Below are 380,207 nucleotides of genomic sequence, written 5' to 3' on the forward strand. Positions count from 1 at the left end.
CATCCAAATTCGCGGGGCGAGGGAGGCCAGAAGGAATGGTCGGCTCCCGGGAGATCACGGCATAAGCCGTCCAACCATCGCGCAGGGAAGGCCGAGTGATCGGCGACACCTGTATGCTGCTGTGCGGTTCTTTTTGCGCGTGCTTTTCGCGCAGCAGACCGCGGGTGCCAGCCGGCACCCGGCCTTCCCTGCGCCCTCTTGGCTTTATGAGGGTGAAGCGACGAAGCAAAGCTCGGGCGATTCAAGCCGCGAGGCTGCGAAGGCGTGTCCGTGAGCTGAGCTGCGTGCCACAAACTCGATCTCGTAGGGTGAGCAAAGCGCAGCGTACCCACGCCTTGTTGCTCATGGAGGGAGATCGTGGACACGGCGCTACGCGCCTTTGCCCACCCTACGGCACGGCCGTTGAGATGTGCACTGGAGCATCGCGATGTCGCCTCATCCGCAAGGGCTCCTCGCAATGACCGCGTTGAGAGAACATGCGCCCTCTCCGATCTCGTGCCCCGGACGCTGCGCAGCACGAAGTGATGCGCTGCAGAGCCGGGGCCCATCCCGGCTCTGCGCAGCAACGCTAAGAGGCGTTGCTGCGCGTCCGGGACACGAGAGCGAGGCCCCCTAATTCAACACCCGCTTGTTGTCAGGGCTGTCCAGCGAAAACGCCGGTACGTCGATCTCGAAGCGCTCGCCGCTTTCGGTGACCATCTGGTAGCGGCCGGTCATGAAGCCGGAGGCGGTCGAGAGCGGGACGCCGGAGGTGTATTCGAAGCGTTCGCCGGGGGCCAGGATCGGCTGCTCGCCGACCACGCCCTCGCCCTTCACCTCCTGCTGGCGCCCGGAGGCATCGGTGATGATCCAGTGCCGCGTCTTGAGCTGCACGGTCTCCTCGCCCGAATTGACGATGACGATGGTGTAGGACCAGAAGTAGCGCGAGCGGTCGGCCGACGACTGCTCCGGAACAAAGTTCGGCTCGACGGTCACTTCAATCTGACGGGTCACGGCGCGGTACATGGCTGCTATCATACCGACATCCGGCGCTGGAACCAAACGCCGGAGGCGGCTCTGGCGACATCGTCCCGCCAGAATTCGAGGGGAATGACACCCGGATGTGATCCGGCCGCTTTGCGAGACGACGACCGGACCGGTACACTCCTCAACGTCGCGATTTGCGGAAGGGTTTTTAGGCCCCGATGACCATTGCCGACCATGTAACGGGATCGACGATCGCGGGAACCGCCAAACCTGCAGACGCCAAGCCTGTAGACAGCACGCCTGTGGACAGCAAGCCCGCGGGGGCGAAGGCGCGCGCGACCGCGCCGACCATCACGCTGCCCGCCATCGGCGAGCGCGAGCTCCGGCTCGACCTGTTCCGTGGGCTGGCGCTGTGGCTGATCTTCATCGACCATCTGCCGCCGAGTCTGCTGACCTGGTTCACGATCCGCAATTACGGCTTCAGCGACGCCACCGAGATCTTCATCTTTATCTCCGGCTACACCGCCGCCTTCGTCTACGGAAGGGCGATGCTGGAGAGCGGCGTCGTCATCGCCACCGCGCGCATCCTGCGCCGGGTCTGGCAGATCTACGTCGCCCACGTCTTCCTGTTCACGATCTTCCTCGCCGAAATCTCCTACGTCGCGACCAGGTTCGAGAACCCGCTCTACACCGAAGAGATGGGTATCATGGATTTCCTCAAGCAGCCCGACGTCACCATCGTGCAGGCGCTGCTGCTGCGTTTCCGGCCCGTCAACATGGACGTGCTGCCGCTCTACATCGTGCTGATGCTGGCGCTGCCGCTGATCCTGTGGTCGATGAAATGGCGCCCCGACGTCACGCTCGGCCTCTCGGTCGTGCTCTACGCGGTCACCTGGGAGTACGATCTCTACTTCTCCGCCTATCCGAACGGCTTCTGGGCCTTCAATCCGCTGGCCTGGCAATTGCTGTTCGTCTTCGGGGCATGGTGCGCGCTCGGAGGTGCGCGACGGATGTCGCGTATCCTGGCTTCGCCGGTGACGATGTGGATCGCGATCGCCTACCTCGCCGCGGCGTTCTACGTGACGCTGACCTGGTACGTGCCGCAGCTCTCCCAATTCATGCCGAAGCGGGTCGAGCAGTGGATGTATCCGATCGACAAGACCGATCTCGACGTGCTGCGCTTCACGCATTTCCTGGCGCTGGCCGCGCTCACCGTCCGCTTCCTACCCCGGGATTGGCCGGGCTTGAAATCGCGCTGGTTGCGACCATTGATTCTATGTGGCCAGCATTCTCTCGAGATCTTCTGCCTCGGTGTCTTCCTGGCCTTCGCCGGGCATTTCATTCTCGCCGAAGTCTCCGGCGGCGCAGCCATGCATGCGCTGATTAGTCTCTCCGGGGTCCTGATCATGTGGGGCGTGGCCTGGGTGATTTCGTGGTACAAGCGCGTGGCTGACAAGAGCGGTGCGAAAACCAAAAACGCCGTCGGCAACGCCGATCTGGCGGGAGGGGGCTGATGAAGGCGAAGGTTCTCCTGAGCCTGGTCCTGCTATGCGGTAGCCTCGCCGCGCCTGTGGCGCGCGCGGGCGATGCTGCGTCTGGCGCTGCCACCGCGCCCGCGGCGTGCGAATTGCCGTCTTATCTGCTTACCAGCGAAAGCCAGCTTCCCAAGGTCGCCGAGGCCGTCAAGGCCGGCAAGCCGCTCGAAATCCTGGTCGTCGGCAGCCGCTCGACCACGATTCCGTCTTCGGAGGGCAGCTCCTATCCGGCGCGTATGGAAGCGATTCTGAAGGAAAAGCTGCCGCCGTCGGAAGCAGTGCACGTCTCCGTAGAAATACAGAGCAAGAGAACGGCGGAGGAGGCCGCCTCGACCTTCGTTAAGCTGATGGAAGCAAAAACCCCTACTTTGGTCGTCTGGCAGACCGGGACCGTGGATGCCATCCGATCCATCGATCCCGACGAATTTCGCAGCGCAGTCACCGAGGGGGTTATTGCGTTGCAAAAGGCAGGGGCCGACGTCGTCTTGATGAATTTGCAGTACAGCCCGCGTACCGAAACGATGATCTCGGCCCAACCATTTCTCGATAATATGCGCGTCGTGGCGCAGGAGCATGATATTCCGCTGTTCGATCGCTTCACGATCATGCGGCAGTGGAATGATCAGGGTCAGTTCGACCTGTTCAGCCCGTCCCGCGGGCCCGAACTGGCGAAGCAGGTTCATGATTGCCTTGGCCGGGCGTTGGCACAGTTCGTGATCGACGCAGCCCATCTGGAGCCGGCCCAGCAGCAAAATTGAGGTCTAGCGTTAATGAGTTCTCTCCGCCCTTTTTGCCTGACGGCATGGCTGACCGCGCCTGCAGCTGCAGTGCTGTTGTTGCTGGCGCCGGCCCCGCAGTCCCATGCGCAGACCCAAGCCGCGCAGGCGACACAAGCACCGGCGCGGTCGGCTGATCCCGCTCCCGCTTCGCCGTCCCAGACCACCGTTGCCGTGACCTCGCCCGAGCAGCGCGGCATCACCGCGCGCGCCATCGACAAGGTGAAGCAGGTCGCCAAATCCGCCGGCGACGTCTTCAACCGCGTGCCCTGCCTGCCGTCAAAGGGCGGCTCGAAGGCGATGGGTTCGCTGCCGCATGTTGCAAGCAAGCTCGTGGCCGGCCAGCCCGTTGTGATCGTCGCGTTCGGCTCGTCGTCGACCGCAGGATTCGGCGCGAGCTCGCCGGAGTTCAATTATCCGAACCGTCTTGCCGCCCAGCTGCGCCGCCACTATCCGACCGCCGACATCACCGTCGTCAATGCCGGCGTCGGCGGCGAGGATGCGCCGGAGATGATGAAGCGCCTCCAGACGCAAGTGATCGACGTGCATCCGGATCTCGTGATCTGGCAGGTCGGCACCAACGCGGTGCTGCGCAATCTCGATCCCGGCGACACCGCAAAACTGGTCGAGGACGGCATCAGCCGCATCCAGGCCGCCGGCGGTGCCGACATCGTGCTGGTCGATCCGCAATATTCGCCGGCCGTCAACCAGCGTGGCGAAAGCGCCGGCAAGATGGTGAAGCTGCTGGGCAAGGTCGCCGAGCTGCGTCACGTCGGCATCTTCCCGCGCTTCGAGGTGATGCGCGACTGGCACGAGAACCAGTCGATTCCGGTCGAGAGCTTCGTCATCGCCGACGGCCTGCACATGAACGATTGGGGCTATGCCTGCTTCGCCCAACTGCTCGGCGACGACATCATCCGTTCGGTGGGGCAGATCAAGCTGGGTGTGAACGTGCCCGCGGATGTGAGAACCTATCGGCCGATGTAAGCACGGTGCCGTAGGGTGGGTTAGGCGAAGCCGTAACCCACCATCCATCAGCGAATGCCGAACGAAGTTGGTGGATTACGCCTTCGGCTAATCCACCCTACAGCGCTTCCCCTCACGCCTTCTCCAGCGCCGCAGTCAGATCCTCGATCAGATCATCGGCATGCTCCAGCCCCGCGGAGAAGCGGATAAAACCTTCGCTGATGCCGAGCGCGGCGCGGTCCTCCGGCTTCAGGCGCTGATGCGTCGTGGTCGCCGGATGCGTGACGAGGCTCTTGGCGTCGCCGAGATTGTTGGAGATCTTCGCCAGCTTCAATTCGTTGAGCACGCGGAACGCCGCGGCCTTTCCGCCCTTGACCTCGAAGCCGACCAGCGTCGAGCCGCCGCGCATCTGCTTTTTCACCAGCGCTGCCTGCGGATGATCGACGCGGCCCGGGAAAACCAGCCGCGAGATCTTCGGATGGCTCGCCAGCACGTCGGCGATGCGCGCGGCCGTATCGGTCTGCGCGCGCACGCGCACGCCCAGCGTCTCCAGGCCCTTGAGCAGGACCCAGGCGTTGAACGGCGAGATCGAAGGGCCGGTCTGGCGCATGAAATTGTGGATGTGCTCGGCGATGAAGGCTTCCGACGACAGGATGATGCCGCCGAGGCAGCGACCCTGGCCGTCGATGTGCTTGGTCGCGGAATAGACCACGACGTCGGCCCCGAGCGCGAGCGGGCTTTGCCAGATCGGCGTTGCGAACACGTTGTCGACGACGAGCCACGCGCCGCCCTTGTGCGCGATCTCGGCAATCCCTGGGATGTCGAGCACATCCAGCGTCGGATTGGTCGGGCTCTCCAGGAAGAACGTCTTGGTGTTCGGCTTCACGGCGCGCTGCCATTGGTCGAGGTCGAGACCGTCGACCAGCGTGGTCTCGATGCCGTAGCGCGGCAAGAGGTCCTGGATGACGTAGAGACACGAGCCGAACAGGGCGCGGGAAGCCACCACGTGGTCGCCGGCCTTGAGTGGCGCCAGGATCGCCGTCGTCACCGCGGCCATGCCTGTTGCCGCCGAGCGGGCGGCTTCGGCGCCCTCGAGCTCGATCATGCGGCGCTCGAACATCGCGATGGTGGGATTAGAGTAGCGCGAATAGATGAAGCCCGGATCCTCGCCCTTGAACCGCGCCTCGCATTGCTCCGCGGTGTCGTAGACATAGCCCTGGGTCAGGAACAGCGCCTCCGACGTCTCGCCATATTGCGAGCGCAGGGTGCCGGAATGGACAAGGCGGGTTTCGGGACGGTAGTTGGTGGTCGACTTCGACATAGGTACCTCCGACGTGACCGTCGAGCGAAAACGGTCACAAAAAAACCGGCCTGGATATCTCCACGGGCCGGGATCACAGAGGTCCCCGGCCTGTTTAGCGACTTATTTAACGTGGCTGCAAGCCGGCCGGCTCAAATCACCACGGGATAAGTGATGCTCATATTCCGCAATGCCCTTTCCGTCAAGGCGTCCATCGGATAGCCGTAAAAGACTTGTATTTCCGGCATGTCCGGATGCATCTGATCCCTGACGAGGACCCCCGGTTGACGTTCACGGTTGCGCCCGACGCCAATGGTATCCTGCCCGACCGCATGATCGCGGCGATGGCGGCGGCCGGGCTCATCCTGCCCGCCTATGACTTCGTCGAGAGCCAGATCCAGCCGGCGAGCCTCGATCTGCGTCTCGGCGACATCGCTTATCGCGTCCGCGCCAGCTTCCTGCCCGGTCCCGGCGCCACCGTCGCCGAGCGCATCGACGAATTGAAGCTGCACGAGTTCAGCCTCGCCGACGGCGCGGTGCTGGAGACCAACTGCGTCTACATCGTGCCGCTGTTGGAGAGCCTCGCGCTGCCGCCGGAGATCGTCGCGGCCGCGAACCCGAAAAGCTCCACCGGCCGGCTCGACGTCTTCACCCGCGTCATCGCCGACGGCACCCGCCGCTTCGACATGATCGGCGCCGGCTATCACGGTCCGCTCTATGCCGAGATCAGCCCGAAGACGTTTCCGGTGCTGGTCAGCGAGGGCTCGCGTCTGTCGCAGGTGCGCTTTCGCACCGGTGACGCCATCCTCAATGCCGACGAGCTCGATGGCTTGCATGCCGCCGAGCGTCTCGTCGACATCGACGATGCCGACCTCTCGGGCGGCGTCGCCGTCTCCGTCGATCTCTCCGGCGAGAAGGCAAACGGCTTCGTCGGCTACCGCGCCAAGCGTCACACCGGCGTCGTCGACGTCGATCGTCGCTCCGGCTACGCGGTGGAAGATTTCTGGGAGCCGATCTCGGCCCGTCCCGACGGCAGCCTGATCCTCGATCCCGGCGAGTTCTACATCCTGGCGTCGAAGGAAGCGGTGCAGGTGCCGCCCGACTACGCCGCGGAGATGGTGCCGTTCGATCCGCTGGTCGGCGAATTCCGCGTGCATTATGCCGGATTCTTCGATCCCGGCTTCGGCTATGCTGGCGCGGGCGGAAAAGGCGCGCGCGCGGTGCTGGAAGTGCGTTCGCGCGAGGTGCCGTTCATCCTCGAGCACGGCCAGATCGTCGGCCGCCTCGTCTACGAGAAGATGCTGGCCCGTCCCGACGCGATGTACGGCCAGCGCATCGGCTCGAACTATCAGGCCCAGGGCCTCAAACTATCGAAGCATTTCCGGGTGTAGCTGCGCACCCTACTGTCATGCCCCGGCTTGACCGGGGCATCCAGTACGCCGCGGCCTGTCGATTTGATCACTGCCGTCTCGGAGTACTGGATCGCCCGATCAAGTCGGGCGATGACACCGAATGTGTGTCGGGATGTGCAATCATTCGGAGTGATACAAGGTGGTGACATGGCCAACGAATCCGAACTCGACGCAAAGATCGTCGAAGACGTCGCGGATGCGCTGATCTATTCGGACCGCTCCGGCACGATCATGCGGTGGAACCGTGCAGCGACGGCGCTGTTCGGCTTCTCCGCTGCGGAAGCGCTCGGACAGAATCTCGACCTGATCATTCCCGAACACCTGCGCGCCGCGCACTGGAAGGGCTTTGAAGCTGCGCTGGCCAGCGGCCGCATGAAGCTTGCGGGCAAGCCGACACTGACCCGCGCGCTGCACAAGAGCGGGCGCAAGCTCTACATCGAGATGACCTTCGCGCTGGTGTGGGATTCCGGCGGCAATGTTCTGGGATCGGTCGCGATGGCGCGCGATGTCACCGAACGGGTCGAGCGAGAGCGCGCGGCCAGGACGGCGCCGCCGCAAACTTCGTGATGCGGAATTGGCGGGCGGCCGCGCAGGGCGCTCTGCACGGGCGTCATGTTGCCTGCCGGAAGGTGCGGTGACACACTCGATCGCAACAACGATCGGGAGCGAAACGAATGACCGCCGCAGCTGACGCCGTGCAGGAAGCGCAATGGAAGCGCTGGCGTGCGGTCGCCGACCTCTACCACGCCTATTTCACCGGCCTCATCCTCACCGTCGTCACGCGGCGCGGCACTGCGGATGCCGCCGAGTTCGTCTTCCGCGTGTTCCGCCGTCAGCAGCAGGAGCGCTTCCTGCCCGGGCTTAGGAAGCTCGGGATCGATCATCTGCCGCCGGCGGTGGCGGCCGCGCAATATCACTATCTCTCCAACTGGATCGGCGGCGTGCATGTCGAATACATGTATGAGAGCGACGCCAAGGCCTGGATCCGCTATCCGCCGCCGCGCTGGATCTGGAAGGGCACCGCGATCTGCGGCGTACCGGGCGAGGTTTCCCGCGCGATGCTGCGGGGATGGCACGCCAACAACGGCGTCGCGCTCGGCGATCTCAGGCTCGGCTTCGTCTGCACCAAGCAGAGCGTCGACGGCCAGGACGGGCTCGAAGGCTATTATTGCCAATACGATCATCCGCTAGAACTCGATCAGCGCCTGGTGTTCGCGCGCCACCTCGAAGCGCCGCTGTTCGACGCGAAGACTGCGCCGGCTTTGCCGGTTGCGAGCTGGCCGAAACCACGACTGGAAAAAGCCTATCGTAACTATGCGATGGAGTATGTGCGCACGGCGGCGCCCGTGATGGTGCAGCTGTTCGGCCCGGAAGACGCCGGCTATCTGCTGCACCTCACCGGCAAGCTGATCGGGATGCAATATTTCGACGAAGTCGCCGCCGCGCTGGCGATGAGCCGCGGCGGCGCAAGCGAATTCGCGTCGTTCCTGAACGCGCTGTTCGCGGCGCAGGATGACACGGCCGAGACCTCGCGATCCGAAGGCACCTTCGAAATCCGCCAGCAGAGCTGGAAGCTGATGGACGACGTTGCCGATTATCACCCCGCCTGCGCCAAGGCGCTGGAGGGCTTGTTCGAGGGGCTGGCTGCGGGATGCGGGCGGCATATCGGCGTGCGTATGCGCGCTGCTGCTGGCGGCCGTCCGCCGCTGGTTTGGGCCGTGGAATAGGCGATGGCGCCGCCGCGCGCTTCGCCTCTCCCCGCAAGCGGGGAGAGGGAGAACAACAGCCGCAATTTCACGGGCTGAAATGCGCTGCCGCAGGGCACGCCTGCAGCTAGCGCAGTAGGAATCGCTGCGGGCCGTGCTAACAAGCCTCTCGCCGCGCCTTCTGCGCGAAGAAAATAATTGGCACACCTACGCATTGCCGCGCCGCAAATGGCGCCCCGTGCCCCGGAGAGGACATGTCCGACATCGCCGAAATCCCGGTCGATGAGCAAGAGCGTCCGCTGCCGCCGCCCACGCCGCCAGTGCGAAGCGCGCTTGTAGACGGGCCGATCCTGCGCACGCTGCTCTCTCTCGCCTGGCCCAACGTGATCGCGCTCTCGGCCGGTACCTGTACGGTGATCGCGGAGACCTCCTATATCGGCCGGCTCGGCGTCGAGGCGCTGGCGGCGATGGCGCTGGTGTTTCCGACAATCATTCTGACCATGACGATGTCGGGCGGCGCCATGGGTGGTGCGGTGGCTTCCGCCATTGCCCGCGCGCTCGGCGCCGGCGATCGCGAACGCGCCGCCACGCTCGCCGCGCATGCGATCCTGATCGGCATCAGCTTCGGCCTCGTCTTCATGCTGGGCATGCTGATCTTCGGGCCGCGGGTGCTGGAAATGCTCGGCGGCCGCGGCGACGTGCTGACCCACGCCGTCGCCTACACGCAGGTTTTTTTCGGCGGCGCCGTGCTGCCCTGGCTGCTCAACACCATGGCCGGCGTGCTGCGTGGCACCGGCAACATGAAGCTGCCGTCGTTCCTCATCCTCAACTCGGCGGCCTGGCAGATCGTGCTCGGCGGCACGCTCGGCCTCGGGCTCGGGCCGGTGCCGCAGTTCGGCATGCGCGGCGTCGCGGCCGGTGCGCTGATCGCCTATTCCATGAACATCTGCATCATGGGCTGGTACCTGTTCTCCGGCCGCGCCCGGGTTACACCGAAGCTGCGCGGCCTGCGCATCCAGTGGGCGATGTTTTTCGACATCCTGAAGGTCGGCGCGATCGCCTGCTTCTCGCCGCTGCAATCGGTGCTGACGATCTCGATCTTCACCCACATGCTGGCGAAGTTCGGCACCACGATCCTCGCCGGCTACGGTATCGGCGCGCGGCTGGAATTCTTGCTGACCTCGATCGCGTTCTCGTTCGGCATCGCCTGCGTGCCGATGGTGGGGATGGCGATCGGCGCAGGCAACATCGCGCGCGCCCGGCGCGTCGCCTGGATCGCCAGTGCTGCCGCCTTCATGGCCGTCGGTGCGCCGGCCTGCGTCGTTGCGATGTTTCCCGATCTCTGGATCAACATCTTCACCGACAGCGCGGCCGTGCGCGCGGCGAGCCATCAATATCTCTCGACGGTCGGACCGTTCTACGCCTTTTTCGGCATTGCCACGACGATGTATTTCTCATCGCAAGGCGCGGCCAAGGTGATCGGGCCGGTGCTGGCGCAGACGGCGCGGCTGATCTACATCTCGGCGGCGGGCTGGTGGCTGTCGACCCACGAGGCGACCGCGCAGAGCTTTTTCTGGCTGGCCGCAAGCTCGATGGTCGTGCTCGGCCTGCTCTCATTCTCCAGCGTGGTGCTGACGCGCTGGGGACCGCGCGCGAGCAAGGCTGCGATCAGGCCGGCTCTCTCGGGCGTCGCCGATTAGCGATGCCTGTGGCGGCGATGGCCACCGCCGCCGACATTGGCGAGCCGCATCAGTTGCGGGATCATCGCCATCATGTCGCCGCCTCCAGCGCCGCCGATCATGCCCATGATGTCGCCGCCACCAACGCCGCCATAACCGGCCGGCATGGTACCGCCACCCATCGGGGTGTAGCCGCCGTAATAGGGCGCGCCGAAGCCGCCGCCGAGATTGCCGCCGCCCATCATGCCACCAAGCCCTCCGCCGCCGTCCATCATGCGGCTCATCACCGGGCCCATGGTCTGCATCATCATGGCGAAGCGGCGCTTGCCCATCTTCGCCTTCATCATCTCCAGCATCGGGGCCATCTGGGTCATCATGTCCTCGCCGCCGGCACCTCCGCCGCCGAGGAACTGCGCCTTCGCCGGCGAGCTCGCGACTGAAAACAGCAGCAGCACGGCGGCCGCCTGGCAAATCACCTTGTCCGCACCTCGCATGGCATGCTCCTCGCGTCTCGTGGCGCCGCCGGGAGAGCGGAGCCAACCGGACGCACGCCGCGATGGTTACGGCTGGCGAGGACTGAGCTCTGTGAGAAAACTCACAGAGCCGCGTGGGCCGCCGCTAGGCTGCAGCGGGCGGAAACGCTTTATGTATCGCAACGACGGCGTCCCTGGTCTGGCCCTGGACGTAGGCTGCGAGCTCGTTCGGCAGCATGTCGATGATCCACAGCAGGCGGCTTCTCCGCTCGCCGTCGGCGATCACCTGCACCGAGGCGCTGTAATGCTTCAGCCGCTCGTTGTTGATGGCATAGACGAGGCGCCGCCGCGCGTCGTCGCAATCGACCAGCACTTCGCGCGCCACCGAGCCGTTGGCGAACGTGACGATACGCGCATCGCCGTCGAGCGTGCAGGCGGTGACGAAGCCGGGCGCCAGCCGCTCATGCAGTGCGCCGAAATCGCGCACCGCATCCCAGACGTCGCGCGCCGGGGCATTGATGGAGATGTCGTTGTGGATGGAGGCCATGGGATACCCATTGTTGGAGTCATTCCGGGGCGCGCGGAGCGCGAACTATGGTGCGCAATCGCGAACCCGGAATCTCGAGATTCCGGGTCTGGTGCTTCGCACCATCCCGGAATGACGGCGTATGTGGCACCTCAGGTCGCGCCTCACGCACAAACCGCCTCGACATTGTTGCCATCAGGGTCGATCAGGAACGCCGCGTAATAGGTCGGGCTGTAATCCTTGCGCGGCCCGGCGCCGCCGTTGTCGCGGCCGCCGCTCTTCAGGCCTTCGCTGTGGAACGCCTTGACCGCGTCATGATTTCCGGCGCGGAACGCGATGTGCGCGCCGTCGGCCTTGCGGCCCTTGTTCAGGTGCAGCCATAGGGCAGGCTCGCCCTTCGGCCCGAAACCCGCATAGCCGTCGCCGCTGGAGCACAGGACGTAACCGAGCGGCGCCAGCACCGCGGTGTAGAATCGCGTCGCGGCGTCGAGATCGGCAACGCGAAGTCCGATGTGGTCGTACATGGTCGTCTCCATCTGCAAAGCGCGCCGAAACTGGCGCGCGCCGGAGACGACCCTAGTCGGGGTGAGGCGGGCGGCTCTTGGAGAATCTTGCGCTTGGCAGCCGGCTAATTCGCCGGCACCTCCGACTGCCACCGAATCACCCGTTTCAGGTGATAGACGTGAACCCACATGTTCGTTCCGATCACGCTGACTGTTGCGACGATCAGGGCCGTGAGCTTCTGCGGGTCATGAAGGGCGAGGACGAGCAGGAACGCGGACAGGGCGGCCGTGACGCCGAAGCTGAACCAGAGCCCGATGAGGCGTGGTGCAAACCAGGCCGGTTCCCCGTCGGTGCCCCACTGCATCGGAATCCTGCGCGAGGTGATCTGGCGGCCATAATAGATGGCACAGCCGGCGATGAAGGCAAGACCAACGGCAAGCGCGATCAGTGTGGCCGCAATCACATCACTCGGGGCACTGTTCATCTGCCGGGTCGCCGCACTCAAAGAGCGTTGATTCGCTCTTTGGTTGTAATATCGCGCGGCGTGCCGCAAGCCCAGTACGACGCGCCCGTCTGGTCAACAGACTATTACCCCACCATGCGGCCGATCTGTCTCAGTTGAGGACGAGGCGTTCGGCGAAGACGCTGCGCTCCCCGCGCGAGGCCTGGCGGAACTTGGTCGGCGATACGCCGGCAGCGCGGTGGAAGGTGCGGACGAAGTTGGAGAGATCGCCGAAGCCGACGTCGTAGGCGACATCGGTGACCGCGATGTCGTCATCGGTGAGCAGCCGCGCTGCGTGCCGCAGCCGCGAGCGCACCAGATATTGATGCGGGGTGACGCCGAGCACGCTCGAGAACAGCCGCAGGAAATGGAACGGGCTGAGGCCCGCCTGCTTTGCGGCCTGTTCGAGATCGACCTCGGCATGCGAGTTGTCGTCGATCCAAAGTGCGGCCTCGACCGCGCGGCGGCGGTCGCGCGCGGTGGGGGTGGCCGGCTTGCGCGCCTTGCCGGAAACGACGTCGACAAAACGGCCGGCCAGGATCTGGCCGACCTCGTCCAGGCCGATATCGCTGTTGCCATCTGCCGCCGTCTGGGCGAGCTCGCCCAGCACCATCAATTCGGGCAGCGGCGGCGTGGCGCCGACCTGCCAGACCTCGCCCCGCCCGCCGAGGGCATCGACCATGTCCGCGCTGAGGAAGAACGACAGGCAGACATCGCCGCTGACATGTTCATGCGTGCAGGTGTATTCCTCGCCGGGCGCGCCGACCAGCATCGAGCCCGCCACCAGCTCGAAGAAGCCGGCGCGGCAATGACAGCCGAAGCTGCCCGAGCGGACATAGGCGATGGAATGCCCGGTGCGGCATTCGGCAAATGGCGTGTCGCCCGGTCCCGCGTCGCAGCGAAACTCGGAGACGGTCATCGATTGCGAGGTCAGCAGTGTGGTGGCGTCCATGCCGCCTTATCTAGGCATGATCCGGACAAGTGTTAGCGGTTTTCCGACGAGATCACGCCCGAAAAACAAAGCTGAGGTGCGATCAGGGTCGCACCTCAGGTGGGGGCGCGCGGCGGAGCAACGGGCAGCAGCACCTCGAACAGCGTCTTGCTGGCGACGGGATGCGCGCCCTCCAGCGCCAGCAGCCGTCGCTTGGAGATCACCCCGCCGTAAGGCGAGAGCCGATCGGTGTAATTGCCGGCCTCCAGCATGCGGTGGCAGGGCACGATCAGCATGTAGGGATTCTTGGCGATGGCCTGTGCCACCGAATGTGCCGCGCCTGAAGCGCCCAGCGCCTTGGCGACCTCGTGATAGGTGCGCGTCTCCCCGCGCGGAATGGAGCAGGCGAACTCATAGACGCGGCGGTTGAAGCCGGGCACGCCGCCGGCATCCAGGCTGACCTCGGAAAAATCGGGATCGTTGCCCTGCAGCAGGCTTACGATGCCGTCGATCGCAAGCTCGGCATTGTCGGAGGGGCGCTGCTCGCGCGCCTCGGGATGGACCGCAAAAATGCGGCGGCGGGTGTCGATCTCCCGTGCCTCCGGCAATTGCACGGCCATCACGCCGGTGTCGCTCCAGATGATGCCGCAGCGCCCAATCGCCGTGTCGAATATCGTATAGCCACGCCCCACCATGCACACGCCCCACTCAGTGCACGTCTCTCCCCAGACACGAGATCATAACACCGCCACAATCCGGCGCACCTGGAATCTTATCAGGACGTTAACAACTGTCGGGCCGGGCGCGCCAAACCGCTTGGCGACAGGCGCCGTCTCGGCTAATCAGGACGGGCGCGCAAGCCGTGCATAAGCGGGCGTAGTTCAATGGTAGAACGGCAGCTTCCCAAGCTGCATACGAGGGTTCGATTCCCTTCGCCCGCTCCAAGTTTTCGGCCCGGCCGGTCAGCAGAATGTGGTAGACTGAAGCCATGGTCAGGACGCTCGAACAAGCCATCGCGCAAATTTCCCAATTGCCTGCCGCCGATCAGGAAGAGATCGGCCGGAAATTGCTGTCGCATGTCGAAAAGCTTAACGCTCTCAGGTCTGAAATAGACCGCGGCATCCATTCGCTCGATGCCGGCAAGGGCGAGGCCCTGAATATGGAAGAGCTTCTGCGCGACAAGAATTCACGGCATCGTGGGGCATAAGCTCCCCATCATTTGGTCGCCGGAAGCGCTTGCTGACATTGATCAGCTTTGGGACTACTACGCCGAGGCTGCAGGAGGCCAGACGGCCGACAGGGTCTTGCGCCAGATCGGGAAAGCCGTTGCGCTCGTCGAGGATTTCCCCTTCGCGGGGCGGGCGCGCGACGAAATTCGCTCCGGCCTGCGTTCGCTGACGGTCGCTCCGCAAATTGTCTTCTATCGCCTGAAGGATGACCGGGCAGAGATCGTGCGAGTGCTCGACGGCAGGCGGGATATTGAGGCCATTTTTCCCAATGACGAGAATGAGTAGCTGAGCGATGGCGCTGTAGCGTCGCTCGTTCACGGCGCCCAAACGTTCCTTGCAGGCGTCCGCCGGCAAAGATTCTAATATGTTAGCCTCTCACTCCCGGCACGCGCGCCTCGCCCGCCCCAAGCTCCTCATGCCCAGTGGATGCGGTCCCTGCGCCGGGCGATGTCTGGATGAAACCCATGGACCAGCAGAAACTCGACCGTGCGATCGGTCGCCGCCTGAAGACGCTTCGGACGCAGGCAGGCATGACGTTGAACGAGCTCGCTGGCCGCTCGGGCGTCAGCCGGGCCATGATCGGACGGGTGGAGCGGGCGCAGAGCAGCGCGACGGCTGCGCTGCTGGGAAGACTCTGCGCGGCGCTCGACGTGTCGCTCAGCGATGTCGTCGCGCTCGCCGAGAAGCCGCCGGAGCGGTTGGTGCGGCTTGCCGACCAGCCGCACTGGCGCGATCCCGACAGCGGCTATCGAAGACGGCACGCCTCGCCAACGGATGCGGCGAGCGGCATCGAGATCATCGTCGTCGATCTGCCGGCCGGCGCGCGGGTGCCCTACAGCCCCTGGGGCCGCAACGCCTTTACCCAGCAACTGCTGATGCTGGAGGGCGCAATCGCCGTGCACATCGACGCCAAGGCGGTGCGCCTGCGCGAAGGCGACTGCCTGGATTTCGACGTGATGCGCGCGGTGATCTTCGAGAACGAAACCAAGCAGGACGCGCGCTACGTCATCATCACGCGGCGCGGCGCCTCCTATGGGAAGATGTGAGATCAGGGAAGGCCTGATATGGCCTGTCGACAAGTCCGGTCAATGCTCAGGCTAGGTTGCGAGGGCGGCTGGACCCGCTTGCCGGCCCGGGAGCTGACGGCCCTCAAAATGAGTTGCGTACCTCAAAACACCTCTGCTAACCTTCAGCGATGGCCGAGACCCTCGCCGCGACCGCGCTGACGCTGAAGGATATCGCCCGCGAGGCGGGCGTCAGCCTGGCGACGGTCGATCGCGTGCTGCACAACCGCCCGGGGGTGCGGCCGGACACGGTGCGGCGCGTCCAGGCGGCCATTGAGCGCAACGCGTTCCAGCCGCACGTCGCCGCCGCCGAGCTCGCCCGCGGCCGCGCCCGCCGCTTCGCCTTCGTGATGCCGTCGGGGCCGAACCCGTTCATGCAGCAGATCGAGGCCTATCTCGGCGAGATGTCGGCCTGGCTCTCGGTTCGCCGCCTCAATGTAGAGATGGTCGCGACCGACGTGTTCGATCCCTCGGTGCTCGCAGGCACGCTGGAGGCGCTGTCGGGCGATTACGACGGCGTCGCGGTGGTGGCGTTGGATCATCCGGGCGTCCGCGCCGCGATCAACGATCTCGTCGATGCCGGCACCAAGGTGGTGACACTGGTTTCGGACGTGCCGTCCTCGCGCCGCCACCATTATGTCGGCATTGACAACATTGCCGCGGGGCGCACCGCCGGCGCGCTGGTCGGGCGGCTGGCCGGTCAAAAGTCCGGCAAGGTCGCGATCGTCGCGGGCTCGCAGGGCCTGCGCGACCATGCCGAGCGCATCTTCGGCTTCAACCAGGTGATGGCGTCGGAATTCCCAGGGCTCAGCGTGCTGCCGGTGCTGGAAGGGCGCGACGAGGACGATCGTTCGGAACAGGTGCTGGCGCGGCTATTGGGCAAGCATGCCGACATCGTCGGCCTTTATAACGTCGGCGCGGGCACCCAAGGCGTCGCCAAAGCCTTGAATGACAAGGCCCTGAGTGACAAGGCGTTGAGCGATGCCGGCCGCGACAAGCAGGTCGTGTTCGTCGGTCATGACGTCACCGTGCTGACCCGCCGGCTGCTGCTGCAGGGCGTGATGGATGCCGCGATCTCGCAGAACCCCGGACACGAAGCGCGTGCCGCGGTGCGCGTGCTGCTCGCGCTCGCCCGCGGCGAGCCGATCCTGCGCGAGCAGGAGAAGATCAGGATCGACATCGTGATGCGGGACAATCTGCCTTAGCGGCAGTGGATATCGAACGGGCCGTGGCGGAGAGCGTGACGTCAAGATCGCGCCTCGCAAAAGGGCAAAGAGGAGGACGATTTGTATCTCGGACTGGACATCGGCACATCCGGTGTGAAAGCGGTGCTCGTGAGCGAAGCCGGCGCGATCCTCGCGACGGCGGCGCGCGAGCTTGCGCTGTCGCATCCGGCGCCGTTGTGGTCCGAGCAGGACCCCGATTCCTGGGTCGATGCTGCCATCGGTGCGGTCGACGATCTTGCCGCCCGCCATCCACGCGAGGTCACGCGGGTCCGCGGCATCGGCCTGTCGGGCCAGATGCATGGCGCGACGCTGCTCGACGAGGACGGCCGGCCGCTGCGTCCGGCGATCCTCTGGAACGACGGCCGCTCGCAGGTCGAATGTGCCGCGCTGGAGCAGCGTTGCCCGTCGCTGCACGCGATTGCCGGCAATCTGGCCATGCCGGGTTTCACCGCCCCGAAGCTGTTGTGGGTCGCGCGGCATGAGCCAAAAATCTTCGCGCGCGTCGCAAAGGTGCTGCTGCCGAAGGCTTATGTGCGCTATCGCCTGACCGGCGAGATGATCGAGGATATGTCGGATGCGGCCGGCGCGCTGTGGCTCGATGTCGGTCTGCGCCGCTGGTCGCCCCTGTTGCTGCATGCCACCGGGCTCGATCTTCACCACATGCCGCGCCTCGTCGAGGGCAGCGAGGCGAGTGCCATGCTCGCGCCGGAATTCACACAGCGCTGGGGTATGGCGAAAAATGTCGTTGTCGCCGGGGGCGCCGGCGATAACGCCGCGAGCGCGATCGGGCTCGGCGCGATCGCGCCGGGCGATGCGTTCCTGTCGCTGGGAACGTCCGGCGTGGTGTTCCGCGTCACCGATCGGTTCGCGCCGGCGCCTGAAACGGCGGTGCATGCGTTCTGTCACGCGCTGCCCGGCCTCTGGCACCAGATGGGCGTGATGCTCTCGGCGGCGGCTTCGCTGGCCTGGCTCGCCGGTGTGATGGAGACCCCGGCTGCAGCGCTGCTGGCGCCGCTCGGCGAGCGCGTCGATGCGCCGAGCCCGATCAAATTCCTGCCCTATCTCGACGGCGAGCGCACGCCGCACAACGATGCCGCCGCCAGCGGCGCCTTCGTCGGCCTGCGCGGTGCGACCGGGCGGACGCAGATCGTGCAGGCCGTGCTCGAAGGCGTCGCCTTTGCCGCGCGCGACAATCTGGCGGCGCTGAGCGCGGCGAGCGGGCCTGTTGCCGAACTCGATCTCGTCGGCGGCGGCTCGCGCTCGCCGCTGTGGGCGCAGATCTGCGCCGATGTGCTCGGCATTCCCGTCCACCGCATCGAGGAAGGCGAGGTGGGGGCGGCCCTCGGCGCCTCCAGGCTAGGCCGGCTCGCTGTGACCGGCGAGCGACCCGCAGCGGTCTGCACCCGCCCGCGGCGGCTCGCGAGCTTCACGCCCCGCGCATCCGTCACCGAGGCCTATGACGAGGCCTACCGGCGATGGCGCGAGCTTTATCCCGCATTGAAGGAGTGCTCTTAAGTGAACGCGTCAGCCAAATTCTTCGATGCGACTACACCTGTCGCCTTCGCCGGCAAGGATGCGGGACAGGCGCCTGCGTTCCGCTGGTACGACAAGGACCGCCTCGTGCACGGCCGTAGGCTGGAGGATCATCTGCGCTTTGCGGTCTGCTATTGGCATTCGTTCTGCTGGCCGGGCGGCGATCCCTTCGGCGGCGAGACGTTCCTGAGGCCGTGGCACCAGGGCGGTGACGCGATGGCGCAGGCCCGGGCCAAGGCCGACGTCGCCTTCGAGCTGTTCCGCCTGCTCGACGTGCCGTTCTTCACCTTCCACGACGTCGATGCCGCACCGGAAGGCGCTTCGCTGGCCGAATCCGTCGCCAATCTCAACGCGATTGCCGATCTGTTCGAAGCGAAGATGGCCGCGAGCAAGGTGCGCCTGCTCTGGGGCACCGCCAATCTGTTCACGCACCGCCGCTACATGGCGGGCGCGGCGACCAATCCGGACCCGGAGATCTTCACCTACGCGGCAGGCCAGGTCCGCGCCGCGCTGGAGGTGACGCACCGGCTCGGTGGCCAGAACTACGTGCTGTGGGGCGGACGCGAGGGCTACGAGACGCTGCTCAACACCGATCTCAAGCGCGAGCTCGACCAGCTCGGCCGCTTCATCTCGCTGGTCGTCGAGCACAAGCACAGAATAGGCTTCAAGGGACCGATCCTGATCGAGCCGAAGCCCAAGGAGCCGACCAAGCATCAATATGATTTCGACGTCGCCACCTGCTACGGCTTCCTTGCGCGCTATGACCTCTTGAAGGACGTCAAGCTCAACATCGAGCAGAACCACGCCATCCTCGCCGGTCACTCCTTCCACCATGAGGTGGCGCTGGCCGAGGCGCTCGGCGTGTTCGGCTCGCTCGACGTCAACCGCGGCGACGATCTGCTCGGCTGGGATACCGACCAGTTCGCGATGAACGTTCCGGAGCTGGCGCTGGTGTTTCACGAGATCCTGAACCGTGGCGGCTTCACCACCGGCGGGCTCAATTTCGATGCCAAGATCCGGCGGCAGTCGATCGATCCGGACGATCTGATCCACGCCCATGTCGGCTCGATGGATGCCTGCGCGCGCGCATTCCTCGCCGCCGCCGACATGGTCGATGCTGGCGCCCTCACGGCGCCGCTCACTGAGCGCTACGAGGGATGGGCCGGCACTGAGGGCCGCGCCATTCTCGGCGGTCAGCGTTCGCTCGCCGATCTTGCCGACCGCGCGCTTCGTCCCGGCTTCGACCCGCAGCCGCGCTCGGGCCGGCAGGAATATCTGGAATCCTTGGTCAACCGCTATGTCTGAGCGAGGCTGCTGATGGCAAACGCTGACGCGACCCCGGTCCTCGAGCTCTCCGGCATCGGCAAGGAGTTCGGCGCGATCCGCGCGCTGCACGGCGTCGACATGCAGGTCATGCCGGGCGAGGTGGTCGGCCTGATGGGCGACAATGGCGCGGGCAAGTCGACGCTGGTCAAGATCATCGCCGGCAATTTTCGCCCCAGCCACGGCGAGATCCGCTTTGCCGGCAACGCGGTCCATTTCAGCCGGCCGGTCGATGCCCGTGCCGTCGGCATCGAGGTTGTCTACCAGGACCTCGCGCTATCGGACAATCTCACGGCGGCGGCCAACGTGTTCCTCGGCCGCGAGCTGAAGCGCAGGTTCGGGCCCATCGCATTGCTCGACCACAAGGCGATGGCGGCGCGCGCGCTGGAGCTGTTCGGCGAGCTGCGCTCCGAGACGCGCCCCGACGACCTCGTCAAGCAGATGTCGGGCGGCCAGCGCCAGGCGGTCGCGATCGCGCGGACGCGACTCTCCAATGCGCGGCTGGTGATGATGGACGAGCCGACCGCCGCGATCTCGGTGCGCCAGGTCGAGCAGGTGCTCGGCCTGATCCACCGGCTCAAGGAGCAGGGCGTCGCTGTGATGCTGATCTCGCACCGCATGCCTGACGTGTTCGCCGTATGCGACCGCGTCATCGTCATGCGCCGCGGCGAAAAGCGGGCCGACAAGCCGATCCACCAGACCTCGCCAGAGGAAGTCACCGCGCTCATCACCGGCGCGAAGGAGGCGGCGTGATGGCCATGCCCATGGAATCTCCCGTCATGTTCTCGAACGTCGGCAAGACGAAATGGTGGCAGCGCGGCCTCTTCGCCTCCCAGACCGGCTACGTGCTGCTCGCGCTCGCGGTGCTGCTGGTGATCATGCATTTCGCCAGCCCGTATTTCTTCACTGAAGGCAACATGCAGAACGTCGCGAAGAACTTTTCGTTCATCGCCATTGCGACGCTCGGCGTCACCTTCGTCATCATCACCGGCGGCATCGATCTGTCGGTGGGATCGATGATGTGCTTCTCGGCCATGATCACCTCGATGGTGATGACCGAGCTGTCGGCGCCCGGCTCGCCGGCGGGCGCGCTGTTCGTGCATCTGGCGGCCGACGGCAAGACCGTAATTGCCAACGTGCCGGGCCTGATCCTGCTGGTCTCGATCCTCGCCGGGCTCGGCGTCGCGCTGATCGCCGGGCTCGTCAACGGCTTCTGCATCGCGGTGCTCGGCCTGTCGCCCTTCGTTACCACGCTCGGCATGCTCTCGATCGTGCGCGGGCTCGGCTATGTCGTCTCCAACGGCCGCGGCAGCTTTCCGGGCGGGCCCGACGCCGATCGCTTCTACGCACTCACGTCGGGCGACGTGCTCGGCGTGCCCGTGCCTTTCATTTATCTCGTGATCCTCGCACTGACGATGGCCGTGGTGCTGCATCACACCTCGTTCGGCCGTCACGTCTTCGCGCTCGGTGGCAACGAGAAGGCCGCTGAATTGACCGGCATTCCGGTCGTGCGGGTGAAGATCGAGGTTTATGTGATCTGCGCGCTCGCAGCCGGCCTCCAGGGCATCATCATCTCCGGCTGGCTCGGATCGGCGCCCGCCAACATGGCGACGTCCTACGAACTCAACGTGATCGCGGCGGCCGTGATCGGCGGCGCGAACCTCGCCGGCGGCATCGGCGGTCCGCTCGGGGCCATCGTCGGCTGCGTGCTGCTGGAGGTGATCCGCAATGGCCTCGTGCTGGCGCAGGTCTCCTCCTACTGGCAGCAGACGCTGGTAGGCGTGATCATCATCCTGGCCGTGCTGGTCGACCGCATCCGCTCGCGGATGAGCTGAAGGTGACGTCGTTCCGGGAATACAACGAAGATGCCGCCTGTCCGCTTCCCGGACGTTTCAAAGAGGACGGGCGCCAGAGAAGGGTGGAGGAGACAATGAGGAAACTTCTTCTTGCCGGCATCGCCGTCGCAATGATGGCAACGCCGGCGTTGGCGGCGAATTACCGCTTCGTCATCGTGCCCAAGGCGATGAACAATCCGTTCTTCGACTTCGCGCGCGACGGCTGCCTGAAGCGCGCCAAGGAGCTCGGCAATATCGAGTGCATCTACAAGGGACCGGTCGAGCATGAGCCAGCGACGCAGGCCCAGATCATCCAGGACTTCGTCACCCAGAAAGTCGACGGTCTCGCCATATCGGTGGCCGACGTCGCGGCCATGACCAAGTCGATCGAGGCGGCGACGGCCGCCGGCATCCCCGTCATCACCTTCGATGCCGACGCGCCGGGCTCCAAGCGCATCGCCTATATCGGCACCAACAACAAGGAGTTCGGCGTCGCGCTCGGCAAGCAGCTCGTGAAGATGCGGCCCGACGGCGGCAAATACGCCATGGTCTCGGGCGGCCCCGGCGCCAAGAACCTCGCCGAGCGCGTCGACGGCGTGCGCGAGGCGCTGAAGGGCTCGAAGTGGACGGAGGTCGCGGGCTCCCCGACCTTCTGCAACGACGATCCCGCACTCGCGGTCCAGCAGATGACGGATATGCGCACCGCAACGCCTGATCTCGCCGCCATCGTTCCCATCGGCGGCTGGCCGATGTTCGCTCCCGAAGGCTTCAAGGCCTTCGCGTCCAGGAACAAGAAGGACATCGATTCCGGCAAGTTCACGCTTGTCGTCGCCGATACGTTGAAGATGCAGCTCGAGCTGCTGCGTGACGGCTATGCCAATGCGCTGGTCGGCCAGCGTCCGTTCGAGATGGGCGAGAAGGCGATGGACACGCTGCTCGCCATCAAGAAGGGCGAGAAGGTGCCGGAGATCGTCTACACCGGCCTCGACCTCGTCACCAAGGACAACGTCGCGCAGATGTTGAAGTAGGAGCGTCCGCCAGCCCCGCGCTCCTGCGTGCCTCCCCCGCTTGCGATTTTTGCAAGCGGGGGAGATGATCTGGGCTGTTGGAATGAAGACAAGGCAATGGGAATGAAACGGTCGCGGCTCGGCTCGCTCGACGTCACCTCAATCGGTCTCGGTTCCGCCCCGCTCGGCGGATTGTTCAGCCCGGTCAGCGATGCCGATGCGGAAGCGACGATCGCGCGCGCCTGGTCGCTCGGGGTGCGCTTCTTCGATACCGCGCCGCTCTACGGCTTTGGCCTTGCCGAACGGCGATTGGGGGCCTTCCTGCGGCAGCAGAAGCGCGACTCCTACGCCATCTCCACCAAGGTCGGCCGCCTGCTGCGCACGTCCGATGGCGGCGCCACCGAGGACGAGCACTACAAGGGCACGCCGCGCGAGCGGCCGGTGTTCGATTTCAGTCATGACGGCGTGCTGCGCTCGGTCGAGGAGAGCCTGGTCCGCCTCGGGCTCGACCGCGTCGACGTGCTGCTGGTGCACGATCCCGACGATCATTATGACGACGCCGTCGCCGGCGCCTTCCGCGCGCTCCAGCGCCTGCGCAGCGAGGGCACGGTGAAGGCGATTGGTGCCGGCATGAACCAGTCGGAGATGCTGGTCCGCTTCGCCGAGGCCGCGCCGGTCGATTGCTTCCTGCTGGCCGGGCGCTACACGCTGCTCGACCAGGGCGCACTGGATGCGCTGTTTCCGCTCTGCACGACAAAGAGCATCGGCATCCTGCTCGGCGGCATCTACAACAGCGGCATCCTGGCCAATCCGCACACCAGCGCGAAGTTCAACTATCAGGACGCCGATGCTTCGCTGGTTGCGCGGGCGCTGGAGCTGCACGCGCTCTGCCGCAAGCATGACACCGAACTGAAGGCCGCCGCACTGCAGTTCTGCATGGCGCATCCGGCCGTCACGGTGGCCGTGATGGGTGCGCGCAACGCCGCGGAGGTTTCCGACAACATCGCGATGTCGGAGAGAGCGGTGCCGGCGGCCTTCTGGCAGGAACTGCGGGCACGAAACCTCGTCGATGCGCGCGCGCCGCTGCCGGGTGGGGCATAAGGCATGATCATCGACGCCCATCAGCACTTCTGGGATCCTGCGCGCGCCGACTATCCCTGGATGGCAGCGGACGAGCTGACGCCGATCCGCCGTGCCTTCGGTCCGGCCGATCTCGCGCCACTGTTGAAAGCGAACGGCATCGACGCCAGCATCTTGGTGCAATGCCGCTCCGCGCTGGAGGAGACCGAGGAGTTCTTGCGTATTGCGCACGAAAATCCCTTCGTCGTCGGCGTGGTCGGCTGGGCTGATCTGACGGATGGTGCGCTCGGCGAAACGCTCGATCGGCTTCGTGCTTCACCCGGCGGCGGCAAGCTGGTCGGAATCCGCCACCAGGTCCACGATGAAGCCGATCCCGATTGGCTGCTGCGCGAGGACGTCCAGCGCGGCCTCACCGCCGTGTTCGCGCACGATCTCGCCTATGATTTTCTCGTCCGCGCCCTAGAGCTGCCGTCGGCGATCGCCACCGCGCAGGCCTTTCCGCAGGCGCGCTTCGTGCTCGACCACGCCGCCAAGCCGCCGATTGCCGACGGCGGCAGCGACGAGTGGGCCGATCGCATCAAGGCGCTCGGGGCTTGCGACAATGTCTGGTGCAAGATCTCAGGGCTTGCGACCGAAGCGGTCTGGAATGATTGGGATGCGGAACGCCTGTTTCCGTTCGTCGCGCACGCCGCGAGGTGTTTCGGCGAAGACAGGCTGATCTTCGGCTCGGACTGGCCGGTGTGCCTGCTTGCGGGGAGCTATGGCGAGATCAAGAACGCGCTGGAGGGGTGTTTGGCGAAGCTTGGCCCGCAGCTGCGGGACAAGGCTTTTGGCGTGAATGCCGCGCGGGCGTATCGGCTGGCGATCGCGCCTTAGCGTCTGAGCGCGCTCTTGCTTCCTGCCTCTCCTGGCAAAGCAGGAGAGGGGAAGCAGCGGCGTGCGCCACCTGCCTACTCCGACATCGGCTTGTCGGAGATGTCCCAGTCCTTGCCGGTGAAGGTGGAGATGAAGAGCGTCTTCATCGGCGTGTAGTCTTCGGGCGTGTAGCTGTAGGTGACGCCGTCGAGGAAGTAGGGCGAGTGGAAGCCTTTGAGGTTCGAGGCCTGCTTCAGCACGTTGGCGCGGGTGAGGTCGTCGCCACAGCGGCGCAGGATCTCGCCCATGGTTACGGCCTGGCCGTAACCGGCGAAGGCGATGGTATTGTCGGGGTCGATGGCCGGCGTGTACTTCTTGCGCAATTCCTCGAACGCCATCACGTCGGGATCCTTCTCCCATTTCGGCAGGCCGACCTCCTTGTTATAGCGGATGGCAACGATGCCGGTGGCGTTCTCGAGGCCCGCGGCAGTGAGGATCGAGCGGCCGGTCGAGCCGGCGGAAAGAAGTTGCAGCGGCTTCCAGCCGAGCTCGGCGACCTTCCGGATCGACTGCGACGACGCCTTGCCGGTCGAGATGTTGTAGAAGACGTCGGCGCCCGACTTCGAGAGGTTGATGAGCTGGGAATCGACGGTCGGCTCGGTGAGATCGTAGGTCTGCTCCATGATCACCTTTGCGGTGCCGCCGGCGTCCTCCAAAACTTTCTTGAAGGGACCGAGGAAGTCGCGGCCGAAATCGTCATTCTGGTAGAGGATGCCGATCTTGGCGTTCGGCTTCACGCTGACGACATGCCGCGCCAGGATGCGCGCCTCGGTCGGATAGAGCGGCAGGCCCGCCATCGTCCATTTGAATTCTTTCGGATTGTTCCACTTCGACGCGCCGGTGTTGAGCAGCAGCTGCGGCACGCCCTTGGAGTTCAGGTATTTGTGCACGGCGGTCTGCGGCGCGGTGCCGAGCGAGCCGTACAGCGCGAGCACTTCCTCCTGCTCGACCAGGCGCCGCGTCGCCTCGACGCATTTCGGCGCGCTATAGGCATCGTCCATGGTGAGAAACTTGACCTTGCGTCCGTTGATGCCGCCCTTCTCGTTCAGCATCTGGAAATAGGCCTCGCCGATGCGCCCCAACACGCCGTAGAGCGAGCCGGGGCCGGAATGCGGCACGGTCTGTCCGATCTTGATCTCGGTGTCGCTGGCGCCGGCATCGTATTTCTTCTCCGCGGCCCAGACGTAAGGCGCGGGCAAGGTGGATGCGGCGATGGCGGCGAGCGCGGCGGCGCTGAAATCGCGCCGCGATGGATTCTTCGTCATTATTTGTTTCTCCCTGGCATGCGCATTGTGCTGGGAACGCAGCACGCCTCGCAAGTGGGAAGTCACGGCTTTGCGACGCAATGACGCTCAAATCGCCGGGCGCTAGCGCCTAGACTCAAGTTTTCTCAGCGATCACGACGAGGCCGCGCACGGGCTCGTTGTTCTCGATCCGTGGAGAGGCCGGCTCCAACGTCAGCAGCTTGAGCCCGGCCTTGGCGATGGCACCGCGCACATATTCCGCCGAATGGGCATAGCGCAGGCCTTCGCCAAGTACGACGCCATTGCCGTCATGCGTCTCCAGCGTGAAAGCGAGCACGCCGCCAGATACGAGCACGCGTCTGGCCTGGTTGAGGACCGGCGTGAGGTCGGGGAGATAGACGAACGCATCCGCGGCGACGACGAGGTTCGCGCATCCATCGCCTTTGCTGCGCAGCGCTTCGATCATGTCGGCGACTTCGAGCTCGGCGTAGAGGTTGGTGGCGCGCGCCTCCTTGATCATGCCGGGCGACAGATCAATGCCGATGAAATGGTCGACCTGCTTGGCGAAGGCCGCGGCCGCAAGCCCGGTGCCGCAGCCGAGATCGATGGTGCGTTTGAAGAAGGCCGGCTTCTTCGCGGCGACCCGCGCGGCCACCACCGCCTTGAAGATCAGCGCCGGGGCGCGATAGTCGAGATCGTTGACCAGTGTGTGCTCGAAGCGAGGCGCGTACTGATCGAACAGGGCCTGCACATAGGCCTTGGGCATTTCGGCCATCTGTGCGTCGCCGAGCCGCATCAGATGCAGGCCGGCCCCATGGTGGTCGTCGGGATCGGACCGCCGCGCTTCTCGAAACGCCGCGACGGCCTTGTCGCGCTCGCCGAGCCGCTGACGGATTTCGCCGAGCGTGAACCAGGCCGAGGTGAAGTCAGGCGCGAGCTCGATCGCCTGCTCTATGAGGTCAGCGGCGGCGGGCAGGTCGCCCTTGAGCTGGAGATCGCGCGCGAACTCGAAGCGGCGGTCGGCCATGAGATCGCCTGAGGACTGGAATAGGCGGAGGGGCATTGGAGGAACCGATTTTCATTGCCGGGCTTGACCCGCCTGCGGGGCCGAAGCCCCTCCGGCGCGGCGAAGGCCCGGCAATCCATCAAAAAAGGAACTCTTTAGGGGGATGGATGCGCGGGTCAAGCCCGCGCATGACCGGTGAATATCGGGGCCCCGTGACTATATGACCATCATGCGTCCGCAAGACATCCTGCTGCCAGTTGCTGCCGGCCTGTGCTGCAAGCCCGGCGGCTTTCATATCGACCCCGTCCGCCCGGTCGAGCGGGCCGTGATCACCCACGGCCATTCCGACCATGCCCGCGCCGGCCATGGTGCGGTGCTGGCGACGCAGGAAACGCTGGACATGATGCGGCTGCGTTACGGCGAGCATTTCGCCGGGTCGATGCAAGCCATCAACTATGGCGAGGAGATCCGGCTCGGCGACGTCAGCGTGAAATTTCACCCCGCCGGCCATGTGCTGGGATCGGCGCAGATTGCTGTGACCTGCAAGGACACCTGCATCGTCGCCTCCGGCGACTACAAGGACGCGCCCGATCCGACCTGCACACCGTTCGAGCTGGTGCCCTGCGACGTCTTCATCACCGAGGCGACGTTCGGGCTGCCGGTGTTCCGGCATGGAGATGCGAGCGACGAGGTGAAGAAGCTGCTGGCTTCCGTCGCGCTGTTTCCGGAGCGCGCGCATCTGGTCGGCGCCTATTCGCTCGGCAAGGCGCAGCGCGTGATCGCGCTGCTGCGGCAGGCCGGCTATGACGCTCCGATCTATCTGCATGGCGCGATGGAGAAGATCACCGAGTACTACCAAAGCCGCGGCATCGCGCTCGGCGAGCTCAGGCCGGTGAAGGGCGTGAAGAAGGCGGCGCTGGCCGGGACCATCACGCTGGCACCGCCGTCGGCCACTTCCGATCTCTGGACGCGGCGGTTTCCCGATCCCGTCACCGCGTTCGCATCGGGCTGGATGCGCGTGCGCGCCCGGGCGCGGCAGCGCGGCATTGAGCTGCCGCTGGTGATCTCCGACCACGCCGACTGGGACGGCCTCACCGCCACCATCGCCGCAACCGGTGCCGGCGAGATCTGGGTCACGCACGGCCAGGAAGATGCGCTGGTGCATTGGTGCCAGAGCAAAGGCCTCAAGGCGCAGCCGCTCGATCTCGTCGGCTATGGCGACGAGGAGGAGAGCGAGACGCCGATCACTGACGAGGCCGAAGCATGAACCGCTTCGCCGAACTCCTCGACCGTCTCGCCTACGAGCCCGGCCGCAACAACAAGCTGCGGCTGCTCACCGGCTATTTCCGCGAGGTCGCAGACCCCGACCGCGGCTACGCGCTGGCCGCGTTGACCGGCGCACTCAGCTTCAAGCACGCCAAGCCCGCCCTGATCCGCGATCTCATTGCGGCGCGCACCGATCCGGTGCTGTTCGGCTTGAGTTACGACTACGTCGGCGATCTCTCGGAGACGGTTGCGCTGATGTGGCCGAGGCGCGGCGCAAATAGCGACGAGTCTTTTCCGGGCTACCCCTCTCCCCAACCCTCCCCCACAAGGGGGGAGGGAGCGCAGTTGCGTGCGACGCGACAGACGGGCTCGACGATTGAGAGTGATTCAGCGCGTGATGGACGCACCACCCTCACCGTTCCCTCCCCCCTTGTGGGGGAGGGGCAGGGAGGGGGGTACTCCGGGCGAGATGCCAATGAGTCCTCTCACCCAAGCAACCACAACAACCCGCCACCGCCGACGCTGACCGAGGTCGTCACCACGCTGCGCACGCTCGGCAAGACCGAGCTGCCAAAACAGCTCGAGCGCTGGCTCGACGAGCTCGATGAGACCGGCCGCTGGGCGCTGCTGAAACTCGTCACCGGCGCGCTTCGCATCGGCATCTCGGCACGGCTGGCGAAGACCGCGGCGGCCGCGCTCGGCGACAAGGATCCGCACGAGGTCGAGTTGATCTGGCCTGGCCTTTCGCCGCCCTATCTCGACCTGTTCGCCTGGCTGGAAGGGCGCGGCGAAAAGCCGGTCAATCGCGATCCCGCGCCGTTCCGGCCCGTGATGCTCGCACATGCGATCGAGGACAGCGATTTCGCCCCGCTCGATCCCGCCGACTACATCGCCGAGTGGAAATGGGATGGCATTCGCGTGCAGGCAGTCGCCGGCCGCGACGAGCACGGCCACATCACGGCGCGGCTCTATTCGCGCACCGGCGAGGACATCACGGGGAGCTTTCCGGATCTCGTGCCGTCGCTGCGCCTGCCAGGCGCGATCGATGGCGAGCTGTTGATCCTGCGTGAGGGCCGTGTGCAGAGTTTCAACGTCCTGCAGCAGCGGCTCAACCGCAAGGTCGTCTCGCCCAAGCTGATCAAGGAGTTTCCGATCCACCTTCGCGCCTACGATCTGCTCGGCGACGACGAGAACGATCTGCGCGAGCTGCCATTCGCGGAGCGGCGCGAGCGGCTTGAGACCTTCATCGGGAAGCTTAGCGATCCCCACATCGATCTGTCGCCGACCGTTCCCTTCGCGAGCTGGGAGGTGCTGACCGCCGCGCGTGCCGATCCCGCGAGTGCAGGTGCCGGCGAAGATGCGGATGCCGTCGAGGGCGTGATGCTGAAGCGGCGAGATGCGCCTTATCTGCCCGGACGTCCCAAGGGCCAGTGGTGGAAGTGGAAACGCGATCCGCACATCATCGATGCCGTGCTGATGTATGCGCAGCGCGGTCACGGCAAGCGCTCGTCCTTTTATTCCGACTACACGTTCGGCGTCTGGACCGCGGGCGAGGGCGGCGACGAACTGGTGCCGGTCGGCAAGGCCTATTTCGGCTTCACCGACGAGGAGCTGCTGCAGATCGACCGCTTCGTCCGCCGCAACACCACGGAAAAGTTCGGCCCCGTCCGCCATGTCGTGCACGAGGGCGACAAGGGCTTGGTGCTGGAGGTGGCGTTCGAGGGCCTGCAGCGCTCGCCGCGACACAAATCCGGCGTCGCCATGCGCTTTCCCCGCATCAGCCGCCTGCGCTGGGACAAGCCGCCGCGCGAGGCCGATCGGCTGGAGACGCTGGAGAGGATGCTGAAGGCGGAGGCGGTGGAGGTGGAGGTGTGAGTGCGTTTTATGAGAGCGCTCGATTGTCGCCAAGGCGGAGATGCGCTCCCTCTCCCGCCTGCGGGAGAGGGTTGGGGAGAGGGCTGTCTCCGCAATGGGACAATCCCCTAGAGGAGAAAGCCCTCACCCGCGCCTTCGGCGCGACCTCTCCCGCAAGCGGGAGAGGTTGGCGCCCGCGGCCGGCAGCGCTCCCAAACCGAGGCTACCCGAATTAAACTCCCGTAACCCGATTGACGGTCCGTCACGGGTTCCCCATCTGCCTCGCCGTGCCCTATAATGGGTCGAATCCGCCTACAGGAGTTTGAGATGGTCCAAGACGTCAGAGATTTGCCGGCCGGCCGCAACGACGGGCTGAACCGCTTTCTCGGCGGCTCGCCGCTGGCGGTCGCGTTTCGCCTGGTCCTGCTGTCGATCCTGGTCGGCGTCGTGCTCGCCGCGATCGGCTTCGATCCCTGGAACATCCTCACCAGCATTCGCCTGTTGTTCCAGCGGCTGTGGGATCTCGGCTTCGACACCATCAACTGGCTGTGGCGCTACTTCCTGCTCGGCGCCGTCATCGTGATCCCGATCTGGCTGCTCTCGCGCGTGTTCGGCACGCCGCGCGGCCGGTGATATTTTGAAGGTCCGCAGCCGATGCAATTGCGTTTTGTCGGCTGCGGCGATGCTTTCGGCTCCGGCGGCAGGCTCAATACCTGCTTCCACGTCTCGGGGCGCGAGGCCAACTTCCTGATCGATTGCGGTGCGTCGGCTCTGCCGGCGCTGAAGCGGCTCGAGATCGCGTGCGAGGACATCGATCTCATCCTGATCACGCATTTCCACGGTGATCATTTTGCCGGGCTGCCGTTTGTCCTGCTCGACGCGCAATTCTCGCGGCGGACGCGGCCGCTGACGATTGCCGGCCCGCAAGGCATCGAGACGCGGCTACGCGAGGTGATGGAGGCGCTGTTCGAGCGCTCCTCGAAGACACAGCAGCGCTTCGAGCTAAATGTCATCGAGCTCTCGCCCGAGCAAAGCCGCGCTTTCGGTGCCGTGACGGTGACGCCCTATCCGGTCGTGCACGGCGAATCCGGTGGCCCCTTCCTCGCCTACCGCGTCGAGGCCGAGGGCCGCACGCTCGCCTACAGCGCCGACACCGCATGGACGGAGACGCTCATTCCGCTGGCGCATGGCGCGGATCTTTTCATTGCCGAGGCCTATATGTACGAGAAGGTGGTCAAGAACCATCTCAGCCTGAAGACCTTGGAACAGCATCTGCCCGCGATCGGCGCCAAGCGGCTCGTCCTCACCCATATGAGCGATGACATGCTGTCGCGCCTTGAAGCTCTGCCCCATATGGCGGCCGAGGACGGCATGGTCGTCGTGTTCTGACCATGCACGCGCCCGTCCATCCCAAAGTCGGCACGCGTGAAGTGTTCGCCATCGCCGGTCCGGCGATGGTCGCGAACCTGACCACGCCGCTGATCGGCATTGTCTCGACCACGGCGATCGGCCGTCTCGACGATGCCGCGCTGCTCGGCGGCGTGGCGATGGCCTCGGTGATCTTCGACTGCCTGTTCTGGCTGTTCGGCTTCCTGCGGATGAGCACGCTCGCCTTCACCGCGCAATCGCTCGGCGCGGGTGACACGCGCGAGCCGACCGCGATCCTGGCGCGCGGCTTCATCGTTGCCGGCCTGATCGGCGCCGCGCTGATCGTGCTGCAACTGCCGCTGGCCGCTGTGCTGTTCGACCTCATGGGCGGCAGCGAGGGTGTGACGGGGGCCGCGAAGACCTACTTCAAGATCCGGATCTGGTCGTCGCCGTTCGCGCTCGCCAATTACGTCATCCTCGGCTGGTTGATCGGACAGGCCCGCGCCAATTCGGCCTTGTTGCTTCAGGTCGTCATCAACCTCGTCAACATGGCGGCGACGATCCTGCTCGTGCTGATCTACGACACCGGCATCGCCGGTGCCGCGATCGCCGCGCTGTTGTCGGAAGCGGTCGGGTTCGCCCTCGGCGTGATCGTCTGCCGCCATTATGCCGATGGCGGCTTTGCCGTGCCGTATGCGACCCTGCTCGACCGCGACAAGCTGTTGCGGATGCTGGCGGTGAACACCGACATCCTGATCCGCACTGCGGCGCTGATCGCCGTATTCCTGTTCTTCACCGCCAAGGGCGCGCAGGCCGGCGACGTCACGCTGGCCGCAAACTCCGTGCTCAACAATTTCCTGCTGGTCAGCGCCTTCTTCCTCGACGGTCTCGCCAACGCAGCGCAGCAGCTCTGCGGCCGCGCCGTTGGCGCGCGCGATGCAAAGGGGTTCGCGGATTCGACCCGGCTGGTGCTGTTATGGGGGCTCGGCTTCGCGCTGGTGGTGTCGGGACTGTTCGCGCTGTTCGGGCCCGCCTTGATCGATTTCATGACGGCGAGTGACGACGTCCGCCATGCCGCGCGCGAATTCCTGCCGTTCGTCGTGCTCGTGCCCATCCCCGGCGTGTTCGCCTTCGGCTTCGACGGCATCTATATCGGCGCGACCTGGGCGCGCGAGATGCGCAATCTGATGCTGGCTTCGCTGCTGATCTTCCTCGCCGCCTGGTGGGCGCTGCAATCGCTCGGCAATGCCGGACTGTGGTGCGCGCTGATGGCCTCCTACCTCTCGCGCGGCGGCTTGCAGGCCGCACGCTATCCGGCGCAGTTCCGGGCGACGTTTTCGAAATCGTAGCTCTGGTGTCCCGGACGCGCTGCAGCGTGAAACGCTGCTGCGCAGAGCCGGGACCCATTTCTCATCGAGTTCGCTGTCACATGGGCCCCGGCTCGGCAGCGCACCACGCCGAAGTCGGCGCGCTGCGCTGCGTCCGGGCACGAGACCGTCTTACATTCCCGGCCAGTCTTCCGCTGTGAGCGTCGCCGCATCGGCGCCGACGATCTCGGACAGGGAATCCCGCCCGGTGCGGAGCAGCGTCGAGGTGAGGTCGCGCTTGATCTCGTCGACGAGGCCGAGGCCCTTGTAGATCAGCGACGAATAGAGCTGGATCAGGCTCGCGCCGGCGCGGATCTTCGTCAGCGCGGCACCGCCCGAATCCACGCCGCCGACCCCGATCAGCGGGAACGCGCCCTCGACGCGCACATAGGTCTCCGCGACCATGCGCGTCGACAGGCGGAACAGCGGCCGGCCGGACAGGCCGCCTTGCTCCTTGGCGCGCATTTCCTCCCGCAGCGTGCTCGGCCGCGCGATCGTCGTGTTCGACACGATCATGCCGTCGACCCGGCGCGAGCGCGCGACCTGCACGACGTCGTCGAGCTGGGCGAGACTCAGATCCGGCGCGATCTTGAGCAGCACCGGCGTGTCGCCGGCCTTCTGCCTGACGCGCTCGCGGGCGTCGATCACTCTGGCGAGGAGATCGTCGAGCAGGGCGCCTTCCTGCAAATTGCGCAGGCCCGGCGTGTTCGGCGAGGAGACGTTGACGGTGAAATAGCTCGCGACCGGCGCAAAGGTCTCGATCAGCTTGACGTAGTCGGCGACGCGGTCCGGCGAATCCTTGTTGGCGCCGACATTGACGCCGACGATGCCGCCGTGTTGCGCGCGCGCGGCGAGCCGGCGCAAGGCGACGTCGGCGCCGTCATTGTTGAACCCCATGCGGTTGATGACGGCCTCGTCGCGCTCCAGACGAAACAGCCGCGGCCGCGGATTGCCGCTTTGCGGCTTCGGCGTCACCGAGCCGATCTCGACGAAGCCGAAGCCGAGCCGCAGCAGCGCGTCCGGCACCTCGGCGCTCTTGTCGAAGCCCGCGGCCATGCCGATCGGATTGGGAAAGTTGAGCCCGAAGGCGCGCATCGCGAGCTTGGGATCGTCAGCGCGCGGCTTGACCGGCGGCAGGAAGCGCAGGCCCTGGATCGCGAGGCGGTGGGCGTCTTCCGGATCGAGCCAGCGCAGCACCGGCAGCGAAAAGGCGTCGAAAGCGCGGATCACGGCAGCAGCTCCGGAGTGTCGTGGCCGCCGTCCGAGCGGATGTTGAGGTTCATCACCGACAGCACCGCGCCGAGGTCGAGCTCGCCATAGAGATGTGGAAACAGCTCGTCATTGCGCGAGCGCTCCCAGCGCAGCTCGCTGCCGAGTGCGTCGCCGTCGACCTCGACCAGGAACAGCGCGCGCTGTCCGACATAGTGCTTGCGCAAGGTCTCGGGAACCTGGGCAGCGGTGGAGAAATGGATGAAGCCGTCGCGCGCATCGTCCGCGCTGCCCCGGTAGACACCCTGCCGTTCCGCCTCGCGCCAGGCCGAGGCCGGACAGATTTTGTAGATCTTGACCACCGCTTGCGCAGCCCTGTTTGCTCTTTGAGTCAGCTCTTTGAGTTTCTTGGGTTTTTTCGCCGCGTGCGGGTCCCCGAAACCCGGGCGCGACCGTAAAGGCCGCCCCTTCCGAACTCAAGGCTTAGAGCCTATTCCGTTCCGATGAAATCGGAACGGGGGTCTGGATTCCCGTTTTGGCGCGTTTTTCTAGTGGCGAACCGGTATCCACATCGCTTAAAGGCGCGCCTGCCCACCGCCTCTTGCGCGCAAAACGGAAAACCGGTTGATTTGAGGATAGTTTTCCTGAGTTGCGACGGGCTGGACCTTGCATGGTCAGACAGGCCAAAGCGCAGAGGATACTGACGCACGACCAGATCTGGGTCGCCCTGGATCGGTTGGCGGCGCGCGCCGGTCTGTCGCCATCCGGCCTCGCCAAGCGCGCCGGGCTCGATCCCACCACCTTCAACAGATCCAAGCGTGTCACCTCCGACGGCCGCGAGCGCTGGCCCTCGACCGAATCGATCGCAAAGGCGCTGGCCGCGGCCGACTCCTCGATCGAGAGCTTTGCGCGGCTGATCGACGATGAGGCCGGCGACGGTCGCTCGGTACCGCTGCTCGGCTTCGCGCTGGCCGGCGCGAGCGGCGCTTTCGATGAGGCCGGCCTTCCATCCGGCAAGGGCTGGACCGAAATCGCGCTTCCCACCGAGGACAGCCACACCTTTGCGCTGGAGATTTCCGGCGATGCGCTGCTACCTGCCTATCGCGACGGCGACCTCATCCTGGTCTCACCCGGCGCACCGATCCGCAAAGGCGACCGCGTGGTGGTGAAGACCAAAGGGGGCGAGGTGGTGGTCGCGACGCTGGGGCGCCGCACCGCGAAGGCCCTGGAGCTTCAGTCGTTCGATGCGTCGCAGGCCGGGCGCACGATGGCGGCGAGCGACGTGGCGTGGATCGCGCGCATCATGTGGGCGAGGCAGTAATGGTCACCTAAGCCGGTCATGACCCGCATTCCTGCGCGCCGCGTTTCATCCGATCGCCATTGCGACTCAGCGGCCCTCTCGCATAGGTTGCCGCCGATACTACGGCTACAGCTTTTATCTTGGGGAATACGATGAATCGCCGTCACGCATTGAAGGCTCTCGCGGGTCTTGCGCTTTGTCCGCTCTGCAAGCCGGCCTTCGCAGCCGAAGGCGCGCATTGGAGCTATGAGGGCGTCGGCGGTCCGGCCAAATGGGGCGATCTCGATGCGGCCAACAAGGCCTGCGCGGTCGGCCTGCAGCAATCGCCGATCGACATCGAGGGGACGATCAAGTCGCAATTGCCGGTTCTGAAACTGAACTGGGGCAAGAGCGCCGACACCATCGTCAACAACGGACACACGATCCAGCTCAACTTCGCCGAGGGCAGCACGTTGATGCTCGGCGACGTCAAGTACAAGCTGCTTCAGGTGCACTTCCACCGGCCGAGCGAGCACATGATCGGCGGCAAGAATTTCCCGATGGAGGCGCATTTCGTCCATCGCAACGAAGCCGGCGGCCTCGCCGTGGTCGGCGTGCTGATGGCCGAGGGCAAGCCGAACCCGGCCTTCGGCAAGATCGTCAAGACCATGCCGGCGGCGGAAGGCCCCGCGGTGAAGGCGGATGCGGGCATCGATCCGCACGCCATGCTGCCGCAAAAACTGAGCTACTTCCGCTATCCCGGCTCGCTGACGACTCCGCCCTGTTCGGAAGTGGTCGAATGGCTGCTGCTGACCACCCCGATCCAGGTGTCGGTCAGCGATGTCGCTGCGTTCGCAAAGCTCTATCCGATGAACGCGCGCCCGGTTCAGAAGGACAACCGGCGCTACGTGCTAAGGTCGATCTGAGCTGGCGCTCCACACACCACTGTCGTCCCGGCGAACGCCGGGACCCATACCGCGTGATCTATCGGACGGTGGCGGTCGTCGTACCGAAGTAAGCGCGACTAAGAGTCTTCGCCTAACTTCTCCCTGGGTTATGGGGCCCCGGCTTTCGCCGGGACGACGTCGGGAGAGAGCGGGTCTCACGCGCTCCGCGCCAGCGCGCCGTCGATCATGTTGACCGCGTTCTGCACGCCGTACACCGCGACGAAGGAGCCGAAGCGCGGGCCCTTCTCCTGGCCGAGCAGCACCTGATAGAGCATGTTGAACCAGTCCAGCGTGACGCCGGGACGGCCGTCCTTGCCCTTCTTGACCTGGTCGAGGAACGGCTCGCGGCGGCCGATCTCGTAGACGACGTTCTGGATGTCCTCGGCAGATGCGTCCTGCGCAAGCTGTGACAGCGCATCGCGCAGATCCTGCAGGGCGCTGCGCTCGTTGTCCGAGGGCACGCGGAACTGCTTCGTCGGCGCGACGAAATCGCGGTAGTAATTGATGGCGTAGCCGACCATCGCATCGAGCTTCGGATGCGTCTGCGGCGAGACGCCCGGACGATAGCGGCCAATGAAACCCCACAGCGTCTCGGCATTCTCCGCGTTCGACGACGACACCAGCGTCAGCAGCAGCTGGAAGGTGACGGGCATATCGCCCTGCGGCGGCTTGCCGTTGTGGATGTGCCAGACCGGATTGCCGAGCTGCTGCTTGTCATCCTGCCGGGCGAAGCCGTCGATGAACTGCTGGTAGTCGTCGACATTGCGCGGGATGACGTCGAAATACAGCCGCTTGGCCGCCTTCGGCTCGCGATACATGAACAGCGACAGCGATTCCGGCGAGGCGTAGCGCAGCCATTCGTCGATGGTGAGGCCGTTGCCCTTCGACTTAGAGATCTTCTGGCCCTGCTCGTCGAGGAAGAGCTCGTAATTGAAGCCTTCGGGCGGCGTGGCGCCGAGCGCCCTGGCGATCGCGCCGGAGAGCTTCACGGAGTCGATCAAATCCTTGCCGGCCATCTCGTAGTCGACGCCGAGCGCGACCCAGCGCATCGCCCAGTCGGCCTTCCACTGACACTTGACGTTGCCGCCGGTGACGGGCGTCTCCACTTCCTGGTTCGTATCGGGGTCGACATAGGTCACGGTGCCGGCCGCAACGTCGCGGCGGATCATCGGCACCTGCAGCACGACACCGGTGGTCTTGCTGATGGGCAGGAACGGCGAATAGGTCGCGCGGCGATCGGGCCCTAGCGTCGGCAGGATGATCGCCATCACCTTGTCGTAGGCAGCTAACATCTTGAGCAGCGTCGCGTCGAAGCGGCCGGACGTATAATAGTCCGTCGAGCTCGCGAACTCGTAGTCGAAGCCGAAATGATCCAGAAACGTGCGCAGGCGCGCGTTGTTGTGCGCACCGAACGAGGGGTACTCGTTGGAGAACGGATCCGGCACCCGCGTCAGCGGCTTGCCGAGATGCGCGGCCAGCATCTCCTTGTTGGGAACGTTGTCCGGCACTTTCCGAAACCCGTCCATGTCGTCGGAGAACGCGAGCAGGCGCGTCTTGACCTTGTCCTCGGTCAGCACGCGGAAGGCATGGCGCACCATCGACGTGCGCGCGACCTCGCCGAACGTGCCGATATGCGGCAGGCCGGATGGTCCGTAGCCGGTCTCGAACAGCACCTCGTCCTTCGGGCTCTTCTTCAGCCGCGCGACAATGGCCTTCGCCTGCTCGAACGGCCAAGCGTTGGATTGTTCGGCGAGCGCACGCAAATCGCTCGGGCTCATGTTGGGATCGACAACGGACATTCAGAAGGGCCTCCGGGCCGCGGAAAATAGCGATTTCCGGGCAGAATGCAAAAGTTGCGGAGCAACTATCGCGGGGATCGTAGGGTGGGCAAAGCGAAGCGTGCCCACCACCTCAAAGACGTGGGCACGGCGCTGACGCGCCTTTGCCCACCCAACGGCAGTTTGCTCGTCGCGAGCGCAGGGCTAAAACGGGCTCACCGAGAAATACCGCAGCCACAGATCGGTGTAGCGGCCCTTTTCCCAGACGCGGAACAGGGCCCAGTTCAGGGCCTGGCGCAGCACGTCGTTGCCCTTGCGCACGGCGATGCCGATGCCTTCGCCGAAGAAGCGGCTCTCGACGAAGGGACCGCCGGAGAAGGCGCAGCAATCGCCGGAATCGGTGCCGTTGATCCAGAACGCCAGCGAGATGGCGTCGCCGAAGATGAAATCGACCTCGCCCTTGCGCAAAGCGCTGCGGAGCGCGTCGTCATTGGGATAGCCGTGCAGCTCGGCGTCGGTGAACATCGCCTTGAGATAGGCCTCGTGCGCGGAGCCGGCGATGACACCGACCTTCTTGCCCTCGAGATATTCCGGGCGGATCTCCGGCATCACCGCGTCCTTGCGCGAGGCGAAGCGGGCCGGCACGCGGTAATAGGGATCGGTGAAGTCGACCCGGGCGCGCAGCTGCGGGCTGACCGCCATCGAGGCGATGATGGCATCGCCGCGGTTGGAGGAGAGCGCGTCGACCAGCGTCTCGAAGCGGCGCATCTGCACTGTGCAGGTGACCTTGATCTCCTCGCACAGCGCGCGGGCCAGATCGACGTTGAAGCCGGCCGGGTTGCCGTCGGCGCCGGTGAAATTGAATGGCGGATAGTCGGTCTCGGTCAGGAAGCGGATCACGGTCAAGCGCGACAGGTCCGGCCGCTCCGGTCGCCGCCGCGGGTCCCAGAAGCCGGGCACGGCCTGCGGGGCGGCTTGTGGAGCGACCTGCGGCGTGGCCTGAGGCGCCGCCGGGGGCCGCTTGGCGGGCGCCTGGGCCTGGGCGTCGGGCAAGCCCATGAGCAGGCAGACGCCAACGGCTAGCCCCGCCAGCAAGCTACGAGCAGATTTGGACGATTTCGCCTGTTGCGATGGAGCCATCGGCCGGAAATGAACGAATTTCATTGGGATCGGAGGGCGTTATAGACCATCCCGACGGGAACGCGAGCATGGAATGCAGCCAAGTCGAGGTGCGCTCCCTCTCCCGCTTGCGGGGGAGGGCCGGGGTGGGGGTATCTCCGCGGGCGAGAGCCCCAATGTGGAGAGAGCCCCACCCGGCGCGGTGTGCGCGCCGACCTCCCCCGCAAGCCGGGAGAGGTTGCGCCGAGAATGCCACTCGATCCTGCGCTCTTCTCAGAGATACTTCTTCAAATCCGTCGCCGCCTCGTCCGGCGTGCGCTTCAAATTGAACGGGGAGACGAACCGGCCGTCGCGGTCCATCAGATAGATCAGCGCGGTGTGGTCCATGGTGTAGTCGCCGTCCTTGGTCGGGACCTTCTTGGCGTAGACCCGGTAGGAGGTGATGACCTTGGCGGTCTCGGCGGGATCGCCGGACAGGCCCTCGAGGTGCGGATCGAAGCTCGACAGATATTCCTTCATGGTCGCTGGCGTATCGCGCTCGGGATCGACCGAGATGAAGACGGCATTGACCTTGTCGGCATCCTTGCCCATCGCGCGCAGCACTTCCGAGATCTCGAACAGCGAGGTCGGACAGACGTCGGGGCAATGGGTGTAGCCGAAGAAGATCAGGGTCGGCTTGCCCTTCAGGCTCTTGTCGGTGACGGCCTTGCCGTTCTGGTCGGTCAGCTGGAACGGGCCGCCGATCGCGGCCGGCTGCGCCACCTTGCTGACCCCGCCCATGGCCCAGAACATGATCAGGAGGCCGACAACGAGGCTTGCGGCAAAGGCGGTCGCAATCACCAGCGGACGGGCGGCGGAACTCATGAGCGGAAAACTTCCTGTGGCGGATCAGAAGCAGGCGGCGAAACCGGTCCTGATCATTTCGAAGAACATCTGCGTGCCGTAGTGGAACCACAGCGCCAGCGCGCCGAGCACCAGCAATCCGCCGATCCCCGCGCCCGCCAACAGCAGCACGAACGGCGTCCGGCCGGCAGTGGGCGAATTGTCCTGTATCGGATGGGCCGGGTGCACTGGTTGAGCCATGACAATCATCGGGGCGAAGGCCCCGGTTCCCTGGCTTCCAGATAAGCTTTGGCCCGCCTGCGGGCAAGGCGCCGCTGGCGGGCCAGAGCGATCCCGTCAGGCCTAGACGATCAGTGAACCAGCTGGCCACGGGCGGATTCGAGCTGGTCCGCCTGCGGGAGGGGCCGGCGCAACGGCTTGATCGTCGAGGCCTGCGCGTCCATGTAGCAGGGCTTGTACATGGCCTGGAGCTGCCTGCCCTTCAGGAAGAGCATGTGCGGGGTGAGGCCGCCGCGCTGGGTGATCCAGCGCTTCACCTGCGACGGATACATCGCGTAGAGCATCTGAGTCGCCTCGGTGTTGGTGACGGCCCGGCCGTTGGTGCCGAAATCCCAGGCGGCATGGAAGCCGAGCGTCGCGCTCGAGGTCACGCAGATGCGGTCATGCGGGATGGCGCCGAGGACGATGGTGCAGGCGGACGCGCAGAGGCCGTCGATGATGACGGTTTCGCCCGACTGCCGCAGGTCCTGGTATCTATCGACGTAAGTTCCAATCCGGCCACCGCGGTCATCCGCGATCCGAACCACCGCGTGAGAAGCCCCCATGCCCGCGATCAGGAGAACCGCCGCAAGCAACCCCGTCAGAAACTTCATTGTCCCCCGCCCCGGTCGAGTTCGAATCTGCGTGTCAGGTGGTGATGCACGGCTAGCGTCCGTCGTAACCGAGGTTTTGTCTAGGCAGGGCGGCTGACTCAAAACAAATTCAAATCCAGTGTTGCGTCCGCGCTGCACTCGGCCGGTCTCTATCCCAAAGTGGAACAAGTTAACGATGTCTTACGCGCCACGCCCTTGATCTCAGTTACGACCGCTGGCTTCAATCCGGGCGACTACAGGGAGGAACCTGTGGCGGGGGAATCATGGAGGGGGAAACACATGGCTGAAGAGACTGACGTCATCGTTGTCGGCGCGGGCCTATCGGGACTGGTTGCCGCAACCGAGATCGCGGATGCCGGCAAGCGCGTGATCGTGGTCGACCAGGAAGGCGAGCAGTCGCTTGGCGGCCAGGCGTTCTGGTCGTTCGGCGGATTGTTCCTGGTCGATTCGCCCGAGCAGCGCCGGCTCGGCATCAAGGATTCCTTCGACCTGGCCATGCAGGACTGGATCGGGGCCGCCGGCTTCGACCGCGACGAGGACTTCTGGCCGCGGCAATGGGCCGAGGCCTATGTGGCATTCGCGGCCGGCGAGAAGCGCGCCTGGCTGCGGGCGATGGGCCATCGCATCTTCCCGGTGATCGGCTGGGCCGAACGCGGCGGCTATGACGCGATGGGCCACGGCAATTCGGTGCCGCGCTTTCACGTCACCTGGGGCACCGGGCCCGGCATCGTCGAGCCGTTCGAGCGCCGTGCGCGCGAGGCGATGAAAAGCGGCCGGCTGAGCTTCAGGTTCCGCCACCGCGTCGATGCGCTCTCGATCACCAACGGCACGGTGGACGGCGTCAGCGGCGCCGTCCTCGCCCCCGATACGATCGAGCGCGGCAAGAGCTCCTCGCGCAACGTCGTCGGCGAGTTTGCGCTGAAGGCGCAGGCCGTGATCGTGGCGTCCGGCGGCATCGGCGGCAATCACGAGCTGGTGCGGCAGAACTGGCCGAAGCGGCTCGGCGATCCCCCGAAATTCATGATCTCCGGTGTGCCCGAACATGTCGACGGCCGCATGATCGGCATCACCGAGAAATCAGGCGCGCGGCTGATCAATCGCGACCGCATGTGGCATTATGTCGAGGGCATCCAGAACTGGAATCCCATCTGGCCGCGCCACGGCATCCGCATTCTGCCCGGCCCCTCCTCGATGTGGTTCGACGCAACAGGCACGCGGCTGCCGGCGCCGCTGTTCCCCGGCTCCGACACGCTTGGCCAGCTCAAATACATCATGTCGACCGGCTATGATTATTCCTGGTTCATCCTGACCCAGAGCATCATCAAGAAAGAGTTCGCGCTGTCGGGCTCGGAGCAGAATCCCGACCTCACCGGCAAGAGCTGGCGCATGACCTTGCGCCGCGCCACCAACAAGGGCGCGCCTGCGCCGGTCGAAGCATTCAAAAGCCATGGTGTCGACTTCATCGTACGCGACAAGATCGAGGACCTTGTTGCGGAGATGAACAAGCTTGCCGGCAGCGACCTCCTCAAGCTCGAGCACATCAGGATGCAGATAGAGGCGCGCGACCGCGAGATCGCCAACGCTTACGTCAAGGATGCGCAGGTGATGAACATCCACAATGCGCGCCGCTATATCGGCGATAAGCTCATCCGCACCGCTTCCCCGCACAGGATCCTGGATCCCGCGCAGGGGCCGCTGATCGCGGTCAAGCTCAACATCCTCACCCGCAAGACGCTGGGCGGCTTCGAGACCGATCTCGACTCGCGTGTGTTCGGCAGCGAGGGCAGCGTCATTCCCGGCCTCTATGCGGTCGGCGAAGCTGCCGGCTTCGGCGGCGGCGGCGTGCACGGCTATCGCTCGCTGGAAGGCACCTTCCTCGGCGGCTGCCTGTTCTCGGGCCGCAATGCGGGCCGGGCCGCGGCGAAAGCGGTAGGCTAGATCGTGCGGCGGTGGATGTGCATCGGGGCGGTGGTTGCTGCATTGGCCGCCGCATCAATCGCATCCGCCGAGACGATCGACGTCAACGGCGCAAAGCGCTCCTACAGTGCGCAATTGCCGGCCAGGAAGCCGGCACCGCTCGTCATCGTGCTGCACGGCAAGACCCAGCGCGGCGCCGACATGATCGCGCGGACGGCGTGGCCGCAGGTCGCCAAGCGCGAGGGCCTGGCTGTGGTCTTTCCTGATGGCCTCAACCATGCATGGGCGGATGCGCGAACCAAGGCAGGGCCGGCGCTGCGCGGCCCGCCGGTGGGCACCGACGACGTCACCTTCCTCGCAAAGCTCGTCGAGAAGCTGGTGGCCGACGGCACCGCCGATGCAAAGCGCGTCTTCATCGCGGGCGTCTCCAATGGCGGCGCCATGGCGATGACCATGGCCTGCGCCCGCGCCGATCTGTTTGCGGCCGGTGCGAGCGTGATCATGAATCTCACCGACGAGGCCGCCGTCACCTGCCATCCGTCACGGCCGCTGCCGATGCTGCTCATGAACGGCACGGCCGACCCGCTGGTCCCTTACGCGGGAGGACGCGGGTCGAGCTATTTTGCCGCAGACGGGTTCTGGTCGACCGAGGAGACGCTGGCGTTCTGGCGCAAGCTTAATGGCTGCGAGACCGACGATGCCAGCGTGACCGACTTGCCCGACAAGGCGCCTGCAGACCAATCGACAGTGACCCGGATCTCATCGCGCTGCCCGAGGGGACACGACGTCGTGCTCTATCGCATCAACCATGGCGGCCACCGCATGCCTGGATTTTCTCCGGATGCCCGCTTCCCGAGGGTCGCAGCCGGCCTGCTCGGGCCGCAGAACGGCGACATCGATGGCGCCGAGACGATCTGGGCTTTTTTCAGTCAGTTTCCGTGAGGCGCACATGCTGGGCGTTGACGGCATGCGTGCCCGGCAACGCATGCGCCGCAGGCAACGCATGCGTGCCCGGGGTGGCACGGCGCGAGGTGCTAGGCTAGACAGGGCCGCCATTCCAGTGAGGAGATCCGTAAATGAGCATTCAGCGTTTCGAAACCGGCCCGCGCATGAGTCAGGTCGTCGTGCATGGCAACACCGTCTATCTCGCCGGTGTCGTCGCCAACAAGGCCGCCGGCGAAAGCGTGACGAAGCAGACCCAGGACATCCTGGCGACCATCGACGGCCATCTCGCCAAGGCCGGCACCGACAAGTCGAAGCTGCTCTCGGCCACGATCTACATCACCGACATGAAGACGTTCGGCGAGATGAATGCGGTGTGGGACGCCTGGGTCTCGGCCGGCAATACCCCCGCCCGCGCCACCGTCGAAGCCAAGCTGGCGGCGCCGCAATACACCGTCGAGATCATGGTCACGGCCGCGAAGTAATCTTCACGACCAATTGGCATGCGAATGGAGCGCGATGACGACATCATCGCGCTCCATTTTTTTCGCGCAACGATGACCTGCGAGGTAATCGATAAGCGCGCGTGAACCTTCGATAGTCAGGGACAGCCGAATACGGCGTCATCGAAGGAGAGCACCATGACCGACCCCATCACCATTGCCGGCCGCTACATCGAGCTCTGGAACGAGCGCACGGCCGGCCGGCGCCGCGAGCTGCTCAGCGACAACTGGACGACGGATGCGAGCTATGTCGATCCCTTGATGAAGGGCCACGGCCGCGACGGCATCGAGGCGCTGATCGCAGGCGTGCAGCAGCGCTTTCCCGATTTCAAGTTCAAGCTGATCGGCGAGCCCAACGGCTACGGCGATCACATCCGCTTTTCATGGGGACTTGGTCCCGACGGCACTGACAGCCCTATCAAGGGCACCGATTTCGCCGTGCTGAAGGACGGCCGCATCAGAAGCGTGACCGGATTTCTGGATCAGGTGCCGGCCGGGGCGTGAGAGCGCTGGCCCTCCTCGCGCAGGCGGGGAGGGTCGCACCCCTCGACGAAGGCGTCCCTACGGCTTACCTGTCATGCTGTGCCGCGCCGCATCCTCAAAATTCAGGCCGAGACGCCTGCGCTGTTGCCCGACCGCTTCAACGCGTGGTTCGCAGCCCGTGGCTGGTCGCCGCGCGCGCATCAATTGGCGCTGCTGGAGAAGGCGCGCGAGGACGCTAGCGCGCTGCTGATCGCACCGACCGGCGCCGGCAAGACGCTGGCGGGATTTCTGCCGACGCTGGTGGAGCTTTCGACCGAGGCGGCCGAACGGAAGGCGGGTGAGAAACAGAGCCTCGTCTCCACCGGCCGCAGCGTGCAGCGGACCGGTGGCCTGCATACGCTCTATATCTCGCCGCTGAAGGCGCTCGCTGTCGATATCGCGCGCAATCTGGAGCGGCCGATTGCGGAGATGGCGCTGCCGATCAAGGTCGAGACCCGCACCGGCGACACGCCGGTGTCGCGGCGGCAGCGGCAACGGCGTTATCCGCCTGATGTGTTGCTGACGACGCCCGAGCAGCTCGTCTTGCTGCTGTCCTCGGATGACGCGCCGTTCCTGTTCTCCTCGCTGAAGCGCATCGTGCTCGACGAGCTGCATGCGTTGGTGACGTCCAAGCGCGGCGATTTGCTCTCGCTCGGGCTGGCGCGGCTGTGGCGGCTAGCGCCGCAGATGCGCGCAATCGGGCTGTCGGCAACGGTGGCCGAGCCGGATCAGCTCGCGCGCTTCCTGGTGCCGCAGCCCGACGGCAGGGAGCGAGCAGCCGACATCGTCATCGCCGGCGGCGCGGCGCCGCCGCTGGTCGAGATGCTGGATACGCGCGAGCGCCTGCCCTGGGCCGGCCACAGCGCGCGCCACGCACTCCCTGAGATCTACGAGCTGATCAAGGCGAACAAGACCACGCTGGTCTTCGTCAACACCCGCAGCCAGGCCGAGATGCTGTTCCAGAATCTCTGGAGCATGAATGACGACGGCCTCGCGATCGCGCTGCATCACGGCTCGCTCGACGTCGCGCAGCGCCGCAAGGTCGAGGACGCGATGTCGGCGGGGCGCCTGCGCGGGGTGGTCTGCACCTCCTCGCTCGACCTCGGCGTCGACTGGGGCGACGTCGATCTCGTCGTCAATATCGGCGCGCCCAAGGGCTCCTCGCGCCTGATGCAGCGGATCGGCCGCGCCAACCACCGCCTCGACGAAGCCTCGCGCGCGGTGCTGGTGCCGGCCAACCGTTTTGAAGTGCTGGAGTGCCGCGTGGCCATCGATGCCATTGCCGAGAACGCGCAGGATACGCCACCCTTGCGCACCGGCGCGCTCGACGTGCTGGCCCAGCACGTGCTCGGCTGTGCCTGCGGCGAGCCGTTCCTCAGCGATGATCTGTATGCCGAAGTGCGCACCGCCGCGCCTTACGCAGACTTGTCGCGGACGGATTTCGATGACGTCGTCGATTTCGTCGCCTCCGGCGGCTATGCGCTGAAGACCTATGAACGATTCGCCCGCATCAAGCAGGACAAGGAGGGGCGCTGGCGCGTCGCCAATCCCAAGGTGCGGCAGAGCTACCGGATGAATGTCGGCACCATCGTCGAGGACGACATGCTGAAGGTGCGCCTGGTGCGTTCGCGCGGCGGCGGAGCGGGGTCGACAGGTGTGATCGCGCGCGGCGGCCGGTTGCTCGGCGAGATCGAGGAAGCCTTCATCGAGGGCTTGAGCCCCGGTGACACCTTCGTGTTCTCAGGCGAAGTGGTGCGCTATGAAACCCTGGTCGAAGACCAAGTCTATGTCTCCCGCGCCAACGACAAGGACCCGAAAGTGCCGTCCTACATGGGCGGCAAGTTTCCGCTTTCGACCTATCTCGCCGAGCGCGTGCGCCGGTTGCTCGATGACGGCCGCGCCTGGGGCGGCTTACCGGAGCAGGTGCGCGACTGGCTGTCGCTGCAAAAGGACGTCTCGCGCGTGCCCGCGGTGCGCGAGCTCCTGGTCGAGAGTTTTCCGCGCGCCAACAAGCATTACATTGTTTGCTATCCCTTCGAGGGCCGTCTCGCGCATCAGACCCTCGGCATGCTGCTGACGCGCCGGCTGGAGCGCGCCCGCGCGCGGCCGCTCGGCTTCGTCGCCAACGAATATGCGGTGGCGATCTGGGCGCTCGGTGATCTCTCCTTCATGATCCGTGATGGCCGGATCGACCTCAACGCGCTGTTCGACCCTGATATGCTCGGCGACGATTTGGAGGCATGGCTCGCCGAGTCCGCCCTGATGAAGCGCACCTTCCGCAACTGCGCGATCATCTCCGGCCTGATCGCCCGCCGCCACACCGGCGAAGAGAAGAGCCGCCGTCAGGTGCTGTTCTCGACCGATCTCGTCTACGATGTCTTGCGAAAACACCAGGCCGATCACGTGCTGCTGCGCGCCGCGCGCGCCGATGCGGCCACCGGCCTGCTCGATCTGCGCCGCCTCGGCGACATGCTCGCCCGCATCCACGGCCGCATCACGCACCGGGAACTCGACCGCGTCTCCCCATTGGCCGTGCCCGTGATGCTGGAAATCGGCCGCGAGTCAGTCTATGGCGAAGCTGCAGACGAGCTTTTGGCCGAAGCCGCCGATGAGCTCGTCAAAGAGGCGATGGATAGAAGCGGGTAAGACGTGACGACAGGCGCGCAGGTTTCAGGAGATGTCGACATGCGCGTGTCCACAGTCACCATCAGCGATGTGACCTTCGCCGCCGATCTCTCCGGCGCGCTGTTCTGGGACGAGCAGCGCCTGCTCGTCGTCTCCGACCTGCATCTGGAAAAGGGGTCCAGCTTCGCCGCCCGCGGCGTGTTGCTGCCGCCTTACGATACGCTCGCCACCCTGAGCCGTCTCGCTGCTGTCATCTCCCGCCATGATCCGCGTACCGTGATCGCACTCGGCGATAGCTTTCACGACCGCACGGCGCATGAGCGGTTGTCGGCCGACGATCGCGATGCCGTCGCCGCGCTCCAGACCGGCCGCGACTGGATCTGGATTTCCGGCAATCACGATCCCATGCTGCCGCGCGATCTCGGCGGCACGGTCGCCGACGAGGTCGCGATCGGCCCGATCACCTTCCGCCACGAGCCGACCGGCGCGCGCGGCGAGATCGCCGGCCATCTCCATCCCAAGGCGCGCGTCTCCGCGCGCGGCCGCTCGATGGAGCGCCGCTGCTTCGCCTCCGACGGGATGCGTGCGGTGATGCCGGCGTTCGGCGCCTATGCCGGCGGCCTCAGCATCCGCGACGCCGCCTTCGCAAAGATCTTTCCGGCCAATGGTTTTGTCGCCCATCTGCTCGGCGACCGCCGCGTCCACGCCATTGCGGCTTCACGCTGCTCCTGAGGCCAAAAATTGGGACAGCACTACGTTCAGTAGTTTTCCGGAATCGCCCAAGCGCGTTGCCGGCTCTAACTTTGCGCTTGCCGGGGCTGGAATTTCTCATCCCGAACAAGAATTGTAACCGGCAAGGGGCCGCTGCGAGGCGGCCCCTTTCATTTCGGGCGATCAAAACTGGCGGGGACAGTCGCCGAGTTCGGAACAAATTAAGAACACTTTAGCAAGTCTTTGATATATCATTGTGATTCGGCGCGTTGCCGATACAATATCTAGCGTCTGTCAGACTTTGCGAGGACTACATGTCCACCATCGCCTTCGATCAATTTGCCCTCACCCGGATCGCCGATTTCGCGCGCTCGCTATCCCGGCTGCATCAGGCGGCGCGGCGCCAGAGGATCGATGACGACCAGTTCGACCGCGAGTTCAATGCGGTGTGCCAGTCGATCTGGGGCTACACCATCGACGATGTCAGCGACGACCTGTTCTCGACCGAGGATCATCTGTTCCTGGACACGCTGGACGAAGCGCATGCGCGCATCTTCGCGGCCGAGCAGGGCTACGACCTCGTCGGCGATCAGGGCATGCTGACGGACTGGTGGGGTTTTTGCTGGATGATCCTGGCCGAGAAGCGCGGCCTCTTGACGCCGGACAACCGCGCCGCCGCGCGCGCAGCGATCGAGGAGAAATATCTGGCGGCGCCGAACGTGATCGGGGTGATTATCGGACGATAGTGCCGCAACCTCCGTCATTGCGAGGAGCCCTTGCGACGAAGCTCGCAATGACGGCGTGGTGAGGGCTTGGACTTAATCCAACCCCGCCCGCTTCGCCGGCTTTGGCGTCTTCGGCACCGTCACGTCGGGCAGCGTTTCACGCACGATCTCAGCAGCGGGCGCATCTGCCGACACTGTCTCTGCCCGCACCGGGGCCACCTTCATCTCGCCGAGGCGGGCGCGGACTTGCGCGGTGAGGCCGGGATAGGAGGCAACCGGGGTGAAGTCCGCAGCCTGGTCGTTGCCGACGCGGATGCCGGTATAGGCGACGAGGCCGTCAGTGGTGGCGATCACGTCGCCGGCTTTCAGCGAGGAGTCCAGCGCGAGATCGACCGGGGCAAGGCCGACCGGCTCGCGGCCGTTGCATGTGCAGTCGGCGCGCAGCGCCTTGCGGTAGGCGAACGCGTTCTCGCTGTCGGCGTAGCGCTCGCCGGTCAGCAACGCGGCGCCGTCGATCGAGGAGCCGAAATAGACCTTGGTCGCGCTGGCAGGACAGAACGCCTGACACATCTGCGCCGGTGAGGCGAGGCCGCGCATCAGCGGAAAATATTTGCCGTCGCAGCTGCGCACGCAGAACGCAGGGCCCGAGCCGCCAGCCGCCGCCGAGCGGGTCGGCGGCACATATTGCGGGGTTGCGGCATTTTGCTGCCCGGTGAAGGGATCGGCGTAGGAGCTCGACTGTTGCGGCACCTCGCGCTGCGGCCGCTGCTGCTGCATGCCGCCGAAGAAGAAATCGAACAGGCCCTCGGCCGAAACCGGGGCCGGAGCCGCAAGTGCTCCAAGGGTGGCGGCCACAAGCATCGCGCGACGCCGCCGGCGCGCATGGGACAGGACTGTACGCAAACGCTTACTCCACCCGACGCTTCCGAACCGGCTGGGACCTCAAGGGGTCTCAGCACATGATTCACCATAAGGCGCGATGGTAAATGAGCAGTTGAGCGGAGGCGGTTTCAAGACGAGGCGGTGGCCTCTTTAGGGCCGGGCGCAGCTTTGGACGGATGGTTGCGTCCGGGGCACACTGACGCATGACGGCGAGGGATGTTTCGCCGCGTCAGGCTTTCAAGAATTCCGAGGCCTTGTACAGCGAACGGAACGGCAGGCCGGCCGCACCGAACGTGTCGGTGGCGCCTTCCTCGCGATCGACCATGGTCAGCACCAGCACCACCTCGGCGCCGGTCTCGCGCACCGATTCCACCGCCTTCATCGCCGAGCCGCCTGTCGTCGTGACGTCCTCGACGATCACGACGCGCTTGCCCTCGAGCGTCTCGCCCTTGGGCAGGCCCTCGATCGCGAGTTTCGCGCCGTGCTCCTTCGGCTTCTTGCGCACGAAGAACGCCGCGATCGGATGGCCCTTGATCCATGAGATCTGCGCCAGCGCGCCGGCGAGCGGCACCGCGCCCATCTCAAGCCCGCCGATGAAATCGAGATTGTCGTCCTTCAGCGCCTCATAGGTCAGCTCGGCGAGCAGGGTCGCCCCCTCAGGGTCGAGCATGGTCGGCTTGAGGTTGAAGTAGAAATCGCTCTTGCGGCCCGACGCGAGCGTCACCTCGCCGCGGCCGAATGAGCGCCGGCGGATGATTTCGAACAGGCGGGCGCGGGAGGCTGATTTCGACACGGCGGTCCCTCGGGAGCGTTTTTGGAGGAGGCGGAATTTATCCGCGACAGCCGCGACATTCCAGAGGGGGCGTCCCTCGTCAACAGGGATCGGCCATCCCGGACCGCCGGTTGTGGGGGCGCGACGTTCTGGAGTAGGTGGGATGCCAAACCTGTTGGGGAAGGAAGCAAGGCATGACCATCGAGCTGCACACTTGGAACACGCCGAACGGCCGCAAGATCTCGGTCGCGCTGGAGGAGATGGGGCTGCCCTACAAGGTGATCCCGGTGAACATCACCAAGGGGGAACAGATGGCGCCGGGGTTCCTCAAGCTCTCCCCGAACAACAAGATCCCTGCGATCGTCGACCCCGAAGGGCCGGACGGCAAGCCGGTCAGCATCTTCGAATCAGGCGCGATCCTGCTCTATCTCGGTGAAAAGACCGGCAAATTCCTGCCGAAATCGCTGGGCGCCCGCATCCCGGTCTATGAATGGCTGATGTGGCAGATGGGCGGCTTCGGCCCGATGCCGGGCCAGGTGCATCATTTCATCGCGCTCGAGAACGAGCAGGACCGTGCCTACGGCCTGAAGCGCTACATGGCTGAGACCCGCCGGCTCTACGGCGTGCTCGACCGCCAGCTGGACGGCCGCGACTTCGTCGCCGGCGACCTCTCGATTGCCGATTTTGCCATCCTGGGCTGGGCCTGGCGCCACCCTCGCCACAAGGTTGAGCTGGCCGACTTCCCCAACGTCAAGCGCTGGTACGAGGCCTTGATGGCGCGCCCGGCGGTGAAGCGGGGCATGGAGGCGAAGCTGGATTGAGGCTTCGCTCTTACCCTCCCCTGGAGGGGGAGGGTCGATCGCGCGAAGCGCGAGCGGGGTGGGGTGATCTCTCCACTCGGGCACTGTTGGACGGGGAGGGACCTTCACCCCACCCCGCTACGCATTCCGCTTCGCTACATGCGCAGCGACCCTCCCCCTCCAGGGGAGGGTGAAGAAAGAACCTCACACCTTCTTCGCTTCGACCGCCATCCGCACCGCGAGCCCGGCCAGCACCGTGCCCATCAGCCAGCGCTGCACCAGCATCCAGCTCGGCCGGTTCGCCAGGAACAGCGCGATCGATCCCGCCGCGAGCGCGATCATCGCGTTGACGCTGACGCTGATCGCGATCTGGATTGCCCCGAGCACGATCGACTGCGTCAGCACGCTGCCTGCGGTGGGATCGATGAACTGCGGCAGCAGCGCGAGATAAAGCATTGCGATCTTTGGGTTGAGCAGGTTGGTGACAAAACCCATCGCGAACAATTTGCGCGGGCTGTCGATGGCAAGCTGCTTCACCTGGAATGGCGAGCGCCCGCCCGGCTTCACCGCCTGCCAGGCGAGCCAGAGCAGATAGCCCGCGCCGGCGAAGCGCAGCGCGTCATAGGCGAAGGGAATGGCGAGCAGCAGCGCCGTGATGCCGAACGCCGCACACAGCATGTAGAACACGAAGCCGAGCGCGACGCCGCCGAGCGAGACGATGCCCGCCGCCGGTCCTTGCGTGATCGAGCGCGAGATCAGGTAGATCATGTTCGGCCCCGGCGTGAGCACGAGGCCAAGGCAGACGAGGGCGAAGCCGAGCAAAGCGGAGGTGGGGGGCATGGGTGAACCGGTGCGGGAGATGGCACGGTTCTAATATGCGAGGCGCGGTGGGGCCATCGCGCAATTGCTCGGAGGACAATTCAGGTTCTCGCATGTCACTCCAACGTCGTCCCCGCGAACGCGGGGACCCATACCCCCAGGGAGAAGTTTGACGCGCGATAGTCATGGGCAATCTTCGCCAAACCCGATCCAGTGGCTATGGGTCCCCGCTTTCGCGGGGACGACACCGGCTGTGTGGCGTCAGCGCGTGCAAGCGGGAGAGGTAAAGAGCCGCCTCAATGCGCCTCGTCCCAGTTGTTCGCCGCGCGCGCATCGACATGCAACGGCACCGACAGCAGCACGGCCGGGAACGGTGCGTCCTGCATCACGTGCTGCACGACGGGCAGCGTCGCCTCGACCTCGGCGTCGGGCACTTCGAAGATCAATTCGTCATGCACCTGCAGCAGCATTTGCGCCGACAGCTTCTTTGCGGCGAGGGCATCCTCCACCCGCGTCATGGCGCGGCGGATGATGTCGGCCGCGGTGCCCTGCAGCCGCGCGTTGATCGCGGCGCGCTCGTTGAAGGCACGCACCGAGGCGTTGGAGGCCTTGATGTCGGGATAGTGGCATTTGCGGCCGAACAGCGTGGTGACATAGCCGTTCTGCCGGCAGAAATCGCGCGTCTCGTCCATGTAGGCGCGGATGCCGGGGAAGCGCTCGAAATATTTCTTGATGTAGGCCGAGGCCTCCTCGCGGGCGATGCCGAGCTGGTTGGCGAGGCCGAACGCGGAGATGCCGTAGATGATGCCGAAATTGATCGCCTTTGCGCGGCGGCGGATCTCGCTCGGCATGCCCTTGATCGGCACGCCGAACATTTCCGATGCCGTCATGGCGTGAATGTCGAGACCGTCGCGGAAGGCCTGCTTCAGTACGGGAATGTCGGCGATCTCCGCCAGCAGCCGCAGCTCGATCTGCGAATAGTCCGCGGAGACCAGCTTGTGCCCGGGTGTTGCGATGAAGGCGCGTCGGATTTTGCGGCCGTCCTCGGTGCGCACCGGGATGTTTTGCAAATTCGGCTCGTTCGACGACAGCCGGCCCGTCGTGGTCGCGGCCAGCGCGTAGGTGGTGTGCACGCGATGGGTCTGCGGATTGACGTAAGTCGGCAGCGCGTCGGTGTAGGTCGATTTCAGTTTCGAGACCTGGCGCCACTCCAAAATCTTCTTCGGGAAGTCATGGCCCTGCTCGGCCAGCTCGTCCAGGACCTGCGCGGTGGTCGACCAGGCGCCGGTCTTGGTCTTGGTGCCGCCTGACAGTCCCATCTTGCCGAACAGGATGTCGCCGATCTGCTTGGGGCTGCCGACATTGACCGGCTCGCCCGCGATCTCCTGGATCTCGGCCTCGACGCGGGCCGCGGTCTGGGCGAAGTCGCCGGACAGCCGCGACAGCACCTGGCGGTCGATCGAGATGCCGCGCCGCTCCATGCGCGCAAGCACCGCGACCAGCGGACGCTCCAGCGTCTCGTAGACCGCGGTCATGTGCTCGGCGACGAGGCGCGGCTTCAGCACGCGCCAGACGCGCAAGGCGACGTCGGCGCCTTCGGCCGACAGTGCCGCGGCCTTGTCGATCGGCACCTGGTCGAAGGTGATCTTACCCTTGCCGCTGCCGAGCAGCTCGCTCTCCTTCAGCATGGCGTGTCCGAACCAGCGCTCGGACAGCGATTCGATCGCGTGCGAGCCGCGGCCGGCATCGAGCACATAGGAGATCAACTGCGCATCGTCGGTGTTGCGCAAGGTGATGCCGTGCTGCGCCAGCATGACGCCGGTGAATTTGAGATCGAAGCCGATCTTGAGAATGCCCGCCGATTCCAGCACCGGCCGCAGCGCCTCGATCGCATCGGCATGCTTGACCTGATCGGGTGCAAGGCCGGCGTCGAACAGGCCGGCCCCGCCGCCAGCTTGCTTGTGCGCCAGCGGCACATAGCAGGCCTCGTTCGGCGCCAGCGCCAGCGCGATGCCGCAGAAATCGGCCTGCATCGGATCGATCGAGTTTCCGCGGATCTCGACCGCGACATGACCGGTATCGTGGATGCGCGCGATGAAGGCGTCGAGCTCCTTGAGCGACTTGATCGTTTGATATTTGGCGCGATCGACCGGAAGCTTGCGCAGCGCCTCTTCGCGCGCGGCGGCCAGGGAGATCGGCGCGCCCTTCGGGCTCGCAGCCTTGTCCTCCTTACCCGCTGACTTGTTGGGCTCTTTCGCCCGGGCTTGCGCCGACGTATCGCCGCCCGGCGCAGGCACGACATCCGAGGGCGGCAGCGTCGTGAACACGCTGGCACCGCTGGCATAGCCAGGGTCGGCATCGACATTGGCGGGATCGATTTGCGAATAGTCGGCGACCCGCCGCGTCAGCGTGGTGAATTCCATCGCCTTCAGGAAGGCAATCAGCTTGCGCGCGTCGGGCTCGTGGACGGCGAGGTCGTCGAGCGGCACGTCGAGTGCGACCTTGTCGTCGAGTAGCACGAGCTGCCGCGAGATCCGCGCTTTCTCGGCGTTCTCGAGCAGCGCCTCGCGCCGCTTGGGCTGCTTGATCTCGCCGGCGCGGAACAGCAGTTGGTCGAGGTCGCCATATTCGGTGATCAGCTGCGCCGCGGTCTTGATGCCGATGCCGGGCACGCCGGGCACGTTGTCGGTGGAATCGCCGGCCAAAGCCTGTACCTCGACGACCTTGTTCGGCGGCACCCCGAATTTCTCGATCACCTCGGGGATGCCGATGCGGCGATCCTTCATGGTGTCGTACATGGTGACGCAATCGGTGACGAGCTGCATCAAATCCTTGTCGGAGGACACGATGGTCGCGCTGGCGCCGCGCTCGCAGGCCTGCCGCACATAGGTTGCGATCAGGTCGTCGGCCTCGAAGCCCACTTGTTCCAGGCAGGGCAGGTCGAAGGCGCGGACCGCCTCGCGGATCAGCGCAAATTGCGGGATGAGATCGTCAGGCGCCGGCGCCCGGTGGGCCTTGTACTCCGGGTAGATCTTGTTGCGGAACGTGACCTCCGACTTGTCGAAGATGATCGCGAGGTGCGTCGGCCGGTTGTCTTCCGGCATGTCGCGGAGCAGCTTCCACAGCATGTTGCAGAAACCGAGCACGGCGTTGACCTGCAGCCCGTCCGACTTGCGGTTCAGCGGCGGCAGCGCGTGATAGGCGCGGAAGATGTAGCCGGAACCGTCGACCAGGAAGATGTGGTCGCCCTTGCCGGCCGGCTTTGCTGCAACCGGTTTAGCCGCAACCGGTTTGGCAGCAGCTGGCGCGGCAGTGGGGGTATCGGCTTTGGCGGAGGTCTTCGGGGAGGTCTTTGGCATGGCCGCAATGTATGAATTTTTGCGGGCTTTGACAGCCTCGGAACGGGGATTTTTGGCGCAATTCACACACCTCTCGTCGTCCCCGCGAACGCGGGGACCCATAACCACAGGGAGTAGTTTGGCGAAGGCTGACTGTGCCTAAGCTCCGGTACGAAGACCGCGATCCATCGACAAATCACGCGGTATGGGTCCCTGCTTTCGCAGGGACGACCAATGACTACTCCGCCGCCTGCAACACCGGCCCCGCCTTCTTCGGCGCAATCCAGAAGGCCTCCGGCCGTTCGAACAGGAAGCGTGCATTGAACAGCAAGGCGCCCCGCCAGATCGCGAGCGCTCCGAGCACGCCGGCGACGGTGACGAACAGCGAAACCGTGCCGATGTCGGGAATGATGCCGGTGCGCAGCAGCAGCGTCCGCGTCGCCGCCATCGGCAGGAAGAAGGCGAGATAGATCACGATCGAATGCTCGCCGCAGAAGCGAAAAAAATTCAGCCACTGCGCGCGTGCGAGCAGCGTGCCCATCGTGATGATGGCGCAGGCACCGGCAAAGCCGAGCACGAGCGAGACGATCTTCCATTCGCTGGCCCCCGACGCGACGAGGCCGGCATTGACCAGCACCCAGGTCGCGAGCGCTACGAGCGCCAGGACGGGATGCTTCCGCGCGCGATCCGACAGCGCGAACACGTAAGGCGCGAACAGATAGCCCGAATAGAAATAGACGAAGCGTGAGCAGAACTCGTCGATGGCGGTCCAGCCGGTCGAGATCCGGGCTGTCTCCAGGGCGGCGGCGACCAGCCAGATCGCGAGCGGCGGGAATTTGCGTGTCAGTTTTGTGACGACGAAGAAGACCGGCAGCAGATAGATGAACCACAGCGTGCCGAACGGCTCGATGAAGGATTCGAGATACAGGAGGCCAACGTGGTGCCAGCTCGTCTCCGCCGCGAAAGCCGGCGCCTTGAAGCCGAACTGGATTGTCACCCAGACGACATAGAAATAGGCGAAATGCACCACCTTGCGGTCGAGATAGGTTCGCCAGTCCCGATCGATCACCAGCGGCAGGAACAGGCCCGAGATCAGGAAGAAATCCGGCATCCGGAACGGCTTTGCGAAGGCCACGGCGACATGCATGAAACCGGTCTGGCCGGCGGCGAGCTCGACCCCCAGCACCGAATGCATCATCACGACCATGATGATGCAAATGCCCTTGGCGTAGTCGATCCAGTCGACACGCGCGGCAGAAGGGAATTGGCTGCCTCCGCTCCCTGCAATTGTGCCAGATGGTGCCATGGTGTCTCTTTTCGAGGCGCGTTCCGCCCCGTCCTGTTCGGGTGCGGGGCAGTGTGGGGCCTGCACGGTTTCCGACTTCTTTACCGGTTCAACTCCCATGCCGCTTTTTTGCCTGCGGACTGTTCCCTCCCCTCGGGAAAATGCTAAACCGCCCCGTGTCGGGGTTTCGTTAACCAATCTAAAACAGGGATTTTCATGCGCATCGCGATGATCGGCACGGGTTACGTGGGACTGGTGTCCGGAGCCTGCTTTGCTGATTTCGGTCACGACGTCACCTGCGTCGACAAGGACGAGAAGAAGATCGCGGCGCTCCATCGCGGCGAGATCCCGATCTACGAGCCCGGGCTCGACGAGCTGGTCGCGACCAACGTCAAGGCCAAGCGGCTCGACTTCACCACCGATTTGTCCAAGCCGGTCGCCGATGCCGATGCCGTGTTCATTGCGGTCGGCACGCCGTCGCGCCGCGGCGACGGCCACGCCGACCTCTCCTATGTCTACGCCGCAGCGAAAGAGATCGCGCGGTCGCTCACCGGTTTCACCGTCGTCGTGACGAAGTCGACCGTGCCGGTCGGCACCGGCGACGAGGTCGAGCGCATCATCCGCGAGACCAATCCCAATGCCGACGTCGTGGTCGCCTCGAATCCCGAGTTTCTGCGCGAGGGCGCGGCGATCCGCGACTTCAAATTTCCCGATCGCGTCGTGGTCGGCACCTCCGACGAGCGCGGCCGCAAGGTGATGGGCGACATCTACCGTCCGCTGTCGTTGAACCAGGCGCCGATGATGTTCACGGAACGTCGCACCGCCGAGATGATCAAATACGCAGCGAACGCGTTTCTCGCGACCAAGATCACCTTCATCAACGAGATCGCCGACCTCTCCGAGAAGGCCGGCGCCAACGTCCAGGAGGTCGCGCGCGGCATTGGCCTGGATAACCGCATCGGCACCAAGTTCCTGCATGCCGGTCCCGGCTTCGGCGGCTCGTGCTTCCCGAAGGACACCAAGGCGCTGATCAAGATCGCGCAGGATTACGACGTCTCCTTGCGCATCGTCGAATCCGTGCTGGCCGTGAACGAAAATCGCAAGCGCGCGATGGCGCGCAAGGTCAGCCAGGCGCTCGGCGGCAATTTGCGCGGCAAGACTGTCGCCGTGCTCGGCCTCACCTTCAAGCCTGATACCGACGACATGCGCGATGCGCCGTCGATCCCGCTGGTGACGGGCCTGATCGACATGGGCGCGAAGGTCAAGGCGTTCGATCCCGTCGGCATGGAGCAGGCCAAGGGCGAGTTGCCCGATATCACCTATTGCGAGGACGCTTATTCCTGCGCGCAAGGTGCCGACGCGCTCGTCATCGTCACCGAATGGGTGCAGTTCCGTGCGCTCGATCTCGACCGGCTGAAGAGCGTCATGGCGCAGCCCGTGGTCGTCGACCTGCGCAACATCTACCGCCCCGAAGACATGGAAGCCGCCGGCTTCACCTATGACAGCATCGGCCGCCCGCCTGTGCAGGGCTGATCGCCACACACGATTGTCATACCCCGCGAAGGCGGGGTATCCAGTAATCCCGATCTTCGTGATGATCGGGATCTGAGTTGACTGGATCACCCGCCCGGCGCGCAAGGCGGGTGATGACGGATGCGAGATCTTGCCCCGCAGTTTCGACACACCCCTCCCGATCGATGCCGTGCTCGACGATTTGTCGCGCACGCTGGAGTCCAACAATGCCGCCGTGCTGGTGGCGCCGCCCGGGGCCGGCAAGACCACGCGGGTGCCGCTGGCCTTGCTCGATGCGCCCTGGGCGAAGGGCAAGAAGATCATCGTGCTGGAGCCGCGGCGCATCGCGGCGCGGGCCAGCGCCGACCGCATGGCCAAATCGCTGGGCGAACGCGCCGGCGAGACCGTCGGCTATCGCGTCCGGTTCGGCTCGAAGATCTCGCGCACCACGCGCATCGAGGTGGTGACCGAGGGCATCTTCACTCGCCAGATCCTCGACGATCCCGAGCTGTCAGGCGTTGCCGCCATCCTGTTCGACGAATTCCACGAGCGCTCGCTCGATGCCGACATGGGCCTGGCGCTGGCCCGTGACGCGCAAACCGGCCTGCGCGAGGACTTGCGCATCCTCGTGATGTCGGCAACGCTCGATGGCGCGCGCGTTGCAAAGCTGCTTGGCGATGCACCCGTCGTCGAGAGCGAGGGCCGCGCCTTTCCCGTCGATACGCGCTATCTCGGCCGCAAGGCGGATGCGCCCATCGAGCGGCAGATGGCGGATGCGATCGCATCGGCGCTGCGCGCCGACAGCGGCTCCGTGCTGGCATTCCTGCCGGGCGCCGCCGAAATCCGTCGCACCCAGAACTTTCTCAGCGAACGCGTGCAGGACGCCAGCATCGAGATCGTGCCGCTGTTCGGTGCGCTCGACGCCGCCGTGCAGGATCGCGCCATTTCGCCTGCTCCCAAAGGCATGCGCAAGGTGGTGCTGGCGACATCGATCGCGGAGACCTCGCTGACGATCGAAGGCGTACGCATCGTGGTCGATTCCGGTCTTGCTCGCGTGCCGCGCTACGAGCCGGACATCGGGCTGACCCGGCTCGAGACCGTGCGCGCCGCGCGCGCGGCAGTGGATCAGCGCCGCGGTCGCGCCGGCCGTACCGAGCCAGGTGTCTGTTACCGGCTCTGGGACGAGCCGCAGACGGCCTCGCTCGCGCCCTACACCCAGCCGGAAATCCTGAGTGCCGACCTGTCCTCCCTGGTGCTCGATCTCGCGCAATGGGGCGTCGCCGACCCCTCGGCGCTCTCATTCCTCGATCCGCCGCCGGCGCCGGCTTGGAAGGAGGCAAAAAGCCTCCTCTCCGAGCTCAACGCACTCGATGGCGATGGCCGCATCACCGCAGAGGGAAAAAGCCTGCGTGCACTGGCGCTGCCGCCGCGGCTGGCGCGCATGATCGTGGATTCGCATCGCGCAGGCGAGGGCGAGGCCGCCGCCGAGATCGCGGCCATCATCACCGAGCGGGGGCTTGGCGGCGACAGTGTCGATCTCGAGCATCGGCGCGACCAGTTTCGCCGCGACCGTTCGCCGCGCGCCGCCAGCGCGCGCGATCTGGCGCGGCGCTGGGCCTCGCAAGTGGCGGCTTCGGAGAAGGCGGGGCCACAGGATGATCTCTCGACCGGTTTGATGCTGGCCTATGCGTTCCCGGATCGTGTCGCGCGCAATCGCGGCAATGGCAGTTTCGTGCTTGCCAACGGCCGTGGCGCCGCGGTCGAGCAGACCTCCTCGCTCGCCCGGGCGCCCTATATCGCGATTGGCGAGATGACGGGAACGGCGGCGAGTGGGCGTATCCTGCTCGCTGCGCAGATCACTGAGAGCGAGATCGAGCGGAATTTCGCCGAGCATATCGAGAGCGCGGACGAGATCTCGTTCGATCGCGGGGCGATGGCATTGCGCGCGCGGCGCAAGCGCGTGCTGCACGCGATCACGCTGTCCGAGGCGACACTTGCTGTCTCGCCCTCCGAGGACACCGCGCGCATCTTCGCGGATGGATTGATCGCCGCCGGCCTTGATCGGCTGCCCTGGTCGAAGGCTGCAAAGCAATGGCGCGACCGGGTGATGTTCTTGCGCAGGGCCGAGGGCGACAGCTGGCCCGACCTGTCCGACGAGGGATTGATCGCGCGCCGCGACGACTGGCTGGTGCCGGCGCTCTACGACAAGATCGCGCTCAAGGACGTTTCGCCCGGCGATCTCTCCGACGCGTTGATGGCGCTGCTGCCGTGGGAGATGCGTGCGCGGCTCGATCGCGAGGCGCCGACGCATTTCGAGGCGCCGACCGGAAGCGTGCTCGCGATCGACTACGAGGCCGAGCAGGGGCCGACCATCGCGGTGCGGCTGCAGGAATTGTTCGGCCTCAACAGCCATCCCTCGATCGCGGCCGGCAAGGTGCCGCTGGTGCTGGAATTGCTCTCGCCGGCACAGCGCCCGGTGCAGGTGACGCGCGACCTTCCCGGTTTCTGGCGCGGCAGCTACGCCGCGGTCCGTTCCGACCTGCGCGGCCGCTATCCCCGTCATCCCTGGCCGGACGATCCGGCCAGCGCAGTGCCGACCCGACGCGCCAAGCCGCGCGGGACGTGAGATGTTTTCTTCCTCGCCTCGCTCTTGCGGGGAGAGGGGAGAGGGGAGAGGTTCAAGTCGCCCCCATTAACCGTTCGCTCATCCTTTTCGTCAAAATAGCATTGCTCTGGCCGCAGCAATGGTCGCGGCTTGGCGTGTCGCGTGGTGAAGTCGAGCTTTCCGGCTCGGAAGTGGTGTGATGCGTAACATTATGATCGTCGCAGCCGTCATGATCGGCCTTGGCACCTTCATGGCGCAGATGGCGGACAAGATGAGCTCCGCCTCCGCAACCTCGGTGCCGCGCACCACGGTCGCCGTCGCGGCAACCGCGCCTGCCGGGGGCCGCAGCCTCACCATTCCCCGCGATGGCCGCGGTCATTTCCAGACAGAAGGCCGGATCGACGGCCAGCGCATCGGCTTCATGCTCGACACCGGCGCCTCCGTGGTTGCGCTGAACGAGACCTCGGCCGCCCGCTTTGGCCTGCGTCCCTCGCGCAGCGATTACAACGCCACCGTCTCCACCGCCAACGGCACCATCAAGGCCGCGCGCACCCGCATCGCCATGCTCGAGGTCGGCGGTCTCGTCGTGCGCGACGTCGATGCCATGGTGCTGCCCGACGAGGCGCTGTCGGAGAACCTGCTCGGCCTCTCCTTCCTCTCCCGCCTGAAGCGCTTCGAATATTCCAACGGCCAGATGGTGTTGGAGCAATAAGCGGAGCCTTTCGCGATCAAGCGCCGTCCATTTCAAGATAGCTATTTGCCCCGACCGCCTCTGCGGTAACGTTTCTTCGTTACCAAACTGCCGCAATTATCGGCCATAAGCCTTCATTCCCGCCTTCCGCTGCGGCCTGGCATTCGCTAAGGCTGCATCAATTCCTGCCCTTTTTCACGAGACCGTCTCAATGTTCCCCAAGCCGAAATCCGTATTGCTGCCCAACACCTACGCCTTCGAATCCGAGCCGATGGTGAAGCCCACGGGCTTTCGCGAATACGACGCGCGCTGGTTGTTCCAGAAGGAAATCAACCTGATGGGTGTGCAGGCGCTCGGCATGGGGCTGGGCGCGCTGATCGCCGAGCTCGGCGTGAAGCAGGAGATCGTCACTGGCCACGACTTCCGCGGCTATTCGGCCTCGATCAAATACGCGCTGATCTCCGGCCTGATGGCGGCGGGCTGCAAGGTGCATGACATCGGTCTCGCGGTGACGCCGATGGCCTATTTCGCGCAGTTCGATCTCGACGTGCCCGCTGTTGCGATGGTGACCGCCTCGCACAACGACAATGGCTGGACCGGCGTGAAGATGGGCGCCAACCGTCCGCTGACGTTCGGTCCCGACGAGATGACGCGGCTGAAGGAGATCGTGCTGGGCGCCGATTTCAAGAACAAGGCCGGTGGCTCCTACCAGTTCCACGAGAACTACCCGGCGCGCTACATCGCCGACCTCACCTCTCGTCCGAAGCTGACGCGCAAGCTCAAGGTCGTCGCAGCCTGCGGCAACGGCACCGCCGGCGCGTTCGCGCCGCAGGTGCTGGAGGCGATCGGCTGCGAGGTGATCCCGCTCGATACCGAGCTCGACCACACCTTCCCGAAATACAATCCGAACCCCGAAGACATGGAGATGCTGCACGCGATCCGCGATGCGGTGCTGCATCACAAGGCCGATGTCGGCCTCGGCTTCGACGGTGACGGCGACCGCTGCGGCGTCGTCGACAATACCGGCGAGGAGATCTTTGCCGACAAGGTCGGCGTGATGCTGGCGCGCGACATGTCGGCGATCCACAAGGACGCGCAGTTCATCGTCGACGTGAAATCGACCGGCCTGTTCGTCACCGATCCGGTGCTGCAGAAGCAGGGCGCGAAGGTCGCCTATTGGAAGACCGGCCATTCCTACATGAAGCGCCGCACCAACGAGACCGGCGCGCTGGCGGGCTTCGAGAAGTCCGGCCACTTCTTCTTCAACAAGCCGTATGGACGCGGCTATGACGATGGCCTGGTGTCGGCGATCGCGATCTGCGACATGCTCGACCGCGCGCCGGGCAAGTCGATGGCGGACCTGAAGGACGCGTTGCCGAAGACATGGTCGTCGCCGACCATGTCGCCGCATTGCGCCGACGAGACCAAATACGGCGTCATCGACCAGGTGGTGAAGCATTTCGAGGGCTTGCAGGCCAAGGGCGCCAAGATCGGCGGCCAGGCGATCCGCGATCTCGTCACCGTCAATGGCGTGCGCGTCACGGTCGAGGACGGAAGCTGGGGCCTGGTGCGCGCCTCCTCGAACAAGCCCGAGCTCGTCGTCGTGGTCGAAAGCCCGGTCTCCGAGCAGCGCATGCACGACATGTTCGAGATGGTGAACAGCGTGCTGCGCACGCATCCCGAAGTCGGCGAGTACAATCAGAAGATTTGAGGTTGCTTGAGTGAGGCACGATCCATGCCTCTCTCTCCGCTGTCATTCCCCGCGAAAGCGGGGAATCCAGTACGCCGCAGCTTCTCCGTATCCAATCGCGGTCTCTGGAATACTGGATCGCCCGGTTAAACCGGGCGATGACAGTTTTCGTGTGGTAGTTGCTACGCCGCCACCACCGCCGGGATCGGCAGCGCCGTCACCGACTTGATCTTCTCCATCGCGAAGCGCGAGGTGACGTTCTTCAGCGGCACGGCGCTGATCAGCTTCTTGTAGAATACGTCATAGGCCTGCATGTCCGCGACCACGACGCGCAGCATGTAGTCGACGTCGCCGGCCATGCGATAGAACTCCATCACCTCGGGCATCGCGCTGACGGCTTCGGCGAATTTCTTGAGCCAGGCGTCGGAATGATCGGAGCTTTCCACCGAGACGAACACGGAGATGCCGAGCCCGATCTTGTTCTGGTCGACAAGGGCCACCCGCTTCAGGATCACGCCGTCGGCCTCCAGCCGCTGGATGCGCTTCCAGCAGGGGGTCGAGGACAGGCCGACGCGGTCGCCGATCTCGGCGACGGACAGGGAGGCATCCTCCTGCAGAACCATCAGGATCTTGCGGTCGATGGCATCGAGGCGGCGACTGGTCTCGGGGATCTGGACGGCAACGTCGGTCATTTGAAGAACTTTGTTCCATTTAAGGGGCTGATTTCCCTGATATAGAGAAAATCTTTCCCCAGCAAGCCCATAATCTCGGCTCATCCATGGAATTGCTCTAGGGCCTCCCTCGCAAAAACTCTTCAACTTCAATGCGTTGGGGTGCAGCCATGCCACCGCCGTGGCGAGTGCATTTCAGTGCTGCCGCGGCCGCGGCGAATCGCAGCGCCTGCCGCACGTCGCCGCCCTCAGCGAGGCTGAGCGCGAAGGCGCCATGATAGGCGTCGCCGGCGCCGAGCGTATCGACCGCCTGGACCGGGAAGGCCGCGGTCTCCTCCAGCTCGCCTGCCTCGTTCAGCCAGATGCTACCGAGCGGACCGCGGGTTGCGGCAAGGAAGGCGGGCGTCAGCCTGGCCAGGCGTCGCAACGCCTTGCCGTCGTCGGCGATACCGGCGGTCTCCTGCACCTGCTCGCTGGCGAACAGCAGATGCGAGGCGGCGGTCAGCAGCCCGTCCTGCAACGACATCGCGCGATCGACACCGACGATGACGGGAATGCCGCGTCGCCGGGCCTCGGCGCAGAGATCAACGCAGAATGAGGCACAACGGCTTTCGACGAGGACGGCGCGGCAATCGGCCAGCAATTCGTCGGCATCGGGCAGCTTCACGCTCCACAGGCCGGGATCGCGATAGATCGTGAGGGTCCGTTCGCCCGAGGGCTCGATCATGATCGCCGAAACCGGCGTGGTCACATCAGGCATGCGCACGATGCGCGTGGTGTCGATGCCCTCCTGCGCCATTTGGTCGAGGATGAAGCCGCTCGATGTCTCGCGCGCATCGCCCATGGGGCCTGCGAAAAAGACGCGGCCACCAAGTCGCGCAATCGCGATCGCGGCATTGAGCGCGTTGCCGCCGCAGATCTCGGCGAGGTGGCTGGCGTTGGCCTTGCTGCCGCGCGTCGGCACGGCCTCGACCCGAAAGGTGAGGTCGCGCACGGGAATGCCGATGCAGAGGATTCGCGGCGCGATCCCGGATGCAGTCATCGGCGGTCAGCTCTTGTCGTGCACCCAGCGGCCGAGCAAATGATGGGCGATGGCGAAGGGATGCGGGCCGGCGAGCCCGTCCGGATGCGTTCGCGCCAGCATCAGGGCTGCCTCCTCGCGCGTGAACCAGCGCGCATCCTCCAGCTCCGAGTGATCGACGACGATGTCCTCGCTCACAGCCCGCGCGCTGCATCCGATCATCAGCGACGACGGATAGGGCCAGGGCTGCGTCATGTAATATTGCACGTCGGTGCAGCGGATCCCGGATTCTTCCAGGATCTCGCGGCGCACCGCGTCCTCGATGGTCTCGGCGGCCTCGACGAAGCCGGCGAGGCAGGAATACATCCCTGCCGGAAACTGCTTCTGGCGGCCAAGCAGGCACTTGTCGCCGGAGGCGACGTGCATGATCACGACAGGGTCAGTCCGGGGAAAATGCTCGGCCTTGCAAGCCGGGCATTCGCGCTTCCAGCCGCCTTCCTTCATCGCGCTGCGAGAGCCGCAATTGGCGCAATAGCCGTGGCGCTGGTGCCAACCGACCATCGACTTCGCCATCGCGATCGCCGACAGCTCCTCGGGCGGAATCGCGCCCTGCATCGCCATGCCGCGCAGCTCGGTGACGGTGTAGTCCTCGCGCCCGACCAGCTTCTCGGCGGCGGCCTGCGACAGGCCCATGCCGAACATCGCGGCGCCGTCCCGCAGCCCCAGGAAGATCGTGCCGGGATTGGCGCCGCACTTCAGCGCCTCGTCGATCGAGAGCAGCGCGCGAATCTTGTCGCCCTCGCGCTTGATCAGGAGCGAGTCGCGGTAAACGACATAGGCGCGCGAGGAGGGCTTCTGCTCCATCGCGAACAGCTTTTGGTCGTCGCGGCGCAGATGCGCGGCGCGATCGAGGATGTTGGTGACGAAGGCCGGCTGTCCCAGCGGAAATGCGTTGAATGCTGACATTATCGTTCTTTCAACCCAACCAGATCTTGCGGCGAAGCGCGCTGATGAAATTCTGAACCTCTGCGGCGTCATGCGCCAATGGCGGCATCACGCCCCAGACCGGCCGCGGCCAGGCCGCGTCACTGGTGCGGCGCGCGATGATGTGAACGTGAAGCTGCGGCACGAGGTTGCCGAGCGCCGCGACATTGAGCTTGTCGCATCTGGTGATCTCCTTCAGGGCGCGCGAGACGCGGGAGATCTCCGTCATCAGCTGCGCCTGCTGCACCTCGTCGAGATCGATGATCTCGACCGCGTCAGCGCGCCGCGGCACCAGCAGCAGCCAGGGATAATGCGCGTCCTTGATGACCAGCACTTTCGACAGCGGCAGATCGCCGATGTCGATGGTGTCCTCTTTCAGGCGGGAGTGCAGCGACCAGGCGGGTTCGGGCATATGAGTTTCCGGATGGCCCGACGGGGACGGGCGTTTGGGCACGACCATACGATAGGGAGTTAGCGAGGGGAAGGATGCCAACTGCATACTCGATCGTCGTCCCGGACAAGCGCAGCGCAGATCCGGGACCCATCACCACAGGGAGTAGCTTGGCGCAGACACGGAGTTGCCAGCCCTCGCCAAACTCGATCCTGTGGTTATGGATTCCGGGCTCGCGCTACGCGCGCCCCCGGAATGTCGGAAACTACGCCTCCGCCAGCACCCGCGCATTGGCGCGGACCGAGGTTTCGCTGACGCGAATGCCAAGGCCGGGCCCGTCGGGCACCACGACATGGCCGCCGCGGTTGGCGACGCGCTCTTCCAGCACGTCCTCGGTCAGCACGTGGTGCGGCATGTAGAATTCGCAGCCGAGCGAGATGCCCGGCGTCGCCGCGATCAGCTGCGTGCCGGCGGCAAGGCCAATGCCGCCTTCCCACAGCGTGCCGCCGTAGCCGGGCAGGCCGGCGATGTCGGCGATGGCCATGATCGCCTGCGCCTCGAACAGGCCTCCGGCCTTCATCAGCTTGATCGAGACCGCATCGGCGGCCTCGCGGCGCACCACTTCCATCATGTCGCGGCGGTCGAAGCAGCTTTCGTCGGCCAGCACGGGCGTTTCCAGCGCGGCGGTGAGCTGCGCCATCACGTCGAGGTATTTGCGCGGCACGGGCTGCTCGATGAAGGTCGGCGCGAACTCTTCGACATCGCGCAAAATCTTGATGGCGCCGAATGGTGCGAGTGCCTGGTTGTAGTCGACGCGCAGATCGACCTTGTCGCCGAACTCCTTTCGGATCGCTTCGAGATGATCGAGATCCTCGCGATGCGGCTTCACGCCGGTCTTGACCTTGTAGATGACGTTGCCGTCCGGAACCATTTTTCGCATGCGCTCGAGATCGGCGGCGAAATCCGGATCGGCGATGGAGAAGGAGAGGGGAATCGTGTCGCGCACGCGGCCGCCGAGCAGGTCCGCGACCGACAGTCCCGATGATTTGCCGACGATGTCGAGCAGCGCCATCTCGATGGCGACTTTTGCTTCGGCGTGACCGACCAACGCGCGGTCGAGCTCGGCCATCAGCGCACGAATGCGGCGCACCGGCTTGCCGAGCACGATGGGCCTTAAGTAAATATCGAGCGCGGCGAACGCGGCTTCCGGTGTTCCCGTAAAGACCTCCCACGGCGCAGCCTCGCCCCAGCCGATCACGCCGTCGCTGGACGTGAGCTCGATCAGCACGCGCTTCACCGTGCCCTTGACGTTGCCGACGCCCTGCAGGCGCGCCATCTTGATCGGGCTCTCGATCAGGAACAGCCTGAGACGTTCGACGGTTGCTTCGGTCATGTCAGGCCTCCATTGACGTGCCAGACCTGGCCGGTGACGTAGGATGCTTTTGGGGATGCCAGGAAGGCGATGATCTCGGCGACCTCTTCCGGTCGCCCGCGGCGGCGCATCGGGATCAGCGCTTCGGTCGCGGCGATCTGCTCGGGCGACAGCCGGCTCTCGCTCGGCTTGTCCTTGACGATGAGGCCCGGCGAAACCGCGTTGACGGTGATGCCGTCGCTGGCGAGCTCGATCGCGGTCAGCCTCACCAAGGCTTCCAGCGCGGAACGGCTCGCCGCCGTTGCCGCGAACGGCGCGAATTCGGGCCGGATCGCATGCGCGACGAAGGAGGACACGGCGACGATCCGTGCATCTCGCCCAGCGCGCAGCAGTGGGAGCGCCCCATCAACCAGACGCGTGAAGGCCAGCGCAGACTCGTCCATCGCCTGCCGGAACTGATCCGCCGGCGTGCCGATCGCGCTGCCGCGGCGGGCATGGCCGCCGACCAGGATCAATCCGTCGAGCCGGCCGAAGGCGGCTTTCGCGGCGGCGATGGCGTCGGTGGCGGCAGTCTCCTCGGCGAGGTCGCCAAGGCACGTTGCAACGGCCGCACTGCAGGCTTCGGCCTCCGCCGCGGTCGCCTTAAGTCCGTCTTCGTTCGAGCGCGTGTGCAGAACGAGCCCGACGCCGGGCGCCGCGAGCAGTTTTGCGGTGGCACGGCCGATGCCGCTGGCGGCACCGGTGACGAGATAGATGCGGTTGATATCGGACATCACGATGCCGTTGTGGCCGGCGGCAGCGCGCCGGTGCGGTGGAAATGGCTGAGGAAGGCGCGCGTGGCGGCTTCCTTTGGATTGTCGATCACCTGCCGCGCCGGGCCTTCCTCGACCACGACACCGTCGCGCATGAAGATGAGGCGGTCGGCGACCTCGCGGGCAAAGGCGATCTCGTGGGTCACGATCACCATGGTCATGCCTTCGGAGGCCAGTTGCTGGATCACGTTCAGCACCTCGCCGACCAATTCGGGATCAAGCGCCGAGGTCGCCTCGTCGAACAGCATCACATCGGGCTCCATCGCGAGCGCCCGCGCAATCGCGACGCGTTGCTTCTGTCCGCCGGACAGCGTCGCCGGATATTGGTCGGCCTTCTCGGCAAGGCCGACCTTGGCAAGCTGGGCGCGCGCGAGCGTCTCGGCGTCCGCCTTGGCCATGCGCCGCACCGTAACCGGTCCCTCCATCACGTTCTCAAGCGTCGTCATGTGCGGGAACAGGTTGAAATGCTGGAACACCATGCCGGTGGTGGCGCGGAATTTTGCCAGCGTCTTCACATCAGGCAGCTTCGCGCCGTCACCGAACGCAAAGCGGGTGTCGCCGACGCGGACGCTGCCGCCATCGGGCACGACCAGCAGATTGATGCAGCGGAGCAGAGTCGACTTGCCGGAGCCCGACGGGCCAATCAGCGCCACGACGCCGCCCTTGGTGACGTCGAGATTGATGTTCTTCAGGACCTCATTGCTGCCGAAGCTCTTGCGCAGGCTGCGGATCTCTATTTTTGATGCCTCGCTCATTCGCTGACCGCCAATCGCTTCTCGCCGCGGCGGACGAGGATGGTGAGCGGGATCAGGATCGCCGCATAGGCGACCGCGACCGCGGTGTAGGTCTCCAGCGGCCGGTAGCTGTCATGGGCGGCGACCTGGCTCTGATAGACGAGGTCGGGCACCGCCAGAACCGAGACCAGCGAGGTGTTCTTGAACTGGATGATCGACTGGTTCATCAGCGCCGGGATCATGCGCTTGATCGCCTGCGGCAGCACGATGCGCCGCATGGTCTGGATTGGCGTCATGCCCAGCGCGGCACCGGCTTCGGACTGGCCGCGGTCGATCGAGATGATGCCGCCGCGGATGATCTCCGAATAGAACGAGCCGCCATAGAGCGAGAGCGCCAGCGCCGAGGCCGTGATCGGCGTCATCTCGACGCCGGCGAGGATCGGCAGCGCGTAATAGAACCAGATCAGCTGCACCAGGATCGGCGTGCAGCGAAACGCCTCGATGAAGGTGAGGGCGAGAAGACGCAACGCCCTAAAGCGCGACAGGGTGCCGAACGCCCCGAACAAGCCGAACAGCAGCCCGCATACGACGATGACCACGGTGAAGCCGACGGTGACGCCAAGCCCGTTGAGAAACAGCCAGCGATAGCTCCAGAGGATGCCGAAGTCCCACTGATACATGTGTGTTTTTACTCAGCCGGCGAAAAGCTTGGAACGGTGTCGCGTCGTTCTCGGTGCACCTCTCCCGCTTGCGGGGGAGGTCGACGCGCTCGGCAGCGCACTTGCGCGCCAGAGCGCGGCGGGTGGGGGGCTCTCTCCTCTGGGGGAGTCTCTTTGTGGAGAGACCCCCACCCCAACCCTCCCCCGCAAGCGGGAGAGGGGGCAGAGCGGGGTGCGCGGAGATAGCCAGCCTAACCTTACCGGTTGTTACAACGAAACGCCTGGCGGAATGTCCGCCTCGGTCACGCCCACCAGCTCCATGTTGGTGATGATCGCGTTGCGGATGAAGCCGAGGCCCTTGTTGAAGTCGATCCAGGTGTTGACGTAGTCGCGCCAGGTCTTGTCGGTCTCGCGGCGGAAGCCGGCATTCGAGGTGGTCGCGAAGATCGGCGTCGGCAGCACGAGCTGGCCGAGCGAGGGGTTCTTCTTCAGCACGGTCAGCGACAGCATGGTGATCAGGCACTGCGCGTCGACGCGGCCGGTCTGCAGCGCGGCGGTGGCGTCGTCCGCCGTCTTCAGCCGCGTGATCTGCGCCTTCGGTGTCAGGCGGCTGACGACCTGATCGTGCGAGGAGCCCTGGTCGACCGCGATCTTGATGTCGGGCGAGTTCAGCTCGGCCCAGCTCTTCGGCTTGAAGTCCTTCTTGCAGAGGATAGCGAAGGCGTTGTTGAACACCGGCACCGAGAAGTCGACCACCAGCGCGCGCTTCGGGGTCGGGTTGAGGCCGAAGAAGATGTCGATCTTGTTGGCCTGCAGGTCGAGCACCGAATTGCCCCACGTCGTCTCGGTGATCTCGAGCTCGGCCTCCATGTCGTCGGCGAGCCCCTTGGCGATGTCGATGTAGAAGCCCTTCCACTGACCGCTGGAGAGATCCTTCATGTAATAGGGCGCGCCGCCGCCGACCGCGCCGATCCGCATCTTCTTGGTGCGGCGGATGCGGGCGAAGGTCGATTCGTTCGGATCGGCGGTCTGGGCCACGGCCGGCGAAGCCAGCGCGGCCGCGGTCATCGCGCCAAGTCCGACAATCGATGCAACATCACGACGTGTAACCATTGGGATCAATCGCTTTTCTGGTTGGGACAGGTTCCGGCAGGTTCATACCAAGGCAGCACCACCAGTGAAAGCACAGCCTATCGGCTGGGCAGATCGGGAATTGCCCGGATGCTGGGCAGGCGCCGTCAATCAAGGGCGATAGCCGCTTGCTTTCCGCCCCTTTTGGCCCCAAATAGGGACCGGGAGATTGGCGGTGGACGAGCCACTCGCCAACCGGGTCAGGTCCGGAAGGAAGCAGCCCTAACGAGGTCCGGATCGGGTCGCTCGTCAGTCTCCTACCTGTTTTTCGAGCGAACCAGCGCCGGCGGCACCAGCCGCCAGCGCGCTCCTTTCCGCAAAAGCCGGCCAAGAGACATTTCATTGCGGATCGACCGATGACCGACGCTGGCGCCCCTCCCAATCCCGACAGCGCCGGCCAGGCCGGCAACGCGCCCTACCGGGTGCTGGCGCGCAAATACCGTCCTTCCAGCTTCGATGATCTGATCGGCCAGGAAGCGGTGGTCCGCACCGTCTCCAATGCGTTCGAAACCGGGCGGATTCCGCAGGCCTGGATCCTCACCGGCGTCCGCGGTGTCGGCAAGACCACCACCGCGCGCATCCTGGCCCGTGCACTCAACTACGAGATGCCTGATGGTTCGGTGAAGGGCCCGACCATCCACATGCCGACCCTGGGCGTGCATTGCCAGGCGATCATGGAGAGCCGGCACATGGACGTGCTGGAGATGGACGCGGCCTCGCACACTGGCGTTGACGACGTCCGCCAGATCAATGACAGCGTGCGCTACGCGCCGGCCAGTGCGCGCTACAAGGTCTACATCATCGACGAAGTCCACATGCTGTCGACGGCGGCATTCAACGCCTTCCTGAAGACGCTTGAGGAACCGCCGGAGCACGCCAAGTTCGTGTTCGCGACCACCGAGATCCGCAAGGTTCCCGTCACCGTGCTGTCGCGCTGCCAGCGTTTCGACCTGCGCCGGGTCGAGGCCGACGTGCTGATGAAGCATCTCGCCAACATCGCGGCGAAGGAAAGCGTCGAGATCGAGCCCGAGGCGCTCGGCATCATCGCGCGCGCCGCCGAAGGCTCGGTGCGTGATTCGCTGTCGCTGCTCGATCAAGCCATTGCCCATGCGGCTGGCACCGTGAAGGCCGATGCGGTCAGGCAGATGCTGGGGCTCGCCGATCGCACCCGCGTCATCGACCTCTTCGATTCGCTGGCGCGCGGCGACATCGCCGCCGCCTTCAAGGAGTTCCGCGACCAGTACGACGTCGGCGCCGATCCCATCGTCGTGCTCTCGGACCTCGCTGAATTCGTCAATTTTGTTACCCGCGTGAAGGTCATTCCGGCGATTGCCGACAACGTCGCCTATGGCGAGACCGAGCGGGTTCGCGCGCGGGAGTTCGCCTCGAAAATCTCGATGCGCGTGCTGTCGCGGATGTGGCAGATGCTGCTCAAGGGCATCGCCGAGGTGCAAGCCGCGACGCGCCCCGCGGCGGCCGCCGAGATGGTGCTGGTCCGCATCGCCTATGTCGCCGACCTGCCGACGCCGGACGAAGCGATCAGGATGCTGGAGCAGAATGGCGGCGGCGCGCCGGCCGCGAGCGGCGGCGGTGCTGCACGCAGCGTACCGGCCGCGCCGACGGCGTCCGCAGCGCCTGTTCGCATGCCGACCTCGTCGCCTTCGTTTGGCGGTGGTGGTGCGCGGCCGCAGATGGCGGCACCTGCGCCGGATCCGCAAGGTGCCGCGCCGGCGTTGCGCATCACGAGCTTCACCCAGCTCGTCGCGCTGGCCGGGCAGAAGCGCGACATCATGACCAAGAGCGCGCTCGAAGGCGACATGCGGCTCGTCCGTTTCGAGGAGGGCCGGCTGGAGGTCGCGCTCGAGCCGAACGCCTCCAAGACCATGATCTCGGAGCTCGCGAAGAAATTCGAGCTGTGGACCGGCCGGCGCTGGACGGTAATCGTCTCCAATGAGCAGGGCCAGCCGACGCTGCGCTCGGTGAACCAGGCGGCGAAGCAGGAGCATGCCCGTACCGCGGAGGCCGATCCGCGCGTGCGGGAGGTGCTATCGCGTTTCCCCGGCGCGAAGGTTGTCGAGGTCCGCAGGCTTGCCCCCGAGACGCCGGAAGCCAATATAAACGCTGACTATGGCAGTGACGATCCGCCCGACGGTTCCGACGGCGACGATCTCTGAGCCCATCTTTTCCAAGGACGAGCACCGATGGCTGATTTTCTCGGCATGATGAAGCAGGCGGCGCAGCTGCAATCCAAGATGCAGGAGATGCAGGAGCAGCTGGCCAACGTGGAAGTCGAAGGCATCTCGGGCGGCGGCCTCGTCGCCGTGCGCATGACCGCGAAGATGGACGTCAAGGGCATCAAGATCGATCCTTCGCTGATGAAGCCGGAAGAGCGCGAAGTGCTCGAAGACCTGCTTGTCACCGCGCTCGGTGATGCGCGCCGCAAGGCGGAGACCGCGATGCAGGAGAAGATGCAGTCGCTGACCGGCGGGCTCGGCCTGCCGCCGGGGTTGTTCGGCCAGTAAGATGGGCGCGGTTGCAGGTCCCGAAATCGAGCGGCTGGTGCAGCTTCTCGCGCGGCTGCCGGGCCTCGGTCCGCGCTCGGCGCGGCGCGCGGCGCTGCATCTGATCAAGAAGCGCGAAGCGCTGATGATGCCCCTGGCCTCGGCCATGCAGGTCGCGCTCGACAAGGTCCAGGTCTGCAAGACCTGCGGCAACATCGATACGCAAAATCCCTGCACCGTCTGCACCGATCCCAAGCGCGATGACGCCATCATCGTCGTCGTCGCCGACGTCGCCGATCTCTGGGCGCTGGAGCGCGCCAATGCGACCCAGGGTCGCTATCATGTGCTGGGCGCGACATTGTCGCCGCTCGACGGCGTCGGCCCGCAGGATCTGACCATCGACGCGCTGGTGGCGCGCGCGCATGATTCTCGGGTGCACGAAATCATCCTGGCGCTGAATGCGACGGTGGACGGCCAGACCACGGCGCACTACATCACCGACCTGCTCCAGGACGCCAACGTAAAAGTAACCCGGCTGGCCCATGGTGTGCCTGTCGGTGGCGAGCTTGATTATCTCGATGAAGGTACGCTATCGGCCGCGATGCGGCAGCGTACCCTGTTCTAGCCATCCAGACTTTACGGAACGGACGACATGACGAAACTTTTCGCCACACGCTTGGCTTTGGTCGCGACGATGATGCTGCTGGCGAGCCCGGCCATCTCCGCGCAGCAGGACGACGGGGCGCCGCCGCCGTCCAAGCCCGGCAAGCCGATCAACGCCGGCGAGGTGTTGTCCGGCGAGTTGAACGCCTTGAAAGTGCGCGACGTCAAGAATGCCGGCAAGCGGGTTGCGACCTACCAGATCACGTCCGAGCCGCGCCGCCTGCCGCCGCCGAACGGGCTGTGCAATCTCGAGACCGGGCCCGAGACGTTCCAACTCGTTCCGAGCGGCGATGCGCAAGCGGCGCAGCTGAAGACGTTCGTCGGCAAGGAAATCTCGGTCAAGGTCGACGAAGTCGCCTGCGCCAGCGATCCCGGCCAGATGAGCGAAGCCGTGATCACGAAGTGGAGCCTGATCAAGAAGCAGTAGGGGCGGCGAGGCGGGATGCCGTAGGGTGGGCAAAGCGAAGCGTGCCCACCACCTCTCTCGAATTCCTGGCGCGATGGTGGGCACGGCGCGTTGCGCCCTTTGCCCACCCTACGAGACCATCACACCCTGACCGGCCCCAGCGCCTCGAAGTGCCCGCGCTTCTGCAAGTACGCCAGCAGTACCAGGCTCGGGATTGCCACCAGCACGCAGATCACGAAGAACAGCGGCCAGCCGGTCGTGTCCGCGACATAGCCCGCACTCGACGACAGATAGGTCCGCCCCACCGCCGCGAGCGCGGTGAGCAGCGCATATTGCGTCGCCGTGTGCAGCGGGTTCTGGCAGAGCGCCGAGAGGTAGGCCACGAAGATCACGGTGCCGATGGCGCTGGTGAAGTTCTCGGCGCAGATCGCGAGCGCCAGCGCCCATTGATTGGTGCCGACCACTGCGAGCCAGGCAAAGGACAAATTGGCCAGCGCCTGCACCACGCCACCGATCCAGAGCGACATTGCCAGCGGATAGCGCCGCGCGACGAAACCACCGGCAAACCCGCCGATCAGGGTCGCGGCGAGGCCGACGCCCTTCACGATCGCCGCATAGTCGTTGCGGGTGAAGCCGAGGTCGATCACGAACGGCGCCGTCATCGTGCCCGAGAAGGCATCGGTGAACTTGAACAGAACGACGAAGGCGAGCGCGGCGAGTGCGTCCTTGCGCGACAGGAATTCGGAGAACGCGCCGATCGCCGCGCTCAACACACGCGCAAATGCGGTCTCGGTTTGTGTCGCAGCTTCCGCCTGTGCGGATTGCGGCGGCTCGGTCGCGGCCAGCGCGGTGATCGTGCCGATCAGCACCATCGCGGCCATCACCACATAGCCCCACATCCACGCCGAGGTGCGGGGTATGCCGGTGCCTTCGAAGCCCGAGACGATGAACAGCGCGCCCGCGGTCGAGACCAGCATTCCGATGCGATAGGCCGCAACGTAAGCCGCCATACCGGCAGCCTGCTCGCTCTCCGGCAGACTCTCGACGCGGAAGGCGTCGACCACGATGTCCTGCGTCGACGATGTCGTCGCCACCAGCAGTGCGCCGAGCGCGACGTAGAACGGCGAGCTGGCCGGGTCGGTCATCGCCAGCAGCAGGATCGCGACGATCAGGAGAAGCTGCGAGAACAAAAGCCAGCCGCGCCGCCGCCCGAACGCCCGGGTGAACAGCGGCACATGCAGCGCATCCACCAGCGGGGCCCACAAGAATTTCAGCGTGTAGGGCGTGCCGACCAGCGCAAACAGCCCGATGGTCTTCAGGTCAACCCCGGCCTCGCGCATCCACACCAGCAGCGTCGAGCCCGACAACGCCAACGGCAGGCCGGAGGAGAAGCCGAGAAACAGCACGATCAGCACCCGCGGCTGCAGGTAAACGGCAAGGCTGTCGCGCCAGGAGGCGGCGGGGGCGGAGGTCGCGGCGGGGGAGGTCGCGTCGGGAGCGGTCATGGGGCGGTGTTAGCAGATTCTGGCCGTGATGCCTCGTCTCCCTCTCCCCGTTCTTACGGGGAGAGGGCGGGGTGAGGGGCCTCTCTCCGCGGATGAAGTCGCGGAGGGACCCGTACCCCCTCACCAGGATCGCACCGGACGATGCTTTGCATCGCCGAGGCGATCCGACCTCTCCCCGCAAGCGGGGAGAGGTGAAGATGTCACTCCCCCGCCTGGAGCTTCCGCGGGAACAGCTCACCCGCGCCCGTCGCCACCAGCCGCGGCCCTTCCGCATCGCTCTTGCTGAAATCGAGCTCCTCGATGCGTCCTGCGCGCTTTTCGATCTTGTCGGCGGAGATCAGGATCTGGCGGACGTCCTCGTTCGCGTCGGAAAAGTGTTTCTGCAATTTGACCACGCGGTCGCGAAGGCGGCCGAGATCGTCGCCGAGCTTGATCACTTCGGTCTGAATCTGGTCGGCGGCATCGCGCATGCGCGCGTCCTTCATGATCTGCTGCATCACCTGGATCGCGAGCATCAGCAGCGAGGGCGACACCAGCACGACGCGGGCGCGATAGGCCTTCTGGATCACGTCGTCGAAGCCGTCATGGATCTCGGCGTAGACCGATTCCGACGGCACGAACATCAGCGCCATCTCCTGGGTCTCGCCGGTGACGAGGTATTTTTCCGCGATGTCGCTGACATGCTTCATCACGTCGCCGCGCAACCGCTGCGTGGCAACGCGCCGCTCCTCGTCGGTGCGGGCGTCGTGCAACGCCGTCATCGCCTCCAGCGGAAATTTCGCGTCGATGCAGAGCGGGCGCTGGTCGGGCAGGAACACGACGCAGTCCGGCCGCTTTCCCGTCGAGAGCGTGAACTGGAACTCGTAAGCGCCCTTCGGCAGACCGTCCTGGACGATCGCCTCCATCCGCGCCTGGCCGAAGGCGCCGCGCGACTGCTTGTTGGCGAGCACGTCGCGCAGGGTCGTCACCTGGGTGGTGAGATCGGTGAGGTTCTTGTGGGCGCTGTCGATGATGCCGAGCCGCTCGTGCAGCGCGCGCAGGCTTTCCATGGTGTTGCGGGTCGAGTGCTCCATCGATTGGCCGACGCGATGGGTTACCGAATCGAGCCGCTCGTTGACCGCGCGCGCCATCTCGGCCTGGCGTCCGGCCAGCGCCTGGGTCATGGCGTCGACCCTCCCAGAGGATTCGCTCTGGGCGCGCAGCACCTCGCTGAGGCGCTCCTCGAGCTCGTCGGCCCGGATCGCATGCGCCATCGCGAGTTCCGCGCCGCGCCGGCCCGAGCGGGCGATCACGACGGCAATTACCACCAGGAGGATGAGGACGAGGGCGCCGAAGCCGATCAGCGCATCGATCGTGCGCACCGGCCAGTCGCCCAACATGAAAATGATCTCGTTCATTCCGCCCTTCTAGCCGATTCGCTGGACTCCCGCGAACGAAGAGGGAACGGCGGCGGTTAACGACCCCCTAATTTTTATGGTTAACGAAAGCTGAAGTTTTATGGTTAGCGGGAGGTTGACGAGGTTCCTCTCCGCATTGACCGCATCCGGCATGGGGCTTAAATCGCGGCTATGGCCCTCAGAGAAATCATCATCCTGCCCGACAAGCAGCTGCGTCTGGTCTCCAAGCCGATCGAGAAGGTCACGCCGGAGATCCGCAAGCTTGCCGACGACATGTTCGAGACCATGTACGACGCGCCCGGCATTGGCCTCGCCGCGATCCAGATCGCGCAGCCGCTGCGGCTGATCACCATGGACCTCGCCAAGCGCGACGAGAACGGCGAGACCACGCCGCTGCCGCGCGTCTTCATCAATCCCGAGATCGTCGCCTCGTCCGAGGAACTGTCGGTCTACGAGGAAGGCTGCCTCTCGATCCCCGAATATTACGAGGAGGTCGAGCGCCCTGCGAAGGTGCGCGTGCGCTTTACCGATCTCGACGGCAAGGTGCACGAGGAGGACGCCGAAGGCCTCTATGCCACCTGCATCCAGCACGAGATCGACCACCTCAACGGCGTCCTGTTCGTCGACTATCTGTCGAAGCTCAAGCGCGACCGCGTGATGAAGAAGTTCGAGAAAGCCGCCAAGCGCGCGGAGTGAGTAGAGCTCGGCTCTCTCACGTCGTCATGGCCAGGCTTGACCCGGCCATCCACGCCTTGCTTGCTTTGTCGCCAAGACCGTGGATGCCCGGGACAAGCCCGGGCATGATGGGGAATCAGAACTCTCACCGAACGCAGCCACATGCCCCTCCGCCTGATCTTCATGGGCACGCCCGATTTCTCCGCGCCGACGCTGCTCGAACTCGTCGCGCATGGCCACGAGATCGTCGCCGTCTACACCCGCGCGCCGAAGCCCGGCGGGCGGCGCGGCCTGCAATTGCAGCCGACGCCGGTCGAGGAGGCTGCGCGAAAGCTCGGCATTCCCGTGCTGACGCCGAAGACGCTAAAGACCCAGGAAGCGCTCGACGAGTTCAGCGCGTTCGACGCCGATGCCGCCGTGGTCGTCGCCTATGGCATGATCCTGCCGCAGGCGGTCCTCGATGCGCCAAAACTCGGCTGCTACAATCTGCACGCCTCGCTGCTGCCGCGCTGGCGCGGCGCGGCGCCGATCAACCGCGCCATCATGGAGGGCGATGCCGAGAGCGGCGTGATGGTGATGAAGATGGATGTCGGTCTCGACACCGGCGATGTCGCCATGGCCGAGCGCCTCGCAATCACCGACAACATGACTGCACTCGATTTGCACGATCGTCTCTCCCGCCTCGGTGCCGATCTGATGGTGCGGGCGATGGCCGCGCTCGCCCGCGATGGGCTTCAGCTCAAGAAGCAGAGCGAGGACGGCGTTACCTATGCCGCCAAGATCGACAAGGCGGAGGCGCGGATCGACTGGAGCAAGCCGGCGCGTGCCGTGCTGCGCCACATCCACGGCCTGTCGCCGTTTCCCGGCGCCTGGGCCGAGCTTGCCGGCGTCAGCGAGAATGCGCGCGTCAAGATCCTGCGGTGTGAATTGGCGAAGGGGTCGGGCGCGCCGGGCGAGGTGCTCGATGACAAGCTCACCATCGCCTGCAGCGAGGGCGCCATCCGCATCATCGAGCTCCAGCGCGAAGGCAAGGGCCGGATGCAGGCCGCGGACTTCCTGCGCGGCGTGCCGTTGAAGGCGGGAGCGAGGTTCACCTAGTCAACTCGTCATACGCGGGCTTGACCCGCGTATCCATCTTCTAACAAAACTCTTTCCCAGGCGATGGATTGCCGGGTCAAGCCCGGCAATGACGTCGGATAGAGCTGGATTGAGATGCCCCGCTACAAGCTCACCATCGAATATGACGGCGCGCCGTTCTTCGGCTGGCAGGTGCAGGACACGCTGCCTTCGGTGCAGGGCGCGCTGGAGGCGGCCGTGAAGGCGATGACCGGCGCGGATTTGCGCGTGCATGGCGCCGGCCGCACCGATGCGGGAGTGCATGCGCGTGGCCAGGTCGCGCATGTCGATATCGACAAGCAGTTTCCGCCGGGCCGGTTTCGCGACGGGCTCAACGCGCATCTGCGCCCGCATCCGATCGCGGTGCTGGAAGCGGAGATCGTGCCTGACGCGTTCGAAGCGCGCTTCTCCGCGGTGAAGCGCCACTATCGCTACCGCGTCATCAACACCCGCGCCAACCTCGCGCTCGACATCGGCCACGCCTGGCGCGTGCCGCGCCGGCTCGATGCCGATGCGATGCGTGCGGCGGCACAGCGTCTGCTCGGCAAGCACGATTTCACCACGTTCCGCGACACCGAATGCCAGGCCAAATCGCCGGAGAAGACTCTCGATCAGCTCGACGTGCTCCGTGATGGCCGCGAGATCACCATTGTCACCTCGGCGCGCTCGTTCCTGCACAGCCAGGTGCGCTCGATGGTGGGCTCGCTGGTCTGGGTCGGCGAGGGCCGCTGGACCGCCGACGATCTCTCCGCAGCGTTAGAGGCGCGCAACCGCACCGCCTGCGGCATCGTCGCCCCGCCGGACGGGCTGTATCTGATGAAGGTGGATTATTAGAGCCTTATGCTGTCACATCGTCATGACCGGGCTTGTCCCGGACATCCACGATCTTTCTTGTTAGCGGCAGCAAAGAACGTGGATGGCCGGGACGAGCCCGGGCATGACGGTGGGCTTGGCGGAAAGCGCCCTACTCAAAATATCGCGTCAAAATCCCGCGGTAGACCTGCGTCAGCTTCTCCAGATCCTTAACCGGCACGCGCTCGTCGACCTGGTGCATGGTCTGGCCGACGAGACCGAATTCGATCACCGGGCAATAGCTGGAAATGAACCTTGCGTCCGAAGTGCCGCCTGACGTCGACAGCTCGGGCTTCCGCCCCGTCACCTCCTCGATCGCGGACACTGCGAGATCGGTGAACGGGCCGGGCTTGGTAACGAACACGTTGGAGTTCGAGGGCTCCCAGACGATGCGGGCCTTAATGCGGTTGCCGCAGGCTTTTGTCAGCCGCGTCTCGACCAGCTCGCGCAAGGAGGCCTGGGTGTGGTTGTCGTTGTAGCGGATGTTGAACTTGGCGCGGGCCTCGCCGGGGATGACGTTGTTGGCTTTATTCCCGACGTCGACCGAGGTGAACTCGAGATTGGAGGCCTGGAATTGCGCGCTGCCATGATCGAGCGGCTCGTCGGAGATCGCCACGATCAGCCTGGAGATGTCAGGCACCGGATTGGAAGCGCGATGCGGATAGGCGACGTGGCCCTGCACGCCGTCGACATAAAGCGTGCCGGATTGCGAGCCGCGACGGCCGACCTTGATGGTGTCTCCGAGCGTCTCGACATTGGAGGGCTCGCCCAGCACGCAATGGTCGAATTTTTCGCCGCGCTCGGCCGTCCATTTCAACAGCTTGATGGTGCCGTTGATGGAGACGTCTTCCTCGTCGCCCGTAATCAGGAACGAGATCGAGCCCTTTCCGTCGTTGCGCGGCTTGCCGTCATTGGCGGCGAGATGCTCCAGCACCGCCGCCACCGAGCAGGCGATGCCGCCCTTCATGTCGACCGCGCCGCGGCCGTGCAGGATGCCGTCCTTCACCTCTCCGGAGAACGCACCGACGCTCCAGGCGCTCTCGTCCCCGGGTGGCACCACGTCGGTATGGCCGGCAAAGGTGATGTGCGGGCCTTCGGTGCCGATCCGCGCATAGAGATTGTCGACGTCGGCGGTGCCTTCCTCGCTGAAGGTCACGCGGTGGCAAGTGAAGCCGGCGGCGTTGAGGGCTTTTTCGAGCACCCCGAGCGCACCGGCATCTTCCGGGGTTACCGAGGGGCAGCGGATCAGATCGCGGGCAATGGAGAGAGCATCGGTCATGCGCCCCGCTTAACATGCATGCCGCCGGGTGGGCTAGCACGGGGCGGGACAATTTCGATCTCGCGGCTCTGGTCCCAGCCTTTCGCAGGGGAGGCGGCGGATGCCGAACTGTCCTCGATATCGAGGAGCGGATCAGGGCCGAACCGGTTGTGGCCCGAGGTGCCGGACCGGCAGAACATTTCGACGAGGCCACACAGCCACAGCAGTGCGGCAGTCAGGTTGAGCGAAAATATCCAGCTTGATTTGGGCAGCAGGTCCGCGAACTGGCTGAACAGGCCGGGCAGGAAGAAGAACGGAACGATCCACCAGCCGCTCTTGTCGCGGTCATGGAGTCGCTTGATCGCCGTCGCGAGATAGATCCAGAAGAACAGCGCCATGCCGGACGCCTTGAGGATCGAGCCCGCGAGATCGGCTGATGCCAGCGCGTGGGAGACGCGGGGGTCGACCAGCTTGAAGAGGCCGTCGAGACCGAAGTCGAAATCGAACTCAATTCCGAGCTTCAGGGTGGACCTCGTCCCTCCGGCGATCCCGATGACTTGACCGGCAATCTCCAGCAAACCCGCCAGCAGCGCGACGATCAGCAGCGCCTGTCACAGCAACGCGCGGTTGATCCGACCGTCGAAGCGGAACAGATACCAGGTCCAGTCCATACGAACGGCTCCGGGCGGGAGGAGCCGCCCGAGGATTGGTCGCGATGGAGGGAGGGTGGGTTCGAACCCGTCATCCTGAGGTGCGAGTGGCGCGATGCAAAGCATCGCGCCGGGAGCCTCGAAGGATGCACGGCCCAGGTGTTGCGGCAGCCGGGCCATCGCCCTTCGAGGGCCGCCGAAGGGGCGGCCACCTCAGGGTGACGGTCAGAGAGCGGGGCTTGTGGCCTCAGCTCAATCCCGCAGCAGCTCGTTGATGCTGGTCTTGGAGCGCGTGCGCTCGTCGACGCGCTTGACGATGACGGCGCAAGCGGTGCTCGGGCCGATCTGGCCGTTCTTCATCGGCTTGCCGGGCAGCGCGCCGGGCACCACGACGGAATATTCGGGCACTTCGCCGATGAAGACCTCGCCGGTCTCGCGGTCGACGATCTTGGTCGAGGCGCCCAGGAACACGCCCATCGCCAGCACCGCGCCCTTGCGCACGATCACGCCCTCGGCGACTTCCGAGCGCGCGCCGATGAAGCAATCGTCCTCGACGATCACGGGCTCGGCCTGCAGCGGCTCGAGCACGCCGCCGATGCCGGCGCCGCCGGAGATGTGCACGCGCTTGCCGATCTGGGCGCAGGAGCCGACGGTGGCCCAGGTGTCGACCATGGTGCTCTCATCGACATAGGCGCCGAGATTGACGAAGGACGGCATCAGCACGACGTTCTTGGCGATGAAGGCCGAGCGGCGGACCACCGAACCGGGCACGGCGCGGAAACCGGCGTCGCGAAAACGGTTCTCGCCCCAGCCTTCGAACTTCGAGGGCACCTTGTCCCACCAGGTCGCCTTGCCGGATCCGCCGGGAATGACGCCCATGTCGTTGAGGCGGAACGACAGCAGCACGGCCTTCTTCAGCCACTGATTGACCTTCCACTTGCCGTCGCTGCCGCGCTCGGCAACGCGCGCCTCGCCCTTGTCGAGAATCTCCAGCGCCTGGTCCACGGCCTCGCGCACCTCGCCCTTGGTCGAGGTCGAGATGCCGTCGCGTGCGTCGAAGGCGCTGTTGATGGTGGATTCGAGGGCTTGGAGGGACATCGGGATTTCCTCTGGGGAAGGCGTGGTTTCGTGTGAATTGGAGCGCTTTTTCGGGATTTGGCGGGGCGGAGTCAAGGCATACTCCGCTGTCGTCCCGGACAAGCGTAGTGGCCCCCGTAGCCCGGATGGAGCGAAGCGCAATCCGGGAAAGCCTCTCCGCCGCGCGAATTATCCCGGATTTCGCTTGCGCTCCATCCGGGCTACGGGCTCACCGCGAGAGCCTTCCCAAAAACCCCGTCAGATCATCCGTGACGTGGTCGACATGGGCGGCATCCCGGCCTTCCAGTTCCCAGTCCTCCCGCATCACCTCCTTCGTTCCGTCAGGCACCACCAGCACGGTGGTCATGCCGAGCTGGTGCGGGACGGTGAGGTTACGGGCGAGGTCCTCGAACATGGCGGCTTTGGTCGGATCGACCGCGTGGTCGGCGAGGAATTTCTGATAGGTCTGCGCCGCCGGCTTCGGCTCGAACTGGGCGGCGATGATGTCGAACACGCCGTCGAAATGCGAGGCGAGGCCGAGACGCGCCAGCACCGCATCGACATGGTCGACCGAGCCATTGGTCAGGATCAGCTTGCGCCCCGGCAATTTTGCAATGGCTTCGCCGAGCGCAGGGTTCGGCTCCAGTGGCGAATGGTCGATCTTGTGGACGTAGGCGAGATAGTCGTCGGCGGAAACGCCATGCAGGGTCATCATGCCGCGCATCGTGGTGCCGAAGCGCAGGTAATAATCCTTCTGCAGTTTTCGCGCCTCCGCCGGCGTCACCTGCAGCCAGCTCGACACGAACTCGGTGATCCGCACATCGACCTGCTGCCACAGATTGACGTGATGCGGGTAGAGCGTGTTGTCGAGGTCGAACACCCAGGTGTCGACGTGGTTGAAGGTGCGGGGAGATTTCATTACAGCTCTCTCGATCACGGCACCGCAAAGCGCAGCGTCTTGCCACCGCTCGACATGTCCACCGCGCCAAAGCCGGTCGCCGCGAATCCGCGCGCGCCGCAATCGGTCTGCTCAACGGTCTCGAACTTGGTCTCGCGCGTGCAGAGCTGCCTGTCGCCGCCCCAGTTCAGCGGCCGGTCCTTCAGCTTGACGGCGCGGTTGTCGGCGTCGACGGCTTCCGCGAAGCTGAAGATCTGCTTCGGTTGACCGGTCACATCAGGGTGCAGGCACGTCTTGGGATCGATGCGATACCAGCCGCGGCTGGTCACGGACTTGCCGTCGTCGGTTGCGATCGCCGCCATCACCTTGTGCGGCGTGTCGTTGCACCAGGTGAGGCCGGTCGTGGACGGCGTCTGCACCGCATCGACCATGGTCTTGAAGAAGTTTTGCGAGCCCACGATGTCCGACGACAATCCGCGGCTCTTCAGGAACGCGGCCAGGGCTGCCTGCGTCTTCGGTCCGTCGACGCCGTCGATCGGCGCGGCGTCGTAGCCCGCGATCACCAACAGCCGCTGGATGCCGGCGAGGCGGGCCTGCTCGTCGTCGTACTCGGAATCCTCGGCGAGATACGCAATGAGGTTGCCGTCGGCTCCTTGCGCCGGCGTCACTTGCGTAAACGCAGCCTGGGTCTGGCCGCTGCGGCATTGCCGGGCCGCCGCGATGACGAAATTGTCCTGCGCCACGCACAGCATGTCGCTGCCGTTCTGCGGAATCGGGGAGGCGCCATAAACGCCGAGCGCGCGGGCGTTGAGCAGGATGCGATCGGCGGTCAGCGTGCCTTGCACCACCACGCGGCAGGTGGCGGGATCGACCCTGAACCAGCCGCGCGTCGCCGTCGCCGCCTTGTCGTCGATGCCGATCGCGGCCTCGACGACATAGGACATGCGGTTGCAGATCTTCAGATCGGCGAAGGCCGGCACCGACGAGAAGACGAACGAGACGGCCGCGGCCGGCAGCGCCATCAGGAAGCGGGTCAGGGGTGAACGGCGGGAGCGCTGAGCCCTCCGCCCGTCATGGCCGGGCTTGTCCCGGCCATCCACGTCATTGCCACGAGAAGAAAGATCGTGGATGCCCGGGACAAGCCCGGGCATGACGGCTTTCGTGCGTGGCGTCTCTCGCATCACTTGTGGATCAGCGTTCCCGTGCCCTGGTTGGTGAAGAGCTCGAGCAGCACCGCATGCTGCATCTTGCCGTCGATGATGACGACGCCCTCGACGCCCTGCTCGAGCGCATAGATGCAGGTCTCGACCTTCGGGATCATGCCGCCGGAAATGGTGCCGTCGGCGATCAGCTTGCGGGCATCCTTGACCGACAATTGCGGGATCAGCTTCTTCGACTTGTCGAGCACGCCGGGCACGTCGGTGAGCAGCAACAGGCGTTTGGCCTTCAGCGCGCCGGCAACCGCACCGGCAAAAGTGTCGGCGTTGACGTTCAGCGTCTGGCCGTCCTTCGAGGTTGCGAGCGGCGCCAGCACCGGGATCAGCTCGTAGCCGATCAGCTGGTTGAGCAGCGTGAGGTCCACCTTCTCGGGATCGCCGACGAAGCCGAGATCGATTGCCTTCTCGATGTTCGAGCCCGGATCGATGATGGTCCGCGTCGTCTTCGACGCCTTCACCATGTTGCCGTCCTTGCCGGACAGCCCCACGGCCTTGCCGCCGGCTTCGTTGATGTAGCCGACGATCTGCTTGTTGACGGAGCCGGCGAGCACCATCTCGACGATCTCGATGGTCGCCGCATCGGTGATGCGCAGGCCGGCGGCGAATTCCGAGACGATGCCGAGGCGCTTGAGCATGGTCGCGATCTGCGGCCCGCCGCCATGCACCACCACCGGATTGATCGCGGTCTGCTCCAGCAGCACGATGTCGCGGGCAAAATTCTTCGCGGTCTCCTCGTCGCCCATGGCATGGCCGCCATATTTGATGACGATGGTTTCCTCGTCATACTGCTGCATATGCGGCAGCGCTTCCGACAGGATGCGGGCCTGGTCGAGCGGGGAGATGTCGGTCATGTCACGGATCTCGCTGGCGGGACTGGAGCGGCCTGCGTTCTATCCGATTGGCGGGCGTGGCGCAAAGTGTGGTGTTCGCTCTTACCCTCCCCTGGAGGGGGAGGGTCGGTCGCGCGAGCGCGGTGGGGTGGCGGTCTCTCCGCGCTGGACAGTGTCCGAGTGGAGAGATCACCCCACCCCGGCTCATATTTCGCTACGCTCAACATGAGCCGACCCACGGGCGAGCTACCCGCGTCCCGGACCCCTCCAGGGGAGGGTAAGAAAGAGCGTCACTTCCTCGCCACCACCGCCGCCGCACTCACCGCCAGCCACCCCAAGATCATCACCGTCCCGCCCGTCGGCGCTGCATATGGAAACAGCGAGTGTCCGGCATATTGCCGCAAGGTGAGGTCGCCCGCGAACAGCACGGCGCCGATCACGAAGCCGAATGCGCCGATGAGGCCAATTCCGCCGTGCAGAAGGCCGCGCGCGAGCAGGGCGACAGCTGCAAGTATGGCAGTTGCATGAAACAGCAGCATCGCGCTGGCCGAGGCCAGCCGGCTCGCATCGCCGCCATGCGCCGAGGCGGCGGCCAGCGCGACGCCGGCGGCGCCCATCAAACCGGCAAGTCCGATCAGCAGGCGCTGCGCCACCATTACGAAGCCCGCTCTTCCAGGAGTTTCGCCATCGCGGCGCGCAAGCTCTCCATGCCGGTCGAGCTGCGTGACGAGGTCGCGAGCACATTCGGGAACGCGGCCGGATGCTTGGCCAGCGCCGCCTCTGTTTCGGCGATGCGCGATTGCAGCTCGGAGGCCTTCACCTGGTCGGCCTTGGTCAGCACGATCTGGTAGCTGACCGCGGAGCGGTCGAGCGTCTTGAGGACCTCGAGGTCGACCTCCTTGAGGCCATGCCGCGCGTCGATCAGCACGTAAACGCGCGCAAGCGAGGCGCGTCCCAGCAGGAATTTGTGGATCAGCTCGGTCCAGGACGCGACCTGGCTCTTGGGCGCCTTGGCATAGCCGTAGCCGGGCATGTCGACCAGGCGCAGGTCGGTCTTGCCGGGGACCTCGAAGAAGATCAGTTCCTGGGTGCGTCCCGGGGTATGCGAGGTGCGCGCCAGCGCGTTGCGCCCCGTGAGCGCGTTGATCAGGCTCGACTTGCCGACATTGGAGCGCCCGGCAAAGGCGACCTCCAGCCCCGCCATCGGCGGCAGCGTCTGGATCGAGGGCGAGGCCCAGATGAACTGCCAGTCACGCGCGAACAGCTTTCGCCCGGCCTCGATCAGCTTCGCATCTTTGTCGTCGGTCATGCCGTTCATCCGACCACTCTATCCTCTCGTCATGGCCGGGCTTGTCCCGGCCATCCACGCCTATCGGCGCGGCACCCTCCAAAACGTGGATGCCCGGGACGAGCCCGGGCATGACGATGTGGAGGCATTTGCCCGCGTGACCAGGCACTCGCGTGGAGCTACGTCGCCTTCTTCGCGAACGTCGCCTTGAGATTGTCGAATAGCTCCACCTTCACCCCGTTGCGGCGCATGATGTAGCTCTGCTGGATCACCGAGAGCAGGTTGTTCCAGGCCCAGTAGATCACGAGGCCCGCCGGGAAGCCCGCCAGCATGAAGGTGAAGATCAGCGGCATCCAGTTGAAGATGATCTGCTGCGTCGGGTCCGGCGGTGTCGGGTTCAGCTTCATCTGGAACCACATCGTGATGCCCATGATGATCGGCCAGATGCCGAGCGCGAGGTAATGGCCGAACACCGGAATCGTGGTCGGATCGAACGGGATCAGCCCGAACAGGTTGAACAGGTTGGTCGGATCCGGCGCCGAGAGGTCCTTGATCCAGCCGTAGAACGGCGCGTGCCGCATCTCGATGGTGACGAACAGCACCTTGTAGAGCGAGAAGAACACCGGGATCTGGATCAGCACGGGCAGACAGCCGGCGACCGGATTGATCTTCTCCTTGCGGTAGATCTCCATCATCTCCTGCTGCTGCTTCACCTTGTCGTCGGGGTAGCGCTCCTTGAGCGCCTGCAGCTGCGGCTGAACCGACTTCATCTTCGCCATCGAGGCGTAGGACTTGTTCGCCAGCGGGAAGAACAGCAGCTTCACGATCACGGTCACGAGCAGGATCGAGATGCCGAAATTGCCGAAGAAGCGGTAGAAGAAGTCGAGGCCGAGGAACATCGGCTTGGTGATGAAGTAGAACCAGCCCCAGTCGATCAAGAGATCGAAATGGTTCAGCCCCAGCTCCTTGTTGTAGCCGCCGAGGCCGGCGAACGGGAACACGCCGACCACGCCGGCTTCCTTGGCGCCGGCGAACAGCCGCGCGTTCGCGGTCGCAGTGCCGCCGATGGCGACGGTGACGGGGTCGAGCAGGTAGTCGGTCTGGTAGGTGTGGACGTTGCCGGATGGGTTCGACGAGAAGCGCGCCTGCAGCTGGGCATTGGTATCCGGCAGCAGCGCCGAGGCCCAGTACTTGTCGGTGATGCCGAGCCAGCCGTTGGTGACCTTGAAGTCCACCTTCTTGCTTTCGTCGATCTTCTTGTAGGCATATTCCTGCAGGCCCTGGTCGCCGAGATAGCCGATCAGGCCTTCATGCAGGATGTAGTAGCCGGAGACCTGCGGCGCACCGTGGCGCGAGATCAGCGCGAACGGATAGAGCGTAACCGGCGCATTGCCGACATTGCTCACCTCGTCCTTGATGGTGAAGAGATAATGGTCGTCGACCGCAATGGTGCGGCGGAAGGTGAGACCATCGCCATTCTCCCATTTCAGCACCACCGGCGTCGTCGGCGTCAGGCTGCCGCTGCCGTCCTGCTGCCAGACGGTCTGGGCATCAGGCATCTTCGCCGTCACGCCCGTCGCCGCCACCCAGCCGAATTCGGCGTAATAGGGCTCCGCGGTGCCCGAGGGCGAATAGAGGATGATCGGCGGCGACTTCGGATCGACCGTTTCGCGGAATTGCACCAGCGCGATGTCGTCGATGCGGCCGCCCTTCAGCGCGATGCTGCCGGCAATCCGCGGCGTGTCGATCTTCACGCGCGGGCTGGCCGCAATCGCGGCCTCGCGCGCCACCACGGGCTGGGCCTGCTGGTTCGCGCCCGGCGTTGCCGGCTGAGCGGCGTTGCCCGGCTGCTGCGGCGTCGCGCCCGGCGTTGCGGAGGCCGACGGCTGCGGCGTGGTCTTCTGGAGCTCGGACTGCGCCTGCTGCTGGGCGCGCTGCTTCTCCATCGCCGGCACATTGTAGAAATACTGCCAGGCGATCAGGACGAGGCCCGACAGAATGACGGCGAGGATGGTATTGCGATTGTCGGTCATCTCTGGGGTCTCGTCATCAATCCGGTTTGCGGCTGGCAGCAGGAGCGGGGCGGGGCCCGGTACGGTCAGTCCTCGGGCTGCGTCCCTTCGCAGGTCCCTTGGCCGTATGCCGCGCCGGCTTCGTGAACGCCATGCGCAGATCGTCGAGCATGGTGGCGAAGTCGCGCGAGAGCGCGCCGCTTCGTCCGACCAGGACATAATCATGATGGGGCTGCATCGACACCGGATCGAGCCGCTTCACCAGTTCGCGAAGCCGGCGCCGGATACGATTGCGCGCGGGGGCGTTGCCGTTCTTTTTGGTAACGGTGAAGCCAATCCGGATCGGGCCGCCGTCATCGCGGGGGCGGCTTTGCAGGACGAACGCGGGACTGTTCACCCGCGCGCCATTGGCAACGGCGAGGAAATCCGCCCGCTGCCTCAGCCGATCCATGATGAAATCCCGGAAAAGGGGGTCCGGCTCAGGCGCTCAGACGCTTGCGGCCGCGAGCGCGGCGGGCGGCGAGAACCTTGCGGCCGCCGGCAGTGGCGAGACGGGCACGGAAGCCGTGACGGCGCTTGCGCACCAGTTTGCTGGGTTGATAAGTCCGCTTCACGGGTTTTTCTCCGCTGACCGGGCAATTTGCCTGTAGAATTGATGGTAAAGTCCGGAAGATGCGGCCCAAAACGAGCCGTTTCCGGCCCCAAGAGAGCCGCTCCCGGTGTCGCACCGGGTCATCGCGGACAATTTGCGCGGCTTATAAGGGAGTGCCTTCTTTTCGTCAACGCCGCACAAGCGCACGATTCTGGTGAATATCGCTGTTTGTGCGGGGTTTTTAACCCTTGAGGTGGCGACTCGCGATATCAGCGCTTACATCCCACCTCGGCAGATTAGCGATCCGTAATTTGACCGGACCCGGGTCGGGCCGCATCTTCATACCAACAATCCTTCATCCGCCAAAGGCGAGGGCGACTTTCGTGGCAACGACAGACCTCCAGCCGGTCCAGGATCAGGATCAGCCGGACCCGCCGGCGATGCGCCCCCGTGGGACGCGCGGGCTCGGGCTGTCAGGCAAGCTGTTGCTGCTCACCGTCCCTCTGGTGATGATCGCGGCCGTGCTGCTCTATGTGCCCGCCATTGCCAACTTCTGGGTCAACCGGCTGAACGACCGCGTCGCCGCAGCCAATACGGCGGCGCTGGTGCTGGATGCGGCGCCGCTCGGCATGGTTCCCGATTCGCTGTCGCGCCAGATCCTGAAAAGCATCAATGCCCGCGCCGTCGCGATCAAGATGGGCCAGCAGCGCCGATTGCTCGCCAGCGACAATTTGCCGACCGCCATCGAGCATGACATCGACCTGCGCGACATGACGGCGTGGGAGGCGATCACCGGCTCGTTCCGGATGATGCTGGAGACCGGCAACCAGGCCATCCGCATCGTCGGGCCCGGCGTCGGCACGGCCCAGTTCATCGAGATCGTGACCGACGAATTGCCGTTGCGGCAGCAGATGTACCGGTTCTCCCGCAACGTCGTGGTGGTCGCGCTGATCATCGCGGCGCTGACCGCGGGCCTTGTCTACCTGGCGCTTCATTATCTCTTCGTCCGGCCGATGCGGCGGCTGACCGCGAGCCTGGTCGGCTTCCACGAGAACCCTGAAAGCTCGGCCGGGATCATCGTGCCGAGCCAGCGCAGCGACGAGATCGGTGTCGCCGAGCGCGAATTGTCGGACATGCAGCGCGATCTGATGTCGATGCTGCATCAGAAGAGCCGGCTCGCCGCGCTTGGCCTCGCCGTGTCCAAGATCAACCACGATCTGCGCAATCTGCTGGCCTCGGCCCAGCTGCTGTCGGATCAGCTCGCCAGCGTGCCGGATCCGCGGGTGCAGCGCTTTGCGCCAAAGCTGGTGCGCTCGCTCGAGCGCGCCATCGCCTTCTGCCAGTCGACGCTGTCCTACGGCCGCGCCCAGGAGGCCGCGCCCGACCGCCGCATGATCCTGATCGAGCCTGTGGTGCTGGAGGTGCGCGAGACCGCGGGCCTCGCCTCCGACGCCTCGATCGCCTGGGTCGCCGCGATCGATCGCGGGCTTGCGGTCGATGCCGATCCCGATCAGCTGTTCCGGGTGCTTCTCAACCTCGTCCGCAACGCCGCCCAGGCGCTGGAAAGTCACGCCTCCGGCGAGGGCGGGGTGCAGCAGATCCGGATCACGGGAAAGCGCGAGGGTGCTGTCGCAATTCTCGAGGTTTCCGACACCGGCCCCGGTGTCCCCCCGAAGACCCGGGAGCATCTATTCGAAGCGTTCCAGACCTCCGGCCGCCCCGGCGGCAGCGGCCTTGGCCTCGCCATCGCCGCTGAGCTGGTCCGCGCCCATGGCGGCGATATCCACCTGGTCGAGGGCACCATCGGCGCCACTTTCCGCATCGTCATCCCCGACCGCCCCGTCGAGCTCCTTTCCATCCGCAACGAGCGGCAGAGGGCGTGAGTCGGCCAAAGGCCTATAGTCTCCCGTCATTCCGGGGCTCGCGTAGCGAGAACCCGGAATCCCGAGCTTTGGCGCGAGATTCCGGGTTCGATGCTGCGCATCGCCCCGGAATGACATCCAAACCGTCATCTCCTTGCAAAATCTCCCCATCCCGGACCTTGCCAATCGGGACAAGAGCGGTTAGTCAGAGCGCTCTTTCGCACCCCCTCCGGTTTTGCCGGGGGCTGCCTGCGGGCCAAGCCCGCGCTGTTTGCGAAAAACGCGCCCGTAGCTCAGCTGGATAGAGCATCAGACTACGAATCTGAGGGTCGGACGTTCGAATCGTTCCGGGCGCGCCAGTCGCACAAGTTCTCATTGAGAATCAAGAAGTAACGCAGATACAAGCGCTTAGCTGCCGCGTGGTGGTCACAAGCGGTGGTGCTAATCGTGCGTGTTTTAATGGGTGTTATCAAGGATAGGCACGGGACGTATTGCGCCCGGAAGACGGTGCCGGAGAAACCCGAGGGATTGCAGGCTGCAGTCGCTCGCGAGTTGAATAACGGCAAGGCAGCGCAGAAACACCTGAAGCGGTCGCTGGGCACCAAGGACGTTCGCGAGGCCAACATACGTGCCAAGCCGGTCCTTGCTGAGTTCGACCGCATCATAGCCAAGGCCAAGGCGAGCCTTGCTGAAACCTCGGCACCCATAGCCTGCGACGGGCGAATGGAGCTGTTCCATGAAGGCAGAAAGGACTGGCAGGCTTGTCCGGTTTGTAGCAGCGAGAACAAGAACGTTTCGGATAACGGCGTTTGTCAGACGTGCAGGGGTATCGGCACCATAGACGATGCTGCGCCATTGCGCGGCGGGAACTCGTAGGCGCTGTTAGGCTGAAACAGAGGTGATCGCCGGAGCCCCCAGCAGTCCCGCCGGCATTGACACACAGGAGACACATAAGTGGAGATTGGGTCGAACTGGACTTGTTCGTACTGTCGCCATGCGCAGGTCATAGCTGCTGAACGCTTCCATGACCAAGAGCTGGAGTTGCACATTCAAGGCTCCAAGTTACTTATGCCCGGCATAAGATTTACTGCGGTCGTGTGCGCAAACGAACAATGCAAGGAACTCACTCTTTCCGCCGGGCTCTACTCGGCGACAGCCACGGCATCGGGGGGCTCACGCAGGCAGTACATCCGCTTGCCAGCCAAACGTTGGAGCTTGATGCCACAATCTGTCGCAAAGCCGCAGCCCCCTTGCGTGCCTGAACCGCTCCGGGCGGACTACGCCGAAGCCTGTGCAATTCGGGACCTCAGCCCAAAAGCGGCAGCCACCATAATCCGGCGATGTCTTCAAGGGATGATCCGCGATTTTTGCGGGATCAAGAAGGGTCGGTTGATTGATGAAATCAAGGAGCTTCGGAAGCGGGTTGACGAAGGAGATGCGCCACGAGGTGTCCACCACGATAGCGTTGATGCAATCGACCATGTGCGAGGGATCGGGAACATTGGTGCGCACATGGAGAAGGACATCAACACGATTATCGACGTTGACCCTGACGAGGCTCAGCGGCTTATCGAGTTGACGGAAATGCTCTTCGAAGAATGGTACGAAGCGCGCCATAGGCGAGAGCAGCGCCTACAGCAGATTGGAGCCATTGCTGCCGAGAAGGCTTCGGCCAAGACGTCTCGTGCTGACGGCGAACCTCAGACCGGATGATCACCCTTCGAGCTTGTCGGTGGTCACAGAAGGTGGTACGAGCCGCAAGGCAGCGAAGAAGAATTGTGCTTGTTTTTCAAGGCAGAAGCTGTGCATCGGTCGCCTCGTTCCGGGCGCGCCATTCTTCGCCGAAAGGTCAGGACCTAGCAGCATCTGGTCGCCAGACGGACCCGAGACCGGATGGCGACGCCGTGTGAGGAGCGGAATGAAGATATCGCAGGCGTTCAAGTTCGAGGCGGCGCATCGGCTGCCGAACGTGCCCGAGACCCATCGATGCCGCCGGCTGCACGGTCATTCCTACCGGGTCGAGGTCCGGCTGGACGGGCCGGTCGATCCTCACACTGGCTTCGTCGCGGATTTTTTCGACATCGAAAAATGCTTCGCCGACATCCTGGGCGCGCTGGATCACCACTGCCTGAACGAGGTCAAAGGCCTCGAGAACCCCACCGCCGAGAATATCGCGATCTGGATCTGGGACCGGTTGAAGCCGAGCCTTCGACAGTTGTCGGCGATCCGTGTCTATGAAACAGCGGACTGCTGGGCCGAATATAACGGGCAGTAGCGATGGCCCTGCGCTGATCCGGCGCGGGTTCGAATTGTTCCGGGTGCGCCAGTTCGGTAGTAAGTACGTCCCATGCGTACCATCGATCGTCTGTTCTCCTGCCTCGTCCTGTTCCTTGCAATCGCAGCCGTCCCGGTGCTTCCCGCGCGCGCGGCCGAGACCTGCCCGTTCATCAGCGCCAAGGAGCTCGCCGGCGCGATGCCGGCGCTCAAATGGTCGCTGATTTCAAATCAGGACGACCGCGGCTGCATCTACCAGGCCGGGCGCGGCGACACGATGATGCTCTCCGTGTTCCGCAATCCCGACAAGGACCGCGCCAGGGAATTGTACGCGACCTTCGTCAAGACGCTTGGCGAGCGCATGCCGCTCAACGCCGTGTCCGGGATCGGCGACGAAGGCCAGGGCGGAATGAGCGCGGCCGGCGCGGAGCGTCAGGAGGCCTCGGTCGTCGCCTTGTCCGGCGATTACATTCTGCAGATCACCGTCTATCCGATCGGCCGGCGCGCCGACGATACGCTGCTTGGGCCGGTCACCGAAGCCGCGCGCGTGGCCGTCGCCAATGTGAGCAGGAGCAGCGAACGGTTCGGCAATTGCGAGTGGCTCACGGCCGCGGATGGCGACGGCTTTCTCGACGCGAGCACGCTGACGGTCCAGCGCACCGGCGCGGGCAGCTGCATGATGTTCGATCGCGAGGCCAACACCATGACCGTCGCGGTGATCGCAACCTCGCGCGACACCGCCATCGGCATGATGAAACGCGCAGGTCCCTGCAAGCACGTGGCGATACAAGAGCTCGGCGGTGAAGCGTTCGGCGAGCATTCCTGCACCAAGGGCAACGGCAACGCCGTCACCATCTACGTGTGGAAGAACGGCAGGCAGGCTTCGATCGTGTTCGCCCCGGTCAAGCCGCATCCGGAATCCGGCTCGGTCGAGCGCCTGAAGATGGTCGCGGGGCGGGTTTATGGCAAACTGTAACGGCGCCGTTGCTGGCGCAAGCGGCCCGTAGCTCGGCTGGATCGAGCGTAGGAATCTGCGGGGTGGACGTTCGAAGCGTTCCGGACGCGCAGTTTGCGATTCCACGTCAGAGCACGCTGCCGTCTCCCGAGGCCCGCGAGCTCTCTCTGAAATGCCACGAGCCTACTCTTTGCCTTCGTCGCTGGCGGGTGGGACGTGGCGCCGAAAGTCCATTCTGTCGTGAAGGATGCGCACGATTTCGATCGTGCTGTCCGGCGCGGCCCGATACATCAGGAAATGGCTTCCGCGACGGCCATGCCGCGCCACGTGAAGCGTGCGAAGGTTTGCCATGATCTCGTCTCGGGGCCTGGAGCCCGCAACATTGGGACCGTCGGCAAGCTCGCCCATCGCCTGAACAAGGGTATCGCGATAGATTCGAGATTGTCGCGCGCCAAAATTCTCGGTGGTCCATCTGAGGATGTTGGCAAAGTCGACCTCTGCAGCTGCGCCGAGACGAACGCGCCATCTCCGCCTGGCCATGACGGCTATTCGGCGGTTCGGGAGATGATCTTCTCCGAGAGGTCGGTCAGATAAGTTTGCAGGTCCTCGACACTTTCAAATTCCTTGAAGTCTCCCTGGTCCAATGCCCCGACGCCGGCGCGCGCCGCGCCCCGCAGGGCTTTCAGCTTGCCTGCATCTTCCGCCTCGCGTTGCTCCACGAGCCGCAACCCGTCGCGCAGCACCTCGCTGGCATTCTGGTAGCGGCCAGACTTGACGAGGGTCTCAAGGAGCTCTTCCTGACGCTCTGTCAGCACGACGTTTCGGGTGGGCATCGGCATTTCCCTGTTGCTCAAAGCCAGGCTACCTATGGCATATTATGCCATGGGCGTGTGATCTCCTCAACCCAGCACCTCCTTGCACTTGGCCGCGAAGGCGTTGAGGTACGCGCCCATCTCGCCGGCCAGCGCCTCGGACCGATCGACATTCTGCAGGCTCATGTTGAGTGCGTAGACCGGAAGCCCGCCCAGCACGATGGGCGTGGCAACGGCGAGAACGCCGGGTTGCCACGACACCGCGCAATAGCCGTTGCGTTCGACCGAGCGAATCGATGTCCTGACGCCCGCAAGCAGCGCCTTGGTGGCAGCAGTGCTGCGCCTCTTGAACAGTTTCAGCAATCGCTCGCGCTCGGCCTCGGCAATGCCGGCGAGGTACGCACGCCCCAGCGACGTCAACTCCATCGGGACCTGCTGGCCGGCGACGACGTTGCGCAGCGCCGCTCGAGGGCTGTAGCGGATCGACTCCAGATAAACCATCATGGTGCGATCCGCGGTCGCGAGCCCGACATTGAGCCGGCGCTTGGCCGATTCGACCCGCATCATCGGTCCGATCGCGTTGAGCACCGGTGATCCCGTCCGCATCGCGTGACCTATGCTGATGACGGAGGCGGCAAGCCGGTAGGTCCGCTGGTTACGGACCTCGTCGAGCATCCCGGAATTGACCAGCGTTCGCGTCAGCCGGCTGACCGTCGATCGCGGCAATCCTGTTCGCTCCGAAATCTCGCCGTTGCCAAGCGTGTCGACGCCGGGCCGGAACGACCGGAGGATCTCGATGCCCCGTTCGAGCGAGCGGTTGCCGTCAACCCCGCCCGCATATCTGCGCGCCTGCGCCACATCAGCCTCCGCCCAGCGTTTCCACTAAGTGGAATTAGGGGGATGTTCAGGCGGACGCAAGCCGCTATCAGCACAGGGAAGAAGAACGCCCGGCCGCACCTGGGGCCCAACGAGGAAACGGCACGGCCGAAATCGGCATTCGACACCCGCAATGCGTCGCGGCGATCGATCCGACTCCAACCAAGGAGCTTGCCATGTCCTATCAGCTCATCGAATTTTCCGTCGAGGCCGGTGTCGCGACGATTGCATTCAACCGGCCGGACCGGCGCAACGCCATGAGCGACGACATGCGCGCCGAGTTCGTCGGTGCGCTCGAAACCGTGGCTCGCGACAAAGCGATCAAGGCTCTGGTGCTGACCGGGCGCGGCAGTGCGTTCTGCGCTGGCGGCGACATCAGCGGAATGAAGCGCCGGCTCGAGGCGCCGCAGGGCGAAGTTGCATTCAACGGATGGAGCCGTCAGCAGGGCGTGCATCACGTGCAATCGTTCTTGCTGGGCCTGCCGAAGCCGACGATCGCCGCTGTCAACGGCGCTGCGGCGGGCCTCGGTGCGGACACTGCGCTGGCCTGCGACTTCATCATGGCAACGGAGCGATCGAAATTCAGCTGGTCCTACATCAAGCGCGGTTTGATCCCCGACGGTGGCGGCCTGTATTTCCTGCCGCGCCGGGTCGGGCTTCCCAAGGCGAAAGAGCTGATCTTCACCGGGCGCGTCGTCGAGGCCGACGAAGCGCTCGCGCTCGGCATCGTCGATCGCAAGGTGGCCTCGAGCGAGCTCCTGTCGGCAGCGCAGGCCTGGGCGGGCGAACTGGCTCAGGGCTCTCTCACCGCGCTGGCGCTGGGCAAGAAGATCCTGAACGAGACGTTCGAGCATTCCGCCAATGACATCTTCAGTCTCGGCAGCCAGGCGCAGGCGATCTGCTACACCAGCGCGGAGCATCGCGACGCGGTGACCGCGTTCCTTGCGCAATCCGCGTCGAAGGATTGAGCCATGGATGCGATCGAACGCCTGATCCGGCCGCGTAGCGTTGCCGTCATCGGTGCATCGGCGGACCCGAGCAAGACGTCGGGGCGACCGGTGTCCTATCTCCAGAAGCATGGCTTTGCGGGTGAGATCTATCCCGTCAACCCGAAGGTCGAAAGCATCGGCGGTCTGACCTGCTACCCCGACATCGCCTCGCTGCCTGACGTGCCTGACGTCGGTGTAGTCCTGCTTGGCGCCGAGCGCGCGCACATCGCGGTGCGCGAATTGTCCGAGCGGGGGGCTGCCGCGGCGATCGTTCTTGCCAGCGGCTTCACTGAAACAGGGGCAGAAGGTGCCGAGCGTCAGAAGCAGCTCATGCAAGCCGCCGGCTCCATGCGGATACTCGGGCCGAACACGATCGGCCTCGTCAATCTCACCGACAATATCGTGCTGTCGGCGTCGGGCGCGCTGGCGATGGATGACTTCCCGGCGGGCGCCATCGGATTGGTCTCGCAAAGCGGGGGCATTCTCGGCGCCTTGCTGTCGCGCGCCGCGGCGCGTGGGGTCGGTCTGTCCAAGCTGGTGTCGACCAGCAACGAAGCCGATCTCGAACTGGCTGATTTCATCGATTTTCTCGCCGACGACAGCGCAACCGGCGTCATTGCGCTCTATGTCGAGGCGATCCGCAATCCGGCTCGCTTTCGTCAGGCGGTTCTGAAAGCGCGGCGCGCCGGCAAGCCAATTGTCGCCTTCAAGATCGGTCGATCGGAGGCAGGCGCACAGGCGGCGGTCTCGCACACCGGCGCGCTGGCCGGTTCGGACCGCATGTATGACGCCTTGTTCAGGCAACTCGGCGTGATCCGCGCCAGGACGTTCGAAGATCTGCTCGACATTCCGGCAGCCCTTGCCGCGGGACGGAAGCTCTCCGGCCGGCGTGTTGCGATCCTCACCTCGACCGGCGGCGCCGGCACGATCGTATCAGACAGTCTCGGCGTCGCCGGCTTTGCAACGCCCTCCCCCGACACTGAGACGGCCGCGCAATTGCGCAGCCTCCAGTCGGGACCGCAAGCCAATCTCGATCGCAACCCGATCGACGTGACCCTCGCCGGCCTGCAGCCGGATCTGCTTCGCGCCGCCATCCGCATCCTGCTCGGAAGTCCCTCCTACGATGCGCTGGTCGTCATTGCCGGCTCGTCAGCCGTGGGATCGCCGAGCCTGATGGCCGATGCCATCCACAACTGCCTGCAGCTCAGCGACAAACCCGTCATTGCCCATGTGAGTCCCTACGCGCCCGAGGTGGTTTCCGTCCTCACCCGGCGAGGCGTCCCGGCCTACACGTCCGCCGAGAGCTGCGCAGCTGCGCTCGACGGGCTCTTGCGGGCGGGAGCGCCGGAGCAGGTCCAGACACCCACCTCGCCCCTGACGGCAGCAGATGTCAGCGACTTCCCGGCGGGATCGCTGGATGAGGCTCAGGCCAAGGCGCTGTTCGCCCGCTTTGGTGTTCCTGTCGCTGCAGAGAAGGTGGTCGCAACGGCGAGCGAAGCGGAGCAGGCCGCACGAGACTTCGGCGGCCTGGTCGTGCTCAAGATCCTCTCCCGCGAGATCGCGCACAAGAGCGATGTCGGCGGCGTCGCAGTCAACCTGACCGCCGAGACGATCGGCGGCCGCCTGACGGAAATGACGGACGAGGTCGAGGCCAGGGTCGGGACACGACCGGACCGGTTCCTGGTTCAGGAGATGGTTTCAGGTGGCGTCGAGATCATTCTCGGAATGCATCGCGATCCCCTGGGAACGGCCATCCTCCTCGGCATGGGCGGAGTCACTGCCGAATTGTTCAAGGACACGACGATGCGCCTGCTGCCACCGGATGGCGGCCTCAGCGTGTCAGAGGCGAAAGCGATGGCGCGCGATCTCGTCACATGGCCATTGCTGGACGGTTTTCGGGGCCGGCCGAAATGCGATGTCGAAGCGCTCGCAGAAGCGATCGTCGCTTTCTCGCGCATGGTTGCGCAACTCGGCGATCACCTCGTCGAGGCCGAGATCAACCCGGTGTTCGTATTGCCGGCGGGCGGGGGCGTGAAGGCGGCAGACGGATTGGTTGTTCTCGATGCCTGAACAAAATCGGATGGAGCTCCAGATGGCCAGTGGCGGAAACATCAATCACGACGGCGCGTGCGGGAACGGCTTCGCCGTGCGGCGCTGGCTGAACCTCGCCGTCCTCGCTTGTGCCGTCGTGCCGGCGGTTGCCGGGCTCGGACTGGCGCCGGCGCGCGCCGAATATCCCGAAAAGATCATCAAGATCGTGGTGCCCTTCGCAGCCGGCGGCGGGACCGACATCATGGCGCGAACGACGGCGCAGGAAATCCAGACGGATCTCGGCAAGTCTGTCATCATCGAGAACAAGCCGGGCGCGGGGACCATCATCGGGACCCAGACGGTGGCGACCAGCGAGCCCGACGGCTATTCGCTGCTGATGGCGACCTTCGCGCACGCGGTCAATCCGAGCCTGTACAAAAAGCTGCCGTTTGATCCGCACAAGGATTTCGCCGCGGTCTCGCTGATCGCGCGGTCCTTCAATATCGTCGTCGTCAACCCCGCATCCAGGATCAACTCGATCTCGGATTTGATCGCAGAAGCCAAGGCCAATCCCGGCAAGCTCAATTTCGGCACGTTCGGCACCGGCACCTCGGCCCATCTCGCAGGCGAGCTGTTCAATGCGATGGCCAAGGTCAAGATGACGGCGGTGCCCTACAAGGGCGCGGCGCCCGCGATCAGCGATCTCTTGGGTGGACAGATCGACGTGATGTTCACCACCGTGGCAAGCGCGGCCTCGCTGGTGGCTGCAGGCCAGCTCCGGGCGCTGGCTGTCACGTCCGCCGAACGTTCGGCGGCATTTCCGCAATTACCTGCTGTCGCCGAGGCCGGAGTGCCCGGCTACGCCGCCGAATCCTGGTACGGATTGTACGCTCCGGCCAAGACGCCCGCTCCGGTGATTGCACGTCTCAATCAGGCAATCGCAAAGGCGGTTCAGTCCGGCGCTTTCAAGAAGCTGGAGGCCAACGAAGGCCTCATCATGGTCGGCGGCGCTCCGGAACAGCTCGATCGCTATGTCGGGCAGGAGGAGGAGCGCTGGCGCAAGCTGGTCAAGGACGCCAACATCGAGGTGCAATAGACACGGGCTGCGCTTGAACCACCTTTGAGTGTCGGCAGCCTCTCGCGGTGCGCGGAGGCTGCCGCATGCTCATGTGAGCGTCACGGACAGGAGTGACGCAGACCATCGCGGCCCAGATAGGTCCCTTGTTCGTAAGGATAGCCGGAGAGCAGAACGGGGCCAGCGCATTGCGAGATACCGCGCACGCCTCGCTCCTATCTGTCCTCGCCGTCACGCCGGCGGAAGGGATCGGCGACATCATCGTGACCGCTGCGGCTACTGAAGAACATCAGGGCCATCAGCCCGCAGCCGACGAGAAGGGAGAAGAAAGCTCCGAGGCCAAGCGCGATCCAGCCATGCTTGCCCATGTCGACCCCGCTGCTGGCTCCCCAGACTGAGAATCCCCAAACGCCCGTGAGGATCAACATGGCTCCGAGAGCGACCAACAGGGCGATCTGGCCGGCACTGATGTTTTTCATGGCGGTTTCCGTTGAGAACGAGGAGGTGTTTCCGTCACGATGTCGGCCTCTGCGGGGCTCTCCTGGGTCCGCACACGGAACGCGCCTGACGGGGCGCGTTCCTAGCGCAGGAGGCCTATCCTCAGTCGGATGACAGCCCTCATTCGGAGACGGCGAGAACGGTCAGCCCCCTGACACGCTTGTCGGGCGTCTCGAATTCGATCCGCTGCCCCTCCGAGAGGCCGATCAGGGCCGCTCCAACAGGCGTCAGGATCGAGACCCGGTTGAGTTCGATGTTCGCCTCGTGCGGATAGACCAGCACGATCTCCCGACTGGCACCTTTCTCGTCATCGCGATAGCTCACTTTGGAGCCCATCCTGACCACGCCGCGCAAATCGTTCTCTGCGGCGACCGACGCGCGCTCCAGTTCGCGCGCCAGAAACTGGGCGACACGGGGAAACAGATCCATGGTCGAATTCGCCAGCGAGCTGAGACGCCGCGATTCGTCTTCAGTGATCTTGATCGGCGGCAACGCCGGCTGATCTCGCCGAATCTCGGTTTCGAAGTTGTGCATTTGATGTCTCCTATGCTGCAGTTGGACCGGGATCGTCATCGAGCGGCTTGCTGCGCCGATGAGCCCGGAAGAGCGGGACGACGTTGGGGCTTGATTGGGTGACGTCCTGAACCCTGACGACGTTCAGGCAGCCGGCGAGGATGTATGGCATTTGGTCGCCGACCCGCAGGCCGATCAAGGCTGCCCCCAAAGGTGTCAGGACCGAAATGCGGGCGGGATCCGACCCACACTCCTCGGGCCAGACCAGTTGCACGATGCGGCGCGGAACGCCCCAGTTCGTGCAATAGGTGACCCATGATCCCACGGTCACCCGCGAACGGAGATCGTCCCAATCGTTCGGCACGATGTCGGCACGGTTGACCTCACTGATGAGGAATATCCCGTCCAAATCGCCTTTTTGGGCGGCAAGGCGGGCAAGTCGTTCGAGTCGCGGATAGTCCGATGCGGTGAGCGCGATTCTTGGAAGAGGCAGCACGGCACACTCCTTCTGCTTCAAGACGACCTCTCAGGGCGAGGTCACGAAAGCTGGAAAAGAGCCCGGACGGCGCAAGCACCGTCCGGCTAACCGCCTGCTTGAAGGCGGCCGGCGTGAAGACCAAAGCGCGCGGTGCGCGCATCTATGTCGACGACATATGCCATGACAGCCTGACTATAGTGATTCATTTCACGGCCACCATTGCGGCGAAACCGCACAGTCGCGAGCGGTTGAATCATTGCATCAGGCAGCGGTTGAGAGGCGATGTGAGCTTCGTTGTACAGCTTATGCTTTCACCGCAGACCTTGCTCGTCGATCAGGATGCGGTGGATCTCGATGCGCTCCGGCAGCTCGATCAGGAATTCCGCGTCGCGCGCGAGATGATGGACCTTGGTCGGCTCGCCCTTGGTGAAGGCCGTCATGGCCGCGATGTCCGTCCAATAGGAGATGGTCGTGAACCACGTCTCCTCGTCGCGGTCCTCGCGCAATTGCTGCACACCGAGCGCGGTCCCTCGCAGCGGCGGAATGCCCTCGGCCTGCAGATAGGCTTGGTAGGCGTCGGCGAGATCGCGGCGGGTGCGACCGCGCCAAATGCGAGCGATGGTCGGCTTGGTCGGCATGGTGGACTCCTTCCAGGCAAAACGCCGTGCTTCGCAGTCTCGTTCCATGCGCCTCCCTGTCGCTGCCGGCGGCGGAACCTGTGCCGGCTGCTGACGGTCCCGTCTTGGAATTCCCCATCATTGATCTGAAACAATGATGATCCCGACGACCAATGCTAGAACGACTCGCAAGTCGCGACTCAGGGCTCCCCAGCCGGTCGCGACAATCGCAGCGCGTGTTGGAATCTGAGGGCTCAATGGGACGACTACTGAATATCGTGACGCCGCTACATACGGCGACGAAGCGCGACTACATGGGCCGCATGAATGACGACAAGATCGGCTGCTCGCTGAAAGCGCGGGAATACGAGGTCGATTATTGGGACGGCGACCGCCGCTTCGGCTATGGCGGCTACCGCTTCATCGAGGGGCGCTGGGCGCCGGTCGCGAAGGCGCTGATCGAGACCTATGGCCTGAAGAACGGCTCCAGCGTGCTCGACGTCGGCTGCGGCAAGGGCTTTCTGCTGTACGAGATGCAAAAGATCCTGCCGGGTTTGAAGGTTGTCGGCTTCGATATCTCCAAGCACGGCCTCGAAAATGCGCACGAGCAGGTGAAGCCCTACCTCTTCAACTATCGCGCCCAGGACATCTATCCCTATGGCGATGACAGTTTCGATCTCGTCATCTCGCTCGGCACCCTGCACAATCTTCGGCTGTACGAGCTCGAGGCGGCGCTCAAGGAGGTCGAGCGGGTCGGCAAGAACAAATACATCATGGTCGAGGCCTACCGGAACGTCGCCGAATTGCACAACCTCGAATGCTGGGCGCTGACGGCGGAGTCCATCCTGCACACGTCCGAATGGATCTGGCTGTACGGCAAGCTCGGCTACACCGGGGATTACGAATTCATCTATTTCGAGTGATCGGGCGCTCCTCATGGACATCAAGACTGCCAAGGCGGCCATTCTCGTCGAAACGGGCAAGCCGCTGATCATCGACGAGTTCACTCTGCCGGATGCGCTGGAACACGGCCAGGTGCTCGCGCACGTGCACACGTCGAGCATCTGCGGCGCGCAGATCAACGAGATCGACGCCGTCAAAGGCGTCGACAAGTTCCTGCCGCATCTCTTGGGGCACGAAGCGCTCGCCACGATCGTCGAAACCGGACCCGGCGTCGTCTCCTGCAAGCGGGGCGACACCGTCGTCATGCATTGGCGGCCCGGCAAGGGCATCCAGTCCAATACGCCGGCCTATTCCTGGCGCGGCAAGCGCCTCAATGCGGGCTGGGTCACCACCTTCAATGAATATGCCGTGGTCTCGGAGAACCGTGTCACGCCCGTTCCCGCCTCGATCGACCGCACCAGCGCGCCGCTGCTCGGCTGCGCGGTGACGACCGCACTTGGCGTCGTCAACAACGATGCGCAAATCGCCATCGGCGAAGCTGTCGTCGTGTTCGGCGTCGGCGGCGTCGGGTTGAACATCGTGCAATTCGCCGCGATGGTCGGCGCCTATCCCGTCATTGCGATCGACCGCCTCGACAACAAGCTGGCGATGGCGAAGGATTTCGGCGCCACCCACACCATCAACTCCGACGCGGTGAAGGATGTCGCTGCCGAGGTTCGCTCCATCACCGGCACCGAGGGGCCCGACAAGGTCGTCGAGACCACCGGCGTCAAGAATCTGATCGAGCTCGCCTACGAGATCACGGCGAAGAAGGGCCGCTGCATCCTCGTCGGCGTTCCCCGCGAGAAGGCCGAGATCTACACGCTGCCGTTACATTTCGAGAAGGTGCTGAAGGGCTCCGAAGGCGGGCAGTGCCAGCCCGCGCGCGATATCCCGCGTCTCGTTCGCCTGAGCGATGCCGGCAAGGTGAGCTACCGCGGGATCGTGACCCACGAGTTCGCGCTCGACGACGTCAACGACGCGCTGGATTTGATGCGCAGCGGCACATCGGGGCGGATCCTGCTGAACATCAGCTGAGCGCGGCGGCGACGACGCCGACAACATGCCGACGCTGGCGCTGCAGCAGCCAGGCTGCGATCGCCATGTTCACGATGTTCCAGGCGATGCCATTGACCAGCGCCGAAGCATAGGAGCCGGTCCAGTCGTAGGTCGCGCCGGCCATCCAGGCTCCCAGCGCCATGCCGGCGAGGGTGACCGAGATGGCGAGGCTGACGCGGAAGCCGGCTTCCCGCGCCGGGAACAGCTCGCGGATGATCACCGCATAGCTCGGCACGATGCCGCCCTGCGCCAGGCCGAAAATGGCGGACACGACGTAGAGTGAGACCAGCCCGTTGAACGGCAGATAGAGCGCGAGTGCCATGGCCTGCATCGCCGAGCCCAGCAGCAAGGTCGGCAGGCCGCCGATGCGGTTCAACAGCCAGCCGAAAACAAAGCGGCTCGCCACGCTGAAGCCGAGCATGACTGCCAGCATTTCGGCGCCGCGCGCAGAGCCGTAGCCGAGGTCGCCGCAATAGGCGACCAGGTGGACCTGTGGCATCGCCATGGCGACGCAGCAGCAGATGCCGGCTAACGCCAGCAGGCCCTGGGTGACGGAAGGGGGCAGGCCGATGGTCTGCATCGTGCTGCCGCTGCCTGCCGCTTCGCGTGCGGCCATGCGGACGCCGGGCCGCCGCAGCAAAACCAGAGACAGCGGCAGCATCGTCGCCAGGCAGAACAGGCCGATGCCGATATGGGTCTGCCGCCAGCCATACGCGGCGATGGCGTGCTGGACGATCGGTGGCCAGACCACGCCGGCCAGAGAGCTGCCGGCCATCGCCAGGGAAATGGCAAGGCCGCGGTGCTTGTCGAACCACAGCGAGACGTCGGCGACCAAAGGCGCGAAGCTGGCCGCGCCGCCGAGGCCGATCGTGAGTCCTGAGATCAGCGCGAACACGAACAGGCTTGGTGCGAAGGCGGTGAGGACGTAGCCGAGACTCATCAGGACCGTGCCGCCGGCCAGCGGCGGCAGGATGCCGAAGCGATCTGTCAGGCGGCCGATCACGATGCCGCCGATCATGAAGCCGATGATGGCGAGCGTGTAGGGCAGCGTCGCCTCGGCGCGGGGCGCATTGAAATCGGCCTGCACCGCCGGCAATGCCACGACCAGCGACCACATGCCGACGCAGCCCAGTGTGCTGAGTGCCATGGAGACGGTGAGGCGAATCCAGGAATAGGAGTTTTCGATCGACGGCGTTTCGGGTGGCACTGCGACAGGTTTCCTCGGGCTGGGCTAGGATCGGCCCTGGGGTATCGCTCGCCTTCACCGGCGACAAAGCAGGATTTCTCTTTTGTCGAGCGAGCAAAACTCATGCATCCTCGCGGCCTTCCCGCATCGCCCGGAGCCGGCCATGACGTATCTGCTGCCGCCACTCAATGCCCTGCGCGCCTTCGAGGCCGCCGCCCGCCATCTCAGCTTCAAGCAAGCCGCTCATGAGCTGCACGTCACCGCCGGTGCCGTCAGCCAGCAAGTCCGTCTGCTGGAGGAGCGGCTGGGCGTGCAGCTGTTCGAGCGACGGACACGGCAGATCATTCTGACCTCTGCCGGCGAAACCTACCTGGCGCGGGTCCGTGACGCCTTTCGTTGCCTTGCCGAGGCCACCGCCGAGCTCAAGCCCGAGGGCGTCACAAGCCTGATGCATATCGGGCTCCACGCCAGTTTTGCGGTCGATGCGTTGCGGGCGCGCCTGGCGCAGTTCCGCCGGGCCGAGCCCCAGCTCGCCATTCGCATCAGCCAGCCGGCGGGGCTGCACGAGCTGCTCGAAGGCAAGGTCGACGTCGTGATTGCGGACAGGGTGCAACGCTGTCCCGGCTACAGGTGCGAGCCCCTGGAGAGCGGCTTCCTGATCGGGCCGCTCGGCACTGCCGATTGTCCGGAGATCGAAACCTTGCGGTCCTGTCTGCTTGGCGATGTCGAGCGCGCGCGGCCGGCCACGCCGAGGGCGCCGCTGGCTACCAGTGCGGCAGGCCCGGCACGCAGACCATCCAAGCCGTTCTTTTCCGCCTGAACGGGCCGGTTCTAAGGTTTTACCATGACGGCTTCGCGCGCCGGCCGTAACCGCCGGTTAACCATGGATATTTACGGTGTCGAAAGCCTCTGAACTGTGACTGTCAGTTGATTTCGAGTCGAGCCCATGGCGTTCGGTAGCCGCGCAACTCCGCGAAGCATCGCCCCGACGGAGCCTGCGGCTTCGTGGGAAGCGCCGCGGGCTGCGCGGGTGAAACCTGACGGCGCCGCGCCGGCGCTGATCAAGGGATCGCTGACCGTCACCGGTGTGCTCGCTTTCCTGCGCGAGAACGGCCGGCGCATTCTGACGCTGGCGGTGGCGCTGTTTGCCCTCGGCGCCGTCGTTCTGATGATTCTGCCGGTCCGGTACGCCGCGACCGCCCTGGTCGTGCTCGATCCCCGGGAGCTGCGCGTGACCTCGGACCAGGAGGTGCTGCCGGGCATCGGCCAGGACGCCGCGGCGCTTCAGAGCCAGATCGAGATCGCCAAATCGGACGGTTTTCTCCGCCCCCTGATCGAGCAGCTCAAGATCGCAGATGACGATGATATCGCGGGCGGCTATACCGACATGACGCGCCTGCTCGAGAAATTCCGCAACCGCCTCGAGATCACGCGGCGCGGGCTCACCTACGTCATTGCGATTTCCTTTACTTCGAACCGCCCCGAGCGGGCCGCTTACTACGCCAACGCCATCGCCGAGGCGTTCGTTGCCAGCCAGGGCCGCGTCCGCACCGAGGCCACGGACGAGGCGGCCGACTGGCTCAAGAACCGGCTGAACACGTTGAACGAGCGGCTGCGCGCATCGGAAGACGCCGTCGCCGCCTTCAGGCTCGAGCACAAGATCCTCAATGCCGGCAAGGATTCAACCACGCAGCAATTGCGGGTGACCGATCTCAATCAGCAGGTTTCCGCCGCCCGTCTTCGCACCGAGGAAGCCAAGGCGCGCTACGAGCAGGTGCAACGCGATCTCAAGGCCAATGTCGAAGGTCCCGTGAAGCAGGACCTGTTGAGCATGCTGCGCGCGCAGCGCTCGACGCTGAATGACCAGATCGCGCAGAAGAAGGCGGTGTACGGCGACCGCCATCCCGACCTCGCGATCTCCTACAGCCAGCTGGCCGATATCAACCGGCAGATCGAGGTCGAGCGGAAAAAGAACATCGACACGGCGAAGTCCGAATATGAGGCTCAGCTGGAGCAGCAGAACGCGCTGGAAAAGCAGCTCAAGGCGGTCGAGACGCAGATGCTGGTCGACGGCCAGGCGCTGGTGAAGCTGCAGGAGCTGCAGCGGGACGCCGATGCCAACAGGAACATTTACGAGCAGTTCCTGTCGCGGTTCAAGACGACCAACGAGCAGCGTCAGCTGCAAAACTCCCAGACCAAGATCGCTTCGCCCGCCATTCCGCCGCTGCGCTCGACCCGTCCGCCGCTCGCTCTGCTGCTGGCGGCGCTGGCGATCGGCTCGCTGCTGACATCGACCGCCGCCATCGCGGCGATGACGAGCATGTCCGGCGGGCCAGCGCCTGCCGAGGCCGCCGTGCACGCGGGGGCAGAGGACTCGCAAGCCCGGCAAGTCCAGCACCAAGCCCAAACTCAAGTCCAGCCTTCCGCCGCTGCCGCGCCCCGGCCCGAGGCGATGCCGCGCCTTCCTGTCTGGGCCCGCATCCCCGATCTTTCATCCGGAGCCGGGGCCCACACCAACACCGTCTGGCAACGACCGATCGCCGCCTCAGTCGAGCTCGATCTCGGCGCCTATCTGCGGCCGCTGCTCGAGCGGATAGATCGCGTGCCGGTGCGCGGTTGCAAGGTTGCGCTCGTGCTGTCGGTCGGCAAGAGCGCCGGCGGCAACACCGTTGCGCGCTCGCTCAATCGCGCCGCCGTGAACCGGGGCATGATGAGCGTCTTGATCCGGCTGCAGGGCGAATTCGCAGGTCACCAGCCGCCGGTGACCGAATGGAACGACGGCTCGACCACGGCGGGACTTCAGTCGATCGACGAGCTCCTGAGCGCCGGCCGAAAGGCAGATGCGAGGCCCGAGGACGATATTCGTTCGGAGTTCGATCTGATCATCGTCCATGCCGGCAATCTCGCCTTGCAGCCCGACGCAATCGCGCTGGCAGCGCATGCTGACCTGATCGTCATGGTGGCGCGCGCCGGCGAGCTCGGTTCGGCGGCGATGCGCCGGGTAACCGCCGCGCTGTCGAGGTATGAGACCGTGCCGACGGGTCTGGTCATCAATCACGCGCCTGCGGGCTCGACGGCGCCTCACCCCGAGGGCGGCGCGTTGGGTCTTGCGGTTTGACGATGACTGCGGCGCGCCGTCGTGTGCTGACTGCTGCGATGCTGCTGTCGATCTCATTCGGAGCGCCGGCCTTCGCCGACACTTGCGTGCCCGTGCCGCAGACGGTCGCGCCGGTGAGGCTCGCCGCATTGTCGCGCGGCTTCAATGCCGACGGCTGGATCAACGGCGAGGTGCCAAGCCGCGAACTGCTGCAGCAACTGCGCCGCGCTGGAATGAGCCATGTCCGGCTGCCGGTCCCGGCCGAACGCGTGATGCCGCGTTTCGCATCGAAGGCCGAACGCGACGAGACGCTGCGCGTGCTCGACACGGCGCTGAAGCAGCTCACCGCATTCGGCTATGCCACGTCCGTCGATCTTCATCCCGGCGAGCGTTTCAATCGCCTGCACAAGGAAGATACGGACGCGGCGCTGCGCGAGATGCAGGACGCCTGGAGCAGTCTTGCCCAGGTCATCCGCTCCTATCCGGCCGATCGCGTCTTCGCCGAGCTGCTCAACGAGCCCGATATCGACGCCGACACATGGCAAAGGCAGGTCGAGACGCTCGCCGGCTTCGTCCGCAAATTGCTTCCCACCACGACCCTCATCATCGGTCCGGTCAACTGGCAGCGCGCGGACTCGCTGCCGCGGTTTCGTCCGCTGGAGGATCCCGACATCGTCTATGCCATCCACTTCTATGATCCCATGGTGTTCACCCATCAGGCCCACTGGGATGCGCAGGATCCGCTGCACGACATCATGGATCTGCCTTATCCGATCAACGCCGGCGATCCCAAAGTGCAAGCGCTGCGCCAGGATCTGCAGGCGAGGGGCGCGACCAAGGCGCTCGGCATGCTCGACGTCGCAATCGCCGCCGCCAAGGACAAGCCGCAGGCCGATCGCTGGCTCGCACCTGCGCTCGCATGGCAGCAGCAGTTCAGGCGGCCGATCATCGTCAACGAGTTCGGCGTGCTGAAAGCCGGCGCGCCGAGACAAAGTCGGCTGCGCTGGCTGGCGGACGTTACCGCTTACGCCCGCGACCATTGCTGGGGCTGGACGCATTGGGAGCTGGCGCAAGGCTTTGGCCTCGTCGATCGCAGCACGGGCAAGCCAGATCCCGACGTGATGCGGGCGCTGCTCGGCGCGCCCCGGCCCGGCCGGCGCTGACATCGCACCGCTTCGCTATCGTTAAGGAATCCTTACACATCGCCCCGCTATCGTGCTCCCCGCGCGCTGCCAAAGGACGATCGATGGGTGCCGGGGACTTAACCCAGGTTCAGACCGTGCCGGCCGAGCCGTCGCCGCCGGCCTGGCGCGAGCTGGTTCCGACCCTCTGCATCGCCGTGGCAGCGATCGGTTTTGCTCCGGTCCTGCATTTGGCCTATCCGGCCCTGGCCATTGTGGTCGAGGTCCTCATCGGCATCGCCATCGTGCTGGCGGTCCCGACCTATGCGCCGGCCATCGCGATTTTCGTCCTGTTCTTCCAGAACCTGTTCGTCTCGATCCTGTCGCCGCTGGTTCCGCTGCCGTCCGATCTCGACTTCATCAAGGGCTACAATTTCCTCGTCTGCTCTGTGATGTGGCTGGCGACGTTCGGCCTTTACGTGCTGGGCCAGAGGAATCAATCGGCTGAGGTGAACCAGATCATGCGCTGGGGTGTCGTCACCCTGGCGGTGGTGTCGCTGTATTTCGCGATCGGCTTCATCCAGGACGGACAGCCGGCGGCGGTCTATCTGCGCAATATCGTGCTGCCGCTGTTCCTGTTCCAGCTCTCGCTTCTGACGGCCGCGACCTATGAGGTGCGCATCACGCCGTTCCTGGTGACGCTCGCGGTCATCCTTCTGCTGTGCGGGTATGTCGAACTCGTCTTCCGCGATCTCTGGCTGGCCATCACCAACAGCTATACGTTCTGGGGTTTCGACGAGCTCAAGGCGACCCATTCGGGTGTCTGGGAAGCCCAGATGCGGGCCACCGGCAACGTGCCCGTCGACCTCAAGGACCGCTTCAGCTTCGATTTTCTGAACACGCCCCTGCTCGAAGGGTTCGGCCTGTCGAAGATGCTGCGCATCAACGGTCCGAACATGCATCCGATCAGCTTCGCTTACGGCGTCGGGTTTCTCGCCCTGTTCCTGTTCTCGGTGGGACGGCCGCTGCTGGCCCTCGCAGCATTGCCGCTGCTGATCTTTTGCAGCGTGAAGGGCGCGCTCATCGTGGTGATCTTCGTGGTCGCGGCCTGGATCGCGACCCGTCTGATCGGCGCCGTGGTGACCTTGTTGCTCGGTTTCCTCGGCATGGCCGCCTTCGCGGTTCTGGCGATCCGCCTCGGGCTGCAGATCGGCGACTATCACGTCATTGGACTGATGGGTGGTTTGGACGGATTCGTGCAGAGACCTTTCGGCCGCGGCCTCGGCATTGGTGGTAATTTGTCGGAGAGCTATTTTTCCATCGACTGGAGTGCCGCACAGGCGGCCGGAACGATCGATGGCGCCGTCGAGAGCGCGATCGGCGTGCTCTTGTACCAGATGGGCGTTGGCGCCTTCGTGCTGCTGGCCTTCTATTTCGCGATGGCGCTTAGGGCATGGCGCCTCTACGCCTCATCGGGCTATCTGACGCAGGGTCTCGCCGGCTTCGGCGTCATGGTCGTGCTGCTCAACGGATTGTTCCAGGAAGAGGCCCTGTTCGCGCCACTCGCGCTCGGGCTCATGCTCTCGCTCACGGGCCTCGTCATCGGCAGTCATGTGAGAATGCAGAGTGCCGCCAGCGAGCAGGCGGAGTTGAGGCACCTCACGCGCTACCAGCCCGTGGCGTAGCTCAGCGCCAGGCGCCCACACCTGAACGCTCTGACGCAGGAACTTCCGATTTTTCCCGGCGTTGGTCCCGTGTGTCGCATGAGCGGCCGGTCCGCACGATGAAGAATTTCTCCAACGCTGAATTTTCACCCGAGGTGATCGCGATCATGACGAGCGCCCTGGAAGCCGCGGTTGCGAGCCTGCCGGAGCCGGTGCAAGCGTCGCACGTCAACATGCTCGCCGAATCCATCCTGCGCACGGCCGGCGCGGGCGAGCGCAACGTCGCCGACCTGCAAAGGATCGCCTTGATGGAGCTGCAACTGATGCCGCGCGAGTGATGAGGCGGACATGAGGACGACCTCTGTTGCGATTGTCGCGATGCTTGCCACTCTGTCTGCCGCCCAAGCAGACAGCTGGACGACTTACCGCATCGCCGAGACCGGGACCTCGGTGGACATTCCCGCTTCGCTCTTCAAGGAGATGGCCGGCAAGCCCGATGGCTACGGCCAGCAATTTCGCACCTCCGAAGGCAGGGCCGATCTCACCGTACAGGCCGTTTCCAACGGCCAAGGTCTTTCGCCGGCTGCATTCCTGGCCAGGAAGAGTCCGCCGTCCGGCATCATCTACAGGCGTGTTGCCGCGAAGTTCTTCGTGGTCTCCAGCATCAAGCGCGACAAGATTTGGTACGACCGCTGCAACTTTTCGCGCGGCTATGTGCACTGCGTGCTTATCAATTATCCCGCGGCCGAAAAACGGCAATGGGACCGCGTCGTCACACGGATCAGCCACAGCCTGAGCGCCGACTAGACGGGGCGCCATAAAGACCTGCCCGAACTCACTCAGGCACCAGATTGCGAGCCTGGTGCTAGATGGTTGACGTTTGTGCAGGCGACCATGGCCGGGCTTCGCGCCATGGGCTGTGCCGAACGTGCAGGTGAATCGGTCACGCCAGGAGCACGATTGCCTCGCCCGGCATCATCGAACTGTCATCGCCTTGTCATTCGCGCTCTATTGATCGCTGCTCCTTTCGCCGCGCATCGTGGAGACTGACATGCATCTGACCAAATCCATTTCGTCCGACCGCCGGTCGATCCTCAAGGGCCTCGCGGCCGCAGCCATGGCGCCGATTGCTGCGCCGGCGATGGCGGCCGAGGGCCTTCCGGCGCAGCCGGCTGGTTCGGCCGCCGCGATCGCCGCCGACAAGGCCTATTGGGCGGCAGTGAAGGGGCTCTACGCCGTGACGCCCGATGTCGTCAATTTCGAGAACGGCTATTGGGGCATCATGGCCGAGCCGGTGCGGCGCGAGTTCATCCGCCAGTCCGACATGATCAACTTTCAGAACACCTATTACGCGCGGCAGCGCGCGGGTGCGGATTTCGAGGCGGTGCGCGCCAAGGTGGCGGAGGCGGTCGGCGCGGCGACCGAGGAGATCGCGCTCACCCGCGGTGCGACCGAAGCGCTGCAGCTCCTGATCGGCGGCTACAACAGGCTGAAGCCAGGCGATGCCGTGCTCTATGCCGACCTCGATTATGATTCGATGCAGTATGCGATGAACGCGCTGAAGGGGCGCCGCGGCGTCGACGTGGTCAAGTTCGACGTGCCGGAGCCCGCCACCCGCCAGGCGGTGCTCGACGCCTATGCCCGCGCCATCGAGGCGAACCCGAAGACGCGACTTCTGCTCCTGACCCATGTCAGCCACCGCACCGGCTTCGTCATGCCGATCGCCGAGATCGCCCGTATGGCGAAGGCCAAGGGCATCGACACCATCGTCGACGCCGCGCATTCCTGGGGGCAGATCGACTTCCGGGTCGGTGAGCTCGAGGCTGATTTCGTCGGCTTCAATCTGCACAAATGGATCGGCGCGCCGCTCGGCGTGGGCTTCCTCTACATCAGGAAGGACCGCCTCGCCGCCATCGACCGCGACATGGGTGACGAGGATTTTGCGGAGGCCGATATCCGCTCGCGGGTTCACACCGGCACAGTCAATTTCGCCACGGTGCTGACGGTGCCGACGGCCGTGGCGTTGCATCAGCAGATCGGCGCCGCGGCAAAGCAGGCCCGCTTGCGCCATTTGCGCGACTATTGGGTGAGCCGCGCCCGCGGATTCAAGGACATCGAGATCCTGACGCCGGACGAAGTCGGCTCATACGGCGCGATCACGTCGTTCCGTCTCACCGGCAAGTCCAGCAAGGCCGACAACGAGGCCATCGTGGCGAAGCTGCGGGACAGCCACAAGGTCATGACGGTGCGCCGGGCCGGCGTCGCCAGGGGCCAATGCATCCGCGTGACGCCTGCGCTCTTTACCGATGAGGCCGATCTCGACCGCCTCGTCGAGGCGCTGGCGGTGATCACGGGGACGAAGACGGGGTGAGGTGGAGGCGGCTAGCAAACCAGATTCGAGAGCAGTCTCGTGCAGCCATCCTTCGAGACCCCCGCTTAGGCGGGCTCTCAGGAGAACGCGGAGCGCCTCAGATCACGCCTTGCCACATGAGCTGTTGCTCTGATGCAAGCTGGCGACGTCGGCACGGCCTTGGCTTTCCGCGACCTGGATCAACGTGATTGCACCGGGCGTGATGATTCCCATCTGTGGCTGGGCGGAGAGGTAGGTGGTGCTGCCGGCGCGCAGATCGAGGCTCACTTTCTCGCTTCCCTGTCCGAACAGATTGCTGCTCAGCGGAAGATTATTGACCGCAACCTCGTGGCGGCCCGGAGGCAGGTCGCAGGCCAAGAAACCTGCAGCCTGACTGCCTCCAACGGAGCGTCCATCGACCGAATAGCTTGGTTGGATCGCGAAACCCAGGGCGGATGAGCGATAGACCACCAGCCGCGCAGTATTTGCCTTGACGTTATCCGTCAGAGCCGTGCTGCCCATCGGCCCTGACGCACACCCCGCAAGCAGGAAAGCCGCAACGAAAATCCCCGGACGCAAGCCCATTCCAACCCCCTGATTCAGTCCAACAGTCCCCGGGGGATCATTGGCGGGGGTGGTGGACGAAGTCAATCGCGACTTCTGGTCGTGCCGCGCCAGCTCATGTCACCGCCACCCCAGCGCCGGTGCGACGTGCTTCAGGATCGCCTCGATCGCATGCGCACAGTAATCGACCCCTAACTGGTTCGGGATCGTCAACAGCAGCGTGTCTGCCTCCGCGATCGCCTCGTCCTGGCGTAGCTGCTCGATCAGCGCATCGGGCTCGGCGGCATAACTCCGGCCGAAGATCGCCCGGGTCTGCGGGTCGATGAAGCCGATCTGGTCCTCGCCTTCGCCGCCCCGGCCGAAATAGGCGCGATCGCGATCGTCGATCAGCGCAAAGATGCTGCGGCTGACGGAGACGCGGGGCTCGCGGGCGTGGCCGGCCTCTTTCCACGCCGCGCGATAGGCGCGGATCTGCGCGGCCTGCTGCACGTGGAAGGCTTCGCCGGTCTCGTCGTTCTTCAGCGTCGAGCTCTGCAAATTCATGCCGAGCTTAGCCGCCCACACCGCGGTGGCGTTCGAGCCGGCGCCCCACCAGATCCGCTCGCGCAGGCCTTGCGCATGCGGCTCCAGGCGCAGCAGCCCCGGCGGGTTGGGAAACATCGGCTGCGGATTGGGCTCGGCAAAGCCTTCACCGCGAAGCAGGTCGAGAAACACCTCGGCGTGGCGCCGGCCCATGTCCGCATCGCTCTGGCCGTCGGCCGGGCGATAACCAAAGTAGCGCCAGCCGTCGATCACCTGCTCGGGCGAGCCGCGGCTGATGCCGAGCTGGAGCCGTCCGCCGGCGATGAGATCGGCGCTTCCAGCGTCCTCCACCATGTAGAGCGGGTTCTCGTAGCGCATGTCGATCACGGCGGTGCCGATCTCGATCCTGCTGGTTTTGGCGCCGACCGCCGCGAGCAGCGGGAAGGGCGAGGCGAGCTGGCGCGCGAAATGGTGCACGCGGAAATAGGCGCCGTCCGCGCCCAGCTCCTCGGCCGCAACGGCTAGCTCGATCGATTGCAGCAGCGTGTCCGCCGCGGAGCGGGTCTGCGATTGTGGCGAGGGGGTCCAGTGCCCGAAGGACAGAAATCCGATCTTTTTCATGGGGGCAACGTAGGCATGATCGGAAGAATTTGCGAGACGCTGGCCGAGGGAAAAATGGCGGCAAGGCGTGTGCCCGTAAGTGCTTCCAGGAGGAAGCAGGCCCCGCTTCGCACCACGACGTCAGGTCGTTCGACTTTGATCTGCCATGCCCGGAAGCGGCCTCAGATTTCGCAACCGGTCAAATTCAATGCCTTGAGCAGGCCACCGAACGCCTTGAGTCGACAGGGCTCGGGCTCGCTGGCGGCCTTTGCACGCTGAACATTGGCAGTTCGCTTGGCAACAATTGCCTTTGGCTTCGGCTTGGGACGTTCGGCGGTCGCGATCGTCTTCGCATCGCGCCGATGACGGACGATCGGTTCCGGCGCGGTCGACCCGACTTGGATGGCTTGCGGAGCAACGGGGTTATCGACCGGAGCAACCTGTGTCGGCATCGCGCTGCTCACAGCGGCAACCTCGAGGCGATCGGCCTTCGGCAACGCGTCGTGTGACGCAGAGACGCTTGCGCTCTGCTCGGCAAGCGGCGGGGCGATCGCGACGGCGCGACGCGGTGGAGCGCTCAGCTCCATTGCCGACAGCACGCCTGCGCTCAACAGGATGAGGAGGCCCAACAACGCCATTTTCAGCATAAAGCGCCTCTAACCCGGGGTTAGTGCCGCTGAAAATTCTCCGCTGCAATAAGGCAACTTGTCGGCGGCAGCCGGCGTACGGCCAACCATTTGCCAACAGGGTTAACGTCGGTGATGCGTTGCAGCCGTTGAGAAGCCGCCGCCCACGTCGGTGGGCAGACCGTACTCCGGCGTCGGAACACGGTCTGGTAGCGGCTTCGAACTGAGCACCGAGAGGGCCATCGTCATGTCTGCTGTTTGAGGATAGCCGACACGGCCTGACCGATTGGGCGACCGCTGCTTTTGACCCAAAGCGGACCTGGACGGGCGCCACTGCGGTTCAACTACGGAAGTCCTTTTGTCGACGTAAAGGGATTGAATCCCCGTTCTGCAAGAGCAGCCCATGAAGCAGCGCCAAGATGTGGCAATCGGAAATAGAGTCGTGGCTTGGCCGGATCGGTATCCAGCATGAATCCGGTCGGTAGCGCTCGGACACTTGTGGCATAGAACCCGCCATCCGGCGACCTCTGGGATTCGATGACAGCGACCAACGATTTTGCCTCCGCAGTCCTGCCGAGCAATTTCAGCAAGAGAGCCATTTGGCTTGTCCCTTCGGTCCACACACCATCTCGGTCTTCACCGTAAGAAAAGCCCTCGTCGACTCTCATTCGCTGTTCGGCGGTCGTAACGGCCGATGCAAATCTCCTGGCCGCTCCGGGGAGCGCCGTCAACGGCCAGACTTGAGCATCAAGGGCCAAAATCGGATTGCGCGTGACACCATCTTCGGCGGTGCCTGCGGCGAAACAGCCGCATGCCGAATCCCACATCGTATTTACGAAGCGCTCAGCAGCTGTTGCCATGTCACGCCAGCGCGAATCGCCTGTACGGGTTGCAAGAAGGCCGAACGCGGCGGCGAGGTCAGTATTGTGTTCAGTCGATTTCCATGTCCGCAACTCGGGCGTCGGTTCGTGCCCAAACGTACCCCCCGTGAAACCGCCAGTCCCGCGCCTGTCAGCCCATTGCGCGACCCAGGTGCCAAGCCGTGCTGCACCATCGCGGAATCGAGAGCCAGTGTTCACATCATCAATCGACAGCAACGCCAACATGGCCCATGCGATGTTACCGTTATCGCTGCCCACCTGATAGCGATCCTCTAACCACTTGTTCTGCGTGTTGTCCCACCACCCCGGAAGTTTGACAGGGCCATTCGCCACCACACCCCCGGCGTAAGCGTTCCGGAGCCGTCCATCATGCCAGGTTCGGTCATTGTCGATGGCCCAGAGAATCGCCGCGCCGATGCGACGTGCTTTGTCTCGCTCACCGCAACCGACCAATGCGATGGCGGCCACCGCATTGTCGTAAAGGTATGCGGCGCCACGCAGAGGCCCCGAGTCCACGGTCGGATAGCTGGGCAAGAACAAGGGCCCAGGCGGTGCCTTATCGATTAGACCAGCGAGGTACCCGCATGCAGACGCTTCCGGTGTTGCCAGAGCCGGTCGTGGAGTGGCGACCACAATGATAATGATAGTCGTTAGAATCCATACGAAGGATGTTATTCGGGCCACTTGCCGTTCTCCGGGTGGACGCTGATCCTATACCCATCGGCGATGTCTGGATGGCCCATCGCAGCCACTCCGCCCGACGTCTCGATATCGGCCGTGAGGAGTAGACTGGACGCCACTTTGACTAACTGAACGACACGCTCGACCATTACGGACTGAGCGGGCCGATTGCTCCGCGTTTTCAACATGACAACGAACTCATCGGGCGGCGCCCTCAGTCGGCGGCCTCTTTGATCTTCCCCGATCCGCCACATTTCGTGCAGGGACGAAACTCATGCTTTTCGCCTAAGCGAACCGGATGCATGCCCCTGTCTTGGCCGGTCCCGTCACATTCAGGACAATTGCGTTCAACTTCCTGCTGGTCGGTCATATGCACCTCGCAGTTGAGATGCTTGCTTATCACACTAAGCAGGGAATGTCGCCTTCTGGCCCTTTGCCGACTCGCAGAGGCAAACCGGCCATGGCCGGTTTTGAAGGCAGAACGGACACCGCCTGATTTCGACTACACACCCTGGCGCATCCGGCTCTGGCATGAATGCCCGGCCGTGGTGGCACCTCACGCGTAAGCCACCCAGCCGCGGAAGGCGAAGCCGGTATAGAACAGCGTGGGATCGGTGAAGCCGGCCTCGCGCAAGATCACCTCATCCTGCGCGGGGGCGAGAATTTCCAGATGGTTGGTGACGGCGTTCCGCGCAGCCGCCGCCTGCTCGGGCTCGACGCCGGATGAGGCCAGGAACGCCGAGTACCGCGACAGCCACAGCGGGCGCTCCTGCTCGCCATCGGGCGCGCTCAGATGCGCGACCACGAACGGTGCGCGCGGCTTGAGGCGGCGGCGGACCTCCGAGGCGATGCGGCGCCGCTCGGCGACATCGACGAAGTGCAGGGTCAGCAGGCAGGTGGCACCGTCGAACGGTCCCTCCGGCGCATCATCGATATAGCCTTGATGAAGGCGCGCACGGGGTGCGAGCGATCCCAGGGTTTGCCCTGCCAGTGCCAACATCGCCGCGGACGGATCGACGCCGTCGAAGCGCCAGCCGGGATGCGCCTGCGCAAACGCCTTGAGCTCCAGTCCGCCACCGGCGCCGAGGACGAGCACCTGCCCATCGCTGGGGACGCTTTCGGCGAGCAGAATCGCCGTCATGGACTGCATGGCGTCATAGCCCGGCACGAAGCGCCGCGGCCCCTCGGTGTATCTCGCCACGAATTGCGGATCGGAGAATGCGGCTTGCATGTCGGTCATGATGTTGTCCCCGTGATTGGAGCCGTTCACGCGCGATGCGCGCTGATGTCGTGGATCTTTCGAGACCCGAGCCGCTTCCGAAGATCCTCGTCCAGCATCGCCAGCGTCACCTCGCCGAGCCGCGCCAGCAGCAGCGCCTCCGCATCGTCAAAGGCCTGATCGAGCGCGGCATTGACGGCCTGTTCGACGAGACAGCCGGGCGCCTCGGTCCGGTTGCCCATCGCCAGAAGCGGGGGATTGCCGAGCGCGGCATAGACGTCGCGTAGCGTCACCTTCGACAGGTCGCAGACGATCGTCCAGCCGCCGCCGTGCCCCTTCTCGGAGCGCACGTAACCGATCTCCCGCAGGCCCGCCATGATACGGCGGATCACCACCGGGTTGGTGTCCATGGCCTTGGCCAGCGTCTCGGACGTGAACGGCCCAGGCTGCTGCGCCATGTGCAGAAGGACGTGCAGCACGCCGGAGAGTCGGGAATCTCGTTTCATGTAACTTTATATGTTACATGATGGCGGTGAGGTCAAGCGGTCTCTGCGCAGGTCTTCCGAGCCCATGCTTCGACCGCGAGCGAAGGACCCGCCACCAGACCTGTGCACAATCGCGTCGCAGGGCGCAGGCTGTCGACAAAGATGCAAAACGGCACGTTTTATGGCTGGCGAGTCGTCGCGGCGAGCTTTGGTCTCGCCGTTCTCGGCCTTGGTTTCGGCTTCTATGGTCCGCCGATCTTCCTGAATGCAGTTCGCGAGGCCAGGGGTTGGCCGCTGGCGTTGGTCTCGACGGCCGTGACCTTGCATTTCCTGACGGGATCAATCGTGACCGCCAATCTGCCGGCGCTGTATCGGCGGTTCGGGATTGCGGCTGTGACGAAGGCCGGCGCTCTCTCGCTGGCCGTCGGCGTCTTGGGATGGGCGAGCGCGACAACGCCGTGGCAACTGTTCGGCGCGACGTTGCTGAGCGGCGCGGGCTGGGTGACGATGGGCGTCGCCGCCGTCAACGCTATCGTGTCACCCTGGTTCGTCCGCCACCGCCCTGCGGCGCTCGCCGTCGCGTATAACGGCGCGAATGTCGGCGGGATCATCTTTTCACCGCTCTGGGCCGTGGCCATTGCAATGTACGGCTTTGCCACCGCAGCAGCCGTCCTCGGCGTGATCACGGTCGTCCTGGTGTGGACGCTCGCAAGCACCATGCTGTCACGCACGCCTGCGCAGATCGGATCGCTGCCGGACGGAGCGCAGCCCGCGGCGGCGACCGGGCCCGCGGACGCCGCACGGCCGCTGCCGGGATCGCTGATCTGGCGAGAACGTAAATTCCTGACGCTTGCGACCGGCATGAGCCTTGGGCTGTTTGCGCAGATCGGCCTGACCGCGCACCTGTTCTCGTTGCTGCTGCCCGCGCTCGGCACGCAAGGGGCCGGGCCAGCGGTCGGATCGATCGGCGTCATGGCGATCATGGGTCGAACGCTGCTGGGTTGGCTCATGCCGGAGCGCATCGACCGGCGGCTGATCGCCTGCGCCAGCTACACCGTTCAAATCACGGGCTCGATCATCTTCATCGCCGCGGCTGGAACGAACGTTCCGCTGTTGATTCTTGGTGTTGTCCTGTTCGGTCTCGGGTTCGGCAACGGCACGTTCCTGCCGCCGCTGATCGCCCAAGCCGAATTTGCACCGGAGGATGTGCCACGTGTCGTCGCGCTGATCGTTGCGATGTCGCAGGGCGCCTATTCATTCGCGCCGGCGGTCTTTGGCTTGATCCGCGAGTGGTTTTCGGTCGGCGCCTCTGGCGCCGCGCCAGGCTTCTATGTTGCCGCGGCGTTGGTTCAGGGATTGGCGGTCTGCGCTTTCTGGGCGGGGCGCCGTGCGCCGCGCTGAAGCCGTCGGGGCCGACACGCAACAACGGACGCGCCGATGATGTCATCCTGCTCCTGTTTTGCCTGACGGATCAATGATCGTCTCGTAAAATCAGGAATTCTCGCCGCGAACTTCCGAAAAAGATCATGCTCGAACGACAAAGCCAGGGCGCGGTGACGGCTCATGCCGATCTTGCCGCGTCCTATGCCGTTGATTTTGCTGTCCCCGGCTACTGTGCATGGGGTTGTTTTCGCACATTTCTGTCCTGCGATCAGGAAGGCCGGGATAGACCATGCTGATTTGTCACGGTGACGCCGCCGAGCGCGGGGACAACAATCGGCCAGGGCGACCGTAACGACTTTTCGTCCTCACCTCGCGCGGCGTCCGTTTTCATCAGTCCATTTTTGGAGGCGCATCATGCAGGTTTATAATGTGGTCAGGTTCAAGGTGAAGCCGGGCGAGGAAGCCGCCTTCCTCGACGCGCACCGGAGCGGCAAGGCCAAATGGCCGGGGCTGGAGCACGGCGTCATCATCAAGACCGGCGAGCAGACCTTCTGCCTCATCGGCATATGGGCCAGTCAGGACGCGCTGGTTGCGGCGCGATCGGCGATGATCAAGACGCTCGACAGCTTCAGGTCCGTGCTCGAGGACCAGGGCAATGGACGCGGTGTGACGGACGCGGTGTCGGGGCCGGTGGTGCTCGGTCTCTAGCAGCGAGCGGTGCCCGCTACTTCATCACCCGCAGCCCCTTGGTCGTGAACCGCTGGGTCTTCTCGCCCGGCCGCACCGGTCGCCGCGTGCCGGCGGCCTTGCCGGTGCCGGGGGGCTGGTGCGCGGGGACGAGCTGGTGGGGCTGCGAGCCGATCAGATCGCGGCGGCCCATCTCGATCAAAGCCTCGCGCAGCACCGGCCAGTTGTCGGGATCGTGGTAGCGCAGGAACGCCTTGTGCAGGCGGCGTTGGCGCAGGCCCTTGATCGCCTCGACCTTGTCGCTGCCGCCGTGGCGCACGCCGCGCAGCGGGTTGACGCCGGTGTGGTACATCGCAGTCGCGGTCGCCATCGGCGAGGGCAGGAAGGTCTGCACCTGATCGGCGCGATAGCGGTTCTTCTTGAGCCACAGCGCGAGGTTCATCATGTCCTCGTCGGTCGTGCCCGGATGCGCCGCGATGAAATAGGGGATTAGGTAATATTTCTTGCCGGCCCGTTCGGCCGCTTCGTCGAACATCCGCTTGAACTTGTTGTAGGCGCCGATGCCCGGCTTCATCATCTTGTCGAGCGGCCCGCGCTCGGTATGCTCGGGGGCGATCTTCAAGTATCCGCCGACGTGATGGGTGACGAGCTCCTTGATGTATTCGGGGCTCTCGACCGCGAGGTCGTAGCGCACGCCGGAGGCGACCATCACCTTCTTGATGCCGCGGGTCTCGCGCACCTTGCGATAGAGCCGGATCAGGTCGTCATGCGAGGTGTTGAGGTTCGGGCAGATCTCGGGGAAGACGCAGGACGGCCTGCGGCACGCCGCCTCGACCTTCGGGTCCTTGCACGCCATCCGGTACATGTTGGCGGTGGGGCCGCCGATGTCGGAGATCACGCCGGTGAAGCCCGGCGTCTTGTCGCGGATCTTCTCGATCTCGCGCAGAATAGAACCCTCGGAGCGGTTCTGGATGATGCGGCCTTCATGCTCGGTGATCGAGCAGAAGGTGCAGCCGCCAAAGCAGCCGCGCATGATCGTCACCGAGAACTTGATCATGTCCCAGGCGGGGATTTTTGCTTCGCCGTAGGACGGATGCGGCGCGCGCGCGTAGGGGAGGTCGTAGACCGCGTCCATCTCTTCGCTGGTCAGCGGGATCGGCGGCGGGTTGAGCCAGAGATCGCGATCGCCGTGACGCTGCACCAGCGGCCGCGCGTTGCCGGGATTGCTCTCCCGGTGCAGCACGCGCGATGCGCGCGCATAAGCTTCCTTGTCCTGCTCGACCTGCTCCAGCGCCGGCAGGCGGATCACGGTCGCGCCCTTCTGGCGCGTTGCGCCCTCGTCGGCGGAATCGAGATCGTCGGCGTGCAGCTCGGTGTAGTCCTCGGGGACCTTGCGAAACAGCGCGACGCCCCTGATGTCGTCGAGCGCGCGCGGCGCTTCGCCGGCGGCGAGCCGCTGCGCCACCTCGACGACGGCGCGCTCGGCGTTACCGTAGAGCAGCAGGTCGGCCTTGGCGTCGGCCAGCACCGAGCGGCGCACCTTGTCCGACCAGTAATCGTAATGCGCGATCCGGCGCAGCGAGGCCTCGATGCCGCCGAGCACGATCGGCACATCCTTGAACGCCTCGCGGCAGCGTTGCGCATAGACGACCGTGCAGCGGTCCGGCCGCTTGCCGCCTTCGCCGCCGGCCGTATAGGCGTCGTCGCTGCGCAGGCGGCGGTCCGCGGTGTAGCGGTTCACCATGGAATCCATATTGCCGCCGGTGACGCCGAAGAACACGCGTGGCTTGCCTAATGCCCTAAACGGCTCGGCCGAGTGCCAGTCCGGCTGCGAGATGATGCCGACCCGGAAGCCCTGCGCCTCCAGCAGTCGCCCGATGATGGCCATGCCGAAACTCGGATGGTCGACATAGGCGTCCCCGGTCACCAGCACGATGTCGCAGGCGTCCCAGCCGAGCGCGTCCATCTCGGCGCGGCTCATCGGGAGGAACGGTGCCGGCTTGCGCGGCTGCGCCCGGGCCATCAGCGGCTTTGCGGCGGTGATCATCTGGGTGTCCATGGCGCCAAGGGATAAGACCCCACGCCTCCGAATTCAACCGACGGACGCGTGAAAGATTGAGGTTCCCGGGCCGCAGCCGGGTCGCGCCAGGGTTCTCACCGCGGCCGACATCGGATATCCGGTTGCTCCATGGGCAAGGAAACCTCTGACGGCGGTCATGACGCGGTGGCCGGCGTATCGCCGTCCACGAATGCCTGGCTCGGCGTGATTGCGCTGGTCGGCTTCATCCTGGTGGCGACCGCGCAGGCCTCCAATCAGATTTTGGCGCGCGGACTCGCAGGCTCCGTCCCGCCCTTCACGCTCGCGTTCTTCCGCTGGAGCATCGTCGCAATCGGGCTCGCGCCGATCGCGCTCAAGGAGATTCTCGATGGCCGCGTGCCGCTGGCCGGGAACATCTGGCTGATCCTCGCCGCCGGCTTCATGGGCATGTTCCTGTGCGGCGGTCCGGTCTACGCCGCGGGCGTCTCGACGACGGCGATCCACATCGCGCTGATCATGGCGCTGTCGCCGATCACGGTGCTGCTGATCTCGGCCCTGCGCGGCATGGAGCATGTCGGCTCGCTGCAATGGCTCGGCACGGCGCTGGCGCTCGCAGGCGCGCTGCTTGTCATCTCCGGCGGCCATCCGCAGACACTGATCGAACTTCAGACTGCAGCGGGTGACGGCCTCGTCGTGATCGCGATGCTCGGCTGGTCCGGCTACACGCTGCTGCAATCGCGCGCCGCGCCAAAGGCGACGCTGCTGGCACGCATCAGCCTGTTCTCGGGCGCCGGCGCCCTATTCTCGCTGCCGCTCGCGGCCATGGAGATATGTGGGCGACGCCGGGGCAGGTCTTCAGCACCAAGGCGCTGTCGGCCTATGTCTTCGCCGGGATCGTTCCCGGCCTGCTCGCCTATGCCGGCTTTGCCTGGCTCGGCGGCAAGTTCGGCTCGGTGCGGACCTCGCTCGTGCTCTATCTCGGGCCGATCGCCAGCGCGCTGCTGTCTTTCGCCATCCTCGGCGAACCGCCGCAGCTGATCCATCTTTTCGGCGGTTTGCTGATTTTGGGTGGCGTCTGGGCCAGTTTGCGCCGCTAGTTCCATCCGCATGCGTCCGGGTTCACCCGCAGGAACCATCGGCCTTCGCGGACATTCTGATGAGGGGTTGCCGCGAGCCCGGCTCGCGCGCACTCGCGATGTTCGCCTCTGGCGATGGGGGAGCTGTGAGTACAGTAATAGAGAACCTGCTGTTGCGAAAGCAGAAGCTCGTGGAGCAGCTCGAAAAGGCGCCATCAGTCGAGGACCGCGACAGGATCGAGCACCAGCTCGAGCAGATCAATACCGCGCTGGATTTTCTGGACAGGCCGGGACCGAGGGAAGGGCGCTAGAGGCGCTCATTCCACTTTCAGCGCGTCCACCTTCAAGGCCTTGGCATAGACCACTCCCGAATTGGTGATATGCGTGGTCATCAATTCTTCGAAGGCGGTGAACTCGCCGCGCGCGAACAAATCGAGCAGCCTGCGATGCTCGTCGAACGAGGTGCGGGTCCGCACGTCGATCGGCGAGGTCAGATTGGTGCGGAGCGCGGCGACGCGGCCGGAGACCAGCTGATAGGATTCGGCGAGATAGCGATTGCCGCAATGGGTGAACAGCGCCTCGTGAAACGCGGCATCGGCGCGGCCATAGGCGATGTTATCCTTTGCCGCGACCGCCGGCTCCATCGCCGCGATGGCCTCGCTCATTGTGGCGATTGCACCGTCACGATCGTGACCATAGGCGAGCTCGGCGGCCTTGGGTTCGAGCGCGATGCGGAAGGTGCAGAGCGCGTTGATGTCGTCCGCGCTCGGCGTGAACACAAAGCTGCCGACCTGCGGGCGGATCACCACGAGGCCTTGCGCCTGCAGCTGGCCCATCGCCTCGCGCACCGGCGTGCGGCTGACGCCGAAGGAATTGGCCACCATCTCCTCGGAGATGGCGGCGCCGAGCGCGAACTCGCCGTCGATGATAGCCTGCCGCAGCCGCTGCATCACCCGCTGCGACAGCGATTTCGGCGTATCGAGCTTGAGCGAGCGCATTTGCGTTTCTCAGACGACCTTGCCGGGATTGAGCAGATGATCGGGGTCGAGCGCTGCTTTCAGCGTCCGCATCAGCGCGATCTCGGCCTCGCTCCTGGCATGGCCCAGCCACTTCTTCTTCAACGTGCCGATGCCGTGCTCGGCCGAGATGCTGCCGCCGAGCTCGCGGACGAGACCATAGATGATCGTGTCCATCTCTTCCTTCGGCTGCTGCTCGACGGAACGGCCGGCGACCCAGGAGACCAGATGCAGATTGCCGTCGCCGATATGGCCGTAATAGACGCTCTCACAGCCCTTGATGCCGGAAGCCAGCGCCGCCTTGCAACGCGTGACGAATTCGTCCATCCGCGCAACCGCAAGGCCGATGTCGTAGGAGATGTGCGGGCCCAGCACCTGGCCGAATCCGGCGCAGATGTCGCGCACCCGCCAGAAGGCCTGCGTCTGCGCCAGCGATTGCGCCACGGCGGCATCGGCCAGCAGCCCGCGTTCCATCAGCTCTTCGAGCCAGGCCTGGAAGCGCGGCGCGTCCAGGCTCTCGTCGGTGCCTTGCGCCTCGACCAGCACGTAGAGGCCGTGACCTGCGGCGACCGGCGGCTTCACGCCGGCGCGGGTCGTGATCACGTCCCAATAGTCCGGCCACATCACCTCGAACGCCGACAGCAGCGGCCCGAGCCCGCTGCGCGCCGCATCGAGCAGCGCGATCACCGCGGCATAGTCCTTCAGTGCGCAGAGCGCCGCCATAGTCGAGCGCGGCTTCGGAAACAGTCTTAGCACCACGCGGGTGATGATGCCGAGCGTGCCTTCCGAGCCGATGAACAGATGCTTCAGATCATAGCCGGCATTGTTCTTCATCAGCTTGTTGAGGCTAGTGATGATGGTGCCGTCGGGCAGCACGACTTCGAGACCGAGCACCAGCTCGCGCGTCATGCCGTAGCGGATCACGCGGTTGCCGCCGGCATTGGTCGAGAGATTGCCGCCGATGGCGCAGGAGCCGCGCGAGCCGAGGTCGAGCGGAAAGAAGAAGCCGGCTTCGTCCGCCGCCTTCTGGATCGTCTCCAGCGGCGTGCCTGCCTTCATCGTCATCGTCATCGACGCGCGGTCGATCTCCTCGATGCCGCTCATGCGCTCGAGCGAGATCGCGACCCAGCCGGCTTCGGGCGATGCGCCGCGGCACAGCCCGGTCAGTCCGCCCTGCGGCACGAACGGCAGCTGCGCCTGCCGGCAGGTCGCAATCGCATCGGCCACGCCCTGCGCGTCGACGGGGCGGATCACCGCAAGCGGCGTTTGCGGCAGGCTCGCGCTCCAGTCGTTGCAGTTGCGCGCGGGCACGTCGGTGCCGATCAGGACGGCGGCTGCGCCGAGCTTGTCGCGCAGGGCGCCGAGCAATTGGTCGGGACGCTTCACCGGGGTCACCATGTTCATGCGAGACCTCCCTAAATCTGGCTGCGTCCATGCGCGCCGTGATGGTGGAAAGGATTTGCCTCTTTCTTGTATGTAAGGTACAAGATGGAAAGTAAAGCAAAAACAAGGCTCGGAAGCCCCTTGAAGACCAATGGGGGATCAGAGGCTTGGTCCGAGATCGCAGCTTAGAGGGTAGTGAGATGACGGAGGCAATTCGCGGGTTCTGGGTGGCATCGGCGACGCCGCTGGCGGCCGACGGCAGCGTGGAGTCCGCCAAGCTGGCGGCTCACGCCAAGCAGCTGTTCGGCAGGGGCGTCGACGGCGTCGTGCTGTTCGGCACCACTGGCGAGGGCACCTCGTTCAATGTCACCGAGCGAGTTGCGACCATCGAAGCCGTGCTCAAGGCCGGTGTCGCGCCGGAACGCATCGGCATCGGTGGTGGCTTCCCCGCCATCACCGACAGCATCGCACTCTCGCGCGCCGCGCTCGGTCTCGGCCTGCGCCACGTGCTGGTACTGCCGCCTTACTTCGATCGCAGCGTCGCGCCTGAAGGTATCGAGGATGCCTTTGCCGCGATCATCGACGGCGTCGCCGACGATCGGCTGCGAGCTTATCTCTATCACATCCCGCAGACGCCGGGCGTTGCGATCCCCACCGCCGTCGCCGCAAGCTTGCGCAAGCGTTACGGCAAGGTGATTGCCGGCCTGAAGGACTCCAGCGGCGACTTCAAGCAGTTCCAGGCATTCCGTGCCGCGGCTCCCGAGCTCGCCATCACCGTCGGCAATGAAGCCGATATCACCCGTGCGATCGCCGCCGGCGGCGCCGGCACCATCTGCGGCATGGCCAATGTCGTGCCTGAGCTGGTCAAGGGCATGGTCGAGGGCAAGGATGTCGAAGCGCGCATGCAGGCTGCGATCGACGTCGTGCTGAAGACGCCCTCGTTCACTGCGACGCTGAAAGCAATCCTGGCGGCACAGACCGGCGATGCAGCCTGGCAGCGCGTGCGCCCGCCGCTCCGCGCCTCGTCCGACGGCTCCGCGTTCAAGCGGAAGCTCGACGAGTTGACGGCTCCTGCCATCGCCTGAGACCGCACAAAAGCGTGATACGCCGCCACGAATTCGCGTGCTGCGTGTCGCGGCCAGCACGACGGCAATCGGAGATTGCCGTTCGACGCCGCTCCGTTCTTAGAACGGTTCAACACTAGAGCGATTCAACTCTGCCTGCGGTTCTCTTCGGGCACAGCGGCTGTTAGACGCGCCAGCTTCAATGCTGCGTCTGACCTGGAAGTGAATCGAACGTGCGTGCTTATCTGGATGGCCCGCGCATCTGCGGCCATCGAACTCATGCCGGCAAGAGCCGTGCGGGTCTTCTCATCGGAGCGGCCGTGCTGCTCGCCGAATGCCCCTCCAACATGACGACCGCGCAGGCGCAATCGGCCCTGCCGCCGGTGACGGTGGAGGCGCCGGCGCAGCGACCGAAGCCGGTGCGTGCATCGGATCAGGCGCCACGCCGCACGCAGGCCGCCGCGCGCCAGCGCAATCGTAACTCCGCGCCCGCCGCAGCGACACTCTCGGAGCGCGCGGCCGCGGAAGCCGCCGCGCAGCAGGCCGCAAAGCTCGGCTACCGCGCGATGCCGAGTGCGACGACGCTGCGCAGCGGCGCCTCGCCACTCGACACCTCGCAGTCCGTCAACGTCGTGCCCGAGCAGGTGCTCAAGGACCAGTTGCCGCGCAACATCGACGACGCGCTGATCAACGTCTCCGGCGTCACCCAGACCAACACGCTTGCCGGCAGCCAAGACGCGGTGATCCGGCGCGGCTTTGGCGACAATCGCGACGGCTCGATCATGCGCAACGGCATGCCGCTGGTTCAGGGCCGCAGCCTCAATGCCGCCGTCGAAAGCGTCGAGGTGCTGAAGGGGCCGGCCTCGCTGCTCTATGGCATCATGGACCCCGGCGGCATCGTCAACACCATCAGCAAGCGTCCGGAGCTCTATCAGCACGGTTCGATCACGCTGCTCGGCTCGGCCTTCAACGCCTCCAAGACCGGCGCCGACGGCCTGCTCGACGTCACCGGCCCGATCGGCGACCAGGGTCTCGCCTATCGATTTATCGGCTACGGTGTCAGCGAGGACTATTGGCGCAATTTCGGTCGCCACCGCGAGATGTTGATCGCGCCGTCACTGGCCTGGTACGGCCAGGACACCACGGTCCAGCTCAACTACGAGCATCGCGAGTTCATCTACCCGTTCGATCGCGGCACGGCGTTCAACCCGGTGACCAAGGCGCCGCTCGCAGTGCCCGCCACGCGACGGTTAGATGAGCCCTTCAACAACACGTGGGGTATGTCCGACCTGATGCAGGCCTCCGTCGAGCATCGCTTCAACCAGGACTGGAAGCTCTACGCCGGCTACAGCTACAACACCGAGACCTTCAGCGCCAACCAGCTCCGCATCACCGGTATTGACTTCACGACCGGCAGGGAGACGCGCAGCAACGATGGCACGGGAAGCTCGCTCAGCAACGTCAGCTACGGAACGTCGTATATTTCCGGTAGCTTCTGGCTCGGCGACATGCGCAATGACGTCGTGTTCGGCGGCGATGGTCAGTATCGCACCATCTACCGCGACACCTTGATCCGGCAGACGACGCCCGCCTTCAATGTCTACAATCCCGTCTATGGGCTGATCGGGCCCGGGACGACGGCGTCGAACAGCGATAGCGCCCAGACCGACAAGCTCGGCCAGTGGTCTCTGTTTGTCCAGGACACGCTGCATCTGACCGAGCGCTTCGCGCTGGTCGGCGGCGCGCGCTACATGGACTATGACCAGATCGCCGGCCGCGGGAAGCCGTTCAACACCAATACCAATGTGTCACAGGACAAGGTACTTCCGCTCGGCGGCGCCATCTTCAAGCTGACCGATCAGATCTCGCTCTATGCGAGCTACACCCAGTCCTTGAAGCCGAACTCGACCATTGCGCCGATCGGCGTGGTGATCGATTCCAACATCGCTCCGGAAGAGGGCGTGTCATACGAGGCCGGCGTCAAATTCGATCTGAACAAGCGCATCTCCGGCACGTTGGCCCTCTACGATCTCGACAAGAAGAACGTGCAGACGACGAAGACGAACAGTGCAGGAGTTGTAGAGCTCCATACCGTCGGCCGCGCACACTCGCGCGGCGTCGAACTGGACGTCACCGGCAGGCTCACCGATAGCTGGGCTCTGATCGGCAGCTATGGTTATACCGACGCGCGCGTGACGGCTTCCGAGGACGTGACGCTGCGCGGCAGGAAGCTGCAGAACGTCGCGCTGAACACCGCATCGCTCTATCTGGTGTATGACTTCGGCACCGCATTGCCCGGTCAGCTCCGCCTCGGCGGCGGTGCGCGCTATGTCGGCGACCGTCCCGGCGATTCCACCAATACCTTCTTCTTGCCGTCCTATGTGGTCGCCGATATTTTTGCGACCTACGAGACGAGATACCAGAACACGCCGGTGATCTATCAGTTCAACGTCAAGAATCTGTTCGACACCGTCTATCATCCCTCAGCCGTCAACAATCTCAACGTCGCGATCGGCGATGCGCGGCGCGTATCGCTGTCGGCCACGGTGAAGTTCTAGTCATGGCAGCGCGGCCCGGACACACCATCAAGGCGGTCCTGTTCCAGGTCCATTCCATCGCGGGCCTGGTCCTTGCTCTGCTGGTGTCCCTGATCGCGCTGACCGGCGCGATCATGAGTTTCGAGGACGAGATTGTCGATCATCTCAACGCCGGCATCATGCAGGTCGCGCCGCGTCAGGCGCCGGCGTTGATGCCTGATGCGCTGGTTGCGCAGCTGAAGGCTTCGCAGGACCTCGGCAAGGTCGCCGCCGTCACGCTGTCGAGCGATCCATCTGCGGCGATTCATGTCCGCTTTGCGCGTGACGACCGGGGCGACCGGCCGACTTCGTTCTATGTCGATCCCTATGACGCTAGCGTGCTCGGCTCGCCGCGCGGCGAAGCGTTTTTCGCGACCGTGCGCCGGCTGCATCGCTGGCTGCTCCTTCCCGGCGACGGCAAGGGCTGGGGACGTCCGATCACCGGCACGGTCGCGCTCGGCCTGATCGTCATGCTGGTGTCGGGCCTCGTGCTGCGCTGGCCGCGTCGTGCAGGCAGTCTGAAGATGTGGCTGAAGCCGAATCTTGGGCTTGGTGGCCGCGCTCTGCACCGGTCGTTGCACACCGTGATCGGCACCTGGGTCCTTCCGGTCTATCTGACGATGACCCTCACCGGCCTGTATTTCTCCTTCGAATGGTACAAGGACGGCGTGACCTGGCTGCTCGCGCGTCCGCACGTCACGGCAGCGAAAATGCCCGCAAAATTGCCGCGTGCGGCCAACTCCAAACCGGCGCCGCCAATCGGATTCGATCAGGCCTGGATGACGTTCCAGCGTGAGGAGGGCGATCGGTTCTCCAGGGCCTTGCTGACGCTGCCGGCGCAGGGTACGACGTTGCGCATCCGGTCGTGGGGGAAAGCCTCGTTGCTGGAGACCACGCGCGATGAATTCCGCCTCGACGCCGTCACCGGGCAGTTGGTCTCAGCGGAGCGCTTTGCTGACAAGACGTTCGGCGAAAAGATCATCGCGGCCATCTACGACATCCATCGCGGCGAGATCCTGGGCTGGCCGGGCAAGCTCGCGTTCATGATGGCGGCGCTCTTGATGCCGTTATTCGCGGTCACCGGCATTCTGCTCTATCTGTCGCGCCGCAAGCTGCGCCGTCCGGTACAGAAGCCGCTCGGGCGACTCGTTCCCGGCGAGTGATCGGGCGAGGCTAGCCAAGGCGCTTCTAATCGGTCAAAAGCTCATGGCCCTCTTCTCAAGGTCCGTGCCATGAAGCTTTCCACCGTCACCCCCGCCGATATCCGCCGCGCACTGCTGCTGCGCGAAGAAATCGCGCTGCTCGATCTCAGATACGAGGCAGGCTTTGCGACGGGGCATCCCCTGTTCGCCGCCAACATGGCCGTGGATCGAATCGAGGTCGAAGCCAAGGTGCGGCTGCCGCGCAAGGACGTGGCGATCGTGCTTTACGATGACGGCGAGGGGCTGGTCGCGGCCGGCGCCGAACGCCTGGCCGCGCTCGGCTATAGCAATATCAGCGCGCTCGACGGCGGGCTGAAGGCCTGGCGCGCGGCGGGCTATCAGATGTTCGAAGACGTCAATTCCTATTCGAAGGCGTTCGGCGAGCTGGTCGAAGCGCGCCGGCACACGCCGTCGTTCAGCGCCGACGAGGTGGCAAAACTCATCGCGGACAAGGCCAACATCGCCATCCTCGACGTCCGCCGTTTCGACGAATATGCGACCATGAACATTCCGGGCTCGGTCAGCGTGCCCGGCGCCGAGCTGGTGCTGCGGGCAGGGCAGGCCGCGCCTGACCCTGAAACCACCATCATCGTCAATTGCGCCGGCCGCACGCGCTCGATCATCGGCACCCAGTCGCTGATCAATGCCGGCGTGCCCAACAAGGTGCGGGCGCTGCGCAACGGCACCATCGGCTGGACGCTGGCGCGACACACGCTCGACCACGGCGCTGACAGGCGCGGCGCGATCGGGTCGTTCGAGAGCGGCCTGGCCAATGCGCGCGACGTCGCCTATCGCGCCGGTGTTCGCCATATCGGCGCAAGCGAGATGGCTGCGCTCGTCGCGCAAACGGACCGCACGCTCTATCGCTTCGACGTGCGCGATGCCGAGGAATATGCGGCGGGTCACCTCGCGGGCTTCCGCCATTATCCCGGCGGCCAGCTGGTCCAGGAGACCGACATGGCCGCGCCCGTGCGTGGCGCTCGCATCCTCCTGACCGACGACAGGGGTGTCCGTGCCGACATGACCGCATCTTGGCTCGCCCAGATGGGCTGGGAGGTCTATGTGCTGGAAGGGGGATATGACGCCGCGCTCGAAATCGGCCCGCCGCGCGTGCTGCCCAAGCCGGATCCGGCCCACCGTTACCGCCGGCCCTATGAAGGCACTGACGTCGCGCAGGCTGCTATGCAGGCCTATCTCGATTGGGAATATGGGCTGGCCGAGCAACTCCGCCGTGATGGCACGCACGGGTTTTATGTGATTTGATTCTGTTACCCGTCACCCTGAGGTGGCCGCTTCTTAGCGGCCCTCGAAGGGCGACGGCCCCGTTGTCCGCTTGGCCGTTCATCCTTCGAGGCTCGCCCCGCGGTGCATTCGCACCGCAGGCCTCGCACCTCAGGATGACGGGGCTAGTGGTGGGATGCCAAGTGCATGACCATCCGCCATTTTCTCCCCGTATCCGACCCCTATTGTGCCGCGCACCGTCCGCGGTCTATGAGCTGCGACAAACCTCATCATCTATGGAGACACCATGCCAGCCCCCGGCCAAAGCCCTGAGCGGAGTGCCAAGGCGCTGCTGCTCGAAGGCGTCAATGACAGCGCTGTCGACCTTTTCAAGGGCGCGGGCTTCACCAATGTCGAGCGGCTGACCAAAGCGCTGGACGGTGACGATCTGCGGGGTGCGCTCAAGGGCGTGTCGCTGCTCGGCATCCGCTCGCGCACCCAGATCACTGATGACGTGCTCGGGGCCGCCGACCAGCTTCTCGCGGTCGGCTGCTTCAGCGTCGGCACCAACCAGGTCGATCTCATGGCGGCGCGCAAGCGCGGCATTCCCGTCTTCAACGCGCCGTTCTCCAACACGCGCAGCGTCGCCGAGCTGGTGATCGGCGAGATCGTGATGCTGCTGCGGCGGATCTTCCCGCGCTCGGTGTCGGCGCATGACGGCGGCTGGGACAAATCGGCGACCGGCAGCCGCGAGGTGCGCGGCCGCACCCTCGGCATCGTCGGCTACGGCAATATCGGCTCGCAGCTCTCGACCCTGGCCGAAGCCATCGGCATGCGGGTGATCTATTTCGACCGCACCGACAAGCTCCGCCACGGCAACACCGAGCCGGTCGAGAGGCTGGAAGAGCTGCTGGCGCAGAGCGACGTCGTCAGCCTGCACGTGCCGGAGACGCCGGAGACCGCGGGCATGATCGGCGAGAAGGAGCTGCGGGCGATGAAGCCTGGCTCGTTCCTCATCAACAACAGCCGCGGCACCGTGGTCGATCTCGATGCGCTCGCGCGCTCTTTGCGCGACGGCCATCTTGCCGGCGCGGCCGTCGACGTGTTTCCGGTCGAGCCGTCGTCGAATTCCGATCGCTTCAAAAGCCCCATACAGGGCCTCGAGAACGTCATCCTCACCCCGCATATCGGCGGCTCGACCGAAGAGGCGCAGGAGCGCATCGGCGGCGAAGTCGCGCGCAAGCTGGTCGACTATTTCATCACGGGATCGACCATGGGTGCGGTGAACTTTCCGGAAGTGCAGCTGCATCTGCGACCCTCCGGCGCGCGCTTCAGCCATGTCCATCGCAACGTGCCCGGCATGCTGCGCCGTCTCAACGAGGTCTTCCTCCAGCGCGACATCAACATCGCCGCGCAATATCTGGAGACCGCCGGCGATCTTGGTTACGTCGTGCTCGATGCCGATCTCGGCGGGCAGGATTCCGCGGCGCTGCTCCAGCAGATCCGCGCCCTCGACGGCACGGTCGGTGCCCGGCTGGTGTTCGAGCACTAAAGCATGATCCGGAGAAGCGCGCAGCGGTTCTCCGAAAAGATCAAGCTTAAACAACAACCTAAAGCGCGATGACGATTCATCCTCATCGCATCGCGCTCTAGACGGCGGGGGGCCCACGTTCCGGTTGCATTCCTTCGCCAAGGCTCTCTACACTACGCCATCGACTTCGACGCGCACGTGACAAATCGCGTCGGATTTGAGCTTCAGTTGCGTGAGTGCCGCGATGGAACCGGACACCGTACTGATTGATCTCGCGCTTCAAGGCGGCGGTTCGCATGGCGCCTTCACCTGGGGCGTGCTCGATCGCCTGCTGGAAGAGAAGCGGCTTACGATCGCCGCGATCTCCGGGACGTCCGCGGGCGCGATGAACGCAGCGGTGCTGGCGGATGGGTGGACCGCCGGTGGCGCCGAGGGTGCGCGTGACGCGCTCGAACGATACTGGCGCCGCGTTTCGAAAGCGGCGGCCTTCAGTCCGCTCCAGCGCTCGCCGCTCGACCGGCTGATGGGGCGCTGGACGCTGGATACGTCGCCGGCCTACATCCTGACCGACCTGATGTCGCGGGTGCTCTCCCCCTACGACCTCAATCCGACCGGCTACAATCCGCTGCATGCGGTGCTGGCTGAGAGCATCGATTTCGAGCGCCTCGCGCGCTCGCCGATCAAGCTGTTCATCACTGCGACGCGGGTGCGCACCGGGCGAGGACGCATCTTCCGCAACGCGGAGATCACGGCTGACGTGTTGCTCGCGTCGGCCTGCCTGCCAACCATGTTCCGCGCGATCGAGATCGACGGCGAACCGTATTGGGATGGCGGCTATGCCGGCAACCCGACCATCACACCGCTCATTCGCGAAAGCGACGCGCACGACACCATCCTGGTGCAGATCAATCCGACTGAAAAGCCGGAAGAGCCGCGGACGGCGGCGGAGATACTCAATCGGCTGAACGAGATTTCGTTCAACTCGCCGCTGATGAAGGAGTTGCGTATGATCGCGTTGCTGCGTCAGGCGGCCGACCCGGGAAGCGGCGAGGGCGCGCGCTGGGCGAAGATGCGGACCCACCGCGTCAAGAGCGACATGCTGGCGAAGTTCGGCGCCTCGTCCAAGCTCAACGCCGAATGGGAGTTCGTCTCGATGCTGCACGGCGAAGGACGTCGGGCGGCCGAAACGTTCCTCGACGAGCACGGCCCGGATATCGGTCGGCGCTCGACCGCCGATCTCGACATCCTGCTGTCGGAGTGCTGAGAGGTGGGGCTTCTCGGCATTCTCGTCGGGCTCGGCCTTCTCGTCCTATTCGCCTTTCGCGGCTGGAGCGTTCTCCTGCTCGCGCCGTTCGCCGCGCTCGTCGCGGCGCTGTTCGGCGGCGAGCCGCTGCTTGCGAACCTGACGCAGATCTTCATGGTGAATGCTGCTGCATTCCTGGCGCAGTTCTTCCCGATCTTCCTGCTTGGCGCCGTATTCGGGAAACTGATGGACGACAGCGGGGCGGTCACCTCGGTTGCAACCTTCATGGCGAGACGTCTCGGCGAGCGCCGCGTGATCCTGGCGGTCGTGCTCGCCGGTGCGATGGTCACCTATGGCGGCGTCAGCCTGTTCGTCGCGTTCTTCGTGATCGTCCCCATGGCCCGCTCGCTGTTTCGTGCCGCCGCGATTCCGCGGCGATTGATTCCGGCCGCGATCGTGCTGGGCACGTCGACCTTCACGATGTCGGCCTTGCCGGGCACGCCATCGATTCAGAACGCGATCCCGATGCCGTTCTTCGGCACGACGCCGTTTGCCGCGCCCGGGCTCGGCATCATCGCCTCCCTGATCATGGTTGGCGCGGGATTGTGGTGGTTGCGCCGCGCCGAAGCCGCGGCTCGCCGTGCGGGGGAAGGCTATGGCGAGGACATGGAGGGTGCGGCCGAACGTGCCGTCGATGACGAACTGGTCCGCGAATACGCGACCACCGCACGAGAGTTCGATCCGGCCGAGATCCGGCATGGACGGCGCGGTGAAATGTCTGCTCCGGTGGTGAGTGCCATCCTCCCGCTGGCGGTCGTCGTGGCTGTCAATCTCGTGATGTCGCTGCTGGTGCTGCCGCGGCTCGATGTCTCGTATCTGAGCGAGCAGCGCTTCGGCGGTACATCGTTGGCGGCGGTCGCTGGTGTGTGGTCGGTCAGCACCGCGCTGGGTGCTGCCATCGTCACGACCATCCTTCTCAATTGGGCCCGGCTTCCCTCTCTGCGGCAGACCATGGACGCCGGTGCCAATGCATCGGTTCTGCCGGCGCTCAGCGTCGCCAGCCTCGTCGGATTCGGCGCGGTGATCGCGGCGCTACCGGCTTTCGAAACGGTGCGCGACTTTGTGCTTGCGATCGAAGGTGGCCCGTTGGTCTCGCTCGCGGTTGCGACCAATATTCTGGCCGCGCTGACGGGCTCGGCATCCGGCGGCTTGACGATCGCGCTCGACGCGCTCGGCCAGACCTATGTCGAGATCGCCGCGCGCAACGGCATCGACCCTGCGCTGATGCATCGCGTCGCGGTGATCGGTTCGGGGACGCTGGACATCCTGCCGCACAACGGTGCGGTGGTCAGCCTGCTCGCGATCTGCGGCCTGACCCATCGCGACAGCTATCTCGACATTGTGATGGTGGGCATCGTGACGTCGTTATTGGCGCTGGTGGCCGTGATCGCCTTGGGGAGCGCGCTCGGATCATTCTGATGGGCGGCTCGGCATGAGCGATTGACGGGGAGACGAAGGTTGCATTGAATGCGGCCAGGCGTCGACGCAACAAATCGAGAAAGCCGGGGGGAACGATGACGAGAAAGAAAGCGAAGCTGTGTGCGTTGCTTGTAAGCTCGATGGCGACCCTGGGGACGGGCACGGCGTCGGCGGCAACGCTGGCAGAAGACGCCGAGGCGGTCTGCAAGAGTCTCGTCGGCGGTGCCGATGCCATGAAGATCGACTCCGCAACGTTGCAGGCGCCCTCGCCGATCGCCGTCGCCGAACGCGGGCCGACGCCGTCAGGGCGCATCACGCCGGCCAATCCAGCGTACTGCAAGGTGCTCGGCCATATCGATCCTGTCGATCCCAAGGCGCCGCCGATCAAGTTTCAGGTCAACCTTCCCGTCGAATGGAACGGCCGCTCGCTGCAATATGGCGGCGGCGGTTTCAACGGTGTGCTGATCACCGGCCTTGCGCTGCCGCCGGCCTATCCGTTCGACAAGCCGTCGCCACTGGCGCGCGGCTTTGTTACCTACGGCACCGATTCCGGACATGAGACCAAGCAAGGCGAACCACCGCAGGTGTTTGCGCTGAACGATGAAGCCTTCGAGAATTTTGCTCACCGCGCCTACAAGAAGGTGCGCGATGCCGCCGTTGGGCTGATGGAGCGCGCCTACGGCAAGAAACCGGACAAGATGTATTTCATGGGTTCGTCCGAGGGCGGCCGTGAAGGCCTGACCATGGCGCAGCGCTACCCCGACGATTTCGACGGCATCTTCGCACGCGTGCCCGTGATCAACTGGGTCGGCCTGCAGCATGCCGGCACGCGTTCGGGTCTCGTCACCATGGGTGCGGGCTGGATCAATCCGGCGCAGGTCAAGCTCGTCGGCGATGCGGTGCGGGCGGCCTGTGACAAGGCCGACGGCTCCGACGATTCGCTGGTGCAGGACCCCGTCGCCTGCAAGGCGGCATTCAAGGTCGAGACGCTGCGCTGTGAGGCCGGAAAGAGCGGCGATCAGTGCCTGTCCGATGCGCAGATCAAGGCGATTGATACCTTGCACGGGACCTACAAATTCCCGTTCGCGCTTGCCAACGGTCTCGATGACTATCCCGGCTGGGGTGTGTCGGGTGAGGATACGCCGGCGATCGGCCCGACCGGCGGCTGGGTGGCGTGGTGGCTCGGCACCGCGCCGCCGGCGCAGCCGCCTGCGCCCAACAACGGCATCGCCTGGATCTACGGCGCCGGCGGCATTCAATATGTCTTCGCGCGCGATCCCAAGCTCGATGTCACCACCTACAAGGTGGAGGAGCACAAGGCGCGGTTGCTCGAGGTTTCGAAGCTGATGGATTCGACCGATCCCGATCTCAGCCGCTTCCGCGCCCGCGGCGGCCGTCTGATCATGCTCGAGCATATGGCCGACTTCGCGCAGAGCCCCTATGCCGGCATCCGCTATTTCGAGAGCGTCGAGCGCAAGCTCGGCAAGGCCGAGACCGCGGAGTTCGCGCGGCTCTACACCGCACCCGGCGTCGATCATGTCGGCTCCGGCGCACCGGCCAATGTCGATATGCTGAGCGTGCTGGTCGACTGGGTCGAGAAGGGCAAGGCGCCCGGCGACCTCGAAGTCAGCGAGCAGAAGGTCGAGGCGCCCTCATTCGCAACGCTGCGTGCTCAGCCGCTGTGCCGCTGGCCGGCCTGGCCGCACTACAAGACGGGTGCGGTGACGGAGGCGTCGAGCTTCACCTGCGCGCCGTAACGAGGTGGCCCGTTTGACAACAAGCCTGCGCCCGGTTATCTATTTCGCATGCGAAATAAATCGGCCGACGCGCGGCATCATCGGCTGATCTACCTGCTGAGCGTCGCGCAGCGCCGCTTGCAGCGCTGGATGGCGGCGCGGCCTTCGAGCGAGGTGACGCCGGCGCAGGCCGGGCTGTTGTTCATCCTCGGCAAGCAGGACGGCGTTCTGATGGGCGAGGCGGGCGCGGCGCTCGATCTGGGGCCGGCCGGCATTTCCGGCCTCGTCGATCGCACGGAGGCGGCGAAGTTGATCGAGCGGCGAGCCGATCGCGAGGACGGACGCGCCTGGCGCATCTGGCTGACGCCGAAGGGACAGACCGCGCTGGCGCAAGCAAAGGCAGGCGCGGCAGCGGTCAACGCCGCGCTGACGGACGGATTCACGGCAGCGGAGATCGACATCGTCGCGCGCTGGCTGACCAGCATTCAGGACAAGTTTCCAAGGCCTTCAGATACAAGATCTTCAGAAACAAGACATTCAGACGAATAAAAGGAGAGACCGATGACCGAGCACGTCCGGATCGAGAACAATGGCGGAATTCTCACCCTCACCCTGGCGCGTCCCGACAAGAAGAACGCGCTGACCGATGCGATGTACGGCAAGCTTGCGGACGCAATCGAATCCGCCGAGTTCGATCCGTCCGCCCGCGTGATCCTGATCCGCGGCGAGGGCGACATGTTCACCGCCGGCAACGACGTCGGCGAATTCGCCGCGGTCGCAGCCGGCAAGTCCGAAGGCAGCCGTAACGTCGTGCGCTTCATCCAGTCGCTGGCGCGCTGCACCCGGCCGCTGGTCGCCGCCGTGCAGGGCCGCGCCGTCGGCGTCGGCACCACGATGCTGCTGCATTGCGATCTCGTCGTGCTCGCCGACAACGCGCAATTGTCGACGCCCTTTGTCAGCCTCGCGCTGGTGCCGGAAGCCGCCTCCAGCCTGCTGATGCCGGCACGTATCGGCCATGCCCGCGCCTACGAGATGTTCGCGCTGGGCGAGACCGTGCCGGCGCAGGCCGCGCTGGAATGGGGGCTCGCCAACCGCGTGGTGCCGCTCGACAAGCTCGATGCCGAGGCGCTCGCGCTGGCGCAGCGTCTTGCCCGCCAGCCGGCCGGCGCGCTCACCGCCACCAAGAAGCTGATGCGCAACGGCGAGGCGCTGGTCGCGCAGATGCAGGCCGAGGGCGAGCAGTTCGCGCAGCGCCTGCGCACCGCCGAGGCGCGCGAAGCGTTTACGGCGTTTGCCGAGCGCCGCCCGCCGGATTTCACCAAGGTCGCGTGAGGGACGCAGCCGCCAGGAGGCGCGGGGCGCGCAACCGCAGGTATTCGAATTAAGTCTTAACCAAACCTTGGCATGTCGCGATGCAAGGTGGCCGCTCGTGAAGAGTAGGCCCCCGACCCATGGCAATGTTTAAGAAATCGGTAAGCTCGCTTCTCCTGACGCTGATGGCCCTGCTGGCCGTCGGCGCGCTGGCCTCGACAGCGTTCCAGATGGCCGGGGCCTTCGGCCGCTATAGCGAAAGTCTCGAGACGGAGCGTCTCGCGAATGCCGACAAGGCGATCTTCCACGGTGTGCTCGCGCTGCGTAACAATCGCGGCGATGCCCAGAGCGCGCTGCTCGGCGAGGACGATCCGCGCGCCAAGCTCGGTGCCGCCGAGAAGGCCGAGCAGGCCGGCTATGATTCCATCGTCGCGGCGCTCTCGACCGTCGACTTCGCCCGCCGCGACGAGCTCGCAAGCACGCTGAAGCAGCGCTGGAGCGAGGCCGCCCCGAAATTCCAGCTGTTCTACGACGAGGCGAAGCACCCGCGTGCCGAGCGCAAGATGGAGCGCACCGCACCGTGGTACGATGCCGTCACCAAGGTGATCGATACCGCCAATCTGGCGTCCACCGCGGTGTCGAACCGTGCCTGGATGAACGACCCCTTCATCGCACGCATGATCCAGGCCCGCCGGCTTGCCTGGCAGGTGCGCGACCGTTACGGCATCCAGTGCTCGACGCTGCGCCCGAACGTCAATGCCAGCAAGCCGCTCGACGAGACCCAGAAGCAGACCGTGGCGAGCTGGAACGGCATCGTTACCGCAGGCTGGACCGGGATGGAGGAGCTGCTGGCTGCGCCCGACGTGACGGCCGACCTCGTCAATGCGGCGAAGGAGGCGCGGGCCAAGACCGACGGCGTGCTCAAGCAGATCGGCGATCTCACCCGGAATTTCGACGGCAGCGGCAAGCCGGCGATGCCCCCCGCGGAATGGAACGCGCTGTGCCAGTCGCCCTTCGCGCCCATCGTCGCAGTCGCCAACAAGGCCCTCGACCAGTCGATCGCGCGTGCCGAGATGGTTCAGGCGAAAGCCCTTATCAACCTCATCGTACAGTCACTCGCCTTCCTGCTCGCGCTCGCGGTGACCCTGGCCGGCGTATACGTGGTGCGCAATCGCCTGGTGCGCCCGGTGCGCGCCATTCTCGACGCCATCGCCCGCATCAGCGCGCGCGACTACGCGACGCCGGTGCCGCAATCCCGGCATCCCGACGAATTCGGCACCATGGCTGCCGCACTCGAAAGCCTGCGTGAGAGCGCGGCGACCGCAGAGCGCCTGGGCATGGAGCGCGAGTCGCAGCAAGCCCTGCAGCTGGCTCGCTCCGGTACCGTCGACGAAGCCTGCCGCAGCTTTGATGACACCGTGCAGGCGGTGATCCACAGCGTCGTGGCCTCGACGCGGGAGCTCGATGACACCGCAACCGGCGTGCGCTCGCTGGTGTCGGAATCGAGCAGCCAGACCGCGGCGGTCTCCTCCGCCGCCGAGCAGGCCACCAACAATCTCGAGACCATCGCGGCGGCGACCGAGGAGCTCTCCGCATCGGTCGGCGAGATCTCCGCGCAGGTGCAGTCGAGCGCGCGGGAGGCCCGCGAAGCTGTGTCGCAGGCCGAGCAGACCAACGCGACGGTCGAGATCCTCGACCAAACCGCAAGCCGCATCGGCGAAGTCGTGAAGATGATCAACGCCATCGCCGGCCAGACCAACCTCCTGGCCTTGAACGCCACCATCGAAGCCGCGCGCGCCGGTGAAGCGGGCCGGGGCTTTGCCGTGGTCGCGGGCGAGGTCAAGAACCTCGCCGCACAGACGGCGACGGCGACGGAAGAGATCTCGCGTCAGGTCGAGGAGATCCAGGGCGCCACCGGCCAGGCCGTGACCGCCATCCGCGCCATCGGCGGCGCCATCAGCGGCATCGACGAGAAGATGACGGCGATTGCCGCCGCCGTCGAGCAGCAGCGCGCGGCCACCACCGAGATCTCGCGCAACTTCCAGCAGGCCGCGCAGGGTACGCGCGAAGTCACCGATACAATCGGCAGCGTCGCCAGGCTCAACCAGGAGACCGGCAACGCCGGCACGGTCTTGTCGGAATCCGTCAAGAAGATGTCGGCCGACGCTGACCGCCTCCGCGTCGCGGTCGAGGGCTTTTTGGGCGCGGTCAAGACCGCGTAGTTTCGCCTCATTCTTCCAACCTGACGTCGTGCGTTCGGCATTGCCGCCGGTCCGCGCGGCGGCTACATCTGTGCCGCCTCGCTCCGTGAGCGGGGCCAGACGTAAGACATATCAGGGATGGAGAGTTCGATGCCGGTCACCCCACACAAGGCCCAGCGCCCCTATCGCGGCGTGTTCCCGGTCGCGCCCACCATCTTCGACGAGCGCGGCGAGCTCGACCTCGAGGGACAGCGCCGCTGCATCGATTTCATGATCGATGCCGGCTCGAACGGCCTCTGCATCCTCGCCAATTTCTCCGAGCAGTTCGTGCTCACCGATGCCGAGCGCGAAACCGTGATGCATGCGGTGCTGGAGCATGTCGCGGGCCGGGTTCCCGTGATCGTCACCACCACGCATTTCAGCTCGGCCGTCTGCGCCGCGCGCAGCCAGCAGGCCGAAGCCGCGGGCGCCGCCATGGTGATGGTGATGCCGCCCTATCATGGCGCGACCTTCCGCGTCCCTGAGAAGGGCATCGTCGAATTCTTCAAGGTGCTCTCCGGCGCCATCACCATTCCGATCATGATCCAGGATGCGCCGGTCGCGGGCACGCCGCTGTCGGTCGAGCTGCTGGCGCGGCTGGCGCGCGACTTCGTCAACATCCGCTATTTCAAGATCGAGGTGCCGGGCGCGGCCTCAAAGCTCCGCAGCCTGATCGAGGCGGGCGGCAAGGACATCGAGGGTCCCTGGGACGGCGAGGAGGCGATCACGCTGCTCGCCGATCTCGACGCCGGCGCCACCGGCGCGATGACCGGCGGTGGCTATCCCGACGGCATCCGCCAGATCATCGATCCCTATTTCGCCGGCAAGCGCGAGGAAGCGAAGGCCGCCTACGAGCGCTGGCTGCCGCTGATCAATTACGAGAACCGCCAATGCGGCCTGATCGCCTGCAAGGCGATGATGCAGGCTGGCGGCGTGATCAAGTCGGACGCGGTGCGCCATCCGCTCCAGCCGCTGCATCCGGCAACGCGCGCGGGCCTGCTGGAACTCGCCAAGGAGCGCGACGCGCTGGCGCTGCGGTGGGGGAAGTAACGGTACCAAACACTCAGTGTCGTCCCGGACAAGCGCGCCTCAAGCGCGCGTAGATCCGGGACCCATAGCCACAGAGAGAAGTTTGGCGAAGACTCGGAGTTGGCAGCTCGCTTGATAACCACTCCCTGGGATTATGGGTCCCCGCGTTCGCGGGGACGACATCGAGTGTGAGGCCCGCCCTCCAACCTCACTCGCCAGCTTCCAAGTTGGCTGACGGCGTCGAATTAGCGCGATTCGAGCCGTTTCCGGCAGCCCGGCGATGAAGTAACATACGTTCGCCAACCAGACCCTGCGGAGCATCTCGAGACATCGCGTAACACCTCTTCATAATGCCGTTATCCCGAGCCAGGTTGGCGCGAACCGACAGAACAGGGAGGCAGTGCCATGACGATGAGGCCGGACCCCACCTTTCACGCATCGCCCAGGCTTGCGATGGAAGCACCTGCGGAGAACTTTGCCTACACGTTGCTGCTCAGTCCGGATTTCTCGAAGCCGGATGCTCTCGCGGTCATCGACGTCAAGCCGGGATCGCCGACCTACAGCCAGATCGTCCACACAGTGACGATGCCCAACAAGGGTGACGAATTTCATCACTTCGGCTGGAATGCCTGCTCCTCCGCTCTGTCGCCGCTCGCCGGACATGCCTTCATCGAGCGGCGCTATCTCATCATCCCCGGAATCCGTTCGTCGCGGATCTACATCATCGATACCAAGCCAGATCCGACCAAAGCCAAGATCCACAAGATCATCGAGCCCGAGGAAATCTTCAAGAAGACCGGCTACTCGCGGCCGCATACCATCCATTGCGGGCCGGACGGCATTTACGTGAGCACGCTCGGCGGCGGCGGCAAGGACGGCACCAACGGACCTCCAGGCGTCTTCATCATGGATTGCGAGACGTTCGAGGTCCTCGGACGATGGGAGATCGACCGTGGCCCGCAGACGCTGCATTATGACTTCTGGTGGAACCTGCCGCGCGATTACATGGTGACGAGCGAATGGGCGTTGCCGCCGCAGTTCGAGAACGGGATCGTCCCGGAGGATCTGCTGTCGAATAAATACGGCCATCGTCTTCACTTCTGGGATCTCCGCGCCCGGCGCAATGTGCAGACCATCGACCTTGGCGCCAATCATCAGATGGCGCTGGAGGTGCGGCCCGCGCACGATCCGGTTCGCGAATACGGTTTCGTGGGCGTTGTGGTCGACACCACCAATCTCGAAGCATCGATCTGGACCTGGTGGCGCGAAGGCGGGAAATTCCATGCCGAGAAGACGGCAACGATCCCGCCCGAGCCCGCGCCAAAGGAGAACCTCCCGCCGCTGCTGCAGGGATTTGGCGCCGTGCCGCCGCTGGTGACCGACATCGACCTGTCGATGGATGACCAGTTTCTCTACGTGTCGTGCTGGGGCACCGGTGAAATGCGCCAGTACGACGTCAGCGATCCCAGAAAGCCGAAGCTTGCGGGCTCCGTCCACATCGGCGGCATCGCACGCCGTACAGCGCATCCGAATGGCAAGGCCTTTGCGGCCGGCCCGCAAATGGTCGAGATCAGCCGCGACGGCAGGCGCGTGTACTGGACCAATTCGCTCTATTCCACCTGGGACGACCAGTTCTATCCCGATGGGGTTCCGGGTGCGGAAGTCATGGCCAATGTCGGTCGCAACGGCGGCCTCGAGCTCGACAAGGACTATTTCGTGAGCTTCCCGGACGGCTATCGTGCGCACCAGATCAGGCTGGAGGGCGGCGATTGTTCGACGGACTCCTTTTGCTACCCGTCGGTCTAGATTGGGGGCACGCGAGCCCGGCGCTTGGCTGGCTGTGGCTCGCTCTTGTCGCGAGCGGCCTCTATCACGGAGTCAATCCGGGGATGGGATGGCCGCTCGCCGTTTCCGCCGGGCTCATGGATAAGAGCCCATCCGCACTCTTCCGTGCGCTGTGGGCCCTGTCGGCCGGGCATCTCCTGGCAACATTTTTCGTGCTGCTGCCGTTCGCGTTCCTGCTCGTGCTGGTCGAGTGGCAGCGTTCGATCCAGATTGGCGCGAGCCTTCTCGTCATCGGCTTCGGCGTTTATCGCCTGATCGCGCAGCGTCATCCCCGTGGGCTGGCACGAATTCCGCCGACGCAATTGGCGCTCTGGTCGTTTGCCGTCGCCATTGCTCACGGCGCCGCCTTGATGCTCGTGCCGATCTATCTCGGGCTCTGCCAGGCCTTCGAATTCGATGCCGGCCATGAAGCGGCGGGCGCGTTGATGAAGACAAGTCTTTTTAAGACAAGTCTTGGGATGGCGGTGCTGGTGTCCCTGGTGCACGTCGCCGCCATGGTCGGCGCCGGCGGATGTCTGGCGTGGCTGGTCTACCGCCATCTGGGATTGAGGTTCGTCTCGCGAAGCTGGTTCAATCTGGATGCCGTCTGGGCGACCAGCCTCGTTCTGGTTGGGGCGGTGGCGCTCGCCTTGAATCTTGCGAGCTGGCGCTGAGGTCTATCGCGCCAGAGGCCACTCGTCGACGATGTGGAATCTTGCCGACGCATCATCCTGCCGAAATAGCGCGATGCGGTCGATCGCCAGCGTCTCGAGCTGCAACGTCGCAAACCGCGTCCGCAGCATCTCCAGGATCGGCCCGCGCCGCTCCGCATCCAGCCGCCCCGTCAGCGTCATGTGGAAGCGGAATTCTTCCATCACGTAAGGGTAGCCCCAGCGGTCGAGATAGTCGCGCTGCCGCTCGCTCAGCTTCTCGGGTTTGCGTCGCGCGCGATCGTCCGCCGACAGCGCGGCGCGGAAGGAATCGAAATCGCGGACGCAATCGGCGGCGAGCTGCTGGAGCGCCTCGACCGGCTCGGCCGGAATGACGGCGATGAAGCCGCTGATGGAATCGACCACCGGCAGGATCACAGGAAGTGGCCGCGGCCTGCCGGCGAATGCGGCGCAGGCGGCCATCAGTTCCGCTTCGGACCTGCCTGATACCAGCGCCATCGGCGCTTTCAGCGTGGCGTGAAAGCCGTACTTGCGGGGATCGGCGCTGACGTCGCGCCAGTCCGGCGCGACTTGCAGCGCATTGCGCGGGAACGGCAGCTCGTTGCCGGTATAGGCGTCGTAGCCGAGCAGCTCCGCGCCGAAACGGGAGAGGGGGCTGTCACTGCCTGCGGCAAAATAGATCGCGTAGCGGGGAAAACCTGTCATCGTCCGAACATAACCAATTTATGCCGCGACGACAGCCTCGCGCGGCGTCACCACAGCAGTGAGCAGCCGGGTCGCCTCGGTGAGGTGCACGAGCTTTCCGCCTGATATCACCGCGATCAGCCGCGGCCGCAGCTTCACGCTGTCGTCGACCAGCAGAATGTCGGCGCGGCGGCCTTCGGCGAGCACGCCGCGATCGGCAAGGCCGGTGGCGCGCGCCGGGCCGGCGGAGACCAGATTCCAGGCTTCCGTCAGCGGCAGCACGCCGTCGGCGGCGAGGCGGAACGCTGCGAGCAGCTGCGCGGGATAATAATAGTCGGACGCCAGCACCGAGCAGAGTCCCTTGGCGATCATGTCGGAGGCCCTGGTCCAGCCGGTGTGGCTGCCGCCGCGCACGACGTTCGGCGCGCCGTAGACGATGGCATCGCCGTTGCTTGCTGCCGCCCGTGCCGTCTCCTCGTTGATCGGAAACTCCGCGATGTCAGCGCCGAGCTCGCGAAACTCCTGGCGCATCGCCGGCGTCGCATCGTCATGCGAGAGCATCCGCACCTCGGCCGCGCGCGCCGCGGCGGCCAGCCGCGCAACTGAAGCCGGCACCTCGTCGGCGCGCGAGACCACGCGTTCGACCAGCCGATCGAATTCCTCAGCTGAAAGCCCCGTGCGCTCGACCATACGGTTGCGCTTGCGCGGCTTGGCCATGTCGGCGACGGTGCCGTCCATGTGGTCGTTGAAAGCGAACAGATCGACCCGGCCTTCGTTGAGCCACTCGCTGATCTCGGCCTCGGCGTCCAGATTGTAGGTCTCGTGCCGCAGGTGGAAGCGGGTGTCGGCGGCAAATTGCGGACGCTGCCGCTCGATGGCCTCCATCAGGCCGCGCGCATTGTCGGCACTGCGCAGGCCCGGCTCCCACGAGCAGGTCGTGGCGTGAAAGACGGTGGTGATGCCGTTGCTGATCGCCTGGCGATCGCTGTCGGCGAGCGCGACATCGATCGGGAAGTCGACGCCGGCGCGCGGCATCATCTGCCGCTCGAAGGCATCGCCGTGAAGATCGACGATGCCGGGCAGCACCAGCAGGTTGCGCGCATCGATCGCGAGCCGCGCCCGGCCCCGTGAGGCATCGACCTGCGCGATGTCCTGTCCCGACACCGCCAATGACGTTTCGACGAGTTCGGTGCCGATCAGGGCCCGGCCGCCTTCAAGGAAAATGTCTGTCACGCGACCGCGTTTCGTTTGCTGGTAAGGGATCTGGTCTGGGGAGTAGCCCGTGCTTCGTATGTCGCGAGAAAATCTTCAATCCCGAGCTTGCGGAAATCGGGCAGCGCTTCGCGCAACTTGTCGTGATCCCAGTCCCACCAGGCGAGCCGCGCGAGCCGTCCGGCGATCTCTTCCGAGAACCGCCGCCGCACGATGCGGGCCGGATTGCCGGCGACGATGGTGTAGGCCGGCACGTCCTTGGTGACGATGGCGCCGGCCGCGATCACCGCGCCGGTGCCGATGTTGCGACCCGGCAGCACGATCGCGCCCTCGCCTATCCAGACGTCATGGCCGATATGGACGTGATGCTGGCGCCGCCAGTCGAAAAAGTCGGCGTCGTCGCTCTCGCCCTCGAAGTAGGCGCTGGAGCGATAGGTGAAATGCGCCTGGGTCGCGCGGTGCATCGGATGATTGCCGGGATTGATGCGCGTCATCGCCGCAATCGAGCAGAATTTTCCGATGGTGGTGTAGGTGATCTGGGAATCGTTCACGACATAGGAGTAATCGCCCATCGCGACGTCGTGCAGGATCGTGCGCGCGCCGACCTCGGTATAGGCGCCGAGCCTGGTCTCGTGCAGCTTGGCCGAGGGGTCGATGGTCGGCTGGACCGAGAGAATCTTGGCGGCCATGTTGCATCCGAAGCGCGAGGGCGGGCGTCCCTCTTCGAGAGGCTTGATGACGATGTCATGACACGGCGATGACAGGGGATGAGCTGTGTAGGATCGCCGCACCACAACGGCTGTGTCACACAAGTGTCAAGCGCGGGCGTTAGCGGTTGGCTCCAGCTAATCTGGAGTCCTGCATGCTGGTGGTGGAAGGTCTGACGTGTCGCTTCGGCGCGAAAGCCGCAGTGGACGACGCTTCGTTTCAAGTCTCCCCCGGCGGCTTCGTCGGCGTGATCGGACGGTCCGGCGCCGGCAAGTCGACGCTGCTGCGAACCATCAATCGTCTCGCGACGCCGACGCAGGGCCGCATCCTGTTCGACGGCATCGACGTCACCGCGCTGCGCGGCAAGGAGCTGCGGCAGTGGCGGGCGCGCTCGGCCATGATCTTCCAGCAATTCAACCTGGTCGGCCGGCTCGATGTCCTCACCAACGTCCTGATGGGACGCCTTGCGACGATGCCGGCCTGGCGCTCGCTGTCGCAAGTGTGGCCCGAGCAGGACAAGGCGCTGGCGATGTCGGCGCTCGAACAGTTCGACATCGCATCGCTCGCCGCCCAGCGTGCCGACCAGCTCTCAGGCGGTCAGCAGCAGCGCGTCGCGATCGCGCGTGCGCTGGTGCAGCAGCCCGACATCATCCTCGCCGACGAGCCGATCGCATCGCTCGATCCGCGCAACACCAAGATCGTGATGGATGCGCTGCTGCGCATCAACAAGCATTTCGGCATCACCGTGCTCTGCAATCTGCATTCGCTCGATCTCGCCCGCAGCTATTGCGACCGCCTGATCGGCATGGCGGCGGGGCGCGTCGTGTTCGACGGCGCACCGGCCGCACTGACCGACCACGTCGCGCGCGAGCTCTACGATCTCGAAGCCGCCGACGTCATGGGCGTCATGCCTGTCCCGTCGCCCGAGGGCGTGCCGGCGCTCGGAACGGCCGCGGCGGCCTGAAGCGCCACCTGTTTTGTTGTCAGTTTTGCGTCAACCGACCCCAACCGATGAAGAGGGTATCATGATCACTCGCAGATTAATTCTCGCCGGCGCCGCCGCGCTCGCGTTCACGGCCTCCGCCTCCGCCGACGATTGGAAGGCGAAATATCCCGAGCTGACCTTTGCGGTCGTCCCGGCCGAGAACGCCTCCGGCGTCACCGAGCGCTGGGCGCCTTTCGTGAACTATCTCTCCAAGGAATTGGGCGTGAAGGTCACGCTGCGCATCGCCAACGACTACGCCGCCGTCATCGAGGGCCAGCGCGCCGGCAACATCCACATCGCCAGCTACGGCTCGGCCTCGTTCGCCCGCGCCCGCCTGACCGGCGTCAAGTCCGACGCCTTCGCCAACGACATCAACGCCGACGGCTCGACCGGCTATTACTCGGTGTTCTTCGTCAAGGCGAGTAGCGCCTACAAGAGCGTCGACCAGCTCAAGGGCAAGAACCTCGGCCTGGTCGATCCGAACTCGACCTCCGGCAACAATGTGCCGCGCTTCGAGCTGGACAAGATGGGCATCCCCGATGCCGACGGCTATTTCAGCAAGGTCGTCTTCACCGGCAGCCACGAGAACGCGATGCTGGCGCTGTCGCAAGGCACGGTCGACGTTGCCGCCAACCAGTGGACCAGCGACGACGATTCCACGCTGGCGCAGATGCTGACCAAGAGCATGCTGAAGAATGCCGACGGCTCGGCGATGAAGAAGGACGACTTCCGCATCATCCATAAGTCGGCGCCGATCATCAACGGCCCCTATGCCTACAATTCCGACCTGCCGGAAGACGCCAAGGCCGCTATCGCCAAGGCGTTCTTCGGCGCGCCGGCCAAGGACAAGGCCGCGTTCGACCGCCTCTCCGACGGTCAGAAGAAGGGCTTTCATCCCGCGACCACCAAGGACTGGGATGGCACGATCGAGCTGATCAAGTTCGTCGATGCGCTACGTAAAAAGAAGGCGTCCTGATCTCAGGGCGATGCAACTGGAGCCGGGTCCTTGGACCCGGCTCTTTCTTTGACGGAACTTAGCTCAGGCAGATGACAACAGCGGTTTCGATCCTCCCCGAGCAGCAGCTTGCCGTGCTCAACGCCGCTTATCGCCAGGCGGTCGGGCGCAGGCGGCTCCGCCTGCTGTTGGGGATCGCGGTCTTCGCCGCCGCGCTGGTTCTCGCGGGAATCGGCGCGGAAGTGAATCTGCGCACGCTATTCACTTATTTCGGCAATTTCGTCAGCTATTTCGACCGCATCCTCACGCTCGACAACGGCCAGCGCGTCTGGACCGATGTCGGCGAGTGGCTCTGGGGCTGGCGCAAATGGCTGAAGATGCTGGGCGAGACGCTGCTGATCTCCTATGTCGGCACGCTGATCGGCGCGACCTTGGCATTTTGCCTCAACTTCTTCGCCGCTGAAAACACCTCGCCCGCCCCCTGGCTGCGCTTCGTCGTCAGGCGCCTGCTCGAGTTCGCCCGCACCGTTCCGGGCATCGTCTTCGCGCTGATCTTCGTGATCGCCTTCGGGCTCGGACCGATGGCCGGTGTGCTCGCGATCGCGATCCACTCCACCGGCGCACTCGGAAAGCTGTTCTCGGAAATCGTCGAGAACGCCGACATGAAGCCGGTCGAGGGCATCCGCTCGACCGGCGCGAGCTGGCTCTCCTGCATGCGGTTCGCCGTCGTGCCGCAGGTGACCGCGGGCTATGCCAGCTATGCGCTGCTGCGCTTCGAGATCAATGTCCGCGAAGCCTCCGTGATGGGCTTCGTCGGCGCCGGCGGCATCGGCCAGGAGCTCGTCGTCGCGATCCGAAAATTTTATTACTCGGACGTCAGCGCGATCCTGCTCACCATCATCGTCACCGTGTTCATCATCGATATCAGCACCGGCTGGCTGCGCGGCCGCCTGTTCGGCAAGGAGGCGCGGACGTGACGAGGCGGCAAGCGGTCGACACGCGAGAGCTTCGCGCGCGTTACCCGGATGTGTTCGACCGTCCGGCCTCCGCGCGGCTTGCCACACCGGCGATGATCGTCGCGGCGTTCGCGATCCTCATTTACGGCCTGGTCGATCTCGACTTCTCGCCGTCGCGGTTCTTCGCAGGCCTCAGCCAGCTCGGCTGGATCACGCTGATGATGATCCCGCCTGACCCCGGATCGTCACTGCCGATCTATCTGAAGGCGCTCGGCGAGACGCTGTCGATCGCGCTGCTCGGCACGACGCTGGCCGCTGTGTTCGCGCTTCCGGTCAGTCTGCTCGCCGCGCGCAACGTGGTGCCGTCGAAGCTCCTGCGTTTTCCTGTCCGCCGCGTGCTGGATTCGATCCGCGGTGTCGACACGCTGATCTGGGCGCTGGTGTGGATCAACGTCGTCGGGCTCGGCCCGTTCGCCGGCGTGCTCGCCATTGCGGTGTCGGATTTCGGCGCCTTCGGAAAGCTGTTCTCGGAGGCGATCGAGGGCGCCGACCAGAAGCAGGTCGAGGGCATCCGCGCCTCCGGCGGCAGCGCGCTGCACGAGATCCGTTTCGGCCTGTTGCCGCAGGTGCTGCCCGTGATCGCCGGGCAGGTGCTCTATTTCATCGAATCCAACACACGCTCGGCCACCATCATCGGCATCGTCGGCGCCGGCGGCATCGGCCTCCAGCTCGCCGAGCAGATCCGCGTGCTGGAATGGCAGAAGGTGTCGTTCCTGATCCTGATGATCCTGGTCGCGGTCGCCGCGATCGATTTCATCTCGGGCAAGCTGCGATTTGCGATCATTGGGCGAAGGGCTGTCACCTGATCAATGGTGCCGTAGGGTGGGTTAGCCGAAGGCGTAACCCACCACTGTCTATCTCCGCGGAGAAGAGGTGGGTTACGCCTTCGGACTGCGCTTCGCGCAGCCCAAGGCTAACCCACCCTACGACTCCACCAGAAACTCCACGCGCTCCGCGGCAAATCGCGAATGCTTGGTCACCAGCGGCTTGCCCTGGAGATCGTGGTCGGTCGCATCGACCACGAGGATCGGCCGTCCCAGCGCCAGATCGAGCCGTGCCGCGTCGGTTGCGTCGACGATGCCGGCGGTGATCCGGGTCGCACCGCGGCGATAGTCGCGGACGCCGTAATGTTCCAGCAGCTTCGTCATCGAGCGCGTCACCGCGAACACGGCGCCGGCACCTGGAAACAATTCCGCAGACAGCCAGGTGGTGGAGACGCAGATCGGCGTGCGGTCGGCGAGGCGAATCGCCTCGATCCGCACCAGCGGCGCGCCGGCCTTCAAGCCGAGCTCGCGCGCCAGCTCACGGGTCGCGATATCGTCGGTCGCCTCGATCAACTGCCCGCGCGGCTCGCGGCCGCCGGCGCCCACGATCTCGGAGAAGCGGGTGCGCGAGCGCAGGGGATAGGCGAGCTTCTGTGCCTCGACATAGGTTCCGCTGCCGCGCTCGGCGCGCACGAGGCCGCGCTCGGCGAGCGCTGCCAGCGCGCGCCGCACGGTGTGGCGGTTCACCCGATAGGTTTCGGCGATCTCCATCTCGCCCGGCAATTTGTCGCCGGCCACGAAGCGGCCGTCGGCGATGCCGCGCTCGATGCCGTCGGCAACGAGGCGCCATAGCGCGACGCCGGACGACGCAGTGTCTTGCATGCTCATATCGCCGGCCAGCCTAGCCCAGAAATCACAGCTTTGTCACGAAACAGTCATGGCGCTCCCGTATTAAGTTGTCTATTATCATAGACAACTTCGATGCGGCAAGTTCTGTCAAAGGTTCGGTGGATCAGGTGACCCAGCACAACAACCAGCAAGCCCAGCGCCAGGCCGCCATGGCCGTGCTGGCGCACGCGGAGGCGGGCGAGATCGCCGCCCGCCTCCGCAACTTGGCTGTCCCGGCCCATCAGGATTTGCGCGCGCCCGAAAACGGTCTCGTCATGCTGCGCGGCCGGGTCGGCGGCGACGGCACGCCGTTCAATCTCGGTGAAGCCACGGTGTCGCGCGCCGCGGTGCGGCTTGCGAGCGGCGAGGTCGGATTCGGCTACACGCTTGGGCGCGACGGCGAGAAAGCGCGGCTGATCGCTTTGTGCGACGCGCTGGTGCAGTCGAGGGATTTTGGCGGAGCGGTGGAGCGGGACGTTATCGCCCCGTTGCGTGAGCAACTTATGACGGGCCGCGCGCAGGCGGCGGCCGAGACCGCTGCGACGAAGGTTGATTTCTACACCATGGTGCGCGGTGAGGGGTGAGATCATGACCACGATTGCGGAACTGCCGCCGGGTTTCGCCGACAAGGTGTTGTCGGCGCAATCGACCTTTCGCTCGGTCATGGACGCGATGGCGCGGCCCGGATCGGTCCAGCGCATCGTGCCGGGCGCGGGGACGCCCGACAGGATGATGCGCGGCACGGCCGCGATCGCGCTGACGCTGTTCGACCACGACACGCCGCTCTGGCTCGATGCGCGGATGGCGGAGAGCCCGGACGTGGTGAAATGGCTGAAGTTCCACACCGGCGCGCCGGTGGTGCAGGATTCCTCCATCGCGAGTTTTGCGCTGATCAGTGACGGCGGTGCGCTGCCGCCGCTCGAACGCTTCGCGCTCGGGACCAGCGAATATCCGGATCGGTCCACCACGGTGATGCTGCAGGTCGATAGCCTCGACTCCGGGCGCAGCTTCGAGCTGCGTGGCCCCGGCATCGACGGCGTCGCCATGCTCAATGCGGCGATCAGACCTTTCGATTTGTTCGAGCATCTGCGTGTCAACGAGGCGCTGTTTCCGCGCGGCATCGATGTGGTGCTGGTCGCCGATGACGCCGTGGTCGCGATCCCCCGCACTACGCGTATCGTGAGCAAGGGAAGCTAGAAGCATGTATGTCGCAGTCAAAGGCGGCGAACGCGCCATCGAGAACGCCCATCGCCTGCTCGCAGACAAGCGGCGCGGCGACCGAGACGTTCCGGAGGTTACGCTCGACCAGATCTCGGAACAGCTTGGGCTGGCCGTGGACCGCGTCATGAGCGAAGGCTCGCTCTACGATCGCGAGCTCGCGGCGCTCGCGATCAAGCAGGCACGCGGCGACCTGATCGAGGCGATCTTCCTGGTTCGCGCCTTCCGCGCCACGATGCCGCGTTTCGGCGCGAGCGAGCCGGTCGACACCGGCGCGATGCGCGTGCAGCGGCGGGTGTCATCGACCTTCAAGGACATTCCCGGCGGGCAGATCCTCGGGCCGACCTTCGACTACACCCATCGCCTGCTCGACCCTGCGCTCGCGCAAGGCTTTGTGCCGGAGGCGCCGGCAACGGCGGAAGCGTCCACGGCGCCGACGCCGCGCGTGACCGACATTCTCGGACGCGACGGGCTGATCGAATCCTCGCCGCAGGCCGAGGACGGCGCCAGCGTCGGCGATCTCACCCGCGAGCCGCTGAATTTTCCGGCGGACCGTGATTTGCGCCTGCAAAACCTTGCGCGCGGTGACGAAGGTTTCCTGCTGGCGATGGGCTATTCCACCCAGCGCGGCTATGGCCGCAACCATCCTTTCGCCGGCGAGATCCGCTTCGGCGAGGTCGAGGTGGAATTTTTGGCTGAAGACGTCGGCTTCGCCGTGCCGCTCGGCTCGATCGAGCTCACGGAGTGCCAGATGGTCAACCAGTTCAAGGGCTCCGCGACCGAAGCGCCATGCTTCACCCGCGGCTATGGCCTCGCCTTCGGCCAGAGCGAGCGCAAGACCATGTCGATGGCCCTGGTCGACCGCGCGCTGCGCGCCCGCGAGCTCGGCGAGGAGGCACTCGCCCCGGCGCAAGATGAAGAATTCGTGATGTCGCATTCGGACAACGTCCAGGCCACCGGCTTCGTCGAGCATCTGAAGCTGCCGCATTATGTCGACTTCCAGTCCGAGCTCGGCCTGCTCCGCAAGCTGCGCAAGGAATTTACTGACGCCCAGGCGCCTGACGCCATGAAGGAGGCCGCGGAATGAACGCGCCCGCCTACAACTTTGCCTATCTCGACGAGCAGACCAAGCGGATGATCCGCCGCGCGATCCTGAAGGCGATCGCGATTCCCGGTTATCAGGTGCCGTTCGCCAGCCGCGAGATGCCGATGCCCTATGGCTGGGGCACCGGCGGCGTGCAGGTCACCGCTGCGATCCTCGGTCCCGCCGACGTGCTGAAGGTGATCGATCAAGGCTCCGACGACACCACCAACGCGATCTCGATCCGGAAATTCTTCGCCAAGACCGCCGGCGTCGCCACGACCACGGCGACGGATGAGGCGACCGTGATCCAGACCCGTCACCGCATCCCGGAGGCGACGCTGCATGCAGACCAGGTGCTGGTCTATCAGGTGCCGATCCCGGAGCCTTTGCGTTTCCTCGAGCCGCGCGAGACCGAGACGCGGCGCATGCACGCGCTGGCCGAATACGGCCTGATGCATGTGAAGCTCTATGAGGACATCGCCCGCTTCGGCCACATCGCCACCGCCTACGCCTATCCGGTCAAGGTCAACGCGCGCTACGTGATGGATCCGTCGCCGACGCCGAAATTCGACAATCCCAAGATGGACAATTGCCCGGCACTGCAGCTATTCGGTGCCGGCCGCGAGAAGCGCATCTATGCGATTCCGCCTTACACGAAAGTGGTGTCGCTCGATTTCGAGGACCATCCGTTCGAGCCGTACCGCTTCAACGCACCCTGCGCGCTGTGCGGCGCGGAGAATTCCTATCTCGACGAGATCGTCACCGACGACAAGGGCGGACGGATGTTCGTGTGCTCGGACACCGATTATTGCGAGAGCCGCCAGGCCGCCGGCCATCACGGCAGCCTCAGCGCCGCGCCGTACAAGGAGAAGGCGCAAGGAGGCACCAATGGTTGATCAGGCCGCGCTCGAAAACGATCAGCCGCTGCTGGTCGCGACCTCCCTCAGCAAATCCTTCGGCCGCATCGCCGCGTGCCGCGATGTGTCCTTCGCGCTCTATCCCGGCGAGGTGCTGGCGATCGTCGGCGAATCAGGTTCGGGCAAGTCGACGCTGCTGCAATTGCTGTCGGGCCAGCTTGCTGTCAGCGGCGGCCATGTGTCCTATCGGATGCGCGACGGCGTCGCCCGCGATCTCGCCTCGCTCGGCGAAGCCGAGCGGCGCTTCCTGTACCGCACCGACTGGGGTTTTGTGCATCAGGACCCCGCCCAGGGCCTGCGCATGGCGGTCTCGGCCGGCGCCAATGTCGGCGAGCGGCTGATGGCGGTGGGCTGGAATCACTATGGCCGCATCCGTGAGACCGCGTCCGACTGGCTCACCCGCGTCGAGATCGACACCGCCCGCATCGACGACGCGCCGCGCACCTATTCCGGCGGCATGCGCCAGCGCCTGCAGATCGCGCGCAATCTCGTTACCGAGCCGCGGCTGGTGTTCATGGACGAGCCGACCGGTGGCCTCGACGTCTCCGTGCAGGCGCGCCTGCTCGACCTCCTGCGCAGCCTCGTCGCTGAGCTGCATCTCGCCGTCATCATCGTCACCCACGACCTCGCGGTCGCGCGGCTGTTGTCGCACCGCGTGATGGTGATGAAGGGCGGCCGGGTCATCGAGACCGGTCTCACCGATCAGGTTCTCGACGATCCGCGCGAGCCCTATACGCAACTCCTCGTCTCCTCGATCCTGCCGCCATGAACCTTTCAATATGAGTTCTCCAATGACCGCCATGATCGACATCACTGATGCCAACAAGACCTTCACCATGCACCTGCAGGGCGGCATCGAACTGCCTGTCGTCAGTGGCGTGACCTTCCGGGTCAACGCGAGCGAGTGCGTCGTGCTGTCGGGGCCGTCAGGCGCCGGCAAGTCGTCGATCCTGAAGATGATCTTCGGCAATTACCGCTGCGATAGCGGCCGCATCGGCATCCGCCACCGCGGTGCGCTGATCGATCTCGCCGCCGCCGAGCCGCGGCAGATCCTCAACGTCCGCCGCGTCACCATCGGCTATGTCAGCCAGTTCCTGCGAGCGGTGCCCCGCGTAGCCACCATCGACGTCGTCGCAGAGCCCCTGATCGTGAACGGCATGCCACGCGCCGACGCGCAGGCCCGCGCCGGTGAGCTGCTGCAGCGCCTCAACATCCCCGAGCGTCTCTGGCAGCTTCCGCCCGCGACCTTCTCCGGCGGCGAGCAGCAGCGCGTCAACGTCGCGCGCGGCTTCATCTCGGACCTGCCGATCCTGCTGCTGGACGAGCCGACCGCCTCGCTCGATGCCGCCAATCGCGCCGTGGTGGTCGAGCTGGTCGCCGAGAAAAAACGCCAGGGCGTCGCCATGGTCGCCATTGTCCATGACGACGAAATCCGTCATCTGATTGCCGACCGTATCGTCGACGTCACCAGCTTCGCCGCCGCGGCCTGAGGGAAATGGAAATGAACGTCAAGCCGAAGGACATTGTGATCGCCAACGCCAGAATCGTGCTGGCTGACCGGGTGATCGAGCAGGGCTGGCTCGCTCTTGCCGACGGGCGCATCGCTGAGGTCGGTGAGGGCAGGGCGCCTGCGGGTGCCGAGGATGCCGGCGGCGATTTGATCATGCCGGGCCTGATCGAGCTGCACACCGATCATCTCGAAGCCCATTACGTGCCGCGACCAAAGGTGTTCTGGAATCCGGTCGCCGCCGTGATCTCCTACGACGGCCAGCTCGCCACCTCGGGCATCACCACCGTGTTCGATTCGCTCCGGGTCTGGCGCGAGGACGGCGCCGAGGAGGTCGATGGCCGCGCCGGTGTGCTCGCCGCCGCGATCACGACTGCGCGCGACGCCAGCCTCCTGCGCGCCGATCACTTCCTGCATCTGCGCTGCGAGATCCCGATGCCGAGCGTCGTCGAGGAGGCCAAGGAGCTGATCGACCGTCCCGACGTCAAGCTGATGTCGCTGATGGACCACACGCCCGGCCAGCGCCAGTTCCGTGACGAGGTCAAGCTGCGCGACTATTACCGCGGCAAGGGCGGCGGCAAGACTGATGCCGAGCTCGACGAGCTGTTCGCAAAGCGCTTCGAATATCAGAAGCTCTATGCCGCGACCAACATGCGCGAGATCGTGGCGCTGGCGCATCAGTACAAGATCCCGCTCGCGAGCCACGACGACACCACCGAGGAGAACGTCGCGGATGCCGTGCGGGACCGCGTGTCGGTGGCGGAATTCCCGACCACTCTCGAAGCCGCGCGCAGCTTGCACGAGGCCGGCATCGACATCCTGATGGGTGCGCCGAATGTCGTGCGCGGCGGCTCGCATTCCGGCAACATCGCCGCGGTCGATCTCGCCCGCGAAGGCCTGCTCGACATTCTGTCGTCGGACTACATCCCGTCGAGCCTCCTGATGGGGGCGCTGCAATTGCCTGAGCATGTGCCCGCCATCGGCCTTGCCGCGGCGATCCGCACCGTGACCAAGGCCCCTGCGGAGGCGGTTGGCCTCACCGACCGCGGCGAGGTCGCGATCGGCAAGCGCGCCGACCTCATTCGCGTGCATGTCGCGGGCCACGTTCCCGTCGTCCGCAGCGTCTGGCGCGAAGGACACCGTGTCGCATGAGCGAGACCGTGACCACAACGCATCATGAGGCGGGCGCGATCGGCCCCGGCCGGCTCGTGCTGGTGGTCGGTCCCAGCGGCGCGGGCAAGGACACGCTGCTGCGGCTGGCGCAGGCGGCCTGCGCTGACGATCACGACATTGTCTTCCCGCGCCGAATCGTGACGCGCGAATCCTCCGCCGATGAAGACAATGTCGCGCTCGGTCCCGACGAATTCCGCCGCGCGTGCGAGCATGGCGATTTCGCCGTGCATTGGGACGCGCACGGGCATTCCTACGCGCTGCCGCTCGACGTCAACGACGATATCCGCGCCGGCCGCACGGTCGTCGCCAACGTCTCGCGCACGGTGATCGGCGCGCTGCGCCAGACCTACGCTGACATCGTGGTGGTCGCGATCACGGCGCCGCCGGATGTGCTGGCCGCGCGGCTGGCTGCGCGCGCGCGACAAAGCGACGGCAACATCGCCGAGCGCCTCACCCGCAGCGTCGACGACAGGTCGGCGCAGGCTGATGTCACCATCCTCAATGCCGGTAGCGCGGACTATCACGCCCGCCAGCTCGTGCGCGTGATCAGGAATGAAGGCTGGCACGATTAGCCAGTACAGCAAGGAGAACGGAATGTCGGTGATTGAAACGATCGAACAGCTGGAGGCCATCTACGGCGCCACCAACGACGCCTCGACCGTGAAAGTCGCCGACCACGTCACCCCGCTCTACCGCGTCTTCATCGAGAAGGCGCCGTTCGCCGCGCTTGCCACCATCGGCCCCGAGGGCATCGACTGCTCGCCGCGTGGTGATTTGCCCGGCTTCGTCCGCATCCACGATCCCAGGACGCTGATGCTACCGGATCGTCGCGGCAACAACCGTGTCGATTCCCTGCGCAACATCGTGCGCGACCCGCGCGTGTCGTTGATGTTCCTGATCCCCGGCTCCGGCAATGCGGTTCGCGCCAACGGCCGCGCCCATCTCTCGGTCGATCCCGAGCTGCTGGCCTCGTTCAAGGTCGAGGGCAAGGCGCCGCGCAGCGTGATGGTGATGAAGGTGGCCGAGATCTACTTCCAGTGCGCCCGCGCCATCGTCCGCTCCGACCTCTGGAATCCCGATAAGCGTATCGATCCCAAGACGCTGCCGACGCCCGGCCAGATCCTCGCCGAGATGAGCGACAACAAGGTCGGCGGCGCGGAGTACGATCGCATCTGGCCCGAGCGCGCCGCTGCGACGATGTGGTGAGACTTTCTTCCCCTCTCCCCTTGTGGGAGAGGGTGGCTCGCCGCATAGCGGCGAGACGGGTGAGGGGTTCTCTCCGCGCGCTAGTCTCTCTCATTTGAACCTGCGGAACGAACCCCTCATCCGGCGCTTCGCGCCACCTTCTCCCACAAGGGGAGAAGGAAGAGGAGCGAAGCCGCGCGAGGTAAATCCGGCTGCCACTGCTCACCGCGGGAGAAGCGCTTCAGCGCGCTCACGGCAAATATGGATAGCCATTTCATTGACCAATCGCGGCAATCGCTCGATATTCGCAACATCGAAACTGCTCCTCGGGTCCGAGCCGCACGATGAGAACCGATCGCCAGCGCAATTCTAATGACATGCATGCGTGCATGACGCGGCGCTGTGTCTCGGCCGCAACCGGCACCTGTTGTTGTTGCTGACGGCCTTCTAGCAACTCCCGCACGAAGAATCTCCAGACAGGAGCGCCGGAATTCCGGCGAACGAGCAGTCATGTCCCACACCCAGTCGAACGCCTACATCATCGAGATCCACGACCGCGCCGCCGGCATCGTCACGAGGGATGCCCGCGGCTTCCGCTTCTTCTCCTCCGAGCGCCTGTTCGATAGTCTCGAAGGGCGTCAGTTCCGCTCGGCGCGCGAGGCCGAGCGCGCGGCCCGCGCCGTGTTCTCGGAGCGTCGCAATCGCCTGAGCTGATCAGCTGCGGCGGCGCGCCCTGGTGCGTGCCGCTTTCTTCGCGGCAGCTGAGCGGACCTTGGCGCCCTTGGTCTGGCTCGCCTTTCGCGCGGCAGCTGAACGCGACGCCGCGGTTCGTCGCTTTGCGGCTTGCTTGGTCTGTTTCGACAGCGCGCTGCGCGATGCGGTCGAGCGCGGCTCTTTCTTCAGGACCTTCTCGACCGCGCGCGACACTTTCGGCCGGCGCTTCGGCGTGCGTTTGCCCTGGCCGACCTCGTAAGCATATTTGGCGCTGCGGCGTGTCGATGTCTTGGTTCGCCCCTTGCGCGGTGGCGGCAGATCGACGCCGGCTCGGCGTGCTTCGGACAAGCCGATCGCAATGGCCTGCTTGGTCGACCGTGCGCCGTGCTTGCCTTTCCGGATCCTGTCGATCTCGTCCTTGACGAATTCGCCGGCCTGCGTGCTTGCCGATTTGCCCGCACGCTTGTCCTGCTTCGCTTTGCGAATCACTTCTTGTCTTGGCATGGAGTGAGTTCCCTTTGGAAATGACAGGGATGTCTCACCGCAACGCGCAAGATGATCGAATGATCCTTCTCAGTTCCGCAAGGCTGCAAGCAATTCGTCCGGCCGCTCTGCCATGATCATATGCCCGGCGCCCGGCACCATGACCGTCTTCGCATGCGGGATCGCAGCGGCAAGAGCCTTGCCCGCCTTCGCCGGAGTCATCATGTCGCGTTCGCCGAGAATCAATGTCGTCGGCACCTTCACGTTCGCGGCAGCGGTAAGCGCGTTCGCGTAGGCATTGCAGGCCGACAGATCCCTGAACAGCACGCCCGGCTCGCAAGACTTCAGCACCGCCTGCGCGCCGCCATGCATCCACAGGCCGGGGGCGAGGCTGCCGCCGAGCTCGGCGTTGAAACCGAGGCCCCAGATCGAGATCATGTCGTTGGCATCCTGCGAATTGGCCTCGGCGGCCTTCAGCAGATCCGGGCCGACCGTCATGGTCGCGGCGGTGCCGATCAGGCTCAGCGCGGAAACCTTGTCGGGGTGACGGGCCGCTGTCTCCAGCGAGATCAGCGATCCCATGGAATGGCCGATCAGATGCGCCTTCGCAGCTCCCGCCGCATCGAGCAGCGCAGCGGTCCAGTCGGCCATCTCGGCGATGCTGCCGAGCGAAGGCCCGCTGGAGCGGCCGTGGCCGGGAAGATCCGGCGCCAGCACGGAAAAACCGTGATGGGCGAACCAGCGCGTGTGCAGCGCCCAGGTCGAATGGTCAAAGCCGGCACCGTGGAGGAAGACGACTGCGGGCAGGGACTTGTCGAAGTCGCGGCCGCCGGTCGCGACGAACACCTCGGTGCCGTTGACGGAGAGCTTCATGATGTCAGACCTTCTGCGAGATGCGCAGCGCCTGCGCGAGATCGTCGATGATGTCGCTTGCCGTCTCGATGCCGACCGACAGCCGCACCAGCTCCTCGCCGATGCCGGCCGCGCTGAGCTGCTCGGCATCCATCTGCTGATGGGTGGTCGAGGCCGGGTGGATCACCAGCGTCTTGGCATCGCCGACATTGGCGAGATGGCTGATCATGCGTAGCGACTCGATGAACTTGCGCCCTGCAGGCCGCCCGCCCTTGATGCCGAAGGAGATGATCGAGCCGGCACCGCGCGGCAGCAGCTGCTTTGCGAGCTGATAGTCCGTGTGCGTCTCCAGCGAGGGATGCAGCACCCAATCGACGGCCTTGTTGGACTTCAGGGCTTCCAGCACGAGGTGCGTGTTCTGCATGTGACGGTCCATGCGGACGCCCAGCGTCTCGACGCCCTGCAGAAGCTGGAACGCGTTGGTGGGCGACAGGCAGGCGCCGAAATCGCGCAGGCCCTCGGTCCGTGCGCGCATGATGAAGGCGGCAGTGCCGAACTGCTCGTCGAAGACGATGCCGTGATAGCCGCCATAGGGCTCGGTCAGCACGCCGAACTTGCCGGATGCGCGCCAGTCGAAGCGGCCGCCGTCGACGATCGCGCCGCCGATCGCGATGCCGTGGCCGCCGATCCATTTGGTCGCCGAATGCATGACGATGTCGGCCCCGAGCTCGATGGGCCGGCTGAGATAGGGCGTGGCAAAGGTGTTGTCGATCAGCAGCGGAATCTTTGCGTCATGGGCGATCTGAGCGACCTTGGGAAGGTCGAGCACTTCCAGCCCGGGATTGCCAATGGTTTCGCCGATCACGAGTTTCGTGTTGGGCCTGATCGCCGCGCGGAACGCATCGAGATCACGCGGTTTCACGAAAGTGGTGGTGATGCCGAAGCGCGGCAGCGTGTGCGCCAGCAGGTTGATGGTGCCGCCATAGAGCGAGCTCGACGCCACGATGTGGTCGCCGGCGCTCAGCAGCGTCGCGATCGCCAGATGCAGCGCGGCCATGCCGCTCGCGGTGCAGATCGCGCCGACGCCGCCCTCCAGCGCCGCGAGTCGTTCCTCCAGCACGCCGGTGGTCGGATTGGAGATGCGCGTATAGATGTGGCCGGCGCGCTCCAGATTGAACAGCGCAGCCGCGTGGTCGGAATCCTGGAACACGTAGGACGTGGTCTGGTAGATCGGCACCGCGCGGGCCCCGGTCACGGGATCCGGATGCTGGCCCGCATGCAGGCTCAGGGTCTCGAAGGCAGGCGGTTTTGGCGCGGGCATGCGGGGCCTCGTTGGTCGGTCGGCGGAGGGGGCTCTTGTGACACAAAACGGCGCGCCACGTCAGCCCATTGACATCGCGGCGGAGACGGTGCGCTCCCTCTCCCGCTTGCGGGGGAGGGTTGGGGTGGGGGTATCTCCGCGTCGGGATTGTCGAGGATTGAGGAGAATGTCCCTGCGTGGCGAGAGCCCTCACCCGCCGCGCTCTGCGAGCGCGTCGGCCTCTCCCGCAAGCGGGAGAGGCGGAGAAGCGCCGCCCGCGCCTAACCCCCGATCGCCTGCTCGATACTCCGCGCTTCCCGTAACAAAATCTCCGCGACCTCCTGCTCGCGGCGGGGGCCGAGCCTCGTTCGCACCGCGGAGACGGTGATGGCTGCAGCCGGTCGCCCATCCGGGGTCTTGATCCAGGTCGAGATCGATTTCGTGCCCTGCACGAGGCCGATCTCCCTCAGGCCGTATCCCAGCCGTCGCGCGGCGGTGACCTCGCCGAGGACCGTCGCCACATCGGTCTTGTAAGCCTCGAACCGCTTCTCGTTCGCTGCGACGATCTTTCGCGCCTCCGGCGCCGGCATCGCCGCGAGGATGGCGACGCCCGCACTGGAGACGCCGAGCGGCCGGCGCGCGCCGATCTCGATCGACAGCACCTGGATCGGATAGATTCCGATCCTGCGGTCGACGCACAGCGTGTCGTTGCCGGTCCGCACCGTCAGGAACATCGTGTCGCCGATCTCGGTGGAGGCACGTTGCAGCGATGGATTGGCGGCGATCAGCAGCCGTGACGGCCGCGGCCGTGCCAGCGCCAGTTCCGGCACCTGGTTGCCGATCGCGTAGCGGCCGGTCCGCTCGTGCCGCTCGACGATGCCTTCCTCGATCAGCACATGGATGATGCGATGCACGGTCGGACGGGTGAGGCCGGTCGCCTGGATCACTTCGGCCAATGGCACACCGTCCTCGCGGCCTGCGGCAAGAATGCGCAGCACGGCGAGCGCGCGCCGGATCGCCTGCGCGCCCTGTCGCGGTGATGTCGCGTTGCGGGCGATTCGCGTCTTGTCCATAATATGGACAAGAACGCCACAATTCACTCGACAGGACAAGCGCGCGTCTGGAGATTGCGCCCCGATCGGTTGCCGTGCGCATCGCCGCACGCGACATGGAATTGGAAGCGCTGCCGGGAGGTTAACATGAGATTAATCTGGATTGCCATAGCTGCCGCCACCGCGATGCTGGCAGGGCCCGCGTCGGGCCAGCAATGGCCGGCCCGCAGCGTCAAGCTGATCGTGCCTTATCCGGCCGGCGGCAATGTCGACAGCGCCGCGCGCATCGTCGCCGACAAGCTTCAGGAAAAGCTCGGCCAGCCCTTCATCATCGAGAACAAGGCCGGCGCCGGCGGCATGATCGCGGGCGAGGCTTTCGCGAAATCGGCGCCCGATGGCTACACGCTGTTCGTCGGCGCCAACGGTCCGGTGCTGTTTGCAACCGAAATCAACAAGCGTGAAGCCTATAACTGGAAAAAGGACTTCATGCCGATCTCGACCATCTCGATGACGCCGCTGGTGCTCGAGGTGCATCCGTCGGTGCAGGCGACGACGCTGAAGGAATTCCTCGATCTCGCCAAGCGCGGGCCCGGCAAGTTGACCATGGCCTCGCCCGGCCCCGGCACCACCAACCATCTGCTCAGCGAGCTGATGCAGTCGAACCTCGAGTTGCAATGGGTCACCGCGCATTACCGCGGCAATGCGCCGGCGATCAACGATCTGCTCGGCGGCCAGGTGCAGTTCGCGTTCGACCAGCTCACGGTCAGCCTTCAGCACCTCAAGGCCGGCCTGTTCCGCGCGCTCGCCGTCACCAGCCCGCACCGGCTGAAGTCGCTGCCTGACGTGCCGACTTTCGCCGAACTCGGCTACAAGGACTTTGACGGCCAGACCTTCACCGGCCTGTTCGCTCCATCAGGCACGCCGGCGCCCGTCATCGACAAGCTGCATGAGACGCTGGTCGCGATCCTGAAGGATCCTGCCGTAGTCGACAAATTCGACAAGCTCGGCGGCGAAGCCACGCCGATGACGCCGGACGAGTTCAAGGCCTACCTCGAGCGCGAAGACGCCAAGTGGATTCCCGTCGTGCGCAAGGCCAACATCAGGGCGGATTGATCGATGCGGATCGATCCCACCGAGCTCGGCGCCGAGCGAATCTACCGCCTGATGACCGGCATCGTGGTGCCGCGTCCGATCGCCTGGGTGACGAGCCTGTCGAGCAAGGGCGTGCTCAACCTCGCCCCGTTCAGCGCCTTCACCTTCGTCTCGCAGAAGCCGCCGATGCTCGCCATCAGCGTCGGCCGCAAGGGTGCCGACTACAAGGACACCGCGCACAACATCCTCGATACCGAAGAATATGTCATTCACATCGCCGATACGCCGCTGATGTCGGCGGTGCACGACTCATCGATCGAGCATCCGCCTGAATTCAGCGAGGTCGAGCATCTCGGCCTGGAGACGATTCCGAGCGAGCGCATCAAGGTGTCGCGGCTTGCCGCTGCGCCGGCGGCGATGGAATGCCGCTTCCGGCAGTGTCTCGAGTTCGGCGAGGCCAAGAGCCGGCTGATCGTCGGCGAGGTCGTGATGTTCCATTTGCGCGACGGCCTCGTGAACGACGGCAAGGTCGAGACCAAGGCGCTCGACCCGATCGCGCGCATCGGCGGTCCCCGTTACGCCCGCCTCGGCGAGATCGTGACACTGAACACCGTATTTCAGACGCCCAAATCGAAAGACTGAGCGCGCCGCTCGCCGCGCTGCCCGACACAAATTGGAGAACGACCATGCGACTCCTGAGCTATCTCGTGGACGGAGAACCGCGCTACGGCGCGGCCGTCGCTGACGGCGTGATCGATCTGACCAGGCGGATCGGCCGCGACTTCTCCGACGTCAAGGCGCTGATCGCGGCCAACGCGCTGTCCGACGCGCAGGAAGCAATCGCGGGCGCGACGCCGGACTATGCGCTCGACGATCTCGTCCTGCTGCCGCCGGTGCTGGCGCCGGAAAAGCTCTGGTGCATCGGCGTCAATTACGCCGAGCGCAATGCGGAATATAAGGACAATTCGGACCTGCCCAAATATCCCAGCCTGTTCGTGCGCAGCATGTCGTCGATGACAGGCTCCGGCCAGCTGCTCGAGAAGCCCAAGGTTTCGGATCAGCTCGACTATGAAGGCGAGCTCGTCATCGTGATCGGGCAGGGCGGTCGCCATATCCCGCGCGAGAAGGCATGGTCGCACATCTTCGGCATGACCTTGTGTAACGAGGGCACCATTCGCGACTGGCTGCGTCACGGCAAGTTCAACGTCACGCAAGGCAAGAATTTCGATCGCTCCGGCAGCATCGGTCCGTGGATCGTCACCTCGGACGAGCTCGATCCGCGCGGCCCGCATGACATCACCACGCGCGTCAACGGCGAGGTGCGGCAGCAGGACACGACCGAGCGGCTGATGTTCCCGTTCGATTATCTGATCTCCTATCTCTCGACCTTCGCGACGCTGAAGCCCGGCGACATGATCGTGACCGGCACGCCGACCGGGGCGGGCGTTCGCTTCGATCCGCCGCGCTGGCTGAAGGTTGGCGACGTCGTCGAGATCGAGTCCAGCCGCATCGGCGTACTGCGCAACACCGTCGCCGCGGAGCAGTAAACGATGCTGGATGCCGCCACGATCGAACGGCTTGCCGCGCGCCTGGATGAAGCCGAGCGTACCAAGACGCTGATTCCGATGTTCACGAAGGAATATCCCGACTTCAGCATCGAGGATGCCTACGCCGTTCAGCGCGCCTGGACCAAGCTGCAGCTCGGCCGCGGCCGTGTCATCAAGGGCCACAAGATCGGCCTGACCTCGAAGGCGATGCAGAATGCGGTCGGCATCAACGAGCCGGATTACGGCGTGCTGTTCGCCGACATGTTCTATGCCGACGCCACGCCTGTTCCGTTCGACCGTTTCCACGCGCCGCGCATCGAGGTCGAGCTCGCCTTCGTGCTGAAGGCGCCGCTGCGCGGGCCCGATTGCACCATCTTCGACGTACTCAACGCCACCGACTACGTCACGCCCGCGCTGGAGATTCTCGAGACCCGCATGCACCGCGTTGATCCCGAGACCGGTAAGACGCGCAAGGTCATGGACACGATCTCGGACAACGCGGCGAATGCGGCACTCGTGCTCGGCGGCCGGCCGTTCCGTCCGCTCGATGCGGATCTGCGCTGGATCGGCGCGCTCTTGTTCCGCAACGGCGAGGTCGAGGAAACCGGGCTCGCGGCCGGTGTGCTCAATCACCCCGCCAATGGCATCGCCTGGCTCGCCAACCGCCTCGCGCCGCATGACGAGCATCTCAAGGCCGGCGAAGTCGTGCTGGCGGGATCGTTCACGCGGCCCGTCGACATCCGCCGCGGCGACACGTTCCATGCCGACTATGGCTCCTTCGGCTCGGTGTCGTGCCAGTTCGTCTGAAGCAATAACAAAGAGGAAGTGCACCATGAGTGGTCACACGCGGCGCAAGAGCATCCACATCGGCGGCTTCAAGCACGCCAACCCGATTCCGAACGCCTGCCGCATCGGCAATCTCGTGATGTCTGGCGTCATCCTCGGCCGCGATCACGCCGGCGTCATGCCGGAGAGCCTCGACGCGCAATGCGCCAACATGTTCGCGCACATGAAAGCGACGGTGGAAGCCGCCGGCGGCACCACCGACGACATCATCAAGATGACGGTGTGGCTGAAGGACCGCACGCAGCGCGGCCCGGTCAATGTCGAGTGGCTCAAGATGTTTCCGGACGAGCATTCGCGCCCGGCGCGCCATGCGCTGCCGATGGACAATATGGACGGCGGCGCGCTGGTGCAGTGCGACTTCACCGCCGTGATCGACTGAGGGAGTTCTAGCGCATGCCGACCTATCTGCCATTCGATCCCAACCCGCGCCGCCCCATCAAGGCGCCGCCGCCGAAGACGGTCGACAGCCAGTTCCACGTGCTGGGTCCGATCGACAAATATCCGGAGCGCCCCGGCGCGGCCTACCGGATGCCGACCGCGACCTGGGAAGCCGCGCTGCGCGTGCACAAGACGCTCGGCATCGAGCGCGGCATCATCGTGCAGACCACGACCTACGGTGCCGACCATGCCGTCGTGCTCGACGGGCTCAAAGCGATGGGCCCGAACTATCGCGGCTGCGCCAACGCGCTGGTGTTCGCCGAGGCGAACGACGCATATCTCGCCAAGCTGCACGACGCCGGCGTCCGCGGCGCGCGCTTCAGCTTCCGCCAGGAGCTCGGCGCGGTGCTGTCGGACGCGGATTTCGCCCGCGCCATCGCCCGCATCCGCGAGCTCGGCTGGTACGTCAAGATCCAGCCCGAGAAGGATGGCATCATGTCGAGCGTCGCCAAATACGAGAATCTCGACGTCCCCGTGCTGATCGATCACATGGCGCGCCCTGATCCCGAGGCCGGCAAAAACGATCCGAACCTGCGCAAGATGCTCGAGCTGCTCAAGAAGGGCAATTTCTGGGTGATGCTGTCGCTCGGCGAGAAGACCTCGAAGGCTGGTGCTCCTTACGACGACGTGATCCCCATCGCGCGCGCCTATATCGAGGCCGCCGTCGACCGCTGCGTCTGGGCCAGCGACTGGCCGCATCCGGTCTCCGTCAAGCAGCCGCCCAACGATGCCGATCTGCTCGAGCTGATGTACCGCTACGCGCCCGACCAAGCGGAGCTGGAGAAGATTCTCGTCCACAATCCGGCCAAGCTGTTCGGCTTTCCGGACTAGTCGGAGCATTCACGGTCGGGGGGCCGCATGTTGATCGTCTCGGCACGAAGGCTGCCTCGTCCGGTCTGGCGGGCAGCGCTCGCTTGCATCGCAAGTGTTGCCTCCACCGCAATCGCAGCAGCCAGCGACACCATCCCGCCCGTGACCGCATGCGACAGGCTGCAATCGGAGTCCGGTCCGGCGATGCGCGTCAGCGAGGCGCAGTCACGTCCGGCGGCCGGCGGGCTTGCCACGCATTGCGAGGTGATCGCGCATCTGGACGAGCGAACCGGCGCCGACGGTCAGAAGTTTGCCATCGGCCTGCATCTCCGATTGCCGGAGGCCTGGAACGGCCGCTTCGTGTTCCAGGGGCAGGGCGGCACTGACGGCGTTCTCGGCAGCGGGGATGCGCAGCCCGGCGGCGGACGGCCGAGCGCGCTCAATCAAGGCTACGCGACTGTTACGACCGATGCCGGCCACAGCAACGCGCCGGGTCCGCTCGGCGGCGCCAGCTTCGGCCTCGACCCGCAGGCGCGGATCGATTTCGGCTATCGCGCCGACGACGTCGTGACGCGGCAGGCGAAGCACTTCATCCAGGCCTATTACGGCCGCTTGCCAGAATACTCCTATTTCCTTGGCTGCTCCAACGGCGGGCGGCACGGCATGGTGATCACGCAGCGCTTCCCCGAGCATTTCGACGGTGTGGCAGCCGGCGCGCCGGCATTTCGAATGCCCGAGAAGGGGCTTTCAGGCGCCGCCGTGACGCAAGGCTTTGCTGCGATCGCGCCGAAAGCGCCGGACGGCCGCCCCATCCTGGCGCAGGCCTTGTCCCAGGCCGATATGGATTTGCTCTCCAAGGCGATCGTTCAGTCCTGCGATGCGGCCGACGGCCTTGCCGACGGCATCATCGACAATGTGCCGGCCTGTCGTTTTTCGCCGCGCACGCTGCAATGTACCGCGGAGAAGACCGCGAGCTGTCTCTCCGCCGCGCAGGTCGGCGCGCTCGAAAGCTATTTCCAGGGACCGACCACGGCACAAGGCCGCCGGATCTATTCCTCCTATCCCTATGATTCCGGCGTTGCCACGGAGGGATGGCGGCGCTGGATTCTCGGCACCGCGCCCGACAGCCGCGTCAACGCGTTCAACGTGTCCTTTGGCGCGACGTTGGCCTATCTCTACATGACGCCGCCCCACGCGCCCTTGGCGAACGAAGCTGAGGCCGTCTACGACTTCTATCGCTCCGTCGATGTGACGGAAGCCCACGCGAAAATCTTCGGTACGAGCGCGGCGATGCCGGAAAGTTCCGTGCAGACGATCTCGGCGAACTCAGTCGAACCCTCCGGCTTCCGTGCGCGGCGCGGCAAGCTGCTGCTCTATCACGGCGTCAGCGACCCCACGTTCTCCGCGCTGGATACGCTCGATTGGTACAAGCGGCTCACGAATGCTGCGGGCGGAGAAAAAGAGACGGCCGACTTCGCCCGGCTCTTCCTCGTGCCCGGCATGAACCACTGCTCGGGAGGGCCCGCCACCGACAGCTTCGACGTGCTGACCCCGCTGGTGAACTGGGTCGAAGAGGGCCGCGCGCCTGAGCGCATCGAAGCTCGTGCGGGCGCGAAGACGCCCTGGCCGGACCGCAGCCGGCCGCTGTGCCCCTATCCGCGCCAGGCGCGCTATCTCGGCACTGGCAGCATCGAGCAGGCCGAGAACTTCACCTGCGCCGTCCCTTAAGCCGCCGCGACGCTCGCGCTGCGCATGGCTCACGCCGCCGGCTGCTTCGCCAGCCGATCCCGCACCTGCGCCGCGATCTCGAACGAGCGCAGCCGCGCGGTGTGGTCGTAGATCTGCCCCGTGGTGATCAGCTCGTCCGCGCCGGTATCAATGATCAGCGCCTTCAGCTTCCCTTCGACGACATCAGGGGACCCGACCGCGGAGCAGGACAGTGACTGGCCGACCATGGCCTTCTCCGCCGGCGACCACAGCGCGTCCATGTCGTCCACCGGCGGCGGCAGTGGCCCCGGCGTGCCGCGGCGTAAGTTGATGAATGCCTGCTGCAGCGAGGAGAACATCCGCTGCGCCTCGGCGTCGCTATCGGCGGCGAACACGTTCACGCCGACCATCGCATAGGGCTTGTCGAGCTGCGCTGACGGCTCGAAGCGCGCGCGATATTCGCGCAGCGCCGGCATCATCATCTGCGGCGCGAAATGCGAGGCGAAGGCGAACGGCAGCCCCAGCATCGCGGCGAGCTGCGCGCCAAAGGTGCTCGATCCCAAAATCCACAGCGGCACCTTCGTCCCCATGCCGGGCACGGCGCGGATCGCCTGGTTCGGTTGAATGTCGCCAAGCAGCGCCTGCAGCTCCAGCACGTCATGCGGAAAATTCTCGGACGTGGTGGCGAGGTCGCGCCGCAGCGCCCGTGCGGTGAACTGGTCGGTGCCCGGCGCCCGGCCGAGCCCGAGATCGATCCGCCCGGGATAGAGCGATTCCAGCGTGCCGAACTGCTCGGCAATGACCAGCGGCGAATGGTTCGGCAGCATGATCCCGCCAGAGCCGACGCGGATCGTTTTTGTTCCGCCCGCAATGTGGCCGATCACGACCGACGTCGCCGCGCTCGCGATGCCCGTCATGTTGTGATGCTCGGCGAGCCAGAACCGCTTGAAGCCCCAGCCTTCCGCATGCCGGGCGAGATCCAGCGAGTTGCGGAACGCCTGCGCGGCGTCGCCGCCTTGGCAAATCGGCGCGAGGTCGAGCACGGAGAAGGGGATCATGGGGAGGGTACCGGGTGGGAAGGAGTTGTGCCACCACATGTAGTGTCCGTGCGCAGGAAGGGTAGAGCACTTGCGAAACCCATCATGCCATCGAACAAGGCCTCGATGGTGTCCGCATCGCTCGCTTCTCCAAGACGCAGTTCGAGCGGCTCGCACCCCGTTCACAACACTGTTATTGCGACCTCGGGCGCCTGTCGCCTCAACTGGGCGTTTCACGCCTGTTGTTGTATCATCGGCGCTGCCATTGCATGGCGGACTCGTGTCCCGGACGCGGTGCAGCGTGAAACGCTGCGCCGCAGAGCCGGGACCCATCAGGCTAGGCCCCGGCTCTGCGGCGCATCACTGCGTGCGGCACCGCGTCCGGGGCACGAGAAATCATCGTACGGCGCGCGATCGCGCCGACCGCCCGGAGGAACTGACATGACCACGGTCGTATTCAACCGCCGCAATCTCCTCGTCGCCGGTGGCGCCGTTCTGGCGGCCGGCGCATCCGGCCTCCTGCTGCCGGCCCGTGCGGCAGGCCTCGCGCCGACCGAAACGATGTCGGGCGGCGCCAACAACTACCGCAAGGGTGCGGCGATCGTGGATCGGATCGGCAAGGGCGGCTTCTGGATGAGCGGCACCGTGCGCCGCGCCGGCGACGGGGCTCCGCTCTCCGGGCAGCGCATCCAGATCTGGGCCCACACGACCGAAGGACAGGAGCACGAGCCGCAGAGCCACGGCGCCACGCTCACCGACAAGGACGGCAAGTTCCGGCTCGAGATGCCGCAGATCATTCCGATCTTCGGCCAGCCGCATGGACACCTTGCCTATGACAGCGGCGAATTCAAAACCGTCTTTCTGCGGCCGGTGATGCGCAGCGCCAAGGAAACCAGCCTCGAGGCGCACTTCGTCCTGCAGCCGGCCTGATCGGGCCAGCGAATGACGGGGTGGAGATCGGCCCGGGCGATCCTGATCTGGGTTGCCCTCGCCCTGGCCATCGGCGTGCCGATCGCAGCTGCTGCGGGCAGCGAGCAACTCGCTTGGCGCGGTCCGGTCTACATCCTCGCCGGATTCGCCGGGATCATCGCGCTCGGTCTCGTGCTGGTTCAGCCGCTGCTGATCGGCGGATATCTGACGCCGCTGTCGGCCTATCGCGGACGGCGTGCCCATCACTGGATCGGCGGCGCGCTGGCCTTCGCGGTCGTGATCCACGTCGCCGGCCTCTGGATCACCAGCCCGCCTGATATGATCGACGCGCTGACCTACGCATCGCCGACGCCATTCTCGCCCTTCGGCGTGACCGCGATGTGGGCGATCTTCGCCGTTGCCCTTCTAGCTCTTATGCGCCGGCGGTTAGAGCTGCGGCCGCGAACCTGGCGCTTGATTCATATGCCGCTGGCGATCGTCATCGTCGTGGGCAGCGTGGTCCATTGCCTGCTGATCGAGGGAACGATGGAGACGATCTCGAAGGCGGTGCTGTGTGTGTTGGTCCTTGCGGCAACTGCAAAGGTCATGATTGACCTGCAGGTGTGGCGAAAGCGAAGGACGCTGCGCGGGGAAAGTGTCGCGCGGCAGTAGGCTGGATCGCGTCGGATGGGTGGCTCTGTCTGCGCGGAAGCATGATGGGTTTCGCAAGTGCTCTCCCCATCCTGCGAAACTGCGTCCGCGGCCGACAGCCCCGGATTACGCTAACGCTCCATCCAGGCTACGCCGCTCTGCTTGCCGCAGATAGCGGCGGGGCGTATCTTAGCGCAATGGTTGTCACGGCCCCCGATCTGGAAGCGTTCCTGCTCGCGACGCCGTTCTTCGGCGGTCTTCCGGAGCCAGGTCTCGACCTGCTGATGTCCATGCTGGTCGAGCGCCGCTTCGACGCGGGCGCAACCGTCGTGGCGGAGGGCGAGCCGGGCCGCTCGCTGTTCATCGTCAAATCCGGCCGGCTCGCCGTGAGCAAACGGACGAAGGCGGGGAGCGTCATCCCGATTTCCGTGCTGGAGCGCGGCGACTTCTTCGGCGAGATGACGCTGATCGAAATGCAAAACCGCTCAGCAACGGTTGTCGCGGAAAGTCCGACAGTGCTGTACGAGCTGACCGCCCAAAATCTCTACGCCTGCTACAAAGCCGACATCCACGCCTATGTGATCGTGCTGCAGAACATCAACCGCGAACTGTGTCGACGGCTGCGTCGGGCAGATGATCGGTTTGCGAGGCGTGCTGCGGGTAACGACAATTGATCCTGCGTAGGATGGGAACCCATCACGTTTGGTCACCACCCGAAAGGATTTGATGGGTTTCGCTTCCGTCTTCGCTCTTTAAGCTACGGCGGACAAGTCACTTGACGCAATCTACGAACTTAGGCCGGCTCGTTGTCCCGAGTCGTTGAGCCCAGCCCGTAGAAGCGGCTGTGGCGTGCCGTACATGAGCGTTCGCCATAACCATTCGACGGGACCATATCGGTACACACCTAACCACCACCCGCTGAAGATGACCTGAGCGACGTAGACAAGGAGCCCGATCGCGAGCGCTTCGGCGGCGCCGAGATGACCGAAGAGCCCAAGGCCGTAGCCATAGAAGATCCACCCGAAGATGACGGATTGGGCGAGATAGTTCGTGAACGCCATGCGGCCCAGCGGCGCGGCCCAGCCCAGCAACGCTTTCCCCCTGGCCCAGCTGGCGATAGCGATGATGATGGCACCGTAGCCGAGCGCAAGCAGGATCGTGCCTACGGGACTGGCCAGTACGCCGAAACTCGTGCCAGCCATCGCGTTGCCTGCTCTCAACAGGATCATGGCTGCACCGAGACCAATGCAGCCGGCCCCCGCAGTGAACAGGAGGACGCGATTCGGCCTTTGCAGGACGCCGCTGCGCCACACGAATGCACCCAATAGAAACAGGCCCAGGGTGCGAGGGAAGACATAGATGTGCAGCGGGACGATCAGAGCGATTTCGCGAAGCCGGAACGCCAGCACCTCACCGAAATTTCCGGTCGCATAGACGCGGTTCGCCTCTTCCACATTGCTTTGGATCGACGGGAGGCTGGGAAACAGCCCGGGTGGCGACCATAACTGCATCGCAAGATAGAGGCCAAGAAACGTGGCCGCCCCGGCGAGCAAGAGCCAGCGGGGGGCAAACAGGAATGGCAGAACGATGAGACCTGCAATCGCATATTCGGTGAGAATGTCGCCATTCCAGATCAGGCACAGGTGAATCAGTCCGAATATCAGCAATACGAGCAGGCGGCGAAGCAACAGAAGCGCGCGACGCGAGTTCGCCGCAAGATGCTCGAACTGGATTGCAAGCCCCATACCGAACAGGAGCGAGAACAGCGCAAACGCCTTCATGTCCACGGCCAGCATCAAGACCGTCTCGACAGCTCGATCCAGGGACGATGCAGGCTGTTCAACCGGCAGGAACTGCTGGAAGATCGAGACGCGGAATTCGGTGACCAGGTTGATCGCCAGAACGCCAAGCAGGGCCACACCACGAAGTGCATCGATGCTTTCGATGCGGTCGGAAGGGCTTATGGGGCCGGGGAGGCTTTCGTGGATCGGAGCGAAGACCATTGTGCCACGACTATAGATTGTGGCGCGGGTTTGGGCACCCTCATTTCGCCTATGGCCCCCTGCACCGGTGCTCAACGCTTCGCGCGTGGGATAGCGCACCTGCGAAACCCATCACGCTGCGTCACCACCCGTAAGGATTTGATGGCGTTTCGTTTCCGCCTTCGCTCCTTGAGCTACGGCGGACAAGTCGACACCCATCCTGCGAGCCGGCGCCCTGGCACGGCTACAGCAACGCCATCGCATGCAGCGAGTTTCTATGAAAGCCGAAGGCAACGATGCCGGAGAGCAGCAACGCAATCCCAGTCACGATCAGGCAACACGCAAACACTATCGGAGCCCCCGGTTCATCACCCACGGCAAAGACATAATAGATAAAATTTTACCGACAATCGAAAGGAAGGATTAACCTTACCAGCGCGGCCAAACCGGCCGGAGCTCGGTATCAGCGCGTAGGATGGGCGGGGCGCAGCGAAACCCATCGTGTCTTATCCCGAACAAACGGCTGCGCGGGCGGATGAGCGGTTCGCGGCACTGCAGATGAATGGCCGAAAATGGATGGTGCGCAGGGGACAGAGCCGTTGCGAAACCATCATGTTTCGCCACGGAGATCGGCCTCGACGGATCTTGGCAGTCACGACTTGTCGTGCGCGTACTTCTCCAAGACCAGCCGATTATACTCGTCCCTGACGGCTCTGCGGGAAATATGTCCCTTCCGGTCTTTGGCGATTTTCAGAAGATCAGGGTCGGTCGGTGCCTTCGATTTCCGCCGAAATCTCGCAAAGAGAGGGGTCGTCGGCTCCGACATCCTTACAAACAGGCGGTCGAACCATCCCATTGTGTCCTCCCGGACAGGCCGCGAGCTAAAAGACTATCACCATGAAACGAGGGGTCAACGTACAGTGCGACGGCATCTTTTCAAAAAAAAGCGCGCCAGCACACAGTTTGCAGCGGCCGTCCGCGAAAGCGTGACCTGCATCGGGTCAGAACCCGATATTGACCGCAACGCTTCTGACCCGTCGGGCAAAACACCCAGAATCCGTCAATCCCTCCCCGCAAAGATATTCCACTTTACCGAAATTCGGAATTGCGGCATATTCCCGCCATCCCGGCCCGAGGAGAGGGGCGATCGTACGTCGCAACGAACGTGGGCTGGGGTGCGGTGGACGCGGCTGCGTCGGGCACGGGAAGGCGGGACCAGGGCGGGTGAACCTCGTGAGGTCCTTCTCCGTGTGACGAACGGCGCTGGTGCGTACGGCTAAACCATGTGGTCCTGGCTGTCGTTGCTACAGCCAAGCTTTCGCGAAGATGCATCGGCCGACCGGCGTGGTGCATCGCCTTTCGCGAGGTGACGGAGGCCAGAAGGAACTCGGCTCCGGGGAGAGCAGGCATAAGCCGTCAACCCATCGCGCAGGGAAGGCCGGGTGTTTTCCGGCCCACCTGTTTTCCGTCTGCGCATTTGCGTGTGCAAATTTTTCGCGCAGCGGGTCATGGGTGCCAGCCGGCACCCGGTCTTCCCTGCGCCCTCTTCAAGGAAGAGGGTCAAGGAAAACAGCAAAACTCGGACGCTTCGCGCCGCGAGAACGTTGCTTGATGTGTGAACACAGGAATGACGCGCGTTCTCGCGCGAACACAAAAAGGACCGAGCGTTCTCGCCTCGCCCGTGTCGATTGAGTATCAGCGGCGGGCGGCGATCGCCGTCAGCTCCAGCTTGACGCCCGGGCCGAGATCCGCAACGCCAACGGCCGCTCGCGCAGGCAGATCGTCGGCGGTGAAATAGCGCTTCCACACCTGGTTGAACGCCGCCTTGTCGGCGAGATCAGCCATAAAGATCGTCACCTGCAGAACGCAGGAGAGATCGGAGCCGGCCCCATCGAGCAGGGTCTTCAACTGGCGCAGCACATCGTCGGCCTGGCCCGTCATATCGAGCCCGGCATCTTCAGGGACGATGCCGCCGAGATAAAGCACGCCATTATGCTCGACGATCTCGTGGAGCAGGCCTTCATAGGGCAGGGAACGTGTGATCACGATGGCATCCGTGGGTGTTGCAGGCTCGCTGCCAAATCGAGGGCTCGCTTCGATGGGAAAAATGGTGCTGCCAGACAGGATTGAACTGTCGACCTCTCCATTACCAATGGAGTGCTCTACCACTGAGCTACGGCAGCATGTGCTGGTGAAGAATCGGGCGCCCGAGGGGCGCTACCAAGCGGGCCGATATCTGCCACAAGCCCCCCTCCTGTGCAAGCTTGCTAGGCCCGTCAAACCGAGAAAATCGGGCCGATATCGAGGGCAAAATGCCCATTTTGGCGTGAAACCGCCGACTTTCCGCCGATTCGGGCGCCAATATCCCCGCCAACTGGCCAGTTGCCCCAGGCCTCGGATTCGATCCATTTCGCGTTTCGCACGAATGGATCGCGCAGGCCTCTTGAGCTGTCGCCATTCGGTGGCATCCTGCCGCCGATCGCTGATATGGACCCGTGATGGCCAACGAGACCGACAAGAGCACGAACCAGGCGAAGACGTCCCGGGACGACCGCTTGAAATCGGCGCTGCGCGAAAACCTGAAGCGGCGGAAGCTGCAGGCGCGCGAACGCGCCGCAAGCACCGACCCCTCGCAGAACGACGATGGTTCCCTAAATGAGGGAGCCGCCGGCAAAGCCGGCACATAAGAAATTGGAATGAGTGAGCATGACGATGGGGCAGAACGGACAGCAACCAACCGGTGACGAGGTGCTGATGTCGCGCTTCACCCGCCCCGAGCAGACTTTTCCGGCGCTGACGCCGGCCGAGATCGAGCGTATCAGGCATTTCGGCGAGGTCCGCAGCTACGCGGACGGTGAGTTCCTGTTCGAGACCGGCAAGCCCGGGCCCGGCATGTTCGTGGTGCTGAAGGGCCATGTCGCCATCACCCAGCGCGATGGCCTCGGCCATGTCACCCCTGTCATCGACCAGGGGCCGGGGCAGTTTCTGGCCGAGCTCAGCCAGCTCTCCGGACAGCCGGCGCTGGTCGACGGCCGCGCCGAGGGCGATGTCGAGACGCTGCTGTTGCCGCCGGACCGACTGCGCGCGCTGCTGGTCGCCGAGGCCGATCTCGGCGAGCGCATCATGCGCGCGCTGATCCTGCGCCGGGTCAATCTGATTCAGGGCGGCATCGGCGGCCCGGTGCTGATCGGGCCATCGAACTCCGCCGGCGTGGTGCGGTTGCAGGGGTTTCTCACCCGCAACGGGCAACCGCATCATCTGCTCGATCCCGATCGTGATCCCGACGCGGGCGAATTGATCGCGCGTTATTCGCCCAAGCCCGAAGACTGGCCGCTGGTCGTCGCCGCAAGCGGCGCGGTGCTGCGCAACCCCAGCGAGACCGAGCTTGCCCGCGCCATCGGCATGATCGGCGGTGCCAAGGACGGCCGCATCTACGACGTTGCGGTCGTCGGCTGCGGACCGGCGGGGCTCGCCACCGCCGTGTATGCGGCGTCCGAAGGGTTGTCCGTCGCGGTGCTCGACATCCGCGCCTTCGGCGGCCAGGCCGGCGCCAGCGCGCGCATCGAAAATTATCTGGGCTTTCCGACCGGCATCTCGGGCCAGGCGCTGACTGCGCGCGCCTTCACCCAGGCGCAGAAGTTCGGCGCCGACATCATGATTCCGGTGACGGTGAAGTCGCTCGACTGCACGCGCAAGGACGGCGCATTCGCGGTGGCGCTCGACGGCTGCGATCCCCTGCGCTCGCGCGCGGTGGTGGTTGCGAGCGGCGCGCGCTATCGCCGGCCGGAGATCGACAATCTCGACAAGTTCGAGGGACGCGGCGTCTGGTACTGGGCCTCGCCGGTCGAGGCGAAGCTGTGCGCCGGTGAGGAGGTGGCGCTGGTCGGTGCCGGCAATTCGGCAGGCCAGGCCGCCGTGTTCCTGTCGGGTCACGCCAAGCGCGTCCTGATGATCATCCGCGGCGGCGGCCTAGGGGCCAGCATGTCGCGCTATCTCATCGAGCGCATCGAAGCGACCCCGAACATCGAATTGATGTTCAACACCGAGATCACCGCGCTCGAAGGCGACGAGGCCGCGCTGCTGCGGCGTATCCGCTGGAAGAGCCGGCTGTCCGATGACGAGGATTCTGCCGACATCCGCAATCTCTTTCTGTTCGTCGGCGCCGATCCCGCCACCGCCTGGCTCGACGGCTGCGGCGTGACGCTCGATCGCGGCGGCTTCGTCGTGACAGGCGCGCAGTCCGAGCAGAATCAGGGCAGGCTGGTGGCACCGCTGGAGACCTCCGTGCCCGGCGTCTATGCCGTCGGCGACGTCCGTTCCGGCTCGGTCAAGCGCGTCGGCGGCGCCATCGGCGAGGGCGCGCAGGTCGTGGCCTCCCTGCACGGCTATCTCGGCGACGCCGCAAAACCGGCGCTTTAGTCAAGGAGAAGGCAAGGGAATGGCAAGCCGAATCCGGCTTGCCATCTTGCCGCGTCCTGCGGACTATCGCGGCACCCGCGAGGCGTATCGCCCGCGGAACGAACAAGAGATCAATCGGGAGGACTAAATGGCTGAAGTCGTCGTGCTCTACAAGACACCCAAGGATGCTGCCGCCTTCGACAAGTACTACGCCGAGACGCACATTCCGCTCGCCAAGAAACTTCCCGGCCTGAAGAAATACGCCGTCAGCAAGGGCCCGGTCGCATCTCCCGCAGGTCCCTCCGGAATCCATCTCGTCGCCATTCTCACCTTCGACAGCGTGGGCGACATCCAGGCGGCCTTCGGCAGTCCGGAAGGCAAGGCCACCGGCGCCGACGTGCCGAAATTCGCCAGCGGCGGCGCCGACCTCTTGATCTTCGACACCAAGGAAGTGTGAGAGTTCGATTCAACTTTCGTCGAAAACTGCCGTCGTTTGTGACAGCGGTGCAAAAAAATCAGCCATGCGTTTGTCGATTCGCACGATGACGCATGGCTTCGCACATGCATGTGACGACAACGCACGTGGCAATTCCATGAGGGTCGTAATACTACTCTCCTGAATCTTGACGCCAGACGAGTAGGAGAGATGTCATGGTCCTCGGCTTGAGCTTGCCCGCCCTCACGTTGGTCCATGTCGTCATCAGCCTGATCGCCATCGTCGCCGGCCTCGTCGTGATGTTCGGCCTGCTCGGGTCGAAGTCGATGCCGGGCCTCACCGCGATCTTCCTGTTGTTCACGATCCTGACCAGCGCCACCGGCTTCCTGTTTCCGTTCGAGAAGCTGCTGCCCTCGCACATCATCGGCATCATCTCGCTGGTGCTGCTCGTCATCGCCTGCATTGCGCTGTACGGCATGAAGCTCACCGGGGTCTGGCGTCCGGTCTACGTCGTGACCGCGATGATCTCGCTGTATTTCAACGTCTTCGTGCTGGTGATCCAGTCGTTCCTCAAGGTGCCGGCGCTCGCCGCGCTCGCGCCGGCCGTGGCGCCGGCGCCGCCGTCGGGACCCGTGTTCGCGGCGGTGCAGGGCATCGTGCTGGTGTTCTTCGTCGTGCTCACCATCGGCGCCTGGCGCCGCTTCAAGCCGATGGCGTTTGCCTGAGCACACGATTCTCAACATTCCCTGTTGATGCCCGGCATCGCATTCGCGGTCTCGCGCAACTATCTGCGCATCACCGGCGCGTGCTTGCGCACGTGCAGGGTCACTAATCCTCACCGAAAGAGAGCAATCCATGCCCACCATCACCACCAAAGACGGCGTCGAGATCTTCTACAAGGATTGGGGAAGTGGCCAGCCGATCGTGTTCAGCCACGGCTGGCCGTTGTCGGCCGACGACTGGGACGCGCAGATGATTTTCTTCGCCAACAACGGCTATCGCGTCATCGCCCATGACCGCCGCGGCCATGGCCGCTCGTCGCAGGTTTCCGACGGCCACGACATGGACCATTATGCCGACGACCTCGCGGCCGTGACCGCGCATCTCGACCTCAAGAACGCCATCCATGTCGGCCATTCCACCGGCGGCGGCGAAGTCGTGCACTACATCGCTCGCCACGGTGAGAGCCGGGTGGCGAAGGCGGCGATCCTGTCCGCCGTGCCGCCGCTGATGGTGCAGACCGCAGCCAATCCCGGCGGCCTGCCCAAGAGCGTGTTCGACGATCTGCAGAAGCAGCTCACCGCCAGCCGCACGCAATTCTATCGCGACCTCCCCGCCGGCCCGTTCTACGGTTACAACCGTCCCGGCGCAAAAGCGTCGGAAGCGGTGATCCAGAACTGGTGGCGCCAGGGCATGATGGGCGGCGCGAAAGCGCATTACGACGGCATCGTCGCGTTCTCGCAGACCGACTTCACCGAGGATCTGAAGAAGATCAACGTGCCGGTGCTGGTGATGCACGGCGACGACGACCAGATCGTGCCCTACGCCGATTCCGCGCCGCTGTCGGCCAAGCTGCTGAAGAAGGGCACGCTGAAAACCTACAAGGGTTTCCCGCACGGCATGCCGACCACGCACGCCGAAACCATCAACGCCGACCTGCTGGCATTCTTCAGGGAGTGAGGCGTCGGTCTCACCCTCTCCCACAAGGGAGAAGGAAAAACGATCTCACTTCAAGATCGCCCTGATCGCATCGAAGGTGCGCTTGACGAAAGCTTCCGGCTTCTCCCGCGCGCCTTCGCCGATCCAGCTCTCGCCGCCGACGCGCATGGCGCCGGTGGCGATCATGGCGACGAGCCGGGCCTGCAGCCGGTCGGATTTGGTTCGCCCGCGCTGGGCAAGGCCCTCGGCGAGCGCGCGCTCGAGCTTCTCGTATTTGAGCTGGTCGCGCGCCTGCAGCGCGGGATTGTCGCGCTTGAGCCGCGACATCGCCGCGGCTTCCGCCGGATCGAGCCGCTTGACCGCCGCCGCGATCGCATTCTCCGCCGCCGTCAGCATGGATTCGTCCGCGGGCCGCGCGACGACCTCGGCGACCAGAGCGCTGGCGGCATTCTCCTGCCAGGCCGCCACCACGTCCTCTTTCGACGCGAAATAATGGAAGAAGCTCCGGCGCGACACGTCCGCCGCTGCCGCGATATCGTCGATGGTCGTGGCCTCGAAGCCGCGCTCCAGGAACAGCGTCATCGCCGCCCGGGTCAGCCGCTCGCGGGTCTGTTGCCGCTTGCGCTGGCGCAGGCCGGGCGCGGCCGGGGATTTTCCGCCCCCGGTCAATGACTTGACGCGTTTCCGGACCACCTTCGAAGCCTTCAAATTGGTTCACCTCTTGCAAAATTGCACTAAGTGCACATTTAGACCGGTCGCGGGCCTCGTTCCAGCCCCGAACGGAGACATGGCATGATCGACTGGACCACGGCAGACATCCCCTCTCTCGCCGGCAAGTCGGCCGTCGTGACAGGGGCGACGGGTGGCCTCGGTTACGAGACGGCGATGGCGCTGGCAGGCGCCGGTGCCATTGTCATACTCACCGGACGCAACGACGCAAAGGGCCTGCGGGCGATCGAAGGCATCTGCGAGCGGTTTCCCAATGCGCTGATCGCCTACGAGCCTCTCGATCTCGCAAGCCTCGCCTCCGTCGCCGATTTCGCCAGGCGCTTTGCCGCTGGCAACGAGCAGCTCGACCTCCTCGTCAACAATGCCGGCGTGATGGCGCTGCCGAAGCGGCAGCAGACCGAGGAAGGTTTCCAGATGCAGCTCGGCACCAATTATTTCGGCCATTACGCACTGACGGCCCATCTGTTGCCGCAGCTTCGCCGCGCGAAGGCGCCTCGTGTCGTCAATCTCTCGAGCCTTGCGCACCGCTCCGGCACGATCAATTTCGACGATCTGCAAAGCAAGCATTCCTATCGTCCGTGGCGCGCCTATTGCCAGTCGAAATTGGCGATGCTGATGTTTTCGCTCGAATTGCAGCGCCGTAGCGACGCTGCCGGCTGGGGTGTGAGCAGCATTGCCGCGCATCCCGGCTTTGCGCGCACCGACCTCGTTGCGAACGGGCCGGGCGCCAACACGTTCCGGTGGCGGATCGGCCGGCTGCTACAGCCGCTGTTCAGCCAGTCCGCTGCCGAGGGCGCACTGCCAACGCTGCTCGCCGCGACGTCGCCCACGGCAGAGCCTGGCGGCTATTACGGCCCGAACGGATTCTACGAAATGAAGGGGGCGCCCGCGGCGGCGAAGATCATGCCACACGCGAAGGATTTCGCCACCGCTGCCATGCTGTGGGATGTCTCGGCGACGCTGACCGGTGTATCCTTCGACGAGATCGCGGCCGCGGCATGAGCCGCGAGCCCGCCAGGAACATCCCGATGCGAGTGATCATCTTCGGCGCGACCGGCATGGTCGGGCAGGGCGTTTTGCGCGAATGCCTGATCGACACCGGCATCGCCCGTGTGCTCGTGGTCGGCCGCAGCCCGACCGGGGTGCGCAGCGCCAAGCTCACCGAGATCATCCACGACGATTTTCTGGACTATTCGGCGATCGAGGCCCAGCTCACCGGCTTCGATGCCTGCTTCTTCTGCCTCGGCGTCTCCTCGATCGGCATGAGCGAAGATCGCTACCGCCATCTCACCCATGACCTCACGCTTGCGGCTGCGACGACGCTGGCGCGCCTCAATCCGCAGATGGTCTTCACCTACGTCACCGGCGCCGGTACCGATTCCACCGAGCAGGGTTCGCGGATGTGGGCGCGGATCAAGGGCAAGACCGAGAACGATCTCCTGAAGCTGCCGTTCCGGGCCGCCTACATGTTCCGGCCCGGCGCGATCCAGCCGCTGCACGGCGCCCGTTCCAAGACCGCCTGGGTGCAGGCAGTCTATGCCGCAACCGGGCCGCTCTGGTCGGTGCTGCGCCGGCTCTCGCCGCGGCTCGTTACCTCGACCGAGCAGATCGGCCGCGCCATGATCCGCGTCGCCCGGGAGGGGTATCCGCGGAACGTGCTGGAGATGGAGGATATCAATAGCCTCTAGCCTGCCGGCCCGTTAGTTTGAGCGGAAATTTCGGGGCCTGTGCGCGTTGAGTCCTGTCCATTTCGAAGGAGAAGCGTCGGCGATGTCGCCCCAGCTCAAACTGATCGCACTCGACGCCGACGATCTCGCCGTGATCTCGACCCATGTCCAGGATGCCCGTGTCCAGGCTTCCGACATCATCTGGCGACAAAGCGAGAAGCGGCTTGTGGTCGGGATGAGCCGGCTGGACTGGGAGCAGACGCTGGAGGGCGAGGCCGAGCCGCGCCGGCTGGTCGCCGCGCTTCGCTTCGACCGCGTGCTCGCCTGCAAGTCGCGCAACATCGAGCTCGCAGCTCCCGACAAGGTCCTGGACCTCGTCGGCATCGAATTCCATCCCCGGGACGGGCGCGCCGACGAGCCCGGCGGCAGTGCCCTGCTCTTGTTCGCCGAGGGCGGCGCCATCCGGCTCGACGTCGAATGCCTGGAATGTGAGCTGACCGACCTCGGCGCCGACGCATTGGGAACGGGGTTGGAGATCGAAGGGGAGGGATGAGGTGACCTGTATACCAGCCGCACCGGCTCAGGCCTGCGCCAGAACGGCGGCTTGCGAGGGTTGACGCCGCTTCCCCGCCGCGCCATTGAGCAGGGGAGGTGCGCCAATCCGCCCCAAAGACCAGCCAGAAGCCAAGCCAGACATGCCCGTTCGCCTCGACCGCAGCAGCGCCGATTTTGACCAGCGATTCGCGGCCTTCCTCGCCGCCAAACGCGAGGTCTCGGCCGACGTCGAAGCCTCCGCGCGCGCCATCGTCGACGACGTGGCCAAGCGGGGCGATGCCGCGCTGCTCGAGGCCACCGCAAAGTTCGACCGCTTGACGCTGGATGCATCCGGCCTTCGCGTCACCGCGGCCGAAATCGAGGCCGCGAACAAGGCGTGCGAAGCCGCGACACTGGATGCGCTCAAGCTCGCGCGGGACCGCATCGAGATCTATCACCGCCGGCAGCTGCCGCAGGACGAGCGCTTCACCGACCCGCTCGGCGTCGAGCTCGGCTGGCGCTATACCGCGATCGAATCCGCCGGCCTCTACGTGCCCGGCGGCACCGCGGCCTATCCGTCGTCAGTGCTGATGAACGCGGTGCCTGCGAAGGTCGCCGGCGTCTCGCGCCTGGTGATGGTGGTGCCGTCGCCCGACGGCAAGCTCAATCCGCTGGTGCTGGCGGCGGCCTCGCTCGGCGGCGTCACCGAAATCTACCGCGTCGGTGGCGCACAGGCCGTGGCGGCGCTGGCGCACGGCACTGCGACGATCGCGCCGGTCGCCAAGATCGTCGGCCCCGGCAATGCCTATGTCGCCGCCGCCAAGCGGCTGGTGTTCGGCAAGGTCGGCATCGACATGATCGCCGGCCCGTCCGAGGTGCTGGTGATCGCCGACGACACCGGCAATGCCGACTGGATCGCCGCGGATCTCCTGGCGCAGGCCGAGCATGATGCCAGCGCGCAGTCGATCCTGATCACCGACTCGGCCCGCCTTGCCGCCGACGTCGAAAAGGCGGTCGAGGCGCAGTTGAACACGCTGCCGCGTGCCGCGATTGCCAGCGCGTCCTGGGCCGATTTCGGCGCCATCATCATGGTGAAGAACTTAGGCGATAGCATTCCGCTCGCGGACGCGATCGCCGCGGAGCATCTCGAGATCATGACGGCTGATCCCGATGCGCTCGCTGCGAAGATCCGCAATGCCGGCGCGGTGTTCCTCGGGCCCCATACGCCGGAGGCGATCGGCGACTATGTCGGCGGCTCCAATCATGTGCTGCCGACGGCGCGCTCGGCGCGATTCTCCTCAGGGCTGTCGGTGCACGACTTCATGAAGCGCACCTCGATCCTGAAATGCGGCCCGGATCAGTTGCGCGCGCTCGGTCCTGCCGCGATGACGCTCGGACAAGCGGAGGGGCTGGAGGCCCATTCGCGTTCGATTGGATTGCGCCTCAATCTGTCATGACAGTGCTGCCCGAACAGGACGACTCGACCAATCGCATCGTCGGCGTCACGCTCGACGAAGAATCGATCGGCCGTTCCGGGCCTGATATCGAGCATGAGCGCGCGATCGCGATCTACGATCTGATCGAGCAGAACCTGTTCGCGCCCGATGGCGCCGACGGGAAGGGCCCGTTCACGCTGCATATCGGCATCACCGGCAATCGCCTGATGTTCGACATCCGCCGTGAGGACGGCGCGCCGGTCGTCGCGCATCTGCTGTCGCTGACGCCGTTCCGTCGGATCGTGAAGGACTATTTCATGATCTGCGACAGCTACTACCAGGCGATCCGCACCGCGACCCCCGACAAGATCGAGGCCATCGACATGGGCCGGCGCGGCATCCATGACGAGGGATCGCGCACGCTGCAGGAGCGGCTGAAAGGCAAGGTGCGGGTCGACTTCGAGACCTCGCGCCGGCTGTTCACGCTCATTACTGTCCTGCATTGGAAGGGGTAAGCGCGATGGCGGGTCCGCCACGCGCACGCGATCCGCAATCTGTGCTGTTCGCCTGCGCGATGAACAGCGTGCGCTCGCCGATGGCCGAGAGCCTGTTGCAGCACATGTTTCCGCAGGGCCTCTACGTGAAATCGGCCGGCGCGAGGCGCGGCGAGCTCGATCCGTTCGCGGTGTCCGTGATGGCCGAGCTCGGCCAGGACATCTCCGCCCACAAGCCGCAGACCTTCGAGGAGCTGGAGGATTGGGAGGGGCTGAATTTCGACCTCATCATCACGCTCTCGCCCGAGGCGCACCACAAGGCACTGGAGCTGACGCGGACGCTGGCGGCCGACGTCGAATATTGGCCGACGCAGGATCCGACCACCATCGAGGGCAGCCGCGACCAGAAGCTCGCAGCCTATCGCGACGTCTGCGACCAGCTGCTGATGCGCATCCGCCGGCGGTTTGCCAAGGTCGGCGCGGCGAGCGGGTAGCATTCGGCACCCGTAACACCGGCGTCACAGACTGAGGGCACACGCATCTCGGCATCCCCTCGAATCACCAAAGCTCGGGTTCCCGGGTTGTGAAATCAGCCCCCTTCCGATAGGTTCCGCGCGCAATTCACCCCCTGCTCATCCCCCAAATCACCTGATGCTTGGCCGCCCCAAATTCGTACTTGCCTCCGGTTCGCCGCGGCGCCTGTCGCTGCTCAACCAGGCCGGCATCGAGCCGGACGCGCTCCGGCCGGCCGACGTCGACGAGACGCCGAAGCGGGGCGAGCTGCCGCGCGCCTGTGCCAATCGGCTCGCAAGGGCCAAGGCGGACGCGGCGCTCAAATCGGTGCAGCTGGATGACGAGCTGCGCGGCGCCTTCATCCTCTCCGCCGATACGGTGGTGGCGGTCGGCCGCCGCATCCTGCCCAAGGCCAATCTGGTGGACGAGGCGGCGCAGTGCCTGCGCCTGCTGTCGGGTCGCAATCACCGCGTCTACACCGCGATCACCCTGGTGACGCCACGCGAGGCCTTCCGCCAGCGGCTGGTCGAGACCCGCGTCCGCTTCAAGCGCCTCTCGGAAGACGACATCCAGGCCTATATCGGCTCCGGCGAATGGCGCGGCAAGGCCGGCGGCTACGCCGTGCAGGGCATCGCCGGCTCCTTCGTGGTGAAGATGGTGGGGTCCTACACCAACGTCGTCGGCCTGCCGCTCTATGAGACGACCACGCTGCTCGGCGGCGAGGGCTTTCCGATCCGCTTCGGCTGGCTCAACGCCACCGCGGTGTGAGCCGACCAGCCCCCGCCCAACAAAATCGCGAAAACAACCCCATGCACAGTAGAATGGCCTGAGGGGGCGCACGCGCCGCCGGTACGAGGAACCTGTTTGCCGACAGGCTCTTGAACCCCTTCACCCCGTGCAAACCGCCGACATCATGGACGACCACGTCAAAAAGCCCGCCAGCCCGCTCAAAACCTGCCCGATCTGCGGCAAGCCGCAGTCCGAGGCCACCCGTCCGTTCTGCTCCTCGCGCTGTCGCGACGTCGACCTGAACCGCTGGCTGAAAGGCTCCTACGTCATCCCCGGCCGGGACGATGACGTAGACGACGTCGAATAAGTAGTAATATCAATCATTTGGTGGATCGTGCGAGTCGCCGCGCCCCAGCCGCGGCCAGCCCGGCGCAGCTTGTGCACAGCCGGGCCGCGCCCGGCGAAGCCTCTTGGCGAAGCCGGGTGGACAGGCCGCTTCCGGCCCACTATAAACCGCCCGCTCGATGGGCTTTGGCCCCTCTCTTGGAGCACGCCCAGGTAGCTCAGTTGGTAGAGCATGCGACTGAAAATCGCAGTGTCGGTGGTTCGATTCCGCCCCTGGGCACCAAATCTACGCTTTTCCACGCTGGAGCACGATCTTGTGCGATTGCGCCTCGCCAAATGATCGGCGCGAAGCGCGCTCGCGTATTTCTCTTCCTAGGGATCGCTAAGTCTACGTACGTCAAATCCAGCGTTCACGACCACGCTTCCGCACGCCTTTCCACGCCGGCCTCCGCGATCGACACTATCTCCGCCGACCAGCTCGAAACGGCATCGTACAGGCGCCTTCAAAGCAGCGACGCGTGGAAGAGGCATTTGGAAAACCCGGCTCGCGGCGGTGTCTGGAATCAAGGCATCTAAGTCGTTCGGCAGGCTTGGCCGACCGCCTAGGCTCCCGCCACAAAGGCCGCGCGATCCCGCGCGGCTTCCGCAGGAGCCCAACAATGAAGCAACTCAAGGATATTGCCATCGAAGCTCATGGGGGCCTCGATCGGTGGCGGCAGTTCGAGCAGGTGTCGGCGGATCTCGTGCAGGGCGGCGTCCTGTGGTCCTTGAAGGGACAGGCTGTCACCCTCGAGCGGACCAACGTCACCGTGGGTCTGAAGAGGGAGTGGGCGTCGCACGTCCGTTCGGCGCTGACAATCGGCGCTTGCGCTTTGAGCCGAGCCGGGTGGCTCTGGAAGCTGACAACGGAACGGTGCTCGAGGAGCTGCTTGAACCGCGGGCGAGCTTTGCTGGCCACGAGTTGCAAACCCCGTGGACTGAACTGCAACTCGCCTACTTCGCCGGCTGCGCGATGTGGACCTATCTGAACATGCCGTTCCTGCTTGCCTGGCCGAGAGTTGAAACCGAGGAACTGGAGCCCTGGCCGACCGACAGCGGAGACTGGCGCCGCCTTGCGGTGCGATTTCCGGCAGAGATTGCGACCCTGGACGAGTGAGGGAGGGGACAGACGCGTGATCTTCAGCAGCAGGCAATCGAGGCCCATGGCGGCCTCGTTGGCGTCGACATCACAGACTATCGCTTCGAGTGAGGTCGGCCGTCGGGACTCAGGCCTGGACGAGGTCTCCCAGCAAATTGGCTGCCACCGTCAGCTTGGCGAGCGTCAAGCCGCTGGCCGCGATCTCCTCGACCAAGCGGCGAACGCGCATCGCCTCAGGATGAGCCGCAAGCCAGTCGCCGGTGGCCTGCTGGCCGGATTCGCCGTTTGCCAGCATGTTGGCGACCAGTGCTCTTTCCGCGGCCGCGATCTGGCCAACGGCACGATCGATGGCGAGACGTTCGTAATTATCGTTGGCCGGCACGCTGCGCGCGGCGGCGATGATCCGATCGAGTCTGAATTCGGCCTCGGCGGCGAAGAAGGTCGTGGCGGCGTCACCGATGGCCCGGTTGGTGCGCTCCGCGACGGTGACGATATCCGGTGCGGAGAGGAGCGCATCGAGATCGGCGAGTTCTGCGGCAAGGCCCGCCGGGACACCGGCATCGATCAGATCCTGCCGCCGCCTGGTGCGCCCAGCCTGCGAATCCTGCGGCAGGGTCTTGTCGAGCCCGGCGGCGATCTCTTGGATTCCGGGGCCGAAGCGTGCGATCACGGCGTCCAGACCGGCCTTGAAATCAGCATTGCGCACATACCAGACCATGCGTGAGAGCAGGAGATCCTGGATCGCCGCGTAGAGGCCGAGTTGCAATTGCCCGTCGATGCGGGTGTCGAGTGCATCGATCCCGGCATTGAGCCGCTTGAGGCCGTAGGATTCGTCTACTGCCACGAAGGCCATGACGATGGTGGCGATATCGGCGTCGGTCTCGTCGGTCAGGCGCACGACACAGGCCGGGCCGCCCCGGTTGATCACGGCATTGGCGAGACTGGTGGCGATGATCTCCCGCCGGAGCCGATGCAATTGTACCGCTGTCGGGAATTGCTCCTGCACCTGGCGCGGAAAATATTGGGATAGTTCGCGGGCGAGATAGGGATCGTCAGGTACGCCAGTTGCAAGCAGGTCGTCGTACAGCGTCAGCTTGGCGTAAGCGAGCAACACGGCAAGCTCGGGCCGCGTCAGGAGCTGGCTGCGTCTCGTACGCTCAGTGATCGCCGCATCGTCGGGCAAGAACTCCACGGCGCGGCTGAGCAGGCCGCGCTGCTCTAGCGACTGCATCAGTCGGGTAAGGAAGCCGATCTCGGCCACCCCTTTCCGTTCGGCCAGCGAAAGCGCCAGCGTCTGAAGATAATTGTTGCGCAGCACCAGCGCGCCGACCTCCTCGGTCATCGCGGCGAGCAGGCTGTTGCGGTCGCCTGGACTGAGGCGCCCCTCGCGCTCGGGGCGCGCCAGCGCGATCTTGATATTGACCTCGACGTCGGACGTGTTCACGCCGGCCGAATTGTCGATGGCGTCGGTGTTGAGCTTCACGCCCTTCTGTGCCGCCTCGATACGGCCGCGCTGGGTGACGCCGAGATTGGCGCCTTCGCCGATCACCCGGGCGCGGACATCGGCGCCTGTGATGCGGATCGGATCGTTGGCGCGATCGCCGGCCTGATCATCGCTTTCCGAGGACGAGCGGATATACGTGCCGATGCCGCCAAACCACAGGAGGTCCACGCGGGCCTTGAGGATCGCTGTCATCACCTCGAAAGGCGTGGCCTGCGGCTTGTCGAGATCAAGCAGTGTGCGCACTTCCGGCGCAAGCGGGATCGCCTTGAGCGAGCGCGAGAACACGCCGCCGCCTTGCGAGATCAGGGACTTGTCGTAGTCCTGCCAGCTCGATCGCGACAGGCTGAACAGGCGCTTGCGTTCGGCGAGGCTGACCACCGGATCAGGCGAGGGATCGATGAAGATGTCGCGGTGATCGAACGCCGCGACGAGCTTCGTCGCCGGCGAGAGCAGCATGCCGTTGCCGAAGACATCGCCCGACATATCGCCTACGCCGGCAACCGTGAACGGCTTGGTCTGGATGTCGGTGCCAAGCTCGCGGAAGTGACGCTTGACCGCCTCCCAGGCGCCTCGCGCCGTGATCCCCATCTTCTTGTGGTCATAGCCCTGACTGCCGCCGGAGGCGAAGGCATCGGCGAGCCAATGGTGCTTCTCGGCCGAGATCGCATTAGCGATATCGGAGAAGGTGGCGGTGCCCTTGTCGGCGGCGACGACCAGGTAGGGGTCGTCGCCGTCATGCCGCACAGTCGAGTCGGGCGGCACGATGGTGTCGCCGTCGAGATTGTCGGTGAGTTCGAGCAGCGTGCGAACGAAGATACGATAGGCTTCGGTGCCTTCCGCCATGAAGTGGTCGCGACTCGAGGGTGACGGCAGGCGCTTGGGCACGAAGCCGCCCTTCGCGCCGACCGGCACGATCACGGCATTCTTCACCTGTTGTGCCTTCACGAGGCCCAGGATCTCGGTACGGAAATCCTGCGGCCGGTCGGACCAGCGCAGACCGCCGCGCGCGACCTTGCCAAAGCGCAGATGAATGCCCTCGACGCGGGGCGAGTAGACGAAAATCTCGTACAGTGGTCGCGGTGCCGGCAGGGCCTCGATCTTGCGGGCGTCGAACTTGAAGGAGATCACCGGATGCGGATGTCCATCCTGACCGACCTGCCACAAATTGGTGCGGATGGTTGCCTGCACGAGATTGGTGAAGCGGCGTAGGATGCGATCTTCATCGAGCGAGGCGACGGATTTGAGCTGCTCCTCGATCTCGGCGACGAGAGCCACCTCGCGCGCCGAGCGCTCCGCAATCGTGAGTCCAAGGCGCGGATCGAGGCGGCCCTGGAACAGGGCGACGACGTTGGCGGTAATCGCGGCGTTCCTGCGCAGGGTCTCCCACATATAGTCCTGGGTGAACGGAGCGCGGATCTGATGGAGGTAGCGCGACAGCGCGCGGATCGTCGATACTTCCCGCCAACTCAGGGCTGTGCGCAGGATCAGTGCGTTGAACCCGTCGGATTCGGCGCGATCGTGGACCACCGCCATGATCGAGGCTTCCAGACGGTGGTTGAATTCACGGCTGATTGCGATCGGCTTGCCGTCGCTGGTCTCGATTGTCATATCGTGCAGCCATACCGGCGCCTGCCTGGTGCGCGGCACGATCTGATAGGTGCGTTCGTTGACCACGTTCAAGCCGTGATTTTCAATCACCGGCACGCGATAGGATAGCGACAGCGGTGCGGCATCCGAGAAGACCTTCAGGCCGAATCGTCTGGGATCGTCGTCCCCCGCGAGGCGGTAAACCGAAATCGTCACCGGTCGGGCTGAGGTGAGCTTTTCGATGGTGGTGATGTCGGCGATCGCCTGTTCGGCGCTGAATATCTCGGTGTAGCCGCCGGAAAAGGCCTGGGCATAGCGGCTTGCGAGCATGCGCGCCCGCATGCCGTCGGCAGACGCTGCGAGCGCGACCTTCAACTTGTCGGCCCAGGTCTCGGCAATGGCGCTGATCCCGGCTTCGAGTGTCTCGCGCTCGACGACCGGGGTCTTACCTTCATATCGCCCGATGATGTAGTGGACGCGCGCCAGTGATCCTTCGGGGAAGGACACGTAGGAGGCCGACAGGGTCCCCTTGTAGACCTGCGAGAGGAAGGCGCCGACGCGCGTGCGCACGTCGGTATCGTATTTGTCGCGCGGAATGAAGCAGAGGATGGAGACGAAGCGATCGAACTTGTCCACGCGTGCCAGCGCCCGGACCCGCGGGCGCTCATAGAGGATCAGGATCTCCATGACGAAATTGTAGAGCGTGTCGACGTCGATCTGGAACAGATCGTCGCGCGGATAATCTTCGAGAATATGCGTCAGCGCCTTGCCCGAATGGCTGTTCGGGTCGAAGCCGGCGCGCTGTAGCACCTGCGCCACCTTGTGGCGGGCGTAAGGGATTTGCTTGACCGATCGGGTATAGGCGCCGGACGTGAACAGACCGACGAGGCGCAATTCTCCTTCGAGCCGGCCGTCGGGGCTATAGAGCTTGATGCCCACATAATCCATCCGGATGCGGCGATGAACGCGGCTGGACACGTTGGCCTTGATCACGATGAGAAGGCTCGGCTCCCGCATGAACTCGCGAATTTCCGACGTCATCACCACCATTTCGCGACCGCGGCGCAGGACCTTCACCTCGGGATCGCGCAGGATGCCGAGGCCCTCGCCGGTCGTGATGTCATCCGACGCATCGCCGTCGGGGGAGAAGCGATATTCGCGCACGCCCAGGAAGGTGAAATTGTCCAGGCATAGCCAATGCAGGAACTGGCTGGCTTCGGCGATCTCGTCGATCGGCAGCGGCGGCGGATTGGTGGAGAAGATCTTGATCGCCTCCTCGATGCGGGCGCGCATGGGCTTCCAGTCGGTGACGCAGGCACGCGCGTCGTTCAACGTCATGGTCAACCCATCGACCAGCTTTTGGCGGTCGGCGTCGACGTCCATGCGGGCGATGTGGAGATGGATGAGGCTTTCGCGCGTGCCCCTTGCTCCCGCCGGCAGGGTTTCGCCATGGAAGCGCATCAGCTTGCCTTGCTCGTCGCGCTCCACGGCGATGATCGGATGGGCGACCAGGGCGACCTCGATGCCCTGCTCGGCTAGCTCGGCCAAAGTGGAGTCGAACAGGAAGGGCATGTTGTCGTTGAGAATTTCGAGCACGGAGATCTCGCGGCCATCCGGCATCGTCGGATTGACGATGCGGATATCGGCGTGCCCCGCCGTGCGCCGCTGTACATGTTCCCAGGCCTGCTCGGCCAGGAAGGCCAGCGAAGCGGCGTCGTGGTTGGCGAGATCCTCGCTATTGGTGTGGCCGAACAGGAGTTCGGCAAAAGTCCGAGGCGCGTTGCCTAGCTGCACGTTGGCCGCAGCATTGCGAATCAGGGTCGACCGGGCCTTGTCGTCACGCCACGCTTCCATAACGTCCTCCATCTCTCGCATCGTCCGATCGCAACCGCGATCATCAGTTTGCTTCTGGAGTTCATCGCTTCGAGCGCCGTTATCTTGACCGAGATCGGCGCCGCGAATTCTGCCCTCGGCACCTGATCTTACCACTCCGGCGGCCAAGGCGCGCGGAACCGCGGCAAAAAGGCCTACGACACCGGCCGGGTCGCAGATGTCACGAGAAATCATAAGTGTATTCAATGACATACGAGTTCTCAGTTTTGTTCGGAGTGGCGCGCCATCCCTCTCAGTTTCGGACGCCCCCTAGCTTCGCCGCATGCGTTCGCTGTACGCGTAGGGCCACAGCTGATATGCTTTTCGCCATTGGGTGAACGGCAGCTCGCCAGCCGACTTTTTTGCGAGGCCGGCCTTCTGATCGGATTTCGATCCCGCTCGCGGCTCTACGTTTCGCTTCGACATAACGCTGAACAAATTCGTCTCCGGCTGCCGCGTCCCCGCTCACATTGGGAGATATGCCATGGCTGCATCGGACTGGCGTCTCGAAGGCGAATGGATGAAGAACTGCAGCTGCGCGTTTGGCTGCCCGTGCGATTTCAACGCACGGCCGACCCAAGGCTATTGCAAGGGATTGGTCGCCATGCGGGTCACCAAGGGACATTTCGAAGGGACCAGGCTCGATGGTCTCTGCTTTGCGATCACGGTCGATTTCCCTGGGCCGCTTCATGAGGGCAACGGGACGATCCAGCCCATCATCGACGAACGCGCCACGGCGGAGCAGCGTCAGGCGTTGTTCGATATCTTTTCCGGCAAGCATTCGGCCGAAGGCACACTTTTCCAGATCGTCAGCATGATCGTGACCAAGATCCACGATCCGGTGTTTGCCCCGTTCGAGTTCTCCTTCGACAAAGAAGGACGCGTCGCAAAACTCGTCGCCAGGGGCGTGCTCGAGACCGATGTCGAGCCGATCAAGAATCCGGTGACCGGTGATCCGCACCGCATCCAGGTGGTCATGCCCGAGGGGTTCGAACATCGGGCGGCAGAGGTCGCATCCGCCAACATCCGCTCGACCGGCGCGATCCCGTTCGAGACCCAGGGTACGCATAGTTCGCTCGCCAATGTCGTACAGACGCCCGAGGGCGTAGCGGCATGATGCGGCGCTGACACCGAGACAAAACCTCGGTGTCAGCTCCTCATCGCTATGGACAGGTCGATGCAGGGGCGCTCGATACTGGAACACCTGCTCCACCGCGACCGGCTGATCGTCGCGATCGGGACCGCCGCAGTGGTGGCGCTCGCCTGGGCCTATCTCGCCGCGGGCGCCGGCATGGACACCGAGATGATGGCCGACATGCCGGACATGGCGCCGATGCCGTGGACGCCGTTCTATGGCGTGCTGCTGTTCGTGATGTGGTGGGTGATGATGGTCGCGATGATGGCGCCGAGCGCGGTGCCCACCGTTCTCTTGTATGCGACCGTCAAGCGCAAGCAGGAGACTGCTTCCCGCGCCGCAATCGATACCTGGATCTTTCTCGCCGGCTATCTCGTGACGTGGGCGGGGTTCAGTCTCGCCGCGGTCCTGGTGCAAGGAGCGTTCGAACGCTTCGGATTGCTGTCGATGGCGATGGCAAGCACCAGCGCGATTCTGGGCGGCGGCGTTCTGATTGCAGCAGGGGTTTATCAGTTCACGCCCCTCAAACAGGCGTGCCTACGCTACTGCGAGAGCCCGCTGTTGTTTCTCAGCCGGCATTGGCGGCCCGGCACGCGCGGCGCATTGCGAATGGGACTTCGCCACGGCAGCTACTGCGTCGGCTGCTGCTGGTTTCTGATGGTATTGCTGTTCGTCGGCGGCGTGATGAACCTGGCCTGGATCATCGGCATCGCGCTCTATGTCGCCGGCGAGAAGCTGCTGTCGTTCGGCCGAAGATTGAGCTATGCGGCAGGCGGGGTCCTCATCCTGTCCGGCGCGATTGTTCTTGCGCGCGCAATCTGAAAAGCCGGCCCAAAGGCGGCTGAAAATGTGCGGCTTTCGACATGGCCGTGTATCTGATTGCTCAAGGCCAGCCGACCTCCGTGATGATACGGATGTTTTAAGCTGAAGAATTGAGCTTTACCCAAATACAAACTTAAGGCTGTTTCAGCTACCTTTGCGCTATGAACAGCACCCGCGCGCCGCTTTCGGCCGCGGGTGTCCCTGTGCAGTCGAGGCGGAGACAAGGCGATGCCAATACTGCGGGCGAGCGCAGTTCTGCCCTGGCGGCCGAAGCGGGGGTGCGCGTCGTGATTCCCGCTGGTGCAGTCCGCAAAGCCGGAAGAACGATCCTGCGGAATGGTCCGCTGCAGATCGCATTGTTCTTTCTGCCCCTGGTCTGGATCGGCTATTTCGCAATCACCGCGTCGGAGCGGATGGATGCGGTCGAGCAGGCGCGGTCGCACGGCGACAGCGTCGCCGAACTGTTCGAGGAAAACACCGAACGCATCTTCGAGCGCGTCGATCAGTCATTGCTGGTGGTACGAGCGCTCTACGCCCAGGATCCGCTCGCCTTCAGCTTGAAGTCATGGTCGGACAAGGCCCGCATTGCGACCGGCGACGTGGTTCAGCTCGCATTGATCGGATCGAACGGATACATGATCGAGACGACCGCGGGCTATTCCGGCCCGCCGCTTTATCTTGGCGATCGCGAGCACTTCATCAATGCCATGGCGCAAGCCGACGATCGCCTCTACGTCGCCAAGCCGGTGCTGGGAAGGGCCTCGAACAAATGGACGATCCAGCTCGCAAGAAAGTTGTTCGACCTCGCAGGGAATTCGGCCGGGGTGGTCGTCGGCTCGATCAGCGTCGACGTGGTCGGCAGGTTCTACGACACGGCAAAGCTCGGCGTCGGAGGAACGCTGGTGCTCAGAAATGCCAATTACATCGTGCTCGCCGCCCGGGGGGTGGACCAGGGCTCCGTGCTGGGACAACGCACACCCAGCCGCGTCGAGGGCGAGCTCGGTGACGGCTTCTATGTGCAATATTGGAACGAGAACCGACCGAACCGCAGCGACCGGCTGATCACGGCACGCAGGTCGCGCGCGTTTCCGCTCATCTTCACCGTCGGCATTTCGGAGCAGGAGATTTATTCGCGCTCCGCCGTCCGGCAGAAGGTCTATCTCGGCGGCGCGCTGCTGCTTACGTTCATTATCCTAGCCGCGACGACATTCCATTGGCGACGGCAGCAGGCGCTGGATCGCGCCCACCGCGAGCGGCGCGATTTTGCCAGCAAGTTCGAGGATGCGCTCCGGAACCTTCCCCAGGGCTTGAGCATGTTCGATGGCCGTGACCGCCTGATCGCATTCAACCCGCAATGGCTCGAACTCTATGGCCTCCTGCCGGAAGACATTCGGATCGGCATGCATTTCCGGGATATATTCGCAAAACAGACCGCCGTGCTCGACGTCGAGACCTATCTCGTCGATTTGAAGAACCGGCTCGCCCGGTCGGAGCAGATCTCGAACACCGTGCAGTTTCCCGATGGACGGGTCGTCTACATCTCCTACGGCCGGCGCGAGGGTGGCGGCTGGGTCGCTACTCATGAGGACATCACCGAGCGCAAGGCGTCGGCGGACCGCATCGAGCGGCTGGCGCATTACGACAGCCTGACCGGCCTTGCCAACCGCAACCTGTTCAAGGAGCGCATCGACGAGGCGCTGGCCAGCTCGCGCCGGCTGGAGCCTGGGTTCGCCGTACTCCTGCTCGATCTCGACAAGTTCAAGTCCGTCAATGATGCGCTCGGCCATCAATGCGGCGACGCGCTGCTGAAGCAGGTTGCCGACCGGATCAAGGCGCAGATTCGTGATGCCGATACGGCGGCGCGAATTGGCGGCGACGAGTTTGCCGTGATCGTGGCCGCGATGCGCGACGGCGCTGCAAGCCTGGCCGAGCGGCTGGTCCAGGCCATTGCCGAGCCCTATCACATCGATGGCCATCCCGTCGTGATCGGCTGTAGCATTGGCCTTGCGCTCGTGCCCGAGCACGGCACGCGGGTCGATGAGATCCTTCGCAACGCCGATCTTGCGCTCTACAGGTCGAAGAATGCCGGCCGAAGCTGCTTCCACCTCTATTCAGCGGAGCTCAAAGCGGAAGCGGATCAGCGCAACGTGCTCGAGATCGAGCTGCGCGAAGCGATCTGGCGCGAGGAGCTGGAGGTGTTTTATCAGCCCGTGATCGAGCTCGGCACCGGCCGGGTAAAATCGGTCGAAGCCCTGGCGCGCTGGCATCACGGCACCAGGGGCTACATTCCTCCGGCTGAGTTCATTGCGGTTGCAGAGGCGGGGGGCTTGATCGTCGAGCTCGGCAATCAGGTGCTTGCCCGGGCCTGTCGCGATGCGATGAGCATGCCGGCCGACGTCAAGGTCGCTGTCAATCTCTCTGCCCTGCAATTTGCCGGCACCAATCTCGTCGACACCGTGACGTTTGCGTTGGCGCAGAGCGGCCTTCCGCAAACCCGGCTCGAGCTCGAGATCACCGAGAGCGTATTTCTCGCCGACACCGAGGAGAACCTCAAGACGCTCCAGCGCCTCAAGGCGCTCGGCGTCTCCATTGCCCTCGACGATTTCGGTGTCGGATATTCGTCTTTGTCCTATTTGACGGCCTTTCCTTTCGACAAGGTCAAGATCGACAAATCGTTCATCGACAGGATCGATCGCTGCGAGACCGTCGCCGTGCTGAAGTCCATCGTGCAGCTCGCGAAGACGTTGAAGCTCTCGATCGTCGCCGAGGGGGTCGAGTCCTTCGAGCAGGTCAAACGGCTCCAGTCACTCGGCATCCCGCTCGGCCAGGGATTTCACTTCAGCAAGCCCGTGCCGCTCGCCGGCCTCTCGTGGCAAGCCCCCCCGGCGCGACGGAAACGGCGGGCGGCGTGAGCTGAATGCCTCCGGCGTTTGTCATCATCGCCCGCCGCCCAAGAGCAGGAAAGCTGAGCAGGTGAAGCCTCCCTATCAATAGCTTGGAAGGAGGCAAGATCTGGTGGTCCTTTGGCACGTTCAGCTTCCGCTGAGAGCCGAAGGAGCGCACCGCGCGGAGCCAATTCCCGAGCCTAATCGCACCCGCCGATCCTGGCACTCCACTTGCTCAGTCTTGACCAAAGCCGGGCCCGGCAGGGAGGCCCGTTTCAGGTTGAGGCATGCGATGCAAGAAATGTCCCGTTCTGGTACTGCCGGCGAACTCCGGCTCGATGCGTTGATCGCCGATTTGTGGTGGCGCGTTCGGCTGTTGAATACCGACATTCTCGAAGAGGAAGCCAAAGCCGGCGTGTTCGACGTGCTTCAGCCGACATATCCGCTGCTAGCCCTCAACCTTCGAGCGCGGCGCGACAATCTGGTCTCGACGATCGGCGTGCTCGAGGAGCGTGCGAAATCGGTGTCTGAGGCGGCTTGAGGGCGATCTCCGGTGACACCGGAAACGTCAGCGAGCGTCGCGAAGATCGCGTCGCGCGTCTGTCCTTCGCAGAGGAGCTCGACGGAAAAGCCGCCATGCGCTTCGTGCTGCGGATGACGCGTGATCGCCAGCATCCCGATCGTCGCCGCGTGATCGCCGACACATATCATTCCAGCAGGTCGATCTAGCTTGGCGTCAGGTGGCTCGCAGTGATCCACCGGGAAGAGGACAAGACTTATGCGCAATACCATCCTTGTGGCTTTCGCAGCGATCACCTTGGCAAGCGCGGTGACGCCCGCGAGCGCGCGGACGATCGTCCGCGATCATCGCGACCCGCCGATCGTACGCGACCATCGCAATCAGACCATCGTCAGGGACCACCGCACGCAGCCCGAGGTCCGCGATCATCGCCACTAAACGTCCCGGCGGCGGAGCCGAACCGAACGGGTTCGGCTTCGTCGTCTTGTCGAAAAGCCCGACAATCGTCCCGCGCACAACGCCGGTGTCCATTCGCGATTGTGAGGCCTGAGCACGCGCCAGGTTCCCGCCGCCGTGCTATGGCTGTCCCCGCAACTTGCCGCGAGGACACCATGCTTCCGATTCCCGCCGACATCTTCACCGAGCCCGAGGACGTCTCGCCCGACGGCCTTGCCAATCTCGGCCCGCTTCGCCGTCTCGCAGGGCATTGGCAGGCGGACAAGGGCATCGACATCAATCCGAAGACGGAGGGGCCGGAGCGGCGGACCTTCATCGAGCGCATCCGCATGGACCCGATCGATCCGCAGGCCAACGGGCCGCAGTTGCTATACGGGCTGCGCTATCACATCCACATCAACACGCCCGAAGAAGACATCACCTTCCACGACCAGGTCGGCTATTGGCTGTGGGAGCCCGCGACCGGGCTGATCATGCAGACGCTGGCGATTCCGCGCGGCCAGGTGCTGCTGGCCTCGGGCAAGGCCGGACCGGACGACAAGACGATCTCGGTCACCGCAAAGCGCGGCGACACCGCCTACGGGATCTGCTCGACCGACTTCCTGGAACAGGCTTTCCGCACCGACTCCTACCGCTGCGACATCACCTTCAACGACGACGGCAGCTGGACTTATCTGATTCAGACCGAGTTGTTCGTGCGCGGCGCACCGTTCGACCATCGCGACACCAACACGCTGCAGCTCGTCGCGCCGCCGAAGCTCAATCCACTCGCGGTGATCGTGAACGATCGCGCCAAGAGCGATGAGAATCGCGATGAGAAGAGCGATGGGCCGGCGGCCTCGGCCTGAGCGATACTCGGAGACTTTGCATGAAGCCCTACGTCATCTGTCTGATGCACTCCAGCCTCGACGGCCGCACGCATCCCAGCCGCTGGCGCCCGAAAGGGGCGGGCACGGACTGGTTCGAGAAGATCCATGACGAGCTCGGCGGCGATGCCTGGGTGATCGGCCGCGTTACCGGGTCGGAGTTCGCCAAGGGCCAGCCCTATCCCGCGACGATGAATGCGAAGCTGCCGCGCGAAAACTGGTTCGCGCGGCGGGACGCCAAGACCTATGGAATCGTGCTCGATGCGCAGGGCAAGATCGGCTGGGGGCGCTCGGACATCGGCGGCGATCCGATCGTCGTCGTGCTGACCGAGAGCGTGCCGGATTCGCATCTCGCGGGCCTGCGCGGCGAGGGCGTATCCTACATCTTCGCCGGCAAGTCCGAGCTCGATCTGGCGCTGGCGCTAGACATTCTCAGCCGCGAGTTAGGGGTGAAGCGGCTGCTGGTGGAAGGCGGCGGCGTCGCCAATGGCGCGTTCCTGCGTGCCGGTCTGATCGACGAGTTCAACCTGATTCTCAGCCCCGCGATCGATGGCGCAGAGGGCGCGCCCTTCGTGTTCTCTTCGACCGAGGCAGACAGCGACAAGCGCGCGCCGATCACCGCGATGACGCTGGAGAGTACGCGCCAGCTCGGCGGCGGCGTCCTGTTGCTGCGCTATCTGATCAAGAACGATCCGCAAGCCGCGAGCCGGTAGCGCGCGGCCATGCCGGAGACAACAGAACATATCGTCATCGTCGGCGCCGGCGCGGCCGGCCTGATGGCGGCGCGCGAGCTGGCGCGGACCGGCCGCAAGGTGACGGTGCTGGAGGCGCGCGAGCGCTGCGGCGGCCGTATCCTTCCGCTGCCGGTCTCCGAGTTCGGATACCCCGCCGCGGGCGGTGCCGAATTCGTCCATGGCGAGGCGCCGGTCACGCGCGGGCTGCTGCGCGAGGCCGGGCTGTCCCTTCACGAGATCGCAGGCGAGCAGTGGAGCTTTGACGGAATGACGCTCACGCGCGAGGAGCGCGACGATCCGCATGAGACGGAGCTTCAGGCCGTGCTGAGGGACTTGGAAGACGATCTCTCCGTCGCCGAATTCCTGCGCCGGCATTTCGCCGGGGATGACTATGCGCCGATGCGCCAATCGATCGAGCGGATGGTGGAGGGCTATGACGCGGCCGACCCCGAGCGCGCCTCGACGCTGGCGCTGCGTGAGGAATGGATGGATGGCGGGCACGCTGCGCAGGCGCGCATCGATGGCGGCTATGGCGCGCTGATCGACTATCTGGCGGCCGACTGCCGCCAGTGCGGCGTGACCATCCATCTCGGCTGCGTGGTGTCGGCGATCGAGGAGGGCGGCGACACGGCGGCCGTTCGCTGCGCCGGCGGCGATGTCCACGCCTGCGATCGCGTGATCCTCACCGTGCCGCTGCCGCTGCTGCGCGAGATGGCTCTGCCGGCGAGCGCGCGCGGGAGGCTTGCTGCGGCGGGCGCCATCGGCTTCGGCAACGTCATCAAGATCCTGCTACGCTTCGCGCGGCCGTGGTGGCGCGAGCGGCACCAGGATCTCGCAGCCATGACCTTCCTGTTGTCCGACCGGACCATCCCGGTGTGGTGGACGCAATATCCGAGCGGGCAGGCCGTGCTCACCGGCTGGTTCGGCGGCCCGCGCACGGCGGAGCTGGACAACCTCAATCCGCAAGGACTGATCGATGCCGGGCTCGATTCGCTCGCTGCCATCTTCAAGCTGTCGCGCGAGGACATCGCGCGCGAGCTCGTGGCGGCGGCGGCGACCAATTGGGCGCATGATCCCTTCGCCCGCGGTGCCTATTCCTGGGCGACGCCGCGGACGCGCGCGGCACAAGCGATCCTCGCGCGTGCCGATGGCTTGGTGCTGTTCTCCGGCGAAGCGCTTTATCGCGGTCGTGACATGGGCACGGTGGAAGCAGCGCTGGCGAGCGGCCTGGAGACGGCAGAGATGATTTTGCGGGGGTAAGAAAAAGGCCCGCATCGCGGGCCTTTCCTTTTACCAGCGGCTGCCGCCGAAGCCGAACGTCACGGAGGGACCGCCGCCGCCGTAATACCCGTACGGCCCGCCGCCGTAATAGCCGTGATGCCGCGGGTAGTAGCCGTAGTTCCTGTGGTGCGGACGATAGTAGCCGTGATGGTGGTGATGATGACGCCAGTGATGATGGTGGCGATGGCCGTGGTGCCGGTGCTGCGCGCTGATGTCGGTCGATTGGGCTGCCGGCGCGTTCTGCTTCGCGCCTGAATTATTGGCCGCGTTCGCCGCCGATCCGCCGGCGAGCGCCGCAGCACCGACCGCCATCGCGACAATGAGATACTTCATGGTGTCATCACTCCAGTTGAATGTCGTGTGACAACAGATGGGCGCTCGCCGCGTTCCGGCCAGTGCGGGCGTCGAAACGACGCAGTATCGCGACGTCCGATTCGCGTGCGTGACTGCGTCTCGTGAGATTTATTGTCGCATCATCGGCATTGATCGCATTGCTGCCATCACTTGGCCGCGAACGCGGCGATCACGTCGTCGCTGGTGACGATGCGCGCGAACTCGCCGTTGAGGTTCGACAGCGTCATCGCATGGATTTCTTCGGCGGAATGCCTGTCGCCGTCGGGCCCGACGCGGTCGAAAGTCCATGTCGCATCGCGCACGAGGTGCGCGTCGAAACCGAGATTGCCGGCCATCCGCGTCGTCGTCTCCACGCAATGATTGGTGGTGGCGCCGCAGATCACGAGCGTACCGATGCCGGCCGCGCGCAGGCGCTGTTCCAGGTTGGTGCCGATGAAGGCGCTGTTGACGCGCTTGAGGATGACCGTCTCGCCCGGCTGCTCGCGCGCCTCGTCCTTGACGGCGTAGCCGGAACGCGATGGCAGAAACGATGAATTCGGCTTCGTGCCTTCATGGCGGATATGAAAGATCGGCGCGCCGCGTGCTCTGAAAGCCCGCAAGAGATCGGCAATGCGCGCCACCGCATCCGGATTGTTGCGCCGCTGTCCCGCCGCCTCCCATTCGTCGAACGCGCGCTGGACGTCGACGACGATGAGAGCGGGGAGGGGGTGAGGCATGATCGGACCTTTCGGGCGGGTGTGGTGGCGAATATGCGAGGCGTCAGGGACGGGGCGCAATGCCGATCTTCCCTCGTTTCGGGCTACGGGCCCCCCTTCTACGGATGCGGAACGGGAAAGCCGTGGCGTTCGGAGAGCGCGGCGAGGATCGCGTCCTTGTCGGCGATGAAGGCGCGGCCGTGATGACTGCCGGTCTGATGCGGCGAGGTCACTCCGTCAGTCAGAACGAGCAGCGGCAGCGACTGGTTCTCTTCGCCGAGAAGTGCGATCACCGGCTGCCGCGGGCGTGGCCACGCGATGCGCTCGACATCCAGCTTTTCGGCCAGCTGCGGAAATGAAGCCAACACGCCCTCGATCAGCGCGCAATGCCAGCAATAGAACAGGCGCCCCGGAAAGGCCGGATCCTCGAAACCGGGGCGCAGCAGAAACAGGCGGTCGCGCGTCATGGTCGCTCCTTGCATGGCCGCCTTGCTGAGGATCAAAGCGGCAAGGGCTGGCCGGCCTAGTGTCGAGGCACCAAATGGTTGGGAATCGATGAGATGCGAGAGGACGCCATGTCGGGGCCAACGAGTCAACCGGACGGACTTGCCGGGATCGGGACGCTGCCGCAACTGCTGCGCTGGCGCGTCGAGGCGACGCCGGCGGCGGAGGCCTATCGTCATTTCGATGCGACCGCGCAGCGCTGGGTCAGCCGGTCCTGGCACGAGATCGATGCGGGATTCGAGCTGTGGCGGCGCGCGCTCGCCGCGGAGGAGTTCGCGCCGGGCGAACGCGTCGCCATCCTGATGCCGAACGGCATTGCGCATATCGCCATGGACCAGGCGGCGCTGTCGCGCGGCCTCGTGCCGGTGCCGATGCATGCCGTCGACAACCCCGACAGCATCGCCTATGTCCTCGTCGATTCCGGCGCGCTGCTCTTGTTCGTCGATACGCTGGAGCGCTGGCAGGCGATCGTGGCGACCGGCCAGCCGCTCGACCATCTCAAGCGCGTCGTCTGCGCGGATGCAGGCGGGCTCATCACGCCGGACGCGCGCATCGTCGGGCTCGACCACTGGCTCGCACAAGCACCCGGCGCGACCGCGCCGCTGCCCGATGTCGCGATCCAGCCGGACGATCTCGCCGCCATCGTCTACACCTCGGGCACGACCGGGCGGCCAAAGGGCGTGATGCTGTCGCATGGCAACATCGTCGCCAATGTGAAGGCGATCGCGCATCGCATCCCCGCCGAACCGCACGACGTCTTCCTGTCCTTCCTGCCGCTTTCGCACACCTTCGAGCGCACCGGCGGCTATTACTATCCGATCGCGGCCGGCGCCTGCGTCGCCTATGCCCGCTCGGTGCCGCAACTCTCGGAGGACCTGAAGCGTGTGCGGCCGACGGTGCTGGTCTCGGTGCCGCGGATCTACGAGCGCATTTACGCGCTGATCATGCAGCATCGCGCATCAGCAAGTTACATCGAGCGCTTGCTGCTCGACCTCACCATCGCCGTCGGCGGGCGGCGTTTCGAAGCACGGCAGCGGCATGGCATGCCGTCGCTGCTGGACCGGCTGGCCTGGCCGCTGCTCAAACGGCTCGTCGCTGACAAGGTGCTGGCGCGGCTCGGCGGCCGCCTGCGCGTCGCGATCTCCGGCGGCGCGCCGATCGCAGAGCCCGTCATTCGCCTGTTTCTTGCGCTCGGGCTGGACGTCCTCCAGGGCTACGGCATGACGGAGACCTCGCCGGTGGTCTCCGTCAACACCATCAAGGACAATGATCCGCACACGGTCGGCCACGTCCTCGACGGCGTCGAGGTGAGGTTAGGCGAGAACGACGAATTGCTGGTGCGCGGCCCCAGCGTGATGCTCGGCTATTGGCACAAGCCGGAGGAGACACGCCGCGTCAAGGACGCTGACGGCTGGCTGCACACCGGCGACCAGGCCCGCATCGAGGACGGGCGCATCACCATCACCGGCCGCATCAAGGACATTCTGGTCACGTCCACCGGCGAGAAGATCGCGCCGGTCGATCTGGAGACCGCAATCCTCGCCGATCCCTTGTTCGAGCAGGCGCTGGTGGTCGGCGAGCAGCGGCCGTTCCTCACCGCGCTGGTCGTGCTGAATGCAAAAACCTGGGTGCAGGAGAAAGAAAGACTGGCGGCGAGCGGCAAGCAAGGCGGCGCGGTGGAACGGGCCGCTCTGCTGGCCAGGATCGCGGCGGCCGTGAAGGCCTATCCGTCCTACGCGACGCCGCGCGCGGTGTGGTGGACGCTGGATCCCTGGACCATCGCGAGCGGCCTGCTCACGCCGACGCTGAAGAACAAGCGGCCCGCGCTCGAACGCCGCTTCGCGGAGGAGATCGAGCACGTCTATGCGAAGAAGCCCGCGGCGATAACGCCGACGTGATTTCGCCGCTCCCCGCGCTTGATCCAGCGCAACTTCGGCCGCTGCCTCGGATGCAATGTCGCCCGCGAATTCGAACGGCAATCGAGGCAAGTCATGAAGGCGTATTTCATCGGCGGTGGCATTGGATCGCTCGCGGGCGCGACGTTCCTGATCCGCGACGCGCAGCAGGCCGGGCGTGACATCGTGATCTACGAGGCGCAGCCGCTGGTCGGCGGCAGCCTCGACGGCACGCTGCTCGCGAACGGCGCCTATTCGCTGCGCGGCGGGCGAATGCTGACCACCGATCACTACGAATGCACCTGGGATCTGCTCTCCAGCATCCCTTCGCTCGAGCATCCCGGCCGCAGCGTGCGCGACGAGACCATCGCGTTCAACCTGGAGAACCCGGCGCACTCGCAGGCGCGGCTGGTGGACCGCAATCGCTTCAAGGTCGACGTCTCGCATATGGGTTTCTCCGCGCGCGATCGGCTCGAGCTGCTGCGGCTCACCGAGGCCTCGGAGGAGACGCTCGGCAATAGCCGCATCACCGACTGGCTCTCGCCGAGATTCTTCGAGTCCAATTTCTGGTACATGTGGCAGACCACCTTCGCGTTCCAACCCTGGCACAGCGCGGTCGAGCTGAAGCGCTATCTGCACCGCTTCATGAACGAGTTTCCGCGCATCGAGACGCTCGCCGGCGTCAAGCGCACCGTCTACAATCAGTATGACGCGATCGTGCGGCCACTCGCAGACTGGCTGAAGCGGCAGGGCGTGCAATTCGTGCGTGGCACGCGCGTCAAGGACATGGCGATCGAGAGCGAGGACGGACGCTTGCGGGTGCGCCAGCTTATGCTCGACCGCGACGGCCGCACTGCCAACGTCCGGCTCGAGGACGGCGATCTCGTATTCTTCCAGAACGGCTCGATGACGGACGCCTCGAGCCTCGGCACGATGACAGAGCCGCCGCCGCATCTGACCAAGAAAGACAGCCAGGGCTGGGCGCTGTGGGAGACGATCGCGAAGGAGCGTCCCGAATTCGGCAATCCCGCCGCGTTCAACAGCTCGATCCCCGAATCCTATTGGCTGTCCTTTACCGTCACCTGCCGCGATCCGCTCTTCTTCGACCGGATGGAGGCGTTCTCCGGCAACCGTGCGGGCACCGGCGGCCTCGTCACGTTCAAGGATTCCAACTGGCTGATGTCGGTCGTGCTCTATCACCAGCCGCATTTCGCCGGACAGCCGAAGAATGTGCAGGTGTTCTGGGGCTATGCGCTGCATCCCGACCGCGTCGGCAATTTCGTCGCGAAGCCGATGTCCGATTGCGGCGGCGCGGAGATACTGCAAGAGCTGTGTGGCCATTTGAATTTCGATGTGGGCGTGTTCGAGGACGCGATCTGCGTGCCCTGCCGCATGCCCTACATCACCAGCATGTTCATGCCGCGCAATCTTACCGACCGACCGCTGCCGGTGCCGAAGAACTCGGTCAACCTCGCTTTCGTCAGCCAGTTCGTCGAAATCCCCGACGACGTCGTGTTCACCGTCGAATATTCGGTGCGCGCGGCGCAGATGGCGGTTTATCAGCTGATGCAGATCGATCGCCCGGTGCCGCCGGTGACGCGGCACGACAAGTCGCTCGCGGTCATCTTCGCAACGCTGGAAAAGGCGTTCGCGTGACGGCTGGCCAGCGTCGCTGGTGCCTGCGATAGGACCTATCGCGGCGCTGCCAGCGGCAGGCTGACGTGAAAGACGGCGCCCCCTGACGGCGCGTTCTCTGCCCAGATGCGCCCGCCATGCGTCTCGACGATGGTATGGGCGATCGAGAGGCCGATGCCCATGCCTTGCGTCTTGGTCGTGAAGAACGGCTCGAAGATCTCCGTCATCTTCTCCGCCAGGATCCCGTCGCCGGCATCGGCGACCGAGACGAGGGCAACATTACCGTCGGCAAGACTGGTTCGGCCGATGACGCGGCGCCGCTTGTCCGGGAGATGCGCCACGGCATCGATGCCGTTCACGACGAGATTCAGGATGGCCTGCTGGAGCTGAACCTTGTCGCCCTTAACGCGGATATCTGCGGGCGAGCGTTCGGTCACGAGTTCGACGTCGTGCGTCAAGGCCTGCACGGAGAGAAATCGAAACACCTCGCCAACCATCGCATTGAGATCGAGCTCGCGCCGTTCGGTCGGGTCTCGCTTCAGAAACGAGCGCAGCCGGCTGATGACGTCGGCTGCCCGCTGATCGTCCCGGCGAATGTGGTCCAATAAGTCCCCGATCTCGCCGAGGTCGGGCGCCGGGTTCCGCAAGATCTGCTGGGCCGTCTCGGCATTGATCAGGATGGCGGCGAGCGGCTGGTTCAGCTCGTGGGCGAGCGAGGCGGACATCTCACCCGCGGTGGCGCGGCGATTCATGTGGGCGAGCTCCGACATGCGTTGCCGCGCCTCGACCTCGGCTACGAAGCGCAAGCGGCGCTCGCGCAGCAGAATGGCGATCATCAGCGCCTGCACCAGAACGACGCTGGCGACGATGGTGACGTGCCAGTGATACTTCTCCCAGAAGGTCGGTTCGCGGAAACGCACCTCGCTACCGGGAGGCAGATGGGCCTCGTCCACGTTCCAGCGTTTGAGCTCCCGCCAGTCGAAGATCGGCTTCACGTTATTCCCGCCGAAGGGGACGATGCTCGACGGGGCCTCGCCGCCGAGAATCCGCATGGCAACCTCGCCGGCTTCCCGTCCGATCATTTCGGGCAGCAGCAGGAAGCCGCCCACGCCCGAGCGCCCGAGGAACGTATCGGACGTGATGATGATCGGTCGGTTGGCGCTCTCGGCGATGCGTGCGAGCGCGGCGGCCGGGGCATAATAGGTGCCTTCGCCGTCGGAATACATCGCCGAGGTCAAGATCGCGGAGCGGGTGGGCAGGGAGGCGACGTGAGCGCGGACCTCGCGCAGAACCGCGCCCGACAGATCGGTGACTTCGAGGTCGGGCATTGCGGCCGCGAAATCCTGCTTCCACTGTCCGTAGGTCAGCGGATTCTTCCAGGCCTCGCCGACCAGAACGACACGGTTGAGGTCGGGAACGACAGCGCGGGCTGCGGTCAGCAGCTGCGCCGGTCTCACCCGTGCGAAGACGGTCGTCGTGTTGGGCAGGAACAGCGCGCGCGTCTCGGGCAGATCGGGCACGAAGCCGTAGACGACCGGCGCATCTGGCCAGATCTCCTGCTTGCGCTTCCGAAGGAATTTCGCCGATGAAACTCCGATCGAAACGATGACGTCGATCGGCTGCTTCGCATATTTGGTCTTGAAGTGACCGACCAGGCTCTCTTCGTAGTCCGGTCCCGGGAAGCGGGCGAGATCGAGGCTCTCGCCGTAGGTCACCGTGTGGCTCGTCCCGTTCGGCTTCGCGACGGCGCGGATGCCGGCAAATATCTCGGAATAGAAGGGCGAGCGAAAATCAGCCTCTTCCAGAACCAGGATCGAACGCTGCCGCTTGCCGTCGGCCGCGATGCATTCACGCGACAGGCTTGCGAGTAGGCAGATGATCAGGATGCGCATGAGCCCGGTGATCATACGCATTGCCGGGCTCTCGGCCCCGCCTCCAGTTGCAATCGGGCTTCCTCGGTGAGGACGCGCGCGAGAGCATACAAGCCGGACCTGGAGTTTCAAACGGAAGGATGCGCTTTCACTTCGCTGACACAGCAAGCGAGACGAAGTGCCGCTACTTGAACGGGTCCTGGATCGAGGGCAGCGATTGCCGGATGCGGCGCACGCTCACCGGCGTACCGTCGGAGACGAACAGCAGTTCATATCGCCGGCCCTCACTGTCGGTGGCGGAGCAAGTGACGTCGGTCACCTTCCTGGCGGCGAAATTGCCGGTCTGGCGGCAGAGGCCGGTGGAGGTCTGCTCGGCCGGCACCGGCAGGCCGTCGACCCTGGGCCGGTCCTTGGAGTTGAGCAGCATGCGGTCGATCGGCAACTCGTAGGAATTGTCGTCGGCGCGCTTGCCGTTCTCGCCGGAGAACGACACGACGTGGCTGTCGTCGGAGGGATCGTCGACCGCGACCGCGAAATTGACCCGGCCCTTGTCGCCATGGGCGTAGGCCACCGTCTTGCAGGCGAAGGTGCGCCCGGCGACCTTGAAGGTCTTACAGTGGCCGGACATCAGCGCCAGCAGGTCGATGAAGGCATTCTGCGGCGCCGGCGGATTATTGACCGGGATCGGCCTGGAAGTCTCGGCAAAACAAGGACTTGCCAACGCGGAAAGGGTCGCGGCGAAGACTAGCGTGGCGGCCAGAAGCGGTCGGCAGAGGCGCATCGGAAGGCTCACATGCCAGGGAACCATGGGTAGGTTCCGCACCATAACCACCGAACCGCAAATTGGTTGCGATCCCGTTTGTCCTGCAAGTCCCGTCTGGAATACCACCGTGCCACCCCGACGGCGATTCATCCACATCGCCCAAACCGTCACGCTGGCACTTGCCGTCAGGCCGATGTTTTTTTCGTGGCGGAACTCAGGCCGTCGCCGCCTGCCAGCGCGTATCGCGAAGCGAGGGCCGGCGGTGCAGGCGGGCGTCCAGCACGGCGCGGGCGCGGGCGAGCTCGCCGCCGCGCATGAGTGCGACGATGTAGGTGTCCTCGACCAGTTCGCGCTGAGCGTGGCTGCCGCCGATCCGCACGACCTCGCCGAGAACCGGCGCCAGCGTTTGCGCGCATGACGCGTAATCCTCATCGGCAAAGGCCGCCAGTGCGCGGAAGATCGCCGGCACCACGGGGCCGGCCGGCAGCTTGCCCTCGGCGAGGCGCTGCTCGATGGTCATAAGGCGCGTGGTGAGCGCCGCTTGGTTTTGCGTCGCCGCCGCGAACAGCGCCATGTGGATGTCGGCGAAGGAGAGGCTCGACTTCGGAAACAGTTTTTGCGCGCTGGCGTCGGCTTCCAGCCACAGCGTCCTCGGCACGGAATGGCCGTAAGCCGACACGCGCCACAGCAGCGAGGCGGCGTCGGTGATGACGTTGAGCGGCGGCGCTTGCGTGACTGACGGCTGGAGCACGTCGGCATAGATCGACAGTGCGCGTGCCGCATCGCCATGCTCGAGCGCGCCGAGCGCCTGGTGCCAGCTTATATGGCCGTGCAGGATTCCGGCGCGGTCGTAAGTCGGAATCCAGTCGTCGACGAGGCGGTCGGCCGCCTCGATCGAGCCGTCCTCGAACATCGCATGCAGCACCGCGTGTGCGGCGTGGGCATTCTCACGGCGCAAATTGAAGCCGCGCTCGGTCATGGCGCGGCCGCGCGCGACGTCGCCATTCTCGGTCATCGCCCAGCCGGCCATGGTGAGGAACCACCAGTCCTCGCCATAATACTGCGCGAGCCGCTCGCACAGCTCATGCCGCGCGCGGTCGTGGTCGGCCATGCCGGAGAAGGCGAACAGGCCGAACGCACCGAGCGGCAGCGACAGCACCAATGCATCGCGCGGCCAGCTCTCGATATGCCTCAGTGTCGACGCGATGGCCTCGGCCAGCCGGCCCTCGATCGCAAGCGCCAGCGTCTCGACATGCGAGCGCTCGCGCTCGGTGCCGCGCTTGGCGACCAGCTCGCGCGCGAGCGCCGCCTTGCTTCGGGCGAGATCGCCCTGCTGGTAGAAGGCGTGCACGCGCGCGCGGGCGATATGGGGAAGCGCGAAGTCCGGATCAGTCGCGATCGCGCGCTCCAGCATCTCCGCCATGCCGGTCCAGCCCGCAAGCATGAGGTCGACGCCCTCGCGATAAGCGCCAGCGGCCGCATCGGATGTGGTGGAGAGCGGCAGGCCGTAGCGGTCTTGATGCGCCATCGTCGTCTCCGAGGTTCAAGCCGTCCGCGCGCGGCGCCCTTCGATTGGGTAGGCGGGATCGTTGTAGCCCGGCGTCGAGGGATGGCCCGGCACGACCAGCCGGTCGATCAATGCCTCATCATCCCCAGTGAAGCGATAGTCGAGCGCGCTGATGTAGCCGTCCCATTGCTCCTCGGTGCGGGGCCCCGCGACGATCGAGGAGACGAAGGCGGAGTTGAGCACCCAGGCGACCGCGAACTGGCCGGCGGTGATGCCCTTTTTCTCGGCGTGAGTCTTGATCTCCTGCGCGAGCTGAAGCGATTCCGGCCGCCATTCGGTCTGCATCATGCGGGTGTCGTTGCGGCCGGCGCGCGTCTCCTTGTCGGGGGCTGCATCGGGCTTGTACTTGCCGGTGAGCACGCCGCGCGCCAGCGGGCTGTAGGGCACGATGCCGAGGCCGTAATAGGAGCAGGCCGGAAAATGCTCGACCTCGGGCATGCGGTTCATGGCGTTGTAATAGGGCTGGCTCACCGCGGGCCGGTCGATGCCCAGGCGGTCGCAGATGTTGCAGATCTCGGCGACGCGCCAGGCGCGATAGTTCGAGACGCCGAAATATCGCACCTTGCCCGCGCGGATCAAATCGCCCATCGCGCGCACCGTCTCCTCCAGCGGCGTCGAATGGTCTTCCTTGTGCAGATAGTAGATGTCGATGTGGTCGGTGCCGAGCCGCGTCAGGCTTTCGTCGGCGGCCTGCAGCACCCAGCGCCGTGACAGCCCGCCGCGATTGGGATCGTCGCCCATGGGATTGGCGAGTTTCGTGGCGAGCACCCAGGCGTTACGGTTGTTGGCAATCGCGCGGCCGACCACCTCTTCCGAGGCGCCCTTCGAATAGGCGTCCGCAGTGTCGATGAAGTTGATGCCGGCATCACGCGCCTTGTCGATGATCCGCTTTGACGTGGCTTCATCGGTCGGCCCGCCGAACATCATGGTGCCCAGACAGATCGGCGACACTTTCAGGCCGCTGCGGCCGAGCTGACGGTATTGCATGGGCGGGTCCTCGATATCTTTATGGAGCGCAGCATAGCCAGCTCCCGCCGTCATTGCGAGCGCAGCGAAGCAATCCAGAACTGCATCCGCGGAAGGATTCTGGATTGCTTCGTCGCAAGAGCTCCTCGCAATGACGTGTGGCGGAAACTGCCCGCCATACTCACAACCGTCACCGCCCGACTTGATCGGGCGATCCAGTATTCCAGAGACGGCTATGGTTGAGCCGGGAGCTGCGGCGTACTGGGTCGCCCGGTCAAGCCGGGCGACGACAGCGGAGCGTGTGGTTGCGGCAGTGGCAACCTGACCGAACAGCTACCCCGTCCCCTTCAGAATCTTGAACACGCCGTTGGCCATCACGATGCAGCGGCCATCCACGGTCACCTCCGTGCTCATGAAGATCAGGCTGCGGGTCGAGCGCACCACGCGCGGACGGGAGATCAGGATGTCGCCGATCTGGCCGGCCTCGACGAAATGGGTGTCGAGCTGCACCGTCGCCATGAACTCCTTGCCGGAGACGTAGCGGGCGGTCATGCCGCAGGTGCGGTCGGCAAAGGTCATCATCACGCCGCCCTGGACCATGCCGCGACGATTATGGTGCTTGTCCTCGGTCGCGAGCGCGAATTCGTAATGACCGTCGACCTTGCGCTCCCACAGGGGACCGATCAGGTGCATGAAGCCCGTGGTCTCCAGGATGGTCCAGCCGTCTGATTTGAGCCTTGCGGCGGCCTTGCTCGTCATCGCTCCGTTCATCCCTGCAACGCGTCTCTCTCCTCGTTTCATCAGATGCGGTCCTGGTGTAGTCAAGCATCATGAGACCTTTCGGCGATGCCACCAGACGGAATATCGCGGAAGCGTGCGCGTCCTTCGCGCGGCTGCCTGACGAGGCCGCGCCGTCGGCGCTGAAGCGTGCCGCGGTGGTGCTGGCGCTGACCGAATCCAGTGACGGCGACGACACGGCCTTCCTGCTCACCAAGCGTGCATCGAGCTTGCGATCGCATCGCGGCCAATGGGCGCTGCCGGGCGGACGCTGCGATGCCGGCGAGACGCCGGTCGAAGCGGCGCTGCGAGAGCTCGACGAGGAGCTCGCGCTAAAACTTTCGGCCGACGCGGTGCTCGGTCTGCTCGACGATTATCCGACCCGTTCCGGGTATCTGATCACGCCGGTGGTGGTGTGGGCGGCCGATAGTGCCGCGATCAAGCCGAATCCGGACGAGGTCGCCTCCGTCCATCGCATCGCGCTCGACACGATCGAGCGCGACGAAGCCTTCGATTTCACCGCGATTCGCGAAAGCACCCGCCGCGTCATCCGCTTCCATCACGCGATGAGCCTGATCCACGCGCCGACAGCGGCGCTGATCTACCAGTTCCGCGAGGTGCTGGCGGGGCGGCACACCCGCGTCACTGACCTGGAACAGCCGGTGTTCGCCTGGAAGTGATGGTAAACGGCGCGTTAACGTGACGGTTACCGGATGCCTGCTAAGAGGGCAGCATGCATCATTCGATTCGAAACAGTCTCTCTCGAAAAAGCCTCGCGCTGGTTCCACTTGCGCTCGTCCTGCTCGCGCCCGCCGCGCGTGGTAGCGATGCCGACGCGCTGCCGCTCGCCGTTCGCGATGCCAACGCCCAGCTGCTGTCGCAGTTTTTTGCGCAAGGCGGGGGAGCCTCGCCGGCCGTGCTCGAATATCGCCGCAAGCTTGCGGAATATCAGGCGGCGCGCGCGGCCTTCGACGCCGAGGCCGGCGCCTATTGGAGCCAGATCTCGGAGAAGCGGAAAGGCCGCAACGCCAAGCGGCGCAGCGGGCAGCAGGTGACGCTGGATGACTACGTGCTGGAGCATCCACCGCTCTATAACGGGCCGAAGAAGCCGGTGAATCCCGACCCGGAGGAAACGCCGGACCGTCCTCCCAAGAAGCCGATCCCGGTGGTCGCCGATTTCCTGCGCGCGGCGCAGGAGCTCTATCAATTCACGCCGCAGCGCCCGGCGAGCGAGATCGAGTTCAAGCGCGCCTATGCGCGCTATGCGCTCGCCTCCGGGCTGACGCGCGAGCAGGCCGTGCGGGTCTATTCATTCGAGACCGGCGGCACCGGCAGCCACGACGTGCAGGCGGGAATCGAGCACGGCGGCAAGCGCGCGATCTCGACCGCGATGGGCTACAACCAGCTGCTGACCACCAACAGCGTCGAGCTGCTGGCCGAGCAGGGGCATGAACTCATTCGCGCGCTCTCCGAGAAGGTGGCGCGGACATCAGGACCGGCGCGCCAGTCGCTCGAGCACAAGCTCGTCGTGCTGAAGAAAATGGTGGCGCATGCGAAGTCGGTGCCCGACACCTGGTCGGAGCACGAGAAGATCGGCAACACCGCGCAGGGATGGGCCATGCATGCGATGGTGCTCGACATCGATGTCGGTCCGATGCTGCAGACCCACAAGCTCCTGACCTCGGTGCTGTTCGCCCGCGCCAAGGGCTACAGCCGTCCGCTGACCGCAGCCGAGCTCGAGATGATGAACCTCACCGGCGACGGCACCGGGCTCGACATGGTGACGATGCCGCAGGCGATGCGCGAGCAGGTGCCGACCTCGAACTTCTTCCAGCGCGGCGGCTACGAGCGCAACCCGGTCGCGATTCGCCATAACACGGTGGCCAAGCTGCTGGCGGTGACGGACGATCGGATGGATTCGAACAGCAGCAAACCCGGCGCGCGGGAATTGGCGGGGGCGTTTTAGCTCTTAGCCCTGCTACATCCTCCGCTGTCAATGCCCCGGCTTGACCGGGGCATCCAGTACACTGCGGCCTCTCGATTCAATCATAACGGCCTCTGGAATACTGGATCACCCGCTTTCGCGGGTGATGACACCGAGTGTGTGGCGGCTCTGTCGCCCGTCGCCGCTTCTACTGATCCGGGCCGAACTTGAACTTGCCGTCGCCTTCCAGGTAGGGGCCGCTGCGCATGTAGAGCTGGCCGTTGTGGCCGATGAAGAACAGCGTGCCCTTCGGCACCTTCTTGGCGCCTTTCAGGAGCTCGCCGGCGTTGCTGGTGCCCATCTTGTAGGAAAAGGTCTTGCCCTCCCTGTCATAGGCGTAGCCGGTGTCGGGCTTGAGCTCCCACGGCGTTGCCGGGGCTTGCGCGAAAGCGGGCGCGGCGAACGCGCCGAGCACCGTTACGAGTGCAGCCGATACAAGTGCAAATGTCTTGGTTGAAAATGCCATCATCCATCCTCCCCCGTCGCTGGGGTACCCGGCTTGAACAAATCACGAACGGCATATCAGGGTCAATTTGCGAAAGCGCCGCAGCGCATCACGTCTTGCCCAGCAGTTTGTGATTTTCCCTTCGTCCCCTCGCGACTATGTTCCGCTTTCCGTCTAGAACGCAACTCGACAAAATTATGGGTGGGGATGATTCGGATGCGCCATGTGATTAAACTTTGCTGGGCTGCTGCATTGTCGTTGACGGTGCTGGCGCCGGCCGCTCGGGCCGATGATTACCAGCTCAGCCACAACCAGCGGATTTCGTGCAGCCGCGGCCTTGCCCCGGGCAAGCTGAACACGGCGACCTGCAAGTCCTACACCTATCTGTTCAACACCAAGACCTCGGAATATTTCCGCTGCCAGGTCTCGCTGGCGCTGACCCGCGACAACAAGGAAGTCATCAACGTCCAGACCGATGGCGGCTGCACCAAGAAGCCGCGCATCTTCGAGACCGACGGCAAGTATGATTTCGACGCGACCGAGACCGAGCCGCCGAACACCAATTCGTTCTTCGGCCCCGGCGGCTATTCGGTGTGGGCCGCCGATGTCGGCGCGCAGAAGGTGCGCGGCTGCATCATCATCTCCTCCGGCCTCGGTTCCGACATCTCCAAGTGCCTGGACATGACGTTCCAGTGAAACGTCGATGGCGATGGCGCCGCTCCGGACTACGGCTGCGCCACCTCGCCGCACCCCACAGGTTCCCAAAAATCCAGCCGGATCGGCCGTTTACCGCAGTCCTGTTTTGTCTTTTGGATGGGTTGACCCGCATCCCTCATCCGGCCAATTTCGCCGCCGGTTTGGGGAGAACAACAACCATGAAACGGACCATTTTCGGCGCGGCCGCGGCTCTTGCTCTGGCGGCGTCGGCACCTTGCGCGCAGGCGCAATCCTTCATCAACGTGCTGACCGGCGGCACCTCCGGCGTCTATTATCCACTCGGGGTCGCGATCGGGAAGATCTATGGCGACAAGATTCCGAACGTGAAGACGCAGGTGCAGGCCACCAAGGCGTCGGTCGAGAATTTGATCCTGCTGCAGCAGGGCCGCGGCGAGCTGGCGTTCACGCTGGGCGATTCGCTCAAAGCCGCCTGGGACGGCGAGGAGGAGGCGGGCTTCAAGACCAAGCTCGACAAGCTCAGGACCATCGGCGCGATCTATCCGAACTACATCCAGATCGTCGCGACCACTGAATCCGGCATCAAGACGCTGGCCGACCTCAAGGGCAAGAGCCTCTCTGTCGGTGCGCCGAAGTCCGGCACCGAGCTGAATTCGCGTGCGATCCTGGCCGCCGCCGGCATGAGCTACAAGGATCTCGGCAAGGTCGAATATCTGCCGTTCGCCGAATCCGTCGACCTCATGAAGAACCGCCAGCTTGCAGCGACGCTGCAATCGGCTGGCCTCGGCGTCGCCTCGCTGAAGGACCTTTCGACCTCGAGCCCGATCACGGTGGTGTCGGTGCCGAAGGAGACCGTCGACAAGATCGGCCCGCCCTTCGTCTCCGCGATCATTCCGGCCAACACCTATACCGGCCAGGACAAGGACGTGCCGACGGCGGCCGTGATCAACTATCTCGTCACGAGCTCCGCGGTGTCGGACGATCTCGCTTATCAGATGACCAAGCTGATCTACGAATCGCTGCCGGAATTGCAGAACGCGCACGCGGCCGGCAAGGAGATCAAGCTCGAGACCGCCGCCACGGGCAGCCCGGTTCCGCTGCACCCCGGCGCGATCCGCTATTACAAGGAAAAAGGGCTGATCAAGTAATACAGGTGTCATGGCCGGGCTTGACCCGGCCATCCATCCTCCGAGAGTCATCTTTTGATGGATGCCCGGGTCAAGCCCGGGCATGACGATTTTAGGGCGCGGGGACTTATCGATGTTGCAGGCAGAGGGCGCGCAAGAGCCCATCAAGGTCGAGTTCGACAATTTCGAGCACGGTTTCCCGGAAGGTTTCGGCCCTCGCGGGTGGGGACAGCTCGCCTACTGGATCGGCATCGCCTTCGCCACCTTCCAGCTCTATGTCGCCGCCTTCAACTATCTGCCGAGCCAGGTGGTGCGCGGCGTCCATGTCGGCTTCCTCGTCCTGCTCACCTTCGGTCTGATCGCCAACTTCACCGCGAAGAGCAATGCCGGCCGCGCGCTCGGCTGGGTGATCGGCGGCGCCGGCTTCCTGTGCGGGCTCTACCAGTGGATCTTCTATGCCGATTTGATCGCGCGCGACGGCGACCCGACTCGGCTTGATCTCGTGGTCGGCACGGTGCTGGCGGTGCTGATCTTCGAGGGCACGCGGCGCCTGATGGGCGCGGCGCTGCCGCTGATGTGCGGCGCGTGCCTCGTCTACTGGTTCTTCGGCCAGTACCTGCCGTCGCCGCTCAATCATCGCGGCTACGATTTCGACCAGATCATCACGCATCTGTCGTTCGGCACCGAGGGCTTCTACGGGGTGCCGATCTACGTGTCGGCGACCTACATCTTCCTGTTCATCCTGTTCGGCTCGTTCCTGGAGCGCGCCGGCATGATCCAGCTGTTCACCGACGTTTCGCTCGGCCTGTTCGGCCGCACCCGCGGGGGACCTGCGAAAGTCGCGGTGTTCGCCTCGGGCATGATGGGCACGATCTCCGGCTCGGGCGTCGCCAATGTCGTGACCGTCGGCCAGTTCACGATTCCCTTGATGATCCGGTTCGGCTATCGCCGCGCGTTCGCCGCCGGCGTCGAGGCCACGGCCTCGATGGGCGGGCAGATCATGCCGCCGGTGATGGGCGCGGTCGCCTTCATCATGGCCGAGACGCTCGGCGTGCAATATTCGGAGATCGTCAAGGCGGCGGCCATTCCCGCCATCCTCTATTTCGCGTCCGCGTTCTGGATGGTGCATCTGGAAGCCGGCAAGCACGGCCTCGTCGGCATGAAGCGCTCGGAAATCCCGAGCGCCTGGAGGGCGCTGGTGACGCGCTGGTACCTCGTGCTGCCGCTCGCGGCCCTCGTCTACATGCTGTTCGAGGGCTTTACGCCGCTCTATGCCGGCAGCATGGGCCTCGCGCTGACGGTGGCGCTGATCCTCGGCACCGCCATCACCACGGGCGCCTCCTCGAATGTGATCCGCACCATCTTCTGGATCGGCCTTGCGCTCGTCGTCGCCGCGCTCTCGCGTGACGGCCTCAAGATCGTACCGGTCGCCTGCGTTGTCGTGGGGTTGATCGTGATCACCGCCTTCGTGCGCGGCGGCTTTGCGGCGCTGCGTGCCTGCCGCGACGCGCTGGCCGAGAGCGCCAAATCCGCCATCACCGTCGGCATGGCCTGCGCCATCGTCGGCGTCATCATCGGCATGATGTCGCAGACCGGCGTCGGCACCATCTTCGGCGGCTGGGTGATCGGGCTCGGCGAGAAGAGCCTGTTCCTGGCGCTGATCATGACTATGCTGCTGTCGATCCTGCTCGGCACCGGCATCCCGACCATCCCGACCTACATCATCACCGCCGCGCTCGCCGCGCCGGCGCTGGCCAAATTAGGGGTGCCCTTGATCGCGAGCCACATGTTCGCGTTCTACTACGGCATCATGGCCGACCTCTCGCCACCGGTGGCGCTCGCCGCGCTCGCGGCGGCGCCGATCGCCAAGGAGAACCCGGACAAGATCGGCTGGGAGGCGATGCGCATCGCGCTCGCCGGCTATGTCATTCCCTTCATCTTCGTCTATTCGCCGGCATTGATGCTGCAAGCCGGCGACCCCATGGCGGCCAAGCTCGGCTTCTACGGCGCGGTGGCGCTGGCGACCGTCAAGGCATTGGCAGCGATCGGCCTGTTCGGCATTGTGGCGATCGGTTTCCTGTTCACCCGGCTGACGCTGATCGAGCGCCTCGTCGCGCTCGGCGCCGCGTTCTGCCTGCTCGGCGATTTCCCGTTCAGCGACACCGCGGGCTTTCTGCTGACGGCGGCGATCGTGCTGTGGCAATGGCGGCAGCGCCCACCCGCGCCGGTCGAGGCGGTGTGAGCCTCTGCTTCGCAACGGCCTTCGGCGTGAAGACGCTGGCGCTGTCCGCGTTCACGCTGGTCTGGACGCATTCGATCGCGAAAGTCGACTGGCAGGAGGATTGGCGCGTCACCCCCGCCGGTCTCGAACTGGTGCAGGCCCGCGTCAAGGGCACCGGCCCCGGCATGGAGCCCCCGCCCGAGGCGCGGCTGGTCGACGGCTGGTTTCAGTGGCAGCCCAAGCGGGCGCCGATGCAGGAGGTCGTGCTCGGCAATTCGGGCGCGGCCGGCGAGTGGCGGCTGTGCCATGATGGCAAGTGCCGGACGCTGTCGGAGATTGTCGGGCATCCCATTGGTGCTAACGTGACCAAGATGAAGATTTGCGAGAGTCCGCTACAAGAAGAACAACAATAAAGGAGACACACGATGGATCGGCTCAAGGGCAAGGTTGCGATGGTGGTGGGGGCCGGCTCGATCGGTCCGGGCTGGGGCAACGGCAAGGCCACCGCGGTGACCTTCGCGCGCGAGGGCGCGCAGGTGTTCTGCGTCGACCGCAACGGTGCTGCCGCGGAGGAGACCGCGAAGATCATCGCAGGTGAAGGCGGCAAGGCGATCGCGTTCACGGCCGACGTGTCCCGGTCTGCCGAGATCGAGGCGATGGTGGCGGCGTGCCTGAAGGCTTATGGCCGCATCGACGTGCTCGACAACAATGTCGGCATCGCCGAGATGGGCAGCGTGGTCGAGGTCACCGAGGAGAGCTGGGACCGTGTCTTCAGCGTCAATCTCAAAAGCGCCTATTTCGCCATGAAGCACGTCATTCCAGTGATGGTGAAGCAGGGCGGCGGCTCGATCATCAACATCTCCTCGATCGCCTCGATCCGCCACATGGGCATCTCCTACGTCACCTATGGCACCTCGAAGGCGGCGATGAACCAGATGACGCGCACCACCGCGATCGAGTTCGCGCGCCACCATGTCCGCGTCAACGCGATCCTGCCCGGCCTGATGAAGACGCCGATGGTCGAACACTCTGCCGGCCTTGCCGCCAGCTACGCCAAGGGCGATGTCGAAGCGATGTGGCGCGCGCGCGATGCGCAGGTGCCGATGGGCCACATGGGCGATGCCTTCGATGTTGCGAATGCCGCGTTGTTTCTGGCGTCGGACGAGTCGAAATATGTAACGGGGATCGAGCTCGTGGTCGACGGCGGCATCACGTGCAAGGCGGGGGCGTGATTTTATTCCGGCTAGCCCCGTCATCCTGAGGTGCGAGTGGCGCGATGCAAAAGCATCGCGCCGGGAGCCTCGAAGGATGAGCGGCCCCGCTGCAGCCGGGCCGTCGCCCTTCGAGGGCCGCTGAAGAAGCGGCCACCTCAGGGTGACAGGGTTACATGGATGTTGCGGCTAAAGAGCCTACTGCGCCAGCGCCAGAATTCCGCCGGCGAACGAATGCCACGCCGCGGTCTCGCTGATCGGCCAGTTCAGGACCTTCACCGCCAGCAGCGCGAGCGTGCCATAGATGTAGACCGGATGCACGCGGCCTTCGGTGCGCCAGTCGCGCACCATGGCGACGACGAGCAGGAGCGATGCGACGACGGCCGGCGCGATCGTCACCGGCACCGGCGGCGGGCCGGGCGGTCCCGGAGGCGCCAGGAAGGTCAGGAACCAGCGCGCGATCGCGGCATCGAGGATCGAGACCGCGGCGAGCAGCATCAGGCGCTTGTGAATCTCGGGTCTGCGCGTGTTCATGATTGCGAGCACGAACACGATTGCGAAGAACGCAATTCCGCTCATCGGCACGATCGAGAAGCCGATGCCGGCCTCTTTCTGTCCGAGCGCGGCGAAATGCTGCATCACATGCACGGAGGCGAGGAAGCCGAAGATCGTCATCGCGGTGGCGAGCGACACGCCGGCGATGCCGAGCGAACGGTGATTGACCACGCGCCCGGAGGCCGCGAGCCAGGTCTGAAGCACGAAATAGACAGACCAGGTGAAGAACAGCAGTCCGTGAAAGTGAATCACTGGGCTCGCGGACAGCGTCCGGTTGGCGAGCGGAACCCAATAGGTCGGTGCGAAGCCGAGAAATGCAGTGGCCGCGCAGGCCAGGGCCATATGCAGATAAAAATATCGCGCAGGCGACGCATCTCGCGCGCGCACACGACGGTCGTCGGTCAGGGTCGTCATCAGGAATGAGTCTGGGGAGGTGAGGTTTGGTTCAAACCCCGCTGTCGTCCCGGATCTGCGCTTCGCTTGTCCGGGACGACCGCGGAGTTTGTAGCTGCGGCGAGCCTCATCCCCCCGCGCTCAATTCTGCGCGATCGAGCTCCTCTTCGAGCCGGTGGAAGGCATCGTCGCCGATCACCTCGGTGGCGCGGAGCTCGAAGATCGATTTGCGCGCGGCCGCGATGGCGCGGCGGCGCAGGGGATCGGCGGGCAGTTCGCCACTGGTGATGCCACCATGGGGATCGCTCCCGGCCTGCATCAGGATGGCGCGATATTCGAGCCGCAGGATCTCCGCCTCCTCCGACGGATCGCTCTCGATCGCATCGAGCGCGGCGCGATAGGCGACGGCGCGCGCGCGCGCGACCTCGGTGCCGACGGGATCGTCGTCCCTAAGGCCGAACGCCAGGATCAGCGGCCGCAGCGTCAGGCCCTGGATCACCAGCGATCCCAGCACCACTGCAAAGGCGATGAAGACGATGAAGTCGCGATAGGGAAAGGTTTCCGGCAGCGCAAAAGCTGTGGCGAGCGTGACGAGGCCGCGCATGCCGCACCAGGAGATGATGAGGCCGCCCTTGGTCGAGGCGACGGCCCTGGGATCATTCGGATGATAGATCCCCTGCGCGACCAGCACCCGCAAGGTCGTGCGATAGAACGTCACCCAGGCGAGGCGCACCAGGATCACCGTCAGCAGGATCCAGCCAGCGGCCACGCAATATTCCCAGCGCACGTCCGCATCCAGCCGCGTCCAGATCGGCCGCATCTGCATGCCGATCAGCATGAAGGCGAGCACGTTGAGCACGAACACCATCGTTTCCCACACCGCATAAGACGGCACCCGCAGCCGTGCCGGCATGCGCGCCCCCGCCGTGCGCGCCATGGTGATGGCGTAGACGACGATGGTGAGGATGCCGGAGAGGCCGAGATGCTCCGCGGCGATCCAGACCATGAAGGTGGTGGCGAACTGCACGATGATCGCGCTGGGTGCTTCCTTGACCCGTTCCAGGAGCAGCGGAATGATGTAGCCCGCGAGCAGGCCGGCGACGACGCTGCCGACCAGGGCCAGCGCCATGGTCGGCGCGACCTGGCTCCATGTCAGATGCTCGGTGGCGACGGCACCGACCGCGATGCGATAGATCAGAAGCGCGCTCGCGTCGTTGAGCAGGCTTTCGCCCTCCAGGACTTTCACCATGCGGTGGGGCAGCTTGACCTGGCTCAGGATCGCGACCGCAGCGGCCGCGTCGGGCGGGGCTACGATGGCACCGAGCGCGACCGCGGCGGCCCACGGCATATCGGGCATCAGCCGGTGCGCGACGAAGGCGACGCCGGCCGTGGTCAGGCCGACCGCGGCGACGACCAGGGTCGAGACCGGAACCCAATTGTTGCGCAGATCGCGCAGCGAGGTGTCGAAGGCGGCATCGAGCAGCACCGGTGCGACAAAAAGCGCCAATGCCAGGTCCGGCTCCAGCGCCCAGGACGGACTGGACGGCACGAAGGCGATCAGCGCGCCGCCGATGGCCAGAAAGGTCGGGTAGGGGACCTTGATCCGCCGCGCCAGCGCCGATAAGGCAACGGCGCCGAGCAGAAGCGCGATGATCCATTCGAATGTCGACACGATGATCCCCGAAGCCGGTTTGAGCGGCGCCACAAGCTAGCACCAATCCGGCCGTATGATGGATAGTACGGCCCCGAGGCAAGACGTAAGGCAAGGCTCGAGGCAAGACCGAAAGCAGACGTCCGACAGCAACGAGCATGCGTTTTCGAAAACTCACTCAATCGTCAGGTGCCGTATTGTTTTGCGCGCTGTCGCTGAATGCCGCCCGGGCTGCGACCGGCGGCGAGCCGGCTGCGGTGATACAGGTCGATGTCGCCGAATGCCTCGCGGCGACCGCGGCGGACGATGTAGACATGGCTGCCACGGCCTGTGCCGCCGTGATCGACAACGAGAAGACGGCGAAGGGGGATCTGATCAAGGCGCTGATCGCGCGCGCGGCGCTCTATGCGCGGCACGACCAGGTCGACCGCGCCATCGCCGACGACAGCCGCGCCCTTTTGCTCGACCCAGGGCTCGCCGACATCTGGAATGCGCGCGGCGAGCTCTGGCTGAAGAAGGGCGACAAGCCCAAGGCGGTGCAGGATTTCGGCGCGGCGCTCAAGATCGACCCGAACCACGAGAAGGCCAAGGCCAATCACAAAGCAATGGCGCGCGAGCTCGAGCGGATCGGCGCGCAGATGGCGGTCGCCGGCAAGCCCAGCTTCAATTGCAGGCGTGCGGCCCGGGCGGTGGAGAAGGCGATCTGCGGCAACCGCGAGCTCGCCGATCTCGACCGCGAGATCTTTGCCTCCAATGCCCGGGTGATCCGGGAGGCGCGCAATGCAGGCGAGGCCAAGGCGTTCCAGCGCGAGCAGGAGGAGTTTATCGCCCGCAGGAATGCCGGGTACGGCCGGGTGGGGTATGATCTGAAGAAGGCGATGCAGGAGCGGCTGCAGCGCCTGAATGGCGTGGACGGGTATTGACGATTCTTCGCCTCTCCCCGCGTGCGGGGCGAGTGAGTGATGCGCCTGCACGCCCCTAACTGTTCCCAAATTGAACCCATGTCTTCCCTGCCGCGACAATGGTGAGAACCCGACGTCACGGAGCACTCTGCCATGTGCGGCACACATCCTTCCGCGCAAGCGCTTTCGCTTGCCAAAATCTCGCTTCGCGCATTTCTTCTCGGAGCGGCGATGAGCCTCGTCCTTGCAGCCCCCGCCTCGGCGGGCACCGATTGCGTGATGGGCAGCAAGGCTGCTCCCGCGGAGCTGATCCCCGCTTGCACCGTTATCATCGACCAGAGCGCAAGCCCTGCGTCCGACCGCGCCGCGGCGCTGCTGGTTCGTGCCGACGCCAATGCGCGGACTTCGGGCGGCCTCACGCAAGCCCTGCGAGACATCGACCGCGCCATCGCAATCGACGGCAAGAATGCAAAGGCCTGGCGCCTGCGCGGCGATCTCTTGCGCGAAGCCGGCGGCGATCTCAACCGCGCGGCGGCGGATCTGAGCAAGGCGATCGAGCTCGATCCGCGGGATGCGGAGGCTTACGAGCTGCGCGGTGTCGTGTACACCACCCAGCGCAGGCTTGACCGTGCGCTTGCCGATTACGACCAGGCGATCAAGCTGAAGCCGGATGATGCACAGGCATGGTCCGACCGCGGCGTGAACTACTATCTCGGCGGCGACAACGAGAAGGCGATCAAGGATCTCAGTGAGGCGCTGCGGCTCGATCCCAACCGTCCGCGCACCTACACCAACCGCGGCGCGGCATACAAGAAGCTCGGCCAGCTCGACAAGGCGGTGGCCGACGACGGCGAGGCGATCAGGCTCGATCCGAAGGTGCCCGAATATTTTGACAATCGCGGGCTCACCTATGCCGCCATGAAAGAGTACGACAAGGCGATCGCCGATTACGATCAGGCGCTGCGCCTGGCGCCCCGGCCGAACTTCTTCACCAACCGCGGCGATTCCTACCAGTTCAAGGGTGAGTTCGGAGCGGCGCTCAGCGACTACGACGCTGCGCTGAAGCTCGATCCGAATTTCGCGCAGACCTACAACAACCGCGCCGTGCTCTACAAGAAGATGGGCGAGCGCAAGAGGGCGCTGGCCGATTACGAGACGGCGCTCAAGCTCGATCCCGGTAACGAGAATGCTGCCAACGGCCGCCGCAGCACGATCGCGGAGATCGCGAAATTCGGCGCTGAGCCGCCGCGGGCGCTGAATGCGGCGTCGGGGAATGGTCCGTCCTTCGAATGCGCGACGGCCAGGCGTGAGGTCGAGAAGGTGATCTGCGCCGATCCGCAGCTGGGCGTGCTCGACCGCCAGATCGCCGAGACCTACGAGCGCGTGCTGAAATCGGCGGGCAAGCGCTCGGCTGGCGAGCTGCGCAAGACCCAGCGCGATTTCCTCAGCCTCCGTAATGCCAGCTTCGGCCGGCCGGGCTATGATCTGAGGAAGGTCATGCAGGAGCGATTACAGAAGCTGAATGCGACGGAGAGCTGAAGGGGTGTTGAAGAAACCGAAGTAGAGCGGCTGGCTCGGTTACCTCTCCCCCTTGCGGGGGAGGTCGACGTGCTCGAAGAGCGCGGCGGGTGGGGGCTCTCTCTTCTCGGGGACTTCATCTGTGAGTCTTGGACAACCCCGACGCGGTGATACCCCCACCCCAGCCCTCCCCCGCAAGCGGGAGAGGGAGCTAACTGCCGATGCCGCGCAAGCCTTCTCCAAAAGACCCATCCTTTTCAGCTTGAACCGCGGCCCGTTCCCGGGAAAATACTTCTCAAACAAAGTCCGACACTTGATCCGGGTCATGGCGGGACAACCGTCCTGCCGCAAGGTTCGAGGTCAGGCTGATAAAGGTAACGGGAGCGCGGGATTGACCATCCAGGGCAAGAGCAGTTATCATGAGGTTCACGCGCGCTCGCTGGCCGACCCCGAAGGCTTTTGGGCCGAGGCGGCGAAAGAGATCGACTGGATCGAGCGGCCCAAATCGATCTTCGACCCCTCGCAGGGAACCTATGGCCGCTGGTTCGCCGGCGGTGTCGTCAATACCTGCTACAACGCGCTCGACCGCCATGTCGAAGGCGGCCGCGCCGACCAGGTCGCGCTGATCCATGATTCGCCGCTCACCGGCAGCGTCACCAAATTCACCTATGCCGAACTGCTGAACGAGGTGCAGGCGCTCGCCGCTATCATGCAGGATTTCGGCGTCGCCAAGGGCGATCGCGTCATCCTTTATATGCCGATGGTGCCGGAGGCCGTGGTCGCGATGCTCGCCTGCGCGCGGATCGGGGCGGTGCACTCGGTGGTGTTCGGCGGCTTTGCAGCGAAGGAGCTTGCCACCCGCATCGACGACGCGCAGCCAAAACTCATCCTCTCCGCAAGCTGCGGCATCGAGCCCGGCCGCATCGTGCAGTACAAGCCGCTGCTCGACGAGGCGATCAGGCTCGCCGGCAGCAAGCCGAAGGCGTGCATCGTGCTGCAACGTCCGCAGCTCACTTGCGACCTGACCCCGGGGCGGGACTACGATTGGGCGAGCCTGCGCCGCAAGGCGATGAACGACGGCAAGAAGGCCGCATGCGCGCCTGTCGCCGCGACCGATCCGCTCTACATCCTCTACACCTCGGGAACGACTGGCATCCCGAAGGGCGTCGTGCGCGACAATGGCGGCCATCTCGTCGCGGTGAAATGGTCGATGTTCAACCTCTATGGCGTCAAGCCGGGCGAGGTGTGGTGGTGCGGCTCCGACATCGGCTGGGTGGTCGGGCACAGTTACATCGTCTACGGGCCGCTGCTGCACGGTGCGACGACGATCATGTATGAGGGTAAGCCGGTCGGCACGCCCGACGCCGGCGCATTCTGGCGCGTGATCGCCGAGCACAAGGCGGTCGCGTTCTTCACCGCGCCGACCGCGTTCCGCGCGATCCGGAAAGACGATCCGGAAGGAAAGTTCATCCGGCAATACGACCTGTCGAAATTCCGCACCCTGTTCCTCGCCGGCGAGCGTGCCGATCCGCCGACGGTGGCATGGGCGGAGCAGCAGCTGAAGGTGCCGGTGATCGATCATTGGTGGCAGACCGAGACCGGCTGGTGCATCGCCGGCAATCCGGTCGGGCTTGGCATGCTGCCGGTGAAGCACGGCTCGCCGACGGTGCCGATGCCGGGCTACCAGGTCGACGTGGTCGACGAGGCGGCAAAGTCGGTCGGGCCCAACACCATGGGCTCGATCGTCATCAAGCTGCCGATGCCGCCGGGCTGCCTGCCGACCCTGTGGAATCAGGATGCGCGCTTCAGGGAGGCTTATCTCAGCGAATTCCCCGGCTATTACAAAACCTCCGACGCCGGCTACAAGGACGAGGACGGCTATGTCTTCGTCATGGGCCGCACCGACGACATCATCAACGTCGCCGGCCATCGGCTCTCCACCGGCGGCATGGAGGAGATCCTGGCCTCGCATCCCGATGTTGCCGAATGTGCCGTGCTCGGCGTCAAGGACGCGATCAAGGGCGAGGTGCCGTGTGGCTTCCTGGTGCTCAAGGCCGGCGTGAAGCGTGCGCCCGCCGAGATCGAGAAGGAGATCGTCGCGCTGGTGCGCGACAAGCTCGGACCGGTCGCCGCCTTCAAGCTCGCCATCACCGTCGGCCGCCTGCCCAAGACGCGCTCCGGAAAGATTCTGCGCGGCACCATCAAGAAGATCGCCGACGGCGAGTCCTGGACCATGCCGGCGACGATCGAGGATCCCAAGACGCTCGACGAGATCGGGGAGGCGCTGAAGGGGCGGGTGTGACGCGAAGCGTCATCCCGGGGCGGTGTTGCCGACTTACAATCTCCTCATTCCGCGCTAAACAGGGCCGGCCAACAGGGGACCTCGTATGCCACTCGCCGCCGCGCCGCGCCTGCTTGCAGCCTTAGCTCTCGCCATCGCTCTCTCCGCCTGCTCCGCGCGCTACCAGACGCCGGTGGCGGTGGGCGGCGACGATGACGATGCGGTCTGCCTGAGCCGGGGCAATGCGCAGGGCTCGCCGGAATACGTGGCCTGCCGCAAGGATCGCGACGTCCAGCGCAACGCCGCCACCGCCCGTGCCGATCGCCGCCAGCGCGACCTCGGCGAATACATGTTGAACCATCCCGAGCGGCCGTAAGTCGCCCGGTTAACGGAGGGATTCATGAACGAGGACCAGTTCAACACGTCTTTGCGCAAATTCCTCAAGCAGGTCGGGGTCACCTCTCAGCGCGAGATCGAGAAGGCCGTGCGCGATGCGATCGCCGCCGGCCGGATCAAGGGACACGAGAAGCTCAAGACGAAGATGGTGCTGACCATCGATGGCGTCGGACTCGTCCACGAAGTCGACGACGTGATCGAGCTCGGCTGAGCTCCTGCGTGCCATCCGCTCCACGTCCCTTCTGATTTTCGTCCTGGGGCTCGACTGTCCGGGCCGGGTCGTCCCGCCATCAAGCAAAAACGCGGCGGATGGCTCCGCCGCGTTCGAATCGATTTGGACGTTCGGCGCGAGGCGCGGAGCCTTACTCCTCCTCGTCTTCCTGCTTCTTGCCGCCGAGCGTCTTCAGCTTGGCGAACACGGCGTCGAGATTGAGGTCGTCGCTCGATCGCTCGGCCGGCTCGAACTCGTCCTTCTTGGTGGTCTCGGACGCCGGCAGCAGGGTTGCGCCGCCATAGGCTGCGTCGATCGGCTTCTCCTTGGCGGCGCGAGCCACCTCGAAATCAAGCTCGATCTGCGAGCAGAGACCGAGGGTGACGGGGTCGATCGGGGTCAGCTGGGAGGTGTTCCAGTGGGTTCGGTCCCGCACGCTCGCGATGGTGCTCTTGGTGGTGCCGACCAGGCGCATGATCTGGGCGTCCTTGAGCTCGGCATGGTTGCGCAGCAGCCAGAGGATGGCGCTCGGACGCTCGTGGCGGCGCGAGACCGGGGTGTAGCGCGGGCCCTTGCGCTTGGGCTGGGGCGGCAGCACCACCTTGCTCTCCTGGAGGCGGAGCCGATAATCCGGATTCCTCTCGCCCTTCTCGATCTCCTCGCGGGTCAGCTGGCCGTTGGAGAGGGGATCCATGCCCTTGATGCCCTGGGCAGCATCGCCGTCGGCGATCGCGCGCACCTCGAGGGGGTGCATCTTGGTGAAATCGGCGACCTGGTCGAAGGTCAGCGCGGTGTTGTCGAGCAGCCAGACGGCGGTCGCCTTGGGCATCAGCGGTGCGTTGCTCATGGCAAATCTCCTTTGTGCTTCGCCCACCCCTCTGGAGGCGAAACCGGTGGTCATCAGCGATGACTGGGAATTCGCGCTATATAAGCCCGGAGGGGGTAGCCACGCAATGGTTCTGCTATAGATAGTGCCTTGACAGCGCCCGAAAGGGGGCCCAATTCCCTGTAAGCCCGTACCCAAGCCCTATTCCATCCATCGACCGCTTCCCGCCCATTTGGCGAGGTGATTCGGTCCCGAGATCGCTCAATGTCAGCCAAACCAGACCTCAAGATCGTGCTTTGTTCTCCCCGTGGCTTCTGCGCCGGGGTGGTCCGGGCGATCGACACCGTGGAACGGGCGCTCGATAAGTACGGCGCCCCCGTCTATGTTCGCCATGAGATTGTGCACAACAAGTATGTCGTCGACGGGTTGAAGAAGAAGGGCGCCATCTTCGTCGAGGAGCTGGCCGAAATCCCGGAAAACACCACCGCGCCGGTGGTGTTCTCGGCCCACGGCGTGCCGAAATCGGTTCCGGCCGATGCCCAATCCCGCAATCTGTTCTCGCTGGATGCGACCTGCCCGCTGGTGACCAAGGTGCACCGCGAGGCCGCGATCCACTTCAAGCGCGGCCGCGAGATCTTCCTGATCGGCCACTCCCATCACCCCGAGGTGGTCGGTACGCTCGGCCAGCTTCCGACCGGCGCCGTGACCCTGATCGAGACCGCCGAGGACGCCAAGACGATCTCGCCGAAGGACCCCAACAACCTCGCCTTCGTGACCCAGACCACGCTGTCGATCGACGACACCGCGGAGATCGTGGCGCTGCTGAAGGAGCGCTTCCCGAACATCAACGGGCCGCACAAGGAAGACATCTGCTACGCCACCACCAACCGCCAGCTCGCGGTGAAGAAGGTGGCGCCGGTGGTCGACGCGCTCATCGTGGTCGGTGCTCCCAATTCGTCGAACTCGCAGCGCCTGCGCGAGGTCGCCGAGCGCGAGGGCTGCGGGATTGCGGTGCTGGCGCAGCGTGCCACCGACATCGACTGGGACAAGTTCGGCAACATCAAGAGCCTCGGCATCACCGCGGGCGCCTCCGCGCCGGAAGTGATCGTCGAGGAGATCATGGACGCCTTCGCCGAGCGCTACACGCTGCATGTGGAGACGGTCTCGGCCGCGGAGGAGAACGAGTTCTTCCCGCTGCCGCGTCAGGTGCGCCCCGAAGCCGCCGCCGAGTAGACCTTTATGGCGGTTTACACCGACGTTGCCGCCGAAGAGCTTGCGGATTTCCTGAAGCAATACGAGCTCGGCGAATTGCTCTCCTACAAGGGCATCGCCGAGGGCGTCGAGAACACCAACTTCCTGCTGCATACGACCGAGGGGTCCTTCATCCTCACGCTCTACGAGAAGCGCGTGGCGAAGAACGATTTGCCGTTCTTCCTCGCCCTGATGACGCATCTGGCCGAGCACGGCATCAACTGTCCGCTGCCGGTGAAGGGAAGAGACGGCGAGGCGTTGCGCGAGCTGTCGGGGCGTCCCGCGGCGATCATCACCTTTCTCGAAGGCATGTGGCCGCGCAAGCCGAACGTGGCCCATTGCGCCGGCGTCGGTGCCGCGCTGGCGAAGATGCATCTGGCCGGTGCGAACTTTGCGGTTCGGCGCGCCAATGCGCTGTCGGTCGCGGGCTGGCGGCCGCTGTTCGATGCGGCATCGAACCGTGCCGACGAGGTGCAGCCGGGCCTGCGCGCCTTTCTCGCGACCGAGCTCGACCATCTCTCGAGCGGGATCTGGCCGGACGATCTGCCGGAGGGCGTGATCCACGCCGACCTCTTCAACGACAACGTCTTCTTCCTCGGCGACCAGCTCTCCGGGATCATCGACTTCACCTTCGCCTGCAACGACATGCTGGCCTATGACGTCGCGATCTGCCTCAACGCCTGGTGCTTCGAGCCGGATCATTCCTTCAACGTCACCAAGGCGCGCGCCTTCCTCAACGCTTATGGCCGGGTGCGAAAGCTCTCGGAGGCGGAAGAGGCGGCACTGCCGCTGCTGGCCCGTGGTGCTGCGATCCGCTTCCTGCTGACGCGGCTGGTGGACTGGCTCAACGTGCCCGAGGGCGCGCTGGTCAAGCCGAAGGACCCGCTGGAATATTTTCGCAAGCTGCGCTTCCACCAGAGCGTGACGAGCGTACGCGATTACGGGCTGATGCCATCAGGATTGGTCGCGTGAGCGAGCGTCCCAATGTCACGATCTATACCGATGGCGCTTGCTCGGGAAATCCCGGGCCGGGCGGCTGGGGCGCGATCCTGAAGTTCGGCGACAAGGAAAAAGAGCTGAACGGCGGCGAGCGCCACACCACCAACAACCAGATGGAGCTGATGGCGGCGATCTCCGCGCTCGAAGCGCTGAAGAAGCCGTGCACGGTCGATCTCTACACCGACAGCCAGTATGTCCGGCAGGGCATCACCGGCTGGATCTTCGGCTGGAAGCGCAACGGCTGGCGCACCGCCGACAAGAAGCCGGTGAAGAATGTCGAGCTATGGCAGCGCCTGGATGCCGCGCTGAAGCAGCACGAGGTCCGCTGGCACTGGGTCAAGGGCCATGCCGGCCACCCCGAGAACGAACGCGCGGATCAGCTGGCGCGGGATGGGATCGTGAAGGCGCGGTTGCAGCAGAGGCTGGCGGAGTAGGAGTTTGCCTCGTCATTCCGGGGCGGTGCAAAGCACCGAACCCGGAATCTCGAGATACCGGGTTCGCCTCTGCGAGGCGCCCCGGAATGACATCAATCTCAGAGCTGCCCGAGCAGCGTATCGCCGCCGGAGACCTCGACCTTGCCGGGCATCGCCTCGAGGTTCAGCTTCTTCACCACGCCGTCCTCGACCAGCATCGAATAGCGCTTGGAGCGGATGCCGAGGCCGTTGGCGGAGGCGTCCAGCTCCATGCCGATCGCCTTGGCGAATTCGGCATTGCCGTCGGCGAGGAAGATCGCCTCGTCGCGCTGGTCGGTGTCGCGCTTCCAGGCGTTCATGACGAAGGCGTCGTTGACGGACACGATGGCGATGCTGTCGACGCCCTTGTCCTTCATTGCATAGGCGTTGAGGAAGATGCTCGGCAGATGCATCTTGTGGCAGGTGCCGGTATAGGCGCCGGGCACCGCGAACAGCGCCACCTTCTTGCCCTTGAAGATATCGTCGGTGGTCTTCACCTGCGGACCTTCCGCCGTCATCACGCGGAATTTCGCCTCGGGCAGCTTGTCGCCAGTCTGGATCGCCATTGTCGGTCTCCCTGAATATCGATCCCGCTTATTAGACCGTGCGGCGGGCCTGCACAATATTGCCGGCGGGCGAAGCGGTGAGGGTGGGGCCCCTTCACCGTGATGTCATCAACCGGCGAAGCCGCCCTGGTCGAGGAAGGCCTGCTCTTCCTCGGTGCTGTCGCGGCCGAGCAGGCGGTTGCGGTGGGGAAACCGGCCGAACCGCTGGATGATGTCGGCGTGCTCCCGGGCGTATTTCAGGTTTTCGGCATTCTCGGTGCTTTGAAACAGCGCGACGCAATGCAGCTGGTCGGGCAGGTGCTCGGAATGCATGAAGGGCAAATACAGGAATTCGAGCAGGACCGGATCGATCCTGGCATCGACACCGCGATCGATCGCCCGGCGGGCGACGTCGCGCGCCTGGGCATCGCTGGCAAAGGCCTGGGACGTGCCGCGGAACATGTTGCGGGGGAATTGGTCGAGCACGATGACCAGCGCGAGTGCGCCGTCATCGCTTGCCTCCCATGACGCGAGCTCGCCGGCGACCGCCTTCTGCCACAAAGCAAGGAAGCGGCGCCTGACCTCGGCATCGAAGGCGTCGTCGCGCTTGTACCAGCGCTCGCGGCCGGCCTCGCGCCAGAAGGCGAGAATGCCTGATGGCTGGATATCGTCGACGACGGTCATGAACCGCAGACGCGCTTACGCCGCCTGAGCCTTTTTCTCGTCGCGCAGTTCGCGTCGCAGGATCTTGCCGACATTGGTCTTGGGCAGGTCGCTGCGGAATTCGATGTGCTTGGGCACCTTGTAGCCGGTGAGCTGCTCGTGACAGAATTTGATCACGGCCTCGGCGGTGAGGTTCTGGTCCTTCTTCACCACGAAAGCCTTCACCGCTTCGCCCGACTTGGAATCGGGGATGCCGATCACGGCGCATTCGAGCACGCCCGGATGGCTCGCGATCACTTCCTCGATCTCGTTGGGATAGACGTTGAAGCCCGAGACCAGGATCATGTCCTTCTTGCGGTCGACGATCTTGGTGTAGCCCTTCTCGTCCATGATGCCGATGTCGCCGGTGCGGAAATAGCCGTCCGTGGTCATCACCTTGGCGGTCTCCTCGGGCCTGTTCCAGTAGCCCGACATCACTTGCGGACCCTTGGCGCAGATCTCGCCCGCCTGGCCGAGCGGCACTTCGTTGCCGTCGTCGTCGCGGATCGAGATGTAGGTCGACGGCACGGGAATGCCGATCGTCCCCGTGAACTCGGTGGCCGTTGCCGGATTGCAGGTCAGCGTCGGCGAAGTCTCCGACAGGCCGTAACCCTCGGCGATGAAGCAGCCGGTGATCGCCTTCCATTGATCGGCCACGGGGCGCTGCACCGCCATGCCGCCGCCGTTGGAGATCTTCAGCTTGGAGAAGTCGAGCTTCTTGAAATCAGGGTGGTGCATCAGGCCGTTGTAGAGCGTGTTCACGGCCGGGAAGCTGTTGACCTGGTATTTCGCCAGCTCCTTGACGAAGCCGGCGATGTCGCGCGGGTTGGGGATCAGGAGATTGCAGCCGCCGGCGCGCACCGCGAGCAGGTAGCAGGCCGTTAGCGCGAAGATGTGATAGAGCGGCAGCGCGCAGACGATCATGAGCTGGTCGACATGCGGCGGCGCGGCGAGCGCCGGCTGGAGCCAGGCGTCGTTCTGCAGCACGTTGGCCACGATGTTGCGGTGGAGCAGGGTGGCGCCCTTGGAGACGCCGGTGGTGCCGCCGGTATATTGCAGGAAGGCGACGTCGCCCGGCGAGAGCTTTGGCTTGTTGAAGGTCATGCCGCGGCCGGCCGACACCGCATCGTTGAAAGAGACCGAGCCCGGCAGCGACCATGCCGGTACCATCTTCTTGACGCGGCGGACGACGAGATTGACGATCACGCCCTTGAAGCCGAGCAGATCGCCCATGCTGCCGACGATCACGTGCTTGACCTGCGTCTTGGCGATCACCTGCTCGACGGTGTGGGCGAAATTCTCCAGCACGATGATGGCTTCGGCGCCGGAATCCTTGAGCTGGTGCTCGAGCTCACGCGGCGTGTAGAGCGGATTGACGTTGACCACCGCGAAGCCGGCGCGCAGCACCGCGGCGGTCGCGATCGGATATTGCAGCACGTTCGGCATCATGATGGCGACGCGGGCCCCGCGCTGCAATCCGCGGCCCTGCAAATAGGCGCCGAGCGCGACCGACATCTGGTCGAGGTCGCGGTAGCTGATGGACTTGTCCATGCAGATGAACGCCTTGCGGTCGGCGAACTTGGTGAAGCTCTCCTCCAGCAGATCGACCAGCGATGCGTATTGGGTCGGCTCGATATCGGCGGGCACGCCGGGCGGATATTGCTTGAGCCAGATGCGCTCCATGGAAAACTCCCCTCATCTACCAGAGCCCGCTGTGTCTCGGGCTTGCCTCATTGCTGCCAGTATCGAGCTTGCCGGAACGGGTGGCAAGTCGCTGAGGCTTAATAGGTCGGGAAGTGGCTATTGGAATCGTCGAAACCGCGCTGCCGCAGGTGCGAAGCGCGGAGGTCTCGGGGTAGGTGCGCCGTTAACTGTTGTTGGCCGGCTTGCCGGCGGGCTTGGTCGCGGCCTTGGGCTTGGCGGGCTTCGGATCGCTGCTAGCCGCGGGCTTCTCGGCGGGTTTTGCCGCCACGTCGTGCTTGGCGGCCGCATGCTTGGGCGCCGCCGGCTTCGCCGCAGTCTTCGCGTCGCTCTTGTCGTTACTCTTATCGTTTTTCTTGGCCTCAGCCGGCTTGGCGACAGGCTTCACGGCCGCCGTCTTGGTGTCCTTCGCGGCGTCCTTGCCCGCGTCTTTCGGCTTGTCGGCCGCGTCAGGCTTCTTGGCCACGCGCGACTTCTTGCCACGCGGCTTAGACGCCGTCTGCTGGTCGGCATCGGCCGCGACCGCCGCGATCAGGGCGGTGCCGGTGCGGGTCGGGCCGGTATAGACCAGCACGGGCTCGGTCGCCGCCGGAGCCGAGGCCATCAGCTCGGAGGCCTTCATCAGGGGCGGCTGGAGGCCGGCGGTGAAGAAGGTCACCTGGGCTTCGCCGCCGGTGGCCGAGGCCGATCCGCTAGTGCCGCCGTTGGCCGCAATCAGCGCATCGTCGTCGTCGCTGGCCGGCCGCTTGCGATGGCCGCCGCACATCTCGTCGCGCAGGTTCGGCGGCGAGGCGTCGACCGGCACGAGGTTATCGACCGTGCCGAGCGAGGGGCGCAGCCACGTCAGATTGTCCTGGCCGAAGCCGCGCTCCAGCAATTGCGCCGCCTTCACCGCGCGCGCGGTGCCGGAATTGGCGCCGAGCACCACCGCGATCAGCCGGCGGCCGTTGCGCGTGGCCGAGGCGACGAGGTTGTAGCCGGAGGCACAGATGAAGCCGGTCTTGAAACCGTCGGCGCCAGGATAGCGGCCGATCAGCTTGTTGAAATTGCCGGTGGTGCGCTTGCCGAAGCGGATCGCCGGGATGTGCACGAAATATTCGTATTCCGGCAGGTCGCGCAGGAACGAGCGGGCGAGGATGCCGAGGTCGCGCGCCGACGTGATCTGGCCGTCGGCGGGCAGGCCGTTCGGATTGACGTAGCTGGTCTGCGTCATGCCGAGTCTCTTCGCGGTGTCGTTCATCATCGCGGAAAAACCGTCGATCGAACCGCCGACGCCTTCGGCGAGCACCACGGCCATGTCGTTCGCCGACTTGACCATCATCATCTTCAACGCGTTATCGACGGTGAGCTGCGTTCCCGGACGGAACCCCATCTTCGAGGGCGATTGCGAGGCCGCCGTCGGCGATACCGTGAGCAGCGTGTCGAGCGTCAGCCTGCCGTCCTTGACTGCCCTCAACGTCACATAGGCTGTCATGATCTTGGTGACGGAGGCCGGATACCAGGGAATGGTCGCGTTTTCGGCCTGCAACACCTTACCGGTGTCGGCCTCGATCAGCAGCAGCGCTTCGGCGCTCGCCGCGCGCGGCGCAAGCAGCGCGGCACATGCGAGCGTCGCAGCGAACAGGTTGAACAGGGATTTGCGAAGCAGCGGGCGTAGGGCGTGCACTATCCGATTCCGGTCCTTGGAGACCCGCCAGTTCCGGGCGGTGCTCGTGATCTGAGTGTCGGTTCTGAAATCCAGCGCCGCCGCTTGCGGCGCCGCAAACCTATACCGGCTGGTGCGTCGAGAACAGGGGCATGAGCGGGGTATTCCGCAATGAAATAGGCCGAATTTCGACGATCCTGTGGGGACTTGCTACGGGGATTTGGCAGCAGTCGCAGCAGCCTCAGCGGCCGTCACACTGGCCCGTGTGGTCTCGTGAACCATGAACTGGGCCCTGGCGAGCTCGGCGAAATGGCCGCTCTTGGCCACGAGTTCATCGAAAGTTCCACTTTCGATCACCCGTCCGTTCTCGAACACCAGGATCCGCGTGGCGTTGCGGATGGTGGAGAGCCGGTGGGCGATCACGAAGGTGGTGCGGCCCTTCATCACTTCGTCGAGAGCGGCATTCACCTTGGCTTCGGTGACGGCATCGAGCGCGCTGGTGGCCTCGTCCAGGATCAGGATCGGCGGATCCTTCAGCAGCGCGCGGGCGATCGACAGCCGCTGCCGCTCGCCGCCGGAGAGCATGCGGCCGCGCTCGCCGGCATTGGTCTCGAAGCCGCCGCTGCGCTCGATGAAATCGAGCGCCTGCGCACGTTCGGCCGCCTTGCGCATCTCGGCCTCGGTCGCGTCCGGCTTGCCGACGCGCAGATTCTCCTCGATCGAGCGGTTGAACAGCAGCGCCTCCTGGAACACGACGCCGATATTCCGGCGCAGCGAGGTCAGCGTGACGCCGCGCACGTCCATGCCGTCGATCTTGATGAAACCCGACTGCGGGTCGAAGGCGCGATGCAACAGCGCGATCGCGGTGGATTTGCCGGCGCCGGTCGGGCCGACCAGCGCGATGGTCTGGCCGGGCAGCGCGGTGAAGGTGAGGTCCTCGATCGCCGGCCGCTTGCCGTCATAGGAAAAGGTGACGTCGTTGAACTCGACGAGGCCGGACAGCCTGCCGGCGTCGATCGCGTCGGGCCGGTCGTGCACCGCGGGCACGGCGTCGAGCACATTGAAGAACTCGCGCAGGCGGGGCGCTTCCATGAACACGTTGTTGATGAAGCTCACCACCTGCTCGAGCTTCTGGATCAGCAGCGTCGCAAAGCTCACGAACATCACGATCTCGCCGACCGAGGTCAGCCCCTGGTCGTGCAGCGCGATGCCGAGCGTGAAGATCGCGAGCACGGTGATGGTGGTGGAGGCGCGCGTGATGACGGTGACGAGCGCCCACCACGACAGCACCGGCATCTGCGCGGCCAGCAACTCGTCGGCGACGGAGCGCAGCCCCTTCACCTCGGATTCGACGCGGACGAAGCTCTGCACCAGCGCGACATTGCCGAGCGCGTCGGAGGCGCGCGCGGACAGCTCGCTATATTGCTCCTCGACCGCCATCTGCATGCCGAAGGTCTTGCGCACCACGAAGGTCGTCAGTGCGGTGAAGACGATGCAGAGCACGAACAGCAGGATCGCCAATCGCCAGTTCAGGTAGAGCGACAGCGGCAGCAGCACCACCACCGAGAGGATCGCGGCAAAGTGCTCGCGGAAGAAGCCGAGCCACAGCCGCCACAAGGCGTCGGTGCCGTTGAGCATCACCTTCATCAGCCGGCCCGAATGGGTGCCGGAATGGAAGGTCAGCGGCAATTGCAGGATGTGCTCGAAATAATCGGTCAGCACCGCCTGGCGCTGGCGGTGCGAGAGCCGGTCGGCCTGCAAGGCCACGAGCGCGCTGCAGAGAATGGTGAACAGCCCGAAGGCGACCCAGGCTACCAGGAACGGCCAGGCCGAGCTCGACCCGGCCACCGTCTTGCCCGACAGCACGTCGACGATCCGCCCGAACAGCACGGGTTCGGCGAATTGCGAGCCCGCGAGCAGGAGATTGGCGACCGCGAGCAGCCAGCCCAGCCGCGCCTCCTTGCCGAGCAGTTCGAGAACACGTGTGTAGAGACGGAGGATGGGCATGCGGGCGACGAACTCGAGCGGGTAACGGAGCCCGTATTTTAAGCAGGGATCGCGCGGGGAATATAGCGGAAGCTGTCAGTTTTGCTCAGTTGATCAGCCGCCCCGCGACCGGCGGCAGGAACCGGTCGTCGAAGATGTCGCCCGCCGTGGGCCGCTTGCGGAATTTGAAATCCTGCGCGATCTGGTCGATCGAGCGCTCCAGGCGCGCCGGCTCGACGCCGCCGAGGCCGTTGCGCTTGACCTCGTCGGTCAGGATGTTGTCGACGAGGACGGTGCGCAGGCGCTCCAGCTCCAGGCCGCGGTCGCCGTCGTCGATGCGGCCAGCGGCCTCGTCCGCCGCACGCACCGGCTCCTTGATGGTCGCATTGATGCCGGCGATCAAGGCGCGGACGAAGCCCTTCACGGCGTCCGGCTTTGCTGCAGCGAAGGCGGGATTGACCACCACGGCGAAGCCATAGGCCTCGCAGCCATAGTCGGCATAACGCAGCACGACGAGATCGGCTCCGGGCACGCCGCGGTCGCGCAGGTTCACCGCAGAGAGATAGTTGAAGCCTGCGACCGCATCGACCTGCCCTGCGGACAGGATCGGCTCGCGGACCGCGGCGCCAATCTTGTGGAATCTGACGCGCGATGCCTTGATGCCGTTCTGCTGCGCCAGCGCCGGCCACAGCCGCATCGACAGATCGCCGTCGGCAACGCCGACGGTCTTGCCGTCGAGATCGGGCAAGAGATGGATGCCGCGGCTCCTGCGCGCGACGATCGCGTAGGGTGCGCGGTTGAACAGCACGAACACCGCCTTGACCGGCGCCGAGTCCTCCTTGTCGCGAAGGCGGATCAGCTCGTTGATGTCGACCAGCGCAAGCTCGCTGTCGCCCTTGGCGACGCGTGCGAGCGCCTCCGGCGATCCGGCTGCGCTGTTGAAGGACACGTTGAGACGTTCGGCGCTGAACCTGCCGTCCTTCGCCGCAAGGAAGAACGGCGCCATGCTCGCGTCCAACGGGCGGTCGAAGGTGAAATGGATCGCAACGGACGGCGCAGCGGTCTCGGCCGCACCGACATCGCCTGCAACGAGCGTTGCAAGCGAGATCGAGAGAGCCAGCAGCCAACGGAGGGCGGTCGTCTTGAATTTTGACATCGATTGCGCCGGTTCCGCATTGTTATGGTTTCGTGACGCTTTGCGGCGCCGGCTGCGGCCAGTCTCTCCGCGCCAACATGAACGGCAGATGAGCGGCGGTTGCGGCACGATTACGCAACCCCGTTCAGCTTGTGTTGGGGTTGGGGAACCCAACTTAGGCTGTGCGGGTTTGAAAGGCATGAGCCTGTCCGCAGGCGTCCATTCCAGGTCCCAAGGAGGGCCCAAGACATGTTCGAGCGATTCTCCAAGTTTGCGGGCCGAAAGGCCGTTCTTGCCACCGCCGCGGTGCTGGCGCTGACCGCGCTTGCCCCGACCGCGTCCTATGCAGGTGGCCGTCATTGGCATGGTGGTGGAGGCGGCGCGGCCGCAGCTGCGGCTTTCGCGGCCATCGGCACCGGTCTTGCCATCGCCGCGACCCGTGACTCCTATGCCTATGACTACGGTCCGGGCTATGGCTATTACGGCGGTCCCGCCTATTACAGCGGCCCTGCCTACGGGCCCTATTATGGTCCAGGCCCGAACTTCCAATATCAGCGCTACGGCGGCACCGCTCCGTCCGAGTTCTGCGGCCAAGGTTACTACCAGAACTGCTACTAGTTCTGGCAGCTGGAGTTGACCATGACAGGCCGTCGCGCTTGCCGCGCCGGCCTGTTTTCTGCTTTTATTGCCGCGCGTTAACACGCTCGCCATTTGTTTAGAGTAGTTTTGAGTACCATGAGTGATTCGCTTGAGCGGCTATATCTGGCTGTGCTCGCGGCCAGGGATCTTGATCCGGCAACATCGCGTACGGCCCGGCTGTTTCAGCGCGGGCCCTCGAAAATGGCAAAGAAGCTCGCCGAAGAGGCCATCGAGGTCGTGATCGATGCCGTCAATGGCGATACCGACGCCGTGATCCGGGAAAGCGCCGATCTCTTGTACAATCTCACCGTGCTCTGGGCCTCTGCCGGCGTGCGCCCCGAGGACGTCTGGCGCGAGATGACGCGGCGGGAAGACATGCTCGGCATTGCCGAGAAGCTGCCGAAATCACCGATGAAGCTGCCCAAGGTCGCGTCACCGCGCGTGGCTGCCAGGCGGCCAATTGTCGCGCTCGAGGGGCGTGCCGCGCGCAAGCGCCACTAAAGCGCGATAAGATCAGGGTGAATGGTTCATCGCGCTTTAGCTTCTTGTTTGAGCATGATCTTTCCGGAAAACCGCCGCACACTTTTCCGGATCATGCTCGAAACGTCATAATTCGCCTCAATCTCGGCATGGACAAATCCGTCCCATGGTGCTTCATCGCGGCGCCATGCTGAAACGTATCTACGACTGGTGCATCGACGCCGCTCACAAGCCCTACGCGCTCTGGATCATGGGAGCGGTGTCTTTCGCCGAAAGCTCCTTCTTTCCGGTGCCGCCGGATGTGATGCTGATTCCGATGTCGCTGGCGCGCCCGCAGCGCGCCTGGCTCTACGCGACCGTCTGCACCATCACCTCTGTACTCGGCGGCATCCTGGGCTACGCCATCGGCGCGCTGCTGTTCGACTCGGTCGGTCATTGGCTGATCCAGGTCTACGGCCTCGGCGACAAGGTCGACGCCTTCCGTGCCTCCTATGCGGAGTGGGGCGCGGTGATCATCCTGCTCAAGGGTTTGACGCCGATCCCCTACAAGCTCGTCACCATCACCTCGGGCTTTGCCGGCTACAACATCTTGTTGTTCACCATCTGCTCGATCGTCGCGCGCGGCGGACGCTTCTTCATCGTCGCCATCCTGCTCAACCGCTATGGCGACTGGATCCGGGTCCAGATCGAGAAGCATCTCGGTCTCGTGGTGGCGGTCGGTGCCGCCGTGCTGGTGCTCGGCTTCGTGGTGGCGATCAAGTTGATCTAGATCCACAGCGCTTTGCCGCCGGGCCGGCTTCGGCTACGGTTGCCGTCATGATGGTTCGATCCGGCAATCCGGCCTTGCGGCTCGGGACGCTGATATCAGCAGTGCTGCTGGTCCTGCTCGGTGCCGCCGGGACCGGATGGCCGCAATCCGCTCCGTCGGCGCGCGGCTTGCAGGAGCAGGGGCCGCAGGCCGCGCCTCAGCCCTCGACGCCCGCTCCATCGGCGGCAGCGGAAAATCCCGGGCTGATCAATGAAATGGGCAAGCTGTTCGACAAGCTGCCCTCGATCCTGCCGCCGATCAAAAGCCCCAGCGAGACCATGAACGATCTGTCGCGGCTGGCGAAGCCCTCGACCATGGTGTCGGGCCGGGTGGCCTGTCCGGCCTCGTCCAACGGCGCGCCCGATTGCAAGCAGGCCGCCGACCAGCTCTGCCAGAGCAAGGGTTACAGGGACGGCAAGAGCCTGAATGCCGACTCCGCGGAAAAATGCTCAGCCAAGGTCCTGATTCCCGGCAGGGCTCGCAAGCCGGACGACTGCCGCACCGATACTTTCGTGACCAGCGCGCTGTGCCAGAACTAAAGGACGTCGCGCGAGCAACAAGGAGCGCCCATGAGCCGTACGGAGCAGGACTTCCTCGGACAGCGTGAGATCGCCGACGACATCTATTACGGCGTCCAGACCATCCGGGGTAAGGAGAACTTCCACATCACCGGCATTCCGATGAACCAGGAGCCTTACTTCGTGAAGGCGCTCGGTTACGTCAAGAAGGCAGCCGCCATGGCCAATCGCGATCTCGGCGCGATCGAGGCCAAGGTCGCGGACGCGATCATCCTCGGCTGCGACCGCGTCATCGCCGGCGACATGATGGACCAGTTCGTCACCGACTTCATCCAGGGCGGCGCCGGCACCTCCACCAACATGAATGCCAACGAGGTGATCGCGAACCTCGCGCTGGAATCACTCGGCTTCGGCAAGGGCGACTATCAGCACGTCAGCCCGAACGATCACGTCAATTACGGCCAGTCGACCAACGACACCTATCCGACCGCCTTTCGCCTCGCGCTGATCCTGCGGCTCGAGAGCTACATGACCGCGCTGCGCCAGCTCCAGGAAGCGTTCTTCGCCAAGGGGCGCGAGTTCGACCGTGTGCTGAAGATGGGCCGCACGCATCTGCAGGATGCCGTGCCGATGTCGCTCGGGGCCGAATTCCGGGGCTGGGGCACCACGATCGGTGAGGAGGTCGACCGCATCTCGGAAGCGCGTGCGCTGCTGCGCGAGATCAATCTCGGCGCCACCGCGATCGGCACCTCCGTCACGGCTGCGGTCGGCTATCCCAAGCTCGCGGTCCGGCACCTCAGCGCGCTGACCGGCGTCGACTTCATCCTCGCCGGCGATCTCGTCGAGGCGACCTCCGACACCGGCGCCTATGTGCAGCTCTCGGGCGTGTTGAAGCGCACCGCGAGCAAGCTGACCAAGATCTGCAACGACATCCGCCTGCTCGCCTCCGGACCGCGTGCCGGCTTCAACGAGATCAACCTGCCGCAGCTGCAGCCGGGCTCCTCGATCATGCCCGGCAAGGTCAATCCTGTCATCCCCGAGGTCGTCAACCAGACCAGCTTCCTCGTCATCGGGCTCGACACCACGGTGACGCTGGCCGCGTCAGCGGGCCAGCTCCAGCTCAACGTGATGGAGCCGGTGATCTCGTTCGCGCTGTTCTTCTCGATCCGCACCATGGAGCGCGCGGTCAACAGCCTGCGCGAGAATTGCGTGGTCGGCATCACCGCCAACGAGGAGCACACCCGCAACATGGTGCTGAACTCGCTCGGCATCGTCACGGTGCTGAAGCCGCTGCTCGGCTACAAGCAATGCGCCGAGATCGCGCGCGAGGGCTACAAGAGCGGCAAGTCGCTCCACCAGATCGTGGTGACCGAACGCAAGCTGCTGACGCAGGAGAAGTGGGACGAGATGTTCTCGTTCGAGCGGCTGATCAATCCGGATATGATCGGGTAGGAGCAGCTCTCGCCTCTCGTCATTCCGGGGCGCGCGGAAGCGCGAACCCCGGAATCCATTCTACCATTCGCGCTGACGCCCGATGGATTCCGGGTTCGCGCCACGAGACGCGCCCCGGAATGAGGAGAGGCGAATTCCGCTGCTTGGAAATTGCTGCCCAGGCATCCGCTCCGGCGACAAAACGCAATACTTGACAGTGGAAAGATTGCCTTGTTGGTATGGCGGTCAACCTTCCATTGACTTGCCAACAGAGGATCGTTCCGCAATGTCCATGCCTGCCTTGTTCAAAGGACGCCTGTCGATCCCCGTGATCGGCTCGCCGCTCTTCATCATCTCGGTGCCAGATCTCGTGATCGCGCAGTGCAAGGCGGGTGTGGTCGGCTCGTTTCCGTCGCTGAACGCGCGGCCGCCGGAGCTGCTCGACGAATGGCTGGCGCGGATCACCGAGGAGCTCGCGGCCTATGACCGCGCGCATCCCGACAAGCCGTCGGCGCCGTTCGCGGTCAACCAGATCGTGCACAAGTCGAACAACCGGCTCGACCACGACATGCAGCTCTGCGCCAAGTACAAGGTGCCGATGATCATCTCCTCGCTCGGCGCACGCGAGGAGCTGAACCGGGCCGTGCATGGCTGGGGCGGCATCGTCTTCCACGACGTGATCAACCAGAAATTCGCGCACAAGGCGATCGAGAAGGGCGCCGACGGCCTGATCCTGGTCGCGGCCGGCGCCGGCGGTCACGCCGGCACCATTTCGCCGCTGGCTTTCGTCGCCGAGACACGAAAGTGGTTCGACGGCCCGATCGCGCTGTCAGGTGCGATCGGCAACGGCAAGGCAATCCGCGCCGCGCGCATCTTAGGGGCCGACTTCGCCTATATCGGCTCGGCCTTCATCGCGACCAAGGAAGCCAATGCGGTGGAGAAGTACAAGGAGATGATCGCCGGATCGACCGCCGACGACATCGTCTATTCCAACCTCTTCACCGGCGTGCACGGCAATTATCTGAAACCCTCGATCCTCGCCGCCGGCATGGATCCGGAAAATCTGCCGACCTCCGATCCCTCCAAGATGAATTTCGGCACCGACGCTTCCGGCGAGCGCGCCAAGCCGAAGGCCTGGAAGGAAATCTGGGGCTCGGGCCAGGGCATCGGCAGCGTCGAGGGCATCCTGCCCGCCGCCGAATTGATCGCGCGCTTCAAGAAGGAATACGACGAGGCGATCGATCCGCCGTTGTAGTTCTCGTGTCCCGGACGCGCCGCAGCGTGCAACGCTGCTGCGCAGAGCCGGGACCCATTGCAACGCATGGACCCCGGCTCTGCAGCGCACCGCTACGCGCTGCGCTGCGTCCGGGGAACGCCAGCCGAGAGACCGAGCCAATATGCCCCCCATCTACCGCGTCGATGGCAACAGCGTCGTCACCAGTCCGGATGCCGCGGGTCCCTGGGATCGGCGCATGCAGCACGGCTCGGCGCCGGCGTCGCTGGTGACCTGGGCGGCCGAACGCATTCCGACGCCTGCTCCGATGGACATCGCGCGCGTCACCATCGATTTGATGCGGCCCGTTCCGGTCGCCCCGCTGACGATCGTGACTGACGTTTTGCGCGAGGGCCGCAAGATTCAGCTCTGCGAAATCAAGCTGCTCGCCGACGGTGTGCAGGTCGTCGGCGCCACCGTGCTCAAGATCAGGCGCCAGGCGCTGTCGTTGCCCGACGACGTCAAGGCGCTGCCGGTGACGCTGCCCATGCCGGAGGACTCGCTGGTCGAGGACGGTCACGCCGCCACCAGCCCGTTCGTGCGTTCGGTCTCGATGCGCGCCGCGCGCGGCCGCTTCGGCCAGGCCGGCGCCGGCGCGATCTGGTTTCGCGTCGACCATCCGCTGATTGCCGGCGAAGCAATCTCGCAGGCCATGCGCGCCGTGGTCGCCGCCGATTTCTCCAACGGCACCGCCTCGACCCTCGACTTCCGTGCCTGGACCTACATCAACGCCGACCTGACCGTGAATTTTTCGCGCCAGCCCGTCGGCGATTGGATTCTGCTCGACGGCGATTCCTGGATCGGCCCCGACGGCGCGGGGCTCGCAATGTCGCGGCTGGCGGATAGGCAAGGCTATTTCGGCCGCGCGGTGCAGAGCCTGGTGATCGAGAAGCGGTGAGCGTGACGGCCTTTGCAGCGGTTGCTCTGTGAGCCGATTGAACGGGCAGGCTTCCGCCGCCGCGGAAGGGATGCTTGGTCGTGTGCGACGAGGCATCCTGCCAGTTCACATTCCGTAGAAGATCTTGATCTCCCACAGCACCACGACGATAGCCGTGATCAACGTGACCGCGGCGACTGCACTTTCCAGGGAAGCGACTCTCATCTCTTACTCCGCTTCCCAGCCCCGTCAGCGGTCTAGTTGATTCCCTGATTCGCCTGCAATCGGGCGGCCATCGCCCGCGCATACTCCGTTGCTTGTTGTGGTGCCGGGGCCACAATCACACCGTAAAATCCCGGGGGTTTACCCCACCATCCGGTCCCGCCCGCTCCAGAACCCCGCACGCAATACCTTCTTGTCGACCTTGCCGACGCCGGTCATCGGCAATTGCTTGACGAACTGGATCTGCTTCGGGGCATGCGCCGAGCCTTTTCGCGTCTTCACGAGGTTGATCAACTCGACCGGATCGGGCCTTGCGCCCTCGCGCGGCACGACGATGGCGGTGACGGCCTCGCCCCATTTCTCGTCGGGAATGCCGACGACCGCGACCATGGCGACGTCGGCGTGCTGCGACAGCACGTCCTCGACCTCGCGCGGGAAGATGTTGAAGCCGCCGGACACGATCATGTCCTTCTTGCGGTCGAGGATGAACATGTAGCCGCGCTCGTCCTTGCGCGCGATGTCGCCGGTGTGGACCCAGCCGTTCTTCAGCGTCTCGGCGGTGATGTCGGGCCGCTTCCAGTATTCCGCCATCACGTGCGGGGCCCGCACGCAGATTTCGCCGGCCTCGCCCGTCTTCACCTCCTGGTCGTTGTCGTCGAGGATTTTGACCTCGCAGGCCGCGATTGGGAAGCCGCAGGACAGGAACAGCTCGGGCGCCTTGAGATCGTGATCGGCTTTGCGCAGCACCGAGACCGGATAGCATTCGGTCTGCCCGTAAAGTTGCGAGAACACCGGTCCGATGCGCTCGATGCCCTCGACCAGCCGGCTCGGCGACATCGCCGACGCCCCGTAGAGCACGAGCTCGAGCGAGGACAGGTCGGTCTTCCCGAGCGAGGGATGGTCGAGCAGGACGTAGATCATGGTCGGCACGAACAGCGTGAAGTTGATGCGCTCGCGCGCGATCGTGGTCAGCACGGCCTCGGGATCGAATCCCTTCAGCATGTGCACGGTGCCGCCGCGCATCAAGGTCGGCAGCACTTTCGTGCCCGCGACATGGCTGATCGGGGCGACCGTGAGGTAGCGTGCGGCGTCGGGGATCTCGAAATCGGCGAGGATCGCGGCCGCCGCTCCGGCGTTCTCGCGGTGATAGCGCAGCGCGCCCTTGGATTTTCCGGTGGTGCCGCCGGTGTAGTTCAGCGTGGAGAGATCGTCGAGGCCGGCGAGACACAGCGCGCTGGCGTGTCCCGCGCTCTCGATCGCTGCCAGCAGATCAACACCGTAACCGGCCGGCCCCATGGTGAAGATCGCCTTCAGCCGGCTCGCCCTCGCGGAAAGCTCGCCGCCGCGATCGCGGAAGGCGGCCGCATCCACCACCAGCATCTCGGCCTCGGAATCCTCGAGCTGGAACAGCTGGTCCTCCAGCGATCCCAGCGGATGCAGCCAGGTGATGCAGAGCCGCGACAATTGCGCGGCGACGCCGGCGCACCAGCTGTCGGCGCGGTTCGCGGTGAGGAAGGCGACGCGCGCGCCCGCCTGCAGTCCAAGCCGCATGAACACGCCCTGGATGCGTCCGATCAAGTCGATCGTTCCTTGATAGCTCAGCGATCCCTCGGGCCACGCGAAAGCAGTGCGACCGGGATAGCGCGACAACGCCCGTAGCGTCTGCGCGCAAGTCGGGGACGATGCGTGGAGCGGATCGGACATATGTTTCCTCGTTGCTTTGTCACCGGCTTCTGGCGTGCCAATGTTGCCGGCGACGCTAGCACAGGGACTGCGGGAGGAAACGACAAAGCCCGCACCGGGAGGCAAGCGTGACGAGGAGATTTGCGTGCCATCAGATCGACTGCAACGCTTCGGCGATCGTCTCGCTCTGCCGCTGATCGCAGCGCCGATGTTCCTGGTGTCGGGCGTCGAGCTCGTGGTCGCGGCCTGCCGCAACGGCGTGATCGGCAGCTTCCCCACCGCGAATTGCCGCAGCGCGGAGCAGCTCGATGAATGGCTCACCGAGATCGAAACGCGGCTGCGGCAGCATCAGGATCAAACCGGCTGCAAGCCAGCACCACTCTGCCCGAACCTGATCGTGCACCGCTCCAACGCGCGGCTCGCGCAGGATCTCGCCGTGCTGCTGCGGCACAGGCCGGAGATCGTCATCACCTCGGTCGGCTCGCCCGCGCCCGTGGTGGAGCCGCTGCATGACGCAGGCGCGCTGGTGCTGGCGGACGTCGCCTCGATCCGCCATGCAGAGCGCGCGGCGGAAGCAGGTGTCGATGGGCTCGTGCTGCTCACGGCGGGCGCGGGCGGGCAGACCGGCTGGCTCAATCCGTTCGCCTTCGTCCGCGCGGTGCGCGCATTCTACGACGGCGTCATCGTGCTCGCCGGCGGCATCAGCGACGGCCAAGCGCTGCATGCGGCCGAAGTGCTCGGCTGCGATCTCGCCTATATGGGCACGAAATTCATCGCGACGCGCGAGAGCATGGCGGACGAACGCTACAAGCGCATGCTGGTCGAGAGCTGCGCCGACGACATCTTGCTCACCACTGCGTTCACGGGGTTGCAGACCAGCATGCTGAGGCCGTCGATCGTGGCCGCCGGCCTCGATCCCGACGATCTCCCGGCACGCGGCGCGATCGACATCGCTGAGGACATCGACGTTGCCGCGCGCGAGAGCCGGCCAAAACGCTGGCGCGACATCTGGAGCGGCGGCCACTCGACCTCGGGGGTGACGGACGTGCCGGCGGTTGACGAACTGGTTGCGCGGACGCTCGCCGAATATCGTGCGGCGGGCGGGCCGTAGGCGCAGCCCGTCGAGCCCGGCCACGACGGTGTGGATCACGGTTAATCCCGGGCTCCTCCGCTCCCCTTATTTAACGGCAGATTAACCAACGCCGGCCAAGAATCCCCTTACGGCCACCAACCAGGGCCGAGAGGGACAGGCGATGGACTTCGATTTTCTCAACAGCAAGACAGCGGCTTCGCTGGACGAAATCCGCGTCCGCGTTGCTCATGCGCTGGCGCGCCACCCGCTGTGCCGCAACGTCCGGTTCGACATCGTCAGCGTCCCCCGCACCCGCCGGGGCGGCAACTGGACGGTGACGCTGCAATCGGTCGAGCCGCGCGCGGTGTGGGAGGCCTCGGAGATCGTCGCCGACATCCAGGACGCCTACGACCTTTCGGCAGCTGCCTGATTTCCTTGAATTTTCCGGGCGATGTCGCCGCAGTCCGCGCGATTGCCGCCGCGATGGCACGGTTAAGCCTTAATTATCGCCCAGTTGTCGGGCAGTGATCACGTGGACTTGAAGTTGGGCGCGGAGAGACGTTTGTCCAAAGCCATCACCATCGTTGTGCTGACCTGTTTCCTCGTCCTGGGTGCCGCCACCACCGCCATTCTTGGCCGGGACAGCGTGCCCAGCGTCAGCGAAGAGATGATCGCGCAGACGCCTCCGGCCAAGCCGCTCGCCACCAACCGCGCCGCCAAGGCCGACCGTCTGGTTCCGACCCTGGCCCTGGCTTCGGCCGCGATCGAGCCGGTCCAGGTGCCGGCCGACAGGCTTTCGCGCGCGCCCGTACTGGCCGAGCCGCTGCGTCAGGCCTTTGCCGCCGCCACGCCATCCGATTTCCCGATGCCAAAGGCGTCGTTGAGCGCGTCCGAAGCGCCCGCCGCGGCTGAAGTTCCCGCCGTCGAAGTTCCGGCCAAGCCGAAGGTTGTCGCCAAGCCGCAGCCGCAGAAACACTATACCCTGCTGTCCGACGCACAGATCTCCGGCATCAGGGATCGCCTGAAGCTGTCCTCGTCGCAGGAATATTACTGGCCTTCGGTCGAGACCGCGCTGCGCAACGTTGTCCGCAAGATCTCGGCGAACAAGCTCTCCAATCCGAACGCGCCACCGAGCGCGCAGATTGATCCGAATTGCGACGAGGTCCAGCAGTTGAAGTCGGCCGCCATGCCGCTGCTGTTCCAACTGCGTGACGATCAGAAAGAAGAAGTGCGCAAGCTCGCCCGCCTCATCGGGCTTGAAAAAGTCGCGCAGCAGATCTGACACGCGGGTTTCCTCCGGGAACCGCTCCTGCATCCGGAACATCTGGCAATCAACGTGCGTTGCTCGCCCCAAAGAGGGAGTGGATCAATGCGCGCCTCGACAGCCTATTTCGTCGGTGCCGGAACCATTATCGCGGCCATTGCCATAGGTCTTGGCGGGGGCATCGTCGCCGGCAACATCATGAACCCGGTCGCGTCCAAACAGGGCCCGGACACCAGCAAGATGGCGCAGCGCGCGGAGTCCGCGGGCGCGCCGGCACAGGCGAGCGCGCCGTCGGAACGCGTCAATTATCTCACCGGCTCGCAAGCCTTCGGTGCAATGATTGCCGCGCCGGCGCAAGCCGAAGCGAAGCCGGAGGCTGTCAAGCCCGACACGCAGACCACTCAGGCGAATGCCGGACTGCCGGCGCCGCCGCCTTCGCAAGCGGCCGCGGTCGAGCCGCCCAAGGAACAGTCCAAGGAACAGTCGAAGTCAGCAATCGCATCGCCTCCGCAAGCCGCAAAGCCGGCTGAGCAGCAGGCATCGGCCGACCCGGCCTCTTCACCCGAGAACGCCTATGCCAAGGCGAGGGAGTCCGACGTGAAGCGCGCGGCGTCCGAGCGGCGCAGGATGGAGCGCCGCGAGCGTTGGGCCGAGCGCCGCCACTACTATGAGGGTCGCGAGCAACGGAGCCTGCGCGACCGCACCGATTGGGACGACGTCGCGCGCAACATCCGCGAGGATTCCGATGCGCACGATTACGCCAGCCGGCCGCGCGGTGGCTTCCCGCAGATCAGGCTGTTTGGGTCCGACGACGATTAGCGCCTAAATTAGCTTGCGATCGCGGCTGCGATGGGAGAAGGCGCGCCGCCGTCACGTCATTCCGGCGCGCCGCAATCCTTCGAGATAATGCGCACGATCCTCGTCCCGCAGCATCGGCAGCTCGCGCGTGATCCAGGCGAGCGAGACCTCGGGCTGGGCGCGGCGCAGGCCTTCCAGGGCGGACGCTGCGAGCGCCGGATCTCCTGACATCCCGGCGGCGGCCGTCAGCACGCGGTGCGCGCCGACGAAATCGCCGCGCTGCCGCATCGACTCCCGCGCCATCTGCACAGCTCCGTCATAGTCACGGCCGACGAACCGGGCATAGGCCGCAACCCCGCAATAGACCGCCGCGAGCGGATCGCGCGGGCTCAGCCGCAGCGCGCGACGTGCGGCGGCGTCGCCCTCCTGCCATCGTCCGGCGTAGCACAGCGTCACGCCGTAAAAGGCGTGCGCCATCGCGAAGTTCGGGTTGAGCGTCAGCGCCAGCTCGAACTCCGCCAGCGCGTCGTCGAAGCGGCGGCGGAACAGATAGGTGTAGGCGAGGCCGTGATGGGCCCAGGCGTCCTCGCGATCGGCCTCCACCGCCGCGAGCGCCGCGCGTTCGGCGATCGGCACTGTCGCGGCCATGTCGGCCCAACCCATATGCGCGCCGAAGATATGGCTGGTCGCGAGCAGGCCCAGCGCCTTGCCATAGGCGGGATCGATCGCGACAGCCTTTTCGAGCAGCTCTTGCGCGGCGGCATTGTCCTCGCGCGTGCTACGCCAGTGATGCGACAAGGCCCGCATCACGAGGTCCCAAGCATCCAGGCTCCCGGGCGGCTTCTGCTGGGCGCGAAAACTTTCGGCGGCATAGAGCTGCGGCTCGATCGCGGCGACGATCGCCTCGGTGATCTCGTCCTGCACGGCGAAGATGTCGGCGAGCTCGCGGTCGTAGCGCTCGGCCCAGAGATGGCTCCCGGTGGAGACGTCGTTGAGCTGGGCCGAGATGCGCAGGCGCTCGCCGCTCCGCCGCACGCTGCCTTCGACCACGTAGCGCACTCCGAGCTCCTGCGCGACCTCGCGGATGTGCACGGCGCGGCCCTTGTAGACGAAGGAGGAGTTGCGCGCGATGACGAAAAACCAGCGCAGCTTCGACAGCGCGGTGATGATGTCCTCGCTGATGCCGTCGGAGAAATAATCCTGCTCGGCCGTGCCGCTCATATTGGTGAAGGGCAGCACGGCGATCGCCGGCCGCTCGGGAAGCGCGAGTGCGGCGCGCTGCACCCGTGCGACGTAGCCGGGCTCCGGCGCGATCGCGCCACCCATCGTGCTACCTTTGGCCTCGACATCTCCGACGAAGCGAAAGCCCTTGCGGGCGATGGTGCGGATCAACGCCTGGCTTGCGCCACTGTCGCCGACGGCCTTGCGCGCCGCGTTGATCCGGCTGGTCAAGGTGGATTCGGAGACGCTGCGCCCGTGCCAGATCTTGTCGATCAACTCGCCCTTGCTGACCACCCGGTCGCGGTTCTGCATGAGGTGGACGACGAGATCGAAAACCTGCGGCTCCACGGCAACGGGAACCTGCTCGCGGCTCAGCTCGCGCCGGTCGGTATCGAGAAGGTGGTCCCGGAACAGAAACTGCACGTCGAAACTCAGGCCTCATTACGAATTGGGGCTAGCAAACGACAAAATGAAAATTGGGGTCGAAAGCTGTAAGTCTGCCGAAGGGGCCGCCTGGTTCATCGCGATCGCGTGATGGCAGCCATGCCGTGCGATTGTGGCAGACGCAGTGGGCGACGTATTGACCGGATATTCCGTCCGAAATCGACCCGTCATCCTGAGGCGCGAGACGCGCGACGCAAGGCGCCGCGCGGGGAGCCTCGAAGGATGAACGGCCACGATGCAGCCGGGCCGTCCCTCCTTCGAGGCCTCCGCTTCGCTCCGGCACCTCAGCCGCGAATGTCCTTTGCCGAACTGCGTGCCCTGCGTAAGCTGTCGCCCACACAAACACCAACCACGAAGAAACGCCGATGCCCGCCTTTCCTGCCTCCACCACCGTGCTCGATTCCATGCTGTTCCGCGACGCCTTCGGTACGCCCGAGATGCGGGAGGTGTTCTCCGACGTCGCGCTGGTGGCTCGCTACGCCGAGGTCGAGGTGGCGCTGGCGAAGGCTGAGGCGAAGTGTGGCGTGATCCCGCAGGAGGCCGCCGATCAGATCGCGGCGCGGACCGACGTCGCCGCGCTCGACTTCGATCTGCTCAGGCAGGAGACCGACATCGTCGGCTATCCCATCCTCCCTCTGGTGCATCAGTTGGTGAAGCAGTGCGGCGAGGCCGGCCGCTACGTGCATTGGGGCGCGACCACGCAGGACATCATGGACACCGCCGTGGTGTTGCAACTGCGCGCCGCGTTCGAGATCGTCGAGCACGACATCGCCGAACTTCGCCGTATCCTCGCCGACCTCTCGAAGCGTTACCGGGACACGCCGATGGCGGGCCGTACCCATCTCCAGCAGGCGCTGCCGGTGACCTTCGGCTACAAGACCGCGATCTGGCTCGCTATGTTCGACCGCCACGCCGAGCGGCTGACGCAATTGAAGCCGCGCGTCCTGGTCGGCCAGTTCGCCGGCGCCGCCGGCACGCTGGCCTCGCTCGGCGACAAGGGTTTTGCGGTGCAGGAGGCGCTCTGCGCGGAGCTGAAGCTCGGCATTCCCGCCTCGACCTGGCACGTCGCGCGCGACGGCTTTGCAGAAGCCGTGAACTTTCTCGCGCTCGTCACCGGCTCGCTCGGCAAGATCGCACTCGACATCATGATCATGGCCTCGACCGAGTTCGCCGAAGTCTACGAGCCCTTCGTCAAGGGACGCGGCGCCTCCTCGACCATGCCGCAGAAGCGCAACCCGATCTCGTCGGAGCTGATGCTGGCGGCGTCCAAGGCGGTGCGCCAGCACGCCGGCCTGATGCTCGACGCCATGGTGCAGGATTTCGAACGCGCCACGGGCCCCTGGCACGCCGAATGGATGGCGATTCCGGAGAGCTTCGTGCTGACCGCCGGCGCGCTGCACCAGGCGAAGTTCGCACTCGCAGGCCTCATCGTGGATGAGGCGAAGATGAACGACAATCTTGCGGTCAGCCGCGGCCTGATCGTGGCCGAGGCGGTCATGATGGGGCTCGCGCCACAGCTCGGCCGGCAGGAGGCCCATGACGTGGTCTATGACGCCTGCCGTCAGGCCAACGAGAAGGGCATGAGCCTGGCCGACGCGCTGTCCGTGGACTCCCGGATATCGAGCCGCATCGATCGCGCCACAATCGAGGCGCTCACCTCACCGAAAAATTACCTCGGCCTTGCGCCGGCCATGGTCGACCGGGTGCTGAAATCCTCAACGCGTTGAAAACCAAGATGCGTGAAACTGCGTATCTTTCATGTGTCGCAAGGTGCTCGCATACTTGTGTCTCGCGATGCTAGACTTAGATTGAACGAGAGACTTTCGGCAGAGGACCCGGCATGACCGATCAACGCATCACCGCCACGCCCATCGATCCCGTGAAACTCGACCGGCTGGCCGAGGTGGCGGTGAAGGTGGGCTTGGGCTTGCGGCCGGGACAGGATCTGCTTCTGACGGCGCCCGCGATCGCGCTGCCGCTGGTGCGGCGGATCGCCGTGCATGCTTACAAGGCCGGCGCCGGCATCGTGACGCCGATCCTGTCGGACGAGGAGATGACGCTGGCGCGTTACCGCCACGGTCACGACAACAGCTTCGATCGCGCCGCCAACTGGCTCTACGAGGGCATGGCCAAGGCGTTCTCCGACAACACCGCGCGGCTCGCCATCGTCGGCGACAATCCGATGCTGTTGTCGGGCGAGGATCCGTCCAAGGTGGCGCGCGCCAGCAAGGCCAACTCGATGGCCTATCAGCCGGCGCTGGAAAAGATCGTCAATTTCGACACCAACTGGAATATCATTGCCTATCCGAGCCCGTCCTGGGCGAAGCAGGTATTCCCCAACGATCCCGAAGACGTTGCGATCGGCAAGCTGGCGGATGCGATCTTCGCGGCGTCCCGTGTCGACCGCGAGGACGCCATCGGCAATTGGGCGAGCCACAATGCGGTGCTGCGCGAGCGCACCAACTGGCTCAACGGCCAGCGTTTCCGCGCGCTGCAGTACGACGGACCGGGTGTCGACCTTACCATCGGGCTTGCCGATGGTCATGAATGGGAAGGCGGTGCCTCGTCCGCCAAGAACGGCATCAGCTGCAACGCCAACATCCCGACCGAAGAGGTCTTCACCACGCCGCATTGCCGCCGGGTCTACGGCCATGTCGTGAGCTCGAAGCCGCTGTCCTATCAGGGCACGCTGATCGACAACATCGCGGTGCGCTTCGAGGACGGCAAGATCGTCGATGCAAAGGCTTCGCGCGGCGCGGAGGTGCTGAACAAGGTGCTCGACACCGACGAGGGCGCCCGGCGTCTCGGCGAAGTGGCGCTGGTGCCGCATTCCTCGCCGATCTCGCAGAGCGGGCTGTTGTTCTACAACACGCTGTTCGACGAGAACGCAGCGTCCCACATCGCGCTCGGCCAGTGCTATTCGAAGTGCTTCATCAACGGGGCGCAGCTCACCCCGCAGCAGATCGCCGCGCAAGGCGGCAACCAGAGCCTGATCCACATCGACTGGATGATCGGCTCGGCCGAGACCGACATCGACGGCATCTTGGCCGATGGCAGTAAGGTACCGGTATTCCGCAAGGGCGAGTGGGCGAAGTAGCGCGTCTTGCGGCCATCCTTCGAGACGCTCGCCGCTGGCGGGCTCCTCACGCCGCCGCGTTGCGCAGCATCGGATTGTTGTCGATGCTGAAGCGGTTGAACAGTGTCGTGAACGGGCTGCCGTCGGTGGCCCGCACGATGGCGTCGGAAGCAGCGATCGCCTCGTAGAGCGCGCCGACGGGATCGTCCGCCTCGTCCATGTCGAGGCTCTTGAGGATCTCCTCGCGAGCCTCGTTGATCTCGTCCTCGTCGTCGAGCGTCGCCTCCAGCGCCTCCGCCGCACGCCGCATCTCCGCGAGGTCGCCGCCGGAAAACTTGAGGATGTCGAGCCAATAGGGACGGGCGACGACGAGCTGGACGAACGCCTCGAACGTATCGGCGATAATTCCGGCGCGGCCCTCCGATGAGACGTAGAGCACATTCTGCGGCGGCAGCAGCACGAACGCGCCCCCCGAGCCGTCACTGCCGATCTGCCGGGGTGTCTCGATGCCGTCGATAGTGAACCAGGGCTGCTCGTCCGGCGCGAAGGAGATATCGAGGCTGACCAGCCAGGCGACGGCCTCACGATTGGCTGTCAAAACCTCGGGCGTGAGGGGCATCGGCGTGGCTCCGTTTTATGCTTCCGCGCACTTTGTCGCACCCCAAAAAGGATCGGTTCATGTGCGCGAATTTGCAGGGAAATCGCGACGTTAACCGTCTCGCGCCTGCAACTTGCGGCTGATTTTCGAGGCCTGCGTAAGAAAGAATTAAAAACGGATGACTAGCGTTCCCGACATCTTTCGAAACAATCCGGGCCGAGACCCGGCCATACTTATTATATCCCCTGGGGAAGAAGATGTCGCGCTCATTGATTGAAATCGGTAGTTGTAACGTGGATCTCGAGCTCCGGCCGATCGAGCCATCCTGGATCATCGAGGGCAATCCCGTGTCGCGCTCGCATATCCTGTCCACCAGCGCCGACGGCACCGCCTCGACCATCATCTGGCAGTGCACCGAAGGCCGCTTCAACTGGTACTACGATATCGACGAGACGATCATGATCATGGAAGGATCGATCGTGCTCGAAAGCGACGGCATGCCGCCCAAGCGCTACGGCCCCGGCGACGTGATCTTCTTCCGCGACGGTGCGCATGCCAAATGGCATGTCGAAGGCCACGTCAAGAAGATCGCCTTCTGCCGCAAGACCAATCCCGTGATGATCGGCTTCCTGATCCGCGTCGTCAACAAGCTGAAGAAGATCTTCGCCTCCACCGGAGAGCGCCGTCCGGCCTCCCTGATGGGTGCCGGCTAGAGCATGATCCGGAAAAGTGTGCAGCGGTTTTCCGAAAAGATCATGCTCAAACAATAATCTCAATTCAAGAACGCTTCCCAGCGGCCACGACGGAAGAGGGGTCGGGATCAACATCCCGGCCCCTCTTCTCGTCATGACGGCAGCTTGAGCCGATAGACGTCGATGGCGGTCTGCGAGAACAGCGCGGTCTTCTCGGCCTCGCTCATGGGTGCGGCGATGCGCTTGAAGGCGTTGAAGATCACCTGGTAGCTGCACTGGCCCTTGTCCGGCGGGAAGTTGCTCTCGAACATCGCGCGCTTGGGTCCGAACGCCTCGATGCAGGTCTCGACGTAAGGGCGCCAGGCCGCGGCGAGCTCCTCGGATGACGGCGGCCTCTCGCGCAAATGGAAGTCGTAGCCGAGCAGGCACATGGCTAGGCCGCCGAGCTTGACCACCACGTTCTCGCATGTCGCGATCTCGCGGATCGAGGCGCGCCATTGCGCAAGCACCTCTTCGCGCCGCCCTGCAAAGCGGCCGACGCCGGCCGGGCCGCCGCAATGGTCGAGCACGATCCTGGTGTCGGGGAAGGCGCGCGCCAATTCGGTCAGCTCGTCGATCTGCGGATGGAACAGCCACGCATCGAAGCTGAGGTTCAGTGGTGCCAGGCAGGCAAAGCCTTTGCGGAAAGCTGGATCCTGCAAAAGGCCCTTCGGCCGGTTCGCATACATGCCGGCGACGACGGGGTCCTCGTCCCAGGCCGAGGAATGCCGGATGCCGCGAAAGCGGCCATTGCCGGCGGCGATCTCTGCTTCCAGCACCGGCTTGGCGGCCTCGCCCAGCAGCAGATTGGCGTGGCTGACGATGCCGGCGCAGATCGCCGCCTTGCCGTAAGCGCCGCTCGCGCTCATCGCGGCGACGCCGTTGGCGAACTCGACTTCGCCGACGGGCCGGAACGCTTCCGGCCCATGCGCGCGATACATCGAGCGGCAATCGACATAGACGGTCGCGATGACGTTGTGGCCGGAGGCGATGTCGGCCGCCATTTCCTCGATCAGATAGCGGTGGCCGCGATTCCAGAGATGGTGATGGGGATCGACGATCGGCCGCAAGGGATCAATGGTCTCCTCCTGATGCAGCGCGAGCCAGTCCTCGCGCGGCTCGACGAACAGCCCGCTCGTATTGGCGGGCACGCTGCTTGCAGCCATCGGTGTTCGCTCCCTGTTGTCTTTTGAGGGCGGAGCCTAACATCTCACACGCACGCACAGCAGCGCGGATTGCTCAGAGCACCACAGCAGCGGCGGAGCAGGTGCGCTCCCTCTCCCGCTTGTTGGGAGGGCCGGGGTGGGGGTGTCTCCGCACTGGGACATTCCCAATGCGGAGAAAGCCCCCACCCGGCGCTGCGCGCCGACCTCCCCCGCAAGCAACCATCAGATCTTTAGCCCTTCCGCCGTTTCGCCTTCACATCGACCATCAGCCGCCAATCGCTTGCATCGGCCGGCTTGACCTCGCCGAGCCAGTGGAAGGAATCGCCGGTGATTTCCGTAAAGCTCCAGCGCGTCAGTTCGCCGGCCTCCGTCGTGCCTTCCTGCACGATGTCGGCGCCGCGCGGCCGGCCGATCTGCTGGCGGAAGACGCTGCGTCCGGGATCGAACCAGGAAATCCGCCACGCATCGATGGTCGGATCGTAGACGCGCAGGGTTGTGCCGTACCAATTGCCCGCAATCGGAAAGGCCTGAGAGCCTGCGGGGCGCGGGATGATCCAGACGTCCTGGACCGCGCGGCCCTCGAGCACCCAGCCAAAATGGATCTCGCCGGGCGCGGCATGTTTGGTCCCATCGAGGCCATGGGCGGTGATTTCGGCGTCCCAATCGCCGACAAAGCGGCCGTAAAGCTGCAGCGCCGCGGCGTGCTCGGAATTCGGTCCATCGGCGTGCAATAGTCGCGCAAAGTCGTTCATGTCGATCTCCTGTTGCGAGGAGATCAGCACCGAAAGACGGCAGAAGGCTTGGAGAAAATTGCGCCTCAGACACCGTCGAGGATGATCACCGTCGGCTTCGACGGCAGCGCATCCCGCGACATCCGGAACGACCGCTCGGAGCGCCGGTCGATCTCGAACTGCTGGCCGATCCGGCGCATGAAATCGTCGAGCGGGGTGGCGAAGCGATGCATCGGCAGCACGACGGAGGCGCGCAGCCGCCTGGTGATCTCGGAGACGCCGTCGAGCGACATGGTGTAGGTGCCGTCGATCGGCACCATCACGATATCGAGCCGTCCGATCTGGGCGAAATGGCTGTCGTCGAGCTTGTGATGGAGGTGGCCGAGATGGCCGATGCAGAGGCCGGCGACCTCGAAGATGAAGATCGAATTGCCGTCGCGGATCATGTCGGCGCCGGCATCATCGCCGAAATAGCGGCGGATGTCGGTCGTGACATTGCGGATGAAGGCGTCACTGATGCGCTCCGACACGATCGCCGGCTTGCCGTTCTCGCCCCAACCATGCAGCACGTGAGGAATGCGCTTATCGGGAAACAGAGAGTAGTGCGTGCTGTGGGCCCGGTTCATGGTCACGACGTCGGGCAGCCGCCCGACCTGGTAGGCGCCGCTATAATCGGTCGCGATGCGCAAGCCGCCGGGCGTGTCGATGAAATAGGTGGAATGGCCGGCATAGGTAATCTCGACCTCGCCTGTGTCGGCCGCCGGCCGGAATGCGACCGGCAGAGCGCGCGGGGCCGCGTTGGCCATCGCCAGGCATTCGCTGCGCTGTGGCTGCTGGGCGAGGGCAGGTGAGAGGACCGCGCCGAACAGCGCCAGAGCCGCCGAAACCAGTCGCCGCATAAGTCCGTCCCCGATGATGTCAGGGAAAGTCTAGCGTGCATTGCGGCGCGGGGCCAATGGGCTGCAATCAACAGCGCGTCAGTGTCGCACCTCTCACTCCGGCTATCAGTCCTGCCTTCAGTCCCGCCTTGGGCTGAACTTCCAGGTGAGCGCAACGAGGCTCGCGGTGATCAGGCCGCTGATGAGGCCGGCGATGGGGAGTGCAAGCAGCAATGCCGCGGTTGCGGCCCAGCCGATCGAGGAAAACGCTTCGGCGAAGGTCGCAAGCCGCGACGAGGTCTGGCGGCGCCGGAATTGGCTACGCCGGGCCTGCACCCGAAACCAGAGCTGGATCGCAGTCGCCGAGGCCGCGCTGAGGATGATCGCGCCGGCACTCACGGCAGCCTGGATCGGTGCGGCGAAGGCCAGTGCGGCGATCAGCGGGCAGAAGATGACGGCGATTGCGATCAGCACCACCTCGATCTTGGCGCGGATGACGGCGGATGGCGTCAGCGGCGCAGTCGCGACCAGGTCGGGGGCGTCCTCGCCGGAGATCGTCAGCCAGGCCAGCCCGCCGGCAAGCTGTCCGGCCGCCATCACGACGACTGGCGTGATCAGCGTCAGCGCTGCGGAGCTGTCGGCAAAATTGCGCCAGAGCAGCAGCGCCGGCGGCACCAGATAGAGCAGCTGCATCAGGGTCTGCGAGATCAGCCAGGGATCGCGCCAGAGCAGCGAGAATTCCTTGCGCCGCAGCGCCTGTTGCCGCGACCCGGCGCGGAACGGGCGCTCCTTCGCGCGCCTGCCGCCGGAGGTGCCGTAAGCGGCGGCATCGATCGCCGTGTCGGCAAAGCGGTGCGAGAAGATCGCCATGACGCTTCCGAGCAGCACCAAAGCGAGCGCCAGGAGCGGCAGCAGCGCTTCGCTGTCCCCCATCGCCGCCCGCGCCGGCCACCACCAGATGCTCTCGACATCGGGGGCATGGGCGGCCACGCTGCCTGAGGTCAGGATGGTGAAGCGCGACAGCGTGCCGTAGGACATGATCGCGGCGATCTGGAGCGCGATCACGAAGCCGGCGCCGATGATCGCGGCGAGGATCTGGGCGATCAGGCGCGTGCGCGCCGGGCCGATCAGGCGAAACAACAGGATGGTGACGGCGATGGCGACCGCCGCGGCCGAGATGCCCATGACGACGACCACCCCGAATGCGCTGAGCCAGCGCGCCCCGCCGCCGATCACGAGCACGTCGATGAAGGGCGTCGAGAACAGCAGCGCGATCGCGGTGACGGTCAGCGCGATCGCGGCGATGCGGACCGAGAACAGATTGGCGAGCGTCGCCGGCGAGGACATGATCAGGTCGAGATCGGCGCGGGCGTAGAACACCCGCGTCACCGATTCGATCGCCTGCGACAGCATCAAGGTCCAGGCGAGAAAGATCGTCGCCGAGATCACGATCAGCGAGGGTTTGTCGAGCGGCAGCTGCAGATCGGCGAAACGACCGATCACCGCCCAGGCCGGCAGATGCAGCAGTGCGGCGAAGCAGACGAGGCCGATGACGGCGGCGCGCGCCCGCTTGCGTCGTCCGCCGGTCATCATGGCGAACCATTCGCGCCAGGCGAGCCGGAGCTCGTGGCGTGCGAACCAGGAGAGCGCGGTTGCCGAGCTCATGCGGCTTCCGGAAGCGTCACCAGCGCGATGAAGAGATCCTCCAGGCTGGTATCGGCATGGCCGTTCTGCTGGCGCAGCTCGGTCAGCGTGCCTTCGGCCACCAGGCGGCCCGAGGCGATCACGCCGATGCGGTCGGCCATGCGCTCGGCGACTTCGAGAATATGCGTGGTCATGATGACGGTGCAGCCGGCGCGGACACGCTCGCTGAGCAGGCCCTTCACGTGGCGGGCGGAGACGGCATCGAGCCCCGTCAGCGGCTCGTCGAGGATGATGAGGCGGGGGTCGTGCACCAGCGCGCCGGCGAGAGCGACCTTCTGGCGCATGCCCTTGGAAAAGCCCTCGCAGCGCTCGTGCCGATGCGGCTCCAGGCCGAGCGAGCCGAGCAGGTCTTGCGCCACCGGCTTCGAGACCGACGGCGCGATGCCCCAGAGGCCGGCGACGAATTCGAGATATTCGAGCGGGGTCAGCTTGTCGTAGATCATCGGCTCGTCGGAGACCCACGCCATCACCTGCTTGGCGGCGACGGGATTTTCGAGCGCATCGATGCCGAAGATCGAGACCGCGCCGGAATCGGGCCGCAACAGGCCCGCAACCATGCGCAAAGTGGTGGTCTTGCCGGCGCCGTTGGGGCCGACCAGCGCATAGAATTCGCCGGCGTGAATGGTGAGATCGAGGCTGTCGACCGCCAGACGGTCAAAACGCTTCGTTAACCCCAGGACTTCCAGTGCCGACTTGTCCCGCTTCATGACGGCCACACTATCCGGTTTTGCATCGCTCGTGACCATGATCCCAAGATGTTTCGGCACCGTGAATCTACGGCCCACAAATTCCGCCATCCGGTTTCGACCAATGGCAAGTCACCGTTTGTTGACAGCGCTGAACGGTTCAGGCTGAATTGGTTCCGGACAAATGGCGCTAACGCAGCGAAACGACTGCGCAGCGACTGGACACAAGATGCGGCAAGGCGGTCAGGAAGAACCGGCGGTTGCATCGGGAGGACGCGCGTCAATGCTGGATTTCGTTCAGCAGCTGGTCAGCGGTGTTGCGCTCGGCTGCGTCTACGGCCTGATCGCGCTCGGCTTCGTGCTCGTCTACAAGGCCACCGAGGTCGTCAATTTCGCCCAGGGCGATCTGATGATGCTCGGCGGCTTCTTCGCCTTCACCTTCATCGGCATGATGGGCCTGAACTACTGGATCGGCTTTGCCGGTGCGGTGGCCGCGATGGCCCTGTTCGGCATGCTGGCAGAGCGCGTGGTGGTGCGGCCGATCCTCGGCTATCCGCAATTCTCCATCATCATGGCCACCATCGGCCTTGGCTATTTCCTGCGCTCGGTCGCCGGCATGATCTGGGGCACCGATGATCTGAAGATCGAGACCCCGTTCAGCCAGGGCGTGCTCCGCATCGGCTCGCTGGTGCTCGCCTACGACAAGCTCTCGGTGATCGCGGCGACGATGATCCTGTGCACGCTGCTCTATCTCTTCTTCAACAAGACCACGCTCGGCACCGCGATGCGCGCCAGTTCCGAGAACATGCTCGCGGCGTACTACATGGGCATCCCGGTCAAGCGCGTGGTGTCGGTCGTCTGGGCAATCAGCGCGGCGGTCGCGACCTGCGCCGGCGTGCTGCTGGCGCCGATCACCTTCATCCATTCCAATGTCGGCCTCGTGCTCGGCCTGAAGGCGTTTCCCGCTGCGGTCCTTGGCGGCTTCGGCTCGATCCCGGGCGCCGTGGTCGGCGGCGTCCTGATCGGCGTGATCGAAAGCATGGCCGGCTTCTACCTGCCCGAAGGCTGGAAGGATGTGGCGCCCTACCTCGTGCTGCTCGCGGTGCTGCTCTTGAAGCCCGAAGGCCTGTTCGGCCACCACGTCCGCAAGAAGGTCTGAACGCAATGCGTTTCCTGTTCAAGACCGACTACGAGGACGACATCAAGCTGTTCCCGCATTCGGGCTATCTGGTCTCGTACGGCATCCTGCTCGCGCTGCTGCTGATCGCGCCCTATGTGCTCTCCAGCTATCTGATGAGCCAGCTCGTCTTCGTCTGCATCTACGCGATCGTCGGCGTCGCGCTGCTGATCCTGACCGGCTTTACCGGCCAGGCCTCGCTCGGCCACGCCGCGTTCCTCGCCATCGGGGCCTACACGGCGGCTTACTTGCAGAAGTACAACGTGCCGTTCCCAATCTACTTCCTCGCCGCCGGAGGTTTGACCGGCATCATCGGCGCGATGGTCGGCTTTCCCGCCCTGCGCTTGACCGGCATCTACCTCGTCATCGCCACCATCTCCTTTGCCTTGATCGTCGAGGAGATCCTGGCGCGCTGGGAAAGCGTCACCCACGGCAACGAGGGCATGCGGGTGAAGACGCTGTCGCTTCTCGGCGTCACCGTCCCGCGCGACAGCCCCACCTTCTATTTCCTCTGCCTCTCAGTGCTGGTGCTGGCCATCGTCGGCACGCTCAATCTGCTGCGCTCGCCGACGGGACGTGCCTTCGTCGCGATCCGCGACAGCGAGACGGCGGCGCGCAGCATGGGCGTCAATGTCGCGCTCTACAAGGTGAAGTCGTTTGCGATCTCGGCGGCGATCACCGGCTTTGCCGGCGTGCTGTTCGCCCACAAGCTCTCCTTCATCTCGCCGGAGATGTTCACGCTGCAGCTCTCGATCGAGTTCATCATCGTGATCCTGATCGGCGGCACCTTCAGCCTGCACGGCGCGGTGTTGGGCGCGATCTTCATCGTGATGATCGATCCGTTCCTGACCTATCTGAAGGACGACATGCCCGGCATGATCGCCGGGATCGCGGCGACGTTCGGCGCCGGCCCGGCCACCGCCGGCAACATCCAGTCGAAGGTCGCGGCCTTCGCCTCGCTCAACGGCCTCAAAGGCGCGATCTACGGCGTCATCATCGTGCTGTTCGTGCTGTTCGAGCCGCTGGGTCTCTATGGCCGCTGGCTGAAGATAAAACTCTTCTTCCAGCTGTTCCCGCTCTACAAGCGCGCCACCTTCAAGCGGCAGAAGATCTACGTGAAGTCGGAGCGGAACCGATGAGCTATTTCCGCGCCGAGAATCTGTCGCTGCATTTCGGGGGCCTCAAGGCCGTCGATGCGGTCTCGTTCGCGGTGGAGAAGGGCGAGATCCTGTCGATCATCGGTCCCAACGGTGCCGGCAAGAGCTCGATCTTCAACCTGATCTCGCGGATCTACCGGCCGACCTCGGGCCGCATCTTCTTCGAGGACCAGGACATTACGGAAGAGCCGCCCTACGACATCGCCAGGCTCGGCATCGCCCGCACCTTCCAGAACATCGAGCTGTTCGAGAATGCGACCGTGCTCTCCAACCTCCTGGTCGGCCGTCACCGGCACTCGACCACGCAGCTCTGGCAGGAGCTCTTGTTCCTGCCGAGCGTGCGGGCCAACGAGAAGGTGCATCGCGGCAGGGTCGAGCAGGTCATCGAGTTCCTCGATCTCGAACCCTATCGCGACAAGCTGATCTCCGGCCTGCCTTACGGCGTGCGCAAGGTGATCGAGCTGGCGCGCGCACTGTGCTCGGAGCCGAAGCTGATCCTGCTCGACGAGCCGTCGTCCGGCCTCAATGTCGAGGAGACCGACGACATGTCGTTCTGGATCCGCGACATGAAGAGCGAGCTCGGCATCACCGTGCTGATGGTCGAGCACGACATGTCGCTGGTCAACCGCGTCTCCGATCGCGTCATCGCGCTCAACTACGGCCGCGTGCTGGCAATGGGCTCGCCCGCCGAGGTGCAGCAGCATCCTGACGTCGTCGCCGCGTATCTGGGAGCTTGACGCATGGACGCCGCCGTCACGCCCGAGATCATCCTGAAACTCTCCAACATCGAGAGCTATTACGGGCCGATCATGGCGATCCGCGGCATCTCGCTGGAAGTGCCGCGCGGCCGCATCGTCACCCTGCTGGGGGCGAACGGCGCCGGCAAGACCACGGTGCTGAAGACCATCTCGGGCATTCTCGACCCGCAAAAGGGCTCGATCGAATTCCTGGGCAAGCCGATCCAGCGCATGGAGGCCGACCGCATCGTGCGGCTCGGCCTCAGCCATGTGCCGGAGGGACGCGAAGTGTTTCCGTTCCTGTCGGTGCGCGAGAACCTGATGATGGGGGCCTATCCGCGCAAGGACCGCGACGGCGTCGCGGAGGACCTCGAGCGCGTCTATGGTTACTTTCCGCGGCTGAAGGAGCGCATCAACCAGCCGGCCGGCCAGCTCTCCGGCGGCGAGCAGCAGATGCTGGCGATCGGCCGCGCCCTGATGAACCGGCCGACGCTGCTGCTGCTCGACGAGCCGTCGCTCGGCCTGTCGCCGCTGCTGGTGAAGGAGATCTTCACCATCATCCGCCGCGTCAACGAGGAGCAGGGCATGTCGATCCTGCTGGTCGAGCAGAACGCCAAGGTGGCGCTGGAGACGGCGCATTACGGCTACGTGCTGGAGATCGGCCGTATCGTGATGAACGACACCTGCGACCGCTTGATGCATTCCCAGGACATCCAGGAGTTCTACCTTGGCGCCAAGGAAGCGGGCGCGCGGGGCGAGCGGCGCTGGAAAAAGAAGAAGACGTGGCGGTGAGGAAGAGCTGGCAGTAAGATGAGCTTGCCATCCGCAATCAAGACCGCCGGCAAGGCAGGCAGCGGAGGCAGGCGACAAGGAGGAGAGGCGCATGGCCCGACCGGCGGTGCTGACGGTCGCTGATACGATCGCGAAGAGCTTCTTGCGCGCTGCGGAGACGCGGGGCGATCGGCCGGCCATCCGCGAGAAGAAATTCGGCATCTGGCAGCCGACCAGCTGGCGCGAGTGGCTGGAGATCTCCAAGGAAATCGCCTACGCGCTTCACGCTTCCGGCTTCATGCCCGGCGATGTCGCCTCCATCATCGCCAACGCCGTGCCGGAATGGGTCCATGCCGACATGGGCATCCTGTGCGCCGGCGGCGTCGCTTCGGGCATCTACCCGACCGACGCGTCGTCCCAGGTCGAATACCTCGTCAACGATTCCCGGACCAAAGTGATCTTCGCCGAGGACGAGGAGCAGCTCGACAAGATCCTCGCCTGCCGCGCGCGCTGCGCGAGCCTGCAGAAGATCATCGTGTTCGACATGGAGGGCCTCAGCGGCTTCTCCGACGACATGGTGATGTCGCTCGACGAGTTTCGCGCGCTCGGCCGCAATCACATGGTCGGCCGCGAGGCGCTGTGGCAGGAGATGATCGACAGCCGCGGCGCCGGCGATCTCGCGATCCTGGTCTATACCTCAGGCACCACCGGTCCCCCTAAGGGCGCGATGCACGCCAACCGAAGCGTCACGCACCAGATGCGCCACGCCAACGACTTCATCCCGGCGCAGGAGGACGAGGACAGGCTGATCTTCCTGCCGCTGTGCCACGTCGCCGAACGCATCGGCGGATACTACATCTCGGTCGCACTCGGCTCGGTGATGAATTTCGCCGAGAGCCCGGAAACCGTGCCGGACAATTTGCGCGAGGTGCAGCCGACCGTCTTCCTCGCGGTCCCCCGCATCTGGGAAAAATTCTATTCCGCCATCACCATCGCGCTGAAGGATGCGACACCGCTCCAGCAATGGGTCTATCGCCGCGCCATCGGCATCGGCTATCGCATGGTCGATTACCGGATCGAGGGCAAGGCGCCGCCGCTGTCGTTGCGCCTCGCAAACCGGATCGCCTACCGGGTCGCATTCCGCAACATCCGCCGCATGATCGGGCTCGATCGCTGCCGCGTCGCCTTCACCGGCGCAGCGCCGATCGCGCCGGAGCTGATCCGTTGGTATCTCGCGCTCGGCATCGACATGCACGAGCTCTACGGCCAGACCGAGAATTGCGGCGTCGCCACCATGATGCCGGCGGAGCGGATCAAGCTCGGCTCGGTCGGCACCGCCGTGCCCTGGGGCGAAGTCACGCTGTCGCCCGACGGCGAGATCCTGATCAAGGGCGACTTCCTGTTCATGGGTTACCTGAACCAGCCGGAGAAGACCGCCGAGACCATCGATCAGCGCGGCTGGCTGCACACCGGCGACGTCGGCACCATCGACAATGAAGGCTTTGTCCGCATCACCGACCGCATGAAGGACATCATCATCACCTCCGGCGGCAAGAACGTCACGCCGTCCGAGATCGAGAACCAACTCAAATTCTCGCCCTACATCTCCGATGCCGTCGTGATCGGCGACAAGCGGCCGTACCTCACCTGCCTCGTGATGATCGACCAGGAGAATGTCGAGAAGTTCGCCCAGGACCACGACATTCCCTTCACCAACTACGCGAGCCTGTGCCGGGCGACGGAGATTCAAGACCTGATCGGGCGCGAGATCGAGCAGGTCAACGGCAATTTTGCCCGCGTCGAAACCATCAAGAAGTTCTACCTGATCGAACGTCAGCTCACGCCGGAGGACGAGGAGCTGACGCCGACCATGAAGCTGAAGCGCGGCTTCGTGAACAAGCGCTACGCCGCCGAGATCGAGGCGATGTATCGCGAGCGCGCGGTTGCTTGAGCATGATCCGGAGGATCATGCTCAAGAGAGATGGATTTGAGAAAACGGCGAAGGCTTGAGAGGCCCGATCCTTCGCTCAACACGGGCCACTGAAGGAGGAGACTGCAATGTCGAAATCGCTGAAGGCGCTGGGCCTGGCGGTGAGCGCCCTTGCGCTGACCTGTCTGCCGGCCGCCGCCCAAACCAAGGTCACCAATGAGGGCATCTCGGCATCCGAGATCGTCATCGGCACGCATCAGGACCTGTCGGGCCCGATCAAGGGCTGGGGCGTGCCGGTCTCCAACGGCATGAAGATGGCGGTCGAGGAGATCAACGCGGCGGGCGGTGTCCAGGGTCGCAAGATCAAGCTTGTCGTCGAGGATAGCGGCTACGATCCGAAGAAAGCCGTGCTGGCTTCGCAAAAGCTGATCGAGCGCGACAAGATTTTCGCGATGGTGGGACCAATGGGATCGCCGACCGTGCTCGCTGCGCAGGATATCCTGCTCGACGCCGGCGTGCTTCAGCTCTTCCCGCTGACGGCGGCCGAGTTCACCTTCAAGTTCGATGCGGCCAAGCCGCAGGAGCGGCTGAAGTTCAACAACCTCCTGCCCTATGTCGAGAGCACGCGCGCAGCGCTCAAATACATGATTGAGGCAAAGAATTTCAAGAAGCCGTGCATCATGCATCAGGACGACGAGTACGGAAAAAACGTGCTCGATGGTTTTAACCAGCAGCTCGCCGCCATGAAGGTGCAGCCGGCCTCGATCACGAGCTACAAGCGCGGCGCCTCCGACTTCTCGGCGCAGGTCGCCAAGATGAAGTCCGACGGCTGCGACCTCGTCGTGCTCGGCGCGGTCCTCCGTGAGCCTATCGGCACCATGACCGAGGCCAGGAAACTCGGCTGGGAGGTTACCTTCCTCGGTGCCACGCCCGTCAACGTGCTCGAAGTGCCGGCGCTCGGCAAGGAAGTGGTGGAAGGCTTGTATGCCGCTTCGAACTTCGAAATTCCCTACGAAGACACCGCGAAGGGAAAGGTGAAGGACTGGCTCGTCAATTACAAGAAGATGTTCAACGCCGACGCCAACACTCAGGCGATCATCGGCTACAATGCGGTGATGACGTTCGCGCATTATGCCAACAAGGCTGGCAAGGATCTCACTGGCCAGAAGATGCTCGACGCGCTGGAGTCCGGCGACAAGTTCCAGGATATCTTCAATTCGCCGCCGACCGTGTTCTCGAAGACCAACCATCTCGCCACCACCGTCACCCAGGTGCAGCAGGTGAAGAACGGCCGTTGGGTGCTGGTGAAGGACAATCTGATGTTTTGATCTTCGCCTCTCCCCGCGTGCGGGGAGAGGCCGGAATTTGCGAAGCAAATTCCGGGTGAGGGGGAGCCTCCGCGAGCTTCGCTCGTACTGAATTTGCGGACGCAGCCCCTCACCCCAACCTTCTCCCCGTAAGAACGGGGGAGAAGGAAGAAGCACCTACGATCCGCCACTCGCCGTCCCGGAATTCACCGGGGCCAGTTCGTCCTCGCGGCAGCGCCAACCGTCGGCGGCTTTGACGAACGCAAAAGTGCGCTGGATCCTCAGGCGGCGCGTCACGTTGAAGGCTTCTGCCGAGCGCTCCTTGTTGGCGGCGCTCGGCTGCGGAAGGCCTGTCCTGGCGTCCCAGCAGGTGCCGGTGCAGCTGGAGGCGACCTTGCTGCACATGGTGAAGGGCGCCAGCACCGCCATCTCGATTTCGCCGGTGACCTGCGCCTCCTGCTCGGTCACCTGGCTGTCGAGTGCGTAGACGCGGTTGATGCGGAGGAAGCTGCCGCACGAATTGGCCGCGTGGATCCGTGCCGCGCAGAAGTCGACCGCGTCGGTGTCGGGGATGCGGGCCGCGACCTGCCGGCCGAACACCTTCTTGGGATCGCCCTTCGCCGCGTGGATGTCGTCGGCTTTGTGCTTCAAATGATCGGCGAGGCAATCCTCTGCGGATTCGAGCTCCTGGAGCGGCACGTTCTCCTTGCCGACCAGATTGCATTTGCGATCGCGCTCTCGTGTCCACCTGCCATATTCGGCGAAGGCAAAGCGCGCTGCGGTCGGGTCCAGCTTGCCGATCAGGCCGAGCACCTGGCCATTGAGCTCGGTTTCGGCGAGCGCCAGCGACGGGTCCGCACAGATCACCGCGCCCGCCGCGGTGTTGGCTGCGAGGCAGTCGAAATCCGGATCGCGCAGGATCGCGGCGCGCTCCTCGGTTACCTTGAACAGGCACGCCTTCACCCGCTCGAAATCGTCGGGGCGGATCGCGGTCTGGCCGACGATGCCGCAGCCGAGATTGCGCTGGCGGATCCAGATCGCGTTCTCCTCGATCGCGGGTAGGCGATCGGGCAGGCGGGCGAGCCGCGCCTCGATCGCGGTGTTCAGCTTCTCGGCGGCGGCGGCAAGCGTGGCATCACCGCAGAACAATTGATTGCCGGGGTCGCGAATCTGCTGGCAGTTGTTCTTGGCGAACAGCGGCAGCCGATCGGCGATGGAGCGTTCGGACTGCGCTGACGCGGGTGAGACGAGCGCCAGCAACGCAATCACAGTCAGCACGATGAACCGCATTCCCGTCGCCCCCGCAAAGCCGTGGCCATGCTAGCCGCCCGGATCGCGTGGTGGAATGAGTTTTTGGTGAACGGAGGTTCGTAGCCCGGATGGAGAGAAGCGTAATCCGGGATTCGTACGACAAGCGACAGCGGCCCCGGATTGCGCTGCGCTCCATCCGGGCTGCAGGATGGATCAACGTGCCTCGGCGGCGACCATCGAGACCTGCATCGGTTCGTCGACATATTTCATCACGGCTGACTGATGGAGCGCGAACAGCGGCTGGTAGCTCCGCGCAGCGTCGTCCTCGACCATCGCCATGCGGCGGTTGTCGAGCATCAGCCAGCGGCCGTCGAGACGCGCGGCGACAACCGCGTGCTCCTCGCCGGCCCTGACGTCGCGCACCACGAGGATGCGGAGATCCTCGGCGGCCACGCCCGCCAGCCGCAGCGCGGCCAGCTTGGCGATGGCATAGTCCTCGCAGTCGCCGGCGCCGCGCGAGAAGGTCGCAAGCGGCGAGCTCCAGACGTCGTCGATGCCGTCATTGGCGGCCCGGATGGCAAGGTTGATGGCGCGGTTGGTCTCGCCGAGCCGGGCGCGGCCGTCGCGGGCGCGGGCCTGGTCGACGATGGCGAGCAGCTTCAGGGCCGCGGGCGAAGCGCAATTGTCGCGGTCACCGTCGCATAGCGCGAGCTGCACCATGTCCCCGTCGAGCTTGTCCTTCAGCGCGAGCCACTTCTGTTGCAGGCTGCTGGCGGAGATGGCGAAGGCGAACACGCCGAACGGCTCGGCGGATTTGCGCACGAGTAGGCCTGCGCCCGGCGACAGCAGCGTGCCGGCGCGAAGCTCGGCGGTCGATCCACACAGGACCAATCCGCACAGGACAAGGATTGCGCGCCAGGCGCGCGAACGAGCTGCGGTCTCCATCTGACATCCCCTTCCAGCTTCGCCAGATCCCCCTCGACCTGAACGTGCTGGGCTTTGTTGCTTTCGCGGAGATAGTGCGAGACGGGCCGTTTTGTTCTGCTTAACGCGCCCGGCTGGGGTTCCAAAACCGGGGAACAGGCTGAAACGGGCCCCTCCAAATTGCGTAAAATTTTACGATTCGCCGGCTAGAGGTGTCCGGCCGCCGCGAAATCGAGCCAATTGCAGACACAAGTTGTGGCAGTGCCGAATCTGGGCCCTATGGCTTTACCGACCCCTATTTCATGGGGTTCTGTTAGTTAGGTCACAGATTTAACTCCGTATTTGCCGCAGGATGCAGCGGGACCTCGCGAAGGAAAGATAGCGCAAGTATCTGTTCCGTCACTATACGGCAGATTACTTTGGATGACTGGAAATGCGTGGAAACAGGCCAGATTCGACTTCCGAGTATTTCAACGATTACTTTCGCTTCTCTGCAGCGGCGCCAGGCGGTGGGGCCTCCTGGGGCCAAGTGATGCGAAATCACACAAGCAATAGATGGTATCGCTAAGGACTGGCTAATGCTATGCAAGCTTAGGCAGTTGATACTTACCTAAATTTTAACCCTTTATACGGTGACCGGTTGAATTACGCTGGCCAATTTGACGCCGCGATTCCTTTGGACGGCCAGGGTTCCCGTTCGCCCGGCGGCGCTCATGTCGATTCCTTTACGGCGAAAGCGCATGGCTACGTGCCCGAGGGCGCGTTCGTTGTTCCCGACCCCAACCTGATCTTCAACGGCGAGTTCAAGCGCGCGGGTCTTGATCTCGTGCTGTCCCACGAGGGTCACGAATTCGTCGTTCACGATTATTTCAGGGGCGACAAGCGCGCCGCGCTCGCCTCCCCCGACGGCGCCCATCTCACCGGCGAAATCGTCAACGCGCTTACGGGCCATGTCCAGGTCGCTCAAGCCGCCCCCGGCGGCGCTGCCGCGGCCCAGGTCATCGGCCACGTCACAAAACTGTCCGGCAGCGCGACCGCAATCCGCAACGGCGTCTCGGTCATCCTGAACAACGGCGACAACGTCGAGAAGGGTGACGTGGTCTCGACCGGCGCGGATTCCACGCTCGGCATCACCTTCATCGACGGCACCGTGTTCGGCCTGTCCTCGAATGCGCGGATGGTGCTGAACGAGATGGTCTACGACCCCAACGGGTCGAGCAATTCCTCGCTGCTGAGCCTGGTCGCCGGCACCATCACCTTCGTCGCCGGTGAGACCGCCAAGCACGGCGACATGAAGATCGACACGCCGGTCGCCACCATGGGCATCCGCGGCACTGCCGTGCTGACCCAGATCAACTTCGTCGTTCCCGCCGGTGGCGGCGATCCGCAGCCGCAGGCGAGCTTCCAGGTGCTGGTCGAGCCGAACGGCACCACGGGCTCCTACATCCTGTTCGACAAGGTCACGCTGCTGCCGATCGCGACGGTCAACCAGGCCGGCCAGATGATCCAGATCAGCGGCGGCAACGTCTCGATCTCCAATGCACTGATGTCGCCGGACGTTCAGAAGCTGATCACGGACGTGTTCACGCTGAAGTTCACCGACAACAACACCAACACCAAGCTGACCACGAACTTCACCGACACGCTCACGCCGATGAGCCTGGACGTGGTGTTCAAGTCGGGGGGCGGCGCCGTCGCGACCGCGACATTCGTCAATCTCAATCCGCAGGGATCGGAGGCGCCCAGCACGTCCACGCCGCCCATCGTGCGGATCCCCGGCCAGCCGATTGTGCAAAGCTTCGACGCCGGCGGCAATGTGAAGACGGCGTTCGCGCTGACCGAGCGTGCTGACGTGACCGGCGACACGCATTCCGATACGATTTCCGGCCTGATCAGATTCGTCGATCAAAACCTCGGCGACCGGCCGACGGTGAGCGTCAGCCTCGCCGAAGCGCCGAACTACGTCTACAAGGACGCCGGCCAGCACGACGTCACCGGCTCGCTCTCCGCGCTCCAGAAGCAGGACATTGCGGCGACCCAGATCCAGATCAACGTCGCCCCCGACGCCGGCAACAACAACAACGGCTCGGCGGTCTGGACGTACACGATCCCGGACAAAGTCTTCGACTTCCTCGCGGCCGGCGAAACGCTGACGCTGACCTATATGGTCCGCGTCGACACCAATTTCGCAGTCAATCCCGAGTCCAGATTCATCCCGATCACCATCACGGTCACGGGAACGAACGACAAGCCCACCGTCACGACGTTGGGCGGAACCGTCATCGAGAAGGTCGGGACCGGCAACGAGACTCTGGATACCATCACGGGCACCGTCACCTTTACCGACGTCGATCTGACGGATCGCCCGATCGTGAGCGCGGCGCTCTCGTCGACCCAGCCGTTCAAATATCTCGACGCGCAAGGCCACGATATCACCGCGACGCTGACGCCGCAGCAGCTCGCGGCGATCGCCGCCGTCGAGGTGCCGCTGACCGTGGTACAAGGAGCGGGAAACGGCAACAACGGTTCGGCCACCTGGACCTACAGCGTTCCCGACCATCTGTTCGATTTCCTCGCCAAAGGCGAGAAACTGACCCTCAACTACGTGGTGCAGGTCGATGACGGGCACGGCGGTGTCGTCAGCACGCCGGTTACCGTGTCCATCGACGGTGCAGACGTCAATGTCGAGGGCACCAACGACGTGCCGACGATCGTCGAAGATCTGACCACGCCGACCGGTGCAGTGACCGAGGATACGGCGGCCACGCTCGCCGCCAGCGGCACCATCACATTCAACGATCCTGATCTCACGGATACGCACACCGCGAGTTTTTCGCTGAAGTCGACGATTTCGAGCGCGCATCTGCCGGGCTTCAGCGACGGCACCTCGCATATCGGCACGTTCGCGCTTGCCCCCGTGGTTGAAAGCCCGGGCACCAGCTCCCGCGGGGCAGTGGGCTGGACCTTCACGCTCGACGACAACGACCCGGTGCTCCAGTCGCTGGCCGAAGGGCAGACCATCACGCAGGTCTACACCGTCAGGATCGACGACCATCACGGTGGAACGGTCACCCGGGACGTCACGGTCGTCATCACCGGCAAGAACGACGCGCCGACCGTGACTAGCAGTGCCGCGGCGGCGACGGGCAAAGTGATCGAGGATACCGGCCTGACGCTGTCGATCGACGGCACGCTGGCGATTCAAGATCTCGATCTGATCGACACCCATACCGCAAGCGCGGTGTTCAAATCGTCGTCCTCGAGCGCGCATCTTCCGGGCTTTGTCGAGGGCGCCACGAACATCGGCACCTTCACGATCGATCCGTCGGTGTTCGAATCCAGTACGGACACCAACAACGGCGCGACGCTGGGCTGGCACTTCACGCTCGACAACAGCAACGCGATGCTGCAGTCGCTGGCTGAAGGGCAGACCATCACCCAGGTCTACACCGTTACCTTCACCGACAATCACAATGCGACGGTCACGCAGGACGTCACCGTCACGATCACCGGTGTCAATGACGCGCCGACCGTCACCAGCAATGCCGCGGCGGCGACAGGTCATGTCATCGAGGATGCGGGCCCGACGCTGTCGATCGACGGTACGCTGGCGATCGAGGACGTCGACCTGATCGATACCCATGCGGCGACGTGGTCGCTCAAATCATCGTCCGTTAGCTCAGACCTGCCGGGGTTCGATGCCGACAGCACGAACATCGGTACGTTCACGATCGATCAGTCGGTGCTCGAGTACAATACCGACACGAGCAATGGCGCGACGCTGGGTTGGCATTTCAGCCTCGACAACAGCAATGCAATGCTGCAGTCGCTGGCGCAGGGCCAGACCATCACGCAGGTCTATACCGTTACGTTCGACGATCATCATGGCGGTACCGTCAGCCAGGACGTTACCGTCACGATCACGGGCGTCAATGATGCACCGACGATCACAAGCGATGCCGCCGCAGCGACGGGCGCGGTGACCGAGGATGAGAGCGCCTCGCTCACGGCCGACGGCACGCTGGCGATTCAGGATCTGGACCTGACCGACACCCACACGGCGGCATGGTCGTTCAAATCTTCGTCCGTCAGCTCGGACCTGCCGGGCTTCGGAGCCAGCTCGCATATCGGCACCTTCTCAATCGATTCGTCGGTGTCCGAATCCAGCACTGACGGTAACAATGGTGCGACGTTGGGCTGGCACTTCACGCTCGACAACAACGATCCCGTGCTGCAGTCGCTCGCGGAAGGGCAGACCATCACCCAGGTCTACACCGTCACACTCGACGACCAGCATGGCGGCAAGATCAGCCAGGACGTCACCGTCACGATCACCGGCACCAACGACGCGCCGACGCTTGCAGATCTCCACATCGGTCCGCTCGCGGACACGGCTGCTGCCGACACCTTCTGCGATCTGACCGGGACGTTGGCGGGCAACGATGTCGATACCGGCGAGACGGCGACGCTGACCTATGCCGTCATCAATGCGGATCACCATGCGGCAACGACGGTCGGAGGATTGTACGGGACGCTGACGGTCAATTCCGAGGGTACCTACAGCTACGTTCCGAATGCCGAGGCCATCAATGCGCTGGCTGCAGGATCCTACACCGATACGTTTACGGTCCAGACCACGGATGTGCACGGTGCGACCGGCACGGCCACGCTCACGGTCGACGTGACCGGGGCGAATGACGCCAGCGGCCCCGTCATCGACACCGAGAGCTTCCAGGTCGAGCACATCATCGAGAACAGCAACGACATCGTCACCGAACTTGCCGTCATCGACACCGATGCAGGCGCAGCGGCCGATACGTTCACCGTCACGCTGTCGACCGCACATCCGGACGTCAGCAGCGTCTATTTCGCCCCGATGACGGGCTCGCTGGACGCAATCAACGCGGGCCTCGCGAGCGGCGGCACTGGCATCGTCTACGCCCCGACAGGCGCCAGCACCGATGATTACCCGCAGCCGCCCGCGACCGACCAGATTACGCTGACCGTCGCCGACTCGGCCGGCCATTCCGACACGGTCAACTTTATCTTCGTCGAGGGAGCGAGCGGCCAAGGTATCACCCTGGCAGGCGGCGACGGCAAGGACGTCATCTTCGCGACGGAGTCGAGCGACACGCTGATTGGAGGCGGCGCCAAGGACCAATTCGTGTTCGCGCCGACGTCGTCGCAGACCGCGGTTCAGCACACCGTGGACGACTTCCAGCTCGGCCTCGACAAGATCGATTTGCGGCAGTTCACCAGCATCACGTCGTGGACACAGGTCTCCCAGCTTGCGGAGCAGCAGGGTACCGATACCTTGCTGACGCTCGATAGCAGCGACAAGATCCTCCTGAAGAATACGGTCGCCGGCAATCTCCACGCCAGTGACTTCATTCTTCATGTGAGCTAAAGGCGTCCGATCAGGCGCGCGACATTTCATTCCACTTTGATCGCGGCAAAAAACCCTTATCCTGTGAGACCGAGCCATGGCCATCTGTGCCATTGCGATCCGAGATCGAACCCGAGGCGGTTGCAGGAAGTCCGATCGACATGAAACGTCTCAAGATCCTGCGGCGGTGGTTTGCGCGCAAGTTCGGCTTCGCCCGGCTGATGTGCCTTGCGCTGCTGGTCGTGTTCGCCGGCGCGCGCCTGTGGGACCCGCCGCCGATCCAGGAATTGCGGCTGCGCACCTTCGACATGTTCCAGCTGATCGATCCCAGGCACAAGACATCACGGCCGGTCGTCATCGTCGACATCGACGACAAGAGCCTCGCCAAGCTCGGACAATGGCCGTGGCCGCGCACGCGCATCGCCGACCTGATCCAGAACCTCACCAACAATGGCGCGGTGGCGATCGGCTTCGACGTCGTGTTCTCGGAACCCGACCGGCTCAACCCGGATCTGGTCGCGAGCCACATGCGCTATCTGGACGATGCCACCCGCGCCAAGCTGCGCGAGCTGCCGAGCAACGACCAGATTCTCTCCGATGCGATCAAGCGCTCGCGCGTGGTGCTGGGCGAGACCGGGCTTCCCGAGGTTTTGACCGAGCTTGATAAATCACTTCCGCTGACGGGGGTGGCGACCGTCGGCGAGGAGGGCGCCGAACGCTTCCTGTTCGAATTTCCAGGCCTGCTGCGCAACGTGCCGATCATCGAGAGGGTTGCAGCCGGCCGCGGCCTGTTTTCGATCAGGAAAGAGCGGGACGGGTTCATCCGCCGCGTGCCGATGATCATGCGCGCCCAGGGCAACATCATGCCCTCGCTCAGCCTCGAGATCCTGCGGGTCGTCACGGGCACGCCGACGCTGCTGGTCAGGACCGACAAGACCGGCGTGCGGGCCGTGCGCCTCAAGGGCGTCGAGATCCCCACTGACAAGAACGGCCAGTTCTGGGTGCACTACGCCCGCCGGGATCCCTCAATCTACGTCTCCGCGGCCGACGTGCTCGACAACAGCGTGTCGCCGAGCAAAGTCGCCGGCAAGCTGGTACTAGTCGGGACCTCCGCGGCCGGGCTCAACGACATCAAGACCACGCCGGTATCCTCGACCATGCCGGGCGTGGAGATCCACGCCCAGGTGCTGGAGAGCGTGCTGAGCGGCGCGGCGATCTCGCAGCCAAATTACGCACTCGGCGTCGAGCTGCTCGCCGCGCTCATCATCGGCCTGCTGGTGATCATATTCACGCCGAATCTCGGACCGGTACGCCTGGTGCTTGCGGGTGGGGCCTTCGCCGCGATCCTGGTCGGCGTATCCTGGTTCTTCTACGCACAGTACCGCTATCTCATCGACTTCACCTACCCGTTGCTGTCGACCACCGCGGTCTACCTGACGCTGATCTTTGCGAGCTTCGTGCGCGAACAGCGGCAGCGCGTGCAGATTCGCGGGCAATTTGCGCAATACATGTCGCCGGTGCTGGTCGAGCAACTCGTGCAATCGCCGGAGAAGCTCGTGCTCGGCGGCGAGGAGCGCGAGATGACGATCATGTTCTCCGATGTGCGCGGCTTCACGACGATCTCGGAGAGCTACAAGCACGATCCACAAGGGCTCATCGAGCTGATGAACCGCTTCCTGACGCCGCTGACCGACGTCATCATCGAGCGGAAGGGCTACATCGACAAATATATGGGCGACGCCATCATGGCGTTCTGGAATGCGCCACTCGACGATGCCGAGCACCAGATCAACGCCTGCGAGGCCGCGATCCAGATGCTGGAGCAGATCGACACGGTCAACAAGGAGCGCGAGCAGGAAGCCGCCGAGGGCGGCCGCGTCTACATCCCGCTCAATGTCGGTATCGGCCTCAACACCGGCATCGGCGTGGTCGGCAACATGGGCTCCGACCTGAAGAAGAATTACTCGGTGCTCGGCGACAGCGTGAACCTGGCATCGCGCCTCGAAGGGCAAACCAAGGAATACGGCTTTCCCATCATCGTCGGCTCTCGCACCGCGCTTGCCGCCAAGGACAAGTTCGCGATCCTCGAGCTCGACTTCATCATGGTCAAGGGCAAGACCGAGCCGGAGGTGATCTACGCCATCGCCGGGCGCGAGGACGTGATGCACTCAGGCGCCTTCCAGCGCCTGCGCAACATCACCATCGAGATGCTCGGCTGCTACCGCGGCCGCGACTGGCAGGGCGCACTCGATGCGATCGAACGCGGCCGTCACAGCGAAGATGCCGACACGCTGGAGAAGCTGTTCAGGCTCTACGAGGCGAGGATCAAGGATTTCCAGCTCAACCCGCCGCCGGAAGGCTGGACCGGGGCATATGCGCTGCTGACGAAATAGTGGGTGCGCGAAAGGTTCTCGCCGTTGCCACAATAGAGGTGTCGTCCCCGCGAACGCGGGGACCCATAACCACAGGGAGTGGTTATTGGAGCGAGCTGGTAACTCCGAGTCTTCGCCAAACCACTCCCTGTGGTTATGGGTCCCGGGTCTGCGCTGCGCTTGCCCGGGACGACGGCCGCGTTTGACGCGGAGGTGTGCCCGAAGCAAAAACTCTCGTAGGATGGGCAAAGGCGCGGTAGCGCCGTGCCCACGATCTTGCTCGGCAATCTAGAAATGGTGGGCACGCTTGCGCTTTGCCCACCCTACGACACCTGTGTTTGCCTCTCACTCCATCCCGATGGTCGTCAGATCCTGAAACCAGTGCTGCGCCTGCACGAACTGCTTGATCTTCGGCGACAGCGCGTGCGGGTTGGTATCGTGCACGACCCAGACCAGCGTGGCGTCGTCCACGATCAGCGCGTGCGCCTGGGCCAGCAACTCGTCCTGTTTGGCGCTATCGAACGTCTGTTTGGCCTCGTCGATCAGAGCATCCGCCTTCGGGTTCTTGTAGCCGCCCCAGTTGACGCCCACAGGCGCGATCTGGCCCGAATGGAAGAAGCGGACGATCGCGTAAAGCGGGTCTGATGTGACGTAGGCGATGTTGTTGGCGGTGATGCCGGCGTTGATCTCGTCGGCCGCGCCCTTGCGCCAATGCGTATAGAGCGTCTCGAGCTCGACCACCCTGAAGTCGATGTCGATGCCGATCTCCTTGAAGCTCTGCTGCAGGAATTCGTTCATCGGCAGCGACAGCATCTGGCCGGTGCCGCCTTGCGAGATGATGAAGGTGGCCTTCAGCGGCTTGGCCTTGGAGTAGCCGGCCTCCTCGACTAGTTTCTTGGCTGCGGCCAGATCATATTTCAGCTCGAAGCCCGGCTTGCCGAACCACGGGCTCGACGGGTCGACCTGGCCCTTGGCAGGCTTGGCAAGGCCATTCATCAGCCCGACCACGGCGTCGCGGTCGATCGCGAGGTTCAGGGCCTTGCGCAGGCGGATGTCGGTCCAGGGCGAGCCCGGCAGCACGCTGAGATGATAATTCCAGACATGCGGTGTGACGTTGTCGACGAGCTTCATGCCGGCGGCTTTCAGCTGCGGCACGGCATCCGGCGCCGGCGTCTCGATCAGATCGACTTGCCCCGCGAGCAGCGCATTGGTGCGGGTCAGCGCTTCCGGCATCGGCACCAGCACGATCTTGTCGGCCTTGGGAATGCGCTTCTTGTTCCAGTAGTCCGCATTTCTGCTGAGTTCTGCGAGCTCGCGCGGCACCAGCTTGGTCAGCTTGAACGGGCCGGTGCCGGAGGGCTGGCTGGCGAACTTGTCCCAATCCTTGAGCTTGTCGTACTGCGCGGGGCTCGACACCAGAAACCACAGCATCTGATAGGGGAAGAAGGAATCGACCGTCTTCGTGGTAATCTCCACGGTGAAATCGTCGACCTTGGCGTAGCTTGCAACGGAGGGAAGGCGGGTCTTCACCTGCGCGCTCTGCCGCTTGTCGAATTGCGGCGCCTTGTCGTTGAGCACCTTGTCCAGATTCCAGATCACGGCGTCGGCGTTGAACTCGCTGCCGTCGTGAAACTTGACGCCCTTGCGAAGCGTGAAGCGCCATTTGGTCCTGTCGGCATCATCGACCTTCCACTCAGTCGCAAGCCCCGGCACCAGCTTGCCGGGCCGGTCCGCGACGTCCATCTCCCAAGCCACCAAGGGATCGTAGATCGTGTAGGCCGTGAACTGATAGGCGCCGGCGCCGCGATCGGGCTGACCCGTGGTGAGCGGAATGTCGGCCATCGAGATGCCGTAGCGCACCACCGTTTCGGCGCGCGCCGAGATTGCGGATGCCACCAGTGCAAGCACGGCGAGACAAATCGATAGACGAACACGCATGGCCTAGAGCTCCCAGGGATTTCGGGACCGAACTTGCAATCTTGATGCCAGAATAGGCAGCGCGGCGCGTGCACCCGCCTGCGACCTACAAGGACTTGTCGTCGCAGGGCCAAATTGCAGAATAAGTTTCTCTTTGGCATAGCCATTGCATACGATTGCATCAAAAATAGTCATCGAAGCCGGAAAAGGATTGAGGCGATGCTTACTAAGAAGAAGAACACGCGCGCGGCATGGATCGCGGTGCTCGCTCTAACGACGGTGGCTGCATGGCCGCGTGAGGCCAGTGCCGACACCGTGCTGCGCATCGGCATGACCGCTGCCGATATTCCGCGCACGCTGGGCCAGCCCGATCAGGGTTTTGAAGGCAACCGCTTCACCGGCCTCACCATGTACGACGCGCTGACCGGCTGGGACCTGTCCTCCGCCGAGAAGGCGAGCGTGGTAATTCCCGGCCTTGCCACCGAGTGGAAGGTCGACGATGCCGACAAGACCAAGTGGGTTTTCAAGCTGCGCCCCGGCGTGACCTTCCATGATGGCTCCCCGTTCAACGCGGATGCGGTGGTGTGGAACGTCGAGAAGGTGTTGAAGCAGGACGCGCCGCAGTTCGACGCCAGCCAGGTCGGCGTCACGGCCTCGCGCATGCCGACGCTGGCCTCGGCGAAGAAGATGGACGACATGACGGTCGAGCTCACCACCAAGGAGCCCGACAGCTTCCTGCCGATCAACCTCACCAATTTGTTCATGGCGAGCCCGGCGAAGTGGCAGCATTTCTATGACAAGGCCGAAGGCGCCGACGCCAAGGCCAAGTCGCAGGCGGCGTGGACGGCGTTTGCCAAGGACGCCGCAGGCACCGGCCCGTGGAAAATGGCGAGCTTCACGCCGCGCGAGCGGCTAGAGCTCGTCAAGAACGCGAGCTATTGGGACAAGGCGCGCGTGCCCAAGGTCGACAAGATGGTGCTGTTGCCGATGCCGGAAGCCAACGCCCGCACCGCGGCGCTGCTCTCCGGTCAGGTCGACTGGGTCGAGGCGCCGGCGCCGGACGCGCTGCCCGAGCTGAAGCAGCGCGGCTTCAAGCTCTACGCCAACGAGCAGCCGCATGTCTGGCCGTGGCAGTTCTCGCGCGTCGAGGGTTCGCCCTGGAACGACATCCGCGTGCGCAAGGCCGCCAACCTCTGCGTCGATCGCGAAGGTCTCAAGGACGGCCTGCTCGCCGGCCTGATGGTGCCGGCGACCGGCACCTTCGAACCCGGCCATCCCTGGCGCGGTAAGCCGAGCTTCGAGATCAAGTATGACAAGGCGGCTGCGCAGAAGCTGATGCAGGAGGCCGGGTTCGGCCCCAACAAGAAGCTGACGGTCAAGACCCAGACCTCCGCCTCGGGTTCGGGCCAGATGCAGCCCTTGCCGATGAATGAGTATCTCCAGCAGGCCCTTGCCGAATGCTACTTCGATGTGCAGCTCGACGTCATCGAATGGAATACGCTGTTCACAAATTGGCGCCGCGGCGCCAAGGATCCGTCGGCGAACGGTTCGCACGCGACCAACGTGACCTACGCGGCGATGGATCCGTTCTTCGCCCTGGTGCGCTTCCTGCAATCGGGCATGGCGCCGCCGGTCTCGAACAATTGGGGTTTCATCAACAATCCCAAGTTCGACGAGCTGGTGAAGAAGGCGCGCCAGACCTTCGATCCCGCCGCACGTGACGCTGCGCTCGCCGAGCTGCACGCGGCCTCGGTCGACGATGCCGCCTTCCTCTACGTCGCCCACGACGTCGGCCCTCGCGCCATCAGCCCGAAGGTGACCGGTGTCGTGCAGCCGAAGAGCTGGTTCATCGACTTCTCGCTGGTGTCGATGAAGTAGTGAGGCGGCCATCGCTCTATCGAGGCGTCATGCCCGGGCTTGACCCGGGCATCCACGTCTTTCTTCCGTCATTCCGGGGCGCCCGCAGGGCGAACCCGGAATCTCGAGATTCCGGGTTCGATGCTTCGCATCGCCCCGGAATGACGGAGCAATAAGAACGTAGATCGCCGGGACAAGCCCGGCCATGATGGCCTCTACGCATTAACCTGAGTAATCAAACGTGCTCGCCTATATCGCCAGACGCATCGTCTATGTCGTTCCGATCGTCATCAGCGTCGCGCTGGTGTGTTTTCTGCTCGTGCACATCACGCCGGGTGATCCGCTGGTCGCGGTGCTGCCGGCCGATGCCTCGCAGGAGCTCGCCGCGCAGCTCCGTTCCGCCTATGGCTTTGACCGCCCGCTGCCGGTGCAGTTCGGCTTGTGGCTGATGCGCGCGCTGCACGGCGATCTCGGCAATTCCATTGCGACGGGGCGCCCCGTGCTCGCCGAAGTCATGCGCGCCGTCAGCAATACCGTCACGCTGGCGATTGCCGCCGCGATCATCGGCTTCACCATGGGCATCCTGCTCGGCCTGATCGCCGGCTATTTCCGCGAGACCTGGATCGACAAGCTCGCGACGTCCTTTGCCATCGCGGGCGTCTCCGTGCCGCATTACTGGCTCGGCATGGTGATGGTCATCATCTTCTCGGTGCAGCTGAACTGGCTGCCCGCGGTCGGCGCCGGGCCGGGCGGCTCCGCCACCTGGGCCTGGGACTGGGCACACCTGCAATACCTCGTGCTGCCCGCGATCACGACATCGGTGATTCCCATGGGTATCGTCACCCGCACCGTGCGCGCGCTGACCGGCGACATCCTGAGCCAGGATTTCGTCGAGGCCTTGCGCGCCAAAGGTCTGCACGAGCGCGGCGTGTTCCGCCACGTCATCAAGAACGCCGCGCCCACCGCGCTCGCGGTGATGGGGCTTCAGCTCGGTTATATGCTCGGCGGCTCGATCCTGATCGAGACCGTGTTCTCCTGGCCGGGCTCGGGCTTCCTGCTCAACTCGGCGATCTTCCAGCGCGACTTGCCGCTGCTGCAGGGCACGATCCTGATCCTGGCGCTGTTCTTCGTCTTCCTCAATCTCATGGTCGACATCGCGCAAGCCGCGATCGATCCGCGCATCAAGCGGGGCTAGCCAATGAGCGAGCTTCCGTTGTCCGCCACCGCCGATGCCGCGCTGCAGGCCGCGCCGGCAACCAAGGCGCGCGGTTATTGGGCGACCGTCGGCCGCCGCATCCGGCGTGACAAGGTCAGCATGGCCTGCGCGCTGGTGCTGCTGCTGATCTTCCTGTCGGCGATCCTCGCGCCGTGGCTGGGTCTGGAAGATCCCTACAAGGGTTCCATGATCCGCCGCCTGCGCCACATCGGCACCGTTGGTTATCCGCTCGGCACCGATGAGCTCGGCCGCGACATGCTGGCGCGGCTGATCTATGGCGGGCGGCTGTCGCTGGTCATCGGCATTCTGCCCGTGATCCTCGCCTTCTGCATCGGCACCTCGCTGGGTCTCGTCGCCGGCTATGTCGGCGGCAAGCTCAACACCGCGATCATGCGCACGATCGACGTGTTCTACGCCTTTCCCTCGGTGCTGCTGGCGATCGCGATCTCCGGCGCGCTGGGCGCCGGCATCCTCAATTCCATCGTTTCGTTGACCGTCGTGTTTGTGCCACAGATCACCCGCGTCGCCGAAAGCGTCACTACGGGCGTGCGCAACATGGACTTCGTCGAGGCCGCGCGCGCCTCTGGCGCCGGGCCCTTCACCATCATGCGCGTTCACATCCTCGGCAACGTGCTCGGCGCGATCTTCGTCTATGCCACCAGTCTCATTTCAGTCTCGATGATCCTGGCCGCCGGTCTTTCCTTCCTCGGCCTCGGCACCAAGCCGCCGGAGCCGGAATGGGGGCTGATGCTGAACACCTTGCGCACCGCGATCTACGTCAATCCCTGGGTTGCCGCGCTGCCGGGCGCGATGATCTTCGCGGTCTCGATCTGCTTCAACCTGCTCTCGGACGGCCTGCGCAGCGCCATGGACATCAGGAACTAGGCCATGAGCGAGAGCAACACATCCGTTGAAATGCTCGAGCCGGTCGAGGACCGCGGCGGCGTCGCGCAGCCTCTGCTTCAGGTCAGCGGCCTCACCAAACACTTCCCTGTACGCGGCGGTCTGTTCGCGGCAAAGCGCACCGTGCGCGCCGTCGATAACGTCTCCTTCGCCGTTGCCAAGGGCGAGACCGTCGGCATCGTCGGTGAATCCGGCTGCGGCAAGTCCACCACCGCGCGCCTCTTGATGCATCTGATGCCGCGCGATACCGGCGACATCATCTATGACGGCATGACCGTGGGACAGTCGCTGAGCCTGCGCGAGCTGCGCCGCGGCATGCAGATGGTGTTCCAGGACTCCTATGCTTCCCTCAACCCGCGCCTGACGATCGAGGAATCGATCGCTTTTGGCCCCAAGGTGCACGGCATGGGCGATGGCGCGGCACGCGCATTGGCGCGCGAGTTGCTCGGCAAGGTCGGCTTGCGCCCGGAGAACTTCGCCAACCGCTATCCGCACGAGATCTCCGGCGGCCAGCGCCAGCGCGTGAATATCGCGCGCGCGCTGGCCCTGTCGCCGCGGTTGGTGATTTTGGATGAAGCCGTCTCCGCGCTCGACAAATCCGTCGAGGCGCAGGTGCTCAACCTGCTCGCCGATCTCAAGCGCGAGTTCGGACTGACCTATCTCTTCATCAGCCACGACCTCAACGTCGTCCGCTACATCAGCGATCGCGTGCTGGTGATGTATCTCGGCGAAGTCGTCGAGCTCGGCCCGGTCGACCAGGTCTGGGATAGTCCTGCGCATCCCTACACGCGCGCGCTCCTTGCGGCGATGCCGTCGTCCGACCCCGACAAGCGCACCGAGCAACCGCCGATCACCGGCGATCCGCCCAATCCGATCGACCCGCCTCCGGGCTGCCGCTTCCACACCCGTTGCCCGTTTGCGGAGCCGGTCTGCGCAAATGCGACACCAAAGCTCACCGCGCTGGATAATATGGGCCACGAGGCCGCGTGCTACATGGCGATACCGGGTTCAGGCCACAGCCGCGCGCCCAGGGAGAAGACCGCATGACGAGACCGACACCGAAAGAGATCAAGCCGATTGCGCTAGTTGCCGGCGTCCCCGTGGATGACGAGATCGCGACGCGCATCTCCAATTCCATCGGGCCTGCCTTCGAAGGCTTCGCAGCCATTGCCGGCACACTGCCGTTCGACCTCGAGCCCGCGCTCTATCCGATCGCGCAGACGCAGAAGGTGTCGAAATGAGCACCGAGCCTGCATTGATGACGCTCACCGAGGTCGCGCGCGCGATCGCGATGAAGCAGGTGTCCTCGCATGAGGTGACGCGCGCGCTGCTGCACCGCATCGGGCAATGGCAACCGCATCTCAACGCCTTCATGTCGATCGAGGCCGAGGCTGCATTGAAAGCGGCCGAAGCCGCCGATGCCGAGCTCGCCAAGGGCAATGTCCGTGGTCCCCTGCATGGCGTGCCGCTCGCGCACAAGGACATGTATTACGATTCCGGCCACGTCGCGACCTGCGGCTCGCTGATCCGCCGCGACTTCGTGCCGACCGTGACCTCCACGGCGTTGCAGCGGTTGAAGGACGCCGGCCAGGTCCGACTCGGCACGTTGCACCTCGCTGAGTTCGCCTACGGTCCGACCGGGCACAACGCCCATTACGGTCCGGTGCGTAATCCCTGGAACGTCGCGCACATCACCGGCGGCTCGTCGTCGGGCTCCGGCTCGGCGGTCGCGGCGCGGCTGACCTATGCGGCGCTCGGTTCCGACACCGGCGGCTCGATCCGGATGCCCGCGCATTTCTGCGGCGTCACGGGGTTGAAGACCACGGTCGGCCGCGTCAGCCGGGCCGGCGCGATGCCGCTGTCGCAATCGCTCGACACCGTCGGCCCGCTTGCCCGCACCGCCGAGGATTGCGCGCTGCTGCTGGCGCTGATGGCTGGCGCCGACCCCTTGGATTCGACCTGCAGCCATGAGCCGCTCTCGGACTATGTCGGCGCGACCAAGGGCTCGCTGAAAGGCCTCAAGATCGGCGTGCCTGCGTCGTTCTATGTCGACGATCTCGACAGCGAGGTCGCGCGGGTGCTGGAAGAGACCGTCGCCGTGCTCAAGCGCGAGGGCGCCGACATCGTCACGGTCGAGCTGCCGGACCAGCGGCAATTATCCTCGGCGAGCCAGCTCGTGCTTGCCGCCGAAGCTGCCGCCTTCCACAAGCGCTGGATGATCGAGCGTCCGCAGGACTATGGCCCGCAGGTCTTGATGCGGCTTCAGAACGGTCTCGCCGTTCCCGCCATCACTTATCTCGAGGCAATGCGCTGGCGCGGCCCCGCGCTCGCTGCGCACAACGCGGCCACTGCCGGCGTCGATGCGGTGATCGCGCCGGCCTCGCCGGTGCCGGCGCCGACGATCGAGGAGAGCGATGTCGGCGGCGGACCGAACGCACCGGCCATGGTGCAGCGGCTGACGCTGTTCACCCGCCCGGTGAACTTTTTGGGCCTGCCGTCGCTCACCGTGCCCTCCGGCTTCACCAAAAGCGGCCTGCCGGTCGGCATGCAGCTGATCGGCCGTTCCTTCGACGAAGCGACCCTGCTCACCATCGGCGCCGCCTTCCAGCGCGTCACCGACTATCACGATCGATTGCCGAAACTGCCGTCATGACAAAGCTCGTCGAGATTTCAGGCCTCAACATCCGCTTCACCGGGGAGCGCACGGTCTACGCCGTGAACGATCTCAGTCTCTCGCTGGGTAACAGTGAGGTGTTGGGCCTGCTCGGCGAGTCCGGTTCGGGCAAGAGCGTGACGCTGCGTGCGCTGATGCGGCTGTTGCCGAAGAAGCGCACGCAGATTTCGGGTACCGTCAACGTCATGGGCCGCGACGTGCTCGCCATGAACGACGAGGAGCTGTCGTCGTTCCGCGGCCAGACCGTGTCGATGATCTTCCAGGAGCCGGCATTGGCACTGGATCCGGTCTACACCATCGGGGCGCAGATCGCCGAAAGCGTCGTGCGCCACGAGGGCAAAAGCTACGCTGAGGGCAGGGCACGCGCGCTCGAAATGCTCGAGGTCGTGCGCATTCCCTCCGCAAAACGCCGGCTCGATGCCTATCCGCACGAGATGTCCGGCGGCATGCGCCAGCGCGCGATGATCGCGCTGGCGCTGGCCTGCCGGCCAAAAATCCTGCTCGCGGACGAGCCGACCACCGCGCTCGATGCCACCGTGCAGATCCAGATCCTGCTCTTGCTGCGCGAGCTGCAGCGCGAGTTCGGTATGTCCGTCATCTTCGTCACCCACGACATCGGCGTCGCCATCGAGATCTGCGACCGTGTCGCGGTGATGTATGCCGGCCAGATCGTGGAGCAGGGCACGCTTCGCGACATCGTCCGCAGCCCGGTGCATCCCTATGCCAAGGGCCTGCTCGCCTCGACTATTCACGGCGCCAAGCGTGGCGCCCGCCTCGAAACCATCCCCGGCACGCCGCCCTCACTGGCCGAGAAACCCCACAACTGCTCCTTCGCCCCGCGCTGCGCCGTGGCGCAGCCCCGTTGCCTGGAGCAATTGCCTGCCAATGTGGCGGTCGGGCCGGGCCGGGCGGCGCGATGTGTGCTGGCGGAGCAGGCGGCGGCGCTGTCATAATATTTGAACGGCGCTGCTGCAGCGCTCCTCCCTTTGAAATTCCTCTACGGCAACACCGAGTTGTCACAGTTCACCGGCGACTGCAGGCAGAAGCCATTCTACTTTGCATGGGGTTGTTTTCGACTTTTTGTCGAAGCCGGCTGAAGCGACCAGCATTCAGACGCCATTCATCCCGGTTCCCGTTCCATGCGGCCGTTCATGGAGAGGGACCAGACTTATGTACATTTCAAACGAAGGCCTGCTCGTCATCCTGTTCGTCGGCCTCGTCGCCGGCTGGCTCGCCGGCAAGGTGGTGCGCGGAACGGGGTTCGGGATCATCGGCGACATCGTGGTTGGCATCGCCGGTGCGCTGGTGGCTAGCTTCCTGTTTCCAAAGCTCGGCATTCGCCTCGGCACGGGCCTGGTATCCGAGATCGTCTATTCCGCCATCGGCGCGGTCATCCTGCTGCTGGTGGTGCGGCTGGTGCGGGGCGGCGGTCGGTTCTAGCAGCCGCCCGGTTCGATCGATCGGAACTAGCCGCCTCTCCAGAACTGGGGAGGGGCGGCGGCCCCGCACCAAAAAGCCGCAAAGACTGTGAAATACCGGACTTGCGTGCGGGGCCATCAGGGGTAGATGTGGGCCATCAGGGTTTTGGATGAACCCGGCTGCGTTGGACGCAGGGCGAACATGATGTTAATCCGGGGCGAGTACCCTGAATTGCCCGTGAAATCGGGGGCCTTGGCCCCCACCTGAAAGAGATCAGACTGATGGCAGCCGGTCCTGGCGTCCGCCGTTCAGAGCTCGGTGACGCCTTGCGCGCTTGTCGCACGGCGTTCATCGGCGTCGGCTTGATGAGCTGCATGATCAACCTGCTCTATCTGACCGGGTCGATCTTCATGCTGGAGGTCTACGACCGGGTGCTGCCGAGCCGCAGCGTCCCCACCCTGGTCGGCCTGATCATCCTCGCCAGCTTCCTCTACATGGCGCAGGGCGTGCTGGACATGATCCGCAACCGGATCCTGGGGCGGATCGGCACCGCGCTCGATGAAGCCCTCAACAAGCGCGTGTTCGACACCATCGTGCGCCTGCCGCTGCTGGTCGGCAGCCGCAACGAAGGCCTCCAGCCGCTGCGTGATCTCGACAACGTCCGCTCCTTCCTCGGCGGCATGGGCCCGAGCGCGTTCTTCGACCTGCCCTGGCTGCCGCTCTATCTCGCCATCTGCTTCGCCTTCCACGTCATGATCGGCGTCACCGCCCTGGCCGGCGCCATCGTTCTGGTCGGGCTGACACTGGTCACCGAGTTCATGTCCCGCCAGCCGGCGCGCGAGGCGATGGGGCTTGCCGCCCAGCGCAACGATCTCGCCCAGGCCAGCCGCCGCAACGCCGAAGTCATGGTGGCGATGGGCATGGCCGGCCGGATGAACCAGCGCTGGAGCGAGGCCAACGAAAAATATCTCGCCGGCAATCAGCGCGCGAGCGACGTTGCCGGTGGTCTCGGCGCAGTCGCAAAGGTGCTGCGCATGATGCTGCAATCGGCCGTGCTGGCGGTCGGCGCCTATCTCGTCATCCACCAGGAGGCGACCGCCGGCATCATCATCGCCGGCTCGATCCTGTCCGCCCGCGCGCTTGCGCCGGTCGATCTCGCCATTGCGCACTGGAAATCCTTCGTCGCGGCGCGCCAGAGCTGGCACCGCCTCACGCGCCTGCTGGAGCAGATGCCGGCGCAGACGATGCCGACCCAGCTGCAGGCGCCCACCAGCCGGCTCTCGGTCGAAGGCGTCGCCATGGTGCCGCCCGGCGACCAGCGCCTCATCGTGCAGGACATCACCTTCGCGCTCGCCGCGGGCAACGGCCTCGGCGTGATCGGCCCGAGCGGCTCCGGCAAATCGTCGCTGATCCGCGCGCTGGTCGGGGTCTGGCAGCCGGTGCGCGGCAAGGTGCGGCTCGACGGCGCGGCGCTCGACCAATGGTCGTCCGACATGCTTGGCCGGCACATCGGCTATCTGCCGCAGGACGTCGAATTGTTCGGCGGCACCATCGCCCAGAACATCAGCCGGTTCGATCCCGAGGCGACGTCCGAGGGCATCATCGCGGCTGCGAAAGAAGCCGGCGTGCACGAGATGATCATCAAGATGCGCGAGGGCTACAACACGCAAGTCGGGGAGCAGGGCACGGCGCTTTCCGCCGGCCAGGCGCAGCGCGTGGCGCTGGCGCGCGCACTCTATGGCAACCCCTTCCTGATCGTGCTCGACGAGCCCAACTCCAATCTCGACACCGAAGGCGATGAGGCGCTGACCCGCGCCGTCCGCGCCGCCCGCGAGCGCGGCGCGATTGTCGTCGTGGTGGCGCACCGCCCGATCGGCGTCGAGGCGGTCGACCAGGTCCTGGTGCTGCGCGACGGCCGCATGCAGGCGTTCGGCCCCAAGGAGCAGGTGCTCGCCCAGGTTCTGCAGCCGCGCGTGGCGCCGCCGGCCCCGATCAAGATCGTCAGCGAAGGCGGAGTGGCCAAACCATGAGCACAAAGCCATGAGCACGATGGCCATCGGCGGCCCGAAGCCGGCCGCGAACAAGACCGTACGCGAATCCATCAAGTTTCACCTGATCCTCGGCTTCGTGATCGTGCTGGTGCTTGTCGTCGGTCTCGGCGGCTGGGCCTCGACCGTGCTGATCTCGGGCGCGCTGATCGCGCCGGGGCAGATCGTGGTCGAATCCAACGTCAAGAAGGTGCAGCATCCGACCGGCGGCGTGGTCGGCGAGGTGCGCGCCCGCGACGGCGACCTGGTCAAGGCCGGCGACATCGTGGTGCGGCTCGACGACACCGTCACCAAGGCCAACCTTGCCATCGTCACCAAGAATCTCGACGCCGCGCAGGCGCGTGCGGCGCGCTTGCAGGCCGAGCAGCGCGGGGTCGACAGGATCGAATTTCCGCAAGCCCTGATCGAGCGCGCCAGCGATCCCGACGTCAAGCTGCTGCTCTCCGCCGAAACCAAGCTGTTCGACGTCCGCGTCAACGGCCGCACCGGACAGAAGGCGCAGCTGCGCGAGCGCATCACGCAGCTCAACGAGGAGATCGCGGGTCTCAGCGCCCAGGAGAAGGCCAAGGATCAGGAGATCGCGCTGGTGCAGAACGAGCTCACCGGCGTGCGCGAGCTCTACGACAAGCGTCTGGTGCAGATCTCGCGCCTGACCCAGCTCGAACGCGACTCGGCCCGTCTCAACGGCGAACGCGCGCAATACATCGCCTCGCGCGCCCAGGCCAAGGGCAAGATCACCGAGACCGAGCTCCAGATCATCCAGGTCGACAAGGACGTCGTGAGCGAGGTCTCCAAGGATCTGCGCGAGACCAACGACAAGATCGGCGAGCTAATCGAGCGCAAGGTCGCCGCCGAAGACCAGCTTCGCCGTATCGACATCCGCGCGCCGCAGGACGGCATGGTGCTGCAATCCACGGTGCACACGGTCGGCGGCGTCATCACCGCCGGCGACGCTCTCATGCTGATCGTGCCGCAGGCCGATGATCTCCAGGTCGAGGCCAAGGTCAACCCCGTCGACATCGACAAGCTCCAGATCGGCCAGAAGACGTTGCTGCGCCTCTCCGCCTTCAATCAGCGCACCACGCCGGAGCTCAACGGCCTCGTCAGCCGTGTGTCGCCCGACGTCACCACCGACCAGCGCACCGGCCAGAGCTACTACACCATCCGCGTCTCGATGCCGGCCGAGGAGATCGCCCGTCTCGGCGACGTCAAGATGATTCCGGGTATGCCGGTGGAAGCCTTCGTCCAGACCGGTGATCGCACCATGCTGTCCTATCTGATGAAGCCGCTGCACGACCAGCTGATGCGAGCGTTCCGGGAGAAGTGACGCGCGAAAGCGCGTCATCCCGGAGCGCGCTTAGCGCGCATCCGGGATCTCGTGCGGCACATCCGGTCTCGTAGGGTGGGCAAAGGCGCGACGCGCCGTGTCCACTGCTCTTCATACGACGAGTACGATGGTGGGCATGCTTCGCTTTGCCCACCCTACGGCACCACCTTCTTTGCTATAGTTCGACTCAAGCCCATCAACCCGGCGGTCGACCATGCAATCCCCATCCTCCATCGCCACCGAATCCTTCTCCGACGCCTCCCTCGCGGTCACCCGCCTCGAAGAAATCTACGAGCGCAACACAAAATTCCTGCGCGACCGGTTCGAGGCCTATGTCGGCGGCGAAGCGATCACGACGCGGGTGCGCGCCTATTATCCCTTCGTCCGCCTCACCACCGCGACGCATGCGCGGCTGGATTCGCGTCTCGCCTACGGCTTCGTCGCCGGGCCCGGCGTCCATGAAACCAGCGTGACGCGTCCGGATTTGTTCCGGAGCTACCTTGTCGAGCAGATCGGACTCCTGATCCAGAATCACGGCGTGCCCGTCGAGATCGGCGAGTCCGCCGAGCCGATCCCGATCCACTTCGCCTATCGCCGCGACATCAACATCGAAGCTGCGATCACGACGAGCGAGAACTCCCCTGTCGCGCGATCGCTGCGCGACGCGTTCGACGTGCCGGATCTTGCCACCATGGACGATTCGATTGCCGACGGCACCTTCGAGCTTCAGCCTGGCGCGCCCGAACCGCTGTCGCTGTTCCGCGCCGCCCGTGTCGATTACTCGCTGCGCCGGCTCTATCACTACACCGGCACCGACCCCGAGCATTTCCAGAATTTTGTCATTTTCACCAACTACCAGTTCTATGTCGACGCCTTCGCGCAGCTCTGTCAGCAGCGGCTCCAATCGAGTGAGGCTGGCCTTGAAGCCTTCGTCGCGCCGGGCAACGTCATCACGCGCAGCGGCGGCGCAACCAGCGGCGTTGCGCCCGCGCGCATGCCGCAGATGCCGGCCTTCCACCTGGTCACACCGGACTATCGCGGCATCACGCTGATCAACATCGGCACCGGACCGTCCAACGCGCGCAACGTCACCGACCATGTCGCCGTGCTGCGCCCGCATGCCTGGCTGATGCTCGGCCACTGCGCGGGCCTGCGCAACACGCAGCGCCTCGGCGATTACGTACTCGCGCACGGCTATGTGCGCGAAGACCACGTGCTCGATCGCGAGCTGCCGTTGTGGGTGCCGATCCCCGCGCTGGCCGAGATGCAGGTCGCGCTCGAAGAGGCGGTTGAGGACGTTACCGGCCTCGAAGGTTTCGAGCTCAAGCGGCTGATGCGCACGGGGACGGTGGCGAGCGTCGACAACCGCAATTGGGAGATCTCCGGGCCTGAGGTGATCCGACGCATGTCGCAGTCGCGCGCGGTCGCGCTCGACATGGAATCGGCCGCGATTGCCGCCAATGGCTACCGCTTCCGCGTTCCCTACGGCACGCTGCTCTGCGTCTCCGACAAGCCGCTGCACGGCGAGATCAAGCTCGCGGGCATGGCCAGCGAATTCTACCGCCGCCGTGTCGGCCAGCATCTCGAGATCGGCCTGAAGGCGCTGGAACGGCTCAAGCAGCAGGAATCGGAGCGGTTGCATTCGCGAAAGCTGCGCAGCTTTGCCGAGGTCGCCTTCCAGTAAAGGACACAGGAACTGTCGTACGCATGCTGACGCCTCCGTGAGCGCAGCGTCCCGGAATATTGCCGCCGAGGCAGGGTTATCAATTGGTCCGGGGCCGCTTGAAACACAGGAGGCAGACATTATCGCAGCGATGATCAGGCGCGTCGTGTTGAGTACGTTCGCGGCAGCCCTATTGTGCTCGCCGGCATTTGCCGCGGGCGGAGGCGGCGGTGGTGGAGGCGGGGGCGGCGCCAGTTCCACGGATCCGTACGCCGGCGCCTATTCGGATCAGAAACTGCAGCCGACCTATCCGAAGCGCCCGGGCGCCAAGGCAACCCAGAAGGGCAAGAAACCGAACAATCAGTCCAGCATCGGCGATCCCGCATTCGCGGCCGGCTACCGCGTGGCTTATGACACCATCTACGAGCGCAACGACTATGCGGCAGCGATCGCGCAATTGAAGTCGCTCGGCCATGATGACCATCCGAACGTCGCCAACCTCATCGGCTACTCCTATCGCAAGCTCGGCGACTACGAGCAGTCGCAGGTTTGGTATGAGCGCGCATTGAAGGCCGATCCGAACCACGTGCTGACGTGGCAATATTACGGGCAGTGGCAGCTCGAGCGGGGCAATCGCGAGCAGGCGCTCTATCATTTGAGCCGGATTGCCTCCATCTGCGGGACCGGTTGCGAGGAGTATCGGTCGCTGGCCGCCGCGCTCGACAGGCCGACCGGCACGGCGCTCGTCTACTGAAGCAAGAGAGCAGCCGGTTCGTCGAGCCGCTGCTGATGGGCGTCGGATGACCGCCACGTCCTTCGGCGCGGATAGTGACAAGGCGTCAGATTTTCAGCATTGTCCCGTTCGGGGGCGCGAACGGAACAATTGGATGCCGCTGACGCGCGACAAGATCATCGGCCATGACCTCGAACGGCTGGCCTTTCGCTTCACCATGCTGAGCGGCGACGAGGTCGTGCAGTGCCAGATCAGCGACGCCGCCATGGACGAGCTCGCGGGCATGCAGGGCACCGAAAGCAGCGCACGGCAGGCGCAGTTCTTGTCGTTGCGTGAGACCATCGAGCGGATTGCGTCAGATCTCTACGACGAAGCACCGCGATTCCAGGGATATGTGGTGCGGATCTTCATGCGGCATTTGGGGCGGTGAGCTCTCGCCTCACTCTCCGCTGTCATGCCCCGCGAAGGCGGGGCATCCAGTACGTCGCGGCCCGTCGATTCAATCATAACCGTCTCGGAGTACTGGATCGCCCGGTCGAGCCGGGCGATGACAGCAATGTGGTGGTGAGGCTGCCCCGACTCACTCGCGCAGCTCACCCCTCCAGCTTCCTCAACAACAGCCTCAGCGCCGTCGCAGCAAACATTTGCATGTTGCCGAACCGGTCATTGTTGCCGGTCTCCAGCGTCATCACCTCCGTCACAGGCCCGCTCACCGCCATGCAGCTATGGCCGGCGGCGTCGCCGTAGCGGTTGCCGGTGGGGCCGGCTGCGCCGGTCTCGGACAGGCCCCAGTCGCTGCCAAAGCGCGTTCGCATCTGCTCCGCCAGCAGTTGCGCGTAGGGCTCCGACGAGGAGCGAAAGCCCTTCATTCCTTCGTCCGAAATATCCATCAGCACGCGCCTGGCATCGCGGGTGTACACCACCGCGCCGCCGAGGAAGTAGGCGGACGCGCCGGGCACCGCGAGCAGGCTGGCCGCGATCAGGCCGCCGGTTGAGGATTCTGCCACGGCGATAGTCTGTTTGCGTGCGATCAGCTTCGCTGCGACCTGTTCCGCAATGCCGACGAGCTCTTTCATCCCTAACCCCTTATTCCTTCGCAACCGAGCTCAGCCTTCCTAGCATATGACAGGACGCTTGGCCGAGTTGCGGGCGACGGGCAGGCCTGCTTGAATGGCGGTATAAGAAGAGACATGCGAGGAAACGTGAGAAGGGAGACGTCATGGCGTCCCTGATCGCCGGCGGGGTGGATTGCGACGTGCATCCGGCCGTGCCGCATCTGACCAGCCTGCTGCCCTACCTGAATGACTATTGGCGCGATCAGGTGACGACGCGCGGCATGGTCGATCTCGTCTCGCAATCCTACCCGCAGAACTCGCCGATCGTGGCGCGCCCTGATTGGCGCCCCGAGAGCGGCAAGCCGGGCGAGAGCCTCGACGACATGCAGCGCCATGTGCTCGATCCGTTTCAGCTCAGCTACGCCATCTGCAATCCGCTCTACGGCGTGCAGATGGTGTTTTCGGAAGATTTGCAGGCCGCCTTCTGCCGCGCGCTGAACGACTGGCTGCTGAAGGAGTGGCTCGACCGCGACAAGAGGCTGCGCGGCTCGATCGTGATCCCGACGCAAAGCGTCGAGAAGGCCGTGGCAGAAATCGAGCGCTGCGCGCAAGACAAGCGCTTCGTCCAGGTGCTGATGCTTGTGATGGGCGACACGCCGCTCGGCAAGCGCGCGCTGTGGCCGATCTATGAAGCCGCTGAACGGCTGGAACTACCCGTCGGCATTCACGCGGGTTCCGCTTATCACAATCCGCCGACCGCCGTGGGATGGGGTTCCTACCACATCGAGGACTATGTCGGGCAGGCCCAGGCGTTCCAGGCCCAGCTCACCAGCCTGATCGTCGAGGGCGTGTTCGCCAAATATCCGCGGCTGAAAATGGTGATGCTGGAATCCGGCGTCTCCTGGATCTCTCCCTATCTCTGGCGCCTGCACAAGTTCTGGCGCGGGGTGCGGATGGAGACGCCCTGGGTTGATCGCGCGCCGCTGGATATTGTGCGCAGCAACATCCGCTTCTCCTTACAGCCATTTGATGCGCCGCCAGACGAGGCGACATTAATTCGCCTGTTTGATCATATGCAGTCCGACGAATTGGTCCTATTCTCCACGGACTATCCGCACTGGCAGTTCGAGGGCCAGGACGCGCTGCCCGAAGGTCTTACCCCCGATCTCGTGCGCAAGATCATGATCGAAAATCCACATGCGACCTATCCCCGCCTGAAATGAGCCCGCTGCCAAAGGAGGCAAGGCGATGAATATCCAATTCCGCGAGAGCCAAGAAGCCGCTTCCCCACTGACCGTCAAAACCGCGATCGCGGACTGCGACATCCATCCGGCACGCGCCACCCGCACCGAGCTTTATCCCTATCTCGCCAAACGCTGGCAGCATCATCTCGAGATCTACGGCGTCCATGCCTATCAGGGCATGATGGAAGGCCCGCCCTATCCGAAGGCCCAGCCCAATGCCTCGCGCCGCGATGCCTATCCGCCCGAAGGCGGGCCACAGGGCTCCTCGCTGTCGTTCATGCAGAAGCAGCTGCTCGATCCCAACAACGTGCAGCTAGGCGTGCTCAATCCACTCAACACCGGGCAGGGCATCCGCAATCACGAGCTCTCGGCCGCTTTGTGTTCGGCGATCAACGACTGGCAGATCGACAAATGGACCAGCAAGGACAAGCGGCTCAAAGCCTCGATCGTCGTCGGCAATGAGGACGGGCTGTCGGCCGCCGCCGAAATCCGCGAGCGCGCCGGCGACAAGAACTTCGTGCAGGTGCTGCTGCTCAGCCGCAATGTCGAGCCGCTCGGCCAGCGCCGCTACTGGCCGATCTACCAGGCCGCGGAAGAAGCCGGCCTTCCCGTCGGCGTCCACGCCTTCGGTTTCGGCGGCAATCCGATCACGCCGTCGGGCTGGCCGTCCTATTACATCGAGGAGATGGTGGGTCACTCGCAATGCCAGCAATCGGCGCTGGCGAGTCTTGTTTTGGAGGGCGTGTTCGAGCGCTTCCCGAAACTGAAGATGGTGATGATCGAGGCCGGCTTCGGCTGGGCGCCGTCGCTGGCGTGGCGGCTCGACAAGACCTGGCAGCGTCTGCGCAGTGAGGTGCCGCATGTGAAGCGGCCGCCGTCGGAATATATTCGCGAGCAGGTGTGGTGGACCACGCAGCCGATGGAGGACCCGGAGCGGCGCGAGGATCTGTTCGACGTCATCAACTGGATCGGCTGGGACCGCCTGTTGTTCGCCACCGATTATCCGCATTGGGACTATGACGAGCCCTCCCGCGTCTTGCCGGCGGGCGTCAGCGAAGTCAATCGCGAGGCGTTCTATCTCGGCAATGCGCGCGCGCTGTACGGGATTGGTTGATGGCGCGGCATGTGATCGCGCCGGTCGATGAACTGCCGCCGGGGACGCGAAAATTTCTGGAGATCGACGGGCGGCCGATTGCGGTCTTCAACATCAAGGGCGAATATTTCGGCCTGATGAACCGTTGCCCGCATCAGGGCGCGGCGCTGTGCGAGGGCCCGCTGATCGGTCTCGCGCAGTCGAAGGAGCCCGGCGAAATCGAATACACCAGGCTCGGCGAGATCATCCGCTGCCCCTGGCACGGCTGGGAGTTCGACATCCGCACCGGCCAATCCTATTGCGACCCCCGCCGCTTCCGCGTGAAGGCCTATCCGGCCCATGTCGAGCCGGGCGCGAGCGTGGTGAAGGGGCCGTATGTGGCCGAGACGATTCCCGTGAAGGTCGAGAGCGATTACGTGGTGGTGGAGCTGTAAGTCTCCGCCGGTAGTGCGCTCCCTCGCCCCCTTCTTACGGGGAGAGGGTTGGGGTGAGGGGCTCTCTCCACGCATGAGATCGCTGTGAGATCTGTACCCCCTCACCCGGATCGCAAGAGCGATCCGACCTCTCCCCGCAAGCGGGGAGAGGTGAAGACGGAGCCGCGCGCGTCTTATCAACGCCCCGCTACAGGCTCGGCCACCGCATCATATGTCGGCACCGCCTTGCCGCCGCCACGGTACACCGTCGAGGCCGCGATGATGCCGAGCAGTGCAGCGAGCATCAGCCAGAAGCCGGGCGAGGCCTTGTCGCCGGTATGCTCGATCAGCAAGGTCGAGGCGAACGGCGTGAAGGTGCCGAACAGGGCGGCGGCGAGCGCGAAGGCGAGCGAGAAGCAGGTGGTACGCACATGCGCCGGCACGATCTCGACCAGCGCGCCGAGCATGGTGCCGCTGTAGACGCCGAAATAGAACGAGAACATCATCTCGACCGCGAGCAGCTTGCCGAAACTCGGCGCCGCCACCAGCCAGTGCAGTGCCGGGTAGGCGGTGACGAGCGACAGGCCGGCGATGGTGAGCAGCACCGGCTTGCGGCCGATGCGGTCGGACAATGCGCCGCCGATCGGGTTCCAGAAGAAGTTGGTGACAGCGACGAGCAGCGTCACCAGCAGCGCGTCCTGCGTCGACAGCTTCAGCACGGTCTTGCCGAAGGTCGGCGTGTACACGGTGACGAAGTAGAATGTGGTCGTGGTCAGGATCGCGATCATCATGCCGAGGATGACGATGCGCCAGTTGGCGAGCGCGGAGGCGAACACCTCGCTGGCCGTCGGATGCTTCTTCATGGCGAGGAAGGCCGGCGTCTCCTCCAGCGTCCGCCGCAGGACAAAGATCAGGGGAATGATCAGGCAGCCGACGAAGAAGGGAATGCGCCAGCCCCAGGCGGCGACAGTGTCCGCGGGCATCACCTCCGAGAGGATGTAACCGAGGATCGAGGCGACGAAGATCGCGACCTGCTGGCTCGACGACTGGAACGAGGTGTAGAAGCCGCGATTGCCCGGGGTGGAGATCTCCGAGAGATAGACCGACACGCCGCCGAGCTCGACGCCGGCGGAGAAGCCCTGCAGCAAACGTCCGATCAGCACGATGATGGGCGCGGCGATGCCGATGGTCGCATAGCTCGGGCAGAACGCGATGACGACGGTGCCGAAGGCCATGATGGCGAGGGTGACGATCAGGCCCTGGCGACGGCCGATGCGGTCGATGTAAGCGCCGAGCACGATCGCGCCGACCGGTCGCATCAACGCGCCGAGCCAGAACACGCCGAAGGTGTTGAGCAGCGATGCGGTTTCATCAGAGGAGGGGAAGAACGCCTTGCCGATCGCGGCCGCATAGAAGCCGAACAGGAAGAAGTCGAACTGTTCGAGAAAATTGCCTGACGTGGCGCGCAGGATGGCGCCGATGCGTGATTTGATCGCGGGTGGATTGGTCGATGCGGCTGGTCCAGCCATGGCGTTGCTCCCCTTGGAAAGGTCTGGCCGGACCGGGAAATCATCCCACGGCAAGGCGACAGAGACTGCGACAATCTGCCACGCCTCTTCCCGCGCGAGGCGGGCCGAGTCAATCCGTTTTGCGGAGGAAGCTGATGATTTTTCAGGCTTTATTTTGCGTCGCAGCGAGTATCCATTGGCGGAATGCGGTCAGCTTCGGCGCTTCGCGGCGTCCCTCGGGCGCGACCAGGTAGAAGCCTGCGTCGGCCGGCAGCGCGATCTTGAACGGCACCACGAGGCGGCCCTTGGCGATGTCGTCCTGGACGTAGGAGGTCCGTCCCATCGCGACGCCAATGCCGTCGATCGCGGCCTGGATGGTCATGAAGATCATGTCGAAGGTGATGCCGGGGTGCCTCGCGATGTCGGCCGGCAGGCCCGCCGCGGTAAGCCATAGCCGCCAATCGTCGCTGTTGGCGCTTGAGGTGTGCAGCAGCGGATGGTTTCCCAGGTCTTCGGGCCGGCGCAGTGGCTTGTCGCCACGCAATAGCGACGGACTGCACACCGGAAACAGCTCATCCGCCATCAGCCAGTCGGCGCGCAGGCCCGTCCACTGGCCGCGGCCGTAGCGGATCGCGGCATCGACATTGTCGCGCTGGAAGTCGACGAAGCTGGTCGAGGTGGTGATCCGAACGTCAATGCCGGGATGCTGCTCCTGGAAATCCGTCAGCCGCGGCAACAGCCATTTTGCGGCGAGCGAGGCCAGCGTCGAGACCGTCAGCACCTTGTCGTCGTCCTTGCGCAGCAGCCGGTCGGTCGCAAGCCGGAGGTCGTTGAAGGCGGCGCGGACGCCGGGGAGGTAGTCGCGCGCCTCCGGGGTCAGGGCCAGCGCACGGTTCTGCCGGATGAACAGGCGGATGCCGAGCTCCTCCTCGAGCCTTCGGATCTGATGGCTGATCGCGGTCTGCGTCACGTTCAGTTCGGCCGCCGCCAGCGTGAAGCTGAGATGGCGCGCGGCGGCCTCAAACGCCCGCAATCCGTTCAGGGACGGCAATCTGGCAGTCATTTGGCAGCAGGATACATGACGTTATTTCATGCGAAAAGGTACAAATTGTCGTTTGTCGCAGTGCACCAGGAAGCGGATATTAGCGGTCAACTTAGCTCCAGGAGCTGAAAATGTCTACTTTGACCGACAATTCGATGACAAATCATCATGCGCCGGGCTTGATCGAGCAGATCGGCGAGACGCTTCACGTCTGGCACGAGCGCTACCGGACCAGGCGCGAACTCACGCACTGGACCGCGCGTGATCTCCACGATGTCGGGCTGTCCTGGTCCGACATCGCCTACGAGGCCGACAAACCCTTCTGGCGGGCCTGATTGGCCGCCAGGCCGGCGCCGCCTCATCAGAGGGGCGCCGGCGGTCCTTTTTGTCCCGAGCATGTGCCATGACCGCTCTTCGCCTGGAAGATCTGAAGCAATATTCGGACACGCTGCGCACCCGGCAGGGTGAGGCGCTCAATGTCCGCTTCGTTGAGCCGCGCGATACCGACGAGCTTCAGCACTATTTCCGCTCGCTCTCGACCCGCTCCCGCTACAACCGCTTCTTCGGCGCGATCAGCGAGCTGCCGAACGGACTGCTGCACGACTTCCTTCAGGTCGGCGAGCGCGAACGTTTCACCGTGGTCGCGACCATGATGGTCGACGGCTTCGAGACCATCGTCGCCGAGGCGCGCTATGCGCTGCACGCCGAAACCGCCACGCTCGAATTCGGCTTGTCGGTGCAAGATCGCTGGCAGGGCCACGGCATCGCCACCGCGCTGATGAAGAATCTCGAATGCCGCGCGGCCGCGCTTGGCGCCGACCATATCTTTGGCGAGACGCTCCGCTCCAACGAGACCATGATCTCGCTTGCGCGCAAATCCGGTTTCGCCTTCGTCAATCACCCTGATGACTGGAAGCTGGTGCGCTTCGACAAGGAGATCAGCGTCGCAGCAAAGGATATTCCCTGCGCGAGCTGGCGTCTCGCCGCCCTTTCCCGTCAGGCCGCAAGCCCCTCAGCCTCGGCCTGACACCACTGCAAGCCCGGCCTGGCATAGCCAGAGCCGGGCGTTTTTTTGCTTGCAGATCCGTCATCCTGAGGTGCGAGACGCGCGGCGCGACGCGACGCGCGGGGAGCCTCGAAGGATGAGCGGCCCCTCTGCATCCCCGGTGTCGGACTTCGCGCAGCAACAGTCGGGCCGTCGCCCTTCGAGGGCCGCTGAAGAAGCGGCCACCTCAGGGTGACGGTCATAGATCTTCGAACGCTGTTACTTCCCCGTGAACACCGCCTTGCGCTTCTCGATGAAGGCCTGCACCGCCTCCTTGTGATCGGCGGTCGTGGTGAGACGGATCAGCCGTTCGGCCTCGTGGTCGCGCGCGGTTTCGAAATCGAACAGCACGGCCTCGTCGAGATTGTCCTTCATGTAGCGTAGCGCCAGGCGCGGGCCCTCGGCGAGCGACTTCGCCAATGCAAAGGCCTCGGTCTGCAATTTGTCATCGGGCACGACGCGGTTGACGAGGCCGATCGCTTCGGCCCGCACCGCATCGACGCGGTCGCCCGTGAACATCAGCTCACGCGCCCGCGCGGTGCCAACGAGACGGGTGAGCAGCCAGGCGATGCCGTAATCGCCGCTGAGCGCGATGCGGGCATAGCCGGTGGCGACGAAAGCCGATTGCGCGGCGATGCGGATATCGCAGGCCATGGCGATGGCGAGCCCGGCGCCGACGGCGGGGCCGGGCAGGGCGGCGATGGTCGGCTTGCGTACCGACACCAGCGCGCCGGTGAGCAGCCGTTGCCGCTCCTGCAGATCGGCGATGCGATCTTCCAGCGGCATTTCGAGCTTTGATTTGTCGCGATGCGCGCCCATGCCCTTGACGTTGCCGCCGGCGCAGAACGCTTCGCCCGCGCCGGTGATCAGCAGCGCGCCGACGCCGGGGTTCTCGCCGCAGCTGCGGATCATCGTGCGCAGCGCCGGTGTCAGCGTATCCGACAGCGAATTGCGCGCCTCCGGCCGATTCAACGTGATGACAGCGACGCGGTCGCGGATGACGCAGAGGAGCTCATTGGTGCCGGTGTCGATGGTGGTTTCCGTGGTCATTGATCCTCCCTGCTCTTGTTGGACTAGTAGGGTGGATTAGCGAAGCGCAATCCACCTCTTCTCTAATGCGCGGTGATAAAAGAGGTGGGTTACGCCTTCGGTCAACCCACCCTTGCGGCATCTCGCCTCAGAACTTCTCCACCCAGGGCCGCAGCTCGAGCTCCCAGCTCCAGGCGCTGCGTGGCTGCTGCAACACGTTCCAATAGCTCTGTGCAATTGCGTCGGGATCGAGCATCGAATCCGGCTTGTCTTCGGCTTCCGTCCGCGCCGCGCTGCGGATGCCGCCGTCGATCACGAAATGCGCGACATGGATGCCTTGCGGCGACAATTCGCGCGCCAGGCTCTGCGCGAGGCCGCGCAGCGCGAACTTGCCCATCGCGAACGAGGCCGACTGCGCGTAGCCCTTGACGCTGGCGGAGGCGCCGGTGAATAGGATCGCGCCATGCTTGTTCGGCAGCATGCGCTTGGCCGCCTGCTGCGCCACCAGAAAACCGCCATAGGCGCTGACCGCGATGGCGTTGGCGACGTCGGCCGGAACGAGGTCGACGAACGGCCCGCGGGTACGGCCGCTGGCGTTGTAGACGACGAGGTCGGGCGTGCCGATCTCGCGCTCGACCAGGCCAAACAACCGCTCGACCTCATCGGGCTCGGTCGCGTTGCAGGCATAGGCCTTGGCGTCGGTCTCGCTACAGAGCGCGCCCAGCTTCTCGATCTTACGCGCGGCGAGCGCGACGCGAATGCCTTGCGCAGCGAGCAAGCGCGCGAGCGAAGCGCTCAGGCCTTCGCCGGCACCGACGATGAGGGCGATCTTGTATTTTGGATGTTCCATGTGTGGTCTCTCGGAAGCGGGGAGCACCTGATCTATGCATGGCTTTCGCGAACAACCAGCCGGCGCGATCACAATTCCGCAGAGCGAATTGCTCCTTCACGGTGATCATGCCTCCCTGACGATTTGCGGCTTTATCGCTACCCGCGACTGGAGCATGATCGACATCATCCCGAGCGGCAAGCGCTAAAGTGGCGCAGAATGTCCGCAGCTCGCGGAACGAAGAGGACGATCATGCATAAGCCGGCCCCAGCGCAGCCAAAGAATGTCGCGGCCGCACCATCCGGCCTGCTGGCGCCCGACACCACGGGCATGAATTTCTACCGCGCCGATCCTGCGCTGACCGACCTGCTCCGCATCCATCTGCCGGAAAATCTGTTCCGTCATATCGAGCCGCATCTCGATCGTCTCGGCGAACTCGCCGGCGGCCGGCTCGACGACTGCGCGCGGCTTGCCGACCGTCATACGCCGGTGTTGCACCAGCGCGACAAGTTCGGCCGCGACGTGCAGTGGATTGAATACCATCCGGCCTATCGCGAATTGGAGAACGCAGCGTTCGGCGAGTTCGGCATCCATGCGCTCTCGATCCGCAAGGGCATCATGGGCTGGCCGGACAAATATCCCGTGGTGGCCAAGCACGCCTTCACCTTCCTGTTCAATCAGACCGAATTCGGCATGGGCTGCCCCATCAACGTCACCGACGGCTGCGCCAAGCTGCTGGCGAATTTCGGCAGCGAGGCGCTGAAAGCGAAATATCTGGACGGTCTGACCCAGACTGACATGAGCAAGCTGACGCAAGGCGGCCAGTTCATGACCGAGAAGGAGGGCGGCTCGGACGTCGGGACGCTGACCACGCGCGCCGTGCAGGAGGGCGACCATTGGCGCCTCACCGGCGAAAAATGGTTCTGCTCGAATGCGGATGCGAAAGTGGTGATGCTGCTGGCGCGCCCCGAAGGCGCCGGCCCCGGCACGCGCGGCGTCGGCCTGTTCCTGATGCCGCGCCTCCTCGACGACGGCTCGCAGAACCACTACCGGATCGTGCGTCTCAAGGACAAGCTCGGCACCCGCTCGATGGCCTCGGGGGAGATCAAGCTCGAAGGCGCGATCGCCTATGCGGTCGGCAAGCTCGACCGCGGCTTCGTGCAGATGGCCGAGATGGTGAATTCGTCGCGGCTCTCCAACGGCGTCAAATCCGCCGCGCTGATGCGACGCGCCTATCACGACGCGATGACGGTTGCGACCAATCGCGTCGTGTTCGGCAACCGCATCATCGACCTGCCGCTCGGCCGGCGGCAGATGCTGAAGATCATGCTGCCGGTCGAGCAGGCGCTGTCGATGAGCTTCCTCACTGCGGACGCGCTCGACCGCGCCGAGGCCGGCAGCCAGGATGCGGCAGCATTGTTGCGGATCCTGACGCCGACCCTGAAATTCCGCGCCACCCGCGATGCGCGAAAGGTCTGCGGCGATGCGCTCGAGATGCGCGGCGGCATCGGCTATATCGAGGAATTCGCGACGCCGCGGCTGCTGCGCGACGCGCATCTCGGTTCGGTCTGGGAAGGCACCGGCAACATCGTCGCGATCGATGCGCTCCGGCGCGCGGTCGGCCGACACGGCGCGGAATCCGCGCTGGCGGCCGATCTGCATGCGCGGCTCGACGACAGTGCATCCGTGCCGCAGGCCTGGCGCGACTGTTTGCGGGCTCTTGTCGATCGCGCTGTCGGCTTCGCGCGCGAGGTTGCAGGGACATCCGAGAACGAGGCCGATGCGCGTCGTGCGACGAGCCTGCTCTATCATGTCGCCAGCGCCGTCGCGCTCGCCTGGGAGGCGCATCGCATCCACGAGATGCGCGGCGATGCGCGCCGACTGCTGCTGTCGCGGCTGGTGATCGACCATCGGGTGTCACCGAGCGATCCGTTCCGGCTGACGGAAAATGCGACGCAAGCCAGGATCACCGCGCTACTGCTCGGCGACAGTTCAGCCGGCATGAGCGAGGTTGGCGAACTGGTTCTGGCAGCGTAGGCTGCACTCCACGGTCAAACCAAGAAACGCGACAGGGAGAGCTCGATGAAGGCCGCCGTCCTCTATGAAGTCAACCAGCCGCTCGTCATCGAGGATGTCAGCCTGCCGAAGCCGGGGCCGCGCGAAGTCTTGATCCGCACCACGGTCGCCGGGCTCTGCCACTCCGATCTGCATTTCATGGAAGGGCTCTATCCGCATCCGCTGCCCGCGGTGCTCGGCCACGAGTCTGCCGGAGTGGTCGAGCAGGTCGGCTCCGATGTCACTTACGTCAAGCCGGGTGACCACGTCGTCACTTGCCTGTCGGTGTTCTGCGGCACCTGCGACAACTGCACCACGGGCCGCACGGTGCTCTGCACCGACACCACGGTGAAGTTGCTGCCGGGCGCCTCAAACCGGATGCAGTGGTCCAAGCCTGAGAAGCTGCACCAGTTCCTCAATCTCTCGTCCTTTGCCGAACAGATGCTGGTGCACGAGAACGCGATCGTCAAAATCCGCAAGGAGATGCCGCTCGATCTCGCCGCGCTGATCGGCTGTGGCGTCATCACCGGCTATGGCGCGGTGGTGAATACCGCGAAGGTGACGGCCGGCGAGACCGTGGCGGTGATCGGCTGCGGCGGCGTCGGCATGGCCGCGATCAACGGCGCGCAGATCGCAGGCGCCGGCCGCATCATCGCCATCGACACCAATCCGGCCAAGCTCCAGCTCGCGACCAAGCTGGGTGCGACCGACATCATCAACCCCGCTGACGGCGACGTCGTGAAGCAGGTGCGCGATCTCACCAATGGCGGCGTGCACCATTCCTTCGAAGTTCTCGGCCGCAAGGAAACTGCCGAGCAGGCGTTCGGCATGCTCGCCTCCGGCGGCACCGCCACCATCGTCGGCATGATTCCGTTCGGCCAGAAGATCGAGCTGCACGGTTTTGATTTCCTGCGCGAGCGCCGGATCCAGGGCTCCTCGATGGGCTCGAACCATTTTCGCGTCGACATGCCGCGCCTGGTCGACTTCTACCTGCGGGGCCGGCTGCACTTGGAGGACTGGATCTCGGCGAAATTGAAGCTGTCCGAGATCAACGAGGGCTTTGCCAACATGAAAGCCGGCAAGACGCTGCGCAGCGTGATCGTGTTCGACAGCTAGCACAACCGACGCCGTCGTCGCCCGAAAACTGAAGTCAACGTGACGCGCCCGGAGCGTCGGCCGAGGCGCAGCGCGTCTCCTTGACGAGCAGCAGCGTCATGGCCGTGGCAAGTCCCGCGACGAGCATATACGCGACAGATACGTTCAGGCCGGCACCCGCGAACAGCAAATAGGAGAACAATCCCGCAGTCGACGCGGTGAAGCCAAGCCACGCAAATCTCGGAAAGCGAAATCCACGTTCGCCATGGCGAAGATCGAACACAAGGTAGAACACCAGAAAGGTGTTGCAGAGCGCGGCCGGCAACAGACCCATGACGATCTCGCTCTCGAATGCGAGGTAGGATAACACGCCATCGACCTGGGCAATCACCGCGAACGGCAGATAGCGCAGATTGAGGCAGGCCAGGGCGATCGCCGCAAGCTCGAAGCCGTAGAAATAGCGCTCGTGCATCTTCGGAAGCAAATACGGCATGAGGATCAGCGATACGCACGCGACCAGCAGAATGAACTCCGGCCCCGTCCGCCTGGACTGTGCGATGAAGATCGATAGGGCGAGCCCGCTCGCCGCCGCGAGCACGAGGCCGGCGGCGACCCCGACCGCGTACGGCGTTCCACCGGCGAACACCCAGACATTCGCTGCATTCATGGTCAGGTGATGAAATGTGTTGGCCTGGCCGAGATAGATTCCGAGTACGGAGACCAGGGGTCTGCCGGCGACGAGAACCGGAATGGCGAGGATCGCATAGGCTGCGGGAATAGCGGCAAGCCATGCCAGGTGGATCTTGCGGCGCAGGATCATGCCTAGCACGAACGGCCCCAGGAAGACGCCCTGGGCCTTCACCGAGCAGGCCACTGCGAATGGCAGAACGCCGTTTCGATCCCGCATGAACATCGTCACGGAGATCAGCGCGAAGAAGGTCCAGATCGAATCGGCCTGTCCCCACATTGCGCCGTTGAAGAGCACCGTCGGCGCAAGCCACACCGCGCAGAAGGCCAGGGACGCGCGCAACGGCACGCTTGTAACGCGCCAGACCATCCGGGCCACCACGATCGCGCAGCCGAACTCGAATATGGCCGAGATCATCTTCACGAGGGAAAGCGGCTGGCCTAGCCAATCGAACTGCGTGGCGATCAGCAGCAGGTAGCTGTAAAACGGCGTGTAGTTGGTGAAAGCCTCAGCCAGCCCGCCAATGCCGTGATCTCGAGCAAAAGTATACCAGGTGATGTACTCGGCGGCGTCGGCGGTTGCGTGTTCCCGCGCGAGGTAACGGAGCACAAGACCCATGATCGCGCACCCGATCGCTACCGCAATCGGAATGCGCCATCTCTGGGGCAGCGTCTCCTCTTGATTGACGCGACGATAGGGGTCGCGGAGCGCGCCTATCTCAATTGTATCGTTTGTCACGCAATCACTCTCGCCGGATTTGAGCGGTACCCTCGCCGAGGCTCAGAAGCACTCCGAGCTTCGCAGCGTGTCCTCGTGACATGCTCGAGATCGATGCCCTGAGGGACCTCTCGCCACTTGCAATTTTGACGGACGAACGATTGCCAGCTGGATAAATGTCAGATCAGCGGTTTGCCCATTGCTCGGGAAAAGATTGTTTGGTTAGCGATTTCTTTATGGCAGTCGTCGAATGCCCCGCGGCCCGAGGGTGCACGGCAGCGTGCTCGCCTCACCGCGACACGTGTGCCGACACCGCGAGCCACTTGCCATTTTGCTTCGCCCAGCAATCGGTGTAGCGCCCCGTCGCCTGCTGGCCATCCGCCATGGTGTAGCTCGTCGCGGCGTGGATGACGGCGAAGTCGCCCATGATGCGGATGATGACGTCGCGCTCTTTCAAGTTCCGGATCGCGATCGGCCGCGCCGTCTGCTCCAGGAAGGCGGCGCGGTCGACCAACGTCTTGTCGGGATTGGAGCAATAAAACTCCGTCGCCAGGATTTCGTCGAAGCGCTTGACGTCGCAGTTCTGCACGGAGGCAACGTAGTCACGGTTGAGGGCGGTGAGTTGGTCGAGGTCCTGGCTCATGGTGCTTCCTTTCCGTCATTCCGGCGCGCGACGCGCGAGCCCAGAATCGCGACGTTGTCTCCTCCGTCATTGCGAGGAGCCCGCGACAAAATTGCGAAGCAATTTTGCACTGGCGACGAAGCAATCCAGACTGTCGCCTCGAAAAACTCTGAATCGCTTCGCTTGCAATGACGGACGAACTAATCATTGAATAATGGCGGCGGCTGGAACCCGCCGAACTCACGCTCGATCAGTTCAGCGAGCTTGAGCGGCGTACGGTCTTCGAGGAAAGGGCCGATGATCTGGACGCCGACCGGCAGGCCATCCTTCGACAGGCCGAGCGGAACGGCCGTGGCCGGCAAGCCCGTCAGCGTGGCGATGCCGGGCCAGGCAAGCTGGTCCGGATAAACATGGTCCTTGCCGTCGATATTGATCCGGCGCTTCTCCTGCTCCGGCGAATGATCATGCGGATAGGCGGGGGTCGGCATGATCGGACAGATCACCGCATCGAATGTCCGGAACAATTGCCGCCACAGCGCGCGTAGCCCGGCGCGCGCGCCCTCGTCGAACACCCAGGCCTGATGGCTCGAGGTCATGCCGCGCAGGCGCTCGGCCGCAAGGCTCTTGTCGTCGGGCGAGAGTTGCGCCGCGCCGGCATGTGCGCCGGCGAGAATGTCGGGAGGGAAGAACGCGCCGAGGAAGCTCATCAGCATGCGCATGTAGAGACGTGAGGCCTCGCGGAAGTCCGGAAACAACGGGCTTTCGCGCGCGACGCTCGCGCCGGCGCCCGTCAATCGCCCGGCCAGCGTCTCGATCGCGCCGCGAATGTCGGCATTCGCAGGCAGCAACGGATGGCTGTCGATCACAAGCAGGCGGAAATCCTTCAGCTTGTCGTGGCGTGCGTCCGGGAGCGCCAGCTTGTATCCGATGCCGAGGTCGACCGGATCGGGACCGGCCATCACGTCGAGCAGCAGCGTCAGATCGGCTGCACTGCGGGCCATCGGGCCGATCACCGCCATATCGCGTTCCATCGGGACCGCCGGAAATGGCGGCGGCGTATGGCCGCGCGTGGGACAGAGATTGTACGTCGGCTTGTGCGCATAGACGCCGCAATGGAATGCCGGCACGCGCAGCGAGCCGCCGATGTCGGATCCGAGCGAGAGCGGTCCGTAGCCGGCCGCAAGCGCTGCCGACGAGCCGCCCGATGAGCCGCCGGGCGTGCGGCCGAGATCGTATGGATTGTTCGTCGTGCCGTAGATGTCGTTGTAGCTCTGCCAGTCTCCCAGGCCCACGGGAACGTTGGTCTTGCCGAGAATGACACCGCCGGCGTTCTTCACCCGGGAGATCGACAGCGCGTCCTCGGTCGGCTTGAAATCCTTTTGCGGCGTCCAGCCCCAGGTTGTGGGCAGGCCCGCGATGTTGAAGGATTCTTTCACCGTCACCGGAATTCCGAGCAGCGGTTTTCTTTCGCCGCGCGCCAGCGCCACATCGGCCTCGCGTGCCGCACTGCGGGCGCGATCAAAATCCCGCACGCAGATCGCGTTGACCTTGCCGTCGTGACGCTCGATGCGGTCGATGGCATCCTGTGTAAGCTCGACCGCGGAGACCTTCTTTGCGGTCAATGCGGCCGACAGCTCGACCGCGCTCTTGAAACTCCATTCCGATCTGGCCACGGCGCTTCTCCTGCTCTTGTTGTCGGAGGATCATGCGCAGTTTGCCCCAATGCTGCAACCGCGGTTTGATCGCGATTGATGTGCCGGTCGAGCCGGGGCATGACAGCGAGGGTGGGGCCTACGCCGCCCCAATCAATACGCCCACCGCCAGCACGATCGCGCCGCCGAGCACGATCTGGAACACGGCCTGGAGGAACGGCGTGTCCATATAGCGGGAGCGAATGAAGGCGATCGCCCACAATTCGAAGAACACGACGACGCAGGCGATCGCGGTCGCGATCCAGAACGCATTGGCCCAATGATCCGGCACCAGATAGGGCGCGGTGTGGCCGAGCCCGCCGAGCGTCGTCATCGCGCCGCAGGTGACGCCGCGCAGCCAGGGCGAGCCGCGGCCCGTAAGCGATCCGTCGTCGGACAGCGCCTCGGCAAAGCCCATGCTGATGCCGGCGCCGATTGATGCGGCGAGGCCCACCAGGAACGTCTGCCAGTTCTGGTGGGTGGCGAAGGCCGCCGCAAACAGCGGCGCCAGCGTCGAGACCGAGCCGTCCATCAATCCGGCGAGGCCCGGCTGCACATATTGCAGCACGAACATGCGGCGGTTGGTGCGATCCTCCTCGGCGCGGACGTCGGAATTCAGGATCTCGCCCGTCAGCTTTGCGGCGGTCTCCTCGTGACCTTTCTCGGCTTCGGCGAGATCGCCGAGCAGGCGGCGCACGCCGACGTCCTGGGCCTGTTCGGCGGCCTTCACGTAGAAGCGCTCCGCCTGCATCTCCATGGTCTCGACTTCCCTGCGGATGGCGTCGAGCGACAGGTTCTTGGTCAGCCAGACCGGGCGGCGGCGCAGGAATCCCTTGACGTCCTCGCGCCGGATCGGCGGCAGATGCTTGCCGAAGCGCTGCTCGTACAATTCCAGCAACATGTGCCGGTGACCGCGCTCCTCCTCGGCCATCTCCTCGAAGATCTTTGCCGTGTCCGGGTAACGCTCGCGGAGGTCCTCGGCGAAGGTCATATAGATGCGGCTGTCCTCCTCCTCGGAGGAGATCGCGACCGCAAGCACCTCGCGCTCGGTCAGATCGGCAAAATTCTTCACGGCGGCCCTGTATCGATAGTTTAGAATTATTCTAAACTATATAATGGGCCGGGGTTCCCGGTCAAATCAGGCCTTGCCGGCCTTGGCCAGGAAGTCGAGCAGCAGCCGGCTCACCTCGGCGGGTTGCTCCTGCTGCACCCAATGGCCGGCGCCGTCGACGAGATGGCAGCCCAGCATGCTTGTGCAGCCGCGCCCCTGCATCGCCTCGAACACGCCCGGACGCTGATAAGTGCCCCAATCCTGCTTGCCCGAGATGAAGCATGAGGGCACGTCGATGCTGCGTCCTGCAAACAGCTGCATCTCGCTATTGAGCATGCCCGACGTGCCGTAGCGATACCATTGCAGCCCGCCCTGGAATCCGGTGCGGCCATAGTCGGCGCTGTAATACGCGAGGTCGCTGTCCGGCAGCCATTGGTTGGCGGCGATCGCGGCGGGCGAGGGCATTTCCTTTGCCACGGTCTCGGCCATGGTCTGGTTCAGGTCCATCACGTAGTAGGTCGGCAGTTTCGCCAGTTCGTTCGCTGACCACGATGATAGCGGATAGGGCTTGTTGTCGGTCCAGTCCGCGCTCTTGTGATGATAATAGGCGCGCAGGAAATCATGCACGCCCTGCGGCGCGTGCTGCATGTCGGCGTTCGCCTCGCGTGTCGAATAGTACCATTGATAGTGCTTGCGCGGCCGCGGCAGCGCGGCGAGTTCGCGATGCACGGGGACTTCGGCGGGCGGCGTTGCCGGTGTGTCGACCGTATTGAAGGGCAGGGGCGGCGGCCCGCCGAACGGCGCGCTCATCATCGTCACAGAACGAAACACGTCGGGCCTTATCAGCGCGCACCAGGATGCGACCGGGCTGCCGAAATCATGCCCGGCCAGATCGACCTGCCTGTAGCCGAACGCCGACACCAGAGCGAGCGCGTCACGCACCAGGTTGAGCAGAGAGAACGGCGCGAGATCGCCGTCGTATTCCGCGCGCCATCCCGTGGTGCGGCCATAGCCGCGCTGGTCCGGCGCAATCACGTGATAGCCGGCCGCAGCCAGCGTCGGCATCACCTTGCGCCAGGAGAAGGCGAGCTCGGGAAAACCGTGCAGCAAGAGGAGGCATGGCCGCCCCTTGGTCTCGAACCCGGCCTCCAGCACATGCACGCGCAAGCCGTTGATACCGTCGACATAGCGCGAGCGGATTCCGGCGGGCAGGGGGATGTCGGGGAGTGCAGTCATCGTGTCTCTCCACTCGGGCAGAATCGTAGGGTGGGTTAGCCGCGCGGATTGCGCGAAGCGCAAACCGCTCGGCGTAACCCACCATTTCTGCTTCTGCAGCAACTAAAGAGGTGGGTTACGCTCAGCGTTTACGCTTCGTGCAGCCGCAGAGCTAACCCACCCTACGGCATCTCGCTAGACCGACTCACACAGAAACGCATTGCCCTTGCGCCGGATCTTACCGACCGAGGGCGAGGGGAAATGCGCGGTGCAGCACAGCGTGTCGGTGTCGCAATAGCGTTCAAGGAAGCTGCGGCGCGTTTTCGCCGCCGCGGCCGGATCGACGTCGAACTTGATCGACAGCTCCGGATAGAGCGTCTGCAGCGGCGAGTGCATGAGATCGCCGGAGAACACGGCATCGTCCTTGCCGCGGCCCATCGTGATGGCGATATGACCCGGCGTGTGGCCGGGCGTCGGCAGGATGCGGACGTGATCGCCGATCTCATGATCATTGCCGACGAGCTCGTGGCGTCCGGCCTCAACCACTGGCAGCACGCTGTCGGCGAAGGGGGCGACCTCGGCCTTCGCGTTCTGTTCGGTCCAGTGGTCGAATTCCTGCCTGGCGAAGACGTAGCGTGCCTTGGGGAAGGTCGGCACCCAGCGGCCGTTCTCCAGCCGCGTGTTCCAGCCAACGTGATCGACATGCAGATGCGTGCACATCACGAAGTCGATGTCCTCGACCGCAAATCCGGCGGCGCCCAGCCCGCGCAGATAGGTGTCGTCGGTCTTCATGTTCCATTTCGGCCGAGGTCGCGGCTTGTCGTTGCCGATGCAGCTGTCGACCAGGATGGTGTGATGCGGCGTCTTCACCACATAGGACTGAAAGCACAGGAGCAACACATCCTGGTCATCCAGCGCCTTGCTCTCGCGCATCCATGCCCGGTTCTCGGCCAGTACCTCGGCCGTCAATCCCGGCAGCATCTCCAGCGCCGGGACGAACGAGGTTTCCTGCTCGATGACGCGATGGATGGTGAGATCGCCGACCGAGAACTTCAGGCTCATGAGAACTCCGGTTGTACAGCATGATCCGGAAAGGTGTTCAGCGGTTTTCCGACAAGATCATGCTCAAGCAACATCCTAAAGCCCGATGATCTTCATCGCGCTTTAGGCAGCCGGTGGCACCGAGATCTTCACGGAGGGCCGCTCCAGCATCTTCTGGTGAAAGGCGTCGAGCTTCGGATAGGCCTTGCGCCAGCCGCAATCGGCGAAGCGGAAGTCGGCATAGCCGAGCACGCAAACGAGGCCGATCTGCGAGATGTCGAACGGGCCGTTCAGGACCTCGGGCATGTTCTCGAACCGCGCCATGCCGGTCCACGCCCTATTCCAATGGTCGTCCGACCACGCCTGCCATTGCAGGCCCTGCGGCCGCACCATCTTCTCGTAGCGGCACAGCAGCATGGAATCGAGCATGCCGTTGATCAGGGAATGATTGGTCTTGGCCTTCCAGCGCCGGGTACCGTAATCCGGGATCAGGCTGCCGCCGGCGATCTCGTTGAGATATTCGACGATGACGTAGGAATCCAGAATGACGTCGCCGTCATTGGTGATCAGCACCGGCAGCTTCTTCAGCGGCGTGATCTTCGAATAATCCTCATTGGCCGTGCCCGGCGCGACGCTTGCGGGCACGAGTTCGATCTTGTCGATCAACCCGAGCTCGATCGCGGCGATGCGCACCTTGCGGGCGAAGGGCGAGGGGGGGGAGAAGGTGAGTTTCATTGGAAATAACCTCTATCCAGGCACACAGTCCTCATCCTGAGGAACGCGCCTCTGGGCGCGCGTCTCGAAGGATGGACAACGAGGGACGCTCTCTCGTCGCCCGGCGCGAACGCCGGGCAACCGTGCTTGTGGCGCATCCTTCGAGACGCGCGCGTTGCGCGCTCCTCAGGATGAGGGCGGCGCCCTACGCCGCGATAATCTCCTGCCTCTGCTCGCCGAGACCCTCGATGCCGAGGCTGACGACGTCGCCGACATTGAGGAAGGTCGGCGGCTTCATGCCGAGGCCGACGCCGGGCGGGGTGCCTGTCGTGATGACGTCGCCGGGCAGCAGCGTCATGAACTGCGAGACATAGGAGATGCACTTGGCCATGGAGAAGATCATGGTCTTGGTCGAACCGGTCTGGCGGCGCTGGCCGTTGACGTCCAGCCACATCGACAGGTTCTGCACGTCCTTGATCTCGTCCTTGGTAGCGAGCCACGGACCGAGCGGGCCGAAGGTGTCGTGCGACTTGCCCTTGGTCCACTGTCCCAGGCGCTCGATCTGGAAGGCGCGCTCGGAGACGTCGTTGCAGACGCAGTAGCCGGCGACGTGATTCAGCGCGTCGGCTTCCGAGACATATTTCGCACGGGTGCCGATGATCGCGGCGATCTCGACCTCCCAGTCGAGCTTGGTCGAGCCGCGCGGCTTTTCGACCGCATCGTTCGGCCCGGACAGCGACGTGTTGGCCTTCATGAAGATGATCGGCTCGCTAGGGATATCGGCGCCGGTCTCCTTGGCATGGTCGGAGTAGTTGAGGCCGATCGCGACGAATTTCGAGATGCCGGTGACGGGGGCGCCGAACCGCGGCTTGCCGGAGACCGCGGGCAGCGAGGCGGGGTCGAGCGCCGCCAGCTTCTTCAGGCTCTCGGGCGAATAGGCCTCGCCGGTGAGGTCCTTCAGATGCGCCGACAGGTCGCGCAACTGGCCGGATTTGTCGATCAGGCCGGGCTTTTCCGCACCCTTCTCGCCATAACGAACAAGCTTCATTCTCGTTTCTCCCTAGGAATGGACCGATCGGTTAAACAGCTTCATGGAACAGGGCGACGGGAAATTCAACCGCCCAGAGCGGGGCGCATTGCAGCCCTTCCCTCGTGGCGTAGGCGGAGGATCGTAGGGTGGGTTAGCCGAAGGCGTAACCCACCACATCTGCCTCCGCGGGGACAGAAGAGGTGGATTACGCCGAGCAGATGCGCTTCGCGCATCTGCAGGGCTAATCCACCCTACGAAGCCTACGATTGCAGCGCCACAAACCTGAATGCCTCTCCATCCCGCCTGATATGCCCGGCCGAGAAATGGCCGCCGATCACCAAGGTCGGCGTGTCGGCAAAGCGGCCGAACAATTCGCGCCGTGTCCTTGCAGATTGGCTCTGGTCGGAATCCGCGGTCGAGGACCAGTCGAGATGCGCCATCTGGCAGGGGTGATGGGCGACGTCACCCGTGAGCAGGCCCTGTTCGCCGTCCGATCGGATGAGAATGCTCATATGGCCGGGACTGTGGCCGGGGGTCGGGATCATGCTGATCTCCTCGCAGAGCCGGTGATCGCTCGGGATCAGATCGGCCCGGCCGGCATCGACGATCGGCTTCACGGAATCCTCGAACACGGCTCGCTTGTCCGGCTCGGTCGAATGCTCCAGCCAGTGCTCGTATTCGGTCTTGCCGAAGACGTAGCGCGCCTTGGCAAATGTCGGCACCCATCGGCCGTCGACCAGCCGCGTATTCCAGCCGACATGATCGACATGAAGATGCGTGCACAGCACCGTGTCGATGCTGTCGGGCGCAAAGCCTGCTGCCATCATCGTCGCCAGGAACGGCGTGGTGCGGTTGTTCCAGGTCGGAACATTGCGGCCCTGCTTGTCGTTGCCGAGGCCGGTGTCGACCACGATGCGGCGCGAAGGCGTCTCCACCACCAGCGAATGGATCGACATTTTCAGCCGGCCCTCTTCGGTGGCGAAATGCGGGATCAGCCAGGGAAGCTTCTGGATCTCTGCGTTGCTCGCGAGCGGCAGGATGAAGCGGGTCGAGCCGACCGTCTCCAGCTCCACAACCTTGGTGATTTTGACCTGGCCGACCTTCCACTGCATCCGCCGCTTTCCCATGTTTTTGCCTTGATGCCGAAAGATGCGCCGTTTCCGTCATCGAGCGCAATGGATCATCTGACGCGGTGCGGCGTTATCGCGGGAACCCCAGGAAAAAGCCGAAGAGGAAGCCATGCCAGAGCTTGCGATTTCCGCGGAGAAAGTCGCCTTCATCATCGAGAAGGCGCGTGAATTCGACGTCAAGGAGGGGGATTCCGATCCGGATTCCGGCTCGAACCCGACCGATGACGACGCGGTCGACGTCCTCGAGGATGACGGCTCCGATCCTGTTGTCCAAGAGCTCGGCAGCTTCATGATCGCCTTGAACGAGGACGAGCAGCTTGATCTCGTCACGCTGACATGGCTCGGTCGCGGCGACGGCACCATCGATGACTGGGACGATTTGCGCGCCCGTGCGGTGGAGGCGCGCACCGAATATCGCAGCCCGCGCCGCGAAACGGTGCACTATCTGCTCGGCGAGCCGATGCTGGGCGATCTGCTCGCAGGCGGGCTCGACGAATTCGGCATCGACTGGACCGACGAGCGCACGACGGCCGACTCGTCCGACCCGAGCGAACGGGACGAAGACGAACCGACGAAACGGCGGTGATGATCGGGCTCTGACGTGTCCACATCGTCATGGCCGGGCTTGACCTGGCCATCCACGTCTTACTTTGCTTACTTTGCTGAACAAAGAATGTGGATGCCCGGGACAAGCCCGGGCATGACGATCTTTCGTGGAATGCGCCGTTGCGGATGCGATTTACAACGTCCCCGGGAACGCGCCGCCATCCAGCAGAATGTTCTGCCCGGTGATGAAGCCGGCCTGGGCGCCGCACAGGAAGGCGCAGGCATATCCGAACTCGTCGGGCTGGCCGAAGCGCCCGGCGGGGTTGAGCTTGGCGCGCTCGGTCAGGATCTGCTCGGCCGAGACGCCGCGCTTGTCGGCCTCGGCCTTTGCGGTGCCGGTCAGGCGATCCGTCTCGAACGGGCCGGGCAGCAGGCCGTTGATGGTGACGTTGTTGATCACGGTCTTGCGCGACAGGCCGGCGATGAAGCCGGTGAGGCCGGCGCGCGCGCCGTTGGAGAGGCCGAGGATATCGATCGGCGCCTTCACCGCGGCCGAGGTGATGTTGACGATGCGGCCGAACTTGCGCGCCATCATGCCGTCCACGGTCGCCTTGATCAGCTCGATCGGCGTCAGCATGTTGGCGTCGATCGCCTTGATCCAGTCGTCGCGGGTCCAGTTGCGGAAATCGCCGGGCGGTGGGCCGCCGGCGTTGTTGATCAGGATGTCGGGCTCGGGGCAGGCCTTCAGCACGGCTTCGCGGCCGGCCGGCGTCGTGATGTCGCCGACGATCTCGGTGACCTTCACATCAGGATAGGCTTTCCGGATCTCGTCCGCCGTCTTCTTCAAGGCTTCCGCGCCGCGCGCGGTCAGCGTGACATCAACGCCGGCCTCCGCCAGCGAGATGGCGCAGGCACGACCGAGGCCCTTGCTGGATGCGCAGACGATGGCGCGGCGACCTTTGATCCCAAGATCCACTGTTTCACTCCCGTAAATGTCAGGCAGGTTTTGGATGCCGCTATTCTAGCCAATATCGGTGCCGCTGATAAGGCATGGGGCTCGCATCAAAATGCATGCGCCTTGCCGCTAGCGATGCAAATGCGCAGGCATGATCCGGAAAAGTGCGTAGCGGTTTTCCGAAAAGATCATGCCCAAACAACAAAGGCGCGATCTTCTCGCGCTTCAGATCCGCCGCTCCTGCTTGAGGCGGTCGATCGCGGAGCCCGCTTCAGGGGGCAGCGACTTGAAGCCCATCTGACCCGCCGTCGAGAACAGCGGCCGCAGATGCGAGCCGTCGAGAAACGGCGGCTGTTTGTTGGCCGGCACGATCTGATCGAACACCAGCACCAGCGTGGTGGCGACGAGACCGACCCTGACGGCACCGAGCGCAGCGCCGCCGAGCCGGTCGCCGATGCCGGCGTTGCGGATCGTGTCGTTCAGCGCCAGGCGGCCGATATAGCCTAACAGCATGCCGACCACCACGAAGATGCCGAACAGCCAGATCCAGTTCTGCAGCAATGGCCCATTCGGGTTGCCGGCGATCTGCGGCACGATCAGCGGCATCAGCGCGACTGCGATCGGCGCGGCGAGCAGATAGGCGAGGATGGTCATGGCGCTGCGGAGCAGGCCGGTCCTGAAGCCGAAGCCGACCGCGATAGCGAGCGCGGCGTAGACGGCGAGATCGAAATTGTTCATCAGCAAAACCCGGCCTCGATGGAACGAATGAACGCCGGATCGATCATTCCGGTTTCAGATCGCTAAAATCGTCTGTATTGATGGCTCCAAGAGCGTAAGGGTTATCGCCAATGTCAGACCTATTTGACGTCAGTAAAGAAACCATCCTCGTCACGGGCGCGAGCCAGGGGCTGGGGCGGCAATTTGCGCGGGTGCTCGCCGCCCACGGGGCAGCCGTCGCGCTCGCGGCGCGTCAGGCCGACAAGCTGAAGAGCCTGGAGGAGGAGATCCGCGGCAAGGGCGGCCGCGCCGCTGCGGTCGCGCTCGACGTCACCGACACGGCCTCGATCGCGCGGGCCGTCGACGCGGCAGAGGCCGCGCTCGGTCCCGTCACGGTGCTGATCAACAATGCCGGCATCGCCATCGAGAAACTCGCCACCGAGCAGACCGAAGCGGATTGGGACGCGGTGATCGGCGCGAATCTGAAGGGCGCCTATTTCCTCGCGACGGAACTCGCGCGGCGCATGATCGCGCGCAAGCAGCAAGGCAACATCGTCAACATCGCCTCCGTGCTCGGCACCGGCGTCCTGAAGGCGGTGTCGCCCTACGCGATCTCCAAGGCCGGCATCATCCAGGCGACGAAGGCGATGGCGCTGGAGCTCGCCGGCCAGAACATCCGCATCAACGCGCTCGCGCCCGGCTATATCGACACCGAGATGAACCACGCCTTCTGGTCGACGCCGGCCGGCGAGCGCCTGGCCAAACGCATCCCGCAGCGCCGTGTCGGCGCCGAGTCCGATCTCGACGGCGCGATTCTGCTGCTGGCGTCACAGGCGTCGCGGTACATGACGGGGAGTGTGGTGACGGTGGATGGCGGGTTCCTGCTCAATTGAGCCCGGCTGTCGTCCCGGACAAGCGCGCCTCAAGCGCGCGCAGATCCGGGACCCATAGCCACAGGGAGAAATTTGGCGAAGACTCGGAGTTTTCATCTCGCGCCACAACTACTCCCTGTGGTTATGGGTCCCCGCGTTCGCGGGGACGACACCGAGAATGACGCGGCAGCGTCGCCTAACTCGCCCGCATCTCCGCCCTGATCATATCCGCCGCCTTCTCCCCGATCATGATGGTCGGCGCGTTGGTGTTGCCGCCGATCAGCGTCGGCATGATCGAGGCGTCGACGACGCGCAAGGCCTCGACGCCGTGCACCTTCAGTGCCGGATCGACCACGGCCATCGCATCTGTCCCCATCTTGCAGGTGCCAACGGGGTGATAGACGGTGTCCACGCGATTACGCAAAATATTGCGGATGTCGTCGTCGGTTCGCACGTCGGACGTGAACATGTCCTTCTTCTGCAGCGCGCGCAGCGCCGGCGTCTCCATCAGCCGCCGCGTGGTCTTGAAGCCCGCGACCATCCTCTCGAGATCCTCCGCTTCGCCCAGAAAGTTCGGATCGATCAAGGGCGCTGCGAGCGGATCGGCGCTCTTCAGGGACACGCTGCCGCGGCTCTTCGGCCGTAGCAGGCAGACGTGACATGAGAAGCCCGCCTCCTTGTGCTTCTTGCGGCCGTGGTCGTCGAGCATCGCGATGACGAAGTGCAGCTGGATGTCAGGTACGTCGAGATCGGGCCGGGTTTTCAAAAAGCCGCCGCACTCGGCGAAATTGGTGGTCATCAGGCCGCGCCGTTCGCGGCGATAGCGCTGGATGGCGCGGATAAGGGACGGCAACCGCCCGAGCGAGGCATGAACCAGGTGCGGATAGTCGGAGGCGTAGACGAACACGAAATCCGGGTGGTCCTGCAGATTGCGCCCGACGCCGGGCAGATGGTGCACGACGCCAATGCCGTGCTTGCCAAGCGCATCTCCATCGCCGATGCCCGACAACATCAGCATCTGCGGTGACTGGAAGGCGCCGCCAGCAAGGATCACCTCGCGGCGCGCACGCAGCTGCTTCGTCTGCTTGCCCTGCACATATTCGATGCCGACGGCGCGCCCGCCCTCGAATAGGATTTTCGTGGCGTGTGCGCCCGTCTCGACGCGCAGATTGGCTCGCTTGCCGATGTGGGGATGCACATAGGCGCGTGCCGCGCTCCAGCGTTCGCCATTGTGCTGCGTCACCTGATAGCTGCCGAGCCCTTCGTGATCCTCACCATTGAAGTCCTCGCGAATGCGGAACTGCGCCTCGCGTGCGGCCTGATGGAAGACATCATGGATCGGATTGTCCGCGCACAGCCGGTTGACATGCAGCGGGCCGCCCTTGCCGTGATACTCGCCGTCGAAATCGGAGTTGTCCTCCGAGCGCTTGAAATAGGGCAGCACGTCCGCATACGACCAGCCGGCATTGCCGAGCGAAGCCCAGTGGTCGTAGTCCCATTTGTGGCCGCGGATGTAGACCATGGCGTTGATCGCCGAGGAGCCGCCAAGACCCTTGCCGCGCGGTTGATAGCCGATGCGGCCGTTCAATCCCATTTGCGGTACGGTATCGAAAGCCCAGTTGGCCGTTTTGTAAGGCAGAGCAAGCCCAAACGGTGTGGTGATGCGCCAATTGTCGTTCGTCCCGCCCGCATCGAGCAACGCCACGGATGTCGCCGCATCCTCCGACAGCCGCCCCGCAACCGTGCAGCCGCCGGAGCCCGCGCCCGCGACGACGAAATCGAATGTGTCAGTCAATGTTGTTTCCCCCCTTATCGTCATTCCGGGGCGCGCGAAGCGCGAACTATGGTGCGCAATTGCGCACCATAGTTCGTTTCGCGCCCCGGAACGACGGCCCCCTACGACATGAACCGCATCAACTTCTCCAGCCGCGCGATCTTGCCGCCATAGGGCGGATAGAGATCGGCGAGGCGGTTGAACTTGGAGCGATAGAACACCGGCTTCAGCTTGCTGAACGTGCGAAAGCCCCATTCGCCGTGGTAGGCGCCGGTGCCGGATGCCCCGACGCCGCCCATCGGCTGGTTGATTTGCGTGAAGTGAAACAGGCAGTCGTTGATTGTGACGCCGCCGGAGATGGTGCGCATCAGCACCTCGTCGCGCGCGGTGCCGTCCTTGCCGAACCAGTACAGCGCCAGCGGCCGGTCGCGATGGTTGATGAAGGCGATGGCATCAGTGGGATCGCGATAGCCGAGAACGGGGAGCACCGGCCCAAAAATCTCCTCCTGCATCGCCGCCATCGCTTCGGTCGCCCCGACGATCAGCGTCGGCGGGAATTTGCGATGCGCCTTCCAGTTTGGATCGTCCGCCTTTGCCGGCTGCAGGATTTTGGCGCCGCGCTGCGCCGCGTCCGCGACGAGGCCTTCGAGCCGGGCATAATGCCGGTCGGAGATGATCGAGGTGTAGTCCTTGTTCGAGGGATCGGTGCCGAACATCCGCCGCATCTGGGCGCGCACCTTCTCGGCGAAGGCCTGCAACGAGCGCTCCGGCACCAGCACATAGTCCGGCGCGATGCAGGTCTGCCCGGCATTGAGCAGCTTGCCGTAGGCGATGCGCTCGGCCGCTTCATCGAGGTCGGCCGAGGCGTCGATGATCGCAGGCGACTTGCCGCCGAGCTCGAGGGTAACAGGCGTCAGGTTACGCCCGGCGGCCTCCGCGACCAGCCGCCCGACCCGGGTCGAGCCGGTGAACACGAGGTGATCGAACGGCAGGCGCGCAAACGCCTCTGCGATCTCGCCTTCGATGCCGGTGACGAGCAGCTCGGTCGCATCGAATCGCGCGGCGACCGTCTCCTTCAGCAGGCCCGCGAAGTGCGGCGTGAGCTCGCTCGGCTTGATCAGCACGCGGTTGCCGGCGGCGAGCGCGCCGATCGCGGGCGCGAGCGTGAGCTGGAGCGGATAATTCCAGGGCGCGATGATGCCGACGACGCCGAGCGGCTGCGGCATCAGCCGGTTGCGCGCGGGTAGAAATTGCAGCGCGGTCGCGACCCGCTGCGGCGCCAACCAGCTCTTGAGGTGTTTTGTGGCGTGCCGGATCTCGGAGAACAGCAGCATCGTCTCGGCGATGGTGGTCTCGACCGCCGAGCGGTGGCCGAAATCGGCCGAGATCGCCTGCCGGAAACGCTCCTCGCTGTCGGCGACCACGGCACGCAGCCGCGCCAGCCGGTCGAGCCGCTCGGCAAGGCCGGCCGGCGGCTCGTCCCGCGACCGCGCGACCACGGCGTGGAAGGCCTCCTCCAGCGCTCCGACCGGGGCGCTCGTCAGGGATTTGTCCACGGGCGTTCCTCCCTCAAGCGCGCGTTTCAGCCTTAATCTTGTTGCCGCAAGCTGGCCCTTTGTGGAACTTCTGGCAAGAGCACAGGGAACGCAGCCGAAATCGGTCGCTTCCCCTGTCATAAAGTCGAAAAAAACGTTCCCGCGGCCCTTTCCAAAGGCAGCTCGGGTTGGTACATACCCCCCGCACCCGACGGGCTTTGCCCGGGGTTGCCTTCCAAGGAAGCCTTTGGGACGGACGAGAAAAGCCACGCGAACAGCGCCGGCCTCAACCGACCGTCCCCGGGATCCAACTGAAGGCAAAGCAAGTGTTTAACGCGGGGTGGAGCAGCCCGGTAGCTCGTCAGGCTCATAACCTGAAGGTCATAGGTTCAAATCCTATCCCCGCAACCAAATTCGGATTTCACCGGATCCGATACGAAAATGGCCCGCTTGATGCGGGCCATTTTTTTGGGGGAAGAGCCTCAATGCCGATTCTCTCGAGCCGCGCCGTGCCCCTCTGTCAGAGCGTGCGAGCCGCGCGACTTGGCGACAAGCGCGCCAATATAATCTTCGAGAGTGGTCCTCCCGCGTTCGAAGGGCGCCGACATCGCAAAGCCGCTATCGACGCTGACGGCGGTCATTCGCGCATAAGAGTCGGCCGCTGCGGCAGAGAAGCCCAGCTTTCGATAAGCCGCAATCCATTGATCGCGCGGTAGGACCTCGACCTTCACCGGATTGCCGAGCGCCGCGGCGAAGACATCCGCTACGTCCTGCGGCGAATAGCGCTCGGGTCCTTCGACATAATGTACATCATGGTCGCAGGGCCGCTCCAGTAGATGGCGCGCGGCCGCTTTGCCGAGATCGGCAGGCGCGACCATCGGGATCTTCATGTCCCCCGGAATCATTGTCGGCAACACGCCTCGCTTCGCGGCACCGAGCATTTCGTCCCAGTTGCTCATGTAGTAGGCGCCTCGCTGCATGGTCGCCGGTGTCGATCGCGCGGCAAGCGCCTGCTCGAAATCGTAGAGGATATTGAGATCCCCGCAGCGCTCGCCCGGCTGGGCTCCATAAGTAGACGCCGCGACGACTTTCTCGAGACCAGATCCGTCGACTGCCGCGACGATGCTCCGAACAGTAGCATGTTCCTCACGATCGGTGTCGGTCGAGACATCGGCGTTCGGGTTTAGCAGGAAAGCGCGAGTGCCCGTCCTGAACACCGCACGCAGGGCTTCGGTGTTGCGCACATCGACGACCGCGGTCTGTGCGCCGCGTTTGCACCAATCGGCATCGTTGTCGCTGCTGTGAAGCACGGCCGTGACTGGCCGACCTGCACTCAGCAACGTCGACGCCACCGCTGAGCCGACACGGCCGTTTGCTCCGATCACGATGAACATTTCTGCTCTCCATAAGGCTGAATCGGATAAATGTTACGAGTCGCCCATGGTTCCGTAATCGACCCAGTAGGATAGGAAGGGCGCAAATCACAGTTGCCGGCGGCGCCTCGTTCCGACACCTCCTCTCAATTATTCGGAGAGCGTTCGCGAAAGTCGTGCGGCCGCCTCGGTATCGGTGGGTGCGCATCCCCGCAACCAAGTTCGGATTTTACTGGATCCGAGACCAAAATGGCCCGCATGGCGCGGGCCATCTTTGTTTTGGGTTTTGTGACCTTATAGGGGGCATCGTCTGCCACGCGACCTTTGCAGATCGGATTGCGCGGCACGCGCGGTCAATGACAGCAGAAAGCGCTCAGTAAGCGAGCTTTGGATACCAGTCGGTGCCGCGTCCGTCCGGCGTGGTGTCGAGGATGGTCCAGAGCGGATCGATGTCGGGCGCGCCACGTGGGTCCTGTTGGGGATCGGCCATCCCGGCACCCATCTCGCCGGACCAGAAATGCCGGATCGTGCCGTCGCGCTGCGTGAACACGCTGTAGCCGGGCACGTCGGCGTCCTCGGCGCTGACGTAGTCGCGCGTGTAGTCGCCGGAGATGTCAGAGAAGATCTTGTGTCGTGTCCAGCCACGCGCTTTCTTTGCCTCGATCAATCGCGCGATCGGCGATCGCGCGATGAAGACGAATGCAATACGCTGCTCGATGTCAGGCAATTTGTGCTCCCACGTGCTCATGAATGAGGTGCACATCGGGCACGGCGTCTGCCGCTGCGGGCCGAACATGTAGCTGTAGATCGCGAGCGTCTGCTTGCCGCCGAACAAATCGACGAAATTCACTTTGCCATTCTCGCCTTCGAACGCGTAGTTCTTCTTCACCTCGCCGCCGGGCGGCAGGGCCCGGCGCAGTTCAGCGACACGCTCGATATGACGACGCAGCTCGATCTCCTCGGCCAGGAGGCTTTGCCGAGCGCGGCGGTAGTCGGCGCTTTCGTTGGGAAAATGAGCTTTGTTCGTGCGAGCGAGCTCGGAAGCAGGCTTCAGAATGGAACTATCCATGGCGTGACCTCTGGTTGGGGCCGATATCTCTGAAGACGTCCGGTGGCGCCTCGTTCCGACACTTCCGCTCACTTATTCGGAAAGCCTTCGCGTAAGTGAGTGCGCCGCAAATCCATCGCAACGTAGCTCGAACGACACGATATCGCGGCGGAACCCAACCTGCATCCGGGCGTCATATGAGATTGCGGGATAGAACTTGCTTCTTGATTCGCCGTCGTTCGGAAGGGACTGGTCCCATGAAGTTCGAGGATTTCGAGGCCGCCGATGTTCAGGCGGAGGAAGCACGGATTTTCATCCGTCGGGCCGGTTCGGGACCGGCGATTCTCCTGCTGCACGGGTTTCCCCAGACGCATCTGATGTGGCGAGACGTTGCGCCATTGCTCGCGCAAGACTTCACCGTCGTCTGCGCCGATCTTCGCGGATATGGTCGCAGCGGTTGTCCGCCCTCCAGCCCGGACCACGCGCCATATTCGAAACGGGCGATGGCAAAGGACATGGTGTCCGTCATGACGGAGCTTGGCTTCGACCGTTTCTCGGTTGCGGGCCATGATCGTGGCGGCCGCGTCGCTTATCGGATGGCGCTCGACCACGGCGAACGAGTGGAGCGGCTCGCCGTCCTCGACGTCGTTCCGATCGCCGATGCCTGGGAGCGCGCCGACAAGAAACTGGCGGTCGGCTATTGGCCCTGGTCGTTGCTCGCGCAGCCTGAACCTCTCCCTGAGCGGCTAGTGTCCGCAGCTCCCGATGCCGTCATCGACAATGCGCTCCATGGCTGGGGGTCGCGAGCAGACAGTTTCAGTCAGGCCGTCCGGACATCCTATGTCGAGGCGTTGCGCGACGAGGCGCATGTTCACGCGATCTGCGAGGAATATCGCGCGGCGGCGACGATCGATCATGAGCACGATCTGGCGGATCGCAATTCCGGCCGTCGGATTGATTGCCCTGTCCTGATCCTCTGGAGCGGCCGCGGCCCGTTGAATTCCTGGTATGCGAGCGAGGGCGGCCCCTTGGGGCTATGGCGGACCTGGGCCGATGACGTGCAAGGAAAGCCGCTCGATGGTGGGCACTTCTTTCCGGAGGATATTCCGCAGCAGACGGCCCGTGAGCTGAATCGGTTCTTCGGGAGCGATAGCTAGTTGCGCGTCCGCAACCTGCGAAGATGGCTCGCTCGCGTCCGGCGCGATGCTCAACACGACCTTGGTGGTGTCGGCGCGGCCCTGGCAAACAAAACGCCCGCGCACCTCAAGTGCGCGGGCGACGATCGAAGTCGGGTGCGTCTGCAGATCAGGATCGATACGGACAGACCATCGTCAGATTCAGCAACGTCGGCTTGTCCGAGCCCTTCTTGTATTCCCACTCCAGCCGGATCTCGTGTCGGTGGGCATAGGCATCGCTTGCCGCGTGGGTGATGATCTTCGTCTTCATCGGGATCGGCGGCTCGGAGTTGAAGCATTTCCGCACGCAGGCATCGAGCAGGTCACATCGTGTCAGCGGGATGACGCCGGGCTCGTCCTTGGAGAGCGGGACCGTGTTTGGCTGGGTGCTGAGGTCGACGCGGGCGCGGCCTTTCTCCTTGTGCCAGTACTTGGCGCTGCCCTGCGGCCACCTCGACGGCGGGTTCAAGATCAAATGGTACTGGCCGTATTCCAGGGTCGGCAGGTCGATGTCGTCGGATGCCTTGAGCTTGGCGACGCTCTTTTTCATGTTCGCCAGCGGATAGTAATTGGCGTTCATCAAGTCTCGAAATGCCTTGCCGCTATATACCAGTCCGGCCATCGCCTCTTTCCTCGATATGTCTGTTTGTCAAAAACCGTAGCGTCTGGCCGCAAATACGCGCGATGCGGCGGCCGATCACACAATTTGTTGTGTGCAGGCACGCTACCACCCACGACTGTACTTCGTCCAGCGAGCTACCATCCGGTAAGGTCGCGTATCCCGCAAGCCTAATTGCCATGCAGTCCCCTATTGGTAATGTAAGCCGAACGTCTCGCGGGCGCGGGTAGCGAAGACTGCTGAGGCAGTCGTTTGAAGGCGCTGGAATGCATTGCTTCGCGTGTCAGTCGGCAATCGGTCCGGGCGACAGCTGGTGCTCCAAATGCGGAGCGGCGGTCCGCGAGCGCGTAGAGCCCGACAGCGAACGGCGGTTCGTGACCATTTTGCGCGCCGACGTCGTCGATTCCACAGGACTTATCGCCGAGCTGGAGCCGGAGGCCGCGGTGTCGCGCCTTGAGCCGGCTCTCGCGGCGATGAGAGGCGCGGTGCGCCAGTTCGGTGGCATCGTCAGCAAGGAGCTCGGAGACGGGTTGGCCGCGGTGTTCGGTGCCCCGATCGCCGACGACAACCACGCGCCGCTCGCCTGCCACGCGGCCATCGAGCTCGTCCGGCGTGTTGGCAGCCTGGGCGATCCCGGTCTTCAGGTCCGGGTCGGGCTCCACTCGGGCCATGTGGTCGCCTACATGGTCGCCAGCGAATTTTCAAAGGTCTATGAGATCGGCGGGGCCGCCCAGCATCTGGCCGCGCGGCTGGAAGCGGCGGCCGAGGCGAACCAGGTCTACGTCTCCGAGGCCTGTCAGAAGCTCGCGGATGGACACGTCCGATTCGAATTCCTGGGCCGCAAGACGCTCCGCGGCTTCGGCGAGCCGATGCCTGTGTACCGGGTCATGGGCGCGAGCGATCTTTCGAGCTGGCGGGTCCGGCGTGCGCGCAGTGTTTCCCGATTTGTCGACCGCACGACCGAGCGGGCCTTGCTGTGGCGTGCGGCCGAAAGGGTCAGCGCCAGCCGCCAGACCGTTCTGCTCATGGGTGACGCCGGCATCGGAAAGTCGCGGCTTGCGCACGAGTTCGCGCAGGACCTTCGCGCCAGCGGCTGGCGACTGATCGATGCCGAGTGCAGCCCGAATCTCCAGGGCGCGCCGTACAGCGCCCTCAAGCGATTGTTGCTGTCGATCTTCGAGTTGGCCGCAAGGGATCAGGCCAGGGCGGATGATCCCAGAGGGACGTTGCCGGCCGTGCAGCAGCGAGCCATCGACGCGGTCCTGGACCTGCCGATCTCCGATCCGCAATGGGACGAACTGGAGCCGCACGCGCGCGGGCGCGCGATTTCAGATGCTAGCTGCGCGATCGTCGAGAGCATCGCCCGTCGTCAGCGCACGATCCTTCTGATCGAGGACCTGCACTGGATCGATCGGGCCAGCGATACGGTCATGGCCACTCTCTCCGCGCTGCAATGTCCCGATTTGCTCGTGCTGCTGACCACGCGGCCCAACGGGATGCCGGTGTGGATTGCGCGCTGTCACGCAGAGATCGTGGCCATGCGACCCCTCGACGACGATTCGGGCTTGGCCATGCTCGCCGAAATGCTCGGCCCCGCCACCACCAACGAGGATCTGAAAAACCGGATCATCTCCCATACCGCCAACGTTCCGCTGTTCATCGAGGAAGTCTGCCGCAGTCTGAAGGATAGCGGCATGCTCCTCGGTCAATGGGGCGACCTGTCTCTTGCGCGTCCCGTGGAAGAGCTAGGCATTCCCACCAGCATTCAAGGTGTGATCGCGGCGCGGCTGGATCGCGTGTCACGACAGGAACGATCGCTTCTGCAGATCGCCGCGGCGTTTGGTCCCCGGACAAACCAGGCCCTGCTTCGGAAGATCGCGGCCTTGCCGGAAGGCGTGCTGCAGGATTGCCTCACTGCGCTCGACCGGGCCGAACTGCTCGTCAGGATCGATAGCGAGTTGGAGGACTCGCTCGAATTTCGGCACGAGATGGTCCGGCAAGTGACCTACGATTCCATGGTCGAAAAGGTGCGCGAAAGCATCCATGCCAGCATCCTCGCAGCGCTCGAGGACGACGAGGCATCGAACGACGGGCCGGACGCGCTCTGCTATCACGCGACGAGGGCGAAGGATTGGCAGAAGGCGTTTCACCATGGCAGAAGCGCCGCTCGAAAATGTCTGGTGCGCTCAGCCTACGCCGACGCGGTCGACTATTTCGAGATCGCAATGGGGTCTCTCGACAAGACCCCGGTGACGCAAGCGCGAGAAGCGGACGCCATCGATCTCCGGATGGAGGCGCGCTTGGCCTTTGCCGGATCGGGGCGCGTCGCCGAAGCCCTGGATCTGGGACGCGAAGCCGAACGGCGCGCCGATGCAATCGACGACATCGGGCGCAAGATCGCGGCCATGACCGTGAGGGCGGGCGCGCAGAACTTCTACGGAACGCCGGTCGAAGCTGTCGCGATCGGGGAAGAGGTCGTGCGCCTGGCGGAAAGCTCAGGCAATCCCGGCTGGCGTAATCTCGCGCAATATGGTCTTGGGCAGGCCTATTTCCTCTGCGGTCGCTATCATAGCGCCGAGAAGATGCTGGCCGCGGCACGTGCCGGTCTCGTGGGCTCGGCATCGAGTGCCCCGATCGGCACGACTCCGCGATCCTTGCTCCTCCTCTGCTGCATGATGAACGGCATCACCCACACCGTCATGGGTGAGCTCGACACCGCCGAGCAGCTCCAGCAACAGGCCGCCGCGATCGCGGAGGAGACCGGCCGTCCCTACGATCGCGTCGCCGCCGCCTATAGCGGCGGCTGGCTGATGCTCGGTCGGGGCGACCCTGAGGCGGCCGCCGCCATTCTCGAAGACGGGTTTGTGCTGGCGCAGAAGCACGGCATCCGCCTGTTCGTGCCGGTGCTCGCCTGCCACCTCGGCATGGCCTATCTGGAGCAGGGGCTGTTCGATCGGGCGCGCGGCATGCTGACCGAGGCGCGCGAGGAGGCCAAGGCGGTCGGCTATACCTCGGCGGTGCTGCGCAGCTCGATCTACCTTGCGCTCGCGACCTGTCGCCTCGGCGATGTCAGGGCGGCGCAGAACATGCTGCGCGAGGCGCGCAACACCGCCCGCCAGCAGGGATTTTCGGGCCTCGAGGCCGAGGCCCTGTTCGGCGAAGCCGTTGTGACGCCCGCCGCCAGTACGGAGAGCAGGGCGACCATCCTTACCGCGCTGCGCGCGGCCATCGCGATCGCCTCCGAAAGCGGCGCGCGGCCGCTCCAGCGCAAGGCCGAGGCGATGCTGACCGAGGTGCTCGCCCAGGGCAGCGAGCTCATCTGACGTCGCGTCCCGCCGGGTCTGCACCTTGTCGCCGCGGACCGCACCGTCGGCCCAAAATGTCGAATGAATCTTGTAGGTAGCACAATGGGTTAGCTACTGTGCATGGGGTTGTTTTCGACATAATTGGTCGGGCGCCGCCTCCGGACGGCTGCGAGAGGCAGCCCCGCTCACCGCAGTGACAAGCCCCTTGCACCGACGCCAAGGTGGGCTACCGTCGGTGACTAGCCGCAGGGCCAGGTGACTTTTGATCTCGATTTTTTAGCATCGCATTTTGCCGGCGCCGCGATGGCGCGACGCCTACCGGATGAGGCGGGGCCATGATCACACGAGACCAGTCAGCTTTGTTGGCACCGGTCGAGCGCGACCTCAGGCTCGATCTCTTCCGCGGCATCGGACTGTGGATGATCTTCCTCGACCACATCCCGCACGACGTCGTGGCCTGGCTGACGCTGCGCAATTACGGCTTCAGCGACGCCGCCGAATTCTTCGTCTTCATCTCCGGCTATCTGGTCGGCTGGATCTACGGGCCGATCGTCGCCGGCGGCTGGTTTCTCGCCGCGGCGAAGCGGTTGTGGCGGCGTGCGGCCGAGTTGTATGTCGCGCACATCATGCTGTTCCTGCTGTTCACGGCGCAGATCGCCCGCACCGCGCGTCGCTTCGACAATCCGATGTACCAGCACGAGTTCAACGTGTTCAACTTCCTGGCGCATCCGGACGAGCTGATCGGGCAGGCGATCGTGCTGAAATACAAGCCGGTCAATCTCGACGTGCTGCCGCTCTACATCGCGCTGGTGGTGGCTTCGCCCTTCATCGTCTGGTGCCTGGTGCGCCGGCCGAACCTGACGCTCGCCGCCTCGGTCGTGCTCTACGTGCTGGCGCGCTGGTTCAACTGGAACGTCGCTTCCTACCCGCCCGGCACGACCTGGTACTTCAATCCGTTCTGCTGGCAGTTGATGTTCGTGTTCGCGGCCTGGTGCGGCGTCGGCCAGATCGACAAGGTCGCCAGATGGGTGTGGTCGAGGGCGGCGATGGGTCTGGCCGCGGCCTGGCTGGTGTTCGCGCTGCTGATCGTGATGACCTGGCACGTCCCCGCGCTCGAGGCGCTGATCCCGAAATGGATGATCAAGGCGATCTACCCGATCGACAAGACCGACCTCGACATGCTGCGCTTCACGCATTTCCTGGCATTGGCAATCTGGGTCACCCACTTCCTCTCGCGCAAATGGCGGGCGCTGCATGGGGTCTGGCTGCGCCCCGTGATCCTCTGCGGCCAGCATTCGCTGCCGATCTTCTGTCTCGGTGTGTTCCTGTCGTTCTCGGCGCACTGGATCCTGACGCAATACACCAAGGGCGTCTGGGAGCAGTTCGCCGTCTCCATCGTCGGCATCGTCATCATGGTCGGCGCGGCCTGGCTGCTCAACCGCGCCGAGCGCGTGCCGAACCTGTTCGTGAAGGTGACGGAGGTCGAGGAGCCGGAGATGGTCGAGAGCGCGCAGGCCGCGACCGCCGGCGCGGCTCCCGCGAGCCGCTGAAGCATCGTCCGCATGTCCTGGAGAGCCCAATGTCCAAACGTTTGTTGACGATCGCCGGCGCTCTCCTGTTTCTCGTTTGCGGTGCATCGGCGCAGGCGCCGTCGCCGGAGGCGATGAGCGCGGCACGCAAGCTCGTCGTCACCTTGAAGATCGCCGATCAGTACCGCGCATTGCTGCCGCAGCTCCTGCTCAAGCTTCGGCCCGTGGTTGCGCAGGACAGGCCGGAGATCGAGCGCGACTACGATGCGGTGACGGCACCCGGCTCCGAGATCTATGCTCCGTTCGTTGCGTCCATGGTCGAGCAGATCGCGGCGTTCTATGCCCAAAGCTTCACGGTGGACGAGCTGCGCCAGATCGAGGCGTTCTATGCCCAGCCGGCCGGCAAGAAGTTTTTGGAGAAGTCGGACGCGCTGGCGCAGGCGAGTGCGCAGATCGGCCAGGACGTCAGCCAGAAGGCCGCCGACGAACTGAAGCAACGCCTGATCGAGGCGCTGCGCAAGAAGGGGCACAAGCTGTAGGCTGTGCGTTGTCTGGCGCGCGCGCGGCGAGCCTCACTTCACCAGCGGGCAGCCGCCATCCTTCAGGGGCCGAAACGCCTGATCGGCGGGCACCTCGGCGAGCAGCTTGTAGTAATCCCACGGCCCCTTGGATTCCTCCGGCTTCTTCACCTGGAACAGGTACATGCTGTGCACCATGCGGCCGTCCTCGCGCAGCACGCCGTTGTCGGTGAAGGCGTCCTTTACCGGCAGCTCGCGCATCTTGGCCATCACCGTCTTGGTGTCCCTGGTGCCGGCCGCCTGCACGGCCTTGAGGTAATGCAGCGTCGCGCTGTAGGTCGCGGCCTGGTTCATGGTCGGCATGCGCTTGACGCGCTCGAGGAAGCGCTTGCCGAAGGCGCGGGTCTTGTCGTTGAGATCCCAGTAATAGGCCTCGGTGATGATCAGGCCTTGCGCGAGCTTCAAGCCGAGGCTGTGCACGTCGGAGATGAACATCACGATCGCCGCCAGGTTCTGTCCGCCGGCGACGATGCCGAACTCACCGGCCTGCTTGATCGCGTTGATGGTGTCGCCGCCGCCGTTGGCGAGGCCGATGATCTTGGCCTTGGAAGCCTGGGCCTGGAGCAGGAACGAGGAGAAATCGGCGGTGTTGAGCGGATGCTTGACGCTGCCCAGCACCTTGCCGCCCGCAGCCTTCACGACGTCGCCGGTATCGCGCTCGACCGAGTGGCCGAACACGTAGTCGGCGGTGAGGAAGAACCAGGTGTCGCCGCCGTTCTTGACGATGGCGCTGCCGACGGTGTGCGCGTTGGCATAGGTGTCGTAGGTCCAGTGCGCGGTGTAGGGCGAGCAGGATTTTCCGGTGATGTCGGAGCTGGCCGCATCCGTCACGATCATGATCTTCTCGTACTGCTTCGACAGCTCCATCACCGCGAGCGCGGTCGCCGAGGTCGGCAGGTCGATGATCATGTCGACGCCTTCGGTCTCCCACCATTTGCGCGCGATGGTGGAGGCGACGTCGGGCTTGTTGAGCACGTCGGCACTGACCATGTCGATCGGCTTGCCGAACATCTGGCCGCCGAAATCCTCGATTGCCATTTTGGTCGCCTCGACATTCCCCATGCCGCCGATGTCGGAATAGACGGAGGAGAAGTCGGAGAGCACGCCGATCTTAAGCGGCGCCTGCTGGGCCGAGGCAGGGGTGATCAGGGCAGCCGACAGCAAGCCGGCCGCAGACACGAGTGCTGCGATGGGTCTCATGGATACGTTTCCTCTTGAGCGGGACTATTCTGTCCCTTTGTCCGACAAAGCTAGAGCGGGGTTCCGGCGGAGTCAATTTCCTCCGCAGATGTTATGAATGATGTAGTTTGACGCACCCGTCGTCGGCGCCTATACTTTGTCCGACAATCGCCATTGGAGGCCGGTTTGCCCATCGCGCCGCTGTTCCGACCGATCGATGTCGCGCCGGCCTATCAGAAGGTCGCCGACGCCATCGAACGCGAGATCGTCAATGGCCGCATCAAGCCCGGCGATCCCATCGGCACCGAGCATGACCTGGTCCGCCAGTTCGGCGTCAATCGCTCGACCATTCGCGAGGGCATCCGTGTGCTGGAGGAGGGCGGGCTGATCCGGCGCGATTCCTCGCGCCGCTTGCACGCCTGCCTGCCGCGCTACAGCAAGCTCGCAAGCCGTCTCAGCCGCGCGCTGGTGCTGCATGAGGTGACCTTCCGCGAGCTCTATGAGGCCTCGATGACGCTGGAGGTAGCCAGCATCGAGGGCGCCGTGGAACGGGCGAGCGAGGAGAACCTCGCCGAGCTCGCCGGCAATCTCGCCCGCAGCGAAGCCGCCGTTGGCAGTCCCGCGATGCTGGCCGAATGTGACGCCGAATTCCACGTGCTGGTCGCAAAAGCTTCGCAGAACCGCGTGCTCCAGCTCGCGCGCGAGCCCGCGGCGCAGCTGTTCTATCCGACCACCGAGATGATCGTGACGGGTGTCGCCGAGGGCGGCCCGCGTCTCGTCGCGGCGCACCGCCATCTCATCGACGCGATCCGCCGCCGCGATCGCGAGGCCGGCGTGCTCTGGACGCGCCGGCATTTACAGGACTGGCGCCGCGGCTTCGAGAAGATCGCCTCGCTCGATCGCTCGGTCGAGCACATGTACATGGAGCACGCGCAGGCGGCCCGGCGAAGATAGCGCCGCATGATCCGGAAAAGTGTGAAGCGGTTTTCCGGCAAGATCATGCGCAAAAGAGAAGACGCAAGATTTCAAGCAAGAAATCCAACAAACAAAGACATCACCCGGAGGGACACATGAGCGAGACCGCAGCCATCATCGCGAAGGCACGCGAACATTCCATCGGCGATCTCCTGCGCCGCTCGGCAGGGCGCGAACCGAACAAGCTCGCGGTGAGTTGCGGCAATGTGAGCTGGACCTTTGCCGAGATGGACGCGATCTGCAACCGGCTCGGCCGGGGTCTGCTCGGGCTCGGCGTGAAGAAGGGCGACCGCCTCGCGGTGCTGTCGCGCAATTCGCACGCGTTCGCCGCGCTGCGCTTCGCGGTGGCGCGGATTGGCGCGGTTCTGGTGCCGATCAACTTCATGCTCAATCCGGACGAGATCAATTTCATCCTGAAGAGCTCCGGGGCCAAATTGCTCGCGACCGGTCCCGATTTCGTCGAGCCGGCGAAGGCCGCCAGCGCGAAAGACTGTGCGGTCGAAAAAATGATCTGGCTGCCGGGCGAGGATCCCGCGTCGGCGCCGGCGGGCCTCACCACCTTCGACGACCTGCTTCATTCCGACGGCTCGTTCCTGGAAGCCTCGGTCGATAGCCGCGATCTCGCGCAGATCGTCTACACCTCAGGCACCGAATCCCTGCCCAAGGGCGCGATGCTGACCCATGAAGCCGTGATGTGGCAGTATGTCAGCTGCATCATCGATGGCGGCATGAGCGTGGACGACAAGTTCCTGCACGCGCTGCCGCTCTATCACTGCGCTCAGCTCGACGTCTTCCTGGGGCCGCAAGTCTATCTCGGTGCCCCCGGGGTGATCACGGGCAAGCCGACCGCCGACAACATCCTGGCGCTGATCCAGGCGCACAAGATCACCTCCTTCTTCGCGCCGCCAACGATCTGGATCGCGATGCTGCGCTCGCCGAATTTTGACAAGTCCGACCTGTCGTCCCTGCAAAAAGGCTATTACGGCGCCTCGATCATGCCTGTGGAAGTTTTGCTCGAGCTTCAGCGCCGCCTGCCCGCCGTAAAATTCTGGAATTTCTACGGCCAGACCGAGATCGCGCCGCTGGCGACCGTGCTGCGGCCGGAGGACCAGCTGCGCAAGGCAGGCTCGGCAGGCAAGCCGGTGCTCAATGTCGAGACGCGCGTCGTCAACACGTCAATGGAAGACGTTGAGGTCGGCGAGGTCGGCGAGATCGTGCACCGTTCGCCGCATCTATTGTCCGGCTATTACAACGATCCCGTGAAGACTGCGGCAGCATTCACCGGCGGCTGGTTTCACTCCGGCGATCTCGCCACCGTCGACGAAGAGGGCCACATCACCGTGGTCGACCGCGTCAAGGACATGATCAAGACCGGCGGCGAGAATGTCGCCAGCCGCGAGGTCGAGGAGATGGTGTATCGTATCCCGGCGGTTTCCGAGGTTGCCGTCGTCGGCCTGCCCGATCCGCGCTGGATCGAGGCGGTCACCGCCATCGTCGTGGTCAAGAGCGGTGAAAAGCTGGACGAGGACGCCGTCATCAAGCACTGCGCCGGTCAGATGGCGCATTTCAAGGTGCCCAAGCGCGTCATCTTCGTGGATGCCTTGCCGAAGAATCCGAGCGGCAAGCTGCTCAAGCGCGAGCTGCGCCAGCGCTTCGTCGGCGGCGAGACGCTCGACAAGGCGATCCAGAAGAATTTTGGCGCGTAAGGCCGGGCGGCTTTTGGCTGCGTCGTGATCAAGTTCGCTAGCCGGCGTCGCCGGCCAGCTTCCTGACGTCGTCCGGCGTCTGCCCGAACCGGCGGCGAAACGCGCGATGGAAGTAGGAGACGTCGTGGAAACCGGCGAGATGCGCGATCTCGATGATCTTGCGTGTGCGCAGGCTCGGATTTCGAAGGAGACGTTCGGCACGCAGCAGGCGCTGCTCCAGCACGAAGCCGCTATAGGTGATGCCGGCCTGCTCGAACAGCAGCTGGATCGTGCGCGGGCTGACCCGGTGCGCGGCTGAAAGGACGGTGAGCGACAGCGCGGGGCTGTCAAGCTGCGCCAGGATGTCGGACTTGAGGGTTTCGAGACGCGCTGCCGCCAGGCCGCGCATTCGAGCCTGCTCGGCGACATCGCCGCGCGCTCCGATCATCAGCACCGAGAGGTCGAACAAGTGCTGCGAGACCGCGTCGAGTTCCGCGGGGGCGAGTTTGTCGGCATAAGCATGCGCGAGATCGTAATATCGCAGGTACATCGACGTGATCGGATTGGCGCCGGGGATCGACCGCGCAATCAGGTCCTCGGCATTCGGGCAAACGCGTAGCAGCGCCTTGCGCGGCAGCAGCGCGGTCCGAAAATTGCCGTTCCCGGTCTGAGTGATGTAGGCGCCTTTGATCGAGGGATCGCCAATTGTGACGTCCCCCGCCGCGATCTCCAGCGGGCGTTTTCCCATGGTCCCGCTCAATGCCGAATTGGGCGACGTGGTAATCACCAATTCGTCGTTCGTCCCCAACGACACGAAAGATATCGGCGAGCCGAACGAGGCCGAGAGCCTGATGCGGGGAAGAATGGCCGGCGCAATGGTCCGGTGGACTCGCCCTTCCCCGACCGGCACGAAATCGACGTTCGCCACCTGACGGCAAAACTGCTCGCGCCATCTTTCATAGGCCGGGCCATTCGGGTCGCCATCAAAGGAGAGTTGAGGCTGGATCATCGATCGGGAAGGGCAGGTCTGTTGGCGATTACGGCAGGTTGTATCGTCACGCTGCTGCTCCGCAACGGCAAAAGCGGGAAATTGCGTGATAAGCCACTTGCGATGACGCGCTGCGACCGCGACCAGGTGCCGCAGTCCGGTGTGCCCGGATCGCAACAGGCGCAGCCGCTGTCGCTGCGTTTCAGCTCAGTCCATTCGGCGGTTCGCGCCCTGCCACGAACGCGGATCGCTTCCCGCCTATCGTGGCCAGCGAGTGATCGACCGATTGGAAGGGGATGACCGGATGACACCTCGTGTGCGCGATCTGCTGCCGGCTCTGCTGGCGCTTGGCCTTGGCGCGGCTTGTGCCATTGATGCAACGGCTGCCGACATCGCGCTCAAGGCTCCGCCTGCGCCGCTGCCGGTCGGCTTCAGCTGGACGGGCTTCTATGCGGGTGTTCACGCCGGCTACGGCACCGGCGATGGCAACGCCGCGAGGGTCGATCCCGGTGCGCTGCCGGCGCTGTTTCCCGGCGTGAACAATCTCACGTCGACGGCATCGGCGCCGTTCACGCTGGGGGTCGATCAGTCCGGCTGGCTGGGCGGATTGCAGGCAGGCTACAACTGGCAGAGCGGGCATCTGGTCGCCGGCGTCGAAGCCGATGTGAGCGCTGCCGGGATCGGCGGGCGGGCATCGGGCTCATATGCGTTTCGTCCCGTTTTCCTGGTCGGCGATTTCGACAATTACACCGGCACCGTGAGGGTGACCCAGGACATTGATTATCTCGGTACGCTGCGCGGGCGTATCGGCTATGCCAGCAACAACTGGCTGCTCTATGCCACGGGCGGTCTCGCCTGGGCCCACGTCAAGGCAAGCCTCGACAGTTCTCATGTCAGATTGACCAATAATTTCCCGATTCCCGGTTTTCCCGGCGCACTGGACGGTCATGCCTCCGCAAGCGGCTACAATATCGGCTATGCGGTCGGCGGCGGCGGCGAATGGGCGTTCGCGCCGCACTGGTCGTTCAAGGCGGAGTATCTGTATCTCAACCTTGGCCGCCAGCTCTCCTTGTCTATCCCTGCGAGCAGCATGCCCGCCGGCGACATCGAGCTTCACACCTTCAGGGTCGGCCTGAACCGGCAATTTACGCCGTGAGGTCGGCCACGGCGATGAAGCTCAATACTTCTTCACCGTCGACCCGAACGCGAACCACAGCACCATCGATGCGAGCCCGAAGCCGCCGAGCAGCAGGAAGGTCGGCCCATAGCCGATCCATTGCGCGATCCAGCCGCCGAGCGCGGGACTGAGGCTGGCGCCGATGCCCTGCACCGTAATCACGGCGCCCTGGCCGAGATTGATGCGGCCGCTGCCGTTCAGCGCTCGCGCGACCATGCCGGGAACGGCGACCGTCTGCAGGCCGGTGCCGATACCGTCGAGCACCTGCATCGGTATGACGCCCCACCATCCCGTCACGAAGAAGGCCAGCACGCCGCGGATCGGCAGGAACATGAAGGACACCAGGATCACCGGCCAATAGTTGCGCTTGCTCGCGGCCTTCATCGCGATCAGCGAGGTCACGATCATGACGCCTTGTGCGATCACGACGGTGGTTGCGACGAAGCTCGGGCCGTTGGCCTGCCCCTCGGCCACGGCCGCAAGCCCGTAGAGCGGTACAATGGCGGCATTGCCGAGGTGGAAGACCGCGAGCGCGAGTGCCAGCACGAGCAGCGCCTTGTGCTTGAGCAGCATCGTCATCGCATCCGGCGGAGCCTTGGAGTCGTCCTCCTTGCTGCCACGTGCGGCACGGTCGTCGATCGCTTTGGCAGAGATCATCATCACGCAGGCGATCGCGATGGCGCCGAACACGGCCGCCAGCACGAACACGGCGACATAGCCGAACCTGTAGCCGAGATAGCCGGACAATGCCGCGCCGACCATGTTGCCGGCGTGGTTGAAGGCCTGATTGCGGCCGTTAAGCGCGTTGAACCCCTTCTGCTTGGCGATGCCGAGCGTGATGCCTGTTACCGCCGGCACGATGGCGGCACTCGCCAGCGATTGCGCCACTTGCGAGAACGTCACCGCCCAGAAGTTTTGCGAGATCAGGATGATGGCGGAGGCGAGAACGACGCAGATGCCGGGAATGACGACCCATAGCCGTTTATTGCGGCTGGAATCGATGAAGCCGCCGATCGGCGTCGTGACCAGCATGCCCGCGACATTGCCGATCGTCATCGCGGTGCCGATCAACCCGGTCGCCCAGCCGCGCTCCTGGAGGAAGACCCCGACGAACGGCCCAATGCCCGACTGCATGTCGGCCATGAAGAAGTTGAGCGCAAACAGAGGCCAGATACGGGGCGAGGAGGGAGGCCGCGATGTCATCGATACCTAAACATGCTCTTCGTGTGTCGCGATCCTCTTGACCATCCTTCCGGCGTGGACCTGAACGTAACGGGCGCTCGCCGCGTTGGTTCCAGTCCTCTCCTTGCGCTCATCGATCTTGCCGAAAGCGCGGTCGCAATGTCATCCTGCGATCTTCCCACGGAGCTCTGGTCATGCCTCTCTGGACCTGCGAAACCTGCGGCGCGCAATTCCCGAACGGCGGAAATCCGCCGACCTCCTGCGTGATCTGCGAGGACGAGCGGCAGTTCGTGAACTGGAAAGGGCAGACCTTTCTCACGCGCGAGGAACTCGCGCGGGGGCACCGACTGGTGGGACGCGACGATCTTGGTCTCACCGGGATCGGCCTGGAGCCGAGCTTCGCGATCGGACAGCGCGCGCTGCTGGTGCCTCAGAGCGACGGCTGCGTGATGTGGGATTGCATTCCGCTCGCGACCGATGAAGCCATCCAGTACGTCGCCGCACTCGGCGGGCTGAAGGCGATCGCGATCTCGCATCCGCATTACTACGGCGCGGTCGCAGACTGGAGCGATACCTTTGGCGGCGTGCCGGTCTATCTGCATGCCGACGATCGCGCTTTCGTCACGCGGCCGCATCCCTCGATCGTGCACTGGACCGGCGAAAGCCACCGCATCTCAGACGATGTGCTGCTGCTGCGCACCGGCGGTCATTTCGCCGGCGCCACCATGCTGCACTCGGCGCGCGGTGCGGACGGCAGGGGCGCGCTGCTCACCGGCGATATCGCCCAGGTGACGATGGACCGCCGCTTCGTCAGCTTCATGTATTCCTACCCCAACTACATGCCGCTCAATGCCACCGGGGTGCGGCGGATCGCGGCTGCCGTCGAGCCGCTCGCCTTCGATCGCATCTATGGCGCCTGGTGGGGCCGCAACATCGCTAGCGGCGCCAAGGCGGCCTTCGCGGCGTCGGTGGAGCGCTACATCGCGGCCATCGGCTGAGCCGGCGAGCGGATCTGATTTATCTTGCCGGTCTCGAATAACTGTACTATACGTACAGTTATAAATCTGCTGCAATGACGCAGCTGCAGGCCGGGCATGATCGATGCATCGAGGAAGCCGCGGCGCTCTGCAGCCGCGTAAGCGGAGTTCGGCTCATGACGGCGCACTACGAGATCTTCGAGGCTGGCGACGTTGTCCTCCAGTCCGGGACCGTTTTCCCTTCGCTGAAGCTCGCCTACAAGACCTACGGCACGCTGAGCGCTGCAAAGGACAACGTCATCCTCTATCCGACCTCGTTCAGCGCGCAGCATTTCGACACCGAGTGGCTGATCGGCCCGGACGGCGTGCTCGACCCCACGCACTACTTCATCGTCATCCCGAACCTGTTCGGCAACGGCCTGTCGTCCTCGCCGTCGAATACCGCAGCGCCGTTTCCCGAGGTGACCTATCACGATGCGATTGCGGTCCAGCATCGGCTCCTCACCGAGCGTTTCCGCATTTCAAAGCTGGCCCTCGTCTATGGCTGGTCGATGGGTGGCATGCAGGCCTATCACTGGGCGGCGCTGCACCCTGATATGGTCGAGCGTGCAGCCGTAGTCTGCGGCAGTGCCCGCTGCGCGCCCTATAACCATGTCTTCCTGGAGAGCGTGAAGGCCGCGTTGACCGCCGATCCCGCCTTCCGCGACGGCCGCTTCGCAGACAAGCCCGTTGCCGGCTATCGCGCCATGGGGCGCGTCTATGCCGGCTGGGCGATGTCGCACGGCTTCTATCGCGACGAGCTCTGGCGCGAGGCCGGCTTCACCTCGCTGGAGGATTATCTCGTCCGCGTCTGGGACGCGACGTTTGCCCGGCGCGACGCCAATGATCTCTTGGCGCAGATCGGCATCTGGCAGCGGGGTGACATCAGCCGCTGCGAGGCGTTCGGTGGCGATCTCAATCGCGCGCTGGCGGCGATCAAGGCGCACATGCTGCTGATGCCGGGCGCGACCGACCGTTATTTCGACGTCCGCGACAACGAGGACGAGCTCGGCCGGCTGGTCAACGCGAAATCCGCGGTGCTGCATCCGATCCCGTCGCTACATGGCCATCGCGCCGGCAACCCCGTCGGCAATCCGCGCGACCAGGCTTTCATCAAGGCCGAAATCGCGGACCTACTCGGCAAGCAGGCAGGCAACCGATCATGACCGACACAGCCGTTTCCGAGTCCGGCCATCGCTTGAAGCCGTTGACGCCGGCCCTGCTGCGCGAATTGTCGGCCCGCTCCGATCTCAGAGGCGCGGCGCAGAGCCTTGGCCACTATGGCGTGATCGTGCTGGTGGGCGCGCTGATCTGGAAGGTCTCTTCGACGTGGGGCGTGCTCTGGGCGCTGCCGCTGATGGCGGTGCAGGGCTATGTCGTCGCCTTCCTGTTCATGGCGGTGCACGAGACCGCGCACAAGACGGCGTTCAGGAGCCGCAGCCTCAACCTCGTCGTCGGTTATCTCTCGGCCTTCCTCATCGGGTTGCCTTACGAATATTACTGCCTGTTTCACTGGGACCATCACCGCTACACCCAGGATCCGGACAAGGATCCCGAGCTGATCGTCGGCGTGAAGCCGGCCTCCGACACGCAGCTCGCGATCGCCTATAGCGGCCTGCTCCAGGTCGCGGGGCGTCTTCGGCTGATGCTCGGCCATGCGGTCACCGGAAAGGTCACCGTGCCCTGGATCCCCGAAAACAAGCGCGCCGTCATCGTGAGAGAGGCGCGTGCCTATGTCGCGGTCTATGTCCTGCTGCTCGCGCTCTCGCTGTGGTTCTCGTCAGCGCTGTTGCTCTGGGTCTGGCTCGTCCCGCTCGTCATCGGACAGTTGTTCCTGCGGCCCTATCTCTATGCCGAGCATACCGGCTGCGAGCGCACTCGCAGCGCTTTTCAGAACACCCGCACCACCTATACCGCTGCGGTGGTCAAATGGTTTGCGTGGAACATGCCCTACCATGTCGAGCACCACGCCTATCCCTCGATCCCGTTTCACGCGCTGCCGAAGCTGAACGAGATCGTCGACGGCGAGATCGTTTATCGCGGCCGCGGCTACATCCAGACGACGCGCGAAACCTGGGCCTGGTTTCGCCGGAATCTGAGGAGCCGTTAACCAAACGCAAAACTCCGGCCGCAGCGCGACCGGAGCTTTGTTTGGAAGGCGAGATATCAGTAGATCCCGTACGCGCAGACATTCACGACGCGGACGCGCATGCCATGGCGGGTCTGAACGAGGCGCTCCTGGTAGCAGTTGCTGACGCCGGTGTTGACGTAGACGCCGCCGAAGCCCCAGCCCGGACCCCAGTGATGATGACCGTGATGGTAATGGAAACCGCCGGCCGAGGCGGCGGTGGGCGCGAGAGCGGCAACGCCGAGCGAACCGGCGGCGATCAGACCGAGAGCAAGCTTACGAAACATCTTCATTCTCCAGTGTGGCGCTAAGGCCGTTGTTGTGTCCCTGCATCTCGGTCGGGCCGAGACGCGAATGCGTTCACCCGGGAGGAGGAGAATCGTGTTTCAGGAATGTTTCGTGGGCTGCGGCGAAATATGCCGGCCTCATGTTTTCCGCGCCGCGCGATAGCGCGCGGCCATCGCCTGCGTCAGCTCCGCCATCTTGTCGCGGAGGTCGGCGGGCTCCAGCACCTCGGCCTCGGGACCGAGCCGCAACAATTCGGCCGCGGCGTGCCAGGACGTCTTGCCAACAGGCACGCGCGCAATGCGCCAGCCGTCCGCATCAACGGTCTCCTCGAGCTGCGTGCGCGCCTTGATGTACGGCTGGCTCAGCGCATCGAGCAGCTTGACGCCGAACGGCGACAACCGGACGATCGCGACATTGGGATGCATCTCGGCCTCGAGACGCAGCGTCGCGGCCTGCCAATAGGCGGCGAGATCGAAATCGGCGGGACGATCGAAGCCGTCGTCGAGCGCCGTGCAGTCAAGCACGCGCGCGACGCGATAGGTGCGCACGCTGGCGTCGACCTGGCCGGCGAAATACCAGCTCCCGCCCTTCAGCACGAGGCCGAGCGGCGCGAGCCGACGCTGCTTCTCCGCGCGCCAGCTCTGGTAGCGGATCTTGATCAGTGTCCCGCGCAGCACCGCGCCGGCAATCGCGCGCAGATGCTTCGGCTCTTCGGCCTCGCCGAACCAGCCCGGCGCGTCCATATGAAAGCGTTCCTGCATCCGGTTGGCATCCTGGCGCAGATGGACTGGCAGCGCCGCCATCAGCTTGTTCTGGGCGGCGATCATTGCCGCATCCAGCCCGAGCGCCGCCGCCGGGCCCGGCAAGCCTGCCAGAAACAGCGTCTCGGCCTCGCTCTGCGACAGGCCGTTCAGCCGCACGCGATAGCCGTCAAGCAGCCGATAGCCGCCCTCCGCGCCACGGTCGGCGTAAACGGGAACGCCTGATGCCGCGAGCGCGTCAATGTCGCGATAGATCGTGCGGACCGAGACCTCGCAGGCCTCCGCGAGTTCGGGCGCGGTGACTTGCCCCCTGGCCTGAAGGGTGGTGAGGATCGACAACATTCGGCTCGCGCGCATGATTGCTTAAACCATACCTGACACAGGATGTCAGGTATGGCCCGCTACAAGCTGCGCCACCGCCCGCTGGCCCGATGGAGACCTGCCATGACCGATCCGAACCGCATCACGCTGTATTACTCGCCGCAAAGCCGCGCCACCGGCACGCGGGTGCTGCTGGAGGAGCTAGGTGCGCCCTACGATCTGCATGTCCTCAACATGAAGGCCGGCGAGCAGCGCCAGCCCGCCTATCTCGCCATCAATCCGCTCGGCAAGGTCCCGGCGATCCGCCATGGCGATGCCCTGGTGACCGAGCAGGTCGCGATCACCATCCATCTCGCCGATCTCTTCCCGCAGGCAGGTCTGACGCCCGCGCTGAACGATCCGCTGCGCGGTCCTTATCTGCGCTGGATCGCCTATTACGGCTCATCCTTCGAGCCGGCGCTGATCGACAAGTTCATGCAGCGCGAGCCGGCGCCGATCACGCAGTCGCCCTATGCCGACTACGACACCATGCTCGGCGCGCTCGAAGCGCAGCTGTCGAAGGGACCGTATCTGCTCGGCGAGCGGATGACGGCTGCCGACGTGTTGTGGGGCGTGGCGTTCAGCTGGACCATGATGTTCGGCATCGTACCGAAGAAGGACGTTTTCGTCCGCTATGCCGAACGCATGAGGACGCGGCCGGCGTTCCAGCGCATCAATGCGGCGGACGATGAGATGGCGGCGCTGCATGCCGCCGCTGCCGGTGGTTGAATGATACAGGGGTGCAGATGACAAAGCCGATGCACACGACCAACTGCTTCAACACCTTCATCCGGGTTGCTGAAGATTGTCCCGCGCGGACTGGCGAGGAGCCGCCGCTGCGCGCGGGAAAGCCGACGGTGGCGTGCCTGCAATACGGGATGATCGCCAAGACACCCTACAAGCACACCTCCGACGACGTTATCTTCGCGACGTCTGCGCCGGGGCGCGAGCTCGATGCGAAGGCGACGAAAGCGGAGAAACAAGCGGCCCGTGAAGCATTCTTCTCCCGGGGGCAGGCGTGCATGAGGGCATCGAGCCTGGGCAAGCGCTTCGGCTGGGGCGTTCATGCTGACAATGAGGGCCGGATCGCGATCTATGCCATCGACAGCAAACGCTACCAGGCGCTCGTCCGCGATCCCAAGCTCACGCAGGTGCGCGCGATGCGGTCGAAGCGGGCGTGATCAGAATTTCGGCGGCCGCTTCTCCGCGAACGCCTTGATGCCTTCCTTGATCTCGTCGCCGCGCATGCTGTCGCGGTGGCGCTGGTCGGCGGCGCGGTCATCGAGCTCGCCGCGGGCGAATTCGTTGATCGCGCGCTTCATGCCGCGCATCGCCTGCGGGGCATTGCCGGCGAGGATGTTGGCGAGCTTGTCGACCTCCTCGTCGAGGAATTCCACCGGTACCATCGCGGTGAGATAGCCGATGCGCAGCATCTCGGGCGCGCTGATCTTCTGTGCCGTCAGGAACAGTTTCTTCGCATTGTCGACGCCGAGCCGGGTGACGTAGCGTTTGATGCCGTTCCTGTAATAATGCAGCCCGAGGCGCGCCGCCGGCATGAACATCTCGGCGGTGTCGACACCGATCCGGAAATCGCAGGCGAGCGCAAGGTCGGTCGAGCCGCCATAAACGCCGCCGTTGAGCCGGCAGATCGTCGGCACGCCCAAATCCTCCAGCCGGTTGACGACTACCTCGAACGCAGAGCCCGCGCTCTGCTGCTCGTTGGCGCTGACGGCGCGCTCGGCGACCGAATTGAGATCATACCCGGCCGAGAAGGCGCGTCCGGTGCCGGTCAGCACCAGCACGCGGATGGCTGGGTCGGCCTCGATCAGATCGAACAGTCTGACGAGCTCGTCGAGGTCTTCCGCTTGGAGCCGGTTGAGATGCTTGGGCCGGTTGAGGCGGATGGTGGCGCGTGCGCCGTCGCGGTCGAGCACGGGGCCGGTGGCTGCGTCGGTGATGTCCGACATTCTTGTCTCCTTTATCTGTTTTCGAGCGCGCGCCGTTTCGCCTCGGCGTCGATGGTCTCGGCGAGATCGGGATGCCGTGCCATCAGCACGCGGAAGTCGACGAGGTCGAGCACCAGAAGCCGCGACACTTTCGTGGTCGAGACATTGGCCCCGCGCATGTTGTTGCCGAGCAGCGCCATCTCGCCGAAGAAGGCGCCTTCGCCGAGCTGCACCTTCTTGCCGGGCAGCTCGACCTCGACCTCGCCCGCGGCGATGAAATACATGCAATCGCCCTGCGCGCCCTTGCGAATGATCATGGTGCGCGCCGGCAGCTCCATGGTCCGCAGCATGTGGGTGACGTCGGCAATCGCAGCGGGGCCGAGCGCCGCGAAGAATGGCACCTTGCTGACGGATTCCCAGGTCTTGAGGAAATTGTCGCGCCGCGTCTCGGCGGCAAATCCGGTCGCCAAAATACCGGTCCAGAGGCCGAACACGCCGAGGCCGGAGATCATCACCGCGGCCGCCACGATGCGGCCGAGCGGCGTGACCGGGACGACGTCGCCATAGCCGGTGGTCGTGAGTGTGACGACGGCCCACCACAGCGCGGCGGGGACGCTGCCAAAAGTCTGCGGCTGCACGTCCCGCTCCAGGAAATATTCGGCGACGGAGGCGAGGAAGACCACCATCAGGAAGATCACGAGCACGCTGAGCAGCGGGCCCGATTCCAGCACCAGCACGCGGCGAAGCTGCCGCAGGCCGGGGATGCCCGGCACCACCTTCAGCACCCAGAGCACGCTGAGCAGCCAGGCCGTCTTCGGCTCGGCGCCGAGGAGAAGCGCGACCGGCACCGCCAGCGCCCCGATCGCATCGACCAGTCCGGCGGAGGAGGACATGTACAGCGAGAGCCGCCCCTGCTGCGTCATGTGGCGCAGCCGCACCAGCCATTCGAACACGAAATAGGCGAGGCAGGTCCAGAGCAGGGCGTTGATCCAGCCGTGCGCCTCCTGGGCGCCCTTGTCCGACAGCAACACCATGCTGAGCACGCCGACGGTCACAGCCACATAGGCCGCCTTGGTCATGTTGCGGCCGGCCGTGGCGGCCGCGAACTGGGCCAGAGCGGAAATCAGCGGCTTGGACATGCGGAAAGGCGGCTCGATCTTGAGACAAGTCTTCGGGTCCCGGCGGGGACGCCGGTGTCAAAGTGCCCGCCCGGGCGGGGGTCGTCAACGACGGGCAGGCTGCGTGAACGGCGCTGCTGCGCCTGCCGGTCCGTGCCGCCGTCGCTGGCGTGGTACCTTACCTGAAATGGGGTGGCTCGTCGTAACCGCGGCGGCTGCTGAAGAACAGCAGCACCATCAGCCCGACGCCGACAATGACGGAAAACCCCGCGCCCAGTGCCAGCGCCACATAGCCTTCCGTCGGGATCGGCTCACCTTCGACCGCCATTGCGGAATAGGCGAAGTAGCCGGCCCCCGCCAGCATTCCCAGAAGGAGGATGATGAGGAGTGCACGCATGCTGCGGTCTCCGGTTGTAGTCGCGAACCAACGGTTGCAGATGGGCTGGGTTCCAGGCGGCGGTCGTCTCGATCTCCCTCTTGTGCCCCGGACGCAGCGCAGCACGGAGTGATGCGCTGCAGGGCCGGAGCCCATCCCGCAGCGCAAGCTGCGGTTCCTGGGTCCCGGCCCGGCGCCGCAACGCCTTCGGCATTGCGGCCTGTGCGGGACAAGAGAATGGTGGCAGCGCCAACCGGCGCGGCCGTCAGGCGCTCTGAGCGGTCTTCACCACCACGACATTGCTGTCGTCGTGCTGGGCAGGGCCGCCGCCCTGCACCGTCTTCTCGGTCTCGCCGGCATGGCGTTTCAGATAGTCGCGGCGCATGCCGATCTCGTCGCGGACGAATTCGTAGCCGAGCTTGAAGGTGTCGAGCCCGTCGGTGCTGATCGTGCCGTCTCTGAGCCCGATGACTGCCCCGCGTAAAATGCCCTCCAGCTCGTCCTGGAGACATTCGAGCTGATCCAGAGAGTGGGCGTGCTCGATCCGCTCACCGATGTCGAGGATGGCGGTGGAGAGCTCGCTGGCCTTCTCCGGCGCGATGCGGGTGATCTTGGCGTAAATCGCCGCGAAGATCGAGCCGATGACGCTGAGCGCGGCGGCGCCCAGATACATCAAGTCGCTGTACTTATCCATGAACGACTTGGTGTCGTCGTTGATGTAGTCGGCCGCCCCCTGGTGCGCCATCACGAAGGCGTCCTTCTCGGTCGAGGCCGGCTCAATTCTGCTGGCAAAGCCGTTGTCGAGCCCGAGCACGGATTTGTTCTCGTAGATGGTGCGCGCCAGCTCGCCCGCCGTGGATGGCGACATCCTGGATTGCGTGACCAGCAGCCATTCGAGCCCGACCGTGTCGAGATCGTCGTCGGGAATTTGCGGCGAGGTCGACAGCGTGCCCGCCGTCAGCGTCTCGCTGGAAATGCCCGGGAGCTTGCGCGCCAGCGCCTTGGCCTCGTCGATCGCGTTGAGCGTGAAGCCGCCGCGCTTGGCGACCTGCTCATAGGCCTTGTCGCGCACCGCCCTGGAGGCATGAACGATGGCGATCACCGCGCCAAAACCGTTTGATGGCGCAAATAGCTTGTCGAGCGTCGTGCCCTGCGGCGCCATCTGGATCTTCGCGGCGTCCGGACCGTCGGGGATGTCGAGGATGCCGCGGACGAAGGCAAGGGAGGATTCGTTCTCGGCGAGAACGGCGACCTTCTTTTTCTTCAGCTCGGCGATCGACTTGATCTTCTTGGTGCCGGGGCCGAGCAGAAGCACGAGATCGTGCTCGAGGATCGCGAGCGTGCGCGCCCGTAGCGGCACTTTGGCGTCGGTGCGCAGCACGGCGAGATCGGCCTGCTTGCGGTCGAACTGCGCGAGCGCCTTGGCGCTGTCGGCATTGTTGACGATCTTGATCCGGAAGCGCGAGGCGTTGGTCTTCAGCAGGGTGGCGAGCTTTGCCGCGAACAGCGCCTCGTCGCTGTTGGGAGCGCCGACGGCAAAGATCAGCGTCTCCGAATTGTGCAGCATGGCGCGGCCGCCCCAGACGGTGGCGAGCGACAGCAGCAGGGTCAGCACGACGTAGAGGAAGACCTGTTGCTGATTGGTCTTGATCACCTTCGGGCGCCGCGGCGGCGGCTCGATCGGGGATGTGGTGGGGCCTTCAGTACTCATGGCAGCCCTCTGGCCTTATTCTCCGGTGACGGACGGCTCGCGGACGTGATCGCGGCGGGCGCCCTGCAATTCCTAAACGTCTGAAAAAAGAACGATATTCTGTGCCGGCAATGATAGCGCGCCGGGACCGGAAAGCAAATTTCGAGCCGAGGGTAACCCTACTCGACGCGGCCGCGGCGAAAGGTCATCCTATCACCAGTTAGCCACACTTGGCGATTTTCCGGTTCCCCCCGGCTGCATTCCGCCGCGGGAGATGTCATAAATCGGACGTCCCGGCGATTTGACCGGTCCAAGAAGAAGTTGCGCTGAACGCTCCAATTTTTCTTGTCACCTCAATGAGGGCGTCGGCTTTGTCGTTTCCACCCATGTCATCGGCGGTTCCGGTCGAAGCGCTCATTGGCTGGATGCTGCTGCTCACCTTCAAGCACATCATCGCCGATTTCGTTCTACAGACCGCCTGGATGGCGCACGGCAAGGACCAGAAGCACGGCTGGGCCCTGCCGCTTCTGGTGCATTGCCTGATTCACCTTGCGGTTGCGCTGCCGTTGATCCTGATCGTCGCGCCGAAATTCTGGTTCGTGGCCTTTATCGACTTCGTGATCCACATCACGATCGACCGCGCCAAGGGACTGGTCTCGGCGAATTTCGGCGTCGACCTCGCGCATCCCTGGTTCTGGACCCTGATCGGCGTCGACCAGGCGCTGCATCATCTCACCGGCTTCGGCCTCTCCATCTTCATGGCGGCGAACTGACTGCGGCCCAGCCCGTCATTCCGGGGCGGTCCGCAGGACCGAACTGCGGAGCGCAATTGCGCTCCTGAGAATCTCGAGATTCCGGGTTCTCGCTTCGCGAGCCCCGGAATGACGGCAATGAGCAAAGCTCGCCTCCGATTCGCGGCCCACGCGCAAGCACCCCGGGTGACTACCGGGCAGCGTGGTTAACCTTTCATTAGAGAATTGCGCTGCATCTTCCGCACACGAGGGAGAACTGCAATGTTTTCAAGCCGCGACACTTTTGAAAGCGATTTCTGCCCGGTTCGCGACGAGCTCCTTGGCGAGATGTATCGCGCCAGCGAGAGTGGCCTGCCGAGGCTGGTTGAGAGTGTTTCCCCTGACGCGCGCGCCAGGCTGGCGCTGTTCTGCTATCGCCGCAGCCATCTGCATTCGCTGGCGGTCGCGATCGCCGGGAGCTGCAACGAGCGCGACCTGATCGAGAACGGCGGCCGCGTCGGCTCGACGCTCTACGCGCTGTCGCGCGAAGGCACGGCGAAATCCTCGCCGTCGCTGTCGGGTGGGCGCAAGCCGATCACACTGTCGACCAAGCCGCTCTCGGTGCTCGCACCACCGGATGACGAGATCGACGACGAAATCGGTGAAGCCGTTCCGGCCTAACTTGCTTCGATAGCCGGAAGCCCGAACTTCCGCCGCGCCATCGCGCATTCGGCATCGCCCGGCATGCAGGTGCGGCACACCTCCGGCCGCACCGCATAGATGCCGCATGCGGTCGCTTTTCCAATATCCCCCTGCAGGGCCGAACAGCGGTCGCCCTCGCAACGCATGCCGGATTGGCGGTCGTTGACCAGCGCCTCCGGAATCGCGGCAAGCTCTTCGTCGCTCTCGACCGAGAAGCGCGGCCAGTTGGCCGAATAGCCGCAGCAGGCGCCGCAACTCTGGCAAAAGCTCGACAGATCGACGGGGGAGTTCTCTTCCATCGTCCTCACATGTCCTTGTCAGGTGTCTTTGGGCGGGCCCCAGACCAGGCTCTGCCGCCATCTCGCGCGCAGCACGTCGCGCCGCTCCGGATATCTCTCGTCGAGATAGTTGGCGTCGACCACGCGGTCGGTGCGGAAGCTGCGGAAGTCGCCGCGTAGCTCGCACCAGGCTGCCAGCAGGCGCACGGCTTCGAGATAGCCGACCGAGATCGGCCAGATCATGCGCTCGCTGGCGCGGCCCTGCTCGTCGCGATAGCGCAGCATGATTTTCTTGCCTTCGTGGATCTGGGTGCGCGTGCGTACCATGTCCAGGCGGTCCGGCTCCCTGTTCCAGCTCGGCCGTGCCCGGCTCGCCGGCTCCAGCACGAAGGGACGCAGGCGCTCAGGCACGGTGTCGGCGATCTTGGCCATCAGATCTTCGGCCGCGCGCGCCAGTGCCGAATCGGCATGGCCGGCGACCCATTGTGCGCCCAGCACAGCCGCCTCGATCTCGTCGGGTGTCAGCATCAAGGGCGGAAGGTCAAAACCCTTTTCCAGGATGTAGCCCATACCGGCTTCACCGCGGATCGGCACGCGCTGGCCGATCAGCGTCGCGATGTCGCGATAGATCGTGCGCTTCGAGGTCTCGAGCTCGGCCGCGATGGCGTCCGCCGTCAGCGGCTTACGCGTGCGCCTCAGCACCTGGATGATTTGAAACAGCCGGTCGGCGCGTCTCATGCGGGTCCCTTGTCGGTGATCTTTTCAGAAGGCGGCGCGCGGCTGCTGACAGGATGTTGGCAGCAGGGGGGTTCTATACCGGGACAACACATCGACTGAAGAGGATTTGTCCATGATCATTCCGACCCATTTCGGCCCGGCTATTCCGATGTTGCGGGCACAGGCGTGGTCCGCATCGGCGTTCGGCCGCCTCGTTTCGCTCGATCTCATGGCCGTCGACCTCCGGTTTGCCCTCGCAAGCGTGGTGGCACGCCCGCTGATCCAGGCCGCGGACGCGCTGGTCCGCCACGTGATGGGCCGTGCCTGGCGGGGGGCCCGTTTCGCAGAAGATATCACGGCTGCTGCCACCATGGTGGCAGCAGCCCGGCACTAGGTTCCGTCAACTTTTTCGGTGGTTCAGGAGAAGCTTTCATGATCACGCTCTACGGATTTGGCACCGGCTTCGGCCTGCCGGAAATCAGCCCCTTCGTCACCAAGACGGAAGTGCAGCTCAAGATGGCGGGACTGCCCTACCGGAAGGAGCGGGCGATGCCGCCGGCCTCGCCGAAGGGGCAGCTGCCCTTCATCGACGACGGCGGCGAGGCGGTGGCCGATTCCACCTTTATCCGCGCCCATATCGAGCGTCGATACGGCTTCGATTTCGATGCCGGGCTGTCGCTGACCGACCGCGCGCAGGCCTGGGCGTTCGAACGGATGATCGAGCACCACATCTACTGGGGGCTGGTCGGCGCGCGCTGGGTCGATCCGGTCAATTTCGCCAAGGGGCCTGCGCATTTCTTCGACGGCGCGCCGGAGCACAACCGCGAGAAGCTGCGCGAGGACGCGCAATTCCGCGTCGCCGAGAACTATCTGCTCTCAGGCCTCGGCCGCCATGGGCCCGATGACGATGTCGAGCTCGCCGTGCGCTCGCTGTTCGCGCTCTCGGTGCAGCTCGGCGACAAATCCTATCTGATGGGCAACAAGCCCTGCGGCGTCGATGCCACCGCCTTCGGTATGCTCGCCGGCATTCTCTCGCCGTTCTTCGAATCGGCCCTGCGCGAGCGCGCCGAGGGCTTTCCGAACCTTACCGCCTATGTCGATCGCATGATGGACAATTACTATCCGGAGTTCGCCTGGACCCCGCTGCGGCAAGCGGCGTGAGGCACGCACTGTCGGCGCACTCGCTGTAACCTCTCCCGCTTGCGGGGGAGGTCGGCGCGAAGCGCCGGGTGGGGGCTCTCTCCGCTGGGGGATTGCTCCGTAAGCCACAATCCCTATGCGGCGGCACCCTCTCCCCAACCCTCTCCCGCAAGCGGGAGAGGGGGCGTAGCAACATCGGGGACGCAGTTCGCGACCAATCTCGCAAAAACAAAAGAGCCGGCCCATCGGGCCGGCTCTCGTCGTCTCTCAGCTCTCGCTGCGTCTATTTCACCAGCGAGTACTTGCCGTTCTTCACCGTCAGCAGGATGCGCGAGCGCTCGTCGAGGCCGTAGCGGTCCTTTTCGGTGAAGTTGTAGACGCCCTGGCTTGCCGCCAGTTCCTTCTCCGTCAGCAAGGCCTGGCGGATCGCTTCGCGGAATTCCGGCGTACCGGGTTTTGCGGTCTTCAGCGCGGTCGGGATGATGCGCTTGAGGATCTCAAAGGCGTCGTAGGAATGGCCAGCGAACTGGCTGCGGCTGTTCGGGCCGTACTTTGCCTCATACGCGGCGTTGAGCGCGAGACCCGGCTTCTTGGTGGCGGCTTCGTCCGGCTGGTCCTCGGGGTCCATCACCGGACCCGACGCCATCAGCACGCCTTCGGCCGCTTTGCCGGCGATGCGGATGAAGTCCATGCTGGCTGCGCCATGGGTCTGGTAGATCAGGCCCTGATAGCCGCGCTCGCGCAGCTCGGTCTGCGGCAGCGCGGCTGCGGTGCCGGACGCGCCGACCAGGATCGCGTCGGGATTGGCGGCAACCAGCTTCAGCACCTGTCCGGTCACCGAGGTATCGGGACGGGCGAAGCGCTCCTCGTCGACGATGGTCATGCCCATCGGCACGGCCTGGGCTTTAAGGTCGTTGAACCAGAGGTCGCCATAGGAGTCGGAATAGCCGATATAGCCGAGCGTCTTCACGCCCTTGCTCTTCATGTGCTCGTACAGCACCTTGCCCACGATCGGGATCGGCTGCGGCATCGCCACCGACCACTTCATGCGCTCGGGCGTGATCGGGAAGGGCGCCAGGCCGAAATGCGGAATGCCGGCTTCGTTGGCGACGTTGGAGACCGCGATCGTCGGCGGCGTCAGCGCCGAGCCCATGATGATGTCGGCCTTGGATTCGGTCACGAAGCGGCGGGCGTTGGTGGTTGCGGTGGTGGGATCGCCGCCGTCGTCGAGCACGATCACTTTCAGCGGCACGCCGCCGATTTCCTTCGGCACGAATTCCAGCGCGTTGCGCTCGGGAATGCCGAGCGCGGCGCCGGGGCCGGTCGTGGTGGTGGTGATGCCGATGGTGATTTCGCTGGTCTGGGCCAGCGCGGGCAGCGCCGGCAGGGCAAGCGTCGCCGCCGCGATGGCGGCGGTCAGGTAAAAGCGTTTCATCTATTCCTCCCTTTACGTGTTTCTTTGAAAGCAGAAATCGGGGGGTAATTCAGCCCCCTCTTTTGGTGATGCGGCGATTTAGCTCCGGACTTAACTCCCCGTGAATTTGGCTAGCATTTCCGCCGGGAACGGTGCCGATTTCAGCTTGTCGGGGTTAACGGGATCGCGACCGACGAGGACGCGGGTCTCGAAACCCTCGATGGCCAGCGCGTCACCCTTGTAGACGTTGTGCTTCACCTCGAAGCTCGAGCGCCTGATGCTCTCGATCTTCGTTTCGATGGTGATCCAGTCGCCATAGGTCGAGGGGATGTAGAACTTGGACCGCGTGTCGACCATGGGGATGCCCACCAGGCCGTATTTGCGGACCAGATCCTGCTTGGAGAAGCCGGCGACCTCGAACAGGGTCGAGGTCGAATCGTCGAACATCGCGAAATAGCGCGGGTAGTAGACGATGTTGGCGGGGTCGCAATCACCCCACTGGATCTGTACGTCGCGCCGGTTCACGAACATGTGTCGCGCGCCTTATTTCGGTGCCATGCGCAGCGAGCCGTCGAGGCGCACCACTTCGCCGTTCAGGTAGGAGTTCTCGACCATGTGCAGGGCGAGCGCGGCGAACTCGTCGGCATGGCCGAGCCGGCGCGGGAAGGGGATCGCGGCGGCGAGCGAGTCCTGGGCTTCCTGCGGCAGGTTGGCGAGCAGAGGCGTCAGGAACAGGCCGGGCGCGATGGTCAGCACGCGGACGCCGAACTGCGCCAGTTCGCGCGCGATCGGCAGCGTCATGCCGACGATGCCGCCCTTGGAAGCCGAATAGGCCGATTGTCCGATCTGACCGTCATAAGCGGCAACGGAGGCCGTGTTGATGATGACGCCGCGCTCGCCGGTCGCCTGCGGCTCCAGCTTGGACATCTCGGTCGCGGCCAGGCGCAGCATGTTGAAGGTGCCGATCAGATTGACCTTGATCACCTTGTCGAAATCGGCGAGCGCCATCGGGCCGTCGCGGCCGACGACGCGCTTGGCAACGCCGATGCCGGCGCAATTGACCAGCACGCGCGGCGCGCCAAGAGCCTTGGTCGCCTGCGCGATCGCAGCTTCAGCGGAAGCGGCATCGGAGACGTCGCAGGTGATGGCCACACCCTTGATCTCGGCGGCGACGGTTTCCGCGAGCTTGGCATTGAGATCGCACACCGCGACCTTGGCGCCCTGCGCCGCGAGTTTTCGCGCGGTTGCAGCGCCCAGTCCCGATGCGCCGCCGGTGACGATGGCTGCCTGATCTTTCAACAACATGGCGTTCTCCTGTAGCTTAGGTCCGGGTTAGCCGACCGATATCACACGGTCCGACGGATTGGCAGCATAGAGCTCCTCGATCAATTCGGCGCGATGCTCGAGCACGGCGCGCTGGTTGATCGAGCCCTTGTCGGTGACCTCGCCCTTGTCGATCGAGAGCGGCGCGTCCATCAGGATCGCGCGCGTGATCCGGGTCGAGGAACCCGTGGCCTGGCTGAGGAAATGGGTCAGGCGCTCGCGAAACGCCTCGCGCACCAGCCGGTCGCGTGTCGCGACGACGAGATCGTCGGTCGGCAGCGTCGGGTTGATCAGCCGGCAGCCGTCGAGGTCGAGCACGACCAGCGCCGAGACCTCGTCGCGGTTGATGCCGGCAATGACAACGTCGCGCACCAGCGGGGCGCAGGCCGCCGTGAGGCGCGCGCGCAGCGGGCCGACGCTGACCCAGGTGCCGCTGGCGAGCTTGAAGTCTTCGCCGACGCGGCCGTCGAAATCGAAGCCTGCGTTGAGATCGTCGGGATCGGCGGGCTTGAGCGCATCACCCAACTTGTAAAATCCTTCCTCGTCGAAGGATTTCGCGCTGATGTCGGGCTGGCGCCAGTAGCCGGGCATGACGTTCGGCCCCTTGGCGCGCACTTCCAGCTTGCCGTTGTTCGGCACCAGTTTTGCGTCGTTGCCCGAAACAGGCAGACCGACATGGCCGGAGCGGCTGGTGCGCGGATTGACCGACATGAAGAACGGCGCGGTCTCGGTCGCACCGAGCCCGGTCAGCATCGGAACCCGATAACCTTTTTCCTTCACCGCGAGCTCGTCGAGGCTGTCCCAGATGAAGGGCGACAGCGCCGCGCCCGAGAAGAACATCGCGTGCAGCCGGTCGAAGAACTTTGCGCGCAGGCCCTGGTCGTCGCGCAAATAGGGCAGCAGCGATTCATAGCCCTTGGGCACGTTGAAATAGACCGTCGGCGAGATCTCCTGGAGATTGCGCACGGTCTCCTCGATGCCGCCGGGCATCGGCTTGCCGGCGTCCAGATACATCGAGCCGCCATTGTAGAGCGTCAGCCCGATATTGTGGTTGCCGCCAAAGGTGTGATTCCAGGGCAGCCAGTCGATGATGACGGGCGGCTCGTCTTTCAGGAAGGCGAGCGTCTCGCGCAGCATGACCTGGTTGGCGCAGATCATGCGCTGGGTGTTGATGACGGCCTTGGGGTTGCCGGTCGAGCCCGAGGTCAGCAGGAATTTCGCGATCGTGTCGGGACCGATCTTGCCGTGGACCTCGTCGAGATCGCTGCGGATCGGCGTTGCCATGAGGTCGGCGAGCGTGGTGACGTCGCGGCCCGGCACCTGTCCGTAGGACGCGGCGATCTCGGTGCCAAGCGAGACGTTGGCGACGAGCGCATCGGCGAACTTGTCGGCATCCTCGGCGAAGACGAGGCCGGGCGTCAGCAGCTTCATCAGGTAAGAAAGCTTGCCGTAGTCCTTCGACACCAGCGAATAGGCCGGCGACACCGGGCAGAACGGAATGCCGGCATAGAACGCGCCGAACGCCAGCAATGCGTGATCGATCGAATTGCCGGAGAGGATGACGACCGGCCGCTCTGCCGACAGGCCGCGCGCAATCAGGCCGGACGCAATGTGACGGCTCGCGACGAGCAGCTCGGCGTAAGTGATCTTGCGCCAGCCGCGGCCGCCTTCGCGCTCGGCCATGAAGACACGGTCCGGCGTGGTGCTGGCCCAGTGATGCAGGCGGTCGGTGAGGCGAACCGGATAATCGCCGAGCGGCTGCTTCGGCCTGAGGTAGATCGTGCCGTCGTCGCGGCGTTCGATGTCGACCACGGGGTCGCCGAATGAAATGGGCCGCAGCGGGAAAGTGCTCGCGCCGCGCTCCATGCTGGAAGAGGACGGCTGCGCGCTCATGACTTGGGCTTTACCTTTGCGGTCTTGTGTTCGAGGAATTCGCGGATCCTGCGCTTTGCCTCTTTGTCGCTCTGCGCGACGGTCGCCATCAGCGATTCCATCAGCAGGCCGGTCTGCGGATTGGCCTCCGCGATCATCGGCAGCGCCTGGAGCACTGCGAAGTTCGTCAGCGGCGCGTTGGAGGCCACCTTGGTCGCAAGCTCCATCGCCTTCCCGAGCCCGTTGCCGGCCTCCGTGACATATTGCGCGAAGCCGTAGGAGGCGCCTTCGGTGGCGCTGTAGACGCGACCCGTCAGCATCATGTCCATCATCCGGGCGACGCCGATCAATCGCGGCAGCCGCACCGAGCCGCCGCCGCCGACGAAGATGCCGCGCTGTCCTTCCGGCAGTGCGAAATAGGTCGAGGGCTCGGCGACGCGGATATGCGCCGAGCAGGCAAGCTCCAGCCCGCCGCCGATCACGGCGCCCTTCAGGGCTGCGATCACGGGGACGCGGCTGTACTGGATGCGGTCGAACACCCGGTGCCACATCTGGGAATGGAGCAGGCCGCCGGTCGCGTCATGCTCGGTCAACTCTGAGAGATCGAGACCGCTGGAGAAATGATCGCCGATGCCGTGGATGACGACCGCGCCGATATCCTCAGGCAGGGAGGCAAAACACTCGCCGATTTCCAGGATGATGCCGTCGTTGAGCGCATTGCGCTTGGCCGGCCGGTTCAGACCCACGGTCAGAACCCGGTCCGCCCGCTCGATCCTCAATAGCCCGGAGGCACCCGCGTCAGCGGTCTCGGCGTTTCCCTGTGTCATTTGCGTCCTTGTCAGAATAGTTATGTTGTATAACGAATTTCGGGGGAGTCAAGGTGGGGCTGAGTTCTGGAGTTCCGGAACGCCGGTCAGGGGGTAAAATCCTTCCCCAAATTCGATGTCGTCCCTGCGAAGGGACCCATAACCCCGGGGAGGAGCTTGGCGAAGACCGTCGTTCCGTACTTCGACCGCCCGCAACCGATAGATCGCGCGGTATGGGTCCCTGCGCCACGTGCTCAATTGCGCACTAGGCAGGGACGACGGCGCTACATCACCTGATGCACGTCGATCACGACGCGATCGGCGTGGCGTGCGGCTGAGCCCACGAAGATGTGCTCCATCAGCCAGCGATACTTTTCGTGCCCGGTCTCGAATTTCGGCACGGTGCGGAAATAGATCAGCTTGGGATCGACCGGCTCGCCGCGCTTGAGCTTCTGCAGCAGCTCGACCGGTCCGAAACGCATGCCCTTGTTCTCGACATAGACAATGGCGCCATCGTCGGTCTCGAAGGCGTATTTCGCCTCCAGGTCGATCAGCTCGTTGGGTCGGATGGTCTGGAAGTCGGCGCCGAACGGCAGCACCTTGCCTGATATCGCGCCCGTGACCTCACCGCCGATGATCGGGATGATGCGGCGGACACCGATGCCGGTCTGGCCTGCGGTGACGACGTCGCCGATGCGCGCGGTGATGGTGAAGACGTACTTCGTCTCGAGCGTCGGTGTGGTCATGCTTCACCCTGTCAATGCGCCATCATCCGCGTCGGCAGCCAGGTCGCCAGCAGCGGGAAGGCGATCAGGATCACGAGGCGGATCAGGTCCGTGACCACGAACGGAATCACGCCCTTGAAGATCGTGGAGAAGGAGACGTCCTTCACCACGCTCTTGATGACGAAGACGTTCATCCCGACCGGCGGGTGGATCAGGCCGAGCTCGACGGTCATGACGATGATGACGCCGAACCAGATCGGGTCGAAGCCGAGATGCGTGATGACGGGGAAGATGATCGGCACCGTGAGGATGATCATCGCCATGGCATCCATCAGGCAGCCGAGCACGAGATACATCACCATGATCAGCGCCAGCACGCCGTAGCTGCCGAGACCGAGGCCGGTGAGGAATTCGGTCACTTTCTGCGGCGTCTGCGTCACCGTGAGGAAGTAGCCGAAGATCAGCGCGCCGATCAGCACGGTGAACACCGCCGCGGCGGTGCGCGTGGCCTGGAGCAGCGAGGCCAAAATCTTCTCGCGGTCAAGCCGACCCGTGACGACGCCGATGATGAACGCGCCAGCCGCCCCCACGCCGCCGGCTTCCGTCGGGGTGAAGCGCGGCAGATAGGGCAGGCCGTAGAGGCCGCCGATTACGAACACGAACAGCAGCACCGGCGCCCAGATCTCCTTCAGGCCGGCAAAGCGCTCGCGCCACGGCGTTACCTTGCCCTTGGGCAGGAAGTCGGGGCGGAAATAACCGATCAGGAAGATCGTGATCATGTACATGCTCATCGCCAGCAGGCCCGGGATGATGCCGGCGATGAAGAGCTTTCCGATGTCCTGCTCGGTGATGATGCCGTAGACCGCGAGCACGGTGGAGGGCGGCAGCATCGCGCCGAGCGTGCCGCCGGCCGCGATCACGCCGGTGGCAAACGATTGCGGATAGCCGAAGCGGCGCATCTCCGGGTAAGCGACGGCGGAGAAGGTCGCGGCGGTCGCAACCGAAGAGCCGCAGATCGCGGCAAAGCCGCCGCAGGCGCCGACGGTGGCGATGCCGAGACCGCCGCGCAAATGTCCGACGAACCCGTTGGCGGCGCGGAAAAGCTCGCGGCTCATGCCGGAGTTGCTGACGAACGAGCCCATCAGCAGGAACATCGGGATGACGCCGAAGGTGTAGTCGGTCACCGTACGCATCGAGGTCTGACCGACCAGCTTCAGGGCCGCCGTCCCGTTGACGAGATAGGCGAAGCCGGAGACGCCGACGAGGCCCATCGCCATGCCGACGGGCACGCGCAGCAGCATCAGGACAAACAGGGAGACGAAGCCGATTACGGCGACGGCATCGGTGCTCATGATTACTCCGTCGCCTTCAATTTGGGATCGTGCATGTCTTCGGGGTGGAAGATCAGGCGGTAGGTGCGGATCGCGATCAGCAGCACGGCGCAGACGTCACCGACCCAGGCGATCGCGAAGAACGGCCATGTCGGCATGTGCATGTCGAAGGTCAGGACATTGTCGTTGTAGGTGCCGCGCACCTTGTCGAACAGCGTCCAGGTCTGCACCGTCACGACGAACAGCAGCACCAGGGTTGCGAACACGTCGATCCAGCGTTGATGGCGCGGTCCGACATTGCCCCAGACGAGGTCGACCGTGATGTGGGTGCCGCGATAGGAGGTCGCGGCGATGCCCCAGAAGATGAGGATGCCGAGCAGCATGCGGCCGATGTCGAAGGAATCGGGGATCGAATAATTCAGTGTGTTGCGCAGCAGCACCGACAGGAAGATGTCGAGCGCGACGATGCCGACGAAGCCGGCCGCGATCCATTCGATCGTGTCGATGATGCGGTCCATCCAGGAGCGCTTCATGGGGTGGTCCTGTTCAAGATGAGTGCGTTGCATCCACGACGTGCGGGGGACGGGGGTGTCTCCACAGAGAGACTCCCCAAGGAGAGAGAGCCCTCACCCGGCGCGCGGGACGATGCTTCGCATCGCCCGGACGCGCCGACCTCTCCCGCAAGCGGGAGAGGTCGAGCGAGTGTGGGCCTCACTCCGCCAGCGCGTTGTATTTCTTTAGCGAGGCCTTGAGGTCCGCGAGCGCGGCGTCCGGATCGGCTCCGGCCTTCTTGGCGCCCTCGGACCAGGTCTTCACCAGCGGCTCGGCGGCCTTCTTCCAGGCGGCGGTCTGCTCGGGCGTCAGCTTGTAGACCTCGTGGCCGGATTCCGCCTTCACCTTGTCGATGCCCGCATCCTCGAACTTGCCCCAGTGCTCGCCGACCACGCCCGCCATTTCGACCGAGCAGTTCTTGTCGATCGCGGCCTTCTGCTTGTCGGACATCGCGTTGTACTTGTCCTTGTTGATCACGAACACGAAGGTGGTGGTGTAGAGCGGCGCCTCCATGTCGTATTTGGTCACCTTGTCGATGCCGAACAGCACCAGCGACCCCCAGGGGAAGGTGACGCCGTCGGCGACGCCGCGCTCGATGATGTCGCGGACCTCAGGCGCCGAGGACTGCACATTGGTGCCGCCGAGCGACGTCACGAAGTTCGCCATGGTGGCGTGCGCCGGGCGGATTTTCATGCCCTTCACGTCTTCGGGCAGCACGATCTTCTTGGTCTTGGAATGGAAGGAGGAGGGTGAGTGGACGAAGGCGAGGCAGTATTTGACGTCCTTCATCTCCTTCTCGGCATATTTGCGATACCAGGCGTCCAGCCCCATCGAGCCGCCCTTGGCGTCCGAGATCAGGAACGGCAGTTCGCCGGCGCCGACGATCGGGAAGCGGCCGGGCTGGTAGCCGGGATTGACGTAGGTGACGTCGGCGATGCCGTCGCGCGCCATGTCGTAATGGTCGAACGCCTTGCCGAGCTGCTGGGCGGGAAACACCTTGCCCTTGATGGTGCCGCCGGAATCCTTCTCGACCGCGGCAGCCCAGTCTTCCAGCGACTTCTGCAGCGGATGCGAAGCCGGCACCCAGTGCGAGATCTTCAAATCGAAGGTCTTGTCCTGCGCGAAGGCAGGCGTCACGCTTGCGGCCAGCAGCAACGCCAGACAGGCTTTCCTCATCACACGTCTCTCCCTGTTTTCGACGGCGGGCTTCGATGGCCCGGTCTCGTTAATTAACATGTTATCTAATCGGCCGGCGCGTTCAAGCCGGAACTGGCGCGCACTTCGCCGCGCCGTCTGCGTCAGCCATGCTGCATGGATTTGTCGCTGCCCGGCGACGGCCCTCCCCTTTTGCCCAACCGTTATATGATATAATTATCGTGCGCGGAGCAACGCGACAAGCGAGCCGCGCGCAAAGCCTACAGGATCGTAAGGAGCAAGTATTGCGGACAAAAGTCGCAATCATCGGGGCCGGGCCGGCCGGATTGTTGCTTGGGCAACTGCTGCACGCATACGGCATCGACAATGTCATTCTGGAGCGGCAGAGCCCGGATTACGTGCTCGGTCGCATCCGCGCCGGTTTGCTGGAGGAGGGAACCGTCGCGCTGCTCGACCAGATCGGCGCCGGCGCGCGGGCGCATGCCGAAGGCCTGGTGCATGAAGGCATCGAGCTCGCCTTTTCCGGCCGCCGTCACCGCATTGACATGAAGGCGGCGACCGGCAAGACGGTCATGATCTACGGCCAGACCGAGGTCACGCTCGACCTCATGAACGCGCGGAAGGCCGCCGGTCTCATCTCGGTCTACGAGGCCAGGGACGTGCAGCCGCATGATTTCGACGGCAGTCACCCGCGCGTAACCTGGGTCAAGGACGGCGTCACCCACGAGATCGATTGCGATTTCATCGCCGGCTGCGATGGTTTTCACGGCGTCAGCCGCGCCAGCGTCCCGGCCGGGGCGATCGAGGAGTTCGAACGGGTCTATCCATTCGGCTGGCTTGGCATCCTCTCGGAGACGCCGCCGGTCAGCCACGAGCTGATCTACTCCAACCACGCCCGCGGCTTTGCGCTTTGCACCATGCGCTCGACCAGACGCAGCCGCTACTATGTGCAGTGTTCGCTCGACGACCATGTCGACCAATGGCCGGACGAACGCTTCTGGGACGAATTGAAGCGCCGGCTCGACCAGGAGGCGGCCGACAGCCTCGTCACGGGCCCCTCGATCGAGAAGAGCATTGCGCCCCTGCGCAGCTTCGTCGCCGAGCCGATGCGCTTCGGCAAGCTGTTCCTGTGCGGCGATGCCGCCCACATCGTGCCGCCGACCGGCGCCAAGGGACTGAACCTCGCTGCCAGCGACGCGCACTACCTGTCGAGCGCGCTGCGCGAATTCTACCACGAGAAATCCAGCGCCGGCATCGACGCCTATTCCACGACGGCGCTGGCGCGGGTCTGGAAGGCGGTGCGCTTCTCCTGGTGGATGACCTCGATGCTGCACAAATTCCCCGACACCGGCACCATCGGCGCGCGCATTCAGCTCGCCGAACTCGACTACGTCACGCAGTCGCAGGCCGCGATGACGTCGCTGTCGGAGAATTATGTCGGACTGCCGTTTTAGGACGGGGCCGACGGTGCCGTAGGGTGGGCAAAGGCGCCCTTGCGCCGTGCCCACCACCTTCCCATAATTGCGAAAGCGCGTGGGCACGCTTCGCTTTGCCCACCCTACGGCTCGGTCATTGTGGGCCACCCGCGTTTCAAACACGCGAGCAAATCCCGTTTAAAACTTTGTAATTGATGCAACCGTCATCGCCATCGCGTTCAATACTATGACTCAGCAACGCGAGACAACCATGACCGCCACCGACATTCCCGCCGGCTTCGAGCCGCTCTTTCGCAAGAGCCCTCTCACCGAACCCTGGGAGCCGCTTTACTCCAAGAACACCGACAAGGCCGTCATCATCGGCCTCCGGCTGGCCAGACCCCACACCAACGGCCGCGGGCTGATCCATGGCGGCCTCATCGCGGCGCTCGCCGACAATGCCATGGGCTATAGTTGTGCGCTGGCGACCAACTGGACCACGTCGTTCGTGACGGTCTCGCTTTCGGTCGATTTTGCCGGCTCCGCCGAGATCGGCCAGTGGTGTTCGATCGAGAGCGACGTGATCAAGACCGGCAAGACGATCTGCTTTGCGCAGTGCCTTGTGAAGGCCGACGATGCCGTGATCGCGCGGGCGAGCGGCACGTTTCGGGTGGTGCCGAAGAAGGGGTGATCTCTCCGTGTCCCGGACGCGCTGCAGCGTGCAACGCTGCTGCGCAGAGCCGGGACCCATGTCTCGACATGGCACCCTGCCGCGTCCCGGCTCTGCGCCGCTCCGCGGCGCGTCCGGGACACGTATCTACCCAAACCTCCACTCCGCCGTCTCCACCACGAGATCGACGAATGCGCGCACCTTGGCCGAGAGCAGGCGCGAGGTCGGGTAGATGATGTGGATCGGCAGCGCCGGCTGCTCGTACTTCGCCAGCACGATTTTCAGCCGTCCGCGCTTCAGCCCCTCGGCGGCCTGATAGGCCAGCACGCGCGTCACCCCGCCGCCGGCCTCGGCGTATTGCAGGGCGGCGTCGGCGCTGTTGCTGATGAAGCGGGGCGACGGCGTGACCTCGATGTCGCGGCCGTCGTGCACGAAGTGCCAGCTGGCGGACGGGCCGAACTGAATGGTCTGGTGTTCGAGCAACGCGTCTGGCGTCTTCGGCTCGCCGTGGCGCTTCAGATAGCCCGGCGTCGCCACCACGATCCGCCGCATCTCGCCGACTTGCCGCGCCACCAGCGAGGAATCGGCGAGATGACCGATCCGCACCGCGACATCGACGGCGTCCTCCACGAGATTGACGAGATGGTCGGACAAGCGCAATTCTCCGCCGACCCCGGGATAGCGCTTGAGATAGTCGGTCATGACCGGCCCGACATGCAGCCGGCCGAAGCCGACCGGCGCCGAGACCACCAACCGTCCGCTCGGCCGGTTGCGCTCCTCCCGCGCGGAGCCGTCGGCCTCCTCGACATCGGCGAGGATGCGCCGCGCGCGCTCCAGATAGCGCGTACCGACGTCGGTCAATCTCACCTGCCGGGTGGTCCGCTGCAACAGTCGGGCGCCGAGATGCTCCTCCAGCGCCGCGATCAGCCGCGTTACCGCCGAGGGCGACAGGTGCAGCTTGCGCGCCGCCGGCGCGAAGCCGCTGAGATCGGCGACGGTGACGAAGGCGTGCATGGCTTCGAGGCGATCCATCTCATTATTGCATATCTCGCAATGATGAAGTGTCAAGCGGGTAGATTGTTTTAGTCGGTGAAAGGTCCATTTTGGCGGATGAAGACGCAGCGATGCGCCGGACTTAGGAGATGTTCCGATGACGACAGCAGCCCACACCTATGCCAGCGACGTGGCCTTCACCCCCGCGGTGAAGGCGATCCAGGCGCGCAAGGGGTCGCGCGAGGCTTATGGCCGCGTCGAGCAGCGCGGCTGGCGCACCGAGGTCGATGAAAACCTCGAGGCCTTCCTCACGGACGCCAACAGCTTCTACTTCGCCACCGCTTCGGCGGACGGCCAGCCCTATATCCAGCACCGCGGCGGCCCGAAGGGCTTCCTCAAGGTCCTGGACAAGCAGACACTGGCCTTCACCGACTATGCCGGCAACCAGCAATATCTGACGCAGGGCAACCTGTCGGAGAATCCAAAGGCCTACATCTTCGTGATGGACTACGCCCATCGCCGCCGCGTGAAGATCTGGGGCGAGGCGCGCGTGGTCGAGGACGACGAGGCGCTGACGACGTCGCTGATGCCGAAGGGTTACCGCGCCCGGCCGGAGCAGGTGATTATGTTCAAGATCGCGGCCTGGGACACCAACTGCCCGCAGCACATTCCGCAGAAGTTCGATGCAGGCGATGTGGCGGCCGCGCTGGCGGCGAGGGATGCGAGGATTGCGGAGCTGGAGGCGGAGGTCGCGACGCTGAAGGAGAAGGCGGGGTAGCTTCGTAACGCGCCGCTTGCTTACCCTCCCCTGGAGGGGGAGGGTCGATCGCGCGGAGCGCGAGCGGGGTGGGGTGATCTCTCAACACGGGCAATCTTCTACGCGGAGGGACCGTCACCCCACCCCGCTTCGCGCATCAGATCGCGCTCTCGCCTTCGTGCTGGAAGCCGAGATAGCTCGCCGCGACACGCTCGTTCGCCGCGATGTCGCTGGCCTTGCCCGAGAGCACGAACTCGCCGAGCTCCATCACATAGGCCTGGTCCGCGATCTTCAGCGCGGCCTGGGCATTCTGCTCGACCAGCAGCACCGAGACGCCGCTGGCGCGGAGCTCAGTGACGATGCGGAAGATGTCGGCGACGATGATCGGCGCGAGGCCGAGGCTCGGCTCGTCCAGCATCAGCAGTTTAGGCTCGCCCATGAGCGCGCGGCCCATCGCGAGCATCTGCTGCTCGCCGCCGGAGAGCGTGCCGGCGAACTGCTTGCGCCGCTCCTTCAGCCGGGGAAACAGCGTGTAGACGCGTTCCATCGAGGCTTTTGCCTTGCTGCGCTCGATGCGGAAGGCGCCCAATTCGAGATTGTCCTCGACATTCATGGTCACGAACAATTCACGGTGCTCCGGGACGAGGCCAAGCCCCATCGCGACGCGGTCCTCGATATCGAGCCGGGCGAGATCCTGGCCGGCAAAGGTGACGCGGCCCTTCAGCGGCAGGATGCCCATGATGGCGGAGAGCAGCGTGGTCTTGCCGGCGCCGTTGGCGCCGACGATGGTGACGATCTGGTTCGCGCCGACCTCGAGCGAGACCGAGCGTACCGCCTCGACCTTGCCATAGGCGACATGGGCGTCAGTGACGGACAACAGCGCGCTCATGCCGCCACTCCGAGATAGGCCTTGATCACTTCGGGATTGGTCTTGATCGTGGCGGGGGTGCCCTCGGCGATCTTGGTGCCGAAATCGAGCACCACGATGCGGTCGGCGAGGTTCATCACGAAGCCCATGTCGTGCTCGACCAGGAGGACGCTCATGCCGCCGTCGCGCAAGTCCCGCAGCAGCTTGGCGAGCTGCTGCTTCTCCATGTGGCGCAGGCCGGCGGCCGGTTCGTCGAGCAGCAGCAGCATCGGATCGACGCAGAGCGCGCGGGCGATCTCGACGATGCGCTGCTGGCCAAGCGAGAGGCTGCCTGCGAGCTGGTGCATCTGGTCGGCAAGGCCGACACGCTCGATCTGGCGGGCGGCCTCCGCCAGCAGTCTGGCTTCGTCGGCGCGGTCGAGCCGCAGCATCGAGGAGATCGGGCCGGAATGGCCGCGCAGATGCGCGCCGATCGCGACGTTCTCCAGCACGGTCATGTCAGGGACCAGCTTCACATGCTGGAAGGTCCTGCTGATGCCGAGCTTGACGATCTCCTGCGGCGGCGCCTTGTCGACCTTCTTGCCGAGCACCGAGACCGAGCCTGACGTGGCCGACAGCACGCCGGTGATCAGGTTGAAGGTCGTGCTCTTGCCGGCGCCGTTCGGGCCGATCAGCGCGACGATCTCGCGGGCCTGGACGTCGAAGGAGACGTTGTTGACCGCGACCACGCCGCCGAACTGTTTTCGCGCCTTGTCGACCTGGAGCAGGATGCTGCCCTCGCCGGGCGCGCGGGGACGCTGTTCCAGCTTGAGTGAGGTGTCCGGCTTCTTGCCACTGGTCCGCTCCGGCAGGAACGACATCAACCACGGCCAGAGGCCGCCGGGCGCGAGCTGCAACAGCGCCACCAGCATGATGCCGAACACGATGGTTTCGACCTGTCCGGAGCCGGGCAGGATCAGCGGCAGATAGCTCTGCAGCACCTCTTTCAGCACTACGACGATCGCCGCGCCCAAAACGCCGCCCCAGACATAGCCGGCGCCGCCGACCACCGCGATGAAGAGATATTCGATGCCGGCTTGTGCGCCGAACGGCGTCGGGTTCACCGCGCGCTGGAGATGCGCGTAGAGCCAGCCTGACAGGCCGGCGAGCACCGCGGCATGGATGAACACCAGCAATTTGGCGCGCGGGGTGTGCACGCCGAACGCCTCGGCGGCAACATGGCCGCGGCGGAGCGCGCGGATGGCGCGGCCGGTGCGGGAATCCAAGAGGTTCATCGTCAGCAGCGCCGAGAGGATCACGGCGACCCAGATCGCGTAATAGATCGAGCCGGGCGAGAGCATCTTGAACGTGCCGATCGACAGCGGCGGGATCGCCGAGATGCCGTCGTTACGGCCGAGAAACTCCAGCTTGCTGAAGAGATAGAACAGCCCGAGTCCCCAGGCGAGCGTGCCGAGCGGCAGATAATGGCCGGAGAGGCGGACGGTGATCAGCCCGAGCAGCACCGCCAGTGATCCGCTGACCAATAGCGACAGCGGCAGCGTCAGCCAGGGCGACAGGCCGTAGGCCGTCGACAGCACCGCGGTGGTGTAGGCGCCGAAGCCGACGAAGGCTGCCTGTCCGAACGAGGTCAGGCCGCCGACGCCGGTCAGCAGCACGAGGCCCATCGCGACGAGGGCCGCGAGGCCGATATTGTCGAGCAGCACGATCCAGAACGGAGGCATGCCGGGGACGAACGGGATCACGGCCATGACGGCTGCGAAGACGATGATGGGAAGGCGGCTCTGCATTTCAGCCTCAGTCCTTCTCTTCTTCGACGGCGGGCGCGGCGAGCGAGCGCAGCAGCAACACGGGGATCAGCAGCATGAAAACGATCACCTCCTTGTAGTTGGAGGCATAGAAGGACGAGAACGCCTCGACGAGGCCGACGACCAGCGCCGCGGCGGCGGTGAGGGGGTAGCTGACGAGGCCGCCGATGATCGCGGCGACGAAGCCCTTCAGCCCGATCAGGAAGCCGCTGTCATAGTAGAGCGTCGTGATCGGCACGATCATGATGCCCGACAGCGCGCCGATGACGGATGCCAGCAGAAAGGCGATCTGCCCCGACAGCGTGGTGCGGATGCCGACGAGCCGCGCCCCTAGCCGGTTCACGGCGGTCGCGCGCAGCGCCTTGCCGTAGAGGGTCAGGCCGAAGAACAGCCAGAGGGCGACGATGAAGGCGATGGTGATGCCGTAGACGGTAAGGCTCTGGCCGGTGAAGCGCAGCGAGCCCGCGGTGAACGCGCCGGACAGCACGGCAGGTCCACGCTGGCCTTCGGCGCCGAAAAACAGCAGGCCGAGGCCCTGCAGTGCCAGATGGACGCCCACGGATGCGATCAGCAGCACCAGCACGGAGGTGTGTGCCAGCGGCTGGAATGCCACGCGGTAGAGATACAGGCCGATCATCGCCACGATCACCAGCGACAGTGCGATCGAGACCGCGACCGGCGGCTTCTGCGCGGCGAAGTAAACCGTCAGCGCCAGCACGATGGCCGGCAGCACGATATTGGTGAGGAGGCTACGCACGATCAGGCGGCCGTGCAGCGCCTTGCGCGCGACGAACAGGTCGAAGGCGAAGGCGCCGATGCCGAGCGCCAGCGCGAGCTTGGCCGTGCCCGGCATCTGGCCTGCGGCCAGCGATGCGTAGGTCAGCGCGCCGTAGGTGACGAATTCGCCCTGGGGAATGAGGATGACGCGGGTGACGGCGAACACCAGCACCAGCGCCAGGCCGAGCAGCGCATAGATCGCGCCATTGGTGATGCCGTCCTGCACCAGGAACAGCATGATGGTGGTATTCAAGACCGGACGCTCCCCCTTAAGATTACGGACCGGTCCCCTCGATCGCGGTGGACGGTCCGCTCACAGCCATTGAAAAACGCATGCGATATTTGATATGGTCCATAACAATTATCAAATATAACATCAAGGGCGGGAACGATCCCTCCCGAATTTAGCGGGATTACGAGCACGAGGCGATGACCGTTTCCAAAGCCGCTGAAAAGTCCTCCGAAAAGCCTGCCGACACGGCCAAGGGCCGCAAGGACGCGGCCGAGGTGCAAGGCCAGGGGGCTGCTGGCGAAGCGCTCCAGCTCGGCGAACTCTCGGAACAGCTCGGCTATGTGCTGAAGCGGGCGCAGCTCAAGGTGTTCGAGAACTTCCTGCGCTGCATGGCCTCGCTCCAGCTCACGCCGGCGCAGTTCTCCGTGCTGCTGCTGGTCGAGAAGAATCCCGGCCGTAACCAGACCGAGATCGCCTCCACCCTCGGCATCCTCAGGCCGAACTTCGTGGCCATGCTCGACAATCTCGAGAGCCGCGACCTTTGCGCGCGGATCCGCTCCACCAACGACCGCCGCTCGCACATCCTGGTGCTGACCGACAAGGGCAAGGCGGTGCTGGCCCGCGCCAAGAAGCTGGTCGCCACCAAGCATGAAGCCCGGCTCAACGAGCTGCTCGGGCAGGCCAACCGCGAAGCCCTGATCGCGATGCTCGCGAAGGTCGCGAGCGAGTTCTGAGGCGGCGCTCCACGTCCGCGTCATGCCCAGGCTTGGCCCGGGTGTCCACGTTTTTGGGCAGCGGGGGAAGGCGTGGATGGCCGGGTCAAGCCCGGCCATGACGGGGGAGAAATCTCAGCCTCAATCCACCAAAATCACCCTGATGTCGTTCACGTTGGTCAGCGTCGGGCCCGGCAGCAGCAGGTCGCCGGTCGCCTCGAAGAACGTCGTGGCGTCGTTGTTGTCCAGGTACGCTTGCGGCTGAAGCCCCTCTGCCTTCATCTTTGCGAACGTCGTCGCGTCGATCAGGGCGCCGGCGGGGTCGGTGGGGTTGCCGGCGCCGCCGTCGGCGCCGTCGGTGTCGCCGGCCAGCGCCGAGATGTCAGGCGTGTCCTTGAGCAGAGCGGCGAGCGCCAACGCGTATTCCTGGTTCGGCCCGCCACGTCCATTGCCGCGCACCGTGACGGTGAGCTCGCCGCCGGAGAGGATCGCGAGGCGCTTGCCTTGCGCGCGCGCTTGCAGCGCCAGCCCGGCGTGAGCGGCGGCGACCTCGCGCGCCTCGCCTTCGAGATCGGCGCCGAGGTCGATGGTCTCGTAACCGGATTCGCGCGCGAGCTTCACCGCGGCGTCGAGCGACTGCTTGGGCCGCGCGATCAATTCGAAATGCGCGCGCGCGAAGGCGGCATCGCCAGGCTTGCAGCTTTCGTTGGCGGGATCGTCGAGCGCGCGGCGGACGGCATCGTCGATGTCGAGCTTGTATTTCGCGACGATGGCGCGCGCATCGGCCAGCGTGGTCGGATCAGGCACGGTCGGGCCGGAGGCGATCGCGGAAGGATCGTCATGCGGCACGTCGGAGATCGCGAGCGTCACGATCTCGGCGGCATTCTTGCCGGCGCGTGCGAGACGGCCGCCCTTGATCCGCGACAGGTGTTTGCGCACGACGTTCATCTCGCCGATCGGCGCGCCCGAGCGCAGCAGCGCCTTGTTGACCGCCTGCTTCTGCGCGAAGCTGATACCGTCGCTGGGCGCGATCCAGTTCGCCGAGCCGCCGCCGGTGAGCAGCACGAGGAGCAGATCGTCCGGCCCGGCCTCGCCTGCGAGCGCGAGCGTGTCGGCCGCGCCCTTGAGGCCAGCCTCATCCGGCACGGGGTGCCCGGCCTCGACCACGCTGATGCGGCGCGTCGGCACGCCGTAGCCGTGACGCGTGGTGGCGATGCCGACGAGCCGTTCCGGCGCCAGCTTGAGCGTGTCGAGGTAATGCCGTTCGGTTGCCGCGGCCATGGCGCCCGCGCCCTTGCCGGCGGCGAGGCAGATCACGCGTCCTTTCGGCGCGGGCCCCAAATGTGGCGCCAGCACCACATTGGGATGGGCGGCGGCAACGGCGGCGTCGTAGAGCGCGCGGAGCAGGGGACGGCGGTCGGTCATGACGATGGCCTTCGGCAGACGGAAGAGACTGGCGGCATACGCCGCCGTTCCTCCTGCCTACCGCATCGGACGCCAAAGCGTAAGCACGCTTTACCATCATTCGATTGTGCAATCGCGTGATCAGAATCGGCGGGCAAGCAAAAGCCCCCTGCGATGGTCTCGCAGGGGGCTTTCATCGTCGTGTCCTTCGGCTAGCCGCCGACGTCGGCGCTGATCACGTCGCCGAACAGCTCCCACTTCTCGCCCTTGAACTTCTCGAGCCGGAGCTGGCTGATGGGTGCAAAGTCGGTCGGCGAGGTGTTGATCTGGATGCCCGGCAGCAGCACTTCGGTGCGGTAGTTCTTGAGGCTGGCGGCCTGCTTCATGACGTTCGCGCGGGTGAGATCGTCGCCGCACTGCTTCAGCACCTGGACGAGGGTCTGCGCCACGCCGTAGCCGACGATCGTGCCATGGTCGAGCTTGTCGCCCTCCGGGAAGTACTTGGTCATGAAGGCCAGGAAGTCCTTCATGCCGGGGTCGTTGTTCCACTCGGGATCGGAGACGTCCTTGAGATAGTCGGCGGAAATGATGTCCTGCGAATTCTCGAAGCCGGCGGGCTTGAGCACGCTGCCGACCGAGGCCGAGACGTTGTTGAGGAAGTGCAGCGGCTTCCAGCCGATCTCGGCGTTCTTCTTGATCGCCTGCGCCGCGAATTTCGGCGTCGTGATGTTCATGAAGACGTCGGCGCCGGTCGACTTCAGCTTGACGATGTGATTGTCGATGGTCGGCTCGGAGGTCTCGTAGCTCTCCTCCATGACGATCATCGAAGCGGCCTTGGCCCCGAGGCCGTCCTTCAGGCCTTTCAGGTAATCCTTGCCGTAATCGTCGTTCTGGAAGAGCACGGCGATCTTGGCGTCCGGCTTGTTCTTCAAGAGCCACTTCGCGTAGATCTGCGTTTCGCTCTGGTAGTTGGGTTGCCAGCCCATAGTCCAAGGGAAGTCCTTCGGATCGTTCCACTTGGTGGCGCCGGTGGCGACGAACAGCTGCGGCACCTTTTTGGAGTTCATGTATTTGTGAATCGCCGAGTTCGGCGGCGTGCCGAGCGAGTTGAAGATGAACAGCACCTCGTCGCTCTCGACCAGCTTACGCGCCTGCTCGACGGTCTTCGGCGGCGAATAGCCATCGTCGTAGGAGATGAAGTTGATCTTGCGGCCGTTGATGCCGCCCTCGTCGTTGATCTTCTTGAAATAGGCGGCTTCGGTCCGCCCGATGATGCCGTAGGCGGAGGCCGGTCCGCTGTAGGGCATGATGTTGCCGATCTTGATCTCGGTATCGGTCGCGCCGGTATCGTATTTCTTCTGGGCCGACGCAGTGGAGGCCGAGGCCGCAATGAGCGCAAGCGCCAGTGATGCGGCTGCAAGTTTGCCGGTGACAGCGGGCATTCCTATCTCCCTATTTTCTTGGTGTGTGTGCGCCCCTTTTCTTGTCTCGATTTTCTTGGCGACGCTGCCGCAATTCAATACGATTTGGCTGATGCCTTCAACAGAAAGCCCCCGGACGGCGTCGCGGGGGCTGCGTCTTTAGTAGTCAGGGACGGCCGGCTCTCGTGTGCGACTGCGAGAAGGTCCGGCTGTCTTGAGTTGTTTAACCAACCCGGGAGCGATTTTGGGTTGCGACGCTTCAGTGGCCCATCTCGCTGGAGATGATCTCGCCGAACAGCTCCCATTTCCGGCCCTTGAAACGCATCATCTGCAACTGCTCGATCGGGGCGAAATTGTCCGGCGCGGTGTTGATCCTGATGCCGGGCAGCAGCGTGTCGGGCTCGAAATCCTTCAAGGAGGCGGCCTGCCTCATGACGTTCTCGCGGGTGAGGTCGTCGCCGCACATCTGCAGCACTTTGACCATGGTCTGCGCGGCGGCATAGCCGAACACGACGCCGGCATCGAGCTTGTTGGCCTTGGGATCATATTGCGCGAGGAAGTTATAGAATTTCTTCATGCCGTCGTCGGCATTCCACTGCGGATCGGAGCCGTCCTTGGTGTAGCTCGCCGACAGCAGGCCTTGCGAGACCTCCAGTCCCGCCGGCTCGATCACACCGCCGACGGAGGCCGAGACGTTGGAGACGATGTGGACCGGATGCCAGTTGATCTCCGCCGCCTTCTTGATCGCCTGCGCGGCGAATTTCGGCGTGGTGATGCTGATGAACACGTCGGCGCCCGAGGCCTTCAGCTTCACGACGTGCTCGTCGATGGCGGGCTCCGACGTGTCGTAGGCCTCTTCCAGCACGATCATCGACGCCTTGGGCCCGAGGCCATCCTTTAGCCCCTTCAGATAGTCCTTGCCGAAATCGTCGTTCTGGTAGAGCACGCCGATCTTTCCGTCCGGCTTCTCCTTCATGATGTACTTGGCGTAGATCCGCGCCTCGCTCGCGTAGCTCGGCTGCCAGCCCATGGTCCAGGGGTACTGCTTGGGATCGTTCCACTTCGAGGCGCCGCTCGCCACGAACAGTTGCGGCACCTTCTTCTCGTTCATGTATTTGCGGATGGCGCCGTTGGTGGAGGTGCCGAGCGAGCCGAAGATCAGCAGCACTCCGTCGCTCTCGACCAGCTTGCGCGCCTGCTCCACCGTCTTCGGCGGCGAATAGGCGTCGTCATAGGAGATGAACTTAATCTTGCGCCCGTTGATACCGCCCTCGGCGTTGACCTTGCGGAAATAAGCTTCCTCGGCCTTGCCGATCGCGGCGTAGGCCGAGGCCGGGCCGCTGTAGGGCATGATGTTGCCTATTCTGATCTCGGTATCGGATGCGCCGCTGTCGTACTTCTTCTGCGCCAGTGCCGGGCTGCTCATCGCAGTGCACAAAGCGAGCGCGGTCCAGAGGGCCGCAACCTGAAAACGAACGGCGGACATTGTTCTCCTGCCCCGAGTTGGATCGGCGCCGCATTGAACAAGATTGGCGCCTGCCGTCAACAAAAAGCCCCCGCGATCGCTCGCGGGGGCTTCTCGAGGGTCGGACTATTGCGTCAGCGTGTCACTCGGAAGCGACGTCGCCGCTAATGATCTCGCCGAACAGTTCCCACTTTTCACCCTTGAAGCGCTGCATCTGCAGCTGCGCAATCGGGGCGAAGTCGGTAGCGCTGGTGTTGATCTTGACGCCGGGCAGGAGCGTATCCGGCGCAAAATCCTTCAGCGAAGCCGCCTGCTTCATGAGATTGGCGCGGGTGAGATCGTCACCGCACATCTCCAGGACCTTGGCCAGGGTCGAGGCCGCGCCGTAGCCATAGACCATGCTGGTGTCGGACTTGTCGGCACCCGGCATGTACTTGTCGACGAACTCGTTCCACTTCTTCATGCCGGGGTCGTTGGCCCACTGCGGATCAGTGGAGTCCTTGGCATAGGCCGCCGACAGCACGCCTTGTGCATTCTCGAAGCCGGCGGGCTTCATCACGCTGCCGACCGAGATCGAGACGTTGGTGAGGATCTGGAGCGGCTTCCAGCTGAGCTCGGCCGTCTTCTTGATGGTCTGCGCCGCGAATTTGGGCGTCGCATAGATCAGCAGCACGTCGGGATTGGCGGCCTTGATCTTGACGATATGGCCGTCGATCGACGGCTCGGACACCTCATAGCTCTCTTCCATGATGATCATGGACGCGCCCTTGGCGCCGAGACCGTCCTTGGTGCCTTTGAGGTAGTCTTTGCCGAAATCGTCGTTCTGATAGAGGATCGCGACCTTGGCGTCGGGCTTCTCCTTCATCAGCCATTTCGCGTAGATCTGGGCTTCGCTCTGGTAGGAGGGCTGCCAGCCGATGGTCCAGGGGAAGTTCTTCGGATCGTTCCACTTGGTGGCGCCGGTGGCGACGAACAGCTGCGGGATCTTCTTGGCGTTGAGGTATTTCTGGATCGCGCTGTTCGAGGGCGTGCCGAGCGGATTGAACACGGCCAGCACCTCGTCGCTCTCGACCAGCTTGCGGACCTGCTCGACTGCCTTCGGCGGCGAATAGCCGTCGTCATAGGTGACGAAGTTGATCTTGCGGCCGTTGATGCCGCCCTTGTCGTTGATCATCTTGAAATAGGCTTCTTCGGTCTTGCCGATGATGCCATAGGCCGACGCCGGACCGCTGTACGGCATGATGTTGCCGATCTTGATCTCGGTATCGGACGCGCCGGTGTCGTATTTCTTTTGGGCCAGTGCAGCGCCGGAGGTGAGGGCAATGGCCGCCGTTGCCGTGACCAGCGCGGCGGCTCGCAGTGTTCTTCCAAAATACAATTCGATCTCCTTCTTTTAGTCCAACGGTATTCAGTTCTTCTTGAGTTTGCCGGCGAACTGCTGGCCCAGGATCGCGATCTGCCTGGCGCCGTGCGGCACGAGGTAGATGACGAGGAACAGCAGCACACCGAACACCGCGCCGGAGAGGCCCTTGGAGATGCTCTCCGCCATGTTCGGCACGAAGATGATGAAGGCCGCACCGACGAACGAGCCGGGCAGCCAGCCGACGCCGCCGACCACCATGCCCAGGAACAGCGAGATCGCGAGCGTGATGGTGTAGCTGTCGGGAGCCACGAACTGCACCGCGATGGCGCCGAGCGAGCCGGCAATGCCGGTGACGGCGGCGGAGACGCCGAACGCCAAGGTCTTGTAGAGTGCGACGTTGACACCCATCGAGGACGCCGCGATCTCGTTGTCGCGGATCGCCATGAAGGCGCGGCCTGACCTCGAGCGCAACAGGTTCACCGAGAGCATGTAGATCGCGATCGTGACGATGAGCGTGAAGTAGTACAGCCACATGTCCTGCGACATCGGCAGGCCGAACGGCGCATCCGGCTTGGTGACGACGAGGCCCTGCACACCGCCGGTCCAGTGTTCGAGGAAGTTCAGCTTCAGCAGTTGTGGCATCGCGGTCGCGAGTGCGAAGGTCGCGAGCGCGAGATAGACGCCCGACAGTCGCAGCGCCGGTTTGCCGAACAGGTACCCGAAGCCGAAGCAGACCACGGCGGAGATCGGAATGGTCAGCGCGTAGTTGATGTTGGCGTGCTCCATCAGCACCGCCGACGTATAGGCGCCGACGGCGTAGAACGCGCTCTGGCCGAGCGAGAACTGGCCGGAACCGCCGGTCAGGATGTTCAGCGCCAGCACGGCGAGCCCGTAGATCAGGAGCATCGTCATCTGGAAGATGACGAAGTTCTTGACGAACATCGGCACGATCAAGAGCGCCGCGAGCACCACCAGCGAGGTGCCGGTGCCCAGCGTCATGGCTCGCTTGGGAACGGCCTCGACCGCCTGGTGGCCTTCTGCAACGACTTCTTCTGCAGCGCTCATGATCAAACTCGCTTGACGATGTGCCGACCGAACAGGCCGGCGGGTTTGACGACCAGGACGGAGATGATCAGCGCGAGCGCGATCGGGAGTTTCAGCTCGTTACCGACGCCGGGGATGTAGGTGCCGGCGAGGTTCTCGAAGACACCGACCAGGAAGCCGCCGACCACGGCGCCGAACGGGCTGGTCAGTCCGCCGAGCACGGCCGCGGCAAATCCGTAGATCAGCACGCCGCCCATCATGTTGGGCTCGAGGAACACGACCGGTGCGATCAGCATGCCGGCGATCGAGCCGATCGCGGTCGCCATGCCCCAGCCGAGCGCGATCATCCAGGAGGTGTTGATGCCGACGAGGCGCGCTGATTCAGGCACCGAGGCGGCCGCGCGCATGGCAAGACCGATCCGCGTGTATTGGAAGAAGAAATAGAGGCCGAGCAGCAGTAGTATGGTGACGCCGATCATGCCGGCCTGGTGGGTCGAGATCAGCTGGCTGCCCAGGAACGGCGCGGAGCCGAACGGGGTCGGATATTGCTTGATGGTGAAGTCCCAGATCAGGCCCGCCGAGGAGTTGAT

Annotated in this window: 362 protein-coding genes, 5 tRNA genes, 1 other RNA gene, 3 pseudogenes and 1 riboswitch; of the genes and pseudogenes, 216 read left to right on the plus strand and 155 right to left on the minus strand. The window is 64.7% G+C overall.

Annotated features, from left to right (window positions below; all coding sequences use genetic code 11):
* Positions 1-612: 612 nt before the first annotated feature.
* Positions 613-1,005 carry a Co2+/Mg2+ efflux protein ApaG gene (gene apaG, locus RAD04_RS19385; RefSeq protein ID WP_026202434.1) on the minus strand — a complete coding sequence of 131 codons (393 nt, stop codon included), beginning with the start codon at positions 1,003-1,005 and terminating at the stop codon, positions 613-615.
* 179 nt (positions 1,006-1,184) lie between these two features.
* Between apaG and RAD04_RS19390 the strand changes: the two genes are divergently transcribed.
* From RAD04_RS19390 to RAD04_RS19400, 3 genes are read left to right on the plus strand one after another with little or no spacing between them, the layout of a single operon-like run.
* A complete protein-coding gene (locus RAD04_RS19390) occupies positions 1,185-2,480 on the plus strand; it encodes an OpgC domain-containing protein (RefSeq protein ID WP_461625032.1) in 1,296 nt (431 codons plus the stop codon).
* Positions 2,480-3,259, plus strand: a complete 780-nt coding sequence (locus RAD04_RS19395) for an SGNH/GDSL hydrolase family protein (RefSeq protein WP_183235661.1) — start codon at positions 2,480-2,482, stop codon at positions 3,257-3,259. The genes RAD04_RS19390 and RAD04_RS19395 overlap by 1 nt, the downstream gene beginning before the upstream one ends.
* A gap of 12 nt (positions 3,260-3,271) precedes the next feature.
* Positions 3,272-4,264, plus strand: coding sequence for an SGNH/GDSL hydrolase family protein (locus tag RAD04_RS19400; RefSeq protein WP_461625033.1), 993 nt, complete (start codon positions 3,272-3,274; stop codon positions 4,262-4,264).
* A 112-nt stretch (positions 4,265-4,376) separates the two neighbouring features.
* Here RAD04_RS19400 and RAD04_RS19405 read toward each other — a convergent pair whose 3' ends face one another.
* The gene (locus RAD04_RS19405; RefSeq protein WP_461625034.1) at positions 4,377-5,564 is read right to left on the minus strand and encodes an O-succinylhomoserine sulfhydrylase; all 1,188 of its coding nucleotides are present in this window, start codon (positions 5,562-5,564) and stop codon (positions 4,377-4,379) included.
* A gap of 73 nt (positions 5,565-5,637) precedes the next feature.
* A riboswitch (SAM riboswitch) is annotated at positions 5,638-5,717 on the minus strand.
* A gap of 80 nt (positions 5,718-5,797) precedes the next feature.
* On the opposite strand from RAD04_RS19405, the gene RAD04_RS19410 reads away from it, so the two are divergent.
* From RAD04_RS19410 to RAD04_RS19425, 4 genes are all read left to right on the plus strand, one after another.
* Complete coding sequence (locus RAD04_RS19410) at positions 5,798-6,934, plus strand: 2'-deoxycytidine 5'-triphosphate deaminase (RefSeq protein WP_461625035.1); 1,137 nt, start codon at positions 5,798-5,800, stop codon at positions 6,932-6,934.
* Between the two features lie 168 nt (positions 6,935-7,102).
* Entirely contained in the window at positions 7,103-7,522 is a 420-nt protein-coding gene (locus RAD04_RS19415; protein ID WP_461625036.1) for a PAS domain S-box protein, read from the plus strand.
* 107 nt (positions 7,523-7,629) lie between these two features.
* Positions 7,630-8,682 (plus strand): hypothetical protein, encoded by a 1,053-nt coding sequence (locus RAD04_RS19420; RefSeq protein ID WP_461625037.1) that lies wholly within the window; start codon positions 7,630-7,632, stop codon positions 8,680-8,682.
* A 233-nt stretch (positions 8,683-8,915) separates the two neighbouring features.
* Positions 8,916-10,361, plus strand: a complete 1,446-nt coding sequence (locus tag RAD04_RS19425) for an MATE family efflux transporter (RefSeq protein ID WP_461625038.1) — start codon at positions 8,916-8,918, stop codon at positions 10,359-10,361.
* Here RAD04_RS19425 and RAD04_RS19430 read toward each other — a convergent pair.
* From RAD04_RS19430 to RAD04_RS19455, 6 genes are all read right to left on the minus strand, one after another.
* Positions 10,358-10,834, minus strand: a complete 477-nt coding sequence (locus RAD04_RS19430) for a hypothetical protein (RefSeq protein WP_461625039.1) — start codon at positions 10,832-10,834, stop codon at positions 10,358-10,360. The two genes, RAD04_RS19425 and RAD04_RS19430, sit on opposite strands and share 4 nt — an antisense overlap.
* A gap of 124 nt (positions 10,835-10,958) precedes the next feature.
* Complete coding sequence (locus RAD04_RS19435) at positions 10,959-11,360, minus strand: SRPBCC family protein (RefSeq protein ID WP_461625040.1); 402 nt, start codon at positions 11,358-11,360, stop codon at positions 10,959-10,961.
* Between the two features lie 143 nt (positions 11,361-11,503).
* Positions 11,504-11,863: a VOC family protein gene (locus RAD04_RS19440; RefSeq protein ID WP_461616091.1), complete on the minus strand. Its 360-nt coding sequence runs from the start codon at positions 11,861-11,863 to the stop codon at positions 11,504-11,506.
* A gap of 104 nt (positions 11,864-11,967) precedes the next feature.
* Positions 11,968-12,327 (minus strand): SdpI family protein, encoded by a 360-nt coding sequence (locus RAD04_RS19445; RefSeq protein WP_461625041.1) that lies wholly within the window; start codon positions 12,325-12,327, stop codon positions 11,968-11,970.
* Positions 12,328-12,457: 130 nt separating this feature from the next.
* Positions 12,458-13,297, minus strand: a complete 840-nt coding sequence (locus tag RAD04_RS19450; protein WP_461625042.1) for a helix-turn-helix transcriptional regulator — start codon at positions 13,295-13,297, stop codon at positions 12,458-12,460.
* A gap of 95 nt (positions 13,298-13,392) precedes the next feature.
* Complete coding sequence (locus RAD04_RS19455; protein WP_461625043.1) at positions 13,393-13,971, minus strand: methylated-DNA--[protein]-cysteine S-methyltransferase; 579 nt, start codon at positions 13,969-13,971, stop codon at positions 13,393-13,395.
* Between the two features lie 175 nt (positions 13,972-14,146).
* Between RAD04_RS19455 and RAD04_RS19460 the strand changes: the two genes are divergently transcribed.
* From RAD04_RS19460 to RAD04_RS19515, 12 genes are all read left to right on the plus strand, one after another.
* Positions 14,147-14,220: transfer RNA gene (locus RAD04_RS19460), tRNA-Gly, on the plus strand.
* A 44-nt stretch (positions 14,221-14,264) separates the two neighbouring features.
* Positions 14,265-14,483, plus strand: coding sequence for a hypothetical protein (locus tag RAD04_RS19465; protein ID WP_461625044.1), 219 nt, complete (start codon positions 14,265-14,267; stop codon positions 14,481-14,483).
* Positions 14,473-14,790 (plus strand): type II toxin-antitoxin system RelE/ParE family toxin, encoded by a 318-nt coding sequence (locus RAD04_RS19470; RefSeq protein ID WP_461625045.1) that lies wholly within the window; start codon positions 14,473-14,475, stop codon positions 14,788-14,790. Before RAD04_RS19465 ends, RAD04_RS19470 begins: the two co-directional genes overlap by 11 nt.
* A 179-nt stretch (positions 14,791-14,969) precedes the next feature.
* Positions 14,970-15,551, plus strand: a complete 582-nt coding sequence (locus RAD04_RS19475) for a helix-turn-helix domain-containing protein (protein ID WP_461625046.1) — start codon at positions 14,970-14,972, stop codon at positions 15,549-15,551.
* A gap of 149 nt (positions 15,552-15,700) precedes the next feature.
* Complete coding sequence (locus tag RAD04_RS19480; RefSeq protein WP_461625047.1) at positions 15,701-16,774, plus strand: LacI family DNA-binding transcriptional regulator; 1,074 nt, start codon at positions 15,701-15,703, stop codon at positions 16,772-16,774.
* An 81-nt stretch (positions 16,775-16,855) separates the two neighbouring features.
* On the plus strand, positions 16,856-18,310 hold the full coding sequence (gene xylB, locus RAD04_RS19485; RefSeq protein ID WP_461625048.1) for a xylulokinase: 1,455 nt from the start codon (positions 16,856-16,858) through the stop codon (positions 18,308-18,310).
* Positions 18,311-19,633: a xylose isomerase gene (gene xylA / locus RAD04_RS19490; RefSeq protein ID WP_461625049.1), complete on the plus strand. Its 1,323-nt coding sequence runs from the start codon at positions 18,311-18,313 to the stop codon at positions 19,631-19,633. It begins immediately after the preceding gene.
* Between the two features lie 12 nt (positions 19,634-19,645).
* Positions 19,646-20,404, plus strand: coding sequence for an ATP-binding cassette domain-containing protein (locus tag RAD04_RS19495; RefSeq protein ID WP_461625050.1), 759 nt, complete (start codon positions 19,646-19,648; stop codon positions 20,402-20,404).
* Positions 20,404-21,486, plus strand: a complete 1,083-nt coding sequence (locus RAD04_RS19500) for an ABC transporter permease (protein WP_461625051.1) — start codon at positions 20,404-20,406, stop codon at positions 21,484-21,486. The genes RAD04_RS19495 and RAD04_RS19500 overlap by 1 nt, the downstream gene beginning before the upstream one ends.
* A gap of 95 nt (positions 21,487-21,581) precedes the next feature.
* Positions 21,582-22,514: a sugar-binding protein gene (locus RAD04_RS19505; protein WP_038973213.1), complete on the plus strand. Its 933-nt coding sequence runs from the start codon at positions 21,582-21,584 to the stop codon at positions 22,512-22,514.
* Between the two features lie 102 nt (positions 22,515-22,616).
* Positions 22,617-23,594, plus strand: a complete 978-nt coding sequence (locus tag RAD04_RS19510; protein WP_461625301.1) for an aldo/keto reductase — start codon at positions 22,617-22,619, stop codon at positions 23,592-23,594.
* 3 nt (positions 23,595-23,597) lie between these two features.
* Positions 23,598-24,449 carry an amidohydrolase family protein gene (locus RAD04_RS19515; RefSeq protein ID WP_461625052.1) on the plus strand — a complete coding sequence of 284 codons (852 nt, stop codon included), beginning with the start codon at positions 23,598-23,600 and terminating at the stop codon, positions 24,447-24,449.
* A gap of 74 nt (positions 24,450-24,523) precedes the next feature.
* Here RAD04_RS19515 and RAD04_RS19520 read toward each other — a convergent pair whose 3' ends face one another.
* Positions 24,524-25,753, minus strand: a complete 1,230-nt coding sequence (locus RAD04_RS19520) for an ABC transporter substrate-binding protein (RefSeq protein ID WP_461625053.1) — start codon at positions 25,751-25,753, stop codon at positions 24,524-24,526.
* 115 nt (positions 25,754-25,868) lie between these two features.
* A complete protein-coding gene (locus RAD04_RS19525) occupies positions 25,869-26,795 on the minus strand; it encodes a class I SAM-dependent DNA methyltransferase (protein WP_461625054.1) in 927 nt (308 codons plus the stop codon).
* 172 nt (positions 26,796-26,967) lie between these two features.
* Here RAD04_RS19525 and RAD04_RS19530 point away from each other — a divergent pair, with 172 nt between their 5' ends.
* The 5 genes from RAD04_RS19530 (at position 26,968) to RAD04_RS19550 (ending at position 32,575) form a co-directional block, all read left to right on the plus strand.
* On the plus strand, positions 26,968-28,005 hold the full coding sequence (locus tag RAD04_RS19530) for a ligase-associated DNA damage response exonuclease (RefSeq protein ID WP_461625302.1): 1,038 nt from the start codon (positions 26,968-26,970) through the stop codon (positions 28,003-28,005).
* Entirely contained in the window at positions 28,002-29,879 is a 1,878-nt protein-coding gene (locus RAD04_RS19535) for an ATP-dependent DNA ligase (protein ID WP_461625055.1), read from the plus strand. The genes RAD04_RS19530 and RAD04_RS19535 overlap by 4 nt, the downstream gene beginning before the upstream one ends.
* Positions 29,880-30,185: 306 nt before the next feature.
* The gene (locus RAD04_RS19540; protein ID WP_018320831.1) at positions 30,186-30,491 is read left to right on the plus strand and encodes a DUF6460 domain-containing protein; all 306 of its coding nucleotides are present in this window, start codon (positions 30,186-30,188) and stop codon (positions 30,489-30,491) included.
* Between the two features lie 21 nt (positions 30,492-30,512).
* Positions 30,513-31,247 carry an MBL fold metallo-hydrolase gene (locus RAD04_RS19545; RefSeq protein ID WP_461625056.1) on the plus strand — a complete coding sequence of 245 codons (735 nt, stop codon included), beginning with the start codon at positions 30,513-30,515 and terminating at the stop codon, positions 31,245-31,247.
* A gap of 2 nt (positions 31,248-31,249) precedes the next feature.
* Positions 31,250-32,575: an MATE family efflux transporter gene (locus tag RAD04_RS19550; protein ID WP_461625057.1), complete on the plus strand. Its 1,326-nt coding sequence runs from the start codon at positions 31,250-31,252 to the stop codon at positions 32,573-32,575.
* A 150-nt stretch (positions 32,576-32,725) separates the two neighbouring features.
* On the opposite strand, the gene RAD04_RS19555 is transcribed toward RAD04_RS19550, so the two are convergent.
* Positions 32,726-33,823, minus strand: a complete 1,098-nt coding sequence (locus RAD04_RS19555) for a quinone-dependent dihydroorotate dehydrogenase (protein WP_028140878.1) — start codon at positions 33,821-33,823, stop codon at positions 32,726-32,728.
* Positions 33,820-34,164, minus strand: coding sequence for a DUF952 domain-containing protein (locus RAD04_RS19560; protein ID WP_018320827.1), 345 nt, complete (start codon positions 34,162-34,164; stop codon positions 33,820-33,822). The genes RAD04_RS19555 and RAD04_RS19560 overlap by 4 nt, the downstream gene beginning before the upstream one ends.
* 308 nt (positions 34,165-34,472) lie before the next feature.
* On the opposite strand from RAD04_RS19560, the gene RAD04_RS19565 reads away from it, so the two are divergent.
* Together RAD04_RS19565 and RAD04_RS19570 are read left to right on the plus strand one after the other, a co-directional pair.
* Positions 34,473-35,123, plus strand: coding sequence for a S24 family peptidase (locus RAD04_RS19565; protein WP_461625058.1), 651 nt, complete (start codon positions 34,473-34,475; stop codon positions 35,121-35,123).
* 131 nt (positions 35,124-35,254) lie between these two features.
* Positions 35,255-36,007: a carbonic anhydrase gene (locus RAD04_RS19570; RefSeq protein ID WP_461625059.1), complete on the plus strand. Its 753-nt coding sequence runs from the start codon at positions 35,255-35,257 to the stop codon at positions 36,005-36,007.
* Positions 36,008-36,183: 176 nt separating this feature from the next.
* Here the strand turns inward: RAD04_RS19570 and RAD04_RS19575 are convergent, their stop codons facing one another.
* From RAD04_RS19575 to RAD04_RS19595, 5 genes are all read right to left on the minus strand, one after another.
* On the minus strand, positions 36,184-37,827 hold the full coding sequence (locus RAD04_RS19575) for a lysine--tRNA ligase (RefSeq protein WP_461625060.1): 1,644 nt from the start codon (positions 37,825-37,827) through the stop codon (positions 36,184-36,186).
* A 183-nt stretch (positions 37,828-38,010) separates the two neighbouring features.
* Positions 38,011-38,946 (minus strand): transporter substrate-binding domain-containing protein, encoded by a 936-nt coding sequence (locus RAD04_RS19580; protein WP_461625303.1) that lies wholly within the window; start codon positions 38,944-38,946, stop codon positions 38,011-38,013.
* A gap of 252 nt (positions 38,947-39,198) precedes the next feature.
* Positions 39,199-39,789 carry an SCO family protein gene (locus tag RAD04_RS19585; RefSeq protein WP_183710606.1) on the minus strand — a complete coding sequence of 197 codons (591 nt, stop codon included), beginning with the start codon at positions 39,787-39,789 and terminating at the stop codon, positions 39,199-39,201.
* Between the two features lie 24 nt (positions 39,790-39,813).
* The gene (locus RAD04_RS19590; RefSeq protein ID WP_461625061.1) at positions 39,814-40,008 is read right to left on the minus strand and encodes a hypothetical protein; all 195 of its coding nucleotides are present in this window, start codon (positions 40,006-40,008) and stop codon (positions 39,814-39,816) included.
* Positions 40,009-40,118: 110 nt separating this feature from the next.
* Complete coding sequence (locus RAD04_RS19595; RefSeq protein ID WP_461625062.1) at positions 40,119-40,640, minus strand: hypothetical protein; 522 nt, start codon at positions 40,638-40,640, stop codon at positions 40,119-40,121.
* Between the two features lie 279 nt (positions 40,641-40,919).
* Here RAD04_RS19595 and RAD04_RS19600 point away from each other — a divergent pair, with 279 nt between their 5' ends.
* From RAD04_RS19600 to RAD04_RS19630, 7 genes are all read left to right on the plus strand, one after another.
* A complete protein-coding gene (locus RAD04_RS19600; RefSeq protein WP_461625063.1) occupies positions 40,920-42,578 on the plus strand; it encodes an FAD-binding dehydrogenase in 1,659 nt (552 codons plus the stop codon).
* 15 nt (positions 42,579-42,593) lie between these two features.
* Positions 42,594-43,499 carry a CE1 family esterase gene (locus RAD04_RS19605; protein ID WP_461625304.1) on the plus strand — a complete coding sequence of 302 codons (906 nt, stop codon included), beginning with the start codon at positions 42,594-42,596 and terminating at the stop codon, positions 43,497-43,499.
* A 134-nt stretch (positions 43,500-43,633) separates the two neighbouring features.
* On the plus strand, positions 43,634-43,984 hold the full coding sequence (locus RAD04_RS19610) for a RidA family protein (protein ID WP_018320814.1): 351 nt from the start codon (positions 43,634-43,636) through the stop codon (positions 43,982-43,984).
* A gap of 156 nt (positions 43,985-44,140) precedes the next feature.
* Positions 44,141-44,506 (plus strand): nuclear transport factor 2 family protein, encoded by a 366-nt coding sequence (locus tag RAD04_RS19615; RefSeq protein ID WP_461625064.1) that lies wholly within the window; start codon positions 44,141-44,143, stop codon positions 44,504-44,506.
* A gap of 78 nt (positions 44,507-44,584) precedes the next feature.
* Positions 44,585-47,170: a ligase-associated DNA damage response DEXH box helicase gene (locus tag RAD04_RS19620; RefSeq protein ID WP_461625065.1), complete on the plus strand. Its 2,586-nt coding sequence runs from the start codon at positions 44,585-44,587 to the stop codon at positions 47,168-47,170.
* Between the two features lie 39 nt (positions 47,171-47,209).
* Positions 47,210-47,881: a ligase-associated DNA damage response endonuclease PdeM gene (gene pdeM, locus RAD04_RS19625; protein WP_461625066.1), complete on the plus strand. Its 672-nt coding sequence runs from the start codon at positions 47,210-47,212 to the stop codon at positions 47,879-47,881.
* Between the two features lie 293 nt (positions 47,882-48,174).
* Complete coding sequence (locus tag RAD04_RS19630; protein ID WP_038973194.1) at positions 48,175-48,606, plus strand: hypothetical protein; 432 nt, start codon at positions 48,175-48,177, stop codon at positions 48,604-48,606.
* 72 nt (positions 48,607-48,678) lie between these two features.
* On the opposite strand, the gene RAD04_RS19635 is transcribed toward RAD04_RS19630, so the two are convergent.
* Both RAD04_RS19635 and pyrE read right to left on the minus strand, forming a co-directional pair.
* Positions 48,679-49,446, minus strand: a complete 768-nt coding sequence (locus RAD04_RS19635; protein ID WP_461625067.1) for a DUF2865 domain-containing protein — start codon at positions 49,444-49,446, stop codon at positions 48,679-48,681.
* Positions 49,447-49,696: 250 nt separating this feature from the next.
* A complete protein-coding gene (gene pyrE, locus RAD04_RS19640) occupies positions 49,697-50,260 on the minus strand; it encodes an orotate phosphoribosyltransferase (protein WP_212277777.1) in 564 nt (187 codons plus the stop codon).
* 173 nt (positions 50,261-50,433) lie between these two features.
* Here pyrE and RAD04_RS19645 point away from each other — a divergent pair, with 173 nt between their 5' ends.
* Positions 50,434-51,060, plus strand: a complete 627-nt coding sequence (locus RAD04_RS19645) for a glutathione S-transferase family protein (protein ID WP_461625068.1) — start codon at positions 50,434-50,436, stop codon at positions 51,058-51,060.
* 183 nt (positions 51,061-51,243) lie between these two features.
* Here the strand turns inward: RAD04_RS19645 and RAD04_RS19650 are convergent, their stop codons facing one another.
* The 3 genes from RAD04_RS19650 to RAD04_RS19660 all read right to left on the minus strand — a co-directional run bounded on the left by RAD04_RS19650 (position 51,244) and on the right by RAD04_RS19660 (position 56,502).
* Positions 51,244-51,879, minus strand: a complete 636-nt coding sequence (locus tag RAD04_RS19650; protein WP_461625069.1) for a LysE family translocator — start codon at positions 51,877-51,879, stop codon at positions 51,244-51,246.
* Between the two features lie 275 nt (positions 51,880-52,154).
* Positions 52,155-55,217: a DNA polymerase I gene (gene polA / locus RAD04_RS19655; protein WP_461625070.1), complete on the minus strand. Its 3,063-nt coding sequence runs from the start codon at positions 55,215-55,217 to the stop codon at positions 52,155-52,157.
* A 217-nt stretch (positions 55,218-55,434) separates the two neighbouring features.
* Complete coding sequence (locus tag RAD04_RS19660) at positions 55,435-56,502, minus strand: acyltransferase family protein (protein ID WP_461625071.1); 1,068 nt, start codon at positions 56,500-56,502, stop codon at positions 55,435-55,437.
* 195 nt (positions 56,503-56,697) lie between these two features.
* On the opposite strand from RAD04_RS19660, the gene RAD04_RS19665 reads away from it, so the two are divergent.
* The 4 genes from RAD04_RS19665 (at position 56,698) to RAD04_RS19680 (ending at position 63,000) form a co-directional block, all read left to right on the plus strand.
* Positions 56,698-58,014 carry a UDP-glucose dehydrogenase family protein gene (locus tag RAD04_RS19665; protein WP_461625072.1) on the plus strand — a complete coding sequence of 439 codons (1,317 nt, stop codon included), beginning with the start codon at positions 56,698-56,700 and terminating at the stop codon, positions 58,012-58,014.
* Between the two features lie 130 nt (positions 58,015-58,144).
* Positions 58,145-60,619 carry an ATP-dependent helicase HrpB gene (hrpB, locus tag RAD04_RS19670; protein ID WP_461625073.1) on the plus strand — a complete coding sequence of 825 codons (2,475 nt, stop codon included), beginning with the start codon at positions 58,145-58,147 and terminating at the stop codon, positions 60,617-60,619.
* Between the two features lie 178 nt (positions 60,620-60,797).
* Positions 60,798-61,310: a TIGR02281 family clan AA aspartic protease gene (locus tag RAD04_RS19675; protein ID WP_461625074.1), complete on the plus strand. Its 513-nt coding sequence runs from the start codon at positions 60,798-60,800 to the stop codon at positions 61,308-61,310.
* A 190-nt stretch (positions 61,311-61,500) separates the two neighbouring features.
* Positions 61,501-63,000, plus strand: a complete 1,500-nt coding sequence (locus RAD04_RS19680; RefSeq protein ID WP_461625075.1) for a phosphomannomutase/phosphoglucomutase — start codon at positions 61,501-61,503, stop codon at positions 62,998-63,000.
* Positions 63,001-63,161: 161 nt separating this feature from the next.
* On the opposite strand, the gene RAD04_RS19685 is transcribed toward RAD04_RS19680, so the two are convergent.
* From RAD04_RS19685 to RAD04_RS19725, 9 genes are all read right to left on the minus strand, one after another.
* Positions 63,162-63,671, minus strand: coding sequence for an Lrp/AsnC family transcriptional regulator (locus RAD04_RS19685; protein ID WP_018320799.1), 510 nt, complete (start codon positions 63,669-63,671; stop codon positions 63,162-63,164).
* Positions 63,672-63,768: 97 nt separating this feature from the next.
* Complete coding sequence (locus RAD04_RS19690) at positions 63,769-64,692, minus strand: sugar kinase (protein WP_461625076.1); 924 nt, start codon at positions 64,690-64,692, stop codon at positions 63,769-63,771.
* A 6-nt stretch (positions 64,693-64,698) separates the two neighbouring features.
* Positions 64,699-65,637, minus strand: a complete 939-nt coding sequence (gene nudC, locus RAD04_RS19695; RefSeq protein ID WP_461625077.1) for an NAD(+) diphosphatase — start codon at positions 65,635-65,637, stop codon at positions 64,699-64,701.
* A gap of 10 nt (positions 65,638-65,647) precedes the next feature.
* Entirely contained in the window at positions 65,648-66,067 is a 420-nt protein-coding gene (locus tag RAD04_RS19700) for an HIT domain-containing protein (RefSeq protein WP_028140850.1), read from the minus strand.
* 244 nt (positions 66,068-66,311) lie between these two features.
* The gene (locus RAD04_RS19705) at positions 66,312-67,439 is read right to left on the minus strand and encodes a muconate cycloisomerase family protein (protein WP_461625078.1); all 1,128 of its coding nucleotides are present in this window, start codon (positions 67,437-67,439) and stop codon (positions 66,312-66,314) included.
* A complete protein-coding gene (locus RAD04_RS19710) occupies positions 67,436-68,191 on the minus strand; it encodes an SDR family NAD(P)-dependent oxidoreductase (RefSeq protein WP_461625079.1) in 756 nt (251 codons plus the stop codon). Before RAD04_RS19710 ends, RAD04_RS19705 begins: the two co-directional genes overlap by 4 nt.
* Complete coding sequence (locus tag RAD04_RS19715) at positions 68,191-68,985, minus strand: amino acid ABC transporter ATP-binding protein (protein ID WP_461625080.1); 795 nt, start codon at positions 68,983-68,985, stop codon at positions 68,191-68,193. Before RAD04_RS19715 ends, RAD04_RS19710 begins: the two co-directional genes overlap by 1 nt.
* Positions 68,982-69,644, minus strand: a complete 663-nt coding sequence (locus RAD04_RS19720; protein ID WP_183259364.1) for an amino acid ABC transporter permease — start codon at positions 69,642-69,644, stop codon at positions 68,982-68,984. The genes RAD04_RS19715 and RAD04_RS19720 overlap by 4 nt, the downstream gene beginning before the upstream one ends.
* 246 nt (positions 69,645-69,890) lie before the next feature.
* The gene (locus RAD04_RS19725; protein WP_028140845.1) at positions 69,891-70,736 is read right to left on the minus strand and encodes a transporter substrate-binding domain-containing protein; all 846 of its coding nucleotides are present in this window, start codon (positions 70,734-70,736) and stop codon (positions 69,891-69,893) included.
* A 182-nt stretch (positions 70,737-70,918) separates the two neighbouring features.
* Here RAD04_RS19725 and ffs point away from each other — a divergent pair.
* The 5 genes from ffs (at position 70,919) to RAD04_RS19750 (ending at position 74,345) form a co-directional block, all read left to right on the plus strand.
* An RNA gene (gene ffs / locus RAD04_RS19730) (signal recognition particle sRNA small type) lies at positions 70,919-71,015 on the plus strand.
* Between the two features lie 95 nt (positions 71,016-71,110).
* A complete protein-coding gene (locus RAD04_RS19735; RefSeq protein ID WP_461625081.1) occupies positions 71,111-72,928 on the plus strand; it encodes a DNA polymerase III subunit gamma/tau in 1,818 nt (605 codons plus the stop codon).
* A 27-nt stretch (positions 72,929-72,955) separates the two neighbouring features.
* On the plus strand, positions 72,956-73,276 hold the full coding sequence (locus RAD04_RS19740; RefSeq protein WP_028140843.1) for a YbaB/EbfC family nucleoid-associated protein: 321 nt from the start codon (positions 72,956-72,958) through the stop codon (positions 73,274-73,276).
* Between the two features lies 1 nt (position 73,277).
* Positions 73,278-73,880, plus strand: a complete 603-nt coding sequence (gene recR, locus RAD04_RS19745; protein ID WP_018320788.1) for a recombination mediator RecR — start codon at positions 73,278-73,280, stop codon at positions 73,878-73,880.
* Positions 73,881-73,907: 27 nt separating this feature from the next.
* Positions 73,908-74,345, plus strand: coding sequence for a hypothetical protein (locus RAD04_RS19750; RefSeq protein ID WP_018320787.1), 438 nt, complete (start codon positions 73,908-73,910; stop codon positions 74,343-74,345).
* Between the two features lie 119 nt (positions 74,346-74,464).
* Here the strand turns inward: RAD04_RS19750 and RAD04_RS19755 are convergent, their stop codons facing one another.
* A complete protein-coding gene (locus RAD04_RS19755; RefSeq protein ID WP_461625082.1) occupies positions 74,465-75,829 on the minus strand; it encodes an AmpG family muropeptide MFS transporter in 1,365 nt (454 codons plus the stop codon).
* Positions 75,830-76,029: 200 nt separating this feature from the next.
* Entirely contained in the window at positions 76,030-77,226 is a 1,197-nt protein-coding gene (locus RAD04_RS19760; protein WP_461625083.1) for a DNA recombination protein RmuC, read from the minus strand.
* 171 nt (positions 77,227-77,397) lie between these two features.
* Here RAD04_RS19760 and def point away from each other — a divergent pair, with 171 nt between their 5' ends.
* The 3 genes from def (at position 77,398) to truA (ending at position 79,851) form a co-directional block, all read left to right on the plus strand.
* Positions 77,398-77,922 (plus strand): peptide deformylase, encoded by a 525-nt coding sequence (gene def, locus RAD04_RS19765; RefSeq protein ID WP_063693218.1) that lies wholly within the window; start codon positions 77,398-77,400, stop codon positions 77,920-77,922.
* Positions 77,923-78,063: 141 nt separating this feature from the next.
* Positions 78,064-78,999 (plus strand): methionyl-tRNA formyltransferase, encoded by a 936-nt coding sequence (fmt, locus tag RAD04_RS19770; protein ID WP_461625084.1) that lies wholly within the window; start codon positions 78,064-78,066, stop codon positions 78,997-78,999.
* 114 nt (positions 79,000-79,113) lie between these two features.
* The gene (truA, locus tag RAD04_RS19775; protein WP_461625085.1) at positions 79,114-79,851 is read left to right on the plus strand and encodes a tRNA pseudouridine(38-40) synthase TruA; all 738 of its coding nucleotides are present in this window, start codon (positions 79,114-79,116) and stop codon (positions 79,849-79,851) included.
* A gap of 130 nt (positions 79,852-79,981) precedes the next feature.
* Here the strand turns inward: truA and dapE are convergent, their stop codons facing one another.
* The 11 genes from dapE to rpmH all read right to left on the minus strand — a co-directional run bounded on the left by dapE (position 79,982) and on the right by rpmH (position 89,713).
* The gene (gene dapE / locus RAD04_RS19780; RefSeq protein WP_461625086.1) at positions 79,982-81,148 is read right to left on the minus strand and encodes a succinyl-diaminopimelate desuccinylase; all 1,167 of its coding nucleotides are present in this window, start codon (positions 81,146-81,148) and stop codon (positions 79,982-79,984) included.
* A complete protein-coding gene (locus tag RAD04_RS19785) occupies positions 81,145-81,705 on the minus strand; it encodes a DUF805 domain-containing protein (protein WP_461625087.1) in 561 nt (186 codons plus the stop codon). Before RAD04_RS19785 ends, dapE begins: the two co-directional genes overlap by 4 nt.
* A 324-nt stretch (positions 81,706-82,029) precedes the next feature.
* Positions 82,030-82,875 carry a 2,3,4,5-tetrahydropyridine-2,6-dicarboxylate N-succinyltransferase gene (gene dapD / locus RAD04_RS19790; protein WP_028140835.1) on the minus strand — a complete coding sequence of 282 codons (846 nt, stop codon included), beginning with the start codon at positions 82,873-82,875 and terminating at the stop codon, positions 82,030-82,032.
* A gap of 208 nt (positions 82,876-83,083) precedes the next feature.
* Positions 83,084-83,773 carry a pyrimidine 5'-nucleotidase gene (locus RAD04_RS19795; protein WP_461625088.1) on the minus strand — a complete coding sequence of 230 codons (690 nt, stop codon included), beginning with the start codon at positions 83,771-83,773 and terminating at the stop codon, positions 83,084-83,086.
* Positions 83,774-83,787: 14 nt separating this feature from the next.
* Positions 83,788-84,774, minus strand: a complete 987-nt coding sequence (locus RAD04_RS19800; RefSeq protein ID WP_461625305.1) for a DUF1036 domain-containing protein — start codon at positions 84,772-84,774, stop codon at positions 83,788-83,790.
* A gap of 158 nt (positions 84,775-84,932) precedes the next feature.
* Entirely contained in the window at positions 84,933-85,820 is an 888-nt protein-coding gene (argB, locus tag RAD04_RS19805; RefSeq protein ID WP_091955477.1) for an acetylglutamate kinase, read from the minus strand.
* 269 nt (positions 85,821-86,089) lie between these two features.
* Positions 86,090-86,455, minus strand: a complete 366-nt coding sequence (locus RAD04_RS19810) for a DUF423 domain-containing protein (protein WP_461625089.1) — start codon at positions 86,453-86,455, stop codon at positions 86,090-86,092.
* Positions 86,455-87,108 (minus strand): ribosome biogenesis GTP-binding protein YihA/YsxC, encoded by a 654-nt coding sequence (gene yihA, locus RAD04_RS19815; protein ID WP_018321163.1) that lies wholly within the window; start codon positions 87,106-87,108, stop codon positions 86,455-86,457. The genes RAD04_RS19810 and yihA overlap by 1 nt, the downstream gene beginning before the upstream one ends.
* Positions 87,109-87,266: 158 nt before the next feature.
* Entirely contained in the window at positions 87,267-89,120 is a 1,854-nt protein-coding gene (gene yidC / locus RAD04_RS19820; protein WP_091955486.1) for a membrane protein insertase YidC, read from the minus strand.
* A 16-nt stretch (positions 89,121-89,136) separates the two neighbouring features.
* Positions 89,137-89,550, minus strand: coding sequence for a ribonuclease P protein component (rnpA, locus tag RAD04_RS19825; protein ID WP_018321165.1), 414 nt, complete (start codon positions 89,548-89,550; stop codon positions 89,137-89,139).
* 28 nt (positions 89,551-89,578) lie between these two features.
* Positions 89,579-89,713 (minus strand): 50S ribosomal protein L34, encoded by a 135-nt coding sequence (gene rpmH, locus RAD04_RS19830; RefSeq protein WP_008542748.1) that lies wholly within the window; start codon positions 89,711-89,713, stop codon positions 89,579-89,581.
* A gap of 361 nt (positions 89,714-90,074) precedes the next feature.
* Here rpmH and RAD04_RS19835 point away from each other — a divergent pair, with 361 nt between their 5' ends.
* The 6 genes from RAD04_RS19835 to RAD04_RS19860 all read left to right on the plus strand — a co-directional run bounded on the left by RAD04_RS19835 (position 90,075) and on the right by RAD04_RS19860 (position 94,803).
* Positions 90,075-91,574 carry an ATP-binding protein gene (locus RAD04_RS19835; protein ID WP_461625090.1) on the plus strand — a complete coding sequence of 500 codons (1,500 nt, stop codon included), beginning with the start codon at positions 90,075-90,077 and terminating at the stop codon, positions 91,572-91,574.
* Positions 91,575-91,835: 261 nt separating this feature from the next.
* Positions 91,836-91,912: transfer RNA gene (locus tag RAD04_RS19840), tRNA-Arg, on the plus strand.
* A 100-nt stretch (positions 91,913-92,012) separates the two neighbouring features.
* The gene (locus RAD04_RS19845) at positions 92,013-92,429 is read left to right on the plus strand and encodes a DUF6538 domain-containing protein (protein ID WP_461625091.1); all 417 of its coding nucleotides are present in this window, start codon (positions 92,013-92,015) and stop codon (positions 92,427-92,429) included.
* Between the two features lie 342 nt (positions 92,430-92,771).
* Positions 92,772-93,266: a DUF4145 domain-containing protein gene (locus RAD04_RS19850; protein WP_461625306.1), complete on the plus strand. Its 495-nt coding sequence runs from the start codon at positions 92,772-92,774 to the stop codon at positions 93,264-93,266.
* 205 nt (positions 93,267-93,471) lie between these two features.
* Positions 93,472-93,828, plus strand: coding sequence for a 6-carboxytetrahydropterin synthase QueD (gene queD / locus RAD04_RS19855; RefSeq protein WP_461625092.1), 357 nt, complete (start codon positions 93,472-93,474; stop codon positions 93,826-93,828).
* Positions 93,829-93,900: 72 nt separating this feature from the next.
* Complete coding sequence (locus tag RAD04_RS19860) at positions 93,901-94,803, plus strand: hypothetical protein (RefSeq protein WP_461625093.1); 903 nt, start codon at positions 93,901-93,903, stop codon at positions 94,801-94,803.
* A 162-nt stretch (positions 94,804-94,965) separates the two neighbouring features.
* Here the strand turns inward: RAD04_RS19860 and RAD04_RS19865 are convergent, their stop codons facing one another.
* From RAD04_RS19865 to RAD04_RS19875, 3 genes are all read right to left on the minus strand, one after another.
* Positions 94,966-95,322: a type II toxin-antitoxin system RelE/ParE family toxin gene (locus RAD04_RS19865; protein WP_461625094.1), complete on the minus strand. Its 357-nt coding sequence runs from the start codon at positions 95,320-95,322 to the stop codon at positions 94,966-94,968.
* Between the two features lie 5 nt (positions 95,323-95,327).
* On the minus strand, positions 95,328-95,615 hold the full coding sequence (locus tag RAD04_RS19870) for a type II toxin-antitoxin system ParD family antitoxin (RefSeq protein ID WP_461625095.1): 288 nt from the start codon (positions 95,613-95,615) through the stop codon (positions 95,328-95,330).
* A 66-nt stretch (positions 95,616-95,681) separates the two neighbouring features.
* Complete coding sequence (locus RAD04_RS19875; protein ID WP_461625096.1) at positions 95,682-96,452, minus strand: IclR family transcriptional regulator; 771 nt, start codon at positions 96,450-96,452, stop codon at positions 95,682-95,684.
* 194 nt (positions 96,453-96,646) lie between these two features.
* Here RAD04_RS19875 and RAD04_RS19880 point away from each other — a divergent pair, with 194 nt between their 5' ends.
* From RAD04_RS19880 to RAD04_RS19890, 3 genes are read left to right on the plus strand one after another with little or no spacing between them, the layout of a single operon-like run.
* Complete coding sequence (locus RAD04_RS19880; RefSeq protein WP_461625097.1) at positions 96,647-97,438, plus strand: enoyl-CoA hydratase/isomerase family protein; 792 nt, start codon at positions 96,647-96,649, stop codon at positions 97,436-97,438.
* Positions 97,439-97,441: 3 nt separating this feature from the next.
* Positions 97,442-99,529, plus strand: coding sequence for an acetate--CoA ligase family protein (locus tag RAD04_RS19885; RefSeq protein ID WP_461625098.1), 2,088 nt, complete (start codon positions 97,442-97,444; stop codon positions 99,527-99,529).
* A 22-nt stretch (positions 99,530-99,551) separates the two neighbouring features.
* The gene (locus tag RAD04_RS19890; protein WP_461625099.1) at positions 99,552-100,586 is read left to right on the plus strand and encodes a tripartite tricarboxylate transporter substrate binding protein; all 1,035 of its coding nucleotides are present in this window, start codon (positions 99,552-99,554) and stop codon (positions 100,584-100,586) included.
* A gap of 194 nt (positions 100,587-100,780) precedes the next feature.
* Here the strand turns inward: RAD04_RS19890 and RAD04_RS19895 are convergent, their stop codons facing one another.
* The 4 genes from RAD04_RS19895 to RAD04_RS19910 form a co-directional block, all read right to left on the minus strand.
* On the minus strand, positions 100,781-101,044 hold the full coding sequence (locus RAD04_RS19895) for a hypothetical protein (protein WP_461625100.1): 264 nt from the start codon (positions 101,042-101,044) through the stop codon (positions 100,781-100,783).
* Positions 101,045-101,183: 139 nt separating this feature from the next.
* The gene (gene rnk, locus RAD04_RS19900) at positions 101,184-101,597 is read right to left on the minus strand and encodes a nucleoside diphosphate kinase regulator (RefSeq protein WP_461625101.1); all 414 of its coding nucleotides are present in this window, start codon (positions 101,595-101,597) and stop codon (positions 101,184-101,186) included.
* 10 nt (positions 101,598-101,607) lie between these two features.
* On the minus strand, positions 101,608-102,093 hold the full coding sequence (locus RAD04_RS19905; RefSeq protein ID WP_461625102.1) for a GreA/GreB family elongation factor: 486 nt from the start codon (positions 102,091-102,093) through the stop codon (positions 101,608-101,610).
* Positions 102,094-102,365: 272 nt separating this feature from the next.
* A complete protein-coding gene (locus tag RAD04_RS19910; protein WP_461625103.1) occupies positions 102,366-102,692 on the minus strand; it encodes a hypothetical protein in 327 nt (108 codons plus the stop codon).
* A 236-nt stretch (positions 102,693-102,928) separates the two neighbouring features.
* Here RAD04_RS19910 and RAD04_RS19915 point away from each other — a divergent pair, with 236 nt between their 5' ends.
* The gene (locus RAD04_RS19915) at positions 102,929-103,594 is read left to right on the plus strand and encodes a class I SAM-dependent methyltransferase (RefSeq protein ID WP_461625104.1); all 666 of its coding nucleotides are present in this window, start codon (positions 102,929-102,931) and stop codon (positions 103,592-103,594) included.
* Positions 103,595-103,607: 13 nt separating this feature from the next.
* Positions 103,608-104,651 carry a zinc-binding dehydrogenase gene (locus RAD04_RS19920; RefSeq protein ID WP_461625105.1) on the plus strand — a complete coding sequence of 348 codons (1,044 nt, stop codon included), beginning with the start codon at positions 103,608-103,610 and terminating at the stop codon, positions 104,649-104,651.
* Here the strand turns inward: RAD04_RS19920 and RAD04_RS19925 are convergent.
* Entirely contained in the window at positions 104,644-105,819 is a 1,176-nt protein-coding gene (locus tag RAD04_RS19925; RefSeq protein WP_461625307.1) for an MFS transporter, read from the minus strand. The two genes, RAD04_RS19920 and RAD04_RS19925, sit on opposite strands and share 8 nt — an antisense overlap.
* Positions 105,820-106,021: 202 nt before the next feature.
* On the opposite strand from RAD04_RS19925, the gene RAD04_RS19930 reads away from it, so the two are divergent.
* From RAD04_RS19930 to RAD04_RS19960, 7 genes are all read left to right on the plus strand, one after another.
* Positions 106,022-106,678: a LysR family transcriptional regulator gene (locus RAD04_RS19930; RefSeq protein ID WP_461625106.1), complete on the plus strand. Its 657-nt coding sequence runs from the start codon at positions 106,022-106,024 to the stop codon at positions 106,676-106,678.
* Between the two features lie 126 nt (positions 106,679-106,804).
* Complete coding sequence (locus RAD04_RS19935; protein ID WP_461625107.1) at positions 106,805-108,976, plus strand: GumC family protein; 2,172 nt, start codon at positions 106,805-106,807, stop codon at positions 108,974-108,976.
* Positions 108,977-108,978: 2 nt separating this feature from the next.
* Entirely contained in the window at positions 108,979-110,118 is a 1,140-nt protein-coding gene (locus RAD04_RS19940) for a glycoside hydrolase family 5 protein (RefSeq protein WP_461625108.1), read from the plus strand.
* Positions 110,119-110,201: 83 nt separating this feature from the next.
* Positions 110,202-111,761 carry a hypothetical protein gene (locus RAD04_RS19945; protein WP_461625109.1) on the plus strand — a complete coding sequence of 520 codons (1,560 nt, stop codon included), beginning with the start codon at positions 110,202-110,204 and terminating at the stop codon, positions 111,759-111,761.
* Between the two features lie 134 nt (positions 111,762-111,895).
* Entirely contained in the window at positions 111,896-112,078 is a 183-nt protein-coding gene (locus RAD04_RS19950; RefSeq protein WP_461625110.1) for a hypothetical protein, read from the plus strand.
* Between the two features lie 10 nt (positions 112,079-112,088).
* Positions 112,089-112,547, plus strand: a complete 459-nt coding sequence (locus tag RAD04_RS19955) for a hypothetical protein (RefSeq protein WP_461625111.1) — start codon at positions 112,089-112,091, stop codon at positions 112,545-112,547.
* A 244-nt stretch (positions 112,548-112,791) separates the two neighbouring features.
* Complete coding sequence (locus RAD04_RS19960) at positions 112,792-114,111, plus strand: aminotransferase class V-fold PLP-dependent enzyme (protein WP_461625112.1); 1,320 nt, start codon at positions 112,792-112,794, stop codon at positions 114,109-114,111.
* Positions 114,112-114,213: 102 nt separating this feature from the next.
* Here RAD04_RS19960 and RAD04_RS19965 read toward each other — a convergent pair whose 3' ends face one another.
* The 6 genes from RAD04_RS19965 to RAD04_RS19990 form a co-directional block, all read right to left on the minus strand.
* On the minus strand, positions 114,214-114,675 hold the full coding sequence (locus RAD04_RS19965; protein WP_104465015.1) for a DUF2846 domain-containing protein: 462 nt from the start codon (positions 114,673-114,675) through the stop codon (positions 114,214-114,216).
* A 99-nt stretch (positions 114,676-114,774) separates the two neighbouring features.
* Entirely contained in the window at positions 114,775-115,797 is a 1,023-nt protein-coding gene (locus RAD04_RS19970; RefSeq protein WP_461625113.1) for an LLM class flavin-dependent oxidoreductase, read from the minus strand.
* 161 nt (positions 115,798-115,958) lie between these two features.
* The gene (locus tag RAD04_RS19975) at positions 115,959-116,423 is read right to left on the minus strand and encodes a hypothetical protein (RefSeq protein ID WP_461625114.1); all 465 of its coding nucleotides are present in this window, start codon (positions 116,421-116,423) and stop codon (positions 115,959-115,961) included.
* Between the two features lie 323 nt (positions 116,424-116,746).
* Positions 116,747-117,751 carry a hypothetical protein gene (locus RAD04_RS19980; RefSeq protein WP_461625115.1) on the minus strand — a complete coding sequence of 335 codons (1,005 nt, stop codon included), beginning with the start codon at positions 117,749-117,751 and terminating at the stop codon, positions 116,747-116,749.
* 769 nt (positions 117,752-118,520) lie between these two features.
* A complete protein-coding gene (locus tag RAD04_RS19985) occupies positions 118,521-119,204 on the minus strand; it encodes a class I SAM-dependent methyltransferase (protein ID WP_461625116.1) in 684 nt (227 codons plus the stop codon).
* Positions 119,205-119,230: 26 nt separating this feature from the next.
* On the minus strand, positions 119,231-119,689 hold the full coding sequence (locus tag RAD04_RS19990; RefSeq protein WP_461625117.1) for an Rrf2 family transcriptional regulator: 459 nt from the start codon (positions 119,687-119,689) through the stop codon (positions 119,231-119,233).
* Positions 119,690-119,830: 141 nt separating this feature from the next.
* Here RAD04_RS19990 and RAD04_RS19995 point away from each other — a divergent pair, with 141 nt between their 5' ends.
* Complete coding sequence (locus RAD04_RS19995) at positions 119,831-121,069, plus strand: MFS transporter (protein WP_461625118.1); 1,239 nt, start codon at positions 119,831-119,833, stop codon at positions 121,067-121,069.
* Positions 121,070-121,465: 396 nt separating this feature from the next.
* Entirely contained in the window at positions 121,466-121,759 is a 294-nt protein-coding gene (locus RAD04_RS20000) for an antibiotic biosynthesis monooxygenase family protein (protein ID WP_461625119.1), read from the plus strand.
* A gap of 16 nt (positions 121,760-121,775) precedes the next feature.
* Here RAD04_RS20000 and RAD04_RS20005 read toward each other — a convergent pair whose 3' ends face one another.
* Positions 121,776-123,797, minus strand: a complete 2,022-nt coding sequence (locus tag RAD04_RS20005; protein ID WP_461625120.1) for a YgiQ family radical SAM protein — start codon at positions 123,795-123,797, stop codon at positions 121,776-121,778.
* Between the two features lie 129 nt (positions 123,798-123,926).
* Here RAD04_RS20005 and RAD04_RS20010 point away from each other — a divergent pair.
* The 3 genes and pseudogenes from RAD04_RS20010 to RAD04_RS20020 all read left to right on the plus strand — a co-directional run.
* Positions 123,927-124,097 (plus strand): annotated as a pseudogene (locus RAD04_RS20010) (DMT family transporter); the annotation flags it as partial.
* Positions 124,098-124,606: 509 nt separating this feature from the next.
* Positions 124,607-124,873, plus strand: coding sequence for an EamA family transporter (locus tag RAD04_RS20015; protein WP_461625121.1), 267 nt, complete (start codon positions 124,607-124,609; stop codon positions 124,871-124,873).
* Positions 124,874-124,998: 125 nt separating this feature from the next.
* Positions 124,999-125,163, plus strand: a complete 165-nt coding sequence (locus RAD04_RS20020; RefSeq protein ID WP_167443383.1) for a hypothetical protein — start codon at positions 124,999-125,001, stop codon at positions 125,161-125,163.
* 6 nt (positions 125,164-125,169) lie between these two features.
* On the opposite strand, the gene RAD04_RS20025 is transcribed toward RAD04_RS20020, so the two are convergent.
* Both RAD04_RS20025 and RAD04_RS20030 read right to left on the minus strand, forming a co-directional pair.
* A complete protein-coding gene (locus RAD04_RS20025; RefSeq protein WP_461625122.1) occupies positions 125,170-125,850 on the minus strand; it encodes a GntR family transcriptional regulator in 681 nt (226 codons plus the stop codon).
* Positions 125,851-125,859: 9 nt separating this feature from the next.
* Positions 125,860-127,272 carry an FAD-binding oxidoreductase gene (locus tag RAD04_RS20030; protein ID WP_461625123.1) on the minus strand — a complete coding sequence of 471 codons (1,413 nt, stop codon included), beginning with the start codon at positions 127,270-127,272 and terminating at the stop codon, positions 125,860-125,862.
* A 179-nt stretch (positions 127,273-127,451) separates the two neighbouring features.
* Between RAD04_RS20030 and RAD04_RS20035 the strand changes: the two genes are divergently transcribed.
* The 14 genes from RAD04_RS20035 to RAD04_RS20100 all read left to right on the plus strand — a co-directional run bounded on the left by RAD04_RS20035 (position 127,452) and on the right by RAD04_RS20100 (position 146,381).
* Positions 127,452-128,336: a dihydrodipicolinate synthase family protein gene (locus RAD04_RS20035; RefSeq protein WP_461625124.1), complete on the plus strand. Its 885-nt coding sequence runs from the start codon at positions 127,452-127,454 to the stop codon at positions 128,334-128,336.
* 212 nt (positions 128,337-128,548) lie between these two features.
* A complete protein-coding gene (locus RAD04_RS20040; RefSeq protein WP_461625125.1) occupies positions 128,549-130,873 on the plus strand; it encodes a TonB-dependent siderophore receptor in 2,325 nt (774 codons plus the stop codon).
* A 2-nt stretch (positions 130,874-130,875) separates the two neighbouring features.
* Complete coding sequence (locus RAD04_RS20045; RefSeq protein WP_461625126.1) at positions 130,876-132,054, plus strand: PepSY-associated TM helix domain-containing protein; 1,179 nt, start codon at positions 130,876-130,878, stop codon at positions 132,052-132,054.
* A gap of 69 nt (positions 132,055-132,123) precedes the next feature.
* A complete protein-coding gene (locus tag RAD04_RS20050; protein ID WP_461625127.1) occupies positions 132,124-133,356 on the plus strand; it encodes a rhodanese-like domain-containing protein in 1,233 nt (410 codons plus the stop codon).
* Between the two features lie 265 nt (positions 133,357-133,621).
* Positions 133,622-134,866, plus strand: a complete 1,245-nt coding sequence (gene serA / locus RAD04_RS20055; RefSeq protein ID WP_461625128.1) for a phosphoglycerate dehydrogenase — start codon at positions 133,622-133,624, stop codon at positions 134,864-134,866.
* Between the two features lie 223 nt (positions 134,867-135,089).
* Positions 135,090-136,109, plus strand: coding sequence for a patatin-like phospholipase family protein (locus tag RAD04_RS20060; RefSeq protein ID WP_026202509.1), 1,020 nt, complete (start codon positions 135,090-135,092; stop codon positions 136,107-136,109).
* 3 nt (positions 136,110-136,112) lie between these two features.
* On the plus strand, positions 136,113-137,567 hold the full coding sequence (locus RAD04_RS20065; RefSeq protein ID WP_461625129.1) for a GntP family permease: 1,455 nt from the start codon (positions 136,113-136,115) through the stop codon (positions 137,565-137,567).
* A gap of 95 nt (positions 137,568-137,662) precedes the next feature.
* Positions 137,663-139,324 carry a tannase/feruloyl esterase family alpha/beta hydrolase gene (locus tag RAD04_RS20070; RefSeq protein WP_461625130.1) on the plus strand — a complete coding sequence of 554 codons (1,662 nt, stop codon included), beginning with the start codon at positions 137,663-137,665 and terminating at the stop codon, positions 139,322-139,324.
* 48 nt (positions 139,325-139,372) lie between these two features.
* On the plus strand, positions 139,373-139,852 hold the full coding sequence (locus RAD04_RS20075; RefSeq protein ID WP_461625131.1) for a MarR family winged helix-turn-helix transcriptional regulator: 480 nt from the start codon (positions 139,373-139,375) through the stop codon (positions 139,850-139,852).
* 12 nt (positions 139,853-139,864) lie between these two features.
* Positions 139,865-140,635 (plus strand): enoyl-CoA hydratase, encoded by a 771-nt coding sequence (locus RAD04_RS20080; RefSeq protein WP_461625132.1) that lies wholly within the window; start codon positions 139,865-139,867, stop codon positions 140,633-140,635.
* 119 nt (positions 140,636-140,754) lie between these two features.
* Positions 140,755-142,836, plus strand: coding sequence for a methyl-accepting chemotaxis protein (locus tag RAD04_RS20085; protein ID WP_461625133.1), 2,082 nt, complete (start codon positions 140,755-140,757; stop codon positions 142,834-142,836).
* Between the two features lie 129 nt (positions 142,837-142,965).
* Positions 142,966-143,904 carry a dihydrodipicolinate synthase family protein gene (locus tag RAD04_RS20090; RefSeq protein WP_461625134.1) on the plus strand — a complete coding sequence of 313 codons (939 nt, stop codon included), beginning with the start codon at positions 142,966-142,968 and terminating at the stop codon, positions 143,902-143,904.
* Between the two features lie 384 nt (positions 143,905-144,288).
* Entirely contained in the window at positions 144,289-145,689 is a 1,401-nt protein-coding gene (locus RAD04_RS20095; RefSeq protein ID WP_461625135.1) for a selenium-binding protein SBP56-related protein, read from the plus strand.
* Positions 145,690-145,772: 83 nt separating this feature from the next.
* The gene (locus tag RAD04_RS20100) at positions 145,773-146,381 is read left to right on the plus strand and encodes a hypothetical protein (protein ID WP_461625136.1); all 609 of its coding nucleotides are present in this window, start codon (positions 145,773-145,775) and stop codon (positions 146,379-146,381) included.
* Positions 146,382-146,384: 3 nt separating this feature from the next.
* Here the strand turns inward: RAD04_RS20100 and RAD04_RS20105 are convergent, their stop codons facing one another.
* Genes RAD04_RS20105 through RAD04_RS20115 form a run of 3 tightly spaced genes read right to left on the minus strand, consistent with a single transcriptional unit; the run spans position 146,385 to position 148,963 of the window.
* On the minus strand, positions 146,385-147,083 hold the full coding sequence (locus tag RAD04_RS20105; protein ID WP_461625137.1) for a DUF1045 domain-containing protein: 699 nt from the start codon (positions 147,081-147,083) through the stop codon (positions 146,385-146,387).
* A gap of 18 nt (positions 147,084-147,101) precedes the next feature.
* A complete protein-coding gene (locus tag RAD04_RS20110; RefSeq protein WP_461625138.1) occupies positions 147,102-148,295 on the minus strand; it encodes an alpha-D-ribose 1-methylphosphonate 5-triphosphate diphosphatase in 1,194 nt (397 codons plus the stop codon).
* On the minus strand, positions 148,292-148,963 hold the full coding sequence (locus RAD04_RS20115) for a transferase hexapeptide repeat family protein (protein WP_461625139.1): 672 nt from the start codon (positions 148,961-148,963) through the stop codon (positions 148,292-148,294). Before RAD04_RS20115 ends, RAD04_RS20110 begins: the two co-directional genes overlap by 4 nt.
* A gap of 173 nt (positions 148,964-149,136) precedes the next feature.
* Between RAD04_RS20115 and phnC the strand changes: the two genes are divergently transcribed.
* From phnC to phnE (RAD04_RS20135), 4 genes are all read left to right on the plus strand, one after another.
* A complete protein-coding gene (gene phnC, locus RAD04_RS20120) occupies positions 149,137-149,946 on the plus strand; it encodes a phosphonate ABC transporter ATP-binding protein (protein WP_461625140.1) in 810 nt (269 codons plus the stop codon).
* 61 nt (positions 149,947-150,007) lie between these two features.
* The gene (gene phnD, locus RAD04_RS20125) at positions 150,008-150,943 is read left to right on the plus strand and encodes a phosphonate ABC transporter substrate-binding protein (protein WP_461625141.1); all 936 of its coding nucleotides are present in this window, start codon (positions 150,008-150,010) and stop codon (positions 150,941-150,943) included.
* Between the two features lie 71 nt (positions 150,944-151,014).
* On the plus strand, positions 151,015-151,899 hold the full coding sequence (gene phnE / locus RAD04_RS20130) for a phosphonate ABC transporter, permease protein PhnE (protein WP_091955628.1): 885 nt from the start codon (positions 151,015-151,017) through the stop codon (positions 151,897-151,899).
* Complete coding sequence (gene phnE, locus RAD04_RS20135) at positions 151,896-152,744, plus strand: phosphonate ABC transporter, permease protein PhnE (RefSeq protein ID WP_461625142.1); 849 nt, start codon at positions 151,896-151,898, stop codon at positions 152,742-152,744. Before phnE (RAD04_RS20130) ends, phnE (RAD04_RS20135) begins: the two co-directional genes overlap by 4 nt.
* Before the next feature lie 117 nt (positions 152,745-152,861).
* Here phnE (RAD04_RS20135) and phnF read toward each other — a convergent pair whose 3' ends face one another.
* Complete coding sequence (gene phnF / locus RAD04_RS20140) at positions 152,862-153,590, minus strand: phosphonate metabolism transcriptional regulator PhnF (protein ID WP_461625143.1); 729 nt, start codon at positions 153,588-153,590, stop codon at positions 152,862-152,864.
* Between the two features lie 119 nt (positions 153,591-153,709).
* Between phnF and phnG the strand changes: the two genes are divergently transcribed.
* From phnG to RAD04_RS20190, 10 genes are all read left to right on the plus strand, one after another.
* Positions 153,710-154,174 carry a phosphonate C-P lyase system protein PhnG gene (phnG, locus tag RAD04_RS20145; protein WP_461625144.1) on the plus strand — a complete coding sequence of 155 codons (465 nt, stop codon included), beginning with the start codon at positions 153,710-153,712 and terminating at the stop codon, positions 154,172-154,174.
* A gap of 4 nt (positions 154,175-154,178) precedes the next feature.
* Complete coding sequence (gene phnH / locus RAD04_RS20150; protein WP_461625145.1) at positions 154,179-154,787, plus strand: phosphonate C-P lyase system protein PhnH; 609 nt, start codon at positions 154,179-154,181, stop codon at positions 154,785-154,787.
* Positions 154,788-154,791: 4 nt separating this feature from the next.
* Positions 154,792-155,895 carry a carbon-phosphorus lyase complex subunit gene (locus tag RAD04_RS20155; RefSeq protein ID WP_461625146.1) on the plus strand — a complete coding sequence of 368 codons (1,104 nt, stop codon included), beginning with the start codon at positions 154,792-154,794 and terminating at the stop codon, positions 155,893-155,895.
* Positions 155,892-156,788: an alpha-D-ribose 1-methylphosphonate 5-phosphate C-P-lyase PhnJ gene (locus RAD04_RS20160; RefSeq protein WP_461625147.1), complete on the plus strand. Its 897-nt coding sequence runs from the start codon at positions 155,892-155,894 to the stop codon at positions 156,786-156,788. The genes RAD04_RS20155 and RAD04_RS20160 overlap by 4 nt, the downstream gene beginning before the upstream one ends.
* Complete coding sequence (phnK, locus tag RAD04_RS20165) at positions 156,781-157,578, plus strand: phosphonate C-P lyase system protein PhnK (RefSeq protein WP_461625148.1); 798 nt, start codon at positions 156,781-156,783, stop codon at positions 157,576-157,578. The genes RAD04_RS20160 and phnK overlap by 8 nt, the downstream gene beginning before the upstream one ends.
* Positions 157,579-157,600: 22 nt before the next feature.
* A complete protein-coding gene (gene phnL / locus RAD04_RS20170) occupies positions 157,601-158,299 on the plus strand; it encodes a phosphonate C-P lyase system protein PhnL (protein WP_461625149.1) in 699 nt (232 codons plus the stop codon).
* Positions 158,300-158,310: 11 nt separating this feature from the next.
* Positions 158,311-159,468, plus strand: a complete 1,158-nt coding sequence (locus tag RAD04_RS20175; RefSeq protein WP_461625150.1) for an alpha-D-ribose 1-methylphosphonate 5-triphosphate diphosphatase — start codon at positions 158,311-158,313, stop codon at positions 159,466-159,468.
* Positions 159,465-160,061 (plus strand): phosphonate metabolism protein/1,5-bisphosphokinase (PRPP-forming) PhnN, encoded by a 597-nt coding sequence (gene phnN / locus RAD04_RS20180; RefSeq protein ID WP_461625151.1) that lies wholly within the window; start codon positions 159,465-159,467, stop codon positions 160,059-160,061. The genes RAD04_RS20175 and phnN overlap by 4 nt, the downstream gene beginning before the upstream one ends.
* Positions 160,062-160,083: 22 nt before the next feature.
* Positions 160,084-160,695, plus strand: a complete 612-nt coding sequence (locus RAD04_RS20185; protein ID WP_461625152.1) for a pyridoxamine 5'-phosphate oxidase family protein — start codon at positions 160,084-160,086, stop codon at positions 160,693-160,695.
* A 489-nt stretch (positions 160,696-161,184) separates the two neighbouring features.
* Complete coding sequence (locus RAD04_RS20190) at positions 161,185-161,388, plus strand: hypothetical protein (protein ID WP_091955664.1); 204 nt, start codon at positions 161,185-161,187, stop codon at positions 161,386-161,388.
* On the opposite strand, the gene RAD04_RS20195 is transcribed toward RAD04_RS20190, so the two are convergent.
* The 4 genes from RAD04_RS20195 to RAD04_RS20210 form a co-directional block, all read right to left on the minus strand.
* Positions 161,389-161,892 (minus strand): DUF6496 domain-containing protein, encoded by a 504-nt coding sequence (locus tag RAD04_RS20195; RefSeq protein ID WP_461625153.1) that lies wholly within the window; start codon positions 161,890-161,892, stop codon positions 161,389-161,391.
* 69 nt (positions 161,893-161,961) lie between these two features.
* On the minus strand, positions 161,962-162,744 hold the full coding sequence (locus tag RAD04_RS20200; protein ID WP_461625154.1) for an alpha/beta fold hydrolase: 783 nt from the start codon (positions 162,742-162,744) through the stop codon (positions 161,962-161,964).
* Positions 162,745-162,748: 4 nt separating this feature from the next.
* The gene (locus tag RAD04_RS20205) at positions 162,749-164,044 is read right to left on the minus strand and encodes an O-acetylhomoserine aminocarboxypropyltransferase (RefSeq protein ID WP_461625155.1); all 1,296 of its coding nucleotides are present in this window, start codon (positions 164,042-164,044) and stop codon (positions 162,749-162,751) included.
* Between the two features lie 260 nt (positions 164,045-164,304).
* Positions 164,305-165,096, minus strand: coding sequence for an IclR family transcriptional regulator (locus tag RAD04_RS20210; RefSeq protein WP_461625156.1), 792 nt, complete (start codon positions 165,094-165,096; stop codon positions 164,305-164,307).
* A 126-nt stretch (positions 165,097-165,222) separates the two neighbouring features.
* On the opposite strand from RAD04_RS20210, the gene RAD04_RS20215 reads away from it, so the two are divergent.
* The 7 genes from RAD04_RS20215 to RAD04_RS20245 are packed head-to-tail and all read left to right on the plus strand — an operon-like array spanning position 165,223 to position 171,536.
* Positions 165,223-166,188 carry a Bug family tripartite tricarboxylate transporter substrate binding protein gene (locus RAD04_RS20215; protein WP_461625157.1) on the plus strand — a complete coding sequence of 322 codons (966 nt, stop codon included), beginning with the start codon at positions 165,223-165,225 and terminating at the stop codon, positions 166,186-166,188.
* Positions 166,189-166,191: 3 nt separating this feature from the next.
* The gene (locus tag RAD04_RS20220) at positions 166,192-166,809 is read left to right on the plus strand and encodes a flavin reductase family protein (protein ID WP_461625158.1); all 618 of its coding nucleotides are present in this window, start codon (positions 166,192-166,194) and stop codon (positions 166,807-166,809) included.
* A gap of 44 nt (positions 166,810-166,853) precedes the next feature.
* Complete coding sequence (locus RAD04_RS20225) at positions 166,854-167,714, plus strand: fumarylacetoacetate hydrolase family protein (protein WP_461625159.1); 861 nt, start codon at positions 166,854-166,856, stop codon at positions 167,712-167,714.
* A gap of 3 nt (positions 167,715-167,717) precedes the next feature.
* On the plus strand, positions 167,718-168,521 hold the full coding sequence (hpaH, locus tag RAD04_RS20230) for a 2-oxo-hept-4-ene-1,7-dioate hydratase (protein WP_461625160.1): 804 nt from the start codon (positions 167,718-167,720) through the stop codon (positions 168,519-168,521).
* 25 nt (positions 168,522-168,546) lie between these two features.
* The gene (locus RAD04_RS20235) at positions 168,547-168,939 is read left to right on the plus strand and encodes a RidA family protein (RefSeq protein WP_461625161.1); all 393 of its coding nucleotides are present in this window, start codon (positions 168,547-168,549) and stop codon (positions 168,937-168,939) included.
* Positions 168,940-168,953: 14 nt separating this feature from the next.
* Positions 168,954-169,829, plus strand: coding sequence for an amidohydrolase family protein (locus RAD04_RS20240; RefSeq protein ID WP_461625162.1), 876 nt, complete (start codon positions 168,954-168,956; stop codon positions 169,827-169,829).
* 27 nt (positions 169,830-169,856) lie between these two features.
* A complete protein-coding gene (locus RAD04_RS20245; RefSeq protein ID WP_461625163.1) occupies positions 169,857-171,536 on the plus strand; it encodes a tannase/feruloyl esterase family alpha/beta hydrolase in 1,680 nt (559 codons plus the stop codon).
* 29 nt (positions 171,537-171,565) lie between these two features.
* Here the strand turns inward: RAD04_RS20245 and RAD04_RS20250 are convergent, their stop codons facing one another.
* Positions 171,566-172,573: an LLM class flavin-dependent oxidoreductase gene (locus tag RAD04_RS20250; RefSeq protein ID WP_461625164.1), complete on the minus strand. Its 1,008-nt coding sequence runs from the start codon at positions 172,571-172,573 to the stop codon at positions 171,566-171,568.
* Positions 172,574-172,993: 420 nt separating this feature from the next.
* On the opposite strand from RAD04_RS20250, the gene RAD04_RS20255 reads away from it, so the two are divergent.
* The 3 genes from RAD04_RS20255 (at position 172,994) to RAD04_RS20265 (ending at position 174,786) form a co-directional block, all read left to right on the plus strand.
* Positions 172,994-173,482, plus strand: coding sequence for a Twin-arginine translocation pathway signal (locus RAD04_RS20255; RefSeq protein ID WP_461625165.1), 489 nt, complete (start codon positions 172,994-172,996; stop codon positions 173,480-173,482).
* A gap of 12 nt (positions 173,483-173,494) precedes the next feature.
* A complete protein-coding gene (locus RAD04_RS20260; protein WP_461625166.1) occupies positions 173,495-174,133 on the plus strand; it encodes a ferric reductase-like transmembrane domain-containing protein in 639 nt (212 codons plus the stop codon).
* 176 nt (positions 174,134-174,309) lie between these two features.
* A complete protein-coding gene (locus RAD04_RS20265) occupies positions 174,310-174,786 on the plus strand; it encodes a cyclic nucleotide-binding domain-containing protein (protein ID WP_461625308.1) in 477 nt (158 codons plus the stop codon).
* A gap of 111 nt (positions 174,787-174,897) precedes the next feature.
* Here RAD04_RS20265 and RAD04_RS20270 read toward each other — a convergent pair whose 3' ends face one another.
* The 3 genes from RAD04_RS20270 to RAD04_RS20280 all read right to left on the minus strand — a co-directional run bounded on the left by RAD04_RS20270 (position 174,898) and on the right by RAD04_RS20280 (position 178,277).
* Positions 174,898-176,115, minus strand: coding sequence for a DUF418 domain-containing protein (locus RAD04_RS20270; protein ID WP_461625167.1), 1,218 nt, complete (start codon positions 176,113-176,115; stop codon positions 174,898-174,900).
* Between the two features lie 1,674 nt (positions 176,116-177,789).
* A complete protein-coding gene (locus RAD04_RS20275) occupies positions 177,790-178,140 on the minus strand; it encodes a RidA family protein (RefSeq protein ID WP_461625168.1) in 351 nt (116 codons plus the stop codon).
* A gap of 62 nt (positions 178,141-178,202) precedes the next feature.
* A tRNA-Thr gene (locus tag RAD04_RS20280) sits at positions 178,203-178,277 on the minus strand.
* Positions 178,278-178,592: 315 nt separating this feature from the next.
* On the opposite strand from RAD04_RS20280, the gene RAD04_RS20285 reads away from it, so the two are divergent.
* The 5 genes from RAD04_RS20285 to RAD04_RS20305 all read left to right on the plus strand — a co-directional run bounded on the left by RAD04_RS20285 (position 178,593) and on the right by RAD04_RS20305 (position 182,608).
* On the plus strand, positions 178,593-178,781 hold the full coding sequence (locus RAD04_RS20285) for a hypothetical protein (RefSeq protein WP_461625169.1): 189 nt from the start codon (positions 178,593-178,595) through the stop codon (positions 178,779-178,781).
* 25 nt (positions 178,782-178,806) lie between these two features.
* Complete coding sequence (locus RAD04_RS20290) at positions 178,807-180,513, plus strand: FAD-dependent oxidoreductase (RefSeq protein WP_461625309.1); 1,707 nt, start codon at positions 178,807-178,809, stop codon at positions 180,511-180,513.
* Positions 180,514-180,640: 127 nt separating this feature from the next.
* Positions 180,641-180,949: an EthD family reductase gene (locus RAD04_RS20295; protein WP_026202518.1), complete on the plus strand. Its 309-nt coding sequence runs from the start codon at positions 180,641-180,643 to the stop codon at positions 180,947-180,949.
* Positions 180,950-181,143: 194 nt separating this feature from the next.
* Complete coding sequence (locus RAD04_RS20300) at positions 181,144-181,653, plus strand: hypothetical protein (protein ID WP_461625170.1); 510 nt, start codon at positions 181,144-181,146, stop codon at positions 181,651-181,653.
* A 130-nt stretch (positions 181,654-181,783) separates the two neighbouring features.
* Complete coding sequence (locus tag RAD04_RS20305; protein WP_461625171.1) at positions 181,784-182,608, plus strand: alpha/beta fold hydrolase; 825 nt, start codon at positions 181,784-181,786, stop codon at positions 182,606-182,608.
* 45 nt (positions 182,609-182,653) lie between these two features.
* Here RAD04_RS20305 and RAD04_RS20310 read toward each other — a convergent pair whose 3' ends face one another.
* Positions 182,654-183,295 (minus strand): TetR/AcrR family transcriptional regulator, encoded by a 642-nt coding sequence (locus RAD04_RS20310; RefSeq protein WP_461625172.1) that lies wholly within the window; start codon positions 183,293-183,295, stop codon positions 182,654-182,656.
* An 84-nt stretch (positions 183,296-183,379) separates the two neighbouring features.
* On the opposite strand from RAD04_RS20310, the gene RAD04_RS20315 reads away from it, so the two are divergent.
* The 10 genes from RAD04_RS20315 (at position 183,380) to RAD04_RS20360 (ending at position 190,190) form a co-directional block, all read left to right on the plus strand.
* Positions 183,380-184,318 (plus strand): SDR family oxidoreductase, encoded by a 939-nt coding sequence (locus RAD04_RS20315; protein ID WP_461625173.1) that lies wholly within the window; start codon positions 183,380-183,382, stop codon positions 184,316-184,318.
* A gap of 26 nt (positions 184,319-184,344) precedes the next feature.
* Positions 184,345-185,004, plus strand: a complete 660-nt coding sequence (locus tag RAD04_RS20320) for an NAD-dependent epimerase/dehydratase family protein (RefSeq protein ID WP_461625174.1) — start codon at positions 184,345-184,347, stop codon at positions 185,002-185,004.
* A gap of 82 nt (positions 185,005-185,086) precedes the next feature.
* Positions 185,087-185,536 (plus strand): DUF2948 family protein, encoded by a 450-nt coding sequence (locus RAD04_RS20325; protein ID WP_461625175.1) that lies wholly within the window; start codon positions 185,087-185,089, stop codon positions 185,534-185,536.
* Positions 185,537-185,678: 142 nt separating this feature from the next.
* Positions 185,679-186,974, plus strand: a complete 1,296-nt coding sequence (gene hisD, locus RAD04_RS20330) for a histidinol dehydrogenase (RefSeq protein WP_461625176.1) — start codon at positions 185,679-185,681, stop codon at positions 186,972-186,974.
* Complete coding sequence (locus RAD04_RS20335; RefSeq protein WP_461625177.1) at positions 186,971-187,468, plus strand: UPF0262 family protein; 498 nt, start codon at positions 186,971-186,973, stop codon at positions 187,466-187,468. Before hisD ends, RAD04_RS20335 begins: the two co-directional genes overlap by 4 nt.
* Positions 187,469-187,473: 5 nt before the next feature.
* Positions 187,474-187,941, plus strand: coding sequence for an arsenate-mycothiol transferase ArsC (locus RAD04_RS20340; protein ID WP_018321267.1), 468 nt, complete (start codon positions 187,474-187,476; stop codon positions 187,939-187,941).
* Between the two features lie 157 nt (positions 187,942-188,098).
* Positions 188,099-188,728 carry a Maf-like protein gene (locus RAD04_RS20345; RefSeq protein WP_007597557.1) on the plus strand — a complete coding sequence of 210 codons (630 nt, stop codon included), beginning with the start codon at positions 188,099-188,101 and terminating at the stop codon, positions 188,726-188,728.
* 145 nt (positions 188,729-188,873) lie between these two features.
* The gene (gene yacG / locus RAD04_RS20350) at positions 188,874-189,056 is read left to right on the plus strand and encodes a DNA gyrase inhibitor YacG (protein ID WP_026202520.1); all 183 of its coding nucleotides are present in this window, start codon (positions 188,874-188,876) and stop codon (positions 189,054-189,056) included.
* 185 nt (positions 189,057-189,241) lie between these two features.
* Positions 189,242-189,317 (plus strand) — tRNA-Phe (locus tag RAD04_RS20355).
* A gap of 543 nt (positions 189,318-189,860) precedes the next feature.
* The gene (locus tag RAD04_RS20360) at positions 189,861-190,190 is read left to right on the plus strand and encodes a hypothetical protein (RefSeq protein ID WP_461625178.1); all 330 of its coding nucleotides are present in this window, start codon (positions 189,861-189,863) and stop codon (positions 190,188-190,190) included.
* Positions 190,191-190,299: 109 nt separating this feature from the next.
* Here the strand turns inward: RAD04_RS20360 and RAD04_RS20365 are convergent, their stop codons facing one another.
* A complete protein-coding gene (locus RAD04_RS20365; RefSeq protein ID WP_461625179.1) occupies positions 190,300-195,129 on the minus strand; it encodes an NAD-glutamate dehydrogenase in 4,830 nt (1,609 codons plus the stop codon).
* 490 nt (positions 195,130-195,619) lie between these two features.
* On the opposite strand from RAD04_RS20365, the gene RAD04_RS20370 reads away from it, so the two are divergent.
* From RAD04_RS20370 to RAD04_RS20410, 9 genes are all read left to right on the plus strand, one after another.
* Positions 195,620-196,252, plus strand: a complete 633-nt coding sequence (locus RAD04_RS20370) for a DUF1326 domain-containing protein (protein ID WP_461625180.1) — start codon at positions 195,620-195,622, stop codon at positions 196,250-196,252.
* Between the two features lie 60 nt (positions 196,253-196,312).
* Positions 196,313-197,092: a DUF2182 domain-containing protein gene (locus RAD04_RS20375; protein ID WP_461625181.1), complete on the plus strand. Its 780-nt coding sequence runs from the start codon at positions 196,313-196,315 to the stop codon at positions 197,090-197,092.
* A 356-nt stretch (positions 197,093-197,448) separates the two neighbouring features.
* Positions 197,449-200,004 (plus strand): bifunctional diguanylate cyclase/phosphodiesterase, encoded by a 2,556-nt coding sequence (locus tag RAD04_RS20380; protein WP_461625182.1) that lies wholly within the window; start codon positions 197,449-197,451, stop codon positions 200,002-200,004.
* Positions 200,005-200,269: 265 nt separating this feature from the next.
* Entirely contained in the window at positions 200,270-200,518 is a 249-nt protein-coding gene (locus RAD04_RS20385) for a hypothetical protein (RefSeq protein ID WP_028140731.1), read from the plus strand.
* Positions 200,515-200,706, plus strand: coding sequence for a hypothetical protein (locus RAD04_RS20390; RefSeq protein ID WP_461625183.1), 192 nt, complete (start codon positions 200,515-200,517; stop codon positions 200,704-200,706). The genes RAD04_RS20385 and RAD04_RS20390 overlap by 4 nt, the downstream gene beginning before the upstream one ends.
* Before the next feature lie 49 nt (positions 200,707-200,755).
* Entirely contained in the window at positions 200,756-200,935 is a 180-nt protein-coding gene (locus tag RAD04_RS20395) for a hypothetical protein (protein ID WP_461615949.1), read from the plus strand.
* Between the two features lie 173 nt (positions 200,936-201,108).
* Positions 201,109-201,801, plus strand: coding sequence for an FABP family protein (locus RAD04_RS20400; RefSeq protein WP_461625184.1), 693 nt, complete (start codon positions 201,109-201,111; stop codon positions 201,799-201,801).
* A 20-nt stretch (positions 201,802-201,821) separates the two neighbouring features.
* Positions 201,822-202,532 (plus strand): dihydrofolate reductase family protein, encoded by a 711-nt coding sequence (locus RAD04_RS20405; RefSeq protein ID WP_461625185.1) that lies wholly within the window; start codon positions 201,822-201,824, stop codon positions 202,530-202,532.
* 9 nt (positions 202,533-202,541) lie between these two features.
* On the plus strand, positions 202,542-203,813 hold the full coding sequence (locus RAD04_RS20410; RefSeq protein WP_461625186.1) for a flavin monoamine oxidase family protein: 1,272 nt from the start codon (positions 202,542-202,544) through the stop codon (positions 203,811-203,813).
* 30 nt (positions 203,814-203,843) lie between these two features.
* Here the strand turns inward: RAD04_RS20410 and RAD04_RS20415 are convergent, their stop codons facing one another.
* From RAD04_RS20415 to RAD04_RS20425, 3 genes are all read right to left on the minus strand, one after another.
* Positions 203,844-204,167, minus strand: a complete 324-nt coding sequence (locus tag RAD04_RS20415) for a hypothetical protein (RefSeq protein ID WP_461625187.1) — start codon at positions 204,165-204,167, stop codon at positions 203,844-203,846.
* Between the two features lie 167 nt (positions 204,168-204,334).
* Positions 204,335-204,904 carry a cysteine hydrolase family protein gene (locus tag RAD04_RS20420; protein WP_461625188.1) on the minus strand — a complete coding sequence of 190 codons (570 nt, stop codon included), beginning with the start codon at positions 204,902-204,904 and terminating at the stop codon, positions 204,335-204,337.
* A 98-nt stretch (positions 204,905-205,002) separates the two neighbouring features.
* Positions 205,003-205,350, minus strand: coding sequence for a DUF3088 domain-containing protein (locus RAD04_RS20425; protein ID WP_461625189.1), 348 nt, complete (start codon positions 205,348-205,350; stop codon positions 205,003-205,005).
* 108 nt (positions 205,351-205,458) lie between these two features.
* Between RAD04_RS20425 and RAD04_RS20430 the strand changes: the two genes are divergently transcribed.
* Entirely contained in the window at positions 205,459-207,285 is a 1,827-nt protein-coding gene (locus tag RAD04_RS20430) for an AMP-dependent synthetase/ligase (protein ID WP_461625190.1), read from the plus strand.
* An 18-nt stretch (positions 207,286-207,303) separates the two neighbouring features.
* Positions 207,304-208,938 (plus strand): oleate hydratase, encoded by a 1,635-nt coding sequence (locus RAD04_RS20435; protein ID WP_461625191.1) that lies wholly within the window; start codon positions 207,304-207,306, stop codon positions 208,936-208,938.
* 35 nt (positions 208,939-208,973) lie between these two features.
* On the opposite strand, the gene RAD04_RS20440 is transcribed toward RAD04_RS20435, so the two are convergent.
* The 5 genes from RAD04_RS20440 to RAD04_RS20460 form a co-directional block, all read right to left on the minus strand.
* Positions 208,974-210,830 carry a sensor histidine kinase gene (locus RAD04_RS20440; protein WP_461625192.1) on the minus strand — a complete coding sequence of 619 codons (1,857 nt, stop codon included), beginning with the start codon at positions 210,828-210,830 and terminating at the stop codon, positions 208,974-208,976.
* A 142-nt stretch (positions 210,831-210,972) separates the two neighbouring features.
* Positions 210,973-211,569 (minus strand): hypothetical protein, encoded by a 597-nt coding sequence (locus tag RAD04_RS20445; protein ID WP_461625193.1) that lies wholly within the window; start codon positions 211,567-211,569, stop codon positions 210,973-210,975.
* Positions 211,570-211,765: 196 nt separating this feature from the next.
* Complete coding sequence (locus RAD04_RS20450; protein ID WP_461625194.1) at positions 211,766-213,079, minus strand: tetratricopeptide repeat protein; 1,314 nt, start codon at positions 213,077-213,079, stop codon at positions 211,766-211,768.
* Between the two features lie 15 nt (positions 213,080-213,094).
* Positions 213,095-214,105 carry an aldo/keto reductase gene (locus RAD04_RS20455; RefSeq protein ID WP_461625195.1) on the minus strand — a complete coding sequence of 337 codons (1,011 nt, stop codon included), beginning with the start codon at positions 214,103-214,105 and terminating at the stop codon, positions 213,095-213,097.
* A gap of 312 nt (positions 214,106-214,417) precedes the next feature.
* A complete protein-coding gene (locus tag RAD04_RS20460; RefSeq protein ID WP_461625196.1) occupies positions 214,418-214,843 on the minus strand; it encodes a PaaI family thioesterase in 426 nt (141 codons plus the stop codon).
* Positions 214,844-214,914: 71 nt separating this feature from the next.
* On the opposite strand from RAD04_RS20460, the gene RAD04_RS20465 reads away from it, so the two are divergent.
* Positions 214,915-215,541 (plus strand): NUDIX hydrolase, encoded by a 627-nt coding sequence (locus RAD04_RS20465; RefSeq protein ID WP_461625197.1) that lies wholly within the window; start codon positions 214,915-214,917, stop codon positions 215,539-215,541.
* 53 nt (positions 215,542-215,594) lie between these two features.
* Positions 215,595-216,827: a hypothetical protein gene (locus RAD04_RS20470; RefSeq protein WP_461625198.1), complete on the plus strand. Its 1,233-nt coding sequence runs from the start codon at positions 215,595-215,597 to the stop codon at positions 216,825-216,827.
* Between the two features lie 166 nt (positions 216,828-216,993).
* Here the strand turns inward: RAD04_RS20470 and RAD04_RS20475 are convergent, their stop codons facing one another.
* Positions 216,994-217,311, minus strand: coding sequence for a hypothetical protein (locus RAD04_RS20475; protein WP_091956024.1), 318 nt, complete (start codon positions 217,309-217,311; stop codon positions 216,994-216,996).
* A gap of 195 nt (positions 217,312-217,506) precedes the next feature.
* Here RAD04_RS20475 and RAD04_RS20480 point away from each other — a divergent pair, with 195 nt between their 5' ends.
* The 5 genes from RAD04_RS20480 (at position 217,507) to RAD04_RS20500 (ending at position 222,545) form a co-directional block, all read left to right on the plus strand.
* A complete protein-coding gene (locus tag RAD04_RS20480) occupies positions 217,507-217,986 on the plus strand; it encodes a hypothetical protein (RefSeq protein WP_461625199.1) in 480 nt (159 codons plus the stop codon).
* A gap of 179 nt (positions 217,987-218,165) precedes the next feature.
* Complete coding sequence (locus tag RAD04_RS20485) at positions 218,166-219,113, plus strand: TAXI family TRAP transporter solute-binding subunit (protein ID WP_104466073.1); 948 nt, start codon at positions 218,166-218,168, stop codon at positions 219,111-219,113.
* Positions 219,114-219,225: 112 nt separating this feature from the next.
* Entirely contained in the window at positions 219,226-221,334 is a 2,109-nt protein-coding gene (locus tag RAD04_RS20490; protein ID WP_461625200.1) for a TRAP transporter permease, read from the plus strand.
* On the plus strand, positions 221,295-221,726 hold the full coding sequence (locus RAD04_RS20495; protein ID WP_461625201.1) for a DUF1850 domain-containing protein: 432 nt from the start codon (positions 221,295-221,297) through the stop codon (positions 221,724-221,726). The genes RAD04_RS20490 and RAD04_RS20495 overlap by 40 nt, the downstream gene beginning before the upstream one ends.
* 12 nt (positions 221,727-221,738) lie before the next feature.
* Positions 221,739-222,545, plus strand: coding sequence for an SDR family NAD(P)-dependent oxidoreductase (locus RAD04_RS20500; RefSeq protein WP_461625202.1), 807 nt, complete (start codon positions 221,739-221,741; stop codon positions 222,543-222,545).
* Positions 222,546-222,722: 177 nt separating this feature from the next.
* On the opposite strand, the gene RAD04_RS20505 is transcribed toward RAD04_RS20500, so the two are convergent.
* On the minus strand, positions 222,723-223,493 hold the full coding sequence (locus RAD04_RS20505; protein WP_461625203.1) for a hypothetical protein: 771 nt from the start codon (positions 223,491-223,493) through the stop codon (positions 222,723-222,725).
* A 106-nt stretch (positions 223,494-223,599) separates the two neighbouring features.
* The gene (locus RAD04_RS20510) at positions 223,600-225,177 is read right to left on the minus strand and encodes a cation:proton antiporter (protein WP_461625204.1); all 1,578 of its coding nucleotides are present in this window, start codon (positions 225,175-225,177) and stop codon (positions 223,600-223,602) included.
* 104 nt (positions 225,178-225,281) lie between these two features.
* Between RAD04_RS20510 and RAD04_RS20515 the strand changes: the two genes are divergently transcribed.
* From RAD04_RS20515 to RAD04_RS20535, 5 genes are all read left to right on the plus strand, one after another.
* Positions 225,282-226,046: a tetratricopeptide repeat protein gene (locus RAD04_RS20515; protein WP_461625205.1), complete on the plus strand. Its 765-nt coding sequence runs from the start codon at positions 225,282-225,284 to the stop codon at positions 226,044-226,046.
* Positions 226,047-226,178: 132 nt separating this feature from the next.
* On the plus strand, positions 226,179-227,564 hold the full coding sequence (locus tag RAD04_RS20520; protein ID WP_461625206.1) for a tetratricopeptide repeat protein: 1,386 nt from the start codon (positions 226,179-226,181) through the stop codon (positions 227,562-227,564).
* A 370-nt stretch (positions 227,565-227,934) separates the two neighbouring features.
* On the plus strand, positions 227,935-229,845 hold the full coding sequence (locus RAD04_RS20525) for a propionyl-CoA synthetase (RefSeq protein ID WP_461625207.1): 1,911 nt from the start codon (positions 227,935-227,937) through the stop codon (positions 229,843-229,845).
* Positions 229,846-229,930: 85 nt separating this feature from the next.
* Positions 229,931-230,200, plus strand: coding sequence for a hypothetical protein (locus RAD04_RS20530; protein ID WP_092254141.1), 270 nt, complete (start codon positions 229,931-229,933; stop codon positions 230,198-230,200).
* Positions 230,201-230,224: 24 nt separating this feature from the next.
* The gene (locus RAD04_RS20535; protein ID WP_091955782.1) at positions 230,225-230,431 is read left to right on the plus strand and encodes a DUF6494 family protein; all 207 of its coding nucleotides are present in this window, start codon (positions 230,225-230,227) and stop codon (positions 230,429-230,431) included.
* Positions 230,432-230,582: 151 nt separating this feature from the next.
* Here the strand turns inward: RAD04_RS20535 and RAD04_RS20540 are convergent, their stop codons facing one another.
* Entirely contained in the window at positions 230,583-231,278 is a 696-nt protein-coding gene (locus RAD04_RS20540; RefSeq protein WP_026202531.1) for a DUF1013 domain-containing protein, read from the minus strand.
* 243 nt (positions 231,279-231,521) lie between these two features.
* On the opposite strand from RAD04_RS20540, the gene ispH reads away from it, so the two are divergent.
* Genes ispH through rnhA form a run of 3 tightly spaced genes read left to right on the plus strand, consistent with a single transcriptional unit; the run spans position 231,522 to position 233,941 of the window.
* On the plus strand, positions 231,522-232,490 hold the full coding sequence (gene ispH / locus RAD04_RS20545) for a 4-hydroxy-3-methylbut-2-enyl diphosphate reductase (RefSeq protein WP_461625208.1): 969 nt from the start codon (positions 231,522-231,524) through the stop codon (positions 232,488-232,490).
* Positions 232,491-232,496: 6 nt separating this feature from the next.
* Complete coding sequence (locus tag RAD04_RS20550) at positions 232,497-233,480, plus strand: homoserine kinase (protein ID WP_461625209.1); 984 nt, start codon at positions 232,497-232,499, stop codon at positions 233,478-233,480.
* Positions 233,477-233,941: a ribonuclease HI gene (gene rnhA, locus RAD04_RS20555; RefSeq protein ID WP_104464944.1), complete on the plus strand. Its 465-nt coding sequence runs from the start codon at positions 233,477-233,479 to the stop codon at positions 233,939-233,941. The genes RAD04_RS20550 and rnhA overlap by 4 nt, the downstream gene beginning before the upstream one ends.
* Before the next feature lie 98 nt (positions 233,942-234,039).
* Here rnhA and RAD04_RS20560 read toward each other — a convergent pair whose 3' ends face one another.
* The 6 genes from RAD04_RS20560 to RAD04_RS20585 all read right to left on the minus strand — a co-directional run bounded on the left by RAD04_RS20560 (position 234,040) and on the right by RAD04_RS20585 (position 241,694).
* Positions 234,040-234,525, minus strand: a complete 486-nt coding sequence (locus tag RAD04_RS20560) for a peroxiredoxin (RefSeq protein WP_091955791.1) — start codon at positions 234,523-234,525, stop codon at positions 234,040-234,042.
* A gap of 108 nt (positions 234,526-234,633) precedes the next feature.
* A complete protein-coding gene (locus tag RAD04_RS20565; RefSeq protein WP_461625210.1) occupies positions 234,634-235,188 on the minus strand; it encodes a DUF924 family protein in 555 nt (184 codons plus the stop codon).
* Positions 235,189-235,203: 15 nt separating this feature from the next.
* Positions 235,204-236,889, minus strand: coding sequence for a long-chain-fatty-acid--CoA ligase (locus RAD04_RS20570; RefSeq protein ID WP_461625211.1), 1,686 nt, complete (start codon positions 236,887-236,889; stop codon positions 235,204-235,206).
* A 184-nt stretch (positions 236,890-237,073) separates the two neighbouring features.
* Complete coding sequence (locus RAD04_RS20575) at positions 237,074-238,573, minus strand: D-alanyl-D-alanine carboxypeptidase family protein (RefSeq protein WP_461625212.1); 1,500 nt, start codon at positions 238,571-238,573, stop codon at positions 237,074-237,076.
* A 189-nt stretch (positions 238,574-238,762) separates the two neighbouring features.
* The gene (locus RAD04_RS20580; RefSeq protein ID WP_018321318.1) at positions 238,763-240,559 is read right to left on the minus strand and encodes a glucan ABC transporter ATP-binding protein/ permease; all 1,797 of its coding nucleotides are present in this window, start codon (positions 240,557-240,559) and stop codon (positions 238,763-238,765) included.
* A gap of 85 nt (positions 240,560-240,644) precedes the next feature.
* Positions 240,645-241,694, minus strand: a complete 1,050-nt coding sequence (locus RAD04_RS20585) for an ABC transporter substrate-binding protein (protein WP_461625213.1) — start codon at positions 241,692-241,694, stop codon at positions 240,645-240,647.
* 228 nt (positions 241,695-241,922) lie between these two features.
* Between RAD04_RS20585 and RAD04_RS20590 the strand changes: the two genes are divergently transcribed.
* The 7 genes from RAD04_RS20590 to RAD04_RS20620 all read left to right on the plus strand — a co-directional run bounded on the left by RAD04_RS20590 (position 241,923) and on the right by RAD04_RS20620 (position 247,720).
* Positions 241,923-242,291, plus strand: coding sequence for a hypothetical protein (locus RAD04_RS20590; RefSeq protein ID WP_018321320.1), 369 nt, complete (start codon positions 241,923-241,925; stop codon positions 242,289-242,291).
* A gap of 117 nt (positions 242,292-242,408) precedes the next feature.
* Entirely contained in the window at positions 242,409-242,813 is a 405-nt protein-coding gene (hisE, locus tag RAD04_RS20595; protein WP_091955803.1) for a phosphoribosyl-ATP diphosphatase, read from the plus strand.
* A gap of 145 nt (positions 242,814-242,958) precedes the next feature.
* On the plus strand, positions 242,959-243,561 hold the full coding sequence (locus RAD04_RS20600) for a YqaA family protein (protein ID WP_201760106.1): 603 nt from the start codon (positions 242,959-242,961) through the stop codon (positions 243,559-243,561).
* A gap of 47 nt (positions 243,562-243,608) precedes the next feature.
* Positions 243,609-244,139 (plus strand): hypothetical protein, encoded by a 531-nt coding sequence (locus tag RAD04_RS20605; protein ID WP_461625214.1) that lies wholly within the window; start codon positions 243,609-243,611, stop codon positions 244,137-244,139.
* Positions 244,140-244,169: 30 nt separating this feature from the next.
* The gene (locus RAD04_RS20610) at positions 244,170-245,570 is read left to right on the plus strand and encodes an aspartate ammonia-lyase (RefSeq protein WP_461625215.1); all 1,401 of its coding nucleotides are present in this window, start codon (positions 244,170-244,172) and stop codon (positions 245,568-245,570) included.
* A 265-nt stretch (positions 245,571-245,835) separates the two neighbouring features.
* Positions 245,836-246,804, plus strand: coding sequence for an NAD(P)H-dependent flavin oxidoreductase (locus tag RAD04_RS20615; protein ID WP_461625216.1), 969 nt, complete (start codon positions 245,836-245,838; stop codon positions 246,802-246,804).
* Between the two features lie 142 nt (positions 246,805-246,946).
* Positions 246,947-247,720: a thioesterase family protein gene (locus RAD04_RS20620; protein ID WP_461625217.1), complete on the plus strand. Its 774-nt coding sequence runs from the start codon at positions 246,947-246,949 to the stop codon at positions 247,718-247,720.
* A gap of 342 nt (positions 247,721-248,062) precedes the next feature.
* Here the strand turns inward: RAD04_RS20620 and RAD04_RS20625 are convergent, their stop codons facing one another.
* On the minus strand, positions 248,063-249,625 hold the full coding sequence (locus RAD04_RS20625) for an AMP-binding protein (RefSeq protein WP_461625218.1): 1,563 nt from the start codon (positions 249,623-249,625) through the stop codon (positions 248,063-248,065).
* A gap of 124 nt (positions 249,626-249,749) precedes the next feature.
* On the opposite strand from RAD04_RS20625, the gene RAD04_RS20630 reads away from it, so the two are divergent.
* From RAD04_RS20630 to RAD04_RS20645, 4 genes are all read left to right on the plus strand, one after another.
* The gene (locus RAD04_RS20630) at positions 249,750-250,715 is read left to right on the plus strand and encodes an NAD(P)H-dependent flavin oxidoreductase (protein ID WP_461625219.1); all 966 of its coding nucleotides are present in this window, start codon (positions 249,750-249,752) and stop codon (positions 250,713-250,715) included.
* A 142-nt stretch (positions 250,716-250,857) separates the two neighbouring features.
* A complete protein-coding gene (locus tag RAD04_RS20635) occupies positions 250,858-251,106 on the plus strand; it encodes a hypothetical protein (RefSeq protein ID WP_028140683.1) in 249 nt (82 codons plus the stop codon).
* 132 nt (positions 251,107-251,238) lie between these two features.
* Positions 251,239-251,958 (plus strand): hypothetical protein, encoded by a 720-nt coding sequence (locus RAD04_RS20640; RefSeq protein ID WP_038973137.1) that lies wholly within the window; start codon positions 251,239-251,241, stop codon positions 251,956-251,958.
* Between the two features lie 87 nt (positions 251,959-252,045).
* Positions 252,046-252,759 (plus strand): hypothetical protein, encoded by a 714-nt coding sequence (locus RAD04_RS20645; RefSeq protein WP_461625220.1) that lies wholly within the window; start codon positions 252,046-252,048, stop codon positions 252,757-252,759.
* A 51-nt stretch (positions 252,760-252,810) separates the two neighbouring features.
* On the opposite strand, the gene RAD04_RS20650 is transcribed toward RAD04_RS20645, so the two are convergent.
* Positions 252,811-254,382 (minus strand): winged helix-turn-helix domain-containing tetratricopeptide repeat protein, encoded by a 1,572-nt coding sequence (locus RAD04_RS20650; RefSeq protein ID WP_461625221.1) that lies wholly within the window; start codon positions 254,380-254,382, stop codon positions 252,811-252,813.
* Between the two features lie 386 nt (positions 254,383-254,768).
* On the opposite strand from RAD04_RS20650, the gene pcaB reads away from it, so the two are divergent.
* Together pcaB and RAD04_RS20660 are read left to right on the plus strand one after the other, a co-directional pair.
* Positions 254,769-256,130, plus strand: coding sequence for a 3-carboxy-cis,cis-muconate cycloisomerase (gene pcaB, locus RAD04_RS20655; protein WP_461625222.1), 1,362 nt, complete (start codon positions 254,769-254,771; stop codon positions 256,128-256,130).
* A gap of 113 nt (positions 256,131-256,243) precedes the next feature.
* On the plus strand, positions 256,244-257,500 hold the full coding sequence (locus tag RAD04_RS20660) for an aminopeptidase (protein ID WP_461625223.1): 1,257 nt from the start codon (positions 256,244-256,246) through the stop codon (positions 257,498-257,500).
* A gap of 46 nt (positions 257,501-257,546) precedes the next feature.
* Here RAD04_RS20660 and RAD04_RS20665 read toward each other — a convergent pair whose 3' ends face one another.
* The gene (locus RAD04_RS20665) at positions 257,547-258,098 is read right to left on the minus strand and encodes a hypothetical protein (RefSeq protein WP_461625224.1); all 552 of its coding nucleotides are present in this window, start codon (positions 258,096-258,098) and stop codon (positions 257,547-257,549) included.
* A gap of 236 nt (positions 258,099-258,334) precedes the next feature.
* Here RAD04_RS20665 and RAD04_RS20670 point away from each other — a divergent pair, with 236 nt between their 5' ends.
* Positions 258,335-258,790, plus strand: coding sequence for a cupin domain-containing protein (locus RAD04_RS20670; protein WP_461625225.1), 456 nt, complete (start codon positions 258,335-258,337; stop codon positions 258,788-258,790).
* Between the two features lie 131 nt (positions 258,791-258,921).
* On the opposite strand, the gene RAD04_RS20675 is transcribed toward RAD04_RS20670, so the two are convergent.
* From RAD04_RS20675 to RAD04_RS20695, 5 genes are all read right to left on the minus strand, one after another.
* Entirely contained in the window at positions 258,922-259,974 is a 1,053-nt protein-coding gene (locus tag RAD04_RS20675) for an amidohydrolase family protein (protein ID WP_461625226.1), read from the minus strand.
* 230 nt (positions 259,975-260,204) lie between these two features.
* Entirely contained in the window at positions 260,205-260,726 is a 522-nt protein-coding gene (locus RAD04_RS20680) for a hypothetical protein (RefSeq protein WP_461625227.1), read from the minus strand.
* A 65-nt stretch (positions 260,727-260,791) separates the two neighbouring features.
* Positions 260,792-261,604, minus strand: coding sequence for an MBL fold metallo-hydrolase (locus RAD04_RS20685; protein ID WP_461625228.1), 813 nt, complete (start codon positions 261,602-261,604; stop codon positions 260,792-260,794).
* Positions 261,605-261,721: 117 nt separating this feature from the next.
* On the minus strand, positions 261,722-263,248 hold the full coding sequence (locus tag RAD04_RS20690; protein ID WP_461625229.1) for a permease: 1,527 nt from the start codon (positions 263,246-263,248) through the stop codon (positions 261,722-261,724).
* A complete protein-coding gene (locus tag RAD04_RS20695; RefSeq protein WP_165637232.1) occupies positions 263,245-263,994 on the minus strand; it encodes an ABC transporter ATP-binding protein in 750 nt (249 codons plus the stop codon). Before RAD04_RS20695 ends, RAD04_RS20690 begins: the two co-directional genes overlap by 4 nt.
* Positions 263,995-264,256: 262 nt before the next feature.
* Between RAD04_RS20695 and RAD04_RS20700 the strand changes: the two genes are divergently transcribed.
* The 6 genes from RAD04_RS20700 to RAD04_RS20725 all read left to right on the plus strand — a co-directional run bounded on the left by RAD04_RS20700 (position 264,257) and on the right by RAD04_RS20725 (position 271,073).
* Positions 264,257-265,132, plus strand: coding sequence for a branched-chain amino acid ABC transporter permease (locus tag RAD04_RS20700; protein ID WP_091955829.1), 876 nt, complete (start codon positions 264,257-264,259; stop codon positions 265,130-265,132).
* A 5-nt stretch (positions 265,133-265,137) separates the two neighbouring features.
* Positions 265,138-266,289, plus strand: coding sequence for a branched-chain amino acid ABC transporter permease (locus tag RAD04_RS20705; RefSeq protein ID WP_461625230.1), 1,152 nt, complete (start codon positions 265,138-265,140; stop codon positions 266,287-266,289).
* Entirely contained in the window at positions 266,286-267,044 is a 759-nt protein-coding gene (locus RAD04_RS20710; protein WP_461625231.1) for an ABC transporter ATP-binding protein, read from the plus strand. The genes RAD04_RS20705 and RAD04_RS20710 overlap by 4 nt, the downstream gene beginning before the upstream one ends.
* A gap of 3 nt (positions 267,045-267,047) precedes the next feature.
* A complete protein-coding gene (locus tag RAD04_RS20715) occupies positions 267,048-267,836 on the plus strand; it encodes an ABC transporter ATP-binding protein (RefSeq protein WP_091955832.1) in 789 nt (262 codons plus the stop codon).
* Positions 267,837-267,927: 91 nt separating this feature from the next.
* Positions 267,928-269,766 (plus strand): AMP-dependent synthetase/ligase, encoded by a 1,839-nt coding sequence (locus RAD04_RS20720; protein WP_461625232.1) that lies wholly within the window; start codon positions 267,928-267,930, stop codon positions 269,764-269,766.
* Positions 269,767-269,873: 107 nt separating this feature from the next.
* The gene (locus tag RAD04_RS20725; RefSeq protein ID WP_018321349.1) at positions 269,874-271,073 is read left to right on the plus strand and encodes an ABC transporter substrate-binding protein; all 1,200 of its coding nucleotides are present in this window, start codon (positions 269,874-269,876) and stop codon (positions 271,071-271,073) included.
* Positions 271,074-271,229: 156 nt separating this feature from the next.
* On the opposite strand, the gene RAD04_RS20730 is transcribed toward RAD04_RS20725, so the two are convergent.
* A complete protein-coding gene (locus RAD04_RS20730; RefSeq protein WP_461625233.1) occupies positions 271,230-272,342 on the minus strand; it encodes a lysozyme inhibitor LprI family protein in 1,113 nt (370 codons plus the stop codon).
* A gap of 174 nt (positions 272,343-272,516) precedes the next feature.
* Positions 272,517-273,248: a transglutaminase-like cysteine peptidase gene (locus RAD04_RS20735; protein ID WP_461625234.1), complete on the minus strand. Its 732-nt coding sequence runs from the start codon at positions 273,246-273,248 to the stop codon at positions 272,517-272,519.
* A 619-nt stretch (positions 273,249-273,867) separates the two neighbouring features.
* Here RAD04_RS20735 and RAD04_RS20740 point away from each other — a divergent pair.
* The 3 genes and pseudogenes from RAD04_RS20740 to RAD04_RS20750 all read left to right on the plus strand — a co-directional run.
* Positions 273,868-275,988 (plus strand): annotated as a pseudogene (locus RAD04_RS20740) (FecR domain-containing protein); the annotation flags it as partial.
* 210 nt (positions 275,989-276,198) lie between these two features.
* Positions 276,199-278,634: pseudogene (locus RAD04_RS20745) on the plus strand (VCBS domain-containing protein); the annotation flags it as partial.
* A gap of 140 nt (positions 278,635-278,774) precedes the next feature.
* Positions 278,775-281,006 (plus strand): CHASE2 domain-containing protein, encoded by a 2,232-nt coding sequence (locus RAD04_RS20750; RefSeq protein ID WP_461625235.1) that lies wholly within the window; start codon positions 278,775-278,777, stop codon positions 281,004-281,006.
* A 324-nt stretch (positions 281,007-281,330) separates the two neighbouring features.
* Here the strand turns inward: RAD04_RS20750 and RAD04_RS20755 are convergent, their stop codons facing one another.
* Positions 281,331-282,923: an ABC transporter substrate-binding protein gene (locus RAD04_RS20755; protein ID WP_461625236.1), complete on the minus strand. Its 1,593-nt coding sequence runs from the start codon at positions 282,921-282,923 to the stop codon at positions 281,331-281,333.
* 198 nt (positions 282,924-283,121) lie between these two features.
* On the opposite strand from RAD04_RS20755, the gene RAD04_RS20760 reads away from it, so the two are divergent.
* From RAD04_RS20760 to RAD04_RS20820, 13 genes are all read left to right on the plus strand, one after another.
* A complete protein-coding gene (locus RAD04_RS20760; RefSeq protein WP_461625237.1) occupies positions 283,122-284,780 on the plus strand; it encodes an ABC transporter substrate-binding protein in 1,659 nt (552 codons plus the stop codon).
* A gap of 220 nt (positions 284,781-285,000) precedes the next feature.
* Positions 285,001-285,954 carry an ABC transporter permease gene (locus tag RAD04_RS20765; protein WP_461615893.1) on the plus strand — a complete coding sequence of 318 codons (954 nt, stop codon included), beginning with the start codon at positions 285,001-285,003 and terminating at the stop codon, positions 285,952-285,954.
* Between the two features lie 3 nt (positions 285,955-285,957).
* Positions 285,958-286,860 carry an ABC transporter permease gene (locus RAD04_RS20770; RefSeq protein ID WP_008131747.1) on the plus strand — a complete coding sequence of 301 codons (903 nt, stop codon included), beginning with the start codon at positions 285,958-285,960 and terminating at the stop codon, positions 286,858-286,860.
* A gap of 3 nt (positions 286,861-286,863) precedes the next feature.
* Positions 286,864-287,925, plus strand: coding sequence for an ABC transporter ATP-binding protein (locus RAD04_RS20775; protein ID WP_461625238.1), 1,062 nt, complete (start codon positions 286,864-286,866; stop codon positions 287,923-287,925).
* Positions 287,922-288,119, plus strand: a complete 198-nt coding sequence (locus tag RAD04_RS20780; protein WP_028140661.1) for a hypothetical protein — start codon at positions 287,922-287,924, stop codon at positions 288,117-288,119. Before RAD04_RS20775 ends, RAD04_RS20780 begins: the two co-directional genes overlap by 4 nt.
* Positions 288,116-289,531: an amidase gene (locus RAD04_RS20785; protein ID WP_461625239.1), complete on the plus strand. Its 1,416-nt coding sequence runs from the start codon at positions 288,116-288,118 to the stop codon at positions 289,529-289,531. The genes RAD04_RS20780 and RAD04_RS20785 overlap by 4 nt, the downstream gene beginning before the upstream one ends.
* The gene (locus tag RAD04_RS20790) at positions 289,528-290,505 is read left to right on the plus strand and encodes an ABC transporter ATP-binding protein (protein ID WP_104465047.1); all 978 of its coding nucleotides are present in this window, start codon (positions 289,528-289,530) and stop codon (positions 290,503-290,505) included. The genes RAD04_RS20785 and RAD04_RS20790 overlap by 4 nt, the downstream gene beginning before the upstream one ends.
* Before the next feature lie 217 nt (positions 290,506-290,722).
* Positions 290,723-290,992, plus strand: a complete 270-nt coding sequence (locus RAD04_RS20795; RefSeq protein ID WP_018321362.1) for a GlsB/YeaQ/YmgE family stress response membrane protein — start codon at positions 290,723-290,725, stop codon at positions 290,990-290,992.
* Between the two features lie 260 nt (positions 290,993-291,252).
* Positions 291,253-293,001: a type I secretion system permease/ATPase gene (locus RAD04_RS20800; protein WP_461625240.1), complete on the plus strand. Its 1,749-nt coding sequence runs from the start codon at positions 291,253-291,255 to the stop codon at positions 292,999-293,001.
* Positions 293,002-293,011: 10 nt separating this feature from the next.
* Positions 293,012-294,346: an HlyD family type I secretion periplasmic adaptor subunit gene (locus tag RAD04_RS20805; RefSeq protein ID WP_104465049.1), complete on the plus strand. Its 1,335-nt coding sequence runs from the start codon at positions 293,012-293,014 to the stop codon at positions 294,344-294,346.
* A 214-nt stretch (positions 294,347-294,560) separates the two neighbouring features.
* Positions 294,561-296,030, plus strand: a complete 1,470-nt coding sequence (locus tag RAD04_RS20810) for an AMP nucleosidase (RefSeq protein ID WP_461625241.1) — start codon at positions 294,561-294,563, stop codon at positions 296,028-296,030.
* Positions 296,031-296,148: 118 nt separating this feature from the next.
* The gene (locus RAD04_RS20815) at positions 296,149-296,763 is read left to right on the plus strand and encodes a tetratricopeptide repeat protein (RefSeq protein ID WP_461625310.1); all 615 of its coding nucleotides are present in this window, start codon (positions 296,149-296,151) and stop codon (positions 296,761-296,763) included.
* Between the two features lie 133 nt (positions 296,764-296,896).
* Complete coding sequence (locus RAD04_RS20820; protein WP_020508771.1) at positions 296,897-297,172, plus strand: DUF1488 family protein; 276 nt, start codon at positions 296,897-296,899, stop codon at positions 297,170-297,172.
* 163 nt (positions 297,173-297,335) lie between these two features.
* Here RAD04_RS20820 and RAD04_RS20825 read toward each other — a convergent pair whose 3' ends face one another.
* Positions 297,336-297,818 carry a CinA family protein gene (locus RAD04_RS20825; protein ID WP_461625242.1) on the minus strand — a complete coding sequence of 161 codons (483 nt, stop codon included), beginning with the start codon at positions 297,816-297,818 and terminating at the stop codon, positions 297,336-297,338.
* Between the two features lie 143 nt (positions 297,819-297,961).
* On the opposite strand from RAD04_RS20825, the gene RAD04_RS20830 reads away from it, so the two are divergent.
* Genes RAD04_RS20830 through RAD04_RS20840 form a run of 3 tightly spaced genes read left to right on the plus strand, consistent with a single transcriptional unit; the run spans position 297,962 to position 300,568 of the window.
* Positions 297,962-299,020, plus strand: coding sequence for an amidohydrolase family protein (locus RAD04_RS20830; RefSeq protein ID WP_461625243.1), 1,059 nt, complete (start codon positions 297,962-297,964; stop codon positions 299,018-299,020).
* Positions 299,021-299,045: 25 nt separating this feature from the next.
* Complete coding sequence (locus RAD04_RS20835; RefSeq protein WP_461625244.1) at positions 299,046-300,155, plus strand: amidohydrolase family protein; 1,110 nt, start codon at positions 299,046-299,048, stop codon at positions 300,153-300,155.
* Positions 300,155-300,568, plus strand: coding sequence for a Rieske (2Fe-2S) protein (locus tag RAD04_RS20840; protein ID WP_018321371.1), 414 nt, complete (start codon positions 300,155-300,157; stop codon positions 300,566-300,568). Before RAD04_RS20835 ends, RAD04_RS20840 begins: the two co-directional genes overlap by 1 nt.
* Positions 300,569-300,744: 176 nt before the next feature.
* On the opposite strand, the gene tcuC is transcribed toward RAD04_RS20840, so the two are convergent.
* On the minus strand, positions 300,745-302,076 hold the full coding sequence (gene tcuC, locus RAD04_RS20845; protein WP_461625245.1) for a tricarballylate/proton symporter TcuC: 1,332 nt from the start codon (positions 302,074-302,076) through the stop codon (positions 300,745-300,747).
* 142 nt (positions 302,077-302,218) lie between these two features.
* The gene (locus tag RAD04_RS20850; RefSeq protein ID WP_461625246.1) at positions 302,219-303,118 is read right to left on the minus strand and encodes a transcriptional regulator GcvA; all 900 of its coding nucleotides are present in this window, start codon (positions 303,116-303,118) and stop codon (positions 302,219-302,221) included.
* A gap of 110 nt (positions 303,119-303,228) precedes the next feature.
* Here RAD04_RS20850 and RAD04_RS20855 point away from each other — a divergent pair, with 110 nt between their 5' ends.
* Together RAD04_RS20855 and RAD04_RS20860 are read left to right on the plus strand one after the other, a co-directional pair.
* Complete coding sequence (locus tag RAD04_RS20855; RefSeq protein ID WP_461625247.1) at positions 303,229-303,432, plus strand: DUF1127 domain-containing protein; 204 nt, start codon at positions 303,229-303,231, stop codon at positions 303,430-303,432.
* A 68-nt stretch (positions 303,433-303,500) separates the two neighbouring features.
* Complete coding sequence (locus RAD04_RS20860) at positions 303,501-304,124, plus strand: GNAT family N-acetyltransferase (RefSeq protein ID WP_461625248.1); 624 nt, start codon at positions 303,501-303,503, stop codon at positions 304,122-304,124.
* A 237-nt stretch (positions 304,125-304,361) separates the two neighbouring features.
* On the opposite strand, the gene RAD04_RS20865 is transcribed toward RAD04_RS20860, so the two are convergent.
* Positions 304,362-305,192 carry an enoyl-CoA hydratase gene (locus RAD04_RS20865; protein ID WP_461625249.1) on the minus strand — a complete coding sequence of 277 codons (831 nt, stop codon included), beginning with the start codon at positions 305,190-305,192 and terminating at the stop codon, positions 304,362-304,364.
* 127 nt (positions 305,193-305,319) lie between these two features.
* Positions 305,320-306,021, minus strand: coding sequence for an SDR family oxidoreductase (locus tag RAD04_RS20870; protein WP_461625250.1), 702 nt, complete (start codon positions 306,019-306,021; stop codon positions 305,320-305,322).
* A gap of 34 nt (positions 306,022-306,055) precedes the next feature.
* On the opposite strand from RAD04_RS20870, the gene RAD04_RS20875 reads away from it, so the two are divergent.
* Genes RAD04_RS20875 through RAD04_RS20885 form a run of 3 tightly spaced genes read left to right on the plus strand, consistent with a single transcriptional unit; the run spans position 306,056 to position 309,171 of the window.
* On the plus strand, positions 306,056-306,208 hold the full coding sequence (locus RAD04_RS20875) for a hypothetical protein (protein WP_461625251.1): 153 nt from the start codon (positions 306,056-306,058) through the stop codon (positions 306,206-306,208).
* Between the two features lie 44 nt (positions 306,209-306,252).
* Positions 306,253-308,037: an acyl-CoA dehydrogenase family protein gene (locus RAD04_RS20880; RefSeq protein ID WP_461625252.1), complete on the plus strand. Its 1,785-nt coding sequence runs from the start codon at positions 306,253-306,255 to the stop codon at positions 308,035-308,037.
* A gap of 45 nt (positions 308,038-308,082) precedes the next feature.
* A complete protein-coding gene (locus RAD04_RS20885) occupies positions 308,083-309,171 on the plus strand; it encodes a Zn-dependent alcohol dehydrogenase (protein ID WP_028140641.1) in 1,089 nt (362 codons plus the stop codon).
* Between the two features lie 34 nt (positions 309,172-309,205).
* Here RAD04_RS20885 and RAD04_RS20890 read toward each other — a convergent pair whose 3' ends face one another.
* From RAD04_RS20890 to RAD04_RS20930, 9 genes are all read right to left on the minus strand, one after another.
* Positions 309,206-310,456, minus strand: coding sequence for a hypothetical protein (locus RAD04_RS20890; RefSeq protein ID WP_461625253.1), 1,251 nt, complete (start codon positions 310,454-310,456; stop codon positions 309,206-309,208).
* 388 nt (positions 310,457-310,844) lie between these two features.
* The gene (locus RAD04_RS20895) at positions 310,845-311,198 is read right to left on the minus strand and encodes a nuclear transport factor 2 family protein (RefSeq protein ID WP_461625254.1); all 354 of its coding nucleotides are present in this window, start codon (positions 311,196-311,198) and stop codon (positions 310,845-310,847) included.
* A gap of 179 nt (positions 311,199-311,377) precedes the next feature.
* Positions 311,378-312,850: an amidase gene (locus RAD04_RS20900; protein WP_461625255.1), complete on the minus strand. Its 1,473-nt coding sequence runs from the start codon at positions 312,848-312,850 to the stop codon at positions 311,378-311,380.
* A 118-nt stretch (positions 312,851-312,968) separates the two neighbouring features.
* On the minus strand, positions 312,969-313,940 hold the full coding sequence (mbfA, locus tag RAD04_RS20905; RefSeq protein ID WP_028140637.1) for an iron exporter MbfA: 972 nt from the start codon (positions 313,938-313,940) through the stop codon (positions 312,969-312,971).
* Positions 313,941-314,006: 66 nt separating this feature from the next.
* Entirely contained in the window at positions 314,007-315,155 is a 1,149-nt protein-coding gene (locus tag RAD04_RS20910) for an alpha/beta fold hydrolase (protein WP_461625256.1), read from the minus strand.
* A gap of 174 nt (positions 315,156-315,329) precedes the next feature.
* Positions 315,330-316,196 (minus strand): MBL fold metallo-hydrolase, encoded by an 867-nt coding sequence (locus RAD04_RS20915; RefSeq protein ID WP_461625257.1) that lies wholly within the window; start codon positions 316,194-316,196, stop codon positions 315,330-315,332.
* A 102-nt stretch (positions 316,197-316,298) separates the two neighbouring features.
* The gene (locus tag RAD04_RS20920) at positions 316,299-316,910 is read right to left on the minus strand and encodes a glutathione S-transferase family protein (RefSeq protein WP_461625258.1); all 612 of its coding nucleotides are present in this window, start codon (positions 316,908-316,910) and stop codon (positions 316,299-316,301) included.
* Positions 316,911-317,094: 184 nt separating this feature from the next.
* Positions 317,095-317,937 carry a fumarylacetoacetate hydrolase family protein gene (locus RAD04_RS20925; RefSeq protein WP_183712963.1) on the minus strand — a complete coding sequence of 281 codons (843 nt, stop codon included), beginning with the start codon at positions 317,935-317,937 and terminating at the stop codon, positions 317,095-317,097.
* Between the two features lie 242 nt (positions 317,938-318,179).
* A complete protein-coding gene (locus tag RAD04_RS20930; RefSeq protein ID WP_461625259.1) occupies positions 318,180-319,031 on the minus strand; it encodes an MBL fold metallo-hydrolase in 852 nt (283 codons plus the stop codon).
* A 127-nt stretch (positions 319,032-319,158) separates the two neighbouring features.
* Between RAD04_RS20930 and RAD04_RS20935 the strand changes: the two genes are divergently transcribed.
* Positions 319,159-319,635, plus strand: a complete 477-nt coding sequence (locus tag RAD04_RS20935) for a DUF3775 domain-containing protein (protein ID WP_461615872.1) — start codon at positions 319,159-319,161, stop codon at positions 319,633-319,635.
* A gap of 153 nt (positions 319,636-319,788) precedes the next feature.
* Here RAD04_RS20935 and RAD04_RS20940 read toward each other — a convergent pair whose 3' ends face one another.
* Both RAD04_RS20940 and RAD04_RS20945 read right to left on the minus strand, forming a co-directional pair.
* Entirely contained in the window at positions 319,789-320,571 is a 783-nt protein-coding gene (locus RAD04_RS20940; protein ID WP_461625260.1) for an SDR family oxidoreductase, read from the minus strand.
* A gap of 204 nt (positions 320,572-320,775) precedes the next feature.
* Positions 320,776-321,288 carry a CvpA family protein gene (locus RAD04_RS20945; RefSeq protein ID WP_461625261.1) on the minus strand — a complete coding sequence of 171 codons (513 nt, stop codon included), beginning with the start codon at positions 321,286-321,288 and terminating at the stop codon, positions 320,776-320,778.
* A gap of 110 nt (positions 321,289-321,398) precedes the next feature.
* Here RAD04_RS20945 and RAD04_RS20950 point away from each other — a divergent pair, with 110 nt between their 5' ends.
* Positions 321,399-322,160 carry an SDR family oxidoreductase gene (locus RAD04_RS20950; RefSeq protein ID WP_461625262.1) on the plus strand — a complete coding sequence of 254 codons (762 nt, stop codon included), beginning with the start codon at positions 321,399-321,401 and terminating at the stop codon, positions 322,158-322,160.
* A gap of 175 nt (positions 322,161-322,335) precedes the next feature.
* On the opposite strand, the gene RAD04_RS20955 is transcribed toward RAD04_RS20950, so the two are convergent.
* Positions 322,336-323,934, minus strand: coding sequence for a GMC family oxidoreductase (locus RAD04_RS20955; RefSeq protein ID WP_461625263.1), 1,599 nt, complete (start codon positions 323,932-323,934; stop codon positions 322,336-322,338).
* Positions 323,935-324,035: 101 nt separating this feature from the next.
* Complete coding sequence (locus tag RAD04_RS20960; RefSeq protein WP_461625264.1) at positions 324,036-325,469, minus strand: coniferyl aldehyde dehydrogenase; 1,434 nt, start codon at positions 325,467-325,469, stop codon at positions 324,036-324,038.
* Between the two features lie 313 nt (positions 325,470-325,782).
* Between RAD04_RS20960 and RAD04_RS20965 the strand changes: the two genes are divergently transcribed.
* A tRNA-Met gene (locus RAD04_RS20965) sits at positions 325,783-325,859 on the plus strand.
* A gap of 71 nt (positions 325,860-325,930) precedes the next feature.
* Here the strand turns inward: RAD04_RS20965 and RAD04_RS20970 are convergent.
* Together RAD04_RS20970 and RAD04_RS20975 are read right to left on the minus strand one after the other, a co-directional pair.
* Positions 325,931-326,842 (minus strand): NmrA family NAD(P)-binding protein, encoded by a 912-nt coding sequence (locus RAD04_RS20970; protein ID WP_461625265.1) that lies wholly within the window; start codon positions 326,840-326,842, stop codon positions 325,931-325,933.
* Between the two features lie 352 nt (positions 326,843-327,194).
* Positions 327,195-327,890 (minus strand): DUF899 family protein, encoded by a 696-nt coding sequence (locus RAD04_RS20975; RefSeq protein ID WP_461625266.1) that lies wholly within the window; start codon positions 327,888-327,890, stop codon positions 327,195-327,197.
* A gap of 236 nt (positions 327,891-328,126) precedes the next feature.
* Here RAD04_RS20975 and RAD04_RS20980 point away from each other — a divergent pair, with 236 nt between their 5' ends.
* Complete coding sequence (locus tag RAD04_RS20980) at positions 328,127-329,026, plus strand: alpha/beta fold hydrolase (RefSeq protein WP_461625267.1); 900 nt, start codon at positions 328,127-328,129, stop codon at positions 329,024-329,026.
* Between the two features lie 148 nt (positions 329,027-329,174).
* On the opposite strand, the gene RAD04_RS20985 is transcribed toward RAD04_RS20980, so the two are convergent.
* The gene (locus RAD04_RS20985) at positions 329,175-329,666 is read right to left on the minus strand and encodes a hypothetical protein (protein ID WP_152102338.1); all 492 of its coding nucleotides are present in this window, start codon (positions 329,664-329,666) and stop codon (positions 329,175-329,177) included.
* Between the two features lie 263 nt (positions 329,667-329,929).
* Between RAD04_RS20985 and RAD04_RS20990 the strand changes: the two genes are divergently transcribed.
* The 3 genes from RAD04_RS20990 to RAD04_RS21000 all read left to right on the plus strand — a co-directional run bounded on the left by RAD04_RS20990 (position 329,930) and on the right by RAD04_RS21000 (position 335,036).
* Positions 329,930-332,986: an ATP-binding protein gene (locus RAD04_RS20990; protein ID WP_461625268.1), complete on the plus strand. Its 3,057-nt coding sequence runs from the start codon at positions 329,930-329,932 to the stop codon at positions 332,984-332,986.
* Positions 332,987-333,303: 317 nt separating this feature from the next.
* Positions 333,304-334,518, plus strand: a complete 1,215-nt coding sequence (locus tag RAD04_RS20995; protein WP_461625269.1) for an OpgC domain-containing protein — start codon at positions 333,304-333,306, stop codon at positions 334,516-334,518.
* A 29-nt stretch (positions 334,519-334,547) separates the two neighbouring features.
* Positions 334,548-335,036: a DUF2059 domain-containing protein gene (locus RAD04_RS21000; protein WP_461625270.1), complete on the plus strand. Its 489-nt coding sequence runs from the start codon at positions 334,548-334,550 to the stop codon at positions 335,034-335,036.
* Positions 335,037-335,069: 33 nt separating this feature from the next.
* Here the strand turns inward: RAD04_RS21000 and RAD04_RS21005 are convergent, their stop codons facing one another.
* The gene (locus RAD04_RS21005) at positions 335,070-336,275 is read right to left on the minus strand and encodes an ABC transporter substrate-binding protein (RefSeq protein ID WP_091955879.1); all 1,206 of its coding nucleotides are present in this window, start codon (positions 336,273-336,275) and stop codon (positions 335,070-335,072) included.
* A 165-nt stretch (positions 336,276-336,440) separates the two neighbouring features.
* Between RAD04_RS21005 and RAD04_RS21010 the strand changes: the two genes are divergently transcribed.
* Together RAD04_RS21010 and RAD04_RS21015 are read left to right on the plus strand one after the other, a co-directional pair.
* Complete coding sequence (locus RAD04_RS21010; protein WP_461615859.1) at positions 336,441-337,208, plus strand: FadR/GntR family transcriptional regulator; 768 nt, start codon at positions 336,441-336,443, stop codon at positions 337,206-337,208.
* A 116-nt stretch (positions 337,209-337,324) separates the two neighbouring features.
* Complete coding sequence (locus RAD04_RS21015) at positions 337,325-338,935, plus strand: acyl-CoA synthetase (RefSeq protein WP_461625271.1); 1,611 nt, start codon at positions 337,325-337,327, stop codon at positions 338,933-338,935.
* A 37-nt stretch (positions 338,936-338,972) separates the two neighbouring features.
* Here the strand turns inward: RAD04_RS21015 and RAD04_RS21020 are convergent, their stop codons facing one another.
* Complete coding sequence (locus RAD04_RS21020; protein ID WP_461615857.1) at positions 338,973-339,662, minus strand: AraC family transcriptional regulator; 690 nt, start codon at positions 339,660-339,662, stop codon at positions 338,973-338,975.
* Here RAD04_RS21020 and RAD04_RS21025 point away from each other — a divergent pair.
* Both RAD04_RS21025 and RAD04_RS21030 read left to right on the plus strand, forming a co-directional pair.
* The gene (locus RAD04_RS21025; protein WP_245324723.1) at positions 339,661-339,846 is read left to right on the plus strand and encodes a hypothetical protein; all 186 of its coding nucleotides are present in this window, start codon (positions 339,661-339,663) and stop codon (positions 339,844-339,846) included. The genes RAD04_RS21020 and RAD04_RS21025 overlap by 2 nt on opposite strands.
* Positions 339,847-340,206: 360 nt before the next feature.
* Positions 340,207-341,058: an outer membrane protein gene (locus RAD04_RS21030; RefSeq protein WP_461625272.1), complete on the plus strand. Its 852-nt coding sequence runs from the start codon at positions 340,207-340,209 to the stop codon at positions 341,056-341,058.
* 21 nt (positions 341,059-341,079) lie between these two features.
* Here the strand turns inward: RAD04_RS21030 and RAD04_RS21035 are convergent, their stop codons facing one another.
* The gene (locus RAD04_RS21035) at positions 341,080-342,282 is read right to left on the minus strand and encodes an MFS transporter (RefSeq protein WP_461625273.1); all 1,203 of its coding nucleotides are present in this window, start codon (positions 342,280-342,282) and stop codon (positions 341,080-341,082) included.
* A 173-nt stretch (positions 342,283-342,455) separates the two neighbouring features.
* On the opposite strand from RAD04_RS21035, the gene RAD04_RS21040 reads away from it, so the two are divergent.
* From RAD04_RS21040 to RAD04_RS21050, 3 genes are all read left to right on the plus strand, one after another.
* Positions 342,456-343,259: an MBL fold metallo-hydrolase gene (locus RAD04_RS21040; RefSeq protein WP_461625274.1), complete on the plus strand. Its 804-nt coding sequence runs from the start codon at positions 342,456-342,458 to the stop codon at positions 343,257-343,259.
* A 155-nt stretch (positions 343,260-343,414) separates the two neighbouring features.
* Positions 343,415-344,443, plus strand: coding sequence for an alpha/beta fold hydrolase (locus RAD04_RS21045; RefSeq protein WP_461625275.1), 1,029 nt, complete (start codon positions 343,415-343,417; stop codon positions 344,441-344,443).
* Positions 344,440-345,387: a fatty acid desaturase gene (locus tag RAD04_RS21050; RefSeq protein WP_461625276.1), complete on the plus strand. Its 948-nt coding sequence runs from the start codon at positions 344,440-344,442 to the stop codon at positions 345,385-345,387. The genes RAD04_RS21045 and RAD04_RS21050 overlap by 4 nt, the downstream gene beginning before the upstream one ends.
* A 56-nt stretch (positions 345,388-345,443) precedes the next feature.
* Here the strand turns inward: RAD04_RS21050 and RAD04_RS21055 are convergent, their stop codons facing one another.
* Positions 345,444-345,692, minus strand: coding sequence for a hypothetical protein (locus RAD04_RS21055; protein ID WP_461625277.1), 249 nt, complete (start codon positions 345,690-345,692; stop codon positions 345,444-345,446).
* Between the two features lie 138 nt (positions 345,693-345,830).
* Positions 345,831-346,811, minus strand: a complete 981-nt coding sequence (locus RAD04_RS21060) for a helix-turn-helix transcriptional regulator (RefSeq protein WP_461625278.1) — start codon at positions 346,809-346,811, stop codon at positions 345,831-345,833.
* An 87-nt stretch (positions 346,812-346,898) separates the two neighbouring features.
* On the opposite strand from RAD04_RS21060, the gene RAD04_RS21065 reads away from it, so the two are divergent.
* Together RAD04_RS21065 and RAD04_RS21070 are read left to right on the plus strand one after the other, a co-directional pair.
* Positions 346,899-347,543 carry a glutathione S-transferase family protein gene (locus RAD04_RS21065; RefSeq protein ID WP_461625279.1) on the plus strand — a complete coding sequence of 215 codons (645 nt, stop codon included), beginning with the start codon at positions 346,899-346,901 and terminating at the stop codon, positions 347,541-347,543.
* Between the two features lie 17 nt (positions 347,544-347,560).
* On the plus strand, positions 347,561-347,995 hold the full coding sequence (locus RAD04_RS21070) for a DUF6157 family protein (RefSeq protein WP_461625280.1): 435 nt from the start codon (positions 347,561-347,563) through the stop codon (positions 347,993-347,995).
* Here RAD04_RS21070 and RAD04_RS21075 read toward each other — a convergent pair whose 3' ends face one another.
* From RAD04_RS21075 to RAD04_RS21090, 4 genes are all read right to left on the minus strand, one after another.
* Positions 347,996-348,781 carry an enoyl-CoA hydratase/isomerase family protein gene (locus RAD04_RS21075; RefSeq protein WP_461625281.1) on the minus strand — a complete coding sequence of 262 codons (786 nt, stop codon included), beginning with the start codon at positions 348,779-348,781 and terminating at the stop codon, positions 347,996-347,998.
* Between the two features lie 11 nt (positions 348,782-348,792).
* Positions 348,793-349,899, minus strand: coding sequence for a cyclic nucleotide-gated ion channel (locus tag RAD04_RS21080; RefSeq protein WP_461615847.1), 1,107 nt, complete (start codon positions 349,897-349,899; stop codon positions 348,793-348,795).
* Between the two features lie 157 nt (positions 349,900-350,056).
* Positions 350,057-350,275 carry a hypothetical protein gene (locus RAD04_RS21085; RefSeq protein WP_461615846.1) on the minus strand — a complete coding sequence of 73 codons (219 nt, stop codon included), beginning with the start codon at positions 350,273-350,275 and terminating at the stop codon, positions 350,057-350,059.
* 244 nt (positions 350,276-350,519) lie between these two features.
* Positions 350,520-351,965, minus strand: coding sequence for a TAXI family TRAP transporter solute-binding subunit (locus RAD04_RS21090; RefSeq protein WP_461625282.1), 1,446 nt, complete (start codon positions 351,963-351,965; stop codon positions 350,520-350,522).
* A 404-nt stretch (positions 351,966-352,369) separates the two neighbouring features.
* Between RAD04_RS21090 and RAD04_RS21095 the strand changes: the two genes are divergently transcribed.
* On the plus strand, positions 352,370-352,717 hold the full coding sequence (locus RAD04_RS21095) for a DUF3307 domain-containing protein (RefSeq protein ID WP_049801962.1): 348 nt from the start codon (positions 352,370-352,372) through the stop codon (positions 352,715-352,717).
* A gap of 240 nt (positions 352,718-352,957) precedes the next feature.
* Entirely contained in the window at positions 352,958-353,356 is a 399-nt protein-coding gene (locus RAD04_RS21100; RefSeq protein WP_461625283.1) for a hypothetical protein, read from the plus strand.
* On the opposite strand, the gene RAD04_RS21105 is transcribed toward RAD04_RS21100, so the two are convergent.
* Positions 353,353-353,676 carry a YkgJ family cysteine cluster protein gene (locus RAD04_RS21105; protein WP_461625284.1) on the minus strand — a complete coding sequence of 108 codons (324 nt, stop codon included), beginning with the start codon at positions 353,674-353,676 and terminating at the stop codon, positions 353,353-353,355. The genes RAD04_RS21100 and RAD04_RS21105 overlap by 4 nt on opposite strands.
* 18 nt (positions 353,677-353,694) lie before the next feature.
* Positions 353,695-354,393, minus strand: a complete 699-nt coding sequence (locus tag RAD04_RS21110; RefSeq protein ID WP_026202551.1) for a helix-turn-helix transcriptional regulator — start codon at positions 354,391-354,393, stop codon at positions 353,695-353,697.
* Positions 354,394-354,505: 112 nt separating this feature from the next.
* Here RAD04_RS21110 and RAD04_RS21115 point away from each other — a divergent pair, with 112 nt between their 5' ends.
* On the plus strand, positions 354,506-354,766 hold the full coding sequence (locus RAD04_RS21115; RefSeq protein WP_018321420.1) for a hypothetical protein: 261 nt from the start codon (positions 354,506-354,508) through the stop codon (positions 354,764-354,766).
* A gap of 38 nt (positions 354,767-354,804) precedes the next feature.
* Entirely contained in the window at positions 354,805-355,533 is a 729-nt protein-coding gene (locus RAD04_RS21120) for a glutathione S-transferase family protein (RefSeq protein ID WP_028142153.1), read from the plus strand.
* Between the two features lie 262 nt (positions 355,534-355,795).
* Here RAD04_RS21120 and RAD04_RS21125 read toward each other — a convergent pair whose 3' ends face one another.
* The 9 genes from RAD04_RS21125 to RAD04_RS21165 form a co-directional block, all read right to left on the minus strand.
* Positions 355,796-356,947, minus strand: a complete 1,152-nt coding sequence (locus RAD04_RS21125) for an ABC transporter substrate-binding protein (RefSeq protein WP_461625285.1) — start codon at positions 356,945-356,947, stop codon at positions 355,796-355,798.
* A 90-nt stretch (positions 356,948-357,037) separates the two neighbouring features.
* Positions 357,038-357,457 carry an acyl-CoA thioesterase gene (locus RAD04_RS21130; RefSeq protein WP_461625286.1) on the minus strand — a complete coding sequence of 140 codons (420 nt, stop codon included), beginning with the start codon at positions 357,455-357,457 and terminating at the stop codon, positions 357,038-357,040.
* A gap of 12 nt (positions 357,458-357,469) precedes the next feature.
* Positions 357,470-358,231 (minus strand): SDR family NAD(P)-dependent oxidoreductase, encoded by a 762-nt coding sequence (locus RAD04_RS21135; RefSeq protein WP_028142150.1) that lies wholly within the window; start codon positions 358,229-358,231, stop codon positions 357,470-357,472.
* Between the two features lie 27 nt (positions 358,232-358,258).
* A complete protein-coding gene (locus tag RAD04_RS21140) occupies positions 358,259-360,142 on the minus strand; it encodes a feruloyl-CoA synthase (RefSeq protein ID WP_461625287.1) in 1,884 nt (627 codons plus the stop codon).
* Positions 360,139-360,948, minus strand: coding sequence for a crotonase/enoyl-CoA hydratase family protein (locus RAD04_RS21145; RefSeq protein WP_028142148.1), 810 nt, complete (start codon positions 360,946-360,948; stop codon positions 360,139-360,141). The genes RAD04_RS21140 and RAD04_RS21145 overlap by 4 nt, the downstream gene beginning before the upstream one ends.
* A 263-nt stretch (positions 360,949-361,211) precedes the next feature.
* Entirely contained in the window at positions 361,212-361,673 is a 462-nt protein-coding gene (locus RAD04_RS21150; RefSeq protein WP_461625288.1) for a DUF3237 domain-containing protein, read from the minus strand.
* An 11-nt stretch (positions 361,674-361,684) separates the two neighbouring features.
* Entirely contained in the window at positions 361,685-363,004 is a 1,320-nt protein-coding gene (locus tag RAD04_RS21155; protein WP_461625289.1) for a TRAP transporter large permease, read from the minus strand.
* 2 nt (positions 363,005-363,006) lie between these two features.
* A complete protein-coding gene (locus tag RAD04_RS21160) occupies positions 363,007-363,516 on the minus strand; it encodes a TRAP transporter small permease (protein WP_018321429.1) in 510 nt (169 codons plus the stop codon).
* A gap of 178 nt (positions 363,517-363,694) precedes the next feature.
* The gene (locus RAD04_RS21165) at positions 363,695-364,711 is read right to left on the minus strand and encodes a TRAP transporter substrate-binding protein (protein WP_461615838.1); all 1,017 of its coding nucleotides are present in this window, start codon (positions 364,709-364,711) and stop codon (positions 363,695-363,697) included.
* Positions 364,712-364,974: 263 nt separating this feature from the next.
* On the opposite strand from RAD04_RS21165, the gene pobA reads away from it, so the two are divergent.
* Both pobA and RAD04_RS21175 read left to right on the plus strand, forming a co-directional pair.
* A complete protein-coding gene (pobA, locus tag RAD04_RS21170; RefSeq protein ID WP_461625290.1) occupies positions 364,975-366,144 on the plus strand; it encodes a 4-hydroxybenzoate 3-monooxygenase in 1,170 nt (389 codons plus the stop codon).
* A gap of 232 nt (positions 366,145-366,376) precedes the next feature.
* A complete protein-coding gene (locus tag RAD04_RS21175) occupies positions 366,377-366,796 on the plus strand; it encodes a PaaI family thioesterase (RefSeq protein ID WP_461625291.1) in 420 nt (139 codons plus the stop codon).
* Positions 366,797-366,922: 126 nt separating this feature from the next.
* Here RAD04_RS21175 and RAD04_RS21180 read toward each other — a convergent pair whose 3' ends face one another.
* Positions 366,923-367,807, minus strand: coding sequence for a LysR family transcriptional regulator (locus tag RAD04_RS21180; protein ID WP_461625292.1), 885 nt, complete (start codon positions 367,805-367,807; stop codon positions 366,923-366,925).
* Positions 367,808-367,925: 118 nt separating this feature from the next.
* Here RAD04_RS21180 and RAD04_RS21185 point away from each other — a divergent pair, with 118 nt between their 5' ends.
* Complete coding sequence (locus RAD04_RS21185; RefSeq protein WP_461625293.1) at positions 367,926-368,546, plus strand: pyridoxamine 5'-phosphate oxidase family protein; 621 nt, start codon at positions 367,926-367,928, stop codon at positions 368,544-368,546.
* 136 nt (positions 368,547-368,682) lie between these two features.
* On the opposite strand, the gene RAD04_RS21190 is transcribed toward RAD04_RS21185, so the two are convergent.
* The 3 genes from RAD04_RS21190 to RAD04_RS21200 are packed head-to-tail and all read right to left on the minus strand — an operon-like array spanning position 368,683 to position 372,228.
* Positions 368,683-369,414 carry an ABC transporter ATP-binding protein gene (locus RAD04_RS21190; RefSeq protein WP_461625294.1) on the minus strand — a complete coding sequence of 244 codons (732 nt, stop codon included), beginning with the start codon at positions 369,412-369,414 and terminating at the stop codon, positions 368,683-368,685.
* On the minus strand, positions 369,411-371,180 hold the full coding sequence (locus RAD04_RS21195; RefSeq protein ID WP_461625295.1) for a branched-chain amino acid ABC transporter ATP-binding protein/permease: 1,770 nt from the start codon (positions 371,178-371,180) through the stop codon (positions 369,411-369,413). The genes RAD04_RS21190 and RAD04_RS21195 overlap by 4 nt, the downstream gene beginning before the upstream one ends.
* A gap of 7 nt (positions 371,181-371,187) precedes the next feature.
* Positions 371,188-372,228: a branched-chain amino acid ABC transporter permease gene (locus RAD04_RS21200; RefSeq protein ID WP_461615829.1), complete on the minus strand. Its 1,041-nt coding sequence runs from the start codon at positions 372,226-372,228 to the stop codon at positions 371,188-371,190.
* A gap of 176 nt (positions 372,229-372,404) precedes the next feature.
* On the opposite strand from RAD04_RS21200, the gene RAD04_RS21205 reads away from it, so the two are divergent.
* Positions 372,405-372,941 carry a MarR family winged helix-turn-helix transcriptional regulator gene (locus RAD04_RS21205; protein ID WP_104465638.1) on the plus strand — a complete coding sequence of 179 codons (537 nt, stop codon included), beginning with the start codon at positions 372,405-372,407 and terminating at the stop codon, positions 372,939-372,941.
* A 120-nt stretch (positions 372,942-373,061) separates the two neighbouring features.
* Here RAD04_RS21205 and RAD04_RS21210 read toward each other — a convergent pair whose 3' ends face one another.
* From RAD04_RS21210 to RAD04_RS21235, 6 genes are all read right to left on the minus strand, one after another.
* The gene (locus RAD04_RS21210; protein WP_461625296.1) at positions 373,062-374,345 is read right to left on the minus strand and encodes a glycerate kinase type-2 family protein; all 1,284 of its coding nucleotides are present in this window, start codon (positions 374,343-374,345) and stop codon (positions 373,062-373,064) included.
* Positions 374,346-374,536: 191 nt separating this feature from the next.
* Positions 374,537-375,766, minus strand: coding sequence for an ABC transporter substrate-binding protein (locus RAD04_RS21215; RefSeq protein WP_461625297.1), 1,230 nt, complete (start codon positions 375,764-375,766; stop codon positions 374,537-374,539).
* A gap of 238 nt (positions 375,767-376,004) precedes the next feature.
* Complete coding sequence (locus tag RAD04_RS21220) at positions 376,005-377,231, minus strand: ABC transporter substrate-binding protein (protein WP_461625298.1); 1,227 nt, start codon at positions 377,229-377,231, stop codon at positions 376,005-376,007.
* Positions 377,232-377,352: 121 nt separating this feature from the next.
* Complete coding sequence (locus tag RAD04_RS21225) at positions 377,353-378,588, minus strand: ABC transporter substrate-binding protein (protein WP_092254323.1); 1,236 nt, start codon at positions 378,586-378,588, stop codon at positions 377,353-377,355.
* A gap of 30 nt (positions 378,589-378,618) precedes the next feature.
* On the minus strand, positions 378,619-379,638 hold the full coding sequence (locus RAD04_RS21230; RefSeq protein ID WP_461625299.1) for a branched-chain amino acid ABC transporter permease: 1,020 nt from the start codon (positions 379,636-379,638) through the stop codon (positions 378,619-378,621).
* 2 nt (positions 379,639-379,640) lie between these two features.
* The coding region (locus tag RAD04_RS21235) for a branched-chain amino acid ABC transporter permease (RefSeq protein WP_461625300.1) at positions 379,641-380,207 on the minus strand (567 nt) is incomplete at its 5' end.

The sequence above is a fragment of the Bradyrhizobium sp. 25ACV genome (genome assembly GCF_054863005.1).

What these genes read in the sequence shown, in the direction of transcription:
- RAD04_RS21115 (WP_018321420.1), top strand. Translation starts at nt 354,506, where the DNA reads ATGATCATTCCGACCCATTTCGGCCCGGCTATTCCGATGTTGCGGGCA.
- RAD04_RS20935 (WP_461615872.1), top strand. Translation starts at nt 319,159, where the DNA reads ATGCCAGAGCTTGCGATTTCCGCGGAGAAAGTCGCCTTCATCATCGAG.
- RAD04_RS20305 (WP_461625171.1), top strand. Translation starts at nt 181,784, where the DNA reads ATGCCCACCATCACCACCAAAGACGGCGTCGAGATCTTCTACAAGGAT.
- RAD04_RS20115 (WP_461625139.1), bottom strand. Translation starts at nt 148,963, where the DNA reads ATGGCCGCCAAGATTCTCTCGGTCCAGCCGACCATCGACCCCTCGGCC.
- RAD04_RS19680 (WP_461625075.1), top strand. Translation starts at nt 61,501, where the DNA reads ATGTTCCCCAAGCCGAAATCCGTATTGCTGCCCAACACCTACGCCTTC.
- RAD04_RS20410 (WP_461625186.1), top strand. Translation starts at nt 202,542, where the DNA reads ATGCCGGAGACAACAGAACATATCGTCATCGTCGGCGCCGGCGCGGCC.
- pdeM (WP_461625066.1), top strand. Translation starts at nt 47,210, where the DNA reads ATGCGCGTGTCCACAGTCACCATCAGCGATGTGACCTTCGCCGCCGAT.
- RAD04_RS20095 (WP_461625135.1), top strand. Translation starts at nt 144,289, where the DNA reads ATGACGATGAGGCCGGACCCCACCTTTCACGCATCGCCCAGGCTTGCG.
- RAD04_RS20570 (WP_461625211.1), bottom strand. Translation starts at nt 236,889, where the DNA reads ATGGAGCGCATCTGGCTCAAGCAATATCCGCCCGGCGTGCCCGCCGAT.
- RAD04_RS19810 (WP_461625089.1), bottom strand. Translation starts at nt 86,455, where the DNA reads ATGGTGGCGCAGCGCCTGCTGATCGGACTTGCCGGTTTGATGGGCGCC.
- RAD04_RS20770 (WP_008131747.1), top strand. Translation starts at nt 285,958, where the DNA reads ATGAGCGAGCTTCCGTTGTCCGCCACCGCCGATGCCGCGCTGCAGGCC.
- truA (WP_461625085.1), top strand. Translation starts at nt 79,114, where the DNA reads ATGCCCCGCTACAAGCTCACCATCGAATATGACGGCGCGCCGTTCTTC.
- RAD04_RS21105 (WP_461625284.1), bottom strand. Translation starts at nt 353,676, where the DNA reads ATGGAAGAGAACTCCCCCGTCGATCTGTCGAGCTTTTGCCAGAGTTGC.
- RAD04_RS20445 (WP_461625193.1), bottom strand. Translation starts at nt 211,569, where the DNA reads ATGCGCCTCTGCCGACCGCTTCTGGCCGCCACGCTAGTCTTCGCCGCG.
- RAD04_RS19945 (WP_461625109.1), top strand. Translation starts at nt 110,202, where the DNA reads ATGGGTGCCGGGGACTTAACCCAGGTTCAGACCGTGCCGGCCGAGCCG.
- RAD04_RS21185 (WP_461625293.1), top strand. Translation starts at nt 367,926, where the DNA reads ATGACGACAGCAGCCCACACCTATGCCAGCGACGTGGCCTTCACCCCC.
- RAD04_RS20500 (WP_461625202.1), top strand. Translation starts at nt 221,739, where the DNA reads ATGGATCGGCTCAAGGGCAAGGTTGCGATGGTGGTGGGGGCCGGCTCG.
- RAD04_RS21150 (WP_461625288.1), bottom strand. Translation starts at nt 361,673, where the DNA reads ATGACCACACCGACGCTCGAGACGAAGTACGTCTTCACCATCACCGCG.
- RAD04_RS19890 (WP_461625099.1), top strand. Translation starts at nt 99,552, where the DNA reads ATGGCCAGTGGCGGAAACATCAATCACGACGGCGCGTGCGGGAACGGC.
- RAD04_RS20645 (WP_461625220.1), top strand. Translation starts at nt 252,046, where the DNA reads ATGCGCGCCTCGACAGCCTATTTCGTCGGTGCCGGAACCATTATCGCG.
- RAD04_RS19615 (WP_461625064.1), top strand. Translation starts at nt 44,141, where the DNA reads ATGACCGACCCCATCACCATTGCCGGCCGCTACATCGAGCTCTGGAAC.
- RAD04_RS20795 (WP_018321362.1), top strand. Translation starts at nt 290,723, where the DNA reads ATGTACATTTCAAACGAAGGCCTGCTCGTCATCCTGTTCGTCGGCCTC.
- RAD04_RS20430 (WP_461625190.1), top strand. Translation starts at nt 205,459, where the DNA reads ATGTCGGGGCCAACGAGTCAACCGGACGGACTTGCCGGGATCGGGACG.
- RAD04_RS20850 (WP_461625246.1), bottom strand. Translation starts at nt 303,118, where the DNA reads ATGACTGCCAGATTGCCGTCCCTGAACGGATTGCGGGCGTTTGAGGCC.
- RAD04_RS19860 (WP_461625093.1), top strand. Translation starts at nt 93,901, where the DNA reads ATGCGTACCATCGATCGTCTGTTCTCCTGCCTCGTCCTGTTCCTTGCA.
- argB (WP_091955477.1), bottom strand. Translation starts at nt 85,820, where the DNA reads ATGACCGACATCTCCCCGCTCGACCAGGCCCGCATCCTGTCGGAAGCG.
- RAD04_RS21020 (WP_461615857.1), bottom strand. Translation starts at nt 339,662, where the DNA reads ATGGGAAAACGCCCGCTGGAGATCGCGGCGGGGGACGTCACAATTGGC.
- dapD (WP_028140835.1), bottom strand. Translation starts at nt 82,875, where the DNA reads ATGTCCCTCCAAGCCCTCGAATCCACCATCAACAGCGCCTTCGACGCA.
- RAD04_RS20375 (WP_461625181.1), top strand. Translation starts at nt 196,313, where the DNA reads ATGCAGGGGCGCTCGATACTGGAACACCTGCTCCACCGCGACCGGCTG.
- RAD04_RS20950 (WP_461625262.1), top strand. Translation starts at nt 321,399, where the DNA reads ATGTCAGACCTATTTGACGTCAGTAAAGAAACCATCCTCGTCACGGGC.
- RAD04_RS19530 (WP_461625302.1), top strand. Translation starts at nt 26,968, where the DNA reads ATGCGTCCGCAAGACATCCTGCTGCCAGTTGCTGCCGGCCTGTGCTGC.
- hpaH (WP_461625160.1), top strand. Translation starts at nt 167,718, where the DNA reads ATGCTGGATGCCGCCACGATCGAACGGCTTGCCGCGCGCCTGGATGAA.
- RAD04_RS20370 (WP_461625180.1), top strand. Translation starts at nt 195,620, where the DNA reads ATGGCTGCATCGGACTGGCGTCTCGAAGGCGAATGGATGAAGAACTGC.
- RAD04_RS20690 (WP_461625229.1), bottom strand. Translation starts at nt 263,248, where the DNA reads ATGAGCTCGGCAACCGCGCTCTCCTGGTTCGCACGCCACGAGCTCCGG.
- phnL (WP_461625149.1), top strand. Translation starts at nt 157,601, where the DNA reads ATGACCGCCATGATCGACATCACTGATGCCAACAAGACCTTCACCATG.
- RAD04_RS19690 (WP_461625076.1), bottom strand. Translation starts at nt 64,692, where the DNA reads ATGACTGCATCCGGGATCGCGCCGCGAATCCTCTGCATCGGCATTCCC.
- RAD04_RS21140 (WP_461625287.1), bottom strand. Translation starts at nt 360,142, where the DNA reads ATGAGCGCGCAGCCGTCCTCTTCCAGCATGGAGCGCGGCGCGAGCACT.
- RAD04_RS20245 (WP_461625163.1), top strand. Translation starts at nt 169,857, where the DNA reads ATGTTGATCGTCTCGGCACGAAGGCTGCCTCGTCCGGTCTGGCGGGCA.
- RAD04_RS21160 (WP_018321429.1), bottom strand. Translation starts at nt 363,516, where the DNA reads ATGAAGCGCTCCTGGATGGACCGCATCATCGACACGATCGAATGGATC.
- RAD04_RS20250 (WP_461625164.1), bottom strand. Translation starts at nt 172,573, where the DNA reads ATGATCCCCTTCTCCGTGCTCGACCTCGCGCCGATTTGCCAAGGCGGC.
- RAD04_RS19995 (WP_461625118.1), top strand. Translation starts at nt 119,831, where the DNA reads ATGCAAAACGGCACGTTTTATGGCTGGCGAGTCGTCGCGGCGAGCTTT.
- RAD04_RS20490 (WP_461625200.1), top strand. Translation starts at nt 219,226, where the DNA reads ATGTTGCAGGCAGAGGGCGCGCAAGAGCCCATCAAGGTCGAGTTCGAC.
- RAD04_RS20710 (WP_461625231.1), top strand. Translation starts at nt 266,286, where the DNA reads ATGAGCTATTTCCGCGCCGAGAATCTGTCGCTGCATTTCGGGGGCCTC.
- RAD04_RS19440 (WP_461616091.1), bottom strand. Translation starts at nt 11,863, where the DNA reads ATGTACGACCACATCGGACTTCGCGTTGCCGATCTCGACGCCGCGACG.
- RAD04_RS20605 (WP_461625214.1), top strand. Translation starts at nt 243,609, where the DNA reads ATGATGGTTCGATCCGGCAATCCGGCCTTGCGGCTCGGGACGCTGATA.
- RAD04_RS20035 (WP_461625124.1), top strand. Translation starts at nt 127,452, where the DNA reads ATGACGGAGGCAATTCGCGGGTTCTGGGTGGCATCGGCGACGCCGCTG.
- apaG (WP_026202434.1), bottom strand. Translation starts at nt 1,005, where the DNA reads ATGTACCGCGCCGTGACCCGTCAGATTGAAGTGACCGTCGAGCCGAAC.
- RAD04_RS20995 (WP_461625269.1), top strand. Translation starts at nt 333,304, where the DNA reads ATGATCACACGAGACCAGTCAGCTTTGTTGGCACCGGTCGAGCGCGAC.
- RAD04_RS20285 (WP_461625169.1), top strand. Translation starts at nt 178,593, where the DNA reads ATGGCCAACGAGACCGACAAGAGCACGAACCAGGCGAAGACGTCCCGG.
- tcuC (WP_461625245.1), bottom strand. Translation starts at nt 302,076, where the DNA reads ATGGCTGGACCAGCCGCATCGACCAATCCACCCGCGATCAAATCACGC.
- RAD04_RS21025 (WP_245324723.1), top strand. Translation starts at nt 339,661, where the DNA reads ATGGTCCCGCTCAATGCCGAATTGGGCGACGTGGTAATCACCAATTCG.
- RAD04_RS19975 (WP_461625114.1), bottom strand. Translation starts at nt 116,423, where the DNA reads ATGCTGAAAATGGCGTTGTTGGGCCTCCTCATCCTGTTGAGCGCAGGC.
- RAD04_RS21095 (WP_049801962.1), top strand. Translation starts at nt 352,370, where the DNA reads ATGCTGCTGCTCACCTTCAAGCACATCATCGCCGATTTCGTTCTACAG.
- RAD04_RS19575 (WP_461625060.1), bottom strand. Translation starts at nt 37,827, where the DNA reads ATGTCCGTTGTCGATCCCAACATGAGCCCGAGCGATTTGCGTGCGCTC.
- RAD04_RS19610 (WP_018320814.1), top strand. Translation starts at nt 43,634, where the DNA reads ATGAGCATTCAGCGTTTCGAAACCGGCCCGCGCATGAGTCAGGTCGTC.
- RAD04_RS19600 (WP_461625063.1), top strand. Translation starts at nt 40,920, where the DNA reads ATGGCTGAAGAGACTGACGTCATCGTTGTCGGCGCGGGCCTATCGGGA.
- RAD04_RS20030 (WP_461625123.1), bottom strand. Translation starts at nt 127,272, where the DNA reads ATGAACATGGTGACCCCGGTGAAGCGTCCCGACCAATTGCTCGGCGCC.
- RAD04_RS20760 (WP_461625237.1), top strand. Translation starts at nt 283,122, where the DNA reads ATGCTTACTAAGAAGAAGAACACGCGCGCGGCATGGATCGCGGTGCTC.
- phnE (WP_091955628.1), top strand. Translation starts at nt 151,015, where the DNA reads ATGACAACAGCGGTTTCGATCCTCCCCGAGCAGCAGCTTGCCGTGCTC.
- RAD04_RS20980 (WP_461625267.1), top strand. Translation starts at nt 328,127, where the DNA reads ATGAAGTTCGAGGATTTCGAGGCCGCCGATGTTCAGGCGGAGGAAGCA.
- RAD04_RS21155 (WP_461625289.1), bottom strand. Translation starts at nt 363,004, where the DNA reads ATGAGCACCGATGCCGTCGCCGTAATCGGCTTCGTCTCCCTGTTTGTC.
- RAD04_RS20635 (WP_028140683.1), top strand. Translation starts at nt 250,858, where the DNA reads ATGGACTTCGATTTTCTCAACAGCAAGACAGCGGCTTCGCTGGACGAA.
- RAD04_RS19915 (WP_461625104.1), top strand. Translation starts at nt 102,929, where the DNA reads ATGGGACGACTACTGAATATCGTGACGCCGCTACATACGGCGACGAAG.
- RAD04_RS20080 (WP_461625132.1), top strand. Translation starts at nt 139,865, where the DNA reads ATGACCGAGCACGTCCGGATCGAGAACAATGGCGGAATTCTCACCCTC.
- RAD04_RS19850 (WP_461625306.1), top strand. Translation starts at nt 92,772, where the DNA reads ATGCCACAATCTGTCGCAAAGCCGCAGCCCCCTTGCGTGCCTGAACCG.
- RAD04_RS19880 (WP_461625097.1), top strand. Translation starts at nt 96,647, where the DNA reads ATGTCCTATCAGCTCATCGAATTTTCCGTCGAGGCCGGTGTCGCGACG.
- RAD04_RS20990 (WP_461625268.1), top strand. Translation starts at nt 329,930, where the DNA reads ATGCATTGCTTCGCGTGTCAGTCGGCAATCGGTCCGGGCGACAGCTGG.
- RAD04_RS20860 (WP_461625248.1), top strand. Translation starts at nt 303,501, where the DNA reads ATGACCGCTCTTCGCCTGGAAGATCTGAAGCAATATTCGGACACGCTG.
- RAD04_RS20790 (WP_104465047.1), top strand. Translation starts at nt 289,528, where the DNA reads ATGACAAAGCTCGTCGAGATTTCAGGCCTCAACATCCGCTTCACCGGG.
- RAD04_RS19645 (WP_461625068.1), top strand. Translation starts at nt 50,434, where the DNA reads ATGACCATCGAGCTGCACACTTGGAACACGCCGAACGGCCGCAAGATC.
- queD (WP_461625092.1), top strand. Translation starts at nt 93,472, where the DNA reads ATGAAGATATCGCAGGCGTTCAAGTTCGAGGCGGCGCATCGGCTGCCG.
- RAD04_RS19630 (WP_038973194.1), top strand. Translation starts at nt 48,175, where the DNA reads ATGTCCACCATCGCCTTCGATCAATTTGCCCTCACCCGGATCGCCGAT.
- hisE (WP_091955803.1), top strand. Translation starts at nt 242,409, where the DNA reads ATGAGTGATTCGCTTGAGCGGCTATATCTGGCTGTGCTCGCGGCCAGG.
- RAD04_RS20365 (WP_461625179.1), bottom strand. Translation starts at nt 195,129, where the DNA reads ATGGAGGACGTTATGGAAGCGTGGCGTGACGACAAGGCCCGGTCGACC.
- RAD04_RS20515 (WP_461625205.1), top strand. Translation starts at nt 225,282, where the DNA reads ATGCGTTTTCGAAAACTCACTCAATCGTCAGGTGCCGTATTGTTTTGC.
- RAD04_RS20335 (WP_461625177.1), top strand. Translation starts at nt 186,971, where the DNA reads ATGACAGTGCTGCCCGAACAGGACGACTCGACCAATCGCATCGTCGGC.
- RAD04_RS19400 (WP_461625033.1), top strand. Translation starts at nt 3,272, where the DNA reads ATGAGTTCTCTCCGCCCTTTTTGCCTGACGGCATGGCTGACCGCGCCT.
- RAD04_RS19545 (WP_461625056.1), top strand. Translation starts at nt 30,513, where the DNA reads ATGCAATTGCGTTTTGTCGGCTGCGGCGATGCTTTCGGCTCCGGCGGC.
- phnC (WP_461625140.1), top strand. Translation starts at nt 149,137, where the DNA reads ATGCTGGTGGTGGAAGGTCTGACGTGTCGCTTCGGCGCGAAAGCCGCA.
- RAD04_RS19720 (WP_183259364.1), bottom strand. Translation starts at nt 69,644, where the DNA reads ATGTATCAGTGGGACTTCGGCATCCTCTGGAGCTATCGCTGGCTGTTT.
- RAD04_RS20050 (WP_461625127.1), top strand. Translation starts at nt 132,124, where the DNA reads ATGAAGCTTTCCACCGTCACCCCCGCCGATATCCGCCGCGCACTGCTG.
- RAD04_RS20800 (WP_461625240.1), top strand. Translation starts at nt 291,253, where the DNA reads ATGGCAGCCGGTCCTGGCGTCCGCCGTTCAGAGCTCGGTGACGCCTTG.
- RAD04_RS20615 (WP_461625216.1), top strand. Translation starts at nt 245,836, where the DNA reads ATGTCCATGCCTGCCTTGTTCAAAGGACGCCTGTCGATCCCCGTGATC.
- RAD04_RS19795 (WP_461625088.1), bottom strand. Translation starts at nt 83,773, where the DNA reads ATGAAATCTCCCCGCACCTTCAACCACGTCGACACCTGGGTGTTCGAC.
- RAD04_RS20240 (WP_461625162.1), top strand. Translation starts at nt 168,954, where the DNA reads ATGCCGACCTATCTGCCATTCGATCCCAACCCGCGCCGCCCCATCAAG.
- RAD04_RS21220 (WP_461625298.1), bottom strand. Translation starts at nt 377,231, where the DNA reads ATGTCCGCCGTTCGTTTTCAGGTTGCGGCCCTCTGGACCGCGCTCGCT.
- RAD04_RS19985 (WP_461625116.1), bottom strand. Translation starts at nt 119,204, where the DNA reads ATGACCGACATGCAAGCCGCATTCTCCGATCCGCAATTCGTGGCGAGA.
- dapE (WP_461625086.1), bottom strand. Translation starts at nt 81,148, where the DNA reads ATGACCGATGCTCTCTCCATTGCCCGCGATCTGATCCGCTGCCCCTCG.
- RAD04_RS20185 (WP_461625152.1), top strand. Translation starts at nt 160,084, where the DNA reads ATGTCGGTGATTGAAACGATCGAACAGCTGGAGGCCATCTACGGCGCC.
- RAD04_RS20670 (WP_461625225.1), top strand. Translation starts at nt 258,335, where the DNA reads ATGTCGCGCTCATTGATTGAAATCGGTAGTTGTAACGTGGATCTCGAG.
- RAD04_RS20785 (WP_461625239.1), top strand. Translation starts at nt 288,116, where the DNA reads ATGAGCACCGAGCCTGCATTGATGACGCTCACCGAGGTCGCGCGCGCG.
- RAD04_RS19970 (WP_461625113.1), bottom strand. Translation starts at nt 115,797, where the DNA reads ATGAAAAAGATCGGATTTCTGTCCTTCGGGCACTGGACCCCCTCGCCA.
- RAD04_RS19435 (WP_461625040.1), bottom strand. Translation starts at nt 11,360, where the DNA reads ATGGCCTCCATCCACAACGACATCTCCATCAATGCCCCGGCGCGCGAC.
- RAD04_RS20100 (WP_461625136.1), top strand. Translation starts at nt 145,773, where the DNA reads ATGGGATGGCCGCTCGCCGTTTCCGCCGGGCTCATGGATAAGAGCCCA.
- RAD04_RS19755 (WP_461625082.1), bottom strand. Translation starts at nt 75,829, where the DNA reads ATGACCGCTCCCGACGCGACCTCCCCCGCCGCGACCTCCGCCCCCGCC.
- RAD04_RS20205 (WP_461625155.1), bottom strand. Translation starts at nt 164,044, where the DNA reads ATGCCCGCGCCAAAACCGCCTGCCTTCGAGACCCTGAGCCTGCATGCG.
- RAD04_RS19430 (WP_461625039.1), bottom strand. Translation starts at nt 10,834, where the DNA reads ATGCGAGGTGCGGACAAGGTGATTTGCCAGGCGGCCGCCGTGCTGCTG.
- RAD04_RS20195 (WP_461625153.1), bottom strand. Translation starts at nt 161,892, where the DNA reads ATGCCAAGACAAGAAGTGATTCGCAAAGCGAAGCAGGACAAGCGTGCG.
- RAD04_RS21130 (WP_461625286.1), bottom strand. Translation starts at nt 357,457, where the DNA reads ATGTTCGTGAACCGGCGCGACGTACAGATCCAGTGGGGTGATTGCGAC.
- phnH (WP_461625145.1), top strand. Translation starts at nt 154,179, where the DNA reads ATGACCACGATTGCGGAACTGCCGCCGGGTTTCGCCGACAAGGTGTTG.
- RAD04_RS20495 (WP_461625201.1), top strand. Translation starts at nt 221,295, where the DNA reads ATGGCGGCAGCGCCCACCCGCGCCGGTCGAGGCGGTGTGAGCCTCTGC.
- RAD04_RS21075 (WP_461625281.1), bottom strand. Translation starts at nt 348,781, where the DNA reads ATGTCGGACATCACCGACGCAGCCACCGGCCCCGTGCTCGACCGCGAC.
- RAD04_RS20060 (WP_026202509.1), top strand. Translation starts at nt 135,090, where the DNA reads ATGGAACCGGACACCGTACTGATTGATCTCGCGCTTCAAGGCGGCGGT.
- RAD04_RS20880 (WP_461625252.1), top strand. Translation starts at nt 306,253, where the DNA reads ATGCATAAGCCGGCCCCAGCGCAGCCAAAGAATGTCGCGGCCGCACCA.
- RAD04_RS20930 (WP_461625259.1), bottom strand. Translation starts at nt 319,031, where the DNA reads ATGCAGTGGAAGGTCGGCCAGGTCAAAATCACCAAGGTTGTGGAGCTG.
- RAD04_RS19420 (WP_461625037.1), top strand. Translation starts at nt 7,630, where the DNA reads ATGACCGCCGCAGCTGACGCCGTGCAGGAAGCGCAATGGAAGCGCTGG.
- RAD04_RS21000 (WP_461625270.1), top strand. Translation starts at nt 334,548, where the DNA reads ATGTCCAAACGTTTGTTGACGATCGCCGGCGCTCTCCTGTTTCTCGTT.
- RAD04_RS21060 (WP_461625278.1), bottom strand. Translation starts at nt 346,811, where the DNA reads ATGCGCGCGAGCCGAATGTTGTCGATCCTCACCACCCTTCAGGCCAGG.
- RAD04_RS20870 (WP_461625250.1), bottom strand. Translation starts at nt 306,021, where the DNA reads ATGGAACATCCAAAATACAAGATCGCCCTCATCGTCGGTGCCGGCGAA.
- RAD04_RS20295 (WP_026202518.1), top strand. Translation starts at nt 180,641, where the DNA reads ATGGCTGAAGTCGTCGTGCTCTACAAGACACCCAAGGATGCTGCCGCC.
- RAD04_RS19990 (WP_461625117.1), bottom strand. Translation starts at nt 119,689, where the DNA reads ATGAAACGAGATTCCCGACTCTCCGGCGTGCTGCACGTCCTTCTGCAC.
- RAD04_RS19845 (WP_461625091.1), top strand. Translation starts at nt 92,013, where the DNA reads ATGGGTGTTATCAAGGATAGGCACGGGACGTATTGCGCCCGGAAGACG.
- RAD04_RS21035 (WP_461625273.1), bottom strand. Translation starts at nt 342,282, where the DNA reads ATGACATCGCGGCCTCCCTCCTCGCCCCGTATCTGGCCTCTGTTTGCG.
- RAD04_RS20025 (WP_461625122.1), bottom strand. Translation starts at nt 125,850, where the DNA reads ATGCGCTCGCTCAAGCTCGATACGCCGAAATCGCTGTCGCAGCGGGTG.
- RAD04_RS20000 (WP_461625119.1), top strand. Translation starts at nt 121,466, where the DNA reads ATGCAGGTTTATAATGTGGTCAGGTTCAAGGTGAAGCCGGGCGAGGAA.
- RAD04_RS21100 (WP_461625283.1), top strand. Translation starts at nt 352,958, where the DNA reads ATGTTTTCAAGCCGCGACACTTTTGAAAGCGATTTCTGCCCGGTTCGC.
- RAD04_RS19510 (WP_461625301.1), top strand. Translation starts at nt 22,617, where the DNA reads ATGAAACGGTCGCGGCTCGGCTCGCTCGACGTCACCTCAATCGGTCTC.
- RAD04_RS19660 (WP_461625071.1), bottom strand. Translation starts at nt 56,502, where the DNA reads ATGGCACCATCTGGCACAATTGCAGGGAGCGGAGGCAGCCAATTCCCT.
- RAD04_RS19865 (WP_461625094.1), bottom strand. Translation starts at nt 95,322, where the DNA reads ATGGCCAGGCGGAGATGGCGCGTTCGTCTCGGCGCAGCTGCAGAGGTC.
- RAD04_RS20300 (WP_461625170.1), top strand. Translation starts at nt 181,144, where the DNA reads ATGGTCCTCGGCTTGAGCTTGCCCGCCCTCACGTTGGTCCATGTCGTC.
- phnD (WP_461625141.1), top strand. Translation starts at nt 150,008, where the DNA reads ATGATCACTCGCAGATTAATTCTCGCCGGCGCCGCCGCGCTCGCGTTC.
- RAD04_RS20550 (WP_461625209.1), top strand. Translation starts at nt 232,497, where the DNA reads ATGGCGGTTTACACCGACGTTGCCGCCGAAGAGCTTGCGGATTTCCTG.
- hisD (WP_461625176.1), top strand. Translation starts at nt 185,679, where the DNA reads ATGCCCGTTCGCCTCGACCGCAGCAGCGCCGATTTTGACCAGCGATTC.
- RAD04_RS20420 (WP_461625188.1), bottom strand. Translation starts at nt 204,904, where the DNA reads ATGCCTCACCCCCTCCCCGCTCTCATCGTCGTCGACGTCCAGCGCGCG.
- serA (WP_461625128.1), top strand. Translation starts at nt 133,622, where the DNA reads ATGCCAGCCCCCGGCCAAAGCCCTGAGCGGAGTGCCAAGGCGCTGCTG.
- RAD04_RS19960 (WP_461625112.1), top strand. Translation starts at nt 112,792, where the DNA reads ATGCATCTGACCAAATCCATTTCGTCCGACCGCCGGTCGATCCTCAAG.
- RAD04_RS19760 (WP_461625083.1), bottom strand. Translation starts at nt 77,226, where the DNA reads ATGAACGAGATCATTTTCATGTTGGGCGACTGGCCGGTGCGCACGATC.
- RAD04_RS20320 (WP_461625174.1), top strand. Translation starts at nt 184,345, where the DNA reads ATGCGAGTGATCATCTTCGGCGCGACCGGCATGGTCGGGCAGGGCGTT.
- RAD04_RS19580 (WP_461625303.1), bottom strand. Translation starts at nt 38,946, where the DNA reads ATGGCTCCATCGCAACAGGCGAAATCGTCCAAATCTGCTCGTAGCTTG.
- recR (WP_018320788.1), top strand. Translation starts at nt 73,278, where the DNA reads ATGGGCGCGGTTGCAGGTCCCGAAATCGAGCGGCTGGTGCAGCTTCTC.
- RAD04_RS20875 (WP_461625251.1), top strand. Translation starts at nt 306,056, where the DNA reads ATGCATGGCTTTCGCGAACAACCAGCCGGCGCGATCACAATTCCGCAG.
- RAD04_RS20590 (WP_018321320.1), top strand. Translation starts at nt 241,923, where the DNA reads ATGTTCGAGCGATTCTCCAAGTTTGCGGGCCGAAAGGCCGTTCTTGCC.
- RAD04_RS20840 (WP_018321371.1), top strand. Translation starts at nt 300,155, where the DNA reads ATGGCGCGGCATGTGATCGCGCCGGTCGATGAACTGCCGCCGGGGACG.
- RAD04_RS20395 (WP_461615949.1), top strand. Translation starts at nt 200,756, where the DNA reads ATGCGCAATACCATCCTTGTGGCTTTCGCAGCGATCACCTTGGCAAGC.
- RAD04_RS19955 (WP_461625111.1), top strand. Translation starts at nt 112,089, where the DNA reads ATGAGGACGACCTCTGTTGCGATTGTCGCGATGCTTGCCACTCTGTCT.
- RAD04_RS20385 (WP_028140731.1), top strand. Translation starts at nt 200,270, where the DNA reads ATGCAAGAAATGTCCCGTTCTGGTACTGCCGGCGAACTCCGGCTCGAT.
- RAD04_RS20775 (WP_461625238.1), top strand. Translation starts at nt 286,864, where the DNA reads ATGAGCGAGAGCAACACATCCGTTGAAATGCTCGAGCCGGTCGAGGAC.
- RAD04_RS21120 (WP_028142153.1), top strand. Translation starts at nt 354,805, where the DNA reads ATGATCACGCTCTACGGATTTGGCACCGGCTTCGGCCTGCCGGAAATC.
- RAD04_RS19935 (WP_461625107.1), top strand. Translation starts at nt 106,805, where the DNA reads ATGGCGTTCGGTAGCCGCGCAACTCCGCGAAGCATCGCCCCGACGGAG.
- RAD04_RS20910 (WP_461625256.1), bottom strand. Translation starts at nt 315,155, where the DNA reads ATGACTGCACTCCCCGACATCCCCCTGCCCGCCGGAATCCGCTCGCGC.
- RAD04_RS21175 (WP_461625291.1), top strand. Translation starts at nt 366,377, where the DNA reads ATGACCGCCACCGACATTCCCGCCGGCTTCGAGCCGCTCTTTCGCAAG.
- RAD04_RS19415 (WP_461625036.1), top strand. Translation starts at nt 7,103, where the DNA reads ATGGCCAACGAATCCGAACTCGACGCAAAGATCGTCGAAGACGTCGCG.
- RAD04_RS19920 (WP_461625105.1), top strand. Translation starts at nt 103,608, where the DNA reads ATGGACATCAAGACTGCCAAGGCGGCCATTCTCGTCGAAACGGGCAAG.
- RAD04_RS20585 (WP_461625213.1), bottom strand. Translation starts at nt 241,694, where the DNA reads ATGTCAAAATTCAAGACGACCGCCCTCCGTTGGCTGCTGGCTCTCTCG.
- RAD04_RS19925 (WP_461625307.1), bottom strand. Translation starts at nt 105,819, where the DNA reads ATGGCACTCAGCACACTGGGCTGCGTCGGCATGTGGTCGCTGGTCGTG.
- RAD04_RS20780 (WP_028140661.1), top strand. Translation starts at nt 287,922, where the DNA reads ATGACGAGACCGACACCGAAAGAGATCAAGCCGATTGCGCTAGTTGCC.
- RAD04_RS21180 (WP_461625292.1), bottom strand. Translation starts at nt 367,807, where the DNA reads ATGGATCGCCTCGAAGCCATGCACGCCTTCGTCACCGTCGCCGATCTC.
- RAD04_RS21230 (WP_461625299.1), bottom strand. Translation starts at nt 379,638, where the DNA reads ATGAGCGCTGCAGAAGAAGTCGTTGCAGAAGGCCACCAGGCGGTCGAG.
- RAD04_RS20720 (WP_461625232.1), top strand. Translation starts at nt 267,928, where the DNA reads ATGGCCCGACCGGCGGTGCTGACGGTCGCTGATACGATCGCGAAGAGC.
- RAD04_RS20975 (WP_461625266.1), bottom strand. Translation starts at nt 327,890, where the DNA reads ATGGATAGTTCCATTCTGAAGCCTGCTTCCGAGCTCGCTCGCACGAAC.
- RAD04_RS20885 (WP_028140641.1), top strand. Translation starts at nt 308,083, where the DNA reads ATGAAGGCCGCCGTCCTCTATGAAGTCAACCAGCCGCTCGTCATCGAG.
- RAD04_RS19455 (WP_461625043.1), bottom strand. Translation starts at nt 13,971, where the DNA reads ATGGTGGGGCGTGGCTATACGATATTCGACACGGCGATTGGGCGCTGC.
- RAD04_RS21005 (WP_091955879.1), bottom strand. Translation starts at nt 336,275, where the DNA reads ATGAGACCCATCGCAGCACTCGTGTCTGCGGCCGGCTTGCTGTCGGCT.
- RAD04_RS20290 (WP_461625309.1), top strand. Translation starts at nt 178,807, where the DNA reads ATGGGGCAGAACGGACAGCAACCAACCGGTGACGAGGTGCTGATGTCG.
- ispH (WP_461625208.1), top strand. Translation starts at nt 231,522, where the DNA reads ATGTCAGCCAAACCAGACCTCAAGATCGTGCTTTGTTCTCCCCGTGGC.
- RAD04_RS19870 (WP_461625095.1), bottom strand. Translation starts at nt 95,615, where the DNA reads ATGCCCACCCGAAACGTCGTGCTGACAGAGCGTCAGGAAGAGCTCCTT.
- RAD04_RS19475 (WP_461625046.1), top strand. Translation starts at nt 14,970, where the DNA reads ATGGACCAGCAGAAACTCGACCGTGCGATCGGTCGCCGCCTGAAGACG.
- RAD04_RS20915 (WP_461625257.1), bottom strand. Translation starts at nt 316,196, where the DNA reads ATGAGCCTGAAGTTCTCGGTCGGCGATCTCACCATCCATCGCGTCATC.
- RAD04_RS19750 (WP_018320787.1), top strand. Translation starts at nt 73,908, where the DNA reads ATGACGAAACTTTTCGCCACACGCTTGGCTTTGGTCGCGACGATGATG.
- RAD04_RS20540 (WP_026202531.1), bottom strand. Translation starts at nt 231,278, where the DNA reads ATGAGCAACGCACCGCTGATGCCCAAGGCGACCGCCGTCTGGCTGCTC.
- RAD04_RS20925 (WP_183712963.1), bottom strand. Translation starts at nt 317,937, where the DNA reads ATGAAGCTTGTTCGTTATGGCGAGAAGGGTGCGGAAAAGCCCGGCCTG.
- RAD04_RS20560 (WP_091955791.1), bottom strand. Translation starts at nt 234,525, where the DNA reads ATGGCGATCCAGACTGGCGACAAGCTGCCCGAGGCGAAATTCCGCGTG.
- RAD04_RS20705 (WP_461625230.1), top strand. Translation starts at nt 265,138, where the DNA reads ATGCGTTTCCTGTTCAAGACCGACTACGAGGACGACATCAAGCTGTTC.
- RAD04_RS21145 (WP_028142148.1), bottom strand. Translation starts at nt 360,948, where the DNA reads ATGACACAGGGAAACGCCGAGACCGCTGACGCGGGTGCCTCCGGGCTA.
- RAD04_RS20425 (WP_461625189.1), bottom strand. Translation starts at nt 205,350, where the DNA reads ATGACGCGCGACCGCCTGTTTCTGCTGCGCCCCGGTTTCGAGGATCCG.
- RAD04_RS19715 (WP_461625080.1), bottom strand. Translation starts at nt 68,985, where the DNA reads ATGAGCGAGGCATCAAAAATAGAGATCCGCAGCCTGCGCAAGAGCTTC.
- RAD04_RS20535 (WP_091955782.1), top strand. Translation starts at nt 230,225, where the DNA reads ATGAACGAGGACCAGTTCAACACGTCTTTGCGCAAATTCCTCAAGCAG.
- RAD04_RS20105 (WP_461625137.1), bottom strand. Translation starts at nt 147,083, where the DNA reads ATGACAGGTTTTCCCCGCTACGCGATCTATTTTGCCGCAGGCAGTGAC.
- RAD04_RS20465 (WP_461625197.1), top strand. Translation starts at nt 214,915, where the DNA reads ATGAGACCTTTCGGCGATGCCACCAGACGGAATATCGCGGAAGCGTGC.
- RAD04_RS20315 (WP_461625173.1), top strand. Translation starts at nt 183,380, where the DNA reads ATGATCGACTGGACCACGGCAGACATCCCCTCTCTCGCCGGCAAGTCG.
- rnk (WP_461625101.1), bottom strand. Translation starts at nt 101,597, where the DNA reads ATGCACAACTTCGAAACCGAGATTCGGCGAGATCAGCCGGCGTTGCCG.
- RAD04_RS19895 (WP_461625100.1), bottom strand. Translation starts at nt 101,044, where the DNA reads ATGAAAAACATCAGTGCCGGCCAGATCGCCCTGTTGGTCGCTCTCGGA.
- RAD04_RS20625 (WP_461625218.1), bottom strand. Translation starts at nt 249,625, where the DNA reads ATGTCCGATCCGCTCCACGCATCGTCCCCGACTTGCGCGCAGACGCTA.
- RAD04_RS20085 (WP_461625133.1), top strand. Translation starts at nt 140,755, where the DNA reads ATGGCAATGTTTAAGAAATCGGTAAGCTCGCTTCTCCTGACGCTGATG.
- RAD04_RS20260 (WP_461625166.1), top strand. Translation starts at nt 173,495, where the DNA reads ATGACGGGGTGGAGATCGGCCCGGGCGATCCTGATCTGGGTTGCCCTC.
- phnN (WP_461625151.1), top strand. Translation starts at nt 159,465, where the DNA reads ATGAGCGAGACCGTGACCACAACGCATCATGAGGCGGGCGCGATCGGC.
- RAD04_RS19965 (WP_104465015.1), bottom strand. Translation starts at nt 114,675, where the DNA reads ATGGGCTTGCGTCCGGGGATTTTCGTTGCGGCTTTCCTGCTTGCGGGG.
- RAD04_RS19570 (WP_461625059.1), top strand. Translation starts at nt 35,255, where the DNA reads ATGAATCGCCGTCACGCATTGAAGGCTCTCGCGGGTCTTGCGCTTTGT.
- RAD04_RS20755 (WP_461625236.1), bottom strand. Translation starts at nt 282,923, where the DNA reads ATGCGTGTTCGTCTATCGATTTGTCTCGCCGTGCTTGCACTGGTGGCA.
- RAD04_RS21065 (WP_461625279.1), top strand. Translation starts at nt 346,899, where the DNA reads ATGACCGATCCGAACCGCATCACGCTGTATTACTCGCCGCAAAGCCGC.
- RAD04_RS19940 (WP_461625108.1), top strand. Translation starts at nt 108,979, where the DNA reads ATGACTGCGGCGCGCCGTCGTGTGCTGACTGCTGCGATGCTGCTGTCG.
- RAD04_RS19705 (WP_461625078.1), bottom strand. Translation starts at nt 67,439, where the DNA reads ATGACCGAAGCAACCGTCGAACGTCTCAGGCTGTTCCTGATCGAGAGC.
- RAD04_RS20345 (WP_007597557.1), top strand. Translation starts at nt 188,099, where the DNA reads ATGCTTGGCCGCCCCAAATTCGTACTTGCCTCCGGTTCGCCGCGGCGC.
- RAD04_RS20470 (WP_461625198.1), top strand. Translation starts at nt 215,595, where the DNA reads ATGCATCATTCGATTCGAAACAGTCTCTCTCGAAAAAGCCTCGCGCTG.
- RAD04_RS20890 (WP_461625253.1), bottom strand. Translation starts at nt 310,456, where the DNA reads ATGGGTCTTGTGCTCCGTTACCTCGCGCGGGAACACGCAACCGCCGAC.
- RAD04_RS20485 (WP_104466073.1), top strand. Translation starts at nt 218,166, where the DNA reads ATGAAACGGACCATTTTCGGCGCGGCCGCGGCTCTTGCTCTGGCGGCG.
- RAD04_RS21045 (WP_461625275.1), top strand. Translation starts at nt 343,415, where the DNA reads ATGACGGCGCACTACGAGATCTTCGAGGCTGGCGACGTTGTCCTCCAG.
- RAD04_RS20530 (WP_092254141.1), top strand. Translation starts at nt 229,931, where the DNA reads ATGCCACTCGCCGCCGCGCCGCGCCTGCTTGCAGCCTTAGCTCTCGCC.
- RAD04_RS20480 (WP_461625199.1), top strand. Translation starts at nt 217,507, where the DNA reads ATGCGCCATGTGATTAAACTTTGCTGGGCTGCTGCATTGTCGTTGACG.
- RAD04_RS20215 (WP_461625157.1), top strand. Translation starts at nt 165,223, where the DNA reads ATGAGATTAATCTGGATTGCCATAGCTGCCGCCACCGCGATGCTGGCA.
- RAD04_RS20175 (WP_461625150.1), top strand. Translation starts at nt 158,311, where the DNA reads ATGAACGTCAAGCCGAAGGACATTGTGATCGCCAACGCCAGAATCGTG.
- RAD04_RS21030 (WP_461625272.1), top strand. Translation starts at nt 340,207, where the DNA reads ATGACACCTCGTGTGCGCGATCTGCTGCCGGCTCTGCTGGCGCTTGGC.
- RAD04_RS20805 (WP_104465049.1), top strand. Translation starts at nt 293,012, where the DNA reads ATGAGCACGATGGCCATCGGCGGCCCGAAGCCGGCCGCGAACAAGACC.
- RAD04_RS20970 (WP_461625265.1), bottom strand. Translation starts at nt 326,842, where the DNA reads ATGTTCATCGTGATCGGAGCAAACGGCCGTGTCGGCTCAGCGGTGGCG.
- RAD04_RS19635 (WP_461625067.1), bottom strand. Translation starts at nt 49,446, where the DNA reads ATGCTTGTGGCCGCCACCCTTGGAGCACTTGCGGCTCCGGCCCCGGTT.
- RAD04_RS20620 (WP_461625217.1), top strand. Translation starts at nt 246,947, where the DNA reads ATGCCCCCCATCTACCGCGTCGATGGCAACAGCGTCGTCACCAGTCCG.
- RAD04_RS20460 (WP_461625196.1), bottom strand. Translation starts at nt 214,843, where the DNA reads ATGACGAGCAAGGCCGCCGCAAGGCTCAAATCAGACGGCTGGACCATC.
- RAD04_RS19930 (WP_461625106.1), top strand. Translation starts at nt 106,022, where the DNA reads ATGACGTATCTGCTGCCGCCACTCAATGCCCTGCGCGCCTTCGAGGCC.
- RAD04_RS21070 (WP_461625280.1), top strand. Translation starts at nt 347,561, where the DNA reads ATGACAAAGCCGATGCACACGACCAACTGCTTCAACACCTTCATCCGG.
- RAD04_RS19650 (WP_461625069.1), bottom strand. Translation starts at nt 51,879, where the DNA reads ATGCCCCCCACCTCCGCTTTGCTCGGCTTCGCCCTCGTCTGCCTTGGC.
- RAD04_RS20220 (WP_461625158.1), top strand. Translation starts at nt 166,192, where the DNA reads ATGCGGATCGATCCCACCGAGCTCGGCGCCGAGCGAATCTACCGCCTG.
- RAD04_RS21110 (WP_026202551.1), bottom strand. Translation starts at nt 354,393, where the DNA reads ATGAGACGCGCCGACCGGCTGTTTCAAATCATCCAGGTGCTGAGGCGC.
- RAD04_RS20400 (WP_461625184.1), top strand. Translation starts at nt 201,109, where the DNA reads ATGCTTCCGATTCCCGCCGACATCTTCACCGAGCCCGAGGACGTCTCG.
- RAD04_RS20830 (WP_461625243.1), top strand. Translation starts at nt 297,962, where the DNA reads ATGGCGTCCCTGATCGCCGGCGGGGTGGATTGCGACGTGCATCCGGCC.
- RAD04_RS20600 (WP_201760106.1), top strand. Translation starts at nt 242,959, where the DNA reads ATGGTGCTTCATCGCGGCGCCATGCTGAAACGTATCTACGACTGGTGC.
- RAD04_RS20505 (WP_461625203.1), bottom strand. Translation starts at nt 223,493, where the DNA reads ATGACGACCCTGACCGACGACCGTCGTGTGCGCGCGCGAGATGCGTCG.
- rnpA (WP_018321165.1), bottom strand. Translation starts at nt 89,550, where the DNA reads ATGGATCGGCTGAGGCAGCGGGCGGATTTCCTCGCCGTTGCCAATGGC.
- RAD04_RS19675 (WP_461625074.1), top strand. Translation starts at nt 60,798, where the DNA reads ATGCGTAACATTATGATCGTCGCAGCCGTCATGATCGGCCTTGGCACC.
- RAD04_RS20695 (WP_165637232.1), bottom strand. Translation starts at nt 263,994, where the DNA reads ATGAAGCGGGACAAGTCGGCACTGGAAGTCCTGGGGTTAACGAAGCGT.
- RAD04_RS19405 (WP_461625034.1), bottom strand. Translation starts at nt 5,564, where the DNA reads ATGTCGAAGTCGACCACCAACTACCGTCCCGAAACCCGCCTTGTCCAT.
- RAD04_RS19565 (WP_461625058.1), top strand. Translation starts at nt 34,473, where the DNA reads ATGGTCAGACAGGCCAAAGCGCAGAGGATACTGACGCACGACCAGATC.
- fmt (WP_461625084.1), top strand. Translation starts at nt 78,064, where the DNA reads ATGCCCCTCCGCCTGATCTTCATGGGCACGCCCGATTTCTCCGCGCCG.
- RAD04_RS19395 (WP_183235661.1), top strand. Translation starts at nt 2,480, where the DNA reads ATGAAGGCGAAGGTTCTCCTGAGCCTGGTCCTGCTATGCGGTAGCCTC.
- RAD04_RS20270 (WP_461625167.1), bottom strand. Translation starts at nt 176,115, where the DNA reads ATGGTCTTCGCTCCGATCCACGAAAGCCTCCCCGGCCCCATAAGCCCT.
- RAD04_RS19465 (WP_461625044.1), top strand. Translation starts at nt 14,265, where the DNA reads ATGGTCAGGACGCTCGAACAAGCCATCGCGCAAATTTCCCAATTGCCT.
- RAD04_RS19535 (WP_461625055.1), top strand. Translation starts at nt 28,002, where the DNA reads ATGAACCGCTTCGCCGAACTCCTCGACCGTCTCGCCTACGAGCCCGGC.
- RAD04_RS19685 (WP_018320799.1), bottom strand. Translation starts at nt 63,671, where the DNA reads ATGACCGACGTTGCCGTCCAGATCCCCGAGACCAGTCGCCGCCTCGAT.
- nudC (WP_461625077.1), bottom strand. Translation starts at nt 65,637, where the DNA reads ATGTCAGCATTCAACGCATTTCCGCTGGGACAGCCGGCCTTCGTCACC.
- yihA (WP_018321163.1), bottom strand. Translation starts at nt 87,108, where the DNA reads ATGACCGACGACAAAGATGCGAAGCTGATCGAGGCCGGGCGAAAGCTG.
- phnF (WP_461625143.1), bottom strand. Translation starts at nt 153,590, where the DNA reads ATGAGCATGCAAGACACTGCGTCGTCCGGCGTCGCGCTATGGCGCCTC.
- RAD04_RS20225 (WP_461625159.1), top strand. Translation starts at nt 166,854, where the DNA reads ATGCGACTCCTGAGCTATCTCGTGGACGGAGAACCGCGCTACGGCGCG.
- RAD04_RS20855 (WP_461625247.1), top strand. Translation starts at nt 303,229, where the DNA reads ATGTCTACTTTGACCGACAATTCGATGACAAATCATCATGCGCCGGGC.
- RAD04_RS20895 (WP_461625254.1), bottom strand. Translation starts at nt 311,198, where the DNA reads ATGAGCCAGGACCTCGACCAACTCACCGCCCTCAACCGTGACTACGTT.
- RAD04_RS19740 (WP_028140843.1), top strand. Translation starts at nt 72,956, where the DNA reads ATGGCTGATTTTCTCGGCATGATGAAGCAGGCGGCGCAGCTGCAATCC.
- RAD04_RS19800 (WP_461625305.1), bottom strand. Translation starts at nt 84,774, where the DNA reads ATGGCGCTGCCGGCCGCGGCCGTCTCGTTCGTCTTCTCGTCGGTGCCG.
- RAD04_RS20810 (WP_461625241.1), top strand. Translation starts at nt 294,561, where the DNA reads ATGCAATCCCCATCCTCCATCGCCACCGAATCCTTCTCCGACGCCTCC.
- RAD04_RS19735 (WP_461625081.1), top strand. Translation starts at nt 71,111, where the DNA reads ATGACCGACGCTGGCGCCCCTCCCAATCCCGACAGCGCCGGCCAGGCC.
- RAD04_RS20235 (WP_461625161.1), top strand. Translation starts at nt 168,547, where the DNA reads ATGAGTGGTCACACGCGGCGCAAGAGCATCCACATCGGCGGCTTCAAG.
- RAD04_RS20835 (WP_461625244.1), top strand. Translation starts at nt 299,046, where the DNA reads ATGAATATCCAATTCCGCGAGAGCCAAGAAGCCGCTTCCCCACTGACC.
- RAD04_RS20610 (WP_461625215.1), top strand. Translation starts at nt 244,170, where the DNA reads ATGAGCCGTACGGAGCAGGACTTCCTCGGACAGCGTGAGATCGCCGAC.
- RAD04_RS19525 (WP_461625054.1), bottom strand. Translation starts at nt 26,795, where the DNA reads ATGCCCCTCCGCCTATTCCAGTCCTCAGGCGATCTCATGGCCGACCGC.
- RAD04_RS21215 (WP_461625297.1), bottom strand. Translation starts at nt 375,766, where the DNA reads ATGCCCGCTGTCACCGGCAAACTTGCAGCCGCATCACTGGCGCTTGCG.
- RAD04_RS20985 (WP_152102338.1), bottom strand. Translation starts at nt 329,666, where the DNA reads ATGGCCGGACTGGTATATAGCGGCAAGGCATTTCGAGACTTGATGAAC.
- RAD04_RS21080 (WP_461615847.1), bottom strand. Translation starts at nt 349,899, where the DNA reads ATGTCCAAGCCGCTGATTTCCGCTCTGGCCCAGTTCGCGGCCGCCACG.
- RAD04_RS19480 (WP_461625047.1), top strand. Translation starts at nt 15,701, where the DNA reads ATGGCCGAGACCCTCGCCGCGACCGCGCTGACGCTGAAGGATATCGCC.
- RAD04_RS19500 (WP_461625051.1), top strand. Translation starts at nt 20,404, where the DNA reads ATGGCCATGCCCATGGAATCTCCCGTCATGTTCTCGAACGTCGGCAAG.
- RAD04_RS21135 (WP_028142150.1), bottom strand. Translation starts at nt 358,231, where the DNA reads ATGTTGTTGAAAGATCAGGCAGCCATCGTCACCGGCGGCGCATCGGGA.
- RAD04_RS21205 (WP_104465638.1), top strand. Translation starts at nt 372,405, where the DNA reads ATGACCGTTTCCAAAGCCGCTGAAAAGTCCTCCGAAAAGCCTGCCGAC.
- RAD04_RS19450 (WP_461625042.1), bottom strand. Translation starts at nt 13,297, where the DNA reads ATGGACGCCACCACACTGCTGACCTCGCAATCGATGACCGTCTCCGAG.
- RAD04_RS21195 (WP_461625295.1), bottom strand. Translation starts at nt 371,180, where the DNA reads ATGCAGAGCCGCCTTCCCATCATCGTCTTCGCAGCCGTCATGGCCGTG.
- RAD04_RS21210 (WP_461625296.1), bottom strand. Translation starts at nt 374,345, where the DNA reads ATGACCGACCGCCGTCCCCTGCTCCGCGCGCTCTACGACGCCGCCGTT.
- RAD04_RS21050 (WP_461625276.1), top strand. Translation starts at nt 344,440, where the DNA reads ATGACCGACACAGCCGTTTCCGAGTCCGGCCATCGCTTGAAGCCGTTG.
- RAD04_RS21015 (WP_461625271.1), top strand. Translation starts at nt 337,325, where the DNA reads ATGAGCGAGACCGCAGCCATCATCGCGAAGGCACGCGAACATTCCATC.
- RAD04_RS20070 (WP_461625130.1), top strand. Translation starts at nt 137,663, where the DNA reads ATGACGAGAAAGAAAGCGAAGCTGTGTGCGTTGCTTGTAAGCTCGATG.
- RAD04_RS20520 (WP_461625206.1), top strand. Translation starts at nt 226,179, where the DNA reads ATGTGCGGCACACATCCTTCCGCGCAAGCGCTTTCGCTTGCCAAAATC.
- RAD04_RS20725 (WP_018321349.1), top strand. Translation starts at nt 269,874, where the DNA reads ATGTCGAAATCGCTGAAGGCGCTGGGCCTGGCGGTGAGCGCCCTTGCG.
- RAD04_RS20700 (WP_091955829.1), top strand. Translation starts at nt 264,257, where the DNA reads ATGCTGGATTTCGTTCAGCAGCTGGTCAGCGGTGTTGCGCTCGGCTGC.
- RAD04_RS21125 (WP_461625285.1), bottom strand. Translation starts at nt 356,947, where the DNA reads ATGAAACGCTTTTACCTGACCGCCGCCATCGCGGCGGCGACGCTTGCC.
- RAD04_RS20255 (WP_461625165.1), top strand. Translation starts at nt 172,994, where the DNA reads ATGACCACGGTCGTATTCAACCGCCGCAATCTCCTCGTCGCCGGTGGC.
- RAD04_RS20865 (WP_461625249.1), bottom strand. Translation starts at nt 305,192, where the DNA reads ATGACCACGGAAACCACCATCGACACCGGCACCAATGAGCTCCTCTGC.
- RAD04_RS19595 (WP_461625062.1), bottom strand. Translation starts at nt 40,640, where the DNA reads ATGAAGTTTCTGACGGGGTTGCTTGCGGCGGTTCTCCTGATCGCGGGC.
- yacG (WP_026202520.1), top strand. Translation starts at nt 188,874, where the DNA reads ATGGACGACCACGTCAAAAAGCCCGCCAGCCCGCTCAAAACCTGCCCG.
- RAD04_RS19410 (WP_461625035.1), top strand. Translation starts at nt 5,798, where the DNA reads ATGCATCTGATCCCTGACGAGGACCCCCGGTTGACGTTCACGGTTGCG.
- RAD04_RS19505 (WP_038973213.1), top strand. Translation starts at nt 21,582, where the DNA reads ATGAGGAAACTTCTTCTTGCCGGCATCGCCGTCGCAATGATGGCAACG.
- RAD04_RS19390 (WP_461625032.1), top strand. Translation starts at nt 1,185, where the DNA reads ATGACCATTGCCGACCATGTAACGGGATCGACGATCGCGGGAACCGCC.
- RAD04_RS20565 (WP_461625210.1), bottom strand. Translation starts at nt 235,188, where the DNA reads ATGACCGTCGTCGACGATATCCAGCCATCAGGCATTCTCGCCTTCTGG.
- RAD04_RS19665 (WP_461625072.1), top strand. Translation starts at nt 56,698, where the DNA reads ATGCGCATCGCGATGATCGGCACGGGTTACGTGGGACTGGTGTCCGGA.
- RAD04_RS20675 (WP_461625226.1), bottom strand. Translation starts at nt 259,974, where the DNA reads ATGGCTGCAAGCAGCGTGCCCGCCAATACGAGCGGGCTGTTCGTCGAG.
- RAD04_RS20200 (WP_461625154.1), bottom strand. Translation starts at nt 162,744, where the DNA reads ATGAAGCTCTCCGTCAACGGCACCGAGGTGTTCGTCGCGACCGGCGGC.
- def (WP_063693218.1), top strand. Translation starts at nt 77,398, where the DNA reads ATGGCCCTCAGAGAAATCATCATCCTGCCCGACAAGCAGCTGCGTCTG.
- RAD04_RS21055 (WP_461625277.1), bottom strand. Translation starts at nt 345,692, where the DNA reads ATGTTTCGTAAGCTTGCTCTCGGTCTGATCGCCGCCGGTTCGCTCGGC.
- RAD04_RS20580 (WP_018321318.1), bottom strand. Translation starts at nt 240,559, where the DNA reads ATGCCCATCCTCCGTCTCTACACACGTGTTCTCGAACTGCTCGGCAAG.
- RAD04_RS19710 (WP_461625079.1), bottom strand. Translation starts at nt 68,191, where the DNA reads ATGTCCGATATCAACCGCATCTATCTCGTCACCGGTGCCGCCAGCGGC.
- RAD04_RS20715 (WP_091955832.1), top strand. Translation starts at nt 267,048, where the DNA reads ATGGACGCCGCCGTCACGCCCGAGATCATCCTGAAACTCTCCAACATC.
- RAD04_RS20075 (WP_461625131.1), top strand. Translation starts at nt 139,373, where the DNA reads ATGCGAAATAAATCGGCCGACGCGCGGCATCATCGGCTGATCTACCTG.
- phnK (WP_461625148.1), top strand. Translation starts at nt 156,781, where the DNA reads ATGGTTGATCAGGCCGCGCTCGAAAACGATCAGCCGCTGCTGGTCGCG.
- RAD04_RS21090 (WP_461625282.1), bottom strand. Translation starts at nt 351,965, where the DNA reads ATGAGTACTGAAGGCCCCACCACATCCCCGATCGAGCCGCCGCCGCGG.
- RAD04_RS20450 (WP_461625194.1), bottom strand. Translation starts at nt 213,079, where the DNA reads ATGGCGCATCAAGACCGCTACGGCCTGCCGCTCTCCACCACATCCGAT.
- RAD04_RS21085 (WP_461615846.1), bottom strand. Translation starts at nt 350,275, where the DNA reads ATGCGTGCACTCCTCATCATCCTCCTTCTGGGAATGCTGGCGGGGGCC.
- polA (WP_461625070.1), bottom strand. Translation starts at nt 55,217, where the DNA reads ATGCCAAAGACCTCCCCGAAGACCTCCGCCAAAGCCGATACCCCCACT.
- RAD04_RS20415 (WP_461625187.1), bottom strand. Translation starts at nt 204,167, where the DNA reads ATGAAGTATCTCATTGTCGCGATGGCGGTCGGTGCTGCGGCGCTCGCC.
- RAD04_RS20820 (WP_020508771.1), top strand. Translation starts at nt 296,897, where the DNA reads ATGCCGCTGACGCGCGACAAGATCATCGGCCATGACCTCGAACGGCTG.
- RAD04_RS19425 (WP_461625038.1), top strand. Translation starts at nt 8,916, where the DNA reads ATGTCCGACATCGCCGAAATCCCGGTCGATGAGCAAGAGCGTCCGCTG.
- RAD04_RS20015 (WP_461625121.1), top strand. Translation starts at nt 124,607, where the DNA reads ATGTGGGCGACGCCGGGGCAGGTCTTCAGCACCAAGGCGCTGTCGGCC.
- RAD04_RS20455 (WP_461625195.1), bottom strand. Translation starts at nt 214,105, where the DNA reads ATGCAATACCGTCAGCTCGGCCGCAGCGGCCTGAAAGTGTCGCCGATC.
- RAD04_RS19520 (WP_461625053.1), bottom strand. Translation starts at nt 25,753, where the DNA reads ATGACGAAGAATCCATCGCGGCGCGATTTCAGCGCCGCCGCGCTCGCC.
- RAD04_RS21040 (WP_461625274.1), top strand. Translation starts at nt 342,456, where the DNA reads ATGCCTCTCTGGACCTGCGAAACCTGCGGCGCGCAATTCCCGAACGGC.
- RAD04_RS20210 (WP_461625156.1), bottom strand. Translation starts at nt 165,096, where the DNA reads ATGGACAAGACGCGAATCGCCCGCAACGCGACATCACCGCGACAGGGC.
- RAD04_RS19445 (WP_461625041.1), bottom strand. Translation starts at nt 12,327, where the DNA reads ATGAACAGTGCCCCGAGTGATGTGATTGCGGCCACACTGATCGCGCTT.
- RAD04_RS20685 (WP_461625228.1), bottom strand. Translation starts at nt 261,604, where the DNA reads ATGCGGCGACTGGTTTCGGCGGCTCTGGCGCTGTTCGGCGCGGTCCTC.
- RAD04_RS20325 (WP_461625175.1), top strand. Translation starts at nt 185,087, where the DNA reads ATGTCGCCCCAGCTCAAACTGATCGCACTCGACGCCGACGATCTCGCC.
- RAD04_RS20680 (WP_461625227.1), bottom strand. Translation starts at nt 260,726, where the DNA reads ATGAACGACTTTGCGCGACTATTGCACGCCGATGGACCGAATTCCGAG.
- RAD04_RS20340 (WP_018321267.1), top strand. Translation starts at nt 187,474, where the DNA reads ATGGCGGGTCCGCCACGCGCACGCGATCCGCAATCTGTGCTGTTCGCC.
- RAD04_RS20440 (WP_461625192.1), bottom strand. Translation starts at nt 210,830, where the DNA reads ATGCGTATGATCACCGGGCTCATGCGCATCCTGATCATCTGCCTACTC.
- RAD04_RS19725 (WP_028140845.1), bottom strand. Translation starts at nt 70,736, where the DNA reads ATGGTTACACGTCGTGATGTTGCATCGATTGTCGGACTTGGCGCGATG.
- RAD04_RS20155 (WP_461625146.1), top strand. Translation starts at nt 154,792, where the DNA reads ATGTATGTCGCAGTCAAAGGCGGCGAACGCGCCATCGAGAACGCCCAT.
- RAD04_RS20825 (WP_461625242.1), bottom strand. Translation starts at nt 297,818, where the DNA reads ATGAAAGAGCTCGTCGGCATTGCGGAACAGGTCGCAGCGAAGCTGATC.
- RAD04_RS20265 (WP_461625308.1), top strand. Translation starts at nt 174,310, where the DNA reads ATGGTTGTCACGGCCCCCGATCTGGAAGCGTTCCTGCTCGCGACGCCG.
- RAD04_RS20005 (WP_461625120.1), bottom strand. Translation starts at nt 123,797, where the DNA reads ATGGACACCCAGATGATCACCGCCGCAAAGCCGCTGATGGCCCGGGCG.
- RAD04_RS19550 (WP_461625057.1), top strand. Translation starts at nt 31,250, where the DNA reads ATGCACGCGCCCGTCCATCCCAAAGTCGGCACGCGTGAAGTGTTCGCC.
- RAD04_RS20945 (WP_461625261.1), bottom strand. Translation starts at nt 321,288, where the DNA reads ATGAACAATTTCGATCTCGCCGTCTACGCCGCGCTCGCTATCGCGGTC.
- RAD04_RS19605 (WP_461625304.1), top strand. Translation starts at nt 42,594, where the DNA reads ATGTGCATCGGGGCGGTGGTTGCTGCATTGGCCGCCGCATCAATCGCA.
- RAD04_RS20090 (WP_461625134.1), top strand. Translation starts at nt 142,966, where the DNA reads ATGCCGGTCACCCCACACAAGGCCCAGCGCCCCTATCGCGGCGTGTTC.
- RAD04_RS20920 (WP_461625258.1), bottom strand. Translation starts at nt 316,910, where the DNA reads ATGAAACTCACCTTCTCCCCCCCCTCGCCCTTCGCCCGCAAGGTGCGC.
- RAD04_RS20665 (WP_461625224.1), bottom strand. Translation starts at nt 258,098, where the DNA reads ATGCCCCTCACGCCCGAGGTTTTGACAGCCAATCGTGAGGCCGTCGCC.
- RAD04_RS19700 (WP_028140850.1), bottom strand. Translation starts at nt 66,067, where the DNA reads ATGCCCGAACCCGCCTGGTCGCTGCACTCCCGCCTGAAAGAGGACACC.
- RAD04_RS20045 (WP_461625126.1), top strand. Translation starts at nt 130,876, where the DNA reads ATGGCAGCGCGGCCCGGACACACCATCAAGGCGGTCCTGTTCCAGGTC.
- RAD04_RS20730 (WP_461625233.1), bottom strand. Translation starts at nt 272,342, where the DNA reads ATGCGGTTCATCGTGCTGACTGTGATTGCGTTGCTGGCGCTCGTCTCA.
- RAD04_RS20660 (WP_461625223.1), top strand. Translation starts at nt 256,244, where the DNA reads ATGACCGATCAACGCATCACCGCCACGCCCATCGATCCCGTGAAACTC.
- RAD04_RS20475 (WP_091956024.1), bottom strand. Translation starts at nt 217,311, where the DNA reads ATGGCATTTTCAACCAAGACATTTGCACTTGTATCGGCTGCACTCGTA.
- RAD04_RS20160 (WP_461625147.1), top strand. Translation starts at nt 155,892, where the DNA reads ATGAACGCGCCCGCCTACAACTTTGCCTATCTCGACGAGCAGACCAAG.
- RAD04_RS20735 (WP_461625234.1), bottom strand. Translation starts at nt 273,248, where the DNA reads ATGGAGACCGCAGCTCGTTCGCGCGCCTGGCGCGCAATCCTTGTCCTG.
- RAD04_RS19495 (WP_461625050.1), top strand. Translation starts at nt 19,646, where the DNA reads ATGGCAAACGCTGACGCGACCCCGGTCCTCGAGCTCTCCGGCATCGGC.
- RAD04_RS21165 (WP_461615838.1), bottom strand. Translation starts at nt 364,711, where the DNA reads ATGAGGAAAGCCTGTCTGGCGTTGCTGCTGGCCGCAAGCGTGACGCCT.
- RAD04_RS20750 (WP_461625235.1), top strand. Translation starts at nt 278,775, where the DNA reads ATGAAACGTCTCAAGATCCTGCGGCGGTGGTTTGCGCGCAAGTTCGGC.
- RAD04_RS20405 (WP_461625185.1), top strand. Translation starts at nt 201,822, where the DNA reads ATGAAGCCCTACGTCATCTGTCTGATGCACTCCAGCCTCGACGGCCGC.
- pcaB (WP_461625222.1), top strand. Translation starts at nt 254,769, where the DNA reads ATGCCCGCCTTTCCTGCCTCCACCACCGTGCTCGATTCCATGCTGTTC.
- yidC (WP_091955486.1), bottom strand. Translation starts at nt 89,120, where the DNA reads ATGACCGACAATCGCAATACCATCCTCGCCGTCATTCTGTCGGGCCTC.
- RAD04_RS21190 (WP_461625294.1), bottom strand. Translation starts at nt 369,414, where the DNA reads ATGAGCGCGCTGTTGTCCGTCACTGACGCCCATGTCGCCTATGGCAAG.
- RAD04_RS19585 (WP_183710606.1), bottom strand. Translation starts at nt 39,789, where the DNA reads ATGAGTTCCGCCGCCCGTCCGCTGGTGATTGCGACCGCCTTTGCCGCA.
- RAD04_RS19590 (WP_461625061.1), bottom strand. Translation starts at nt 40,008, where the DNA reads ATGGCTCAACCAGTGCACCCGGCCCATCCGATACAGGACAATTCGCCC.
- RAD04_RS19885 (WP_461625098.1), top strand. Translation starts at nt 97,442, where the DNA reads ATGGATGCGATCGAACGCCTGATCCGGCCGCGTAGCGTTGCCGTCATC.
- RAD04_RS19910 (WP_461625103.1), bottom strand. Translation starts at nt 102,692, where the DNA reads ATGCCGACCAAGCCGACCATCGCTCGCATTTGGCGCGGTCGCACCCGC.
- RAD04_RS20190 (WP_091955664.1), top strand. Translation starts at nt 161,185, where the DNA reads ATGTCCCACACCCAGTCGAACGCCTACATCATCGAGATCCACGACCGC.
- RAD04_RS19540 (WP_018320831.1), top strand. Translation starts at nt 30,186, where the DNA reads ATGGTCCAAGACGTCAGAGATTTGCCGGCCGGCCGCAACGACGGGCTG.
- RAD04_RS19515 (WP_461625052.1), top strand. Translation starts at nt 23,598, where the DNA reads ATGATCATCGACGCCCATCAGCACTTCTGGGATCCTGCGCGCGCCGAC.